Genomic DNA, 461,373 nt, shown 5'->3' with positions numbered 1-461,373 from the left:
TGACAACTTTGCTACCATCGTAGCGGCGACCAAAGAAGGTAGAGTTGTTTACACCAATATCCGCCGCTTTATCAAATACATCCTAGGTAGCAACATTGGCGAAGTTTTGACTATTGCCGCTGCACCAATCTTAGGTTTGGGAGGCGTTCCTCTAACACCATTACAAATTCTCTGGATGAACTTGGTAACAGACGGTTTACCAGCCTTGGCATTGGCAGTAGAACCACCAGAACCAGATGTGATGAAACGTCCACCCTTCAGTCCCCGCGAAAGCATTTTTGCCAGGGGGTTGGGTTCATACATGATTCGCATTGGGATTATCTTTGCGATTATTACGATTATTCTGATGGAATGGGCATACTATCATTCCCAAACTGTAACAGGGGACGGACTTGACCCAGAACGTTGGAAAACAATGGTATTTACCTCCTTGTGTATTGCACAGATGGGTCATGCGATCGCAATTCGCTCTAATAACCAACTCACCATTGAGATGAATCCCTTATCCAATCTTTTTGTACTGGGGGCTGTAGTTGTCACCACGATTTTGCAACTCATGCTGATCTATGTTCCACCTCTACGAGAGTTCTTTGGCACTCACTGGCTACCACCTACAGAATTAGCTATTTGTATTGGTTTTAGTGCCTTAATGTTTGTGTGGATTGAAGCAGAGAAAATTTTCTTCCGTTTAAGGGGCAAGAAAACCGTTTAAAAAGTTAAAAGGTAAAAGTAAAAAATCAAAAGAAAATTCATACAATCATTTTGCTTTTTATTCTTTTACCTTTTGCCTTTTGCCTTTTTACTTAAAATATGTATCTCAAAACTTTACACCTGAGACAATTTCGGAATTACCAAGACCAAAAGGTTGAATTTAATGCTGCCAAAACAATTTTGGTAGGAAATAATGCTCAGGGTAAGTCGAATTTGTTGGAAGCCGTAGAGTTATTGGCAACATTGCGATCGCATCGGATGGCACGCGATCGCGATTTAATTCAAGATGGAGAAGCTTTCGCTCAAATCAACGCCAGCCTGGAACGACAAACGGGTATCAGTGATTTAACTTTAACTCTCCGCCGTAATGGTCGCCGCAGTGTGGCGATTAATGGCGAGACTGTACGACGACAAATGGATTTTTTAGGTGTTCTCAACGCCGTACAGTTTTCCAGCTTGGATTTAGAACTAGTGCGCGGTAGTCCAGAAGTCCGGCGCAACTGGTTAGATACTTTGTTAATTCAACTTGAACCAGTGTACGCCCACATTTTGCACCAGTACAACCAAGTATTACGTCAGCGCAACGCCTTTCTCAAAAAAAACCAAGACTCACTACTCCCCACTCAGCACTCAGAACTTGCTCTTTGGGATGCACAGTTAGCCACTACAGGTACAAGAGTAATTAGAAGACGCGATCGTGCTATCCAAAGATTAGCTCCCATTGCAACGGCTTGGCACGCCAGTATCAGTGGTAGTACAGAAAACCTCGAAATTAAATATTCGCCGAATGTGCCTTTGGTGCAGAACCAACCAGAAGAAGTTCAGCAAGCTTTTTTAACCAAAATTCAGCAACGCGCTGTTGCCGAACTCTACCGAGGTACTACCCTTGTCGGCCCTCATCGTGACGAAGTAGAATTGACTATCAATCAAACGCCTGCTCGGCAATATGGTTCTCAAGGTCAGCAACGAACCCTAGTACTAGCCTTAAAACTCGCAGAATTACAACTGATTGAAGAAGTTGTTAAAGAGCCGCCACTGTTGTTGCTTGATGATGTCCTAGCTGAATTAGATCCATACCGTCAAAATCAATTGCTCGATGCTATTCAAGACCGTTTTCAAACCCTAATAACTACAACTCACTTGAGTTCTTTTGATTCTCAGTGGTTGAATTCTTCTCAAATTCTGTTTGTGAAAGCAGGAGAGATATCAATGAAGTAGTCAATAGTCAAGAGTCAATGATCAAAATGACAAATGACAAATGACAAATGACAAATGACATTTCAATTATGCAAAAAACTAACCACAAATTAGACCCACAAGAAATTGCCTCATTAGGAGCATCATTACGAGCAATTGAGCAAAAGCTCTTAAAACAAAGACGGAAAGAGGGTTATAAAAAAATTTGGTTTCAAGGGGAAGAACCTTATTTTGATGTTTTTTTTGAATTTGAGTATGAAAAAATAGTTTGGTTTCAGTTTACTTTGCGTGGAAAAACAGTTTCATGGGATATAAAAAGACCTGAATTACAAACAGGTAATACTAACGAGTTGTGTACTGATGATGTGAGTTTTTACGCAGCCAGTAAAACTATTGAGACTGACACAAAAACAGATTGGGAATTTATAGACTTAGTTAAATTAATTTTAGAGACTAGAGCAGAAGAGGAAATTTTTACTAAAGCATTAGCATTATTTAATAAGTAGAAATTTGGTAATAAGCAATCTCCAAAATTGGAATTTAATTATTTTCTAATCTCTTAAAAAGATTCAGTACTAAAATAGTCAATAAAGCAGCAATTAATCCTAATTGCCATAAACCACACCCAGCAGCAATTCCCAAAGCGGCTGAAACCCAAATTGCTGCTGCTGATGTAAGTCCGTGAATTTCAGGGTGCTGTAATTTTTGGGAAGATTCACGTACAATTTCTCCAGCCCCAAGAAATCCCACGCCTGCTGCAATGCCTTGAATTACACGGCTGAGAGCATCAGGACTAGGTTCTAATACAGTTGTTTGCAAAGGGATGAGAGTAAACAATGCTGAACCCAAACTGACCAGCATGTGAGTTCTTAAACCTGCTGGCTTACGCCTGATTTGACGTTCTATACCAATAACTGCGCCTAACAGCAAAGCTAGACACAGCCTAAAAACGATATTCCGCCAATCATTTGGTGCAAAGTAGAAAGTGTTGAACAATTTTGTTTTAAGATATAAAGTATTATATGCTACTGTAACTTAAAAATAGCAGCACTAAGTCTAAAATATAGAGCTTAGTAAAAGATATTTTGCTACTATTTTTATGACCAAAATTAATGCATATATTTATTTAGGAATATTGCTGATTCTAAATTTTTTGTATAGCTAAGAGCATATAGATTAGAACATTTTGAAAGTGTAAATGTCAGAAAACGTAATGCTTTTACCTTCTAACTACTAGCTTCTACGCTCAAAATATTCTTAGTTAGTTTGATCAATTTGACTGGACAGCCTGGTGTGATGGGAAATTTAAAGATATTTCAGGTCAATTATTGATTTCCAAGTCAATTATAGTAATGATGTATTGTCAACTGCATTGAGCGCGGCACTGTTTTCAGCAGATGATATAGAATTTGGATGAAAATTTATGGCAATATAAATGATCTACACTAACGGCATAGCTTTTAAGCTGATGGACTAGCTATTTGAGTGCTAAAACCGATTAATAAGTAAAATTTTAACTCAAACTGCTAAATTTAGCCATAAACTCAATGCTTGAAGGCTTGATACCTGTCTATGTTTTTATATAGGGCGATTGCACAAAAAATGTTAATTATTCAAGGGGTGAGATTACTGCAACACATTGTGTAATGAGTTATTAACTCATAACTAAGTCAAATTAATCTTAAATAATAAACTAGGAAGAACTTCTCTCGGCAGATAATTTACTAAATATCCTCTGAAGATTTACTGAGAGAAAAAGCCTGTAGTGGCAAATTGACAACAATAAAAAATAAAGTGAGTGGAAAAAGTCTACTGGCTTGACCAAATTAAACTGCAAGACCGCGCCCAAGTAGGTGACAAAGCATTTTACTTAAGCAGAATCATGCAGCGTGGCTACCCTGTGGTACCTGGTTTTGTAGTTTCAGCAGAAGTTTTGCGGCAATTTTTAGACACTATCAACAGTTCAGAATCTTTAGTTGCAGACTTACCTTATTCTTCATTACACCTTGACGTAGCTAATTGGCGACAACTTCAGCTAGTGGCTAGTCGCTTGCGTCAAGAAATTATTGCTGCAACTGTACCGCCACAGTGGGTAAGTACAATTTTTACAGCGGCTAAAGAATGGCAAAGCAAGTACTTGATTTTGCAACCAACATTGTCAGTCTCAAACACTGCTCAAGGGGTGGGAAATACATCTGGATTGCTGGAGCCAATTTTTTGTTACTGCGACGAAGATGCGATCGCTTTAGGATTAAAGCGCATTTGGAGTCAGCTATTTCGCGCTAGAAGCTTACTGTATTGGCAACGCATAGGAATTGATTTGCAAAATGTGAATTTGGCTGTGTTAGTGCAACCAATGCAAAATGCGATCGCCAGTGGCTCACTTCATGCTGATTCCTCTGGGTGGACAATTGAAGCTACTTGGGGATTAGGAGTAGCACTCACCAGAGGCGAAGTCTTACCAGATTTATACTACATCCAGCAAGAAACAGGTGTTGTCTTAGAACGACATTTGGGTAATAAGTTACTGGCTTATCGTCTTGAAGATGGGACGACTGCATTTTCTGAGCAACCGCTACTCCAACCAGTCCTCACTGATGAAAATACTGGCCTAGTTGCTTACCTACTTGCGGAAGAACCACAAAAACAATACGCTCTTCCAGAGCCAAATTTGCAACAAGTGATCGCTTTGGGGAATCAACTAGTAAGTGAACTAGGTAACAGTTTTACTGTCCAGTGGAGTATTTTAAATGTAGATTCAGTTTCTCAGATCCAAATCACAGAAGTTAACACTCCGCTATCAAAAATTCCCAATTTACAGTTAATCAAAGGATTAGGCGCAGCTACAGGACGTGTTACGGCTACGGCTTATGTGATTAATTCGCTACAAAAACCTGAGCAAATACCCCAAGGAGTTGTTCTTGTTATCCCTGCGATCGCACCTGATTGGTTGCCTTTAATGCAGCAAGTTGTGGCAATTGTCACAGTACAAGGTGGGTTGACTAGCCATGCAGCAATTTTAGCCAGAGAATTAGGTATTCCCGCTGTTGTCAGTGCCAAAGATGCTACAACCTTAATTCAAACTGGAGAAAAATTGCTCGTAGATGGCGATCGGGGAGAAATTTATCGCCTGAGAGACAGCAAAGCCGGAAGTGGAGAAAATCAAGAAAACAATTCCACAATCTCTTCGGCTTCATTACACCATCCGCTTGTTAGCCCTCATCTGCCCATGATTGCTACTCAACTACTGGTTAACCTGAGTCAGCCTAGTTTAATCGAGCGATCGCAAAACTTACCTGTCGATGGGTTAGGATTGTTACGCTCAGAATTAATGTTATTAAACATCCTGGAAGGGCAACATCCTCACAGTTGGATTCTGAGTGGTCGTCGGGTTGAACTTTTGGAGTTATGGACACAGCAAATTATCAATTTTGTGCGTGCTTTTACTCCCCGGCCAGTTTTTTATCGCTCACTCGATTGGCGATTCCACGAGTTCCCCTCACTAACTCATACTGCGCCATCTGTGCCACATTCTATCCTTGGCGATCGCGGCACATTAAGTTATGTCAGCAATCCTGCTGTGTTTGAGTTGGAAATAACAGCTTTGCTCAATGTCCAAAAAGCTGGCTACAGCAATCTTCGCCTTTTGTTACCGTTTGTGCGAAATGTGGCTGAGTTTACTTTTTGCCGACATAAAGTTGAGCAAGTCGGGTTAACTCAAGCCTCGCAGTTTCAATTGTGGATTATGGCAGAAGTACCTAGTGTTTTATTTTTACTGCCAGAGTATGTCAAAGCTGGTGTAGCTGGAATCTCGATTGGCACGAATGACCTCACACAACTGCTGCTGGGAGTAGATCGAGAACAAGGACAGCTAACAAAAACCTTTGATGAACGTCATCCAGCAGTTATGGGTGCGATCGCACAACTGATCCAGATGGCAAAAAATGCCGGAATACCCTGTTCGATTTGCGGTCAAGCGCCAGCATTGTATCCCGAAATTATTGACCATCTGGTGGAATGGGGTATTACTTCAATTTCTGTAGAACCGGAAGCAGTTGAGCGAACATATCAGGCGATCGCCCGTGCTGAACATCGTTTAATTTTGGCAGCAGCACGCCGAAAGCTTGAATAATTTGTCGTATATTAGCCATCGTCAACTACTAACACAAAGAAGCTAATCTGGTTTACCCACAGATAACCCATCATGGAAGGAATGAAAAGCACCTGGAGGTGCATCAATTTCTGTGTCTATACTTTCACCTGTCTCTGCATCAATTATTGATGTAACCGTAGCACTGTCAAACTTTCCAGCACGAGGAATCGTAAATCCTTGAGGGAATTCAAGTACAATTTTGTAGATTTGACGATTACCAGAAATTTCTGGATTTTCAGATGCTATTCCAGAAATTTTTGCCCGTTCTGCTTGATGTTGACTATACTTTATAAGCTGGATTGACTTGAGTTTTGCTTTCTTTGTTAGTCTTCCAACAATCTTTTCTTGTGGCACTAATTTATCAATAGACAAAGCACTGTTATCTTTCAGCCTGACTTCAGGCGCTTTTAAAGCTCCTGGCGAAGAAGGAGCTTTTCTAACTACTGGTATTGGTGCAGGCTGAGCTAAAAGATACTCTGGCAATAAGATAAATGAGACAGAAGCAATGGCAAGTAACTTTTTCATTTTTTAATTCCTTGAGGATTAGAGGAGCCAACTTACAAGAGTTAACCCAAATCCAGGTATTTAATATGAGTGATTTTGCTCGTTACTCAGAAATGATTGCTGTTAATCCCAATACCATTTCATCTATTCTTTGACTGCAATTTGTTATTACTTCATATATCCAGTTTCGCGGAGAAACTTACGTACATCGGCAAAATATTGATTGCGATCGCTTTTTGTATAAGCTTGTCGGACTCGTTTCCAACCATCTTCTCCCTGACCGAGTAAATACTTATCTGCTAAGTACGCAGCTAAAAATCCTCTACCATCATCACCTTGCTGGCGAATCTCAGTGTAGGTTTTCCATAAATCTGCGGCGTGGCTATAAATTAACTTGGGATAGCGGCGAGTTACATTAACCATTTTGCCTTGGCGATATTGCCAAATTTGCAGCGGATAAGCCGAAGCAGCGTAAGCTGTAAAAGCATAGGCAAAGCGATCATCTCGACTCTCAAATTCTAAGAGTCCATCTTTGTCTACATCCTTAAATCGATAACCACCATTACCCCACTCATGGCGAATTTGAGTGTACTTTTGGGATTTTTTGTCATAGCGATAAATCAAAGAATAAGTACAGCAGTGCGCTCCCCCTGTAAAGAAATCGGCAACTACTTCTGGTTCTTTATCACCATCTAAATCTAAAACTGGTAACTTATTTTCTTGCTCGTTGAAACCTCCAACAGGTCGGTCATATTCACTTTCTTGGGGCAGTTTTTTATCTAAAACAGTTTTACCAGCTCGGCTAATTTGCAAACGTACATTCTTATATTGATATTCTTCAGGTTTGTCATAAGATATTTCTGCACGAACATTGCCTGATTGCCCAGCAATAGTTTCTGCACTACTTGGCTGGGCAAATACAGCCATCTGGCTGAAAACAGCTAAACCGATGAGAGATTGACTAAGCAAAGCACGGAGATTATTCAGCATGGGTGTTGTATGTTGTTTGTTCAACTGTATACAACACTACAAAAATCATCAATATCGGAAAATTGCTGCCACCGATGCTTGATTTGGCATTCTTTCTGGTTCCACAGCATAAACCTTGCCACCATTGAGAATAGTGTGAATCGCGGCAAAATCTAACAAATCTTCATCATCTGCTTCTGGTTCTGGGTGAATATCTACATTCATTCTTGCTGGGTCAAACTTGCCCCAAATTTGTTGACCTACAGGTACAAACAAAGTATCAACTCTTTGATAGTAAGCCGCAGAAACAACTTCCTTAAGGTCACTAGAAGCTTTACCAGTACCTTCTCCAGCCAGTTGTTGATAAAGTTCCATTGCCTGCTGTTCTGACTCGTGAAATAGAGGCTCGACAATTTGCCAAGCATCTGCGTGTAATTCATCAGCTTGGAAAAGTTCTGGTCTGCGGGTAATACCTTGTTCTAGCAAATTGGTATAACTATTTGCTTCACGGTAAATTGGATGGAGATAATCTACTCCTGCCAAAATTAGTGGTGCTGTTTCCTCACGGAGTTTTTCATGAAGTTCAGCATCGACTATGTGAAAGAATTGCAGGATTGCTTCTTGATGTTGATCTCTGTCTGGGCTTCCCTGTCCGTGAAATGCACCTGGCTGTGAGCTTGAAAAAGAAGTTGAAGTGCTGCCTTTTTTTGTGGCGATGCGAAATTGACCTTCTTTAGCAGTTTCGTCATATAAAAGCGCTTCATCAAGACTTTTAGGCAGATTTTCTAGTTCTACTTCCTTCAAACCAGAGCGAGTACCTTCAAAAAATTTCAAATTTTGTTGGCTTAAAGCCAGAACGTAGAACTTGCCATCATTATTAATTAAAGGTAATAATGGCTTGATGTGGAAGCGATCGCTCACAACTACCAGTTCTTGAAACTCCATTGGCAACTGATAATAGCGAAATACTCCTGGAGCAATAAAAATAGCGAGGCCCTGGTCTTGATTTTCCCAAAACTCAGCCTTATCAAGTTCCATCGCTGGCTGAAGAAGCTGATTTGCTTCCGGTTGGCTCATTTCTATTGCTTCTAAGCGTGCTTGAGCTTCGCGAATTAAATTTTTAAACCGAATCGGATTTTGCCGAATCTCTGGCCCTGCTTTTTGCATAGGCATATACAGAGAAACACAAAGGCTATCAGTATGTTCAGTTAAAGTTTTTAATTCATCAGTAGATAATATTGTCATATTATAAAACTCCCATCTAAATCAATACAAATTGCATCATTTAGATTTATTTCAGAGCTAAAAGCCGAAAAATTCATCTTTCTTTTGATAAAAAAAACTACCGCCTCACCATTCTTTAGATGGATATATCTAGATCCCCAATTTCTTTAAGAAGTCGGGGATCTGTTTTCTCACGTATGATATGGGACTGCTATAAATAGGTGAATAAGTACATATAAAAAAATACGCCTGTTTCGTTTTCGGCGTATTAAGTGAAATTTTTATTAGATAATATGAGCAACAATCTGAGCAAGATTTTGCATTTATCCAGCATTAGGCGTGTCAGTATTTGCTGAATTTGATTTGACTGCCATACCTCGTGACTGTGAATTGACAAAACCTAAACTTACACGTTTCATAATCCAATGCAAGCCTAGAAGAATTACAAAAGTAATTGCAATAATTACTAAAGGCTGTTTACCCAAGAGTTCTTCTACACCTTTGGTTAATAAAGCATCTGGTTGAGTAATAAAATCCCAACTGTTGAAACGTAAAAATCTTCCCCAATAAATTCCCACAGCACAGAGAGCATGAGTAATTAACTCTACTCTAAAAATCCATTGACTCTTGCCGATGCGGTGTAAATAGTAACCTAAATTGATTAAAGAAATAACATAAGCTTCAAACCCAGCAAAAATTACCAGCAAATATACAGGCATTAGCACTAAAGTAATTATCCACACTGACTGGATTGTGCGAATATCATCTATCAGGTGAATGACATCGGTTAATAGATAAGGCGCATTTGGTAAGAAAGCATAAAATACGATAAATCCCAACCACCAAACCCAAGAACGTCCCCGTCTAGTGCGGAACAACCAAACACTTAAAGCCAAAGGTATAAAAGCTAAAAACAGGTTCCACGTCATCCAATTCATGTTTATCCGCAAGACCTGTAAAACTCTGGCTATCAGTTCAATCAATTCCTCTTTCATAAATGCTCACTTGCAAAATGTGTGATTGATATAGTTTCGTTCTATAGTCTTAACTTCAGTGGTTGACTGATAAATTGGGAAAATTTAATTGTGGGAATCTTTAGTATATTCTTTGTCGGGTTTAGAAAAGTTTATAACAGGTACATAATATAACGTGAGTTCGACAGATTGAAAAAACCCCTCTCCAAACCTCTCCCCTATAAGGAGGAGCCACTGCGTTGCGCGGGTTCCCCGCGTTGTAGCAAGTGGCGTAGAGGCTTTAAAAGCTTAATTGTTCGTTGATATTTAAGCCCCTCTCCGCTTCGGAGAGGGGTTGGGGTGAGGTTCATTGAATTCACGTTAATATACTGCCCATCATAAATAGCTTTCAAGCTGATTATACAGGTTTACTCATTTCACACTTCATACTTCATATTTTTCGTACTAGTATAACCAGAAAATTCTCCAGGCTAAATTTAGTAGAAATCTGGAAGTGTGAGCGGCTAAAATGCTACCCAAACTTCCAGTATAGTTTTTGCTCTAGGAGGTCGTATTTTTTTAGTCGTGATTTAGATACAATCTCCCTTAAGACAATTCCCGAAAAATTCAAAATTTGATACTGCAACCCGATTCGATGTCTGAATCTCTCGTATAGGTAAGGAGCAAGAAGGAATAAAGATATAGGACTCATATTTGATTAGTGAAAAAAATCAGTACACATCTAACTTTCCTGTTATCTGTTCCCTGTTAAGAGTTCCCTACCTACACAAGGATTTTCAGTAATCAAATCGGATTCCTATATTACCTAGCTGCGCAAAATTGTTACAAAAATTTAACGTACTAGAATTCGACTGCGTGGGCCAATTGCTTGTTTAGCCACAGTTACTTGTGAGCGACAATTGAGAGACTCTTTGTGACAAATCTTGGCTGGAACAGCAGCAACCTCTAAACTCACTGGATTAGCTGTGAGGGAATAGCCACTACTAAACTCTATATTTGAGTCGGTTGAGGGTGAGGGGGAATTAGCTTGACCAAATATACTACCATTATTAGTCTGTGTAGGAGCAGTGGCGATCGCACCACTATCTACTGATACTGGAACTGGTGTACTAGGTACAGATGGAACAGTAGGAGGATTATTGATTGTAGGTGTAGTGGGAGTTGAGGTACTACCACCACCACCGGAATTAATTAGCGTAGCATTGGCAGGTACAGTAATGCTCAATCTCACCAAAGGAGTGTTTTTCATCTCATAAGTGGTGACGCTGGGCTTGCCGGGAATATCTGATTTATAATCAAAGACCGTAGGACTTTCGCCACCATTGCGATCGCTATATCTTGGCCCTTGTCCATTCAACTGAAAAGTTCCTTGATATTGCTTACCAGTTTTTGGGTCGGTAACAACACCAGTATAAAAAGCTTTTGCGAACCCAAACTCATCTTGAACTATTCCTTGAAATGAAATATTTGGGATTTTTCCTTGATAAGTAAAAGGTGTCAATTGTCCACCCGAAAGTGCAGGCGAAGTCAAAACTCCATTGAAAGAAATGACTGGAATGCCTTTGAAGTCAACGACATAACGCAAACTGCCATCAGCACGTGTTAGTACCTTTACATAATTAGACTGGTAAACTGGCACATAATTAGGCCTACTTGCAGTACCAATATTACGTTGATATACTCCTTGGGAATCAGTATCAATGCGAGTGACTGAGTTATTAAAATTGGGATTAAAACTCGGAAGTTCCAAGCTTCCTGATAATGTACCAGTGCTTTGAATGATTAGTTGAGCCGAAGCACTGCTCCCCCCTAAACCGATAAACACTGCTGCTAAACTGCTACTACTCAAAACTGCACAGCCTATCTTTGTGGCTGATGACTTTAATTGCATAAAAAATCTGCTCCGAATTTGCTCATCAAAAACAACACGCATCAAACTTTAATGCGTGAAAAAAAGTTAAAAATATAACTTGCACAGTCTTAAAAATTGCTGACAGTCAACAGTAGTAAGACAACACGGAGTGGGGGTTTCAACCCTTGTGATTACATTTACATGATTACGGAGTTAAAACCGGAAGGTTGCTCTCAATGCGCCGACTATCAAAGGGTCGTTAGCTGCATTGTGATCAGGATTAAAAACAACTAATAAGCCTGGTGTTAGAGACAAATGATCATTTAGCTGGGCGCGATAAAAAAGTTCTACATGCCATGATGTATCTTTACGTCCCCCAGGCGTTCCGCCATTGGAAAAGTTCGGAAAATTGAAGCCATCAGGTAAGCTACTTGAAGTAATTTTGGGGGGTTGTCCCACTAAAATACCGCCTAGATTGCCAGTCTTGCCTAAATTAGGTAACGCTGCAAATACCATCCAGTTAGTAGTTTCTACACTGCCAGAGAGATTAACTGGTTTGGATGAGGAAAAACCACCCCAACCGCCTAACTGCAAATTTTCATTCACACGCCATGCCACAGTAGCACCAACAGCGTGGGTATTCAAAGCTCTACTAGGTGCAAATGGTGAAATTAATTGCCCATCACCAATACCAGTACCGAGTAAATCATTTGAGGAGTGGGAATATATGTAATCTATGCCGATATCTATATTATTAGTAGGCGCGAGGGTGAGTTGTGCGCCTGCGGTATATCTACCACCGAATAAGCCGCCAAAATTGCTATTACCAGAAAAATTAGGAATTTCTGCGCTATAAACACCTTGCAGACTGATGCGATCGCTAATTTCCCAGTCAAAACCTATACCACCAGTACCGTTACCAATATTCAAAATTGGGTTACGCTGACCAAATTGCGAAATTGCCCCATCTCCTGAACCTTCTAATGGGTTAATCCCACGAAAGGTAGTGGCTGGATTCACACCAGATGCACCCACTACAATTCCCAAATTATCTGCAAGCAAAAATCGATATGACAAGTCATTAATTACGAGTTTATTCTCTGTATTAGATTCAAAACTCAATCGCCCCATATTGTTAGAAACTAAAGCAGCATTAGAACCTAAATTTCCTGCTGATATTCCTGTAATTAATAAATCTTTCCCGGTAAAGGAAGTGGCTAAGGTTAACTGTACGCTATCAGTAAAAGTTATATTTGTTTTACCTTGACGTTCCGGTATTCCATCTCTAGGAAACAAATCAACATTCGTCGTGTTTGTTCCTTGTAAACTAAAAATAGCTTGTCCAAATAATCTGGTTGTCGTAGAAAACTGATGAGACTTTAATTCAACATTTTTATTTTCTAAAACATCAATACGTTGGGTTATTTCCTGTAATTCTCTTTGAAATTCAGATTGTAACCTTTGTATTTGCTCTAATTCTTCATTAGTAATATTATTAGCTTGATTTTTAGTAATTAATTCCTGAATTTGATTCAGACAAATATTTAAACTCTGGGCGAATTCATAACGATTTACAGGACTGTTACCCAAGTAATTTCCATTTGTACTTCCTGCTAAACAACCGTAGCGCTCAACTAAAGACTGTAAAGCACCAAAAGCCCAGTCAGTGGGTTGCACATCATCCAGTTGCGAAACCGATGTAATTTGCGACATCTGATCCTCAGACTCAGAAAATTCTGGGGCTGCGGGAGACTCTGGCGAAATTGGTAGTTGTGCAGATGATGAGAATTCTGGCGTGGTTTCCAGTGGTTGGGAATCTTGCGTAAGAGAATTTTGCGAACTAATGTTTTTATGAACTTTATTCAGTAGATTTTGATACTGCTGATTTGCAGGTGCAGCGATAACTTGGGAAGTGCTATCAAACTGCATGAATTCAGGCGGTGTGATTTCCGCAGCTGAAGAAATTGGAGATAAATTCTCTTCTGTTGGTTGCTGCACTCCATTGTCTGACTGAACTACAGGCGGCTCTGGTAAATTATTTGGTGGAGATGTTTGCCCGACTGTCAATACGCCCAGCATCAGTAGACTTATGTCACTCATGGTATATCTCTTGACTAACACCAATATTCCTTTTGACAAAGGTTGTTGGTGTTCTTCAGGATATTTCTGTATAAAAAGTTATAAAAATTCTAAAGTATGAATTCTGAAGTATGAAATTACAGGAGAATTCAGAATCAGAATAAGCTCTATACCTAGCACCTTCAGCCTTCATACTTCATACTTCATACTTTCACTCTGGCTGGCTACAGTACTTATTGAGATCATTCATTAACGTGTCTGATTCTTTGCCAGCTGTTTTCGCAGCAGCAGTTAAGGCTGTGTCGATTTCGTTTCTGGCTTGTTTGATTTTTTCTCTACCTGTTGGCGAAGCTTCAGCTGTTTTCGCAGCAGCCAAAGCGTTAGCCGCCTTGCCAATGGCTTGACTAAGGTTATCAAATACCTTCTGGAAACTGCTTCGATATTCTTTGAGTTTGGGATCTGCCAATTTTAATTCTTCTAAAGATGTATCAATAGCTTCTAAATCTTTAGATAGTTGTAAGCTAGTGATTGCTTGCTTGCCTTTATTTTGATCAATAAGCGCATTTCCTTCATTGACAACTTGAATTAGCCGCTGACATTGTGAGGTTTTATTCTCACAACCAGTAACTAATAGAGCCAGACTCAGACTAACAGGAGCAATAAAACTATATTTACACCACACAGAGATTCATACCCTACCAGCAGTAAAATCCAAACAATCGTAACTAATAATTTCATAAATTGTGGAAATTGTTACGTGAATTTCCGGAAAAAATCAGTGGATGGCTAGAAAAGCCTTGGCCATTAGGATTCACGCGCCAGTTCGTTGTAGTGAGTCCATTGCAACAGGAAAACCTTCCTGTTGTAGCAAGTACCCCTGCGTAACCTTTACAGTTATAAGTATTTATCGGAAATTGATATTAGTCTTGGAATTCTAGAATATGTTTGGCTGTAATTTGTGGTTGCTCTAAATGTGGGATATGACCTGAATCTTGAATCCAAATCAGTTTACTATTGGGAATTGCTCGTTTAAATCGCTTGGCATCTGTAGTGCCTAAAATTCTATCTGAGTCGCCCCAAAGAATTAACGTTGGTTGTAAAATTTGTGCCAGTTGCTTAAATCTAAAAGCACTGTAACCACCACTTTTAGTAAAAGCAATTAAAGCGAGATGCCAACTGGGCATTTCTAGATGTAAACCGCCGCAACACGAGGCATCAAGGGAAATCAGACTGGGGTTTTTATAGGCAGTACGAGAAATGCGATCGCGGACTTTGGGATTCCGCAAAAATTGAGTAGCCCAATTATCTAACGGCGGAAACATGAATTTAGCCAAAGCAGAACCCGCCCTCAAACCTGCGCTATCAATTAACACCAGTTTTTTGACTACTTCTGGGTAAGTGAGGGTAAAGTCAATCGCGGCTGCACCTCCCATCGATGCACCCACCAGGATTACAGGCTGGTTAATTAAGGTTTTCCAGAAATAATATAGATGGGTTTTGATGGCAACAGGACTAAATTGTATGCCTGCGAGTCTGTCGGTAAAGCCAAAACCGAGTAAGTCCACTGCCCAAGTTTCATTATTTTCTGCCAGCCGTGGTAACAGCCGTCGGAATTCTAAGACGGAACTATCAAAGCCGTGAATTAGTAAAATAGGTATGCCACCACTGCCTTGTTTAACATAGGTTGTGGTAATTGGCTGATGAGATAAAGGAGTAGCGATCGCTTGACTTTGAATACTACGAGCTAGTGCGATCGATTCTGGCTCTGTTAATTGCTCAACTGCGGCAGGTAAAAAACTTGGAAACATAACTTATACTTTACAGCACCCAGTTACTAAATATAGTGCTGATCTGCAAGCTGATTACTCAGTGTACGGAAAAAAAGTCCTCAATGTCACAATTGGAGCAAAACCCTCGTAGAATAAAAAATACTTATTTAGTGTCTCAGGAGCTAATGCCATGCCAATGGCGGTTGGCGTAATCGAAACTCTAGGTTTTCCATCTGTGTTAGCCGCAGCAGATGCAATGGTGAAATCTGCCGCAGTCACGCTGGTTTATTATGGTCTAGCGGAAAGTGGCCGCTTTGTTGTCGCTGTCCGAGGACATGTTGCTGAAGTAAATAGAGCGGTTGAACAAGGTATTAATGCTGGGGAGCAAGTAAAGGCTGAAACAGTAATTACCCATTATATAGTTCCTAATCCCCCGGAAAATGTGGAAACTATACTACCAATCCACTTCACTAAAAAATCTGAACCGTTCCGTATCTTCTAAAAGATTTTGCCATTAAAATCTGTAACGAAGCTTTCTACAATTAACTTGTAGCGTTACCACATACGTTTATTTATATCAGGAGATTGCTAATGTCACTACAGGCAGTTGGTTCACTGGAAACTAAAGGTTTTCCTGCTGTACTAGCAGCAGCAGACGCGATGGTAAAAGCTGGACGAGTTACCCTTGTTGGTTATATCAGAGTTGGTAGCGCTCGTTTTACAGTCAATATTCGTGGAGATGTTTCGGAAGTGAAAACCGCAATGGCTGCCGGTGTGGAAGCAGCAGAAAATGTTTATGGTGGAACATTAGAATCTTGGGTAATAATTCCTCGTCCCCATGAAAACGTCGAAGCTGTTTTACCAATTGCTTATACAGATGAAGTCCAACAGTATCGAGACTCTGTAGAAAATCCCATCGTTAGGTCTTCTAACGGACGATAAAGTTAGATTCATCAGCTATTAATCAAAAAGCTAAAGTCAAGAGTCTACAGTCTCACTACTAATCAATGATTAATAATTAAGACTAGACTATTGACTTTTTGCTATATATGTTGTTGAAATTTAAGTCTATTGAATTGTCATAGATGCCAGCAACAACTATCTCCTACCCCAACTTGCAAGTTTCTTTTTGCAGAATAAATTGCCTGTAAAGAAAATTACAAAGTTTGAATGTCATTCAAAAACATTTCATTATCTATAAGCTTGACAGTTTTTAATTAAACAAAGAAGGAATAGAGCTATTTGATGGTTGATGGATGACTGTTAACCCTCAATTACCAATCCGAAGAATAAGGATGAAGTGCTTTGAATGCAAGTTCTGGCTTTCATCTGGGAAAATCATAGAAAAATTTAACCAAGCTAGTCGAGATTGATAAGAAAAATTACATATTATCTAATACCTAAAAAAGTATTGATTAAGTGAAACTTCTCTACCAAAAATCACGTCGGAACATGGGTAAATTCCACTAGTTCTTTAGCAGAAGTGTAAAGTGTCAGCTTTTATTAACTGAACCTTGATCGTGATTTTGTCCTCCTCAGTTTTGGATAAATAGCTTTTCGGGTTTATTGAGTGTAAAGTTACAAAAATTAAAATATTTCAGATCAGGAAGCAAATTTCTCAAGACTGAAATTTTTATTACTCAGAGAATAAAAGTAAAAATCACAATCTGAAAACTTCTGCATAAAGTTTGGGAATAAAAACGTAATAAGAATAGAATCGCTGAAATGTCTTCATGAAGGTGACAGATTCATGAACAACTGCCAGCCAAATGTTAAGAGTGACGAACGGGGGTTGTGATGCAAGCTGTACAGCAGGGTTTTGAGGAACGCAATCTCACTATGGCAACAGATGCAGAAAAATTGGCGCAGTATTGGCGTAAACGCCTAACTGTAGAGATCTCGGAACAAAGCGCATCTGTGAGGGAGAGTATTGTTTTGTGGCTTTTGGGAAGAGACTTAAAACGATTTGAATCATTAGACCCCAAAGAACTAGAGATTGCCAAGCAAGCAATGGAGTATCGCTGGAAAATTTTACATCAACGCTACTTGGGAATTGGTAGAGAACGTGCATATCGCAACTTAATTACGCGATTGGGAAGTTTAGTTAGCTTACGCAATAAAATTCAAACTTGGGTAGCGTTAAGCCGCGATCGCCAACGCAGCGTCATGGATGTATTACAAGAAGTTATCCAAGAATTACTACAAAGCGATTCTTATATGCAGCAGCAAATGGCTTGCATTGCAGAAATCACCACCGACAGACGACTACAAGATACACTACTGTTCGCCAGTATAGAAGAGTATGCTTTGCGACCAGTACGCAATCAACCTCTACTCGTGTATAGATTTGTTAATTATTTACGTCGGACTCAACGTGGTGGCTTAACTCAAGTGCCAGGTAGCGACATGGTGAGACTTGTTTCCGAAGAAATTCTCACCGATGACAGTGATAATCGCGTTAACTTGGTAGATACGCAAGCGATCGCCGAATATCAAGAAGCACAGCAACAAGAAGAACAACAATCACTGCGACAATCTGTAGAAACAGAATTTGCCGACTATTTACAAGAAAATCTCGGACAAGAAGCTGTAGCTTGGTTGCGATTGTATCTCCAAGGAAAATCTCAAGATGAAATTGCCAAGCAACTAAACAAACCCATTCGGGAAATTTACCGCCTGCGCGAAAAAATCAGCTATCATGCAGTTCGTGTATTTGCCCTTAAAGGTAAACCAGAACTCGTTAATAGCTGGCTATCAATTTCCTTGGAAGAACATAATTTGGGACTTACACCCAACCAATGGCAGCAACTTTATGAAAAATTAACTCCCATTGGACGACAGGTGCTAGATTTACGCAAAGCAGGTGATTCTATTGAAGCGGTAGCTCAAAAGTTAAATCTCAAGAGTCATCAAGCAATGGGGGAATGGACAAAAATTTATCTGACAGCCCAATCGTTGAGAAGCGAAGAATAAGGAGTATAACAAGCGATCGCCGCAATTAATACCCATAAACATGATTATCAAGTAAAAATCAGTTGATTGGGAATTGGCGGAACGTATTCGGAAGGGTTTCCTAACTTAGCAACCTTTCCCCCTGCTCCCTTACCCATTTAACTGAGTATCATCTGACTGAGAGTAATTAATTTAACTTTTAACAAGATAACAAAGTATCTTTATTTACTGCCAAGTAACTTAGAGCAAAATAAAATATAAGGAAAGTTTAAATAATCAAACCTATGTTGTCTTCAGAGGACAAACCCAATGATACCGAAGCAAGCAGGCAGCAGGTACTATCCAACATACCGATAAACTTAGAGCAAGAAAGCGATCGACAACAGGTATTTCAGCTAATTGATCATCTCCTGTCCTTTGAAGCGTGTCTGTACCACCAAATTCTGCCCTTTAGATTAGAAAGCAACAAATTACTTCTCGGTATGGTGCATCCACAAGATAGCGGCGCACTAGATTACGTGAATCGCATCTTGTCTTATATCAACTGCACAATGGTGACTCAAGAAATCCCCACTGATAGCCACCGCAGTATACTTTCTGCCTATCTTAACTATAAAAATACGTTTAGCTCAGATATTAAAGCAGTCAATCATCATCAAACAAACTCTGCCCCAAAACTAGAACAACTCCATCACTCTGACATCACTTCATCTCAACATCAGCCGCAACCACCAGCATCTATGGTGGCACACATAGAAACACCTCAAAATGCTCGAAAATTAGCAGATTTCCCCCCACTTCCCGAACCCAACCTTTCAGCTTTCGTGCAAAAGTTCAAAGAAGAAACTACCGAAGCATCACTCACAACAAATTTAACTATCCTGCCCGTTCCTACCCCAGAACTATCTACTCCTGTAGAAGTGTTAGCATCACTCCCACCCAAGAAACTACTAGAAGAATTACTTGGACGAGTTCTCGGTGGCGGAATTGGTCGCTTGTATTTAGAAAGACAACCTTACAAAGGTAGGATACTCTGGAGTGATAACGGTGTTTTGCAATCTGTATTAGACAATTTACCTCTGTCGGTTTTTCAAGGTGTACTTAATGAATTAAAACGATTTGCTGGGTTACCTGTAACTACAATTACAGAACCAAAACAAATAGAAAAAGAATGTGTATATCAACAAAACCGGTTGCTATTACGCCTGCGAGTGATGCCAGGAATTTACGGTGAAGAAGCTACACTACAAGTATTGCGGGGAGCAGCCTTAAAGTTTTATCAACAACAACAATTAGCCCGTCTCAGCCGTGATGTCTTGGGCATTTCTCAACAACTCAGCTATAAATTACAGGAACTACATCAACGACTACTACTCAACTCTAGCCTTACACCAGAGCAATCAGATGCTTTAGATGCATTAAACCGCATAGTAGAAAATTTAGACCAACAAGTCAAAATACTCACAGCAAATAGTGATTCAATCAGCAAATAATAAATCACAATTCTGTCAGTAAAACCGCTGATTTCGATCCCTGACATAATTGCTATGTTGTAAGGGAACATTAGACCGATAAACCATAGATTGTTAGTTTAAATTTTTACATTTTATATATGTATTAATACTATGGTAGCGGGTTTAAAACTTATAGTAGTCAAGTTAATTTTCCATTATTGAATTCATTTTTACAGATATTTCATGCAGACTGAGGTTTTTAGTGAACTTTTCCCCTTACTGAGTACAGCCAACCCACAAACTTTAGAATGGCTGCTCAACGTTGCAATTGATCACGAATATCCCATAGGACGAGCCGTGTTAATGGAAGATGCTTGGGGTAATGCAGTTTACTTCGTCGTATCTGGCTGGGTTAAAGTCCGTCGTACTTCTGGAGATGATTCTGTTGCCATAGCAATTTTGGGTCGGGGCGATTTTTTTGGAGAGATGGCGATTTTAGATGAATCTCCCCGTTCCACTGATGTAATTGCCCTTTCGCCTGTGAAGTTACTCAGCATTTCTCGAGAGCGTTTTATTCAAATCTTATTTAAAGATCCACAATTGCATCATCGGATGTTGCAACTGATGGTGCGAAGATTGCGGCAAATTAACCAGCGCTTGCAGATCCGCTCTTCACCACCGGCTGTGAAACTGGCTCACACCTTAGTCAGTTTGGGTGAAAGTTACGGACAAGAATCACAGCAAGGTAAAGAAATTTTTAATATTCCCTTTAAAGATCTGGCAGAAGTGACAGAAATCGGAGTAGAGGAAACCACCAAAATCATGGAAAAACTACATGAAAAAGGATGGATCACAATTGATAATGTTAATAACATCATTCACTTGGTTAACTTCAAGCAATTAATGAATTTGGCCGGCAAAGTCTAATTTTGGGTAGAGTGTGGGGTCACAGAAGTTTAGATGCTGCCGAAATTCTTGTGCATAAGTTCTTCAGGCAAGAGAGCGCTAACGTAAGTGCTAAAAGCTGTTGTCTGTGTTAAAAAAAACCTGACAAAATTGTGAATGGCAGAGACCGCGTATGCAACTTTTTGCGCTCCTGTTGAGCATTAAGAGTTGAGTTGCAAGTTTTGAAATCAGGTCTATTGACTATTGCAGATGCAAAACCTCTGAGCATCAAGAATGCTGGAAACACATACTTGCTAGGAAAAATTAATTAATTATGGATAAAAAGACCTGAAGCTTTGACATCAATTATAAAATATTAATTAATTGTAAATTTTTTAAAATCTTATTTTTATACTATTTTATTCTTAGTTCTTTACAAAGTCCTTCCATTGACTATTAATTATTGGCTAATAACTATAAACTCATAACTTATCACTCCTGTCTACTACTACAAATGACTGAAGCAACAGCACCTCGTCTCGAAATTGGCGTTAAGGAAACCGTGCCAACGATTCATTACCTGGTAGCAATGCCCCAACCAGAAACCCATCTGTTTGAGGTGAGCTTGCGACTTGTTAATCACTCATCCCCAACACTGGACTTGAAAATGCCGGTGTGGACACCAGGATCATATTTAGTAAGGGAATACGCCAAAAATTTACAAGATTTTACAGCCTTTGCTGGAGAGCAGCCCTTGTCTTGGCGGAAAATCAGCAAAAACCACTGGCAAGTAAACACAAACGGTATTTCTGAATTAACGGTGCATTACCGCATATTTGCCAATGAGCTATCGGTACGAACAAACCATTTAGATAGCACCCACGGTTATTTCAACGGCGCAGCCCTGTTTTTTAGATTACGTGGTTGTGAAAAGTTACCCATTCAAGTCACTATTGTGCCACCGCATCCAGAATGGCGAGTCACTACTGCCTTACCTTCAGTTGAGGGACAGTCTTCTACCTTTTATGCTGCCGATTTTGACACTCTTGTAGATAGCCCCTTTGAAATTGGTTATCACGAGTTATATCAATTTGAAGTTTTGGGAAAACCTCATGAACTGGCTATTTGGGGACAAGGAAATTACCAAGCACAACGAATAATTGCCGATATTCAAAAAATTATTCATGTAGAAGCACAGATATTTGGTGGTTTACCTTACGACAGATATGTGTTTCTGCTACATTTGTTTGCTCAAGCTTATGGTGGTTTGGAGCATAAAAACTGTTGCTCTTTAATTTATCAGCGTTTTGGTTTTAGCTCATCAGATAAATACGATCGCTTTATTCAACTGGTAGCACACGAGTTTTTTCACTTATGGAATGTTAAACGCATTCGTCCAAAAGCATTAGAAGTTTTTGACTACGATCGCGAAAATTATACATCTTCTTTGTGGTTCTGTGAAGGAACTACCAGTTACTATGATTTACTCATTCCTCTGCGGGCAGGAATTTATGATGCTAAATCATATTTTCATAACTGGAGTAAGGAAATTTCCAGGTTTCTTACCACACCAGGACGAAAAGTGCAATCACTTGCCGAATCCAGTTTTGATGCTTGGATTAAACTCTATCGCCCAGATGCTAATAGCAATAATTCCCAAATTTCCTACTATTTGAAGGGAGAAATGGTTTCTTTACTGCTAGATTTGCTGATTAGAGAGCGCTCTAAAAATCAGCGTTCTTTGGATGATGTGATGCGGCAAATGTGGCGCAAGTTTGGCAAACAAGAAATTGGTTATACTCCAGAACAATTGCAGGAAGTCATTGAATCTGTAGCAGAAATAAATTTGACTGACTTCTTTAACCGCTACATTAACGGTACTGAAGAGTTGCCTTTTAATCAGTACCTAGAACCTTTTGGCTTACAGGTGATTGCGGACAAAGAAGAAGAACCTTACTTTGGTTTGAGATTAAACACCGAGAATGGGCGAGAAATAGTTAAGTTTGTTGAATTCGGTTCACCTGCACAATTAGCAGGAATTGATGCTGGTGATGAGTTACTGGCTATTGCTGGCATACGTGTAACAGCCCATCAACTAAGCGATCGCTTAAAAGATTACCAACCAAACGACGTTATTCAGGTAACAGTTTTTCATCAAGATGAACTGCGTACCTGTTCTGTCACCTTGGCTGCACCTCGTCCTAGTAAGTATCAGGTCGTTCCAGTCAACAATCCTAATGCAACCCAAAAAGAAAACTTTGCTGGCTGGTTAGGTGTACCGCTTACTACTCTTCGGTAATACTGCTACTTTTGTATGTTTTGATTTCTGAATCATAACTAATTAGGGGCGCATATATTGCGCCCCTAAGCATATGTTCTATTAAATAGCTGCCTAGAAAAACATAGAATCTTATTTCCCTGACATAAAACTAAATTTCTCAAGCTAGAGATAGGCTTGGGTATAACTGCTTTATCTTTGAGCAAGATGAAAATAAAATATTAATGTCTGCTTACGAAAAATCTCTACAAAAAGAGAGATATGTAACCATAATTGAATCACTTGAGATAATCAGTTATTCGTTTGATGAATTTACTTGTATTTTTTATTTGAAATTTTAACAAATAGATTATGCACTTTTTTGATAAGTTGTACATAAATATTGCGCAGAACCAAAGTTTACTATTTGTAGGGCTTGATCCCAACCCAGAGATGATGCCTAGCGGCTATCAGTCTCAAGATGTAATTACGGGTTTAGGAAATTGGTTGCAATTTATTATTGAAGAAACTGCCGATTTTGTCTGTGCTTATAAGCCAACACTGGGCTTTTATGCAGCTTTAGGCATTCCTGGTTTAGAACTGCTGTACAAAACTTTAGCTGCTATCCCCAGTCATATTCCAATTATTTTAGATGCTAAACATAGTGATTTAAATACTAGTAGTATTTTTGCCCATACTATATTTACACAATGGTGTGTAGATGCAGTTACTCTCAGCCCATATCCAGGGCAAGATCATGTTGCACCATTTTTGGTTTATCCTGATAAAGCCGTATTTATTTTATGTTGTACTTCTAATCCCGGAGCAGAAACTCTACAACAATATCCGGCTAATGATTCACCTCTTTATTTACAGGTAGTCAAAGAAGCCAAAAACTGGGGAACGCCGGAAAAATTGGGTTTAGAAGTAGGAACTACAAATCCTGAAGTTTTGGGGTTAATTCGAGCAGTTGCACCTGAACGAACCATAATGGCACGTAGCATTTGGGCTGAGGGTAATAATAATCTCAAGCAAATATTAGAAGCTGGCTTGAATAGTAATGGTGATGGTTTGCTAATTCCTGTGCCTCAGGATTTATTGGCAAAACCATATTTATCACAGGAAATCCAGTCGTTACGTGCAGAAATTAATCAAATAAAAAGCCAAATTACCTCTGATGCTTCTAGCTGTTCTGTATGGTTATCTGATGTGAGTTTTGAAGAGCAGCAACCCCATAATGATTTAATTTTGCAACTTTACGATATTGGTTGCATTATGTTTGGTAACTTTGTCCAAGCATCAGGAGCGATATTTCCCTATTATATAGATTTACGCAAAATTATTTCTAATCCACAAGTTTTTAATCAAGTTCTCAGTGCCTATGAAAAAATTTTAAGAAACCTAACTTTTGATAGATTAGCAGGTATTCCTTATGGTTCTTTGCCAACTGCCACTGGTTTAGCTCTACGTTTGAATTGTCCAATGGTTTTTCCGCGTAAAGAAGTGAAAGCACACGGAACGCGCAAGGTAATTGAAGGCAACTTCTCGGCTGGTGAAATAGTAGTGGTAGTAGATGATATTTTAATCAGTGGTAAAAGTGTGATGGAAGGAGCAGAAAAGTTGAAATCTGCTGGATTAAATGTGCATGATATTGTGGTTTTAATTGACCATGAATATGGAGTACAAGCAAGACTGCAAGAAAATGGATATAGAAGTCATGCAGTTTTCACTATTTCACAAATAGTCACAACTTTGTACCAGGCAAAACGAATCAATGATGAACAACTTTTAGCTTTCAATCCAAGCTCAGAATAATTATGAATCTAACAGTTAATAGATTAATAAAATGGCTAATTTTAACGCTGTTATTTCCTCTATTGTTTCTCAATGGATGGTTATTATTACGTCTCTTTCAATATTTTCAACCTTTAGTAACCATTCTTGTCTTAGCTTCCTTATTTGCTTTCATTTTAAACTATCCTGTTTCCTTGCTGGAGCGTCAGGGAGTTAAACGCAACTATGGAGTAACATTAGTTTTTATCTTAGCTACTTTTATCCTGGTAACTTTGGGAATTACATTATTGCCCATAGTTTCTGAGCAATTTAATGAAATGGTTAAATTATTGCCTCAATGGATTGATTCTACAGAAGCAAAATTACATAGTTTAAATGAATGGGCTTTTAGCCAGAGTAGCCGTATAGATTTTAGTCGAATTTTTACTAAAATAACAGATAAAATTCCTGATGAACTAGAGTACATTTCAGATAGGCTTTTAAGCATTATTATTGACACAATTGATAGTGTTTCAGGAGCTTTAATTACAGTAGTGTTAAGTTTTTACTTATTGTTAGATGGGCCAAGACTGTGGCAGGGAATATTTAAAAAGTTACCTTGGAATTTTACCCAACAAATAAGTGAATCTATCCAGCAAAATTTTCAAAATTACTTGATTGGGCAAGGCACTTTAGCGTTACTGATGGGATTTTCCCAAACATTAATGTTTTTGTTATTTCAAGTTCAGTTTGGGTTACTGTTTGGGTTGGGAGTGGGAATTTTGAGCTTGATCCCCTTTGGAGATGTGTTTAGTTTGATTGTAATTACTTTAATTATAGCTACCCATGATTTTTGGTTAGCAGTTAAAGTGTTGGCAGTAGCTATGATTATTGATCAGTTAATTGACCAAGCGATCGCTCCCCGGTTATTAGGAAGTTTTACAGGGCTAAGACCAATCTGGGTATTGATTTCTTTATTGGTAGGCACTTATGTCGGTGGCGTTTTGGGGTTAATTATTGCTGTACCAGTAGCTGGTTTTATTAAAGATATTGCAGACGGTTTTACTCTGGCTAATAATTCTAATACTGCGGTTGCAGGTGAAGATGCAGAGATGCTACCGCAAGAATCTACATCTGCATAGGTTAAGAATTTTAAATACCCTTAAATCCCATTTCTGCTTCTACTTGTTGTACTTGGGTAGAATTTACCATTTCGGGAGCATTAGCTCGACGAGTGTAACGCATAACTCCAATTTGGCTGATGAATATTCCAACTACAATCAAACTACCACCTATATATTGAGGTGTAGTTGGGGCTTCATCTAATATAAAATAAGCGGACAAAATACCTGCAATTGGAGTAAATGAGCCAACTAAGGAAGCTACAGATACCGTAGAAGCTCTCAAACCTTTGAACCATAGTGACTGGCCTAAAACTATAATTATCACACTATAAAGCAGCATCCACCGCCACAAAAAAGGCGAAAATACTTCCACAAAATGATGTTGACCGTATAGCCATAAAGCCAGAAAGAAAAATACTATAGTCCCTAAAATAGTCCGATAGATGGTAAAAATTCCTAAGGGAATGTGTGAGACGTATTTTTTCCCAATAACTGTAGCCAAGGTTGCTGCTATTGCTCCCGCTGCGGCGAAAATCTCACCTATACCCAAATGAAAACCGGGCATACTCATCATGACTTGTCCAGGCGGTTGGAGTAAGATCGTCAGTGCAACACCAACAAAAGCTGCGATCGCTCCGATAATTTCCCAAAAATTTACCCGTTCCTTTAAAAACCAGATTGATAACGCTAAAGCCAGTGGTGGTTCTAATCTGCCAATCAAAATCACATTGTTGACATTGGTGAGTGCCAATGCTTGGAAAATTAAACCAGGAGCCAACGCTCCAGATAGAATAGATACCAGCGACAACACTAGCCAATTCTTCACAGATATTTGTTTCAATACTGTTTTTTTCCACTGTCGCCCATAGATGATCAGCAGAAGCATCAAAGCACAGATGTTACCAACGAACAAAACATTACACAGAGAAATAGGATTTCTGCCATTTATTAAGTTTTGCGCACCAATTTCTGTTAATTTGCGAGTAACTGCACTTGATGCTCCGAAAATTATGATTGCTACCCAGAGATAGGCTTGGTTGGGAATTTTGTCAATGAAACGATGCCATCTTCTCAGGCTAGTCACAACAATACCACTTGCAGTTGCAATACAAATAATGTCAACAATACTAAAAATTTTTGCTTAAGTCCAGGTGAGAAAAGTCTGAAATAGCCTTAAAAATTACCTGAGATTTCTTGACATCACAATTACCTGAGAAAATGCTGAGTTTAAACTGAATCTTCTCAAGGAATAAATTCAGACAATTTATGGCTAAGTTTCAGATCAGCTTCAGTAGCATCTGAGATGCTCTGGATGGTTGCTATAAAGCTCAAATATAAGGAATACCAACCAATGAAATTTGCCCCTTCCTTACTTACAGGTGTTGCTATAGCTGGTTTACTGACAGTTGGGGATGTTACATTACAAGGCGTACAACCTTCACAAACTCAAGCAATTGCTGCTGAAGGCAAAGATGCCCTGGGTTTAACTCCTCAGCAAGAAATTGACTTGATCACTAAAAATAAAGGTGTACCTGGTAGTGGTGATCAGCTGCGTCGTTTCTTCTTTGGCGACCTTGAACCTATCGGAATTCAACCTGGTGGTGCAGGTCAAGTTGTTAACCTTTACAACAAAGCTAACGATACTACATTTTCTTACTGTTCAACCTTTGATGTAGTTGTAGCTGTGAAAAAGGGCAAAGTTCCGAAGTTTCCTGCTAATGAAGTTAAGTAATTTTGCTTGGTAATTTAAGTAATATATATGTGTTTTAGGGTAGCAAACAGTATATCTGGCAGTTACCCTAATCTTTTTTTAGGCTAGTTGTACACTTACAGCAGAATTCAGGAGTCAGGAGTCAGAATTCAAAATAAGAATAGGCTCTATACCTAGCTTTGAGACTTAAATGGTGTCCTTTACTTACTTGAAATATCCTGTATAAGCTAATCGTCATTTAAATTGCACTATTTTCATAGTAATGAAAGCTGCAAACCCTCTCCCTTGATCCCTGCCCCCTGCCAAGAACTGCGGTCTCAATGTGCAAATTAAATGTTGAACAGCTTATAACATTTATCTCTCCCATACCAGTAGTTAATTCCAGCAGCAAGATGGCTCTGGGATTAGTCATGTTGAATCAAATTTGTAATGTTTATGTCATTAGTCATTTTATAGATAGAAATGACTAATGACAAATGACTAATTTATAAAACCCCTTTAGAACTAGGAATTGTCCCAGCACGACGAGGATCAAATTCAGTTGCCATGCGCATGGCTCTAGCAAAAGCCTTAAATGTTGCTTCAATAATGTGATGAGAATTGATGCCATCTAGTTGGCGGATGTGCAGTGTCATTTGGCTATGATTCACTAATGCCACAAAAAATTCCCGCACTAGTTGGGTGTCATAGGTTCCAACTCGTTGTGTTGGAATTTGCAAGCCGTAACTCAGTTGAGGTCGTCCAGAGAAATCTAAAGCTACCTGAATTAAAGCTTCATCTAATGGTGCTAAAAAATTACCAAAGCGGACAATACCTTTTCTGTCACCTAATGCTTGATGCAAAGCTTGGCCTAAAGTAATACCAACATCTTCGTTAGTGTGATGGTCATCAATTTCCCAGTCGCCCTTAGCTTTGACATCTAAATCAATCAAACCGTGGGAGGAAATTTGATGCAACATGTGATCTAAAAATGGAATACCAGTGGCAGCGTTGCATTTTCCCGTGCCATCCAGGTTAATAGTCACTTGCACATCAGTTTCACCAGTAACCCGGTGAACAGAGGCAATACGAGCGGTGGTAATTGCTGCAACTTGTTGTAGAACAGAGTCTTTACTAGAGGTATCGCTGATTTGCATAGCTAACTAGGGAGCATAAAGGCTGAAGTCTAAAGTATGAAGTAAGAAGTCTAAAATTTCATCCTTCATACTTCACACTTCATACTTTTGATTACATTCCCATAATTTCATATCCTGCATCCACGTACAGAACTTGCCCGGTAATACCACTGGCTAAATCACTGCACAAGAAAGCCGCCGTATTACCCACTTCTTGTTGAGTTACTGTACGTCGCAGGGGAGCTACTTGTTCAACATGATGAATCATGTCTAAAATGCCGCCAACTGCTGAAGATGCCAAAGTCCGAATTGGGCCAGCGGAAATAGCATTGACGCGAATATTTTGCGGGCCGAGTTCTGTGGCTAAATAACGCACACTCGCTTCTAAACCTGCTTTGGCAACTCCCATCACGTTGTAGTTAGGAACAGCCCGAACACCACCAAGATATGTCAGAGTAACAATGCTACCGCCTTCTGTCATTAAAGGTTTAGCCGCGCCACTTAACTGTACTAGCGAATAGGTACTAATTTCTAAAGCTGTGTTGAAACCTGAACGGGAGGTTTGGCTAAAATCTCCACTCAAATCATCTTTATTAGCAAAAGCTAGACAGTGGATGAGGATATCTAACCTGCCCCACTTTTCTCGAACTGCCTCAAAGGTAGAGTGAATCTGTTCGTCGTTCTGGACATTACAGGGAACAAATAAGCTGGGGTTGAGAGGTTCTACCAATTCCGCAACTTTTTTTTCCATCTTGCCGCGTTCATCAGGGAGGTAAGTAATACCTAAATTAGCTCCGGCGGCGTGCAATTGTTGAGCGATACCCCAAGCGATGGAGCGATTATTGGCAATACCTGTAACGAGGGCGTTTTTTCCAGTCAGATTCAGCATACAAATTATTAACAGGATCAATCATGGTAAAGATGTCTGAGCAGTATCAAATATTTTTCTTTCTCCTTTGGGCGTGGTGCGGCGTTAATAAAGCTACTATTCAAAAAACTCAAAGCTTGAAATCAAAGCCTTTTGAACACTAGTTGCTTCAACGAAAGTTCGTTGTGCAACGCACTGGCTGTTTTTGACTTCGGCGTAGCTGTACTAGCTTACCTTTTTGAGAAGGCAATTACAGCCTTGAAGTCTAAATTTTTTAGGGGAAATTAGAATACTTCAACTGCTTAGTGTATCACCTGGGACTTTTCAGACATCCTCTTAGGAGGATACTAGAAACTGAGGCCTGTTTTTCTTGGTTTGCCAGAGGATTTATAAAAATCATGTTTAACAACAAAGAATCCAGGAGTCAGGAGCCAGAATTGGTGAATTTACCTGAGTGCGACTGGTGGATGAATAAACTGTGAAACGCTACACCAAATTAGAAATTTTTTGGTGCTTCTAGATGATAAGTCTTTTTGCCTCATTAATAGCGAGGTATGAAGCCTTGGGTATAGCTTCGCTGAGAGCGAGTCTTTTTTCAATGGGAGACGCTACGCTAACGAGAGTCTTGAGTCTGAGTCCTGAATTCTAAATGCCGAATTCTTCTTTAATTCAATAGGTGTGTTTGCTGCATAAAAAATTGTCTGCTATTCCTGAAGATATTCTCAAGATATGGTGAATTTTTTTGCAAAAAACCTGATGAATACGACTTTGTAAGTACTTATAACAACTACTAGCTAAAAAGGTGAAAAATTATGTATCATTATGAACAAATAACTTGGAAGTGTAGGATTTGAGTATAGGAAAGTACAGAAAGGTTGACGGTGATTTATTCATTTTTCAGGTGTATTCTTAGGTAATCAGTTTCTTTGTTTTTCCGGCATTGGGTAGGGGAAGGGAGATGATCGTGACACAAGATAAAGCCCTAGCAAATGTTTTTCGTCAGATGGCAACTGGGGCGTTTCCGCCTGTTGTGGAAACGTTTGAACGCAACAAAACGATCTTTTTCCCGGGCGATCCTGCTGAACGAGTTTATTTTCTTCTTAAGGGTGCTGTAAAACTTTCCAGGGTATACGAAGCAGGAGAAGAAATAACAGTAGCACTATTGCGGGAAAATAGTGTTTTTGGTGTGTTGTCTTTGCTGACGGGAAATAAGTCTGATCGGTTTTACCATGCTGTTGCATTTACACCTGTAGAATTGCTGTCAGCACCAATCGAACAAGTAGAGCAAGCACTCAAGGAAAATCCAGAATTATCAATGCTAATGTTGCGAGGTCTATCTTCGCGGATTTTGCAGACAGAGATGATGATTGAAACTCTAGCTCACCGAGATATGGGTTCAAGATTGGTGAGTTTTTTATTAATTCTTTGTCGTGATTTTGGTGTTCCTTGTGCAGATGGGATCACAATTGATCTGAAGCTATCTCATCAAGCGATCGCCGAGGCAATTGGCTCTACTCGCGTTACTGTCACAAGGTTACTAGGTGATTTGCGTGAAAAGAAAATGATTTCTATTCATAAAAAGAAGATTACTGTGCATAAACCTGTTAGCTTAAGTAGGCAGTTCACTTAAAAACAATTGGAGGTAATGGAGTTGGCAAGTATTGTATTTTTGCAGATAATACCCGTAGCTGGAGGTAAATCATCAGTTGATTAATCTGAGCTATTGCCAATCTCTGATCCTCCACAGACAATGGTCGAAAGTAGTAGGCTGTATCTGGAACCATTTCGGTAGCTGAAGATGACCACCGGGTACATCCTCATCGCAGCAATTTTAATTTTGGGAGGCGTAATTGCCACTGTGGGCGATCGCATTGGCACACGGGTTGGCAAAGCCCGCCTCTCACTATTTAAGCTGCGACCAAAAAATACGGCAGTACTGATAACAATTTTTACAGGTGGGTTAATTTCAGCATCAACTCTGGGGATTTTGTTTGCGGCTGACGAAGGATTGCGTAAGGGAGTCTTTGAGTTAGAAGATATTCAAAAAGACCTCAGAAACAAACGAGAACAGCTAAAAACCGCAGAAGCACAAAAAAGCCAGGTAGAGAAAGAGTTAAGCCAAGCAAGAATTGAACAAACCAAAGCCCAGCAAGATTTGCAAGCAATTAATAAATCCTTGCAAGCAGCTAACGCTAAACAAAGAGAAACCCAAGCACAGCTTAATTTAACCATTAGCCGCCAAGCACAAACGCAAGCGCAACTGCAACGCACTCAAGGGCGTTTGAATCAAGTGGCAACGCAGTACCAACAAGCTAGATCTGAACTACAAAGCGTTTACAATCAAAGACAAGCCTTACAAGTGGCTGTAGGACAATTAAAGGCAGAACAGCAAAGACTGTACGCAGAGGCGAAAAAAGCTATTGATGAAGCGAAAGCAGCCATTACAAAACGCGATCGCGAACTTGCCAACCGCCAAGAAATTATTGAACAGCGCGATCACAAAATTGCCCAACTAGATAAACTAATTCAAAGTCGCAATCTAGAAATTACTGCACGAGAACAAGTCATTGCCACACGCGAATCTCGTCTCAAAGAATTAGAAAGACAACAGGATTTTTTAGAACAGGAAGTAGCAAGGCTAGAAAAATACTATCAGTCTTATCAAGACCTGCGCTTGGGCAAATTGGCTTTGGTTCGAGGTCAAGTTTTGGCAGGTGCTGTTATTCAAGTTCAGCAAGCTGCGTCTGCGCGTCAGGCAATTCTACAACTTTTAGGAGAAGCTAACCAAAATGCCATCTTTCAATTAACTGAACCAGGTGCAACACCAGAAAATACACAAATACTGCGTGTTACTCAAGAAAGAGTTGAGCAGTTGATCAGACAAATCAGCGATGGTAAAGAATATGTGGTGCGAATTTTCTCCGCAGGTAATTACGTTAGAGGAGAAAAACAGATAGAATTCTTTGCAGATGCTGCAAGGAATATACTAGTCTTTTCAGGAGGGGAAGTGCTGGCTAGTACTAGCGCTGATCCCAAAACCATGACATCTTATCAACTACGGCAAAGACTAGATTTGCTGATTTCTGCTTCGCAATTTCGGGCTAGGAATGCTGGCATTGTGGAAAGTGTGCAAGTAGATGGGACTTTTTTACGCTTTATCAACCAGTTAAGACAATACGATCAGCCTTTAGATATTAAAGCGATCGCCGCAGAAGATACCTATACAGCAGGGCCTCTGCGCGTGAAATTATTAGCAATCCAAAACGGCAAAGTTATTTTCAGTACATAAAATTTTCCCAAAAATCGCTAACAGGGAAGGGGAATGGGGAACAGTTTAATATGAACTTAAATCAATTCTCACCAACTCAACCAGTAATTCTCGGCTTTGATCCTGGTAAAGATAAGTGTGGTTTAGCGGTGATGGGATTAGATCGGCAACTGCATTATCATCAAGTTGTACCATCACCAGAAGCGATCGCCAATATCGAAACATTACAACAAAGATATCCTGTTTCCTTACTTGTTATGGGCAATCAAACCACAGCCAAGCAGTGGAAACAGAAATTACAACAAGAATTAGTGCAACCATTAAATATCATGTTAGTAGATGAGCGCTACTCTACCTTAGAAGCACGCGATCGCTATTGGCAAATGTATCCTCCTCAAGGATTAACAAAACTATTACCAAAAGGAATGCGCCAACCACCAAGACCAATAGATGACATTGTGGCTATCTTGTTAATTGAAAGATATTTAAATCGCCTGACAGAATCAGCAGTCAATAGTCAATAGTCAATGGTTAAACAGGCAGAATTCACAAGGTATTTCAGACTTCAGATTTCACACTTTAGACTTACTTGCCTCCTCATAACTCTGCTCGGATAGTAAAAGCATAGTCTCCTCCTGGCTCCAACTGATAATCTTGTTTTTCTAAAAAGCGACCAAGAGGTTCTTTGATTAAAGCCCGACCTTGGGAAGGCTTCACAGAAAGTTCTCCACGGCGGAAATGCCACTGGAAATGCCACTCAAAGTCTCCCGCGCTGACTTCGCCCTCAAGAAAGCCATGTTGCCAGGATTGGCGCGTAATTCTGACATGGGCAGTAGTTTCTGGCAAACGTTTTGCACTCACAATGCTTTAGGTAAAGTGTGGGATAAAAGCAAACAATGCAGTCTACTTCTTTTATTTACCAAACTTCGCCGCGATCGACAAACTGACAAAAGGTAGCTTTCACACGTTGTTGAATAGCTAAACGGCTGAAATTACAACTTATACCAATTCTCTAAAATCCGGCAATACATTCAAAAACCGAACCCCAGACCATACCTGATTTTCTTAATTACTAACTACGAATTGGTATGACAAAAAAACCCGGACAAGCCGGGTGTAAATTTGCTGAATACGCAAGCTTGATTGCTATGTTTTAATTAGCCACCTAAGCTGCGCCAATCAACCAATACATCCTGAATTGAGATTGATTTATTGTAAAGTTGCAGAATAATCAGCAAAAACACGAAAAATAGCCCCATAAACACGGCCATTACAGGGGTAGTTCCCCAGCCTGGAGCCACTTTACCATACTCAGAATTTAAAGGTCTCAGGATGTCTCCCAACCTAGTCCGTTGTGCCATAGTTCACCTAAGATTAGTTGCCAAGCTTTTTTTAATCTTCTGTAATATTCTATAAGAATAGCACTCATAATCTATCTATATCTTATGGAACCCGCAATAGTTCTTAGCATTTCTGTCTGTGCGATTCTTGTAGCCATTACAGGGTATGGAATTTATACTTCGTTCGGCCCACCAAGCAAAGAGTTGGCAGATCCTTTTGAAGACCACGAAGATTAGTTTTAGTCAATAGTCCTCAGTCAATAGTCCATAGTAAAATATGGTGACTCAGGACTAATGGCTTACACCTGTTAGGAATTAAGTGCTGGTATCACTTTGATACTGGTGATTTTCCAAGGTTGTATTGTAAGTGTTTGTTGCTTATTTAAAAATTCCGTGATATCTAGGGGACGCTCTAATAAATCTACTGTATCTCCCAGACATAGCCCGAAATCACTCTGCAAATGTAACTCGGCTGTTTCTCCCTGGGATTCGTAACAGCGCAAAATAAACTCCTGGGGATTATTTTCTGTTGGCTTCAGTGCCATTAAGATTAAGTTTTGAGAATTTAAATTTAAGAAACTGATTCTGTCGGGAGTGGGAAGTGTACTTCGACTGCGCTCAGTAACCTCGGAGTGGGGAGTGGGAAGAGGGGAGTGCTGAGTAGAAAGAACTTTTAGGGGAATGTTGAGTTCATAGCCACGTTGTACTGTTTTGGCTGATTGCCAAGTACCTGAGTGGGGATACAATGCGTAGGTAAATTCGTGGAAGCCTCGGTCGGCTTCTGGGTCTGGCCAGTTGGGACTGCGTAATAAGGATAGGCGTAGTTGATTGGGTTGAGCATCGTAACCATATTTACAATCATTGAGCAAACTGACACCGTAATTACCGAGTTCAGTTTCTTCAGTTAAATCAGCCCAATGCAAGGCGGGTACTTCCCATTTGGCTTTTTCTGCGGCGGTTTCCGGTTTCGTAGGACGAAGAATAGCACCACAGGGTATTTCATAAGTGGCAAAGTCTGCTTCGACACTTAAGGGAAAGGCCGCTTTGACAAATACTTGATTTTCTTGCCAATTAACTGTGGTACTAATTTTGAGTACGGGTGAACCTGCTTGTAAAATATAATCTTGACAAAATTCTGATTCTCCTAACTGACGCACCACACGCCAGCGATGCTGCACTGGCCCTTGTTCCAATATTTGAATAGATTTGAGGCTGGTGGCTGGTAAGGGGTGTTGTGCATAATTAGGATCAATATTCCAAGCATCCCAATATTGACCACTATCTTTAAAAGCTTGCAATTGATTTCCTGCGCCACTCAATACTTCTCGTTGATGAGTCTTATCAAAAACGCTAGATAAATCACCTGTGTCGGGGTCAATAACTACTCGTAGGAATTGATTTTCTAGAACAAAATCAGGGGTAGGGGATGATGAATTGTTGGGGAGTGGGGATGCTGGGACAAGCCAAAATAGACGATAACCTACGGGTGGAATATCATTTGCTAAGAATAACAGTGTTGCTGGTTCTGTAAATTGAGAGATCAGTTGATTTCCGGCGACATCGTAGACTTGCCATTCTGGGTTAGTAGTAGGTAAACTGACAGCAACTACCTCAGAACGCTGCCAGTTGAGCGAATTAAACACGAAAATTGGTAAACTATCTGGTTCTGGTGGCTCTGGTAGGATAAAGTGAGATGCGATCGCCTGCATCGATTCTTCTAAGATTCTTGTCCCTACTTGTTCGACTTGCTGCCACTCTGGTAAAGCATCAGTATAAACTTGAGTAATGGAAGAACCAGGCAAAATATCGTGGAATTGGTTAAATAATACCTGCTTCCAAGCTTTTTCTATCTCTGCTTTGGGATATGTTGCACCACAGATGATGGTTGCTAAAGTCGCAAACAGTTCAGCTTGATATAGTAAATTTTCACCACGTCGATTCCAACGCTTTTGATCACCGTGAGTAGTGTAACAGCCGCGGTGGAATTCTAGATAGAGTTCATCATCCCAGGTAGGAAAGTCTGCTTGGCTAATTTGTTGTAAATAGTTTTCGGCGGTTGTAAATTCTAGTTCTGGAAACAGAGGTGAATGTTGCCAGCGTTGGGCAATTTCCAACATATCACGGGTAGGGCCGCCGCCATGATCGCCAACCCCAGGAAGCCAGAGTGATTCTTGTAAATTTGTTTGGGCTTGCCATTCCAGAGTGTAGGATGCCATTTTAATTGGATCAATGCCTTCTCCTATGAGTGCAGACATCAAACTAAATACTTGACTACCGTCAGGCGATCGCCACCAAAAAGCCCCATAATCAAATTTAGTAGTATCATTCCACCGTAGTTTTTGAGTGACGAAGTATTCAACACCTGCGTTAGCAAAAAACTGCGGTAAAGTTGCACAAAAACCAAAGGTATCAGGAACCCAAACTATCGGTGAAAGCTTGCCGAATTTTTCTTGAAAATAGCGCTGACCATACAATAACTGACGGACTATCGATTCACCACTAATCAAATTTAATTCTGGTTCTACCCAGGTAGCGCCAATCATTTCCCACCTTCCAGCAGCTACGGCTTGTTGAATTGCAGCGAATAAATCTGGGCGATGTTCTTCCACCCAAGCATAAAGGGCGGGCGTGGAATGACAAAAGGTTAATTCAGGAAAGTCTTTTTGCAGTTTAAGAACTGACTCAAAAGTATTTTGGGCTGCATTCCAAGTTTCACTTACAGGCCATAGCCATGCTAAATCTAAGTGGGCATGACCAAGTAGAAAAATTTTAAATTTTAGATTTTGGATTTTATATTGAAATAACCTTTGGCGTAGAGACAACAAACATTTTTCCCATTCTTCCCTCTCATTCTCTGCGCCTCTGTGGTTCGTTATCTTTTCTATGTCCGCAGCCAAATTATCCAAGCTTTCCGGCGCAAACTTTTCTAAATAAAGCTGGGTTACTGCCAACTCATCAGCAACAAAACCAGGGTCAGGCTGATTATAATCTGTAGACTCGTAGATTAGGAGCGATCGCATCAAAGCCCCATGATCATGTCCTGGACTTACCAAGCGCAAAGCTACGATAAACTCGTCTCCACCAGACACCGCAGGCTTCAATAATACTCTTGGGGAAAAATCAAACAAATCTCCTGCTTGTACTAATTCTCCATTGACATAAATCTCAGCAGCATCTGCCCACCATACCAAAGCCAACCGCAAAGATAACCCCGCCAAAGGATAACCATGTAAATCTTGGGGAACGATTAGTTTCTGCACTAACCATAAAACTTTTTTACCTCCTGTCCAAGCAATATGTCCTTTAGAATTTAGCTCTACAGGTTGCCAATCAGACCAATTAGATGCGACAACATCAGTAATACTTCGGTCACATTCTTGGTATAGCCAAGTAGACTGAAGATTAACTTGACAATAAGAGCGCAGTTGCTCAATAGTGTCTGAGATTAAATTTGTCTGAGATTGAGATACAGGAAGGGTCATATTTTCGCTAAGATGATGGCACTTACGATGATTAACAGTTTGTCGTTATCTATTTTTTGGCGGGAGTCTCACAACTAAACAAAACTCGAACTTATAAATCACTACCATGTCATCTGGTTCTTCTGGGCGTTATCAAAGCAGACTCTTTAACTTTGTCCACCAGCAATCTCGGCGGTTGACAGAACGATGGGATCAAACCTTTCGACAAGTGCAAGTTGCTACTAAGTGGGGTGTAGAAGCATTACTTTACCCGTTGTATCTACTATTGCAGTCAGCCGAGTCAAAGGTGAAAACGCTGTATAGCAAAGAACCACAACCTAGGTTAAAGTTACAACCAAATGATAGCGATCGCTCACTCGAAACTCCCTTAACTGCTGATACGCCTATCCAGCGTGTCTTAGAAGCCGTCCAAAAGCTTCCATCTGAGGAAACATCTGTCACTTCTACAAAATCATCACCACGTTTTTACCTTTTGGGGTTTTGGTGGCAAAAATTGTTTCAACATAGTCGCACAAATAACTCGGCTCTGACTCAAACCTTAACGATTTCAGACAATTCCCCAAACCACCTCACCGCGACTCAGCGACAGGATGTTTTTCAGCTTTATTTGCCAAAGGTACAAGGAATTGCTACAACTCTTGAGAATCGTAAATTAGTACTAGTTACTGCCAATAATGAAATTCTGGATGTTTTGACACCTCAACAACAAACAAAACTCCTTGACCGAATTATTAGTGAAGTTGCTAGTTACTGGCATTATCAACAATTAGCACTAGCTGAACAGCAGCCGGAGTTATTACCAGAGATTCATCGCATATTAGCTAAGCTAACTGGTGAAAATACAAACAATATTCCAGCATTGCCCACAAAAATACCAACAGAGTTAATTAATCCTGGCAAAATCGTAGAAATTTTAGATACAGTTGTAGCTAAATTAGAAGAAAAAACTTTAGCCCCAGCGCAACAAAACAGCCAAGGAATTATCCAAGCTACTTGGACAAAATTAAATATATTTCTTTACGGTAAAGACGAGTTAGCCACTCAAAGAGATATTGCCGTTACATCTAATAGTTTAGAAACACAAACACTTAATTTTCAAGCTTTAATAGAAGCTGCAATAAATTATTTTTTTGGTGTTGGTAAAGGGAAAAAACTTCAGTCTGGTAATTCTAATAGCTACACCAAGGAGAAATTATTACGTCCTAAAAATTCTCAAGCTCGGTCTAAAAAACGTCAGTTCCAAAATCAAGATGCAGTTGCAGAGTCTTGGTTAACTTGGGATGATTTATTTGGTGATGACGAAAAAGTTAAACAAACACCAAAGATAAATCCGGCATTATCTCCTGGTTCATCAGTCAAGATATCTCCGCAAACAAAATTGACAGTACCACAAACAAAAGCTGGCTCTGGTTTAGTAAAACAAGTAAAACCGAGCCGCAACCTTACGACAAGTCAAAAAATATCTCGGAAAGTTGCAACTGTCAAATCAACTGAAACTAGTATTGCCAAAAATGAAAGTGATGCAAGAGAAATTACCCCATACCAAAACCACAATGATCAAGTTGAGATGCAGCCAGACTGGATAGAAATTAAAGCTACTTCTATGGGATATGAACAGCACTTGTTAGAGAAAATTTTAGGATGGCTTGATCGCACTATGCTGTGGTTAGAAGAAATGTTGGTAAAAGCTGTTCATTTATTGCGGAGTTTGTGGCAAGGTAAATAAAAAGTCACATGACTATTACTATTGATGGGTTCCTGCGTGAAAGTTCTTGTTTACTGTAAATACTTTAATTTCAAAAATCCACTGGATAAACCGAAGATTGAAACATTTGTGGTGAACTTGCCGCAAATACCAAAGGTAGGTGAAACAATTGTTATCGAACGAATTTCGGCTCAAAAACAGTTTGTGATTATTTTTGAGTACATTGTGACAGCCGTACAGTTAAACGCTTCCAAAGAATCTGCTGATGCAGCAGATGCTCAAGTCAACGCATCTTTAAATCACTGCTGGGAAGGAACATCAAATTTTAAAATTACTAACTTTTTAGAGAAATAATTTTTGAGTTTTGTTAACTGTTAACAGTCAACAAAAGTAGGGTGTGTTGTCGCACAGCGCAACGCACCATTTTGATATCTAGGCGGTGCGTTAGCCTATGGCATAACATACCCTACTCGATTGACTACGCCCCAAAGCCAATATCAAGGATTTAGACTGATATTAGTACCATTCGATTCAGAGGCAGTAGTTGCACCTACTGCCATTACTTGAGACCATTCACTGACACGGTTGTTATCTAAAACCGCTCGCACTCGATAACCAAGCTGAATTTTGTGCATTAATAGAATTAACTCACGGTTGAGTAATCCTTGAGATTTTTGGTTTTCATTAGATGCAGCTTGGATACGAAAACAGCGATCGCTTTGACGTTTCAATTTTGGTGATTTCCCTTCCACAAGCACCGTTTGTAATTCATATTCTTTCGCTTCGGGATATGCTTTCCAGCAAAGTTGCCAGTAAGTTGACCAGCGAATCATATCTGCTGGTAATTCCTCAACTTCATCTGACAATGTAGAAACAAGTCCGGTGACTGGCGGTTGTACAATTTGAGGCTGATTAGAGGTGATGTCAGCAGCCATAGATGAACTGCCATCAACACCTAGTATCAGTCCAAATATCAAAGTGAACAGCACAATTAATCGTAGCCATTGTAATTGCACCAGCGACAAGATTTTCCGATTCATAATGATGCAAAAGTCAGTTGCTTACACCTGGCATAGGTAGAATCATTTCAGAGGTCTAGAACTGTTTGATGGTAAGGATTTTGAATCCAAAATCCAAAATCCAAAATTTGTATTACCACTCCACAGGTGCAATCAGGTTGCCGTTGTCGGCATAAATTACCCTAGAACGGACATGGGTTCTAGGAGCTAATGTAGAATTGAAAACTGCGCTTCTTTGTCCAATTGCTGATCTGTTGCCAATACTTGCACGGAATATAACAGAGTTCGGCCCTAGCCCTACAGCATCACCTATACTAGTTTCAGGGCCATTGGCAACACCATTGACAATCTGCCTACCGCCATGAACCAAAGCGCGAGGCCCATAACCAACTCCATTACCAAGAGTCAAGCTAGTGGTTTCTAAAGCGTGAAAGACAACATCGTTTGCCATCCCAGTAATGTGTCCAACATTAAAAGGTTCACCCTCATCAGCACGTAGCGAAATTCTATTAGCTAGGTTGTGGTTGAGAGTTGCTAAAGAATCTTGAAAAGTGATGTTACCGATAATGCGGTTACGATAGTTCGGATCACGAGTTGGACTTCCACCTATCTGCGGCAGACCACCAGAGTTAAAAGAGGTGGCAGGAGCATAATTAATTCCTGTTACGTTTGTTGAGTCTGCTCTGGCTAAGTCTGTGTAACCTTTGGCAAATGCTTCATTAACTTCAATGATGCCTTCCATCAATGCAACGTCGGCTTGTGTCAAGTTTGCCACTTTCCCTAAAAGGCCGCTAGTAGCTTGTAGGTTTGTTGTAACGTTTTTACCAGGCAAAACAACTTTACCAGCAGGTAAGGTAACACCAGGGCCAACCCGTGCTAAAAAGTTGACTACTGTGTTTCTTTCTATAGTTGCACCATCTATTTCACAGTTGAAGGCAAGAAATGTCTCTGGAGTAGTGTTACTGAACAAAGTATTGGTAGCTGGGTCGGTAAAAGGCCCGGTAGAGCCTTGAGTACCGATTCTAGCTGCACCTTTGATTACAGCCATGTGTGCCATAATGACACGTTGGCCAATTTCCACTCCTGTTCCCGAAGCTAGAATTTTCACTTGGTCTTGGACATTAGAATCTGCATTGATGCTAATGGGTGCATTAGTAGCGTCTAACTCGGCAAATGGCGCAACGTAAACTTTTTCGCCCAAGGTAATATTGGTGGGATTTTTGATAATTGCAGTTGGGTCAACAAAACTAGCTGACTCTGAAGGTGCTGTACTTGGGCATATAGGTAAGTTACTTGTCGTTGGATTACACGTCCCTCCAGCGGCAAAGGCGGGTTGTATATATATCTGTGTGCTAATAGCAAACGCTAGGATAATTGCAACTAAGGCGCTAAAAATTGCGCGAGGTTTGAACATGGAAAAAACTCCTCACGGTATTTGGAATATTTGGGTATGGGATAATCTGCGTTAATGAATGAGATATTGTCAGGCGATTGCAGGCATATTAATTACCAAAAAACTACACTGCAAAAGCCCCTATTTAGACTATTTTTCTGTTGAGATATAAGGTAAAAAATTAACCGCCCCAAAAACCTGCTAAGTTGTAGACTATTTGCAAAATAGATGATAATAACAAGCCCAAAAGTGGAACTGAAATTACCGTTGTTGCCCCAGCAACCGCATCATTGTATACCGTCTCCCAAGCATCTGGCCCGCTAGTGGCACTTCCATAGACTTTTGTACTCACAGCTAAAGTTAAGCTAAGCACAGCTAAACCAGCAAGTATTGCACGACGTTTCAACATTATTCCATTAATCCTTGATACCTAATAGTTCGCCAAGTTTCTTTGATAAGGTAAACCGAAAAGTTACAGGAAAGGCTTAAACTTTTCGGTTTACCTTGTCTAAAAAGCGCCAAATTTGGGTGCATGAAGTACTAATTGCTATAAGCAGCAACTAGCATCTTATTTTAAGATTAATTGCTGTTTTATACCAGACTTTTATTATTGATAAAAATGATGTTGATCATAAAAATATTCTGAAGTTTTAGATTCCCAAATCTCTATTTAAATTTCAGCTTTGCTACTAATTTTATCTATCTTATGGGGGATGTAAGTTTAAACTTCTATCAAAAGTAATATGTATATTATAAAATAAGTTAATATATATTATTATTCTGTTTTACAATCGCGAATATTCTAAATAAGATTTATAGACCCGGTAAATCAAAGGTTATGCAATTGCACAATTGAATATATTAATCTTCAACAAAGAAGATTAAATTAAGGAATAGTCCAGAAAATTATCAATTGCTGTTACCACAAAATATGGTTGAGGAAGTAATGTAAAAGCTTCAGTCCTGTTGGTTCTTGATAGCTATTTGGTAATAGAGCTATCATGGCGTTTTGCAAAGCTTCTAAAGCAGTTTCTATTTCTTGGCGGGTGGTTTTCGTATTTGCAGAAAAATGTAACGGTTCACCAAAACGAATAGTTAACTCTTTTCTGAGATAAAGGTCATGGGTGCCAATTAACGCAACTGGTACTATTGGCACACCAGCGCGTAATGCATATATCACCGTTCCTCGCTTGAGGGGAAGATGCAGTTTACCCTCGGTAGTTCCTAGCCGTCCTTCGGGAAAGAGAATCATCCCATCTCCATGTGCCAATATACTGAGAACAATTCGGTCTATTTGTCGCAGTGTCTGTATATCTCCACCGGATGGGACATTTTGTTTAATGGCGGCGGCTAGTTCTGCTAAATCTTGTCTACCGGCTTTGGCTGCTTCCATCACAGCAACTTCTTCTTTCCACAACCGCGCTAAAGGAATAACACCGCCAGCAAAACCCAAAATGAAGCGCTTCCACAACTTGTTATAAAGGGTACGAGCATCACCCAAAATGTAATAGTAAGGTTGGCTGGGAATTTCTGCCAATAACAACAAAGGGTCGATGTGGTGGAGATGATTAGCGGCGAGAATTGCTGGTGTCTGGGGTAAGTTTTCGAGATTTTCTACCCGGACTTTGAATAGTATATGAATGAGCGATCGCAAGACAAACCGTCGTACACTACCATTAACTTGGTGTTCTATCTGTCCTTCTTTAATTGCTTCTAAACGATTTAGAGCTTGTTCAATTGTATAACGCACCGCGCGATCGCTTGCCGCTGCGACTCCTTCTTCTACTCGCTTAATACTGGCAGCATCTAAGGTTGGCAAACTCTCTGACTGATGGTTGGCGGAATTGTTAATCACACCCTCGTTGAGTTCATATACTCATCATATATAAATGTTATCTAAAATACCCGCCGTCATCATACAGGGACACGGCAATACCATGTCCCCATTTGCATATTGCTGAAGTTATTAAGCTGCGACAGAGATTCTATCTTGTTCACAAGCATCAACTACTAAAACTAAGCATAAAGCTGCGATCGCTTTTTGCCATTCTTGTCTTACTTGTTCATCTTCTACACCATCAAACAACCCTATTAAACGGGGAACGGAAGCTTCTAAAGCCGCGCGTGGTACTGGGCGGTGTAATTCAACTAAGTGAATTAAACTTTCTTGATTGTTGAGAAAACCAATTACCCATGCAGTCGTATGATCTGGACTATCGGGAACGCGTTTAACACTCAGTTCATTTTTTAGCCAGTTGTAAAACGGTGGTAATTCTTTAGCTAAAACGGCTCCGGCTGTTGGTAATGTTTCTTTAAGTAAGTTAATATCTAAACCTGCTAATTCTTGTTGCAGTTCAGGTAAAACAAGCACTTCATTAAGTGATTTTGACAAGATAGATTCTAGTTGTGTTGGGGAAAAATCTAAGTGTTGGGCAAAGGTTGCAATTAACGAGTTCATTTTTGAAATTTCCAAAAATAACGAATGAATTTTTCTTTATTTATTTTGTACCAGCAAATAAAAATATTTATCTATTTAAGAAGCGAATTTATTATAAATAATGTAGATAAATATTAAGCTTAATTTTAATCTCACAATAAATCCAGCATTGTATTTAATGCTATAAACATCTTGTATAAATTTTTGTTTATGTTGTAAATAGCCACATAATATCTATCTTGCCTCGAAATGAATTCTGAGTCGAATAGCAAAAGTCATCTCAAGAGACTCAATTAAAAATATAATTCGCTTAAGCGGAACATCTACTCAGTCTGAGATTTTCTTTTTCCACTCATGGTCAAGGATAGCGTAAAGAAAATGGTCATACCATCTATCTTTAATCAACTCTTTTTCACGCAAATGACCTCACGAGACATACCAATTTTTTCTAGAACTCTGACTGAAGCTAGATTTTCAGATACGCAGTACGCCCAGATCCGATACATATCTAGTTCTTCAAAGCCAAACTTCAAGATGGCGTGTGCGGCTTCTGTTGCATAACCATGTCCGCAATAGTTACTAGCTATTTCATAGCCAATGTTCGCTTTTCGTGATAAATAATCATTGATACGGATGCCACAATTGCCAATAAGTTGATTTCCTTGTTTAAGGATAATCGCTAACTGAAACTTTGTTCGCGGTTGCGCTGTTTGCTGAACAATAAACTGCTGAACAAACTGATCAACTTCAGCTTTTGTGCGTTTTTCCCAGTGATAATAACGCAAGTACAAAGAGTCAGATTGATAGACAAAAACTGCCTCTGAATCAGTCTCTGTAAACTCTCGCATCAACAAGCGATCTGTTTCTAATAAACATTGCACAATCAATTATCTGAATCTATGTAATGGCAGAGATTTTTTATCTGGAAAATCTTGCGGATTGTCGATTAGCGATCGCTGCCTTCTAATCTGCGTTTGTTCCTGATTAATTTTTAAGGGAACTTCTAGAGGAGAACGACTGGTTCGTAATAAAAGTCTGATTTCTTGTTCAAATTTTTCTTTTCCCTCTCTGAAAAAGTTTGGCTCTTTTGGATGCAATATACCATTAGCTACTGGCGAAGGAATTTGTTGCGCGGTAACTGGAGTGATTAATGACAATGCTTGTGTCGTCACTAATGTAGCTAAAACAAGGCTGGAGGATATGCAATATTTTATCTTTTTCATAGGATGCCAAGCAGAGCTAGACACGATAGCATATACTGAGCATCGACGTTTGAACGCCAATGACTTTTTGTTGTGCAACCAGTTGACTTTACCACCCTCACATCTGCTTGTAGCGAACTACGCGCTTACTGGCTGCCATCGCGTTTAGAACAAGTTTATCAGCGCGATCGCTACACTATTACTATGGCATTGCGCACCCTGAAACAGCGGGGTTGGCTGGAAATTTCTTGGCATCCCCAAGCTGCGCGTATTTGCATTGGTGATCCGCCACCACGAATGCCTGATACTTTTACTTTTAGCCAGCAACTAATACACCAATTGGGTGGTTTGGCTTTAATTGCAATTGAAGCGATCGCACCTTGGGAACGTGCGATTGATTTACAATTTGCTCGTCGTCCGGGAGAATCTGCCCTATATCACTTGTATGTGGAAATTATGGGCAAATACAGCAATGTCATGTTGACTGATGCCGATAATTTAATTATTACTGCGGCCCATCAAGTTAGTGAGCAACAATCCAGTGTCCGACCGATTCAAACTGGACAACCTTATGAAATTCCACCCAAACTCACAGGCCCGGTTCCCAGTTTGAGCGAATCTCAAACACGTTGGCAAGAAAGGGTGAGTTTAGTTCCTGGTGCAATTAAACGTCAGCTAATCAAAAGTTATAGCGGTTTAAGTGCAGCGCTGGTAGATTCTATGCTGTTGGCTGCTAACATTACACCAGAAACAAATACTGATCAACTTAGTTCTGAGGATTGGCAAAAACTCTTTCAACGCTGGCAAGAATGGTTGCAAACTTTAGATTCCGGTAAATTCCAACCAGCTTGGACTGCAACCGGATACACCGTTATGGGTTGGGGTGCTGTTGCACCAGTCAAAGATACCCAAATCTTGCTCAATAAGTATTACACTGACCAACTCAATCAACAGGTATTTACTCAACTGCGCCATCAACTAAGTCAGAAGTTGCAGAATATTTTGGCTAAGTTACAGACTAAAGCACAAGCTTTTAGAGAACGTTTGCAGCAATCAGATCAAGCTGATGATTATCGCCAAAAAGCAGATTTGTTGATGGCTAACTTGCAAAACTGGGAACCGGGAATGAAAGAAATCACCTTACCAGATTTTGAGACAGGTGAACCAGTGGCGATCGCTCTTCAGCCAGATAAAAATGGTGTGCAGAATGCGCAAAATTTTTACAAGCAGCACCAAAAACTCAAACGCGCTCGTTCTGCTGTTGAACCGCTACTATTAGATGTACAGTCAGAGATTGATTATTTAGAACAAGTAGAAGCTGCGATCGCTCAGATTGAAAACTACGAAACAGCAGAAGACTTGCAAGCTTTAGAAGAAATCCGCGAAGAGCTAATTGGACAAAAATATTTAGAAGATCCACAATACCGCGATCGTAATACCAACGAAACTGCTATTACCAACTTCCATCGATACCGTTCCCCCAATGGTTGGGAAATCTTAATCGGTCGGAATAATCGCCAAAATGACCAACTAACTTTTCGGGTAGCGGGAGATTATGATTTATGGTTCCACGCACAAGAAATTCCAGGAAGCCATCTGCTGATGCGTTTAGAACCCGGTACTGTCCCCGACACCATCGATTTACAATTTGCTGCTAACCTCGCCGCATACTATAGTCGCGCTCGTCAAAGTGACCAAGTACCAGTAGTCTACACTCAGCCAAAGTATGTCTACAAACCCAAAGGAGCCAAACCAGGAATTGCCATTTACAAACAAGAGCGGATTATCTGGGGGAAGCCGCAGTTAGTCAATGGTCAATAGTCAAGGGTCAATGGTCATTTGTCAAAAGGCAGGAGGCTAAAGGATGAAATTTCATACTTCATACTTCACACTTCATCCTTCATACTTTTTTTGCCCAACCCCTATATCTTCCGGCTTTTTGAAATATTCTCAAAGATAGAAGCCAATTCCAAATGGTTATATCTTTTTTTAGTAAATTTTTAAGAAAAAACTGTGTTGGCTGTTACAATATTGTTAAGAAAAGTTGCCCGTTGCATTTTTGGGAACGCGCAATCGGGTTTTAACTCTATTGAGAAGACAACGCGAAAAACATTTTATAGGCCAGCCCTGGGAAGCTGGTCTTTTTATTCAGTGAGACTTACACACAAAGATGGGCTGTTAAGATTGGATTTAAGGGTTTTGAACGCCTACACCCATCAGCATACCCATGCACCCTTAATTCAGTAATGCCGATTTAACGTGAGTTCGACGGGTATGAAACCCCTCTCCAAACCTCTCCCCCACGAGGGGAGAGGCTTTGAAACCCTTATTTTGCCATTGATAACGAAGAATATTTCTGCCCCTCTCCGCTTCGGAGAGGAGTTGGGGGAGAGGTTAAAACAGGCTTGTCGAATTCACGTCGATTTAGAAAGTGAATGTGGTTCGGATTGTCCCAATCACAATATCATCATTGTCGTTGTTATGGTCTGGAGCGGTTAACCAGATAACTCCTGGAGTAATGCTGATATTATCGCTTAGTTTGTATTGGTAGAACCCTTCAATGTGCAGTGAAGTATCAGGATCGGTGCCAATAGCCTCTCTCAGTCCACGACTAGCACCAGTAACTTTTGGTTCCATCCCCACAATGATGCCACCGACACTACCTTTTTTACCTAAATCTGGGAAGGCGAGTGTGACAGCATAGTTCCAAATGTCCAGTTCACCACGAGGTAATGTTCCGGCATCTGTTGTAACTTCCGAGAGTGTACGTGTATTGGTATAGCCAACCCAACCACCGATAGCAAACTTTGGACTAAGTTGGAAGGATGCTTGAAAACCGTAGGAATTGCTGGAAATTGGTAAATCTGCACCAGCAAATTGACCCAAAGAACCTGGTAAGGAAGGATTACTTGCCAAAGCAGTACGTAAGTTAGCACGGTTACTACCAGCTGTTAAGTCAGCATTATAAGAATTAACGTAGGTAAAACCAAGAGTCAATCCTGAAATCGGTTGGACTGTTAACTGTCCCATCGCACCGTAAGGCCCGTTAAACAAGCCACTTCCAGACGCAGGATAGTTAGGGCTGCTGGCTAGGTAAGCCAAGGTTAATTCCAGCTGATCATTGAATTGATGTCTTACCCCAAGCCCAGTACCAGCAACGGGATAATAAATCGGGTTACGTGTACCAAAGTTAGACAACGCACCGAAATCACCATCACCGTCAAAGAATGGGTTGACTGTGTTGGTAAAGTCATCAGCTGCACCCGCGTTGGCTTCTAGGATGACTGTGGTTTTTTCACCTAGAGGAAAGCTATACAACAGTGCGTCTAATGCCACTTCATTATTATTACCAGAACTGAAGGTGCCAGCAGTGAACCGTAAATCACCTTCTGGTGTGAAGGTAGAAGCCGACACAGCATCTAAGTTGGTTGCTTGCAGTCGAGTTCTTAATAAGTCTTGACCTGTAAAACTGGTGTTGAAATCAAGACGTACTCTATTGCCAAAAGCAGTTCCTCTGTCGAGTTTCTCACCATTAGCGCGATCGCCTGCAAAAAAGCTGATTGGTGCAATAACAGCAGTACCATTGAGTTTGGTTGTAGTCGAGAACTGATTAGCTTCTAATTCAGAGGTGCGGCCTTCTAGTGCATCGACACGACCTCTTAATGTGGCTAGTTCTGCGGTAAATTCTTCTTGTAGCTTTTGTAATTTGGCTAAATCTTCTTTGGTTACTAAATCAGCAGTGGCGGTAGCTAGTAGTTCGTTGACTCTATCCAAACATGCATTTAAACCCGCCGCGAACTCATAACGTGTGAGGGCGCGATTACCACGATAAGTACTATTTGGATAACCTGCAATACAACCATAACGCTCTACTAGTGATTGTAAAGCTTGGAATGCCCAGTCTGTAGGTTGCACGTCTGACAATTGTGACACAGAGGTAACTTGTGCCATTACCTTTTCTTGAGTAGTATTCTCAATTGCTAATTCTGGAGTAGCAACAACTAATTGCTCACTTTGATTTTCTGATGTGGCTGATATTTCTCCTGCTAATGTAGTATTACTGATGAAGATTACATTGCTACAAACTACTGGAATAGCAAGCAAATACTGCAATTTTTTGGGCATTTTCCCTCACACTTCTTTATTTACCGTCGGTAGCGCTTAACACTGCGCTTTTTAATTAACACTTTTAAAAAGTATTCTCAAAATATTATCAGTAGTCAGCAATTCTTTTAACAAAGAAAGTCAAGAAAAGTTTAATTATTTCAGGACTTACGCACAAAGTTTGTCGGTGGAGACTGGGGTTAGGGGTGTAAGGGCTTCGCCGTGAGTTTCTGGGGTTAATGGGTTTTGGTACATACACCCATTAACCCCTAAACCCTTGATTTTTCGTTTTTATGCGTAAGTCTTACAAAAGTAATCTTAGATTTATTGCTTGAGAATGAGAATTATTATAAAATATTTTTTTAGAATAATTCTCATTGTCTTAGTGGCAAAAATCAAATAAGTGTCCTTTCCTAGGAGAAACTCTGTGAGTAGGACTCATACAACATATATAAAAAGCAGACAAAGAGGCGGTATTTTGTCTCTAATTGCTTTGTTAACATTGTTAGTGAGTGTGGGTTGTAACCAATCAAATCCAAATCAAGAAACGAGTGTTGAGAAGTCAACACAGGTACAAGATGCTGTATCTACACCAGCAACACAATTAGTGAAAACCAAGGTTGTAACGACATTTTTACCGATTTATTTGTTGACCAAGGCGGTGGTTGGCGATACCGCAGATGTGGAAATTTTAGTACCGCCTGGTACAGAGGTACATGAATACCAAGCGACACCAGATAATGTCAAAGCGATCGCCACAGCTAATATACTAGTTAAAAACGGTTTGGGGTTAGAAGAATTTCTAGAAAATACAGTCAAAAATGCTCAAAATTCTCAATTAGTCGAAATTGATGCCAGCAAAGGTATTAAACCTTTAAACGAAATTTCGCCAGTTGAAAGCGCTGTCAAAGAAGCAAAAGACCACGACCACGACCACGCAAAAGGTAATCCTCATGTTTGGTTAGATCCGGTTTTAGCAAAACAGCAGGTAATGAATATTCGAGACGGATTAATTACTGCTGACCCTAAAAATCAAGCTACTTATACTGCTAATGCTGCGGCTTATATTCAGGAATTAGACAAGTTAAATAGTGAATTTCAGCAAGTCTTACAAAAAAATCCTAATTGTACTTTTGTGACTTTTCATGATGCTTATCCATATTTAGCAAAACGCTACAACTTACAACAAGTTGCTGTAGTCCAAATTCCCGAAGACCAATTGTCGCCGAAAGACGTACAAACAGTAGTTAATACAGTCAAAAAATATAAAGTTAAAGCTTTGTTTAGTGAACCAGGTGTAGATAATAAATTGCTCAAAAGCCTTTCTCAAGATTTGAACCTAAATTTACAAACTCTAGATTCCTTAGAAACAGGTGATACAAACCCGCAATACTATTTTCAAGCCATGAGATTAAATTTGCAAACTCTAGAAGCAGCGTGTAAGTAAGCTAAATTTTCAGTGGATTTTGTATTCAATAAATAATTAATAATTTGCATATTTTTTAACTATGACATTGCCTATTTTAAAAGTAGACGGATTAACTGTATATCAAGGGAATTATCTGGCTATTCGTGATGTGTCCTTTGAATTATTGCCAGGAACAGATACTGCTATAGTGGGGCCGAATGGTGCTGGTAAAAGTACTTTAGTAAAAGCGATTTTAGATTTAGTACCTCGTAATGCTGGCACAATAGAAATTTTTGGTTATCCAATTAAAAAGCTGGGAAATTTACGTCACTTGTTGGGCTATATGCCACAAAACTTTATTTTTGATCGCAGTTTTCCCATTTCTGTGAGTGAATTGATTGAATTAGGATGGACTAATGAAGTTAAAAAGCAAAAAACAACAAATTCTTTGTTCTCTGGACTGTGGAGACAAAATCGGGAAAAAATCACAGCAGTCACAGAAGCTTTACGAAGAACAGGAGTTTATCACCTGCGAAAGCAACCTATTGGAACTCTCAGCGGTGGACAACTGAAGCGGGTGTTACTAGCTTATTGTTTAGTAGTACCTCGAAAACTTTTGATATTAGATGAAGCCTTTGCTGGAGTTGATATGCAAGGTGCAGCCGAGTTTTATGTCTTATTGAACGAGTTGAAGCAAGAAGAGGGTTGGACAATTTTGCAGGTTTCCCATGATATTGATATGGTCAGCCGCCATTGCGATCGCGTCTTATGTCTCAATCAAACTGTGGTTTGTACTGGTCAGCCAGAATTTGCTTTATCACCTGAAAATCTATTAGCAACTTATGGCCCGGGCTTCAGTCGTTATCACCATCATCACAATTAAAATTTCTACTTTATTCAGGTTCATCTAAGTGTTCAGCTACAGCCTGATAAAGATGCAGAATATGATTATCATGGAGGCGATAAAATACATTGCGACCTTGCTTGCGGTAGCTGACTAAACGCATTACCCGCAAGTTACGCAGTTGATGAGAAACAGCAGATTCACTCATATCTAATGAAGCTGCTAAATCACTAACGCACAATTCTTTTTGAGCCAAAAAAGAGAGAATTCGTAGACGATTAGCATCTCCTAAAAAGCTAAAAAAATCTGCCATCCGCTGAGATTTTTCAATGCTGAGATATTCGTCTGCAAGTGGTAGTGAACTATCACTATTGATAGTTGCTATTGAGTTATCTTGAATCATTTTTTGCCAACCCAAAAATAACTTAAAATTTAAATATAAATAAATTTTCAAGTAAATATATTATAGTTTTTTTGGATGCAAAATTTGATATTACTAATTTTTTTTAATAGTTAGCTTTGATTAGCGATCGCCATTTTCCCAAGGATGAGTCTGATTAGTACTGTGAAAGTATAGCTAAGTAGTTGCATCAAAGATTGTGTAATTTATCCAGTAACCAAGCTACTGCACCATCAATATCTGCAACTTGTTCTCCTGGTGGTACTGCTGGACGATTGACCATGACAACTTTTACACCTAGTTCCCGTGCGGCAATAATTTTGGCGTAAGTTGCATCACCGCCACTATTTTTACTGACGATGGTATCTATATTGTGTTGAATCAGGATTTTCCGTTCGTTCTCTAAAATAAAGGGGCCGCGATCGCACAATATCATCCCTGGTGGCACTAAGGCATCTTTTCCAGGAGGGTCAATCATCCGCATCAGAAACCAAATATTTTGGAGGTGTGCAAATGCAGCAAGTTCTTGTCTCCCAACAGTTAAGAATACTCTTTGTGCTTGGTTTTCTAAGACATCTGCGGCGGTATTACTGTCTACTTCAATCCAGCGATCGCCTGTTACTTTTTCCCAAGCAGGACGAATTAACATCAATCTTGGGATCTCTACTTCCTTCGCTGCCGTCGCTGCATTGTAAGATATTTGATTGGCGAAAGGATGGGTAGCATCAATTAACACATCAATTTTCATTTGACGCAGATATTCAACCAGTCCAGCCACACCACCGAAACCACCAATCCGCACATTACCCGACGGAACAGATGGTTCACGGGTGCGACCAGCTAAAGATGCGATCGCCTCAATTCCATTGATAGTTGCAACTCTCTTACTTAGTTCCGCAGCTTCTCCGGTTCCACCCAAAATTAAAACACGCATCATAGAAAGAAATGGGGAGTTGGCAATAGCTATAAAGGTGGAATTTTTGCTAAAACGCCCTTTTTCAGTGGTTCTGGTCGTTCTGACCAAGGCAATAATCCGTCAGTTTTAGCGTAGTATTGACTCGCACATTCCAGGACAGCAGCAGCACTGTTATCAACATCTAAATCACCAAACAGATAAGTTAACTTACCTTTAGCTGCAAAAGCGACAACGCAAGAACGGTTGCAAGCACTCATACATTCAACTGCTTGGATAGGAAATTCATCTTGCAAATCCCAATCTTGTGCTAATTGCTGGATTTGGTGCAATAGTTTCTGACCGCCACTTTCACCTATACGCTTGCCATCTTGCCAAACGCTGGCGCAGGTTGTACAAACAAATAAACTATGAGTACAAGCAGTGACACTTGAAGAATTATTAGTAATAGCAGTATGGGCAGCAGTCATCCGTACCTCGCAGATGTGTGGAACTTAATAGTATACTTCGGCGGGCATCCTGACTTGGAAAGTTGATTTTCAGTCTTTTATCTTTCCTTCACAGTTGCGGGACAGCGCCGGATTTTCACCGAACTTTCCCCGTTACCTTTGGTGGCTGATCCCCACCAAAACCGAATATTCAATACATCATAACATCTGTATTTCAGTCAAATCTCAGGCATTAGAATCAGGTAATTCTAATATTTAGAGCGTTTTTACGTTCATTTTGTTGGTATTATCGTGTCTTTTCACTAAAAATTAAGTAAGCTGCACCAGCTAGTAGCATGGCGGCTAAAACGTAATTACGGGTAATAGGTACTTTAAAATAAATCACACTGAACCCTGCAAACACAAGCATTGTAATAATTTCTTGCAACACCTTTAACTGTGGCAAGCTGAAATAGTTAACACCTATGCGGTTGGCGGGAACCTGAAAACAGTATTCAAAAAAAGCGATCGCCCAACTTGCACCAATTGCAATCCACAAAGGCGCAGATTTTAAATCTTTCAAATGACCATACCAAGCGAAAGTCATGAAAATATTAGATATCAGTAAAAGAATTACAGGTCTGAACATAAATAGATAATGAAATTCCAGTTTGTGAGAGTAGCCATTTCTAATTAATTTTAAAAATAATCGCTCAGGAGGTTAAGTGAAGAGTAATAATTGAGCGATCGCATCGAACACAAGTAGCACAAATTCTCCACCGTGCTGGAGCTTCGTAAAAAGACCATATTATAAAGACGATCGCATTTAACCCTCTAAAATGCAAAAAGCGATCGTCTGTATTTTATTTGCTTATTAAAATCTTAAACCCACACCACCTTGCACAGCCAAAGCTGTACCACCGCCATCACGGTAAGCATCAAAGGCTATGATGGCGTTGCCAAAAATTACAGTATTGCTATTGGGAACAACATAATCAACTCCTGGCTGTAAAGCAAAACTAATTTTGTTACCTACAGGAGAAGCACTATCACCACCAGTTAACACCAAACCTGCACCTAAATAAGCATCTGTTTGCCAGTTGAGTGGTAAGTCGTAAGATACAGTCGGTACAACAGCAGTATTCTGACCGATTAATGCTTGGGCGCGAAAAGAAATCGGTGCTTCCAAAAGTTTGTAGCGAAAAGCTAGAACGCCTCCAACTTGGATACCATCAGTCAGTCCGACAGTCGGGCCGACACCAACATAGCTACCGTATGCAACTTGAGCTTGTGCTGGTTGATAGTCCATCATCAGACTGAAAACAGCACTAGCTATGACAACTGAACTAGGAAGATACTTCATCACCCGACTCCTCACACGATAATTTGGATGTTGTCATGTGTCATTTGTTATTTAGTGAGGAGGTAGGATTAAGTATTCTCCTGACTCCCCATCTAAATTTTACGGGCATCGGGGATGAATGCCACCTTGAGTACAAATGTAAGCTAGTTGCTTCGCATCTAAATTTTTCGCTTGGGAAAAATCAACTCCTTTGACTACAGCCGATACTGTACCAATATCTGGAGTTTGCACAAATTGATCTGCGGGATCTTGTTTGCTGGGAGCCAGAATTGTATCTTTAAAATCTGCTCCAGCGACGTTTGCGCCCCGTAAATCCACAAAACTGAGGTCAGCGTTGCGTAAGTCAGCATTTTCTAATTGGGCAGAGCGTAAAACTGCACCAGTCAAACGACTAGCGCTGAGATTAGCATTGCTGAGATTTGCCCGATCCAAATAAGCTCCTGATAAATCTGAACCTTGCCAATCAGTTTTAGTTAAGTTAGCAAATGACAATTGTGACCCGATCGCAGTCACGCGGCCTAAATGAGCAGCGTAGAGATTGGCTTCGTTTAATTTTGCATCACCTAAATCGGCTCCAGTTAAGCTGGCATTTTCTAGAACTGCACCTTGCAAATCGGCTCCCACAAGTTGAGCGCTGCTGAGGTTAGCACCAATTAAACGGGCGTTTGCTAAATTAGCACGGTTAAGAGTCGCACGACTTAAATCGCTACCAGTCAACAACACCCGACTGAGGTTAGCATCGGTGAGATTGGCCTGCTTCATTTGCACTTGAGTTAAATCAGCGATCGCATCGTCGTAAGTATCCCAACGTCCATCTTCACCCACACTGCGGAAACGGCTACCCTTGAAACTAGCTTGGTTGAGATTAGCAGCTTTCAATTTGAGTCCTGATAAATCAATGTTTTCTAAAACCAAGTTAAATGATGAACTTCCTGTTGTACTGGTTTGACTTAACGTAGTACGACTCAGATCAATACCGTTGATTTTGCCACTATAAACATTCAGAATCTTGTTGATTGTTTGCTGGTTTAGTTGTAACCGCTTTTGCCGCAATTCTCGCTCTTGAGGTGGTGCAGATTGCAGTTCATTAGCCAGAAACTGATTTTTATTTTTTAATTCTGGGATAGCTGGGATTCCCACACTTGTCAGTGCTTGTTGAATAGAATCCAACAGCGTGGGGTTAGTTTCGTTAACCAGCAAATCAGCCAAAAATTGAATAGATTGTGAATCATTGAGACCACCCATCGCCAAAATTGTACTTTGGCGCTCTTCCAAACTAGCCCCAGAGTTAGGACTTAATTGTTTGACGAGTTCCAAAAACTTTTGGCTGTTAATTTGTTTGGTTTCTCGTTGAGTTTGCTGCTTTTGGATATAGACTTGAGTCCCAATTAAAGTACCTAGCACCGCAGTCATGCTTGCTAGTGTTACCACAAATAAAGCTAAGTTGGAGTTTTGCCGCAGCCGTCGCCACAATGTAGGTAACTTGGTTTCTGTGGCGATCGCCATTGGTGCAGGGTTTGCTTCGGTTGCTGCTTGGGCTTCTGGTTCGTTGGTTTTGGCTAATGCACTCCGCCCATTTGGACGTTTAGCATCAATCACTTCAGTACCAGCTAACCAATCGTGCAAAGCGCGACGACCTTGGCGAGACGGTAATGCTATGCTTTCGCCCAGCACCATCAACACAGCCAAAAATGTAAACAAACCTAAATTAGGAAAAGCAAAACTATACCGCCAAAGTATGTAAGCAATAGAAACTGGCACAGACCATCTGCCAATAGCTTCTCGTGTGACAGATGTACCTAAACCAGGGGGCTTACCTTGCTCATTCACAACCCGCACACCAAACCAACGTTTCGGCAAGGTACTACCAGTTTTTGCCAGTAAATATAATTGCCACCACGACAAAGTTACAGGCGCGATTAAAGCTAACATCCACAAATAATTAGTCGGCCAAGCGACATTGCGGATGCCGTAACTTTCAGGTAAAGCCAAAGGTCGAGCGATCGCACTTTCTGTAACTACTAATACACGGTTCATTGGTACACGGTTGAGATCGCTTCTCGAATTGGCATAAACTCCCAGCCCGTAGGGAATTAACCCACTGGCAACCACCAACGCAATTTCAGTTGTCCAAGCCGCAAAGCGTCTGGTTACTAACGGCAGCGAATTAGCTTTTGTCGGGGCTTTTGACTTATTAGGTTGACTATCATTTCTCCTCACAATTGGGGTGGCCATGAAATAATTCCCTTTAACTTTAATAGTGTTGCCATTACTGGCGTGGTTAATATAAAGCGTTATTGCTTGTTAGAAAAGCTACCAGAGACAAAAAATTTGTATCCAAGATACACCAACCCTGCCAACACTGCCAGACTAATTGCAGAGGTAATGAGTTTTAGCACTGCTTGCAACACTGCCAAACCCAATAGCACCGTTACACCTACAACTACCAGCTTGCCCGTCCCAGATAAACTTTGAAACCAAAGTTGTGAGCGAGTGAAGTAAGGTTTAAAGTTGAGAAAATTAGATTGAGATTGTTGTCTTGCTTGTTTTGGGTTTCCTGCTTCTACACTCCCAGAATTAATTTCTGCCTCTAGCTTTTGGAGGCGTTGCTGCAAATCTTCTTCAGGTTGAGGATTCATGAATCTTGTCTACCTCTGCTAAGACACTTGTTCAACAGATAAGCAACCACATCCGAACTTTTTACGGTTGTGTTTGTGATTTTAACTAATGTTTGGTTTTTACAAGGCTTATGATGGCAGAAAAATGAAATATTTGTTGCAGATTAGTGAGCAGGCAGGGAATAAAAGTATTTATCAAGCATCATGAGAATACTAGACTATGGTTTTTTACCATTAAGACTAATTCTCTGTCTATGGAAAACTAGTGAATTCATATCTTTTTTATATTTAGCCATATAGGTTTAAAAAATTTAAAATAAAATTTTATACTACATTTTTAGGAACACGGAGGTATTGTCATCGTCTATCAACTCAGACTATTTATATCAATATCGCTCGACAAAATAGTCGGGAGCATTAATTAATATGAAAACTCTAAGGCTATTGAAAGTTGTTCCCGTTGCTGTTGTACTGAGTATGGTAATTATCCAGCCTAACTGGGCAGAAGTACCATCAATTCCCATTCCAGCCAAATTACAATCAGACCCACTAGTTTTACGTGGCAAATCTGGGGGAAGTGTCCACAGTAACTGCGGTAACATTTCTGATACACCCAATCAAATTATCCAGGTTACAGAGTCAATGCCTTATATGCGGTTAAGTGTTGACAGTCCTGGACAACCAACGTTGCTAATTGACGGGCCTGGGGGACGCTTTTGCGTTTTAGCCGATAGCTACTCAAAAAGCAAACCAGAATTATCCGGTTACTGGCAAGCTGGAAAGTATTCGCTATACATAGGTGAATTATCTCAGGGAGAGTATAACTATACCCTTTCAATCTCGCAACAAAAAAAGCCGAAATTAAAGAATTAGAGATTTAAATCCATAATCTCAAATTCCTTCAACTAGATATAGTACATCAGGTCTCTCTGCTTTTGAGTGGTTCGCCGATCGCATAAATCTTGTAGTGTGTACTTTTGTAAAACAGCATTAGCAGCTTGGCAAGCTTCTTGCCATACTTCTTGGATGACCTGAGTTTCTATATTGTTAAAATTTTGATGAGATACTGGGGCGATCGCATCTAATCCTTCAATACAAGTCAAACTATCCAGTAGAGTAATTGTGCGAGGGTCTCGTGCCAAAACGTAGCCACCTTTAGCACCACGTATACTTTTAATCAGACCCCCACGCCTTAAAGTTGCCAATAATTGTTCTAAATAACGATTTGGTATATTTTGTAGCTCTGCTATTTGTCTAATTTGCAAAGATTCACCCCTAGAGTAGCAAGATGCTAGTTCTAACAGGGCTAGAAGTGCATATTCCGATTTATTAGATATTTCCACAAGCGTAAATTTTTATACTTGTAATCATAGCTTTTGAAGTTGTTGACTTTGCTTTTCTCAGCTAATTTTGAGCAAAACTGATCATGCAACTTATATATTTAAAGTCTTAATTTTACTGTAATGACTCTTATTAATAAGAGCAATTGCTTTTATTTTTTATTTCAATAAAAAAAACTGATAAATTATCTATGATTGTCGGCAACCGTATGAAATAGCAAGATTTGCAATTATTTCGGCTTTTTACCTAATTGCAACGTGAAACAATACCAATTTGGATGAAACATTGCTATAATAATTAATCGTGGATGAATGCGGCGACATAGCCAAGTGGTAAGGCAGAGGTCTGCAAAACCTTTATCCCCCGGTTCAAATCCGGGTGTCGCCTTAAGGCTTTCAGCCTTCTAAGGATTAACTAAATAACCTAACTGGGGTAAGTTGATAGTCAAACTGATAGTCAAAGGGTCACTTTAGGGTTAAGTTGACTAAGTTATGGGGTAAGCCTTGGTTAATACCATGACTACTAAAACCCTAAAAGTTACCCTCAATGATAAACTCTATTCCCAACTACAAGACTTGGCTAACTCCCATAACATCTCTATGGCAGCCCAGATCAGAATACTTATCAGTCAGGCAGTCTCAGATAACCCTAGAGACTACCCTGAGTAACTTAAATGCAACTCTGGAAAGGATTGATAGCGCGGTTGAGAAGAATACCCAGGCGATCGCTAAGTTAACCAAGTATCTAGAGGATAAGGGATTATGAATAAAGCTAGTATTTGGAAAGCCTTAACCCCTGAGCAAAGACAAAGGTTAAAGGAAATCCTAGCCAGTAAGAAAGAAACCCAAGGTCAACCAGAATATAAACCTACCTATGGGGAACTAAGAATGGCTTGGAAGGCTAAGAACAATATCAAATAAACCCTTAAGACCCTCTGGTTAACCCTTAGAGGGTTTTAGTTTATCTAAGGCGGGTAATAAGGCTCGAATGATACTGAAATCTACTCATAATAGGTTAACCTAGTGTGCCAGTTAAGGCTAGGCACTAGTAAATCTAGGGAGTATAATGGGAGTATACTGATTAGCAAAAATAACAATAAGTAACCAAGTTTATACTAGACAAGTTTTAGGGCTAGAGGAGTATCTGATCGATTTAGATAAAGGTGAGCTAGATAACCTATCTACTATCCCAGCAATAAAGCCAGCTATCAAAGTTTTATACACTGCTCATGAGTCTAAGGTTGACTTAGGTGCGATATATATTGATAGCCTGCCTTGGGCTGAGGGTGAGGAAGTATTTCTTGAGGATGGGGAATAGAAACCATGACAGATAAAAGAACCAACAGGAAAGTTAAGTTACAAGTCTGGTTAACCCAAGAGGAACATGAGTTATTAAACCGCGCAGCTATTACCACAGGTCAAGGTATGTCTAGCTATGTCCGGTCTAATGTTCTGAAGGCTATCCGGGAAGACTTAAAGGGTATCAATGATAGAGTCTAATCTATGTTATAGGAGATAAACATAAGCAGAAAGTAAGATTCTAAAATACAGAACACATAAGTAAAACTCTATGGATTTCTTAAAGCATTAGAAGATAATCTATGCCAATAGCTGAAACCCTGATTATTTGGTAGGTAAAAGCGGGTAGCTTAGGAAATGACATTTTACTAGTAGTAAGGTCAATGAGGATTACAGGAATGACTAGAACACTAAAGGTTAACTTCCGGGCTACTGAACAGGAAATGGCAAAGATTAAGGAGCTTGCGGCGATCGCTGGTTATTCGCAGTCAGAGTATATCCGGCTGGCTGCTTTAGGGTTCCTAGTACAGCCTCAAGAAACCAAATAGGGTTAACCAGTAACCAGCTAGTTAACCCCAAGACCAATATTCAGATTAAACAACATTAGGGCAGATGCCCAAAGGAAGTATATATGTTAGATTATAACACAGATAACTATAGTCAGTCAAGCTTTACTGGTTTTGATGATGATGATAGTGATAGAGGAGTATTACTACTGTCTTGGTTGAGGTCAGTAGACTTCTTTGGTAGGGATTATGTAGCTGGGAGCGATAAGGCGCATGGAGATCATAAAGCGGGTAATGAGATTGAGAGAGCTAGAAAGGCGGCTAAGAAGTATGTAGAGGAATCTAAGGATAAAGCCTTTGCTTTCTGGCAAGTATTTGAGGCTGTCTATGCGGCTAAGTTAGAAAAAGATGCTTGGTCAGAGGCTATTCATTATGCTGGTAAAAAGACTAACCTAGCTAGATTAGTGGCAGACCTTGAAATAGTAATAGGGATGTCTAAACCGAGAGCAAGTGAAGGCTTTTATAAAGGTCAGCTAAATCGATTGGTAGATGGTAGAGCTTTCATGCCTGTTCAAAGGTATTTGGATAATGTCTATGCAAACTACTCAGAGGCTTGGGTACACCCAGGTACTAACCCTAAGACCTTAAAAGTATCCCCCGATGATATGGCTAAGGATAGAAAGGGTAATCCATTAAGAATAGACCTAACAAACCCAGATAACCTAGAGAAACTTTGCTCTAGTGGTTTCACTCTAGTTCATGACTTTAAGCCTTTCCCGCAATGGGATGAACTAGCCTCTATTTTATTTGGGACTGAGGATGAACTGTCTCAGGCTATGCTGACCTTATTTCTTATCAACTGCTGCCGGAGGGCTTTTAACCCTGGTTGTATTCAGAAGCGGGTATTGGTGCTTAAAAGTAGCCAAGATGATGGTAAGTCAGCATTCTGTTCTACTTTGGCACTAGGTTGGGGTACTGAGTTATCCCATGAGAAAAGTGAGGCTGATATTATCCGCCTAATGAGAGCTACATGGATTATGGAGTTAGCCGAGTGTGATAAGCACTTCAAGGGTAGAGAGTCTAGCACTTGGAAAAACCTGATATCTACCAGAGTAGATAAGTACATCGAGAAGTATGAAACAGAGGTCACAGAAGCCCCAAGAGTAACCTGTTTTATTGGTACAACCAACCAAGATAGATTCCTTACCGACCCTACAGGGAATAAGAGATATTGGGTAGTAGAGATCGCAGAGGGGCATAAGCTACCTATAGAATGGCTACAAAATAACATTGATCACATCTGGGCTACTGCCTACCACATATATAAACAGCAATATCCTACAGACTTAAGTGATAACCAGAAGTTAGAGTCAGAAGCCAGAAACAGAGAATACATGATTGAAGGTAGTTTTGTAGAACAGCTAGAGAGGGTTCTAGAGGGTGCTACTAAGGAGGGGGCTAAGAACATAGCCTTTAAGGTTCTAGATATCCAGTTAGCTCTAGGTACTCATAATGACAACCAAGCTAAAAACAAAGCCGCAGTCATTAACAGCCTTAAGCAGCTAGGGTATGCTGAGAAGCCATTATGGGTTAATGGGAAGACAGAGAGGTTATACAGGTTAGCAACAGAGACTAAGCCAGTTAAGGCTAAATATATTCAGGGTGAAGGTTGGGTATATTGGTCAGATAAGCTTAATGATTGGCAGATATCCCATGAGACAGCTATAGAAGACCGCAAGAAAGCTAGAGGTCAAGCCTAGATAACCTAAAGACTACCCTAGGGGAAACCTAGGGTTATCTTTTCCTCTAATCGCTTCAATGCGCTTAAACGGTAATCCTTTATATCCCCCTGGGATATCCTTACATTCCTTACATTTTGTGTAATGGCTAGAAACCTTGTTATATATAGGTTATGGTATTTCCCTTACATCTCCCTTACATTTTTATAGGAATAATGTAAGGGCTATAAACCTTATAGGGAGTAGGTTATAGCCATTCCCTTACATTCTTACATCAAAAATAGCTAATAAATAGTTACAGAATACCTATAAGAACTAACCATAAAATCTATGTAAGAATGTAAGGAAAGTCCGTAAGTCACACCAGATAAGCATTACAGCCATTTAGGGGATGTAAGGGGTAAATGTAAGGGATGTTCTAGAAGCTATTACCAGCAACACTTACAGCCATTTAAGGATTTGTAAGGTGGTAGCACCTAAAATGTAAGGAATGTAAGGGAACTCAAAAGGACTCAGAAGGTATAATCTAATCACTCAACTCTACACTTATCAGAGTCAAAGATAGTTGGCTGGGCTGACCTAGCGATCGCATCTGTACCCATTGCCACATAAGAGTAAATAAATAGCAGTCTATTTAGTTCCTGGACACTTTCAGGCGGTAAAACCTGTACCAGTTCGGCATACTCGGTATTTTGGAAATCTTGCCTAGTCTTCCACAGGTAGATATTATTACTCTCAAAGTTTCTTACTACCTCATCCCGGTCAGCAACCATTACATAAGCCAGGGTGTTATTAGTAGTCTTAAACTGGTGTACTATTGCCCCAGCTAAAATACCAACTACATAAACCTTACACTGGCTACTATCAAAGGTTCCCTCAGTATTCTCAAGTGTCACTTGTGACTGAGGCTGTGATCTAGGCTGACTAATAAAGCTGATTAATGTTAATAATGCAAATACAATAGCCGACTGTTTAGGGTACTTCCTAACAAGTTTCCTGATTAGCTCAAATAGCTTACTCATGGTTAACTAAGTTACTCTACCCGCTTAGAGTACCCAGTTAACCCATTAAATAACCCCTCCAGAAACCTAGAGGGGTAGCGATCGCCTTAGCTGTTAACCAATAACTGTTTACTATATATCCCTAATCAGTCAATAGGGTTCCTAATGGAACCCCTAAGACCTAACCTAGTAAGCTCTGGATGTACAAGGCATCATCAGAGGTTAACCCTGATAGCTCTGGTAACTCCTGAGTAGCCTTCTCAACTTCTATGATGCGCTTCAGTAATGGTAATACTCTGGTCTTTACTTCCCCAATCTGGGCATAAGCGGGAAATGCTGTAGGGTCTTCAAAATGCAGGCTAAGTAACTCATAGAACCATACATCAGTACCAAAGGGGTCATTAGCTAGTTCCCCCAGGATGGTATTAAAAACAATCTCTTGGTATAACTTCTGAGGGTCTTGGTACTGCTTACCTTTGTACAATAAACCTCCATTACCAATAAAGGCAGTCTGGCATTCAACCCCATACCAAGGATGACTGATCAGCTTGATAACTGTACTGATAAAGAAGCTTAGTTGATCATCTTGGTCTTGATAGACTTCCTTATATTTTCTGTAGACATCAAAGAAGATATCAGGGTTAAGTTTACCTAGTCTAATATAGCTATCTAGGTACTGTTCTAAGAACTTAACTAGCTTAACTTTGGAGTTCCATTCAAAAGCCTTAGCCTTAGCTTTCTCAGCTTCCTGTTTATCTTTCTCAGCCTTTAAAGCTGCTAACTGGGCTGCCTGTTCTTTAATCCTTTGTTCTAAGTTCATATTGTTTCCTTTATGAGTTTATCTAACTATATTTTGTCAACCTACTTTGGCTGACAAAATACCTAGAGAACTACTAGAGGATTATTAAGATGGCTAAGGATAACAGGGTCACTATTCGATTAACAGACAGCGATCGGGAATGGCTAGATGGTTTATCAGCTAAATCAGGGTTAACCATAACTGAAGTGATTAGGGAAGTTTTAAAGCTGGCTAGGATGTCCAACAGTCAGGCTAAGGCTTACCATGATTGCCTAGAATACCTCCAAAGGTTGGAGCCTGAGAACTTCTTAAGCGGGTTAGATGAACTGATTAACCAGCTACAGGAGGTTAAGGCTAATGGTAAGTAGGAAATGCCCAATATGTAAGTTAGACCCTGGACAGTTAACCGAGTTTAACCAAAGGGTGTCTATGGGTTTACCTGCCTCAGCCTTAGCGGATTACTTGGGAACCTTGGGTGTTTCGGCTACCCCTCAGATGGTTTATAACCACTTTAAGCACTCTAGGAAACCAGCAAAGCCAATAAGCTCAGAGGTGTTGATACCTAAGAAGATAGCAAAGCTGGTATCTGAGGATGGTTTAAGTTCTGACCAGAGACAGGAGAGGTTATTACAGATATCCTGTGATATGGCAGATAGCCTTTATGAGAAATACCAGGAAACAGGGAGCCTAAGAATCTCCAGAGAGCTTCGAGAATGGTCAGATGTCGCCAATAGGATTATTAGGGACAGACAAGAGCGCGAAGGGCTACCAGAGCCTAATATACAGGTTCAGATATCCCTTGAGAGTTTAGAGGATACCCTAGCTCTACCAGATGCGGATTATGAGGTTAGCTAACCTTTGGCTAACTATTTCGATAGCCATCGAAACCTTTAAAGAGATAGGAATGAGAATCATTATTATCGCTGAAGTAAGGAATAGGCTCGACTGAGCAAGCAGGTTAGGCAGTCGAGGCTCCTAGAATCCTTATGGGTACTAGGTTTATGGTTGGGTAGCTCTGGTCTTTCTTACTTATTTCTTACTTGACTAAATCAGGTAAGGACAGATGTACTTACTCATGTCCTAATGCAAAGCCCTTGAGTAGTTAGCAGCTACCCAAGGGACTATCAAACTTAAAAATATTCTAATGACCATTATAACACATATTGCGCTTAATGGCGCAAGTAGAGACTCCAGTTATCACAGAGACTCTTTCGGCGATCGCCTAGCCTGTGGTAACTCATGGGAATATAGCCTAGCTGAGTACCTAAAAACACAAGGGTTAGACAAGGTAATCCACTTAGACCAGTATATGACCTACCGAGCGGTCTATTTTAACTATAAGGCTGACCCGGATAACTGGAGAAACCGAGATCAGTCTAAGTTAGCCCCAAACCTCTATTCACAGTTCCAAAGGGACATCCGAGTTATCCACAATGGTAAAGGATATAACCTAGAGGTCAAAACTAAGGCTAATATATTTGGACAGCATAACATCTTGGTAGGCGGTATTGCAACCAGATGGGAGAGTTATAAGTTCCCTGTTCACTTCATAGTCGCCATCGATCGCAACACAGGGGAAGCTAGGGTCACTGAGGCGGATAAGTTAACCAGAGAGACAAGCTGGCTAAGAGTCCAGAGTCAGGAGTTATCCTATGCAGTCCCTAGGCACTTGTTTAGACCCTTAGATAGCTGGCTAGATTTTATCAAAGGTTAACTATGAAAAATCCCCAAGGGTAATACTTGGGGAACCAAACTTAACCTAAAGATACCTAGCCGACTATATATTAGGTAGCTCTAAAGGTACTGTGTTACCCGCATAATGCTTAAGGATAATCTCAGGGCTATTACCAACTAACTTAGCCACAGAGCTTACAGTTAGTCCCTTAGTTGACCCTTCAGCTAACATCAGGGTAATAAATGTATGTCTAGTGTTATAAAGGCATCTATAGCGGTCTAGCTTACCCTCATTGATTAACTCTTGAATAACCCCTCGGTAGTTCTTCTGTCCTACTTTGCCGCCTTTCCATACCTGATTAGAAAACCTAGTGTTATTAATGATGCCACCTGTAGGACTAGTAAAGACTGATTGCTCTGGATTTACCCTAGTAGGTCTAATGGATAGCAGCAGTTCTCTAAGTTGCTGGCTACAGGGAAACTTCCTAGACTTCCCGGTCTTAGTGACCTTCCTAATATCTAGCTGGCTATCATAGGACTCACTAAAGATTATCTGGGTACACTCAGGGTTTATATGTTTCCACTGGAGGGCGATCGCTTCACCAGTCCGGCAACCAGTCCAGAATAAGAACTTAACAAATGGCGCATAGTGGGGTCTAGTTTCCTCAAATGCCTTGATAATGATATTCATTTCTTCTCTACTGAAAGGATCTATAGCATCTGAATCATGCTTAGGTAACTTGATATCCTCTGACATCCCAGCAAAGGGGTTATCCTTGGTTAACCCAGAACCAACAGCCCATTTACAGCAAGCGGATATGTAGGTTAGTACCCTTTTAGCTGCATTAGGGGATAACTGGCTAAGTAAATGATCTCTGATAGCGATCGCCTGGGTTAAGTCCTGGGTGGGTAGAGACTTGATATGGTTCCTATACTTCTTTATGTAATCTTTTTGGTAAGTTGTAGCGGCTAACTGGGGTTTCATAAACTCACAATAACCATCCCAAAGTTCCATTAGATCAGCCTGGGGTGTCTTAGGCTTCACTAGGGTTAACTGCGGTTGCCTGTAAACCTCTAGTTTCTCTTTGTAGATGGTTAGGGTAGGGTCTAGCTTGCCAGTGAGTATATCCTCCTCTATCCAGTTGGCTACAGATGATACCCTTCTGCGATTAACCTCATTAGCATCCAGTCCAGTACTCAAGTAAACTTGCTTACCACCCTCAGTCACAGTTCTAGGTAATCTAAGTCTTAACTTACCTCTGTAATCTTCAATGCCTACATTACCCTTAACTTTCTTGGCTGTATTCATTTGACTATCAATAACCTTTATCTCTCGCAATGATAGTCAGGATGATAGTCAAAGTCAAGGTAGGTTAACCTTGTTTCTTACTAATAAAGCATTTTAGCGGCTACAGGATGCAAAGCATCAGGTCTGCAAAACCTTTATCCCCCGGTTCAAATCCGGGTGTCGCCTTTAAGGATAAATAAGCCAAACCCTTTACTGGGGTAAATCAGCCAATGGGGTGCGTTATGGACGTAAGTCCTAAGAGGATGTCTGAAAAGTTGAAAATTATACTAATAACCCCTCTCCAAACCTCTCCCCGAAACGGAGAGAGGCTTTGAAACCCCCATTCCCTTGTAGGGAAGGGGGGCTAGGGGGGTTAGGTTTCTAAGGCTTTGATGTTAATAAGAATACTTTTCAGACATCCTCTTAGACCTCTTGCATAAATCTTTTTTTGTCTCGCGCAAAGGCAAGGCAGCGTGTTGGGCGGGTTCCCCGACTTGAAGCGACTGCCGCGCAAAGACGCAAAGGAAAGCTCACAAATAGGTACTTTTGCAAGAAGTCTCTTGATTTCTCATTAGTCCGCGCAGGCGGACTTCGTCTGTGTAGTAGCGAATTATATTCGCCCAAAACTTTTCAAACAACCTCTGAGATTTCATCTCTTAATTCAGCAAACCCTTGAATTGATATTAGATGATGGTTGAGCCTGGAATTTCTGTGACTGGTGGTTCTCCCCAAGTTTCGATTTGGTTAAATGTATGTTTGCTTAAAGGATAAAAACGAACGCTATCTTCTGAAATATTTATTTGCTTGCGGAGTCTTTTTCGCAGTTCATTATATTTATTTTGGGTAAGAATACATTCAAATACTGAATATTGTACTCGTTTACCATAACCTTCTAGTAAATCTGATACTTTTTTGCGTCTTTTATCGCAAGGTATATCATATACTACTATATAAAATAGCATTAACTAACGAATTTGATAAGGATTATATAGTTGCCTAGGCTGATATACAAATTCTTTGAAAAATTTAATTTGCTGTGTCATTAAATCCCAGCGTGGTTGTTTCTCTAATTTGGCATTTTGCACTTCTTCTTCCAACCGCTGTAAAAAATATTTGATATATTTTGGGCGACCGTAATTATTGAGATAGCAACCGCCATTATGATATTCAAAGTCTGTTTGCACATCCATGACTTTGCTGTTAACTAGCCACAATACTAAAGAATCAATAATGGGGACACGAAATTCTTCTATTAAATCAGAAGCAAGGGCAGCGTGGCGTTCTGTGCCTTGATGCAGACAAGCATAGTAGGGGTCTAGTCCTTGAAGTTCAATTAATGTGAGTAGATGATTCCAGAGAATTTGATAGCCAAAACTTAGCATGGCGTTTACCGGATTTCCAGGAGGACGGCGACTTCTAGCTAAAAATACAAATTCAGGATGATTTAAACATTCACCAAATGCCGAAAAATATTGTGCTGCGCCAGCACCTTCTAAACCCATTAATCGTTCAATTGTTTCAGATTCACCTACTTTTTGTAGTAAGACTTCTAAACTTTTAATAGCGATATCAGCAGATGTGGAAGGGTTACGTCGCTGTTGCCGCATTAAAAATGTGCGGCTATTTTTGAGTTTAGCTTGAACAATTTTTCTTGCTACTAAAAAGCGTTCTGTAACTGTTAAGTTTTGCTGATAGCGAGATAACTGGCGATATCCTCGTTCAATTGGCATTAGCCTACCATAACAATATCCCATTCGAGATAGGTAAGCTATGGGAATATTTCGCCAAAGGCAAGTACGAATTACTTGGGTAGTAAGTTGAGATTTACCAAATATGAGTATTTGTTCTAGTAGGGGTAATTGTACTTCGCCATGAATAGTTTCACCTTGTTTAACAATCAGGGTTTCACCTTTGAGGGTAATGTAACAACCTTGCCTTGATACGTAAAGTGTACGCATAAAATGTTGAGTAAATGTTTTAAATACAGCGTATTTCAGGTAAATGAAGTACAAGCGTAAAACCCAAAACTACGTAGAGACGTTACATGTAACGTCTCTACAGTATTCCACGAATATGCAAACTGCTGTAAATCAACGGAAACATGATTAATTTTTATTTTCTTTAGTTAGTTGTGATTGTTTGGTGAGAACTTCGGTGACTAAGGTTTTGATTTGTGTTGGTTGTAAAAAAGTTACTATACTATCACCAGCGGTAGCATTAACAAAACTGGCTAATGTGACTAATAGTGTGTTGATGATTACTGCTGTGAGTCCTAAAGGTGCTATTAATAAAATAATTAGAGTGATAGCGCCGTTAACTATGGCTACTCCTAAATTACGCACTAATGCAGCGCGGGAAGAAATATACATAAGTTTTATGCTTTATAGTTGTGCAAATCTGGCTTATTTTTTAAGGTAAAGGCTGGTTTGAGTTTATGCTAGTGTTTTCATGCGAATGACGAATTTTTAGTAATTTTCTATTTTCTCGGCGACGGGGTTGCTAAAATTTGGAAATGGTAATGTTTTCGTTGATCCGGCCGATGTCTTGCTGTGTAAGGGTTTTGGGTTATTTTATGTTCGCTGTTAGTGCAAAATTTTATGTACTCATCGACCCGGCCGCAAATGACCTCTGGACATTAGGCGCAGGAAGGGTTTAAATAATGAGGTCACTTCTATTCAATGAAGTGGAATTAATGGAAACAATTAAAGGATTAAAACTATGACTCAATACGATATTGACTGGTCACTTCTATTCAATGAAGTGGAATTAATGGAAACTTGATCCAATTGTCACAAGGCTCCATTGCATAACCCCTTGGGTCACTTCTATTCAATGAAGTGGAATTAATGGAAACTTTGACAAAGCAACGCCAATCTGAGTGACCTCCAGTTCAGATAGGTGTCACTTCTATTCAATGAAGTGGAATTAATGGAAACAAAGCTTTCCAGGTTCAAAAATAATTTCATGGTTTTCGTCGTCACTTCTATTCAATGAAGTGGAATTAATGGAAACTTCAAATCAGCTACCCATAACATCCAACCGCGAGGGGGTCACTTCTATTCAATGAAGTGGAATTAATGGAAACTAAGTACCTTCACTGCGGGAACTGTGGTTTCCTTGACGTCACTTCTATTCAATGAAGTGGAATTAATGGAAACAGTCCTTATTCACGCATTGGAGAACAAGCACAAAAGTCACTTCTATTCAATGAAGTGGAATTAATGGAAACAGCAACAGCATTTGAACCGCGCATTTGATTAAGGTGTCACTTCTATTCAATGAAGTGGAATTAATGGAAACCCCAAGGTAATATTTCTCCAATAGAAGGTAGGTTAAGTCACTTCTATTCAATGAAGTGGAATTAATGGAAACCTGGACTACTATTACATCATCTTTTGCGATGTAAAGCATGTCACTTCTATTCAATGAAGTGGAATTAATGGAAACTGTCTCTAACTCGTATTGCAGACATCTTAGGTTAAATTCGTCACTTCTATTCAATGAAGTGGAATTAATGGAAACTGACCAGCAGTATTCTTACCATCTAGTAAGTTACCAGTCACTTCTATTCAATGAAATAGAATGAATTAGCATAAAAATGGCGAGGTAATTAAATCTCGCCATTCTTCAAAGCAATTTGAGTACAACTTATTAACTTTTACTGATAAACAGATAAAATATCTTTGCCCATACCCTTGACTTTTAGTATAAAATCTTCTGGTCTTACTACCTTGACGTTGCCACCAAAACCAACAACCCATCGCAAAAATTCTACATCGCCTAAATACCACTTAGGCAATATTAATTGAAAGCGATTAGGAAAGTATTTATCTGTCGTTTTCTTCAGGCAGAAAATAGATTTTGGTAGTGTTGATATAGCTCTACCTACAGGCAGAGACATTTTCATTTGCTTGCTAGGAAATCTTTTTGTACCTTCGGCAATAAACCGAAATATATCATCATTAAACCATAATTCTACTGTTGTACAAACCTGTAAGCGTTCTTGCTTATCTTGACTCAGAAATTTACTTTGGTCACTTGCACTATATCCTAAAAAAATCCCGGCACTAGCAGCTGAGAGTTTCTGCAATTTTGCTAATGAATTGTCTTGTTCTTGTGGAGAACGTACTTTTGTTTGTGGTTGTCCAATAAATAATCTATCTAAACGTTCAAATCGAAATAATCCTTGATATTTTCCACTTGCACATTCAAATCCTAAATACCAGGCTTGGTTACAAAATACGATTTGCAAAGGGTAAGCTAAAAAAAAGCCTTCTTCATCCAAAGCAAATTTACCACCGCCAGGAAAGCGATTTAATTCTAAAAGTTGTCCTTGAGCGATCGCCTGCTCTAATTGTGCTAAATTTCTACAAAGCGCATCTGATGGTAAAAATTCTGAGTCAACTATATTCCGGTTGGCGATCGCCCGCACGGGATACACTTGATTAACACTTAATTTACTTTGCTTCATTCGCGTCGCAAAGGTTTCATAAATATCCAACGCTACAGGATCATTCAAGCTTTTAGCCTGAGACTGAAGCACATCAAAGACTTTGATTAATTCTTGGGTTGATAAAATTGCTGTCCCAGCAAAGTAGCCATCTCTCAAGGGGAAGTCTGGCAATATTTTATAAGGCTTCAGCACTTTTTCGATATCTTTGCGAACAGTATCTAAATTATCACCATCTATAATGTTATGTTGCCTCAGTGCCGACACCAGAGTTGGCAAACTTCCTGTTCCTGAATCTAGCAAAAATGGATGCTGAAGTATGAAGCGAATAATTTGAATTAGCCTTTGAAAGCTGTGATAGTCAGAATAAGCATGAGTGACAAAAGTTGAGAGTCCAATGGCTTGATCAAGTGGTGGAATAGTTACAGCAGCAGAAAAGGTATGATTCCCAATCAGTGAAATTTGCTGTAACCAGTTTATATCGGATGCGATCGCTTCAGCATCAGCATAGACTTGACCACACAATTTACCTATACAAGCAGTCACTTCTTCTATAGAACTAGCAAATTCAGGGACATAACCAAAAATGCTTTCTAATAAACTGGGGTTAGCGAATTGCAAATTTCCTATTCCTGGATAGCGGATGATGAGGGAAATTAAATACATCAGGCGTTCAAAATTTAACAGCTGACTGTAAGAATGCAGAGTTACGTGACTATTACGGTTAGCGCGGTTGGTAAGTGTGCGCGGAAGTTGTTGAATTTGCGTTTGAATTTGTTGAATATGGAATTTAGGAGAAGTGACATCAATTGCTTTGACTGTGACAAATCCTTCTGCGGCGACTGGCGGAAACTCTTGCAGAGATTTCTGCATATTCTCAATGATGATATCTGGAACTTGGCGACTTCGCTTTTGATTCCATAACTTACAAGTTGCAATAGGAGTTTGCAGATACCACCCCATCCACTGCACTTCAACGTCTTTCAGCTTTTTTAGCAAATCCATTCGCCATACACGCTTGGCATTAGTAGCATCATAAATGACAGGATTACCTTGAGCGATCGCATCCACAATCTCACAGATAACTGCTTTCTCCACCTCTACCCACTCACCTTGAATATTTGCATCACCGTAAAGTGAGGCGCGAATTGCATCAGTAGAGACAATGCGATAATTCCCCAGCTTTGCTAACTCGGCTGCAAAAGTAGATTTTCCACTACCGGGGACACCCATGAGAAAGTGACAAATCATCAAAAGTTCAAGGCTAAAAGTTTTTCTACTTTAACTTTTAGCCTTTATTTGTTGATTGTCTATTGTTCTTAAGCGAATAACCAACTATTTTTTATTTAAGTATTTACAAGTATAAATTTATACATTAATATAAGAATAAGAAAGGCGATCGCCCTCCGCCAAGAGCTTGCGATCGCCTTTCACTAAACCCCCACAATGGGAGACAATTACAATCATGGCACAAGTCAAAAAATTTGCACCATATCAAAATTTCGCTCAATCAAAATTACAACAATACATAGGTGGCGAAACCTTAAATACAACCGTAAATCAACCTGCTGCAAATTCATCACCCAAAAGAGAACCGATTAAACATCTATTAATTGGTTCACCCAAAGCTGTTAGCAGTACAATTCACTATCTACAAATTATTGGCTACGCCAGCACAGGCGACTGGAGTCCACTATTACCAACCGCCAACCCAGACGAAGTAATGAGTATTTTAATTCGTCAGATTTTGATGTAAGTTTCCATTAATTCCGATTTAAAAATCAGAACCCCGACTTTTCTAAAAAGTCGGGGTTCTTTGTTTATGTTCTGATTTTAGGCGATCGATAAAGTCAACGCGCGTGTGCGTAGCGTAAATGTCGAGGACGGCAAGTTTCCATTAATTCCACTTCTAAATAATAGAAGTGACTACCCAATAGAAAAGAGGGTACAAACTGGGCGATCGCAATAGTTTCCATTAATTCCACTTCTAAATAATAGAAGTGACCTGAACTATTTAAGGCTTCTAAGTTTGCCACTTATGTTTCCATTAATTCCACTTCTAAATAATAGAAGTGACACATCCTGGCTTCTTCTCCGCGTCTGGTAGAAGTGTTTCCATTAATTCCACTTCTAAATAATAGAAGTGACTTGATTGATAAGTGCGTTGACTGCCGTTATTAAGTTTCCATTAATTCCACTTCTAAATAATAGAAGTGACTTTAATGCTCTATCAATCTTTAGCCACTTAAAGCCATTGTTTCCATTAATTCCACTTCTAAATAATAGAAGTGACTACAGTGCCATTGAACGCAACCATGAAGGGTGGTTGTTTCCATTAATTCCACTTCTAAATAATAGAAGTGACGGCTTGCCTTGATAGCTTGCGCTGCAATCGACGCGTTTCCATTAATTCCACTTCTAAATAATAGAAGTGACTTCAAGCTTATCCCAACATCTGTCAACTATTCGTCGTTTCCATTAATTCCACTTCTAAATAATAGAAGTGACTGGAAAGGAAACCTAGGTCTGAAAACAGGCATAGGTGATTTGTTTCCATTAATTCCACTTCTAAATAATAGAAGTGACCAAGCCGTTAACTTTAATCCCTGGCAGTATGTCGGTTTCCATTAATTCCACTTCTAAATAATAGAAGTGACTCTACTTACTTTGTAGACGCACTTAACGCAAGCAACTTCAGTTTCCATTAATTCCACTTCTAAATAATAGAAGTGACTTCACTGCCATCTGGAGTTGCCCAGTTGCCAAAAATACGGACGTTTCCATTAATTCCACTTCTAAATAATAGAAGTGACCTCAAGCTTTTTCCAACTTCATCCCGCCCGATTTCCGTTTCCATTAATTCCACTTCTAAATAATAGAAGTGACAAATATCCCAATCAACACAAAATTCACGTTCCATGTTTCCATTAATTCCACTTCTAAATAATAGAAGTGACCTAATGACTTCCAAGTTATCCGTGATTTAGAGTCTGTTTCCATTAATTCCACTTCTAAATAATAGAAGTGACCTACCACCGTTGCCTGATGCCGAAGTTCTTTACGTTTCCATTAATTCCACTTCTAAATAATAGAAGTGACCCATCACTCATGGCTGATTATATAGCCGAGACAGGATTTCCATTAATTCCACTTCTAAATAATAGAAGTGACTATTTAGTTGCCAAGGCATCAAAAGCCCTAGCGCCATTTCCATTAATTCCACTTCTAAATAATAGAAGTGACAGGCAAGTAATGCTGACATCTAGAACTTGGCGCAATTTCCATTAATTCCACTTCTAAATAATAGAAGTGACTGCTGCCTTCTAAAACCTTGATATTGCAAAGGTTTCAAAGCCACTTAGCGCGGATGTAGAAAGAAAGTAGCATTTCAGCCATTGCCTAGTCAAGATATTACTTTTGCAAATCGCCTCAAAAGGATAACAGACAAAGCTTTGAAGAATTGCGCGAATCTTCATTTTGGTCTCATCATACTCAAAGCTAGATGCCATAAGCTTTTGAACCACAAAAATTGCATCAAAATCTCAAACACCCACCCATCCGCGCAAGTGAAACATCTTCAAGCCGCATAGGCGGGTTGCGTATGTGTAGAGGTGGCGATCGCTGTTCCCCTGATGAACCAGTATGTTCAGTGAGCGATCGCTAAAACAAATAATAACTTTTAAATTCGTCATTCGCATGAACAGGCATTTACATTTTTGATTTTTCCAAGAAGATAGAAAAGTCACACCACCTAACCAAGCAAACACACAGATTGTTCTCCGTCGCCTACCTCGACAATCAGCAAAATTCCAATTGTTACAAAGTATAACTACTGAATAAAAAATCAAATTTAGACAGTAATTTAAAACATGACTGCAAAAGGCAATACCGTACCAGTGATAAAATATACTGCTATCACCTTTGCACCTGTACAGGGATTCATCGAAAAATCCCGTAAACTTCGAGACTTGTATGGTGCATCTCTCATTCTCTCCTATCTCAGCCAGCAACTAGTAAAAGAAGCCGAAAAAACCACAACAGTAATATCTCCAGCACTTCCCAACCTTCAAAAAGGAATGCCAAACCGCATACTTCTCAAAGGAGAATTTTCCAAGCAACAAGTTGAACAAACAATATTATCTACATGGAAAAAAATATTGCAAGAATGTCGGTGTTGGATAGAAACCAAATTACCAGACTATACCTACCACTGGGAAAGAGAATGGACAAACTGGGGAAACCACACCTGGGAAATCTTTTGGGGAGAAGACGATAGTATTCCAGCAGCAATGGAAGACTTAGAAACCCACAAACTTTCCCGTGGGTGGACAGCCTTAAATTGGATAGGAGAAAGTTCTAGTTTAACAGGTACAGATGGCATAGCCTTTCCCGGCTTAGGTGCAGAAGCAAGAAACCCTAAAAATCGCCAGTGGACTATAGAAAAAAATGATATTCAAACTTTTTATAAACGCCTCGCCTGTGTATTAGAAAATCTTCCCCAAGATGCAGAACCAGAAGGTAAATTTTTTGCCACTAACGAAAAATTAAGTATACCCGAATTAGTTAAACGTTTAGTCACCCTCCCCGAAATTGCCCACAACTTAGGGATGTCTAAACTAGAAAGTTTCACTGAAATATATCGCGGCCCCGAAGCCAAAAACGAAGAGGGAAAAGGACGCTGGACAGGTTGGTTTATGGGTGACGGCGATGAAGTTGGTAAACACCTCAAAAAACTAGCAGACTTAGACAATAGTGATGAAGAACTTAAAAAGTTTAGTCAAGCCATGCGTAACTGGGGAAAAGACTTTAACCGCGACTTTCCCCAAGAAATTGGCAGAGTAGTATATGCAGGTGGCGACGATTTTTTAGGCGTACTTTATCGAGAAAAAGACCAAGAACCAATCACAGCCAACCAAGCATATTCCTGGTTAATAACATTGCCTAAAATTTGGGAAAAGCATGATCAAAAAATCGGTTTAAGTGTCGGCTTTGTTTGGGCAGGTTCTAGCGTTCCTCAAAGAGATATTTTACAACATTGCCGAGAAGCCGAAAAACTAGCCAAATCATCAGGACGAGGGCGAGTCACCATCAGAATCGTCTTTAACAGTGGTCAATATGTGCAGTGGACTTGTCCTTGGGATTATCTAGAGATATTAACTAAATACCAAGATAGAGAAGGTCAAACAAACTGGAGTCATGTTTATCAAGATTTAGCACATTTAGAAGCTCGACGGACATTTAAGATTGAAAATAAAAACGAAGCCTATATAGTCCAAAAATCAGCTATTGAATTTTTTGAGATTTACTTTCCAGGAGAAGGCAAGAAAATACTAGATGATAAAGACAATAAATTAGTTCAGCATCTAGTAGGATTCAGCGACAGCGAGGATGAAATAGGCAGAGCAAGAAGCACAATAGATTGGATTACTGATTTAATTAAAGTAGGCTGGCATTTATGTTCAAATACCTAATTAGTATTAATCCTTTAGGATTTATGTATGGAAGTGCTGGCGCATTTCTTTCACCAGAAAATTTAGTAGGACGGTCTGGTGCTAAATTTCCGCCCGAAGCTTCTACACTATCAGGTTTAATATTTAGTATTAACAAAACAACTAAAAACTTTGCTCAAACAGAATTAAGAGACAACCTCTATGTTACAGGCCCATTCTGGGCTACATCTGATAATAAACAGAACTTTTACGTCCCCATTCCTTGGCATAAAATAATTGCCAAAAAAGGCATAGGAGAATGGAAAATAGAAAATGGGGAATGGCAGTTAGAAAAAAATATAGAACAACCAGAACCCGATTATCGCTGGCAAACTATTACATCTTGGAAAGACTCACCAAAAGCACTCAAAGCCAGTAATAAATCAATTGCTAATAATCCTTGGAAGTTTGTTTCTTTTCTGCACCCTAAAATTAAACAATCAGAACGTTGTGTAGAAACAAGCGACGGACTATTTCTAGAAAATTCTGTGCAAATTCCCGAAGATATATGTTTAGTTTATTTATCAACCTATCCCATAGAGAACGGTTGGTATCGCTTTGGTGGTGAAAATCACATTGTAGAAATATCTTGTGACAAAATTAACCAAAAAACATTAGATATTTTAAATCAAACCATTGGTCAAACTTTCGCCTTAATTACACCAGGAGTTTGGGGTTCTAATCGCATATCTCATCGCTATCCTCAACACGAAAATTTCCCCGAAACCATCCAAATTTTAACAGATAAACCAGTTCCTTATCGTTATCGTTCCCAAGGCACATTAGGGAGAGGACGTTACGCTGTTCCGGCCGGGAGTGTTTATGTTCTCAAAGAACCGATAAACAAACCTTGGTGGGAATGGGATGAAGCATGGTTTCCTAAAGAAGGTTACAGCTTGAAAAAAGTTGGTTGTGGTTTGTGTTTACCAGTAGAAATTAAAGGAGTTGCATAAAATGTATCAAAAAGCTTATGGCATTATTGAAGCTTTAGCACCACTTCATGTAGGTGCAACTGCGGGAGAAGAAAGCGGTAATTTAAACTTAATATTCCGTGACCAATTTACGCAAACAGGCATCATTCCTGGTAGTTCCATTCGTGGTCGTATGCGTGCAGAAATGCGCCTAATGGCCAATGGCGAGGAAGAAGCAAAATATTGGTATGGTAATGAAGCTAGTTCAGAACAATCAGATACAAATAACGAGTCCATTGTTAAATTTGAGTATGCTTCTATTCTTTGGATTCCTGTTTTTTGCCCTGGTCAACCAATAGTTTGGGTGAGTAGCCCTCGTTTACTGCAACGTTACAAAAGAATTGCTGGAGATGTAGTTAAAATCAAAGATAAATTCCTCAAAGATATAGATATTCCTGAACCATATACAGGTTCAACTAATGTTAGGGCAAAACAATTACCAGGTGGGACAAAAACTATATTCTTCAACTTGGGATTTTTAACTATCAAAAAAACCACAGACTTGTCTGCTTGGTTCCCATCAAAAAAAGAGCAACCAGCAGTAATAGTAGACGATAGTGATATTGGCATGATTCATGATATGGCCTTATATCGCCAAAGTCGTGTGCGTTTAAAACTAGACCAAAAAGTAGTAGATGGTGGTGGTTTCTTTAATACCGAAGCTTTACCAGAAGGAACAATATTAGTATTTCCGATTGCGATTAAAAATAATCAACCTACTAAAACATGGCAACCTTTTAAAGGCAGTCACAGTGCAGATATTTATCTTGGTGGCTTAGAATCTATCGGCTTAGGTCATTGCGAATTAACTTTAAACGGAATTTAAATATATGACTTGGAAATCTTACAACTTAGACCAAGAAGCACAAAAATTAGTTCTCAAACATCGAGATAAAAAAGGAGTCATTGGTCAATCTCACAAAATGCGAACTACTGTAGCTTATGGTTTAGAGCGATTTTGGGGAGAACAATTAAGACTATTAGGTAAAAATGATCTGAAAGAAAAAGCCAAAGGTGAATATTGGCGAGATACTTGGAAAGTTTTTATCAGAATTATGAATGATGCAGGCATTAAACTGCCTAAAGAAGATGTCAGTGGCAATAATACCCAAGAAATCCAAAATTTTGCAGCCAAATTATGGGAATTTCCAATTGACGACCAAAGAATATGTTTAGCTGTGCTGACACAATTTTGTGACAGCTTAGTTTGGTGGACTCAGCGTTATAAAAAAGCAGGAGATATTGATGACGAATAGTAATGAAGTTCCTTTAATGTTTCAAGCACCAGTAACTGGACGAGGACAAATTCAATATATCCAAGAACCAAAACAATCAGAAAGATGGGTTGATGAATGGGTAGAAGCTGCTGCAACACAATCGCCAAAATTTAATAGTCATGTCAAAACCAAAGAGTATAAAATTACTTGGCGTTTTATCACTAATAGTGGACAAGATGAAGATATAATTCGCCCAGTTATCGGTGCTAATGGGTTTCCCTATTATCCTGGTGCAAGCATGAAAGGTGCTTTTTTACGTGCTTGTACTCCCCAGCAGAGACAAAGATATTGCGGTAGTCAAATTTCTAACAATGAAACCCACGCAGGAATACTTCGTTTTCATGGTGCGTATCCTCAAGATGATAGTTGGTGTGAACAACAATTAATTGATGTAGTTCACCCTCAAGAAAATTGGCAAATAAAAAATAGTGCTTCTCATGCTGCTTTTCTGCAAATATCCCTCTATCAACCTACGTTAGTCTTTGGTATTTCTAGCATTATTGAACTAGAACCAAGCGAATGGGAAACTATCTGGAAGATTTGGGATAAAGCTATAGAAAAAGGTATCGGTTCCAGAGTTAGTGCTGGTTATGGTCAACCTATTAGTCACCCAGAAACTAAATTATTTTCTGTTAAGTTAAAAGGAAAAGGACTAGCCTCGCAATTAATTGATAAAAGTGGCGAATTTCGTCCCAATATGTTTAAAGCCGCCTTACGGGGTCATACACTGCGGCTATTTAGTGGTATTACTGATGAAAACACCGCCGAAGAATTAACCAAAGAACTTTGGGGAGGATTTGCTGGTGCTAATGGTGCAGTAGTTGGTCAATTAGGTATTGCATTTAATCCGATCGATTTAACATTAGATGAATTTCGATATAACAGAAATGTCATCATGCCTGTTTATGAGTTAGAAGCAGGCGTTTTAAATATTCTTTGTATGCAAGATTTCACAGATGAATATAAAAACGAATTGAAGAACTTAGCCAGACAAATTCTTAAGTTTGCACTACTTCTAGGTGGTTTTGGTAAATCATGGCGACGTGTTGATCATAGAATATTTTTCCCTGAATATCTAGAAAATGGCAATAAACCGATGATAGGTTGCCATTGGGAATTTCTTAAATCATCAAATAGCTATTATTTCCCAGTCAATAAAATTAACAGCGTAACTAATATCATTGATGGTGTGCAAAAAACTATCAATAATTGGCTGGTTCTCAAAGGTAAAAAACCAAGTCCTCAACCTAATTCTTGGCGGGAATCGTTTCATCCTCAAAAAGTGCAAGTTTGGGGACGCATCGCCCAAGATGAAGATGATAGTCAGGCGGTAATTTGGTTTCACGATAACTATCAAGGAAACCACTCAATTAAAGGTTCACCTCTCACCGGAAAAATGGGGAGAATTGGCAGAATTTGGCATCGGATGTACCCCCGTTATATGAAACCCAAAGACGGAGAAATACACCGTAGTAGAGATAAAGACTATATAGAACTGCTAACTATTTTTCCAGATAGAACCGATGAGCGAACACAGAATTTTTTGAATTTTTTACAAAACAGTGAATTTACCAAACTCTGGGGAAATTAAATATGAGCATTTGGATTATTACAACTGGTAATAGTGATGTTATTCTAAAGCACGATCGCACCTGGGGAAGATTGTATGATGAAGTAAGCGATCGCCTAGAATGTTCGGATTTTCGTTCTGCGTCTAGAATCAACCCTGACGATCAAGAAGCTGGATATACAGTACCTGCTAGAATTTTAGGCTTAGTTTATGAAAATCAACCAGAAGAATACTACAACAAAGATTTAAATTTTCCCCTACTTAATACATATCTTGAATACTTTACAAACGAAAATATCGATATAGAAAGAATAATTATTCTGCTGACAGACCAATCTCAGATATTTATCAATGAAGAACAAAGACTTCATCAAAACTCTCCCTATTGGAAAGATACTTGCACACTTAAACCTCTGTTTCAATGGTATTTTCAGAAGACAAAATTTACTTGTCAACCAGAATTTGAATATTTAGTTCCCCATGAGTTAGGTAAAGGAATTGATCATTGGGATGCAACTTTGTCACTTGTAGAAGATAAATTTAGTGAATTACAAATTGATTCAGATAAGAAAGTTTATGTCAGTCATCAGGCTGGAACACCAGCAACATCATCTGCTGTACAGTTTGTAACTTTAGGTAAGTTCCCAGATGTTAAGTTTTTAGTCAGTAATGAATATATTGATGAAAACTTTCAACTAACATCTAATTATGATGCGCTAGAAAGTTCTCGTTATCAGCGAAGTCTGCAAATACAAAAGGCACAACAGTTACTAAAAAAAGGCTTACCTGCGGCTGCTAAAGAAATATTAACCGACTTAGTTCCCGAACAAACAATTAAACAAATTAATCAGATAGTTGATTTGTTTAATATTAATAACTCTTTAGTAAAAGGTCAAGAGTTTGAAGTTAAATCAACTGTTGATAGAATTGTTACTGCTCTTGATTTAATAGAAATATTTTTTAAACAAGAAAACTATATTCAGGGGGTAGCTATTCTCAATGCTACGCAAGAGACTTTTTTGAAAGTTGCTATTATTTCGCAAACTAAAAAAATTAATGACTTGCTTATCCCATTATCAAGTATTGTAGCTTGGGAGAAGAATGGTTTATTTATCAAGTCTCAAAATGAAATTCAAAAGTCACTAAATCTGCAAAATCCATTAGAGCTTTTAAGTAAATTGAAATTTCCTAAACCTGAACACCGTGATTTTGATTTTTCCTACTGGAACGATTACCAAAATCAAAGAGGTAGACGTTTTAAATTAAATAATAGCAGACAATTTCAGTGGCTATGTGAACTGAGGCAAGATTTTAAAATTAAAACATGGGGACTTTTGGAATGGTCATGTGAATATGAGAGAAAACATGAAGATGACCTACGTAACCAGTTATTGCATAACTTGCTAGGCGTGGAAAAGGAAGAAGTTTATGATTATCTTTTGGGATATAATAAGGATGCTATTAAAAGGTTTTCAGCTACTATCAACCAATCAGACACGGATAATAAAACAACTAACACAGTTTACGAAGCTTATTATCAAAATGTAAAAACGCCATTTTTGAAAGCATTAAAATTTTTTGGTCTGTGGAAGGAAGTAGGAACTAACAATAAGTTAGAAAGTAAACTGAACGAAATAGCAGATTCTCTGATTTAACGTCGATAATATTTGCAGTAAATAAAAGAACCATAGCAATTGAGCAGCTTTAATCATCAAATACCTGCTACTTGAACTATGATTCAGCCTTCTGATAGCTCAGAGATAAGTTTACTGCTTTCAAACTAACATGGTTCTGCACAGTGTAAGTGTTTAGTAGCGATCGCTCACTTCCTTAGTTCACAATAACTGAGTCATCCCACATCTGAATTAACATAATTGTCTGAGTGGGATGGGTTCAACCTTTTGTGCAAAATCGTGATGTCACTCTGAGCTAAGGAGTATTTTGCAAATCAGGCGTTGGCTGAACTGTATTATCTACAGGTGGATTATTGTTATTGTCAGCAGGCGGTGTAGGTATATCCGTTAGTGTTGGTGTTGGTGTAAATGCTGGTGGAAATGTTGGTGTTGGTGTTGGTGTAAATGCTGGCGGAAATGTTGGTGTTGGTGTAAAAGTTGGTGTGGGAGTTTGTGTAGGGGAGGGTGGGAGTGGGTTTTCTAATGCCACCCTGAGATTATAATCACTTTCAGTAACTCCAGGTGCAAGTGTTAACTGAATCGTATATCTACCATTAGTGGGTAATGTTCCAGTATAAGAGCTTACTTGTTGAGCGCTACTGTCAATTATTTGGCGATTAGGATCTAAAACAGTCAGTGCAATACCGGTTTCTGGTTCTAGCAGCGTAGTAAACTTTGCTCCAGCTTGGCCAAAAAAGGTATATTCCATAATTTGACCTGCTTTGAGGGAATTTTCGACTGTAGCTGTGTTAGATGCTCCCAATCTCAGGCGCTTACTTGTGATAGTCGGTTCAGTGTTGATGGGTGTCCCAAATGTCGTACCCCCCGAAATCACTGGTGACGGGAAAGTCTGAGGCGCGGGTGGTGTTGTAGTATCGGGCTGTGTATTAGACTGACTGCGAATAGAACTCACCAACGCCCAAGAACCCACACCCGCTAAGATAACTACCGCACTACCAATTGCGCCCAGCGCCAAGGGATTATCTAGCACTGAGTTAGAACGGCTGGGGCTGGAGGGAATTACGGGTTCAGGTCGGTTAGATGGGTGTGGTGGAATTGCATCAGGGCGACGACCAACTGCAATTGTTTGAAAATTTGACACTTCTGGAGGTGTTGCTATTGCAGGTTGTTCGACAAATTGTAATGCTTGGATAACCTCAGCCGCACTTTGATAGCGATCGCTCGGTAAAGGGTGTAACATCCGATTAATTACCTGAGCAAATTGCGGACTTACCCTCACCCACCTTTGCCAATTCCAGGTAAGCTGAGTTTCATCAAACAACTCAGAGGGTTCTTTACCTGTTAGTAACACTATTGCTGTCACCGCTAGAGCATATAAATCACTGCTAGGGTAGGCTCTTCCTGTTTGCATTTGTTCGCTGGGAGAATAGCCTAATTTACCCACACTGGTAAAATTGAGATTACTATCGGTCGTTTGCAAGCGCGTTGCAAGTTCTTTTACTACGCCAAAATCAATTAATACTGGCAGGCGATCGCTATCTCGTAAAATAATATTATCTGGAGAAATATCACGGTGAATAATGCCGCGACTGTGAATGTGTTCTAATACAGGTAATAGCGATCGCAATAACTGTAATACGTCTGGTTCACTGAAAGTTTGACCTACAGATTGTTTCTCAGTCAATAAAGCTTGATAAGTCTTACCTGCAACATAATCTTCCACTAAAAATAAGCGGTGGTCTTGCTCGAATCTTTCGCGAAATTTCGGCACTTGGGGATGTTCAATTTGATATAAAATAGTAGCCTCTCGCTGAAAAAGTTCTTGTGCTTTTTCCCAAGCACCAGCCCCTGCTGTAACTGGAATTAATTCTTTAATCGCACAAAGTTCGTTAAAGCGGCGCTGATCTTCTGCTAAATAAGTTCTGCCAAATCCTCCCTGTCCAAGGATTTGAATTATCCGGTAACGGTTTTGTAAGACAGTACCAATTGTAATTGGGGGTTGCATAAATAAATTCAAATTTAATAATAACTGAAAACACAGTCCTCATAAAGCTGAGTCTTGAGGGCGAAATACAAAGAATTGACTCAACAGTACTTGTTTAAGATAAAGTGTAAGGGTTTGATGATTTGGCATCTTCCACCCCTAAATTGCTTTACCGTCATACTCATATACTTGTGAACCTATCATTCAAACCTTTGATTTTGCATTTTCATGCGTAAGTTACACGACAATTACCTGCGGCGATATTCTACCCTAATAAAAGCAATAATCGTGTTCAGATTTCAGACTGACCACCGAAACCACAGGAAAGCTTGCGTAGATAGCAAAGGAAAAATCATGAAGTCTTTTTTCTGCTCCCTCCGGCTGATTCCCCTGAACCACAATCCAGAATTTTTAGTTTCCCACCTAATTTTGCAGATTTGAAAATTTTTGTCCAATTTATAATCCAAAAATTTAGTTTGTCAGTTTATAATTTTGTAGCTGGTATCATAAAATATTCTTCTACCCCAGAAGAATTTAATTTTGGGTATTTCTACTGTCTGAGTTCCAGTTCTATTTCACTTAAGCTGAAAAGAGTTGGCTCAGTAATCAATGCAGTTGGTAGGATCATTACTCTACCAGACTAATCTAGAGGAAATTTGAGTTGTTGAGAACAACTCAACTACGGGGCTAATTTACACACTATATGTCAGCTACGAATTCGATGGTTTGTTTACCACTAAAGACTGAAAAATGGACTGATGGTAGCTCTATTGAGAAATGTTTAAAGTTTTTATGAAAGCTTAAATAAAGCTCACAGATGTTTATTTAGCCTATTCCGGTTAAATCTGGTAAATATCTAAATGATAATCTCGCCATGAATGCACTTCGAGGATCTGCTGTGCTCAGTTCTGCCGCTTTAAAGGTGCAGCCAGCTGCAACAGGACTAACAGAAAACAATCGCCTGCGGCTATTTTCTGGCTCTGCCAACATACAACTGTCTCAAGAAGTCGCTCGTTACCTGGGGATGGACTTGGGGCCAATGATTCGCAAAAGATTTGCGGATGGAGAACTTTATGTTCAAATCCAAGAATCTATTCGGGGTTGTGATGTTTATTTAATCCAACCATCTTGTCAACCAGTTAACGATCACTTGATGGAATTACTGATTATGATTGATGCCTGTCGTCGAGCTTCGGCTAGACAGGTAACAGCAGTAATTCCATATTATGGTTATGCTCGTGCCGATCGCAAAACCGCAGGACGAGAGTCAATCACAGCCAAACTGGTTGCCAATCTGATTACTCAAGCAGGCGCTGATCGCGTTCTGGCAATGGATTTGCACGCCGCTCAGATTCAAGGTTACTTCGATATACCCTTTGATCATGTTTACGGTTCGCCAGTGATACTCGATTATCTGACTAGCAAGCAACTGCATGATATTGTCGTTGTTTCTCCTGATGTCGGTGGTGTAGCACGGGCGAGAGCATTTGCCAAAAAGTTGAATGATGCTCCACTTGCCATTATTGATAAACGCCGTCAAGCTCATAATGTGGCGGAAGTCTTGAACGTCATCGGCGATGTCAAAGGCAAAACAGCCGTGTTGGTAGACGACATGATCGACACAGGCGGAACCATCGCTGAAGGTGCTAGGTTGCTGCGTGAAGAAGGAGCGCGTCAGGTATATGCCTGTGCAACTCATGCAGTCTTCTCCCCCCCAGCAATTGAGCGCTTATCAAGTGGCTTGTTTGAGGAAGTCATCGTTACAAACACGATACCTCTACCAGAAGACAAACGCTTTCCGCAATTAGTAGTGCTTTCAGTGGCGAACCTTTTAGGCGAAACCATCTGGCGGATTCACGAAGATACTTCAGTAAGTAGTATGTTCCGTTAGCCAAAAAAAGACTGTTATTCAGGTTACAGTCTGACGTAAATAAACATTAAATTTTGAAGTATGAAGTAAGGATGTTTTTCTCCTTCGTGCTTCAAATTTTATTTTTATAGCATCTTGAGAAAGAACTATAGAGGCACAGAGTTCACAGGGAAAACAAAAGTATAGACGTATTTATACAGTCTAAGGCAGCGTTGATGACTTGAAATTATAAAGCACTCAGAACTTTCTCAACCTAAAATTAAACTATCCATCCCGCTTGTTACACCATCATGAACAGCGAAAAAGCCACAGTACAGCCTTGGTATACTGTCACTGATGAAGAATTAATGCTGATGAGTTCGCAAAACCCAGAACTGCGGTTTGAACGTAATGCAGATGGAACTTTAGAAACTATGCCACCGACTGGGGGAATTTCGGGAAATAGAGAAATTAAAGCAGGTGGGTATTTGCTGGCGTGGGTAGAAACTCAGAATTTAGGCGAAGTTTTTGGGCCAAGTACAGGTTTTAAATTCGCAAATACAGCTGTGAAATCACCTGATGCTGCTTTCGTTGCAAAAGGACGCTTACCAGAAAATTGGGATCAGCAAGAGGATGCCTTTATTAACCTAGCACCAGACTTTGTCATAGAAATTCGTTCTAAAAATGACAGCTTGCCAAAACTGAAAGCCAAGATGGCAGAATATATTACCAATGGTGTGCAATTAGGATGGTTAATTGACCGCCAAAATCAGCAAGCTTTCGTTTATCGTCGAGATGGTTCCATTACCCAGTATCCAGCGACAGCAATTTTAAATGGTGAAGATGTTGTCCCTGGATTTACGTTACCTTTGGCAAAATTATTATGATTAATTATGGGCTGAAATTATTGTTGGAGTAACTACTGATGACACTATCAACTGAAGTATCTTCTAACCTTTCTTTAGAAGAGTTTCTCAATTTACCAGAAACTAAACCAGCTAGTGAATATATCGACGGACGCATCTACCAAAAACCAATGCCTCAAGGAAAACATAGTATTCTTCAAACTCGGTTATCAACTAATATTAATCAGGTTGGTGAACCTCAACAAAAAGCTTTAGCATTAACCGAGTTACGCTGCACGTTTGGTAGACGTTCCTTTGTTCCAGATATTGCTGTATTTGAATGGTCGCGTATCCCAACTGATGAAGACGGAGAAATAGCAAATAAATTTGAAAACTATCCAGACTGGACTATTGAAATTTTATCACCTGAGCAATCACCTAACCGAGTAATTAATAAAATTATTTTCTGTATTAACCAAGGAACTAAATTAGGTTGGTTTATTGACCCTAATGATAAATCAGTGATGGTATTTCAACCAAACAAGCTACCAGAAGTGAAGTATAAAGCAGATATTTTACCTGTTATCGATGTGTTAGGTGATTGGCAGATAAAAGTAGTAGATATTTTTAGTTTGTTGAAAGTGAAATAATAAAATTTAAAGCTTCACAATTAATCTACCAATGATACAAGGAATTAATAGTAAGTAAATATGTGTGATGCTGCGGAAGCGATCGCTTATTTAATAAACCATAAATAACTACTTCAGGTGCTTGTGCGTCAATGATTTGATTTTAGGCTAAGAGCCGCAACTATGCTGGCGTAAATTTAGCAAATAACCGCAAAGCTTAAATTAAAGTCCACAAGCCTCTAAACGAGTACACCACTCACGTGCATCTTGCTTAGTTGTCCGAAATCCTGATGTTAGCCAAGGTAAATGTCCTTCTGGAGCATCCAATGTGAACATTAATTCACTAGGATATTTCCAATGCCCGTTTTTCCGCCATCCAACTTGCTCACAAAAGTTCGTATATTTTTTGCTACCTTTAAATTCCTGATAAATACGCTTTTGTACACTAAAACCAAAACGACCACAACTATACTTGACCCAGAGTTGATCTAAAATAACGAGGTCTTCGCAGGGAAAATCAGATAATAAAAAGTATAAAGATTCTGCTTCTTCTCGCTCAACTATACTGAGTTGAATATTCGTAGTTTCGCAATCAGCTTCATACCACTTTTCTAGAGCTAGTAATTTCTCTAAAGTGTTGTAATTTACCAAATGTTTGTCTATCCTGCGAAAAAATCGTTTGAGCTTCACCATGCTGGAAAAACCAACAATTACAAAAGTCCTCGCAATTGTTTCAATTAAGCTAGAATTGTTAAAGGTTCTTTACAGAATTTGCAGAACATCCCCGATTCTGTTAAAAAAGCCTAGCACACTTAAATGTAAATCTACAAAACCCCTCTAGAGTTAACACTAAGCTTCTATGACGCTCCCAATTCGTAACGTCGCCATTATCGCCCACGTAGACCACGGCAAAACCACCTTGGTTGATGCACTCCTCAGACAGTCCGGCATTTTCCGAGAAGGTGAAGACGTTCCGGATTGCGTCATGGACTCCAACGACCTAGAACGGGAACGTGGAATCACAATTCTGGCGAAGAACACAGCCGTTCGCTACAAAGAAACACTCATCAATATTATTGATACTCCCGGACACGCGGACTTCGGTGGCGAAGTTGAACGCGTACTCGGCATGGTTGATGGCTGCATCCTGATTGTTGATGCCAATGAAGGCCCTATGCCTCAAACACGCTTCGTGTTGAAAAAGGCATTGGAAAAAGGACTGCGCCCAATTGTTGTTGTCAACAAAATCGATCGCCCCCAAGCAGAACCCCACGGTGCAATAGATAAAGTATTGGATCTGTTCTTAGAATTAGGCGCAGATGATGATCAGTGCGACTTCCCTTATTTGTTCGCTTCTGGTTTGTCTGGTTATGCAAAAGAATCCTTGGAAGAAGAACCCAAGGATATGCAACCTTTATTTGAAGCCATTCTGCGTCATGTTCCACCACCAGTAGGTGATGCAACTAAGCCTCTGCAATTGCAAGTTACAACCCTAGATTATTCTGAATATCTGGGACGGATTGTAATTGGCAGAATCCACAACGGTACTATCCGTAGTGGACAGCAAGCAGCCTTGGTAACAGAAACAGGCGCAATTGTGAAGGCAAAAATTAGTAAGTTGCTTGGTTTTGAAGGTTTAAAGCGGGTGGAATTAGAAGAAGCATCCGCAGGTCTGATTGTGGCAGTTGCAGGTTTCGCTGATGCAAACATCGGGGAAACAATTACTGATCCCAACGAACCGCAAGCATTACCACTCATTAAAGTGGATGAACCAACTTTGCAGATGACCTTCTGGGTGAATGATTCGCCTTTTGCTGGCCAAGAAGGTAAGCTGGTAACATCTAGACAAGTACGCGATCGCCTATTCCGCGAACTAGAAACCAACGTTGCATTGCGTGTCGAAGAAACTGACTCCCCTGATAAATTCCTAGTTTCCGGTCGTGGTGAATTGCACTTGGGTATCTTAATCGAAACCATGCGCCGTGAGGGTTATGAATTCCAAGTATCCCAGCCACAGGTAATTTACCGCGAAGTCAACGGTCAACCTTGCGAACCTTATGAACTGTTAGTGTTAGACGTTCCCTCGGATGCAGTTGGTAGCTGTATTGAACGTCTAGGACAACGTAAAGGCGAAATGCAAGATATGCAGCCTGGTGTTAGCAATCGCACCCAGCTAGAGTTTATCATTCCCGCCCGTGGTTTGATTGGTTTCCGGGGTGAATTCATGCGCATGACCCGTGGCGAAGGGATCATGAACCACAGCTTCTTAGATTACCGTCCTATCTGTGGTGAGATTGAAGCCCGGAACAAAGGTGTACTCATTGCCTTTGAAGAAGGTGTTTCCACTTTCTACGCCATGAAGAACGCTGAAGATAGAGGTGTGTTCTTTATCACTCCTGGTACTAAAGTCTACAAGGGCATGATTGTTGGTGAACACAACCGTCCCCAAGACTTAGAATTGAATGTCTGCAAAACTAAGCAGTTAACAAACCACCGCGCATCCGGCGGCGATGAACTGGTGCAGTTGCAAGCACCAGTAGAAATGAGCCTCGAACGCGCGTTGGAATACATCGGCCCCGATGAATTGGTGGAAGTTACACCCCAATCAATTCGTCTGCGGAAGATGGCGAAGAAATTGGCGAAACGGTAAACTATTGCTCAATATAATGTAGAAAGCTCGCTAATGCGGGCTTTTTATTTTTAATTTATCTTGCCTTAGAGCTGATTCGTAAAGAAAATCTGCTCTTAGATAATCAAAAATCAGTTTGGGGTTTAATTACTAACGGTAAAAGTTATCAATTTGTGTATATAGAACCAGGCAACCCACCAGTATATCAACTGCTGCCGTTGTTAAATTTTATGGAATCGATGCGGGCAATTGAATTGCTACAAGTTCTGAAAGCAATTTGTCAGTTATAAAATTAAATTTGCAAATTTTTTAATAACTCTGCTGTTTGCGATCGCTCTACTAAACTATTGGCACATAAAATACCAGAAGCGGCGACAGCTGGTACTCCAATTCCGGGCATGGTGCTGTCACCTACACGATACAAACCTGAAATTGGCGTGTGTGTACTTGGAAACATACCCTTACCCGCAGCAATGGCAGGGCCATAAGTTCCCTGATATCGTCGTAAGTAATGAGCATGAGTTAGCGGTGTACCGATAAGTTCTAACACTACACGTTCTCGAATATCGGGGATAATTTTCTCTAAGGCACGATATAAAGTTTGGGCTTTCTCTTTTTTCTGCTGTTCATAATTATCATTTCGTTCCCAGCCACCATATGGTTCTAGGGTGTAAGCATGAACCACATGATGTCCTTCTGGTGCGAGAGTTGCATCCCACACACTGGGAATGGAAATCATGCAAGTATTACCGGGTGTGGTAATATCTTGCTGAGAGTCGTGGACTACTACATGATGTCCCGTTAAGTTTTCTAAGCCTGTGGCGCGAATACCTAAGTGCAAATGAATAAAACTATCAACTGTGGGTGTATGCAACGCAGTTTGGCCGTAAGTTGCGGGTAAATCTTCAGGACGCAGCAGTTGATTGTAAGTATCCCAAATTGTGGCGTTGGAAATTACAATCGGTGCTTGCAGAATTTCCCCATTTTTTAACTTCACACCCACAGCTTTGCCAGATTCCACAAGAATTTGCTCAACGTGACAGCCTAAGCGTAACTTTCCACCCCAACGTTCTAAGCCACGCACCAAAGCGTTGACAATTGCGGCACTACCACCAACAGGATACTCAACGCCACGCCCACGTTCACCTAACATAAAAGCGACTTCTGGGGCAATTGTGCCGTGTGCCTTTAAACCAGAAAGCAGGAAACATTCTAAATCGATGAGTCGTCGTACCCAAGGATCTTTAACTGTAGCATCCATGACAGTGCCGACAGAAGACTGCACCAAAGGCAAGTAAGGTAACATTTTACCCAGCGATCGCACATAATTTATTAACACAAAAATTACCTGCCAATCAGCCCGTAAAGCTAAGGTAGGTATGTCTTTCATCGCTGTATATAAGCCTAACAAACGTGCTGCAAAATCCTGGAGTTCTGCTGCACCTTGGGGTGTAATAGTTTGTAACTCTTGAAGAAATCTTGGAAAATTGCTGTAGATTGGCAGACTAGCTTCAGGAAAATGGTAGTGTCCTAAGGGATCATAAGGTATAACTTTAAGGGATTCCCCTAGTACATCAAGAACTTGTTTTACAGGATTCAGACTATGGGTTGCTGAAAGTCCACAATAAAAAGAGGGGCCAGAATCAAATTCAAATCCTCGTCGTTTAAAGGTATGGGCTGCACCACCGGGAATTGTATGGCTTTCACACACAATTACCCGCTTGCCATAACGTGTAAGTAATCCCGCAGCACATAAACCGCCAATACCGCTACCGATAACTATGACATCATTTTTGCAGTGCTGAGTCACCGAAGTTTGCTCAACGGGGGAAACCCCTGCACGCAACTTCTCGCTGAGTGCTGAGTGCTGAGTTAAGAGTGATGAGTTCATGATTCTATTGACCATTGACCCTTGACTATTGACTATTGACTAATGACTGAACCACTAATTGAACTGAAAGGTGTTTCTAAGTCCTTTGGTAACAATAAGGTTTTAGATAATGTAGATTTGACAATTTACCGAGGAGAAGCACTGGGAATTATTGGCCCTTCCGGTACTGGGAAATCGACAATTTTAAGAGTGATAGCAGGTTTAACAAATCCTGATGAGGGAGAAATATATGTACAGGGAGTACGGCGAGAAGGGTTGATAGAAGATGGTGCTGACCCAGTTGGTATTGGCATGGTATTTCAGCAAGCGGCGTTATTTGATTCTTTGAATGTTGACGAGAACGTGGGATTTTTACTGTATCAAAACTCCAGGTTACCGCGATCGCAGATTCAAGAATTAGTCAAAGAAAAATTAGAAATGGTGGGTTTACCAGGTATTAGTCATCTCTACCCTTCGGAACTTTCTGGAGGAATGCGGAAACGGGTGAGTTTTGCCCGTGCGATTATGTCAAACCCAGAAAATCCCAAAGAAGGGCCAGAAGTTTTACTATACGATGAACCCACAGCCGGACTTGACCCCATTGCTTCGACAGTTATTGAAGACTTGATTCGTGATTTACAAAATATGCACGGAGTTTGTAGCACCTATGCTATTGTTACCCACCAAGATAGTACGATTCGCCGGACAGCTGATAGACTAGTGTTTCTCTACCAAGGTAGAGTGCAGTGGCAAGGTACAGTTAGTGAGATGGATAGCACCGACCACCCATTAATTAGACAATTTATGAGTGGTAGCGTGCAAGGGCCGATTCAGGTTGTTGGTTAGGTGGTTGGGAGAAATCAATGCGAGAATTAATCACAAATCGCTTCACATCTAGACGAACGCTCAGAGAAGGTTCAGTGGGGTTGTTACTCTTATTGGGACTGGGTGCATTTGCAGTCATAGTTCTGTGGTTGAATGGAGTTAATACTGGGCGTAAATCGTATAAATTCATTGTCGAATTTGCCAACGCTGGGGGAATGCAAAAAGGTGCATCAGTTCGTTATCGTGGCGTGAAAGTTGGCAAAATTTCGGATATACGACCAAAGTCAAATGCTATAGATGTAGAAATTGAAGTTGCCTCAACTGACCTAATAATTCCTAGCGATGTCACAATTGATGCTAACCAAAGTGGATTAATTAGTGAAAGTATTATCGACATTACTCCAAGAACATCATTAGTCGCTGAAGTGAAAGCCAAACCTTTAGAGAAAGGTTGTAATCCAAACTTGATTGTTTGTAATGGTTCTCGCTTGAAAGGTCAAATTGGTATTAGTGTTGATGACCTGATTCGTAGCACCACTGAATTAGCTACTTTGTATAACGACCCAAAATTTTATCAAAGAGTTAACAGACTTTTGGAAAGTTCCGCCGCAGCCGCTACTAGCGTTGCAGCCCTCAGTCAAGATGTCAGGGGTTTAACAAAAGGCTTTCAAGGACAGCTAAATACATTTAGTGCAACAGCCAATTCTGTACAACGCGCCACTAATGAACTAACTGCATCTACTACTAAAACAGCTAATCAATTAAGTATCACTGCTAATCAATTTGGTACAACAGCCAAAGAATTTGGCTCAACAGCTAATAAAGCAAATCGTTTGCTAACCAACTTGGATGATTTGGTCACTACTAATCGTTCGTCGTTAGTTAGCGCTTTGAATAATATTACCGAAACTAGTAATCAGTTACGCACTACAGTTACTAGCTTATCGCCTTCACTTAATCGCTTAACTCAAGGAGAAGTAATTAAGAATTTAGAAACACTTTCAGCTAATGCAGCTTTAGCTTCTGCTAATTTACGTAATGCAACACAAACTTTAAATGACCCCAAAAACGTATTACTACTACAACAAACTTTAGACTCAGCCAGAGTAACTTTTGAAAACACTCAAAAAATTACATCTGATTTAGATGAGTTGACGGGTGATCCAACTTTTAGAGACAATCTGCGGCAATTGGTTAATGGTTTGAGTGGTTTAGTTTCTTCTACACAACAAATGCAGCAGCAAGTGCAGTTTGCTACGACTTTAGATGCTATGAAATTAGCAGCTATCAAACCAAATGTTGTATTTCCCACACCAGTTGTCACCGAAAAGGTAACAGCTAACAAACCAAATGTTGTATTTCCCACACCCACTGTCACCGAACAAACTATTGCTAATCCCCCAACTACTGTTGTTAAGAGTGATAATAAAAACACTCAGCCAACTTCTTCATTGACACCTAATTTATCCCAAGAACAGTTATTGCAGCAGCTACGAGAGCATGGTAAACAAAGGGAGCAAAAGCAATAAACAAGTATCAATACCTTTGCCGAGTGTTGGCAAAGGTATTATTCATGAGTAAGTTTATAAATGAAATAAGATTACTACAACTTGAGATTAGAAGATTGATTTAAATAGTCGATTTAATTCTTTCTGTAATATATTGCCAATACTGTTACAGCACCACAAGCAATAAGACTCACTATATTACCATACAATAAAATCATATCATTCTGGTAATATCCATAAACAGCACTATTAAGCTGAATAAGATTAAATCCGATAAAAGTTATTAAAGAGATATTACTAGAATTTTTCGTTTTGATAAGTCGGATAATTTGCGGAATAAATAAACTAGCATTGAATACAAAACCTAAGCCAAAGAAGAAAGTTACAAATTCTCTCATATAATTTAGTCTTGCTAATTCTCCTCACCTTGTAGATAATTAATCAGCCGTTAATTATTAGCTGAAGAATTAGTTGATTCTGTGACATAAGTAATAATTAATGGTGTTAATATCTCTTCAAGCTGACTAATAAAAGCATGGTCAGATTCTGACCAAACTCGCGGTTTACCAAAGATACAAGGCTGTAAAATTCCCCATAATTGCTTGTCTTGACACAAGTGAGAGTGAATTAGCGCCCGATGTCCAAAACCCTCGCGCTCAAACTTTTTATTCAAAATTTCTGGGCTGGCAGTTTCTACATCTTCAACATAAATTGAAGGCGCATTCCGCAGTGCAGCAGCAAATAAAGGATCTTCTTTCGACCAGTCTGGTTCTGATTTCCACTCAGGTTCTAGCTTGTCTGGAATATCTTCATTTCGCCGCCAGCAATAAGCAACTTTCCCTATCTTAGTTTGAGGATTTCTTAAGTAGAGAAAGCAGCGATCGCACTGTAATACTTCCCCTACTAATGACAGTATTGCAGTAAAAATATCATCTGGATTGCTGTATGTTTCTAAAATATTTTGTACAGCTTCAGTCCAAACTAAATTAGTCATCGGTAGGTCAAATTGTTTCGTTTGTTATTCTCTCAATAGCTGTTAATTGAAAGCATCATCCTACCGATACAATTACGTCTTAAAGTTGGTTATAGAGATTATTCTTATTCTGAATTCTGACTCCTGCTATATTACTTAACTCACAGTAATCACTACACCCAAACTCTCATTTGCTAACCTATCAACTGCACAGACAGCATAAGTTCCCGCTTGAACGGTGGCAAAGGTTGTACCCGCAGACAAAACACGCTGAAGTGTCCAAGTATTGCCAGTTTGTCGATATAGTGTCCAAGAACGCACAGGTTGACTATCTCCTGGCTGCCAATTCAGTTTACCGTCTTTGAATTGCAAAGCTTTGGGTGGGGGTGGTGGAGTTGCATTCCGCCAAGACATGGTAGGTACTAATGCAGGTCGAGAATAAAGGGAATTTTTGAACTGGTCAGCAATACCACGCCGATTTTGAGTGATGGCGCTCATACTAAAGAAAATATTCCCTAAAGATAAGTTTCCTGCTAGGTTGCGAGAAATTTTCACTTGTTTATCAATTTCATCGTCTTTCCAAGCTTTACCATCAAGTTGCCCAAGATTATTGCCGGTGTAAATGTGTCGCTGCTTAGAATTAACGTCTGTCCACCATCTTAATAGCAAGGGATAACTTTGATTGGTTTGGTCAATGCGCCAATAAAGTTGGGGTGCTAAATAATCAATCCAGGCTTGTTCTAACCATTTTTTAGAGTCAGCATACAGTGTACTGTAGGCATCTAAACCAGTAATTCCGGCTGGTTGTCCGGGACGGTAAATCCCAAAAGGACTAATACCAAATTTGACGTGGGGCTTTGTTGTCTTGATTCCTTCAGAAAGGCGCGACACCATTTGATTAACATTTTCTCGCCGCCAATCATCTAAACTCAACAGGCCGCCAGCTGTTTTGTATGCGGCGTAGGTTTTGCTATCAGGGAAAGCTTGACCTTGGATGGGATAAGGATAGAAATAATCGTCTAAGTGAATGCCATCTATGTCATAGCGCCGCACAACATCGAGAATCACATTATATGCTCGGTCTTGGACAATTTTTGAGCCAGGATCCATCCACAGTTGATTGCCCCACTGATAAACTACTTCTGGATGGGTAACGGCTATATGGGGACGGACATTTGGGGAACCTTTGGTGCTAGTTTTGGCACGGTAAGGGTTAAACCAAGCATGAACTTCGATATTGCGTTTGTGACATTCAGCGATCGCAAACTCTAATGGATCATAAAATGGTTCTGGCGCTTTGCCTTGGGTTCCAGTAATCCAAGCACTCCAAGGTTCTAATTCTGAAGCATACAAAGCATCGCCTTCTGGACGTACCTGCAAAATCAAAGCGTTGAAATTCAATGCTTGCAATTGGTTAATAATTTCTAACAATTCTGCTCTTTGCTGTGCCGCTGGAAGTCCTGCTTTGGAAGGCCAATCACCATTCCACACAGAGGCTACCCAAGCCCCGCGAAATTCTCGTGTATGGCTGACTTTGACAGTACCAGGTACTGGAGGTGTTGGTATGGGCGTGGGTATGGGAGTTGGTATTGGTATGGGTGTAGGTGTTGGTGTGGGTGCTGTTGTTGGTGGTACAACCAGGTAAACAGAAGGAATTGTTTGGACGTTGCCTAGATAAACCAAAGCTTGGTAAACTATCACCGCGACATCTGCACGAGTAGCCGCAGTAGCGTAGTTGAGTAACTTGATGTTGGGGAAACTGGCAACAAAGCCAGCACTAGTTGCCAGCGCTATTTGATTTCTGGCGTAACCAGGAATGTTAGCTGCGTCTTGATAAATTTGTGGTAGTTGGTTTACTAAGTCTGGTTTGATTTTCGCTGCAATATCCAAACCGCTGATGAGTGAAACTAAAACATCACCCCTAGCAATGCGATTATTGGGACGGAAATATTTATCGGGGTAGCCAGTTAAAAATCCTGTTTCATAACATTTTTGAATGGCACTTGCCGCCCAGTGATTTGTCGGGACATCAACAAAAGGAGTATATTGGCGCTTTCCTGGTACAGTAAAAACTGCTGCAACTATCGCCGCAAACTCAGCACGCGTCACTGAGTTATCTGGACGAAAAGTGCCGTTGGGATAGCCATTTAAAATGCGTCGCGCTGCTAAAGCTTCAATAAACGGACGCGCCCAATGGTTTTGAATATCTGAGAAGCGTGCAGTAGTAGAGACCATTGTTGATTGCCACTAGTTTGCTTGGCTGGATTCTAACAGCGCGATCGCAATTACTACCGGACTTTTGTATAAATTTTCATATTTGGCAATCTTCTTTAGGCTCTGCAACAGTTAATTCCGTTAAAATACTCATAATTAATCAACCTGAAAGGATTTTGGCAAATCTGCAAGGTTAGTTGCTCTACCATAATATTTATAATGAGTCAGTAAAATCCGGAACTGAAAAAGCAATATCTCTTTTTACTTGCTAAACATACCAAAATAAGAAAGTAAACAGACATTTTGAGAAAGCAATATGTGTTTTTGCTTGCTAAATATACCGCAATGAGAAAGAAAAAAGGCATTTTGAGCAAGTAATATGTCTTTTCACTGAGTAAATCTACAAAAATAAGCAATTAAACAGAAATTTTTCTATTTGATTATCTATTAAAAACTCTAAGGTTGCATATACTGTTATCGCAGTATATGATGACTATAAGTACCAAATTTTTTAAATTATGACTATTTCTTTAAATGCTACTACCAGCAATCTTCCTTTATTTGTGGGTTTAGATAGAAAACTAATAAATGTAAATGATATTGATGAAGTTGATTTTAACCAAGTTAATTGTATTTTAAATGGAGAAGCTTTAGAAGTTTTGAAAAAGTTACCAGACTCAATTGTGCAAACAGTAGTTACTAGCCCTCCGTATTATGGACAACGTGATTACTGTACGGACAATCAAATTGGATCAGAGTCAACAATCGAAGAATATTTAAACCGTCTTCTTGATATTTTTGATGAAGTAAAGAGAGTTTTAAAAGAAGATGGTACACTTTGGCTGAATATAGGCGATAAATATATAGATGGAAATTTAGCAGGGCTGCCTTGGAAATTAGCACTTTCCCTGAAAGAAAGAGGGTGGATTTTACGTTCTGATATTATTTGGTATAAGCCACATGCCATGCCATCTTCTGTAAAAAATCGTCCAACTACTGATCATGAATATATATTTCTATTTGCTAAAAGTTCAAAGTACTATTACGACGCAGATGCTATACGTGAACCACATGTAACTTTTTCAGAAAAAAGTAAAATGAAAGGAGGGAGAAACCATCTTGGCAAGCCAGGAGGGACACCAGAACAGGGAAAAAATTCTGGTAATGGCAACTTACATCGTGGTCGCTGGGATCAAGCATTTCATCCCAAAGGTAGAAATAAGAGAACTGTCTGGGAAGTACCTCTGTCTAAATTTAGAGAATCGCATTTTGCGGTATTTCCAGAAAAATTAATAGAGCCTTGTATATTAGCTGGTTGTCCTGAAGGTTCAATAGTTCTTGATCCATTCTTTGGTTCTGGAACTACAGGAGTAGTATCTCTTGCCAAAGGACGCAAGTTTATCGGTATTGAGTTGAATAAAGAGTACTGTGAAATCGCTATGAAAAGGATTTTTCCAACTTAGAAGTTTTAAATGAGAGAGCGAAAAACTTCTATCAAATTTTCTAATGCTTGAATTAGTAAAGGTTCAACTTCATTGATTTGATTGGGGTTTTTATTAATATAGATAACCTCTTGACAATCTAATGTAGTTAAATCACCTGTCCAAGATTCAGCAATAATAACTGGTATACATTGATAGCCAGACTTATTTGCTACTGTTATTGCTTTATGGATATCCCTTGTGAATAAAAGAGCATGACCACCGCCCATTGTTTCACGAGTTTTCACTGGGATGAGAATATCACCTCTATGACCACTTATTTTAATGTCATAGGTTTCGCCACTAATTTTAATTTGGGTTTTTTCAATTGAGAGTTGAATGTTATTCTTCTCAAATATTTCTTTGAGATTGCGCCGAACAATTTCTTCAAATAGGTTTCCTTTGATAGAACGTCGGCTTCCTTCTAAACGGTCAATCATCACTTCAGAAATTGGTAGCCAGTCCCATCTTTCACGTTCATATAGAATTGTGGCGACATATTGTCTAACTTGATTGAGCAACTCAGCTTTACGTTCATATTGTTTACCGCTGAGATTATTTAAAAACCCTTTTAGCCTCTGTTCAGGAGCATCTCTAAAAATCCATCCTAATAAAAGCCATTTAGCTAGCTTTATCTTCAGCGTATGGACGGGCTATTCCGTCATATAGTTTTAGATTGTTAGGAATCTTACGCTCTAAATATTTCTGGATAGTATTTTTTGCCTTGGGCGTATCTTGCTCAACAATAAATTCGTAAAGTTCTGCATATCCCTCTATCTGCAAGAAGCTGATAAAATCATCAAAAAAAGGTTTATTTAAGTTAGCAACTATTACTAATTCTTTGAGCCTTACATTTTCTGGAATACTATTCATCAAAAAACTCTCTAGGTGAAATACACAAAGCATCCGCAATTTTCTTAATATTCAAAAGGCTCACATTTCTTTCTCCACGCTCGACACCTCCGATGTAGCTTCTATCTAAGTCACATAAGTGTGCCAAGTCTTCTTGGGAAAGTTTGCGAATACTTCGGAGATACCGAAGCCGTTCACCAAATTTTTTTCTAATATCTTTTTCGTTAGATGCTGTCATAGTAATAAGTAAAGATTAGGTGATGCTTTTAAGTCCACGGACTTTAAGTACCATTAGTTAGTAGTAACCGTTGCACACAAAGATGTATGCCACGCCACATTGCTCAATTTGCTAAAATATCAACAAAATAAGTAGTCTAAGTATCTAAACAGTGCGAAGATATCAAGTTTTTTACTTACTATTTTTTCTCACCTTAGGAGCTATTCTGAGTTTTGCTTTACTTCCTGACTTTTCCCCCTTAGTGAGTTGCGATAAGTTTAAATCTAAAACTACATCATTACGGCAAAAATATTACGCTAATCCTGTAGATTTGGTAGTTCAACCTTGGCGTGGTCAGCATCATGTTTATGGAACATTTGTCATTCCCAATGGTTATACTAATGATGGTTTTTTTACCCTAACATTGCCAGGAAACAAAACTTACTGTGGACAACTTAAAACTATAGCTGGCATATCTCTACCTGGGCTTTATACCCAACCAAAGAATTACATTATCAGAGGATATTTAAATACTCGCATTGCTCTTTGGTTAATTATTCAAGGGCATATAAATGATTTAAACAAACCAGAAAACTGGAAACTAGGTTATTTTGAGAAAAGAAAGAAAATAAATGCAATATTAAAATATCCATTACCGAATATAACTATCAAAACATTTAAAAAATAAGCGAGTTTTTAAATTAACAATTAGCAGTTTTTTAAACTAGAATTCCAGCAATACACGCAGTAATAAAACTTGCTAATAGTCCTGCAATCATTGTTCTCACGCCGAAGCGAGCTAAGTCATGCTGACGATTAGGAGCCATACCTGTTAGTCCGCCAATAGTAATACCAATAGAGCCAATATTGGCAAAATTACATAATGCGTAAGTTGCAATAATAACTGCTCTTTGAGAAATTTTACCGTTTTCAATTAGCTGTTTTAAATCTAAGAAAGCAATAAACTCATTTAAAATTGTCTTTGTTCCTAATAATGCTCCTACTTGTTGGCAATCATTCCAAGGTACACCCATCAACCATGCTACGGGAGCCATGATAAAAGACAATATTAATTGCAAAGATAACTGCGGCAAACTGACAAGAGAACCTAACCACCCTAATAAAGCATTCAAAGCAGCGAGTAATCCTAAAAAAGCAATAATCATTACGCCAACGTTAACTGCTAATTTTACGCCATCAATGGCTCCTGTCGTAGCCGCATCAATTACATTTACGTAATTAGTTTCTACATCTATTTTGGCTTGACCTGCTGTTAGGGAAACTTCTGTTTCTGGGTACATTAATTTTGAGACAACTAACGATGTGGGCGCAGTCATAAAAAAAGCTGCAATTAAATGTTCTGGAGGAATACCAAAGGAAAGATAAGCGCCTAATACTCCACCAGCAATTGTGGCGAAGCCACCTGTCATTACAGCATGAAGTTCGGATAAAGTCATATTTGCTACATAAGGTTTGACCATGAGTGCTGATTCTGTTGGCCCTAAAAAAATGTTGCCTGCACAAGATAATGACTCAGACCCTGATGTTTTCATTGTCTTAATCATTACCCAGGCAAGCATATTTACGACTCGCTGTAAAATTCCGTAGTAGTATAAAACACTAATAAAGGCTGAGAAAAAGATAATAGTCGGTAGGACTTGAAAGGCAAATAAATGATCTTTAAAATTTTCTCCAAAGACAAATTTCGCACCGACATCAGAAAATGCTAAAAAATTGCTGACAATATCTCCGAGAGATTTAAATACATTTAAACCCCAAGGTGTTTTCAAAATTAGCAGGGCGAAAACGAACTCTAAGCCCAAACCCCAAGCAACTGTCCGCCAACGAACTGCTTGACGTTCAACTGATAAAGCGTAAGATATCCCCATAAATACTAAGATTCCTAGGATAGAAATAGCACGTTCCATATTGACTTTCAAGAAACCACAGCTATGATATTTGGTCATCAAGTATACATAAAAAAAATGTAACTTTTTTAACTTTTTTGCAGTGAATTGCGCCACTATGAGAAGAGAGTGCGATCGCAAGTTGATATTTTCTTATAAAGATTTATCTCTAAATGTTAAAAACCATCTATAAACAAAAATTATTTTTTTAAAGTAAAAATTAACAATTATTGGTAGAAAAACTTATGTTGACCTTAACTGGTTATCGTGTAAATGAGCTAATTTATTCCGGTTCTCATACCTTAGTGCATCGTGGAATTAGAGAATGCGATCAAACACCAGTAATTATTAAACTGTTACGTCGAGACTATCCTACGTTTCAAGAACTTGTGCGCTTCCGCAATCAGTATACAATTGCCAAAAATCTTGATATTGAAGGTATTGTTAAACCTTATAGTTTAGAAACTTATCACAATAGCTATGCCCTAATCATGGAAGATGTAGGGGCTATTTCTTTGCAAGAATATATTGCTAAATATACAGTCAACTTATCAAGTTTTTTTCAAATTGCAATTCAAATCGTTGCTATACTCGACAGATTATATCGGCATCAAATTATTCATAAAGATATTAAACCAGCTAATATTTTAATTAATCCCAGCACAAAAGAAATCAAACTAATAGATTTTAGTATTGCATCTTTACTCAAGCGAGACACTCAAAGCCTGACTAGTCCACATATATTAGAAGGAACATTAGCATATTTGTCACCAGAACAAACTGGTCGCACAAATCGTGGTATTGACTACCGTAGTGATTTTTATTCTTTAGGTGTTACTTTTTTTGAAATACTTACTGGACAGTTACCTTTTTGTTGCCATGAACCAATGGAATTAGTGTACTGTCATTTGGCAAAGCTACCACCAAAAGTTGAAAGTTTAAATCCAGAAGTGCCTTCAATGGTTTCTGATATTGTAGATAAATTGATGGCAAAAAATGCCGAAGACCGCTATCAAAGTGCTTTGGGTTTGAAGTATGACTTAGAAATGTGTCAGCGTCAATGGCAAGAAACTGGCACTGTTAAAGATTTTAGACTAGGAATGCGGGATATTTGCGATCGCTTTCAAATTCCTGAAAAACTCTACGGACGACAAGCAGAAGTAAGAACTTTGCTGACAGCTTTTGACAGAGTAGCTACAGGTAAAACTGAAATAATGCTAGTCGCAGGTTTTTCGGGTATTGGTAAAACCGCTGCTGTCAAAGAAGTTCATAAACCAATTGTGCGACAACGGGGTTATTTTAGTGCTGGGAAATATGACCAATTTCAACGTAATATTCCTTTTTCAGCTTTTATGCAAGCTTTCCGTGACTTAATTGGGCAATTATTAAGTGAAAGTGACGCACAATTGCAACATTGGAAAAATCAAATACTTAAAGCATTAGGCGAAAATGCCCAAGTCATTATTGATGTTATTCCAGAATTAGAAACAATAATTGGAAAACAACCTCCTGTCCCAGAATTATCAGGAAGTGCTGCGCAAAATCGCTTTAATTTGCTATTGCATAGATTTATCACAATCTTTACTACGAAAGACCATCCCTTAGTCATTTTTCTGGATGACTTACAATGGGCAGACTCAGCATCTCTGAAATTTATTCAAGGCTTGATTAGTAACACAAATGCTGGTTATTTATTACTAATTGGGGCTTATCGAGATAATGAGGTTTCAACTACGCATCCCTTGATTTTAAAGTTAGCAGAAATCCAAAAAAGCCATATTAAAATTAATAAGATTACTTTAGATGCACTTCAGCCAACAGATTTAAATCATCTCATTGCTGATACTCTAAATTGTTCTTTAGAAATTGCTTCTCCCCTCACAAAACTCGTATACCAAAAAACTAAAGGTAACCCTTTATTTATTCATCAATTTTTAAAATTTCTCTACGATGAAAAATTAATTGTTTTTAACTTTGATGCTGGATATTGGCAATGTGACATTGCTCAAATAAAAGCTTTAGCACTAACTGATGATGTAGTAGAATTTCTCGCACTGCAACTGCAAAAGTTACCGCCAGCCACCTTAGAAGTGTTAAAATTAGCTGCCTGTATTGGCAACCAATTTGATTTAGCCAATCTAGCTATAGTCTACGAAAAATCTTTACTAGAAACTGCTGATAATTTATGGAAAGCATTGCAAAAAGAATTGATTATTCCTACTAGTGAAGTGTATAAATTCTTTCAAGACAAAAAAGAATTAGCAGATGATAAATGGGCAATTTTCCAATCGCCAACATATAAATTTCTTCACGATAGAGTACAACAAGCTGCTTATTTTTTGATTCCAGAATCACAGAAAAAAGCAACACATCTAAAAATTGGTCAAATTCTCTTTAAAAATACTCCTAACATTGAAGAAGCCGAAAATATTTTCGCTATAATTAATCAGCTAAACATAGGAGCAGAATTAATTGCTGAACAGATAGCAAAAAATCAATTAGCTCAACTTAATTTAATTGCAGGTCATAAAGCTAAGTCTGCCACAGCTTATGAGACAGCAGTAAAGTATTTAAACACTGCTTTAGAATTCCTAGAAACTGATAGTTGGCAATCTCAATATGATTTTACTTTAAGAGTCTATATAGAAACCGCAGAAGCTGAATATTTAAACATTAACTTTACTAAAGCTACAGAACTGACAGAAATTGCGCTACAAAATACTCAAAGTTTATTAGATAAAGTAAAAATATATGAATTACAAATGCAAATTTGCATTGCTCAATTACAAATGCTGCAAGCAGTAGAAATTGGACTGCAAGTTTTAGAAGAATTAGGAATAAATTTAGTAAATATAACGGGAGAGGAAAGTTTATTAATCACATTGCCAAATTTAGTTGATATAGATAACTTTTTGGTAATGACTAGCCCTGATAAACTAGCAGCAATGGGAATTTTAAAAATTCTCTGCGCTCCTATATTTATGGCTAAACCAGAAATTTTTCCTCAAGTTATTATTACAATGGTCAATCTCTGTATTGAACATGGTAATTCAAGCTTATCGGCTTTTGCTTACGGTTTTTATGGCTTATTACTTTCTGGAATTGGAAAATTAACAGAAGGCTATCATGCAGGGCAGATTGCTTTAAAATTACTAGATAAATTTGCTGCTAAGGAACTGAAAGCTAAAGTTTATAATTTATTTAATTCCAACATTAGGACTTGGAAAGAACATCCAAAAAATAGTGTGCAACCCTTACGAGAAGCTGTACAAATTGGGTTAGAAACAGGAGATATTGAATGGGGAGGATACTCTGCTGGTAATTTGTGCAGTTATCTGTTTTTCTCAGCGAATAACTTGGAGTCGGCTGTTGCAGAACAAGCAACATATATAGACATCTGCATTAAAATTAAACAAGAAATCCCGATTCACTTTTCACAAATATGGCGGCAGTTAGGTTTAAATTTACAAGGTTTATCGCCAGATAAATATTTATTAGTTGGTGAAAGCTTTAATGAATTACAAATGCTGCCGAATTTAATAGCAGCAAAAAGTGGTACAGTACTATTTATTTTTTATGTTGCTAAAACAATTCTACTGTACCAATTTAAAGATTATACTCAGGCAATAAAACAGGTCAAATTAGCCAATGAACAAGCAGGTTCAGCTTTTGGCTTCATGCAAGTTATGATTCTCAATTTTTATCATTCTTTGGCTTTGTTAGGGCATTATTTTCAAGCAGATATTCAGGAAAAACAAAAATATTTAGAGCAAGTTGAAGCTAACCAACAAAAAATGAAATTTTGGGCAGAACATGCCCCAATGAACAATCAGCATCGCTATAATTTAGTAGAAGCAGAAAGACTGCGCGTAGTTGGTCAATATTGGCAAGCTGCGGAACTTTACGATCGCGCGATCGCCCAAGCTAAAGCAAACGAATATATTCAAGAAGAAGCTCTCATTCACGAAATTGCTACTCAATTTTATTTAGAATGGGGTAGAGAGCAAATTGCCCAAATTTATCTGACAAATTCTTACTACTGTTATGCACTTTGGGGTGCAAAAGCCAAAGTCGAAGATTTAGAACAACGCTATCCGCAGTTACTTGCACCTATACTGCAATGGGAAAAAACCCAGCTTCATCCTCAAGATACTATTTCTAGTATTAGTAGAATTACTCGCTCTACTTTTAGTAGTGCGACAACTGATTCTTCTTGTAATAACAGCATTTCGGAAGCATTAGATTTAGAGACAGTCCTAAAAGCTTCCCAAGCAGTTTCTAGTGAAATTGAACAAGATAAGCTGTTAACTACTTTAATGCAAGTGTTAATGGAAAATGCTGGTGCAGAAAAAGCTGTGCTAGTTTTACTCAAAGAAAATAGTTGGGTAATTGAGGCGGTTGCTACAGTTAAGGGATTATCAAATATCCTACAATCTCTTCCCTTAGATAGTAGCCAAGATGTACCGCAAACTATAATTCATTACGTTAAAAATACTAGAACATATTTGGTAATTGATGACGCAACTAAAGAAAATAACTTTGCTGCTGATGCCTATATTATTAGTCATAAACCAAAAAGTTTATTGTGTACACCAATTTTAAATCAAGGTAAATTGATAGGAATTTTATATTTAGAAAATAATTTAATGGTACAGGCATTTACTAGCGATCGCCTGACTATTATCAAATTACTTTGTTCCCAAGCAGCAATATCTTTAGAAAATGCTCGTCTCTATCAACAATCTCAAGATTATGCCCAAAAACTATCCAAATCCTTCACGGAATTGCAGCAAATGCAACTGCAACTTATTCAAAGTGAAAAAATGTCAGCGTTGGGTAATTTAGTTGCAGGTGTAGCCCACGAAATTAATAATCCTATAGGATTTATCGCTGGAAATATTCAACCTGCTATAGAATTAGTCCAAGATTTATTTCATATCATCGATATTTATCAACAAAACTTTCCTGAACCTGGCGAAGCAATTGCTGAAGAAATTGCCGCATTTGATTTAGAATACTTACGCGAAGATTTACCAAAACTCATTTCTTCCATGAAAGTTGGGGTTGATCGCATTCGGAATATTAGTGCTGGTTTGCGAACTTTTTCTCGATTAGATAGCGAATCGAAAGTTACTTACAATATTCACGAAGGAATTGATAGTACACTGTTAATTCTTAAACACCGCTTAAAAGCCTCAGAGAATCGTCCAGAAATTAATATTGTCAAGAACTATGGTAATATTCCTCAAATAGAATGCTTTCCTGGACAACTCAATCAAGTATTTATGAATTTGCTTGCCAACGCCATTGATGCTTTAGAAGAATCGAATATCGGACGACAATTTAACGAAAATAAACCTAGTCAAATCACAATTCAGACTAGTTTAAGTAATGATAAATCTCAACTTATAATACAGATTAGCGACAATGGTGTAGGGATACCAGATAAAGTTAAAAACAAGATTTTCGACCATTTATTTACGACTAAATCTGTTGGCAAAGGTACAGGATTAGGATTAGCGATCGCGCGGCAAATTATTGTCGAAAAACACAACGGTACTTTAGAATTTAATTCTGTACAAGGTGAAGGTTCAGAATTTGTAATAAAACTTCCAGTTTAAAACTATATTAAAACTGATAACCTAAAATTTATTTCTCCAAAAACTGTCTATGAATCGAATGTTTCGCCGCTACCACCGCCAGATAGCAATTATTCTATGTTTGCCTTTGTTTTTAACTGTATTAACTGGCATGGCTTTTACCATTGCCCATGAATGGTTACATCAAGATGAGTTAGGTGAATTTCTTTTAGGACTGCATACACTAGAAATCATTCATTTAGAGAAAATTTACCCACTTTTGAATGGCTTAGGATTAGTTGGCTTGTTGATTACTGGCATAAGTATGATGGGGTTATTCCGCCAACGATCATCTTAAGAAGCAATAATAATGTTTGTGTCTAGCAAATACAGCAGATTTGAGGTTCATGAGGTACAGTAGCAGCAATTAGTAAACCAATTTTTTAGATGCTTTGGATCAACTAGTTTCAGCGCAATTTTAATTAAACCATCAACGACAGATGCACTCTTGGGAGAAAATTGTTTCAGAAAAGCTTTTAATTGTGACCACCAATGTTCAATTGGATTGAATTCAGGAGAATAAGGAGATAGATAAAGAACACTTGCTCCCACTCCTTCAATCAAAAGCTGAATCTCTTCGACTTTATGAGCAGGTAGATTATCCATTACAACGACTGCACCAACCCATAATTGCGGAAGTAAAAAATGTTCTACAAAAACTTTATATGCATCTCCATCCATTGAGCCGTTTAAAGTCATCACCGCTAAAACTTTCTTTAAGCTAATTCCTCCGATTACACTTATTTTTGCTCCCCGGTAATATGGTTTAAAATTATACGCTCTAGTGCCGCGCTCGCTTCTTTGATGAGTCCTAGTTAAGCCAAGTAAAACACCCATTTCATCTATAAATACAAGGTTTTCTGGGTCTACTTGCTTTACTTTCTCCCAATACTCTATTCTCAGTTTTTGGACTCTTTCTGTTTTTCCTTGGCTGCTACGCAAAGTCTTTTTTTTCGAGTTAATTTTTGTTTTTGTAATGCACAACACATCACACTTGCACACACCCAAACGTTGTATTTTTCTCCAAAATATTCGCAATATTCCAATAAAGTTGCATCTGGGTAAATTTGAACCATTTCGGCTAATTCGCTCGCGAAATCATCTAGCCTACCCTTCATGGCTCCACCTTGCTTTTTGGGTTCTAGATGTCCTTGCACTCTATGAAGTTGGATTAGCTTTTGCACATAGCTTTTTGCTACACCAAATTGCACAGCAACCTTTCTTATTGAAGTACCACCCTTTTCGTAAGTATTTACTATTTTTTCTCGTAAATCGATTGAGTATGCTTTCATTTTAAGTCTTGATGCACCAATACTATGTGTACCTCATTTACCTCGAAAGTGCTGTATCTACCACTCATTGATATCAACCTGTTCACACTCTTGCTCAATTGCCTCACGCATTAACTGGAGATCATTGGGTGATATTGAACCTGCAAAACGTAGTAATTGTTGACCTGGAGTGCCTTGAACTTGAGATTTTGCCAGTATTCGAGCAAATTCAAGCACCTGCCATTGCAATTCCTGTGGCATCGCTCTTAATTGTTCGATTACCTCATCGATAATAGATATATTCATATTGTTTTCCTATCTGTTGGTTTTTTTTCAGATTATGTCCGGCTTATTGTGCCAACGAGCCTAAAAAGAATAATCTCGCGCAAAGTTTTTCTTAGCGTCTTTGCGCCTTTGCGCGAGACACATTAATCTAGTAAACCCATTACAGTGCGATAATGAGCTTCAATTTCTGCTACAGTTGGCGACTTACGCTGGGTATCCCATTGACTGCGCTTGAATAATTCTTGCCGCAATTTATCGACATTAATGGTAGTAACTTTACCATCAGCTACTATTTGTTTGCCATTTACCCAGACGCTATCAACAGCATTTGTAGGTCGTCCTAAAACTAATAAGCCAATGGGATCGGTACGGGGCAGTAATGATAAACTTGTCAGATCATAAAGCACTAAGTCAGCTTGTTTCCCGACAGTAAGAGAACCAATTTTATCGGACATATTCAAGCCTTTTGCACCTCCTAAAGCTGCCATTTCTACAGCTTGTCGGGGTGTAATCCAATATTGATAATCTCGTTCTGTAGTGTTGTGCAAAATAGAACCAATTTTGATAGCTTCAAGCAAATCTTGAGAATCATTACTCGAAGCACCATCACAACCAAAAGTTACATTTACCTCAGCTTGGCGATATTTTAAAATTGGCGCAATACCACTGCCTAAACGCAAATTACTTAAAGGATTGTGAACAACTGTAGATTGAGTTTCGGCAAGAATTTCAATATCAAACTCATTTAACCAAACACAATGGGCGAGAGAAGTGCGATCGCCTAAATATCCAATACATTTAAGATGTTCGACAGCGCTACAACCGTACTTTTCTTGGGCAAGTTTTTCTTGGGCTTTGGTTTCCAGCAAATGCGAGTGACGACATAAATTATAGCGATCGCTCAACTCAATACAACCAGTAAACAAAGCATCGCTACACAACTGAATCCCTGTGGGTGCAACTAAAATACTTATCCCTTCTTCTGGGCGATGAAACTGTCTTACCGCTTCCTCAATAATTGCTAAGGTATCTGCTGTCGAACGAAAATAAGGTTCGTGGTTACGTTCTGTCTCCCCAGAAGGAATACCAGCAGTCAGCGATTCATCTTGAATTAACGGTGCAATAAAAGCCCGAATGCCTACTTCTCGATAAGCGCGAACCGCAGCAGCGATGGTTTCTAACTCTTCTGTGGGAATCAATACCAAATGATCTACCACACTCGTACCACCGGAAAGTAACGTTTCTACCGCCGTTCCCAATGCGCTGAGATAAACTTTTTCCGTGTCGAGGGGAGCAAAATCATACAAGTGTGCCAACCATAATTCTAAAGGCAAAGGTGGAATAATCCCCCGTTGCCACTTTTCAGAAGAATGGGTGTGGGCGTTGACAAAACCGGGTAGTAGCAGTTTGTGTTCACCGTTAATTGCTGTCCCCACAACATCAAGATGAGGCGCAATAGCCGAGATTTTACCTTCTACAACCTGTACATCTGTAGTGGTGTAATCCTCATCAGTGGCAATTAAGACATTTTTAATAGTGAAGTTCACGATTTAAACCTTAATTAAGTAATTGAACGCTCTACTACTTTTCAAGTTACAAAATAAAAAAAGGTGTTGGGTGTTGCAATTTATGAATCAGCCTCTTCGGACTTTGGGAGTTGCGCCAAATGCTTGGATGGTAGATCATGCGATCGCAGATATTTCTCGTCCTCCTAAAACCCCACAACCCGTTATCTTATCAACCGAAACTAAAACCCTGCGCCTAGACTTGGCAAAAACCGCCATCCTCATCATTGATATGCAAAACGACTTTTGCCATCCCGATGGCTGGTTGGCGCATATCGGTGTGGATGTCACCCCTGCACGTAAACCTATTGAACCGTTAAATAATTTACTCCCAAAACTGCGTCTTGTTAACGTTCCGGTAATTTGGATAAATTGGGGTAATCGTCCCGACTTACTCAATATCAGTGCGGCTGCGCGTCACGTCTACAACCCTACCGGTGATGGTGTCGGCTTAGGCGACTGCTTACCGAAAAACGGTGCTAGGGTATTAATGGCTGGTAGTTGGGCAGCAGCCGTAGTTGATGAACTACCACAGTTGCCCGAAGATATCCGTGTAGATAAATACCGTATGAGTGGCTTTTGGGACACGCCCTTAGATAGTATCCTGCGGAATTTAGGAATTACTACAATATTTTTTGCTGGTGTGAATGCTGATCAATGTGTGTTAACTACACTGTGTGATGCCAATTTTTTAGGATATGACTGCATTTTAGTGAAAGATTGTACCGCCACAACTTCACCCGATTATTGTTGGCTGGCAACTTTATATAACGTCAAACAGTGTTTTGGTTTTGTCACCGACTCAGAAGCAATTTTCACAGCTTTAAATCACCCTGAACTAACAGGAGGGGATTAATTAAATGCACTCTACTAGTTGCGTAATTCCTGTTATTAAATCTCCCAAAGATTATCAAGCCTATCGCATTAGTCCCCATGATACTAATCGGTTAGCAATTATTTTTGACTCGACCAATGCTAATACATCTCTGACTTGTTGTGTAGAAATCTTTGATGTAGGTGGACAAACCCCTATCAATCGCCATCAATGGGCAATTGAAATGTTTTTTGTCCTCAAAGGCGAAGGAATTGCTATTTGTGATGGGAAGAAAGTTCCTATTAAAGCCGGAGATAGTTTGTTAGTTCCACCCACAGGCACGCATTTGATTAAAAATACAGGTTCAAGTCGCTTGTATACATTGACAATTATGGTTCCCAATGAGGATTTCGCGGAATTAATTCGCAGCGGCACACCTGTAGAATTAGACGCAGAAGATATGGCGGTATTTGGCAGGTTAGATACCTTTATGCCTTATTGAATAATTCAGAAAATTGTAGTGGCGTGACACGACTAAAATAGTGCATTAAATGTAGGTTAGGTGTAACGCAGTGAAACCCAACATTTTCAGAATTTGGTTAGGTTCCGCTTCCCTTCATCCAACCTACAATTTTTTTTACTAACCAAGCACAGTTTGATGTCTTCCTAGCTCACAATAATCAGGATAAACCACAATAGATAAGCATAAAATCTCTGCAAATATTTAAAGATACATTACTATAATTATTAATCGTAGTTTTCTTGCTATGAATCACAAGCTATTCTACTATGAGTTTGAAATAAAATATTATCAATGGCGATTGAAAGAAGCACAAAAAGAATATGAAACCGATTTTGAACGTCTGTCAGGGATGAAGTCTTACTTTGCAAGAGAAATGCTAGAAGTTATATCAGGTTTTTCTCAGGAAGAACGGTCAAAAATACTGCCTATACTAATAAAAAAATCCGAATGGGAATTTCTTAATAATTTAAGTATTAAAATCACAGATGAAGAAGAAGTAATATTCAATAATTTTTATGTTGCAACAAAAAACGAAGATTTGAGAAAAATACTGAGTGAACAAAATAAGAGATTAAAAAAATATTCTAAAAGATTTCTTAGAAAAGTCATTATAAATGCTTTGTCTGAAATACTGCAACCAAAATTTTATGCTGATATTTGCTTTGATCAGCCAATATCTAAACATTGGAAAATTTCTACTTTCGTCATTATTGACAATAATTCATCCTATTATTACTCACATATAATTACAAAATTGAATGAAGACAATACAGAAACCAGAATTGGGCCATTTACAATAAATTTATCTACTTGGCTTGGTTTATATCCAAGTGGATGGGTCTTTGAAAATGAACAAGATGTTTACAAATCAGCAAATACAATAGCTCTTCTTTGTAAATATTTTATAGATTCTTTTCATGAATGGAATATTGATGAATAAGTGTTATAATTTATAACTTTATAAGGGAAATTGGTTGTCTGCTCTCTCTATTTTAGAGAATAACTCCATACGATTAGTATATTGTGGGAAAGTAATTATGCGAGCGCACATCGCCATGATTTATTCCAACTGAGTTACTCAGCCGCATTAATTGACGCAACTAAGGTAAACACAGTAATTTCCGGACGGGCAAATAACCGCAGATGTAATCCTGTCATACCTAAGCCTCGGTTGGTGTACAAAAACATATTTCCTACTTGATATTCTCCTAAATAATACTGTTTAGCAAAAGGTGGAAGAATCGGCGGTTGAATAAATGGTAAACGTACCTGTCCGCCGTGAGAATGTCCTGAGAGTTGCAAATCAAACCGCCCTGTCGCCGCACTGGTATTAGCAAAGTCTGGTTCGTGTGCTAACAATATTGCTGCACCTTCTTTCGGTAATTGCTGCATAACTAAATCTAGGCGGCTTTTACCCATTTGCACATCATCTACACCCGCAATGTGCAGCATAGCGCTACCTCGTTTGAGGGTGTAAATATCATTGCCTAGGTAAATAATCTTGCTTTGTTGTAATGCTTTAATAATTGCTTGAGTGTCGTTTTCGTGGTCGTGATTCCCTAATATTGCTATGGTTTTATCCTTGGGTGTGAAGTGATTTAAAGAAACTGTTAGCGAAGGGATGAATTGTGGTAGATTGCGTGTAACTAAATCACCAGTAATTGTGATTAAATCGGGTTTTTGTTGGTTAACAAGTCGGACTATTCGCTTTAGTCGTCGCGGACTCATCCAGCGATCGCGGTGAATATCACTGATTTGAACAATACGATAGCCGTGAAATTCTGATGCCAGATTAGGTAATGTTAATTGTAAAGAATTAATTTCAATCCAATTAGGTTCAATCAACTTGGCGTATAGTAAAATGCCAAAGCCTAGCAATATGCACCATCTTATACATCGAAAGGCTGATCTGCTGGCTTTTATCAACCACTTACGAGTTATCAAGGCACAATCTCCTTCGACGTGATTGCCAATTTTCTTGCTAAGTTGCTCTTCTAAAATCCGCTTTAAATTTTCTTTAATCAGAAAAAATTAAATAAAGACGTAAAGTCGCTAAAATAAAGAGATGTGATATACTATCTGTCTCTCTACTCCTGGTTTTATGGGACTGCCAATTGTTGCAATTATCGGCCGGCCGAATGTCGGCAAATCCACCCTGGTTAATCGTCTCGCTGGGGAACAAACGGCGATTGTCCACGATGAACCAGGTGTGACACGCGATCGCACTTATATGCCTGCTTACTGGAATGATCGCGAGTATTTAGTGGTAGATACAGGTGGTTTAGTCTTTAACGATGACACCGAATTTCTGCCGTTGATTCGTCAACAAGCACTAGCAGCCCTCAGCGAAGCAAGTGCAGCAATTTTTGTAGTGAATGGTCAAACAGGCCCCACCCCAGCTGATGAAGAAATCGCCGAGTGGTTACGTCAACAACCAGTACCAGTACTTCTGGCTGTGAACAAGTGCGAATCTCCCGAACAAGGCATCATTCAAGCAGCCGAGTTTTGGGAATTGGGGTTAGGAGAACCATACCCGATCTCTGCGATTCATGGCAACGGTACAGGAGAGTTACTCGACGAGTTAATTAAATACATTCCGCCTGTAACAGAAGTACCAGAAAGCAACGAAATTAAAGTGGCGATCGTTGGTCGCCCGAATGTGGGTAAATCAAGTTTATTGAATGCTTTCGTTGGGGAACAACGAGCCATTGTTAGCCCGATTTCTGGCACGACGCGAGATGCCATAGACACGTTTATCGAACGCGATGGGCAACAATACCGCATCATCGACACCGCCGGGATTCGCAAAAAGAAAAACGTCGAATACGGCCCAGAATTTTTTAGCATTAACCGTTCCTTTAAAGCAATTCGCCGCGCTGATGTAGTTTTATTAGTTTTAGATGCCCTTGACGGAGTTACCGAACAAGACCAAAAGTTAGCAGGGCGAATTATTGAAGATGGTCGAGCTTGCATCGTTGTGGTGAATAAATGGGATGCCATTGAAAAAGACTCCCACACTATCTACGATTACGAAAAAAGTCTGCAAGAAAGGCTACACTTTACTGACTGGGCATCGACTATCTTTGTCAGCGCCTTAACCGGACAACGGGTAGAAAAGATTTTAGAGTTAGTCAATCAAGCAGCAGCAGAACACAAACGTCGTGTGAGTACTTCGGTAATTAACGAAGTTTTAGAAGAAGCTGTTAGGTGGCACTCACCACCAACTTCACGCGGTGGTCGTCAAGGCAAAATTTATTATGGTACACAAGTAACCACACAACCACCAACAATTGCCTTGTTTGTTAACGAAGCCAAACGCTTCAACGACAACTACCGCCGCTATATCGAACGGCAATTCCGCCAACAACTAGGATTTAAGGGTACACCCATTCGTTTACTCTGGCGGAGTAAGAAAGTCCGTGATGTGGAAAGTGGTAACGTTAACCGCGCAACTCGCGTTTAAGAGTGCTGAGTGCCAAGTGCTGAGTGCTGAGGATGGAGAAGTAAACTGTATTAAGCGTTAAATGTCAGGGCAGAATAGACAAGAATTAAAAACCTTAACTTATCGTGTTTTAGAGATTCTAAAACTCAGCACTCAAGACTCAGCACTCAGCACTAAAAAATGGATTTACTGCGATCGCTACCACTAGGACTATACTTAGAACAACCGCAAACTTGGCTGCATAAACTCGATCCGCGCGTCAAGATTGCTTGGTTGATGAGTTTTTTAACAAGCTACAGCTTTGCCACTAATCAATGGCGCGTTCTGTTAGTAGTACTGTTAATTATTTTTACCTTAGTTGCCAGAATTCCTCGACGAGTCTGGCAGCAACAAATGGGTTGGCTGTTAACACTAACAGTTTTAGTATTATTTATTGCAGCTATCAGCCCGGATGGCTTAGGCGTAAATTATCAGCCGCGTCTCCCAGCCAATGAACAAGTCTTAACTCAGCCAGCAAATAGTAAAACTTCACTCAGCACTCAGCAACGCCAGTTCGCTCAAGTCGGGAAACCCGCCCACGCGACTGGCTCCTCAGCACTCAGCACTAAAAAATACTCTTACGTCTTGTTTCATCAAGGGCCAGTCAAAATAACACGTCGTTCTTTAGATTTAGCGGTGCGTCTGAGTACAATTTTATTTACTGTGATTTATAGTACTAATTTGTATCTTCTAACAACTGCACCAGAAGAAATTACTGCTGCGATTGGAAGCATCATGCAGCCCTTACGTAAACTCAAGATACCCGTAACAGAAATTACCTTAACTTTAACTTTATCCTTGCGATTTATTCCCCTCGTTTTAGAAGAAGTGCAAAATTTAATTCGTTCTGTAATGACAAGGGCAATTAATTGGAAAAAACTAGGGTTGAAAGGTACAGTCAAAGTTTGGATGATTGTCGCAGAAAGACTGTTAGAAAATTTACTGTTAAGGGCAGACCAAATGGCGAATGCCATGATGGTACGCGGTTTTACCAGTCCTAACGAACATAAAGTACAGTGGCATGAATTACGACTCAAAACATGGGATTGGTTAGCGATCGCCACTTTAACTTTATTCTGGGGAGTGCGGGTAATTTTGGGTAATCAATTTTAAGCTGTGCATTCATTATGACCAAGCCTTGGCATTGGCGATCGCTCCCTTTAGAAAATCGTACCGGCTCGGAAATTTTCGCAGCCTTATTTCTGCCTACCACACCATCAGGAATCGCTACCCTTCTCGAAAGTCCTTACCCCACACCCACTAACCAACCCCAACTCAGTCGCTATTCTATCTGTGCAGGCGCTCCCAGAATAGTCGATGGTGTACCCCAGATGTGGACACCACAACTAGGTAAAGTTTTCCCGTTTTTAGAAGAGTTACTACAAAGTAGGGGTATAGGGGAAGACACTTTTCACTTATCTTCCCCTGCCCCCTGCCTCCTACCTCCACCTCACCTCCCCTTCACTGGTGGTTGGTTAGGATGGCTTGGCTATGATGTTGCTTGGGAAATTGAACAGCTACCGTTTGCCAAATCAGATACTTTACCCTTCCCCGTAGCTTTTTGGTATGAACCAGATTCATTTGCCATTTTGGATCATGCCAAACAAATTCTTTGGTTGGCAGGTAGTGACATTGATGATGTTAATAGGTTAAAAATTCTTTTAGAAGAAAAAAATTCAGGGAATCCACTCTACCAAGTTACCTCTTCACAACATAGCCCCATTAACCTTGCCCCTGAGTTCTTCACATCGCAGTCAGATTATGAAACATTCGTCAATCGCGCCAAAAAATATATTCAGGCTGGAGACATCTTTCAGACGAATCTTTCTTTGCGATTTACAGCATCTACAATGGCTTCTGGCTGGTCAATTTACCAAGCCTTACAGAAAATCAATCCATCACCTTTTGCCAGCTACTGGCAGACTCCTTGGGGTGAAGTAGTCAGCTGTTCACCAGAACGGTTAGTGCTGTTGCAAAATGGGCAAGCGCAGACTCGACCAATTGCCGGGACGCGATCGCGTGGTGCTACCCCAGAACAAGACAATCAACTGGCACAAGAACTACTCAGCAATACCAAAGAACGTGCAGAACACATTATGCTGGTGGACTTAGAACGCAACGATTTAGGGCGAGTTTGTGAATGGGGAACCGTAAAAGTTGATGAACTGCTCACAATTGAGCGCTATAGCCACGTTATGCACCTTGTCAGCAACGTTAAAGGTACTTTAAAATCCAATCAAAGCGCCGTTGATTTGATTCGTGCCATGTTTCCTGGTGGCACAATCACAGGGTGTCCAAAAGTCCGCTGCATGGAAATCATCGAAGAACTAGAACCTGTACGACGTAGCCTATTCTACGGCTCCTGCGGCTATCTAGACTGGCGCGGTAACTTAGACTTGAATATCTTGATTCGTACCCTACTTTTGGCTCCGGCATTTAAAGCTGGGGTGCAGAGGAGCAGAGGAGCAGAGGGAAAATATTCTACTCAATCCTCAGCACTCAGCGAGAAGTTGCAAGGAGGGTCTCCCTCCGGGCAAACTTCGGTGACTCAGCACTCCCCACTAAACACCGTATGGGGACAAGTAGGAGCAGGTATTGTGGCAGACAGTGATCCTGAGAGAGAATGGTACGAATCTCTGCACAAAGCACAGGCACAACTAGCAGCCCTGAATATCCTCAATTACCAATGAACGGTGCTGAATTAAAAACTACTATGCTTCTTGGCTTCTAAACTATCAAAAGTAGCCCATTGTTAACCATTTTGTGCCATAAACTAAGAATTGTGGCAACATTGGAAGAAGCCAGCGCCAACATCGATTTGAGAGTCAGCCTTGGCTGTTGTGAACTTTAATGGGGAAATCTGGTTGCTATTGGCAAAACCAAACAAAAAAGTAGAGATTTTTTTGTATTGTCAATAGCAAATAATTACAAGTTACCCAAGTCTCATCAACTTTTGTGTGCCTTTAACTGTTGTCTCTGTTAGCTTCATCTGCCTGGAAAGGTGCTAAGTAGAAATACTTCCCTCGAACCTAAGCGCTTCTAGTCTCTGGTCTGTCGCCTCTAGCCTCTCAAGAATTTTATACTGCCGCCGTATGGCAGAAATTACTCAATTGGCGTAGTTTTAATTTAATATTCTGACGAACAGGTATGATTATCGTCTGAATGTTTGCTGAGAACTACAAATAAATATACATACTCCAACCTTGACTCTTAAATGACTTCAGAAAACTCCGAAATTTACATAAATCATCCAACTTGGGGCTTACTTTATCGGATCTGCATGGTTGACGAAAACCAGGATATGTTCACTACACTTTATGCCCAACGCTTATTTTTTCTGGTCACAAACGACGTTAAAGGTATTAAATTTCAACCCGTTGGCCGCACAGAAGCCAGGATGATGTTAGAAAATCGTTTGCGTACCTTGCGACGCAATGGTCAATCTCAGGAGTACGATCAGCTTCAGAGTGTTTTCCAACGCACATTCCAATGAATAGTTCGATTGATGAACGGATTACCAATATTCGCTCCTCGCTGCCAAATTCTGTCAAATTAATTGCTGTCAGCAAGCAAGTTCCGGCGGAAGTGATTCGTTTAGCTTATAACGCTGGAATTCGGGATTTTGGCGAAAGTCGCATCCAAGAAGCTGCCACTAAGCAAGCTCAGTTGCAAGACTTATCAGATATTACTTGGCATCTAATTGGACATTTACAAAGCAACAAAGCCAAAAAGGCACTGGAACTATTTGAATGGATTCACTCTGTAGATAATTTGAAGCTGGCACAGCGCTTAAATCAATTAGCGCAGCAGCTGGGAGTGAGTCCAAAAGTATGCCTCCAAGTAAAAATACTCCCAGATCCGCAAAAGTCAGGTTGGAGTGTTCCCGAATTACTGGCTGATTTAGAGGAACTCAACCAGTGCCAGTTTTTACAAATTCAGGGATTGATGACAATTCCGCCTCTTGGTTTGACTGAGGCGGAAATCTTGGATGTATTTAATAGTACTCGTCAGTTAGCTAAAGAAATTCAGTTACAAAACTTTCCTAATATTCACATGCAGCAACTGTCGATGGGTATGTCAGGTGACTATCAACTGGCAATCCAGGCTGGAGCGACGATGGTAAGATTGGGAACTATTTTATTTGGCGATCGCAGTTAATTTCACAGACAGCAATTCTTAACTAATAGTAGTTGAGCTTCTCAGTACTTAATACAGATAGTTTTCCCAGGTTACTGGTACAATAAGACACTAAAAAAAATATTAAAAAAAGTAACGAATAATCAAAAAACCCTGCAATTCTGCTTTATATCCCGAAATGTTTGGGATATAATCTTGACTCATTATTGTATCTAGGTTAAGGTACAGGCGTTTACAAAAGCGTCAGTTTGTTATCCATAGTTGTAATAGAAGCTACAAACAGCGATAAGATTACTAAATTGTCCGCCCTTTGTAGTGATCTGTGATGGCTACATCAAATAACAGCCAAATCGATAAAGGTAATTTGCATCAGGAGCGTACCAATGAACAATATATTTTCTAAACTTCGAGACTTCGTAGGGCTAAACGAGCAGGTAGAATACGAATATTATGAGGAGGAACCAGATACAGATAACTACCAAAATCTGTATCAAGAAGAAAATCCTCAGCCTGCACCCGCAGAAGCGACTACACAGAATCGACGTTGGCGGGAACCCATGTCTACAATGGGTAATGATGTAGCAACAGGATCAAAGTCTACGATGGGGAACGTAATTGGTATGCCAGGAGCAGTGAACGGGATTTCGGAAGTATTAGTACTTGAGCCTCGTACATTTGAAGAAATGCCCCAGGCAATTCAAGCTTTGCGTGAGCGGAAGTCAGTAGTACTCAATCTGACAATTATGGATCCAGATCAAGCACAACGCGCCGTTGATTTTGTTGCTGGTGGAACTTACGCATTAGATGGACATCAAGAGCGGATTGGAGAGAGCATCTTTTTGTTTACGCCAAGCTGCGTGCAAGTTAGCACTCAAGGTGGAGTTATTCATGAAGTACCACAGCCACCAGCACGTCCTGTACGTACCACCCCAACAGCCACGCCAAACTGGGGTAGTGAACCCAATCGCATGGCACAATAGTTTTAAATTAGTTAATAGTCCAGAGTCAAAAGTCCAGAGTCCAAAATTTTTGACTCTAGGCTATTGACTATGGACTATTGACCATGAACTAAATGACTACAAAATTCGGCTTAATTGGTGGTGGGGTAATGGGAGAAGCACTGTTATCCCGCCTCATTGCACAGGGGATCTACCAACCTTCAGAAGTAATAGTTAGCGAACCCCAATCGGCGCGTCAAGCTTTTTTACAACAGCAATATAATGTGACTGCCACTACAGATAACAGCTTGGTGTTTCGACAAGCTCAGGAAGTCATATTTTTAGCTGTAAAACCGCAAGTATTTAGCGCGATCGCTCAAGAATTAGCAGATATTGTTGTAATAGAAAACTCGCCTCTGGTGATATCGATTTTGGCAGGAGTGCCTTTACATCACCTAGAAGCTGCATTTCCAGGATTACCAGTAATTAGAGCCATGCCCAATACCCCAGCAACAGTAGGGGCAGGGATGACAGCAATCTGTTCAGGCGCATACACCAATGCCAAACACCATCAAATAGCGCAGCAAATATTTTCGGCAGTCGGAGAAGTTGTTGAAGTATCCGAAAGTTTGATGGATGCTGTCACAGGCTTGTCTGGTAGTGGCCCTGCTTACGTCGCTATCTTAGTAGAAGCCTTAGCCGATGGCGGAGTCGCCGCAGGTTTACCCAGAGGTATTGCCAATCAACTCGCCTTGCAAACCGTCTTGGGAACTGCACAATTACTGCACGACAGTAAAATGCACCCAGCAGAATTGAAAGACCGAGTTACCAGTCCTGGCGGCACAACAATTGCTGGTGTAAGCCAACTAGAAAAAGCCGGATTTCGTTCCGCTGTGATTGAAGCAGTTAAAGCTGCGGCATTGCGATCGCAAGAATTGGGTAAATAGTCCATAGTCCATAGTCAATAGTCCATAGTTGAAAACCATTGACAATTGACCATTGACCATTGACTAATAACAAATGCCGAAGTTGACAAAAGACCCGTTAATATAGTAGACAGTCTGGTTGCAAATGTGATTGAGTGAATTATCCCGCACCGTCTCCAGAAATTAATTTAGGGGCGATATTTCCCTTTGATCTGGATGAGTTTCAAAAAGATGCGATCGCGTCCCTTAATGCTGGACGCTCCGTAGTTGTATGTGCGCCCACAGGTTCGGGCAAAACATTAGTAGGAGAATACGCCATTTATCGCGCCCTAGCACGAAAAAAACGCGTATTCTACACCACACCCCTCAAAGCCCTGTCGAATCAAAAATTACGCGATTTTCGTGAGAAATTTGGTTCCGATTTGGTGGGACTGTTAACCGGTGATGCGTCCATTAACAGAGATGCGCCGATTCTGGTGATGACCACAGAAATCTTCCGCAACATGCTCTATGGCACACCCATCGGGCAAGTCGGCACTTCCTTGGTAGATGTGGAAGCAGTGGTCTTAGATGAGTGCCACTATATGAACGATCGCCAACGCGGTACAGTTTGGGAAGAATCGATTATTTACTGTCCCCGTGAAGTGCAACTAGTAGCCCTCTCCGCCACAGTTGCCAACAGCGAACAACTCACCGATTGGTTAAATCACGTCCACGGCCCCACAGACCTGATTTATTCTGATTTTCGTCCAGTACCTTTGGAATTTCACTTCTGCAATCCCAAAGGCCTGTTTCCTTTGCTGAATGACAGCAAAAATAAAATTAATCCCCGCCTAGTTAAAAAACATAGAAAGGGACAAGTTGACAAAGGCAAAAACGGCAGACCAGAAGCCCCTGGTATCATATATACCTTGAGCCAGCTACAACAGCGAGATATGCTCCCCGCTATTTACTTTATCTTCAGCCGCCGGGGATGCGATAAAGCAGTGGCAGAGGTGGGTGATTTATGGCTGGTAAATGGTCAAGAGTCACAAATATTACGGGAGCAAATTGACGATTTCTTAAATCGGAACCCCGAAGCCGGACGTTCTGGACAAATTGCCCCCCTTTATCGTGGAATTGCTGCCCACCACGCTGGGATTTTACCTGCGTGGAAAGTACTAGTCGAAGAATTATTCCAACAGGGATTGATAAAGGTAGTATTTGCTACCGAAACCTTAGCCGCAGGTATTAATATGCCTGCCCGGACAACAGTAATTTCTACCCTTTCCAAGCGTACTGATACTGGACACCGCTTGTTAAATGCCTCGGAATTTCTGCAAATGGCAGGACGGGCTGGTCGGCGCGGTATGGATAAACAAGGTCATGTGGTGACAGTCCAAACTCCTTTTGAAGGAGCAAAAGAAGCAGCTTATCTGGCAACATCAAAACCAGATCCCTTAGTCAGCCAATTTACACCTAGCTATGGTATGGTGTTGAACTTACTGCAAACTCACACCATAGAGCAAGCTAGAGAACTAGTAGAACGCAGTTTTGGTCAGTACATAGCCAACTTGCACCTCAAACCAGAATACGACGAGATTGCCGCACTGCAAGCCGAACTAGCCCAACTCCAAGAACAAATCGCTGCCGTAGATGAAAACGAAATTGCTGTTTACGAAAAATTACGGCAACGTCTGAAAGTCGAACGCCAGTTATTAAAAACTCTGCAAAAACAAGCCCAAGATGACCGCCACGAAGAATTAGTAATGATGTTGGGTTTTGCTGTTTCTGGAACCTTGTTAAGTCTCAAAGGGAAAAACATTACAGTATCTGCACCTATAACGGCAGTTTTAGTCGGTAAAAGCCCCGGTTTGGGACAAACACCATATTTTGTCTGTTTGGGGCAAGACAACCGTTGGTATGTGGCTACAACGGAAGATGTCATGGATTTGTATGCCGAACTACCGCGAATGGACGTGCCAGCAGATATGCTACCGCCTTCAGAATTAGCATTTAAGCCAGGACAATCCTATCGTGGAAATGAGCAAACAGCTGCGATCGCCGGGCGTATTCCTAACCCTGACGAATCTCTGCATTTGCCGCCAGAAGTCGCAGAACAACTCAGTCGCGTTATTGCCGTTGAAGAACAAATCGAAAATCATCCTCTGCGTCAGTCTGGTAATGCTTCCACCATTTTCAAACGCCGAGCGCGTTATGTTGAACTCGAAGCCGAACTAGAACAACTGCAAGGGCAAGTCGCGCAACAATCACAACGTCATTGGGAAGAATTTCTCAATTTAATTGAGATTTTGCAACACTTCGGCTGTTTGGATAACCTAGTGCCAACAGAACTAGGGCAAATTGCCGCCGCTATTCGTGGAGAAAACGAATTGTGGCTAGGTTTAGTATTTGCCAGTGGTGAACTCAATCAATTAGACCCCCACTACTTAGCCGCAGCAGTAGCAGCTTTAGTAACAGAAACCCCACGTCCAGATAGCAAAGTCAACTTTGACTTAAGTGAGGAAGTAGCAGAAGCTTTAGCAAAACTGCGCGGAATTCGCCGCCAAATGTTCCAACTGCAACGGCGATACAACGTAGCGTTACCCATCTGGTTGGAATTTGAGTTAATTGCCCTTGTCGAACAGTGGGGATTAGGTATGGAGTGGACAGAACTCTGCGGTCACACCAGCTTAGATGAAGGTGATGTAGTCAGAATTTTACGCCGGACTTTGGATTTATTATCTCAAATCCCCCATGTTCCTCATTTACCAGAAGTTTTACAGCGCAATGCTTACCGTGCAATGCAATTAATTGATAGATTCCCTGTGAATGAGGTAGTTGAATGAACTAGCTTGAACAAAGAAGTGGTGATATCATGTGCGGGTGATCAGTAGCTTCAGTAAAATTGTTCATACTAAGTTGCGTTCAGAAATAGTATTTCTATTCCCTACTCCCGGTTGGTGAGCCAAGCCGAACCACTACTCCCTAATCCCAGTCCCAGTTACTATCTTTGATTGTAACTTGGTATCAATTGGTAAGATTTTGAATTTTCACAGGAGGCGCTGCTGATTTTAGAGACGAAAAAACCTCTGAAAGTCTAACTTTCTGGTGTTCTCCATCTCACTTTCAGCAACGCTGGCTATTTTGTCAACAACAGACGCAAGTGATCGCGTCTCTATTGAGTCTTATACTGCTTCTGTATTCTTTTCTCCAGTCCGAATCCGCACAACTTGCTCAACAGGAGATATGAAGATTTTACCATCACCAATTTCGCCTGTGCGGGCAGCAGAGATAATTTTGTCTACCACCATATCAACTTGATTATCTTCAACAACGATTTCCACTTTCAGTTTTTGCAGAAACTCAACGGTATATTCAGAACCACGATAGCGTTCTGTTTGTCCCTTTTGCCGTCCGAAACCTCGAACTTCTGAAACTGTCATCCCAACGATACCAGCATTAACCAAAGCAATCTTCACTTCGTCAAGCTTAAATGGGCGAATAATTGCTTCTACTTTCTTCATGCATTTGACTCCTAAGTTGTAATAGGTGTGTTTATCTATCTAACCAGATCCACTGTCTGACATTCTTACCAATAACGCGATTACAAAAACATAATGTAATAATTGCAACTTTTTTTAAAGTCTATGGTGTTTGTATATGCAGTTTTAGCATCACCGATTGATGTCGCAAACAGTTGGGGGTGTAAGGAAGTGAGAATTCTTGTGGAAGGAGCTTCTCATAACTCAAAAATAGAGAAATTTTCTATCTTAGTATATTTATTAACAAATCAAAGCAGAATTAGTGGCTTTGATTTGCAAACAAAGGCCGCACAATTAAATACCCAGCACCAAAAGCCGTCAACATCACTAACAAAATAGTAATAACTAACCCCCAACCATTCATTTCCTTCTTTTTCGCTTCCATAGAAGGATAATAACTAACAGCCTGCTCTTCAATAAAAATTGTTTCTGGGATGTGAGGACTTATTTCTACTACAGGTACAGCAAAATCAGGACGGCGTTTGGCTTTGGGTGCTTCAGGTGGACGCGGACGTGATGACTGTGGACGGGGACGTGCTTCCTTTTTTGGTTGCTTGTTTATATTTTTCCCTTCACCAGCAGCGTGAGGAGGATAGTGACTATCCTTACTATCTGGATGACGGAAATCAACTAGCTTTTGCAAGTGAGAAACAGACTGCAAGACTTTGCTAATTTCTTGGCGAAGAAACTGATTTTCTTGCGCCAGTTGCTGATTTTTAGCGGTGAGAGCATCTAATTTTGCCTGGGTTGCTTCTAACTCTGCTGCCAATTCCCGATATACGTACAGTGGCACAGAGGGCGGATGATTTGGAGAAGCGGGCCGTTTTGCAGAGTGGGTATGAACAGCTGCTGTGGTTGTTCGCATCGGTAAATTGGTATAAAAAGTTAAGGTAAAGAAATTGTACAGAGATGCTATCAGAAATGGCGAGTTATGAAACTATGCCCAAGAATAATAGAAAAATACCCAGATAGCAAAGATTTTTTTCAGCCGAGTCAATACCCAAAAATCGTCATAACAAGCAAATAACAACTTACAATATTCCACAAAGTACAGGTCAATTTCGTAACAAAGGAAAAAAGTGTCCTACAGGGCCTTGACCTTCGCCAATACTGAGTGAGTAAGCCAGAGCAGTTGTAACATAATCTTTTGCCTGTTTGACAGATGTTAACAAATCCTTGCCCATTGCTAGATTAGCAGCGATCGCAGCTGACAATGTACAACCAGTACCGTGGGTATTTTGCGTATCTACCTGCTGCGTTGTCAAGAGTTCCAAACGATTACCATCAAACCAGATATCTACGCCACGCGCATTTCCCTGCATCCCACCACCTTTGACTAAAACAGTCTTTGCCTTTAAGTTGCGATAAATGGTTTGGGCAGCTGCCCTCATATCATCCAGAGAATTAATCGGGAAACCACTTAAGATTTGTGCTTCGTAGCAGTTAGGGGTAATAATAGCTGCCAAAGGAATTAACTGCTGACGCAGAGTCTTAATAGCATCATCATCAATTAATTGCGCCCCTGTGCGGGATACCATCACTGGGTCAACAACTAAGTTACTAATTTCTAAAGCTTCCACTTGTTGGGCAACCGCCGCGATAATTTCTTGATTTAGCAACATTCCCGTTTTTGCTGCTTGTACACCAATATCCTCGACTACAGCTTGAATCTGGGCGGTAACTGCCTCTGGTGGCATTGCATCAACTCGCGCCACGCCCAAGGTATTTTGCGCCGTAACGCAAGTAATAGCACTAGTACCGTGAACACAGTGAAAAGCAAAGGTGCGTAAATCAGCTTGTATTCCCGCACCACCGCCACTATCAGAACCAGCAATGGTTAATACAACAGGTATTTTGGATATTGTTTCAGTGTTCATAAGAGTAGAGAGTAGGAAAAGTCTAAAGTTTGAAGTCTGAAATTTAAGCCCGAATTAATTTCACACTTCACACTTCATACTTCATTTGACTTTTAACAAAGGATTTGGTTGAGAGTTTTGGGGTTTTGTTTGCGGCACAACAGTAAGATAAGGTTGCAGTTTTTCTGAGTCAACCCAACCAGAGTAATATTTTACGCTGGTAGATTTAGGAGAAATATCAACTAACTCTAAATCACCGCGCATCGCATTCCAATTAATCGGAATCTCTGGGTTAAGTTGTCCAGAACCAATACCTTGGGGGCCACCACCAACTAAATTCAGCGAAACTTCATCCAAGGTGCGAACAAAGCGTTGTCCATTCCAGTGCCACTCAAAACCAGGCCAAGAAACTGGTGGTTTTCCTGGTGGTAAAGAACGTGGAAACTCATAATTGCTTGCACCTTCATTTAGTTTCGTTGTAAAGCCTTGAGGATATGTCACCTCATAACGTCCTTGGTTCGTTTGGAAATTAACAGGACTCCACCACAACACTTCTACAGTATTATTACCAGACAAGGATGCAGCAGGCTTTTTATTAGTTAAGGCACTGTACAGTGGTAATGTTTCCAACAGTTTAGCCATTGCTGCAAAGCGCCAACAAGACCAACTTTCAGGGCTATCAGCAGCTTGCCATTTTACTTGGCAAACTCCGTTAGCGGTACTAACCCAAAGAATGTCATTTTCTAATCTGAGTTTGTCAGGAATTGCCCCAACTAACGGACTGTTATTTGTGGTGTAGCTGCTTAAAGAACCAGAATTAGGATTTTGGGCATCAGGACGATAAGCAACTAATCCTTTAGCAGGGATGTAGAGATTTCCTTCGCCACTCACATTAGTACCCATCCACAAAGTTGGATTATTAGCATCGCCAGTGATAGCTAAATCAGTGATTTGTGTAGACCAAAGTGCATCTGGTTGAATCAGGCTAAATTTATCAGTTTTTGGGTCATAACTAACGATGGTGGCAATACCGTTGTTACCTTCACCTTGTTCAAAAGCGATTGACCACCAAATCCTTTCTCCATAAATTACACTAGATGTCACCCTCGGAAAACCCAACTGATTTCCTTCAGCAGAAAATCCGGCTTTAACAGCTGCATTCTGCAAATCTTTGAGAGTGTACACAGTTTGTTGCTGCGGATTTTTACTATTAGGTGTAATTAATTCAAAAACAATTTTATCTTTGGTTGGGTCTAATCCTTCTTGTCTTGAAATATTACCGTTTTCGCCTACAGAATACTGCGGCTCTTTTACAACTCGATACTGATAAGTTTTACCTTGAAAATCAATATTTTTGAACTTTGGATTGACCAAATTCTGCGTAAATTCTGCATAATTTGTAGGTGGCTGTAAATCCTTGGGCAAAGTTCCTTTTTGCACCGTCCAAGTATTATTAGCCCGACAAAAAACAAAATCTTGCTTTAAAGTTTGAAACTTAATCGTGTTATCATCCGCTACGATATTGCGAATGTGCCAATCAAATCTGTCATAAAAACCTTCGTTTTTATTTTGTCCTGGCAAAGCAACAAACTCAGCTTTTGGGCAGTTTTCTGCTTTCGCCTTACTTGTGTTAGTTGCCAGAGAAGTATCATCAATGCCAGAGTTACAAGCACTAATAAGTAATAATGCACCCAAAAAAGCAATATTTTTTTGCATCACTAATCCTAAATGAAAATAGAATTTTTTTAAATCACTAAATTAACTACAGCTTATGTTTATTAAATTTCTGAAAAAAATTTGCCAAAATCCAGTTTGTTTAAAAAATAAAATTAAGAAACAACAAAACACAAAGATAAACACAAATTAAAAGTTTGTGTTTATCTCTAAAATAATCATTTCTTTTTGTCGTAAATCTAAAATCTAAAATCCAAAATTTGATGACAGATTTATGATGGATTTTGTTCCGTATGCAAATTTTGTAATGCTCCCTGTAAATACTTAGCCCATTGTGCTGCTAAAGGAATTTCGGTAAATGGTACACGTATAGATTTAGCGGGTTCAGCAATAATAAACTCTAACTCTATAGAACGACCTTTTGTTGGTGGTGTTTCTATATTTACCATTGTGCCATTTACCAAAAGGTTGATTTCTTTGACATCAAGCAAAGAAAAAGTTTCTAAATTAATTGGGCCTTTTGGTGTGGGTTTTCCCCAAGTTAGATTGTTTTCTTTTTGACCTAACACTGCATAAATATCATATTTAGCTCGTTCAAATTGTTCTGCCCAATTGCGATAAGCCTCGACTTTTTGATATTCTTTTGAACCTTGCCAAGCTAACCAAAAAAACGCTATCAACAAAGGCAACCATAAAAGACCACGTTCCATCGTTTAAACAATCCTGAGTCGTAAGTGAAAGTTTAACTAACTAAAGTGACAATTACACCAATCAGGGATGTAGATAAGTTATGTTAGTGAGCAAACTGGCAAAAGCGGTGACGAGTTAATATGAGAAGGCTAATATTATTGTGCCTGTTTATTATTGGGCTGGGCGCTGCTGTTTTTGGATTCTTAAATTTTCAGGGACTAGCAGCTAAAGGTGATTTTGAAACGATTGTGCTTGATTTCCGAGAAGATATTGCAAAAGATGAAATAGACCGAGATTTACAAGCGATCGCGCAACAATACAACGTTACACCTCAATTAGATAATAAATTCGCAGCAAAAGACAATGTGTATATTATCAGAGGCGATCGCCAACGGCTCAAACAACTGAAAAAATCTCAGTTTGCCAAAGTCACAGAATTTATCGAACCGAATTATATCTACAGAATTCCTCCAGAACCTCAAGCCACTGTTCTTGGAGAACTCACCAAACTCCAAAATGATGAAGCCAAACCTTCCTTAATTGGCCCCAACGACCAATATTACAGCAAGCAGTGGAACCTGCACAAAATCGGCATTGAAGGCGCATGGGCTGAAACAAAAGGTAGCGGCATCACAGTTGCTGTGATTGATACTGGTATTACTCAGGTACGTGACTTAAAAGAGACAAAATTTGTCAAAGGCTACGATTTTGTCAACGACAGAGAACAAGCCACAGATGACAACGGTCACGGTACACACGTTGCAGGTACAGTCGCCCAAGCCACTAACAATAATTATGGTGTAGCGGGAGTTGCTTACCAAGCTAATCTCATGCCACTGAAAGTTTTAAGTGAGTATGGTGGCGGCACAGTTGCCGATATTGCTGAAGCGATTAAATTTGCGGCTGACAAAGGCGCAGATGTAATTAATATGAGCTTGGGTGGTGGTGGTGAAAGCCAGTTAATGAAAGATGCAATTGATTACGCTTACAGAAAAGGTGTAGTCATAATAGCCGCCGCTGGCAATGAAAGTGCTAATGGCGCAAGCTATCCAGCCCGCTATCCTCATGTTATTGGCGTTTCCTCGTTTGGGCCAGATGGTGAAAAAGCTGACTATTCTAACTATGGCGCTGGTGTAGATATCTCAGCCCCTGGTGGTAGTGAAACTGGTAAGATTCTGCAAGAAACTATCAACGAAAATGGCGAAGGCGTATTTTTGGGACTCCAAGGTACAAGTATGGCTTCTCCCCACGTTGCTGGTGTAGCTGCTTTAATTAGAGCTAAAGGCGTAGAAAATCCCGATGATATATTGAAAGTCCTCAAACAGTCCGCCAGAGTCATTAAAGATGATGGTTTGAACTATTACGGTGCTGGACAACTCAATGCTGAAGCCGCAGTAAAATTAGCAGCCCAAGGACAAATCAGTTTCCCAGATTTCTTCCGGTGGTTGCGAGATAACGGTTATCTTAACCCCGGCTTTTGGATTGATGGCGGTGCAGTGGCACTGTTGCCTAAGATTTTAATGGTAGTCGGTTCTTATCTACTAGCTTGGTTTTTACGGGTTTACTTCCCCTTCACTTGGAGTTGGGCTTTATTTAGCGGCTTAACTTTTGGCAGTTCTGGGTTATTCTTCCTCAAAGGCATCTATATATTTGACTTACCCCAGTGGCCTTTCCGGCTTTTGGGCAGTTCTTTACCTGAATTGGGTAATGCGCTACAAGGTACAGATGCTTTTAATCCTTTATTTGCCAGTGTACTCATTCCTCTTGCTCTGATCGTATTACTGTTAGGGCATCCTACTTGGAAGTGGTTTGCCGTTGGTTCTACTTTAGGTGTAGCAGCTTGCTTGACAATCAGTGCAATTTACGACCCAACCGTTTGGGGCTTGGGTAGTGGTTACTTAGCAAGGACATTTCTCATTGCCAATGCCTTACTATGTTACGGACTAGCTCGTTTGGCAGTTAACAACGAAAGACAAGTGGCATAAAATATCAGGCAATAGTGAGTGGGGATTACTAAAAATTCTCTACTCACTACTCAGCACTCAGCACTCAGCACTCAGCACTCAGCACTTAGTTATGAGCATCACAGTTACAGGCACTATCGAACGTCGTGATATTGGTATGGGCGCTTGGGCTTTAGTCGCAGAGGACGGCAAAACCTACGAAATTCTCAAAGGCGCTGATAAAAGCTTACTCAAAGCCGGACAAAAAGCCAAAGTCACAGGACAGGTACGTGAAGATATTATGACAATGGCAATGATTGGCCCAGCTTTAGAAGTTAAATCTTTTGAATTAATTAATTCTAATTAGCAGTGGTATTTAAAACTGCTTGCAGACGGCTTCTAAATTCTCCTTTGGGATGTCCGCCTTTGACCTCTCCAATAATTTCAAATTCTCCCTCTGGAGAATTACAAATAATATAAGTAGGCCATCCCATGTCCGATTTATCAGGATATTGGGTGAGCAAAATTTTCCGATATTTACGATAAGTAGCTGTGTCTTGCATTTTCACATCGATAAATTGCAAACCTAGTTCTTCTGCTACTTTTTGGTCATAAAAAGACATTCTATGGCAAATACCGCACTCTTCAGAAGAGAATTTAATTACAGCTAAACTCATAAGATTATGCGCCTCCCTGGAAATAGGCAATATATATTACCATAGTTTTTAAAATTCAGCATCTCACCAAAGAATTATCAAGGTGCATAACGCATTTAATGAGAATTTAAGTAAAAAATTTATAATTTTAGGCAAAAATAATGCTTTTTAGGAAATAGTCAGAGATAGGAAATACTGTTGGCTAGGCAACGGAAATAAACTAAAACCTAAGCTAGGACTTTATTACAGATGCTGGAATGAACTCTAAAAAACTAGTTTTTAGGAATCTGTAATTTAGCTTTGACAAATCACTAGAAATCTGACTATAAACTATGATAGGATGTACGAACTTATGATTCTCATCCAGGGTAGCTTCTGCAAAGCAACTGAGCGATCGCAAAAAAATTTCCACAATCCATCTACTACTTGCTAACAGTAGAAGGCGAATAAGTGAATTGAATGTCATATACACTCAGAGTGTTTCATAAACTCTATCGGTGGCATGATAATTGCGAAAATTCAGACTTAAGATAAGTCAATAAATGCTGACACTGATAGTAAAAAAACACCATTTGCACTAGTATATTGTCTGAAACTTGCGCTAGAATATACGCCTAAGCAACTACCAACATTTCGCCAGCCAGCGAAAACAGTTTTCCTAAAAATCACTGAGTAGGTGTTAGCTAGTTAAGGGAGTTAAGTATCAGGGTGCATCTACCAATTAATTGTTCCAATATCTAGCAAAGTCTTCCGGAACAATTATCTCAAAGGTCTTTTGATGCTTCAAAATCAAAAAACAGTCGTATCTACCAAGCACGAGAGTTAGTTATCTTAGTACAACTACCAATAACCTGTTTCTAGGATTTAGAAGTATGCTCCGGATAAAAATTCCAAAAACTGATATGCTGTTAAACCAGCATAAAAAAATCTACCAGTTGAGGTCAGCACATAGGGGAGTTAGTTATTAGGGCGCGTCGATCAATCATTCATTTATTCGGGAATTTATGAAAATCTTCCGAATAAATTTTTAAAAATCATGGTTGCTATTTACCAAGCATAAAAAAATCTCCCAGTGGTGGCAGGTAACTAGGAGATTTATTTATCAGGGTGCATTTATGACCATTATTTTGTTCGAGGCTCATTTAGCATCTTCCGGATAAAATTTTGATAATCAGGATTACTGCTTTTCTGATTGTGCTATTTTTTCTGAAAAAATCCCCCAGCCAGTGTCAGCCAACTAGGGGAGTAAGTTATCAGGGTGCATCTACCAATTAATTGTTCTACAATCAAACCGCATCTCCCGGAACAATTTGCAGCAAGAAGCTTTCATCTACCAAAAAAAATCCCCCAGCCAGTGTCAGCCAACTAGGGGAGTAAGTTATCAGGGTGCATCTACCAATTAATTGTTCTACAATCAAACCGCATCTCCCGGAACAATTTGCAGCAAGAAGCTTTCATCTACTAAAAAAAAATCCCCCAGCCAGTGTCAGCCAACTAGGGGAGTAAATTATCAGGGTGCATCTACCAATTAATTGTTCTACAATCAAACCGCATCTCCCGGAACAATTTGCAGCAAGAAGCTTTCATCTACCAAAAAAAATCCCCCAGCCAGTGTCAGCCAACTAGGGGAGTAAATTATCAGGGTGCATCTACCAATTAATTGTTCTACAATCAAACCGCATCTCCCGGAACAATTTGCAGCAAGAAGCTTTCATCTACCAAAAAAAATCCCCCAGCCAGTGTCAGCCAACTAGGGGAGTAAGTTATCAGGGTGCATCTACCAATTAATTGTTCTACAATCAAACCGCATCTCCCGGAACAATTTGCAGCAAGAAGCTTTCATCTACTAAAAAAAAATCCCCCAGCCAGTGTCAGCCAGCTAGGGGAGTAAGTTATCAGGGTGCATCTACCAATTAATTGTTCTACAATCAAACCGCATCTCCCGGAACAATTTGCAGCAAGAAGCTTTCATCTACTAAAAAAAAATCCCCCAGCCAGTGTCAGCCAGCTAGGGGAGTAAGTTATCAGACACAATTATTTTTGTAGCCGTCCTCATGGTTATGTAGCCGCAGTATACGGCACAGCAAAAATTTAGGATTACCGAGTCTGTTGAGTGAAGACAACAGTCGAGAAAAACGATTAGTGATGGCGATGTCCGTCGGCTTGAGAATTAACCATTCGGCATCGCTTAAATCACTTGGGTAGGGTTTGCGGTGCGGATTCTCAATTTCGGGTAGACGGCTCATCGACAACAACATAAATACACTCGATTTAGCCTGTAACCTGAGTCCAGACAGATTCAGTTCTCTTTAGATTTTCTTTACGAATCAGCTCTTAGTCTGTCAGCAATTCTAGGAGTATCATTCAGGATTTCTTCTAATAAATCATCGGATAAGTTAGCGTAGAGTTCACTATTATTGGCATCCATACAACATTAAGTAGTTTATTAAAAATATAAGTGGCAATTTTTTGGAATACAAGGAAATTATGTTATTGTACATACACTTAAACTGATAAATTTAGAAATTTTTACATTAAAAGTATTTTTAAATACATTAATTTAGTTATTGAGCATTAGATTAATACAAAAGTGAGCATGTCTGCAAAATTAACCTATCAATCATACCAAAGCGGCGGAGAAAATTACTGCAAATATCTAGCGGTTGGAAGTAACACAAAGTTTTGAAAATATTTTTTAAACTATACTAATAACCTGAAAATGACAGCATTTGAACTTTTGGCTGCCAAGGAAGGTGTACGACCTTGCTCAAACTTGATTAAAATAAAGACGCGATCGCACTTTCTACAGGAGTATGCAGCAGTGCAGCCGGATTTACTAGGCTTAGAAATTAGCAAGGGAGAACTAAGACGCTTGACTGGGTTCGACCCAGAAGATGTTTTCCGGCCTTCGGTAATGAAAGACAGCGAGAAGCGATTTGGATTTTTGATTAATGAACTATTAGTGGCGTTAGCACTTACGCCAATTATTGTTGGTTTTATTTATGCGTTTATTATTTTGCCAATTATTGGTTCTTCGATTAAATTAGGCATCATTTTATTAATTTTAGTACCACTGGCTGTGATTGTTGGGCGATCGCTCTGGCGAAGTTTTACTTGTCCTAAAGCACTCACCATGCTTTTAGATGAAGTTGATCAATATCATGCTGTCATTAAAGCTATAGATATTCACGACCAATTAGCAACTTCAGATAACTCCCTCAATGATAGAGAACAAGTAATTTCTGCCTTACAACTAATTCGAGAAGATTTAGTCCGGGCTTTAAAAACAGAGCGAATTTTGCGGGATAATAAAAAACTGCTGGCAAATAATCAAGAATTATTTGTGAATAATTTAGCTAATCTGCAAGCATTGCAAGTCAGTACTCAAGCTGGCGAATATGCTCAACTACTCAATCAATCATTGCAGATTGCGCTTGATGTGCAAGCCGAAATCAGAAAATTACAAAAGCCTTAACTATCCCACACAACAGTTGCGCCGCTGACTCACATGAGCAATAAACCAAAAATAATTGTCTTGGATGATGACCCTACAGGTTCGCAAACAGTCCACAGTTGCTTGCTGCTAATGCGCTGGGATGTAGATACTTTACGCATCGGGTTGCGCGATGATTCACCGATTTTTTTTATACTGACTAACACCCGTGCATTACCTCCAGAGTCAGCCGCAGCTGTTACTAAAGAAGTCTGTCAAAATTTAAAACAAGCAATAGCTGCTGAAGGAATTAGCGATTTTTTGGTTGTCAGCCGTTCTGATTCTACCTTGCGTGGGCATTATCCAATTGAAACGGATGCGATCGCCACTGAACTCGGCCCCTTCGATGCTCATTTTCTCGTTCCAGCATTTTTTGAAGGCGGACGCATCACCCGTGACAGCATACATTACTTAATTATTGACGGTGTACCTACTCCAGTACATGAAACTGAGTTTGCCCGCGATTCTGTATTTGGTTATCATCACAGTTACTTACCCAAATACGTAGAAGAAAAAACTCAAGGTCGCATCAGTGCGGAGTCTGTCACCAGATTTTTACTCAGTGATATTCGCGCTGGTAGCTTAGAACGCTTACTCAAACTGACTGGTAATCAGTGTGCGGTGGTTGATGGTGAAACTCAAGCCGACCTCGACATTTTTGCTCAAGATTTATTAACAGCAGCAAGCCAAGGTAAACGCTTTTTATTTCGCAGCGCTGCCAGCATTTTAACTGCTTTAGCTGCATTACCTCCTCAACCCATTGCTGCCGAAAACATGGCAGAATATGTGCGGCAAGGCAAACCTGGCGCAATCATTGTTGGTTCCCATGTCAAAAAAACAACTCAGCAATTAGAAGTGCTGTTGCAAACAAAAGGGACAGAGGGAATTGAAGTTGAGGTACAGCGATTACTGAATCATGAGGAAAATTCATCTCATATACTGCTCACCGAAGTATTAGAAAATATCCAGACTGTACATAACGCTGGCAAAACACCAGTTATTTACACTAGTCGTCAAGAACTCACTTTTAATGATGTTAAGACGCGGCTTGATTTCGGGATTCAGGTTTCAAGTTTATTGATGGATATTGTACAAGGTTTACCTGCTGATATTGGCTTTTTAATTAGTAAAGGTGGAATTACCTCAAATGATGTCTTGAGTACAGGCTTGGCTTTAACAACAGCGCGGTTACTAGGCCAAATTCTGGCTGGTTGTTCGATGGTAATTACACCTGCTAACCATCCACAATTTCCAAACTTACCAGTAGTATTGTTTCCAGGTAATGTTGGTGATGCTAACGCCTTGGCAACAATTTACAAACGATTAACTAAAGAATTATGAAGTGTGAAGTCTGAAGTGTGAAAGCTTTTGTCATAGAGATTTCAGCCTGATAATATCATTTGTTATTGGATGTTGATAAAAAACATTGACTATTAACTAATGACAATCAGCAAAAAAAAGTGCAATATGTATGCCTAATAGCTGTCTATATCGCTAGTTAAGAATAATAAAACAGGGTTGATACAAAATGTTTGTTCTGAAATACTTCAGAAACATCAGTTCGATGAACAGCGGTTATTGGTGCATCCCACGGGAGGTAACAGCAGCATTTACAGCACTCAACACTCATAACTTTCTTGGGTGAGGATGTCGTTCCGTTGTGTAACTAATTTAAGATAAGTAATTACCCGGAGTTTCTGTCGTGTTTATGGCTGGTGCTGCATGACTTCTGATTTTGCTATCCCCAATCCAGAGTCAAATTCTGCACTTCCTGATGCAGAGTCAATCTCTCAGCTATCGGAAGTAGATGTAAATTCTATCGTTTCTCCTATTGAACCGAATTCCACCGTTTCGGAGACAGATCCCCATTCTGTCATTCCAGATACGGAACTATCATCTGTTCTCCTTTATTTAAAATCAAATTCTCCGCCTTTAGTGTTAAATCCAGAGTCTGTGCCTCAAGAATTAGATTCAACTTCTCCAGATCAAGATGTAGAGTTAAATTCTACTCCTAGAGAATTGGAGACAAGTTCGACTAAGGACATAGAAACCAATGCTGAAGTCCCAAATGAAGATTCGAGTTCTACTCTTTGGGATGTGGCTGCAACCGAAGTAGACAATCGACTTAAAAATAATATTCAAGTTCAGTTCAAAAATGAAGCTGGAAAACTGTTAGTCATTTTGCCAACAGAAGCTCAATTACCAGCCTCAGAAATAGCTTGGTCTGATATTTGGCAGCAGTTGAAGTTGCGATTAAATGCAGGCGATCGCTTAAGGATACCAAATACACCTGTACATTTGGTAGCCCATGACCGCTTGTTAGACGGCAGACAGCTGCAAGATTTAGCCGACAGCTTTAACGAAGTGCAACTCCCGCTAAAATCTGTCGCTACCAGTCGCCGACAAACTGCGATCGCCGCTGTGACATCGGGTTATTCTGTAGAACAACTACAGCCACAAACTTCCCTCAGTTCGGAAACTCAAGCAACCCCTACAACCCAAGCAGATGCTCTCTATCTCGAAATGACTGTCCGTTCAGGAGTCGAAATTCGTCATCCGGGAACAGTAATTTTGCTAGGAGATGTTAATCCAGGTGGTATCGTAGTTGCAGAAGGAGATATTTTAGTCTGGGGGCGTTTACGTGGAATTGCTCATGCTGGTGCTGGGGGAAACCGTGAGTGCCTGATTATGGCTTTGCAAATGGAACCAACTCAATTACGAATCGCCGATGCTGTAGCTAGAGCGCCAGAAAAGCTACCATCACAATTTTCTCCCGAAGTGGCACATATCACACCGCAAGGTATTCGCATCGCTAGGGCTACTGATTTTTCTAGAAATCAATTAGCTAGGATAAATCCAGTACCATAAATATTTATTATAATTCCTGAACCCTCATCGCTCGCAACTCTGAACATGACTCGCATTATTGTGATTACCTCCGGCAAAGGAGGGGTGGGTAAAACTACAGTGTCAGCAAACCTAGGTATGGCCCTTGCTAAAATGGGTCGTCAAATTGCCTTGGTTGACGCAGATTTTGGCTTAAGAAATTTGGACTTGCTGTTAGGACTAGAAAACCGTATTGTCTATACAGCCGTAGAAGTTCTCTCAAGAGAGTGTCGGTTAGAACAAGCTTTAGTCAAAGACAAACGCCAAACTAACCTTGTACTTCTACCAGCAGCCCAAAACCGTTCTAAAGATGCAGTCACCCCCGAACAAATGAAGTTATTGGTGAATGCACTGGCACAAAAATATCAGTATGTAATTATTGACAGTCCGGCGGGGATTGAAAACGGATTTAAAAATGCGATCGCCCCAGCCAAAGAAGCTCTAATTGTGACAACTCCTGAAATCTCCGCAGTTCGGGATGCTGATCGAGTAGTTGGGTTACTAGAAGCACAAGGTATTAAGCGTGTACACTTAATAATCAACCGGATTAGGCCAGCAATGGTGCAGGCAAATGACATGATGTCTGTTCAAGATGTTCAGGAATTGCTTGCAATCCCGTTGATTGGCGTGATCCCTGATGATGAGCGTGTAATTGTCTCGACCAATCGTGGCGAACCTTTGGTATTAGGGGATACTCCCTCTTTAGCTGCCATAGCTGTAGAAAATATTGCTCGGAGATTGGAAGGAGAAACCGTCGAATTCTTGGATCTCGACGCGCCCCCAGATAACATCTTCGCCCGTTTGCGTAAGTTGTTTTGGACAAAGATTGTTTAATGTTTCAGTCTCCTGATATCTATTAGCAATGATCATTGAAATTATCGAACGACTTTTTTCTCGACCTCCGGAAAACAGTCGCAATCAAGTTAAACGTCGCCTACAAGTAGTAATAGCTCACGACCGCGCTGACCTAGATGCTCAGACGTTAGAAAAAATGCGTCAAGAAATTCTAGATATCGTCTGTCGCTACGTGGAAATCGAAACTGATGGCTTGGAGTTCACTTTAGAAAGCAACCAAAGAACAACAGCTTTGATTGCTAATTTACCAATCCGACGGGTGAAAGATTCTATGTCTCTTTTGGAAAGTAGCGATAAATCACAGTAGTTGGCAAAAAAGTGCTGAGTGCTGAGTGCTGAGTATAAAAAACAAATTTCTCGCCCATAGCTTCTAACCTAAGCGCTTCTCTTTCAAACTTGGTGAAATGTTTTTATTGGAACTGCTATGTAAAAATTCTTTAGACAATACCTCTAAACCCATAATATATACAGGCTAGACTCCCAACTATATAAACAAACCAAGTAAGAAAGAAACCAATAGCTCGTCCTGGAGAAGGGCCGTAAGTTTTGATTAAACCCCATGCGTGGGCAATCCGAGCTACAGTTATGCTGCTTCCCAACAGCCATAATAACCATGTTTGTACCTGCATTAGCTCTAAGGCAAGTACAAACATTAATGCATGAGGTACATACTCAGCAAAATTTCCGTGAGCGCGAACCTTTCGTTGCAGCAACCCATCATCTTGACTTTGAGGGGTAAATAGCTTTTTCGTGCTTTTATCAACTAAAGCTGCCCAAGCACCAGGATTAATCAAGGGATCGGGTTGTTGTGCTACATCTTTCTCAGACGCACCATGCCAAACTCTGGTTTTTGTGAGTTCAAAAGCCACAATATAATATCAATTCTCTAAAATCGGGCAACACTATCTAATCCCCGAAACCTAGTCTATATTTGATTTTCTTAATTGCGAATTGGTATAAGGTAAAAATACAAGGCTGAACATCTGTCTCAAAACTCGTAGCTTTGCATTTCACATAAAAGAAAACATCTGTATTTTGGGCAAACTAAAACAGCCTAATTACTCACAGATGTAATGAAACAACTGCGATTTGCTAAAAAATTGTCTTTGAGCTTGTTGGTTTTCACTGCTTTACTCACAACTTGTAAACTAGCTCAAGCATCGGCTCCATTAACTTACGCTCCAACACCAGCAGCGAAAGAAGGTAAAATCATAGGAGGTGCAATCGATTGCGATCGCGATGGTCGAGAAAATGACTCACGCATTGATTACGATGGTGATGGAATCCCCGATGATTGCATAATTGGTAATTCTGCTTTGCCAGAACAAATTGATGAGATTGAATCAACGGAAACAGAAGAATTAAACGCTAAAACTCCAAAAGAAATTTTGAATGTACTCATGCAGTCTCTGACAAAAATGACTGAGGGTTGCGATGAAGCAACAAAAGTCAAAGCAGGTGTCAGCTATAGAATTTGTAGTATTAATAATCAACCAGTAACAGCTTCCGAAGCACTTTTAGAAGCAGGAGACGGTATAGGTTTCTGGTTTAAAAATAACAAGGTTGTGGCAATTCGCTATTTTCACTCAGGCGAAACTCTCTTCTTTGATGATGAAAAATTAATTGCTAAATTTCTTGATGATCAGGAAATACAAGTTAACTTCACTGATGAAGAACGTCAGGAGGCTGAGGTTACGGCAAAAGATGGCTACCAAACAATTTTTCAAGTTTTTGCAGTCAAAGGTCAGTGAGTTGTTAGAGGATGTCTGAAAACTTTTTGGTGTTGTATTTGAGACTGGTAGATCCCCTAGGAATTACGCAGTAAGACGAAAAATCAAGGGTTTGAGCAAGGATGAAAGGGTATAGGGGAGCCAGTGCGTTGCGGTGAATCAGTGCTGCGGGAGGGTTTCCCGACTCAGGCGACTGTGAACCCGAAGGGAGGTTCCCACGACAGTTCGCTCAAGCCGAGCCACTGCGTTGTGGAGGTATGACAGGTGTAGCAAGTGGCGTGGGAAACCACCCGCGCACGCAGCTGTCTCCCCGTTGTAGCGACTGCCATCGCGTCTCTACTGGTTTACAAAACATAACGAATTATCTGATCTGAACCATATTTCCCTATACCCCTACACCCTTGACCAAACCCTTGATTTTTCGTATCCGGAGTTAGTCCTACTCTTATTTTTTAACTCTTCTGACTCCTGAATTCTGACTTCAATTCAAAATTGGTATTACTTATTGGGCTGTTCAATTGGAATTTCAATAATAAATTCTGCTCCCTGGTTAGGAGATGAAATACACTTTAACGAACCACCGTGTCGTTCAGTAATAATTTGATAGCTAATCGATAAACCTAGCCCAGTACCTTTACCCACAGCTTTAGTAGTAAAAAAAGGATCAAATAATCTTTGCCTAACTTGTTCAGGAATACCAGGTCCATTATCAATAATACGAATAACTAATTGTTTGGCAGTTATTTGTTGAGTAAAAATCACAATTTGCGGCTTATTATTAGTAAGTTTCCCTTCTATTACTGAATCTTCCAAAGCATCGATCGCATTGGTTAAAATATTCATAAATACTTGATTTAGCTGTCCAGCATAACACTCAACTAAAGGTAAATTGCCATAATTTTTAATAACTTGAATTTGGGGATGATTAGCTCTCTTTCTCAAACGATGCTCTAAAATCATTAAAGTACTATCAATGCCTTGATGGATATCTACTGCTTTTAACTCAGCTTCATCTAGTCGTGAAAAAGTACGAAGCGAAGCCACAATTTGACTGATGCGTTCAGCACCAACTTCCATTGAAGAAAGCAGTTTTGCCAAGTCCTCAATTAAAAAATCGAGGTCAATAGCTTTAATTTTTTGTTGAATTTCCAATACAGGATTTGGGTAGTTCATCCGGTAAAGGTGCAGTAAATTGAGTAATTCTTTGGTATAGCTGTTGGCGTAAGTCAAATTCCCGTAGATAAAATTAACCGGATTATTGATTTCGTGGGCAACTCCAGCTACTAATTGACCTAGAGAGGACATTTTTTCGCTTTGAATTAGTTGGGACTGGGTATTTTGCAATTCTTTGAGAGTTTGCTCTAGTTCTATTGCTTGCTGTTGAAGTTGAGCTTCTGCTTGTTTGCGTTCGGTAATGTCTCGTGTGATGCCTTGAAAACCTACAACTTGTCCATTAGCATCAATCACAGGTGAGGTGTTGGAAGTAATCCATCTGTAAGTGCCATCCTTGTGTTTAACTCTTACCTCAAGTCCAGCTTGTTTTTTGCCTGTTTGGGTAATTTTTTGAAGGAAAGTCATACAAGCTGATACATCTTTTGGATGAATAAGCGGTACGAAAGATTGTCCTACAAATTCTGAGATGTCATATCCAAACATATCCGTAAAATTAGGAGAAAGATAACTAAATACGCCATTCAGTGTCATGGAATAAATTGCATCGTTGGCATTTTCTACCAAGCTACGGAACTTCAATTCACTAGCTGCTAAATCTAGCTGGGCTTGTTTATGCTCTGTAATATCTTCTCGAACAACCAGTAAGTATTTGGGCTGACCTTGAGAATCAAAAATAGGAGTTTTTTTAACGTGTAGAATCCGGATTTCACCGCTTTTTGTGCAAATTATCTGTTCAGGAATCTCTATAACTTTTTTGCTGGCGAGTACTTCTTTATCTCGCTGAGTAAAGAAATCTGCTTCTGCTCTGGGAAATAGGTCATAGTCGTTTTTCCCCAAAATTTCCTCTGCACTGACACCAGCTAACTCTTCAGCGGCTCGGTTACATAAAACAAATCGCAAATCAGTAGCATCTTTTACAAAGACTGCTACAGGCATTGTTTGGATCACAGAATACATAAACTTTTGAGCAGTTTGGAGTTGTTCTTCTACTTGTTGGCGATCGCACAGCGCGGCTTGCCGTTCGCTGATTTCTTGCTGCAATTTAGTAGTACATTCTAAAACTCTGTGGCGTAGTTCGGCATTCTCTAGTTCTAGTTGCTGAAGGCGTTGCCGTAAGCTGGTTAACTCTTGATTTAATTCTTCAATAGACATACGGATTTACTATTTTTTAGTTATGGATGTTGAGAAGTTATGTAAATCTCAATACAGTGAATTTATTGGTCTATTGGCAGAGTCAAGTAATTCTAAAATGCAATAACCAGGCAGAGATTTAGTTGTAGTGCTGTTGATCATATCTATTGCTTGAGAAAAAATTATCGTCAGAGAACTCAGCCAAATCTACTGTCATGGAAGTGCCTGAGATCATTTTTCCCAAATAAGCATCAAATATTAACTATTTCTTAAATTTGACTGAATGTTTGCTTTCTATAAAATTTCACGCAAGCTAAAGTAAATATTTTATTTTCATGATCAGTCTTTCACCAAACACAATATTATCGGTAGTGGTTGGTTTGTCTAACTATCTCCAAAAATTTCTGCACAGTTGAGGATGTGTCACTACTGCGCCAAATTATTGCGATTGCAACTTTTGGAATAGGTTCTTCAATTTGTTTATAAACTACTCCAGTTCGTTGTAAGTTTTGTAAGGATGCTGGCACGATCGCCACTCCCATTTCTGCTGCTACGATACTAACTATTGTTTGCATCTGAATGGCTTCTTGGACAACATTTGGGCTAAAACCTGATTGTTGGCAAAGGCTGATAATTAAATCGTAGAGTCCCGGCGCTAATTTTCTGGGAAATAAAATGAATGCTTCATTAGCAAGGGATGTCAAACTAATATGAGATTGATTCGCTAGTTGATGTGTCTCTGGTAACGCTACAATCAGCGATTCTTGAAAAATTGTCTCCCAGCTAAATTTACTGTCTTCAATAGGTGGACGGATAAAACCTACATCTAACCGTCCTTCCCGTAACCAATCTAGCTGTTGATCTGTAGTTAATTCATGTAACTCTAAACTTACTCCAGGAACAAGAATGCGGTAATTTCTGAGTATATACGGCAAAATATTATACGCTGCTGAACTGACAAAACCGACCACTAATTTTCCCGCTTCACCGCGACTGGTTTGTTGTCCTATTTGAATTGCCTGTTGTAATTGCTGGAGAATTTGCTGCACTTCTCTTAAAAATACTTGTCCTGCTTGGGTTAATTGCACATTGCGTTTTGTGCGGTGAAACAGTTCAAAGCCTAATTCTGCTTCTAATTGACGAATTTGTTGACTGAGGGGAGGTTGGGCAATATGCAATTTTTCGGCAGCTTTGCCAAAGTGCAGTTCTTCTGCCAACGTTACAAAGTAACGCAGATGGCGTAATTCCATTGTTACTAGCGACTAATATCTTTTAAATATTAATCACAATATAAAAATATATTGGACATAATTAAAAATCTTTTTTACTGTGAATATTAAGTAGTCATCAACAGAAGGTCATCGTTGAAGGCTGTTAAATCAAGACTCTAGAATTTCAATACTTATGAATAAGATTTCGATACCTAAACATAACTGGAATGCTTTCCTTTATGAAGATAAACACGCTTTTGTGTGGAAATATGGTGAAGACTTACTGCAATGGCTGAACCCCAAGCCGGGAGAGTTAATTTTAGATTTAGGTTGTGGAACTGGGCAACTCACAGCTAAAATTGCCGAGTCTGGCGCTGAGGTGATGGGAATTGATAGCGCCGCCACAATGATTGCAAAGGCAACAAAAAATTACCCGCATTTACGTTTTGAAGTTGCTGATGCCCGCAACTTGCAAATAGACAAAACATTCGATGCTGTATTTTCTAATGCTACCTTGCATTGGATAAAAGAAGCAGATGCAGCGATCGCATCCATACACCAAGCACTCAAACCAGGAGGACGTTTTGTTGCTGAGTTTGGTGGTAAAGGTAATATACAGGCGATCGTCCAAGCTTTATACTTTGCTTTCGAGAAAATAGGTATATCTAACCCCCAAACCTTGAATCCTTGGTATTTTCCCAGTATTAGTGAATACACTACCCTATTGGAAACACAAGGCTTTGAAGTTACTCATGCTATTTTGTTTGATCGTCCCACTCTTTTAACAGATGGTACAGCAGGCATAAAAAACTGGATTCAAATGTTTGGCAGCGCTTTCTTGGTACAACTATCTGCTGAAGAACAAATAAAAATTATGGATGCAGCTGAAGAGTACCTCAAGCCTACACTTTACCAAGAAGGTACTTGGATTGCAGACTATCGACGAATTCGCATCGTGGCTATCAAAGTTTAGATTGTGTGGAACTTTACTAAGTAAATGCAGACATTAAATTTAGATAAATTATGGATATACCAGATTTCATGAAGCGTGAAGTATACTACTTAGCTTTAAAAGCTAGGTAGAGAACTTATTTTTATTCTGAATTCTGCTGTATTTAGTAAAGTTCATGACTTCTAATCCATGAGCCAAATGGTATTAGCTTATGCTCAGACAAAAACTACTAGGTTGTCAAAAATCGCTGTTACTATTTTTATGCCTCAGCCTGAGTGGAATTTTTCTTTCTCCAGTCTTGCCCTCACTCGCAGAAACATCCTCAGTTCCGTTGCCATCAGATGCGCCTTTAGAACTAGATTTATTAACTAATCCCAACGGCGCTGTAATTACAGCCAGTACTATTAATCCAAAGGGATTAACTACTCCGAGTTTATGGTTAGCTCAAGCCAATTCCGAAAATAAGTTGTTGGATAATTGGATAGCTTATCCTGCGTCTGCAAAAGCACCTGGGCGAGTAGACGTGATTGTAAATCAGCAAGTTTGGAGCATATTAGACTATCTAGAACGCTACAGCTTTGTCAATCGCTTAGGTAGCGTTGCCAGAAAAGATATTTATAACTTGCGGGTTTTTAATTATCAGCAAGAACTTTTGGGAAGTTACACCTGTAACTTTCAGACAAGCCCAACATCATGCCGAATTCAGATAAATTCTCTCAATAGATTAGTATTGCAGCAATCGTCAGAGTGAAACAGGTTACAGAGTTATTAGTATTATTACTCGTTAACTTGTCTTCATTTTGGTGAACAGAGATTCATACTGTTTTGCTGTTGGTGTGGGCAATGCCAACAAAAATTCACTTTTATTGAACACTTGGCGATTTGTCTTTAATAGACTCAGGATTGGTTCTGGAATATCACCAGCTGCAATATCGGGAAAAATTGGTGAATTGCTTCGAGTCTTTAAAGTAATTTGCTTGGCTATTTCTGGTTGCCAACAAAAATCAATCCATTTAGATGAGATGTCGCTTTTACTTGCCTTTGTAGGACGTACCCACACATCTGTCCAGATAGCAGTTCCTGACTGTGGGATAACAACACTCAGTTGGGGATAACGTGCCAGCAGTGGTAAAACATCACTTGACCAACCAACTGCTAACCAAGTGTCACCAATAATTAGAGGTTCTAGGTAGGTATTAGAACTATAGAATTTTACCTGTTGATTTAAGGTTTGCAGTTCTTTTTCTAGGTTTGGTACAGTGTCGAGATTTTCGGTGTTGTATGATTTGCCGAGTTTCTTTAACACTAGACCAATCACTTCTCTGGGATTATCTAGTAAAGAAATGTGCGATCGCAACTTATCTCGCCATAAATCACTCCAATCCTGCGGTTCCCATCCCAAGTTTTGAAATTTCTCCCGATTATAAACAATCACTGTACTACCCCAACGATAAGGCGCAGCCCAGACTTTTCCTTGAGGATCTACATTGCCTTGATCATTGCGAGTTACCAGTTGTCGCCATCTTTCATCCAAACTCGACCAATATTTTAATTGTTTAATTTCTGCGTCTTCTAAAGGTTGAATTAATTTTTGTTCAATTGCGCTTTTGAGCCAGTAATCTCCTAAACTCACTAAGTCAACTACAGCAGGTGTTTGAGACTGTCCAAATGGAATCCAGCGAGTCCATGCTTGTTTCTCGGTAGTTTTTGCTTGTTCCTGCCAATTCTGCAATTGCTGATATAAATTCTGTATTTGGTCAACTGGGGCAAATTTTAACTGCGCCTTTTGCTGTAATCCTTGGCGAAATTTATCAACTACTTGGCTAGGAATAGAACCTTTCAATAACTCTATGCTGAGTTTGGGTTGGTTGTTATTACACCCAACCAGCAGTTGCGAAAGTGCCAATCCACCTGTACTTAGCAAAAAAGACCGTCGATCCATTGATTTTGGATATGTAAACCTAGATTCTAGACTACATCCTAACTACTTGTTGAGGCGGCAACAAGGAACAGTTAGGGAAAACACCGATTTCAGTCTCTTGAGAGGTTGTTTGAAAAGTAGTTGACTGTGATTTTAAGCACTTGTTATTCTTCCAACCCCCATACTGATTATTATTAAAGACTTAAATTTTAGCTATTTGACCCATTAAAAATATTCCAAAAATAGGAGCGATTGTAGCTGCAAAGCCAAGAAAAGCTGTATTTGTTGTCTGTATTTTGGATTGAGTACTAGCTGTTGATTTCAACATTGTTGTGTGCTTGATTACTCTTCAATTTGGAGAACGGTTTTTTCAGAATTACTTGCGATCGCTCTTGAGAATTTCTGCTAGGTCAATACTTAAGAAAGCCTTAAGTATTTTAATATATCTATCTCAAGTGTAAGTAAATAAACATAAGGATTTGTGAAATATGGAGATACAGGTAAATTTTCTAAGGAGGTATTACACAATGCAGGATGTGCGCCTTTACTCCACAATTTCAAAGTCATTGATGCCGGAAAAACGCCCAAAAAAGCTGGCAACTTTATTAGAATGGTGCAAAATTGTTCATGGTTGCATCGAATCTGGGCAAATAGATGATGCCAAGATTTTCTTAGAGCAAGCCATTCATGAAGCTGAAATGCCAGGTAAGGAATAAACCACTTCTGGAAATGCTAAAAATACTCAATATTCTTACGGAATACGGAAAACGAAGGAGTCAGAATATTTTTCTGACTCCTTTTAACTAGAAGAATAGATAAGAAACTATTCACTTTGACTGAGAAAATAGTTATGTGATTGCCTGTGGTATTGACACCTTTACAGCAACTTTTTTGCTAAAAGTCAATTTATCTTCAACTTTGTCAATGAGGATGGTATCGCCAGCAATGAAGGTATTTTCTAATATCTTAGTAGCGATGGGGTTTTCTACTTCTCTGCGAATAGCTCGTTTTAAGGGACGTGCGCCATACACTGGGTCATAGCCCATTTCTACTAAGTAATCACAAGCTTCAGGAGTGATTTCAAAGGAAATTTTTTGTTCTTTCAACAAGTTCTCAACACGCTTGAGTTGGATGCGGATGATGTGACGCATTTCGGAGCGGCTGAGGGTATGGAACAGAATGATATCATCTACACGGTTGAGAAATTCAGGGCGGAAGTGCGATCGCAGTGCATCTGTCACTCGATCCCGCATCATGTCATATTTAGAATCATCGCCAGATACATCTAAGATGTGTTCGCTACCAATGTTACTGGTCATGACAATGACGGTGTTGCGAAAATCTACTGTTCTGCCTTGAGAATCTGTAATTCTGCCATCATCAAGTACTTGCAACAAAATATTAAACACATCTGGATGGGCCTTTTCCACTTCATCCAGCAACACAACTGAGTAAGGATGGCGGCGAACAGCCTCGGAAAGTTGACCACCTTCTTCGTAGCCAACATACCCAGGAGGCGCACCGACTAACCGCGCAACTGAGTGTTTTTCCATATACTCAGACATATCTAGGCGTACCAAAGCATCCTCAGAATCAAAGAGAAACTGGGCTAAAGCACGGGCTAGTTCAGTTTTGCCTACGCCAGTCGGCCCCATGAACAAAAATGAACCGATGGGACGGCTGGGGTCTTTCATTCCCGCGCGGGCCAGACGAATTGCAGCTGCGACGGCTGCGACGGCTTCATGCTGTCCAACGACGCGTTCGTGTAAATGGCTTTCGAGTTGCAGTAATTTTTGCCGTTCTGATTCCAACAGACGGTTGACGGGGATACCTGTCCATTTGGCGACGATTTCAGCGATGTCGGCTTCGGTGACTTGTTCACGCAACAAAGTCGAACCTTGGCTTTGCAGTTCTAAAAGTTTGGTTTCTTTGGCTTCGCGATCGCGCTGCACACCTTCCAATTTGCCATACTTCAATTGGGCAGCTTTATTCAAATCGTAAGCCCGTTCTGCTTGATCAATTTGCAACCGTAAAGATTCTTCTTCTTTCTTTAAAGCACTGATAGCTTCTAACAGTTGCTTTTCACCTTGCCATTGTTCGTTAAATTCTTGCTGTTTTAACTTTAAGGTGTCGATTTCCTGTTCAATGCGTTGCAAACGTTCTCGCGTTTGAGTAGGAACCTTTTCTTCTCCCGCTAGTGATAGCTTTTCCATTTCTAGCTGCATCAAGCGGCGGTCGATGGTTTCTAATTCTGAAGGTTTGGAGGTAATCTCCATTTTTAACTGGGCTGCGGCTTCATCTACTAAGTCAATGGCTTTGTCGGGTAAGAAGCGGTCAGAAATGTACCGCGCTGACAAAGTAGCCGCCGCCACGAGGGCTGAGTCGGAAATTTTGACGTTGTGGTGGACTTCGTAGCGTTCTTTCAAACCCCGCAAAATCGAGATAGTATTTTCTACGCTAGGCTGGTCAACAAATACTTGTTGAAAACGGCGTTCTAAGGCTGCGTCTTTTTCAATATATTTGCGATATTCATCTAAGGTTGTTGCGCCAATACACCGCAGTTCGCCTCTAGCCAGCATGGGTTTAAGTAAATTCCCTGCATCCATTGCCCCTTGTTGGTTAGAACCAGTACCGACAACGGTGTGCAGTTCATCGATGAATAGGACAATTTGTCCATTGGACTCGATAACTTCTTTGAGGACGGCTTTGAGGCGGTCTTCAAATTCACCCCGATATTTTGCCCCAGCAATTAAACTACCAATATCTAAAGAGATTAATTGCCGATTTTTGAGAGATTCGGGGACATCACCGTTGATTATACGCTGTGCCAAAGCTTCGGCGATCGCAGTTTTCCCTACCCCTGGTTCACCAATCAAAACAGGATTATTTTTACTGCGGCGGGATAACACCTGAATCACGCGGCGAATTTCATCATCCCGGCCAATAACTGGGTCGAGTTTTCCGGCTTTGGCTTGTTCTGTTAAGTCTCTACCAAATTTTTGCAGTGCTTCGTAGCGAGACTCTGGATTTTGGTCGGTGACTTTTTGGCTACCACGCACAGCTTTAATCGCCGCCTCTAGTGCAGAACTATCGACATTAAAGCCTTTGAGAATGCGTCTACCAATACGTTCATCTTCTGCAAAGCCTAAGAGGATATGTTCGACAGAGATGTAAGTATCTTTCATTTTGACTCTGGCTTCCTCAGCGCGGTCAAGTAGTGTATCTAAACTACGGCCGAGGTAAAGCTGGTCATTATTAGCAACTTTAGGTTGACGTTGAGTATATGCTTCTAATTGCTGTTGCAAGCGAATCGGGTCAATTTCCGCCCGCGCTAAAATACGGATTGCTAAACTGGTAGGTTCTTCTAAAAGAGCAATAATTAAATGTTCAACGTCTAATTGTTGTTGTTTATAAGCACGAACTATATCCTGAGATTTGACAATTGCTTCCCAGGCTTTATCTGTAAATTTATTGGGATCTGTAGGCTGCATCTTTACGATTTTGAATTGCGGATTTTATTTAAGAAATTGGGGGTTGGGGAAAGGTGGAGGACTTAGAAGCACCAGATGCGATCGCGGCATCTCCTTTTAGTAGCGTAGGATGAAAGAGAGCTAGAGGCTAGGGGCGAGGAATAATCAATCATAAAAAATTTAGACCCTGAAAGACTTGCCGCAGACCATAAGAAATATTCACGCTTTATACTTCATACTTCACACTTCATACTTTTACAGTATTCTCTCCCCAAATAATTATCCAAGCACTATTGAGTTTATATCCGCTTGTATCTGCGGTTACAAGTTGGGCAGAATTTGTCAACTATCTAGAACTTACCTATGAAAAAGAAAAACTAAGGTTGAGGGAAGGCTGTATGGGTATGTGGATGTAAGTGTTCAAAATCCTTACACCCTATACCCAGACTCAATAAACCGCCTCAGCAAACAATGTTTGCACGTAAGTCTTGTGAGAAAAAATCCTGACACTCTGATGGTAATCAAAATTATTGCGATACAAGTTGGTCTTGTGTTGTTTGCTTCGCTGCTGATCCTTGAGTAGCCAATTGAATCAGTTCAATTTTGTATCCATCTGGATCTTCCACAAAAGCGATGACTGTAGAACCATGTTTCATTGGCCCTGGTTCCCGCACAACCTTACCACCACGATTTTTAATGGATTCACAGGTAGCGTAAATGTCATCCACTCCCAAAGCAATGTGACCGTAAGCGTTACCCAATTCGTACTTTTCCACTCCCCAGTTATAAGTTAATTCGATAACTGCATGATCACTTTCATCACCGTAGCCAACAAAAGCCAAGGTAAATTCACCACCTGGATAATCTTTTTTACGTAGCAACTTCATTCCCAGGAGATCACAGTAAAATTTCAATGATTCTTCTAGGTTCCCTACCCGCAGCATTGTATGTAGTAAGCGCATAATGACTTTTTACTTTGGTTCTGTAAGATTATGGATTTCTGCCAACATTTTACAAGGGACTGATGAAGAGAATGAGCTACCAACACAAGAGATAAATTTGCCTAAACTTGTTGTAGAGTGTTTCAAAGCTGAATTTTGCTATATCTTCGAGATGTTTTGCCCTGAAGATATTTCTTTCTAGCACTTAACGCACCACCTTTTCTGGCGGTGCGTTAGGTTCAAGCAAACAAAATAAAGAGTTCTAAGTTTTACCTAGACTCCTTGACCAGACCAAAATCAAAGTTTAAGCAGCTCTATTTTCACGGTCTATTTGTTCCCGAATGGTATCAATGGCAGCATTAATACCAGATAGCTTTGATTCTAAATCATCTCGCATCCAAGTCAGAAACTTTAGTTTACGTTCTAAGTGAGCTTTGTGCGAAATAGGTTCGCTACCATAACAGAAGTGACCCCAAAAAGGAAACATACTTTGCCTCTGTATTTAGCTAGATAAAAGTGCAAGATATTGCACTACTTACTTACATTTTGGCTAAAAACAATCAGAATGGTAGAGTAAAAACCGACCAAAATATGACGTGTTTGATAAACTATCTAATAATCTTTTTTACTTAGGGTAATTTTGTAATTTTCTGCATCTATCACTCTGGATAAATTATCAAACTAATATAATTAAGCAGAGTTTAGCGCTGATTGTGATTGCCATCGATTCTTAGGTAGGATAAACATTATAGCAGATTTAAAACCTTTAATTATGCTTTCTCCAGAGGCGAGTAATCGCTCCCAACGGTCTCTTCTAATTTGTTGATGCTGAATAGCATTACGTGCTTTGTTGACGTTACGTAAGCTTTCCATTAAGTTGATTAAAGCATCAAACATAGTTCCAACAATTGTTTTTTTACTGACTTTTGTTGGTAAAACTATATTTGGAGCGGTTTGAATTAAGTTAATTAGATGCGATCGCATTTTTCCATCTGACATGAAATCTGATGGATAATGAACAACAACAGATGAAGCTGTAGGATTAATTCGGACTTTTGCACTCTTAATTTTAGATTCTATCGCCACCTTGAGTTTATTAGCATACTCAGCATCTTTTGATAGCCGAGGAATCCGAAAACGAATTCGCCCAGAAATGGCATGGGCAACGCTATATGATATTTGTTGAGATAGCGTTTTCTGATTAGCCAAGTTTTTGCTGGTCTTTGTATTTTTACCATGCACATTGCCCAGCTTATTTTGGCGTTTGCAAAATAATTTTCGATAATTCATATCCGATGTGTAGCTTAATAAAACTTATATTTATTTATAAATTTTGCCAATGATAGCTACTATTTAAATATTTCTCTTTTGACGCTACCATTTCCAATACAGAATATAATAAGTGTTACCTTATCTCTAAAACTCTATCTACAGAGTAGTATAAGTAACTATCAAAAGTAGGAATAACTTAAATATATAGGAATCTGATTTGATTTCTGAGACTGTTTACGTAGGAAGGGAACGGGGAACAGGTAAGAAGGAATAAAAGTATACCTAGCTTCGCAGAAATCAAATATGAGTCCTATATAAAGACTTACGGCTCAGGTTACTTAACTAAACCGAAATAATTTAAGTTAAAGGTTGAAATTGATGCCAGAAACTTTTCCGTTCGCCAATTCTGCTCAAATGCATGAATGGCATCAAGGTATTGTGATGGCTAACCGCAATAACATTTTCTGTCATTGTCGTAGTTGTCAGTATGAATGGGTAGATTCTTTATATAATGCTGTGTGTGGGAAATGCGGTAGCGAGGATGTTGAATATATCTCTTGCTGGCAATTTCCAGATGACTAAAAAACTCGTAAAAAATTGTTTATTTAGTGCTGAGTTTGTTTACTTAAGAGTTAAAGTTTCATCTGAGTAAATATCTACTTTTTACAAATTCATAATTACGAAATTCCGACAACATTTATATTTCTGGGTTTGGCTCTGTTGTCGGATTTGGAAGAATAGATATAAATTATTTACATTTTCATTAGCCTAGCGAGCCAGCACAGCTATCTTTGCGTGTTTATTAACGTAGTTGACAAATAATTGCTTCAGTCTAGGACTAACACTAAAACCATTAAAGTCTTCTAAGAATCCAAAGCCTAAACTCTTGGCTTTCGCTAAGGTTTGTTCTGCGTTTAATCCTTCTTGGATAGCTATACTCAACAATGCAATTCCCGTTGAGCGCATTCCGGCTGCACAGTGTATGAGAACTGGTTTTGGTAGCTGTTCCAATGTTTTCAAGGTTTTGTTTTGGTAATCAATTCTTCATTTAGCGCTTCTAGCTTCACGGGTAGGTTGACGTAATACAACCCCAATTTTTCAGCAAGTTTTTGCTCATCCTGAAAAAATCCTAGTTCATCAGGCGAGCGCAAATTTAACACTGACTTATAACCTTCTTGGATAGCTTGCTCTAGCTGTTTGAATGAGACTTGTCCTGTTGTTGTTAAGCTTTCATTGATTAGTATGGCGTTGTTCACATGTACTCCTTCTGGCTTTCCTGGTAAATATGCTGTTAAGCAAGCTGTGAGCAGCTATTCAAAAATAAACAGCAAAATTTGACAAATATTGCCGACAATCAACTAATTATGGGTAAATTTGTCTTTTTAAATTAATTATTTTCTTGCTTTATTCATAATATACGGTTAATCGATAGATTTACCGCCTTTTAGAACAAATAATGCATATTACCGATAGGTTTAGTAGTTTTTATCTATCAAAACGAATTACTACGTTCACCACTATGGAATTCAGGCGATCGCACCTTGTTTCGGATATTTCGTTTATGAAATACAATATTGTAATATATGACTTGCCTACTTAAAACATTCACCATGAATTCCATCATCTCTGAGCAAAACAAGCCATTAGAGCCAGTGTTGCTTCCAGAAGAAGAAATTCAATCTATCAAGCAACTAGAAACTATACTTAAACTTGCAGATTCTCAACTACATTTAGTAGCTGCAAATGGTGAAACAATTTCTATCCCTGAGTCACTGGATAAATTGTTGCGTCAAGTTGTTCAGGCAATGGCATCGGGTAAATTAGTATCCGTAGTAATTCAGGATCAAGAATTCACAACACAACAAGCAGCAGACTTTCTCAACGTATCACGTCCCTATCTCATTAAATTATTAGAGCAAGGTGAAATCCCTTACATCATGGTAGGCACACATCGACGTGTCCGTTTTGAAGATTTGAAGCAGTATAAACAACAGCGAGATAGCAAGCGGAGAAAACTTTTGCAAGAGCTAATAGAGATAACTGAAGAAGCTGGTTTATACGAAGATGACGAGTAACTGCTTGGGAAAATAGCTATGCTCAAAGTTATCTTAGATGCTTGTGTTCTATTTCCAATGTACTTACGAGACACTTTGCTATCCACTGCTGAGGCTGGACTGTATGTACCTTATTGGTCGCAAAAAATCTTAGATGAAGCAATGAGCAATCTAGTTCTTCGAGGTAAAATTTCTGCTGAAGGAGCTAAAAATTTAGAGGAAGTAATCAAATCTGCTTTTCCTGAAGCAATGGTTGATGAAGTGCCTTGGGAATTACAGGAAGTGATGACCAATGATCCCAAAGACCGTCATGTGCTTGCTGCTGCGGTCATAGTTAAGGCTGACATTATTGTTACTAACAATCTGAATGATTTTAATAGCCAAGCTTTAATGCCTTGGCATATCACAGCACAGTCACCCGATAATTTTCTTAGTGACCTGTTCGACCAATACCCAGCAGAAATGATTTAAGTAATCCAGGGTCAGTCCCAAAATTATAAAAGAAGTCCTAAAACTTTTGTTCAACTACTTGAACTGCTGAGTAAACAGTTACCAAGATTCACGAGAAAAATCTTATTTTATGAATCTACGCAAAATTAGTGCAAACACAAAATCCTGAAATTTTATAGCTCAACGTTGACCGCTAATGTTACATCTAAGATCGTTGAGCGGTGAAAAAATCAACGTGAAAGCACAGGTATTTAGAGGCGTAAATCAACTATCTTACGAAGAAATTCCAGTACCAAAACTAGAAGCTGATGAAGTGCTGGTGCAGGTGCAAGTTGTAGGTTTGTGTCAGTCAGATATTAAAAAAATTCGTTATCCTCTGTATGAACCACCGCGCATATTTGGACATGAAACTGCTGGGACAATAGCCGCAGTCGGTTCTGAAGTTAGAGGTTGGCAGGTAGGACAACGGGTAGCAGTGATGCACCACATTCCGTGTATGCGTTGCGCCTACTGTTTAAATGAAAATTTCTCAATGTGCGATGTTTACAAAAATATCTCCACTACAGCCGGGTTTAATGCTAGTGGTGGGGGTTTTGCCGAGTATGTCAAAGTCCCAGGACATATTGTGCAGAATGGAGGGTTAATTCCCATACCCGACGATATTTCTTTTGAAGAAGCCAGTTTTGTTGAACCAACTAATTGCTGTCTCAAGGCAGTGAAAAAAGCTCAAATTGCCCCTGGACAGACTGTATTGATTACAGGAGCAGGGCCAATTGGGTTAATGTTTGTGATGTTGGTGAAGTATTTTGGTGCAAAAGCGATCGCCACTGATTTACTGCCCTCTAGAATAGAAAAAGCCTTGAATGTTGGTGCAGAAGCAGCTTTTGATGCTCGTGATCCCGATTTACCCACGAAAATTCAGGCACTCACAAATGGATTAGGTGTGGATGTAACATTACTGGCTGTACCCAGCGAAAAAGCGTTCTTTCAAGCACTCGATTGCACCCGCAAAGGAGGGAAAATACTGTTTTTCGCTGAGTTTCCCGATGAATTAGAAATTCCTATCAATCCGAATATTCTTTACCGCCGAGAAATTGATTTGATGGGTAGTTACAGTTCTTCTTACCGTCTTCAGGCGCTTTCGGCTGATATTGTATTCAATCGGCGTATTGATGTGTCTGCTTTAATTAGCGATCGCTACCCTCTCAAAGACTTATCAGCAGCCGTAGAACAAGCGATCGCGCCTTCTGCGGATACATACAAAATTTTAATCTATCCTTGATCCGGGCAAAGAAGCTAACACGTAGAAAATACTTATAGCTAATTTTGCCATAGACTCCCACAATGGGAGTCCAACCGAGGCGGGATATTAATTATGAAAACGCAGATTGCCTAATCCTTGTTCCTTAGTTCCTATACATCTACCCAAATCCATGCCCATAACAGTAGTTATAGTTGTCATCCTAGCTTTTTACGTTGCCTGTAATCTTGGTGCTAACGATGTTGCCAACGCAATGGGAACTTCTGTTGGTTCCAAAGCTGTGACTCTTAAACAAGCAATCATTATTGCTGGAGTTTTAGAGTTTACTGGCGCTGTCTTGTTTGGGCATGAAGTATCAGAAACTTTAGCGACGAAAGTTGCCAATCCTAGCTTGTTTGCAGCCACACCCCAATTGTTGATTACGGGAATGATTACTGTATTAATATCTTGCGGTGTATGGTTGCAAATTGCTACTGCTAAAGGTTTACCTGTATCATCTTCTCATGCCGTCGTTGGTGCGATCGCTGGATTTAGTGCCGTAGCAATGGGTATAGGTGCAATCGATTGGTCATCAATCGGTATGATTACCATTGGCTGGGTTGTGACACCCATAATTAGCGGTAGTATTGCCGCCTTGTTTTACAGTCAAATTAAGCGCTGGATTTTAGATCAATCAAATCAAATTACCCAGCTAAGAGAATGGATTCCTTGGTTGAGTGCAGTTTTATTGGGTGTGTTTGGTGTGATTGTGCTACCTTCTCTAACGCAACCTTTGACCAATTTCTTAATTCAGCAAGTTGGCATTGATATACCTGCATACGACATCCCGTTATTCACAGGTGCATTAGCAGCAGTCGGACTAACTTTATTTAGTTGGCGACAATTAGAAAAACAATCACCACTCCCTACTCCCTACTCCCCACTCCCCACTCCCACAGAAAGATTATTCGGTCGCTTCCAACTACTCAGCGCTTGCTTTGTGGCTTTTGCACATGGTTCTAATGATGTAGGAAATGCGATCGCGCCTTTAGCGGCGATTGTTTATATTAATACTACTGGTAACGTACCCATCAATGGACTGACTATCCCAGTGTGGATTTTGGTTGTGGGTGGTGCAGGTATTGTTACAGGTTTAGCTATTTGGGGTAAAAACGTCATTGCGACCATTGGCGAAAACATCATTGCTTTGCAACCTAGTAGTGGATTTTGTGCAGAACTTGCAACCGCCACTACCATTCTTCTAGCTTCTCGGTTAGGTTTACCTGTTTCTACTTCTCACGCACTTGTAGGAGGTGTAGTAGGTATTGGGATGGTGCAAAGTCTGAATTCGATTAAATTCCAAACGCTGCAAGGGATTGCTGCTGCATGGTTAATTACAGTTCCTTTGAGTGCAGTTCTCAGCGCAACTATCTTTAGTATTGCTCGGATGATTTGGCACTAGATGCAAATAGAAAGTTGGGAGTAGGGAATAGAGCTATGTTTTTGGGTTTGCTAGTGAAATTGTCTGATAACTAACTTGAAAAAGGCAGGGATCAAAAATTGCCAAATAAATATTTAAATTATCCTGACTTCCTATTGCTCACTACTTTGAAATACTGGAATTAGCTAAAATATTTTCTAGGAGCAAATAATATTGGAAAATTTCCAAGCCAACCTAATGTCCAGAAAAAATTTAAACTGTCACAAAAGTTACATTTTGGACTAATTTACATCTAACTTTTACAAACTTGCCATTCTTGGTGATCAAAAAGGATTTATTTGCAAGTATTTAAAACTTACTGTTGCTATCAAAATAACAAGTATTTATATTGAGTGACAGATTTTCATCTAAAAATCTCACTTTTAAAGGATTGAATTCTCTGGCTGATCCATGTCACAAAATATGTGAAGCTGTCAAGCAAAACACTATATACTTTGCCAAGCTGTGTTCAGCGTGACAAAATTACCTTTATACGTGCAAATCTTGTTAAATTTTTTGGTCTATCTGAAGAAAATACTGAAAATTAGTATGAGCGCCAAGCAAATTTACGGGAAGCAGCTTTATCTTCAAGGTGTTAGAGGTTAGAAGCTAATGGGGCGATTTGAAAAACGGCCAGACAACCCGCGAGTTAGAGGCGAACTATCGAGATCGGCAGAAACAGCACTCTGGGCTGTGGTGGAAGATTTAGAAAATCTCCAACAAAACGTGCTGAGATCATTGCAAGAAGAAATAAAACGGCTGCAAGCGGAAAAAGAGCGGCTGTATGACGACATTCAAAAGCTGTTAGAGGAAAAAGAACACTTACAACAAGTGCGACAAATCACCGAGCAGCAAGTGTTAATTCGGCAGTTGGCAGAAGTTTTAGCCAAACATATTTCTTCGCAACTGCAATCATCGCTCAAGAATTTAGCTACTGAACTCAAGATGAGTCAGGCTGATGAACAAGCGGTACTAAAATCAGCCGAAAGTAATGAGCAGATTAAACAAATGTTGGGGAGTTTGGATGACACTCTGACCATTACTTTTAACTCCCTGCAACAGGAACTGAAAAATTACCAAGGTAATCTTTCTGGGCAATTATCTCGGATGCAAAGCCAGCAGCAGCAAGGCGAAGCAATCGTTGAGGAATTAGTTAATCACCTGCGTGGGGAATTAACCAAAGCCATAAAAGAAACTACCCAAGTAACAAAACCATCACCGCCAACGGTTTTACAACCAGATGAGCCACAGTCTGGTAGTACTTTAAAAGTATCGCCACCAACAGTTTTACAATCAAGTGAGCGATCGCCTAGCAGTACTTTAAAAGTATCTTCACCCACGGTTTTACAACCAGATGAGCCATCATCGGCTAATTCTTCAGTTACTTATCCACTGTTGTCAGAAGTCACCAATAACTCGGATGAAAACAAGAATAAATCTTCTGCATCAGTAACATCATCAGCAGTTATTATTCCCCCGATTAAAGAAAGTCCAAACCAGCCGATTTCCATCGCTCCCAAAGACTTTCCTCCTAAAGAAAAACCTCCTGAACCAATTGTTTTACCCAACAAAGAGGTTGCAGAAAGTGAAACACCATCTTCACCTAACAATCAGGCGAGTGAACAAAAGTCTGTACTGCGCCTGGATGTGCCAGAAACTCAAATAAAATCTTCATCGCGCAAGGCTAGTGAGCCAATTTCCGTTCTCAACCCAGACTTGGTTGAAGATGAAACAATATCTCCACCACCTGCACCGGAACCTAAATCTAGAAGCTTAGGCAAATCTCAAAGTTTGTCGCCGGTTCAAATTGGGTTCTTGCTGATTGTGTTGTCTACAGTGGTTTCATCGCTGTATAACGTAGCCGTAAAAATGATGTTCCACCAAGATTCTGCGGTGGTTGGTAGTTTAGCTGTAGAGCGGTTGTTATCACCAACTTTAGGAAATATCTTCTTAATTTTGTTGCTGCGGTTGGCAGTGGTAGTCCCGCTAACGTTACTGTTAGCGCCAATGATGCATCCACAGGTTTGGCAAGATCTCAAAAACTTGATGGAATCAGTACGTGGTAAGCCCTCAGCAGTGAAAGTAAGAGCGCAGAGAGTTTTGCAACTATCAATTGCTAGTGGTTGCTTTTTGTTTTTATCTCAGGTGCTAGTCTACTTGGCTATCGGTCAAGTCACAACAGGTATGGCGATCGCACTTTTCTTTATCTATCCCAGTGTTAGCGGTTTGTTGTCTTGGTTATTATTCCGCGATAAACCTACTGGAATTCGCGCTGCTGCCATTGGTTCTATTTTCTTGGGTGAATTATTAGTTTTAGGAGGCGCTGCAACTGCGGGGATCAGCGATTTTTCTGTTGGTAGCAGTGCCGCCATTTTTGGTGGTATGGCTTTTGCCTGTTATGTAATTTTGACCCGGATTTGTGCAGCTAAACTGCATCCTGTGTCTTTTACTTTGATTAGTTTTACCACCATGTTTGTTTTGAGCTTTATTGGTTTGATGTTACCCCTTCCAAGCAATTTGAGCTTAGCAATTGATGGTTCTAAGTTACTGGAGATTATTTTAAGTGCTTTGATTTTGGGTGTGCTGACACTTTTGAGCTACGTTCTCAACAATGTTGGTATTCGCAAACTTGGAGCCTTGCGATCGGCAATTATCGGTGCAGGCGTGCCAATCTTAACTGTTGTTTTTGCAGGTTTGATGATTCAAGAAACTTTAGAAATTATTCAGATTTTAGGCGTTTTATTTGTCACTTTTGGTGCTGCTGCTTTTAGCTTTGAGAAAATGCGTCATCAGATTAAATCATCTAGTTCTGAAGCTTAAATGACAAAAAGCAGTCATGTAACAGAGAGGAAAGTTAAAAGTCGAATGCTAAATAAACGATTCATTATCTCAACTTTGATTTTTAACTTTTCAATTTTTTATTTTGTTTTAATAATCATCAACTTGCTGCAACAGACTCAGAATATTACAGCCGATTTAGCAAATAATCCAAATAAATATTCTTGAATCTGGTAATTGTATTACTACACCAGATACCTGTATATTTTATAAATAACAAAGTCGAAAATCGTTTTCACAGACTTTCTGACTGTTAAACACCCAAATATTTAGTACAAAATAAATATAAAAAACTATATTTCTGTAAGTAATCTTCAATTCAACTGTTGTGAATCTTGAGACATATTCTGTTCCCTAAATACCCTAAAAGCAAAGTTTTACGGGATCAAGTATCAGCAAATGCTCAAGGAAGTAAAAGCGGCTTTTTCATATTGCTGGAAATATCAGGAATCCTTAATAATTACTAAGATCTAAACTAGAATCTATAGACCCTTAATATAATATTAAGATTAGGTTAATTTACATAAACTTGATAAAAAATCTGAAAGAATAGAATATCATAATTGAAGGTAATAAAAGGTATTTTGGACTGAGAATTATCTGCCTAATTTTAGGAACTAGATTTATCTAAGTACTAACTACCTGAACATGCCAGAAAGTTGCCGAAAGCTGTGAGCATTATGGTAGTCTACTAGTATCTACTCAACCTGTAATTTTCTGCAAGTTTAGTAGATGATTGACTCTAAGATTACTCCTCATAAACAGGAAATCGACGGGTAACCAAAATTCTCTACAAACCCAAAGAACTTAGTAATTCTTGGGAAAGGTGCTTACCACCAAGTCCATCAACTAGTTACTGCTATTTCAGCAATAAGGTGTGTTACCACAATCAGGAAGTAGTTTTCCTGTTGTTACTAGTAAAGGATGCCAAAGTCTTGATACCGAAGACAATCTTTATAGATTAAACCGGGAAGATCGATGATTTTGTAATTGGTAGCACAAATAGAGGACATAAAAGGTTATTTCAGAGTCTGTCAGGAAAAGATAACAATAGCCAAATAAATAAGCTTCTTTTTAGTAGTAATTTGCTATATAATTCGGAGCCATTGGCAGTTTCGACTACTAGTAACCTGAGATTCACAGCATCCTAGAAAGTTTAGAGTAACAATATCGCCTAAAGTTGGGTGTATACTACTTACTTTCCTCTGACTATAAATCTGTAAACGTGCTATTAAACTGTCTGTAAATATGAGTAACGACATAGATCTGATCAAACGTCTTGGCCCTAGTGCGATGGATCAGATCATGCTTTATCTGGCTTTTAGTGCCATGCGGACTAGTGGACACAGGCATGGGGCATTCTTAGATGCAGCAGCAACGGCAGCTAAGTGTGCAATTTACATGACCTATCTTGAGCAGGGTCAAAACCTCAGAATGACCGGTCATTTACACCACCTGGAGCCAAAAAGAGTCAAGATTATTGTAGAAGAAGTCAGGCAAGCACTGACAGAAGGCAAACTGCTGAAAATGTTGGGTTCTCAAGAACCACGCTACTTAATTCAACTGCCTTACGTCTGGATGGAAAAATACCCTTGGCAACCAGGAAGATCGCGAGTACCAGGGACTAGTTTGACGAGTGAAGAGAAAAAACAAATTGAGCAAAAACTACCTGCTAACTTGCCAGACGCGCAATTAGTTAGCTCGTTTGAGTTTTTGGAACTGATTGAATTTTTGCACAAGCGATCGCAAGAAGTCCTGCCTCCAGAGCATCAAATGCCCTTGAGTGAAGCCTTAGCAGAACACATCAAGCGTCGTCTGCTTTATTCAGGTACGGTAACAAGAATTGATTCGCCTTGGGGAATGCCCTTCTATGCCCTGACTCGTCCTTTCTATGCACCAGCCGACGATCAAGAGCGTACCTACATTATGTTGGAAGATACAGCTCGGTATTTTCGGATGATGAGAAATTGGGCGGAAAAACGCCCGAACTCCATGCGTGCCTTGGAAGAACTGGATATTCCCCCAGAAAAATGGGATCAAGCAATGGAGGAACTTGACGAAGTTATCCGCGCCTGGGCAGATAAGTATCACCAAAGTGGTGGTATTCCCATGATTTTACAGATGGTTTTTGGTAGAAAAGAAGACTAACAAAGTTTCTCTGAAAACTTCCGGTTAGTAAACTAAGCATCCTCAAACTCAGCAACCGGTAAATCTCAAATCAAAATGTATAATCATCACGACGGGCAGGCTCCTGCTGCAAAATCAGAGACATAGTTAGTTTTTTGTCTTCCATAGCAGGATGCTTCCGTTGCTATCCACTTTTATCAAGTTGGATGATTAATATTTTTAGCTTTATATAAATAAACAGGGTTAGTTTTAGTCAACAGTCTGTAGTCAAAAGATAAGTCACTATAGACAATTGACTAAATAATTAGTAAATACAGCAGGGAACGGGGAACGGGGATCAGCTTTGAAAGCATCTTATTATATAGCTTTGTTCTTCAACTCTGTACCTCATTCACTGGCAATCTGCTGTAATATTAAGTTTAAGGGACTGTCGGTGAATACGTAATTCCATTAGCTGTTTCACTAGCGTCGATACAAGTATCTAACGCCTGCATTGGTGTTAAAGAAATTTCCTTACGCAAGCCAACCACACAATCACCAAAAGTGATGGGCAACAAACTGCGACCACAGTAATTTAAAACTGCGGAGTTAATTTCCTCTTTGGTGTTGAGGCTGACACCGACAACACAACTAGCTAATTCTTTGGGACGACGCGCCCTTGTACAGGAAGCAAGCGCATCTGTTGGCTCAATTTTTGTTCTCTGTTTAATAGTCGCTACACAAGCAGATAAATCTCTGGGACGTATTGCTGTGGCACAACCTTGAGCAGCAGCTTGTGGTGCTACACCTGCTTTTAAAAGTTGCGCTGCACAAACACGGTAACTATCGTGATCATCAGAAAATATTGTCAGAGCTGCGCTGGGAAGGCTAGATGTCCCCAGTCCCGCTATAGCCAAAACTGGTGTAGCCCAACGAATGGTGTGAGTGTTGAATATTCCAGAAATAGACCTGCCTTGAGATTTCCTAGCTTGACTAACCTTTTGTGTTTTTATTGCCATTTTCCAAAAACCCTCAGTTATGCTATTTCAAATGTAAAACAACTCTGATTTACATTCTGAATTCTGACACTTGGCTCTAGAATTCTGATGTTTATAAATTTTTGATGATTAAATTTCGGATTTTTGGCATTTTTGATTTACAGATATTTATAATAGTATGTCTGGGTAAAGTTTAAACAGGATTAGATTAAGGAAACTCATGTCCCGATACAGAGGGCCACGCCTCAGAATTGTACGTCGCTTAGGCGAATTACCAGGATTAACTCGTAAAAGCGCAAGACGCGCCTATCCACCGGGTCAGCATGGTCAGAACCGTAAAAAGCGCTCTGAATATGCTATCCGTCTAGAAGAAAAGCAAAAGCTCCGTTTTAACTACGGTCTCACAGAAAAGCAACTGCTACGCTACGTCCGTAAAGCCAGACGCGTGACTGGTTCTACCGGACAAGTGTTATTGCAATTGCTAGAAATGCGCTTGGATAATACCGTTTTCCGCTTGGGTATGGCTCCCACAATCCCAGCAGCGCGTCAGCTGGTGAATCACGGCCATGTCACAGTTAACGGTCGTGTAGTAAATATTGCCAGCTACCAGTGCCGTCCTGGTGAGGTAATTGCTGTTAGGGATAAAGAACAATCACGGAAGTTGGTAGAAACTAACTTGCAATATCCCGGTTTAGCTAACCTTCCCAGTCATTTGGAATTTGATAAAAACAAGCTGACTGGTAAAGTTAACGGTGTCATTGAGCGTGAGTGGGTGGCTCTACAAGTTAACGAACTGCTGGTTGTGGAATACTATTCACGACAAGCGTAGAGAAAGTATGAAGGATGAAGTCTGAAGGATGAATTGGTGTTTCATACTTCATACTTCACACTTCAGACTTTTTTATTTATCCACCGATTTGGGACATGGTGCGGCTGTATGTGCCTGTAGTACCAGAGTCACGGCCTTTAAAATTAATTTCTGGCTTAATTGCTAATAAATGTCTAACCTGTTCTCGTAACTGGTGAATGTTAACACCAGAGCGCAGAGCAGTTTTTAAGTCTAATTGACCAGTTTCATTTAATAAGCAAGGGCGTAACCAGCCATCAGCGCTTAGACGCATCCGGTTACAACGATCGCAAAAACATTCTGACATCTGGCTAATAAATCCCAATGTTCCCTTCGCTCCTGGGATTTGAAAAATATCAGCAGGGCCATTACCACGAACTTGCGATTCTGTCAAACCCCATTGTTTGCGGATGCGTTGGCGTAAATCAGCAGAAGATACCCAACCGCGATCGCCAAACAATTGCCAATTACCAATAGGCATAAATTCAATAAATCGGACGTGCCATTGTTTGTCAATAGTGAGGGTAGCTAAATCAAGAATTTCGTGGTCGTTGACTCCAGGAATCACCACTACATTCAGCTTTAGAGGGTTGAATCCCACCTTGTAGGCTGCTTGAATACCATCCCAGACTTGTTGCCAGCGAGAACGTCCATGATTGCCGATAATTTGATCAAAGATATGGGGATCAAGGGAATCTAGGCTAATATTAATTCGGCGTAAACCTGCATCGTAAAGACTTTTAGCAATGGGTGCAAGTAAAAACCCGTTAGTTGTCATCGACAAGTCTTTAGTTTCGCTAAATGATGCGATCTCCTTTACCAACTCTACTACACCAGGACGCAGTAAAGGCTCTCCTCCTGTGAAGCGGAACTGTGTAAAACCAACCGGGATAAACACTTCGTGAATCAGAGTAAGTAGTTCCGCGTCAGTAAGTAATTGTTGCTTCAGGGCATATTCTAGTTCTGCACCCTCCGGCATACAGTATTGACAGCGAAAATTACAGCGATCGATTAAACTTATGCGGAGATAGTCTACCTGGTTCATTTTAAAGTATTTATTTCTATTGTATTTTCCGCTCAAGAGTAGAGGATAAGCAAGGTTACTTATCTGACAAAATATACCAGTTCTCTATAAAATGCAGTATATGAATAAAGGCGTAAGACTTTGCGCCTTTAGTTTTTAGTATATTTGACTTATAGCAATAGCCAAGGTGGCTCAAACTTTGAGCTTGTCGGCTTATCTGAAGCATACTGTTTATAAATTCTGTGCAATTATATCTGTGAGCGATCGCAATTTTCGAGTCAGACAACTGCTCATATAAGTAGAGAGAGATGCTTGTTACCATATCCATCTACTGTATGTTTTCTGGTTGTTCAGTATTTTGGTAACTTTTAGAACGACTTTGTTCTACCTGCTTAATTTCTCGTTCTAAAAAGTAATTCAGCAGTGTTCGCAAAAGTACAATCGCTCCTAAATTGAGGATATCTTGGCGTGTAGGCGCAACAGCAGTCCGTAAAATGTCACTAGCAACGGTAAATTCTAATCCCAAGGCTAACACCCGCCCTAACTGCAAGCGGACTACTTCCGTAGAATCAATGTGTTGTTTAGAACGAGAAAAAGTTTGACGTAGATAAAGTAGTATGCCACGAATTACTGCCAGCCCAATTACCAGTGCGGCGGCGATTTCGGCTGTGGCTGCTAAATAACCAACAATTAATTTTAACCATGATTCTAACGGTGCTTGTGCTGCCTCTGTTTGGTGAGGTTGTCCGACATTGAGACTTAAAAGTAGAACCAAACCGAAAATTAATGCTAGAGGTAGCAGAATTTCAATTAATGATTCTTGTAAAGATTTTTGCTTCATAAACATTAAATCAATTCTCCCGGTTCTATTTTTGGGAAAAACAGCACCAAGCGATCGCACAATCCATATCCCTTTACAATTAAGTAAGAACACTCAAGGCTAGTAAGTGAACTTTTTTATTGGTTGTGCAGTTTGGGCATATAAAGGTTGGGTGGGTGAATTCTATCCTCCTGGGACTCGCGCTACGGAATTTTTGCGGCTTTACAGTCGTCGCTTGACTACGGTGGAAGGCAATACTACCTTTTATGCTGTGCCTAACCAAGAAACTCTTAGTCGATGGGTAGCTGAAACACCTCTAGGTTTTGAATTTTGCCTGAAATTACCGCGCGACATTACCCATAAAGGTTTACTCCAACCCAATATTCCCGCAGCTTTGAAATTTTTGCAGGGGATGCAACTGTTAGGGAAACGTTTGGGGCCGATGTTTGTCCAGTTACCACCAAGTTATCCGCCTGCATTAATTGATGATTTAACTGCTTTTCTGGAAGCTTGGCCGCGTGACACTGCACCTCTGGCTTTAGAAGTGAGACATTCTGATTGGTTCCAAGAACCTTACACTAGTGAATTAACGGCGGTGCTAAAAAACCTAGGTGTAGGAAGGGTACTGTTAGATTCGCGTCCTATCTACAATGGAGAAGATGACCCCCAGTTACAATCAGAACGACGCAAACCTAAATTACCTGTACAATTCAGCGTGACAGCTTCCTTTTCCTTGATTCGGTTTATTTCCCATCCCACGTTGTCTGAGAATCAGCAGTTTATGGCAGAATGGGTGACGCAGATTCAACAATGGTTGCAAGCGGGGACAAAAATTTACTTCTTTGTCCATTGTCCTCTAGAAGAGCGATCGCCTGACAATGCCCGTCACTTTCAAAAGCTATTAGAACAAAGTGGCGTTGAGGTTCCACCTTTACCTTGGAATAACTTAGAAAATCCCCCTAGCCAGCTAAGTTTGTGGTAAGCTTTCCCAGATAATTTATCTAATTTTTTCTTTTCATAACATATTCAAGTCATACTCACTTCAAAAAGAGTAATAATGGTTATTGCCATACATTTTTAATAAAGCTAGAGCAATTCTCTTTTTTCAAAAGGGAATTATATACCTCTTAGCAAATTTGCCAAGAGGATATTAACAATGCTTAAAAATAGCTAACAGAAATGTATTGATTTTAATGTGGATTGTGATTGGAGCGATCGTTGTGTAAGCAGTTCAATCAAAGGAGGTTCAGATGAGTCGTCTTCTTTATGAAAACTCAGTTTCATATCAAGGATATCTCATCATTCCGTTTGTTTACGGCAAAGCTGACGCTTACGAAATCTATTCCTATAAGCTGTTGTCAGAAATCGGCAATAAAAGTAGATTTCACAAAACAGAAAATCCAGCGGGCATCTACGGTAATAGCATTACTAATATTATTGATATTGCCAAAGAACATCTTGACAAAAATTTAGAATTTATCAGTCGAAAAGATTGTTTTAAGTCTCGCTATATTTTCCGTAACAATTTGATTATCATCTTTCAGGAAGATAGCAAATATTTCTACGATCATTATCCACCAGAGTTATTGAATAATATTGCCGCACCAAAATTATTCAATTCTGAATATGAATGCTTGAGTTGGATTCAAGCAGGATTGAATGGACAGCACGTCCGACAGCAAGCAAGCTAAAGCTAGGTTTTAGTTGAGGTAATCTAATGATGGCTTGGTTGGTAAGAGACTTACTTTGATCAACCAAGCCATCACATTATTTAATGCTTGTTTTGCCAAAAATTGAAGTAATGTAGTAATGTAGATTATTTTTGTAATACAAATAGGGGGAAAACTGATGTCTGAGTTGCTATCTGTCCGGTTTCTCTTCACAAACTCAACCGAACGGACACAAGGTGCAGAGATTTTCGTTTCGTCCTTTGTTGATACCAATTCGTAATTAAGAAATTTAGGTTTTATTAGGATTCCAGATTGGTATTGCAGGAATGATACAGGAATTTACTCCTCTGTGCGCCTTGTGCATAGCAAGCAGCACACATCGAGGAAACATCAATGAATTTGGATTTTTTAGACTGGAGTGAATTTTTTACTCACAGTTTTGCAGCTTATGATCAACAAAAATTTAGTGTTGGTCGGGTTGCTATTGAATATAGAAATACTTACATCGTCTATAGCGCACAAGGAGAACTGACAGCAGAAATTACAGGTAAACTGCGACATCAAGCTACTCAAGCGCAAGACTTTCCCGCAGTTGGAGATTGGGTGGTTATTCAAGTGCGAGAATCGGAAGGATGCGCTACCATTCACGGAATTTTACCCCGAAAAAGCAAGTTTTCTCGCAAAACTATTGGTAGTAAAACTGAAGAACAAATTGTTGCCGCTAATGTTGATACTGTGTTCTTGGTTTGCGGTTTGGATGGTGATTTTAACCCTAGACGAATCGAACGCTACCTAATTTTGGCTTGGGAAAGTGGCGCAAACCCCGTCATTGTCTTAAATAAAGCTGACTTGTGCAATTCTTTAGAAGAGAGTGTATCGGAAGTTGAAGCTGTTGCTATTGGTGTACCAATTTTGGTTTTAAGTGCTACCACTAATCAAGGATTGGAGGCTTTAAAAGCTTATCTTCAACCAGGAAAAACAGTTGCTTTGTTAGGTTCTTCTGGTGTGGGTAAATCGACTATTACGAATCAACTCAAGGAAGTCGCAGTGCAAGCTGTAAAACCAGTACGCAAAGGCGATGACCGAGGTAGACACACTACGACAAATCGAGAATTAATCTTACTACCAACAGGTGGCTTAATTATCGATACTCCTGGAATGCGGGAAATTCAAATTTGGGCTGGTGATGAGAGTTTGCAAGAAACTTTTGCAGATATCGAAGCTTTAGCCGCAGAATGTCGCTTTCGCAATTGTCAACACAATCATGAACCTGGTTGCGCAGTTCAACAAGCTTTACTAGATGGAGAACTAGATTATTCTCGGTTTCTCAGCTTCCAAAAATTGCAAAAAGAACTCAACTATCTTGTTCGTAAACAAGACCAAAGGGCGCAATTAGCGGAAAAAGAACGCTGGAAGAAGATACATAAAGCTTTGCGAAATCACAACAAGGGTTAGTTTTGGATAAGTAGCTGCTTTTTTGTGGTGTGAAATGCTCATATCACACCACAAAATTGATAATTGAACGTGAATTCGACAGACCTCTCCCTCCCAGCCTCCCTCTCCTAAAAGGCGAGGGAGGAGCAATGAAAAATGAGGGTTTTACTCCCCTCTCCTTGTAGGAGAGGGGCCAATACGGTTCGGATAAGCATTTTGAACTAAGAATTGGTTTGGGGAAAAGGTTAAAGGGTAAGGGTTAAAGGTTTTTCTTCCCCTTTCCCCCTTCGCCTTTCCCCTTTAACCGAACCGTATTGGGAGAGGGGCTGGGGGTGAGGTTAAAAAAGCACTTATCGAACTCACGTTAATTAAGAATTAATAAATTACCTGAATAAATAAATGCCTCCCGTCATGGAGGCACAGCGTAAAGCATCCTAATATTTCTGGTAGAAGACTAACATGTACTTATTGATATTCAATGAGGGTCATCACCCTTCACTGAAGTGGCGCACAGATGTGCGTTCCAATGTTATTTCTGTGCAAATATTCTGTCTAAAAAAGTGATGATTTCTGCCCAAGCAGAGGTAGCCGCAGCCGCATCGTAGCGATAACCATCGTCGCGCATGAAGGTATGTTCGGCTTCGTATAGAAATACTTGATGAGTTACATTGGCATCTTCAATTGCTTTAATTAATGTATGGCGATCGCTTTCGGGAATGTGAGGATCAAGAGTACCAAGTATTAGCAGCAATTCGCCTTTTATTTCATTTACTCTATGAATAGTATCGGCGATTCCTTTACCGAGTTTGCCACTGGGAATACCAGTCGGGTAGCAGCAAACAGCAGCTTTGATTTGGTTTTGGAAGGCGGCGCGAAAAGATAAATGTCCGCCAATGCAAAAGCCAAGAGTGCCGATTTTATCAGGATTAACAGTTGTTTCGGCTTTGAGAAAATCAATTACAGCCTGACAATCTGCATCATACTCTGCGATCGCAGTCCGGCGTGCATCATCATTACCCCGCATTCTACCAAGATCATCGGGTTCAATGACTGTACCAATGGTTTCAATGCGATGAAAGATTTCGGGTGCGGCGACAACATAACCAAATCCTGCTAGGTAGTTAACTAGGCGAATCATTGGACTACCTAATTGATAAATATCACTGTAAAACAAAATGCCTGGGTAGGTTCCGGCTGGTTTGGGAGAAGCGACATAAACCCGCATTAAGCTGTCATCTACTCTTAACTCGACATTGCGCTTAGTGATTTGCACTTGTTTGGCTCCCAGTCATAATTGTTTTGATTAGCTTTTACAGCATTGGGTGATGATATCGGGATGGTAGAGTAATCGCACCATTACGGAAATAAAGATACATTTAAAATTAGGTAAAAATGAAGTTCTGAGGTTGAAGGTTGAGCCTTTTTGCTCCAACGTTCAGGTTCTGAAGGTGAAAGTTGAGCCTTTTTACTCCAACGTTGAGGTTCAAAGGGTGAAGTTTCAGCCCTTTTGCTCCAACGTTGAGGTTCTGAAGGTGAAAGTTGAGCCTTTTTGCTCCAATGTTGAGGTTTTGAGGGTAAAGTTTCAGCCTTTTTACTCCAACGTTGAGGTTCAAAGGGTGAAAGGTGAGGCTTTGAGATGGAAGTTTCAAGAAATTTTCTGCGTTGGGTGTTGTGGGATATGGTTTTGTCTCACGCAGAGGCGCAAAGACGCAAAGAGGAATAGGAGTTATAAAGGGACATTCGCAAAATTAACTGTGTAAGGTTCTTCTAACGATTGCTGGGTGCTGGCTTTTACTGCTTCTAGATAGCGGCGCAAGGCTAACAATTGCTGAGGGTTGGGACGATAGCTGAGATTACCTTGCTTTTCAAATAAAGGTGCAGCTGCGATCGCCTGATAATCTAAATTCTGGTATGAATTCTGGGTTAGCCATGCTGACTCTGGTGGTGATGGTATCAAACCTGCTGGTAATTCTCCTTCTAAAAATGCCAATAACCGCTGCTGGCAAATACTTGTATTAATTCCTCGTCCCTCAAATAACTGAAGCACTTCGTTAAACGATAAACTCCGCTCTGGCAGTAGCCGCAGCAATTCTGTAAACAGAAAATAGTCTGTATATTGTTGTCTCGATTCTTCTAAAATCTGGGGATGCAAAGGTAACATGGCCAAACCTAATGCAACGCGGCTGCAATTTGGTGCGCCATTTTCCCCCAGATAAGAGTCTTGAATAATCTTGGCATTCGGGAGTTTTTGCCGTAGCCAATGATGCACGACTCCTAATGATGCTACTCCACCAGTTAAGATGGCTTGATTAACGGCTTCGGTAGGGATACCCCGCGCGACTAACAATTTATTCAATTCCCGGTTCAGTCGCCGCACAAAGGGGACAAACACCTGATTTTCTAAGTCCCGCTTTTGCAGTATCCACTGTTGGTCTGCTAAATCCAGGGTAAAATTCTCCTGGTGTTGCAAAATTAACTTCAAAGCCAAAGCAGCTTCTAGGGCAGCTTGTCCTAATACCGAACTTTCCAGCCGTTGCTGCAAACGAATTCGCACGCCAATATCTGGCTCTCCGGCTCGTGGTAAATCAAATTTATCTAACCCCAAACTTTGCCACTGCATTTTATCAACATCAGGGAAAGCTGGTTGCCAATGCAAAGTGTTACTATTTTGACTTCTAGTTTGATTATCTGTACGTGATTGCCGAAATTTAGACGGAATGAGTAACTGACAAATAATATCTTGTTCTATCCCCTTGCTGGCATAAGGAAAACTGTGGAGCATGAAATCTTGGTGCGCTAATTGCAGCAGATTTTGGGGGATATCAACCAAAGCCATTTCGGTGGCGGTTGCACCAATGTTGATTACCAAAGTATTGCCGAGTAAAGATTCTGTAGTTTCGACGGGACGTAAACCACTACGATCGCTCACTTGAATAATTTCGCCGTTACTTTTATCGAATAAACTAATTAAGCTGGCGATCGCTTCCTCTACAAAAAATACTTGTTGGGGATGTTGGACAATTTTGCTCGTTAGCAAAGCTTCTCGCAGATTAAATCTATATTGTTCTGACCAGCCAGAGGGACAAGTACAAATCACACCAGCGATTTTACTGATAATTGTGTGGAAAGTCGGCTGATTAATTCCCACAGCCATAGCAATTAAACCTTGGGTGGTACTCTGGCGATCGGATTTTAGCGTTAATAGTAACTTAGAGAGCGATCGTACCACCCAAATCAATGGCCCCGCCGAAAACTCATTAAATTGCAGCACAGGTTCCCATTTTTGCTGTTCACTTTTGTAGGGAACCGCTATCTGTAAATAAGGCTTTAACTGTGCTGAACAGTGGGTACTCTTTTTATTTTGAGTAACATCAGTTCCGCCTTTAGAAACTGAAGCATTCGGAAGATAAACTTCCGCAGGTAAGCGAAATGAATGTTGAAAAGAAGTCGCTCCTGGGATATTTTCTGCCGACCAGTAGATGGGATACACCACCGACTGAGTACGATTTAACAAAGCCGCAGAAATCCCTGTTGTTCCCAAGTCAATGCCTAAATACCACACCGAATTATGCACATCGATGGGAATTTCTATTTGATTTGGGAAATTTGAACCAGATGTGACTTCCTTTTTTTTTTCGTTGGCGGGACTGAAGTTTAAATCAACTTCGGTTTGCGGTAATGATATCGGTGCAACTGGTGGTACAGCAGGACGAGAAGAAGCTACATTTGGCGTATGGTCTACCGTTTGGGGATTTGGAAAAGTGACATTTGGCGGTGGTTGGCTATCCGCCAAGCTGTAGACATCAGGTGACTGGTAGTTGAGCAACTCATCAAAGTTAGCTAAATCTTGATTCAATTGCTGCAACTGTTCTTCATTCAAAGAAATATCCGGTAAGTTTGGTGACTGCATCACCTCTGGCGCAAGCAAATTCTCTTGAGGCGAAGCCGCAATGTATTTATCTGATAATTCCGCCTGCGCCTCAGCTTGAGCTGCAACTTCTGGAGTGGGTTCATCTAAAGTCAGTGCTACTTCTGCGGGAGATAAACCAGGCCATAAATGCTCTTCACTACTCTCATCTGCGAAAAGTTCACTCAGAGAAGTAATAGTATCATTCTGCTCTGGCTGAATTGGTACATTTTCCTGGAGCGAGGGAGAATAGCTGAGTGTCGCGCTGGAGAATTCTGGTTCTTCCTCAAAGAATAACTGTTGTTGGAAATCAGAGGATAAGTCTATAAATTGTGGCGAATGAGCTGATGTGTTTTGCGGTTGAATATTGCTTACATCTGGCTGAGGAAGTTGAATATTACTCGGTTCTGATAAACCTGCATCTGGCTGAGGAACTGGAATATTACTCGGTTCAAAAAAACCTGCATCTGGCTGAGTAAATATTGATTCTGGTAAATTTGCATTTTTATCAACTGGCGGTGCAGTTGGGGTTTCGGCAATATTAAATGTTGAAAAATCTTCTGAGAAAACTGTGGATGTTTCTGTTTCTTCTACAGCAGTGCTGGCAGGTGCAGCGTCAATGATATTTGTAGCCAAGTCCGAAGTTGGTTCTTGTGGAGTAGGATCAACACTTGGTTGAGGAACAGAACTGATATTAAATAAACTGGCGTAAAGTTGATCTACCTCATCATTCTCAGTTAATTCCAGACTTGGCGGTGACGACTCAGTGAACATCTCAAAGGTTTCTGGGGGAGCAGGGGGAGGAGTCACTGCTTCGGGAGTAGCTATCAATGCTTGTGAATTTAATGGCTGTTTAGCATCATCCAGCAAATTGTCCCAGTCCTCAAACCCCTGCAATTCCACAGGAGTAGTAGCAGCATCCGCAGTTTCAGGAACATTGCCCGTCAGTTCTAACAGCATTGCATCCAAATCATTAGCCGCCACATCAGCTGTTAATTCTACTTCTGGCTGTGGCAATTCTAATGGTGGGTTGGCAGCTTCAGTGGTTGAAGTGACTGGTTTGGCAGTTTCTACAGTAACAGTATCTTCTTTGATGGGTAATGGCGATCGCGGTGCTGTTTCCTGAACTACTCCCGCCGCCGCTGGAATATTAGTAGAATATTGTTGCAATTGCTGAGTCAAATTGTTGAGGAAGTTAACCAGCAACTGTTCGCCTTGCAAGCCTGTACTGTGCATTCTCGCCAGAGCTTGCGACAAGGATTCGTGATAAGTATTAATATTGCGTTGTAGTGCATCAAAAACAACATTTACAGTCCCATCCAAAGACAGTAAACGTTGGTCTAATTCCTTGGCAAACTGAGTTAACCGTTCTACCTGTGCTGATGATTCTAATGTAGGTAAACTCGCAGAAGGCGTTAGTTCTAAGCTGTTGTGATGAATTGTACCAGCAGCATTAAAATCATTCGCCACATTTTCTTTGATGTGTGGTGCAACAGTGGGGACAAGGCGACTCATCAGTACCTGTAAAAATTCCCCAATAATTTGCTCTTGATTTGCTAACTGTTGACTTAAAGAGTAATTTTGTAGCCGCTTCTGCTCCAAAAGCCTAATTTCCTGCATCAGGGTCGAGCGTTCTTGCAATAGCGCTGTTAATTCTGCTTGGAGTGGCTGTATTAATGTCGCCAATTCACTTTTTAGTTGACTACCCAGAACAACATTATTTTGTTCTGGTTCAGGTTGATATGGCTCTGCTGGAGAAGCAGCGTTAACTTGTTCAGCAAATTTTGCCAACAAAGGAGATTGTGGCACATGTCCAGTTGTCTGGAGAATATTGCCTGGTAAATTCTCAGTTTCTTGTAACCTAACTAGGAAGTTGCGAACTCGTTCTAAAACCTCTCTGGCTTCTGGCGCTTGACCAGACAGCAACTTCGGCAGTCGCTTACCATTAGTTAGTAAGTTATCAATATCTGCGATCAGTTTTTGAATTTCATCAGCGCGAGAAGTCACTTGGAATTACCTTAGTTAGTACTGGATTTTAAATTAGGTGAGAAATTAACACTTATCAAAGTTACGAACGGTAGCAATTGCCTTGAAATTGCTGAGTACTGAGTGCTAAGTAAAAATCTTTAGCCTAAACGCCTCTAGCCTCAGCGTCTCCGTTTCACAGTTAGTGGTGAAACGAAATATGATTACTAGGCATCATGGTAATTAGCTAAAGTGCTAATTGAAGTACAAGGATACAAAAATATTCTGTAATTGTCAGCCAAGTTGGTTGACGAGGCACTTTGCCCTTTTACCATACAGGCGATGTTACAAGCCTCTCTGACTTCACGATCAAAAACATAAAAAAATGCAACAAATCGGCGAATAATCCTAAACCGACTGGCATCTTACCACAGACACCATCTTTACAAGGCAATTTCCCTCCAATGTACGTCCACACGCGCCATTAATCTAGCCAAAGAGTCTAGGAATAGCAAGTTAGGTAGAACACAAAAACAGGACTGACGCACAAAGGTGGAGTTGTGGAAATTGGGTGTCAAGAGTACAGGTGTAGAGATATCAGAGTATAGGTAATACCCCAACAATAGCTGGCTTATTCAGACTCGATTTCCCAGGTTGATTCTTTCACTTACACCCAGCCAAGTGCCACACAACTTCATCTAGCTACAAATTTCGCGTTAGCAAAAATTAACTAGTTTGAGTATCATTAATGTGGTTTGCCCATATTTCTAAGTAAATATTTTTGCAACACAGCTAGTGTCCTCAAAATTATTCCACAGACACCCAGCCATGACTTGCATAAGTTTTACTTTATAGAAACTGTTTCAGTGAGACTGTTAATAAAAATGCTTTTATTGTTATTTTGTTTACCTAGCTAAAGTCTGTATGGAAAAAAGTCTTGCCATTGATGGCTGAGGCTGAACATAGCACTTTTGTTTGTTTTGTGTGTCACACCTTTAATGAAGATGCCGTAATGGGAGACCGATATAGCTTGCAAGAAGAACCTATTCATCCGTGGATTAAAACAACTCCCTTTTTTCAAGGGTTGCCAGAATCTGTTGTGGAACCAGCCCTTATCCATCTTGTAACTCGAACACACCCAGCCAATCAAGTGATTTTATTAGAAAATGACTGGGGTGGTTCTGTATATTTTATCTTTGAAGGTTGGGTAAAAATTCGCACTTATAATTTGGAGGGGAAAGAAGTCACCCTAAATATTCTAGGTAAAGGCGAAATATTTGGGGAAATGGCCGCTTTAGATGAAGTACCTCGTTCTACCGATGTGATTACTCTCACTGCTACGGTAATTGGTAGTATGCCATCTCAAGATTTTGTGAAGTTACTCCAAATAGAACCCTTGGCTGGAGTGAGATTATCAAAGTTGATGGCTAGACGTTTGCGGCAAGTAAATCGTCGCCTGCGATTGCGAGAATCTGATAGTCAATCACGGGTAGCAGACACTTTGTTATTCTTAGCAGAAGGACAAGGAAAGCGATCGCAAACAGGAACTGAAATTCCTAATTTACCTCACAGAGAATTAAGCAGTCTTAGTGGACTGGCGCGAGAAACAGTGACAAGAGTCTTGACTAGGCTAGAAAAGAAAGGATTAATTCAACGGGATCAAGAAACTATTTCTATTCCCGATGTGTTAGCCCTGGAAAGATTGATTGTGTAAAAAATTTTCAAAATGAGTATTGTAGATTCTCTGCCCGAAGAGCCAGAGGAAAGTTCATCTTCTGAATCTCAACCTTCTCTCAATCAACAGTGCGATACCAGTTCCAATCATTCTGGGAATCATCGCAAATTACAACCGCCCAAATTGAAAGCTGTAGCACCTTTGAGAATGGTAGAAACGGCATTTTTAGCCAGTACTGCCAGCTTAATTTGGTTTATTAATTTTTATTTTCCTTTGGGGCCAGTTCTGCGGATATTTTTTCCCGTACCAATCGCTCTAGTTTACCTGCGTTGGGGACACAGAGCAGCATGGATGGCAGCAATAACATCTGGTTTGTTGTTATCAGTACTAATGGGGCCTGTACGCAGTCTACTGTTTGTCATGCCTTTTGCGTTCATGGGCGTACTATTAGGGGCAACTTGGCATCGTCGTGTTCCCTGGATTGTGTCTATTACTTTAGCTACGTTATTAGGCACTTTGGGCTTCTTTTTTCGGATGTGGTTGCTGTCTATTTTGTCTAATGAAGACTTATGGATTTATTTAATTAACCAAGTTACAGAAATTGCCGAGTGGATATTTCTCAAACTGGGATTCTTAAACAGTCCCAGTGTATTTTTGATTCAAATTGGGGCTTTGGCCTTGGTTGTCATTAATAACTTTATTTATCTATTTGTAGTGCATCTGGCTGCATGGCTGCTTTTAGATCGTTTGGGTAATCCCATTCCGCGTCCCCCACGCTGGGTACAAGTCTTGATGGATTATGAAGGGTAGTTAAAGTGCTGAGTGCTGAGTTATTTCAATTTAATGATGATTCAGATTTATACCCAAGTAGAACAAGCTAAAGCATGGATTTCTAAGTATCGTAGTTGTTTACCTGTTTTTACCTGTGTTTTAGGTTTTACCGAAACTGCTTTGATTCCCGGAATTTCGGCAGCTGGACGCACGCCAGAAGACCGCAATTACACGGCTTGTGCGGATGCTGAGTTTTTATACTACGGTGCAGAACATCAACCGCAGTATCATTTACCACCACTAGCGGCGGGAGCCTCACCTGTATTAATTTCTCGCGCTGTGGTCGAGGCATTAAATATACCTGTTTACTTGTTTAATGCCGGATTATCCCAGCCACCTGCTGTACCAGCCATTGATTTGGGAGGTTTGCCAGCTAGGTGTTTAAGTACAGGTAAGGCAATGGATCTAGCCACAGTCAAGCACTTGCTAGAACAAGGACTGATTTGGGGCGATCGCTTGGCGGCTGAAGTTGGGCAAAGTTACTTAATTTTGAGTGAATGTGTTGTTGGCGGTACGACAACCGCTTTAGCTATTCTCACCGCTTTAGGAATAGATGCGATCGGCAAAGTCAATAGCAGTCACCCGATTTGTAACCATCAGCAAAAGTGGGAAGTAGTACAGGCAGGGTTACAAAAAATTCTCAGTTATTCAGATCCTCTAGAGTTAGTAGCGGCGGTGGGCGATCCCATGCAAGTGGTAGTAGCAGGAATGGCGATCGCCGCTAGTCGTCGTTGTGGAGTTATGCTGGCAGGTGGAACACAAATGTTGGCAGTTTACGCTTTAACTACAGCAATTTCGCAAGCTTACGATTTATTTTGGCAACCAAATGAAATCATCGTCGGAACAACTCGCTGGGTAGCAGAAGATCCCACTGGCAAAACTGTTGATTTAGCCCTCAGCTTGGATAAAAACACCAAAAATCCGGGCATCATTCCTACCTTACTATCAACACAGCTAAGTTTTGCCAATTCGCGTTATCCCCAACTCCAAGCTTACGAGCAAGGTTTTGTGAAAGAAGGTGTAGGGGCTGGTGCAGCTTGCATTACCGCCTACCTCTACCAAAATTGGCAACAATCTCAACTTTTAACAGCTATTGAAGACCAATTGAAGCGGCTGAGTCTTTCAAAATTGCATGGGTTGTAAAGTTCCTCTATTCAATAACAACTGATCAGGTGAACATAATATCAGCAATCAACATACAAATTACTTGATAAACTTCTAATTTTTAAACTAAAAAAATTGGGTTTTTCAGTTTTTTCCCACCAAATTACTAACAACCTGTTGTCCATTACTTAATTGCTCTATATTTCTGGTAATAATCCTCTCTTGCTCTTTTAACCCAGAAACAATTTCTACTTTGCTATCTTGTACTTTGCCTGTTTTCACCCAGCGCAATTGAGCAATGTTATTTGCACCAACTACATAAACTCCTTCTAACTGACCTCGTTTCAATAAAGCACTCTGAGGAATCACGATTGCTGAGTGACTTTCACCAGGTAGTTCCACCCGCCCAATCATTCTAGGCATTAAATTTGTGGCATTTTTCAAGGCTATTTTGATAGTAAAACTACGGCTGTTGGGATTTGCTGAAAGAATAATTTGATTTACCTGTCCGCGTACAGAACGGTTGAGAGCATCCAGATGCACTTCTACTTCATCTCCTTGTTTTACCAAGGACATCATTGACTTTGGTACTACAACACTAAAGCGCAGGCGATCGCTACTTTCCAATGTCACTAAAGGTTGTCCAACACCCCCTATTGCACCTACTTCTATATGTTTCTTTGTGACAACTCCAGCAAACGGGGCTTTAACAATGCTGTTGTTTAAGTTAGCGATCGTGGGCTTTACTTCTGCTCGTGCTTGCTGCACTTGGGAACGCGCTTGCTCGACTTTTGCTCGTGCTTGTTGGACTTGGAAACTTGCCTGTTTTACGGCAGCTTTGGCTTGCTCAAGTTCCTGCTTGGCTTGTTCAATCCCAGCTTTTGCCTGTTGAATGCGAGATTCAACTAATGCGACTTGTGTATTGGCTGTATCTAGTTGTAATTGGCTAACTGCACCATCTTTTTGCAGCATAGCCATACGTTGTTGATTTAACCGGGCTTCACCTAGTTGTGCTTGTGCTTCCTGTAATTTAGTTTCGACTTCCTGGTAATGAGCCTCTGCATGGTTGAGTTGTACTTGTGCTTGAGTTTTGTTTGCTAGGGCTTGAGTTTCGGTGGCAGTTGCAACTGTTACAATTGCCTGGGCTTGAGAAATCACAGCCGATACTTGATGGCGTTGTGCCTCAATATCTCTAACATCGATAATGGCAATAATTTGACCTGCTTTAACTCTGTCACCTTCTTGGACTGGCAAAGTTTTAATCTGTCCCCCCATAACGCTGCTAGTAGTAGTAACGGTTTCTACCGCTTCCACAGTACCATTCAAGGAGGTTTTACCCAGACTTAATGCTTTTTTGGTCAGTGCCGTTTCTACTTTTATAGGTTTGATAGTGCTAGTTATAGTACCAGTAGATTCCGCAGAATTAGAAAAAAAGGATAACACGATAGCTCGCAAGCCTGTAATTGCCAAAAGGGCTGCTAAAAAAAACATATCGTATTTCATTCGCTTACCTTTGCTGTGGTACTAAAACAAGACGAATTAAAACGATTATTTATTGAAGGATTTCTTTCAGAGCGCGTAGTTAGAAGAGTAAACATTGCGCTCTGTTTAGTTAAAAAATTTCTATCCCACCACGGTAGATTGTGTATTAGGGTCTTTGCGTTCTGCAAATTAGTATCAAAGACTACCTAGCTTTCTGATGTGGGAAAAATCCTGGAGTGTAGACAATTTAGTCGTCATGAATTTGAATAGTTTCACCGTTGGCACGAGTAATACTCAGAGCTTTGAATTCATTGTCGTCATAGTTGCCAACTACGGTGATTTTTTCTCCTACAGACAGGTTGATGGGTTGCCCTAACTGAGGTTCTGCTTCAACAATGATTTGTCCCTTACCATCGTTGAGAATGAACTCATCATCTAAAAGCTTAGTAACTTGCCCAGAAATAGTAGTAACACGAGCGTTAGGGAAATTCTCAATTTGGTTAGGTGTTTTCTGCGCTCCTACCTGAAACGGAATTAGCAACGCAAACAAAGCTGTTAGGACGATACTGGGTGTAGGATTGAAATTCATTAGTTAAATCCTCCAATCTGATGTGTAATTGACGCTTACTTTCAGATTGCCGGATAAAAGTAACAAGAAAGTAACAGCAAGGTTTTAATCTGGAAAATTTATTGCTCGTTATGGTGAGGATTGAGGCGTTAATGGTAACGTAATTTGAAATGTAGAGCCTTCACCCAAACGGCTGACTGCTCTGATTTCTCCCCCATGTGCCTGAACAATCTGTTGTACGATCGCTAATCCTAACCCGAAGCCACCTGTATGGCGCGATCGCACACTATCTACTCGATAAAATCGCTCAAATATATGCGGTAAATCTGCCTCTGGAATCCCAATACCACTATCCTGGACTTCAATTACCACCCAGCGAGATACAAGAACAACTCGTAAGTGAACTTTACCTCCAGACGGCGTGTATCGGCAGGCATTACTGAGAAGATTTGTAATTGCTTGCCGCATTAAATCTGGATTGATTCTCAACATAACTAATTGTTGAGGAAATTCACTGGTGAATTCTAAGTTTTTTGCTTTTGCTGAGTCAGAATATTCTTCTACTAATGCTTCGAGCCAGCTAACCAAATTGACCAGCTTAAATGCTTCTGGCTTTAATTGTCCTTCATTCCGAGCTAAAAATAATAAATCACTAATTAGCATTCCCATTGATTCAGCAATTTGATCAATATTTTCTAGGGAATCTTGTTGTTGACTAGGGTCAATTGGTTCGAGCAAACCAAACTGAGCATGATTGCGAATTGCTTGGAGGGGTGTGCGTAGCTCGTGGGAGGCATCAGATGTAAAACGTTGTAATTGCTCGTAGGATTGGCGAATTGGCTGCATGGCCATTCCACCAAGAAACCAACCCGTCAAACCAATGACGCTTAAGGCAATTGGTACACCTACTATTAAAAACAGTCTCAGCGACCATAAAGTTTCTTCAACAGGCGTTAGAGAAGCTGCTATTTCCAGATAGCCGATTAATTGTTGATCCTGAAAAACAGGAACTGTTAATTGACGCAGCAGTTTACTGTGACCAATACTGATAGAAACGCGATCATCCGCTTGCTGTGCTTTTTCTGTAGGATCATCTAACTTAATTGTTTGAAACCCTAGTTGATGATTTAACTGCTCTGACGGAATGACACCAAAAAACTCTAGTAGTTGCTTTTTAGGAGTGTACCAACGAGCATAAATAATTTTGTTGTTAAAAGGTAAAGCTTCACCGCCCAAGATAGGAACATCTTCAAGACTAATGCGTTGCTGTTCTTGGTAAAGTCCATCTTCAACGCCAGCAGCCATCAGCTGACTTGTACTGTAAAGTTCTTGGTCAAATGCCCGCAATTGGTCTTTGGCTTCTAAAAAGTAAAGTATTGCTGCAAATATCACTAAAATACTCCCCATCGAGAGCGTAAACCAACGAGCTAGATTACGCCGACTGCGACTGAACATTTTAGGAATTAGCGATCGCATGATTCAGGGGCAACTAGTCGATATCCTATCCCGTAAACAGTCTGTAGCCAATCTTCTGCTTTTACCAACTGTAAGCGTTGCCGTAGTCGATGCACTAACATCGTGATTGCTTTACTATCTGGTTGTCTATTCCACTCCCAAAGTGCTTGTTCGATTTGGTCGTGAGTTAGTACTTGCTTAGGATGTCGCAAAAAGTATTCCAGCAGTTGAAATTCTCGACCTGACAACTGGACTGTAATTTCCTGGCGTTGTAACGTGAGAGTGTTGAGATGAAGTTGTAAGTCGGCTAACTCTAGTTTGTCACCTTGCCAGAGTGGCGCTCTGCGTCCCAATGCTCTGACTCGTGCCAACAATTCCAGTAAACTAAACGGTTTAACTAAATAATCATCTGCACCAACATCTAAAGCAGATACTTTATCCAAAATTGCATCCTTAGCTGTGAGAATCAGTACTAAAGACGTTTTTCCTGCTTGACGATACTGTTGACACAGACTAACACCACTAATTTTAGGTAACATCCAGTCTAAAATTAATAAGTCGTAGTCTCTGTGTTGCATTAACCACAAAGCTGTTTCGCCGTCTTCAGCAGCATCTACAATATGCCCGACTTTCGAGAGCGCACCCTGTAGTGGTTGTAACTGAGTGATATCATCCTCTACAAGTAAGATTCTCATTCATCATGTTGCTGTACTTCCTTTTTATTTTCCTATGATGAATTCATCATCAAACTTTTCTGTATTATGGCTCGACATCGCTGGCTAAAATTACTCAATAACTTAGGCCTAGAGTTTTGGCTGCCAATACCTTTAATCGGACTGTTTTTTTGGTTGAGTACAGGTTTGCTAACGCATCAAGTATTGAGCTATACCTATGGCACAACTGCTCAAATCCACGCCGACTCAAAACATCAAATTCAGTTTTCTGTTTCCGTAGCTGTCATGTCTATTGAAGCGTTAATTCAACGTCAAGAAAAGTTGACTGAAGTCAAAGTTTACACTGCCGATTCAGTGTTAAAGCAAATGGAATTTGAGTTCCCTGTGACTGAATACGCTCAAGTTGATGCCGCGATCGCTCAAGCTTTAGAACTACCAATCACAGCAATTAAGCAATTAATACGTTATCGCATTGAAAACTAATACCAAATCATAGATGCTGCGTTGGCGATCGCAAAAATTTTAGCATTAGCAGGAATTACCCGTAAATTTGAGCAAACTTGGAAGCAAACTGCTTTCTCAATACCGTATCTTATTCTAAATTACCAGCGCTATTCTGAGTTGAAACTGCTGAGTAAAAAAACTAGTCTCTAGTACCTAGTGCCTCTTTGATGTATGACCGTGAAACTTTTTTCATTGGGACTGCTTTCTAGATACTTAATATAAACACAAAAATACCGGACTGAGAAAGCTCCGGTAAATCATTTGAATGTTGACTATTGAACCATTAATGAATTCTTTCTCGGAGTAATTGTTCTTCTAATGCCGCAATCCGATTGTAGGCTGCGGTTAATTGCGCTGTCAGTCTTTGTATCTGAATTTCTGGTGTTAAAACCTTATCCCCACCTTGACGATTCATATCTAAATAAACGCCGTCTGTTAGAACATCCTTGTGTTCCAATTCTTGATTAAAACTGATTTGTCCTTTTAACTGATAAGGAAAAGTATCACTATTTTCTTGATAGTTATCTTTTGCTTGTGTTTTCGCCAAGGAGCACTCTGAGAAAGCTTGAGCCACTTTAAAATCAAGCTGCTCAATTACCTGGTAGAGGGCATCCAGTTTATGGCTCAAAGTCAGGATCTGGTTTTGTAATGGCTCCATCTAATACCCTCGTCAGTCTATTTCCTCCATGTTATTCAATTTACTGGCAATGTTAAACATACTTATGAATTATTTAATTATTCAAATATTCTGTTGAATTGATATACCTAAGTCATCAATTATCAATCTTTCTCAAATATATATTGAGGTATATGCCATTCAATATATTAAAAAATGTAAAGATAATCTAATTTGTTTTTAGAAAAATATTTAATAGTAAAAAAACAAAATATCTGATTTTAAATGGTCAAATAAGCTGTATATAGTAAATTTTGGCGGATTTTAGCTTTTAGAAAGAATGATATTAATAGTTTTTTGATAATTGTTTTTTAATTCTTATTTTATATCAGAAAAATTTATGAATTAATCATCAGGAGTCTAGGAGGATGTTTTAAAAGTCTTCTTTTGAGTAGCAAAAAGTTTTATATTCCCCTCAATCTACCTTTCCAAGCTATCCTTACGCCCAAAGATTGTCTGTGAAAACTGGGTGTAGGAGAGCCAGTGGCGTGGGAAACCCGCCCACGCCACTTCCGTGACTGTCGGCAGAGCGCGATAGCAGAGTGGCTTGACTTGAGCAAACTGGCGTGTGAAAGGGCTTCGCCGTGAGCGTCAGCTGAAGGGTATAGGGTTAATGGGTTTTGAATAAGCTAATCACAGTCAACACGAACTCTAATGACTATTAGCTGCCAACTTTCGCTAAATTGGAAAAAGGTAGACTTAAGGAAATTTTAAATGACAGCACAATTGTTACTGGTAGATGATGAACCAGGATTGCGAGAAGCTGTAAAAGATTATTTACAAGAAAGCGGTTTTAGTGTTCAAGTTGCCAGTAACGCCCGTGAAGGCTGGGAGTTAATGGAACAGAACACACCAGACTTAGTGATTTCTGATATCATGATGCCCCAAGTAGATGGCTATCAGTTTCTGAAGCAACTACGGGAAGATCCTCGGTTTCAAGCACTACCAGTTGTCTTTTTAACTGCTAAAGGGATGACAGGCGATCGCATTCAAGGCTATCAAGCAGGTGTTGATGCTTATCTACCTAAGCCTTTCGATCCGGATGAGTTAGTAGCAATAGTAGAAAACTTACTTGCTCGCCGTCCTGCGAAGCCAGCCTTTACAGGCGAAGAAAGTGAAACCCCAGACATTGCTGAACTAGCAAACCAGATTGCTCAAATCAAAGCACTATTAACCCAAAAAAGTGCGATCGCTCAATCTCCGGCTCCTTTCAAAATTGATTTAACACCCAGAGAACAAAGTGTTTTAAACTTAGTAGCCGAAGGGTTGATGAATAAAGAAATTGCTCGCCGCCTAGAAACTAGTGTTCGTAATGTAGAAAAATATGTCAGCCGCTTGTTCAGTAAAACTGGTACAAATAGTCGCACAGAGTTAGTCCGTTTCGCATTAGAACACGGTCTTGCCAAGTAAACACTTCATAGCAATTTGAGATTTTTGATTCGACCTCAGGAATCAGTAGCTGTTTCAGCCATCTCAAGTAACACTGCTGATTCCAAATAGGATTTACGCACCAAAGTTAGTGATTGAGATTGAGGAGCCAGCGCCTGTGATGACCATGACAGCAGCGCGACTGGCTGTGTAAGAGTTTGCTGACTTACACCCCTAAACTTCAGGCACATCGAAAACCCTTGATTGTTTATCTCACAACGTAAGTCCTACCAAATTTATGTAAGAAAGCTTGTATTAGGTAACACGCAGCACACTATACTTACGCTAAAGCATGGTAAACAGTCGTGTTTCTAAAAATATTTCAATTTGTCAGGTGGTTAACAAACAAGGTTAATACCTCATGCTATTTTCTAGCAAAACGACACCCTGGTTATAAAAATCATATTGGTAGATAAATCTTCATAAACTGTGTAACCTTCCCTAAAAGCAAAGCAGCAACGCATTGGTTAGCTTCCAAGTATCTCCGTAGTGCAAAGGGTGAGAGTGACACTAGAGGCTTGATTCAGCTTTTCCAAGAGCAAGGTAAATTCAAGCTTGTAGCTTTGTAGTGAGGTTATGGAAGCCAACTCATGGAGAAGTAGCATAGCGCAGGCAAAGGAGCTATTGCAAAGTGCTGATTTAAAACCTAGAAACTTCCAGGCTTTGAGCAATTAACACTGTCCTAACCTAAGAAACTATTGAGTATTATCAACAGCATTGCGTAAGCGCATCAGTTGGCGACGCATTTGAGGAGAGGCTTTAAATTCTGATACTTCCTGAGCCTTAACAGAGGCTTGCAGTGTCTCTAAAAAGTCATCAGAACCTTCAGTCAAAGCGTCTAGTAGTACCTGCAACAGTTGCTCGCGATCGCCCAAGAGGCTCTTTTCCTCAATCAATCGAAACTTGAGATGTATTTCGCACTCATAAACACCTACTTCAATATTGTTTATCTGGCGTGGTAATGCTTTCGAGTTCATAGTTTTGTGGATTCCTTTACTTGGTGATCATCAGGGTGAGGAACTATCATCATCAGCAAATATGCTTTATATTTTTTTGAATCCATCCTGCTACAATTAAGAATTTTTTCCATTCATATCATTATGGATTTCATTTTTATCTCCTGTGCTTTTTCTAGCCAGTCATTGAATGCCTAAGTTTTGATCTTCCTCCGCCAGAAGTGGTTTAGGTAAGCCATAACTATTATTCAGTTTTTAAGATTCTATACAATAAAGTTTCTGTAAGAAGTTGTTCTAGCTTTTTAAAGGTTTTTACATCAACTTTATCTTAACGTCAACAACAGTTTGAGTTTTTACTTAGTTTTTAGTGATTATACGTAAGTAAAATTGCTGGTTTTTTTGAATTTAATTAATCATAGAGGAAGCTTCATCATAATTACGTAAAAACACTTGATGTTAGTTTTGTTCATTAACAATTTCAGGAGATTTTGATGCATAAATTTATCAAGTGTCAAATCTTGCTTGCTAGTCAAGAAGATATAGTTTAGCTGCAACAGCCAGGGACAAACAGAACTTACCCAGAAAAATGCAAAATTCACAGTTAAGGTAATGATAGATGTGCAGCTAAATAGTTTTGGTTTTGGAGTATCCGCCAAAGCGACACCCAAAAATCTCAGCCAAAGGAAAAATAGGAAAAAGCAGGATGAGAATAACAAATAACTAATGACTTATTAATGAAAGCTTATGGATAGAGCAGATTTAAGGACTGGGCAACAGTCTACAATGATTTCAGCGTAATCAACTCAAACCTGACACCATTCTATGGACAACCCAATGCTGCTCAAGTCCACAACCCGGCATATCCGCATTTTTGCGGCAGAAATTGATCGGGACGGCGAACTAGTTCCTAGTAATCAAGTTTTAACGTTGGATGTTGACCCAGACAACGAATTCAATTGGAATGAAGATGCTCTACAAAAAATTTATCGTAAGTTTGACGAATTAGTAGAATCTTCTAGTGGAGCAGACCTGACAGACTACAACTTACGCCGCATTGGTTCAGATTTGGAGCATTATCTGCGATCGCTCCTGCAAAAAGGCGAAATTAGCTACAATCTATCTGCTCGCGTCACCAACTACAGTATGGGAGTTCCCCAAGTTGCTGTAGACGATAAATAGTAGCAAACTGCACAGAACACACAAAAATCACAAATCTCAATTGCAAGAACTCTTCATAACTCAACTTTTACCTGTGCATGAGTCTTTTGATTCTAGAGTGATGTAGATTCTCACTCCTAACTAGATTAGGGGCATTATCCTGCCCCTAATCTTTTAAAGATAGTAATTCTACTACTTTTCTCAATTCCCAGATATTTTGCACCGTTTGTTGATAAAAATCTACATTACCGAGGGGAAATAAGTATTTTCCTCCAAATTTAACTATTTTGAGTCATTTTTTTAGATAAACCAGCAAAAATGAGATTTTCATTTTGTTGGTAAAATTTTACAGCAGATTGCAGGCGAATGAGGTACAAGTTTTTACCAAAAAGCTATGTAAAACAAGACTTGCAAGCCTGTTCCTTGTCCCCTGCGATGCAAGCTCGCTTGTCCTGAGCGTAGCCGTATCCCTTCGGGGAAGCAAGCTACACGCAGCGTCTGCGACAGGAGAAGGACTTGTCGATGTGTTACCTGTTCCCTGCTGTCAGTCTGCTAGTTTAACAAATAACTTTTTAATTCTTAAATAAAATTAATTTAAAGGTTGCAAATGCTCACTCAATGTAGTTCATTACAACAAATCTAATTGGTTTAAATTGGGGTTCATAACGTAACTCAATGTGGAAAGTTGATGATTTTTAACTCTAACTAAACCATATTGACCTATAAATTAAAGAAAAGACTGTATTCTGTGTTCCTTGCTAATGGTCTAATTGACTCCAAGCATCCAGTTCTAGATAAATAGAGGTTAAGCTTTGTTGACAGGGTTACAGTTAGTGGCTAAGGCAACGGAAAGTCACAGAACAATAGAAGTTATGATGAGGCTGTAGAATTGGCCAAGGAGTGTGGTATTTGCATAAATTGACTAAACCAAGTATTAGCATTGGCTGGTATTTCCCAGCTAGAATCATGATCCCCAGTTGGATGCTTCTGTTTGCAGAAACAAGAGCAGTCTAAATTCAGAGTACTGCTTACTGCCTATGCTTTTCAAGAAATTGCCAATCGCTAATCAGTGCGAACACTATGGAAAATGATGCGGCAACCTTCTACTGCCCAAATGAACTTTGTCAGGCTGCCAACCCCCTGACTCATAAGTTTTGCCAAAGATGTTCTACACCCATACCCAAACGATATCTCTGGGCTGTGGGTGATGTTCTAAATGTGGGTAGTCCAGGAGAAATACTAGCCGATCGCTATTTAGTCATCAATAAATCTGTGGTATTAGATACTAAACCCGGATTACTCCCCCAAGGGTTAGAAACAGACAATTTACCAACCATCAGAGCTTATTTGAGACTAATTCCCTATAGCTTACATATACCTCAAGTATATGGGATGCTCTCTCTGAAAGATGGCCGCTCTCGCAAAGACATTGTACTGCTGGAAAAACCGCCGTTATTCACAGAACCATCGACAGACTCCCAATTACGGTTGTGTCCCCAATTAACTAAAGCTTGGCGCACGGCTACATCTATGCGTCAATTGAATTGGCTATGGCAGTTAGCTCATCTGTGGCAACCTTTGGTAAGTGAGGGTGTTGCTTCTAGCTTGATTGACCCCCATTTATTAAGGGTGGAAGGGCCTTTAGTCCGCTTGTTAGAATTGCGGTTTGACACCTCAACAGCACCAAAGCTATCACATTTAGGAGAGTTTTGGCAGCAGTTGTTGCCAGACACCAAACCAGTGATAGCAGAATTTGTTCAGCAAGTGAGTAGTTTTCTCATTCAAGGAGAAATAAACTCACCAGAAGTATTAATTGCAGTTTTAGATCGCGGATTAGCAGAATTAGGAGAATCACAATCTCCGAAAATTAAGATTATCACTAAAACTGACACTGGGCCTAAACGGCAACGTAATGAAGATGCCTGTTACCCTCCTAGTGGCACACTGTTGAGTAAACCCCCGCAAGCAACAGCCTTGGCTATTGTTTGTGATGGCATTGGTGGACACGAAGGCGGTAATGTCGCATCTAATTTAGCCATTGAAACTATTCAACAGCAAGTACAGCAACTCACCAAAGTTCCTCACGACCATATAGAACCCTCGCTGCTGCTGGCAGATTTAGAGCAAGCTGTGGCAATTGCCAATGATAAAATCAGCCAGCGCAATGACAGCGAAAATCGTCAGGGTAGAAAACGTATGGGTACAACCTTGGTGATGGCATTGCCAGTAGCTCACGAAATGTATATTACCCACGTTGGTGATAGTCGTGCTTATTGGATTACACGGGACGGTTGCTACCAAGTTACCCTTGATGATGATGTTGCTTCTAGAGAAGTGCGTCTGGGATATGCCATTTATCGTGAAGCTGTACACCAAAGTGGTTCCGGCTCATTGGTTCAGGCGTTAGGTATGAGTCCCAGTGCAGCATTACATCCAACAGCACAGCGGTTTATTTTGGACGAAGATGCTGTGTTTCTGCTGACATCTGATGGCTTAAGTGATTTTGACCGTGTAGAAGAATATTGGGAAACAGAAATTTTACCAATTTTGACAGAAGAAACAGATTTAGTTACAGTTGCTGACAAATTGTTGGAAATTGCTAACACCAAAAATGGACATGATAATGTCACGATCGCTTTAGTCCATTATCAAGTTAAATATGTTGAGCCAGAGTTAACTCTCAAACCGGCTGTGATTGACAGTTCTAGCATCAAAACAGCCAAAATTACACCTAAGCCGCTCCAACCTACTTTACTAGAAGACATTTCTGAGCAAAAAACTTTAATTCCTGAAGATAAGCCTCGTTCCTTTCAGCAACTGCCACTACATTTAATCGTCCCAATGATTATAGCGATCGCCGCAGGTTCTTTAGGACTGTTGGTGCGAGGACTGCTTTGGCAATCACCATTAATTCCTACTGTTTCTAGCCCTAGTGTACAGCCAACTGCTACTTCCACTAATGAGCCACTGGCTAACCTTGCTCTTGGCTCAGTAATTACTAACAGCCAAGAAATTACCCTAGATAATCATAAGCTACCCCCAGGCAGTTTGTTGCAAGTGGTTGAGTCAGAACCTAGCGAGACACCAAATTCTCAGGAAGCTGTGGTAGATTTACGGGTTTGTCCCCTAGAAAACAGCCAACCTCCCCAAACTGAAAAAATCCTGCGAGTAAAATTAACACAACTCCAACGCCCAGGCATCTCCGTACTCAAATCAAACGAAGCCAACCGTTGTGAAAATTTGTCCCAGCCGCCAGATAGCTAAACTCCCGTGTTGACTGAGAGCCTAGAAGAATAATATCAGTGAAAATAAGACCAATACTCGATACACTTGTAGAAGCTTGGGATAACACATCTAATAACCAGATGACAAAATTCCAGGATCAGAGTTTTCCTCAGGAAAAATTGTTATCGCAAGTCCTTGGTTTCTACCTTTTAGTTTACAGAACCCATGCCATCCTTGAACTTAGCGATCGCCCGTCTCATCAACACAGGCACAGATAGCTTTGCCATTTGGGTGGTCAAGGCTCCCTACCCCAGTGGCTATGTTCTGCGTGACTGTGTATGGCCTTCTGAACTGAATCAAGTTTGGCAAGAGTGGCAGCAAATGTTTGCTGGACACAGCGGTTTAAATGTGACAGCCAGCACAGCGCCTCAACCAGCTAACCCTCTGTCGTTGAACTTGGGTACAACGGCTACAGGTAATATGCCTGGCTACAGCGGCCGTCTGATGCAATACTTAGGGTTGTATTTGTGGCGCTGGGTATTTGATGGGCCAATTCTCAGCAGTCTCGAACGCAGTTGTGGGATTGCGATGGGACAGCATACACGTTTGCGCTTTCAACTAGAAATTCGTGACCCTGGTTTAATTGCCTTACCTTGGGAAATTATGCAGCGCCAACCCGGCCAATCAGCAATTTCTCTCTCGCAGGATTTGCTGTTTAGCCGTACTACCAGTGAAGTTGAACCACTGCCCTTTTTACGCACAGATCAAGCAATCAATATTTTGCTGGTTTTAGGTCATGATGAAAACTTGCAACTGGAGAAAGAAGCCACTATCCTCCAACAAATCTTGGAAAATCAACAGCAAATAGGCCATCCTTTTTCAGGGTTTGCTCCTTGTATGGTCAAAACCCTGATTCAACCAACACCACAAGAGTTGATTCAAGAATTAGAAACCAAGGCTTACAATGTCTTTTTTTACGCTGGACACGGATTGCCAAACCCTGATGGCGGACTGTTATTTTTGCGTCCAAACAAAGCTCTGAATGGTATAGAATTGGCGCAAGTATTAACTCGAAGTGGACTAAAATTAGCTGTTTTCAATGCTTGTTGGGGAGCGCAACCAGCAGCTGTGAATCACCAAGCAATCCCCGCCAGTAGTTTAGCCGAAGTGTTAATTCGTCATGGCGTACCGGCAGTTTTGGGAATGCGTGATGTGATAGCTGATCATGAAAGTCACACTTTTATTAAAGCTTTTGCGGCAGCTTTGCGATCGCGCAAACCAATTGATGAAGCTGTGGCAGAAGCTCGACAAGAAATGTTAACACTATATAAATTCAACCAACCTGCTTGGACTTTACCAGTTCTGTATTTGCATCCAGATTTCAATGGCGAACTTGTGAAAAGCATTGATGAAGGAATTACAGAGTTGCCGGATATTTCAATTATCAATGTGAATCGTGCTAATTCTAGAGCTTGTTTGCGATCGCTTTCGCCAGGCGGTAAAACTTGGTTTTTACGCACAGGTGTAACTCGCATTGGTCGCACCCAAGACAACGATATCGTGATTCCTGAACCGTCGGTTTCTAAACGTCATGCCGAAATTTTATGCCGAAATACTTTCACTGGCACAACTCCAGTACAAACTTATTACTTACAAGATCTTTCAACTTACGGCACAACTTGGTGTTTAAGTTCTAATGGTTGGCAACAAATTCTGCGGGAGGAAGTACCATTACAATCCGGAGCCAAGCTAAAGTTTGGGAATTCTCGTAGTGAAACTTGGGAGTTTATTATTGAAAATTAAGGAGCCTTTAAGGATAAAAGTTAAAGTGAACTTATATACTTCACTCTTTATTCTTGCTGCTTCATATTTTCTCTTTTTAAATTACTAAATAAAATCAGTTTAGTTTTTGCGGAAATTCTAATTTGCAAGTTGTAGCAGTCAGTACTGCTAAATAATTCATCAGGAGTCAACAACAATGATTAAAAAAATGAACAATTCCCACAATCTCCCATCCTTGGCTACTCAAGTGGAATTAGAGTTCCTAGAATTACTTCTACAACCCGAAGACGCTGCTTATCCTTGGAATCCGACTGATGCTCAAGCCGAAGCATATTTTGATGAATTAGAACAGCAGTTTGTGATGCAAGATGTGCTGGACGAAGAACTACATACTAGAGCAGAATCTTTCTACGGAAAGCTAGATAATTTGTGGTCTCAGGTAGCAAATTGCGCTGATTACAAATGTACTACAGAAATCGGAATTTTAGATAGTCTTTGTGAAACTTTACATAATACCTTTGCAGTTGGAGTACCTACAAACTGGCTCAACGCGATCGCTCAGAAAGCCACAGAAGTTGTTGCTGTGCCACAATCAATCGGCGAACAACTGGTGCAGTGTGTGCAAACCGTATTACCTGCTTTAGACGTAGATGACTTAGCAGTTTTTGCCCGTCCTTATGCCTATGCTATGCGTAGCAGTGAACAGCAAAGCCTAGTATCTGTGATTAGTAAAATTGAAAATCGAGATTGGACAACTTTGTCAGAAATTGAGCAAGCTAAGGTAAGTGTGGCGATCGCCTACTATGCTCTTAGACAGCTAGAAAATTTAGACAATGAAGCTTAACGGTAGTTTGTTGTTCTGGTCTATTTCTGGGGTGAGATTAAATATCAGTGGCAACTGAATTTTCTCTAATGTAATATCTGTAGCACTTATATTTTATGGTTTAAATCATCTTTCTTTAGATATAAGCTGCCCAGAGTAGTTTTAAGTTAAGTCAATTTTTCAACTAATGCAATCTATCTTGAGATAGAAAAACCTTTGAGTTCACAAAGCCCAGTGTCAAAAAATAACAGAAGAGAGCAAGTAGGAGGCAGATAAGCTAGTTCTACCCCCTAGCTCTTATTCCTAACTTAAGATTTACTTGGGGCCGAGAAAGCGAGTAGCAAAATTTTGCGATCGCGTTGGTGACAATGCCCGTGCCTTTAAAATTGCTGCCATCAAAACAGCGTAAGATAAAATCCCCACAATAACTAATAAAAAAGCATTAATAGAACCTGTGGCGTTCCATAAAGCGTGAAGTGCAGATGCGCTTAGATAACCAATAGAGAGAATTTGCCAAGTTTTACTTGGCTTAAGCACAGCCAAACCGATAAAATATCCCAGATAGCCACTATAAGCCATGTGACCAGCTACAGAGCCTAAAACACGGGGAATCAGCAGTTGCAACCCTGCTAATTGACCAGCCGCACCAATACCGACCTGTTGGCTAACATTTTGTGTAATATCAGGGACATACTGTCCGAGAGTTTCTAACAGGGTAAATCCCAAAGCAGAAGCCGTTCCTAGGAGGATTCCATCTAGAGGTTCCCAGACTCCTATGCGTTCTCGCCAAGGAGAAGGTAATTGTTTGCCGATAAAAAACGCTCCTAGTACAGGTAAAGCCTTGAGTAATTCTTCCATCAACCCCGCACCAAAGAACATGCGTACTAGCAATTCTGTCAATGTGGTAGAGTCTTGCGGCGAAGGTAAACTACCTGGCAGAATGCCACGAAATACAAAAATAAATAATTCTAAGATAGGACTCAGCAAAATTAATGCTGTGGTTAGCGCAGTGCCAATCAATACCCACCAAGGCTTTTGCTTACCACAAAGTTGATAAACAAAGTAGTAAACAACAAAGCCGATGTAACTGGCGACAATGACTTGGTTAGCTTGGGGTCTGCCAACAGTAGCAAACATTAGCACTACAAAAACTACTGTTAATATTCCTGGTACAAGATAAGCTTTACGAGTTAAATCCTTACCAGTAGAAATAATCGGAAAAAGTTGTGTAAAGCTAACTGAATCTGGTTGCTTGATTTGAGTGTGATTTTGGAAGTTAGCGGCTGAAGGCAATGATGCGCTTTGTTTCGTCATCATTGTTGGTTGAGGTATCAAGTCATATTCAAAAATAAATTGTGGCCCATCACTACCTAAAGTAATGCGATCGCCTGACTGTAATTCTTGACACCCATAAAAACGTTTACCATTGAGATAAGTACCATTGGCACTGTTTAAATCACAAATTACCCAAGTAAATTTGTTATCTGGAGACGAAGAGAGAGGGCGAACCGCAGCATGACGACGAGATACCATTCGATACATCATGGCATCCAAGACAACCTGACAGCTGGGGTCACGTCCAATTACCATCTCTTTACTTGCATGTAGTGCGTAACGAGATTCTGAACCAAAAGCTGCTGTATTACCAGACACCAGCCGCAGAAAAGCGTTATGTCTTGCGTTTTTGCCTGTCATCGAGTTAGAGTGTCTTCCCAAACTAATTCATCAGATATTCTGGCAGGATAATTAAACCCTAGCCATACCCACAGCAGAATTGCTAAATCCACTATAGCTTTAGTCTCTGCTAACAAATTCAAAATTTTCTCACGCAAAATTTAAAATTATCTAACTCAATATTGACAAGCATTACGGCTACTTTGAGTATCTTATGAGTCTATTTGCCTGGAAATATTTCTCATAATACATACATATTATATTCCTGAAAGCCCACAGCAATAAAATATCTGGCAACCGTTAACATTTTTAGTAGTATTGGCCACATTTTAACTATTCAAAAAATATAAAATAAATTATTCAAAATAGAATAAGAAACCTTATACATGAAAAAAGTATAAGGCTTGACTAACTCTGTCTTTCATCCTTAAACTTTGGCAACCTCTAGATGCTCGACCTTAGTACCAAGTACTTTGAGAAATTCTGCCAACCAACGAGAATGAGCAGGCCAAGCTGGCGCTGTCACCAAGTTACCATCGACTATAGCCTCATCAACTGAGATTTGTACATAAATACCACCAGCTGCACGAACATCGGGACTACAAGCTGGGTAAGCAGTGCAACTCTTACCTTGTAGGACATCAGCAGCAGCTAATAACTGTAAACCATGACAAATAGCAGCAATAGGTTTATTGGCTTGAGCAAAGTGACAAGTAATTTCTAACACCTTTTGATTCAAGCGAATATATTCAGGTGCGCGTCCTCCGGGTACTACCAGTGCATCATAGGTATGAACATCTATATCGGCAAAGGTAGCATTGAGAGTGAAGTTATGACCAGGTTTTTCACTATAAGTTTGGTCTCCTTCAAAATCGTGAACTGCGGTTCGCACCTTGTCACCTGCTTTTTTGTCTGGACAAACAGCATGAACAGTATGTCCAACCATTTGCAAAGCCTGGAAGGGAACCATAACTTCGTAATCTTCGACAAAGTCGCCCACAAGCATCAAAATTTTCTTAGCAGCCATGTTTTGTTATCCTCAGTTTTTAGTTATGGGTCAATGGTCAATAGTTTATTGAACTTTGACGATGCCAATTTTAGATTTTAGATGAATCAATTTCCCAATCTAAAGTTTAAAATTCATTGACTCTTGACTAAAATTAAAGCAGATGGAATTCGGCTATGGCTCTAGGAAAATTTTTATTTTCATGGCTGGGACGACTGAGTTTAATTAAAGCAAATCGCTGTAAAGGTGTTAAAGCTGCCCACTGTTCCAAAGACAAGTTAACACCCATTTCTTGAGCTTTTTCTTGCAAGGCAACTGGTATAGTGTTAGATTCCATCCATGCAGGGTAAGGCTCCACAGGTATTTGTCCTACTGGTGTACCTGTTTTTTCTAAAATTAGCTGCTGGAGATATTCTTTGTAAGTTTCAATTTCTGTTTGTGTGCTGCAAGGCAGTTCAACTAATGCTTCACGCTCATCTTGAGTCAGCTGTAACCAATCCGATAGCTTGAGTTTAATTCCACAAGTATCTAAATTGTATCGCACTTGCATGGGTATGCAGCGCAGAGAATTGACAAAATCTGCTTCAAATTCAAAAAAAACTGCCATATTTTAACTAATAAAAAAGTTAACTGATAAAGTTAAAATAAACTTAAAGTTTTAGAAACTATTAAAATTAAAATATTTATATAAGCATAAATAATCGCTCAAAAGTTATAAATCTAATGTGAATGCTGAGAATTACTTACTAGAACGAATTATTAAATAGCTGATAGATAAAGCCAAAATTGCAATACCTAAACCAATTATCTCAATACCAGAAACCTTGCCCAAGTCAAGAATAATAATTTTACGAGCTATAGCTATTAAAGAAGTAACAATAACTAATTCTACTTGAAAAACGTGTTTTCGCAAATAAGCTGTGATATTCTCCAAAATTTCTAGGGCAATTAAAATATTCAAAAATAAGCCAAATATTTTAAATAATGTTGTGTTGAACTGTCCATAAGGTGTATCGAATAGTTCTCTAATTAAAAATACTCCTAAATCTCCGATCGCAGCTATAATTACTAGTACCATTAAAATAGATAAAATCTTAGAAACTATTACCTCAACGTTTTCGATGATATGCATAAAGCTTTCATCGCTGGTAAATCCTAAGATGTTTTTGAATAGTTTTTTCATCTGCTGCATCCTGGTTTAGTTCAACAAGAAATTGGTAATGAAGCACAGATAATAATTACTCATCAAGCCTTAAGACATAAAAAAATCATGTCTCATTTATAATCAATAGTAGATGATGAAAATTTTAAATCATCACCATTGACTATGGTCTATTGATGAATTAATAAATATCGATTCTTAATTACCAATTTCTTGTTTAAGGATATAACAAGCAGATCACCATTGCGAGGATTGGAGTTGATAATTTTTGCTTGTAACTTCTAGAGAAATTGGTGCTAGTTGCACCGCACAAGCTTTTAATTCTGGTTGCAGAGAATCTGGGCAACATTCAGGATGGGTGAGGGCGTTAGCTTCGGCATTATCTGCCCAGAGTGCGCCCCAGTGCATAGGGACAAATACAGTTCCAGGTGCGATCGCCTTGGTCACTTTTGCGGGAAAATGAGCTTGACCACGACGCGATCGCACTTCTATCACCTGATTATCAGTAATTCCTAACTTAGCCGCATCACGGGGATGAATTTCAATAAACGGTTCGGGATGCATTGAACGAATTTTTTCGATGCGACCAGTACGGGTTTGAGTGTGCCAATGTCCGTAAAGTCTTCCAGTCGTTAACACAAACGGATAATCGGGGTCTGGTAATTCTGCCAATCCTTTGGAGTAATACGCCCCGAACCGCGCCCGGCCGTCGGGGGTGTGGAAACGTAAATCGGTGTAGAGTCTTTTGGAGGGTGTAGGGTGTAGGGTGTAGGGTGTAGGGGAAGACGATATATTATCCCCACTCCCCATTCCCCATTCTCCACTCCCCGTTTCTGGATGTGGCCAATGCGTCGGCCCTTGTTTACGTAATTGTTCATGACTAAGCCCTGACATATCACAAGGACGATTTTTAGTTAGTTGAACAAACTCAGCGTAAACTTCGGCAGAATTGGCAAAGTTAAACTTATCGGCAAAACCTAACCGCCGTCCGACTTCCGCGAAAATTTCCCAGTCGGCTTTGGCTTCTCTTGGCGGTTGGCGGAATGCTGGACACAAAGTTACTCGGCGTTCAGAATTGGTCATTACGCCAGTTTTTTCACCCCACTGAGCAGCAGGTAACAGCATATGAGCGTAAGCGGCGGTTTCTGTGGGATAGTATGCGTCTTGGTAAATTGTGAAAGGCGATCGCAATAATGCTTTCTTGGTGCGTTCCAAATCTGGCATACTCACAGCTGGGTTAGTAGCTGCAATCCACAGTACACCTACATCACCAGTTTCCAAGCCTGTAATCATATCCCAAGCAGTCAAACCAGGAGTAGGGGAAATTTGTCCCCGTTTCAGTCCCCAAAAATCTTCTACTTCGGCGCGATGCTGGTCATTTTTCACCAAGCGATAACCAGGTAATAAATGCGCCAAACCTCCGGCTTCTCTACCGCCCATCGCATTTGGTTGACCTGTCAAAGAAAATGGCCCCGCCCCTGGTTTACCGATTTGTGCAGTCATCAAGTGTAGGTTAATGATAGTCCTAACCTTGGCTGTACCTTCACTTGATTGGTTGACACCCATCGACCATAAGGAAAGCACTCTTTCTGACTGACCCCAATAACGCGCGGCTGTTTCTAAATCTTCAATACTGATACCGCATTGACGCGCTGCTACTTCTGGGGGATAGTGGCGAATCACTTCTGCGTATGCCGAAAAATTGCTGGTACAGTCATCGATAAACATCGTGTCAATGTATCCCCAACGCATTAATAAGTGGGCGATACCATTTAATAAATCAATATCTGTACCAGGACGAATTGCTAAATGTAAATCTGCGGCTTCGGCGGTGGGTGTACGACGAGGATCAACCACAACCATTTTCATTTTGCGGTTTTTTCTGTGGTATTTTTCCAACCGATTAAAAATGATGGGATGGCATTCTGCTGTATTAGTGCCAATTAAAAATGCACAATCAGTTAACTCTAAATCTTCGTAACAGCAAGGCGGGCCATCAGCACCAAAACTTTGAATATATCCAGATACAGCACTGGACATACATAAGCGTGAATTTGCATCAAAATTGTTAGTTCCTAGACAACCTTTCAAAAGTTTTTGGGCAGTGTAATAGTCTTCAGTTTGAAATTGACCAGAACCATACATACATATCGCTTCTGGCCCTTGGGTGAAGCGGACAGTTTGAATTCTGTTGGTGATGATATCAAAAGCTTCATCCCAAGAAACTTGGCGGAACTCTTGATCTAAAGAGTCCCGCACCATTGGGTAATGTAATCTATTTTTGTCTAAAGATTCAGCGATCGTTGCGCCTTTAACACATACCATACCTTGGCTAGAAGGATGAGATTTATCGCCTCGCACCCGCCAAATAGGGTTTCCTTTACTATCTCGATTTGTAGGTTTATTAAGTTGTGCTGGCGGCGAAACTTCTAGACCACAGCCAACACCACAATAAGGACAAAGAGTTTTAGTAAATTCGCTCATGTAGCTACACCACTTTATTATTTTTGGAGAATAGACACAGATAATTTATCTGTGTTCATCTGTGGTTTTGATAAAAATAATTTAGGTTATTAGTAATAGAGTTTAATTATTAACCGTCGATGCACACAGAATTAAATACAAGAAGGAGGATGAAACTATTTAGCTAATTTCATCCTTGATTTTCCGGGGTTATTCTTCAGCTAAAATTGTTGATTTTTGATTTGAAGTTTCTGCTGATTCTTCAGCCGCACCTGCAAAAGAACCTTGTGGTTCTTTGAGAAAGAAAGCACACATAAAAGCACAAATCAATGCTGCTATAGCCATTGTGCTAAAGAGGGTTGGTGCATCAGTTAAGCTGAAAATTGTCAGGTAAACTACGCCGCCAAAATTACCGTAAGCTCCGACATTGCCAGCAATTTGTCCAGTGGCTTCTTTTTTGATCAAGGGAACAATACCGTAAGTCGCACCGCAGCCAGCTTGGGCAAAGTAAGCACAAATCATAGTTACAGCGATCGCCAGCCCAATTGGCCAGTTAGCATTAATAAAATGTGCCATCAAATAGCCAACACCAATACCAGCCGAAATAATGGTCATTGTCCATTTGCGGGAGCCAAATTTATCAGAAATTACGCCACCGCTAGGACGAGAAACTAAGTTTAAAAATGGATAAGTTGCCGCAATCATTGCTGCAACTACGTGTTCTAAACCAAAGGTTTTTTCAAAGAAAGCTGGCAGCATAGAAACAGCTGCTAATTCTGAACCAAAGTTAGTTACGTAAGTAAATTCGAGTATGGCAACTTGACTGAAGTTATAACGCTGGTCTGGAGCGTATGTTTTCTTGCCAATTAATAGTTCTTTGTTAACTTCGTAAGCTTTGTAAGTTTGGTAAGCAAATAATCCTAATAATGCTAACCAAACTAAATACATTTGACCCAGAGTCAAAAAGTGAATATTTCTTTGTTCTAACCGCCAAGCTAATAAACCGAGGGCGAATATCAAACCAAAATTTGAGACAATCATCGCCCAGAAACTTTTGACGCTGGTAACTTCTAAAGCCCCATTTTTCTTAGGTCGCTTGTAGACTTTGCCAGCAGGCGTATCTTGAACAGTGTTGAAGTAAATTACGCCATAGATAGCGGCAATGATACCAGTAAGAGCGATCGCCAACCGCCAGTTAGAAGCACCACCAGCCATAAAGCTAGTACCTACAGCTATCATTGGTAAGGCAAATTCTGCACCAAAAGCCCCAAAATTTCCCCAACCGCCGTAAATACCCTGTGCGCTTCCCATTTCCTTCGGTGGGAACCATTCAGCCACCATACGGATACCGACAACGAACCCGGAACCGACAATTCCCATTAACAAGCGGCTGATGACTAACTGATTAAAGTCCTGAGATAACGCTGTAGCTAAACAGGGAACAGCCGCAAACATCAACAGCATTGAATAAGTAATCCTGGGGCCGAAACGATCTAACAGCATCCCAATGATTAGACGCGCTGGAATTGTTAGGGCTAAGTTGCAGATTCCTAAAGTTTTAATTTGCTCAGGTGCAAGATGTAGCTGCTTCCCAATAGTGGTAGCAAACGGAGCAAAGTTAAACCAACAGACAAAGGTGAGAAAAAAGGCAAACCAAGTCTGATGTAAGATGCGGTAACGATCCCTGAATGAAAATAAATTTTTTAGCATTAGACTTCAAACCTTTAACGGCTGGGTTAATTTCAGACTTCAGACTTCAGACTTCAGTTATTCCTCATGAGCGAACCGGCGATAAAGGAAATCTAGAGCGTAGTTCCGCAGGTTGTAGTATTCGGGGTCTTCCATGATGCGGCGACGGTTGCGGGGACGGGAAAAGGGAATCTCTAAAACTTCACCGATTTGAGCGGCTGGGCCATTAGTCATCATCACCACTCTGTCGGCTAGGAACAACGCCTCATCAATGTCGTGAGTAATCATCAGGACGGTAACTTGATGGTCACTCCAGATTTGTAGTAATTCTTCTTGCAATTCTTCTTTGGTGATTGCGTCTAATGCACCGAAGGGTTCATCCAGAATCAAGACTTTCGGACGGATGGAAAGGGCGCGAGCGATCGCAACTCGCTGTTTCATCCCACCAGAAATTTGACTCGGTTTTTTATCAGCGGCTTCAGTGAGTCCCACCATTGCTAGATGTTCTCTGACAATGGCGCGTTTTTCGGCTTGGGGTTTTTTAGGAAATACGGAATCTACAGCTAAATAAACGTTCTCAAAAACACTTAGCCAAGGCAGTAAGCAATAGTTTTGAAATACCATCATCCGGTCTGGGCCTGGTTCGGTGATGGGTTGGTCTTGCAGCATGACAACACCATCGGTGGGTGTGTTGAACCCGGAAATCATGTTGAGGAGGGTGGATTTACCGCAGCCAGAGTGACCAATTAAGCAGACAAATTCGCCTTCACGAACTTTGAGGTCAATACCATCGAGGACGGTGTAGGGGCCTTCGGGGGTGGGGTAAATTTTGCTTACGCCTTCGATTACGAGGAAGTTATCTGCTTTGGTTTGTGGTTGTTGGAGAGTTTTATTTACTAATTGCATGATATGTTTCCGAATTTATTATTTACTCACGCAGAGGCGCAAAGGCGCGGAGAGTTTGAGGGAGATAGGAGAGTTACAAAGGACAAATGACAAATGACCAATGACTATTGACCATTGACTAAATAAAGACTTCTTCTATACGGATGTCTCGCTTGATTTCTAAGCTTTTGAGGTATTCTAGGGGTTCTGAGGGGTTAAAAACTTTACCATCGAATAGGTGAATTGGGTCGTCGTAGCCGGTATCGAGTAAGCCGAGGTCACGGGCGGCTGAACCAAATATGTCTGCACGACATACTCTTTCGATAACTTCTACCCAGTTTTTCGGGAAGGGGGTTAAACCCCAGCGTGATAGTTGAGTTACCATCCATAAGATTTCGGTGCGGTTAGGATAGTTGGTTTTGTTGAGGTAAAACTGGTTGTAGGCTGTGAGTGATTGGGGTTCTGTACCATCGCCGCGATCGTAGGGATCGGTGAAGCCTGGGCGGATGTAGGCGGGATTGAGGTTGAGGTACTCAGGACGGCAGAGGAAGTCGAGAATTTCTTCGCGGTTGCGGAGGTCATCACAGTATTTGCAAGCTTCTAGGAGAGATTTTACGAGGGCTAGATAAGTTTCTGGGTACTGTTGCGCCCAATCTTCCCGCACTCCTAAGACTTCTCTGGGCTGTCCTGACCATGTTTCTAGGGCGGTGGCGGCGATGAATCCTACATCATCATGAACGGCCATGTGGCTCCAAGGTTCACCTGCACAGTAACCGTCAATGGTTCCGGCTTTGAGTTGAGCGACCATTTCCATTGGTGCGATCGCAGTTAAACTCACATCTCTATCGGGGTCGATACCGCCAGCCGCTAACCAATAACGCAGAATTAAGTTCTGCATAGATGTGGGATGAACGACTCCCAATGTCAAAATCTGGTCGGGGGTAGCGTTAATCGAGGCTTTCAGGTCGCTTAGATTTTTGACACCTTCGCCATACAGTCTTTTGCTTAAAGTAATAGCACTGGCATTGCGGGAAAGATTCAGCGCGTTGACAACTGGAATTGGTGTTTTACCAGCTGCGCCTAAAGTGAGTGCTAAGGGCATTCCTGCCAGCATTTGGGCTGCATCTAATTTACCTGTAGCTACGCCTTTGGCGATTTCATTCCAATTGCTGGCACGGCTAAGGGTGATTTCTAAACCATATTGAGCAAAGAAACCTTTTTCTTGAGCCACGATTAAAGGTGCAGCATCAGTTAAAGGTAGAAAGCCAATTTCTAAGTTGACTTTTTCTAGACCCCTAGAAGATACCGCTACTGGTGCAACTGTTTGTTGCGCTTTGCGTTTTTTGGCTTGCTTTTGTTGGTTGAGGAAGTAAATCATCTCATTCCGCAGATTGTAGTAACTGGGATGATTAACGACTTCCAAACGTTGACGAGGACGAGGGATGGGTACTTCCAGGATTTGACCAATGTGTGCTTCTGGGCCATTGGTGAGCATGACAATGCGATCGCTCAACAATAATGCTTCATCCACATCATGAGTTACCATCACACAGGTAACATTATGCTCATTGCAGATTTTCATTAATTGCTCTTGCAAACTTCCCCTTGTGAGCGCATCTAACGCTCCAAAAGGTTCATCTAACAATAACAACTTCGGACGGATAGCCAAAGCACGAGCGATCGCAACCCGTTGTTTCATCCCCCCAGATAACTCACTGGGACGCTTCTTCGCTGCTAGATGCAAGCCCACCATATCGATATGCTCTTCGATGATGGACAGGCGATCGCTTTTCGACTTATTTTGATAAACCTCATCCACAGCCAAAGCGATATTTTCTCGCACAGTTAACCAGGGAAGCAACGAGTAATTTTGAAACACCACCATCCGGTCGGGACTAGGTTCTCTAATCTCCTTACCTTCCAAAGTCACACCACCAATACTGGCTCTATCTAAACCCGCAATGATGTTAAGTAAAGTAGATTTACCACAACCAGAATGTCCAATTAAAGAAACAAACTCACCTTGGCGGATTTTTAACTCAATATTCTTTAGCGCAATATATTTACCACCATTTGGTAAATCAAAAATTCTATCAACGTGGTCAACTTCAACAAAAGTAGTAGTCATTTGTCATTAGTCCTTAGTCAATGGTCAAAGATTTCTGATATCTTTTCTCTATAAACTTGCACTCACATCTTCTCTTTCTTCGCGCTCTTCGCGCCCTTTGCCGTTCGTTTAATAGAGAATATTAACTCTTGACTACTTCTGTTCTGCGACAACTTTGCTCGCTATAAAACCAACCAATCTATCCAACAGTAATCCAACCAGACCCACATAAATAAGTGCCAAAATAATCTCACTCAAATTAGTTTCAGTAGTTGTGTTGTAAGCATCCCAAATAAACGAACCAATACCCACACCACCAACTAACATTTCCGCCGCAACAATTGCTAACCAAGATAAACCAATTCCGATACGTAATCCTGTAAAAATATAAGGCACAGTCGCCGGAAACACAATCTTAAAGAAATACTTTGCACCTCTTAATTTTAAAACTCTTGCCACATTTACATAATCTTGTGGAATTTGCTGCACACCCACGGTTGTATTAATAATAATCGGCCAAATCGATGTGATAAAAATCACGAAAATCGCTGATGGATTAGCTTGTTGAAATGCTGCCAAAGAAATTGGTAGCCATGCCAGCGGCGGTACAGTTCGCAATACTTGAAATATAGGGTCTACAGCATTGTATACCAATTGATTAGCACCAATTAAAATTCCTAATGTAATGCCGACAATTGCTGCTAATGAAAAACCTAAACCAACCCTGCCTAAACTACTGAGTATCTGCCAGCCCAAACCCTTATCACTTTCACCATTATCAAAAAACGGGTGAATAATAAAAGGGTCAAAAGTTTCAGAAAAAGTTTCTATTGGCCCAGGTAATTTGAAACCAGGATTTAAACAAAGTAATTGCCAAATAACTAGAAAAATAGCTAGTGCTACCAAAGGCGGTATAACTTTCTTAAAAATAAATTTGTTAATAGCCTTTTGTGGCTTTTTCCTAAATGTGCGATTTCCAAGAACATCTGCCATTATCTTATAATTCCGTGGTAATACAGTGGTAGTAAATTTTGTTGTGATAGTTGGGATAAGTATCAGAAATTAGACTTTCTTAATTTTCAAAGCTTGTAAATATTCTTCTGGTTTTTCTGGGTCGAATTTGACACCATCAAAGAAAGTTTCTACGCCACGAGAACTGCTGGTAGGAATTTGGGAATCAGGAACACCAATAGCTTTTGCTGCTTTCTTCCACAGGTCTTCTTTATTCACTTGGTCAACTATCTCTTTAACTTTGGTATCCTTTGGCAGATAACCCCAGCGAATATCTTCAGTTAAAAACCAAATATCGTGGCTCTTGTAGGGATAGGAAGCATTATCAGCCCAGAATTTCATGCGATAGGGGTATTCTTTTTCTGTACGCCCATCACCATAGTCAATATTACCTTTTGACCTTTCGACAATATCTGCGGCAGCAACGTTAAAGTATTTACGGTCAGCACAGATTTTGCACATTTCCTCTTTGTTTTCTAGCTTGTCGCACCATTGTTGCGCTTCTAGAACTGCCATCAACAATGCCTGTGCAGCGTTGGGATTTTTATCAACCCAATCTTGTCGCATCGCAAAGGCTTTTTCTGGATGGTCTTTCCACAACTCACCTGTAACTAAGGCTGTATAACCTATTTTTTGGCTGACCAACTGAGCGTTCCAAGGTTCACCTACACAGAAAGTATCAACAGTATTGACTTTCATATTTGCCACCATTTGTGGTGGTGGTACAGGTTCCAAAACCATATCTTGATCTGGATTAATACCGCCAGCAGCTAACCAATAGCGCATCCATAAATCGTGAGTACCGCCAGGAAAGGTAATTCCAGCTTTTAAAGCTTTTTTATCAGCTTTGGCTTTACTAGCGGCTTCTTTGAGTGCTTTGCTTTCGAGATTGACTTTGAGTTCCTTGAATTTATTTGCAACAGAGATAGCCTGACCGTTTGTATTCAACCGCGCCAAGATATACATTGGCACTTTATCTTTGATGGTCATCAGGTAAGGCATGGGGCTGAGGATATGTGCGCCATCAATACCACCACCAGCAGAACCGATTTTTAGATTGTCGCGGGTGACAGGCCAAGATTTTTGCTTGATAACTTCGACATCGGTCATGCCGTATTTAGCAAAAAAACCTTTTTCTTTAGCAATAATTAGGGGCGCAGAATCGGTCAGAGCAATAAATCCTAGCTTGGCTTTGGTTGTCTCTACTTTAGGAGCATTAGCAACTGATACGTTGGCGGCTGGAGCCGCAGAAGGTGCATTACTGCCGTTGGAGGCTGTATTACTAGAGGAACAACCATGAGCAATGATAGAAGCCGCTGCTGCTGCACCAGTGGTGAAAATAAATTTTCTGCGGGAAAGATTGGTCATTTGTAATTTTTCCTTTGTCATTTGTGAGTTGTTATGCACTAGGAAAGGCAGGGGGCAAGGGTGCAGGGGGCAGGGGGAAAAATATTAGACTTTAGACTTCAGGCTTCACACTTCAACCAACGCTTCTTGTTTCAGCTTTGCGCCGAAGTGCTTGATGAGTAGGTCTTGTAAGACTGGCTGCAAGTCTTCGCAGGGTATGCCTTTAATTGCACAGGTTCCTAAATGAGCGTCTTTGCCGACTTTGCCGCCCATATAGATGTCTACGCCTTCTACGGCTTTTCCATCTTTACGAGCTTTAGTCCCCATTAAGCCGATGTCTGCAACTTGTGGCTGTCCGCAGGAGTTTGGGCAACCAGTCCAATGAATGCGAACTGGTTGGGTGAAGGTTAAGTCTTCTTCTAAAGATTGAATGGTTGCTAGGGCGCGGTTTTTAGTTTCGATGAGGGCAAAGTTGCAAAATTGTGCGCCTGTGCAGGAAACTAGCGATCGCTCCAACACTCCCGGATTGATGGAAAATCTTTGTAGTAAGGGTTCTGCCAAAAATGTTTCTAGGCAAGCATCAGAAATATTGGGAATGATGATGTTTTGTTCAACTGTCAGTCGGATTTCACCACTGCCATAAACTTCTGCTAGGCGGGCAATTTCAAACATATCTTCGGCATACAACCGCCCAACCGGGATGTGAAAGCCTACATAGTTCATTCCTGGCTGTTTTTGCTTATATACGCCGATATGGTCGCGTTTTTCCCAATCAATTTCGTCTTTGGCTGCGGCAGGTAAAAATGATTTACCCAAACGCTGTTCGACTTCTGCACGCAACTTATCTATACCCCATTCATCAATCAGCCACATCAAACGAGATTTCAGACGATTGGCGCGTGAGCCATTGTCACGAAACACTTCTAAGACGGCTCTACATACAGCCACTACATCTTCTGGTGCTACCCAAGCATTGAGAGGAATTGCCGCATCACAACGTTTAGCAGAGAAGAAGCCGCCAACCAAGATGTTAAATCCGAATTTCAGTTCTGAGTACTGAGTGCTGAGTGCTGAGTGGGAAGAAGACTCAGCACTATTCTTAAATGCTGGTACAAATGCTAAGTCGTTGATTTCGGCGTGAACTGAATTGTCCCGTCCACCTGTGATCGCAATATTAAACTTGCGAGGTAGGTTGGTAAACTCTGGGTTTCCTTCGCCTTTGTTGGTGAGCATATCTTGAATTTGCTGCACCAAATCTCGTGTGTCGAACAATTCGTCTGCATCCAGTCCAGCCACGGGATCGCCTGTGATGTTGCGGACGTTATCCATCCCGGACTGAACGCTGGTTAAACCAACTTTCTGAAATTTATTGAAGATATCTGGTAAATCTTCAATTCTGATCCCCCGCAATTGAATATTCTGTCTGGTGGTAATGTCAGCACTACCATCATCGCCATAACGCTGCAAGACTTCTGCCAAAACACGCATCTGGTCGCTGTTGAGAATACCGTTGGGCATCCGCAACCGCATCATGAACTTGCCAGGGGTAACTGGGCGGAAAAATACTCCCACCCACTTGAGTCGATGATCTCGGTCGGTTTCGTCCATTGCTTCCCAACCTAAAGCAGCAAATTTCTCGATTTCCGCTTTAACGGCGAGTCCGTCTTTTTCAGCTTTGAATTTTTCAAACTTATTGAGATTGGCTTTGGTAGTGGTTCCTGTATCTGTCATGAGCTAACTCTCATTATTGTTAATCCAGTGAGAACTTCAGGCGGTAGTTACCCAATATCAATCAACCCGTAGTCTGGATTTTTGTTCTACGAGTTTTGGTGAATTTAAATTGAATATTTATCTATGGCTGATTTCTAATTTTCAAGCGCGTTCTTAGGCAATTTATCTGCGGGTTAATTGACAAACAAGAGTCTGTCTTTAACTGAACGCGACTTCGTAAAGTCTGGGAGCAAATTTGTAATCTTTTACATTGGGGAAATTCACCAAGTAAACAGGGCAATTGTTTATGTAACAATTTCGATACTTTTAAGGTTAAAGTCAGATTTCTGCTAAAATCGTATAAATAGCTACAAAATACTAGTAATATTGCTAATTAAGAATAGGATCAATGCGTTTTCTGCATCACACGGAGCAAATGAGTGATGCAAAAGCATCGATTCATTGGATCAGCATGGACAAAAAATTGTAGATTTTATGCTGAGAGTGAAGCTTAAGCAATCAGCTAACCGTATGACAAGCGATCGCTGTTAATCTAGTACAAATATTTTCCACAACCATGAAACGTCGTGATTTCATCAATTGGGTTGGTTTAGGTTGGATAGCTAGTAGCTTACCAGTTGCTATTGCTGCTTGTTCTTCCCAGCCAAGTACACCAACATCTTCAACATCTGGAGATTGGCAAAGAATAGGTACAACAAAAGAATTAGATCAGACAGGTCAACTTTTGGTCAAAAACTCCCCTGTCGGAACTGTTTTAGTAGTTGGTACATCTCAAAACGCAAATCTAATGGCTGTTGATCCTACCTGTACTCATAAAGGTTGCACGGTAGATTGGAAAGCAGATACAAAAAAATTTGCCTGTCCATGTCACCGTGCAGAATATGGTGTTGATGGACAGGTACAAAAAGGCCCAACAACAAAACCACTAAAAACTTACACCGTTAAAATTGATGGCGATTCAGTTGTAGTTAAAAGTTAACTCAAGTATGAAGTGTGAAGTATGAAATTAACCCACCCATAAAGCGAAAAGCGGACTGCCATTAACTGCCGTGCAGAACTTAAATTTTGACTTTATCCTTTATCTTTATTATTGTTTGAAAAATTCTGATCACAAGTCAACAGGCAAGAGGCAGAACACAGCAGAATAAAATTTCAGACTTTATACTTCATACTTCAGACTTTTTTCAGACTTCATACTTCACACTTTATACTTTTTATGCAAGGCAATATCAACCAGGTTTTGGTGCAGGCACAGACAGCGTATGATGCAGCTGACTGGTCATCGCTGATTCAATATCTGCAACAGTTGATTTTGGTAGAGAATGAACAAAATTCAGAACATTTGCTGGAATTAGCACTACCTATTTTAGAAATGGGGGATTTCCAGCAACGCTGGGAAATTAGCAAAGTATTAATTCGCTTGGGAAATATTGCCATTTCGCCATTGATTGACATCTTAGAAGACGAAGATGCAGAGGAAGAACTGCGGTGGTATGCGGCGCGGACTTTAGGCGAGTTTCAGCATCCAGATGCGATCGCACCTTTGGTAGAACTGCTCAAAAAGAGCGAAGATGAAGAATTAAAAGCGATCGCCGCTACAGCCTTGGGACAAATGGGTAATTTGGCAATTACTGAACTCTCGAAACTTTTAAAACAAGAAGATACAAAGCTTTTGGCTGTGCGATCGCTTGCTTATATTCGCAGTCCAGAAACTATTACACCCCTGTTAAGTGTGGTACACGATGCCGAACCCGCAGTCCGCGCCACCGCACTAGAAGCCCTCAGCAGTTTTCACGATCCACGTGTACCACCTGTGCTTTTACACGCTTTAGATGATGTGGTGGCAACAGTTAGGCGTATTGCCGTACTGGGTTTAGGGTTCCGCCCTGAATTAAAATCCCAACTAGATTTGGAGGCGCGACTACAAACCAAGCTTTACGACTTCAACATAGAAGTTTGTTGTGCTGCTGCTACTGCCCTTTCGCGCATAGGAGGTGATGCTGCTACCCATCATTTATTTACAGTATTGATGTCACCGCACACACCCACAACCCTAAAACTAGAAATTATTCGCGCTTTAGTTTGGCTAGGAACCCTATCTGGTTTGGAATATTTGCAGCAGGCATTAAACCAAACTAAATCAGAAATATTGTGTCAAGAAATTGTCACAGTTTTGGGGCGAGTAGAAAAACCGCAGTTAATTACAAAAGCTACAGAAATTTTGTTGGAATTGCTGCAATCGCAACATCCAGCCACAGAACTTCCTAATATTAAAAGTGCGATCGCTTTATCTTTAGGACAACTAGGTAGCCAACAAGCCGTTCCATCATTAACTACTCTAGTGGCTGATTCAAATGAACAGGTAAAATTACATGCGATCGCCGCACTTAAAAAGTTAGTACCAGAATTTGTGCCAACACAGTTTTGAATACCATTTTGCTAATCGTCTTCTTTGCGCCTTTGCGTGAGATATACCTAATCAAATTAAACTTTGCATCGCCTGTTGTAAATCATTTGTGAACTCAGCAACAGCTTGCTTTGCACCTGCACGACTTTCTTTATATGCCGAATAACGTTCAGATATAGATAGCGGCTGACCGATAGTAATCTTAACTTTTTGCTTACCTAATTGTGGACGCTGAAAAGATTTATCACCTTTAATTTTGGCAATCATTTGCCATAAAATTAAAGTTGTTTCAGCAAATCTTTCGACTGTTGGTTTCTCTTTTATATAATTGCCAGAAACTGCTACGAAACTTTCTACTAATCTCATGTGCCACATTCTGGCATTGGCTTCTTCGGCAACGCGATCGCCTAAAGCCCTCTCCACAGAAGATAATGTTTTGATATCCTTAAAATCTTCCCTAAATATATAATTCCAGCCAGCTTGTTCTACGCGCCGACAACGATCAGTTAAAGTTCCTTTTGGTTGCAAGTTAAAATACTGTTCAGATATTTGTAATGCGGCATTTAATAAAGCTTGTAATCTTAACGCTAAGGCTTCATTCCTATCTTTAATTTCACTTACAGTTTGAGTATCCGCCAGCTTTTGATGATAAAACCGCGTGTAAAATTGCTCCATTAAAGATAATAAATGTTCTGCTAAAGCCAACAAGCGCGGATAAAGTAATTCCATTGAAGCAATATTATCGGTTCTTCCCGCATTTACAGGCAAACCACTAGCGGCTTCTAAATCACTTAGTAATTGAGCGATCGCACTCCAAGGCGCAGCAGTATAACTATATTTAATCCCAACTGGTACAATTAAAACCTGTTCCGAGCGTCCGGCTTTTTGTAAGTCTTCCGCGCACCAAAAGCCTAACTGGGCAATACCGGGTTCTAATGGACTAATAATTTCTGATAGTCCATTTGTTGCACCTTCTGGCGCAGCAGCCATCGGGAATTTACCATTGGCGAACAAATCACGCGCTGAACGTAACCCAGTCCAGTCAGCCTTACCGCGTTGAATAGGAGTTCCACCCAACCGTGAAGCCACCCAACCTGCATACTCACCCGCCCAGAGAGGAATGCCGCGATCGTAGATAAAATGAGCATGAATGGTCGATTGTAATGCTATACCCTGTTCTCGTGCTACCTTCGGCACAAGTTGAGACAGCAAGTAGCCCAAACAAAAAGGATCATCTGTTTTAGGATGACGAAACGCCAATAAAAAGCGCACCTTACCTTCTTGAAACTGACGATAAAGATCCGCCAAAATCTCAACATTGTCTGCTTCTATCTGGGAAATAGCAGTTTGCCATTGTATCCAACTAGGTAGAAACGTGTGAACAACTCGCAAAAACAAGGGATTAAACGCTGGCGGAATAAATTCCAGGGGTGGCTGTGCTTGATAAATTACGTCTGACAAGGTAAGTTTCTCCTGAAGTAGTAGAGAGTGCTGAGTGCTGAGTGCTGAGTATTTTAAAAAGGTTTGGGATGCAAGGTGGAAATAACAAATGACAAATGACTATTAACCAAGCACTTTATACTTCATACTTCATACTTCATACTTTATTTGACACAGAGATTAACGATTCTAAGAAGGGATTAAACGATGCGACTGTCACAAATGTTATTCGTTACACTCAGGGATGATCCTGCTGATGCGGAAATTCCCAGCCATAAGTTATTACTCCGTGCAGGGTATATTCGTCGCATCGGTAGCGGTATTTATGCTTATCTCCCATTTATGTGGCGGGTGTTGCAAAAAGTTTCTCAAATTGTGCGGGAAGAAATGAACGCCACAGGCGCACAAGAATGTTTGTTACCCCAACTACAGCCTTCTGATTTGTGGAAAGAATCAGGACGTTGGGATACTTATACTAAAGCTGAGGGAATTATGTTTTCCCTAATCGATCGCCGTGAACAACAATTAGGATTAGGGCCGACTCATGAAGAAGTGATCACAGCGATCGCTCGTGATATGATTCGCTCTTATCGTCAGTTACCGCTACATCTCTACCAACTGCAAACCAAGTTCCGTGATGAAATTCGCCCCCGCTTTGGTTTGATGCGCGGACGAGAATTCATCATGAAAGACGGTTACTCCTTCCACGTCGATGAAGAAAGCCTAAAAAAAACCTACCAAGATATGTATCAAGCCTACAGCAATATGCTGCGGCGGGCTGGGTTAGCTTTTCGTCCAGTAGAAGCTGACTCTGGTGCAATTGGTGGTTCCGGTTCTACCGAATTCATGGTGTTGGCGGAAGCTGGCGAAGATGAAGTTCTCTACACCGAAGATGGTAAATACGCCGCTAACGTAGAAAAAGCCGTATCTTTACCAGCCGATGCAGAAACTTCACCGTTTACTAGTTATGAAAAACGGGAAACACCAGGAACAGAGACGATTGAAAAACTCTGTAAATTCTTCAAGTGTTCTCCGACTCAAGTTGTGAAAAACGTTTTGTATCAAACAGTCTACGATAATGGCGTGACTGTGTTGGTATTGGTAAGTATTCGTGGGGATCAGGAAGTTAACGAAGTCAAATTACAGAATGAATTGACGCGGTTAGCTGCGAACTACAACGCGAAAGCAGTCATCGCCTTAAATGTACCCAGTGCGGAAACACAACAAACATGGGCTGCGAAATCGCTACCTTTAGGTTACATAGCACCAGATATTAGCGATGAATATATTGCAGCTAACAAACAAGTCCACGCCAAATTTGTGCGGTTAGTCGATAAAACAGCCGTTGATTTAAAAAATTTCGTGACTGGTGCGAATGAAACTGGTTATCACGTCGTTGGGGCAAATTGGAATGAGCAATTTAAGCTACCAGAAAGTATAGTAGATTTACGTAAAGCTAGACCAGGTGATCGCGCCCTGTACAACCCCGAACAAACTCTCTCTAGTGCAAGAGGAATTGAAGTTGGACATATCTTTCAACTAGGCACAAAATATTCTGTGGCGATGGGTGCAACTTATACCAACGAACAAGGAGAAGAAAAACCTTTGGTTATGGGTTGCTATGGTGTGGGTGTTTCCCGACTGGCTCAGGCAGCAGTTGAACAATCTTACGATAAAGATGGGATTATTTGGCCTGTAGCGATCGCACCTTATCACGCGATTGTGACAATTCCTAACATTAATGATGCCCAACAAGTCCAAATTGCCGAAAAACTTTACACCGAACTCAATCAAGCCGGAATTGAAACATTATTAGATGACCGTGATGAACGTGCCGGAGTCAAATTTAAAGACGCTGATTTAATCGGTATACCTTATAGAATTGTTACCGGACGTGCAATTGCTAACGGCAAAGTTGAAGTAGTAGAAAGAGCAACTCGTCAATCTCAAGAAATTGTGATTGAGGAAGTTGTAAATACACTGAAACAATGGATTACCGCCGCAATAGAAGTTAAAAATTAACCGCCCAAATGCTCAACAGAAGAAGATTGAGAGTGTTTTGCATCTGAACACAATGTAACTTTTAAAGTTAGAGAAATAGGTACAGGTAATAGATTAAAACTCTGTTCCCTGTTTCCTGTTCCCTATTCCCTAATTCTTAATAATTTCCTAAATTTCACGGAACAATAAGATTTATAGAATTTGGCAGATGACGGATTTAAAGTACAAATTCTAAAATTAGAGAAGGACTATTTTTGATTTAGCGATCGCATTATTTAGGCATATAGAGCCAGTCATGAAATCTCTGGAAACTCTCAACTTATAAGTATCGTCCTTAACCAGGCTGCTCTTCACATAAACATTATTTCAGCCCTCAGTTAGTCAGGAAGGTTTTTAATATGAATGATCAACAAGGATCTAATCGCGTATCTTCGGGTGTAATTGCAGCCGTCTCAGCAGCGGTTATCGCAGCGAGTGGCGGTGTAGCTTGGTTGGCTACCCAGTCAAACAAAACCCCTGTCACAACCAACCCCGCCAACCCTAATCAAACCATTCAACAGCCACAAGAGCAGCCAAAAACTACTCAACCAAATGAAAAAACTGCTCAAGTTTACTGGCTAAAACCTAAAGAAAGAAATGTTGCTTTAGTTCCCCAACCAGTTCAAGTAGCAGCTAACCAACCCAACCAAGCCTTAGAAAGAGCTTTCCAAGCTTTGCTAGAAGGGCCAAGCAATAGTGCAGATTCTACTACCATTCCCAAAGGCACTAAACTACTGGGTTTAAAAGTAGAAGGTGATGAAGTCCACGTCAATTTATCAGATAGCTTTACCAGTGGTGGCGGTAGTACTTCAATGGTGGGGCGTGTAGGACAAGTTGTTTACACAGCCTCCAGCTTGAACCCTAAAGCCAAGGTTTACATTGACGTGAATGGTAAACGTTTAGATGTGTTGGGTGGTGAAGGCGTAGAGTTGGAACAACCCCTGACGCGTGAAAGCTTTGATAAAAATTATCCGCTTTAGTCAAAAGTCAAGAGTCAAGAGTCAAAAGTCAAAAGTCAAAATTACCATTGACTATTGACAAATGACCATTGACACCTGATCTAAAGTTTTGTGTTTAAAACGCGAAAGTTACGAGCTTGCTGTTCTAACCTTGTAGCGATGCGATCGCATACCTGATTACACAATTCAAAAATCATTTCGTCTTCCACCCGATAGTAAGCGCAAGTTCCTTCACTGCGACGGCTGAGGATTCCGGCTTGCCACATTACCTTCAGGTGTTTGGAGACATTCGCCTGCGAAGTTTGTGTTGCCTCTACCAACTCTTGTACACATTTTTCTTCATCCCGTAGTAAGTGCAACAGCCGCAGACGCATCGGCTCACTTAACAGGCTGAAATATTCGGCTACTTGTTGCACCACTTCCGGTGGTACAGGCAACGCTTGTTTCATCAGGAATGATCCGTAAAAACAGACAAGGTTAACAATCACTCATTTCATATATAGATTAATACTTAATCAGGGTTAATTCGCATCAAAGGTTGGCCATATTCTACAGGTTCCCCATTTTGAACAAGAATTTCCATAACTTGTCCTGATATTTCGGCTTCGATTTCGTTCATTAGCTTCATTGCTTCAATGATACACACCGTTTGCCCCTGACGCACGCGATCGCCAACTTCTACAAATGGTGCTTCGCCAGGTGCTGGTGCGCGATAAAAAGTCCCTACCATTGGCGAAGAAACTTCGACCAATCTTTGGTCAATACTGGAAGGCGCATTTACTGACATTTGCACACCAGCGCCTGCCACAGCAGTATCTAAAATCCGCTCCGTAGAGAGCGTTGGTGCGCCTCCTGCTGTAACTGTCGTTACTGCTGCCACACCACCAATAGCAGCTTGCGGTACAGCATGATTGCTAATGCTCACAGCTTTACGTACCGTTAGTTCAAAATCATCACTTTTAAGAGTTACTTCTGCAATATCTGTTTGTGCAATAGTTACTAACAATTGGCGGATTTCATTAAAGTCCAATGCCACAGCTTTTATTACCTCGACCTGTCCGTAAATTAAGTAATTTTAGTGAGGGCAGGGATTTAAACCCTATATAGGGATTTAAATCGCAATTAACTCTAAAATTTAAGAGAAAATTTATTCCCTGCCTAAATATTTATCTTCACGAGTATCAATCCGAATCCGTTCTCCTTGAGAAATAAACAAGGGAACCATAACGATCGCACCAGTTTCCACTGTGGCTGGTTTAGTACCGCCTGTAGCAGTATCACCCTTAACGCCAGGGTCAGTCTGAGTAACTTCTAACACTACAGAATTCGGTAATTCTACTTCTAAAACTTGGTCATCCCAACGAACCACGTTAACTTCCATACCTTCTTTGAGGTATTTGACGCGATCGCCAATTTGCGCTGCGCTGAGTCGTCCTTCTTCGTAGGTTTCCATATCCATAAAGACAAACTCATCGCCTTCTTTATAGGTATGCTGCATTGTGCTTTTTTCGAGAGTCGCTTGTGGCACAGTTTCCCCAGCCCGGAAAGTCCTTTCAAGAACCTTGCCGCTTTGAACGTTTTTCAGAGTTGTGCGGACAAACGCCGAACCTTTACCGGGTTTAACGTGGAGAAAATCTACCACCCGCCATACAGACCCGTCTAATACAATTGATACACCGGGTCGAAAGTCGTTACTAGAAATCATGAAGCTTTCAAATTTTGGAAGACAATCGGCATTTATTGTACCCTTCAAGCGGAGTAATTGGTTAAGTAGTCAACTGAAGTCTGAAGTTTGAAGTCTGAAGTCTGAAATATTAAAAACGCTATATAAGTCAGAACGCAAAGCTTTTAGCAACTTTTTTAGCCAAATTTTGATTTTCAAGTCAAAAAGACGAAATTTCATACTTCACACTTCACACTTCACACTTTCTCAGCACTCCTACTGTGGGAAGATTATTGATGGGTTACGCCCAGTCAACAATATTCATGCTGCATTTGAGCCATACTCATGTTTAAGTTAATAAAATCCTGGCTAAAGTCCAGCCTAGTAACAATACTGTTGGTAACTATATTTTTAGGCATCAATACAGCTGGCTGGACTCCCTCCAGTAATGCCGCCTTGCCCGCTGGCAATGCAATTACCGACGGCAAAGCTTTGTTGCGCTATGCACTCCCAATAAAAAATGAACCTGTACGGCAACTGCAAGCCAGTCTAGAAGACATATCAACCCAGTTGCGGGCTAATCGACGCTGGGGTGCTATCTCCAAAGACCTCAGTAAAGCATCTCGCGTTCTCGATAAGCCTTCACAAATCTTAGCAAGCGTCCCCGAAGAACGCCAACCCCAAGCCCAAGCATGGGTTGATGAGTTAAAATCTGGTGTGGCGAAATTGCAAGAATTGACACAAGCCAAAGATAAAGAACAAATTCTACAAGAAAGAAACAAACTGCTGAGTTTAGTTTCTTTACTAGAAGAGTCAATGGTGAAGGAATTTCCCTTTGAAGTACCAGAGGAGTACAGTAATTTACCCCAACTTAAAGGCCGTGCCACCATTGAAATTAAAACTAACAAAGGCGACTTAACCGTTGTTGTCGATGGTTACAGCGCACCTGTGACAGCTGGTAACTTTGTAGATTTAGTACAAAGGGGTTTTTATAACGGGTTAGAATTTACTCGTTCTGAAGAATCCTATGTATTACAAACTGGCGATCCCCCAGGCAAAGAACAAGGTTTTATTGACCCCAAAACAGGCAAATATCGGGCAATTCCTTTAGAGATTCTAGTAGAAGGGGATAAAGCCCCAACCTACGGCATTACCTTAGAGGAAGCTGGTCGTTATCTAGATATGCCAGTTTTACCTTTCTCGTCCTTTGGCGCATTGGCAATGGCGCGTCCTGAAACCCAAGTTAATGGTGGTTCTTCCCAAGTGTTCTTCTTCCTATTTGAACCAGAACTTACCCCTGCTGGACGTAACTTGCTGGATGGCCGCTACTCTGTGTTTGGTTATCTAACAGAAGGCAAAGATGTCTTAGATAAACTCAAAGCTGGTGACAAAATCGAATCAGCTACCGTAACTCAAGGCATAGAAAACTTAGTACAACCCCAAGCAGCTTAAATTAAGCATGAAGTATGAATTTAACATTTCATACTTCATACTTCATAAATTTCCGGCGGCAAATATTTGATGAGGAGCGATCGCTAACTCTGGAAACGTCTGCGATACAATTTTCTGATCAGCAGTAAAAACAGTTTCTTCGTAAAATCCTTCTTCCAGCAATAAAACAGTAATTTTGAACTCTAATGGGTCTACAACCCAATATTCTGGTACTTCAAACGCTGCGTATTCAGACCGCTTGTAACGGTAGTCCCGCTTAATTGAATCTGGGCTAACTACTTCTACAATCAATAATGGGGGAGTCTCAAATACAGCTGAAGCTTTCAGCAATTCTCTTGCTTGTTCCTGCGTTACGACACACAAGTCAGTCAATCTAGATTTATTTCTCCCCGTCCTCACACCCGTTTCCCGAAACGTCAACCAAGGTAAACTCAAGCGCGTGATTTCTGCTTTAAAGACGGTAGCTAAAAATTCGACAATTAAGAAATGTTCAATCGTTGGGGGATTCATTAATTCCAACCTGCCATCCACCAGTTCATATTGAAAACCACTGCCATCATCATATTTTAAATACTCTTCAAATGTAAGATTTTTTACTGGTGTAATGACCATACCCACAGTCCCCTAGACGATAGCTTTATCGTAACTTGTCATAAGTGCTGAGGGTGAAGGGGAAAAAGTATGAAGTATGAAGTGTGAAATTTGCTCCTTCGGGTTGAACTCCTGCCTTTTAATCATTGACAAATGACCAATGACAAAAGTTAAAGATATTGGCGAACAAGGCCTATTAGCAAAACTACAAAGCTTTTGTCCCGCAGAAATTATTGGAGATGATGCAGCAATACTAGTAACAGCGCCAGGGCAATCTTTAGTAGTTACTACCGATGTCTTAGTTGATGGCGTACACTTCAGTAATGCGACCACTTCCCCAGAGGATGCAGGTTGGCGAGCCGCAGCCGCTAATTTATCAGATTTAGCTGCAATGGGGGCTTCGCCTTTAGGAATTACCGTTGGTTTAGGGCTTCCTGGCGATTTAAACGTCAGTTGGGTTGAGCGACTTTACCAAGGCATGACAGAATGCCTGCAAAAATACAATACTCCAATTGTCGGCGGTGATGTAGTGCGATCGCCTGTCACCACTCTTTCAATTACTGCCTTTGGCCAAGTTGATTCCCAAAAAATTATCCGTCGTTCTGCTGCCAAAGTGGGGGATGCGATCGTTGTCACAGGTGTTCATGGTGCTTCCCATGCTGGCTTACAATTGCTCTTGCACCCTCAATTAGGGCAAAACCTCTCTCCAGATGAAAAGGCTGCTCTCATCAAAGCCCACCAACGCCCGCAACCAAGACTAGATATCCTACCTATCCTGTGGGAAATATTAAAGACTTTACTCCCCACTCCCCACTCCCCACTCCCCCTTTCAGGTATGGACAGTAGCGATGGTTTAGCAGATGCTGTTTTACAAATTTGCCGTGCTAGTAGCGTAGGTGCAGTTATAGAACACCATCAAATTCCCCTACCTGCATGTTTTGAGCATTGGCTAAAACCAGAGCAAGCAATAGAATATGCCCTCTATGGTGGTGAAGATTTTGAATTAGTGCTGTGTTTACCACAGAAACAAGCAAAGACTCTAGTAAAACAACTGAGTCAAGGCGCAGCAATTATCGGAACCATTACATCTGGTTCACAAGTACTATTACATGATGAACATGGAAAAATCCCTGACCAAGTTCTCAGCCTTAGCCAGGGATTTCAACACTTTAGTTAATAGTCCAATGTCAATAGTCAATACTGTTGACTATTGACCATTGACAAGTAACAAATTATTGCCACTTCTCGGCTACCAATTCTGCCAAATCGAGAACTCGTTGGCTGTAGCCCCACTCATTGTCATACCATGCCATAACTTTTACCAAGTCACTGCCCATGACCAAAGTCAAGCTGGCATCAACAATGGAAGAAGCATCAGTACCTTGGTAATCAGAAGATACTAATTGCAGTTCACTGTAGTCTAGGATACCCTTGAGTGAACCTTCTGAGGCATCTTTAAGGGCTTGGTTAACTTCTTCCGTAATAGTACGCTTCTCAACCTGAACAACGAAATCTACCATTGAGACGTTCGGGGTTGGTACACGCAAAGCAACGCCATTAAGCTTACCTTTGAGTTCTGGAATTACAAGCGCCACTGCTTTTGCTGCACCTGTAGAGGTGGGGACAATGTTGATGGCTGCTGCTCTTGCCCGACGCACATCGCGGTGAGAAGCGTCTAACAAACGCTGGTCTCCGGTGTAGCTGTGGGTTGTAGTCATTGTGCCTTTGATGATACCGAATTTGTCATTCAGCACCTTGGCAATGGGAGCCAAACAGTTGGTTGTACAGCTGGCATTACTAATAATGTGATGTGTATTGTGATCGTACTCGTGATGATTCACGCCGATTACGAAAGTACCATCTTCATTTTTACCAGGAGCAGTAATTAGAACCTTTTTGGCTCCAGCATTTACGTGCTTTAACGCTCCCTCTTTGCTAGTAAATACCCCAGTTGCTTCGATAATCAGGTCAATTTCCCATTCTCTCCAGGGCAAGTTTTCTGGATTGCGATCAGATACGCATTTAATGGTTTTACCGTTGACGATGATAGAGTTATCATCGGCGGAAATGTCAACATCCTTTAACTTCCCAAGCATTGAGTCATACTTCAGGAGGTGAGCATTTGTTCTAGGATCTGATGTGTCGTTGATAGCTACGAGGTCGATATTGCTATTTTGCCGACCCAGCCAACAACGTGCGAAGTTACGTCCGATGCGCCCGAAACCGTTGATTGCGACTCTAATCACAGTGTCTTGCCCTCTGTATTTATGCCTATAAGTTGATATCTTTGACCCCAATCATATCGCAAAGGAGGGGAGTATTAATAACTATAAAGTGTTAGATCCAAAAAAAATATATATATTTTATTCAGATTTTTCTGAATAGAGGTTGTGAGTCGTGATGTAAAATCTAACCGGCTCTGGGACTAAATACTTAATTGGTTTGCTTTCGCAACAAAGTTTGCGAATAAGACTTGACGAAACTCCTACTAAGGGTATATTCAAGAATTGCCAGTGAATAGTAAGTGACTGCTGTCTCAGTTGTTGCTCCACTTGTTGGCAGATGATATCGCTTTGATCCATATCACCATCTAATTGTCGGGGCGCAATCAACCAATCACACATTTGTGCTAGTTCGTGTCTGCGGTACCAACGGGGTAAGGTTTGGAAAGTATCTAAACCCACAATCCAGTACAAGCGAGCATTTGAATAAACAGCAGATAAGTCAATCAAAGTGTTGATGGCATAAGAAGTTCCAGAGCGACTGGCTTCTATTAAGGAGACAGTAAATGCTGGATTTTCGCTTGTTGCTAGTTGGAGCATCTTTACCCGATGCTCAAATGGTGTTGCTTGTTTATGGGGAGGATTGAGTGACGGTACCCAAATTATTCGATCTAGGGATAGTTGATGCAAAGCCATTTCGGCTATGAGTATGTGTCCCCAATGAATTGGATCAAATGTGCCTCCAAAAATTGCTAGTTGCTGCATCCGTTTATGCCTAAGCTCTATGCAGTTGAAACACAATTTCACTACCAATGTATTATTGTACTCAATTCATGCCTTAGCTTGATGCAATTTAACAGCGATTTGGTTACGAATGTATTATCGTAGCCCTTACCAGTCAGGAATCTAAAAACATGTATTTGTCATTACAAGAATTTCTTTCCCGATGCAGTGTAAATTTTCAGAATAATCTTAAAAATAGTTCAGAAATAGCAAAAACCTCCTACAAAGGTAAAATCATTCTCAATCCGCATAACGAGAGTAGAAAAGCTCTCAGACAGCAAGCCTAAAAAAGGTGTAGAAAAATTTACGGTAAAAAACAAATTCCTGTTATGATACGCGTGTCATTTGTGAATATGGTGTGGTGTAAGAGGAGTAATCAATGAGTAATGCTGTGGATTTTGGCGGTAGACCATTTCATTTCATTGGAATTGGTGGTATAGGTATGTCTGCTCTGGCATACGTTTTGGCAAAGCGTAAATTGCCAGTGTCAGGTTCCGATGTTCGTCCAAATCATATTACGCGCAAGTTGGAATCTATCGGTACACATATTTTTGGTAAGCAAGAAGCAAGTAATCTTGAATTCTTTCGCCCTAAGGTAATGACGAATGAAGCCGCATTAAGTTCGCAAGAATTATTAAATGCTAATCAGTCCTCACTACCTCAAGTAATTTGTTCAACTGCAATTAACACTAACAATTTAGAATATAAAGCTGCTTTAGAATTAGGTTGTCCGATATTGCATCGCTCAGATGTACTAGCTGCTTTGATTGCTGATTATAAAAGCATCGCTGTAGCAGGTACTCATGGCAAAACTACGACCAGTAGCATGATTGGTTATATGCTACTACAAGCTGGTTTAGACCCCACAATTTTAGTAGGTGGAGAAGTCAATGCTTGGGAAGGCAATGCTCGTTTAGGAGAAAGCCAATATCTTGTAGCCGAAGCTGATGAATCTGATGGTTCCCTAGTAAAACATGCGCCTGAGATTGGCATCATCACTAATATTGAACTTGATCACCCTGATCATTACGAAACATTAGAGGAAGTAGTTGATACTTTCCAAACATTTGCGCGGGGTTGTAAGACTTTAATAGGCTGTATTGATTGTGAAACGGTACGCGATCGCCTGCAACCTACAATCAGCTACAGTCTTCATCAAGATACTAATGCTGACTATAGCGTTACTAATATTGACTATCGTCCCGATGGCACTACAGCACTAGTTTGGGAACGTGGCAAAGCTTTAGGTGTGTTAAAGTTGCGCTTACTAGGCCGTCATAACCTCAGCAATGCTTTAGCCGCAGTTGCTGTAGGTAGATTATTAAATTTAGAATTTGGTGAAATTGCCAAAGCTATTGCCACTTTTGAAGGTGCAAGACGACGCTTTGAGTTTCGCGGCGAAGTTGATGGCATTACATTTATTGATGACTATGCCCATCATCCCAGTGAGTTGCGTGCTACTCTAGCTGCTGCACGTCTTCAGGCTAGACCAGGGCAAAGAGTAGTGGCTATCTTCCAACCCCACCGTTATAGTCGTACACTGACCTTTTTAGAAGAATTTTCTGAGTCTTTTGCTCATGCTGATTTGGTTGTACTGACTGATATTTACAGTGCAGGCGAACCCAATTTAGGTCAAATCAACGGTGAACAGTTAGCAGCAGAAGTGGGTAAGTTTCACTCACAAGTGGTGTATCAACCAACTTTGACCCAAGTGCGCGATTTCTTGCTGAAAACGCTACGCCCCGGCGACTTAGCACTATTTCTTGGCGCAGGAAATCTCAATCAAGTAATTCCAGAATTAATTACTACACTTTGCGAGGCTGCTACAGCCACATCCTAAGACCGTTGTAACGGTTATATTGAATCATCCTATTGCTGTATCTTTGCGGCAGAAAAATGTAAAAATTTCACAAATTGATGTCAAAATGAAAACTTCCCAGGCAGCTGGAAACATCTGCACAGTTTCTGCTACACCTACACAGAAACACGAAACAGATAAATCATCAGATAGCAAAATAATTTACTTACCAGGTACAGATTGTATTATCAAGCCCCAGGCTTCTTTATCAGCATTTACTTCTTATAGAGTGGGGGGAGCAGCAGAATGGTATGTTGCACCCCGAAACTTAGAAGCACTGCAAGCAAGCTTGAATTACGCAAAAGAACATAATTTAACAGTAACAACTTTAGGTGCAGGTTCTAACCTGTTAGTAAGCGATCGCGGTTTACCTGGTTTAGTCATTGCCACACGCCATCTTCGCCATAGTCACTTTGATCCAGAGACAGGTTTATTGACAGTGGCTGCTGGAGAATCAATTCCCAGCTTAGCATGGGAAGCCGCGCAACTGGGCTGGCAAGGTTTAGAGTGGGCTGTTGGGATTCCAGGAACTGTGGGTGGTGCTGTAGTTATGAATGCTGGCGCACATAATAGCTGTATCGCAGATATCTTAGTTAGTGCCGAAGTCCTTTCAGCAGATGGTAAGCTAGAAACTCTCAGCCCTGCCCAATTAGGTTACAGCTATCGAACTTCATTACTTCAAGGTAGCGATCGTATTGTCACCCAAGCTACTTTCCAACTGCAACCTGGTGCTGATCCAGCCCAAGTTTTGGCATTAACCAAACAACACAAACAGCATCGACTCTCTACCCAACCCTACAACTTCCCTAGTTGTGGTAGCGTGTTCCGCAATCCCAAACCTTATGCTGCTGGCTGGTTAATTGAACAATCAGGTCTGAAAGGCTATCAAATTGGCGGCGCACAAGTAGCTCAACTCCATGCCAATTTTATTGTGAATCGCGGTGGAGCCAAAGCTAGTGATATTTTCTGCTTGATTCGCCACATCCAACAAGAAGTACAAGAACGCTGGTCAATTTTATTAGAGCCAGAAGTCAAAATGATCGGTGAGTTTCAAGCGGCTTGTGGATAGCACGCAAAAGTATGAAGTCTGAAGGATGAAGTATGAAATTTTATCCTTGAGCCTTCGTACTTTATCCTGAAGTAGTCCCAAGGCCTATTAATTATTAGTAACAAAAGTGGCAAATTACCGCCCGCATCTATAATTGAATTTGATTTGTTATTCAAAGCACACGCGGACAATCAATTATGACAGGTAAAGGACAAGGATTTGGCTTTGGCTTAGGAAAAATGAAAGAACTAGCCGAAGCCTTTAAAAAAGCGCAGCAAGTTCAAGAAGGCGCAAAGCGACTCCAAGAAGAATTGGAGCAAATGGAAATTCAAGGAGAAGCTGGCGGTGGACTGGTCAAGGTGATTGTCAGCGGTAACCAAGAACCAAAGCGAGTAGAAATTGCTCCTGATGCCTTAGGACAAGGAGCAGAACTACTTTCAGATCTCATAACAGTAGCAATGAAAGACGCTTACAACAAGTCCACAGCCACAATGCGGGAACGTATGGAAGAGTTGACAAGTGGACTCGAATTGCCTGGATTTTAGTCATTGGTCAATAGTCAATAGTCAATAGTCAAAAATTTTGAGACTATGGACTGTGGACTATGGACTTTTGACATTTATTCAGCAAAATATCTATGCCTTACAAGCTGTTGTTTGTTTGCCTGGGGAACATCTGTCGTTCGCCATCGGCAGAAAACATCATGAATCACCTTATTGATCAGGCTGGCTTGAGTAACAGCATTGTCTGTGATTCGGCTGGTACATCTAGCTATCACATTGGTAGCCTACCTGACCGACGTATGAGTGCGGCAGCGGTTACCAAATTAGGAATTCAACTTCGTGGTCGAGCCAGACAGTTTGACAAGTCAGATTTTCAAGACTTTGACATGATTTTGGCAATGGATCGAGACAATTATGACGATATTCTTGCCCTTGATCCAACTGGCAAATATCATGGCAAAGTGCGTTTAATGTGTGAATTTTGTACTCGACATACGCTCAAAGAAGTTCCAGATCCCTACTACGGCGGTGTAGAAGGGTTTAATCAAGTAATTGACTTACTGGTTGATGCTTGTGAAGGTCTACTTCACAAGATTACCAATCAGCAGTTACAAGCTTGATTGAATTAGCACCAGCAGCTACTCTACTAAACCATGTTTAATCGCAAACCGTACCAGTTCAGCTCGGTTATTGGTAGCGGTTTTTCTTAATAAACTGCTAACGTACTTTTCTACTGTTCTTGGACTCAAATGTAACTGCTGCCCCATTTCGACATTTGACATCCCATGAGTCAGCAGTTCCAGCACTTCTTGTTCTCTGGAAGTTAAGGATGCGAAAAACTCTGGTTTTTCTAGCTGGGTAAATACAGAGTTATGGGCTTCTACTGCCGTTACTGGCGTGGAAGTGCTGACATTTTCCTTATGCGAAACGCGGTACTCAGATTGAATTATTTGCGATCGCTCCAATAAATTGCGAATAGCCGCTGCTAATTCCTCCAACTCAAACGGCTTTGGTAAATATAAATCACACCCAGACTGATAACCCAGAATTCTCTCTTGGGTTTTGGTACGTGCTGTTAATAAAATTACAGGTAATAAACGGAATCCTGGTTGCTGGCGCACTCTGCGTACCAATTCATAGCCATTCATTCGTGGCATCACAATATCGGTGACAATTAAATCAGGCTGGTATTCTTCAACCATTGCCAAAGCCTCCTGACCGTCATTAGCCGTGATCACCGAATAGCCAGACAGTTCAAGATAATCGCTAATAGACAGACGAGTGCCCAGGTCGTCATCCACCACAAGGATCGTCAAGGGCATGGACAATACACCCCTAGCATTTTTGTTACTTAGAAATTTGCTTCCATGAGCTTGTTCAGTGAACACAGGCAATAATAGTGTTCTTATGTTTCATACTATGACAGGATTACCAGCTAATGACTGCTCGATAGTTAATTTATAAAGAAAATCTTAAATCATTAGAGTGGCTCAAGAAGTTTAACTTAGGTTTGATAGCTAATGCTTGTAAAGCATAGAGACTTTTGTAATTCTTAACAACACACCATGTTTGTATAGTAATCACTCACTACAATGTAAATAGTATTAACTTTATTAATGATAATGCAGCAGCTTGTGCGCCAGGAAACATTTTAATTGATGCCTGTAAAAAGCTAGACTAATAAGATAACACTGATATTCAGCTAATAATTAATTTATACTAGTTTAATATGCCTCTATAAATTCATAAGCCAGTCTAAACGATTTTTGCAACAAATTTAAAGTTATAAAAATATCAATGAGTGACAAAAGCGAAAGTTACAAAGTTATTAGCGACAACCGTCAAGCCCGTTATTTGTATGAAATCTTAGAAACATATGAAGCTGGCGTTCAGTTAACTGGAACAGAAGTGAAGTCAATTCGTGCCGGCAAAGTGAATCTCCAAGATGGTTATGCTTTGATTCGTGATGGTGAAGCATGGCTAATTAACGTGCATATCTCTCCATACACTGCTAGTGGACAATATTTCAACCATGAACCGCGCCGGACTCGGAAACTGCTGCTCCATCGTCAAGAAATCCGTAAGTTAATTGGCAAAGTAGAACAACAGGGTTTGACACTTGTACCTTTAAAAATGTATCTCAAGCGAGGTTGGGTAAAAGTAAGTATTGCCCTTGGTAAAGGTAAAAAACTCCATGACAAGCGAGAAGATCTCAAACGCCGTCAAGATCAACGAGATATTCAAAGAGCAATGAAAAATTATTGATGTGTCAATAGATTAGAAGAGAGACTAGAAGCTAGTATTTTTACTCAGCACTTTTAATTAAGCGGGTAGAAGGAGAAAATTTTAGACTTTAGACTTTACACTTCATACTTTTTCCTTGCCCAACTTGCTAGGCTATATACCTTGAGCGTGAGTTGAGAAATAGCCTAGTTTATAGCTACAGATTGATTCTGGTCACGTTAGGACTCGATACAGTGGTGAGTAACTTTGGAACCAACAAGGAACTCTCACCATGAAAGGCCACTTTACGAAAGCTGTTAGCGCTGGAGTCCTAACATTAGGTATGGCAATTATGCCTTTAACCTTGCCTGTACAAGCTCAGGACAGTACTACTACAACAGGTGATGCACCACGGACAACCACTTACGATCGCACAGCTGGTCGCAATGATTTTGATTGGGGTTGGCTAGGATTACTTGGTCTAATTGGTTTAGCTGGGTTGGCTGGTAGAAAGCATAGCGATGAACCTACCCGTTATCGTGACCCCAGTGCGCCTGGTGCTACTAGCTACAGGGACTAGTGCAAAAACGCAAAATTCAGAAAATTCCACCATAAACTTTATGCAATAGACTTCTTGCAGAAGTCGGGAACAGGGAACAGGGAACGGGGAATAGCCTTAATACCGTTTCACTTTAAGTTTGATACAAATAGACCGCAGGGGGAAAGAGTAAACAACCAATGAATTTGTATTAGGATTTTCGTGGAATGGTATAAGTTTTCTTGTTCTCTGTTGCAAGAGGTCTAATCTTGATTTTTTGGAAAACTAGAATGGGCAAGTTGAAGTAGATACTTGCCCATTTATTTAGTCCTAAATAGCAGACTCTTGGTTAGATGAATTTATGGGTTGGTTGTTGTCTTGTTTTGAAGGAACCCAGTAGCTGGCAATTAAAGCAACCATTAGCCACCAAAGAGTATTTACTTCGGGACGGAACCAGATTGTATCAACTGTACCGTGAGCTAACATCCCCAGCAAAGTAGCACAAGCCCCAATTAACCAAAATCCTTGAATATTTCTAGAGTCTCGTAATCTCCGCAGTTGTAGAAATGCTGTATTAAAAGTGACTACTATCAGCCAAAGGAAACAAGCTAAACCAACAAAGCCGGTTTCAACGGCTACCTCCAACAGAATTGAGTAAGCACTCAAAGCACTATATCGAGGATGTTGATACAGTGGGTAAACTTTATTAAAAGCGTTATGTCCAGGGCCAATGCCAATGATAGGGCGATCGCGGATCATTTCAAAGACAGCATCCCAAACATTGCGGCGATAATTGTTACTGCTATCTTGGCGATCAGCAAAAATACTAAACACCCGTAGACGCACTGGCTCCACAAATATTACTGCTAATATCAATAGTCCCAGTAAACTTCCTAAAATTATCGGCAGTGACCAAGTGCGCCAAAAAGAAGGCAGTTGTAGACTCCACCAATAAACTAATAATGCGATCGCAGTTAAAATTGCAACTACTAGCCCTATCCATCCACCACGGCTAAAAGTCAAAATTAAGCAGGCACTGTTTACAATTACCATCGTCAATGCTAAAGATTTTTTGACCCAACTTTGCCAGGCGAAAATTGCAACTAAACTTAAAACGACAGCTGGCATTAAATATCCAGCTAACAAGTTAGGATTACCCAAATAACTATAAACCCTGGTTGTCTTAGATAAAGGCGATTCTGGATCGACCCACGTAGCTAACTGGGCAGCACCAAAAAACCATTGCCGTAATCCATATATACTAACAATTAGCGCTATATGTAGATAAAGGGTAATTATCCAAGACCGGAGGCGTGGTGACCTGAGTACCCTAGCACAAAGGGCAAATAACAACAAATAAAGTGTTAAAGTAACCAAGTCGTTCAAGGCTGCCTTTTTCACTGGTGATAATGCTGTAGCGACTACAGCAATTCCCCAATAAAGCAATACTAACAAGTGAATAGGAGTGACTAATGTAGCATTGGCTGATACTGGTTCATCAGATAAAGTCAACAATAGCCAAAATCCCACACATGCTATTAGCAGCATCCCAATCAATGTACTCGATACGAAAGGCGCTAGAACATAAATTAAGCTGATTAAAGCAGCTGCAATTATGTCTCCCCACTGTAGCAGAATGCTACTTTGCCGCCACGAGTTCAGCAAACCAACCGAAAAACGGCGTAGGTAGCTAGTTGCCAGATATTCTTTGAGTGGTAAATCAGATAAAGTAAATCGTTGCCAGACTACATTCATAAAACACGCTGCATTCAATGAGCAGATCTGCACAGGCAGAACTTGCTCTTAATCATAATGCGGGTGATTATAAACAGCTAACAACGGAGATTGCAAATCAGTCATGATGCGATCGCGCAAAGTCACCAGTGCATCTCGGCGGAAATAGTAATATCAAATCTAAAAAATTGGCAAAAAATCGAAATTTAAGGTCTTTTATTTTTTTACTTATGCCTCTTCATACTAGACATGATTTATCAGATGATGCTGATTGAAGGGAACAAAAAAGTAGTTGGGTTGGCTCAAAACAAGCAGCTTGTGATTAAATCTCGTGAGATGCTTCAGTATTAGTAGCAGTTTGTATTGGCAAAGAAAGCACATAACGGTGTCCAGATTCTGCTGAACCTTGGATCGAAATTTGCCCACCATGCAATTCTGCCAACTGACAACTCAGCAACAAACCTAAGCTTTCACGGGACAAACTACCATTACTTTTAACTAACTCCATATTAGGATTCACAGTTAATAAATCTGAGTAAGAATCACTTAAATTTGGTGATTGTTCTAGCGCTATTGATAAGCCCCCCACATCTTCCTGATTTTCTAAATAAGGATTGTACAATACTGCTTCATTGGCCAGTTCCAGCAGCGATAGGGGATGAAGGCGAAAGTAGGGGTCAACCTCAGTAATACCATCTCCCAACCAAGGATGTGAAACCCAAACAGTAATATTGAGTGTATTTTCCTTATAAGAGACATGAATCCGCACAATACTACCTGTAGCAGATAATTGAATAACACTAAAAACCATGTGGTAAAGTATTTGCCGCACCTTATCTTTATCTAAAGGCCAAATGCGACCACGCCCAGGTTCTATTGACAAGCGAATATCTTGTTCTCGACGGTTAGCTGGCTCTTCTAAACTATTGATAGCTTGTTGACATAACATCTCAATGTCTACCGGAGCTAAGTTTAATACATGAGAGTTTTCATCTACCGTTCCTAATTCGGTAATCTCGTTCACTAAAGAAAGTAAGTAGCGACCGCTGTGCTGAATAATTTCCAGATATTCTCGTTGCTTAGTTGTCAAAGGCCCATAAATCTCTCTACCCAAAACACTAGCCATACCTAATACAGATGTTAAAGGAGTACGCAACTCTTGAGTGAGTTGCCCCAACAGTTCTAGTTTTAACTGTCTAGTAGAAGGTGATTCTTTTTCTAAGTTCTCTGGCGTTAGTTTGAGGTCAGTTGTGGGTTCATCATTGATGAATAAAGTAGACGTGCTTTTATGATTGCTTTTTTCCGGTCTACTTTGTAGAAGTCGGTTACGCTCAAATTCACTCATGCTCCAACGAGCTATGATTTGTAAAAATTCAATATCTCGATTTTTAAATTCGCGCGGTACCAAGTCCATCACCGCTAAGGCACCCAAGCAATGCCCAGAAGAATCAATTAATGGTACTCCTAAGTAAGCGCGAATGCCATATTCCTGTACTAACTTACTAGTTATGATAGTATTATTACTATATTTTTGAGTATCATTTATAACTAATTCTCGACAAGTTTCTACTACTTGTGTGCAGAAAGATTCTCGGCGCAACAACTGACGGCTTTGCGCTAAATGATTCATCAATCCTAGTCTGGATAAGCCTACTGCTGACTTGAACCAGTGACGTTCCTGATCTACAAATCCCAAAATGGAAATTGGTGCTTCCAAAAAATGGGCAGCTGTTTGAGTAGCTTCTTCAAAAACTGGTATTGTTTCGGGTTGCCTTAAACCTAGTTCTGACAGCACTGTAAGGCGCTGCTGTTCTCTTGTTTCCTGAGAAGCCCAACCATCCTTAAGAGCAAATAATTTATTTTCAGGCTCTACCATTGCCACCGCTACCTTGATAATTCGTCGATACTGTAATATGTATAACCACTGTTTACGGGTTATGGTTTGCTATTTTTAAGCATTCCCCAATTTTGCCCTCGACAAACAATAATTGCATAGAAATTTTATACAACTGTGGTAAATACGGTGATCTAGTAGGATGTCTAGATTACTTAAATTTTTAAGGTCAGATCACGTTAGTTTCAAATTCTCCCTGGGTAATATAATGCTAGGGTTGGTATAAAAGTATTTTCTTGATGTTAATTCCATACATAGAGCATCAATACGAATTTTTAGTTTAACTAAGTGATCACTGTTAAATTAAAATTTTTATTTTACGTACAAACACTGCTACTAATTTAATCTAGTATCTAGCTTGCTTTGACTTTTATGAGAACCAAAGATAAATTTATTTAAGATTCATCACTCATAAAAATGCATTTTTAGAGCATTTTTATAAAAGTACAAATTCGATTTAATTAAAAAACAGCATAAACCATTTCATATATATGAATTTCGGTTTTTCAAGATGTATGATCTTTACTTTAAAAAAGTTCAATTCAAAAAAAGAATTTTATCAAATATTTACTGAGGTTTTACAAAAATAGCTGATTTAAAGTTTACGGTTGAATAACTGGTTTAGTGAATTTACAACAAGTTTAATAACTGAAATTTGAGGCAGAATATTCAATGAATAAAATGGCTGTTAGAGTTCCTTTTGTAGACCTTAATTTACAACACCAACCAATTCAAAATCAATTAGAACAAGCAATTAATGGTGTATTAAATCAGGGAGATTTTATTTTAGGGAAAGCAGTTGCAGATTTTGAGGCAGCATTTGCCGCCGTATCTGGTGCAGAATATGGTGTAGGTGTAGCCTCAGGAACCGATGCGATCGCTCTCGGTTTACAAGCTTGTAATATTGGCGTTGGTGATGAAGTAATTCTGCCAGCTAATACCTTTGTCGCCACACTCATTGGCGTATTACGTGTTGGCGCTAAACCAATTCTGGTTGATTGTGATCCTGATACAGCATTAATTGATTTAGAAGCAGCAGCTAAGGTAGTTACCTCCCAGACTAAAGCGATTATTCCTGTGCATCTTTATGGGCAGATGGTATCACCAAAACAGTTGTTAGATTTTGCTGCTACCCACAAACTATTGATTTTTGAAGACGCAGCCCAGGCGCATCTAGCTGAACGAGAAGGTTATCGGGCTGGTTCTGTGGGTATTGCTGCTGCTTTTAGCTTCTATCCCAGCAAGAATTTAGGCGCATTTGGCGATGGGGGAATGCTGGTGACAAAAGATCCGGATATTGCCCAAAAAATGGTACGTTTACGCAACTACGGTGCAGCCCAAAAATATGTGCATGTAGAACCAGGGACAAATAGCCGCTTAGATACCTTGCAAGCAGCAGTGTTATTAGCAAAATTGCCTTATCTATCACAATGGAATGGCGATCGCAATTTCATTGCCCAGCAGTACGATACTGAATTAGCCCCCTTAGCATCTGCTGGTATTATTCCCATACAAAATCAAAGCAGTGCAGGACACGTTTATCATCTTTACGTCATTAAAATTGATGATGCTTGTTCTCTTGAACGCCAGCAAATTCAAGACAAACTCACAGTAGCCGGAATTCAAAGTGGGATTCACTATCCTATTCCTTGCCATTTGCAACCAGCATTTACCTACTTAGGCTATCAAAAGGGCGATTTTTCCCAGGCAGAAAAACTCGCCCAGCAAATATTATCTTTACCTATGTATCCTGGTTTAACTAGTAGTCAAATTAAAGAAGTCGTGGCAGAGATTACATCAATAATAAGTAGCGAGCAACAAAAGTTGCTATACATTTAATCTAGACGACATTATTGTATTGATGACCAGTGGTTAGTAGCAGAAAACTAATCACTGTTTTATCTTTTTAATACTTTAAAATCATGGCACTTCCACAAAAAATTCAGATTAGAAGCACGCAACAATTACTGAGCATAGCAATTTTAGGCATTTTGGGATTGCTGTATGCGCCTCTATTGCTACACTGGCTCGATGGTTGGCTACACAAAACTATTAGTATCGAACACGAATATTTTAGCCACGGGATTATTGGTTTACCGTTTGCTGCTTACCTGAGTTGGTTGAACCGCAAACAATGGCAACGTTTACCAGATAGCACTCATCCTGTGGGTGCTTTTTTACTGTTAATTGGTGGAGTATGTTATCTGAGTGGGATCGCCGATTGGGTTAACCTTTCATTACCAATTATTCTGACAGGATTGTGCTTGTGGTTTAAAGGTGTAGCTGGCTTGCGATTACAAGGCTTTCCGCTGTTACTGGTATTTTTGGCAACACCCACTTTTGTACCCTATCTATTAGTTCCTTACACCTTACCCTTGCAAAGCTTTATCGCAGGTACAGCAGGATTCATTCTGAATCAGATGGGAATGCAAGTCACCGTTGATGAAATCAATATTTATGTCAGCGGACGCATTGTAGAAGTAGCTCCTTATTGTGCAGGGCTAAAAATGTTGTTTACTACTCTTTATGTCAGCTTAATGTTGCTGTATTGGACTGGTGGTTTGGCTTCACGCCGCATTAGTGCTTGGTTTATATGTATTGCTGTTGTCATTAGCGTTACCGCCAATATCATCCGCAACACTTTTCTGAGTTACTTCCACGGTACAGGCAATGAAGCCGCCTTTAAATGGTTACACGATAGTTGGGGCGGTGATCTTTACTCTGCTTGTATGCTTTTATTATTAGTACCATTACTGAACTGGATGAACAGCAATTTTTCAGATGATCCAGAAATTGCAGAACAAATAGACGAGCAAAACTAACGAAAAATCTATGTTATGTAAAAATCAACCTTAACAACTCAGGGATGTTATAAAATCCTGATTTTATTGTTTAAAAGCAGGAATATTTCTGCTTATCTCCGTTTTGGAGGTTGTTTAGATGATATTACATTGCTTTATATAGCTTTACAAGCAATTTCTGCCTAGCCTTCTACAATGCCGCACGATTAGAGACTGCTACTTTTACTGAACTCAGAGTGCCATTTTTTCAGTAAAATCTTGCGTAAATATTGCAAATTGTACTGATGATTTCCTTTTCTAAGGTTCTCAAAGAAAAACAGCTGACTTATATAGTAGCGCTGGTATTATTACTACTCCTGTTGACAATGGGCGGGATTCCCGGCTACTTCACAGGACGCTGGGAATGGAAGCAGCCACCACCTGTTACCACCCTCAAGGAATTAAGAAAAATACGTAAAACTGGATTAACTATTCCTGGCTGGCAAACAATTCAACAAACTGAACAGCAAGTTGGCGAACATAAATGGTCGTTGCAAATTCTCAAACAAGCAAGTTCAGAAACTCAGGCAATTCTGTTATTACTGCCACAAAACGGGCCGAAGGATCAACCTGAAGTGGAATGGACGGAGATTAATGGCTGGGGTAGGTTGCGCTGGGGAAAATGGGATATAGCGCAAGAGCGTTCTCTGGAATTTCAGGTAAAACAGCCGCAAAATTCTCCAGTGAAAGCGAGATTTTTTCGTGTTTCTACACAACAAGATACCTTTGCTATGTTGCAATGGTATGCTTTCCGCAATGGTGGAGATCCATCACCTTTACGCTGGTTTGTGACAGATCAACTGGCACAGTGGCAAAAACGTCGTATTCCTTGGGTAGCTGTTAGTATCCTGATACCAATGGAACCTTTAGGCGATGTGGAAACTACTAGGTCTTTAGCTCAGTCTTTAGGCGAAGCGGTGCAAACTACATTGATGGCAAATGCTTTATAGCAAGTTTAAAACTTACTTTAAGAGTAAAATAACGACTCGGCAGAACCAATTATAAATACCGTTTTACTGCACCGATGTTTATAGCTTCCCATCCTTATGTACGTGCATTCAGCACTTTATGTTTTGTGAGTTTTCAGGCTGGTGTTTTCTTAACAAACTCTGTCCAACCTGTTGTAGCTCAACCTTTACCATCTTCAGAAACTTCGCCAGGGCAATTGCCGGTGCTACCGCCTGCAAATCCATCGGGAGAACAATCACCTCTACAACCTCCCTCTCCACCGCCAAATGCTGATATTGTACCTACAAGTGAAAGCGGCGAAGCTTCTTTTCAACTCAATCGTTATCTTTTAGGGCCAGGAGACGTAATTAGTGTAACTTTTCAGCGTCCTCCAGGTGCTTATCGTTTAGGGCCAGGAGATTCGATTAGTGTTGTAGTTCAACGTTTCCCAGATTTAAGTTTCCAAGCTTCAATTAATCCAGAAGGTAATATTGCAGTACCACTATTAGGCACAGTTTCATTACAAAGTTTAACTTTGCAAGAAGCCCAAGAAAAAATTCGTTTGTTATTTAATCGTTATGTGGTTAATCCTATCGTTGTGTTGTCATTGACTGGTCTGCGTCAAGATTTGAGTTTTCAAGCCCAAATTAGTCCTGAAGGAAATATTGTTGTGCCACAGGTGGGAATATTATCTATACAGGGCTTGAGTTTGGCAGAAGCTCAAGAGAAAATTCGCTTAAGTTTAAGTCGCGTGATGGTTGAGCCGGCGATCGCAGTCTCTCTATTCTCAACACGACCTGTACAAATTACAATTAGCGGGGAGGTTTTTCGCCCAGGAATTTACCCTGTCGCTTCCTCAACACCCAGAGTTGCTGATGCTTTACTGATAGCTGGCGGTTCTACGATGAACGCTGACCTTCGCCAAGTGCAAGTGCGCCGGAAATTAATGGATGGTTCTGTAATTTCTCAAAATATTGACTTATATGCGGCATTGCAAAATGGTGGTGCAGTACCGAATTTGCGTTTACAAGATGGTGATGCAGTAATTGTACCACGTCGGGAAGTGGGTAACGATGATGGTTATGACCGTAATTTGGTTGCTCGTTCATCTTTGGCTGTACCGCAAATTCGAGTCCGGTTGTTAAACTATGCCGCTGGCGGACTGGTAACGCAAACTCTGCCTAATGGCAGTACTTTTGTGGATGCTTTGGGAGGAATTAATTTAGATACAGCAAACCTACGAGATATTGCTTTAATTCGATTCGACCCAGAACGAGGTCGAGCAGTTACACAAAAACTTGATGCTAAAAAAGCACTTTCTGGTGATATCTCTCAGAATGTACCCTTACAAGATAACGATGTGATTGTTGTTGGTCGCAACCTGATTACCAGAATTACTAATATCTTTAGTACAATTACTCGACCGTTCTTTGATGTTCAAAGTTTTATTCGCTTCTTTCAATTTTTTGGTGGTGGTTCAAATTAGTGTATGTCTTGTGTTGCACTTGATGACACACAAATGACACATTAATACCATTGACGATTAATTATTGACCATTGACCATTAACTATTAACCAGCATTCTCTCGCTTATTTCTATATGCCTCTGCTATGACCCCACCAATTGTTAAACGCTATCTAATTGCATTCGAGAAGTACAAGTGGATTGGACTAGCTAGTTTTGGGCTAGTTGTTGTCGGGTCAACGGTGGTGGCTGTACAACCAGATCCACCAACTAACTATATAGCAGATGCGGCACTGACTTATAATCGTCCACCAGTTTCATTTTCACTAACAGGAAATGAAATTCAGCAGCAAGGGCAAGATTTAAGCGAGGCTGCTTTGCTTTCAGATCAAATTATTGAGACTGTAGCAACAAAAGTTGGTCTGAAGCCCAAAACCATCGGGACAAATATTGCCTTAAAACTGCCAGAAAAAGCCAAGGCTGGAGAAGTCTCATCCACAGTTATTGATCTGAAATATAAAGATACTGATGCTAAGCGTGCGCAAGAAGTGCTTCAGGAATTGATGCAAGCAATGATCAAGCTGAGTGGTGAAATTAATACGGGAAGATTAAAATCAATTATTCAAAAAATTGAAGAACGTTTGCCGCAGGCTAGGTTAGAATTGCAAACTGCCGAAAAGCGGCTAGAACAGTACGATCGCCGCGAACGTCCTGCGATATTATCAGCAGAAAATGGTAGTTTATTAGCCGCAATTACTACTAGCCAAAATCAACAACGGCAAATTCAATTAAATATTGCCGGGATTGATGCTCAAATTCGGAGTTTGCGTGCCAAGTTAGGTTTAGATGTCAATCAAGCTTATGTTTCTTCAGCCTTAAGCGCTGACCCAATTTTAGGTAATTTGCGAACACAGCTATATCAAACAGAATCGCAAATTGCTTTGCTGCGTAAAGATTTGCGACCTGAACATCCAACGATGATTCAGTTACAGCGCCAAAAAGAAGCAACTGAGCAATTAATCCAACAACGTGCTAACGAAGTTATCGGTGGCGGTGGTACAGCAGCACCTTTTGCTGGAGATATTTCTGGTATTCGCGCTCAGAGTAACTTAGATCCTGCACGACAAGGGTTGGCGAATCAGATGGTCACTTTGCAAACCCAACGCGATACACTGCAACAACAATTAGCGCAACAAGTCCGAGAAGAAGTACGCTTGCGGCAGGAGTATTCTTTAATACCTAACAAGCAATTAGAGCGATCGCGTTTAGAACAGGAAGTCGCCCTGAAAAAAGCAGTTTACGACCAAATGCAAGCTAAACTTACAGATTCTAAAACCGCAGAGGCAGAAACTGTTAGTAGCTTGACTGTTGCCCGTGTGCCGACTATCATTCCTGAACCCAAAAAAGCGAAGAGTGTGCCAGCAACCCTAGGAATTGGTGGTTTCTTAGGCTTTTTAGTTGGTGGTGGTGTGATATTTTTGCTGGGTTCTCTAGAAGGTACGTTCAAAACCAAAGAAGATATCCGCGACAGCCTCAAACAACGGGAAGTTGTATTATTGGGCGAAATACCTTTAATGCCAGTAGATGATTTAGATCCTGAAGCTGTACCAGTGGTATTTTCCGTTGATTCGCCTTATTTAGAGTTTTATGAAAAGTTCCGCAGTAATTTACGTCGTCTTGGCGGTAAAGACTTAAAAATACTGCTAATTGCTAGTACTGGCGCTCAAGAAGGAAAAACAGTCAGTGCGTATAACTTGGGTGTAGCTTGCGCTCGTGCGGGCAAACGTACCTTAATTATTGAAACTGATTTGCGATCGCCTTCAAAGGCTGCATCTCTTAAAGTTTCTCTTGACCCTGAAGCCACTATCGAACCCCTGCGTTATTATGGCAGCTTGAGTGAATGTATCCGCTTAGTTCCTGATGTTGAAAATTTATACATCATTCCTAGTCCTGGGCCTGTGCGCCAATCGCCTGCTATTATCGAATCTAGCGAAATGCGGCGGCTGATGGAAGATGCCCGTGAGCGTTATGATTTGGTTATTTTAGATACTAGCCCTTTAAGTTACTCTAATGATCCTTTATTGATTCAGCCATACAGCGATGGCATAGTTCTGGTAGCTCGACCAAACTATACACAAGAGAATATGTTAGGTGAAGCGATCGACCAATTACAAGAAGCTGAACTAGGGCTGTTGGGTGTGATTATCAATGGTGCTGATATTGAAGTCGCTTTACCACAACCTAAAGAACCATCACCAACATCTTCATCAGAGCCAGAATCGGAAATTATTGAAGAAACTGACCAAGTTTCAGCAGGTGTGAATACCAATTACAACTAATCAGGAGACAATACCTTTCGGTTAAGATATCTCTTCCGTTTAAGCAGCAGGGGGGCGCAGGAGCTTCAGGGGCAGGGGAGAGGTTACTGTCAATTCTCCCTTGCACCCCTGCACCCCTGCTCCCTTGCTTACCTTCTCCTAAAGGAGACGCTACGCGAACACGAGTGAATTCCTTATCCGAAAAGTATTGAATCAGGAGAGCGATATGAGGGTGTAAGAAACAAAAACCCTCATATCGCTCCCCTGAAACTCAGCACTCAGCACTTTATTCATAGTCGCGCTTAAATAACCCAAACAACGGCGCAAGCATAACTCCGAAAACAAAGCCCCCGATATGCGCCCAGTAAGCAACTCCCCCTGTTTGGACACTCATGTTAGCAGCTGCTTGGAGGCTGGCTAGACCAGATACCACATTCTGCACAAAGAAAAGACCAATTACTACCAGTGCAGGAACGCTGATTGTGGTTACAAAAAAACCTAAGAATACTAAGGTTGTAATTCTGGCATGAGGGAAACGGATGAGATATGCACCCAAAACTCCAGAAATTGCTCCACTAGCGCCCAAGGAAGGAATCGGAGAATTGATTCCAATTGCCCACTGGCACAAAGCTGCTAAAGCACCACACGTCAAATAAAAAATTAAATATTTGAAATGACCCAAACGGTCTTCGATATTGTTGCCAAAGACCCAAAGAAATACCATATTCGATATCAAGTGCCACCAACCGCCGTGCAGAAACTGCGATGTAATTAAAGTTATCCACTCACTAGCAAAGTTGTAAGTTAATTCTTGGGGTACTACAGCATACTCTCTGAAAAATAGATTCAGTTGGGCATTAGACAAACTCACTTCATGAAGAAAAACTAAAACGTTCATGCCAATCAAACCGTACGTGAAATACGGTGTGATTCGCGTCGGATTTTCGTCATAGAGTGGAAACACAGGTGTTTTTCCTAATTATCAATTAACTGCAATATAGCTTGTGTGGCTGGCAGTTGAAAAATTTAGGTAATTACACCTGTGAAATCAATCATGTTTGATAGCACTTAGCTGTACCATGATTCTTCGAGAGATTTGTCGCTAAACAAACCTAACAGTGGGCCGAGAATGGCTCCAAAGATGAAACCGCCTGCGTGCGCCCAGTAAGCGATACCGCCGCTTTCCATGCCAATATTAGTAGGTGTTTCTAAACTGGCAAGTCCATAAAAAGATTGTTGTAAAAACCAAAATCCTAAAAAGAAATAGGCGGGAACGCGGAAAGTTGGGAAGAAAATTCCTAAAGGTACAACACCAAGAATTTCGGCTTTGGGGAAGCGGAGAATATATGCACCCATAACTCCAGCGATCGCACCACTAGCCCCCAAAGACGGAATGTTAGAATTTTGGGAGAAATACCACTGGGTTAAAGACGCTAAAACACCGCAAGCTAAATAAAACAGCAAATATTTGGCATGACCTAACTTATCTTCAACGTTGTTACCAAATATCCACAGAAACAGCATATTGCCAGCTAAATGCAATAAGCCACCATGCAAAAATTGTGATGTAATTAAAGTTGCCCACTCTGGTACAGGTTGATGCACAGAAACACCAGCAAAGCTTAAGGTTAATTCGCGTGGAACTACGGCCGCAAGGTGTAAAAAGCCATCTAATGCTTGCGGTGGCAGACTACTTTCGTATATAAATGCCAAAACATTAACGGCTATTAAACCGTAAGTTACATAAGGTGTAATTTGTGTAGGATTATTATCTCTAAGGGGAACCACGAGCGTTTTTCCTGATTTTTAAAACACTAGCATCAAATTACTGAATATTGCCTGTAATTTCTTCTACCTCTTGGCAGGATATTAGTCTCTGTCTTTGAAACCAAAGTTATGTAATAAATGTACATTTGGAGTACACTGCTGCTTGACCACAATATTGATGTTGCTCATCTAGAAGATTCCAAAGAATACCGTCTTGAATTTGAAAACGTTTACCTGTGTTGGTAATTCGCACACCTGAAAAATAGCAAAAGCCTTTAGTTGCTGCTTCAGACAATAAACGCTCGCGTTCTGCTTGTGCTACTTCTTCAGCAGTTTTTCGAGAAGGTGTTTGGGTAAATTCTTCCCAAGTCAACTCCCATTGTGCTAAAGCTTGACGATTAGCATAGTTAAATATCGGATCTGCTTCTATGCCGTGAGAAACTAAAACAAAAGGTGCTTCAAATAGCGTCTGTGCAATTTCTTTTGGGGAACCACTCACATCCAGCAAAGAACGTCCTGTCCAATGCTGAAAACTCTTGAGTATGTGTTGGCTGTGGTGAATGATAACTTCTTGTTGCCAAGGAAATGCGTTCGCCTTTGGCGTTGGCGAAGCCATCGCACTGCTCATAAAAAAGCGAAAATAAAATATTTAGAGTTTAGTATATCAAAGTTTGAGACTTTCTTACTCACCTTCAAAAGCAAAAAGGATTGACGATCACTCACTGAGGCTGAAATGATGCAAATTAATGCAAATTAGTTGAGCCAATTCATGTTTTTTACCAATTCCTTAGAAAATCAGCTGCAACAGTGGGACGATGTAATTCACAATCAACCAAATAATGCTAAGGCGTATGTTCGGCGAGGTATGGTTAAATTTCAGTTAGCCAAAATTGATGAATCTATTCAAGATTTTGATACAGCAGAAAAACTAGACGTTAGGATTAAACCATACCTTTGGCAACGAGGCTTATCTTATTATTATGCTGAAAGATTTGCGGAAGGCGCTCAACAGTTTGAAATTGATTTAACGGTGAATGCTAATGACGTAGAAGAAACTGTGTGGCGTTATCTTTGTATAGCTCGTTTGCAAGGTGTAGAAGTAGCACGTAATTCTCTATTAACAGTCAAGAATGACCCTAGACGTGTACTGCGATTTATATATGATTTATTTGCTGGAAATTGTACACATGATGAAGTTTTAAATGTTGGGCAATCAGAAGGACTTCGGGGTAAGTTTTATAGTCATCTTTATCTAGGATTGTATTATGAATCTGAAAGCAATCTTCAACTAGCTCAAAATTACATAGTTAAGGCTGCTGATAAATATCAGATTGATGATTATATGTGGTTCTTGGCGCAGGTACATAAAAAATTGCGCAATTGGCTGTAGTTTAGTGAATTTACAGATATTTTACTGGCGATCGCTTCCCCATTCATAACAAACTTTGTAAGGTTAGTCACAAACGCCTTAAGGTTCTCTATGAATGAGGTGTCGTTCATAACAAACTTCGTAAGGTTTATGACGAACGTCTTCATGTTCTTTATGAATGAGATATCCTTGGTGATGAAGGCGATCGCTTAACTAACTTATGCAGTACTTGAGCTATTAAAATCGAGTTTCATACTCAAATAAAAGTAGATTTTCACTACCTAAATCAGTTGCACCACGCACCAGAATTTCATCATTGAGCCGATAGAGGACGTTGTAACGGAAAGATGCATCGCTGCTAAATAAAGGCCGTGATAAAGAAACAGAAAAATCTCGATTAACGTTGAATACGCCCTCTGCTGACAAATCAAGAACTGATGAGCGTCTTGCTGTTTGATCAGTAATCGGAGTGGGAAAGATGCGAAATTCACTAAAACCGACAGCTTGTCCGATCGCAGTAATAGTTCCTTGCAAACTACCTAAAATAGTAGTGCCAGCTAAATTAGTTAATCCCTGTGTGACATCGCCTGTTTGAGCAAAGTTATTGAGAATTGAACCACCTAGCAATGCGACAATTTCTCCGCGACTGCGGCGAGGTTGACTTGTCAGTTCTAAATTCTCGTTCAATTCACTTGCTTTTCCTGTGGCCCTTGCTTGCACGCGAACGGTACGTAATCTGCCAAAATTGTTCACAGAAACGTCGCTGATTTCAGCAGACGAAGGTGATTCTAAAATGCGATTACTTGTTGCCGATGTCTCAGGTACGATCGCCAACAGTCGAACATCTAAGGTAGGATCAAGTCCTTGGCTGGGGGTAAACGTTGCTGTTTGTTCGTAGCCACGTTCTAAGGTGAACTCGGTGGAAAATAAACTGACTCGTCCTCCGGTTAAACGAATCACCCCTTCCGGTAAAGGCTTAGCTAAAGTCCCATTAATTGTTAAGTCACCTTTGGCGTTAAAGCTGAGTATCGGTTGACTAAACCCTCCTACGCCCGGTACAAAGCTCAGTAAAGGCTGACTTGTCACTTTCACATCATCACCCAAAGTCAAGCGTAAATCAGCAAACTCTACAGGTAAATTGGGTCTAGTTGTGGCATTTGCAGCGTTAGTGTGAGTAGGCTCTATTGTAGTTGTAGTGTTATTTACAGTATTAATGTTAGCTGGCTCTGTTGTAGCGTTGGGGTTGGCTGCTGGTGTAGTTACAGCACTAATATTAATGTTATTACTTTCTGTCGTTGCTGGTTGTGAGTTAGCAGTTTTGGTGTTTCCAATAGTGACTTGTCCATCACTCAGTGCAATTTCACCACCAATTCGAGGTTTGAGTGCTGTTCCTCGAATCACAGCATTACCGCTAACACCACCTTCATATAATCCTGGAACTTGAAAATCTAATTGTTTTTCTATTGATACTGTCAAAGGATTGCTGTTACCGGACTGAGGTGTAAAAATTGGCAGAATTCCTGATGCAGTTACTAAACCTTGATTGTAATTGCCTTGGATACCTGCCACATTTACTGCATTACCATTAAATTGTGCTGTCCCTGTCACATTAGTTAAAGGTTCTGATAAAGCTTGAGCGCCGATAGTAGCATTGTTAAATGTGGCAGTTCCATTGATAATTGGCTGGTTTAATGTACCGCCAATGTTGACAGCCACTTGTCCTTGTCCGTCTACCCACGAAACTTGATTGTTAGTCAGCAGATTTAACAATGTCAAACCTTCGTTACTCACATTAGCGTTGACGCTGATTTGATTATTATCTGGTTTGACTGCGACAAAAGGTAAGGGTGCAGGTATGCTACCTGTAACAGCGATGGGTTGTGTTCCTGTCAACAGTAATGAACTATCAAAATTCACGCGAGCATTATCGTAGGCAAATTTCACCTGTCCCCTTTGCACAGGTTGGTTGTTGAGAGTTGCATTCGCCAGTGATACTTCGCCATTAACTCTGGGGTCTTGTAAACTGCCTTGCAAATTGGCGACAGCATTAACTTGACCTGTGACATCTATAGGATATTTCTCTATAAAGGGCTGAAACAATGATAAAGGTAGACTGGCTACATTCAACTGTCCAGAAAGTTGTTCGGTTCCTAACTGTCCTGAAAAAGCTACCCGTCCTTGATTGATTTCCGCACTCAAGGGTGACAGAGTGACGACACCATCAGCAAAATTACCTTGAGCAATAACCTGATTTATAGAGTATTCACCCCATTGCCAATTATCACCTTGAAAATTAAAGCCGACATTCAACCCAGACCTTAAAGAGCCACTGGCTGTAAGTCCACCATTCAAAGCACCTGTTAATTCTGCAAGACTAGGCAAAGGTGGTGCTTGTTTTTTCTCTTCCTGCTGTTGTTGTTCTACTGCTGTGGCAATTTTGGAGAAATATTCTAGCTGTGTTTGCAAGTCTGCATTGGGCAACCTCACAGCTGTAGTGTTGAGTGCTTCTGCGCCTGCTGTTGTTGGCGATTCTATTCCTGTGGTTAAATCTTGAAAGTCGGAGATATTAAAGGCTTGTAAAAGTTCTTCAATTCTCGTTTGCACTAAATTAGCTTGGAGTTGAAATTTAGGGTCATTTCTGGTTTGCACACTGCCACTGAGGGCTATGCTGCCATCTCCGATTTGCAATAAACCGTTATTTAAGTTTGCAGTTCCATCGGCATAACTAAAATTACCGCGAAATTCGTCGGCTGAAACTCTAGCAACACGTGGTTGAGCGATCGCCACATCTCCAGTTAAGGCATAATTATTAAGATTAACGACTAAATTTCCCGATAGTTGCCCACCCAAAGGTTTCAAGTTATTGTTAGGTAAAAAGCCACCAACCAAAGCGATCGGAAACTGTTGAGCATTGATGATTAAGTTATCTCCCTCAGTTCTCCCTGTAGTGACAGCCTGATCACGTTTAACTAAAAATGAAGTTGGACGATAATTTGCATTCAGGTTAAGCGCTATCCTATCTTGTGTACCTGCAAGTCGCAGACTTCCCCCTTGTCCACCTTGAAAATTCACATTACCAGTTAACAATGGGTCAAATGCCAAATTACTCACATTGAAATTCCGTAGCCGAACATTACCTGTAGCTTGCGGAACCTCTGGAGTACCTGAAACTTGCCCATTAAAATCAAGAAAGCCTGATAGGGCGATGTCTCCCGGAACTTGCACACCAGTATTATTAAGGTTGAAATTCTGAGCGAGGACATTGAAATTAAAGCCAGCAATTTTTGGTGTGCCTGTTTCTGGTAATTGTACAGCGATCGCACCACTAGCAGTAATGCCTGGAGTGGTCGCACGTGGTACGATAATTTGCTGTCCATTCCACCGAAACTGGGCTGTAAGCGGTTGTGCTAACTGCGCTATGCCTTGATTAGCACGAATTTGTCCCGCAGCACGAATATCTGCAAGCGCAAAAGATGCGGTAGTACCTGCCACCTGTACGTTACCATTAAGCCGTCCTCGCAGTTGTGGTGAAAAACGGCTAAGTTGAACTTGCGATGCATTAGCAACTGCTTGCCAGCGACCAGCATTCAAGTTAGCATTCCTGATGTTAACGCTACCTCCTGCGACACTCAAATTTGCCTGTCCTGTCGCTTGAATAGTTTCAGGTTGAAAAGAAGTCGTGCTTCCCGACAAATTCACCGACGCACTATTGACAATTCCCTGGAATTGCGGTGGAATCTGTGGTGAAAGACGGCTCAGTTGCACTTGTGAAGCGTTAGCAACTGCTCGCCAGCGACCATTATTCAAGCTAATATCTTTAACATTCACCCTACCTCCTGCCACACTCAAGTTTGCCTGCCCTGTCGCTTGAATAGTTACAAGTTGAAAAGAATTAGTGCTTCCTGACAAATTTACCGACGCACTATTTAATACTCCCTGGAATTGAGGCGGGATTTGTTTAAAACGGCTTAACTGAACTTGTTCAGTGTTTACAAAAGCTTGCCAACGATTTTGGGCAACCTGACCCTTAGCGGTGATTGTATTACCAGCTACATTAAAAACAGCCGTAGGTAAGACAATATTCTGTCCTTGTTGCTCAATTACCGCTGCGCCTATAGTTGGATAGGTAGCATTAGGCGCTTGCACTTGCGCGACTGTCCGTAGATTACCAACAGAGCCTGAAACCCTAGCATTTGCAGATACATTTCCAACTTTGATACTAGATGAATTGTTGGTTTTGGCTATAACATCCCCTGGTAAATTTTGGGCGACAACATTCAAAAATACCCTACCTTGGGGAGCCAGTTGAACTTGACCACTCCCGACAATTCGCCCCCCGCCTGGTGGTTGCACTTGAATGCTGGCAATGTTGAGTGTTAAAGGCTGTTTGCCAAGCAAGCCAGTAATTTGAGTATTGGCTGAAACATTGCCAACATTAATCGGTGGTGTCAAGCCGTAACTCCGCGCCAGTATATCTCCTGATACACCCTGGGCTTGTACGTTAAATTTTACCTGACCACCTAGTATTGCTTGACCACCGCCTGTAATTACACCACCTGCTGAGGGGACTAGTTTGAGATTAGAGACAGCAACTTGAGTTGCTTTTTTAGCTACACTCAAGCGAAAGTCAGTGTTAACAGCTTTGAATTGAAGACGGTCAACTAGAATAAGTTTTGTGTTGCTGACTGTACCACTGAGAACAGGCTGCTGAAGTGATCCTTGTATTTTGATGTTGGCTTGAATTTCTCCTGCGGCGACGACTGGCGATTTGACTTTGAATGTATCTAATAAGTTTTTCGCACTGACTGGTTTTACCTGAGCTAAGAGGTTAAAACCTGTTTTAGTATTAACTGTGCCATTTGCAACGATGGGAACTTTGCCCAAGTTTGTGGTTAGATTATCTAAAGCGATCGCCTGACCTTGAAATACTAATCTACCGTTAGAATTAACAAAGCGTTGCGGAATATTTTGAATTTGTGCTGTTACCTGATTCGGAATAGCTGTCCCCGTAATTGCTATATCTGACGCATTTGCGGGAATCTGCACACCTAAATCAGCATTTATGCGTCCTGCTTGCAAAACAATCGGTAACTGAATTAAGCGACTAACATCAGATACTTGTAAATTTTGTGCTACAACCTGAAGATTAGTTTGTTGTGCTTTTGGTTGTGTTTCACCAGTAATTTTAACCGCACCGCCCCTGGTCATCTGTCCATTTATTTCATATCCAATTCTTTGGTTATCTGGTGAAAATCGCGCCACACCAGCGAAGTTATCTATTACTACAGAACCTTTTGGTTTAGTTGGTGCGGAAGCTGGTAATAATTCTACATTTCCATCAACAATCTGAAGTGTTTGTAACTGGGTTTGAATCGCTCCTTTACCTTCTCCACTCTTAACTTCAGCCGTTACCCAACGACCATCCTGATCCTGTTGGATAAAAACATGAGGCTGAATTAATGTGACATTTAAAGGCAGTGTCCGAGTCAGAATAACTTGTAAAGGTGAAAACTGGACATCAACAGCTTTTGCTGTCAGTTGGTCGGAATCAATAGGAGTTGCTGGTATCGATAGAGAGCTAAATCTCAAACTAGAAAGTGAAAAAGCTTCAACCTTGCCTATTTTTATCGGTCGCCCCAGTAATTGTTCAAGATTTGTTTCTACTAAAGGTGCTAAATCGTTATATACATAATTTCTAGCCCACCAAATTCCCGATGCAATTCCAGCGAGCAAAAAAATTCCAATAACTAGACTAGTACGACTGAAAAGGAGGAGATATAAACGACGATTAGTTGGCTCCTGATCATTTCCTGAATTTGGAGAGCGCGTCATTTTCGTTACCAATACTGCTATTGAGTAACAAATAATTTATTACCCGAAAACAACATAGTTGTTTTCACTAACTGCAAAAAACTCTATCTAGATAGATTAATAATTCATTCTAATGAAGGATGACCGTTGATACTCATTCGTACTTCATAATTAAAAAATTTATTTTCTCATAATAGTGTGTCCCATTATTTCTGAGTGACTGCTGGTGGTTAGCTCCGGATCTAACCACCAAAATTAACGGGAAAGACGACTACTAGCTAATTCATAGGAGAACTTGAGTAGAAATGTGAGTCGAAATTTCATACTTCACACTTCATCCTTGAGTTACCGATATCCCTGCCAAGGAGTTACTTCCAGTTTGCCACTAGGATTGAACACTACTTGGAAATGAGCCAAAGGTTCCTGATTATTTGGCGCTGCGCCATTGGAACCATAAATGGCTTGAAACATATTTGGTAGTGGTGTTTCACGAAAATAATCAAAGGCAGCTTGGTTTAGTGGTTCATAATCAGCAATAACACCTTCTTTATTCACAGCGACTCGATAAGGCAAATTCTTGGTGTAGGTAGGAGTACCTTTCCAATTTTGGCGAATAGTGTTGTATAGCTTTTGATTTAAATCTTTGACTATATTAGAGTCTGTAATTTTACGACCAACTACCTGGGGTGTACTAGCATATCCACGCCAAGGACTTACTTCTAAAACGCCCTTGTTAGTAAAGACCACTTTAAATTGGGCAATGGGTTCATTAGTAATAGCAGAACGTTTAGCAGGATTGTAAAGCAGTTTTGGCAGTGGGGTTAAATCTATCCCTTCATTTGATCCTTGATTGACGGCTTTATAACCAACGATCGCACCATCACCAGCCACACCTACACGATAAACTAAATCTTGTTTCACTGTTGAGCGTTCATTCCAAGCAGGATCAATTTGATTCCAAACTTGACGATTTAATGCCCGTAGTTGGGATGGGTCAGTAATTTCCGAAGTTGTATTTAAAAGTGCTTCTAAATCTTTTGTTGGGGGTGTTGCGGCTACTGTGGGACTTGGGTTAGAAGCCGTAACAGCTATGGGCGATGCACTGGCTACAGGAGATGTCTGTGTTGTAGGAGTTGTAGTCGGTGTTACCGTAGCAACATTACTGGGTGTGGGTGTAGCGTTACTCTGGGTTTCTGGCTGTGGTTCTGGTGGACGAACTTGAGGGGGTGGAATCAAACTAAAAGCAACAGCTGCAACTGCTACACTCGCAACTCCAATACTGGCTGGGACTGCTTGCTTAAGTAGAGTTTCACTTGCACCACCGTAGCGTCTAGCCACTGGTTGTAACTCTAGTGATAATTCTGGCAAAGTTTGGGTATCAGCAAAAAACTGATCCACCGCTTCTACCAAATCAAATAACTGCACCGTATTCATATCAATTTGAATCGGTGATTTAGGTTGGTTAGAATTTGGCTCAAACCCTTCGCTACTGCTTTCCGAATGAACAATTAGTCTATGACGATTCTGGTCAATTTTTTGTAGTTCTACTAATTCTGAATCTTGGTTATGAGCTTGCGGGTTTGGCACATTGCTTAAAAATTCTTGCCCATAAGCACTAACAGCCCGCACCAAACTTTCAAAAAATTCTCGACCTCCAACCAGAGGCTGCTTATAACCAGATATATAGCATTCTACATTTACCAATATTGATAATTCTGGGCGGAGTTCTTGCAAATGTGCCGCCCTGGAAGCATCACTTAAACCCTCTAAAAGCAACGTACAGTTAGGCAAACTGTACTTCCGTTGAATGTTCATTCCACTTCCCCGTCAAAAAGGCTAATCCAAAACCGCTGCATTCCGGCTGTACCAGTACAAAATAGTAATTTTTCTAACAAATTAATTGCTAACTCATCTAATTTTTCATCAGAAGTTAATGCTAGTACACCAGAACGTCGGGCATTCATTCTACTTTTAAAATGCGCTCGAAAACGTTCTAGATAATTAGATAAACGCAAATTTTGTTCTAGAGGTATCTGTTTGTCATTCATTTGCTGGTATATCATTAGCATCTGGCGGATGACAACGGTTAACCGCCGCGCAATGTAGCAAGCAATGACTACTAACGCCTTGGCCTCTATGATGGTTAAGGGTCGGCGGATATTAGCTCGGCGCATGGGGTTGGAGCTACGCATCCGCCATAAATTGACCCGATTTTTAATAATTTCTTTTAAATCTAACTCTTCAGCAAAACTCAAAATTGCTTCGGAACCACCAAGTTCTAAAGCTTCAATTGCCAGTAAGATGAGGTCGATTTGTAGCCGAGTTCTGGGTGGACATCCTTGTCCTGCGATCGCCGGATCTGGTAACGTATCCAGAATCATTGGCGTTGACGCAGGCGCGGGACTGTTGAACGGCGTTAAGCTCGCGGAGACATTCATTCTATAAATTACCTTGTGCGCTTCCAACAGACTAGATACAACTAGTACAACTAAATTTAAGATAAGTAGCCAAAAAATAACATTAAACTTGTGGCAGTAGCCATAATACTTGACGTATACATGACTTAACTTGTTCTACTACAAAGTTTGCGTATACTTAAATTTCAGTTTTTTAAGCAGCAATTCACCTTCCTTTAGTATGAGTACCAGTTCATATTTAAGCTTGGTGTAGATTCTCACTATCGTCAATGGATGATGATACTAGAGCCTCAAATCCAGCGTATGACATTATAGTGTACGATTTTTCAAGTCTGAAGTATGAAGTATAAAGTCTGAAGTGGGAATTACTACATTTTCTCCTTGAGTCTCTCACCCTTAGTATATTTGTGCTGAAATCAAGCACCCATTCACAAGGAACGCGGCACAGGAAAAATTAAACCCTTCATTTCACACTTCATACTTCACACTTCATACTTTACCTATTCCCTAACTGTTTATGGATTTAAAATCTCTAGTTCGTGACATCCCAGATTTTCCTAAGCCTGGCATTTTATTTCGAGATATTACTACTCTACTGCGCGATCCAGACGGATTACGCTACACTATTGACTTTTTTACAGAAAGATGCAAAGAGGCTGGATTTCAAGCAGATTATGTTATCGGTATGGAGTCGCGGGGATTTATTATTGGGTCTCCTCTAGCTTATAAGTTAGGGGCTGGGTTTATTCCTGTGCGGAAAAAAGGTAAATTACCCGCCGCTGTTCACTCAATTGAATATCAACTAGAGTATGGCACTGACTGCTTGGAAATGCATCAAGACGCTTTGCACCCAGGGAGTCGAGTTTTGATTGTGGACGATTTGATTGCTACAGGTGGTACAGCTAGTGCGACAGCAAAGTTAGTACAACAGATTGGCTGCGAACTAGTAGGTTTTGGATTTATTATCGAGCTACGGGATTTACAAGGGCGCAAACATCTGCCAGATGTGCCGATTATCTCGTTAATTGAATATTAGTCAATGGTCAAAAGTCCAGAGTCCAAAGACATTGACCATTGACTATTGACTGTTGACGTTGACTGTTGACCATTGACTATTGACTAAATACTATGACCGCTACAAAAATTTCCTTGGAGACAAGTCGAGATTGGCTAATTAGGCTAATCACGAGTGAAACTTTTATTTACGTGGTGAAACGGATATTGCAAGCGTTGCTGACCTTATTGTTGGCATCAGCGCTGTCATTTTTCATCATCAAATTGTCTCCTGGGGATTATGTAGATACCCTACGGCAAAATCCGAAAATTTCGCCGGAAAGAATTGAGGAAATTAGAAGACAGTTCGGCTTAGATAAGTCTTGGCCTGAGCAATATTTCTTTTGGTTGTGGCGAATATTTACCAAAGGAGATTTTGGTACAAGTTTTGTTTATCAGCGTTCTGTAGCTTCGCTGTTGTGGGAGCGAATACCTGCAACTTTATTATTAGCGATCGCTTCTTTAATTGTGACATGGGCGATCGCTATTCCTTTGGGCATTATCGCTGCTGTTAAGCAAAATCGCGCCACAGACCGCATCTTACAGGTATTGAGCTACACCGGACAAGGATTTCCCAGTTTTATCACAGTTCTAGTTTTATTAATCTTTGCCCAATTTACATCACCTCTATTCCCAGTTGGTGGGATGACCAGCATCGACCATGCTGATTTATCTTGGTTTGGTAAAATTATTGATGTCGGCTGGCACATGATTTTACCCACGATAGCGTTGAGTGTCACTAGTTTTGCTGGTTTGCAACGCATCACCCGTGGCGAACTGTTGGATGTTCTACGTCAAGATTATATCCAAACAGCCCGTGCCAAAGGATTACCAGAAAATCGAGTAATTTACGTTCACGCTCTCCGCAATGCTATCAACCCCCTAATAACTTTGCTGGGTTTTGAGTTAGCAAGTTTGTTAGGTGGTGCATTCATTGCCGAACAGTTCTTTAACTGGCCTGGTTTAGGTAGATTAACCTTACAGGCTGTTATCGCTAAAGACCAGTATTTAGTTATGGCGAGTCTGGTGATGAGTGCGGTGCTGTTGAACGTGGGTAACTTACTCGCAGATTTAATGTTGAAGGCTGCCGATCCTCGAATTCGTTTGGACTCTTAATTATTAGTTATGAGTCAATAGTCCATAGCCAATACAGGTTGTGAGATCCCCAACTTCTTGAATAAGTCAGGGATCTGACCACCCCACCTACTCTATTTCACACTTCATACTTCATACTTTATACTTCAGTATGTTTTCCGAAGTTTATTACCTAGTGCGTACCAAAGCTGATGGTCGTTATTTGACAGCTCGTCCCAACTCTGAAGAATCAGGTTACATATTGCTATTCCGCGAAAACTTTGATGCTTTAAGCTATCTCAATACTCATGCAGCAGATGTGGCAAATCGCTTTGCTGTCGAGTCTCTTCCAGGAAGCCAACTAACTAGCTTGCTCAAACGCTGGGGTTTCATTGGGGTAGCTATTGTGACTGACCCTTTGTTGCCTAAAGTAGAGTTTTTACAGCATGGTTGAGTAGAGTCAATAGTCAATACTTGCAACCTACTTCACCTTCTGCGGTTAGTAGTGGGTGTTTTTTGGAATGAAGCTATGAGCAAACACACAATACCAATACTGATAAATGAATCTGCAATATTAAATACAGCAAAATTAATCAAGCGAAAATCAAGAAAATCTACCACATAGCCTAAGACAAAGCGATCGATACCGTTGCCCATTGCTCCACCCAAAATTAAACCATAACCCAACTGATCCCAACGGTTTAAAACCGAGCTAAACAAACCCACAGCTATCAACACTAAACTTACTCCTAAAGATAACCAGCGCAACCACTCCACTTTTCCACTTAGCAAACTAAAAGCCGCACCAGTGTTAGTTACATAAGTAAAGTGAAAGACCCCAGGTATCAGTGGTAATGTTTCTCCTAATTTAAAGGTTTGTACTACCCAGTATTTGGTTAGTTGATCTAAGAAAAAAGCGGTAAAGGCCGCAATCCAAAACAGGCGATTTTTTAAAATCATGGTGTGTTAGTCAATGGTCAAGAGTCAAGAGTTAAGAGTCAATAGATGACTATGGACTATTGACTAATAAAACATTAAATGACGTAATATATATGCTATCGAGGTAACGGCACAGACTACAGCTAATTGTCCTGGTACTGCAAACCAAGAGTATCTGAGGATTGCTTGGATTAAAGACAAGTTTTCTGAGCCTTGCCACTGCAAAAAGTAACTAATAGTCAAATAAGTAATACCGCAGAAGTGAACGGTTAACAAGCCACAAATACAACTAAATGCTAAAGTTTCTAGTTTTGGTCTCGCCTGAAAAGCTAAAAATCCGCAAATCCATGCTCCAGGAATAAAACCTAATAGATAGCCAAACTGAGACAATTTAACATAACCAAGACCGCCACCTTCCGAGAATACAGGCAATAAAGTTAAACCCATCACCAAGTACGCAATTTGCGAGAGCGCACCAGCATTTTGCCCTCCCAAACAACCTACAAGTAGCACTGCACCAATTTGAAAGGTAACACCTAAAGAAAAAGTTTGAATTCCATACTGACTCCAACTCCAAGGCCAGGTGATACTATATGCTTCCAGAAATGTGCCACCCATTGTTAGGAGTAAGCCAATCATAGACCATAATAATTGAACAGTTCCCACAATATCTGTATTTTTAGCGATTAATCACTTTCAAATGCTCAATATATGCTCAAAGACGTATTTTTCAAGGTTGAAGATAGCAATTAAGAATATTTTTATACCAACTAATTGTTTAATTATTTGAATGTTCAAGCTTGTCTAGTTTAACTTGAATTTACTGCCTAGGTTTTTAGGATAATTTTTTACTGTTTTTATTTTGGCTACTATTAACTGAGAAAGGCGGAGAATTAATGGTGCTAGTAATAGCTTAGATAAATAATTGGGGATTGGGTACTGAAAAATTTTCCCCATACTCCCCTGCTTGTTAAAAGCTCTTATAGCAGTTTCTAATTACATGAGGTACATCCTAGCTTTTAGCATCGGAATTTAGTGATATGTACCTCACTAAAATAAGAAACTCTATATTACTTCAAAGCAACTTTGATGCTGGCTACAGAAACTTCTTGAGTTGCTGGCTCAATGTTAACTTGATTATGTGCAGCTGATGCTTTCCACCACAAGGTAATAGCAGGAGTAACACCTAAAACCAAACCAAGCAATACAGGAATGGAAAATCCAGCAGCTAGGCTCATAACTGTAGCAAAGCCAAAGTTACTTAAATAGACCACTAAAGGTAAGTTGAGTTGCGATCGCTCAAATTTAATTGGCTTGTTTTTCCACAATAAAGCTGCCACTGTCATAAACACTGCGCCAGTACCTAACCAGCCTGCAAAGTTTTGATAAGGCATCCCAAAGAACGCACCTGGTTGTTGCCAATACCAAAAGGGTAATGAAGTTTGACTCATCGCTGGGTCAAGCACAAAATCCCAAGATGTCAGCAGCAAAGAACCTAAGCCAACCGCACCAATATGTCTCCACAAGCTCGGTTTTGTATCCACTTCTAAACCTGCACGGGCTAACAAGTAAGACACACAACCCAAATAAAACCAAGATAAGGGAATTGTAAACGGAACTAGCCCGGCAATTTTATAACCCAAGCCACTTAAATAGTGGTAGTGACCAAAAGGAAAGCCTGTGCTTGTTCCTAACAGTTCACTTGTTAAAGAAATCAATACAGCAGGCAGCAGAAACGCCACAGCACGACCCACACCCAATGTCCGCGAGGCATACAATAATACGGCTGCTGCACCCAAAATCATATAAACTACACCGCCACCTGCCATACTCCACTGCATGGCAGTCTGTCCTACTTCAGACAAGTGCAAAATGACTTCGGCATTGGGTACAACCAGTAATATTCCTACTAGCCCAAATACCATTGACACAATATGACCGATGAGGCTTACGCGCTCAGCGACAATAAGTTGTTTCATGAGAATTCCTTAATCCAGATGTGATACTTTGCTACTCTGCTGCTAACAGTTTACAAATGTTTACGAAAATATTTAACTAGTTTGTACCGTAATTGTTTGTAAATTTATAGAATTCGCTGAACAGCCTATTGATTACGTCTTGCAAAAATAGGATGATAAACATATAGTCTAAGTCATTCTCGTCAAAATATACTCAACTGAAGTTAGCTTTCTTGTAGCTGGCGATCGCCGTTACTCCCACCAGCATAAAGGCTCCTACAAGTAAGATATATTCTTTGCTACATTCAAAATTTATTGAAAACATCACTTTTTTACTTAATTCATGGCAAAACAGACCCATGTCAATTCTTACAAAACTTCCTTGGGCCTCTTTATTACTAGTACTCATTAGTTATAGTACCTTAGGCTGGGTGTTATCAGAAACACGTATGCCTTGGCCTTTCTGGATAGTATCCGTAGTTGGTGTTTTGATTTTGCTGGCAAGTTTAGCTGTTCCCTTTTTAGCAATGGCTAAATATTCTAGTGTATTTTTCGAGTCAAGTACCAGAACTTTTTTAATTGCAATTTTTGGGGCATTTTTGTTTTTCCTAATGGTTGCTTGGTTTCGCCTCTTTTTAGATACTTTATTAATTATTGCTGCGGCAATATTAGCAAAAATTGATTTTCATACAGCCGGATTTAAGGCAGGGCCAGCCTTTTTGATTACATCTTTGTTTTCATTGGCAGGCATAGCTTGTGGTGCTGTACTTTACACAGAATTAGCAGAGCATACTACTATGTGGTAGATATTTTTAGTAAATTACAGCAGATTTTCAAGTTATTAAATTACAGTATTGAGGTCTCACAGCTAGGTAGAAAGCCTATTCTTATTCTGAATTCTGCTGTATATGTTGTAATTCTTAAAAGAATTAGTGTTGAAAATCATACTAAAAATGAGGGTGGAATTTCCCAACCCTCATGTTTTTATATCTAATTCTGGGTCATGAATCCAATGCCCAGTATTTTAGCCAACTGCTGCTTCAGTTGAGGCAGCAACTGGATAAATGCTGACTTTTTTGCGAGATTTACCCTTTCTTTCAAAGGTAACAATACCGTCAACTAAGGCAAACAAAGTGTCATCGCTGCCGATGCCAACATTGTTACCAGGGTGGAATTTAGTTCCGCGCTGACGTACAAGAATATTTCCAGCACGGACAACTTGACCACCAAAACGCTTCACACCCAGACGCTGGGCATTAGAGTCACGACCGTTGCGTGTACTACCTGTTCCTTTCTTATGAGCCATAATTTCCTCTTATGTTTGTTTTACTATTCAGCAGTGGTTTCCGCAGGGGAATTATCAGCTACAGTAGCTTCAGCAGTTGCCGCTTCTGAGGCTGCAAATACCTGTCCATTAAGAGTGATGGAATTAATTAACAGTCTGGTAATTTCTTGACGATGCCCACGTTTTTTGCGGGTTTTCTTCTTCGGCTTCATTTTGTATACCAGGACTTTGCGACCTCTCAAATGCCGCAATACAGTCCCTTCTACAGTTGCCCCTGCTACTAGAGGCTGCCCAATGCTGACTCCACCATCATGCTGTACCAGTAGTACTGAATTTATTGTAACTTTTTCGTCTGGTTGAGCTGTCAGCAGTTCAATGTCGTAAAAGCGACCAGGCTCAACTCTTAATTGTTTACCACCAGTTTCAATAATTGCGTAGGTCATGAAATTGTCCTTAGAGTTGCCGTACAGGTAGCTAACTGTGATTTTTTGTACAGAAGCGATATACCTGAGCTTGATTAATCGCTGTTGTTAGCTTTTGTGATGTGTCTACCTGATCCGAGCAGGAATAAGACAGACAATCTAAAATCATATTTCATTAATGCTGCTAAAGTCAATATTTATTTAAAAGTAAAAATATAAATAGTCAATTGAGTAAATTTACAGTTTATTTTTCAGAAATTTGCGTAAAGTTGGCAAATACGGCTGAGATTAATAATGACACAGAACAGCACCAAAAAATCTGAGCAGGAGATGTCACTGCTCAGATTTTTCCCTTGATTATGTCTATTTTTAGCTTCATTGGAAGATTAAATCTAAACGCTGCTGACTAGCTTGCAGTGCATCTTTTGGTGAAAGTTTACCCAACAATACAGCTTCCACAGCCCGCCCTATACTATCTGAAATGCGATTGTAGCCAGGAAAAATCGGACGGCTGCGCCCATACTGGGCTTGTTCTAAAAATACTTTCACTTGTGGTGTTTTCTCGACAAATTCCTGATACTTGGCGCTTTGGCGAGATTTTAAATTAATCGGTAAATAGCCAGTTCCGAGGGCTAATTCTGTTTGAAAATCAGCACTCATGGCATATTCAGCAAACTTAAATGTAGCTTTTTGACGTTCTGGTGTGGTTTTAAATAAAAAGAGATTTTCGCCGCCAATATTAGTAGCAGGTTTTTGGTTAACAGGTAGGGGAAAAACACCAAAATCAATCTTAGTATCTTGAAATTGTCCTAAATTCCAAGGGCCATTAATTTGCATTGCTACTTTCCCAGATAGTAAGGGGTCTGTCTCATAACCTCGTTCTGGGCCAGATAACATTGTAGAACCGTCAGTAATTAAATTACGCCAAAATTGTAAAGCTGCGATCGCCCCTTGATTTTCTGTTAATCTCACACCTGCGGGATTTTGGGCATCACCACTCACCAGTTCACTGCCACTACTCCACATAAATGGTAACCAAGTGAAAACAGTAAATTCTCCTTTCCCCAAGGGCAGAAACATTCCATACTGATCTATGCGTCCGTCGCCATCAGTATCACGGGTTAATTGTTTGGCAACTTGGCGAAACTCTTGCCAATTACGCGGAATTTCCTGAATCCCCGCCGCCTTAAACAAACTCGGACGGTAAAAAATCCCTAAGTTATTTGTTGCAAAGGGAACTGACCAAAGTTTTCCTTGATATTCCATCGAAGCATACAAAGTCGGGTCAATTTCGTTTTTTACTGGTGAGTTTGCCAACATTTCATCTACTGGAATTAGCGCCCCCAGTTCTACTAGTTGTCCAGCAATCGTCGGATTGTACCATAGTAAATCTGGTGGTGCATTGCCTACGACAGCTGCCAATATTTTCGGTGTTTGCTGATCCTGTTGCCCAATGTATAAAGACTCTACCTGAATATCTGCGTGGGTTTGGTTAAATTTATCCACCAGCTTTTGCAATACATCCCGATTAGGCGGTGGATTTACACCATGCCATAAAGTGATATGAGTTACCTTATTTGCATCAACTCTAGAACGCAAAATTTGACATCCGCTTAAAGCAACTATGCCTACCAAAAATAACACCAACAATTGGCTGAAGTAGTGTTGCACTTTCTTTTTTCTGACTCTTAATTTATGACTGGCAAGAAGAAAGCGTGCAGAAAGTTGGTTTAGAAGATTAATCACTGGTCTAATAGGGAATGACGACTCATCAAGAATGAAGGTTATAATTTTTTACTTCATTCTTGCCTTTGCATCTTGGCAAAGGCTATGTATATCCTAATCTTGGAATAGAGCATAAATAGTTTCAAATTATGGCAGGTCATAGTAAATGGGCTAATATTAAGCGCCAAAAGGCGGTAGTGGATGCAAAAAGAGGAAAAACATTCACTCAGTTATCGCGGGCAATTATTGTGGCGGCGAGAAACGGTGTACCAGACCCAGCCGGTAATTTTCAACTACGTACAGCTATTGAAAAGGCGAAGGCAGCGGGTATCCCAAATGACAATATTGAACGAGCGATCGCTAAAGGTGCAGGTACATTTAGTGGCGATAATAGTAGTCTAGAAGAAATTCGCTATGAAGGTTACGGCCCTGGCGGTGTAGCAATTTTAGTTGAAGCCCTCACCGATAACCGCAATCGCACTGCGGCTGATTTACGAGTAGCTTTTAGTAAAAATGGTGGCAATCTGGGTGAAACTGGTTGCGTTAGCTGGATGTTCAACCAAAAGGGTGTGTGTATTGTTCAAGGTGTGGTTGATGAAGACCAACTTTTAGAAGCATCCTTAGAAGGCGGCGCTGAGTCTTATGAAATGACAGAAGATGAAACGGCGGAAGTCTTGACTGAGGTTGCTAATTTAGAAATTCTCAACCAAACACTTAAAGACAAAGGTTTTAAGGTAACTGATGCCGAATTACGCTGGATTCCTAGCAATAATGTAGAGGTGACAGACTCAGATCAAGCGCGATCGCTTCTGAAGCTAGTAGATACTCTAGAAAGCTTAGATGATGTCCAAAATGTTACGTCTAATTTTGATATGTCAGAACAGTTATTAGCTGTAAGTTTTGTTTAACGATATACATAGCAACTAGCAAGGCATTAAGATTTAATCTCTTTCCCTTTACAGGGAAAGAAATCTACTAAACTAGCTGATTGCGTAACTCAAGCGCAGCATCAAGATTACTCTCATTCAGGGCAAGTTGAACATGAGACATCACATTTCTCCTGATTATCTAAATTATTGATTCACAGACTCAATTAGTTGAGTCACCCGTTCTTTGATTTCATCGCGCACTCTAGGAAAAATTTCTGGTTTTTCGGCTGGGTCGTCTAACTGCCAGTCTTCAAAGATTTCTCGCACTACCCACTCTGGAGGCAAATTCACGCCACAACCACACAGAGAAATTACTACATCAAAGTCTTCGGCTTGAAAGTCGCTCAGTGGTTTGGAATATTGATCAGTAATGTCGATGCCAATTTCTTTCATAACTGCGATCGCTTCTGGCCTAACAACACTTGCCTCTAACCCAGAACTTGTCGCTACAATTTTTCCCTTACCCAGGGTTTTAGCAAAGCCTTCCGCCATTTGAGAACGGGCAGAATTTTTTTTGCAAACAAACATTACACGTTTCATTGACCTCTCCACTACTATTTCTCATTTCAAGAAAACTTGATGCATTAGTCCGCTGTCAACTAGAGAATACAAAAATTTATCAAAAAAACTTGATGGGTACGATAACGATAAATTCAAGTCTGCAATCTCTTGGTTGTGAAATTCAGGTAAGCTGAGGTTAAAAATAGTTCTGAGTGTCAAGGAATCACCGGGACTCTTCAGCGCTAAGTTCACCTGTGTGAAATATGAAAAAACAACACAGCAAAGCAATTTTATGGAATTTCCCAAATTTGGTTATGCAGCACTACTCAAGACTGACTCAGATAATTTTTACTTTCTGTCTGTTTGTGTTGATATCGTGGATTGTAAGCCCCACTGCTGAAGCCTTAACACAGATTAGACTATTTGACATTTCCTATAAAGATTGTCCCCCAGAACTAGCTCAGGGGGCCGTGACGAGTGGAGGTAGTGCTGCTGCGGCTAATTGCTTTATTGTCACAGGCAAAGCAGAAAATGGCACTTACAAAACTGTCTATGATGCAGATATCTATGGTCGGATCTATGATGCTAACAACGACCCAGTATTACAAAATCGTACTCGCCTTGGTTCGATTGCCGAAGTTCCACCAGGGACGAGTGATTTTGAACTCAGAATTTCTGTACCCGCAAATCAGCCATTACCTTTGCAGCTAAAGCAATTTAAAGCATCGGGATTTAGTAGCCAAGTCCGGCGTTAATCAATTTACATGAGCAAGTCTGGGTTAACCAACCCAGACCTCAAACTAATGACTGTAAGCTGATAGTTATGCAAAGCCTTGCAGACCGCCTACCAGACCACCTATTACTTGGCCTACTACTTGCAGCAGCAAAATTGCCAACATAGGAGAAATATCAATGCCGCCTAAGGGGGGTATGAAGGAACGGAAGACATTGAGATATGGGTCAGTAATTTGGCTTAAAGCAGAAAATGGCTGATTGTACCAGTTAATAGTTGGGAACCAAGTCAACAGAACTCTAATAAATAATAGAGCAGTATATAACTGTATGAAGGTATTCAGAGTGCTAATGAGTAAAAACATGGATTTTTTGTTTTCCTGCGAAGTTTTACAAGCGGCCTTATAGTTGATTTTAGTTTAGTCGTTGTCATGCTGTCTGGGAATCAGTGTCTATTTTGACCACGACTAGCAGTTACCAAAGTCTCCGATCAGCCTGAAAGTAAAAACTAAGTTGAGGAAAGCTGCTTCTATATTATTACTCTGGAATTGAGGAGCGATCGCTCACACTCTGACTAGCACTACCGTTAACATTGCCCAATTGTTTTCTGACTTCATCAATTGTGGCATTTAACTGAGCAATTTTATCTTCTAGCGATCGCCTAGCTGTTTCCATTTCCAAATCGCCAGTTTCAGAGGCTCTCATCCGCCGTTTTGCTGAGGTTTTTTTCGACTCTACCGCACCATTGCTCAGTTCGGATTCTTCTGTTGATTCTGTATCCAGCCGAGAAGTAATTATAGCTCCCAAAACGCCGCCAACTACGCCGCCAAAAAGCGCCCCTGCTATAAAACCACTAGCAAAACCATCACGCTGACTCATAACTTTACCGCCTTAAAGCAACCTTACAATCTTTTATTGTGTTTAGCGATTTTCCTTGCCTAGCTGCATAGTAGCTTAAGTACCAAAAATGCGATCGCCTGCATCTCCTAATCCCGGTACAATAAAACCGCGATCGTTGACTATTTCATCAATAGTTGCAGTGTAAATAATCAAACTTGGATAAGCCGTACTCAGTTTCTGTAACGCTGGCGGAGCCGCAACTACACTCACAATTCGCGTCAAAGCCGGATCAACCCCTCGTTGTGTTAACTCAGCCATTGCCTTCATAATCGATCCGCCTGTCGCCAACATCGGATCTGTGATTAACACTCTTGTTTGCGGGTCAAATTTTTCCGGTAATTTGTTGAGATAACACCGAGCTTCTAGCGTCTCTTCATCGCGCACTAAGCCCAAATGATAAATCGAAGCCAAGGGTAGCAAAGTTTGTGCACCCTCTAACAACCCCAATCCCGCCCGCAAAATTGGCACCACTGCCACAGGCACTTCCGGATTAATAAAAGTTGCTGGACAAGAGTCTAAAGGACTTTGCACCGTTGTTTCTATCGTTGGTAACCACTCTCGCACCGCTTCGTAAGTTAGCCATCTGCCTAACTCAGTTATGGCACTCCGAAATAATACTGAAGGCGTAGCAGCATCACGGGCAACTGCCAACCAGTGCTTGATTAAGGGATGGGGTGGAACGTAAACACGCAGCTGTACCGTCATAGCTGGAAATTAGCACTTTTGATTTTATAAGAACTGAAACCTCATCATACTCTTTCCTGCGTATGGCTGACAGCCAAAATCAACACTCCCAAAATTATTGAAAATATTTTTCATTAACAGTTGACAGATATTCTCAATCGAAGTTATATTATTAATCAGTGTTCTCCTCTCTTTAAGGATCGGCAGACGGGATTAGCCAGCAGTAGCAGGCTTGTCCCTCTTTTTTGTGTATTTGTAATTGGTCATTTGTCATTTCTTATTTGTAGGGTTATGGGTGTGTTAACACAGTCTAGTAATATATTTTAAGTAGGTCGGCGTAAATATTTATGTCAGTAGTCAGAAAGGAAGAAAGTTCTGCCCGACCTTTACATATTTAAGTACAAAGGCTAGTAAAAGCCGTTGATTTTTTGTAATTAGTAATACTAATAACCAATGACAAATTACAAAGGACAAATGACAAATGACAATTATTTATTTGATACCATTATCATTGGTTCTGGAATTGGTGGCTTAGTCACAGCAACCCAACTATCAGCCAAAGGTGCAAAAGTTTTGGTACTAGAACGCTACCTTATTCCTGGTGGTAGTGCTGGCTATTTTGAACGCCAAGGATATCGCTTTGATGTTGGAGCATCAATGATTTTTGGGCTAGGACAAAAGGGTACAACTAACTTACTTACTCGCGCCCTTGATGCTGTAAATATTCATTTAGAAACAATAGCAGATCCAGTACAGATTCATTATCATTTGCCCGATAATTTAGACATTAAAGTTGACCGGGTTTATGACAAATTTTTGCAAAATCTTAATGCTTGCTTTCCTCAAGAAGCAAGAGGTATTCGTCGCTTTTATAACGAATGTTGGCAAGTTTTTCATTGCCTTAACAGTATGGATTTATTGTCACTAGAAGAACCTCGGTATCTAATGCGGTCGTTTTTCCAGCATCCTTTAGCGTGTTTTGGGTTACTTAAGTATCTGCCAAAAAATGTCGGAGATGTAGCGCAACGTTATATCAAAGACCCTCTATTATTAAAATTCATTGATATGGAATGTTATTGCTGGTCAGTAGTGCCAGCGAACATGACACCCATGATCAATGCAGGTATGGTCTTTTCTGATAGACATTATGGCGGTGTCAATTACCCTAAAGGGGGAGTAGGAATAATTGCTCAAAAACTAGTAGAGGGTTTAGAAAAAGCTGGGAGTCAAATTCAGTATCAAGCTAGGGTAAAAAAAATTCTGATAGAGAGGGGATGCGCTGTTGGTGTAGAACTAGCTAGTGGTCAAATTTATCGAGGTAAACGCATAGTTTCTAATGCTACACGCTGGGATACATTTGGAAAATTAATCCCTGTAGAGAAAATACCCAATAATGAGAAAGTATGGCAACAACGTTATGAAAAATCGCCCAGCTTTTTGAGTTTGCACATGGGTGTCAAAAGTTCAGTTTTACCCAATCGCACAGAATGCCATCATATTTTGTTAGAAGATTGGGCAAAAATGGCAGCGACAGAAGGCACGATTTTTGTTTCAATTCCCACATTGCTTGACCCAGGTTTAGCACCTGAGGAACATCACATCATTCATGCCTTTACCCCTCACTGGATTGATGATTGGCAAAGGCTATCTGCAAGCGAGTATGAGGCAAAAAAAGAAGCTGCTGCTTGGCGAATTATTAGCCGACTAGAAAAGATTTTTCCTGGTTTGGATGCAGGGTTAGATTATCTGGAAGTAGGAACACCACGCACCCATCGTCGCTTTTTAGGGCGAGAGGATGGGACATACGGGCCAATTCCCCGGCGTAAATTGTGGGGATTGTTAGGTATGCCATTTAATCGCACAGCTATTCAGGGACTTTATTGCGTTGGTGATAGCACTTTTCCTGGTCAAGGGTTAAATGCTGTCGCCTTTTCTGGGTTTGCCTGCGCCCACCGAATTGCTGTGGATTTGGGAATTGGTTAATAGTCAATTGTCAATGGTCATTTATCATGAGTGATAGCAGTCGAAGCATAGATTAAGACTATGTTGGTTGCTACTCAGCAACACCACTGAGGGAGTCGGGGAACTCGCCCAATGCAGTGGCTCCTCAGCACTCAACTCAGGCAACTTGAGAAATTTGTTGTTGGATGGGAATTTTTATGATGAATTCTGTCCCTTTTCCTGGGTTGGATTGACAACATATACTACCGCCATGCTTATCTACAACAATTTGATGGCTAATAGATAAGCCTAATCCAGTTCCTTTACCCGCAGGTTTAGTTGTAAAGAAAGGTTCAAACAACTTTGCTTGTATTTCTTGACAAATTCCTGGGCCGTTATCAGCAATGTGAATGGCAACCCATTCATCGCCAATCATGTTTGTGCAAATTTCAATTCGACTTGGTTGTTGTTTAATTTCCTCAAATGAACGCTTTTGATTATATTCATCCAAAGCATCAATAGCATTAGCCAGAATATTCATAAAAACTTGATTGATTTGTCCGGCATAACATTCTACTGGTGGCAATAGACTATAATTTTTGATGACTTCTATTTCTGGATGCTCTGGTTGTGGTTTGAGGCGATAATTTAAAATTGTGAGCGTGCCATCAAGACATTCATGAATATCAGTATCCGTTAAGTTAGCCTCATCTGTACGTGAGAAAACCCGCATTGATTTGACAATTTCACGAATTCGTCGTGCGCCAAAATTCATCGAGTTGAGTAACTTTAACAAATCACTTTCAAGAAATTCTAGGTCTGTTAATTCTAGTTCTGCTTGAATGCGGGGTGTAGGATTCGGATATTCTTCTTGATACAAATGCAGAAGATGTAGCACTTCTTGAGTATATTCATTGGCATGAACTAGATTGCCATAAATAAAATTTACAGGGTTATTAATTTCATGGGCAATTCCAGCTACCATCTGGCCTAAGCTGGAAAGTTTTTCACTTTGAATTAGCTGGATTTGGACTTGTTTTAGGTTATCGTAAGCTTGACTAACTTCTGCTACTTTCTGTTCTAATAAAGCATTTTTATGCTCTAGTTTTGCAGATAAATCATGCAGTTTTAAGTGCAACTTAACCCGTGATAAAACTTCTTCTTGCTGAAATGGTTTGGTGATATAGTCCACTGCACCAACTTGGAAACCTTCAACTTTGTTAGTTGTATCAGATAGGGCTGTCATAAAAATAACAGGAATATCTTTAGTTTTTAGATCTGCTTTTAATAGACGACAGGTTTCAAATCCATCTATTTCTGGCATCATGATATCTAACAAAATCAAATTTGGTAGAGCATATTTAACACGCTCTAATGCAACTTTTCCTGATTTTGCTACCCACACTTCAAGACCTGCTTGATCTAAGGCATCAGATAAGACACCTAAATTAGCAGGATTATCATCAACAATTAAAACTGTCGCAGTTTGTTCAGTTGTAAGGCTCATAACGCTTACTTATCAGATTGAATGAGTGCCAGAATTTCTTGGTCTTGAAATCCTTTTGCCAGTTGATGCAGCTGTTTGGCAAAGGGAAGATATTTTTGATCTATTTGTGATATTAATGCTGCTTGTTTTATGATTCCCTTAAAATTGCCTTTCATTACTAATTCATACAGAGTTTCTAATTCTGCCGGAGGTGGTAAGACTAGTTCAGAATTATTGAGAAGTATTTGGTTTTCAGTTGTCTGTTCTTCATATAGCCACTCTAAATTGAGATGTTGTCGCAATTTTTGAAATAGAGTGATCGCCTGTACAGGTTTCGGCAGAAAATCATTTCCGCCTGCTTCAATGCTGCGATGTTGATCGCTTTCAAATACACTGGCGGATGAAACAATGATGATGATGTGTTTAAAAGCTTCTGATTGGCGAATACGCCCAATTAATTCAAAACCATCAAGTTCTGGCATCAGCAAGTCAGTCAGCACAAGATCCGGCTGAAAATCTAAAATCTTTTGCCAACCCTCTTCACCATCATTCGCTTCAGTCACTTCAAAGCCGATGGGAGTGAGCAAGTTATTAATTACCGAGCGATTTTCCCATTTATCATCAACAACCAGAATCTTGGGCTTTTGGTCTTTAATACCAATAATTTGCCCATAGTCGTCAGCTTGAGAGGTTTTCACCCATTCTTCAGCTGCTGGTAAGTTGACATCAAACCAAAAAATACTGCCAACACCCATCTCACTTTGAACATGGATGGTGCTGTCCATCAATTCCACAATTCTTTTGCTGATAGCTAATCCTAATCCTGTGCCTTCGGTTTGTCGCCGTCTGTCGCCTGCTTGCTCAAAGGGTTGAAATATAGCTTGGAGTTTTTCTTGGGGAATGCCAATTCCACTATCTCGGACTTCAAAGCGGATTCTACCTTCTGAGGCATAGCTGATGGTAAAGGTAACTTGACCTGCATCGGTAAATTTGATGGCATTGCTGAGGAGGTTGATTAAAACTTGTCGCAACCGTTTTTCATCAGCACGGATACCAACGGGTAATTCGGAAGCTAATTGATAGCGGAATTGAATACCTTTAAGTTCGGCACGAATGCGACACATTTCGGCGACACCTTGGAGGAAGGCGGGAAAGTGGAAATCACTGGTTATCAGTTCCACTTTTTGGGCTTCGATTTTGGACAAATCGAGGATGTCGTTGATTAAGGTGAGCAAATGAGAACCGCACTGATAAATGACATCAATGCGCGATCGCTCATCTTCGTTGAGATGTTTGGAACGTTGTAAAATTTGGGCATAGCCGAGGATGCCGTTGAGTGGTGTACGTAACTCGTGGCTCATGTTAGCCAGGAATTCGCTTTTGGCATGGCTGGCGGCTTCTGCGGCTTCTTTGGCTTGAGAAAGGGCAAGTTCTGCTTGTTTGCGATCGCTAATATTGCGCGTGATTGCAATAATACCAAGGATTTTGCCATGAGCATCGCGCCAAGGAGCCTTGGACGTTAAATAAGTTCCTCGACTTTTCCCATTAGAGAGTTCTTCCTCGTAAGTTGCACCAATACCTGTTTTGATAATCTGGCGGTCTTTTGCTATGATTTCACACGCAACTTCAGGCGGAAAAACGGCCGTATCGTCTTTGCCGATAACTTCTTCAACAGTTTTACCCAGAAAACTTGCAGAACTAGAGTTGAGTGTAAAATAAATTCCCTCATAATCTTTCACCACAACAAAGTCTGGCGTACTTTCTAAAATTGAGCGTAGCAGCATATTGCTTTGGCGCAAGTCTTCTTCAGCTTTTTTGCGATCGCTAATATTGCGAGTTGTGGCGATGATGCCGAGAATATTGCCGTGAGTGTCGCGCCAAGGTGCTTTTGTTGTCAGAAATGTGCCACTGATAGTACCGTTGGAAACATCTTCTTCATAAGTCTCGGACTTACCTGTGAGCATCACTTGGCGGTCTTTGTCCATGATTGCCAAGGCAGCATCCATTGGTAGTATTTCAGTATCGTCTTTACCGATAATCTCCTCTATGGGTTTGCCCATGAAATTGGCCAAATTAGAGTTCAGGGCAACATGACGGCCTTGGCAATCTTTGACAACGATAAAGTCTGGTGTACTTTCTAAAATTGAGCGTAGTAGTGTGTTGCTTTCGCGTAAAGCAGTTTCAGTCTGTTTGCGATCATGAATATCTGTATGAGTTCCTACCCACTCACGGATGCTACCATCTGGTTTGAAAACAGGTACACCCCGTGCCAGCATATAACAATATTCACCATCATGTCGGCGTAGGCGGCACTCTACTTGATATTGACTGCCATTTTTCACTGCTGTTTCCCATGCTTGGGCAGTTAATTTGCGATCTTCTGGATGAATTGCGTCTAACCATCCCCAACCTAAAATTTCCTCTAAGGTTTGTCCAGTAAATTCCCTCCAACTGGGAATATCGCTGGTGATAACACCGTCAGATGGAAGTATCCAAACTATCTGAGAAGTGGCGGTAATAAGCGACCGATAGCGTTCTTCTTTTTGTTGAAGTGAAATTTCGGCTTGTTTTTGCCGAGTGATGTTTTGAGTAAACATCGTAATTCCGCCGATTTCACCGCTTGCTAAATGCCACGGACGGATTGACCAGCTTACCCATTCTACAGAGCCATCGGCCCGTGGATAAGGGTCTTCATTATGTTGAGCGATCGCTCCTGCTAAACACTGTTGGTGAATTTGCTTCCACTCTAGAGGAATATCAGGAAAGACTTCGTAGTGAGAGCGTCCAATAATATCTTTAGTCAGGTTATAGTCTTCCAGCCATTTGCGACTTACAGCAAGATACCGCATATCTTGATCAAATATGACTATTCCCATAGGGGCATATTCAATCGAATGATGCAGAGCTATTTCTAGTAAATTGTAATTTCTCTGGGTTTTGTTTAAATCCTGAGTGTAGCTTTGCTCTGGTATGTGACTCATGCTTTTTGATTACTTGTTCTCCTGTTAAGTTTTCTGAGGGGAATCCGCCCTTAAATTTGCAAGTTTAGATTCTGAATCTAGGCTGAGTCGTTAGCAAACCTACCTGAGATTCAGGTTTCCCTAAAAATTCTGAAAACTAACAAAAAACAAATTTAATAGCGGTTTTTTATGACAATTCAATAAAGCTACATATTTTGTTATTGATTATAACAATTATTAATAATTGAAAATTTGATATAATAAAAAGTGAGAATACCCCATTTCTGAGGTATCCTAAATTCTGCATTCTTCAAGTCAAAATTATTTGGATTTTATTAGCTGCGGTTGTAGCTTTTTCCCGTGCCTGTTGAACAGTCGCTGCTTTTGCTAAAGCTACACCCATACGGCGATAAGGGTGAGCAGATGGTTTACCAAATAATCTAATATCTACGTCTTTTTCTGCTAAAGCTTCAGTAACACCTAAAAAGGCAATGAAATCAGATTTTTCTGAGGCTAAAATTACTGCACTGGCTGATGGGCCAAACTGTTCAATATGAGGAATCGGTAAGCCTAAAACAGCCCTTAAATGTAATTCAAATTCATTCAAGTTTTGCGAAATTAATGTCACCATCCCTGTGTCATGGGGTCTGGGAGAAAGTTCCGAGAAAATGACTTCATCTTTAGTGATAAAAAATTCAACGCCAAAAATTCCGGCTCCTCCCAAAGCATCAGTAACTTTTTTCGCTATTTCTTGAGATTGTAAGATTTTATCTTCAGAAATTGCTGCTGGTTGCCAAGACTCTTGATAATCGCCTCTTTCTTGACGATGACCAATAGGAGAACAGAAAATTGTTGGGGCATTCCACTGTTTAATTGTGAGTAATGTTATCTCAATTTCAAAGTTAATAAATTCCTCAACAATAACTTTTTGACTGTCACCTCTGGAATTGGCGATCGCATAATTCCAAGCCTGTTCAACCTCAGTTTTATTTTTGACTACAGATTGACCTTTCCCTGAAGATGACATCACAGGTTTCACCACATTAGGAAAGCCAATTTCGGATGAAATTGCAATTAATTCTTCTAGAGTTACAGCATAACCATATTTTGCTGTTCTAATACCTAACTCTTTGTGTGCCAGTTCCCGAATTCTGTCGCGGTTCATTGTATAGTTAGTTGCCGCCGCAGTGGGGATAACAGTAATTCCTCGCTGTTCAAATTCCAACAGCTTTTCTGTTCTAATTGCTTCAATTTCTGGGATGATCAAATCAGGCTGATGTTTTGTCACCACTGCTTCTAAATCATCAGCACTCAGCATCGAAATTACTTCTGAACAATCAGCAACCTGCATAGCTGGCGCATTAGTATAGCGGTCAACGGCAATTACATAATTACCCAGACGTTGAGCAGCAATCACAAATTCTTTGCCGAGTTCGCCTGAACCCAAGAGCATCAGTTTTTTGGGCAATTTAATTGAATTACTCATCAATTTATCCAGAAAAATTTAATTATCATCATCTTATAATTTTTCTGATTTTAATTATCATTACTTGGATGAGTAAACTTAGCTCCTCGCATTTGTAAATCTTGATGCTGTAGCTGAGTCAACCCGATACCTGTACCAAGCTGACAACCGTCTACTAACGCATCTAGCCAAATAGTTTGATTTAGGGTTGCACCTGTTAAATCGGCATTGCGTAAATCAGCTTTAGTAAAATTAGCAAAAAGGAGGTCTGCATTAATTAAACTGCTACGTTGCAGATTTGCACCAGTTAAATTTCCTCTAATAAAATTTACTTCGTCTAAGATTAAATCAGATAAATCTGCATCAGATAAATTAGGAAATTTTAGGTGACTAGGATTTTGCAAAAACCGCATGATGCAAATGATATTAACTTCATTCAGTTTAATTTTAGTTAAAAACTCATAACGACCTATACCCAAATGCTTGAGAGTTTGTAGCCGTTGTTCAGGGTTTTGTTCTAGAAATTGAATTGCTGTGTAGCGTAAATCTTGAATTTGTAAATTTTGCATTTTTGTCTGATAAAAATAGATTTTAACACTATTTTTATATTAAATATTCTGAACAATTTTATCATTATTTTGGTATGAAAATTTATCTGTAAAATGCACCATATTAGATTAGGAAGAATAAACGATGAAAAAATTAAAAACTTACAACACATCTTTAATTTTGTAAAATAAATATTAGCATAATTACTAATTTATCTCTTTTTAATCGGCAGGTTCACATCGATTGTCGTTCCCTGGTTGATAACGGAATTACATATAATAGAACCTCCATGTTGCTCAACTATAATTTGATGACTAATAGATAAACCTAAACCAGTTCCTTGACCAATAGGCTTAGTAGTAAAAAAAGGTTGGAAAATTTGCTGGCTTATATCTTCACTCATACCACAACCATTATCAGTGATTGAGATGGTGATTTCATTATTGTCAGAATGAGATGTACGAATCCAAATAGTTGGTGTTTCATTTTGAATTTTAGCTAGATTAGCTTCTTTTTGAATCAAGGCATCAATGGCATTATTAATTAAATTTAGAAAAACTTGATTTAAAAACCGAGGATTACAATAAATATTAGGAATTTTACCGTATTCTTTAATTACTAAAATAGCTTGACGATTGTTAGCATAACATTTAAGCCGATGTTGCAAAATTACGAGTGTACTATCAATACCCTGGTGAATGTCAGCTTGTTTGCATTCAGATTCATTTAAACGTGAAAAATTTGAGAGTGATTCTACAATCTCGCTAATACGAATTGTGCCAATTTGCATTGAATTTATTAGCTTTGGCAAGTCAAGTTGGATAAAATTCAAATCGCTCTTAGCAAGAGCATTGACGATTTTGGCATCTGGATTTGGATATACAGAAGCATAAGTTGCTAGAAGATTTAGTAAGTCATTTGTATACTGATGAAGATATTCTAAATTGCCATGAATAAAACTTACGGGATTATTAATTTCATGAGCAACACCCGCTACCATTTTGCCCAATGCTAACATAGTTTCGCGTTGAATTAATTGCATTTGAGATTGCTGGGTTGCTTGTAATTTAGATAATGCTGACTCTGCTTTTTCTTTTGCTAAACGGTATTTTTCTTGTAATATTAATAGTCGTTGCAGTGTTTGGTAGTAAATAGTAACGCTAAAAAGAACAAATAATGCCCCAAAAAAGAAAACCATGCCAGTAAGCAATGGTATCCATTCAATCAACATCGAACTTGTTAAATAGATGGATAACGAATAACCACCCAGAAAAAAAATCATAAGTAAAAACATGATTCGCCAACTCAGTTGCTCTGCTTCTGTCTTAAATAATGAAAGAATTTTTTGAGTCTTAAGGATGGAAATTACCATTATCCCAGCCCCAAGCGTGATCAAGATGACAATGAGAGATAGAACAATTGGCGAATTTAACATGGTATTGAGTCTGAGCCAAAATAGATGTAAAAAATTGCTAGATAGGCTGTAAATGACCACCAAGTACACAAATAAAAAGGCAGTTGGTCATTCTGTGGCTGTATCGAAGTAGTTCAAGCAACTGGCGCACAAAAACCACTGTTTAAGCTTTACTAGCTCAAGCCTGAAATCAATTTATTTAATAAATATGGTAAGAAATCAAGAGTTTGATAAAGGATTTCTAATCTAATAATAGAAATGCCCTCACCAAAGGGCAAGGGGCTAAGCACTGAGCAAAAGATTTTGAGAGAAAATTCAACAAAGCTTCATTAATTTCAAGATTCTATTTCGGCTAATTCTAACCAGCGTTCTGTTGCTGTATCAATTGCTTGTTTGAGTGCTTCGACTTGTTCGTAGAGTTTCTGCACTTGGCTATAATTCCCTGGAGCAACTTTATTCATTGCTGTTTCGGCTTCGGCTTTTTCTGTTTCTAATTGAGCAATTTTAGCTTCTAATTGCTCAAATTCGCGCTTTTCCCAATTGGATAATCTGCGGCGTTTTTTTGTTTCGCTATCTTTAGTTTGTGTGGCTATTTGAACTTCGGAATTTTTGGGTTTTTCTTGAGCTTTAGCCGCTTCTTGCTGCGCTGCTTCTTCAGCTTTTTTATAGTCGAGATAAACAGAATAATTACCTGGATATTGACGGAGATTTCCGCCTGCTTCTAAGGCAAAGATTGTGTCTACAGTGCGGTCTAAAAAGTAGCGATCGTGAGAAACTACAATTACACAGCCGGAAAAATCTTCGAGATATTCTTCTAAGACTGCCAATGTCTGCACGTCTAAATCATTGGTAGGTTCGTCTAAGATTAAAACATTGGGCGCACTTATCAACACGCGCAGTAAAAATAAACGGCGTTTTTCCCCCCCAGAAAGCTTATGAATTGGTGCATACTGCTGGTTTCCGGGAAATAAAAACCGTTCCAACATTTGAGAAGCCGTTATTTTAGTACCATCGGCAATTTGTACAAATTCACCCTCTTCTTTGATATAGTCAATCACGCGCTGATTTTCATTCAAAGCTGTGAGTAATTCTTCTGAATGTTGATCAAAATAACCGATGTGAATTGTTGCGCCAATGTCAACACTACCTGCATCTGGTTGTACTCTTCCGGTGATGATGTTCATTAAAGTAGACTTACCTGCACCGTTACCGCCAATAATACCAATGCGGTCTTCGGGGCTGAATTCGTAAGTAAAATCTTGAATGAGAGTTCTATCGTTATAAGCTTTAGATATATTATTTAGGTCAATCACTTTTTTACCGATGCGACGGCTGACTGTAGAAATATCTACTTTGCCTAAACCTTGTTTAAACTCGGTTTCGCGCATGGCTTGGATGCGCTGAATTCTGGCTTTTTGTTTTGTACTTCTAGCTTTGGGGCCACGCTTTAACCATTCTAATTCTCGCCGCAATACTCCTTGATGTTTGCGTTGAGTACTAACGGCTGATTCTTCGGCTAGGGCTTTCTTTTCGAGGTAATATGAATAGTTACCTGTGTAAGTGTAAATGTCACCTCTATCGATTTCGATGATGCGATTGGTGACTTTATCTAAGAAGTAGCGATCGTGAGTAATTAATAAAAGTGCGCCGCGAAAGCGATTTAAATAACTTTGTAACCATTCTACAGACAGTGCATCAAGATGATTTGTTGGCTCATCCATCAGCAAAACATCTGGTTCTGATAGCAGGGCTGTGGCTAAGGCTATACGCTTACGATATCCTCCCGATAATGTGGCTATGGGTGCATCAAAATCGGCAATTCCTAATTTACTGAGGATGATTTTAGCATTGGTTTCTAATTCCCATGCGCCAGTCGCGTCCATTTTTTGCATCACCGTAGATAAGCGAGACATCAACTGACTATCTTCAGGATAATGGGCGAGTTTATCTGATAGTTCTTCGTACTGGCGTACCAGTGTCATTTGTTCGCCACTGTCAGCAAAAACTTGCTCTAACACTGTGCGATTTTCGTCTAAATCTGGTTGCTGGGGTAGGTAGATAATTTTAGAACCGGAACTTGTGATAATTTGTCCACTATCAACTGGCTCTAGTCCGGCAATCATTTTTAATAAAGTTGATTTACCAGAACCATTAGTACCAATTAAACCAACCTTATCATTGGCATCGATACTAAAGTTAGCGTCTTTTAATATTTCTTTGATACCAAAATCTTTTTTAACAGATTGGAGTGTAATAATACTCATAATATGGGAAAGTGCTGTTAGCGTTAGCGGGGCGTTTAGCCCGTGCTGATTAGAAAGTGCTGAGTATAAACTTAGCTACTTCAAAGCGTTGAGCAATTAACAATGTCATTAATATATAACTACAGCTATATATAGTTCTTGCTATTTGCGATCGCCAGTAGGTAAGGTTATTACCTTACCTACATTCTCCCAAGTTTAGGCAAATAAATCGAGGGGTAGATGTCCATACATTTCGTTGATTCCTCTTTCATCATAAGATTGGCAAGATACTAATACACCACGATGATGTCCGGCGTAGGAATCGAGATAACACAGACCGTTTTTACCGTTTAATTTGATATAAACTGGGCCTTCTGTTGTGGGTAAATCAGTCGGGACTTCATAACCTAAAGCCCGTGAGTAAGTTTTCATTGCGAGTAATGCTTCTTCGGCTGTGTCGGCACAAATTCCTAATATTTGATAATCAGAAAGTTTGGTAATTAGAATTAAAGACTCACGCACCAAAGCTTTTTCTTCAGCATCGAGAACTGGTGCAATATCTAAACAATTGAATTTGTTGAGAAATTTTCTAGCATCAGCGACGGTAAGAGGGAGTTGGTTGGAATTTGCCATAGATTTAATCATGGTTTTCGAGAATTTGCCTTTGTGCGTGAGGTGAAAAAAGTAAAATTTACTAGGTTAATTTACCGAAATTATTGTTGGTTGGGAACATTCCCAAGGTTGAAAATGAAGGGTACACTACTTTGTGATTTATCACCCATAACCAGAACTTTAGGCATTTGTGCGCCACCTGTTTTCCATGCTTCAATTGCTTCTTTTTGCAAAACTAATTGCCCACCTTGAGCTTTGAGGGTTTCAGCTAAAAGTCTTTGTGCTTCGGCTTTACCTTTAGCGCGATTAATTTCTGCCTGGGCTTCTTGTTCAGCTTCTCGTGCTATGTAAACGGCTCTCTGGGCGCGTTGCTCGGCAATTTGCTTTTCTTCGACTGCTCTGGCAAATTCCGGTGAAAAAGTTAAGTCAACTACACTAGTATCTAGCACAATAATTCCGTATTTGTCTAAGCGATCGCCTAAAGCATTATCAAAGTCTTCTTTCAATTCACTGCGTTTGGTAATTGCCTCTTCTACTGTTCTTTTGGCTGCTGCAATTTTAAATGCTTCTTGGGTTTGGGGAGCGATGATTTTTGATACTATATTTTCTAAGGTTCCTTGTTTTCTTCTTACTTCTACTACTTGTGAGGGATCAAGACGAAAGTTAATGGCAAATCTCGCAGACAAATTTTGCAGATCCTTTGTCGAACTTTCAGCGGGAACTTCAAATTTTTGGACTGTTAAATCATACACATCTATCACGGAAATAAAGGGCGGTTTCAAGTGAATCCCCTCCAATAAAGCACCATCTCTAGCTTTACCTAAAATACTAATCACCCCTGCTTGCCCTGGATTGATAATGATAAAGGAATTTAGTCCGACAATCACCAGTAGTCCTAACACAATTCCTAAAATTGTAGTTTGCCAATTTCCCAATTGCTGACTTCTCAAGGTTGTATCTCCTTTTAAATTTTCCGGCAACTCCTGTATTATGGTGACACGACAAACAACTTTAGATTTTGGATTTTAGATTTTCAATTGATACCACACTTAACTCTGAGGGTTTGTACCATCACGGGATGACTTGATTCTTTATCTGCTGAGGCTGACTAAAGCCTAAAAAAGTCAGATACTTAACTTTCCCGTGTTATTATCAAATGCACACAATTTTAAACGACTGTGGCTATAGCATTTAATTCTCATCAGATATTAAAAAAGCGTAGACATTCAGTGCATCCTCTCCACCGCCTGTTTGACTACGGACATCAGTATCGCAAACAAATCTGGTTAGCAATTGGTTGTTCTATCCTTAATAAGTTGTTTGATTTAGCACCACCGGGATTAATTGGCGTGGCGGTGGATGTAGTAGTAAAACAGCAGGATTCTATCATTGCTCAGTTGGGTGTAAAAGATGTCTTTGGACAATTTTTAATTCTTTCCCTACTCACTGTCCTCATTTGGATACTAGAGTCGGTTTTTGAGTACGCTTACGCTAAACTTTGGCGCAATCTGGCACAAAATATTCAGCATAACCTGAGACTGGATGCCTACAAACATCTGCAAGATTTGGAATTAGCTTATTTTGAAGAACGCAGCACTGGCGGTTTGATGTCCATCCTCAGTGATGATATCAACCAACTAGAGCGTTTTTTGGATGTGGGAGCCAATGACATCATTCAAGTTACCACTACGGTAATCATTATAGGTGGCGCTTTCTTTATATTGGCTCCTAGTGTAGCGTGGATGGCGATGTCGCCGATGCCCTTTATTCTCTGGGGTTCCTTTGCTTTCCAACGTCTGCTTGCACCGCGTTACGCCGATGTGCGGGAAAAGGTAGGTTATTTAAATGGGCGACTGGTAAATAATTTGAGCGGTATTACTACTATTAAAAGTTTCACGGCTGAAGATTATGAAAATTACCGTTTAGCAGCAGACAGTGAAGCTTATAAAAAAAGTAATGCTAAAGCAATTAAACTCTCGGCTGCATTCGTTCCTCTCATTCGGATGTTGATTTTAGTTGGTTTTACCGCATTACTATTATATGGCGGAATGGCTGCTGTTGCGGGAAAAATGACTGTCGGTACATACAGTGTGTTAGTGTTTTTAATTCAACGTTTGTTGTGGCCTTTAACTAGGTTAGGAGAAACTTTTGATCAATATCAAAGGGCAATGGCTTCTACTAACCGAGTAATGAATTTATTGGATACACCGATTACAATTCATCCAGGAAATGTAGAGTTACCTGTAGATAAAGTCCGCGGCGCAGTGGAATTTAAAAATGTCACTTTTGCATATAAAGATAGATTTTCTGTCATTACAAATTTATCTTTGCAAATTCCTGCTGGTAAAACGATCGCCATTGTCGGTTCTACAGGTTCCGGTAAAAGCACCCTCGTCAAGCTGTTATTAAGGTTTTATGAGGTGGAAAACGGCAGCATTACGGTAGATGGAATTAACATCCAAGACTTGAATTTGAGTGATTTACGCCGTTGTATTGGTTTAGTCAGCCAAGATGTATTTCTCTTTCACGGTACGGTAGCGGAGAATATTGCATACGGGACTTTTGATGCTACCGAGGAAGAAATTATTACGGCTGCAAAAGTGGCAGAAGCCCATGAATTTATTCAAAATCTGCCCCAAGGTTATGAGACAATTGTCGGGGAACGCGGACAAAAGCTATCTGGTGGACAACGCCAAAGAATTGCGATCGCTCGTGCTGTGTTAAAAAATCCGCCAATTTTGATTTTAGATGAAGCGACATCAGCCGTAGATAATGAAACCGAAGCTGCTATTCAGCGATCGCTAGAAAAGATTACAGTTAATAGAACCACAATTGCGATCGCTCATCGTCTTTCTACAATCCGCAATGCCGATTGTATTTATGTCATGGAATACGGACAATTAATCGAGTCGGGAACTCATGAGGAGTTGTTAGAGAAAAAGGGAGTTTACGCTAGTTTGTGGCGTGTGCAGTCGGGTTTGAGATAATTATCACGCAGAGGCGCGAAGAGCGCAGAGAGATTAGGAATTAATTATGATGTTTGGTAGTACCCAACCGGAAACAGGTGATAGTAAGTGGCGTAGTCAATTAGATAGATTTGTGAAAGCAAATCAACAAGAATTGGCCGCGTTATCTTGGGCATTATGGTTACAAAATGGTGATAGCCAGGGTACTATCGGCATTGATTTGCAGCCAACTCCGCACTTTGTTTATTGTCCACAAGCGGCGATAGAGAAATTAAATGAGAATGTTGAAAATCGCCTGCAAGAGATTTTAGGAATTATTATCCATCATCAGCCAGAAGTGGAAGTGTTGATGATTGGTATTGGGAAGGGAGAAGTGAAGTTAATTCAGTTTGCACCACAACCAGCACCGCCTGAATGTTTTGCCCAAATTGGTAAAGATGTGGATGATTTGTTGGATTTGTTGGAACAGCGAATGAGTGGGGAGATTGTTGTTTAACGCAGAGGAATGCTAAGGAAAACGCAAAGTTACGCAGAGAAAGTCTTTAATTTTCTCTGTGTGCTTTTTAATTGATTAACTGTGCCAAAGCTTGTAAAACTCTGGATAATTTAGATTCTCGGCACAGTGCCAGATAATTTTAAACACAGCCTCATAGCGATAAGAACTATTTTTGTAGAATTGTTGATTCAGATAGTCTTTCAAGGATGTAAGGACTTGTGGCAAATGTTCAAGTGGCAGGAATCTAGTCAAACTATCAGCTATATCTAACAGGCAAGATTCATAAGATATATAAGTGGTATGCAGAAGGCTGACATCATCATCTTGATTGTTACATTCTTCAAAGGTTTGAATACGTCTAAGCAAAGAACATATAAGTTCATTGAGTTTTTCTTTGACTAATTGATGGTCTAGATTGAGTAGTTCTAAATTCCAAACTACATCCATCAGAATTGATGAATCTTTAGTAGTATTGATGAGATAAATGTAGGTGTCAATTGTTAGAGGATGATTTGGATCGAGTTCTTGCAAGACAGCAGCGATCGCATCAGAAAATATCCACTTATCTGGTGATTTCACTAGCTCGCATACAGTTTGAAGTACTTTGTAGCGATACTCATCAGTTTTGAGTAATGTCTTAGCTACTCGCAAACTTGTCCATTCAGTCTGCCCACTTTTTAGTATTTGGTATAAAGTAGCGATCGCCTGTGGATTGCTTGGATCGATTTTCGCTAGACTTTCAGCTGCATCCAAACGCACAGATTCATTTTGAGTGGTTTGGATTAGCTGGGATAATGTACTAATGGCAACTGTATTACTTGGTTCAAATTTTCCTAAATAAAAAGCCGCTGTACGCAGGAGAAATTCGTTTTTAGTATTCTCTATTATTTCTAACAGAGATGCGATCGCCTTTTGGTTACCAGGAGCAATTTCTAATAAATAATCAGCGACTAAATCTATAAAATAGTCCCTAGCTGAAGTTGCGATGATATTAACTAAAGCCTTTAGTGCTGCTTGGTTTCCTGGATTGATATTCCATAAAGCACGAGCTGCATCATAGCAGATGGTATCACCCTGGGTTGTCTGCAAAAATTTACTCAAAGCTGCAATCGCATTTTGATTCCCAGAAGCAATTCTCCTCAAAGATGCGATCGCTTCTATACAGTTGCGTTTATTCTGAGTGGTTTCCATCCAGTGGATTAAAGCTGCGATCGCAGTTTCATTGCCATAAGCAATATTGCCCAAACCCGCGATTCCATGCCAACAAGAGTCTCCATCTGGGTTAGTTTGGATTTCGTGGATAAAGGTAGTAATTGCTGTTTTATCACCTACACCTATTTCACCTAAACTGTAACTTCGCTGACAAAATCCGTACATATCCTCAGCAATTGGCATTAAAGCCAAAGCTGCGATCGCACTTTTATTACCCGGATCGAGTTTTCCTAACTTCTGTGCCGCGAGTCTCATAATTATGCGGCTTTCAGTCGTATGTACCAAATGAACAAAAGCTGCGACTACTCTTTTTCTGTCGGCTAATTCTAGCGTTTTTCTCGCCCTCTGAACCAAAGGTTGGGGGAATATCTGCCAGTCTCGCTTATCCTGACGAAAATAGCCATAACTCCATTTGAGCAATTGTTCGACAATCGCATCACCCAACCTGCATTCGGGAAACTTAGCTATCGCCTCAGCCGCCAGAAAGTAGGCGCGATAGCGATAAAAGCCGCCGCAACCATCATTAAAATCTATTAAAGCCTGGATAAAATCTTCTTTTTGCTGCTTATCTACATCCTCTCGACTGAACCAGTGGAGAATCTCCGCTTTGTCTTCTGGTTCAAAGATGCGGTAAGAACCTTGATTTAGATTGCTGCGATCGCTATTAAATAAATACTGCCAATCATGCATCGCCTCCTACCCACTTCAATATGTGGGACGAAAGGTAATCAAATGATTTTTATCCTATAAGTTAGCTGGCTGTCAAGTCTGTAAAAGATACTACGCCAAATTTATCCTTGTCTTAGCATTAATGACAAGATACTATCCATCCGCATTGATTTACACCCAACCCCGCACTTTGTTTATTGTCCACAAGCGGCGATAGAGAAATTAAATGAGATGTTGAAAATTGACTGCAAGAGATTTTAGAAATTATTGCCCATCATCAGCCAGAAGTAGAAGTCTTGATGATTGGTATGCGCAAAGGCGAAGTTACGTTAATTCAGTTTGCACCAGAACCTGCACCACCTGATTGTTTCGCCCAAATTGGTAAAGATGTAGATTGGTTGTTGGATTTATTAGAACAGCAGACGAGTGAAACTTTGTGTAGTTAAGTTAAACCTATATTAGTAAAAATAGATTTAAGTAATTTTACTGCTTATTATCGAAACATCTAATATGTTAGATTATTGTGATTTAACTTGACAGTTACCTCAACAATCTAAATATTATAAGTTGTAAAAAAGTAATGTGACAAATTAATTATTGTCGTGAATATTTTTTACTTGATATTTAGATGGATTTAATTTAATACTTGTTTCATCATGTATATTGACTTTACTGTAGCCATTCCTACTTACAATGGCGAGAGCCGTTTACCCAAAGTATTAGAGCGATTACAGACTCAAATTGGTATTGAAAAAATTAATTGGGAAATTATTATTATTGATAATAATAGTACAGATGGTACAGCACAACTAGTTGATAAGTATCAACATAACTGGAATTATCCATTCACTTTAAGATATATCTTTGAAACTGAACAAGGAGCCGCGTTCGCTAGAAATAGAGCAATTCTTGAAGCAAAGAGTGAACTTGTAGGTTTTTTAGACGATGATAACTTACCAACATATAACTGGATTTTTGAAGCTTATCAATTTGCACAAACACATCAAAAAGCGGGAGCTTATGCCAGTCAAATTCATGGGCTTTTTGAAGTAACCCCACCAGAAAATATTAAACCAATCTTATTCTATTTAGCAATTACAGAAAGAGGTGAAACGCCTCATAAATATTATCCTCGTCGCCAAGGCTTTCCTCCAACAGCCGGCTTAGTAGTCAGAAGAAATGCGTGGAAGGACAATGTTCCTTATAAACTTTTTTTAGTTGGCAGAGTTGGTTCATCTATGTTAGGTAGTGAAGATGCCGAATCTTTATTTTATATCCAAAAAGCAGGTTGGGAAATTTGGTATAACCCAGCAATGGAAGTAGAACATATCATTCCTGCTTGGCGTTTAGAAAAAGTCTACCTTTTATCACTCATGCGTGGAATTGGTCTAGCTCGATATTATTTAAGAATGTTACTACTGCAAACTTGGCAAAGACCTTTTGCTTTTTTTGCATATTTGTTGAACGATACCTGTAAAGTAGTATTGTATTTCATACTTTATCGACAAGTCCTGTCTACTGATATTGTCGTAGCTTGTGAAATGGAAAGACTGATCAGTACTTTAATTAGTCCTATTTATATCTGGAAGCTCAAAATTCATAAAGCTATTGTCAGTGTTAAAAATCAGTAAATATCATCAAACTATTAGCTCATACTATGCCACTAGTCTCTGTTATAATTCCTGTTTATAATGCTGAGAAAACAATTCAAAAAACTATTGAATCTGTATTAGCACAAAGTTTGTCAGATTTTGAATTAATTATAATAAACGCTACTTCATCCGACTCAACACTAAACAAGATTTCACATATTAACGATTCTCGAATCAAATTATTTACTTATCCGAAAGCTAATGCTGCTGTTAACCGCAACCGTGGGTTGCTACACGCTATCGCTGAATTTGTCAGTTTTTTAGATGCTGATGACCTGTGGAAATCAGATAAACTTGAAGCACAATATAAAGCGCTACAAGAAAATACAGAAGCTGCGGTTGCCTATAGTTTTACTGATGCAATTGATGAAAACGATAATTTTTTACGTAAATGTAGCCATGCTACTTGGACAGGTAACGTTTACTCAAAACTATTACTAGATGACTTTATCGGTAGTGGTTCTAATGTGATGGTACGCAGACAAGCTTTTGAAGAAGTTGGTGGATTTGATGAATTCCTCACTAATGCAGAAGACACTGATATGTGGTTAAGATTAGCCGCTATTTATGATTTTATCCCTATCAAAAAAGTTCAAATTCTTTATCGAGTATCTGCTAACTCTAAATCTTCCAATATTTTAGGTTCTGAGGCATCAAATTTACGAATAATTAATAAAGTATTTAATAATGTACCTCCTACATTAAAGAATTTAAAATCATACAGAATTGCTAATGTATACAAATATCTAAGTTACAAAGCACTTACAGTAGAACCAGGACAACAAAACACCTTCCATGCTACTCGTTTTCTATGGATGGTAATTATAACTGACCTAAGTATGTTGAAAAAAATGATTATTTATAAAGCTTTTATCAAACTATTTATTATGAGCGTATTGCCAAAGCAGTCAGCCAAATTACTACTTCAAAAAAACCCAAAATTATCTGATGTCAGCACTTTTTTTGGTTATATCAAAACAGATATTATTTGAAGCATTATGTAATTTTTATATAACAAATTATGAAAATAGCTTACGCTACTGTAAACGATATTTTAAATCCAAATTCTTGGTCAAAAGATGTACAAGGAATTTGTGCAGCAGCATACTATATATCACAGCATTTAACTGATGAATTTGACTCAATCGAGTATTTAGGACCACTCAATAAGAACTTTACAGCTTTAACTAAATTAAAATGGAGCTTTTATCATCATATATGCAAAAAACACTATTATCGCTGGGCTGAACCATTAATAGTTAAAGATTATGCTCATCAACTTCAGAAAAAACTAAAAAACTTAAATTCAGATATAGTATTGTGTCCCGAAAATATAGTGCCAATTACTTATCTAGAATGTAAGCAACCAATTGTATTATGGACTGATGCAACTCTTAGTTCTTTGATAAATTTTTATCGGCATATGAATAATTTGTGCCAAGAAAATATTCACAATATATATTTAATGGAAGCCGAAGCTTTAAATCGCTGTCGGTTAATTATCTATACATCTGATTGGGCAGCTAAAACAGCCATAAATACATATAATATTGCTGCTAACAAAATTCAAGTAGTTCCTTATGGAGCAAATATCGTATGTGATAGAAACTTTGAAGATATACACAACATTCTTCAATCTAAACCTAACAGTCCATGCAAATTATTATTTATTGGTGTTGACTGGATTAGAAAAGGTGGTGACGTAGCTGTTCAAATTGCGGAACATTTAAATAATATGGGATTAAAAACTGAATTAACAATAGTTGGATGCAAACCAAATATTAATGAGCCTTTACCAGAGTTTGTAACTTTTATAGATTTTATTGATAAATCTAAAACATCTGGTTTAGAGAAAATAAATCAATTATTTACAGAATCTCATTTTTTAATTTTGCCAACCACGGCAGACTGTACTCCTCACGTTGTGGCTGAAGCTAACTCCTTTGGAGTACCTGCTATATCTACAAATGTAGGCGGACTAACTACTTTGATACATGATGATCTAAACGGAAAAGTATTTCCACTAAATGCAAGTATTTCAGCATACTGCAATTATATAATGACACTGATGTCTAATTATCATGATTATAATCAATTAGCATTTTCATCTTTTGATGAGTATCAAAAAAGATTAAATTGGAATGTTGCAGTACAAAAAACCAAGAAATTAATTACGGATTTACTTGCTTAGTCCCGTGCTTCCTAATTATCCTTTTCTAAAAAAAGTTCTTCCAATATGCCAGAATTTTTAGATAATTTTTTATTTATTTGAAAGCCCATTTTGGCTAATCTATATTTAACAAATTTAGCTTTATCCTGTCCGATCAATTGATTATTTTTCTTTAGTTTTGGCATAATCACTTAAATATAGTTTGATAATATAGGACTCATATTTGATTTATGAAAAAACTCAGTATACCTTAGAGAGCCTTCTTTCCTGTTCCCTGTTCCCTGACTACGTAGATCGTTTCAGAAATCAAACCGGATTCCTATATATTCTCAAAAATTAATCGCTCTATATTCAGTCAAAATATTGATTGTTTTTTCAACCTATTGAAGTTGTGTTTTTATATATTGAAAAGTAACAATAAAAATTTTACTTATTACAGGCTAAACTCAACATAAATATAAATATTTCTCCTAAGTAAATCAAGTCGAAATTAATTCAGTAGGGAAATCCGAACAGCTATTGGGGGAAAATAAGACTGTAAAACAGAGCAATAACATTCACTCTACCTTTAAAATCCTCATTGAGAATCTTTTATCTAACCATAAGTTATGCTAGAACAAGGTACTATCAGTATTCATACTGAGAATATTTTCCCAATTATCAAAAAATCTCTCTACTCAGATCATCAAATATTCCTGCGGGAATTAGTCTCCAATGCTGTAGACGCTATCCAAAAGCTTAAAATGGTATCCCGTGCTGGAGAATACAGCGGTGATGTCGGCGAACCAGAAATTCAAATTTCTATAGACAAAGATAAAAAGACTCTTTCCATTACCGATAATGGTATTGGGATGACCGCAGAGGAAGTCAAAAAATACATTAACCAAGTGGCTTTTTCAAGTGCGGAAGAATTTATCCACAAGTATGAAGGGAAAGCAGACCAACCAATTATCGGTCATTTTGGTTTGGGTTTCTACTCTTCATTTATGGTGGCGCAAAAGGTAGAAATCGATACACTATCTTACAAGGAAGGGTCACAAGCCGTTCACTGGACTTGTGATGGTTCGCCAGAATTTACCTTAGATGAATCTCCCCGTACCACTCGCGGTACTACCATCACCCTCACCCTCATGCCAGATGAGGAAGATTATCTAGAGTCTGCACGAATCAAAAATCTTGTCAAGACTTACTGTGACTTCATGCCAGTACCCATCAAACTGGATGGTGAAGTATTAAACAGACAAAAAGCACCTTGGCGAGAGTCTCCCAGCAGTTTAACTAAGGAAGATTATTCAGAGTTTTATCGTTATCTCTATCCTTTCCAAGAAGAACCGTTGCTCTGGGTACATTTGAATACAGATTATCCCTTTATTATCAACGGCATTCTGTATTTTCCCAAAATGCGTCCAGATGTTGATGTAACAAAGGGGCAAATCAAATTATTCTGCAATCAAGTTTTTGTTAGCGACAACTGCGACGAAATCATTCCGCAATTCCTCATGCCGATGCGGGGTGTAATAGATAGTACTGATATTCCTTTGAATGTGTCGCGCAGTGCTTTACAAGGCGATCGCACCGTCCGCAAAATCGGCGATTATATAGCTAAGAAAGTAGGCGATCGCCTCAAAGAACTTTACCGCGATGATCGTGAGCAGTACATTAATGCTTGGAAGGATCTCGGCACTTTCGTCAAATTTGGCGCTCTCAACGACGAAAAGTTCAAAAAACAAGTCGAAGACATTATCGTCTTCCGTACCACCGCGAACTTTGCCCAAAAAGCGGCTGAAACTCCCGCAGTTGAAGTACAGTCCCAAGAAGGTGATGCTTGGCAAGATATTACTCCAGCAACATCCAGCAGCCTTCCCTACACCACCATCAAAGAATACTTAGAACGCAACAAAGAACGCCACGAGAACCGTGTTTTCTACAGCACCGATGAAGCCAGCCAAGCAACTTACATAGAACTACACAAAAACCAAGGCTTGGAAGTTCTGTTTATGGAATCTTTCATTGACACCCACTTCATCAACTTCTTGGAGCGGGAATATAATGATGTCAAATTTACCCGCGTAGACTCCGACTTAGATAATACCCTGCTAGATAAAGACAAATCTGGCGAAATAGTTGACCCCAAAACCAACAAAACCAAGAGTGAAGTTATCAAAGAGCTATTTGAAAAAGCTCTCAACAAACCCAAAGTTAACATTCGCACCGAAGCCTTAAAATCTGATGATCCTCACGGCACACCTCCAGCAATGGTGTTGTTACCAGAAATTCTTCGCCGCCTGCGAGAAATGAATGCCATGATGCAGCAGCAAAGCGCAGAATTTCCTGAAGACCACATCTTGCTAGTTAATACTGCCCATCCCCTAATTCAAAATCTGGCAAATCTCAGCCAAGGTAGTATTATTCAAGATGGTGGAGAGTCACCTACAGGCCAGCTAGTCAACATGATTTGTCAACACGTTTATGACTTGGCGCTAATGTCTCAGAAAGGGTTTGACGCTGAAGGAATGAAATCTTTCGTCGAGCGCTCAAATGACGTACTTACCAAGCTGACAGAACAAGCCAGTAAGTAATAACTTTTGTAGAGACGTTGGACTGCAACGTCTCTACAGGTGACAAAACCTCAATAGCCTCAACTAAACGGTGTTGTCACATAACCTAGACGCAGATAGCAATTATTAACCCAAAATCTAAAATCCAAAATAGTACAACTCTCCCTGTTCTGTTTCCGAGGCTCTAAAATAGAAAGGTTGTATTAAAATCAAAATTAGCTATGTCTCGTCGCTGTGAACTAACAGGTAAAAAAGCAAATAACGCTTTTGCAATTTCTCACTCTCATCGCCGTACAAAGCGTTTGCAACAGGCCAACCTCCAAACTAAGCGTGTTTGGTGGCAAGGCGGAAATCGCTGGGTAAAACTTAAGCTATCTACCAAAGCCATCAAAACCTTAGAAGTCAAAGGTTTAGAAGCAATGGCTAAAGAAGCAGGTATTAACCTAAATCATTACTAAACCATCAAGCGAAGTGAATTCAACGAGTACAGTATTTATGTACGAAAGGTGAGTAAAAACCTAGTTCTGCAATTATTCGTCCTCATCTTTTAAAAAAGTCAGGATGAGGTAGTAAGATTCGTTAAACTCACCTTCAACAAAGGTATCAACCTTTCATGAATTCCAAATATTGATTATATAAGCCTCCCTATTGCAGGGAGGTTTTTAATTACTTTATATTCTTTACATTCAATTGATATGTTTTCTTTTAAAGTTGGGTAACCTAAGCTTATCTTGCCAAAGATAGCTTCATAAAGTTGCATTCAAATGCAAACTATATCTTTAAAGTTAACATGAAGCATCCGTGTTTTATCCCATATCAGCAACAAATTCATTGGATTGGAAAAATCAGTATTTTCCGAAAAATATAAAAAGTTGAGCAATGATATAACTTAAACATCATTGTCTGGTGTTTTACTGTGTTGAGATATTAGTTCAACAGGTCAAGCAACAATTAAAATCAATAAAAATATTGAACCTGGAGAATTACTCAACAGGTAAATTTCACAATTGCCAAAAAATAATTTAGCATCAAATCACTTGACAGGAAAGCAGTTATGTCTTTAAAACGCCAGCTAGTCAAGATAATCAAAATCACCTCCAAAAAACTTAAGTACTCTTTATTTGTAATTAAAAAGCAAATTAATTGGCTGTTACGAACGTTGTTTCTCAGCAGGAGAAAACGAGACTCTATAAACGCTGGTTTCGTATTGCCAACAGTAGCGATGGTAGCACTGGTAGTTGTTTTATTAACTACTGCAATTTTATTTCGTTCTTTTGAGCGCTCGAAAAATGCCAGTAACGTGCGAGTCAATGAGGCTGTTCTTAACGCTTCTATGCCAGCAGTTGACCGCGCTACATCAAAATTAGAGCAATTATTAAATGACCCTTCACTACCACGCTCTACACCCACTGATGTAGCGCTGTACGACGTTATTAAAAGTAATACTAGATATGACTTTGGTGATGAAACTCGTTTAAAGTTGGCTTACAACTTTAATGGAACGGCAGGTATTCAAACTGATCCAACACTGGAAAATAATGAAACTTTAACTACTGCTTGGAAATTTCCTGTTGATACAGACAACAACGGCAAATTTGATAGCTTTACTATTTACTCTATTTATTTTCGTAGTCCGCCGCGCAATACAAGCAATTTATTTAGTAGAGCCAGAAAACCTTTAGATGCCAGAACACCACCTATGGATAAAAGCCAGGTAGGTGGTGCCTGTGCAGAGGCTGTTGGTACAAGTGCCAGCTTAGTAGGTGACTCTAGCTGGTACAAATCTGGAGGGAATTTAGCAAAAAGCTTTTTTGTTTACACAGCTAATGTACCTATTGATAATCTGAGCGGTCTTGATTCAGCAAAATATGAAAAGGGAAATCGTGGTTTTTCTGCATTAGAGTATCAACAAGACCGAGAGCGTATTCCTGTTAATAATAAAGCGGTCTGGTTTGAAAATGATCTAGAAATTTCTCCTGGTTCTGATTTACTTTTGAACGGTTCAGTTCACACCAACAGCAATTTATTAGCTGGTGGACAATACAGTGGTGTAGATATTGTTTTCCGTCAAGTCAGTAGTAAAAACTCCTGCTATTATGAACCCGACAACGCCAAAATTACAATTGGTGGAAATTTAGGAACAGGAAACGTTTCTCAGACGGTTAATAAAGAGCCAATCAGTGTTCATTTATTTCGTGGTTATAAGGTCAACCCGTGGACTGCTGATCAGACTAGTCCAGCCGTCAAAATTAAAATTGCTGGTGGTACAGACCATAAATCGACCTCAGAAACTGGTGGTAAATGGTTAGGACATAATGATGCTGCTTATAACAAGCGCATCACTTTAATGAAAGAAACGGCTCTCGGTCTTTGTACTAATTGTGCAACACAAACTACAATTGCCAATTTAACGTCGACGGTTCAAGGTATAGCCAGATATCCTCAAGACATTAAAAGTAATTTTGTCACTAGGATCAGCCAAAGTACTGGCTTAGATGTCCCTAGTGCTTATGGCATTTTGGGTGATGAAATCGAACTTTACCTGAGAAACCGTACTCGTCGTGTTCCTTTTAAAGAAGTTAATAGTGCTATACCCACTGATACACAAGCACTTGGTACTTATACAGCCAGTAATGTTTTCCCTGGTAGTACAGAAATTGAAGTACCTGCTGCGTGGAGAGAGATCACCACTACTAATACAGGTTTGACTCTCAGCCTTGACAAACTACCAGCAACGGAACCAGAGAAACAAAAAGACGACGGTAAAGAAAACTATTCAGGCGATCGCGTCTTAATAGGTAATAACTTACCTGCATTCTGGAAGAATAGTGATAATCAATATGTTACAGGTCAAAAAGCTCGTCAACCTGTAGATGGCGGTACAACTAAGTGGAATGACCCCAACATAGAAGCACGTACTCGCGCTTCGCAAATACAACCACAGCTTAACTTGGGTGTAACAGACCGCAATGACTTCTGGGAACAAAAAGCTGTTGAAGATAACTCTGCCAATCCCTTATCGAATGTGGGTGGTTTGCGTGTAATTACAGGTGCAGGTATCTATGTGGATGATGATGGTGCTTCTGGTACTGCTTCGTTTCCCCGTAGTGCGAACTCATTTTTGTCTAATCCTGCTCTAGATACAAATTTTGTAGGTACTGGTGCAGGAAAAATGCCCACTCCCACCCAGTTTAAAGATGCAGGCACAGCACAGGCTAACATACTAGTTTGGCCTGATACCATGCCAATGACGGGAGCGCCTGGTCAAAACCCAAACGGTGATTTACTCATGAGGGCTACAGCAGTTTATCACTTCAAAGACAACGCTGGTACTGCCCAAACTCCCATAGCTTGCGTGAGTAGCTATTACGATCCAACCAATAATATTACTGCTCAAAATCTATCAACTTTAACCGCATCCTGGAAATATCCTTCACCAGCAGATCAAAGTACAACTGCGGGTAAGTCCAATAACGGTATTGTTTATGCTTTCCCTGGCAGAACCATTAGTAGTGCTAATCTTACAATCCTCAAACGTCAGGCAAGATTAGTCTTTCCCAATGGACGTATTGCCAACGAACCTTTGAGAAGGGCAATGGAAAAATACACAAGCAATAGTAATGCCTTTACTAATTTCACAATGGAAGATTATTCCGCTGTTGATACTGCTTTGTGTGCGCTTTCCATTCGCGCTGGTGCAACACCAGCTACAGGCGCTAACCTCAAAGTGCCTCATGGTGCGATTAGAGAAGCAACCTTTCTAGATGCCAGAGAAGTTAAAGCTTTGCAAAAACGCACTGACTATCAAACTGGTAGCCAAGGCGAATACAACTTGGACTTAGAACAGCGTCAGCCATTAGAGATTCGCGTTACCGAAATAGATTTAGGTCGGCTTGCAAGTACAACTATTGCTACCAGTGAGTATTTATTGCCCAAGAGTGGCATTATTTATGCTACTCGTGATGATGCTCTCCCTGATTTAAGTTACAAAACCATTGAATCTGGTGCTTCAGCGGATAAAGCACTCTTATTTAGTCAAACTGACTTTAAACTCGACCCCACCCGCCGTCCCAACGGTATTCGACTCATCAATGGCAGCAACTTGGCGCGAGGCGGAACCAATAGTGCGACTTACAATCCTTCAGAAAAGGGCTTAATTTTAGTCAGTAACGCACCAGTTTACGTTAAGGGCAATTTTAACCTGCATCAAACACCCAGTGGTACTGCGGTTGAAGAGTTTTCTGACTATAGCGAGACTAACTCCAGCCAATTCTACAACCGAGCAACATTTAATAGTAATTTCGCTTGTCGTCCAGGAAGAGGTGCATGTCCTAGTACTGATGGTGACGTATGGCGACCCTCAACTATTTTGGCTGATTCTATTACACTTTTATCTGGAGATTTCCAAGACGGTTTCCGCAATCATGGTGATTACGACCTGAGAGACAATGCCAGCAGTATCCCTGATGCACAGTTGGTTAACAATTTTGTGACCAGTGCTAACTGGGCAAGTTCTACTGGATATCCACTTAGTACTTTCAAAACTTCTTATCTCGCCAATGGTGTCACACCAATTCAGCGCCGTACTGACTTTAATGAGTATCTGATGGAGGTTTGTGTCAAAGTACCAGCGACAACCTGTGGAGATGGAGACTGGTATATTAAACCTGGTACTACTGGTGCATTAAAAGTATCAGATATTACTGCTGATGGAACTGTTGCTCTTGACATTACAAACACGCATCAAGCTGGTACAACTGCTCAACCTGCTGTTCCACAATACCAAAGCTACGCTCGTAGAGTAGCTTTCGTAAGAGATATCAACAATAAATTGCTAGATAGTAGCGGTACTGTAATTGCCGATGCCACAGCAGCTAGTACGAAGCTACCAGTACCAATAGGCATTGATAGTAGTGGAAGAGTACAAAAGTACCCCTACAGTACTTTCAACACTAGTAGACCTCGCTCTGTTACTAATAAATCAGCATTATGGTTTAAAACTACCAATAGAACTGCTAGTCCAATTGATCCTACAAGCAATGAATATTACGCAGTTGATCAACCACTTTTCTTAAAGTCCCGACCATTTGATACTCAACAACCTCAACTAGTACCTGTACTCCAAATCTACAGTCCTGAAGGAACTCCCAGTAATGCCTTTACTCCAGGAGCAAAATCACCAGGAATACAAAAAGAATGGGTGCAAAAAGTAAGCAGTGACACAATTTTCAATTCTAGTTTTGTTTCAGGTAACAGCCCTAGCCGCCCAGAAGAAGAATCAGCAGGTTTACAGAACTTTGTTCGCTTTCTAGAGTTTTGGGGTGGTGATGGTAGTACTCAGTATGCAGCCAAGATTAGGGGTAGTTTCATTCAATTCAAGCGCAGCAGCTATGCTACAGCACCTTTTGCAAGTATCACGACAGCTGATGCAACAGCAACTAGTGTAGATGCAACTAATAACCGTAGCTTCTTTGATTTCCCCTACATGACATATTGGACTAACAAAGGATCTCCTGAAGGTACAACAGCTTACTACACACCACCAAATAGAGATTGGGGTTTTGATGTAGCGTTGTTATCTCAATTACCAGACTTATTTGCTCAAAGATTTACTGTGCCACAAGCAGGGCCACCAGCAGAGTATTTCCGCGAAGTTGGTAGGGATGATGACTGGGTGAAAACTTTGTTGTGTGCGGCTCAAGGTTCAAGTTATGCAGTTCCATCTAGTTATCGTCCTTCAAATTGTCCAAGTACTCCTTATCCTTAAAAATACTGCTTGAAGGTTGGGTAATTCATCATGATTAGACATAAGCAATTCAGTCAACAAATAAAAGTGGCAAAGATAGCAATAAGAGTAAGATCTGCTGAATCTGGGGAAGGTGGTTTTACAATCATCGAGTCTTTAGTAGCGTTGCTGATCGTTGCTATTTTAATGACAGCGATCGCACCTGCACTGGTTTTATCATTTGCTACTCGTGTTCAAGCAAGACGTGTTGAATTAGGAAGCCACGCAGCTAGAGCTTACATTGATGGGGTTAAAGCTGGGTCAATTCCTGTTCCTAACCAAGTAGTTCAACTGAGTGAGGTTAATGCGACTAACAAGACTTTTAACTCACAACGGGGTACTTTCTCTGGAGTCGCAGCGCCTAGTTCAAATTTGCCTTCCCCCTGTTCTAGCGGCTACTGTCAAAATAGTCTCACTCCAACCACAAGCACAACTAGTTTGTATTGCATAGATCGGGATAACACTGGTGGTTGTACAAATAATAGTTCTCAAGACTTGGTAATTCAAGCATTTCGCAGTACTACTGCTACCACCGTTAGTCCTGCCAATGATGACTATACCAAAGGATACCTTTTAGGTGTTCGCGTTTACAGAGCAGATGCATTTAGAGGCGGCACACTCAAGAAAAGGACATCTGATACTACTGGACAACCCGATAACCCTAAAGCAAGTACTTTTGCTGCTGGCTTGGGCGATCGCTACGCACCATTAATCGAGATTGTGACGGAAGTTTCATCTAAACAAACCAAATTCCAAGATTACTGCTCTCGTTTTGGAGGTTGTCAGTAAATCGCCCATGAAAAATAGCTTAAATAATTCAGGAGAAAACTGCCAGATGAAAAATTTACTCAGATTTCTTCTCAAAATCCAGCTGCAAAAATATCAGCATTTGCAGTCACAAAAAGGTTTTACTCTAGTCGAGTTATTGGTAGCTTTGATTCTGGCATTTCTGGTCATCACACCTTTACTAGGATTCATGATTGATGTGATGAACACAGACCGCAAAGAACAGGCAAAATCCACATCAGAACAAGAAATACAGTCAGCATTAGCATATATTGCCCAAGATATGGAACAAGCAGTATATATCTATGATGCTGATGGAATATATGGAAAAACCACAACAGTAAATGGAGAAACGATAACGATCAACGGAGTTTTAAGTCAATTACCAGATGGAACAAATTCAAACCCTGATAAAGTACCTGTACTTGTTTTTTGGAAGCGCTACTTTTTAAATAAAGACCAAACTGTTCCAACTTCTGCTACTACTAGTACTACAGCAGGTTGCTTATACAACCTTCCTAGTGGTGGTGGTTGTAACGACCAAGATTATATGCTTTATTCTTTGGTAGCTTATTATTTAGTTAAAGATAATAATACTACCTGGAATTCTACTACTACACGCATTGTCAGATGGGAAATTAGAGACGGGATTCGTGATGTTACTGCTTCTCAAAGTCGTTCAGAAACTGTAAATGGTACGACAAAAACTGTGAAATATCGGGTGTTACCTAGTAAGGGCTTTATGCCTTTTAACCTCTCTTTAGAAGGAGATTTAAAGAGAAAGCTAGGTAATTGGACAAAGCATTCAGAAAGTTACGATTTAAGCACAAATCAGTTAACTACGTTAGTTGATTATATTGACCAAACATCAAGTGGAACACCAGCCTTAGCAGCTTGTAATACAGCAGCAGGTGAGCAACAAGTTCCAGACTATACCAAAACAAATGTTCCTACTACCTTTAGAACAGGAAGTTTTTATGCTTGTGTAAACGCAAGTAAATACATAGCAAGAGTTTATATCAGAGGTAATGCTCTAGCTCGAATTCAAACTGGCGCTCAATATAATTCTCAGCAATCTGCTTATTTCCCAACCGCAAATATTCAGATTAAAGGTCGTGGCTTCCTTGGTATTGAGTAAACTGGAGCATAACTATGAAAAGTTTAATAATCTGTAAATCTGGAAAACAATCTGCAAAAAAACGAGTTAATTACCTTGACAAGCAATCCTTCATAACCAAGCATTACGCGTATAAATATATTTCTCAAGCAAACGCTGGATTTTCTTTAGTAGAAATTATCGCAGTAGTTTTGATGGTTGGTATTTTAGCGGTAATTGCAATTCCATCCTGGAATGCTTTTATTAACAGACAACGGCTAAATAAAGCTAATGATGCTGTTTTAAATACATTGCAAGAAGTACAACAAGAAGCTAAAAATAAAAAGCTGAAATATAGTGTCAGTTTTAGAAATAATAATAATCTACCAGAAATAATTTTTCATGCTGATTCAGAAACTGTTAACTCTTCTTCTCCGTGGAAAACTTTAGGTGGGAATTTAGGCTTAAAAAGTGGACAAGTGTGGATCGGAACTAATCTAAATACTCCTCCCAATAATAGTAATATTTTAGTGATTCCAAATGATGGTAACACGTTTAAAAAAATTACATTTGATTACAATGGTACTATACCTATAGATACTACAGTACCAATAAAAATAGTAGTAGCTGCGCCTGTAGGTGGAAATCCCACACAGGCTAGTGGACTAAAGCGATGTGTGATTATAGAAACCCTCCTTGGAGGAATGCGAACCGCTAAAGATAATCAATGTAATTAAATAACTAATCTATAAGAAAATGTCGATTGAATTTACGGTAGCAATACCCACTTATAATGGAGCCAATCGTTTACCTGAATTGCTAGAAAAACTACGCAATCAAGTTAATATTGAAAACTTTCAATGGGAAATTATTGTTGTAGATAATAATAGCACTGACCATACAGCAAAACTGGTGCAAAACTATCAAGAAAATTGGCAAAAGCCCTACACTTTAAGATATTGTTTTGAACCACAACAGGGAGCAGCATTCGCCAGAAAACACGCTGTTAAAGCCGCAAAAGGTCAATTAATTGGTTTTTTGGATGATGATAACTATCCAGATTTAAATTGGGTAGCAACAGCTTATGCTTTTGCTAAAAAGTATCCGATGGCTGGTGCTTACGCTAGTCAAATACATCCTTTATGGGAAACGGAACCACCAGCAAATTTTCAGCGAATTGCTCCTTTTTTAGCAATCACAGAGCGAGGTAATTTACCTTTACTATATAAACCAGAAAAAAAATTACTTCCACCATCTGCGGGGCTTGTTATCCGGCGACAAGCTTGGTTAGAAAGTGTCCCAAATAATTTTATATTAACCGGTCGCACTGCTGAAAATATGGTAACAGGCGAAGACTTAGAAATGTTATCTTATATTCAAAAGTCTGGCTGGGAAATTTGGTATAATCCAGAAATGGAAATTTACCATAAAATTAGCGCTTCTCGTTTAAAAAGAGATTATTTAATTCCTTTTTTTCGAGGTATTGGTTTTAGCCGCTGTGTGACTCGCATGGTTAATGTCAAACCTTGGGTAAGACCAGTGGCATTATTAGCTTATATGTTAAATGATATCCGCAAAATATTATTACATTTAGTTAAATACCAATCAAAAATCCAAACTGATTTGGTTATAGCATGTGAAATGCAGTTATTTATTAGTAGTTTAATCAGTCCGTTTTATCTTTGGAGTAAAAGGTATTTCAATAAATAAGTTAACTGTGTAAAATTAAATTTTAAATTATCAGGACTGATTAATATTTTGGGTGCATAAAAATTTGAATAAGAATATAGTGTATTTTATATTTATATCTACTACTAAAAATTATAAATATGACTCTATTAGTGGATTTACACTACCAGAAATATTAGTAACCGTTGTCGTTATTGGTTTATTAGTTGCTTTGGCTTTACCGCAATGGTTAGCTTTTGTAGATATTCAGCGTCTTAATGCTGCACAAGATGAAGTTTATCGTGCTATGCAACAAGCTAAAAGCCAAGCTGCTAAAGATAAGGTAACTTGGCAAACTAGTTTTCGTAAACAAAATGAAATTATAAAATGGTCGGTTCATCCTTCTAACGTAAATTCATCTGATGCTAACTGGAATGCGCTAGATAAAAACGTGCAATTAGACGAAACAGAAACAACTTTGCAACAGTCCGGTGAAATACGCCAAGTTCAGTTTGACTACAGAGGTAATGTTAAAGTATTAGGACAGATAACATTTTCCAGTAAGTATGATAGAAAAACTAGGCGGTGCGTCTATGCTTCTACACTTATAGGCGCAATGCGAAAAGGGAAAGAACATTCTACCGCTAATGAAAGCGGTAAGTATTGCTACTAAAATAATTGGAGTTGATCAAAAATAAGGTTATTGCGTGCTGAAATTATTAGAAGTCCAAAAACAGCACTTAATTATTTTTACGCGCTATCCAGAACCAGGAAATACTAAAACTCGGCTGATACCAGCTTTGGGTAGTATTGGTGCTGCTAAGGTGCAACAGCAGATGACTGAATATACTATGTTGCAAGCCCAAGAACTGCGAAAAGCTATTGGTATCTCTGTAGAAGTACGGTTTGCTGGAGGGAATTTGCAATTAATGCAAGATTGGTTAGGGTTGGAACTACTTTACCAATCTCAAGGTGAAGGTGATTTGGGTTCACGGATGGCGCGATCGCTTTTTGATGCTTTCCAAAAAAGTGCCGAATATGTGATTATCATTGGCACCGATTGCCCTGAACTAACTTCCCAAATTTTGGTAACAGCTTTCCAACAATTACAAACTGTTGACTTGGTACTTGGCCCAGCTATTGATGGTGGCTACTACTTAATTGGTTTACGCCGCCTCATCCCAGAATTATTCGCTAACATCGACTGGGGAACTTCTCAGGTATTGCAACAAACAGTGGCTATTGCAGACCAACTTGGTTTATCACCTATATACTTACCTGCTTTAGCTGATGTTGACCGACCAGAGGATTTGCCAATTTGGAAGCAGGTTTTTCAGCAGAAAGTTGGGATGGGAGAGAATAACGAGGTAGAAGTTTAAAATAACAGTCACTAAAATCAGCTAATCTCGTATCTTCAAACACCTGGTATTTTCTGAAGACACTCAAGTTAACAAGTGCTACTGTGGTGTAGTTTCAAACCTACAGGTAACTACTAGTACTTCAATTGCCTTTTCTACATAAGAGATAGTTTTATTGAACAGGCAAAGTTATGGGAACAATATTCCAGTAACTTTAAATAGGACAATCAAGCTGATTCACTATAAGTTTGGAAAATATGACTAATCGTTTTACTTCCGGGAACGCAGCCCTCGCACTCAAAGTGATAGGGGTAGTTTTAATTTTGTCCTTTTTGCTGGACTTTTTAATTTTGTTGCTGCCCTTTCAACCCACTGATCGTGGATGGCAAATTAACTTAGCAACAGCCCTAGTTGACCGAGGCATTGTACCTATGGTGGGTCTGGGTTCCCTGTTGATTGGGTATTGGATTGATGGTGCTAGTGATGGTGGCTCCAGAGGCATTGACTTGCGGCTCCCAGCTTTTATACTGTCCAGTATCTTGGGGCTAATTTTCTTGTTGATTTTCCCGTTGCACCTGAATAACGTTAATCAAGCCAAAGCCCAGACAATAAATCAAATTACTCAAGAAGCAGATCAGGCAGAAAAACAACTAGACACCCAGTTAAATCAATTTCAAGCGCAACTAAATACCGATCAGGGCAAAGCACAATTAGAACAACTCCGAGCCCAAGCAAGAGCCCAGTTTTCTGATTTGCTCAAAGACGAGCAAAAGTACAAACAAGCCCTTGAAAGTCCTCAGCTGCCACAATCACAGAAAGATTTACTCAAGAAGTTTAAAGCTAATCCTCAAGAACTGGACAAATTTATTGCCCAACAAACCGATCCTCAAGGATTGGCAACTCAAAGAAAAGCTCAGATTCGCCAGCGTAAGGAAGATGCTGAAAAACAAGCTAGAGACAATGCGTGGAAGTCTGGATTACGGATTGGCATTAGCAGTCTTTTATTATCTATTGGGTACATTATTATCGGCTGGACAGGATTAAGAGGTGGCGGTGCGTTACAAACAGGTGGACGTAAAGCTGCTGCACGATAAAGAAAGAATGAAGGATGAAGGATGAAGTATGAAATTTATGACTTCAGACTTCATACTTCAAATTTCAGACTTTTTAGTAATTAACTGTTAGTAAAATCGCTATAAAATCTGCAAATGTTCTCAATTTACATACTGACATATAACGAAGAACTAGATATTACACCTTGTATTGAGTCGGCAATGCTATCGGATGACATTATAGTTGTGGACTCATGTAGTAGCGATCGCACTGTGGAAATCGCTAGTTGCTATCCCGCCCGCGTTGTCCAACACGCGTTTGAAAGCCACGGTCGTCAACGTACTTGGATGTTAGAGTCTATCCCCCCAAAATACGAGTGGGTTTATATTCTTGAAGCTGACGAACGCATGACACCAGAATTATTTACTGAATGCACACAAGCAACGCAGAATCCAAACTACATTGGTTACTACGTTGCCGAACGGGTAATGTTCATGAATCGTTGGATTCGCTACAGCACCCAATATCCGCGTTATCAGATGCGTCTTTTCCGCCACGGTAGGGTATGGTTTACAGACTATGGTCACACTGAACGGGAAGTTTGTGACGGTGCTACTAGCTTTTTGAAAGAAACTTACCCACATTACACTTGCAGCAAGGGTTTGAGCCGTTGGATTGAAAAACACAATCGTTATTCCACAGATGAAGCGAGAGAGACACTACATCAACTCGAAAATGGCAAAGTTGACTGGCGAGATTTATTTTTTGGCAAGACGGAAGTAGAAAGACGGCGTGCCTTAAAAGATTTGTCTTTGCGTTTACCTGCTAGGCCTTTGCTACGCTTTTTATATATGTATTTTCTTTTAGGTGGCTGCTTAGACGGTCGTGCTGGAATGGCTTGGTGTACATTGCAGGCTTTTTATGAATATCTGATTTTGCTGAAAGTATGGGAAATGAAGTATCTACCTATGCCTAGCTTAGAAAACACAACACATCAAAGTGAAGATAGCAAAGTTGTCGCTATACCAACTGTTGGAGAAGGATGAAGGCTGAAGTCTGAAGTGTAAAATTTGTTTTTATGCTTTAGCCTTCATCCTTGATAGTTACTAATCACCTACTTTTATTAAAATTTATAACAAAAGTTTTTCAGAAAAACTTCCTGGGCTTCCTGGCTAGTTCTGGACTAGTTAAAAGCTCTTTTTTAGTTGTAATACCTAGCTTTCGGAATTATAGGCAGATTTTGATTTAGCGCGGTAGGATCAGTAATAATTAAAATAATTGCAACAATCATTTACAAGCTGTAAAAAGAAAAGTAACATCCTCGCAGATGGAACAAATTTCTATAGTTAGCCATATCTCTCGATATCCATACCTAACTAGCAAAAAATAAGTACTTTTCTCACAGCAACAGTTTATTATCCAGGCAACAGGCTCTTGTTGACAGCTTTGTAAAAGAGTTTATTGTCAAAAATGTCATCAGTAAAGCTTTCTTAAGCTGAGCATCTGCTGATATGAATTTTTATCATCAGAGTTTCACTAGCCTAAAAAAGGAGAAACGAGGTTTGGTAATTGATCGCTTAAAGCAGGACTTAAAAAATGACCTGATAGCTGGATTGTTAGTGGTGATACCCCTAGCGACAACCATCTGGCTAACGATTACGATCGCTAATTGGGTAATCGACTTTCTTACCCAAATTCCCAAACAACTTAATCCTTTTGATGGGCTACACCCAATTCTAGTAAATATATTGAATTTAGCAGTGGGTCTAGCCGTACCACTGTTAAGTATTTTGTTAATTGGGTTAATGGCGCGGAATATTGCTGGGCGATGGTTGCTTGATTTTGGTGAGCGAGTATTGCAGGCAATTCCCTTAGCTGGACAGGTGTATAAAACCCTAAAACAGCTTTTAGAGACAATCCTCAAAGACTCTAATGGCAAATTTCGCCGTGTAGTCTTATTAGAATATCCGCGAAAAGGAATTTGGGCGATCGCTTTTGTTACAGGTGCTATAGGATCTGAAATTCAAGCCCAGATGTCTCGTCCAATGTTGAGCGTTTTCATCCCCACAACACCCAACCCAACTACAGGATGGTATGCAGTAGTACCAGAGGAAGATGTTATTAACCTTTCAATGTCGATAGAAGATGCTTTTAAGGTCATAGTCTCTGGTGGGATTGTTGCACCCAACACACCTTTACCTCCCTTAGTTTTAGGCAAAGAACAAAATTTGGCAAGTTCAAATAGAGAACCAAAGCATTCAGTAATTTCCGTCGACGAAATATAAAATTTATCCGGCAAAGGTACAAGTAAATAGATATTATGAATGTCTGGCTTTGTCGAAATCAATTAAATTTTCACCCCTAATTTAGTGCTTAGGCACTCACTTCCATGCAAGACCGCAAACCCCAACAAATCGCTCGTGAACTGGCGCTGTTAAGTCTTAGCCAGTTACCAGTCAACCCCAAAAAATTAACCGAGGAGCATCTGCCCAAATTGGTATTAGCAACTGTGCGTACCCTGAGAGCAGAAGTTCAAGATACCTTAGACAACGCTGCTGCTGAACTGCAACGCAGTAACGATCGCCTCTTAACCAGCCAAACTCGTGCTTCAGATATGAATACCGCGAGAACTATGCTGCAAGAAGCGATCGCTTATACCCAAACTGCAATTAATCAATTAGGTGCAGCAGTTGAGTTCCCAGAATTGATTCAACTAGCTAATCAAGACCGAGAAGTTGGCAGATATGCCATCCAAATTGTCAAAACAGTTAATGAACATCGCACTTTTATCGATGAACAAATAGCCGCCGCTTTGGTAGATTGGCAAGTCAACCGCCTAGCTCAAATTGACCGCGATATTCTTCGCATTGCTGTGGCAGAAATAGAATTTTTAAAACTTCCTGACAGCGTGGCCATCAACGAAGCAGTAGTGTTAGCCAAACGCTACAGTGGCGATGAAGGTCATCGGTTTATCAATGGAGTTCTGCGCCGATTCACAGAACAAAAAAAATTGCCAAGTGTTTTATCCTAACTTTGTAACCATTATGAATGCTAAGTTGTGAGTTGAAGGTGAGGAGAAGTCAGTTGCTTGTGGGGGATTAATTACCCCCTCCTAGTAACTTGGTATCGAGAGGTGAGGATATCCCGGAAGTTTTCACCATAGGGAAGAGTAACAAATTCAATTAAACTCATAACTTACGAACTCATAACTCCTAACTTAAATAACAACTAACACCGTTAGCAGCAATGGCTTTTAATTGGTTTCGTCGTCAATATAACGATTCTTCTGATACTCCCTCGGAAACCCAACAGGCTGAAACAACCCCAGCACCTGTAACCCAACCAGAGGCAACCGAAACATCAAATACTAACCCAACAACTGCACCAGACTCGGCAGCAGATTTGTTGGCGTTTGCTAAAGCTGCCTATAAAAATATTCAGCAAAAACAACAATCTGAGCTTGGCGAAACTGCCCCAACACCATCAGCAACACCAGAAACGGTAGCCACAGAGACGGAAGAAGTAGCAACGCCTAGCCAAGAACCTGCGGCAATCATCGAAACCCCCCAACCAGAAGTAGAGACAACGGTTGAGCAAGAACCTGTAACAGAAACAGAAATTACAGTCAGCGCTGAGGAACCGACATCAAAAGAAACAGAGCCAGCTGAGCCAGCTGCATTGTCTTTCTTGGAACGAGCAGCAGCAGAACGGCAAGCTAAGCAAGAACGATTAATAGCCAGTGCTATTGAAGTACCAGAACCAGAATTGGCGCAACCAGCTACTGTTAGCGAAGAAACTGCCACAGAAATATCAGATTTGGTATTTGACGAAGGATTTGTCTGGTCAGCGGAATTATTAGCGGCTCAAGGTAGACGTGCAGAAGACATTTCGATTGAAGAAATAACTTGGCTGAAAAAGTTACGGCAAGGATTAGACAAAACTCGGCGTAACATCGTCAACCAACTGAAAGCAATTGTTGGACAAGGGCCACTTAACCAAGCGGCTGTAGCAGAAATTGAATCTGTACTTTTACAAGCTGATGTAGGTGTAGAAGCTACAGATTATATTATCAGTGCCTTACAGAAAAAACTGCGAGAAGAAGTTACTCCCCCAGAAGAAGCGATCGCTTACTTAAAACAAATTCTGCGGGATATGTTGGAAGAGCCAATCCGGAAATCTGAAAAACACAGCTTTGCCCCAGAAAAAGATAACCTGAATATTTGGTTAATTACTGGTGTCAATGGTGCCGGGAAAACCACCACCATCGGGAAAATTGCGCACTTAGCCCAGAAATCTGGCTACAGATGCTTGATTGGCGCAGCAGATACTTTCCGGGCGGCGGCTGTTGAACAGGTGAAGGTTTGGGGAACCAGAAGCGGCGTAGAAGTAATTGCTAACCCTGGTAAAAATACAGACCCTGCCGCTGTGGTATTTGATGCGATCGCCGCTGCCCAAGCAAGAGAGACCGAATTATTATTAGTCGATACCGCTGGGCGTTTGCAAAATAAAAAGAACTTAATGGACGAACTCAGTAAAGTTCGTCGAATTATCGATAAAAAAGCCCCGAATGCCAAAATCGAATCTTTATTGGTTTTAGATGCTACCCTAGGTCAAAACGGCTTACGCCAAGCGGAAGTATTTTCTCAAGCCGCCCAACTTAGTGGTGTCGTATTAACCAAGTTAGATGGTACAGCCAAGGGTGGTGTGGCACTGGCTGTTGTGCAGCAGTTAGGTTTACCAATTCGCTTTATTGGCGCAGGTGAAGGCATTGAAGACTTACGTCCATTTTCTAGCTACGAGTTTGTCGAGGCTCTATTGAGTGGCTAAGATGACAACCTACACTGACGTTAGCTGATGTCAAGGTTGTGTCAGCAGCGTGCAGTGTAGGATTTTGTGCCTAGGCGGGCGATTATTCTTACATATACAACCTGAGTAGAGTGCGTTAAGCTACTTGAGGTACACTGAGGAATAACCTTGTAAACCCAATTGAGAACTGCTATAAATACTGAAAAAAACAAAAAACCTAAAGCTTATTAGTCGGTTAATAGGCAAAAACAACGCTGGCTAAAATTCAACACTGTTGTTGTAATAACCTCAAAAGGCTTATCTTATTGAGGAACATACTTGAAGTTACCTTGCTTAAGAAACCATGAATATTCTCTGGAAATAATTTAGAAGTGAGGAATTTGCTCAACCTACAGCAACAGATTAAACTTTTAACTGAAAAGTTTAAGTTATCTTTTATTTCAGTATCTTGCTAATTCTCTAAGAGAATAAAAAATCTCAAAAATTAAGAAAATTAATGAATTGATGAAGGAATTTTATGTTTCATGATGTATGATTTGCTAATTGACTTCTTTAATCCTAAAAAGCTTTTTAGGCAATAGAGGAAGTTACTGATTTATACTAATCAGCGTTTCAGTAAAACTACATGAAATTTCTGTATCTATATATAGTTAGAAATAAAATCAGCAAATGCAATACTTTTTTCTAGCTACAGCCTACGTCTTTCTACTCTTGCTAAATTGACGCATCTTGTCTCAATATAATTTAGCAATATTTTGCCAAAAAAGTTATTAAGTAATCTATAATCTAACACTCTTAACTGGATAGTATCTGTGCCTGTGTCTCAAGTGCCTTTTCAACCTACTGATGGTAATAATAGTGCCGCGACGGATGTCACACCAGTCGTGGCACTAAAAGAACTTGTCGCCAGATTGCACCGAGAACAAAACAAAATTCAAGATTTACTGAGTTCTTTAGGATTTGCCCTTAGAAGCTTTAATAATTTGAATCAGTTTTTAGAGCTGATCCCGCTAATGGCAACCAGGGTGACAGATGCCGATGGCAGTGCCTTATTTCTCTATAAACCTAATGGTCAAGTTAGATTAGAGCAACTACACTGGCAGGATAGTCGCCAAAGAAAAAATATCCGCAAAGCCTTAGAAACAGCCAGTAGTCAAATTACATTGCTGCCCAATAGTACGCCATTAACCAGTTCCACAGGAATTTTAGACGATCAGATGCATCGCTATTTGGGGCCAGATGTACAAATCTTTGGTACAGCAATTTTAGTCAAGCATACAGAACGAGGATGGCTCTACGTCTTAAGCCGTGACCCGGACTATAGCTGGACAGAAACCAGACAAAAGCTTGTGCGCTTAGTTGCAGACCAAACAGCAGTAGCAATTGAAAATGATGAACTAGCAGTAGAACTGAGGAAAAAAGAACGCTTAGACCAAGAATTAGAAATTGGTGCAGAAATTCAAAGGCGACTCCTCCCACGTCAATGTCCAAATATTCCAGGTGTGGCACTAGCCGCACGTTGTAAACCAGCTAATCGAGTCGGTGGCGACTATTACGACTTTATTCCCACCAATCATAATCAGTTGCAGTTAATTAGTAGAGTTTCTCCAGAAACTAGCCGTTGGGGTTTTGTCATTGGCGATGTCATGGGGAAAGGTGTTCCCGCTGGATTGATTATGACCATGATGCGGGGTATGTTGAGGGGTGAAGTCTTGCATGGCAATTCCCCTGCTGGGATTTTGCAAAATTTGAATCGAGTCATGTATGCGGATTTGGAAAATTCACACCGCTTTGTGACGTTATTTTATTCTGAGTACAATCCGAGAAATCGCATTTTGTCTTACAGTAATGCCGCACATAATCCTCCCTTGTGGTGGCACGCAGCAACAAAAACAGTTACCCGTTTAGATACTTTAGGAATGCTAATTGGCTTAGATGCAAATAGTCAATATGAAGATGCCCAGGCACAGTTAGAACCGGGAGATACAGTAATTTATTATACAGATGGGTTGACTGATGCTGCGGCAGCTAGTGGCGATCGCTTCGATGAAGAAAATTTCGTAGCAGCATTTAGCGCCGCTTGTCGCTATTGCAACGGGGCAGAAGAAATTGTGGATTATCTATTTGACCAAGTTCAGCAGTTCATTGGTGCTGATAGGCAAAACACAGATGATATGACGCTTGTGGTTTTACAGATTGTTTAGTGAGTAGTCATTGATCATTAAGTGACCATATCAAAATACAATCCTCTAACCTTGCTTTTCCTCAATTTCCTGTTAATAAGACAACGTATGTTGCATAGCAGGGAACAGGTGAGACAGCGCTGCGGGAGGGTTTCCCTCCGCAGGCGACTGCGAACCCGAAGGGGACAGGGAACAGGGAAAACTTCGACAAGCCCTTCTCCTGTCGGAGACGCTGCGCGTAGCTTGCTTCCTCGAAGGGGTACGACTACCCTCAGGACAAGCGAGCTTGCATCGCAGGGAACAGGCTTTAAAGTCGCTCAGTGTCCATGTTTGATCATTAGTCTTTGTCATTATCTCTGCTTCGACTGCTAATAAATCTAAGTACATTGATAGTGAGTGAGCGATCACTCAGTATTATTAGCTATTACAGTTCCCTGTATGGTAATTTTTATTTCCCAAAATTAGTTCCAGCCAATGGGGATAAGCGTAGGAATTTGCAGCTACAAGTTTTGATACTTGATAGTCATTGAATACCCAACTTGAAGTTAATTGGAGATTGTCTAGTAGATGAGTAGATTCTCCAAAAGCCTCTAATGCTAGACTCCACCAAGTTTGCTGCTGAATTACCAGTTGCGTAATTTCCACACTACAACCATTATCAACACTTCCATTATCGGAAACTGCCTGTACAGAAGAATCAGGTAAAATTTGATAGTGTTGCAAACGGCGCACTTTCTGGACATTCACCCAAACAGAGTTACCCAACACCATTGCGGGCTGAAAACTTTCTCCTGTGGAATCGTTACACATCCATTTATCCCATTTTTCTGCGTTACCTTCAACAAATTCTCCAAAACGCAGTACACCCAATTCTGCTTTGCGCCATTTGACTTCTAAGCGTTCTTGCCGCAGTTTAATCCCCAAGTAATCACATCCTGGCGCGTAAAGATACCAGTCTTCTCGTTTTTCTGGCAAATAGTTTTGCGGAAACCATTCTTCAATCTTTGTTGGGATCGTACCAGGGTAAAACCAGCGCAATTCGATAGTTGTGAGCATAGGTCATAAATCTCCCCATCTGATGCCTTATCCGCTGCGACCCAGTTGATGGGACAATGAAAACGATCAATAACTCTTAAATTGTTTTGCTGCCAGCCCTAAGGAATCTTTAACAATGTGGAAACGAATTGCAATTATTTTGTTATTAGTTTTGAGCTTCAGCTTGAGTAATCCTGGTGTAGCTGCTGCGGCTGGATTTAAAAGCTATGTAGATACTGCTGATGGATATCAGTTTTCATACCCCAATGGCTGGTTACCAGTGAAAGTTAATAATGGCCCTGATGTGGTCTTCCATGATTTGATTGAAATATCCGAAAATGTCTCTGTGGTTATTAGTCCTGTTCCTGAAGGTAACACTTTAAAAGAATTGGGCGCTCCCACAGAAGTTGGTTATAAATTGGGCAAAGCTGCTCTTGCGCCTTCAGATTCTGGTCGAACAGCCGAATTAGTTGATGCAAGAGAAAAAGAAACTGAAGGTAAAACTTACTACATATTAGAGTATTTGGTTAAACTACCGAATAATCAACAACGGCATAACATTGCTAGTGTTGCTGTTAGTCGTGGCAAGCTGTTTACCTTTAACGCCTCAATTCCCGAAAAACGTTGGGCTAAGGTTAAACGGACTATGGAAAATGTTGTAGATTCTTTCACAGTTTATTAATTAGAGGCAGGAAGCAGAAGGAAAAAGCCAGTGTGTAACAATTGACTTTTGACAATTGACTTTTGACAATTGACTATTGACAATGAACATTCCTCAATTTGTACTCGCTTCTGCTTCTCCAGCCCGTCGTCGCTTGCTACAAACTATTGGCATTGAACCGATAGTTAAACCAAGTGATTTTGATGAGTCGCAAATCCAACTGAATGATCCTGCTGAGTTAGTACAAGTTCTGGCTCAACGAAAAGCAGAAACCATAGCACCGCAGTTTGAATCAGCTTTAATTATGGGTTGCGACTCAGTTTTGGCTATTGATGGGAAGATTCATGGCAAACCAGCAGATGCAGCAGAAGCGATCGCTCGTTGGCAATTAATGCAAGGTAATATTGGCGACTTGTACACAGGTCATGTTTTGATTGATTCAACCCAAAACCTGACTTTAGTGAAGTGTCAGGTGACAAAGGTTTACTTTGCGAAAATGAGCGATCGCGCTATCCAAGCTTATGTAGCTACTGGTGAACCTCTCAAATGTGCTGGTGCTTTTGCATTAGAAGGTTTTGGTAGTTTGTTTGTCGAAAAAATTGCAGGTTGTCACAGCAATGTCATCGGACTCAGTTTACCCTTGCTAAGGCAGATGCTGGCAGAACTGGGATACGAGGTCACGGATTTTTGGCAACATAACTGATCACTATTGACCATTGACCATTGTCCATTGACTAATGTGCAATGTCACTTCCCCATGATCTGGCACCCAAGCTAACCACTCATCGGCGGAAACTTGGCATAGTAACAGTGCTTCATCATAGCTGTAGGGGCTAGGGAGTTCTAAAAGCCGCACCCATACAGAAGGTTGGCATTGCTGGACTGAATTTTTTCTATAGGCTTTGCTTAACCAATCTAGATTCTGTCTGACTGCTGGTACAGCACAATTTGGTCTTTGAGTATTAATGGTCATAGCTGTAAGCCTCCCTGATGGGTTAAAGCAAAATTAATTCTGTAACTAAGACTACAAAATAAATAATTACTTTGAAAAGTCAACGTCTTATAACTTTACGTAACTGGGCGTAACAGTTTGCTTAATGTTGCGCGGCAGAATAGAAGTGACACGGCAGGCTGTAGACTGGCCTTAGATAGGATTTCTCACGAGAATATGTCATTTACTTCTACTCCCTCACTACGTGAACAACAACATCCCCTAATTCGTCAGTTGGCTGATAGTATTGAGGCTGCTTGGCACAAGCATTTAGAACTATCGCCTTACCATTTGCCAGCAGAGTTAGGGTATGTGGAAGGTCGATTAGAGGGGGAGAAACTGACAATTGAAAACCGCTGCTATCAAACACCGCAGTTTCGGAAAATGCATCTGGAACTAGCAAAGGTGGGAAATATGCTGGACATTCTGCACTGCGTAATGTTTCCGCGTCCAGAATATGACTTACCGATGTTTGGTTGCGACTTAGTTGGCGGTAGAGGTCAAATTAGTGCGGCGATCGCAGATCTATCTCCTGTCCACTTAGACCGGACTTTACCAGCAGCTTATACAAATCAACTCTCAGAACTGAAAACCCTGAACTTTTCTCAACCTAGAGAATTACCAGAATGGGGTCATATCTTCTCTGAGTTTTGTATCTTTGTGCGTCCTAGTTCCTCAGAAGAAGAAGCGATGTTTCTTTCCCGTGTGCAAGACTTTTTAGAAGTGCATTGTACTCAAGCGATCGCAGCTAGTCCTGTTTCCCCTGAACAAACTCAGCAAATTCTCGCCGGACAACACAACTACTGCACCAAACAACAGCAAAACGACAAAACCCGCCGCGTCCTCGAAAAAGCCTTTGGCCAAGAATGGGCGGATAACTACATGACTACAGTTTTATTTGATTTGCCAAGCTAATTCATTGGTTAATAAGAGAACAGGGAACAGGGAACAGAGAATAGGGAATAGGGAATAGAAAGAAACAACCTGTTGCCTGTTAAGCTTTCCTACTGATAACATCTCAATGTTGCTAGTTGCCTCTTCCCTGTTCCCTCTCTCGAAGAGAGTTGGCTAAAGGACAAAATTTTATACTTCAAACTTCAAACTTCAAACTTCAAACTTCAGACTTTCTCCCCTTCCCCATCTGTAGGTTCTGTTACGTTTTCCCGTAACTGATAAATGTAGAATTCAGTTAACGATAGTTTGATGGAGTCTAACCATAGCCGTAGCGTCTTTGGAGCAAATATCCAAATGAGTTAGGAGTTGACAAAGCTGACTGTTGGTTGACTACAAGTTTAAGGAAACTGTAATGTTAGGGATGCTCTATTTGAGAAAATTGATTGAAAATTCGTAATTGCTAGTTCATAATTGAGTTTCTGATAAAGATTGAGTTTCCAACTGAACCGGGGTTGCTTTGAAAAGCGGTGGATTCTCACCAGTTTTTTAATTACGAATTAGTAGTTATCTTGATTCTTGCATCTATTGAATAACTAGCTACCAGTAGCGCCATGATGAAAAAGCTGTGGCGCTCAGTATTCATTGGAGCCAAATTTCCAAAGGCATTTAGTAGCGGCAATTTATCACGTCTCTACTAGGTCTAATACTTTTTTATATCCATCAGCACATTTTTAAATAAACGGGCAACAACCATGTCAAGGGTGACTGAAAAGCCAAGATCAAGGCAACAAATACTTGATCCAGAACAACCTAAGATTTGGTGGGGCATTGCTGTAGCCTTACCAATAGTAATCGCTGCGGGGTTACTAACTACAGCTAAAGTTGAGCAATTAAAAAAGCTAAGCTCATCTGTACCTGTCAACCCAGTTGCTAACAGCATTAGTGCTGTGGGGCGTTTAGAACCGCGAGGTGAAGTTATCAAACTTTCTGCGCCAGCTGCGGGATTGCAATCTGCATCACGAGTGAAGCAGCTGTTTGTCCGAGAAGGAGAACGGGTGAGAAATGGGCAAATAATTGCAATTTTAGACAACCACGACACTCAGTTAGCCAATCTAGAACAAGCAAAAGCTAAATTATTAGAAGCTCGTGCTAATTTAGCGCAGGTTCGAGCTGGTTCACCCAGAGATATTCAAGCGCAACAAGCGGTAATTGCTCGACTAGAAGCGCAGTTACGTGGTGAAAGGGATGCTCAACAAGCCACAATTACTAGAATTGCATCACAGTTGAGTGCCGAAAAACTGGCTCAACAGGCGACAGTTGATCGCTTAGAAGCTGAACTGAGAGGTCAAGGTGATAGCTTACGAGCCACCCTGACACGCATACAAGCCGAACAGCGTAATGCTCAAGTTGATGCTGGACGTTACGATTTTCTTTACCGCCAAGGTGCTATCTCTCAGCAAGAACGAGATAGACGGCGACTGAGTGCAGTCACAGCTCAACAGCAGGTAGTTGAAAGTCAAGCCACTCTCCGACAAGCGATCGCTACTTTGCGCCAACAAGTTGCAGAAGCAAGAGCCAACCAAGTCAAAACTTTAACAACGCTACAACAGCAATTAATTGAAGCCAAAGTCACCCGCGATAAAACTGTAGCCACTTTACAAAGACAACTCGACGAAGAAAGAGCCAGACTCAAGAGACTGCTAGAAGTTGATCCGACAAATGTACAAATGGCGCAAGCACAAGTTAGTAATGCGATCGCTACTGTCAAACAAGCCGATGCAGAACTAAGATTAAGCTACGTCCAAGCACCAACTTCTGGAGAAATTTTAAAAATTTACACCAAGTCAGGCGAAGCCATCAGCCCTAATGGGATTGCTGAAATTGGACAAACTGAACAAATGATGGTCATTGCTGAAGTTCCTGAAGACAGTATTAGTAAAGTGCGTATTGGTCAAAGTGTTGCTGTCAGCAGTGATAACGGTGCTTTTGAAGGCGAATTAAAAGGAACTGTAGCTGAGATTGGTAGAAAAGTCGGCAAAAAAGATGTGCTGAATAATGATCCTGCTGCTGATGTAGATGCCAGAGTTATAGAAGTTAAAATAGCCCTCTCACCAGAAGATAGCAACAAAGTTTCTGGCTTAACTAATGCCAAAGTCCTTGTCGATATTAACAACTCATCAGGTTCTAATTCAGAGAAATAATTGAGAAAATGGCTCAAAAAATCCCTCTAGCCTGGTTACAAATGACGCGAGATAAAACGCGTTTAGCCGTAGCTTTAGCTGGAATTGCCTTTGCTGATATTTTGATGTTTACCCAACTCGGATTTCGAGATGCGCTGTATTACAGTAACGTTCAGTTACATAGTAGTTTAAATGGTGACATTGTTTTAATTAACCGCCAATCGAATGCTATTTTGTCGATGAAAAGCTTTTCTCAACGGCGGTTGTATAAAGCTTTAGATTTACCAACAGTACAATCAGTACATCCTATATATTTAGATTATACAGCTTGGAAAAATCCGGTTACAGGTCGGTCTCGTACCTTACTTGTTTTTGGAATTAACCCAGAACATAATCTATTTAATTTAGCTGGAGTTCAAGAAAACCTAGATAAATTGAAGCTACCTGATGTAGTTTTATTTGACCGTTCCTCTCGACAAGAATATGGGCCAATTGCGGCTGATTTTGAAAAAGGTAAAACAGTCACAGCAGAGTTAAGAAGACGCAAAATTAAAGTGGTAGGACTGTTTACTTTAGGTACATCCTTTGGTGCAGATGGAAATTTAATTACTAGTGATGTTAACTTTTTACGAATATTTAATACCCGTCAACAAGGATTAATTGATATTGGCGTAATTAAATTAAAACCAGGAGCAAATGCTAATACAGTTGCTCAAGAGTTACGTCAATATCTACCTCAAGATGTCAATGTTTTGACTAAACAAGATTTTATAGATTTTGAACGTCATTATTGGGCAAGTAGTACAGCAATTGGTTTTATTTTTAGCTTAGGTACAATTATGGGTTTTATTGTCGGAACCGTAATTGTTTACCAAATTCTTTATACAGAAGTTTCCGACCACTTATCAGAATACGCCACTTTAAAAGCCATAGGCTATACCCAAAAATATTTATTAACAGTGATTTTACAAGAAGCATTCCTCTTAGCTTGTTTAGGGTATCTTCCTGGATGGTTTTTTACAATGTTAATGTACCAAAAAGCTAAAGAAGCTACACTTTTGCCTATATTTATGAGCTTTGACCGGGCAATTACTGTATTGATATTAACAATAATTATGTGTTTTATTTCCGGTGCGATCGCAGTCCGCAAATTACGTTCTGCTGACCCTGCTGATATCTTTTAACTAGTTCGGGTAAATTCAGTACAAATTCAGCAATTTCTATCTGATAAAGAATATATATTCAATGGTTAAACTGTCATAAAACCTGGCAAACAGGATCTAAATTACCGAGAAGAAATTACTAACTTCTAATACACGATTTATCATGAGACAAGAACCTGTAATTGCTATTAAAGAACTGAATCATTACTATGGTAAGGGTTCACTAAAAAGACAGATTTTATTTGACATTAACCTGGAAATTTATCCGGGAGAAATTGTAATTATGACAGGCCCTTCTGGGTCAGGGAAAACCACATTACTAAGCTTAATTGGTGGTTTAAGGTCTGTCCAAGAAGGCAGTTTAAAATTTTTGGGTGTAGAACTGTTCGGTTCTAGCCAAAATCAATTGGTTCAAATTCGGCGGAACATCGGCTATATTTTTCAGGCTCACAACTTGCTAGGATTCTTAACTGCCAGACAAAATGTCCAAATGGCAGTAGAGTTAAACGACAAAGTTGGTCAAAATGAAGCGATCGCCAAAGCAGAAACTATGCTAACGGCTGTTGGCTTAAAGAACCGAGTTAATTACTATCCCGATAATATGTCTGGGGGACAAAAGCAAAGAATTGCGATCGCTCGCGCCCTAGTAAATAATCCGCCACTAGTATTGGCAGACGAACCAACCGCCGCTTTGGATAAACAATCAGGACGTGATGTTGTCGAAATCATGCAGCGTCTCGCCAAAGAACAAGGAACTTCCATTTTGCTGGTGACACACGACAACCGGATTTTAGACATAGCTGACCGCATCGTCGAAATGGAAGATGGTCTTTTAGCTCGTGACTCTCAAAGCGCCGTTATCAGTTACGATTCTGGAGCGTGGAGCGAAAAACCATAAATAATATCAAAAAACTCAGCTTACCTCTGTTTTGAAAAGTTTGCTCAACGGGGGAACCCCCCTTCGGGTTCACCACTTTGCTTATGCCGGGAAACCCGTCCACTGCAAGTGGTTCACCGCACGCAACTTTTCGCTGCGTTGACCTCAACGCCACTTTGCGTTGAACAACTCTCTTTTCTCCTATCTAGATAGCTGCACCCCAAAGTTATAACTACTTGGCTTGGGGGCTGGGCGCATTTGCTTGGCGGCTAGTCCGAAAAGTCACGTTTACGCCATCATTAGATTGTTCCAATACAAGTAACGGTGTGGGCTTAGCTTTTTGATCCCAATGCATATGGGCAATTCGACCTTGAATTGTTGGTTGCCACGTATCTTCATCATCCATCGGGCTAAGATAAGTTTCAATACAGTCAATAATTTGGCTAATTGTGGCAGAAGTTGCTTGTGTAGGTAACTTCATAAGTTTAATTTGAATGCGGAACAGGACTCGTTTAGCAATGTTTGGCGGCGTACCACTCTCATACTCAACATCAAAAATTTCGTCCACTTGTCGCCCTGCACTATTAGCAATCCCTACTGTTCCTTGGTTAGCTTGGTTTGGACGCAAAGCTTGAGAAATTTTATCTTTGACTCTGATTTTAATTTGATTCAAAATTGCAAAATGAAAAACTTCTTCAGACATCCGCATCCGCAGATAATCTAGGTTAAAGTCGCGGGAGTTGACCAAATCAGGGTTAGTTTCCATTTTGCGGATAGTTTCCAACGCGAGTTTGAACTTTTTCTCTAGTTCTCTAGCGCGGAATTTTTCAAACTTGATTTTTTTCTCTAACCTATCCATCTGGATTTTGCCAAAAATAATCAAAGCAATCACGACTACAGCCAACCCTCCAGAGGTAATGAGTAAAAAGGGTGGAGTTTGCTGTGGTTCGCTGGCTGGTGGTTTTTGAGTTACTTTTTTTGGTTTTGCTGGTTGAGACTGGGCAAGAAGTATAGGATTTAGCATGGTGACGATAATTTAAATTGTCATTGTTTAGAATGCCCAAATCCTCAAGGTCATCTTGCTGTGTTATTGGTATTTTTAACAGCTTTTTATAATCTGCATATATACCGTCAGCCCAATGTATCCTTTAAATTTCACCCCACTGTCTCAAACTGCATCTACTTGCTGGAGCAATATTCGCCTTGTTGCTACTGATATGGATGGTACTCTGACCAAGGAAGGTAAATTTTCTGCTGCTTTGTTGCAAGCTTTGGAAAATTTAAGTGCCTTTGGGATAAAGGTATTGATTGTTACTGGTCGTTCTGCTGGTTGGGTCAGTGGAATTAGCAGCTTAATGCCAGTTGCAGGTGCGATCGCAGAAAATGGTGGTATATTTTATCCCAATGGCAGTGAGCAGCCCATAGCTTTAACTACTATTCCTGACTTAAAATTGCATCGTCAAGAATTAGCAGCGGTTTTTGCGCAATTAAAACTGAAATTTCCTCAAATTCAAGAATCTGCTGACAATCTTTTTCGGCTGACAGATTGGACATTTGATGTCGCTGCATTAAATTCTGATGAATTGCAAACTTTAAATGATCTCTGCCAATCAATAGGTTGGGGATTTACTTACAGTACAGTACAGTGTCATATTAAACCCCAAGGTCAAGATAAGGCTATTGGATTATTGCAAGTATTACAAGAATATTGGCCGGAATACTCACCAGCACAAATTGTGACAGTTGGTGATAGCCCGAATGATGAAAGTTTATTTAATCAGCATTACTTTCCCGTTTCTGTGGGCGTGGCTAATGCACTGAAATATCAAAACCAACTAAAACATGAACCCACTTATGTAACTAGTGCCGCTGAAGCAGCAGGATTTTGTGAGTTAGCTAGTTATATTTTACAATTAACTGTCCCTAATATCTAAGTAGTCATAAAAAGGCGTTGCATATTTGCGGGATGAATTCAGATGTTTAACAAAAATAAAATATTGATTCTTCGTGTCTTTGCGCCTACCGCAAGCGGAACGCCTAGCGGCGAATGCGCGAAACAAAAAACATCCCACTAATCAGCAACGCCAAATTCATCTCTGAAATACTTTATTTATCCAAGGTAGCTGAATGCCGACGCTTCTTTCGTTTGATGAAAGTACCCAAGCCCATAACTGCACCGATACTTGCAATAGTAGAAGGTTCTGGAACTGAGGTAACAACAAAATCCAAGCTGTAGTTCTGTATACCACCAACAGTTTCCTGAATCCAGAAAGTGTAAGTACCTGGGCCAAGATTACCTCTAGAGAAGCCGACGAAGGTATTTCCCTGAATTGGTGCGGCTACACCCAAATCATCTAAGACGTTTTCACCTACTTGTGTTCCAGGTGCTGTACCAATTAAAGCTGCACCAAGTAATGGCGGCGTGTTAGCGCTGACAGTTGTAGTTTCAATACTAGAACCTGCTTGCACAGCAAAGAATCCTTGATTGGAGCCTACGTTATCTAGCCCTACATAGTTAGCTAAGATAATTTGACTAAGTTGACCACCAACAGGAATATTAAAAGTGAAGAAGTCTCTATCAAGATTTGGATTACCAGTGGTTACACCATTAATTCGGTTAGAGTCCACTGACAGATTTAGTACTGTTGGGTTTAAGCTGTCATTAGACAAGTCACCGTTAACAGTTTCGTCATATATGAGGTTGGCTGCATACGCATTGGGAGCAAAAACTAAGATAGCTCCCAGTCCTAGCAATAAGCTCTTCATTTATCTGCCTCTGTGGTAGTAGAAGTTAGGTTATTGAGATGAAACTTTGCTGTTTTAGAGAGTGTTTTTCTTAAGCTATTACGCTTTTAAATTACACAATTAATTATGAAGTTTGTTAACATTTAACAGTGAATAGTTAGCAGTTAACAACCAACACGAAAAGATATGCAGTTTATTTGTATATCAGTTTAATAGCTTAAGCCCCAGAGTAATTTTAAAGCAAATTGGTAAAGGTAAATTTAAGGAATTCGTCAAAAATCAGACTATCAAATTTAGTTTTTTTGTATTTTAGTCAAGACTAACATCACAATATTAAAAAATAACGAAATTCCTAACTTATGTTTTAGACGTTTTTGGATTCGTTAGTCTCCTGGGTTTGGGGTTGCGCGGTGACAACGACAACTCGACCATTCTGAACCACTGTACAATTTTTACCAATACTCTTGCTGTGGTTGACAGGTTCATCCTGAGACTGCTGTTGATGAGAGATATTTTGTTCCTGTTGTTGGTTGAGAACCACGACACAACTGGTGCAGGAAACTATAGACATAAGTTTAAATTGAGTTCTATATCAATTATCGCTCCTGCAACGCATTTAGGAGCAAAATTTTACACCACATAAAGAGGGATTTCTGTCTATTGCTCTGTCAGGGCAAAAATCAAGCTACTGTTTAAAACAAGTAAAAACTTATAACCTAAGTATTATTTATTTTTAGTTTTAACTTTTGTCTTGCAAAACCTTTTATATTAACGATCGCATCCCCAGATAACTTTGATAATTCTGCATATAACAACATCTTATGAAAAAATTCCTGAAATACCTGAGTTTAGGGCTGCTATCCACAGTTTTATCAGCCTCTCCTGGCTTAGGAGCCGAGCGCATTAGCTTGTTTTATCCTCCTTTTGGAGAATTTTCTTTATCTACGGAAGCGCTAGAAACCTTTGCAAAAGAAGGAAAAATTACTGGGGAGTTAGATAGTTATGCCCAACGTGCCACACCTCAACAACTAGCACAACTAAGAGAACTACTGCAACAGCGTTTTAATGTTACACCTACTTTAGTATCTCAGTTTACTTATTCTCCCATAGGGGAACAGGTAGTCAAACGTTTAGGAGAATTATTGCTGACGGAATCTCGCCAAAATGGTTTTTATGCCTTGCGGGCTGCTTTTATTTTAGCTGCGGCGGATTCTAAAGAAGGCTTGACTGTTGTCAACATTATGCGTAAATTTCCTTCGCCGACAATTAGATTAAATTTCTCAGAAGGAGTAAGAATAGTTAATAATTTATCGGAATTATTTAAAGACAGAGATGCAGTCGTGGCATATTTGCAACAACAAGCGATCGCCGAAGTTAGCAATGCAAACATAGATTTTTCTCAAAAGCCAGATTTGCGCCAGCCAGGAAAATTTCAGTTTCAAAAACTGTACTTTGAGCTAAATGATGCTAAACGCGCTCGTCGTCTGCCTGTAGATGTTTATTTACCAGAAGCCACAGCCCAGTCTCCCTTTCCTTTAATTGTGATTTCTCATGGTTTAGCTTCAGACCGATATGCTTTAGCTTATCTGGCGCAACATTTGGTTTCCTATGGCTTTGCTGTGGCTGTATTAGAACACCCAGGTAGTAATGCCGAGCGCTTTCAGCAATACTTTGCAGGTTTGGCAGGGCCACCACAACCGAGAGAATTTATTGACCGACCTTTAGATGTCAAATTTGTACTCGATGAACTCCAACGTTTAGAAAAGTTGAATTCTACTCTCAAAGGTAAACTCAACTTTCAGCAAGTTGGAGCGATTGGACATTCTTTTGGTGGTTATACTGTTTTGACCTTAGCAGGAGCTAAACTGAACTTTGCTCAGTTGTATCGGGATTGTTATCCCAATAGATCCTTAAACTTATCTCTACTTTTGCAATGCCAAGCAGCCGAGTTATCACCAGCAGATTATGCACTACAAGATCCGCGCATTAAAGCTGTCATGGCTATTAATCCCATTAACAGTTCTGTCTTGGGTGAAAGTGGCATAAGTCAAATTAAAGTTCCTGCTATGTTAGTAACAGGTAGTCAAGATATTTTCGCTCCAGCAATACCAGAACAAATTCGTCCCTTTACTTGGCTGAATGAACCGAACAAATATTTAGTGTTAATTGAGAATGCTACCCATTTTTCTGCTTTAGAAGAATCCAATCCTGAGAATAATGTTTTACCCGTGCCTACTGGATTGCTAGGCCCCGATCCTGCTGCTGTTTATTCTTATCTGAAAGCCTTAAGCGTGGCTTTTATGGAAACCAATCTTCTGCACAACTCTGAATATAGTGTCTATTTGCAACCATCTTATGCTCAATATATTAGTCAAGAACCTTTCAAGGTTAGTTTGTTAAATTCTCTAACTACAGAGCAGTTTATGCAAGCCTTAAGAAATACCACAAACAAAAAATCAAAATAGTTTTAACAGTCGATTCTATCTATGTAGAGCATATTTAGGTTTAGCCTGTAATTCTTTAAAGGTATGTTGGCTGGCAAATTGCATTAGTCCATTCATACATTCTGTGAAGCTATCAAAAACATAGTCAACTAGCACTAATGCTTTGGCTTTTTGTTCTGCATTTAACTCAAGATTGAGCAGAAAATTTTCAGTTTCTTCGTATTCCATACCAAATTGAACGTGTCCGTTTTCCGCCTTCATGTGGTGTGGACTAAAATAAAAGTATTTTTTATTAGTTATGGCTCGTAATTCTTCACTTACCTGTGCCATTGCGCTCTGGGCAGGGCTTCCTGTTGCTTCAATTGCTTCAATAATAACTATTTTTAGTAATATGTCAGTTTCATAGCGACACATTGCTACTAAATTATTAGAAAGACGGCGGGTTTTCAGGGTTTTATCGCTCCACATAAATTTAAGAAAGTCACTGAATCGCATCACCTGATCAATTTCCAGTGATTCTAAATCTTTGAGATACCATTTCCAGTGGCTGCCATCTTCTAGTGTGTGCTGGTTAATCATTTTTTGTAGAGGATTATCACTTGTCTCGTCTTTAAGAATGTCATTATTTAAATCTTTAAAACTCATTGCAAAATGCGCTAGGCAAGGAACCCAAGTTAATCGCTGATAAGGATTTATACTGCTATCTCTTAAGAATTGAAAAAAAGGTAATTGGGAAAATTTATTTTCGTGTTGTTTAATATATTCTAAAATGTCTTTCATCTTCGTCTCCTAGTTTATGCAATGAGTAATTTCGCAATTTTTAAGACACAAAAATTTAGTTGAAACTTTAACAATTTCAACGATAGTTGCAACAGAGAAATTATCTGTATATTCACCAAATATGGCAACTGTGCAATATCTGTCGCGTTTTGATTTCAGCCTAGAATTACCTATGTAAATCCAGTTTGTTTTTGGAGAAAATTCCGTATATTTGAGCGGACTTTGAGCCTTGAAAGATGAATTTAGCTAAATTATTAAGTAATTCTTAATAACCTATAAATAATATAAGCAGTAGCTCTAATAAAATGCAACAGTACTTTAGTAAATTCACGTGTTTTTTACAAAGGCTTGAGGAATTTACTGAAGTAATTAACGCATCCTAAGTACAGCAATAACGTATTTATGTGACTCAACACTCAAATTTACCACTCCAGATTTGCATCTAAAATTCAGTGTGCTTGAGAGCTGCGATCGCTCCTACTATTGGGCAATAATCTGTAATGTTTCATCTATTGCTGAATAGGAACCAGTGTTAGTTTCAGGTTGAAAACTGGATTTAGGAGAAAAAATCTGAAAATTTTAAGAAAGTTGGGCGTTGGAAAATAAGGATTTTTGCCTCACGCAGAGGCGCGGAGGCGCAGAGAGTTAAAGAAATTAATCGGCTTCCTGTTTTCAATCAGAAGCAGCACCTTCTAACCAAACTTCGACATCATCGGATAGTAATTTTTCCGCAGCTTCTAGCATAGTTGCAGCGATATCTTTGAGGTCTTCACGATTATTTAAGTAGGTTTTCAATGCTTCCATTGGGTCAATGCTGCTACTCGCACTCAATTCTGGAACGCGGGGACGTGCTAACTGACTGAGTAATTCTGGTTGAATGGTGTAGGTGTGGGCTGATTTTAAGGCAGTATGTAAAGAAGCATTATCAATGACATCCAACTGTTCCGATCGCAGTTTGTAAATTAATCGCACTACTGCATCTTGAATATCATGTTTGGCGATCGCTTTTATTATCGCCGCTTGCGGATCTTCGGCTTTGGAGATATCAACTTCAATGGTACGGAAACTCCGAACTGGTAAGGGACAAAATTCCCAAGTTGTATTTCCCCGTTCCAGTTCAATCATCACATAGCCTTTATCTTCTTTTTCTTCGCTAAAATCTACTCGTTCAATACTTCCCGGATAAATCACTGGCGGGTTATTAGATTTATTTAAATTCTGGTGTTTGTGAACGTGTCCCAACGCTACATAATCAAAACAAGGTCGTGTCAGCAAAGACAACGGTAAAGTAAAACCCTTACCCACCGCCAGCAAGCGTTCGGCTCCCAAAGTTGCATTATCCGCCATCAAGTGCGCTAATAATACTGTAGGCACATCGGGGTCAAGGCGGCGAATTTCTCCTTCAATGACAACTTGTAACCTTTCTGTTAGCAACTGGTTGACTTCTGACAAAGACAAACCCTCAGTTTCTTGGCGCGTCATTAATGTGGAACGAGTTAACCAAGGGAGAGTAATTACTTGGACTTTACCATTACGGGTTTGGATGTGGTGAGTTTTCAACGTGTCACCAACCACAAAACCCGGTACACCTAAAGTCCGGTAAATATTTAAGCTTGCGCCTCCCAAACCTTGGGAATGTTGGTCATGATTTCCTACTAATAAAACTGTCGGGATATTAGCATCAACAAGGCGACGAAACTGGCCAGCAAAAGCTTCCTGTACATACGGCGGCGGTGTCGCGTCAGGAAAAGCATCGCCACCAAATATGACTAAATCTACAGGATCTGTGAGGGCGCGATCAATACACAGCGATAAGGTATGTACAAAATCCTCCAAACGTGTGTTTAACCCTGTCGCCGGATTAATTCTACCGTGGGAAAAACCGCTTCCCATGTGGATGTCAGAGAGGTGGAGGATTTTAATCATAAAAATCAATAGTTAATGGTCAAACAATTTTGGATTTTAGATTTTGAATTTTAGATTAAAGGTCTTTCCTAATCCACACATCCAAAATTTGAAGTCTAAAATTCTGCGGATATTTTAAGTTTCAGAAAAAATACCTGCGATCGCTGTCAACCGTAATTTTACATCTACAAAAATCATCTTTGGCAATTTTAGGTATTTTTCATCCTGATTTGTAAGCATATACAATAGCTTTTACTAAGATAATTTACATTGTTTTAAGTTTTAATTTCGTTTCATAGATATTTATACGGACATTGTTATTCTTAAACAAAGCATAATCATTTTCAGGAATTTTACAAAAATGAACACTTCCAAACCCAACCAACTAGGTTTATCTCTATTTATGGGCGCTTTGATTATGTTAACCAGCGCAAGTATTATTACGATTATGAATATGTTCTAGGTAGAATGCTGGAAATTTTAGCAAAGAAACTTTATATTTCCCTGTTCAATGCTGAGCAGGGTTTTTACATTTTGTAATCTACCAGTCTTCTCTATAGAAGAAAATCTTGATTTTTTGTTTAAACTACGTAAGAGCATAGTGTGATTTAAATGCTCAGGCTAAGTATAAACTCCTTTATAAGAAACAAAAATAGCTGCACATTTATCCGTAATCCTAGGTTTTGAGCTTGTAAAAGTTAGAAGAAGCTTGAGGATTAGTGACGGATGCTACAAAAATTCACTAGGAATAATCAATTAAGAAGTTTGCAACAATTCTTCGTTACTATTACATTGTTGACTCCACTGTTAATCACAATTCCGGTTTACGCAGAAAACCCAGAGCATAACAAACAGCTAATAGACACAAACAAATGTCCAAAATGTGATTTAAGTCGAGCAAATTTGAGTCGAAAAAATTTGATTCGTGCTGATTTATATCAGTCAAACTTGAGTAATGCAGATTTAAATGGTGCAGACTTGAGTGGTGCTGATTTGCGTAATACTGATTTGCGTAAGGCTGAGTTATTTCGAGCTAATTTATTTCGTGCTGACTTAGAAAGTGCAAACCTAAGTAATGCAGACTTAAGTGGAACAAACTTGAGTGGCGCAGATTTGCGTAATGCTAATTTAACTAGTGCTGATTTAAGTAATGTGGATTTGAGTGGTGCTAATTTGAGTGGTGCTACCCTCAGTTATGCTAACCTCCAAGGTGTGCGATTTGATAATGTCAACCTCCAAGGCGTGAATCTGAATGGTGTAGATTTAAGCAATGCAGATTTGAGAAATTTTAACTTCCGAGGAGTATCACTTAACGGTGTTAATCTTAGTCGAGTGAATTTGAATGGTTATAACTTGAGAGGTGTGGAACTCAAGAATGCCAATCTCAGTTATGCTAACTTACAAAATGCTGACCTGAGTAATGCACGACTGAACGGTACTGATTTGCAAAATGCTAACCTCTACAATGCTAATTTGCAAGGTGCAGACTTAATTGGCAGTAAATTGAATGGTGCAAACTTGCAGAATGCAGATTTAAGAGATGCTAATCTGGATGTGGACAGCTTACCTAACAATATTCGGGCTGATGCTGTTGATTACAGTCGTTGGGGAGATACTCTCAGCAGTAGAAGAAGATATCCAAGCGCGATCGCTTATTACAACAAAGCTATAGAATTAAATCCTAGAGATGCTCAGATTTATACTAGTCGCGGTTTTGCTAATAGTAGGTTGAAAAATTACCAAGCGGCGATCGCAGATTATAACAAAGCAATCGAAATTAACCCTAGTTATGCCAAAGCATACAGCAATCGCGGGCTAGTTCGCATCGAACAAAATGATTATCAAACCGCATTAACTGATTTTGACCAAGCAATTCGTCTCGACTCTAACAATGCAGAAGCTTATAATGGACGCGCTACAATTCGCCGTCTTCAAAAAGATTATGCAGCAGTAATTACTGAAGCTTCACAAGCAATTAGAATTAATTCTAAATTTGCAGATGCCTATCATAACAGAGGCTTAGCTCGCTTTGCCCTGCAAGATTATCAAGGCGCTATTCAAGATTATAATCAAGCGATTGATAATTCTAGTAGTTGGGCTTGGGCATATTTTAATCGCGGACTCGCTCGTACAGCTGTCGGTGAACATAAAGATGCGACTAAAGATTATGACCGAGCAATTGAAATTGATGATAACTATATCGAAGCTTATTATCAACGCAGTTTAGCTCGATTTAATCGTAAGCGATATGAGGATGCAATTAAAGATTGCGATCGCGTTATTCAAAGAGACCCTAATTATGCCGCAGCTTATGAAAATAAAGGTAATTCTTTACTAGCTTTGAAAAAGAAAGTAGAAGCGAAACAAGCCTTTGAACAAGCAATGAAAATTTACTCACAAAAACAAGATAATACCAACTTACAACGAGTACAGCAAATTATCGCCGGACTTTAGAGCGATCGCAACACTAATTTATACAACACCAAAAACTCTTAAACCATATCTAATCTAGGAGAGATGCCGAAATTCCTCCTAGATTAGATTCTAGAAATATAGTTACGTCTTATGACATACTTTCCTTGAGAAAATAAAATTTGCTTTACAGATAAATTGGCTGCCACAATAATGTTCTGGAAATGGTGCTTGAGACTGTTCGTAATACTCCTAGGGCTGTGGCTGTTGTTGGATGTGGTTTCCCGTCTAGGAGCAGAGATTTTTTGGTTTCAAGAAGTTGGCTATCTAGAAGTATTCTTGTTGAGGTTAGTAACTAAGTTTAGCTTAGTATTATTTGTAACAGCAACTAGTGCTATCTACCTCTGGGGAAACTTATTCTTAGCACAGCGGCTGAAGTATTCTTCATCTTTAAAAATTGCCCAAGTGAAGCGTGAAGAAGCTGGACTAAGTGCAGAGCTAAAAAACTTTCTCAGTCCTCAGTATGCAAAATACTCTGAAAGTCCAATAACTTACACAAATGTATTACCAATCAAATTGCGCTGGCTACTACCAATAGTTGTGATATTAAGCTTGTTGGTTGGGTTAATGCTGGCTCACTATGGTCAAATTGCCTTTGCTTATTGGCAATCTTCTGTAAACAAGACTAGTCTACCTGTCATTTCACTATTCCGACTAGAAACCATTTGGGCATTGGGTAGGCAAATAACTGCTCAAGTTTTGTATGTCGGCTTAGTTGCAGGAGTTGCGATCGCTATTTTAATTTATCCGCGCTGGTTATTAACGGTGATCGCTGGTGTATTTAGTGTCTTGTTTGGTTGGATACTGCACCATAACTGGACAAAAATTCTGCAATATTTTCATCCTACTGATTTTAATTATTCCGAGCCTTTATTTAATCGAGATATCAGCTTCTACGTCTTTTCCCTACCAGTTTGGGAATTGATGGAACTCTGGTTAATGGGTTTATTTTTATTTGGTTTCATCGCCGTTAGTCTCACTTATCTTCTCTCATCTGATAGTCTGAGTCAGGGAATTTTTCCAGGATTTTCATCCCCACAGCAGCGTCATTTGTACGGGATGGGTGGCTTGTTAATGCTAGTTGTCGCCCTGAGTTATTGGCTAAGTCGTTATGAACTAGTTTATTCCCGACAAGGAGTCAGTTACGGAGCCAGCTACACCAACGTTCAAGCCCAGTTACCAGCCTACACAGTATTGTGTGTTTTGGCAGTGGCGATCGCATTTTACTTATTGGGACGCACAGTTTTTTGGCGACCAAAGTCTTCATATCGCTACTGGGTAGCTTATGGGTTAAGCGTTTATTTGATAATAGCTGTCGCTGTTGGGGTGGTTTTGCCGACAGTGGTGCAATATTTAATTGTTCAGCCGAATGAATTGCAGCGAGAGGAACCCTATATTAAGCGGACTATTGCCTTAACTCGGCAAGCTTTTGATTTAGAAGCAATTGATGCTAAAACCTTCAACCCTCAAGCAACCTTAACCGAAGCAAATATCCGAGCCAATGACTTGACAATTCGTAATATTCGTCTTTGGGATCAGCGACCACTTTTAGAAACTAACCGTCAATTGCAACAAATTCGTCCTTACTATCGCTTTCCTGATGCTGATATTGATAGATATACCCTAGAAACTGAAGCAGTTTCACAGCAGCCAGCCACCTCTGAAACATCAACTGAATTAACAGAACGGCGACAAGTTCTGATTGCTGCACGGGAATTAGATTATACTGCTGTACCCCAACAGGCACAGACATGGGTAAACCGTCATTTAATTTATACACATGGATATGGATTTACCCTGAGTCCAGTGAATACAGTTGCACCTGGTGGACTACCAGAATATTTCGTCAAAGATATTGCTGGTACGGCGAATGGCGCTCTCACCACTTCTAGCCCAGCTATTCGAGATAGCGTTCCTATCGGTCTCCCGCGAATTTATTACGGTGAAATTACTAACACCTACGTAATGACTGGCACTAAAGTTAGAGAATTAGATTATCCCAGTGGTAGTGATAATGCTTACAACTCATACGATGGATTAGGTGGCGTTTCTATTGATTTTGGGTGGCGACGCTGGCTATTTGCCATGTATTTGAAAGATTGGCAAATGTTATTCACACGGGACTTTTTGCCAGAAACAAAAGTGTTATTTCGCCGGAATGTTCAGCAACGGATTCGTGCGATCGCACCTTTTCTAAAATTTGATAGTGACCCCTACTTAGTCGCCGCTGATCCTAGTATTGGTTCGGGTTTTCCTGGAAAAAATAATTACCTATTTTGGATAGTGGATGCCTATACAATTAGCGATCGCTATCCTTATTCTGACCCTAATAACGATGGCATTAACTATATTCGCAACTCTGTGAAAGTAGTTGTTGATGCTTACAATGGCACAGTTAATTTTTACATTGCTGACTCCACAGATCCCATAATTAAAACTTGGGCTGCCATCTTTCCCAAGATGTTTAAACCTCTCAGTGCCATGCCAGCTACCATCCGTAACCATATCCGCTATCCAGCAGACTTTTTTCAAATTCAAGCGGAGCGGTTGATGACCTATCACATGACAGACCCGCAAGTATTTTACAACCGCGAAGACCAGTGGCAAATTCCCAACGAAATTTATGGTGATCAAGCGCGTCCAGTAGAGGCATATTATTTAATTACTAGCTTGCCTACTGTTCCTTTTGAAGAATTTATCTTACTTTTACCTTACACTCCGAAACAGCGGACGAATTTAATTGCTTGGTTAGCGGCGCGATCGGATGGCGATAACTACGGTAAATTGCTGTTGTATATATTTCCCAAACAGCGCCTAGTCTACGGGCCAGAACAAATTGAGGCACGCATTAACCAAGATCCAGTCATTTCCCAGCAAATTTCTTTATGGAATCGCCAAGGTTCCAGAGCAATTCAGGGAAATTTGTTAGTCATTCCCATCGAACAATCATTATTGTACGTCGAGCCAATATATTTAGAAGCCACACAGAATAGTTTGCCCACATTGGTACGGGTAGTTGTAGCTTACGAAAATCGCATTGTCATGGCGCAAACCTTAGAACAAGCATTACAAGCCATCTTTCAACCAGAAGTTACTCCCGCACCTGCTATTGTCCGTCCCTTTGAAGAGGGAATTCCACCTAGTCAGTAGATGTATCTCCCTATTCCTCGACTCTAATGCTGGCCATAGCAGTGCAAAAAGTATTTAAAAAACATCAAGTCTACTCATGTTAGTGAGAACTGGACAGTTTAAATACCAAAAAATTTGGTAAATCTAGTGTAGCTGAAGTCAATCTAGTTTTCTGAGTGCCTAGGCTGGGAAGATTTCACCATGTGTAGCACGAGTAAGCTAGACGTTTGCGCATCTTTCTATGTAAAATACGGTAAACCAGTCGGCTTACAGGTATTTAATTTAGGAACAGCAAAAAAATCTGTTCTTCATCTTAAACAAAAATAATTACTTGACACCAAGAACTTTGTCTAGCACTTGGCGATAGTTTCGCTTGCTTTGCTGTGTTTTGCTGGCTAGGTTGATTGATTTGACTGTACGAGAAAACCGCATTGTTGGAAGGAGTATGGATTATTTATTACTACCAGTTTTAAGCTTTTTTGTTGGCATCATAGTTGGTTTAACAGGAATTGGTGGAGCCTCTCTCATCACCCCAATGTTGATATTTATTTTTCAGGTTCCCCCGTCAATTGCTGTAAGTTCTGATGTTGTAGCTGCCACTTTAATGAAGGTAGTTGGTAGCGTTAAGCATTGGCAACAACAAACCTTAGACACCGAAGTAGTCAAATGGCTGGCATTAGGTAGTGTTCCTGGTTCACTATTTGGTGTCGGTATTTTGCACTACATCAAGCACACTGGAGAGCATAACCTAGACAGTATTTTGCTGCGCTTACTAGGGGTAACGATTTTATTAATTACTGTACTAGCACTTGTACAACTGTTACTCTTAACCTTCTTTCCCAAGTTCAGTTTCCCCGAATTACCCAAGCTAGACTTAAATAACAATATAGGTCGCTTTTTAACCATGCTGCTGGGGGCAGTTTTAGGATGTTTAGTTGGGCTAACGAGTGTCTCTTCAGGTTCTATGTTTGCCTTGGTACTCATAGCCTTTTTTCGTCTGGATGCACGCAAGCTAGTGGGTACAGATATTACACAAGCAGCGATTTTATTGTTATTTACCTCTCTCGGACACCTCAGCTTAGGCACAGTTAATTGGAATTTAGTATTACCGATATGGTTAGGCTCAGTTCCTGGAGTATTATTAGGTGCAAAAATCTGTCAAATTGCTCCACAACGTCCACTGCGGTTTATTATCTACGCCATCTTAATGATGGTAAGTTGGAAGTTAGTTTATCAAGCTTAGTGAGAGAGGTTAGTGTTCTTTTATTGCCAGATATTTTAAGTATGTCAAATGAACTATTGACTATTTACCCCAGGTAGTAAGTTGAATGTACCTCTTTCGTACATGATGAATAAACCTAAGCCAATTAAGACAAACGGTACAATAACTCTACCGTAGCGACTTAAAATATAAGCAATAGTAGGGTGTTGACTTAACACGTAGGCAACAGCGCACCAAACACCTACCATTAAAAAGAATACACTTAAAATTACTCCCAAGCTGGCAAGATTTTGACCAGCAAATAAGGGAATATAAATACTGATATTATCTCCACCATTGGCAATTGTTATCGCTGCAACTTTATAAGTTTGGGGATGGAGAATACTCAAAATTAAAGATAAGAAAGAATTAACTGGTGAATGCTGTTTAAATTCAGTTGTTACTTCTTGAATTGCGATAGTTTCTTGTTCTCGGTTTAGCAATTGCATTAACCCGATCGCTATTGGTAATAATCCAAGTAATCCTATCCATTCTCGCTGTACAACCAAACCGCCAAAAAATCCTGGTAAGCTGGCAATGATGATAGCTACAAACCCAACATATTGACCAAGTATGATATGCCGCCGTCGAAAATTAACATCTACCTGTGAGAATAGTAGTAGCAAAATCATGATGTCATCAATATTAGTTGCGGTGAAGGCGATTATTCCTTCAATAAAAGATGTACCTAGGTTATTCATGCTGAATTTTTAGCCAAAAGTAAATGAATGAGTTAATTACTGCAATTAGTACGGGTGTGGTTGCATTTATTGCCACTAATATTGATGATATTGTGATTTTGCTAATGTTTTTTTCACAAATAAATACTAATTTTCGACCGCAACATATTTTTTTAGGGCAGTATTTAGGTTTTATTGTACTAGTAATCTTCAGCTTATCTGGTTTATTTGGCGGTTTTGTCTTAGCACCAAACTGGCTTGGATTATTAGGGTTAATTCCAATTGCTATGGGTATTAGCAGTTTGCTTAATTCAGAAGATGAACTTACAGAAGATTTTGTAGCGGAAAATCTTCCATCTTCAGAAGAATATACTGATGGTTTTTTTGTACCCCAAATTTACAGTGTAGCGGCGGTAACTATTGCTAACGGGGGCGATAATATTAGTGTTTATATACCATTATTTGCCAGTAGTAAATTAACTAGTTTTTTGATAATTATTGCAGTATTTTTTTTATTGTTGGGTGTTTTCTGCTACGTAGCATATAAATTAACTCATCAAAAGGCGATCGCAGAGATTTTAACTCGCTACATTAATCATCTTGTACCTTTCATTCTTATAGGTTTAGGTAGTTTTATTGTCTTAAAAAGTGGTGCTTTAAGTTTAATCAAACTAGCTGCAAGTTGTTGTTGTTTAGTGGTTTTGATGAAAAATAATGAAGCAAAATAATTTATATATTGCAAAAAATATTCTAACTTTATGGTAATCAATCTAAAGAACTGCGAACAAAAATTATCTTTTCTATGAGGTAATCTCTCATTTGTTGTAACTCTTTTATCTGCTCATCAATTACAAAAATCTTTTCTTTTAAAATTGTTTCTTTTTGTTCAATAGAAAGAGTGTTTGTTTCCCAATCTTGAATAAATTGTTGAATTTCTGTCAAGGTAAATCCTAAGCGTTTACCCCGCTGAATTAAGGTTATTCGCTCAACAACTTGCTCGGTATAGTCTCGATAGCCATTAGCTTGACGTTGCACATAGTTTGAGTCAATTAAACCTTTCTTTTCATAAAATCTAATGGTGTCAATCGTTAATCCTGTCTTTTGGGCTAATTCACCAATTTTCATCACACGCTTGACCCTAAAGCATAGTCCATAGTTTACCTTGAAATCATACGGTGATGAAATGGTGTAATCCAGGAGTACAAAGTGAAAGCGATTTTAGTAACTGGTGCATCTTCCGGCATTGGATACGGAATTGTCAGAGAGTTTGTCAAGCATGGTTATCATGTTTTTGGTAGCGTTCGCAAACAGGAAGATAGCGATCGCCTCAAAACAGAAATTGGTAGTAACTTTACGCCATTGTTATTTGATGTTACAGACTCAAAAGCATTACAAGATGCGGCTCACAAGTTATCTGCGCTAGTCAGCCACGAAGGATTAGTTGGACTAATTAATAATGCCGGAATTGCCACCAGTGGCCCGTTAATTCACCAATCGTTGGATGAGATTCGTTGGCAGTTTGAAGTGAATGTAATTGCACAAATCGGTGTTATTCAAGCTTTTTTGCCGTTATTGAAAGCTAGAAATTCTCTCAACTCAAATTCTGGCAGAATCATTAATATTAGCTCGGTAGCTGGAAAGATTGCTTCACCCTTCATCGGTGCTTATGCTGGTAGCAAACACGCTTTTGAGGGAATTTCTCACAGCTTACGTCGAGAATTACAGCTTTATGGCATTGATGTGATTATCATTCGTCCGGGAGCCGTGAATACGCCAATTTGGGACAAAGAATCTGCACAAGACATGAGTCGATACTCTCAAACAGAATATGCAAAATCTTTACGAGCCTTTCAAAAATATATGCTGGGGATTGGCAAACAGGGATACTCTCCTGATATTGTTGGACAATTCATCAGGAAAGTTTTTGAGACTCAAAAGCCAAAAACAGAATATGCAATTGTTCCCCAGCCTCTGAAAAATTGGATTATTCCGCGATTTTTGCCACCTCGCTGGCTGGACAAGATAATTAGCAACAGCTTTAACTTGTAAGTACATATCAATTTTTTTTGATGAATTTTTGTATTGTGTGCTTGACAATCACTTACATATCAAGTTTTTTTGAAATGAGGGAGGAATAAATTTCGCCGAACAGGCAATGGAGAGTTTGATGAAAATGACAATTAAAAAAATAGCTCTCGCATTGGGAATGCTAACTATAGCAAGCAGTTGTGCTAGTGGCTCAACTTCTACTCAAAGTCAGCAGTCTCAAAAAGCCATAGAAGTTAGTAGTACGGGAAAACCTGGAAGAACGATTAAAATCGATGGTTCAAGTACGGTATACCCAATTACGCAAGTGATCGCAAAAGCATTTCAAGCAGACTCTAATCATCAGTCCCAAGTTGAAGTGAAATTTTCTGGGACTACAGGTGGGTTTGAAAAATTTTGTACAGGACAAACAGACATTAACAATGCTTCCCGACCGATTGTAATTGCAGAAATGGAAACATGCAAAAAAAATGGGGTAGGGTACATAGAACTGCCGATCGCTTTTGATGCCTTAACGGTAGTTGTTAATCCTCAAAATACTTGGGCAAAAAACATTACAGTAGCAGAACTCAAAAAAATTTGGGAACCTGCTGCCCAAGGGAAGATTACCCGATGGAACCAAGTACGTGCAACTTGGCCAGATCGTCCTCTTACCTTATACGGTGCTGGGAAAAAGTCTGGTACTTTTGACTACTTTACAGAAGCAGTTGTAGGAAAAGTCAGAGCTTCTCGTAATGACTATACAGCCAGTGAAGATGATGAAGTATTAGTAGATGGAGTCAGCAAAGACCCTAATGCTTTAGGTTACTTTGGCTATGCTTACTACGAAAAACATCAAGGTAAGTTGAAAGCACTCTCTCTTGATAACGGACGTGGCGCAGTATCGCCATCACCCCAAGCCGTAGAGAAAGCACAATATCAACCGCTGTCTCGACCTTTGTTTATCTATGTTAATCCTCAGTCTTTACCTGATAGAGGAACACTGTACACGTTTGTAGATTTTTATCTCAAGAACGCACCAAAAACAGTTTCTACTGTCGGGTATATACCTTTACCAAATGAGGGCTATCAACTTGATTATGTTCACTTGTACAAAGGAAAAGTGGGAACAGTATTTGATGGAAAAGCGGAAATGAACTTAACCATTGGAGAACTTTTACGCAAAGAAGCAAAATTCTAGTTTTCTTGAAAGCCAATAATGCTCAAATAGTGCTGCGTTTTGTGGAATAAGTGATGACAACAAAAACCATTTCCAAACAACTTTCTTTTCTTGATCGCTACCTAACATTATGGATTTTTTTGGCAATGGGGATTGGGGTTAGCTTAGGCTACTTTATTCCCGGAGTCGAAGCTTTTATTCATCAATTTCAAGTTGGAACAACTAATATTCCCATCGCCATTGGTTTAATTCTCATGATGTACCCACCTCTAGCAAAGGTGCGGTACGAAGAGTTAGGAGATGTATTTCGTAACGGCAAAATTCTTAGTGTGTCACTAATTCAGAATTGGATTATCGGGCCAATTTTGATGTTTGCTTTAGCGATTACCTTCTTACGCGGTTATCCAGAATACATGACAGGATTGATTCTGATTGGATTAGCCCGTTGTATTGCAATGGTAGTTGTTTGGAGTGACTTGGCACGGGGTAATACAGAGTATACGGCTGGATTAGTTGCTTTTAATAGTATCTTTCAAGTAATTTTTTACAGTCCTTATGCCTGGTTTTTTCTAAGTGTGCTGCCACCACTGTTTGGCATAAAAGGGAGTGTCGTTAATGTAAGTATTGCTGAAATAGCTCAGAGTGTATTCATCTATTTGGGTATTCCTTTTCTGGCTGGATTTTTCACTCGTTACTTTTTGGTGAAAGCGAAAAGCAAACGTTGGTATCACGAGGAGTTTGTACCAAAAATTAGCCCTATTACACTGATTGCTTTATTATTTACAATCGTGGTCATGTTCAGCTTGAAAGGGAACTTAATTGTTCAGATTCCCTTGGATGTAGTCAAGATTGCCATCCCGCTAATCATCTACTTTATCTTGATGTTTTTAGTAAGTTTTTACATGGCATGGCGAATTAAAACTGACTATTCCAGAGCCGCCAGTGTCGCATTTACTGCCGCAGGAAATAATTTTGAGTTGGCGATCGCAGTAGCAATTGCTGTGTTTGGCATTAATTCTGGCGCTGCTTTTGCAGCTGTGGTTGGCCCCTTAGTTGAAGTGCCTGTACTGATTAGTCTGGTTAATGTTGCATTCTGGCTCCAAAGACGTTATTTTGCTACACCTGAATCGAGAAGTTTGTAATTTAATTGCATATTTTGAGGAGTGAATTATGAAACGTGTAATGTTTGTCTGCAAGAAGAATTCTGCCCGTTCTCAAATGGCGGAAGGTTTTGCTAAAAATCTTGGCCAGGGAAAAATTGAAGTTATTAGTTCTGGGTTAGAAGCAAGTGTTGTCAGACCAGAGGCGATCGCTACTATGAAAGAAATTGGCATTGATATTACTGATCAAACTTCCAAACCGCTTAATAATTTCCAAGCCGAAGACTTTGATGTGGTAATTTCTCTGTGTGGTTGTGGAGTGAATTTACCTCCTGAGTGGGTTGTGCGGGAAATATTTGAAGACTGGCAGTTAGATGACCCAGCTGAACAACCTGAAATTTTCCCCAGAGTGCGCGATGAGATTAAAGAACGGGTGACTATGCTCATTAAATCGCTGACGGAATAACCTACATCTGTTGGGTAATAATTGCAATCTTAAAACAAGTTTTCTGGCTGAAGGCTCAAAATTTATTACCCATTGATTTTTTCTAGCTATTCATCTGTATCCTGACATCTGTATGACAACATTTGACCATCCCCCCAGAATTTTGTTTTTGTATGGTTCGTTGCGTGAGCGTTCTTATAGCCGCCTCTTAGCAGAGGAAGCCGCACGCATCATCCAAGAATTCGGGGCAGAGGTAAAGTTTTTTGATCCACGAGAACTACCGATATATGGCAGTGTACCTGACAACCATCCAAAAGTGCAGGAACTGCGTGAATTAAGCTTATGGTCAGAAGGGCAAGTTTGGTCTAGCCCGGAACTGCACGGTCAAATTTCTGGGATTATGAAAAACCAAATTGATTGGATTCCTCTAAATATTGGAGCCGTTCGCCCGACGCAAGGAAAAACTTTGGCTGTTATGCAAGTAAGTGGTGGCTCTCAGTCTTTTAATGCAGTCAACACTTTAAGAATTCTAGGGCGCTGGATGCGGATGTTTACTATCCCTAATCAATCCTCAGTTGCTAAAGCATATCAAGAGTTTAACGAAGATGGCACAATGAAGGATTCAGCTTATCGCGATCGCGTTGTCGATGTCATGGAAGAACTTTATAAGTTCACCTTGTTGTTGAGAGACAAGGTGGACTATCTCACAGATCGCTACAGTGAGCGTAAGGAAAAAGCAGCTAAACAAGTAATTGAAATTGCAAATAAAGCCCTGGAAATGAATCAAAAACAGGGTTAAGCTTTATTCACCCATTCACTTTCATCAGGTTGTTTAAATAACGGAGTGCTGAGGTAGCGTTCACCAAAGCTAGGTTGTACCATCACAATCAAGCGACCTGCATTTTCTGCTCGTTTAGCAACTTCAATTGCAGCGTACAAAGCAGCGCCAGCAGAAATTCCTGAGAGTAATCCTTCTTCTTTGGCTAAACGGCGGCTGTAAGCCATTGCTTGTTCATCGCTGACTTGAATTACTTCATCTACAAGTTCTAGGCGGAAAATCGCTGGGATAAATCCTGGGCCAATACCTTGAATTTTGTGTGGCCCTGGTTTTCCGCCTATTAGTACCGGACTGTTGCTTGGTTCAACTGCGATCGCTTGAAATGTCGGCTTACGTTGCTTAATCACTTCTGCAACTCCAGTAATTGTACCGCCAGTACCAACTCCAGCCACTAAAATATCTACTTTTCCATCTGTATCTGCCCAAATTTCTTCGGCTGTGGTTTCGGCATGAATTTTGGGGTTAGCTGGGTTGCGGAATTGCTGCAACATATAAGCATCAGGAGTTTTGGCGACAATTTCCTCGGCAAGAGCGATCGCACCTCGCATTCCTTCCACACCGGGAGTTAATTCTAGTTGTGCGCCATAAGCTCTCAGCATTGCCCGTCGTTCTTGGCTCATCGTGTCCGGCATCGTTAGAATAAGATGGTATCCCTTAGCCGCCGCCACCATTGCCAAGGCAATTCCTGTGTTACCAGAGGTAGGCTCAACCAAAATAGTTTTGCCAGGGTGAATTAAACCTACCTCCTCCGCTGCTGTCACCATACTGATACCAATTCGGTCTTTTACAGAAGAAGCCGGATTCATACTTTCTAGCTTCACGACAATCTCTGCAACCGCGCCTGAAGCTTGGGGAATCTTATTTAATCGCACTAAAGGAGTTTGTCCAATTAACTCCGTAACATCTTTCGCTATTCGCATAAGGAAATCCTTTTGTGTTAAAAATTCAACAATCGATGACAGTGGTTACAAAACTCTTGACCTTAGACTTTTGACCATTGACTCTGGACTATATGTAATACATCGGACTCTGCTGTAAACGAGCTTCTCTTTCTTGGCACAAGTCTTGCAGCGTATAGCGGTTTAAAACCTCCATAGAGGCCACGTTGGCTTGTTCCCAGATTTCATGAACCAAACGTCTTTCTAATGTGGGAACTTCGGAGTTTTCTTTCTCTTTGCGTTCACCTTCGACTAAAGTGACAATCTCCAACACCGTAATCTGCCAAGGCTCACGCACTAAAATAAAACCACCTTTCGAGCCGCGCTGGCTTTGGACTACACCTGCACGCCGCAAATTAGTCAAGATTTGCTCTAGATAGCGCTCAGGTATAGGTTGCTTAGAGGTGATTTCGCTCATAGTCAGAGGTACTTTTTTTTCGTGGTGGCTGGCCAGTTCTAAAAGTGCTAGGAGCGCGTATTCAACTTTGGAAGACAGATCCAGGAGAGCGTAATTTTGGCTATTCAAGATTTGTACTCAATCAAAATACTACGGTTAATCGATTGTTTTTTCGCATTTTATGCGAAATTAATTTTGTCTTGGTATTGGATGTGATAGCATCCGACTATCAAAGACAAATAAACGTAAGCCTATCGTTTTACCGTAGATTATCCTATAAAATGCCCCATATGAGTTCATCTTTCACAGGAATTATTTTGGTTTTCTGATTTTGACCTCATGTACCAAAAATACGTTTAAACCTGTATAAGCAAGCTGGTTGCATTTACTCTCTCAGCACTTTCAACTCAGCACTCTTCATTCACCGAATCAGATTTATTCACCCATTCACAAAAACCTCAATAGAGTTATGCTACTAACTGATTTGCGAACAATTTATGAGCGTGATCCAGCCGCCCGCAACTGGCTGGAAATTTTGTTCTGCTATCCGGGACTGCAAGCCCTAGTGATGCATCGTTTATCACATTGGTTGTATGAAAGAGGCATTCCTTTTCTACCCAGGTTTATATCTCACATCAGTCGTTTTTTTACAGGAATTGAGATTCATCCGGGCGCAGTTATTGGTAAAGGAGTTTTTATTGACCACGGGATGGGTGTGGTAATTGGTGAGACAGCAATTGTTGGTGATTATACGCTAATTTACCAAGGTGTGACTCTTGGTGGTACTGGCAAAGAAAGCGGTAAACGCCATCCCACCTTGGGTAGTCATGTGGTTGTAGGGGCTGGTGCGAAAGTTTTAGGCAATATTAATATAGGCGATCGCGTCCGTATTGGAGCAGGTTCTGTAGTGTTACGTGATGTGCCGAGTAATAGTACTGTTGTGGGGATTCCTGGACGTGTGACTCGTCAAAATAACGTCAATGTTGATGAACTCGCTCATAACAAATTTCGAGATGTCGAAGCAGAAGTAATTCGAGCGCTATTTGAACGCGTCAAGACATTAGAAAAACAGCTAGAACAATTACAAACTCAGTCAGAATTAGTATTACCAACTGAGGTAAATAGGGAAATTGAAATCATCTACAACAGTAAGATAAATAGCGATTCTGTAATTGAAGACTTTCTCGATGGTGCAGGGATTTAACTACTAGGATGTGTCTAACGCAAGAGGCACTTAACAGAAGAACTTGAAGCTATTCCCCGTTCCCCATTCCCTGTTCCCAACTTATGCAAGAAGTCTAAGGTTTTTCGCGTTAGTTCGATTAATCTTCTTTTGGCAGAGTATCTTCAACTGAAGAATCTTGATGACTTGCAGAATTTTCTTCCGTCCAATCATCACTAGTACTAGGCGACTTACCAATAATCACCACCTCAGTTTCTTGTTTATGGTGATTTCCCCATTGATCTAACACATCTTTGACTAAGACTTCTTGCACCCAAATTTTAGCGACGACTGTTAAAGGTAGAGCTAAAAATAATCCTAAAAAGCCAAAGAAAGTCACAAAAAATAGTTGAGAAATTAATGTCACAGCTGGTAACAAAGAAACTTGTTGTGCCATGACATAAGGTGTAATGAAATTACTTTCAGCTTGTTGAATAAAAAAGTAAAGAATCAAAACAGCAATAGATTTCCAGGGAGTATCCAACAAAGCGATCGCCATAGCTGGTATTACACTCATTGTTGGGCCAAGATTGGGTATCAAGTTCAAAAATCCTGCTAAAACTCCTAAAGCTAAGGCTGCTTTTACACCCAAGAATGATAAGCCAACAACACTCATCAGCCCTACTACACACATTGCAATTACAGCACCTGTGACCCATCCTTCTAATGAGACTTCGCATTTATCTAAAATGCCATCTACCCGTCGGCGATAAAACGAGGGAAACACGCGAATAAATACTTTGCGGTAAGCTAAGGGATCAGCCAACAGCATTCCTGTCCACACCAGCACCAACAAAACTTTGAGGACAACTTCTAAAGAACCAGAGACAAATGCAAAAGAACTTCCTAAGGCACGATTTACAAAAGGCTGTGCTTGCTGAATCAGACTATTGAGATCGGGTATGTAGGGAACTAACTGGCTGGGAACTCTGGTTTTCATTTCATCCAGCCAACTATTAAAGCGCTCCAAACCTTGAGGAACACGGTAAGTTAGTTCATGAAACTGCTGGGCAAAGGGTGGCACAATCAACAAGAAAAAACCCACCACCAAAGCAAAAAAGATACCTACCGAAAGGAGTACAGCAAATCCCCGCTTTATACCTGAGCGTTGAAAACGCTTTGCTAATCGATTTAACGTGGTTGCTAACACTACTGCGGCAAACATCAGTAACAAAACTTCTTTGATTTGCCACAATATGTATAAAGAAAGAACTATGGCGATTAAGCCAATCCATTGACCAAGGTTCACAGGCTGACTCCCGGCTGTTGGTGTGATGCTGTTTTTTTGCTGATGCAGTTAGGTTAGCTGATTTTAGCGATAACGCCCAGATGATTTAAGTTAAGTTTGTTTTTGGGTTTGGAATCGCCAGAGTAATGCGATCGCCATAATCATAGTAGGCAATAACACTAAAATTAAAGCGTTGGTCGCTGTAGCGGGAACCGGCACACTAGGCAAGACATATTTAATTAATCCAGAGAGTAAAGCCGATAGTACAAGCAATTTGACAATAAAAGTTAGTTGATTTTCCATAGCAGTACGGCAATTTACCTTTTTCTGTAGGGTATACCCGAATTTAGGCTCAACGGCATAGTCTCTACAATATTCATATAAATACACATTAAGTATGAAGTGTGAAGTATGAAGTCTGAAATGAAGACAATTGTATGGTCATGAGCAGTTGTGAAATTTTTAAGTTGAAAAGTCATTAGTCAGCGGTCTTTCGTCATTTGTCAAAACAAAGAACAAATGACAAATTAAAATCGAGGATACATCAAAATGCCTGTAGAAAAAAATAACAAAACTCCCATCAAACCACCGAGAGTCCGGCAGTTTGGGGGGAGCTTACTAATTCTGTTTACTCTGTTATTACTGCTTAATTTTATTGTTCCTAGTTTTTTTGGCCCCCGATTGCCACAAGTTCCTTATAGTGACTTTATTGCTTTGGTACAACAAGGCAAAGTAGACCGTGCGGTAGTAGGTAGCGATCGCATTGAGTATACTACTAAAGTTCAAGCTCCCGATGGCAAAATTACCGAACAAGTATTTGCAACTACGCCAGTCGCCCTCGATTTAGATTTACCCAAGATTCTGCGCGAGAATAAAGTTGAGTTTGCTGCACCACTCCCAGACCAAAATGGCTGGATTTGGACGCTTTTGAGTTGGGTTGCGCCACCATTAATTTTCTTTGGGATTTGGGGCTTTTTAATTAATCGCCAAGGTGGGGGCCCGGCTGCACTGACAGTTGGTAAAAGTAAAGCCCGGATTTATTCTGAAGGCAGCACTGGGGTAAAATTCCCTGATGTGGCTGGGGTAGATGAAGCCAAAGCCGAACTCGAAGAAATTGTTGATTTCCTCCAAAATGCGACGAAATACACCAACTTAGGCGCGAAAATTCCCAAAGGTGTGTTGTTAGTAGGGCCTCCGGGTACAGGTAAAACATTACTAGCAAAAGCGATCGCTGGGGAAGCAGGTGTTCCTTTCTTCAGTATTTCTGGTTCAGAATTTATTGAGTTATTCGTCGGTGTTGGTGCGGCGCGTGTTCGTGACTTATTTGAACAAGCTAAACAACAAGCACCTTGTATTGTCTTCATTGATGAGTTAGACGCGTTGGGTAAATCTCGCGGTGGTGCTGGTGGATTTGTCGGCGGTAACGATGAACGGGAACAAACTCTCAACCAATTACTTACCGAAATGGATGGCTTTGATGCCAACACTGGAGTAATTATCATCGCTGCTACCAACCGTCCCGAAGTACTTGACCCTGCTTTGCGCCGTCCTGGTCGCTTTGACCGTCAAGTTGTAGTTGATCGCCCTGATAAAATTGGTCGAGAAGCAATTCTCAAAGTTCATGCCAGAAACGTCAAATTGGCTGATGATGTTAACCTGGCAACTATTGGCATCAGAACTCCTGGTTTTGCAGGCGCAGATTTAGCCAACCTTGTCAACGAAGCCGCATTGTTAGCTGCAAGACAAAATCGTCCAGCCGTAACAATGGCAGATTTCAACGAAGCGATTGAACGGGTAGTGGCTGGTTTAGAAAAACGCTCGCGTGTACTCAACGAAACCGAGAAGAAGACCGTAGCTTATCACGAAGTTGGTCACGCCATTATCGGTGCGTTGATGCCTGGTGCGGGTAAAGTTGAAAAAATCTCTGTTGTACCGCGCGGTGTTGGTGCATTGGGTTACACCATTCAAATGCCCGAAGAAGACCGCTTCTTGATGATTGAAGACGAAATTCGCGGTCGTATTGCTACCTTGTTGGGTGGACGTTCTGCGGAAGAAATCATCTTTGGCAAAGTCTCCACCGGCGCAAGTGACGATATCCAAAAAGCCACAGACTTAGCCGAACGTTACGTTACCTTATATGGTATGAGCGATAAACTGGGGCCAGTTGCCTTTGAGAAAATTCAACAGCAGTTTATTGAAGGTTATGGTAATCCTCGCCGTTCAATTAGTCCGCAAGTAGCGCAAGAAATTGACCACGAGGTCAAGCAAATAGTAGATAATGCTCACCATATTGCTTTGAGCATTCTGCATCAAAACCGCGACTTGTTAGAAGAAACCGCCCAAGAACTGTTGCAAAGAGAAATTCTGGAAGGTACTGATTTGCGCGATCGCCTCAAACAAGCTAAAGCACCAGAAGAACTAACAGAATGGTTACGCTCAGGTAATGTATCAGCAGATATACCCCTGATGCAATCTGTGTTGAATTAAACTTGTATGGTGTGTTGTCACAAAACACAACGCACCATATTTTTTATATAGCAGTCTAATTTGCTTTTTGAAAAAATTTCTGTAAGGGCGAACGGCCGTTCGCCCTTACATTTATGGAACTTTTAAGCCACACCGTAATCTGTATACTGCCTTTTATACGGAGGCTGCAATCCTAAAACAATGTCATCTTTGGGAACACCCATCTTAACTAACTCTTCAGCCGGATTTTGATCTGTTAAGTTCTGCTGAAGCCAGATTTTTCCGTTTTTAATGTCAAAGTGGATGATGCAGCGATAAATACGGTCAAATTGTTGCCAACCTATATTCATCCACTGATAATGATCTCGTTCTGTATCAAAAATAAGTTGAGTCTCAACCTGCTCATCGGAAATATCGTCACTTGCATAATGAGTAAGCAAGGTCTGAATGTACTCGCGGTATTTAGCTATTTTATCCATTGCACAATCACCTCATTCACTGGGTCGTAGACAACTAACAAAATTTGATATTTTCGTATTGCTGTCTATACCTAAATCTTTGATATTCTGTTAGCTTAGTCATCTTGGTATACGAAGCTAATGGCGTTACTTATGTTATGTCTGCTGTGCTAAGATACTGAGCATACTACATCAGATATGAGTTCATCGAAGAACATTCATATTTTTATTATTTGGAGAATAGACTAAGTGAGAAGAATTTATTTTTTATTTATTGGAATAAAGTGTTATATTTACTAACAATTCATTAGCATTTTTGGAAGTCATAATCTTTCTGGAATTAAGTGAAATACTTGATAAATATCTACAGTATTAAACAACTTGTTTAATATATTAATGTTTTGCCTAAATATCATTGAAATGAACAAAATTACAAAAACAAAAACCAAAAACTTAAGATTTAATGAATACTTACTAAGAACAAGATTAAAAAGAGTGTCTCAAGAAATTTTAGAGAGATTTTTAGGAGATTTCAAAGATGTAACTACTATTCCAAAGTCGAAAGAAAAATTGGCAGAAGAGATAGTAAATTATTACAAAATAATGCGAGACAATGTAGATTTTGCAGAGAAATTTGGTAATTTTGTAAGAGATTATGTTCTTAGTGCTGGTGAATCTGAATATCTTATTGATATCCTTGATAAAGAAACATTCGTTAAATGGGTAAATGGATGGCAAGATAATACATTCATTGGCAGAAGATTTAATTTTTACAAAAATATATATCTCGAACTTGGAGAAAAATTTTTAAGTCTTAATACCTCTGAAGATGGTACAGAAAATACAGAAGTAGTAAATCATGATGTTTCAAATGTACAGGCTAGTAAATTTCTATCGTTCCCTAGTGAAGCTTTTCTCCTGGTAGCCTACAGTCAGGAAAAAAAATCTATTTTTAGCAAAGATCAATTACTAGATGTTCACGAGACATTTGAGTTTGAGATTATTCTTAGAAAGAATAGTCCACTAGCAGGAGTCAGGGGAAACTACAGAGTTGTTCGGGATTTTTTTGCTTCGGCAATAGAAGATATAAATAACTCTCTATCTATGATAGAAACAGTTTTTATTGGTGACTTTGATAGTAAGAAATCTAGACCTATTGCTAAACCACGCAAAACCATCAATATTGAGGAACTAAGGAAAGCCCTCAATGGAGAATATTTAGATATGGATGCCCCAATACCCGGAGATCAAGCTACACGAATAAAGTTTTCATTTAAAGGTATGCGAGATACCAACGAGGAAACTCATCCCATATTTGGCCCTGCGGTAGTAGAAGCTTGGAAAGAACAAGAAAAAAGTCGTATTGGGTTCCGTTATAATGGAAGAATACATACGTTTTCTGTGACTAGCAATGGTGGTCTATATTTCAGGCAATTTGCCCCAGAAGAAGTTGTTACGTATGTTTTGCTGAAAATCAGCAACCTTTAGGAGTCCTATTATGGATATCCATGTTATATCCTGTATAAGAAAATACATAAGAGATAAATACATTGGTGGAGTTATTAAAGTCTCTGATGTATCTAATTATTGTAAGTATTCAGAAGGTATAGTTATAAAAGGGCTAGTAGAACTAGAAAAATTAGGGGAAGTAAGAATTGAGAAAAGATATTCTTGCCCAGACTTCCATTATATTCGAGATAGTGAATTACCCTTTTGTTCTGAGTGTAACTATCAATATCCTGAAGAGGATATAAATGTTTACTTTTATTTTAAACCTTTATTAGTAACGCAAAAGGGATGAAGACTTCTCGCAAGGCTGTTGATCCTATATACAAGCAAAAATTTCTTGAGGATTTAAACAGATTTATACAAAAAGTCAAAAATTGTGAAGGCGATTCGACAAGCTGTGAAACGATTTTTAGTAACTTAGATACTTATTCTCAGGAAAAAACATATCTTAAGGAAATTGCTTCTGAAGACTTTATCACAGCAAAAGATAGAGGTGATGCTCTAGAAAACTTAATTCGTAATATATTCAATAGAATTGATTTACTTGATGGTATTAGTATTACTCGCAAGCAAACAGCTTTAGGACAAATCGATCTACAGCTTATTACAGTTAAGGATTATATATACGATATATGGGGCATGGTTTGTGATAAACCTGATGTAGAACACATAATTGGTGAATGTAAAAATTATACAGATCCAGTAGGTAGACCAGAAATTGAACGAGCATGTTGGCGTGCAAGTAAAGGTTGTTGTTTAAGTTTTTTTATAGCAACTGAATATACTCAAGATGCAATTGATGAAATAGCTTACTTTAACAACAACAGGAAAAATATTTTGTATAAGCATAATGGAGTGTATATTGTTCCTCTGTCACTTTCAATGATTGAAGCTGTTGTAGAAAACAATATAAATTTTTGCTATTTCATAAAATGGGCAATTAAAAATTCTAAAATTATGAGTATAGCCAACTATCTAAAACTTCAATAGAGGTAAATTTTTGGCTACAAAGGTAATTTTTTACAAAAAATAATGAATTAAAAACTATAAAACCCACAACTATCCTACCCCTACACCCTTTCACCCATACACCCACTCCCCACTCCCAACTCCCCACTCCCCATGTTTCTTAATCCAACGAACTCACGTATATTTAAGGTGTAGCTGACTATCTAGAGGTTGAACGTGGATACCATTGCTATACCTGCTCTCAATCGCCCAGTGGATGCCACGGTAGAGATTCCTGGTTCTAAAAGTATTACCAATCGGGCATTACTTGTTGCAGCTTTGGCGCAAGGCGACTCAATTTTAGAAAATGCCTTGTTTAGCGAAGACAGCGAGTATTTTGCCAAATGTGTAGAGAATTTGGGCATTCCCATCACCCTGAATCCTGATTTAGCACAGATGCAGGTGTCAGGAAAAGGCGGTGAAATTCCCGCAACCCAGGCGGATTTATTTGTAGGTTTAGCAGGTACAGCCGCAAGATTTATTACAGCCTTGGTGGTACTGGGTAATGGTGAATATCGCTTAGATGGTGTACCCAGAATGCGGGAACGACCAATGAGCGATATGTTAACAGTATTCCAAGCAGGCGGAACAACCGTTAACTTTGAGGGCAACCCTGGTTATATGCCCTACACTATCTACAGTCAGCAATTTTCTGGTGGACATATTCGCATCAAAGCCAATCAAACTAGTCAGCAACTTTCAGCATTGCTAATGATTGCGCCTTACGCTCAACAAGACACAATTATTGAAGTTGAAGGTACATTAGTTTCCCAATCTTACGTAAAAATGACTTGTCGCCTCATGGCAGATTTTGGCGTAGAAGTGAATCAAATTGGCGACAATCAATTTCATATCAAAGCAGGACAACGTTATCAACCTCGACATTACACAATAGAACCGGATGCTTCCAATGCTTCTTACTTTTTCGCCGCAGCTGCTGTCACTGGTGGACGGGTGCGGGTTAAGTATTTAACTAAGCAATCTTATCAGGGCGATATTCTATGGCTGAATGTTCTAGAACAGATGGGTTGTCAAGTACGTGAGGCTGATGACTATATTGAAGTTACCGGGCCAGAACAATTACAGGGTATCGATATTGATATGAACGATATATCTGACCTTGTACAAACATTAGGAGCGATCGCACCTTTTGCCAGTTCACCTGTTACCATCCGTAATGTCGAACATATCCGCTACAAAGAAACTGAACGTATTCGCGCTGTTGTAACTGAATTGCGTCGCTTAGGAGTCAAGGTTGAAGAATTTGCAGATGGACTAAAAGTTGAACCTAGCCCTATTACACCAGCTGCGATCGAAACTTATCATGATCATCGTATGGCAATGGCATTTGCTGTTACTGGCTTGAAGGTTCCAGGAATTGTGATTAAAGACCCAGGTTGTACAGCCAAGACTTTTCCAGATTACTTCACTCGATTCTTTAAGATGATAGAACAATAACTGGCTAATACTTCGTTCCTACCTTATCTTAACGATTAAGATTCACGCTGACTTAATTCGAGGAGTTGCATCATGTCTAATATTCGTGAAGAAATGCCAGTGCTTGCACGTCATGAAGGCGATTGGGTAGGAACTTATACACTTGTAGATACAGAAGGCAAAATTTTAGATAAACATGAATCTCATTTAAGTTGTCAGTTTCCCGATAACAGTCCTTATTCTTACTACCAAATTAATCGCTATAAGTGGGCTGATGGGAAACAAGAAGAACATAAATTTCCCGGAACTTATCGTGATAAAACTCTCTGGTTTGATACAGAACGAATCGCAGGTAAAGCCTGGGAAGTAGATGATTCAACTGTAATTTTGTGGTTCTCTTATAAGACAGTCCCAGCAGCATACTTATATGAAATGATTCAAATTAGTCCGGATAATAACTATCGCGCCCGCACATGGCATTGGTTTAAAAATCATCAAATATATCAACGCACGTTAATTCAAGAACAAAGGATAAGATAATAATCTAAAAAGTCAGAAATAATTTGTAATTAAAGTGCGTTAACGTCGTGTGACGCACTATTTTATGGCATAATAGGTAGTTCATTATATATAAATTTGTATAGTTAAGTTACTCACATGGCAAAAACTGACAAAATTAACTTTTCTACTCCTAGCGGTTTTCCTGAATTTTTACCTAGCGAAAAACGCTTAGAATTATATTTACTAGATACCATCCGTAGAGTTTATGAAAGCTATGGATTTACCCCTATAGAAACTCCCGCCGTTGAAAGATTAGAAGTATTACAAGCCAAAGGCAATCAAGGCGACAATATTATCTATGGTATCGACCCAATCTTACCGCCAAATCGCCAAGCAGAAAGAGATAAAGCCGGCGAAACGGGTTCAGAAGCCAGGGCATTAAAATTTGACCAAACTGTTCCTTTAGCAGCGTATATTGCCCGTCACCTGAATGAATTAACTTTCCCTTTTGCCCGTTACCAAATGGATGTAGTATTTCGGGGGGAACGAGCTAAGGACGGGCGTTTTCGTCAGTTTCGTCAGTGTGATATCGATGTAGTTGGGCGGCGTGAACTCAGCTTATTATATGATGCACAAATGCCTGCAATTATTACAGAAATATTTGAGGCAGTTAACATCGGTGACTTTTTAATTCGCATCAATAACCGCAAAATTTTGACTGGTTTTTTTCAATCACTAGGAATTGCCGAAAATCAAATTAAGACTTGTATTAGCATTATTGATAACCTCGAAAAAATAGGTGAAGCTAAAGTAAAACAAGAACTAGAAAAAGAAGGTATTTCACCAGAAAAGACACAAAAAATTATTGATTTTATTAAAATTGATGGCAGTATAGATGAGGTATTAGATAAACTCAAACACCTTTCACAAAATCTTCCAGAAGCCGAGCAATTTAGTTTAGGTGTGACTGAATTAGAAACAGTAATTGCAGGTGTGCGTAACTTAGGAGTTCCCGATAAGCGTTTTTGTATTGATTTGGCGATCGCCCGTGGTTTAAATTACTATACAGGCACTGTGTACGAAACCACCCTCATCGGTCATGAAGCTTTAGGCAGTATTTGTTCCGGCGGCAGATACGAAGAATTAGTTGGTATGTTTATCGGTGAGAAAATGCCGGGAGTTGGCATTTCCATTGGCTTAACTCGCTTAATTAGCAGGTTACTCAAAGCAGGTATTCTTAATACTCTACCTGCAACACCAGCCCAGGTAGTAGTAGTCAATATGCAGGAAGATTTAATGCCGACTTATTTAAAAGTATCGCAACAGTTACGGCAAGCAGGCATTAATGTAATTACAAACTTTGAGAAAAAGCAATTAGGTAAACAATTCCAAGCAGCAGATAAACAAGGAATTAAATTTTGTGTAATTATTGGTGCTGACGAAGCCGCAGCACAAAAATCATCACTCAAAGATTTGCAGACAGGTGAACAAGTAGAAGTCGCATTAGCAAATTTGGCAGAGGAAGTGAAACGCCGACTTATTTAAATCATCAATTTATCAGGGTGCTATGAATAAACCAATTAAGCGAGCTTTTTTAGACACCGAGGATGGACAAATCCTTTATCGCATTGGTGGCGAAGGAAAACCTTTGCTTTTACTGCATCAACAACCCAGAAGTAGTGATGAATTTCGGGAATTAATGCCTATTTTGGCACAAAAAAGACTGGTCATTGCTATGGATTTTTTAGGATTTGGTGATTCCGACAAACCACCAAGAATGTACTCAGTTGAAGACTATGCCAAAACGGTTATTGCTCTTTTAGAAGAATTAAATATACCAACTGCCAGCATTTTAGGAAATCATACAGGTGCTTTTGTAGCAGGAGAAGTGGCGGCGGCATATCCTGAAAAAGTAGATAAATTGATATTAGCTAATGCCTTTGGTTTTGATGACACCGGAAAAGAAACTTTAAACCAAAAATTTTCTGATGGCTTCAAAATCAAATCAGATGGTTCTCATTTGATGGAAAGATGGTCAGCCCGCGCCCAGTATGTAGGCTCTCCAGAATTAAATCATCGTTGGGTTTTAGATGATTTTAAATGTTTTGGCTATCCTTTATATGCGGTTTGGGCTATAAAAAATTACTGTTTGGATGCGCCAAAAAGATTTCGTTTGATAAAATCTCCTACCTTGATTTTGTGGGGAACTGAGGATATGAAAACCTTTGATAAACTTGGTTTAGCTAAGGTAGAAAACAGATATTTTATTTCTCAAGCAATTCCTCATAGCCAGGTGATTGAAATTGACGGTGGAACAATTTGTATGATGAACCAAATGCCGGAACAAATCGCGCAAGTAGTCACAGAATTTTTAGATTTATCAGGTAATTAAAAACTTATTATAAAAGTTTGTCAAAAAACGATGGCAAGAAATCACGTTGAGTTTATTCAATCTGCCGATGTTATTCAAAAACCTTGGCTTGTAGATGGTTTGCAAGAAAATGCTTTGACACGCATTCTCAGTTTTGATACTGAAACTAATGCTTCTACCGAATTAATTGAGTGGACACAAAACTGGGAAAGTAGTTCAGGTTATTTTAACTGCGACGTGGAAATTTTTGTCCTCAGTGGAGAAATGCGAATTGGTCAACTTCGCCTGGGGCGCTACACTTATGCCTTTATTCCACAAGGTGTTTGTATGGAATCATGGAGCGTTAAGGAAAATACTACAGCTTTGTGGATGCCTGAATCCTATCCCCAATTTACAAAATCCTTAAATGATGCGCCAGGAGCAAAAAGAGAATTATATATACCTTCGTCTAGTTCAGAACTAATTCCTTGGTCTGCAACTATCACTCCTGGCTTTCCCCCAGGAGCAATGAGAAAAACTTTACGCAAGGGTCAGGAGGGAGGAAGAAGCACTTGGTTGCTAGGATGTTTACCGCAGTTTGTTGAACCTTTTGCAGAATATCATCCCATTCCTGAAGAAGAATTCGTCCTTCAAGGTAGTTTGACAACACAGGCTGGTCATATGACTCCTGGCTGTTACTTTTGGCGACCGCCATTGATTTCACACGCTCCAGCATACACAGAAACTGGATACTTTGCGCTTGTACGAGGTGGGAATCCTCATCTTTCTTACCATGCTTGGGAACCACCATTACATACATACTATCCCTGGGATTGGAATAAATAGCTAAATAAATATCTGAGTTTGACAAACTAATTAGAACTTAGAGCGTTTCAAATAACGCCCAGTGGGTGAACCCAAAACTTGCCCATTGTTATAAATCAAATTTCCCCGCAAGAACGTACTCTTCACCCTTCCTGTTAACTCCATCCCTTCAAAAGGTGTATAACCTTGCTGTGACTCGGACTCAGCTGCACGTACCACAAAGCTTTCATTCGGGTCTACCAACACCAAATCAGCATCGTAACCAATAGCAATATCTCCTTTTTCTAACAACCCAAAACGCCGCGATGGGTTCCAAGATAGCAACTTAGCCATGTGGTTGTAAGACATTCCCCGCTTGCTACCTTCACTTAATACACCGGAAAGTAAATATTCCGTACCACCAAAACCAGACTTGGCTAACCAAATATTATTCGGGTCTTTTGCACTTCTTTTTTGTTCCGCAGAACAGCAAGCATGGTCGCTCACTATCCAATCTACTTGATTATTTAGTATTGCTTGCCATAAATATTCCACATCAGCACGAGGACGGATAGGTGGGTTAACTTTTGCCCAAGTACCATTAGGAGTATCGACATCTAATAATAAATGTCCAACAGTCACTTCTCGCCGAAAATTGATATGAGGAAAAGCAGTTTGCATCGTCAAAGCTGCTTCTATTGCTTTACGAGAACTAAGATGCAATAAATTGATGTTTGCACAGTTAGTTTCATGTGCTAAATAAGAAGCAATGCAAATTGCTAACCCTTCAGAATGTGGCGGACGCGCTGCACTGTAAGCGTGCAGTCCACTCAGGGTAGAATCATGTTCTACAATTTTGGTATATGCGTTGAGAATTTCTGCAACTTCACAGTGCAAACTCAAGCTAATAGTATCTCGCGCAGCTGGATATTTTTCCATCAAACGAGTGATACCGCGCATAATAAATTCAAAATGAGCAAAGTCATAGCGTTCCTCTTTATTTATCATCAAAAACAAGTTTTGCTGGTTGGACAAACCATGCAAACCATAACCACCATAAAACATGAAGATTTTAAATGAAGTTACGCCATGTTCTTCAAATAATAGAGGTATTTCATCAATATGTTGACTAGCTATAGGTGCAACATGATAGCTGTAATCAACCAAAAAATTACCTGCGGATAACGCCAATACTTCAGGAAAAAAATCCCGGTAGGAACCGCCTTTATTTAGATAATATTGTCCTGTGCGAATGTAATTAAGACTAGTTGTGACTCCCCCCATTGCAGCGGCTTTACTTTCTGTCACCGCATCTTTATCAAGGGGTTGATAAATACCAATGTGCATGTGAGCATCCACAACCCCAGGAAAGCCTAGCAGGTTTTTGGCATCGAATACTTCTCTGGCTTTATTTGCGTCAATATGAGGAGTAATTTCAGCAAATTTACCATCCTTAATGCCTATATCAAGTAATTCGACAGCATCATGAAGAGGAAGAACAACCCGTACATTTTTGATAATTTTATCGAATAAAGGAGGTTCAGACACAGTAGACCTCACACTAAAATAAGTACAGCAGATCAAGTTCTGGTACAACTAGGAATTTCAACATCGTACCGGAACCCAAGCTAAAACCGATGATTATGTAACAGTTTTTTATTCAATCTTCTCCAGGATAAAAACAATGGCAAATTTTAATGAGTATCATCTCAACCCAGAGCAATTTCCGTTTCTCAAAACTCTGCGAGATAACTGGCAAGTAATTAGAAATGAATTTACTAGCTTTATGCAGCAGGCATCAAATGAAGAGTTAAAGTTTGCTTACGATGTTTTAGGCCCTAAAAATAAAACAATTAAAACCAAAGGCAATTCAAAATATAGTGCCTTTGGTATTTTATTTCAAGGTTTCTTTATTGAAGAATATATTCACTTGCATCAAATACAATATCCAGATTGTGGAACAGATGAGGCATCCCAAAAAGCACTTGCCTTGAGAAAAAAATATTTTCCTCATTTGGCTATTGCCATAGAAAAAGTCAACTTTAGTGAAAAGAATATCCTCAGAAACGTTTACTTTGGTACATTTCATCCGGGGTTAGATATCAAGCTCCATGTCAACTATAATCCTCACATGAATCGTGGCTATTTAGGTTTGATTGTGCCAGAGGGTGATGTTGCTATGAAAATATGCCATGAAAAACTTTATTGGCATGAAGGAAAATTTTTGATTTTAGATCACAGCTATCCACACTGTCCGCACAATTACACCAATTACGATAGAACTGTCTTGGTTGTAGACTTTTTTAAACCGGATAAACCTAGAGAGGAAGTAATTCAATTTGAGAAAGAGCAAGTTACACAGCGTATGCAAGATAATCCTTACAGTTTAGGTGTGTTTGGTAAGAGTGATAAAGCTAAAGAGGAAGATTTTATCAAGTATGGTTTAGCTCATCAATTAGAGTGGGATAAAGCTTTATAATTTTTATATCCACAGTAATAGTTAAGCTTCTAACTTAGATGTAAGCCACCATCAACAGGCAAAGCTACTCCAGTAATAAATGCAGCTTGAGGTGAGCATAAAAAAGCTACTACTCCACCTATTTCTTCGGGGGCTGACCAACGTTGCATAGGGGTATTTTCAATCATCTTTTTTACAACTTCGCTATCTATTCCTCCACGATTAGATGTGATAAAATTCCAAGCTTCAGTCTTAACAAAACCGGGAATAACTACATTTACTGTAATTCGCCGTGAAGCAAGTGTTTTGGCATAGTATCTAGCTAAAAATTCCACAACTGCTTTAGCTTGCCCCGGCATAGCATACTGCAATTTTGGTGTTTGATTACTATTACACCCAGGAGAAGATATTGCTACTATATAGCCTTTGCCATCTTCCATATAATTGATAGCTTTTTCTACGCATCTAATAAAGCATTTAGGATAAACATTTTGATAGTAATCGTACTTATCAAAAGTAGTCCATTTACCAGTTCCTAATAATAGAGTGGAATCATTAGCTGCTGAAATAGCTTGACTAGATTCATGAGATGTTGTCAGTCCCACATATAATCCAGCATTATGAATAAATGCTGTCAGTTTACCCTGAAAATTATCTTCAACACATTTAAAAATTTTCTCAATAGTTAATTCGTCTGCTACATCCCCTTTAATCAGGTAAACTTTTTTGCCATAGGTCGATTCTAAGTTAGCCTTGGCCATCAATGCTGCTTCTTCATTGGAATTAAAGCCCAATATAAGGTCATAGCCATCTTTAGCTAACTGCTGTGATATTCCCCAACCAATACCACGAGTACCACCTGTCACTATTGCTAGTTTTGATGTCATTTTCGTCTACTAAATAGTAAATTGAACGAAGTAAAAAAAATGGTCAACAAAAAAGCTAGTATTTGATTATTTTGTAATCAAATACTAGCTTTTTAAATATCAAGTCAGAGCCAGTAAGTCAATAAAAAATTAATTATTGTAATAATTGATCACCATCGTAATCCAAGTTTGTTTGACAGAAAGTAAGTTTTAAAGCTAGATAAAATATATAGTTTAAATGATTACACTTAATCTATAAGCATTTGAGCATGATGACACAAGACCCTGCAAATACTTTAAAAGTCGCTCACCAAGCATTTGAACATTTTACACATGGTCTAGCTACTGGAGAATGGCAAGCATTTCTCGATATGCTTACGGAAGATTTTACTTTCTGGTTTCCGATGGGAAAGTTTCACGGCTTGAATGAGGGGAAAGAACGCGCCCAAGAGTTTCTTCAATACGTTTCTGAATCTTTTAGTTCGGGAATTACATTAACTTCTCTTGACCGCGTTACCAGTAATGACACAACTGTTGTGTTTGAATTTCGCGATGAAGGTCTGTTATTAGGACAACCTTATAAAAATCGTGTCGCAGTTTCTTTTGATGTGTGCGGCGATAAAATTTGTAGCTATCGAGAATACTTTGGTAGCGATGGGAAATCTTATTGATTTGTCAAAAGTCAATGGTCAATTGTCAATATTTATTGAGTTAATATCAATTAAGTTCTTTTAACTCTTTGCATTTAGCTTCTGCTGCTTGATAAGCTGTTAAATATTCTTTTCCACCCAACATCACATCACCATAGTATTCATAAGGTGTTGTGCCATAAATTGGTAGGGGATCATCTTCAGGATAATCTTCTTTTGATTCTTCAATGATGGCTTTTAGTTGTTTGGTATTCAAGCTTTGCGCTGGAAAATACCAAAGTTCTTGGTTATTTTTGTGTAGGTGCGGTAAGTTGGGATCAATGATGCGTGTGAGGGACTCTTCTCCAGAAGTATCTTTTAACTCAATCCAACCATGTTCAACAGGCCGATAGGGTTTGCCAGCATAAACTAAAAACCCTTGAACATAAATTGCTCCCTCTGTCGCTAATGCTGCTTTGTAAGCATTCTCAAAAGTTTTATTTGCCTTACTTTTAATAAGTTTAGCAATCTCAAGCGAAAGGGTTTCATCCAATGCTTTATTCATTTACAGAGGAAAATTAATTGCGTACTCTTATTATTCTATCACTCACACACTCTTGATTTAACCGACTAAGAAACTAACAAATATTGCTAAATGTAAGCTACAAATGTAAAGAATTTTACATCTACAGTGGGATGTGTGGACTAAGATTCAAAGCTTAAGATATACACTTAAGTATCCTGTTGTCTAATCCACATAAACTTTGTGATTAATCAACATTCCGAAAACATTCTTAACCAACCCCAAGAAAAATCTTTAGATAAAGGTTTTAAATTTAGCTGGGTTGATTGGATTTGCCTTTGGTATCCACCAGGCTGGTTAATTTTGTTTAACCGTCACTGGCAACATTATCACAGCGACCCGGATGGTTGGAATTGGTTGGAATACATATTATTTCTCATACCTTTTGGGTTTTATTTAGCACTACTAATTCGATGGTTGCGTTTGGGTTGTCGTTCACCAAGAAAAGAAATAGGCGAATTTAATCCTAACTATCAACAAGCTTTTCGCCAAGAAATTTTAGCTTTTATTGTTAAATATTATTTTCGGGGAGAACTACAACAAATTGGTAACTTGCCGCAAACAGGCCCAATGATTGTAGCGATGAATCATGCAGGTATGTGTTTTCCTTGGGATTTTATCACTTTAGGTTATTTATTAGGTGAAACACGCGAATGGTCTGTACAACCATTAGCAAGTACATCTTTATTTGAACATCCTTGGATGATTTGGTGGCTACCATCGCAATGGTCACAGGTTTTAGGTGGAGTGCGGGCAGAAATTAAGGATTTTGAGGCAGCGATCGCACAAGGTAAAATTTTACTATATGCACCCGAAGGGATACGCGGGCCGGGTAAAGGTTGGCACAAACGCTATCAACTGCAAAAATTCGATGTCAGCTTTATTCAGTTGAGCGATCGCTATCATATTCCGATTTTGCCAGTAATTTGCATCGGCAGTGAGTTTTTACATCCTTGGACTATTAATAGTAAAAAATTACAGCGAATAATTAAATTACCGTTCTTACCTATATCTCCGTTAATGTTCATCTTGCTTTTATTTCCCTCAATGGGAGTTTGGGCAATGAGAACCCGCTTACAATACTTTATTCAACCTTTAGAAAAGCAGATGAATTTTGGTAAAGACCGTGCTGATACTTATCAACAAGCGCAAAAACTTCGGGATAAACTGCAAACTCAACTTAATCAATTTTTAGTTGATAAACGCAAAGTAACGCTGAGGTAAACGCAGAGGAAAAGAGAGAGTATTATGTAGTTTCTCAAGAAGCAGCACCAAAGCGATAGCCTTTACCGTAAACTGTGTGAATCAAAGTAGTTTCTTTACCTACCTCAATCTTCCGGCGCAATAGGCGAATTAATGCTGCTATGACATTACTACTTGGTTGTTCTTCATCCTGCCATAGATGTTCCATAATTTGGGCATGAGTTAGCAACTGTCCGGTGTGTTCCATGAAGTATTGCAGCAGTTGGCTTTCTTTTTGCGATAGTTCAATAATGCGTCCTTGACGGTATGCTACTTGGTTATCACAATCAAGTTCTAAATCAGCAACAACTAGCCTTCCGGGAGTCGTTTCATAAATTTGGGAACCACCTCGACGCAATAAAGCCCGGACTCGCGCTAACAATTCTCGTAATTCAAAGGGCTTGACTAAATAATCATCTGCACCTGCGTCTAAACCTTGCACGCGATCGTCTAAAGTATCTTTGGCTGTAAGAAACAACACAGGTGTATTTTTGCCTTGTCGTCGCACTTCTTGGCAAATCTCCAAACCGGTTTTTCCTGGTAACATCCAATCTAAAATTAGTAAGTCATAATTACTGGCTGTTGCCAGTTGACTACCATTCGTCCCGTCATAAGCTGCATCTACGGTGTAACCTTCACGAGTTAACACGCGACTTAAGGGGTCAGTTAATTCTACTTCATCGTCAACTAATAAAATTCTCATGCTGCTTATGTTAAGCAATCGAGATATTCTCAAGAATAATAATAAATGAACTACCAACACACTAAGGATATCCAGAAAAAGAATGTTGACTGTTGCACTCCCAAAAGGGGAACTACTGAAAAATAGCATCCGCCTGCTGCAATCTGTAGGATTGGATTTTAGTGCTTTTTTAGATTCTGGAAATCGCCAACTTCAGATTCTTGATGCTAGTGGACAAGCTAAAGGTTTGTTAGTACGCGCACAGGATGTACCAGTCTACGTAGAATATGGTCAAGCACAGTTGGGTATTGTCGGTTATGATGTGTTACGAGAAAAACAGCCACAAGTTGCTCATTTAGTAGATTTGCAGTTTGGCTATTGTCGCATGTCTGTGGCAGTGAAAGCATCAAGTCCTTACAAATCACCTTTAGATTTTCCTCCCCACAGTCGAGTTGCTTCTAAGTATGTAAATTGTGCGCGAGAATATTTCCAAAGTTTAGATTTACCAATAGAAATAGTGCCATTGTCTGGTTCGGTGGAACTTGGCCCGATTACCGGAATGTCAGAAGCAATTGTAGATTTGGTATCTACGGGGCGGACTTTGCGCGAAAATGGCTTAATTGAGCTTGAGACTTTATACCACAGTACCGCGCGGTTGATTGCCCATCCTTTAAGTTACCGCATCAATACAGGTAATCTGTGCGAGTTGAGTGCGAAGTTGCGAGAGGCTGCTTTGGTAGCAGTGTAATGAGGAGTAGGGAGTGGAGGGTTGTTTGCTACTCCCTAATCTATTTTATTTACACTAGAATTATGCCCAATATTAAAGTGTGCGGCGATCGCTTTCTTTGTTGCAAACTAAAAATCTAAAAAAACTCCTCTAAAAATTCAGAGTTAGCTAAATTATTAACTAAAGTAAAAAAAGATTAATTAAAAAATCACTTATTCACGACTTTTAATTAAACCTTTTGTCTGAGTTTTTCATAAAATATTGATGCACACTGAATCACATAATCACGAACAGGCGAGACTAGAAGCTCTGCGCCGATATCAAATTCTCGATACTGAACCAGAACAAGCTTACGATAATCTAGCCCGATTAGCTGCTTTTATTTGTGGCACTTCTATTGCTTTGGTCAATTTCATTGATGAAAACCGTCAGTGGTTCAAAGCTAAACTTGGTGTAGATGTGCCAGAAGTACCTCGGAATTTTGGGTTGTCTTATCTTTGCCTAGAACGCAAGGATATTGTAGTAATTAAAGATACTTTAAAACACGAACAATATGCCGCAAATCCCGCAGTCACAGGTTATCCCCATGTGCGGTTTTATGCAGGTGTACCTTTAATTTCTCCAGATGGACAAATATTAGGAACTCTCTGTGCAATTGACCCTGCACCACGAGAACTTAATCAACAACAAATAGAGGCGCTGTTGGCGCTAGGTCGTCAGGTAATTAGTCAGTTGGAACTGCGGCGGAATTTAGCGGAAAGACAGCAAACTGAGGCTTTTTTACGTGAGAGTGACCAACGACTGAAGTTAGCTTTGCAAGCTGCTAAACTGGGTTCTTGGCAACTTGACCTAAAAACATTGGAGTTGTCTACCTCTAGCCAGTGCCATATTAACTTTGGCCTGTCGCCAGAAGTTGAGTTTACCTATAGTAAGCTGTTGGAATGCATTCATCCTGGCGATCGCTCTGATGTGCAAGAGTGTATCAGACAAGCTATAGAATCTCACGGCGATTATGAAGCAGAATATCGCTGTATTTGGCCTGATAACAGTATTCATTGGATTTTAGCACGGGGTACTGTCATCTACGATGCTAATAATGCGCCAATGCGGATGACTGGTGTTACCCTTGATGTCACTGAGCGCAAGCAAGCAGAAGAAGAATTAAAACGGCAAAACTTGCGATCGCAATTATTTGCCGAAATTACTCTCAAAATCCGAGAATCCTTACAATTAGAAGACATCCTCCAAACTACAGTTAAAGAAGTTCAAAAACTTCTGCAAGCTGACAGAGTACTAATTTTTCGACTTTGTCCTGATGGTTCCGGGACAGTCGTACAAGAAGCCGTTTTACCAGGTTGGCCTGTTGTTTTAGGAAAAAATATTCTTGATCCTTGTTTTCAGGCAGACTACATAGAGAAATATCGTCAAGGACGCATCAGTGCAATTTTTGACATTGAAAAAGCCCACATCCTAGACTGTCACAGAGAATTTCTCCAGCAGTTTGGTGTTAAGGCTAACCTCGTAGTCCCAATTTTGATGCGAGAAGGAATTTGGGGCTTATTAATTGCTCATCAGTGCGCTCACCCCCGCCATTGGAGCAACTTTGAAACAGAGTTATTGCTCCAGTTAGCTAACCAAATTGGCATAGCCTTATCCCAATCACAACTTTTAGAACAAGCAACCCGTCAAGCACAAGAATTAGCACGTTCTAACTCTGAATTGGAACAGTTCGCCTATGTAGCTTCCCATGATTTGCAAGAGCCGTTGCGGATGGTGACAAGTTATTTACAACTACTAGAGCGAAAATACAGCAACCAACTAGATGCAACTGCGGATCAGTTTATTAACTACGCCGTAGATGGGGCGCGGCGAATGCAGAACTTGATTAACGACTTGTTGAATTATTCACGGGTGACTACACGCGGACAGCCTTTTGTCCAAGTTGATTGTGCAGAGATTTTACAGCAGGCGATCGCCAATCTAAAATTTGCTATAGAAGATAGTGGCGCAGAAATTACTTATGACCTTCTACCCCTAATCAAAGCCGATCCCACACAACTAACACAAGTATTTCAAAACCTCATCGGTAACGCCATCAAATTCCGAGGTGAACAACCACCACGTATTCATATTGGCGTAGTCAAAATAGATGAAGAGCAAGAAAGCAGAGGCGTAGGGGAAGAATATCTTACTAAACACTCAGCACTCAGCACTCAGCACTCAGCACTCCCCACACCCCAACAATGGTTGTTCTCTGTACGCGATAATGGAATTGGCTTAGAAGCACAGTATGCTGAACGTATTTTTGTCATCTTTCAGCGTTTGCATGGTAGAAGTAAGTATCCGGGTACTGGTATTGGTTTGGCAATTTGTAAGAAAATTATAGAACGCCACGGCGGACGTATCTGGGTTGAGTCAGAACCGGGTCAAGGCTCGATATTCTACTTCACAATTCCAGATCAAGCAGGTCAACAATCGTGAATCACACCCCAACAATTATGCCAATTGAGGTTTTGTTAGTAGAAGATAATCCCGGCGATGCTGAACTGACACGCATTGCTCTACAAGATAGCAAAATCTCAATTAACCTGAATGTTGTAGAAGATGGTGTAGAGGCAATGGCATTTTTACGCAAACAAGAAATTTATGCGAGAAAGCCTCATCCTGATATTGTATTGTTAGATTTAAACTTACCGAGAAAAGATGGACGGGAGGTACTGGCAGAAATAAAATCTGACGACAATCTCAAGCGAATTCCTGTTGTTGTCTTGACAACTTCCCAGTCAGAAGAAGATATTCTCAAAGCTTATAATTTGGCTGCCAATTGCTACATTACTAAACCCGTTGATTTTGATCAATTCGTTAAAATTGTACAATCTATAGAAAATTTCTGGTTTGCGATCGTAAAACTGCCACCGGAGTAAGGTACATGGCAGGAAAACTAATTAAAGTCTTATTAGTAGAAGATAACCCTGGCGATGTTTTTCTCTTACAGGAGTTATTAGAGGAAGTCAATACCGCAAAAGTAGAGTTGTGTCCCGTTGAGCGATTGTCGGAAGCACTCACTTTGTTAGCGCATGAAAGTTTTGACTTGATGTTGTTAGACCTTTCTCTACCTGATAGTCAAGGTATCAGCACTTTTTTAAGTGCTAACCGCCAAGCAAAAGCGACTCCGATTATTGTGCTAACAGGTTTCGATGATGAAACTCTAGCACTCCGCGCTATGCAAGAAGGGGCGCAAGATTATCTAGTCAAGGGGCAAGTAACTGGTGATTTGCTAGTGCGTTCTATGCGTTATGCTATTGAACGTCAACGCATCGAGGATGCGCTGCGCCAAAGCGAAGAAAGATTTCGGGTAGCACTGAAAAATTCGCCGATTTTTGTTTTCAATCAAGATAAAGAGTTACGTTACACCTGGATTTATAACTCAATTTCTGGGTGGACAACTGAAGAAATGCTGGGCAAACATGACTCAGAACTTATCCCAGCAGAAGATGCACAAAGTCTGACTACTATTAAAAAGAGTGTACTGACTACGGGTATAGGTACAAGAGCAGAAGTATCACTAACTACTCCCCAAGGCATTCGCTATTATGATTTGACTGTTGAACCTTTACGCAATGAATTACAAGAGATTGTGGGGATAACTTGCGCTAGTATCGACATTAGCGAACGCAAACAAGCTGAAGAAAAAATCCGCGAACAAGCAGCACTATTAGACATCACTACTGATGCTATTTGTGTGCGGGATTTAGAAAATAAAATTCTGTTTTGGAATAAAGGTGCAGAAAATCTTTACGGCTGGCAATCACAAGAAGCTTTGGGGAAAAATGTCAGCGAGTTGTTGTTTAATGAACCTTGCCCAGAATTTGAAGCAGCTTGGTTAAACGTCATCAGCAAAGGTAAGTGGCAAGGTGAGTTAACGAAGTTAACTAAAAGTGGCAAAGAAGTATTAGTTGCTAGTCGGTGGAGTTTGGTATGCGATTCTCAAGGCAGACCGCAATCAATTTTGACCGTTGATACAGATATTACTGAGAAAAAACGTTTAGAATCACAACTATTTCGCGCCCAGCGCATGGAAAGTATCGGCACTTTAGCCAGTGGTATCGCCCACGACCTCAACAATATCCTCACACCAATTTTAGCTGGAGCGCAACTATTACCGCTAAAATTTCCTGATGCGGATGAGCGAACACAGCATCTGTTAGAAATTTTAGAAATTAATGCTAAACGAGGTGCAGACTTAGTTAAACAGGTGTTATCGTTTGCACGGGGTGTTGAAGGGCAGCGAATCAATTTGCAACCCAGACACTTAATAGTAGAAGTCGCCAAAATTCTCAAAGAGACGCTACCTAAATCTATAGATGTTCGCCTTGATTTATCACCTGAATTGTGGATGGTTTCTGGAGATAGTACGCAACTCCATCAAGTCTTAATGAATCTCTGCGTTAACGCCCGTGATGCTATGCCCGATGGTGGTACTTTAACTATTACTGCTGAAAATTTATTAATTGATGAAAATTATGCTCGGATGAATTTAGATGCTAAAGTAGGCCCTTACATAGTGATGAGTGTCTGCGATACAGGCATCGGCATTCCAGAAGAAATTTTGGATAGAATTTTTGAACCATTTTTCACTACAAAAGCTGTAGGGCAAGGCACAGGGCTAGGACTTTCCACTGTTCTAGGAATTGTGAAAAGCCACGATGGCTTTGTCAATGTACAAAGCCAAGTAGGAAATGGTACTTGCTTTAAAGTTTACTTACCAGCAGTCGGGGAAACAGAAATTTTTAGCCCAGAAGAAATTACACTTCAAGCAGGTCATGGTGAATTAATTCTTATAGTGGATGATGAACCCTCAATTCAAGAAATTACGAGAACATCACTAGAAACTCATGACTACAAAACCTTAATTGCCAGTGATGGCATTGAGGCGATCGCACAATATGCCAAAAATGCTAATAAAATTAGTGTCGTCCTCATGGATATTATGTTACCTTCTTTAGATGGGGTAACGGCTATTCGTACCTTGCAAAAAATTAATCCCCAAGTTAAAGTTATTGCCACCAGCGGACTCATGCCTAAAGACAAATTGGCAGAAATTATGAAACTTGGGGTCAAGAAATTTTTATCTAAACCCTATACTGTGAATGAATTATTACTCAGTTTACAAGAGATTCTGAGTGAAGTTGGTTAATACCTAATAGTGAATGAAGAGTGCAGCATTAAAATTTATGCACTTTGCTCATTTTCTATTGGCGCAAGCTGAATCACCACTCGTTGATTTAGAGCATGGGCAATTTTTTGCAGCATTGAAAGAGAGTGTCCTTCGTAATCAGCATCTTCAAGCCGTGCAATCACGGGCTGTTTGGTACCAATAAGTTCAGCCAGTTGTTTCTGTGTTAACCCCGCTTTTGTTCTGGCTTCATAAATCAACTGAGCAACTTCTGCATTAATAGAGGCTTCCTCTACTAATGCCTCAGCTTCAGGATCACTGCTACTTATTTTGTTAATAATTTTTATTGCATCGCTAGTCTTAGCCATCTTCTTGTTCTTCTATGTATGTGTGAAGTCCTGGGTTTTCTTCAAATAAAAGCTTTCGTGAGATCGCTCGTTCAATATCAATTGGAGGTACAGCTGCTTCTTCCTTTGTGATAGCATGTGCGAGAATTGCCACATTTTGCCCATGAAAGAAGTACAAAATGCGGTACTGTACACGAATGTGTTTTGCTCTAAGCTCGTATATACCATCACGCAAATAATCAGCCGCAGGACGACGAAGTTCATATCCTGATGCAGCAAGTTGTTTGATGCGAGCAACACAGTTTGCATAACCTTTGCGATCTTCTTTCAAAAGTCTGGTCAGCCATTCCAAGACAGGAACTACCCCTTCCTCTTCTTGATAGAAAACAACACGAGTTTCAGGCACAGCTTACACTCTAACTATATCAATATTGTTATATTAAAGAAAAGGAAACGAGACACACGAACCATATAATGTTTCCCCTAAATTGAAAAATCTAAGTTTGTTACAAAATTAAGTCTTACCGCTACCAATTAAATACAACAGCGCCATCCGTACAGCTACACCGCTAGTAACTTGCGACTGAATCAAGCTAAACTCTGGGTCATCCATTAAATCAGAACTAATTTCGACTCCACGATTCACCGGGCCGGGGTGTAAAACTTTGACATTAGGCTTGCACAGTTGCAATTTTTGTCGGGTAATACCAAATAACTGATGATATTCTCGCAAACTGGGCAGTAAATGTGCTGTCATCCGTTCTTTTTGCAGGCGCAAAGTCATGACAAAATCAGCATCTTGCAAGGCTGGTTCTAATTGCCAATGTAAAAATAGTTGCCCATTTAGCGTATCTTTTCTCTCTGCATGTATATACTCAGCAAATAATTTAGGTAACAGAGTCGGTGGTGCAGCCAAATGCACTTGTGCGCCACTGGCAATTAAACTCCAAATATTTGATCGCGCTACACGAGAATGTAAAATATCCCCAACGATCGCAATTTTTTTCCCTGCCAACAATTCTATGCGCGGATGTTCAGAATCAATTAAAGTACAAATCGTAAATAAATCCAGCAGTGCTTGAGAAGGATGTTCGTGTTGACCATCACCAGCATTTAAGACGCTAACTTTTACACCCAAACGATCCATTTCTTGAGCGATCGCATTTGGTACACCTGCTTCTTTATGGCGAATTACCATAATATCAGTACCCATCGCCAAATAAGTCTTGGCTGTATCAAGAATTGTCTCGCCCTTGGTCATCGAAGAAGTCGAAGCAGCAAAATTGAGGGTATCTGCACTTAAACGTTTCGCCGCCAGTTCAAAACTGCTACGTGTGCGGGTAGAAGGTTCAAAAAATAAATTCGCCACCACCTGTCCTTGCAAAGTTGGTACTTTCTTTGTCCGCCGTGACAACACTTCTTGAAAACTTGCAGCCGTTTGCAAAACGGTATTGTATTCAGCGGTAGTAAAGTCAGCAAGGGAAATTACGTGATGACGATTCCAGGTGGTAGTAGGCATAAATAACTGTGCGTTGCGGTGTAAAGATGCGATTGCTTCTCTACCAATATTTACTTTAAGTATGCAGAGGTAATGATAGCACTGCAACCTAAACAAGAATTAGACATCTCCAAAAAAATGTAGAGACGTAGCAATGCTACGTCTCTACAAGGATTCTGGATAATACAGTATAAATACAGAAATTTTAATTTGTCAGACTATGAGACTATAAAAAAAGGGACGTTATTCAAAACGTCCCTTAAATCATCAAACACTCAATATCAGATCAAGTGGAGAGCCTTTACAACTCTCTCAAGAAAGCAATAATTGCTTGTTGATCATCGCGTGTTAGAGAACGGAAGCGAGCCATAACTTCTTTCGCTTCACTTCGATGAGTATTGGAAAGAGGACTGTTATATGGTGGGCAAATGACATCTTGAGGTCTTGCACCGTAGTCAACGACAACCTTATTGCCATTGGTATTAGTTCTGCCGTCATAGCTAATTTTATTGACGACTTTACCACCTGGAGGCACAGGGCATCCACCACCTGGCAGAGTAGAGGTCTTATTGTCATCGGGTGCAGGCAGGTCATGTATCTCAATTGCTGCCAAAAGCGCTTCGTCTACATTGCGAACAACCAAAGGTTCATTGGTTACGTCCCTATTGGTAGTTACAGTACCCCCAGGTGTAGTATCACGGTTGAAGGTACTTAAGAAAACACGAGCATCGTGCATAAATGGAGGGCCAACTCTACCAATCCCTGTTAGAGGTGGTGTACGGAACTGATCGCCCAGAGCAGAACCTTGCTGGTTGGTGAAGGAATCACTAGCAAAGTTGCGTACTATATCATAGGTCATGAATGTAGCAACGTTATTATTGCCACTTGCCCCTCGTTGAGTCACCTCGGCGCGGCTCACGAGAATTGGATCGCGTGGAACTGGCGAGAATCTTTCAGCATCAATGACTGGGCCTCTATGGATATTAATATCTGAGAATAGAGGAGCCCAACGATAGCTGAGAGCATCTACAAGTGCTTGTGCATCAGGCCCCAAGGATGGGTCGCCAGTAGCCGGAGATTGGCCTGTTCTTTGAATTGGAGTATGACAGTTAACACAACCAACCATGCGATCGCTCTGGTTAATTGCATTGCCATCTAAACCATCGCCGCCTGTAGGCATCTTACCGGCAATTGTCCGGTTAGCAAAGGCAACTAAGTCAACACCAAACAGCTGCGCTCCTCTTTGAACTCTAGCAGCTGGATTGTTGCCAGGCAGAGGTCTAGAAGGATCTTTAGCTCTGAGGACAGCCAAGAGGTTTCTACCGAATTCTGGGGGAGCAGTTGAGCGGATGAAATTGCGCTCACTAAATGGTGTGCTGACAGATAGCTCGAAATCAGCAGGTGCAGGCCCATCAGCTACTTCATTTCGGCAGTTGCGATTGTAAGGAGCAATGGCGGGGTCAGCAATCACTTGTTCAATAGGAGAGAACACGTTGGTCATGCTCAAACTGCCGAACATACCTCCGAGAATAAACTGCAACATCTCGGAACCATTGGCACGTAAGCCAAAACGCCCTACCCCTGTAGCCAAGAGTTCGTCTTGTCGTTGTTGTTGCTGCGCTGCCGGTATATTGCTAGGAATTGTATTGATCTGGCCTGTGACACAATCACCGGTACATTGAAATAAAGCAGTTTTGAGGGAGGAATTGTCACCTCTAGTATCGTTGGGGTCAGCAGCGTTGACAATATCAACGTTTGGAATTGCTTCTATCAACCCACGACCAATATATGGAGGGCCTGCGAATTCACTAATAGCACGTCTAAATCCACTTGTACTTTGTTGTGTAGCTGGATTAAAGCCAACGAGGTTTCTATCCTCCGAAACGCTGGGGATAGCATCTGGCAAGCATTCTATACCGAATACCTCCCTCAGTCGTTCAGTTGCAGGGCGTACATGCTGCAAGAAACCACTATAGTTCTGACCAAAACCTGTTACACGATTTATATTCCCATTCAACGGATCGAAAACGTTTGCCGATGCTGAATAGTCTCCAAATACCGTAAACGCTGCGGTTCGGCCTGTATTATTGATTGCATCTAACTCGCCACTGGAGGCTATACTCAGACGACCTAAGTCAACAGAAGCATCTGGCTCAACTGGATCTAAGCGTCTACCAGGCGCTCTACCACCATTTTGAGTATCACCCGATACAAAACTGAAGTTGGTGGGAGTTGTTCTTCCTGCTCTACTGACGTTAGAAGTACCTGTAAGTAGTCCTTCATTGGGAACTGCTTCAACGTTATTCAGGTGACAACCCGCACATCGAGTTTGCATGGAGGTTGACCCGAAACCATCCTCAACTCGGTTAGGGGTAGTAAAGAAGGTAGACCCTTCTACTATTCTTTCCCGGATGGAGTTTGGGATGGAAGGATAAACTAATTTATCCAACTCCTCCAAAGTATCTACAGGGTCAAGTCCTACATCGCCAAAAGTATCACGACGCACACGCTCCACTGGACGCAAAGGGCGAGTCGGAGGTTGAACCACAAAGTTTGATGCAACTTCCTGTCGTCTGCGTGCAATTAAAGTTGCATCGTCAGGTAGGGGAACCTGACCAAAAACTTTTTGTGGGTTAATGTAGCCAATGAGTACTGAAAGGCCTAACGATAAACCCACTATCAATAAGAGAAATCTTCGTTGTTTTCGCATTAACTAAGTTCCAAACTTATTTAATATTTGAGTAATACAAACTCAAGGCTACCTATTCCGTATTAGGAGTAATACAAATTCAAGGCTACCTATTCCGCTTTGGATTTATAGCTTTTTCGTAGTTGACTCCGAAGAAAACAAGCAAAGTCAAGCAAGGTATTGCTCCCAATACTTTAGAACTTAAGTTCGCCAATACCTGGGTAACTAATTACACTGTATCTTACTATAAGATATAACCAAAAGGAAGTTTTTATTAAATCTATACTGTTACATATTTCTACATAAACTATGGCCAATAAATCAAGATATTATGAAGTTAATGTCACGCTAAAGTTTAGTTTATGTAATCTTTAAATTAAAGTTATTTTGATGATGAAGTTAAAAAAATCTTTAAAGAAAGAATCATTAAGAAAAAGTCATGCTGGTATAAAGTAAATGCTTAGATGCTTGACATCTACAGCAAAATATTTAGCTATTATGCTCAAAATTAAAGATATTAGTTTGGTGTAGTTTGCGTTTACATTACTTAATTAATGCAACTATATTGCTCATCATAAAATAGCTTCATAAAATTTAAAGAAAATAAGGTTAGCGGGTGAGATCGCAGGACGGAAACGCTTTACTTCGGTCTGTTCAGAAGTTCGCTAGTCTAGCAATAGACACGCAGAGCGAGGCTTATATCCCCAGTATCAACATTTAATTATTGTTGTTTCTAATCTCATTTACGGCTAATCAGTTATTATTTGAGGCATCTATGCAGCAAGCTTAAAACTCTCTCTCTTCCACTGCTACATCCTTGCAGCCTTAATGATAATTTTTTCGCTGGAAAATATATAACTCTATCCAATGTTAATACACCTTAAACTGGCATACTTAATAGTGCATAATTAAGCTTGACTTTCAACAAATATTATGTTTAAAAACCTTGATTGATTTTCTTCATCTATAATCTGCTTTCAAAACAGCACAAGACTTTCACTCAGTAAATAGATTTAATAAATTTTTACCTGAAAATGTTAATCATTAGTTAGTGTTAGGAAAATTACCAAAAACTAGTTTTAGGATAATCTAAAGTCAATTCTAAATCTCATGAAATTACAGCTATTTTCAAACTGCTCAGAGATTTAGACTTGAATGGTGCCATTGTTACTATCACTGATGCAATAGTTTTGGGGATTTGAACATTTGCTGTTCACCCCAAAAACAGATGTATTTATCATCAAAATACTTAAGTAAACATATCCTACCAAAGATCATTAGCCATAAAATTAAATTTCACATTAAGTTAAGATACGTTTGCCCTGTCAGCCGACTTGATTACTGAGGTAAATGTAAAACCCGTAAAGACACGGAAATTAAAGTCAGAAAAGTTAAGAACCCAATTGTATCTAACATTGTTGTGACTAATGGCCCACTGACTAAAGCTGGATCAAGCTTCAGGCGCTTCAAACCCATTGGTAATAGCGTACCGAGAGTAACAGCCACTATTGTATTAGTCGCCATAACTGTGCCTGCAACTAGTCCTACCCATCGTTCTTCTGGTTTAGCCCAAATCATCGATAGTGCCATCATTGTTAAGGCTAAAACTACCGCCGTACCTAAACCAGCCAAAATTTCTTTTCGGAGAATTTTTAAAGTATCTCTGGGTGTGACTTCACCTACACCCAATCCTCTAATGGTCACAGTTAAAGCTTGAATTCCGACAGTCCCGCCTGTGTTAGAAAAAATTGGCATAATCACGGCTAAAACTGGCACAGCGGCAATTACTGATTGAAAAGGCGCGATCGCACTAGCTGCACCTATATATAATGCCATTATTGCCAACAACCAGGGTAAACGCTTCCGCATTGTGACTAAGGGAGGAGATAAAGCTTCTTCATCACCACTCACCCCTGCCAACTTTTGGATATCTTCGGTAGCTTCTTCTTCTAAAATATCGATTACATCATCAATAGTGATGATGCCGACTAATCTATCTTCCCTGTCTACCACTGGGATAGCGATTAAGTCGTAACGCTTCATAATTTGGGCTACTTCTTCTTGAGGCGTTTCTGTTTTTACCTTAATAACGCGATCGCTGGCGATATCACGAATATAGACATCTGGAAAAGTAAACAATAACTGGCGTAGAGAAACTACCCTGACAAGTTTGCGGTTATTGTCGGTGACATATGCGTAGTAAATTGTTTCTTTGTCTTCGTCTTGGCGACGAATTTTGCTTAAAGCTTCACCTACCGTCAATCCTTCTTGCAAACGCACATATTCTGTGGTCATGACTCGGCCAGCAGTACCTTCGGGATATCCGAGTATAGTCGCTGTGGCTTGTCTTTGTTCGGGACTTAGCTGTTGTAATAAGCGTTTAACTACCCCAGCAGGTAATTCATCAAATAATTCTGCCCGTTCATCGGGACTCATCGCCTCAACAATTTGCACTACTTGAACATCATGCAGAGAATTAATTAATTCTTCCTGCACATCTGTAGGTAAATACTCAAAAACGTCGATTGCTTGAGCTTTATTCAAGAGACGGAAAGCGATCGCCCGCTGTTTTTCTGGTAATTGTGTAATATATTCCCCGACATCGACGGGTTGTAACCGATTTAAATCGCATTTAAGCTGATTTAAATCACTGACATCAAACAGTGAATCACGAATGTCTTGTATGAGCATGATACCTCCTATGTGCCTCCCCCGCGCCGAGAGACACGCTCACCGGCTTAGAGGAGGTTCGTACTGCCGTCTTGTGGACTTTTGTCCATAAAATCCTAAAAACTCAATTCAATATCGATAGCCAATCAAGGCATCGCTAAGTGATCATCGTAACCCGGAATCGCACGATCTGATCAATTTTCAGTAACTCTGCACCAAATAAGTAATATTTCGTACAGGTACACTATTGATTACCCTGATTTTCCGTTAACTAGTGTCGATTTTACTATTGCTAAAATTTGTGTCAAGCAAATGTAGAGATTTGCTGGCAAACTTCACAAAGTCAAAATATTTACATACACTCATTAGTATTTGTTTGAAGACTAAGGGTAGGTTGTTAGCTTTGACTAAAATTGCCAACCCTACCACTTTCATCAAACACAAGCTCTAGAGATGATAAAACTGTCCCCAGGAAGACAAAACCAAGAGCCACAGCAGTAACTTTGAGGTAAATTCCTGATCATGTAGCGTATCAAGAATTACATATATTTGAGAGTGCTGAGTGCTGAGTAATTGTGCTTTAAAGTAGTATACTCTCCTCTGCTCCCTTGCTTTCTGCTTCATTCCTCATCTGGCATTGGCAAATCTAAGGCTATTAACAAAGCCTGAGATAAATGAGCCATCACCAATTGCGAAACTGCACCTCTTAAACGCAAAAAGCGGGTTTTAGATAACACCCGCACTTGATCTGCCATTGCGATCGAATCTCTCTTGAGTCCTCCATCAGGTGCTAAAATTAACACCTGGGTAGGATAAACTCGCTTTCCTGATTGATACGTAGTGCAGGGAACTGCTAAAACAACTGGACTCGACGAATTAATTGCATCACGACTAACAATAATTACTGGGCGAGTCCCTCCTTGCTCTGAACCTTCAGTTGATTCTAGGCGAGCATCATAGACCTCACCCCTTCTCATTACAGAGATTCCTCTAACAGAAATGCCTCCCACTGAGCAGCAGCAAATTCAGTTTCGAGCTTGAGTACCTCTGCCTGATAATCAGGGTCGCTGGCCATTTCTGTCAAAGCGGCATCTATCGTGGCTCTTTTCTGTGCTGCTAATTCTCGACGTATTGCTTGCACCATAAAATCATTACGACTTCTTGCTTTGCCTTCTAAAACTGCCTTGTCAGTTGCTTCTAAAAGTTCCCGTGGTATTGCTAGTGTAGTGCGAACGGATTCGGCTTTCATGTAGTGATGATTATTTTGATGTCTTCAGTGACGACTTCTATGATATCACTCTTAATCGTACTCCGACCCTTGGAGTTCTACCGAAGACCTTGTAGCAACTAAATTTTTTACCCAACAGTAGTACCTAATCAGTTATAGAAAAGACCTTTTGTCTCAGCAATGCTAAGTTCACATTACACATTAATTCACAAAGTTTAGCCATAGCTAAAAGTCCAGATTCCACCCTACTATTGGGAATCTGGACTAGCGAAGAACCATTCCTGTCTACTTAAGTAGAAAGAGTTACTTTTGGGGTAATAGTCAGTAATTAGGCAGAAAATGAAATTTTTTTTGTAACTTTGGTTTAACCAATCGCTCTTTTGAGTGAACCATCAGCATAAAGTTCAAGCGGAACCAATTCGATTTTGCCGTTAACTTTCACTTGGGAGTAAACCACTTTCACTAACTGAGCCTGATTTTCGTTGTAACGCAAAGACATAATAAATCCCCTTGATTACAAATTTATTGGGTTCAAACCCTTTCATACCTTTAATGTACTGAATGAGTTCTTGGTGAACTGTACATCTTTTGAAGGATTGTTGATTCTATAACTAGCAAACAAATGATAAATTCAGTATAAAATAAGCTCAGTATATATAAAGATTTCAATAAATCTCAATTTTGGGTAAGAATTCATTAACAACTTTGTAACTAAATGGCTACTAACGCGAGATAATAAGTAGTCCCTACTGCCCTTAGCTGTAAATACCATTGTCCATTACAGAATAATCATCTTCACAGTCACAGGGTGGACTTCTGCAAGTTTCCTTTAATGAGTATGAAAACAGCTACCGAATTACCAACTCGACTGGAGCATTACTACAAGCAAATCAAAACCATCATCTTAGCGCGTCAAAATCCGATTACTGGTTTGCTACCTGCGAGTACAGCCATCACTGCTCACGGTGATTATACAGATGCTTGGGTGAGAGACAATGTATACAGCATCTTGGCTGTTTGGGGTCTAGCGCTGGCGTATCGCAAAGTTGACGAGGACAAAGGACGCACTTACGAATTAGAACATAGCGTTATTAAGCTGATGCGTGGGTTGCTATTTGCGATGATGCGACAGGCGCATAAAGTAGAGAAGTTTAAACATACTCAGTCACCCTTAGATGGTTTACACGCCAAATACAACACCACTACTGGCGACATTGTAGTTGGAGATAATGAGTGGGGACATTTACAACTTGATGCCACATCTATATTTATACTGATGCTGGCACAAATGACGGCTTCCGGATTGCAGATTATTTATACGATTGATGAAGTAAACTTTGTGCAGAACTTGGTTTACTACATTGGACGCGCTTACCGGACACCAGATTATGGTATTTGGGAACGGGGTAACAAAATTAATCATGGTAATGCTGAGTTGAATGCTAGTTCTGTAGGAATGGCAAAAGCAGCACTAGAAGCTATCAATGAACTAGATTTGTTTGGGGTGCGTGGAAGTCAAGCATCAGTCATTCATGTACTACCTGATGAAATTGCCCGCGCTCGCAGTACTTTAGAATCGTTGTTACCGAGAGAATCTGCATCTAAAGAAATTGATGCGGCGCTGTTGAGTATTATTAGCTATCCTGCCTTTGCTGTCGAGGATGTACAGCTGCGCGATTCTCCCAAGGAGACGCTACGCGAACGCACTTTTAACGATATCATCAACAAACTCCAAGGCAAATACGGCTGCAAACGCTTCTTACGCGACGGACATCAAACTGTTTTAGAAGATAACCAGCGTTTGCACTACGAACCTTGGGAATTAAAACAATTTGAGCATATTGAATGTGAATGGCCATTATTTTTCACCTACTTATTGCTGGATGGCTTATTCCGTAATGACAAAAAGCAAGTTCAAAAATACCAAGAACTTCTAGATTCATTATTAGTTGAACGCGACGGCTATTATTTACTACCAGAACTATATTATGTGCCAGCAGAAAATATCGAAGCTGAAAAATTAGCTCCTCAAAGTCAACCTCGATTGCCGAATGAAAATATTCCCTTAGTTTGGGCGCAAAGTTTATATTTTCTCGGACAAATGTTAAGTGAAGGTCTACTAGCTGTTGGTGATATTGACCCATTAGGGAGATATTTGACTATTGGTAAAAGCCGCGAAGCCTTAGTACAAATTGCTTTGTTAGCTGAAGATGATGACTTACAAGCCAAACTAGAAGTTCATGGAATTGAAACTCAAACACCCAAACAAGTAGACCCAATTCAAGTTAGACAAGCTGGAGAACTATCAAATATTTACACTCAAATTGGACGTAATGATAAATTAGGTTTAACAGGGCGACCAGCGCGAAGATTGCGGAGTTTGACTACATCGCGCATCTTTAGGATTTGTGGTGAAACCGTAGTATTTTTGCCGTCTTTTCTAGATGCACAACAGTTTTATTTAACTCTTGATTACCATTTTTTAGTTGATCAAATTAGAAGTGAACTGGCTTATATTCAAAAATATTGGAGTGATTTGGGTCGTCCTATCTTAACTTTAATGTTGACTCACACCATGTTAGAAATTGGTGCTGAGGCATTATTAGAATTGATGCAAGAACTAAAAGATGGTGTTTGCAATGGTGTGCGTGTCAAACTAGGCAGACTTAATCAGTTAATGCTGACAGCTGCTATTCAAAGAATTGATTTTCTGCAAGATGCCGAATTTTATCACTCAGCAATGCAAGATGCTGCACCACATTGCTATTACTTGGCTTACCATCCAGGAAAAAGTTGGCGCTTAGGACATACCCAAGAATTCCAAATGGAGTGCCAAACTAACTTAGGATTTTTGCTGTCTGCTTTGCGGGCTTCAGAAAATCTTTATGAGCAAATCGAGTTATTGCAAACTTTAACTCGTTTGCAAGGATTAGAATTTGATACTGGGTTTGGTGGCCCTAATACTCGCGTGACAGTAGCGAATTTGTTAGATGAAGTCTATACCAAAGCTGGCGATTTAGGTATTTGGGCAGTCGTTCGCCGGGCTGCGGGGTTGTTACAGATGGTTGATATTGCTTTATCGGATGCAGTCACAAGTATTTTGATTCGTGGTAAGCAAGTAGCTGTAGGAAGAGCTTACACTGAAGCATCATTGATTACTGTACCGATGCCTCACAATGAAATTGCTGAGAAAATTAATAATTTCTGTCGTGAGGATATTCGCGATCGCGTACTGACACAAGAAATATTACTTTATCTTGGTACTCTCATCCGCTCGGAGCCGGAATTATTTCAAGGACTGTTAACTTTACGCGTTGGCTATCTCATCTTATTAATTACCAGCGAACTAGCGCGAGAATTGCGTGTCACCCAAGATGAAGCCTACGAACATTTAATGGAACTTTCACCCTTTGAAATCAAAATGCGCTTGCGTCAGGTGTTAACTGGTTACACAGGAATGAGTAACTTGTTACGCCAACAAGAATCATTACACGTCAAGCAAAAAGAAAGTGATATTGAATGGGTAGTGCAACCAACAATTACCGAAGAAATTGAAGTACCTACGGGAGGTTGGCGACGCTTCCGTCAAGCTGAAGGGGCGCTGAACCGTGTCCCGAAAAACTTTTTTCAGCAAGTTTGGTTATTAATGAAACATTGCAAAGGCTTAGTCATTGGAGACAAACTAGAACGTCGCAATCGTTTAGATAGTGAGTTGATGTTATCTGAAATGACGGCTGGCGAAAAGAATTTTGCTTTGCGGGTGGAGCATTTATTAAATAAAATCGAAGCGCCAGAATATCGCCAAGTTAATATTGAAGCACTCATGGAATTAGGCGCGATCGCCTCTAGAAACCCCAGCTTGCAAATTGAAGAATATATTGTGTTAGATGTATTAATTGGTCATGCTGTGCGCTTAGCATGGTTAGATGCACATCCAGAACGCGGCGATCGCTATGATGAAGATAAAGCAAATGCGTGGCGATCGTTTTACAATACTTCACCGCAAGATTGCGCTAGTTATATTCTCAAAGCCTTCCGCTTCTTGACAGAATTTGTGAGAGAGTATTGAACTCACTTGTGTAAGTAAAAGATTTGGGCAAGGGTGTAAAAGTGTAGGTATTCAAAACCCATACACCTCTACACCCTTACACCCACTCTCGATGCGTCAGATCTGTTATCGCAAATTAGCTGGGACTTCTTTCGGAACTACCCAATAGTAAATAGTTTTTCCATCTACTTGTAGTGTTTGTTGTGGTTTCCAATTGCCCATATCGAAAGCGTGGGAAACAATTCTGGTACCAGGTTTGAGTTTTAATAGTTCGGGGCGAAGTCTTTGGTTAACTTCGGGTAGTAGGTAAAGTGTAATGACAGTAGCTTCACTCAAATCAGTTTTGAATAAGTCTTGCTGACGAAACTCTACACGGTCTGTGACTCCGGCTTTTTGCGCATTAGCGTTAGCTTCTTGAATCCGTTCTGGATTAATATCTATACCTACGCCTCGCGTACCATACTTTTGGGCTGCTGTAATTACAATTCGCCCATCACCACTCCCAAGGTCATAAAGCACATCATTTTTATTCACTTTGGCTACTTTCAACATTGCATCAACTACAGGCTGTGGTGTCGGTACATAAGGAACATCCCCTGGACGTTCTTGGGGTTGAGTTGTAGCAGTTGGAGTTTCAGTTTGAGCAGTTAAAACAGGCGGTTGCACTTCTGCTGCTGAGTCTTGTTGGGTGGTGCATCCCACAATTCCTAAGCCTGTAACACTAACACCTGTAATGAATAAAAGCAAGATTTTTTTGAACATGAATCTACTCCTAGAACAAAAATAGGTGAATGTTGAATGAATTACGCCCTACCTTGGCGGTAACGATTCCACAGCAATAGCGGAATACCTGCGGCCACAACGACAACACCAATAACTGCGCCCACACCTGTATACACCAAGCTGGAGTACAGTAAGTAGCCGCAGACTGCACAAAACAGTAATGGTGTGAAAGGATAAAGTGGCACGCGAAATGGTCGCAGAATTTGCGGTTCTCGGTTGCGTAACACTAACAGCGATACGCCAGAAAGTAAAAAGAAAAACCAAAATATGGGAGCGGTATAGTCCACCATTGTTTCAAAACCTTTGCGGGTGAACGTACCTAACACAACCAACGCCAAAGCGATCGCTGCTTGTAAGACTAAAGCATAACTGGGGGTGCTAGGACGTTGCCGCCACTGTCCCATAAACCTGAAAATCGCGAAATCTTGACCCAGGGCGTAATTAGTCCGCGCTCCGGTGAAAATAGTGGCATTAAGTGCGCCCAAAGTCGAAACTGCAATCAACAAGCTGATAAACCAAGCTCCTGGTGCGCCCCAAAACGTCCGCATTAAATCGGCGGCTACAGCTTGGGAGTTAGCCATGTTTGCTAAACCCAGTCCCCGCAGATAAGCCAGATTAATCAGCAAGTATATGACAGTAATTGTGCCAATACTCCAAAGCAGCGATCGCACAATGTTGCGTTGACGATTTTGGATTTCTGCGGAAATATAAGCTGCTTCATTCCAACCGCCATAAGACAGCAGGACAAACACCATTGCTAGTCCCCAAGTACCTGATGAGGTAGATTCCACAGGAACGGGAGCATTAGCGCTTGCTGTTAATCCAATTAACACCACTAACAACAAGCCGAGGACTTTCGCCGCCGTAAGTAAGTTTTGTGTCCACTTACCTTGTTGCAAGCCGATGATATTTAAAGCAGTTAAGAAAGCGATCGCAACTGCGGCATAAATCGAAGGTGAGAAATTTCCTAGCTGCCAAATTTGGGAAGCGTAGTCACCAAAAACAAAAGCCAACAAAGCAATAGAGCCAGTTTGAATGACTGTCATTCGCGCCCAAGCAAATAAAAAGGCAACTTCCCTCCCAAAGGCACGTTTGAGATAATAGTAAACTCCACCAACATCGGGATACGTCGTGGCTAACTCTGCATAGCACAATGCGCCAACCAAAGAAACCACACCACCGATGAACCAAAACAGCAGTACAGCCTGACTGCTACCTGCTTGGATTGCTACTAAGGCAGGAGTTTCAAAAATTCCTGCGCCAATTACAATACCGACAATCAATGCGACAGCATCTGATAGTGTCAGTGATGCCTTAGGTGCAGCTGCTTCCGTAGTTGCTAAACCTTCAAGTAATCTGTACTTTTCATGTCTACTCACATCGACTCCTGCTCGGTATTGAGTGTAATGAGCAATGTTGTGCCAAAAAATATTAATTACTTTTTTATAATTCAGGATAAATGTGACAGGAAAGTGACAAACACAGCAATCATAAATCTTTGGGAAAAGTCAAGATCCCCGACTTCTTTAAGAAGTCGGGGATCTGAATCTCTCGTTTTCTGTTTTTATTAGAGAGGCAATTTAATTTGAAATATAGAACCTTTACCTAGTTGACTTTTGACGCTGAGATGTCCACTGTGTGCTTCAATAATTTGTTGAGCGATCGCTAATCCTAAACCAAAGCTATTGGCAGAATTTTTTTGATGTTTCTCTACTCGATAAAATTGCTCAAAGATATGCGGTAAATCTGCTGCCGCAATCCCAATACCATTATCCTCTACTTCAATTATTGCCTGATTGTATTTAGTAAATAGGCGCAACTCTACTATCCCACCAGCGGGAGTATATTTACAAGCGTTACTCAGAAGATTGATCACAGCTAGACAGATTAATTCGGCATCTACACGCACCATAATTGGGGATTTGGGTAAATCACTCTGAAGATTTAAATGTTCGGCATTAGTCTTCACTGACTGAGATTGTAATAATTCTGCCAAGAAGTTACTCAAATCAACATCTTTTAATGATTCTGGAGTTAATTTACCTGTACGACGCGCTAGAAATAGCAGATTTCCAATCAATGTATTCATCGATTTAGCTACTTCTGCAACTTTTTCTAAACGCAGATGCTTACTAGTACTGTCTTCCATTGGAGCGAGTAAACCAACTTGAGCATTACTGAGAATCGCTGCTAAAGGAGTACGTAATTCATGGGAAGCATGGGCGGTAAACCGTTCGAGTTGTTTGTAACTTTGATGGATAGGTTGCATTGCTATACCGCTGAGAAACCATCCTGTTAAACTTGTTATTCCTAAAGCAATGAATACCGTTGATATTAACAAGAGTAAAAATTTATCGAGTAATTCTTGGACACGTGTCATTGGCATTGCCATTTGTAGATAGCCAATTAACTCACCATTGTGCTTCACTGGTAAGGTAATTTCCCGTAACCAAGTAACTTCTGATGCCACACTTGAATTATTGGGAATTTTTAATGTTTGATAGGTAAATGTTGGGTTGAATTTATTTTGTGGCAACTCACCAAAGTAACGTTTCAATTTGCCTTTAGGGTCGTACCAGCGGGCATATATAATTTCACTATCTACTGGTGGTGGGTTATTTCCTAAAACTGGTAAATGTTTGAGAAATACTCGTTTTTCTCCTTGGTAAATTTTGTACTGCACACCTGCGGTAATTACTCTAGCTTTTTTATATAAAAATAAGTCTATAACTTCTAGCTGCTGGACTGATTCTTGGTAATAAAGAATCCCAGCAAAAATTAAGAGAATACTGCCCATTGAGAGAGTAAACCAACTAGCCAAGTTACGACGGCTACGGTTGAACATGACTCACAAAAGTTAAAAGTTAAACAATACAAAGGCAAAAGTTATTTTTGCGGATGAGGATTAAGACGATAGCCCATACCATAAATAGTTTCTAGCCAGTCTGCTGCATCTAGCAATTGTAAACGCTGACGCAGACGACGTACTAAGCTTGTTGTCGCATTGCTTTCTGGTTCGCTACCCCATTCCCATAAAGCTTGTTCAATTTGATTCCGGCTTAAAATTTGCTGTGGATGACGCATTAAGTATTCTAGTAACTGAAATTCTCGCGTAGATAACTCTACCATTGCTTGACCCCGTTCTACCGTCAGGGTTGAAAGATGCAATTGCAGATCTGCTAGTTGAAGTTTTTCTCCTTGCCAAACAGGCGATCGCCTACCTAATGCGCGGACTCGTGCTAATAATTCAAACAAATCTGTAGGTTTAACTAAATAGTCATCAGCACCAGCATCCAAGCCAGTGACTTTTTCGCTAGTGGTATCTTTGGCTGTCAACATCAATACAGGTGCGGTTTTCCCTGCTTTGCGATACTGCCGACATAGCTCTAATCCGCTCATTTCTGGTAGCATCCAGTCTAAGATCAATAAGTCATAGTCTCGCTGGGAAATTGCCCATTGTGCGATCGCACCGTTTTCTACGCCATCTACAATATGCCCAGCTTGAGACAATGCTGTTTGTAAGGGTTCTAATTGGGCTGTGTCATCTTCTACCAGAAGTATTCGCATTGTTCACTAGTTTACAGTTTTTCAATGGTTGATTGTAGAAAATCTCACTCAGTAAATCTTCTGCCATCAGTGAGATTTTGCGCAACTTAGAGAATAAGCCAGTGGTATTAGGTGAGTTTGCTTTTTTGAGGTTTGTTGACTACTGACTGTTGATTTTCAAATGAAAATCAACACCTGATTAAACATAGTGCAAAAAATATCCCCTGTTTGGAAAACCAAACAAGGGAGTAATTTATTTTATAGCAGTTGATTTTATTTCAGCACTCAACACTTTGCTATTTTTGAAAAACTACTTAACCGACACAGCATCAACATCAACGGTTTGTGGACTGGAAGTGGAAGTAGCATCCTCTGAAGTATTTGTAGGGGTTTCCACACCTTTACGTGCTTTCCAACTATCAAGCACTAAACCAGACACCTCAGTAACTAACAGTGTCATCAGTAAAACATCATCAATTTCACCCACTATGGGAAAAATATCAGGAACAATATCAATGGGGCTGAGAAAATAAACTATTGTTCCTAAAATTACCCACCAGCGATACTTTGGGTTCCGAATCAAATTGCGATACCAATTGTATACAGAATCGATGGAAAATTTCATTTTTTAGCCCTCAAATTACCTTTCATTTTGACAAATTCTGTAGATAACTTCCGGTGGGAATAACCGCCCCAATATAGTCTGGAAGTTGCTACACGATAAGTTGATAATTTACAAAAATTAATTTTTTATGAATGTGGATTGAGCTTTGTATCTGGGAATACTAGGTTCGCAAGTATGAAATTTTATCTATACAGGCTTGGAAAATAAGATTTAATGCGTAGAACTAACTCTCAAAAAATTAAAGCTTTTCCATTACAGTTGGTTCTGATTATTCCCTTTGCCTTGCAAATCTTTGGCGCAGTGGGTTTGGTTGGCTATTTGTCATTTAAAAATGGGCGGGAAGTAGTAAATGACTTAGCAGATCAATTAATGAATCGCACCAATAGTATAGTGCAGCAGCATCTGGATGCTTATTTATCTATTCCCCTCAAGGTCAACCAGATGAATGCTGATGCTATTAGTATGGGGTTATTGAATGTACGCGATCGCAAAACTTTAGGCAAGTATTTCTGGAAACAAATGCAAGCCTACGACTTAACCTACATCGGTATGGGACTAACTACAGGTGAGGGTACCGGAGCGGCACGTTATGATGGGAAAACTGTCACAATTGATGATTGGATTACTAAATTACCAAATAATGGGCGAAACTACGCCACCGATAAAAACGGTGATCGCATCCGTATCAATAACTCTTTTGAATACAACAACTTCAAAGAAAATTGGTATACAGAACCAATAAAAGCTGGTAAACCAATCTGGTCACGCATTTATACTTGGAATTCTCCTGATGGTGCTTATATCACTGCTGCTACAGGTCGTCCAATATATGATGCAAATCAGCAGTTACTAGGAATGGTTGGTGCAGACATTCATTTGCTGAAATTGAGTGAATTTTTGCAGCGTTCTGATGTCAGTCATTTCGGACAGGTATTTATTCTGGAACGGAATGGAATGTTAATTGCCAACTCTAGCAAGCAAAAACCTTTTGCAATAGTTAAGGGTGAGATTCAGCGGATAAAAGCTACAGAAAGTCCAGACCCAACAGTTCAAAATATTGCCAAACAAATTGAACAAAATTTTAACGGGTTTCGGTCAATTACCGAACCAAAAAAACTGCAATTGAAGTTGGATAATGATACGAATTTTGTTTATGTCACTCCTTGGCATGATCAATATGGACTTGATTGGTTACTAGTAGTGAGTGTGCCAGAAAAAGCTTTTATTGCACAAATTAACACCAACACTCAAATTACGATTTTGCTTTGTATAGGAGCATTAGCATTAGCAATTATTGTCGGTTATTTAACTTCTCGCTGGATAATACAGCCAATTTTACGGATAAACCGTGCTAGTCAAGCAATGGCATCTGGTGATTTAGAACAAACCGTCAATATTAGCCAAATTGCAGAACTTAATGCACTAACTCAATCATTTAATTACATGGCAGAGCAATTGCGTCAATCTTTTACTGCTTTAGAAGCTAGTAAAGCAGAATTAGAAGACCGAGTAGAAGAACGTACAGATGAACTCAAAACGGCATTAAGTGAATTGCAACGCACTCAATCACAAGTTATTCAAAATGAAAAAATGTCCAGCCTCGGTCAACTAGTAGCAGGAGTTGCCCATGAAATCAACAATCCAGTGAATTTTATTCACGGTAATATTGCTCACCTCAGTGACTACACGCAAGATTTGGTTAAGATGCTGCTTCTTTACCAACAACGCCATCCCAGCGAAGACCCAGAAATACAAGCACTAGCTGAAGAAATTGATTTAGAGTTCCTGATGGAAGATTTACAGAAGATTCTGCCTTCGATGAAAATGGGAACTGAGCGAATTCGCAATATTGTATTATCGCTGCGAAATTTTTCGCGTATGGATGAAGCGGATTTTAAAGCAGTTGATATTCATGAAGGTATTGAAAGCACACTATTAATTTTGCAATACCGTCTTAAAGACAAGCCAGAATTGCCTGGGATTGAGGTTATTCGGGATTATGGCAATTTACCTCAAGTGGAATGTTACCCTGGACAACTTAATCAAGTGTTGATGAATATTCTGGTAAATGCTATTGATGCATTGGAAGAGTCAACAGTTCATAACATTGCACCATTAACTAAACCTCAAATTACTATCCGTACTTCAGTTAATGATCCTCAATGGGTAGAAATTGCGATCGCAGATAATGGCCCAGGAATGCCAGAACAAGTAAAAAACCGCATCTTTGACCCTTTCTTTACCACTAAACCTGTAGGTAAAGGTACAGGTATGGGCATGGCAATTAGTTATCAAATCATTACCGAAAAGCATAACGGCAAGTTAGATTGTTTCTCTACTCCAGGTCAAGGAACTGAGTTTAGAATTCAAATCCCAGTAAAACAGTAGCACTACCAATTTTGGATTTTAGATTTTGGAGCCACTGCGTTGCGGTGAATCAGCGCTGCGGGAGGGTTTCCCTCCGCAGGCGACTGTGAACCCGAAGGGAGGTTCCCTCCGTTGTAGCAAGTGGCGTGATTTTAGATTGAAAGCCTTGATTCATAAACTATTGCAGAAGTTTGAAACAAGACTACTTATGCCAATTTGGTATCAATAGTCAATTTCTTCCCACCGCACCCTTACTTAAATCCTGTCTCTCCATGAAATTTGAGTTATCAGAGTTTCTAACTGCACATTAATCTTTAGAATTAAAATGCTTTGGGATAATTGCTGTAGGAACGGAGGGAGGAAACTTAGACAGTGGATATTTTAGATCTGTTTCAAAAGGGTGGGCCAGCAATGTGGCCTTTGGCAGTTTTGTCAATACTGGCTTTAAGTGTAATTTTAGAGCGTCTGTGGTTCTGGTTGCGGATTCTCAATCAAGAAAGGGAAATAGTTAACCGTGTACTCGATGCTGCCCAAGAAAATTGGGATGTAGCTGCGGATATTGCTAGACAAGCCACAGATCAGCCAATTGGGCGTTTTCTCTACGCGCCTTTGCGCTTGTTAAAAGTTGATTTAGAAACCTTTCGTTTAGCCCTGGAAGCAACAGCAGAAGACGAATTAGCTGGGATGCGTCGCGGTGAAAAACTTTTAGAAGCTGTGATTGCACTGTCTCCACTGTTGGGATTGTTGGGTACAGTGTTAGGTTTGATTCATTCTTTGCGTTCAATTCGGATTGGCGATTTAGGAACGGCATCAACAGCTGGGGTAACGACTGGGATTGGTGAATCTTTGATTAGTACTGCCGCAGGGTTAATAGTTGCCATTGTTAGTTTGGTATTTTATCGCCTATTTCAAGGTTTTTTGGTTAACCAAGTCAAAATTTTTCGTAAGGCTGGCAATGAGTTGGAATTACTCTATCGTCAATCTCCACCAGAGTTTAGCAAGAGTACATCAACTGTGCCTGAAGCTTCGCGCGAAAGCTTTACTCCACCCCGCAAACAAGCCAAAAATCCTTTTCCTAAACCTCCAGAACCACCGAATGTAACTGATTCATTAGATCCTGAGTAATATAGCCGTAGTTAGATATGTTAGGACAGTGTTGACTGCTCAAAGTTATCAAGCAACCGAGGTTATACTTAGCATTCAACACTCTGCACTTTGCTATAACAAAAATTTCCAAGACAATGAAAGTTAATCTGCATACTCCAGTTGAAGAAGTACAAATTCAAATCATTCCTTTAATTGATGTTGTTTTTTGTATCCTGACGTTTTTTTTGTTAGCAGCATTGCAATTTACTCGCCAACAAGCTATTAATGTTGATTTACCTAAAGCTGCTACAGGTACAGCTGCTGGTGTAACGGGGCAAAGTGCCAGTCGAATTGTGACTATTGATGCTGTTGGCAATACTTACATAGAAAAACAACCAGTAAAGCGAGAAGAGTTGGCAGAACAGTTAAAGCAATATCTGCAACAAAATCCTAACGGTATTTTGGTGTTAAATGCTTCACGAACAGCAACTTACAATGATGTTGTTGAGACGCTAGATTTATTGCGACAAGTAGGAGGCGATCGCGTTTCTTTGGGAATTATACCAGGGCCTTCCCAACCTTCAGTTTCTCAACCTAATCTGCCGACAGAACCCTATTTTCCCAATAATCCTGGAGTGCCTCCCGCACCTGTTCCAGACGTTAACCCACAGGGCAATTTTAATCCCAACATCCCTTTAAACCCCAACCAAATACCTACAAATCCTATTCAATCCCCAACTGGCGAAGGTGTGATTCCTGCTGTGCCTAACGCACCAGCAACCCAAGTCCCGATAGCACCAGGAAACACTAATTCTGTTCCTAAAAGATAAATTTGAACAGAATTTTCAAAGTCAGGATGCAATAATGGGAGATTAGGCAGTCAATACTTCCTTATCTTCCCTGCGTCTAATTATTAGCTAAACCTAAAGATATTAAAAATAAATTCTGGTTAGAGCAAATTTATCTGGTAATTTACAAGTAATTGGCAAAGCTTCAAAGATTATGAAATCGGTTGCTTAAATAAGCGATCGCCAATCGCCATTCGCGTTTCAAGGGTTTTGGCAATGAATGCAATTGTGACGCTTTTAATTGTTTGGGTAGTAACATCTATCAGTTTGTTGATTATTAGTAAACTCCCCTTAGGAGTTGAAGTTGACTCACCCAAAAAAGCCTTTATTTCAGCAGCAGTTCTCGGTATTGTTACGGCGATCATCAGACCGATTTTACGCCTCATATTTGCAGTACCGAATTTTTTGACTTTTGATTTATTATCCGGCATTTTCACCTTCATGATTGCCGTTGTTTGTTTTAGTATCGCTGCTTGGTTAGTCGAAGGCTTTCGTTTACGTTTCGGGATTTGGAGTGCTGTGTTAGGTGCGCTGGCTCTCACTTTCATCAACAGCTTAATCTACAAGTTACTAGGTGTCTGATCAACTTTCAACACCTAATTAGTATATTCAGACAGCAGGGGAGCAGGGAAAGAATCTTATTCACAACTCAGCACTCTCTAGTCAGGTATTCATGAGTAAATCTCATAGCCAAACATGAAAAAGTTGTTCCCCTACACCTTTACACCCCTCTTCCCTACTCCCTACTTCCTATTTTCCAGACATAGGCAAGAATAACTAATGACTAATTCTCAGTGGCTAAACCATGTTAAGATACATCTCAATTATGAAAGCTGTGTTGGATAGAGTGGATAAAAACAAACATGGAAGCAGCACTGTTATTAGCTAAATTGCCTGAAGCTTACCAAATTTTCGATCCTTTGGTAGACGTTCTCCCAGTCATTCCTGTTTTCTTCTTGTTACTTGCTTTCGTTTGGCAAGCAGCTGTCGGATTTAGGTAAGTTAAGTAAATTTTCAATTGCTAGGACAGGTACAATGCCTGTCCTATTTTTTTTGACAATATATTCTTGTTAAAAATTGATATTTCTTAATTATTTGTAATCTTTAGTCAGATGTTAAGTAAGATAGTTTATACAGCCTAATTAAACTTAGCCTTTCTAGCCAAATGTACAGTCAACGGGGAATTAATTAGCTATGGGTAATATCAAATTTGTCAAAGAGAACAAAGAAGTCATAGCAGCAAATGGTGCTAACTTGCGCCTCAAAGCTGTGGAAAATGGCATTGATTTGTACACACTATTTGGCAAAATGACCAATTGCGGCGGTTATGGTCAGTGTGGCACATGTGTTGTGGAGATAGTTGAAGGGTTAGAAAATCTTTCCCCGCGCACAGAGGTTGAAAACCGTAAATTCAAGAAAAAACCAGACAATTACCGCCTAGCCTGTCAAACTTTAGTACATGGCCCTGTTAGCGTGGTGACAAAACCTTAACCTTTAAGACTTACCCTCCAGCAGCATTGATGACATAAGAAGTAAAAAAAAATAAGGCTAACACGGGCATCGATGATGCTATTCTAAAGTTGTTGACTGGAAATTATAGAGAGGCTTCTTTGCCATGCAAGTTAATGACTTAGGGTTCGTAGCGAGCATTCTGTTCGTATTAGTTCCCTCTGTGTTTTTAATAATTCTGTACATCCAAACAGCAAGCCGCGAAGGTAAAAAAGATAGTTAATAGTTTGTGCTTAATATAAAAAACCCCTACGCCATTGGTGCAGGGGTTTTTGTTTATCAACCGCCAAATTTGAGTAGAAAGTGTTGAGTGCTGAGTTAAAAATAGTTATTCCTCATCTCTAGCCCCTAGAACACCAATTCAGTAATGCTGGAAGAACCTCTCCCCCTACCCCTCTCCTACGAGGAGAGGGGAGTTTGGCTCCCCCTTCCCTAGTAGGGAAGGGGGCTGGGGGGTTAGGTTTTTGATTACTGAATCGATGCTCTAGCCTCTAGTCCCTAGTCCCCTTAGCCGTTAACCAACTGTCCGCGCTAACAATACTGGACAAGTAGCATTGACGCGAACATAATCAGACAAAGAAGCACCTATGAGTCGGTCTATATCTACAAAACTCTTAGCTACCGATGGACGACGATCTGGAGAACCAAGTAGTAGTAAGTCTACATTCAATTCTTCTGCTAAGCGACAAATTTCTTCGCCTGGTTTACCACTACTGGTGTAGCAACGAGCTTGTACTCCGTATTTTTGTGCTTCAGCGTATGCTGCTGCAAAAATGGGATCTTTGTCGGGAACAACTTCACTGACTTCTGATGTTTTGCCGCGCAAATCAGTATTAACATGAGTCAAAATTAACTGGCTACCTGAAATATCCCGCAGCAAAAATAAAGCTAAATTTAAACAATGTTTTGCCGCATCAGAGTTGTCCAACGCCACCATTACGCGCTTAATTCTTTTGACATAAATATCATCTTTAACCAGCAACATTGGGCGAGAAGACAATTGAAAAACATACTGACTTACGGAGTTCGCCAAAATTGACTGCAAACGCTTGAGTCCGCGTGAACCCATGATGATTAAGTCAGCATCAATTTCATCAGCTACTTGACAAACTACATCTTTGGGATCGCCTTGCCGTAATATTGAAGAGACTTGGCTGGGATCTAAATTCAAAGACTGAATAGCACTGGCAAGAATTTTTCCTCCTTCTTCCCATTTATCTGTCATTGCAGATGCAGTGCTTTGGGGAGTCACAACATGCAGAACTGTGACTTTAGCACGTTGAATTGATGGTATTTCTTTCAAGGTTTTGAGCATTTCTTCTGCATGACCTAAGCCCGAAACCGCTAACAAAATTTTTTCTATCATTGTTAGTTCTTAGTTGTAAATGTTGCTTTAGTGTTTGCTCTTAGTAATTGGCTCAGTTGATTTATCAACATTTTGCTCAATAACCTAGCGTCGTTACGCAGAAGTCTAAATCAAAAAACTTGTCGATTTTTTGTCAGACTGTTAATCATTTCTGCCTAACTGAACTAGCTAAAGAAATCGGTACAAATCAACTTTCACTCACTAGTATTTATGACTTAAATATATGAGATAAACTAGTGTAATTTAGCTTAACTTGTACCTATCGCTAGACTTTAAACTAGGCTTCAATAATTAAGCTTACTTTCAATTTAACTTAGCTAACTTTATAAAATATGATGTTATTTATTATTTTTAATCTATATTAACTTTTATTCATTAGAAGCAAGTTAAGTATTGCAAAGAAGTCTAAGAAAATTAGGGTAATTATACCATTGTTTTTTGGCGCGATCGCCTGCTTTAAAAAAATTAGCTTTATCAAATATTAAGCTTTTAATTATAACTTTAGTTATGTTTATGGGAACAATAAAATATAACTATTTAACTGAATAAAAACCTGTGCTTATGCAAGTTCCTGGAATTACTGCAACTATCCTAGTGGCTATAGCTTCTCCCACTTTGGGATTGTATTATTCACAACCAAGCATTGCCCAAGCCCCAACACCCACACCCGAAGAACGCATCACCGAAGCCATCAGCTTAAATAGTCAAGGAGAAGGACTAGTTTATAAGGATATAGTTGGTTTAGAGGACTTGCAAGCTGGTTTAGAACTCTTTCAACAGTCCTTAGCAATATTTAAACAATATGGTGCAAAAGCAGGAGAAGCCAACAGCTTAGTCAATATTGGTTACGTTAATCTCCGGAAAGGAGAGTATGCTAAAGCACTAGATTTTTTTCAGTCAGGCTTAGATATTCGCCGCAAACTCCGCGACCAAGAAAACGAATGGATACCTTTATCTTATATCGGAGAAGTATATCTGAATCTTGGAGAATATCAAAAAGCACTCGATTTTTATCAACCAGCTTTGAAAGTTATTCAAGAATTAAAAGCTGCTAACCCTCAAGGTTATAATTACGCAACTAGCGAAGCAAATATATTAAGTGATATTGGCGCAGTTTACTTTCGTACAGGTAAATATTCTCAAGCTTTAGAGCTTTATCAACAAAGTTTGACAGTTCAAAAAGCTAAGGGAGATAAAAGTGGAACTGCTCAAACTTTAAATAATCTTGGTGTTGTTTATCTTAACTTGGGTAACTATGCTCAAGCACTTGATAATTATCAGCAAGCATTAAAAGATTTACAAGAGTGCTGTTCTACATTTTATGGGACGCAAGCAGCAATTTTCAATAATATTTCCGGTGCATACTTTAACTTAGGGCAATATCAAAAATCTCTAGAATTTGCCGAAAAATCTACAAATATTTATAAAAAACTTGGCACTGGAGAGTACAAAAGTACAGATGAACAGGCAATAAAATTACTATATAATGCTCTTGGTCAAAATGCTCAAGCTTTGCAACAAGTTACCAGCCGCGCTAATGTTGGCGATGCTTTTGGTAAAGACTCGTTTCAATTTCAAGGTGCAGCATTAAATCTTAATAATATTGGGCAAATTTATTTTAGCTTGGGTAAATATGACGAAGCAATCAAGTTATATCAGCAAGCTTTAGATATATACAAGCAAAATAACTATAAATTAGGCATTGCAGTTGCGTTCAATAATATTGGACGTGTTTACCAAAATTTGGGTAACTATAACCAAGCGATAGAATTTAATCAGCAAGCTTTAGCTAATTATCGGGAAGTTGGCGATCGCACGGGCGAAGGCGTAACAATTAGTAACTTAGGGCAAGTTTATCAAAAACAAAATCAATACGATAAAGCGTTGGGATTATTTCAGCAAGCTGTTGCTATTCATCGAGAAGTTGAAGATAAAATTAGTGAAGCTGCAACGCTGAAATTTTTAGGTGATGTACTAGCTGCACAGAATCAACCACCACTGGCGATCGCATTTTACAAACAATCAGTCAATTTAACAGAAACGATTCGTCAAAGTTTGCGAGTTGTGCCGACTGATATCCAAAAATCTTACACTGAAACTGTCTCGGAAAGATATCGCCGCCTCGCTGACTTATTATTGCAACAAAATCGTCCGGCGGAAGCCCAACAAGTTTTAGATTTGTTGAAAATTCAGGAAGTTAGTAACTATATTGGCAACAGTGGTACTAGTAAACCAAAAGTCACAAATAGAAATAATCAACGAGGAAGTTCTGCAACAGTAGCAGTCAAACCAGAAAAAGCAGAACCAGAAAAATTACCGTTAAAACCACAGGAAGAAGAAATATCTCAAAAGTATAGCGCCATTCAAGATAAAGCGATCGCCCTTGGTAAAGAACTCACCACCCTGCGAAAAATTCCTCCCCAAACACGCACTGCAACTCAAGAAAAACGCATCGCTGAATTGGTGAAACTGGAACAAAGTACTAACGCCGAGTTTAACAAGTTTATTAAAAGTCCTTCTGTTGTATCGTTAGTGCAACAATTATCTGCCACATCAGGGCAGGAAAATTTAAACTTACGCCAACTCAATTCTTTAAGAGACAACTTACGCCAGTTAAATCAAAAAGCTATTTTACTGTATCCTTTGGTTTTAGATGACAGGCTAGAATTAGTTATCGTCTCCGCTGATGCGCCGCCAATTCATCGCACTGTAGCAGTCAAAGCCGCAGAATTAAATCAGACAATTAATGAATTCCGAGAAGCAGTACTCGTACCTTACAAAAATAGTAAAACACCAGCCAACAAATTATATAACTGGCTGATTAAACCTATAGAAAATGACTTAAAGCAAGCAGAAGCCAAAACTATAATTTATGCACCTGATGGTAAATTGAGATATGTGCCGTTAGCTGCATTATATGATGGGCAGAATTGGTTAGTACAACGCTTTATAGTTAATAATATTACTGCTGCAAGTTTAACAAAATTAGTTAATCAGCCTCAAACATCTGTCAATGCTTTAGCTGCTGCTTTTACTAAAGGTGAATATACGGTCAAATTTGGTCAGCGACAAGAGATGTTTAGTGGTTTAGAATTTGCCAAAGTAGAAGTAGAAAATGTAGCAAAAATTCTTCCTGGTAGCAAAGTTATATTAGACAAAGATTTCAATCCTAATGCAACAATTCCGCAAATGAATGATTACAAAATTGTGCATTTGGCAACGCATGGTAAGCTTGTGAGTGATTCTCCAGAAGATTCGTTTATTGTATTTGGTGATGGCGAACACGCAACTTTGCGAGACATCGAAAATTGGTCTTTATCGAATGTAGATTTAGTAGTGCTGAGTGCTTGTCAAACTGGTTTAGGAGAAAAATCAGCTAATGGGCAAGAAATTTTAGGTTTAGGATATCAGATGCAATTAGCAGGAGCTAAAGCCACGATGGCTTCGTTATGGTCTGTATCTGATGGTGGTACACAAGCTTTAATGAATGAGTTTTATGCAGCGTTGAAATCTGGGAAAATTACCAAGGCTGAAGCTTTGCAAAAAGCGCAAATTGCTTTATTGACGGGTAAAAATAGTGAGTTTAATCATCCTTATTATTGGTCAGCTTTTATTTTGATTGGTAATGGGTTGTAGATGATGAATATTGAAAAACAAGCATTTTATGTTTCGCGTAGAGGCGCGGAGAGTTACCGTGTACACACAAGTATTAAACCGTATCCCGCCTAGAACTAAAGTTACAGGTTCATAGCTAAAGTCTACTCAAGTGGACTGAGTTTTTTATTCAGTCCTCTTTAGAGGACTTGCGCTATGAGACTCGGAATAAATTCCGAGGCGGGACAGATGCACTTATGGCAGAATACATCAGAAAATATTTGATTTAGTGAAATTTAGCATGAATTTAGCTCTAGCTTTAAGTCTTCTAGATAAGAATTAGAAAACTTGAATAAAAATATGGATTTTATGTCTAAAAAAATTACATATTCTTACTTTCGTAAAAAAGACATTGCATATAATGAATAGAGAATCCAATAAATTTAAATTGGATTGTATTTACTTATAATAAATCAAAGCAATGGCAAAAATAGTAATTTATAGCTTGATTTTACTAGAAATCAAGACATATTTACACAATGTAAAAACAGAGCAATTAGAAGCTATCCTAGGAAGTGGCTATCCTTATAATTTTCATATACTTAATGTTACTGACAGCGTCACACTAAATCCTAAAGGAGGAGATAATACATACGAAGCTGTTAACCATTCTGTCAGCTACCATGATAATAAAATTCATACTGTAGACTATTCAAGGTCTATTTACAATAATTTTTTTCGTTAGTTATTGGTAGATATTTAATCACAATCAAAGATTGATTATTTAATCAATGAGCCTTACTAAACAGGATAATTTTCTGTAAATCTTCGCTTCTAAGTAGAAGGACTAAATTAAACCTAACTTGAGATTACCGGGTTTCGACTACGCTCAACCCTCTTCTAGTCAATATATGAGACAAAAAATATTGCCGCGAAAAATCTCTAAATCATTTGTAAAGAACAAGATCCCCGACTTTTTTGAAAAGTCGGGGATTTGAACTAAAACCTTATTTACAAGTACTCTTAAGCTGCTGTGTTTAACAAGCCATTATGCCGCAGCAAAGCTTCTGTGCTGGGTTCCCGTCCCCGGAAGGCTTTGAATATTTCCATTGGGTGCTTGCTACCACCAAGCGCCAACACAGTATCCCGATATAGTTTACCTGTGGCTTGGATAGCTTCTTCATTTTCTAAACCAGCTTCTTCAAAGGCGGCGAAAGCATCAGCACTCAGTACTTCAGCCCACTTGTAGCTGTAGTAACCTGCGGCGTAACCACCGCCAAAGATATGCCCGAAAGCACACAAGAATGAATCTTCGCTTAGGGGTGGTAAAACAGTTGTTGTCTTGGCGATACGATGGCGTACTTGTGCAGGAGTTTCATTACCACCAGGACGATAGCGATCGTGCAATTCTAAATCTACACTGCTAAAGTGAATTTGCCGCAATGTAGCACTACCACTCATGTAATTGCGTGCAGCTAAAAGTTTTTGGTAATAATGTTCTGGTAATGGTTCACCAGTTTTGTAATGCTTTGCCATACCAAACAAAGTTGGGCGTTCATAGCACCAATTTTCCATGAATTGGCTCGGCAGTTCCACAGCATCCCACTCGACATTGTTGATACCTGCGGCGCTGGTGTAATCGACTTTGGTTAGCATGTGATGTAAACCATGCCCAAATTCGTGGAATAATGTCTCCACTTCATCGAAAGTCATTAAACTAGGCTTACCATCGACTGGCGGAGTTTGATTACACACCAAATACGCTACAGGCAACCGGACAGATGCTGCGCCATTATCATCAATTTTGCTGCGGTTAATGCAGACATCCATCCAAGCACCACCCCGCTTCTCAGCGGGACGGCTGTAAGGATCAAGGTAAAAGTAGGCTATGGGTTTACCTGTTTCATCAGCAATTTGAAAATAGCGGACATCTTCATGCCAGACTGGGGCTTGCCCATCGGCAGGGGTGACGGTGACACCAAATAGCCGTTTGACTAGTCCAAATAAGCCATCTAAAACTTGTGGCAATGGAAAATAGGGACGTAATTCTTCAGTTGTAAAGGCGAATTTTTCTTCTCTTTGGCGTTCCGCCCAAAAGCCAATATCCCAGTGTTGTAAATCTTCGGCTTCTGGTGCGCCTTTGGCAGCAGCAAAAGCTTTGAGTTCGGCTAATTCTTTAACAGCAGCCTCATAACTTGCACTCCGCAATTCTTCTAAGAGTGCTTCTACGGCTTGGACATTGGGAGCCATTTTACTAGCAAGGCTTAGCTCAGCAAAATTTTTGTAGCCTAACAAATTTGCTAGTTCTTGCCGTAATTCCAAAATCCGCTCAATTAAGGGATTATTATCTAACTCTCCAGAAGAAGCACGGGTAACATAAGCTTTGTACAACTTTTCGCGCAAATCTCGGCGGGTGCTGTGCTGCATGAACGGGCCATAGCTGGGAAAATCTAAAGTGATGCGCCAAGGGCCATTTTCTGGGGTGGCGTTTTCTTCACCAGCAGCACGGGCAGTTTGGGCGGCTAGGCTAAGTAAACTTTGGGGTAAGCCAGCAACTTCTTCTTTTGTTGTCAGGGTTAAGCTAAAAGCTTTAGTAGCATCTAATACATGATTAGAGAACTTTGTAGATAGTTCTGCTAACTCCATTTGAATGGCATTAAAGCGATCGCGTGCTTCTCCTGATAATCCTACACCCGACAGTTCGGCATCCCGGATGGCAGCTTCGACAATGCGCTGTTGGGCTGGTTCTAAGGTTGACCAGGTATCACTAGCACGGAGTTCTTTAAAAGCATTGTATATAAATTGACTTTGACCCAGTTTGTTGCTGAACTGTACTACTCCGGATTGGACAGTTTCAAAAGCTTCGCGCAGCTGGGGGCTATTCTTCACTCCCATTAAATGGCTGACTATGCCCCAACTCCAGTTCAGCCTTTCTGTTAGTTTTTCTAGAGGTTCAACTAAACCGCTCCAAGTCGGCTGGACATTCGCCTCTAAGGTGGTAAGCTGCTCATCCAGTTCTTTTAATAACTGATCAAAAGCTGGAATTACTTGTTCTGGTTGAATCTCGGTGAAGGGCGGTAAGCCAGTACCTTTCAGCAAGGGATTTTGAGGAATAGTGACTGCACTCATGGTGTTATGTAGCTTGCGGGCTAAATATTTCTATATATCTTCTAATGTAGCGATCGCTCTTGCTTTTAGCTTTGCCAAAATGCCGAAATAACCGAATGTATATAGCAGGGAACAGGGAGCAGGGAACCTGACTTTTCACGGGATCTGGAAAACCCCTCTCCAAACCTCTCCCCTACAAGGAGAGAGGCTTTAATTGCTCCCCCTTCCCTTGAAGGGAAGGGGGCTGGGGGGTTAGGTCTGGCGTTAACTTTTCCACATGACGTGAAAAGTCAGGTAGGGAACAGGGAACAGGTTTGTTTTCCTGGGTCTATCGTTTTTGTCTTTTTTCCAGGGATAATCATTCCAGATTACTATTTATACTGGACATCCTCAGATGAAACTACTGCTTTGCGCTTTGATTACACCTGTAGCTGTGTTATTGACTGCTACACAAACATTGGCAGCAATTAAAACACAGAATGTTGAGTATAAACAAGGAAATACAGTTTTACAAGGCTATCTAGCTTACGATGATGCTATTAAAGGTAAACGTCCTGGGGTTTTGGTAGTACATGAATGGAATGGCTTGCAATCTTACGCCAAAAAGCGTACAGAACAATTAGCCAAAATGGGCTATGTTGCCTTTGCTGCTGATATTTATGGCAAAGGTATTAGACCGAAAAATACCGAAGAGTCAGGGAAACAAGCTACTATTTATCGGCAAAACCGTCAATTGTTGCGCGATCGCGCTAACGCTGGGTTAAAAGTATTACAATCTAATCCGCTAACTGATGTCAAACGCATTGCGGCGATCGGTTACTGCTTTGGTGGTGGTACAGTATTAGAACTCGCCCGTAGTGGTGCAAATATTGCAGGTGTAGTCAGTTTTCACGGTAACCTCGATACACCAAACCCTAACGATGCCAAAAATATCAAAGCCAAAGTATTAGTATTACATGGTGCTGATGATCCATTTGTACCAGAAGAACAAGTCAAAGCTTTTGAAAACGAAATGCGTCAAGCTAATGTAGACTGGCAACTAATTTCTTATGGTGGTGCAGTACATGGCTTTACTAACCCAGACAATAAAGGTGAGCTAAAAGGAGCATTATATAATCCCATTGCAGATCAACGTTCTTGGCAAGATATGCGGCAATTTTTTGCCGAAATATTTCGCAAATAAAAATTCAGGAGTGGGAATTTCATAGTCCAGAGATAGAAGAAAAATTTTTATCCTGAGCTATATAGTGAGTACTCATCCCTACTCACTACTCCCCACTCCCATCGTTATGCGTGCAATGCTTTTAGATGCACCAAATCAACCTCTGCATTTAGCTGAGTTACCCATACCTCAACCCAATTCCGAACAAGTTCTGATTCGAGTTCATGCTTGTGCGGTTTGCCGCACAGATTTACATATTGTTGATGGAGAATTAACTCATCCCAAATTGCCTTTAATACTAGGGCATCAAATCGTCGGTACTATCGAGGCATTGGGGGCAAATGTTGATAAATTTCATGTCGGTCAACGAGTGGGAGTTCCTTGGTTAGGGCATACTTGCGATCGCTGTCATTATTGTCGCTCCGGTCGAGAAAATCTCTGTGATTTTGCTGAATTTACTGGCTATAACCTCGATGGTGGCTATGCAGAATATACCGTAGCCGATTACCGTTTTTGCTTTCCCCTCGACCCTAGCTTTCCTGACTTACAAGCTGCACCTTTATTATGTGGTGGCTTAATTGGTTATCGCGCTTACAGTATGACAGGCGATGCCGAAAAAATTGGTTTTTATGGGTTTGGTTCCGCTGCCCATATTTTAATTCAACTAGCACGCTATCAAGGTCGTCAAGTTTTTGCTTTTACCCGTTCTGGAGATATTGCCGGACAAGAATTCGCCCGTCAACTAGGTGCAACTTGGGCTGGTGACTCAGAAATATTACCACCAGAACCTTTAGATGCAGCAATAATTTTTGCCCCTGTAGGTAAGTTAGTGCCAGCTGCTTTACGTGCAGTAGCCAAAGGTGGAGTCGTGGTTTGTGCCGGCATTCACATGAGTGATATTCCTGCATTTCCTTATGAAATTCTTTGGGAAGAAAGAATGTTGCGGTCTGTGGCTAATTTAACTCGCAAAGATGGTGAAGAATTTCTCGCCTTAGCACCTAAAGTTCCTATTCAAACTGAGGTGAATGCTTTTCCTCTTACACAAGCAAATGAAGCTTTGAATGCTCTGCGTAGTGGTCAAATTGAGGGTTCGGCTGTTTTAGTCATTGATTAAAAATCAGGAAATTGTCTCTATTTCTGCCTAATAAAAAGGCTTAAGCTTTTGGCTCAAGCCTTTTACTCACTCATACCTAAATCTGCCATGATCTACCAACTATCTGCTGTACCTTTTTTATAAGGTTCACCTGTAAAAGGTTGCACCCCAATATTAGGATATTGATCATCAGTAGGGCCAAAAATTCGCATTGCGGCTTCAGAGATATACTCGGTTATCCTAGCAATGATATTGGAAATAGCCATACTCTAAGACTCCTTATTTTTGAGTCAGTTTTATAGTTATTTTTCTACTTTAATTCCATATTCTCGTATCGCTCAGACTCTCAATATATTGAGAATTTATGCAATACTTTTTCAGATTGCTTTGCAATACTTTAGGTTGTCCAAAAAGTTTAAAGTTTCTCTTCAATTTCAATTATAACAAAACTCTTCATTCAACCTGTTTATTTCACAGACATTGGTGTTTTTAGTATTTGGTTATTAATAAATAAAACTATTAAAAAAGATTAAATATTTGCATAAACAATAATTAAAGTAATGGATTTATGTTGTTTTAGTGAAGTAGACACCTGAAATTTGTTGAGTGGTTGACATTATTTATGGTAAAAACTACCATAATAAAAAGCAGCATTCTTGTAAGGACGCTCTTACATGACAACTATCCCAGACTTGGACAGTTACCAGTGCCAAGACCTGACACTCTCTGCGGCTGATTACAGCTTGCTTACTGACCTTTATCAGCTGACAATGGCAGCTTGTTATATAGGTGAAGGATTAGAAGAAAAACGGGCTAGTTTTGAGTTATTTGTGAGGCGATCGCCAGAAAATTTTGGCTATTTAATTGCAATGGGTTTAGAGCAAGCTCTGGCATATTTAGAAAAGTTAAGTTTTAATCATTCTCAGATTGCCGCTTTACAGGCGACAGGAATTTTTGCTCATGCAAGCGATCGCTTTTGGTCATTGCTTGCTGAGGGTAAGTTTACTGGTGATGTCTGGGCAGTACCCGAAGGCACAGCGGTATTTGCTAATGAGCCATTGTTGCGCATTGAAGCACCTTTATGGCAAGCCCAACTAGTAGAAACTTACCTCTTAAATACACTCAATTATCAAACTTTAATTGCCACCAGAGCCGCGCGTCTGCGTGATGTTGCTGGGGAAGAAGCAAAACTTCTAGAGTTTGGTGCGCGGCGGGCATTCAGTCCCCAAGGTGCTTTGTGGGCAGCACGGGCAGCTTTGGCAGGCGGATTAGATGCTACCTCCAATGTGTTAGCAGCACTACAACTAGGTCAAAAACCAAGTGGTACGATGGCTCACGCATTAGTCATGGCGTTGTCTGCGATGGAAGGCAGTGAAGCCGAAGCTTTTACGGCTTTTCATCGCTATTTTCCCGGTGCGTCATTATTAATTGACACTTACGATACCATCGCGGCAGCCGAACATTTAGCGGCAAAAGTCAATGCAGGAGAAATGGAATTATCGGGAGTTAGGCTGGACTCAGGGGATTTGGTGAGTTTGTCCAAACAAGTGCGATCGCTTTTACCAAATGTGCCAATTGTAGCCAGTGGCGACTTGGATGAGTGGGAAATTGCCAGACTTAAAGCGGCTGGTGCAGTAATTGATACCTATGGGGTGGGAACACGACTCGTGACAGGTACACCTGTCAACGGAGTTTATAAACTCGTGGAAATCGATGGCATCCCAGTGATGAAACAGTCTAGCGGTAAGGTGACTTATCCAGGACGTAAGCAGATTTTTCGGTCGTTTGCAGAAGGCAAGGCAAAAGCTGATAGGTTGGGGTTAATTACAGAAACGCCGCTATCAGAAACTCCTTTACTGCAATTGGTAGTGAAGGAAGGCAAACGAATGCAATTGCCAGAAACCTTGGCAACAATTCGCCAACAAACTGCGGCAACAGTAGCAAGCTTACCAGAGGAGACACGACGGTTGACAAATCCTGTTGCTTTACAGGTGGAGATTTCTGCTGGCTTGCAGGAGTTGACTGAGGAGACTAGAAAGCAAATCGCAAAAAACGCAAAATAATTATGATGAGAATTGCTTTATTTGGTACAAGTGCTGATCCACCAACTGCTGGGCATCAAGAGATTTTAAGATGGTTGTCTGAACATTATGATTGGGTGGCTGTTTGGGCGGCGGATAATCCGTTTAAGTCTCATCAAACGCCACTAGAACACCGGGCGGCGATGTTGCGACTGTTGATTGCGGATATGGATACACCAGGACATAACGTTGCAGTTTCGCAGGATTTGAGTAGCTGGCGGACGCTGGAAACAGTGGAAAAAGCAAAACAGCATTGGGGCGAAAATGCAGAATACACTTTAGTAATTGGTTCAGATTTGATCAATCAACTACCACGCTGGTATAAAATTGAAGATTTATTACAACAAGTGCAACTCTTGATTGTGCCAAGACCAGGATATGCCATAGAAGAGTCTAGCTTAGAAACTATCGAACAACTAGGAGGAAAAATTGCGATCGCTACCCTCACAGGTTTAGATGTATCCTCAACAGCTTATCGTGAACATGGAGATACTGAAGCCCTCATAGCTCCGATTGTTGCCTATATTCATCAACAGCATTTGTACAAATGCCAGGACGCAACCACAAAAAGATTCCAACTCCGCTAAATCAACAACCTTTGGCTGATTTTAAAGTAGGTGTTGATAATGTAATTTTTTCTGTAGATACTGCCCAAAATCGACTGTTGGTTCTCTTAGTCATGCGACAGCAAGAACCATTTCTCAATTATTGGAGTCTTCCTGGTACATTAGTGCGTCAAGGCGAATCTCTAGAAGATGCAGCCTATCGCATTATGGCTGAGAAAATCAGAGTCAACAATCTTTATTTAGAACAGTTGTATACCTTTGGCGGGCCAAATCGCGATCCAAGAGAAGAAACTAGCAGTTATGGCGTGCGTTATTTATCGGTTAGTTATTTTGCCCTCGTCAGATTTGAAGAAGCAGAATTAATTGCTGATAAAGTATCTGGAATTGCTTGGTATCCCGTAAAGCAAGTGCCACAATTAGCCTTCGACCATAATGAAGTTTTGGCTTATGGTCACAGACGACTGCGAAACAAATTAGAGTACAGCCCAGTTGCGTTTGAAGTTTTACCAGAAATGTTTACTTTAAACGATTTGTATCAGTTATACACAACAGTTTTGGGGGAAAACTTTTCCGATTATTCTAATTTTCGGGCGCGTCTACTCAAATTAGGTTTTTTGTGCGATACCGGAATAAAGGTATCACGCGGTGCTGGCCGTCCAGCTAGTTTATATAAATTCAACGCTGAGGCGTTTGCACCATTTAAAGATAAACCTTTGGTGTTTATATAAAGTGTGAAGTCTGAAGTCTGAAAAAAGTTTGTAGGATGAAAGTCCAAAAGCTGAATATGAAAAACTAAAGCATAAAATTTACACTTCATACTTCATACTTCATACTTTACACTTCACACTTCACATTTCATACTTCATACTTCATATGAAAATAGCGATCGCTCAACTTAATCCTACAATTGGTGACATCCCAGGAAATGCCCAAAACATTCTCCTAGCAGCACAACAGGCAGTAAAAGCAGGCGCACGTTTATTATTAACCCCAGAACTTTCTTTGTGTGGTTATCCGCCAAGGGATTTATTACTAAATCCCAGTTTTGTCTCTGCTATGGGCATAACATTACAACAATTAGCCCAAGATTTACCTCCTAAATTGGCTGTGTTAGTAGGAACGGTTGAACCAAATACTAAATCTCATCTCACTGGCGGTAAAAGTTTATTTAATAGTATTGCTTTATTGGAAGAAGGCAAAGTCAAGCAAATTTTTTACAAGCGGCTTTTGCCAACGTATGATGTATTTGACGAAGATCGTTATTTTGAACCAGGTTTGCAAGCTAATTATTTCAGCTTAGATAATATCGATATTGGTGTAACTATTTGCGAAGATTTATGGAACGACGAAGAATTTTGGGGCAAACGTAGTTATGCCGTCAATCCGATTGCAGACTTAGCAATTTTAGGCGTAGATTTAATTGTTAATTTATCGGCTTCACCCTACAGCGTCGGCAAACCACAGTTTCGAGAATCTATGCTTAAGCATAGTGCCGTGCGTTTTCAACAACCAATGATTTATGTCAACCAAGTAGGCGGTAATGATGATTTGATATTCGATGGCTATAGTTTTGCCTTGAATGGTCAAGGCGAAATTATGTGCCGCGCCCGTGGTTTTGCTACTGACTTGGTAAATGTCGAATTTAACGAAAAAGAACGAGATTTGCAGTTAAGTTCTTTAATGCCTGCTTGTGAATCAGAAGAAGAGGAAATTTGGCAAGCTTTAGTCTTGGGTGTGAAAGATTATGCACTTAAATGCCGTTTTTCTAAAGTAGTATTAGGTTTAAGCGGTGGTATAGATTCGGCATTAGTAGCAGCGATTGCTACAGCTGCCCTTGGTAAAGAAAATGTCCTCGGTGTCCTCATGCCTTCCCCTTACAGTTCCGAACATTCTGTCAGTGATGCTTTAGCATTAGGCAAAAACTTAGGGATTGAAACCACTATCTTACCGATAGGCGAACTCATGCAAGGCTTTGATCACAGTCTAGCTAATTTGTTTGCTGGCACAGAATTTGGCATCGCCGAAGAGAATATTCAATCGCGGATTCGCGGTAACTTATTAATGGCGATCGCTAACAAATTTGGTTATCTATTATTATCCACTGGCAACAAGTCAGAAATGGCTGTTGGTTACTGTACCCTCTACGGCGACATGAACGGCGGGTTAGCAGTCATAGCCGATGTTCCCAAAACCCGCGTTTATAAAATTTGCCACTGGTTAAACTCTTATCCCTCAGCACTCACAAGTGAAGTAATTCCCCAAAATATACTAACCAAAGCACCCAGTGCCGAACTCAAACCCGGCCAAGTTGACCAAGATTCTCTCCCACCCTACGAAGTTTTAGACGACATCTTGCAACGCTTCATTCATGACCATGAATCAGCAGCACAGATAGTTGCAGCAGGTCACGACCCGATGATTGTAGACAGAGTAATTCAAATGGTTGCCCGTGCTGAATTTAAACGGCGGCAAGCACCCCCCGGATTGAAAATTACTGACCGCGCCTTTGGTACCGGGTGGCGAATGCCAATTGCTAGTAGCTGGGTAGCAATCAAAAACGCTTATCAAGCAAGATCCATCCCTACCCCTACCTAAAGTAGTGAATCTAGTTAAGGTAGGCTTTGCTATAGTTTTTACAATTTATCCTCAGATATTACGGAAGCAATACCTAGTTAAAGAACTGCTGAATTCTGTATTTTTCATAAAATACAGAATCATTTTTGCGTAAACTACAGAAGTCGCCTTGAATCGTAAAGTAATACTAAAAATCGCGGTCGAAATTTTTAGCCGCGAGTATAGTTTCAAACATCATTCACCATTATGGAAATGATGTTTATACCTAGTTCTAACTAAGCGAAGATAGGTGCATATGAAATTACAAGATTTCTTAGGTAAAGAAGAAAAGTGGGGATTTGAGGCGATCGCAAAAGATGAAGAATTGACTCGCCAAATTCAGATATTATTAATTGGCTTAGGTTTATTAGAACCACCAGCTGATGCTAAATTTGGCCCTGTTACTGCTGGTGCGCTCAAAAAATTTCAAGAATTACAGAAAATTGATGAGCCAGATTATGTAGGTGCAGTTACAGCCAAAGAATTAATTGAAACTAAACCAGATGAACTACCTAAACCACCATTAAAATTAGGTAATGACATTGCCAGCAGAATTTTTAAATATATGCTGGCACAAAATTATCAGGTGTTTACTGGCCCTAAAGAATACAACATTGTTTATGTTGAAGGTATAGATGGTGACTGGAATCTGAATAGTGATGCACCCAATCAGTTTAATGATCGCCGCATTGTGATTGAAGTAGTAGATGGTATTCCTAAAATTGTCGATCATTGGCAAGCTACCACCGAACCAGGCAGATATTACACACTAAATCCGTTAAATCCCGGAGGTGCTGCCAGAATTAAGTTTGGACAATACAAAGCCTGGGCTGTTGGTATGCACGGCAATGCAGAACGTCACGAAGCATTAGTACAAGTTGCACCAATTACTGTTTGTCGTGATTTTAATAAAGATTTTCAACGCACTGGCGATAAACTAGATACTGGTCTGTTCGCCGTGAATCAACACTGGGGTTATGATGCACCCAGTAATGATATTAAAAATGCTAGTGCTGGTTGTCTTGTAGGCCGGATGCGCCAAGGACACCGTGAATTTATGTCAATTATTAAACAAGACCGTCGCTATGTAGCCAACAATGACTATGTATTCTATACAACAGTGATTCCTGGCGATGATTTATTGAAGAAGTTTCCAGGATAAACTCTTAGCTCTGAATATCTCCTTCAATATACGTGTGCCTTGTGCAATCTTGGCACACTCATTGTATTTGTTATAGCGGTACAGATGTTCCAACCTCCTGCGGAGGGCAATTCTTCCCCAGCTCTCCTTTCTGGTGAATGCTCGAACAAAAAAATAGATGAGATCAGGAAAATATCCAGTCTGCAAGCACGCGATCGCTATTCACAACACTTCATTTGACTGTTTACATCTTGGAAAGTTCAAATATAACAACTAAAGCTATTGAGGAGGACATCATCACTGAAAAAAGTGTCGTTTCTTCTGTAGTTATACCAAATTTTCAAGTAAATAATTGGTTTTAGTTTATACGTTATTCACAGTAACTTGCTTTAAATCACCTGAATTTCATAATTTAAAAGTTACTTAAACACTTCACCACGCTTTTAAAAATTATAGGATTTTCTTTATAGCTTCTTGAATGTAATCTCCTGATTCCTATCATTGTAATAATAAGCTAACTGATTGATAGTAGAAAAGTAGTTTAAAGCATAGACTTTTTTAATCATGAATAAAAAATGGGCTGTTAAAAGATTAACAATTAACCTCACATCCGGTGAAGCAGAAAGGTTAGAAAAATACTGTTCAACAACAGGAAGACCAGCAACTGATGTAATTCGAGAGTTAATTCGCTCCTTAAATATAGAAGAAGCATCAAATGCAAATTGAAGGGCATAGCTAGATGCTTACGGCTATAAGCTGGCTCATATAATGGTGATTGCTGTTTTCATGAAAAACTAACTTAAATAGCTAAGAAAACAGCTAAACTAACTTCATAGTTCAGTGTTCGCACTACCACAGGCTAAAGCTATAAATTCCTAGCTATCTGCTGAAACATTTCTCTGGCAATTCATCATTAATGTTGATGTGGTTCTTAAGTTTGCAGCGAGAAGCGGGATTAAATACTAAATCGTAAAAGCAACAATTGACCAAAACATGGATTTCATCAACCAAGTACGAAAGTTGGCAGATACAGCCAGAGGTAAAGTTCAAGAAGCGGCAACTAATACAGCCAATGGGATAGAAGAGGTAGTTGATGGAATTAAAAGTAATACTGTAGAGATTACTACCGCAAGTATTCATGCAATTACTAATTTACCTGCAACAGCACAGCAAGGATTTCAAACTGTAAAAAATTTCAGTCAAGCATTTGAAGAGACTGCTATTAGGGATATGAGGAAGTTTAGGAGTATGCTCAACGAATGATACTCTATGTGATAAACCGATATAAGTAAATTATCCATGACTGCTGCTGTTCTGTTAGAAAATGTATTCAAGTTTTACAACAACGTTCCTGTAGTTAACGATTTATCATTTGCGATCGCACCTGGAGAAATCTTTGCTCTACTTGGCCCTAATGGTGCTGGCAAATCAACCACAATCCGGATGTTAACTACACTAACAAAGCCATCTCAAGGACACATACAAGTGGCTGGCTATGATGTTGTCAGACAACCAATACAAGCAAAACAGAATATTGGTGTTGTATTACAGCAAACTAGTATAGATGGCGATTTAAGCGTCTGGGAAAATATGGAACTGCATGGGCGGCTACATCATATAGCCAACCCACAACGACAACGACTGATTAATCAGTGGCTAGAGTATGTGGAACTAGCAGACAGAAAAGATGATTTGGTAAAAACTCTGTCTGGAGGAATGAAACGACGGTTACAAATAGCTAGGGCTTTGCTACACCGACCACAAATTTTATTTTTGGATGAACCAACTGTGGGATTAGACCCCCAAACTCGCAGGCGATTGTGGGAGATTATTCGGGATCTGAACAAGCAAGGGATGACAATGTTACTGACAACTCATTATATGGATGAAGTCGAGTATTTATGTGGAGCTTTTGAAACTGCTCAGCCAGGACGCATCGGTATTATGGATAGTGGCAAACTTATATCTTTAGGAACGCTTCAACAGTTGCGTTCTGCTCACGGTGAAGGTTTGGTAATGAAACAACTAGGTATCACCGCAGCGGGGAATGACAGCGCCCGACGCTGGGAATATTTATTTTTCCCTTCTTTAGAAGAAGCAAACAATTATCTCAATCAACAGCCTGATAAAACCGGAATGATGGTGCGTCCCTCTAATTTGGAAGATATTTTTGTGGAACTAACTGGACGACAGTTAGATTGATTTCAACCTCCTAACTCCCGCAGCATTGCTTCTACTCTGTCAACTCCATCGGCGTTATTTTGCCGTTGGTATAAACTACGAGCTTTTTGCAGTAAGCTATTTGCTTGCTTTGTCTGGCGACGTTGTTTAAACATTGCAGCCATAAACTCATATATCTGCGGATTGTTCCGATCTAGATTAATAGCTTGCTCGTATGCCCAATTAGCTGCTTCATAATCTCCCAAACGAGCTTGGGTGACTCCTAATCCCAGATAGGCATTTATGTTACTACGGTTCAATTGAATGGCACGACGGTAAGCATCTCTAGATCCTTTAGTGTCACCTAGATTACCTTTGATGTAACCTACAGCATAAAAGAAATCACTATTGTCAGGGTCGAGACCCAAAGCCCGACGATAAGCCACTAGTGCAGCTTGGAAATTTCCTTGTTGGGCGTACAAGTAACCCATCCCAGAATAGACTTTGGCATTCTTCGGATCAAGGGTAGCGGCTCTTTGATATGTAGCGATCGCTCCAGCATAATCACCAGCATCAACTTGTCTGCGACCTTCTTCAAACAGTTCCTTTAACTCTGGATTTTTCGCTTGTGCTACTACTACCTGAGCCTGAACTGTCGAAGGAATAGCAGCAGCACTACATCCTAATAACAAAACACTAACTATAACTGATATGCGCTTGTACACAGTAAATTTCCTGAACTTCTAGCGAACTTTTTTCTTGTACATTAAAACAAAAATATGGATTTTTGAAAACTGTATTTATCCTGTTTTACAAAATATTAATAATTGGTAAACCCAAAAGCTGTAGATTCCCCGAAATAGCTAGAGTTTTTACTGAAACATAGCTCTGCAAGTATTAAATATTCAGTATACTCCACATCTCAACGTCAATACTGTTCATAGCATACTTAAGTCTTTTTTTGTTAACGACTATCATTGCGGCTGATCAATCTTGTCTTGTTCTCCTAATGTTAACAATATTAAGTTTTGGTATAAATTTTTATATTTGTTTTAAGGACAATTTTGGTTTTGAGTAGACAGTTACCTCAATAATCACAATCTCAGGCTTACAATATTTTGTGACCTGCTTACCTGTGAGATTAGTCTATGATTTTAACTACAACCGATGTAATTCAAGGTGCAGTTATTGATTCATATTTAGGTATTGTAACTGCGGAAGTTGTTTATGGTAGCAATTTCTTACGAGATTTTTTCGCCAGCATTCGAGATGTTATTGGTGGACGGACTGGTAGCTACGAACGTTTATTTGAAGAAGGACAAAGAAAAGCATTAGCAGAATTAGAGCAACGCGCACAGCGTTTAGGAGCCAACGCCGTCATTGGTATTGAAATTGATACGGGTACAATCAATGTTGACCAGTCTGGAGTTCTCATGCTGATTACTGCTACAGGTACAGCAGTAAGAATGCGTTAGTTTGTTCATCTTACACTGAGAAACTCTTTAATAATATCTTGAAAATTACTAATAGGTAATGATAATTGTCAAATTACCTATTAGCGTTATTAAAAAAAATGAGTAACTTTGATAATTAGGTCTAATTATTTTTATTATTTTTTTATTAAAAATTAAAGATATTTATACTTAGATTTGACATTTGCTAAATAATAGAAATTTATTCTTACTCTAGATAGATAAAGCAAGTCTTTCTATTGATAGATATTAAAAAGTGAAAATAGCAATTTAATTTTAAGCATAAACATGAATATAGGCAAAAAACTTTACTAAAAAAATAGTCAAGGAGAAAATAAAGTATGTCATACGTAAATCGCGCAGGTGACGAGATTACTACTGATCCTGCATTGGTAAGTAGAGCCGCTGATTATCATGACCGTGTTCGCTGGGGCCCTATAATATCTGGGGTATTAATTGCTTTAGCTTCTCAGTTAATCTTAAGCGCATTTTTTGCGGCGATCGGCGCAGGTACAGTAGCCAATTCAGGTGCGCCCAGGACAATAGCGCCTGATGTGGCTGGTAATGTAGGAATTTGGTCAACCGTTGCTTTATTACTTTCATTGTTCATAGGTGGATGGGTAACCAGTCGTGCATGTGGCCCTATGAACCGCAATACAGCTTTGTTAAATGGTGCAATTCTTTGGGCTACTACTTTGGCGCTAAGTTCTTGGCTATTGGCTAGTGGCGTATCTGGTGCTTTTGGAATTGCTGCTTCTAATGCAGGAGAAGTTATCAACCAAGCACAGCAGCCTGGTGGTTTGGCAGTACCGCAAAATGTACCTAATATAACTGCTCAACAAACTCGTGAAGCTGCTACTGCAACCTCAAGAGCTTTATGGTGGTTTGTCCTTGGTTCTTTATTAAGTTTAGCCGCCTCATTAATAGGAGCTGTTGCCGGAGTTCGCAGCCCTCGGACTAACACCTATCGTTCTTAAAAGACATTTTAAAAGTATTAGGTCACAGGTAAGGTAGAGAAAAAATAATTAACCAAAATAAACCTTGTAGGAGCGCAGATTTGTGCGCTCCTATCTTTGTAAGTCTTTCAAATAAGAATTAATATACCTTTAGAGCAAAAGCTGAACGGATATTAGTTGAGCAACAACAGGATAGAAGGGCTTGTTATTAGACATCACACTTCACAGCTACGCTAAACTGATAACAATGAGATAGTTGCAGTCATGTCTGTTGCCCAAGATTTAGAAACTCCAGAAGATGTTATATTTCCCCCAGGTGATTTATGTAGCGACGAACCGCCTTTGGAAAGTGACTTACATCGGCTACAAATGACGCTGTTGATTCAGTGTCTGGAGTTGTGGTGGAGCAGCCGCAATGATTTTTATGTATCTGGTAATATTACAATTTACTACAGCCCTCGTCAGCGCAAGTCAGAATATTTTCGTGGGCCTGATTTTTTTGTAGTGTTGGGAACAGAACGCCAACCTCGTAAAAGCTGGGTGGTTTGGCAAGAAGATGGTAAATATCCCAACGTGATTATCGAACTACTATCAGATTCTACAGCCGCAACAGACAGAGGCTTAAAAAAAGAAATTTATCAGAACACCTTTCGCACTCCTGAATACTTTTGGTTTGACCCCAGTAGTTTAGAATTTGTTGGGTTTATCTTGGTAGGTGGTAAGTATGAACCATTGGAACCCAATGCTCAAGGTTGGTTATGGAGTCAGCAGCTAGAGTTGTATTTAGGAATTGATCAAGCTAAATTACGCTTTTTTACGCCTGAAGGTGAATTAGTTCCTACACCAGAAGAAGTTGCATATCAACAGACACAACGCGCCGAACAGGAAAAACAACGCGGCGATCGCTTGGCAGCAAAACTGCAAGAATTAGGTATTGACCCCGATTCTATTTAGTGGATTTACTTCTGGCTAAATTTCACCAATCCTATATCTACGTAGTTTTTTATCTAAGTTTAAATATTTTCCACCCACAAAAGATGATTAACGTAAACAGTGTTTTGCAGCGCATTGTAAAATTTCTCATCTGCCGTCACCATCTCGCATTTTTGCGAAATTGCCAGGGATAGATATAAACTATCATATACTGCGCGATCGCTTTGCAGGGCAATATCTAAAGCAAGTGGCATCAATGGCTGAGATAAGTAAATTTCTACAGGAACTGCACTTAAATCTGCCAAAGTTTGCCTTGCATTTTCAGCAGTATCTTCACCGCGACGTACCCGTTTCCACAAGACATTTGCTACTTCTGCGAAGAAAAAATCTGGAACTAAAAAAGTATGATTACTTGCTAGTAAACGTCTAGCGACATCAGAGTAAATTTCCGGCACGAACCATTTTATAGCAATGCTGGCATCTAAAACATATCGACTCACCGTTCTCTATCCTCACGGATAAGTTCAGCACTGTCACTGAAAAATTTTTCTGCATATCTTACCTGAGCGCGTGCTACTGCATCTCTAGCTTGTTGCATGTCGCCGCCAGTGTGGTAATTCGTTACTGTTTCTGCGGCTTGTTGGAGGATATGTTTTAATTCTTCTTGTAAAGACCTACCATGCTGTTTGGCAAGATTTTCTAGTTTTTCTAGAATTACAGGATCTAAATTTTCAACTAAGATTTGAGCCATACTGACCCTTCGGGTGATTCAAAAGTTAAAAGTCGAAAATAAGTCGTGGACAAGGAGACTTTTGCTAGAGTTTACAAATTTCTGACTTCTTTATATGTTACATATTACAGATATTGATGAGAAATAAAAAACTCCAACACTGTAGTCCAATCTGTCGAAAACTCAGTACTATCACTAATTGTAGGCAAGTGTCCCTTTGGAGCATCAATACTATACTTAACGTCGGAGTATTCCATCCATCTAAAATCTGTTGGGTTTATTGCCGGTGCATTCCTTTTCCACTCAACGCTATTACAAAAACGCTCATAAGCTTTGTAAGCTTTGCTTATTTCATCGTTTTTATCTCTCACTCTACCTCCAAAATGAGCATATACCCATTGAAGTGGGGAAAGAATCTTTTTATAGGACGAACTTGTTTGACTGCCTTCCAAGATTCCACCAACACCAAGATAAATTTCTTTCTGAACACTAAACCCAAAGTGTCCATTGCTGTAATTTACCCACAGTTGATCAATAATTCTCAAGTCTTCACAGGGAAAATTCCTAATGTCTTCTAGTTCTAAATACCCTTGCTTTTCCTGTCCTGCTACTTTCAGCATCACCTTAAATGTTTCCTCATCAGCTTCTTTCCAGATACCTGCTGCTAAGTAGTAGGCGAGTTGATGATACTTTTCTGGTATGCGAAACCTAACTAGGCGGAATGTATCTGTTGAGGTTTCCCGTTGATAACAGATTCCTGCTTCAGCAAATCGTTCTCTAGTTTTTTCACTCAACCAAGCACAAAATGCATTACTTTTTACAAAGTCTAACTGACTTGGGTAGATTTTCAGAGTTAAGTCTGGGTCACTGTTGTTTTGTTCTAATAAAAACAACCGATATTCTACTTCAGTGAGATCAGTATCATCGAGCTTTTGTATTGTCCAGATTTTTTTACCTGCTTCTGTTATGGTAACTCCAGGCTGGTCTTCGGTTTCTGAACTACCTAAAAAACAATCTTCGTTGAGATAATTTAGCCGTTTTTCTAATTGAACTGATGCAGCTAACTTAAAAACTTCTACTTCATTTGACTGTAATCCCTGTTCTACTTTTTCGAGTAATTCCTGCTCTTTTTCTCGACTGACTCTGAGCTTATTTTGCAAACACTCGTAAGCAAGGGTGAGATTTTCTACAGTTGGCTTGTTTAATGCCGCATCAATTAGTTTATCTATTCTGACCTGACCTGCATAGAATAATATAGTTTGTCTCCACCAGTCCAAGTACTTTTTATCTTCCGCAAAAACTTCTAATACATCAGGTTCATGTTCGGCTTTTGTGAGTTCAACCGCTGTTAAATACTCTTGAAAGGTGCGATGGGTAAATTCATAGAGTTTTTCTTGTTTGCGATCGCTCAACAATTCTCGCACACCAAGGTCATCTTTTTCAATAAAAGCTTCTGGTGTAAACTCTTTTTCCGCTTCAACCATCTGAGCTAATTCTTGTTGTAGAAAATTTTTGGCAAGAAAAATATTACTGTCTTGATTTTTTTCATCTAGGGTAAACTGAAGTACTTGACGTTTGGTCATTTCCAGTGCGAGAGCTTGCAAAGCTTCTTGCTTCTGTTCTGGCTTGAGTGGATATCGCGTAGTTCCAGAAATAGATTGTCTTCCTTGCAGAAGCACATCACAAACTTGTTTATAAAGTCCGATTCTGGTGGGAGAAAGACTTGTTTTCTCCTTATATGTATTAATAATTAATGCCAGTAACAACGGATTTGTTGCCATTAAGCGCAGAGAAGGAACTGCGTTAATTTGGCGCACTAACTCATCTTTTTTAGATTCAGCATTTCTTCGCAGTTGTTTTTCTGATACTTTCCCAGAGTTACGCCGCTTCTCTAGATTAAAATACCACTTGTAAACAAATTCATTGCGCTGTTCAGTTGTAAATGACCTAACAAAATAAGCCGGGGTATTTGGCAGAGGTGCTTGATTGTAAGCTTGTGGCCGCGACGTGAGAATGAAAGGTAATTTATGGTTATAACTTTGGAGTTGCTGAGAAACCCAATTGCTTACCTGTTTTCGATGGTCATCGTCGGCAATTTCATCAAGTCCGTCTAACATTACCAAACATTTGCCATCTTTTAGTTGTTTGTTAAACCAATCTTGAGTTTTTGATGATTCATCTTTCTTCGCCTTAGCAATTACTTGCGCCAGAGAAGAATTAGTATCTGCCACAATAATAGGAGCCACATCTCTCAACCGCAACAAAACAGGAATAAGTTGAGGCAAACCCCGATACAATTGTGATTGTTTTCGCAGTGCCAATAAAAGGGTGATGTGTCTTAAAAGTGTGGTTTTTCCTGAACCCGGTGCGCCTAAAATTACCAGTTTTCGCCACGCCGATTTTTTGTTTGTAATTCCTCTCAATAAACTGCCAATTTCAGCTTCTTGCTGAGTTGCAATACTTCGAGAAATTTCTGTTTGTTCAAAATCCGAATCTTGCTCTTCACCAACCGTCAAATCTTGAGGGTTAAATTTAGGCTGTTCACCATTAAAGCCTAAAGGAACAAATACATTCTCCAAATCTAACCCTTCACCACTAAAGCCGCGTCCCTGATATTCTTGGCATTCTGCTGTGATTGTAGCGAGATACTCTGCCCCAAATTTATCTGTAATTGCTGTCCACCATTGGGGAATTTGCGTAGCCAGTAACCAGTCTAGAAATTTATCAAAATAGGGAAGTAACTTACTCCCAATTCTAATAATCAGCGCAACAACAAAAGAGATTCCTAGAAAAATAACAAACTCTCGCCATCGAGCATTTTTGGCATGATCAGCAGCAATAGCAACAAAAATACCTGGTATACCCCATCCAACCAATTTGTTGTCTAAAATCTTTTGTACTGATTCCCACCAAGCTGGTTGATTATCTGGGCTTTGAGTCATAGTGTAGGTTTAAAACTATGGATAGCTGGTGAAATAAAACCTGCTGATAGCAGTATAAGCGATCACTACCTACGAAAAATTACTTAATGAATAATTTTAGAAAGTCTTTATGAGATACTCAGCTTCTAGCTGAACACTGAGCGATCGCACTCTCCAGTAAAGTAAGAAATGCGATCGCTTAACTTGATTTACTTCGCTACAACCAAATCAACAGGCTGCACTCCCGCCAAATCCAAAATTTGCGGAATCAAATCTTCCCGCTTGACGGCCATCATGTGGACACCATCACACAATTGCCGTGCTATTTGTACTTGTTCAGCAGCAATTTTTACACCTTCTTCTAGTGGGTCTTTGGCTTTGGCTAATCTATCAATAATGTATTCAGGGATATTTACACCCGGAACGCACCTATTAATAAATTGAGCATTTTTTGCGGATTTCAACAGAAAAATTCCTGCCAAAATTGGTTTTTTATGCACAGAAGCTATCTTATCCATGAACTTTTCTAGCCTTTCAAAATCAGTGATTAATTGACTTTGAAAAAATTGCGCTCCAGCTTCAATTTTGCGTTCAAATCGATTTTGTAACCCTGACCAACTGCCACATTGTGGGTCTACAGCTGCACCGACAAATAAATCTGTTGCACCATCAATCAAAGGTTTTTCATTACAATCAAAACCTTGATTCATTTTCTGAATTAGTTGCAACAGTCGCACAGCTTCTAAATCAAATACGCCTTTAGCATCCGGGTGATCGCCTGCTTTTACTGGGTCGCCAGTCAACGCTAAAATATTCCGAATACCCAAGGCATGAGCGCCCATCAGGTCTGCTTGTAAAGCAATTCGGTTACGATCGCGGCAAGCAATCTGACAAATCGGCTCAATCCCTTTTTGTAATAAAATCGCTGAGGCTACCAGCGACGACATCCGCATGACAGCGCGGCTACCATCAGTAATGTTGACAGCATGAACTCTCCCCTTAAGAGTCGCCGCCATTTCAATCATGTGGGTGGGATTTCCCCCTTTCGGGGGGGCTACCTCGGCAGTAACTAAAAATTCGCCTGCTTGGGCAGCTTTCTGAAATAAACTCAAAGCAGTAGGGCTATGGGTGTGATGCATACAATTAATAGTCTGGTTTCTTACAGAGTATTATGAATCACACCTCAAAGCGAAAGCACTATAAAGGCATGGAGTAGCCTAAAGCGGATTTTACATCTGTTAGGGTTTGATTAGCGATCGCTTGCGCTTTTTCCCGCCCATCACGCAACACAGACTCCAGATAACCTTTATCATCCATGATTGCCTGATATTTTTCTTGGATTGGCTTCAAAGCATTAATTGTTGTTTCTGTCAATAATGGCTTAAATTGTCCCCAACCCATATCTTGGCATTCTGCTGCTACTGCTTCTTTAGTCTTACCAGATAGCAGCATATACAACGTTAATAAGTTATTACACTCTGGCCTTTCTGGGTCGTCAAAGGTTAAACCCCTGATGGGATCAGTTTTGCACCGCTTAATTTTATTGACAATTTGATCTGGTGAATCTAGAATATTAATCCGGCTTAACTCTGACGGGTCAGACTTTGACATTTTGCGTGTCCCATCTGTCAAACTCATCACCCTTGCGCCTTCCTTGCGAATTAACGGTTCTGGCAATTTCAGCACGGGCTGATCTTTGGCAAATTGGTGATTAAATCGGTTGACAATATCTCGTGTCAGTTCAATGTGTTGCTTTTGGTCTTCACCTACGGGTACTTTATCGGCTTGATAAAGTAAAATATCCGCCGCCATCAGCACAGGGTAAATCAACAAACCTGTACTGACGTTTTCTCCTTGTTTAACTGCCTTTTCCTTAAACTGAATCATGTCTTGCAGCCAGTTCAGGGGTGTGATGCAGTTCAGCAGCCAAGCAAGTTCACTGTGTGCGGAAACGTGGGATTGGACAAAAATACTAGAGTAGTTTAAATCAATGCCACAAGCTAAATAAAGTGCTGCGATCGTATAAGTATCTGCCGCCAAAGACGCTGGATTATGCGGTACAGTAATCGCGTGTAAATCTACTACACAAAAGAAATTATCATACTGGTCTTGAGTTTCTACCCAGTTGCGAATTGCGCCTAGATAGTTACCCAAATGCAAATTACCAGTTGGTTGAACTCCTGAAAGAACACGCTGCTTACCCATAAATTTCAAGTTAACTTATCTCACATCCGCGCCGTGTGAAAGTGGCGGTTAAAAAACTCATTCAATTTTAACGGGGATTGGGTACTGGGGAGATGAAGAAGAAGAGCGCAAGGGGGCAGGGTGCAGGGGAGAAAAACTAATAACAAATAGCTGTTAACAAAACTTAATATCTTGCTAAAAAACTTTGATTAACGTGGAAAGAAATGTATTGTTCCATTCCGGGGTGTGCGCTGATGAAAGCCTTACTACTCTGGCCAATCATGCCTAATTCCTTCTGGTCTTACCAAGAAACCCTTGATTTGGCAGGTTTACGCGCGACAAATCCGCCGTTGGGTTTAATTACAGTTGCAGCTATGTTACCTAGTGATTGGGAACTGAGACTAGTAGACCGCAATGTGCGTCTGGAGACTGATGCAGATTGGGATTGGTGTGATTTAGTCATCATCTCTGCAATGATTATCCAGAAAAAAGATTTGTGGGAATTGATTCAAAAAGGAGTAGCTTTAGGTAAAAAAGTCGCAGTGGGAGGCCCTTTTGCCACATCAGTTCCAGAATTTGCTTTAGAAGCTGGCGCACATTATTTAATTTTGGATGAGGGAGAATGCACTATTCCCTTGTTTTTGGAAGCTTTAGCACAAGGCGAAGAACAAGGAATTTTTCGCGCTACAGAAAAACCAGATGTCACTGAAACACCTATTCCGCGTTTCGACTTGCTAGATTTAGATGCTTACCTTGCAGTAACGTTGCAATTTTCGCGCGGTTGTCCCTTTCAATGTGAATTTTGTGACATTATCAATTTATTTGGTCGCAAGCCACGTACAAAAACTCCAGAACAAATGCTGGCAGAAATGGAAGTTTTGTATCATAAAGGCTGGCGACGATTAATATTTATTGTAGACGACAACTTTATTGGCAATAAACGCAATGCCAAGGTATTTTTAAAAGCGCTAATTCCTTGGATGCAAGAACGGAAATATCCGTTTATGTTACTCACAGAAGCATCTTTGAATTTGGCAGAAGATGACGAATTGATTGATTTGATGGTGCAAGCTGGATTCAGAATGCTGTTTATGGGAATTGAAACACCAGATGTAGAAAGTTTAGCTGTAGCTAATAAAGAACAAAATACTCGTCAGTCCTTAGTAGAATCTTGTATTAAAATTACCCGTGCTGGCTTACAAATCATGTCTGGGTTTATTATCGGTTTTGATGGTGAGAAAAAAGGCGCAGGACAACGCATTCAAGAATTTGTAGAAGAGACGGGTATTCCGCAAGCGCATTTAGGTTTGCTGCAAGCATTGCACAATACAGCTATGTGGACTCGTCTGAAACAAGAAGGAAGATTGAATGAAGGCTTAATGGATTTTATGGGTTCTCAAAAAGCCTTGATGAATTTTGTCCCGACTCGTCCCTTGGAAGAAATTATCCAGGAGTATATCGATACTTTTTGGAATTTATATGAGCCAATACCATATTTGCAACGCACTTTTCGGCATTTTAAAATGATGTCAGGCAAAATTCCTCAAGGTAAACGTCCTTTAACTTGGCATGAATTACGTTTGTTTCCTGTAATTATTTGGCGACAGGGGATTGTACGTTCGACGCGCTGGGTTTTTTGGTGGCAATTGTTAGCGATCGCCATCCAAAAACCTCATTTATTATATGACTATTTTGTAGCGTTGAGTTTAGGTGAACACTTTTTTACTTTCCGCCATGAAGTGAAGGCGCAATTAGATGCACAATTGCAGGAATTAAAGCAAGAAAAGGAAGTTAAACAACAAGAACAAGCAAGTTATAAGTTAGAACCTGTTTAGGTTTTTTTCCTGACTAGCAAGATTATTTAGCTGATTTAGTCAGCAGCTTTTACACCTATTCTAAAACTGACGTGTGTCTCCAGCGGAGGCGCACGTTAATTAAGTTGCTTATGCAAAAATCAATGAATATTTATCAATTCAACAAATATGAGTTAACCAATTTTTATCCAATGTCTAAAGATAGAATTCTAGTTTATTTTTTTATGTCCAAAGAATAATTTATTGAGTAAGAAATCAGTTTATAACAGAAATATAGGTGATTAACACCTATAAAACGTAAGTGAGGTAAAGAATTATGTTGCTTCAAACAATTTCTTCTGATTTATTGATGGATTTAGCTCCAGAGAAACAGCAGCTTTTATCTGGTGGATGTAAACCCAAGTATGGTGGTGAAGAACCAACTCGTGAAGAACCAGTTCAAGAAACATCGCCAATCGCATCCCAACCCTCAGCACGTCTGATTGTAGGGAACATAATAACCGTAACACCGTTTGCTAAGTGTTTAACTGGACAGAGTTGTTTTGGCGGAGAAGGTTCTCAAAGCCAGTACTAATGAGTTTTAATAACTTGCTCTTAGCAATTAAATTTTGAGCTAGTTTGAAAAATCTCTCCTCTTAAGCTATTAAGTTAATGAAGCAGAGAAATAAATATTTATTTCTCTGCTTCTCTTAAATTTAGGAATTTTTTAAATAATTACTCCTCGTGTTTTTAAGTAAAAACTCAAAATAGTAGCTATTATTTAATAATATGTATAATTGTATTTTAATATTGTAAGTAATTATATGTTTATTATAACCAATACATTAAAATCTAAAAATATAATTAGTAAGGGAGTACATCTGCTTTCTTACGAAGAAAATATCTGTATCAAAGTTTTAGTGTAATAGTATTAAAATTAAGGGTGTATTTTAATTCGCAGTAATTACTTATATCTAAATGAAATTTATTGGCATTGATTTAGGCTGGAAATCACAACCAAGTGGCTTATGCTGTTTACAATTAATAGATGGTAAATTGCAATTAATAGATTTAGACCGTCAAGATGCGATCGCAGACATTTTAAATTGGATAGATACCTGGGTAAAACCAGAAGAACCAGCCATCATTGCAGTGGATGCGCCTACTCTCATTCCTAACGCTACAGGTAGCCGCCTACCAGATAAACTCAGCCATAAATACTTTGGTAAATATCATGCAGGCTGTTATCCCGCAAATCAGAATTTGCCTTTTGCAGAGCGCACTATTAACTTTGGCTTAGAATTAGAATCGCGTGGTTATGCCCATGCACCAAGTATCGAACCTAAAAAACTCGGCAGGTATCAAATAGAAGTTTTTCCTCACCCTGCCATAGTGCATTTATTTGGTTTAGAACGCATTCTGAAATATAAAAAAGGACGCATCAATGAGCGTCGCCTCGAATTAATTAAACTTTATCAATATATTCTCGAAATTTTACCAACTCTCGAACCTACCCTGAAAGTGCCACAATCCCATCTTTTTCCTTTTGACTTTTTCCTTTTACCTTCCACAGGTGCAGCACTCAAAGCAATTGAAGACAAACTAGATAGTTTAATCTGCGCTTATGTTGCTGCACACTGGTGGTATTGGGGCGAACAACGCAACTTAGTATTAGGCGATCGCACGACAGGTTACATTGTCATCCCTCAAAGAATTTTAGATTTTAGATTTTAGATTTTGGATTAGTAATCGAAAATCCAAAATCCAAAATCTAAAATTGACTTATTCTGCCCAAGCAATCAATCTTGGTTCATAAGCGCTAGACAAATGTGGGTGCTTGGGTAACACGCGCAAGGACAAGCCTTGAAAACCAGAGGTAGTGTAGATGATATCTGCTGTGTAGACACTCAAGCCTTGGGGATCTTGCCCTTGGTAATCCATCACTACGGGAATCGCATTGACGATTTCACCATTGGCATCGATCGCACCTTGATATAACTCCACTTGGATATCATCATTACTCAAAGTTGCTAAATCAACTTTGGCTTTAACAGCAACGCTTTGGTTAACCTTAATATCTGAACCCACTGAGACATCAATATCTTTGATTCTGATGTTAAACCAGTGGTCGCTGAGTTTAGCTTTCCAAGCTGCTAATTCTTTAGCTGGGGCATAATTATCAGCAACTAAAGTATGACAGCGATCGCTGGCTGGGAAATAAGCTTGCTGGGCATAATCCCGTACCATCCGCGCTGTATTGAAAAATGGACAGTTCAAGCGAATTGCATCTTTCATTTTGGCAACCCAATGCCGAGGTAAACCATCTTCGTCGCGGTGGTCATAAAATAAAGGCACAACTTCCTTCTCTAACAAATCGTAGAGGGCGTTAGCTTCCACCTCATCCTGATAGTTGGGATCGTCGTAATTTTCGCCGTGTCCAATTGCCCAACCTGTGCGGACATAATCAGCTTCATCCCACCAACCATCAAGAACACTTAAATTTGGTAAGCCATTCATCGCAGCTTTCATACCGCTAGTACCCGAAGCTTCCCGTGGACGACGGGGTGTATTCAACCACACATCGCAACCAGCCACCATTAACCGAGATATGTGAATATCGTAGTTAGGAACGAAAACTACTTGTTTTTCTAAATGATGTTCGCGGATAAAATGATTGATTTCACGAATCAGTTCTTTGCCGGGGATATCTTTGGGGTGGGCTTTACCAGCTATGACAAATTGGACTTTACGGCTTTTATCACCAAGTAAAATACGTTGAATGCGCTCTAAATCACGCATCCATAGCGTAGCGCGTTTATAGGTAGCAAAACGACGGGCAAAACCAATTGTTAAAACATAGGGATCTAATACTTCTTGGGCTTGGGCAATTTCCGAAGGTGAAGCACCGCGATCGCGCAAATGCTTAACGAGATGATCCCGCACGTAAAGTACCATATCCAAACGGCAGCGTTCGTGATTGCGCCACAACTCCTCATCGGGAATTGCTTCCATCCGCTCCCACAATTGGTTTTCTGGTGGTACTGATGACCAATTTGGCCCTAAGTAGCGATCGTACAACTCTTGCGTTGATTTAGCCACACAACTGCGAGCGTGAACACCGTTGGTAATAGCGGTGATTGGTACTTCCTCGACAGGGACTTTCTTCCACAAACCTTGGAACATCTGCCGCGATACCACACCATGCAGCTGCGCCACTCCGTTAGAAAACGTTGCCATTTTCAACGCCAGCACTGCCATACTGAACGGTGCGGATAAATCGCCAGTATTTTCTCGTCCCAATCCTAAAAACTGCTCTTTAGGCAAGCCAAAGATATCTGCGTAGTATCCCAGATAATACATAATCTTGTCAGGAGGGAACAAGTCAATCCCCGCAGGTACAGGTGTGTGTGTCGTAAAGATGTTGCTAGACATCACTACCTGTTTGGCTTGGGCATAGCTCAAACCTTCTTCTTGAATCAAGATGCGGATGCGCTCTAAAGCTGAGAATGCAGCATGGCCTTCATTCATGTGATAGGCCGTGACATCATAACCCAGAGCTTTCAGCATTTGCACGCCACCGATGCCCAACATGATTTCTTGGTGGATACGCATATCGATATCGCCACCATACAACTGATCTGTGATGTCATGATCATATTGGTTATTGGGTTCGATATTGGTGTCTAACATGTACAAAGGCACCATTCCCACCTGGACGCGCCACACTCTGGCATACACCTTGCGCCCCGGATAATCAACCGCAATCTGTAATTCTGAACCGTCGGGATTGCGTTCTAAATGCAAGGGCATATTATAAAAATCGTTGATGGGGTAACGTTCTTGTTGCCAGCCATCAGCATTGAGATATTGAGCAAAATACCCTTGTTGATACAGTAAACCTACACCAACTAGCGGTAGTCCTAAGTCACTGGCAGATTTTAAGTGATCACCAGCTAGAACGCCTAAACCACCAGAATAAATAGGTAAACAATCAACTAAGCCAAACTCTGCCGAAAAATAGGCATAACATTCTTTTGGCTTTTGAGCGCGTTGTTTCTGATACCAAGTTCCTTCTTTGAGATAATCTTCTAATTGGCGGGCGGCGCGATCCATTTGCGCTAAAAAGCCATCATCTTCAACTACCTCCAAAAGCCGTGCTTGGGAGATAGTACCCAGCATTAATACTGGGTTATGACGGCTAGATTCCCATAAATCTGCATCTAAACGGCGAAATAAATCTTTGGTGTCAACATTCCAATCCCAGTGCAAGTTATATGCCAGCCGTCGCAGTGGTTCCAGGCGCGGTGGTAGTGATGGGGAAACATTGAATGTGCGAATTGGCTGCATAGGGTAGCAATTCTCCAAGTTCAGCTATGGTTATTGTTTACTGTCTTTATGCAATGATGCCAATTCTTTATACTGTGTTTGTAAAGTACTTGTGACTTTGTTAAGTATTAAAAACTTTAGAGTAAAGTTATCGCTAAACCTTGCGCCAAGCAAATTTTTGCTTTTTTTGTGTTCTCCTTTAGTGTCAGCTTGGTGAGCAAAATTTAATAATTAGCTAATGATTGAATTTGTCAAAGGAATGGCATAAAAACTCTCTATCGCAGCCAGAACAGAGAGGATAATGTCTAATTAGCAATGTTTAACCTCCCAAAGAAGGCTGATCTTGGGTATTTTTTGGCATTGTGAGAGTCTGAGCTGCTGCATAAGCAAGCTCTGCTGCTATTTTGTAAGCAAGCTTTATATTAGATGTAGATGCTCTATCCCTATCCTTGTTGGGAGATGGAGAATTGGCTTGTCGATGTTTTGACTCTCGTTGAACTTCACCAGAGGCGATCGCACGTTGCAAAATAATAAAAGCATCCAAGTCTTCTGAGTCATAATCTCGCCGCAGTAACACTTGTATCTGGTTTTGCTCGGCGATACTTAAATAACCAGTTCTAAAAGCTTGCTGGACGATTTGTTTAATTTCAACCATAATTTCAACCAAGTGCGGCAGTAAATGAGAGGAGCTTAGTCTGTAAATGTGATTTTCTTGTGAGGATTCCTGCTAAAAACGTGTATTTTCTCTAGAATTCAAAATTTATAATAGGGAAGAATCTAGACACATCGTCCATTTGGCTCACCTGATCGGGTGATTTACAAATTTTGAAATTATGGTTATGGCTGCTAAAAATGTTTTCATCGTTGCACTCTGAGTAATATAACTTGCAAACAGTAGGGCAGATATCATTTGCGGCTTTCTCTACAGCCTGTGTTGTTTGAATCAAAACAATTTTATAAATAAATTTAAAGTTTTCTAATTAAAGGAAACAAGTTTCTGTCAACTGACAATAGGAGAAAAATTTTATATTTTCTCAATGTTCTTTTAATGATGAGTATAAAATTTTTAATTTTGGTAATTACTGGTAAATGAATGTTGTCTTAGTTACTAATTTTATTCTATCAATCATATTGTTATAAACTTACTACTTGCGAGTGAGTCATTACAAAAAAAATGTGTTATTCTGGGAAGCAACTATTATGAAAAGCCAACCATCTCAATGAAATCGTGACTTGGTTAAGTTGTAAATCATCCGTGTGCAACATGAGCGTAGCGGCATACTCTAAAAATTTATTGCAAGAAAGTCGCCATTACAATCGGGGAAGCGCTTATTTGTTTGCACCGATGGTCAATTTTAATGTGATGGCTGAAGTTGGTGATACTCCACCTTAGTGGAATTGTAATTGAATATCAGAATAACAAGACAATTTCAACCAATACTATATTTTGATTGATAAGAATTTCGCAGCAATTTTGAGCTTATCAGTTCAATATATATTGCTGTTGTTGAAGCTTGAGCAAAATTAAATAATGGCAGATATCAAGCTACTCAAACTATTTAATAGTCTGAATGTGAAACTGCAATCTGTATAGTAGCAAGAAAATAATCGTAGCAGACATTAGTATCTTGCTTCCCGAAGCATCGTTACTATGCACCGAGTTAGAGTTGGCAATAGTAATTGATGTCGAGATAAATTATCTGTGGCGATCGCCCTAATTAGATAAGATTGCAGTTTTCATCAACAATAGTTTTTAGCCTGCTAGTTTTTCCAAAAACTATGAAAAAGTATTGAAAGTTTGTGGCTTAATGTTTAACCGATTTAAAACTTGAGCAATTCCAGATAAGCGGCACTACCAAAAAATCAGCATCTTCAATGCAGCCAACACAAATTTACCCAAAAAATATCAAGTCATGAATAACCAAATATTTCCTGCAAAATTCCAACGCTTCAAAGAATTATTACTCACGACTTTATTAGCAGACATTCCTACAATTGCTTTTGGAACAAAACTCCGTAATTTGTTATATCGCTCTATTTTTTCTCGGTTAGATAGTCCAGTTTATATTCAAAATGGCGTGGAATTTTTAGGCACTGATCGGATTGAAATAAACAAAGGAGTGTATATCTTTAAAGGTGTGCGTATAGATGCTCAAGGACACTCAAACAATAAAATTTATTTAAGTAATGGCGTAGCTATTGAACGTAACGTTGATATCGGGCGTTTAGAAAATACATGTATCTATATCAATGAAGAAACCTTTATTGGCCCTAATGTATCTATCGCCGGGCCAGGAGATATTACAATTGGCAAGCGCTGTATGATTGCATCTCACTCAGGTATATTTGCCAATAATCACAATTTTACCAATCCGCTAGAGCCAATTAAATACCAAGGCATTACTCGCAAAGGAATAGTAATTGAAGATGATTGTTGGTTAGGGCATGGAGTAACAGTGTTAGATGGTGTAACTATTGGACAAGGTAGTGTAATTGGTGCAGGCGCAGTCGTCACCAAAGATATTCCGCCATTCTCAGTTGCTATAGGTATACCTGCACGAGTCATCAAAAATCGCATGAGTCAGCAATTATCAGAGAGAGGAGTAGAAATTTCTCGGACATAATTACCCCCGCATCTAAAGAAAAGTGTGTCTTTTTTTTCCTTCAATTTAATCAAGCCGTAGAATAGCGATGACTTAAGTTATACCGACCCTGTTAACGACAGCATTAGTCAGAAACAGGGTATTCGCATTGGCTTTACCGATGGTTCTCTCATTGTGGTGCAACTTTCCGGTACAGGTACTCAAGGTGCAATCCTAAAAGTTTATAGCAGTTATTGGTTGAGTTCAGTACATTTTTGACCTCTCTCCAAACCTCTCTCCTACAAGGAGGAGCCACTGTGTTGCGGAGGTTCCCTCCGTTGTAGCAAGTGGCGTAGAGGCTTTGAGTCTTAATCCCCTTCCCTTGTAGGGAAGGGGTTGGGGGTTAGGTTTGTATTAAACTCAACTGCAAACGGCTATATTGAGCAACCTACGAAACATATACCGCCGAATATAACCTTGATTCCTTATAAGTACTTGCTTGTTTCATTACTCGTGCTGAAGAAATAGTTCAGAACTGAGAACTAACGGGACGGAACCAACTGTGATGACTTAGGGCTGAGTGCTAAGTCAGGAATTAGGATTTCTGATTTCTCTCTTGCTTACTCTCTGTTCTCAATAGGAAAGAATTATGACGACATTTGAGCAAGCTCCAATATTGTTATGTGAATTTGAAGACGATCGCACAGGGTTAAGTAAAGAAACCATCAAACGCGCCCTGGCTGATAATCTTTTTTACATTCAAGGTAAAGTTCCGGCTACAGCCACGCCCAATGATTATTACATGGCTTTGGCTTATACAGTGCGCGATCGCATGTTGCAACGCTGGTTCAAAACCACTGAAACTTATACAAAAAAAGGTGTCAAAGTTGTCAGTTATCTATCGGCAGAATTTCTCTTAGGGCCGCACTTAAGTAATAATTTAATCAATCTAGGAATTTACGATATAGTCCGCCAAGCTGTTGCAGAATCTGGGCTAGATTATGTGCAATTGCGCGAAATTGAAGAAGAGCCAGGACTGGGAAATGGCGGGTTAGGTCGTCTGGCCGCCTGTTACATGGACTCCCTTTCCACCTTAGAAATTCCCGCCATTGGCTATGGAATTCGCTACGAATTTGGCATCTTTGACCAAGAAATTCGCGATGGTTGGCAAGTTGAAATTACAGATAAATGGCTGCACTTAGGTAATCCTTGGGAAATTGCTCGTCCAGAAGAAAGCATAGAAGTCAAATTCGGTGGTCGTGTCGAAGCTTATTATGATGAAAAATGCCGCTATCGGGTACGTTGGATTCCCGATAAAGTGGTCAAAGGTGTTCCCTACGATACACCCATCACAGGTTATCGCGTCAATACTGCCAATACCTTACGTTTGTGGAAAGCAGAAGCACCTGAGTCTTTTGAATTCCGAGCATTTAACGACGGCGACTACTACGGTGCAGTCAACAAAAAAGTAGTTTCCGAAAACATTACCAAAGTTCTCTATCCCAATGATGATTTGGTTAAAGGTAAAGAACTGCGCCTAGAACAACAATATTTCTTTGTTTCTTGTTCCTTGCAAGACATGATCCGTCTGCACTTGCAAAAAGGAGAAACCTTAGAGACTTTCCACCAATCATTTGCGGTGCAACTTAATGACACCCACCCATCCATCGGTGTGGCGGAATTGATGCGGCTATTGGTAGATGAGCATCAATTAGAGTGGGATCAAGCTTGGCAAATCACCCAAAATACCTTTGGCTACACGAACCATACCTTGTTACCAGAAGCTCTAGAAAAGTGGCCTTTAAGACTATTCAGTAACTTACTACCCAGACATCTGCAAATTATTTATGAAATTAACCAGCGTTTCTTAGGTCAAGTTCGTGCTAAATATCCTGATGATAGCGATCGCCTAGCACGGTTATCTTTAATTGATGAAAGTGGTGAAAAGTATGTCCGTATGGCACACCTAGCCAGTGTTGGTTCTCATGCAATCAATGGTGTCGCCGCCTTACATACAGAGTTACTCAAGCGTGATGTTCTCCGGGATTTTTACGAATTTTGGCCGGAGAAGTTCAGCAACAAAACTAATGGTGTTACACCACGCCGTTGGATAGTAGCAAGTAATCCCCAACTAGCTAACTTGCTCACACGCAAAATTGGTGTCAATTGGATTGATCATCTAGAGGATCTCAAGCAACTTGAAGCTTTTGTGGAAGATGCTGAGTTTCGTCGAGAATGGCGAGAAACCAAGCAGGAAATTAAAGACAATTTGGCAGCTTATATTAAGGAAAATCACGGGATTGAAGTCAATCCAGAATCGCTATTTGATGTTCAGGTGAAGCGATTGCATGAGTACAAGCGACAACACCTGAATGTGCTGCACATCATTACCCTCTACAAACGCATCAAAGACAATCCCAGCCTAGAAATCACACCCCGCACCTTTATTTTTGGTGGTAAAGCCGCTCCTGGCTATTTCATAGCGAAATTGATTATTAAACTGATCAATTCCGTAGGTGATGTAATTAACAATGATCCTGATGTGCGCGATCGCTTAAAAGTAGTATTCTTACCTGATTACAACGTCAGGTTTGGTCAACGGGTTTACCCAGCCGCCGACCTGTCAGAACAAATCTCCACTGCGGGTAAAGAAGCTTCCGGTACTGGCAATATGAAATTTGCCATGAATGGTGCGCTTACTATTGGCACACTTGATGGCGCTAATATCGAAATCCGTGAAGAAGTGGGAGCGGAAAACTTCTTCTTGTTTGGATTGACAACAGAACAAGTTTACGATTTGAAAGCCAAAGGTTATAACCCTTGGGACTATTACCACAACAATTCTCAACTGAAAGAAGTGATTGACTTGATCAGTTCGGGATTTTTCTCTCATGGCGATACTAATTTGTTCCGTCCACTAGTAGACTCGCTGTTGTATCACGATCCTTATATGCTGTTTGCCGATTACCAGTCTTACATCGACTGCCAAGATCAGGTAAATCAAGCTTACCGTGACCAAGAACACTGGACAAAGATGTCAATTCTCAATACAGCACGCATGGGTAAGTTTTCTTCTGATCGAGCCATCAAAGAATATTGTCAAGAAATCTGGAATACTGTACCAGTGAAAATCGAATTAGAAGAATATATTCAAGCTAAAGCTGGTTTGAAACTGTAACTGCTTCTGTTTGTAGTTGAGGCTGGGTGTAAGGGTGTAAGGGGGTGGGGTGTAAGTAAGGGTTTTGAACACCTACACTCCTACACCCTAAATCAATGTTTTTGAGGCAAAACATAAAAACCTACACCCTTACACCCTATACCCCCACACCCTAAAACTTCAGGAAACCTCTGGCATTAATCAGCGTCACAAGATTAGCCAGTCAACAACACATCTCACAGGCATCTGCTAATAAAACCAAACCACAGCATGAGATAATAACCAAACTTGTGCCATACTCTATGGGGTGGTCATAACATAGCCCTCCACTCTCAACAGAGTCCGCTCAAAACGAGACAAGATTTGGGTAAGATAAAGGAGCTATCTTTTCTGCATGGCAGATACCGAGAGAAGCTTTTTTCTGAACCCCTTTGGAGATATTTCTATGCTGACTTTAAAAATCGCTGTTTATATTGTTGTTGCCTTCTTTTTGACTATTTTTGTCTTCGGATTTTTGTCAAACGATCCTGCTCGTAACCCCGGTCGTCGGGATTTAGAGTAAGAACAAGACAAATTATCCGCGACTGCCAGAAGGTGGAAAACACCCAAAGTCACGGACAATTGCTTGCTATCCTACGGGAAGGCTTTACGCCTACAACTAAATGACAGTTGCTACAATAGGGAAAATCCGCAGCCAGTGGCTAAAACGGAGTTTCCCTTCGCAGTAACTGGGTTTCTTTCCACAGGACTAGTGGTGAAACATACTGCCTCTAAAACTCCAACAGACAGTGGGCTTTTGATGAGTTTAGCTGATGGCAAAGTTGCTACCTAGTAGGAAGCCGCCCTCTGCCAAAAACAAAAGCAATTTAGGCAAAGCAGTGTCCTAGACAATGCAATTTCCTCTTTTTAGCGGCTTGCTGCACGTAGGCAGAAAGCAAAAGTCGGAAGACAAAAAGTTAGTTCATCTTTCCGGCTATCAGTTGGCTATTTGTTAGGTTAATTTTGCCCAGATATGCTTCATCCAGTTCTGCCGCCAGCACCGCCTCCTGTTGTTGAACCTATAAAATCTACAAGTTCTCTGTCATCGGTTAGCAATACCCAAACTTATTCGTTTGTAGATACAGTTAGTAATCCCGAAAATATTGCAGAAAAGCCACAAAGCATCCATGTTGCGGATAGTAAAAATGCGTCCCCTCAGCTAGTGCCGATCGCAACGGCTCCAGATAATATAGTCACTACAAAAACTCTACCTACTCCCAATAGCCCAGAAACTTTACCATCAGCACTGTCTCCTTTCTCCACATCCAAAAATGCGGCAAGTTTAGGGCAACCTTTAGGTATTAGTTATGGCATTCAGCCAGTGAATGTCAGCGGTCAAAATGCAATGCAGGCTGGCTCGACTGTTCAGCAATTCCCATCCCCAGAACAAATTGTCGCTGAAAAAGTAATCGAGCCAAAAGCCCAAAATACAACTACTGCGCCAGCACAGCAACCAGAAACTATCAATCTTTCTGGTACATTTACTGATCATGTACCGAGTGATCAGCCAGTCCAAAATATTATCGAGTTTAAGTCTCGCAACCTCACCAGCGAATCGAATCCGCCAACAAATATAGAATTCAAATCTCCTAGCCCACCAACTCAACTAACACCTACTTCCCCGACTCCCCAACAGCCATCTCCTACTACAAAACCAGTAGTTAGGGAGAGAATTGTTGAAGTCATTTCCGATAGGCAGGAGTATGATGAGCAAAGGCGAATTGTCACGGCTGAAGGTAATGTGGTAGTGCGATTTGATGGGGCTGTAGTGAATGCCGATCGCCTACAAGTCAATTTAGCCAATTTAATTGCTGTGGGTGAAGGCAATGTTGCTCTCACTAGGGGCGATCAATTATTGCGGGGTCAACGTTTTACTTATAATTTCCTGCAAGACAGTGGGGAATTAGAAAATGGTAGTGGTGAAATTTATATTCCTTCAGCTTCAACCGATTTAGGCTTTTTACCCACTGATATCACGGCGGGTGGTGTGCCACAAATAACACCAAGCGATCGCGCTCGTGCCAATCAGCCACTAACTGGTGTCAGAAGTCCGGGAGGAATTAATGTTGTTGTAGGTGGTCGAGGTGCAAGCAATCTGCCAAACCCAAAACAAGGTGGAGAAGTCAAGCGATTGCGGTTTGAAGCCAAACACATCGATTTTTATCCGCGAGGTTGGCAAGCTAGGGATGTAAGAATTACCAATGACCCATTTTCGCCTCCCGAATTAGAGTTACGTGCCAGTAAAGTCACTTTGACACGCCAAGCCCCCTTAATCGACCGCATTAAAACCGAACGTCAGCGTTTAGTCTTTGATCAAGGTGTCAGCTTACCCATACCAGTAGATAGCCAGACCATTGACCGTCGGGAACAAGAAGTAACTCCAGCAATTGTTTCTCCTGGTTATGATGGTGATGACCGGGGTGGTTTATACGTGGAGCGGAGTTTTACACCCATCAATACAGAACAAGCACGTTGGACAATCACGCCACAGTTGTTTGTGCAGAAAGCTGCCCAAGGAGGTTTTAGCAATCCAGCGTCTTTGTTTGGTGTGAGAAGTAAACTGAATGCCGTTTTAGGCCCAAAAACAACCCTGCGAGGTTCTGGAGAATTAACGAGTTTTGACTTGACCGATGTAGACGAAAATCTGCGAGCGAGTTTGCGACTGCAACAGCAATTGGGCGATGTCAATCCCCATATTTTGAACTTGGAATATAGTTACCGCGATCGCTTATATAACGGTTCTCTCGGCTTTCAAACTGTTCAAAGTAGTTTGGGTGCTATTGTCACCTCTCCGATAATTCCTTTAGGAAAAAGTGGCATTAACCTTAGTTATCAAGCAGGCGCACAATACATCAATGCTAATAGCGATCGTCAAGACTTGTTTGAATCTAACTCCAACCAAAGCATTGAGCGTATTTCTTTGGGTCGTTTGCAAGCCAGCGTCGCTCTCAGTACTGGTGTGTCCCTATGGCGAGGAAAACCATTACCAGCTACCGCGACCCAAGGCTTACGCTACACAGCCAATCCTGTAGTTCCTTATTTAAGTGCGATCGCTGGTGTCACAGGTACGACTAGCTATTACACCAGTGGTGATGACCAAAGCACTCTAATTGGTACAGTTGGCTTAGTTGGACAGATTGGACATTTTTCTCGTCCTTTTTTAGATTACACAGCTTTTAATATCAGTTACTCTCAAGGTTTAAATAGCGGATTATCACCTTTTTTGTTTGACAGATCCGTTGATACTCAAACCCTGAGTGCGGGAATTGTGCAACAAATTTATGGGCCATTCCGGATCGGTTTTCAAACATCAATTAACTTGGATACAGGCAGAGAAACCAGTACAGATTATATTTTGGAATACAGTCGCCGCACCTATGGCATTACGCTACGCTACAATCCTGTCTTAGAATTAGGCGGTTTCAGCATTCGCATTAGTGACTTTAATTGGACTGGTGGTACAGATCCATTTTCTACTAACCAAGTCAAACCAGTAGTTGGCGGTGTACGCCAGGAATAATTCCGAGAGGAAAAGGTTGAGATTTCTGCATCGATGTCTTTTTTTGAGTCTCATTAGACACAAGCTTTATGTATGTTATTATCAGGTTTTAGCTTTCGGGATTAAGTTAAGTAGCCATCATAAACCAAGAAAAAGCGCTGGTAAAGTAGAGGCGAGAAACTATTATTTATGACTCAGCATTCAGCACTTTTTATACAAAGGCTAATAGGCTAGAGCGCTGCTATGACAAAAGTAAAATCAAAATTTCAGAAATCAAAAAACTCAAAAAAGCAGCCTGCAAAGGAAGCACCTACTCTTAGTCTTCAAGAAAGGTTAGCCCAAAAGCGAAAAGCAACCAAAGACCGCAAAGAATTCATGGATTTGCTGACTAAATCCCTTTCTGGCGGTTTATTTTTAGGCTTTTTGTTGTTTTTAGCCGCTGGAATTAAGGCAGCATTACCTGCTGTCTTGGGTGTGATTGTGATGTCTTTTTCATACAAATACCCCCGCCAGGCTTTAATTGGCTTTTTGATTTATGTCCCTTTTGGAGGAACAATTACTTATTACATTGGCAACAGTCCGGTTCTGCAATTAGCTAAAGATTCATTTTACGTTCCAGCGGCGATCGCGCTTTGGCAGATTTGCCGCAAACAGAAACTACCATTCGTTATCCCTAAAGAAATTCAAATTCCTTTGTATTTTGTCTTAGCTTCCAGTTTATTAACTCTAGTATTTATCAATGGCGGACAGCAACTTAACCCCCCACCTGCTGGTCTATTCAAAACACCAGTTAAGGAAATACCCATAGGCTTAGGAATTTTAGGTTTAAAAGTATTTTTAGGTTATGTGCCTTTAATTACTTGTGCTTATTATCTCATTCGTGATAAAAAAGATTTTCTCAGAATAACGCGTTTACAAATTGTTCTCATTCTAATTTGCTGTGGACTAGGACTGCTTCAATACATACTATTAGTAGTTGGGATTTGTGAAGGTACAAGAAATTTAGAAGGTGCAGCTTTATTTAAAGCCACACTTGATGCGCGATGTTATTTTGGTGGATCTTTAGTCTATAGTCCCAGTCAAGGAATTATTCGTCTACCAGGAACATTTGTTGCTCCTTGGCAATGGGCATGGTTTTTAATTTCTAGCACCTTTTTTGCTTTCGCTACAGGCTTTTCTGATCCCTCAGTTTTTTGGCGGCTAACAAGTTTAGGTTCTTTAGCTTTAATCTTTGTTAATGCTGTAGTTTCGGGACAAAGAATTGCCCTAGCATTAGTACCTACTTGCTTTGTATTGTTACTATTGTTGACTGGTCAAATTGCTAACCTAAAACGGTTTCTCCCTATAGGAGTAGGATTAGTGCTAATTCTGGGCATTGCAATGGTGAATAACCCAGAGGTTGTCCAAGAAAGAACTGACAGTTTTATTAATCGTTGGAATGCTTCACCACCGCAAGATTTTATCATTCAGCAATTTGAGGAAAACTGGAAAAACGTAGACACTCCTATCGGAAGTGGCTTAGGTCGGGCGACTAACTCGGCGCGTGCATTGGGTGAGACTAAGTTAGTAGAAACTTACTATCCAAAAGTTTTATATGAGGTAGGGATTTTTGGTGTGTTGGGTTTTTTCGCTTTAGTCAATGTCCTGACATTTACAGGGTTCAAGACTTATCGCTCAATAAAAAACCGTAATTTCCGCAGTTACGGAGCATCTATGTGGGTGTTTATATTGTTTATTAGTTACAACACCTACTACTATCCTTTAGATGTTGATCCGGTGGCTGTATACTACTGGTTTTTTGCAGGAATACTATTCAAATTGCCAGCATTGGATAAACAAGAAAAGGAAGATGCCGATCCTGAACAAGTCAACAAGAAAAAGCGTCTACAAATCAAGTTTTAATTGAGTATATTTCTATTAAAGAAATAGATATCATAACAGGTAATTCTACTATCTAAAAAACAATTTATTTGAGAATAAAAGCACATGAATAATTTGCCTTTGATTTCCGTAATTATTCCAACCTACGGACGAGAGGAAGCACTACGAGATAGCATTGTGGATGTTCTCAATCAAGACTATCCCAATTTTGAAGTTTTAGTAGTAGATCAATCTCCAAAACACCAACCAGAAATTCAAGCTTATTTAGAAGAAGTCTCTGCACAGGGTAAAATTCAATGGTTTCGTCTAGATTGGGCTAGTTTACCAGGAGCGCGGAATTATGGTGTGCGTCGCTCATCTGGAGAAATAATTTTATTTATTGATGATGATGTGAAGTTAACGCCTGGGTTTTTAATGGCTCATGCAAAAAATTATTTCCAAAATCCAGAAATTGGGGCTGTTGCTGGACGAGTATTTGACAGAATGAAATTGGGTGAATCAGGTGGAAAATTACAGATTGAATACCTACCTCCCCAAGCGATGGATCCAGGTATTGCTTGGTATTATATTGATTTAGTACACACAATAAAACCCCAACAAGTGCTAACAGCGAGGGGATGTAATATGTCATTTCGCCGTGAAATTTTTAGTAAGTTTGGTTTAAGATTTGATGAGAGATTTCGCGGTAGTGCTGTACGGGAAGAATCGGATTTTTGTTTGAGAATAAGACAGACAGGATATAAAATTTGGTACGACCCAGAAGCACATTTAATACATTTAGGTGAAGAAACGGGTGGTTGTCATGATATTAGTACGCGATCGCTCAAATATCAACTCACTTTCTATCACAACCATTTCTTAATGAGTTTGAAAAATCTGACACTGAACGAAGCTTTACGCCTATACGCTCGTTTATTTGATTGTCAGGTTTTTGGACATCCACCTTGTAACAAAAGTGGTTCTTTTGTTGCGGTTTTATCTCGTGCTATGTTTTACGGTTTAGGCTTTATCAAAGCTTTGGGAACTCATATCCAATCAATCTGGAATGATGGTCAAGTCTACAGTAAATTGGATCAACAATCAGAAATGTTAGTTGCTAGTAGATATCCTTCTATGTCTGCTAATTGAAAAGTGCGATCGCACTCTTAATATCCCCGACTTCTTTAAGAAGTCGGTAATCTGATGCAATAGGATTAAGATAAAAACACAAAAATATCCAGTTTAAATGCGAATACTGCAAATCGTTCCGTCTATTTCTTTGATTTATGGTGGCCCTAGTCAAATGGTATTAGGACTAGCACCCGCTTTGGCTAAAGAAGGTGTAGAAGTTACTATTCTCACAACTGATAGTAATGGTGATACTGGTCAAAAACCTTTGGATGTACCTTTAAATCGTCCAATTAAACAAGATGGTTATGAGATAATTTACTTTCGCTGTGCGCCATTTCGTCGCTATAAATTTTCGCTGGATTTACTAAAATGGCTGAAAAATTATGCTGGCGAATTTGATTTAGCACATATTCATGCTTTATTTTCTCCTATTAGTAGTGCAGCAGCAATGGTCTGTCGTCAGCAAAAATTACCTTATATTTTGCGTCCTTTAGGCACTCTCGACCCGGCTGATTTGCAGAAGAAAAAACAATTGAAAAAGCTGTATGTAGAACTTATTGAACGTCGCAATTTAGCAGATGCAGCGGCGATTCATTTTACTAGCGACCAAGAAGCCAAAATATCAGAAAGATTTGGGGCAAATACACGAGATTTGGTGATACCTTTGGGGGTGAAACCTACTCAAAAAAATTATCAAAGTGTCATCCGCAGTCAGCTAGGAATACCGGAAGATGTGCCTTTGGTACTATTTATGTCGCGGATTGATCCAAAAAAAGGGTTAAATTTATTGATTCCAGCTTTAGAGAAACTGTTGGATAGTGGGTACAAATTTCATTTTGTGTTAGCTGGGACAAACCCTCAAGACCCAGATTATGAACAGAAAATTCAAACTCAAATTGAGAATTCATCGTTGCGATCGCATACTACCATTACAGGCTTTGTTAGTGGTGAGTTAAAAGCTGGTTTATTGCAAGCTGCTGATTTATTTGTTTTGCCTTCTTACTACGAAAACTTTGGTATTGCAGTGGCTGAGGCAATGGTAGCAGGAATACCTGTAGTTATCTCTGACCAAGTGCATATTTGGCAGCAAGTCAGTGATAGTGAGTCGGGATGGGTAGGGACAACAGATGTTTCAGCGTTATTTGAGTTATTACAACAAGCTTTGCAAAATCCTCAAGAATGCCAACGCCGGGGACAAAATGCTCAAAAATACGCCTTAGAACATTTTAGTTGGGATGCGATCGCTCGCCAAATGATTCAAGCTTATCAGCAAATTCTTCACAACTGATTTTTACGAACCTTTTCTTTTTCCTTTATTTCATACTTCAGACTTTTTGTACTAATTCGCTCGTTCCCACTGGCGTTGAATTTCTGTAATTGCTTTAATATCAGGTGGTGGAAGGATTTTTACACTCGGCTTAACTTCCGCACCAGGAATATTTTGGCTCCACGGACTATTTGGTACAGTTTTTAAATCAACATTATTATTCACCGAACGAAAACCGTATTGGACAAATACTGCTTGTTGTTCTGGTTGGGTAAGAAAATCTAAAAACTGCTTTGCGGCTTTGGCTGTACCTGCATCTACGTCGCGCCGGACAATTGCGGCTGTGGCTGTAGTTTCAATTGAGGGGTCTAAATAATAAATTTGGTAAGGTTTGCCTTTACTGGCGGCTGATTGTTGCCAACGATACAAAGCTATACTTTCATACACAGTCGCAACATCAGCATCGTTGGGGCCTCTCACAATAAATTCTTGCAAGAGAGTATCTGTAGAACGAGGGGGTTGATAAACGGATTTTTTGATTAAACTAAACAGTGTTTGCACCGATGAATTATTAAAAGTATCGGCGTTGATATTTCCACCTAATTTTGATTGTGTCCACAAGTTCAAAGTTAACTGACCACTATTCGACCGAGTGGGGTCTGTGGTGACAAAATCAAAGCTACCCCAATTACTCGAACCACCAACTTTTCCCCAGTTACCTGCTTGCATTGCTTGTTCAAGTCTTAACCATTGAAAGCGTCCATTGGGAAACAAAACTTTACCGCGTTCTGGCCAAGCGATACCTACTAAGAGAGTTTTGGCTAATGGTCGGGGAGACTCGTAAAAAGGTTCGGTTTGATTGGTGGCGCGGAGGCGATCGCTTAATTCTGTTAAAATTTCTCCATTAGCCGGAATTAATATGGTCGGTTTAAAATCATTTTTCTGGTCAAGATAGTTGTTAACTATTTCTTGAGAACCTTGAAATTTTAACTCTAATTTAATATTAGTATTTGCTTGCTCAAATTTTGCTTCTAATTGTTGCAGAGGTTCTTGTAGTTCTGTACCACTCACAATAATTACAGTTCGCTGTGAAGCAGGAATTGGAATGTAAGTCAAACCTAATGCTGCAATAATAATAGTAACTGAAGCAAAAATTTTTGACGATTTCGACTGTACCTTTGGTTGAGAAGCTGGCATAATTTTGATTATTTGCGTACTAATAAATCGATATTTTCTAATAAGCTAGTCAGTTCATTACCGAGTAATTGCATTTCATGAATTTGTTGAGATTCACTTAAGTCAGAGGTACGCAATTTAGTTTGTAATTGTTGTAATACTCCAGTGCAATCTTGAATTAAAGTCGAAATATTAATCATTCTGGCTAAACGTGTATCTTCGCCATCTTGGGCTAACTTGAGATTGCGTTTGAGACTTTCTGCTAATTGGGTTAGATGTTCTTTTGCTATACCAGAACTGGAATGCAGTTTTTGTTGTACTTCAACTAGTTGCTGCTGTAAAGAACTAACTGAAAGGATAGAAGTATTACCATATAAATTCCAAATTAGATTATCAATTTTATTTGGTAAAGTAGTAATGCGATCGCCATTGATTTCCAATGCTGTTAAAAGTTCTATGTGAAAGGAATCAGTTAGCAACTTTTTGGCTTCTAAACGCAAATTTTTTGATTGATTCACCAATCCTAAAGCAGCAAGCTTGACTGAATTAATTTCTCGTTCTAATTCGGGGTTTGCTAATTCAAAAGATTGTGGCTCACGAGATTTGATTAAACTCGCACTTATGAAAGTGATCCCCGAAGCAACTGGTAAAATAATGAGACTAGGAAATTGCAGTAACCGCACGCCTAAAAATAGAGAAATTCCTCCAGCTAATACTGCTAATGGATAATAAAAAGGATTAACAATTTTCATAAACAAGTTTAAAATTCTACCTGTAAATTTGACATTAACTGTAAAATTGTCTCAGGATTGCCTTGTGAATAATATCCTCCATTCAACTCAGCAATTTCTTTCAAAACATCAGGTTTAAATTCACCTTCTTTACCATAACCAATAGTAAAAAATGCTATTCTTTGATCAGTCGAAAACCCGCTGTTTTTCAACTCTTGTTCTAGCTCATTCAATTTAATTTTTGAACCTGCATCCTCACCATCTGTTAATATCAACACAGCGTTAATTGCATCTTTACGCAGATTTTTTTGTAGCCAATTTCTTGCTTCTAAGGCAGCATCGTATAATTTTGTGCCACCATCAGCTTGGAGTCCATTGATAAATTGCCAACCGCGATCGCGTCCTTGAGGTGTTCCATCTACTATTACAGGTGAACGAATTTCTGAATCAAAATCAATCAAAGCAATTTGTTCTTTTGGCCCCAAGTTCTTAATGTAATTTTGTAAAGTATTTTGTACAGCAGGTAATTTATCACCTGACATTGACCCAGAAGAATCAACAACAACCACCACCAACGACGGTTTTTTCGCAGATTCCTGCCAAGATTTCAGCATTGCATCTACAACTTCCGGCTTTGGTGGACGCAACGAATCATACTTAGCTTGGGCATCAACCCCAAATTCTGGAGTAAATTTAGCACCCAAGGCTACCCCTGGCGTTCCTGGACGTAAACCCAAATCAGTTGCAATTTTTTGGACATCAGGCGACTTCCAATAAGCAATAAATTTTTCCGCCGCAGCCTTTTCTTCTGCACTTACCCAAGGTGCATTCGGTACAATTGCCCGCATATTGGACGTAAATGTAGCTTTGGGATAAACTGCCTGATAACGCTGCTGTCCTTGTGGTAGCCCTGAATTGGCAACAATTACACTCGATTCATACACTGAACCGACTGAAGCCCAAAAGGGGCCGTTCTTCACCATTGTTTGGGCGAGAGAATTGGTAGAAACGCCATAACGAGTAATTTTGCTTTGAATTTGCTGAATTTGGGGTTGAAACTTCTGCACATCTGCCACAGTTATTTCTTCAGGACGTTTACCCGATACACTGGCATATTGTGCTACTAGCGTTTGCAACCCAGAATTAGAACGAGTTGGGGCAGAATGTACATAATGGACTGTTAAAGGTGGTGACGCTGGATCGATATCGCGGTGAGTTTTAGCTGTGACTAAAGCTTTGTAAGGATCTGCCACCTTCCGCAAGCCAGCAGCTATATCTGCTTGTGCCATAAACACCATTGGGGTGTTAGCAATCAGTTGGGATTCTGTAATTTCTGGAATGTAATTTTTTCCCGGCAAAAGTTGATTCATCCGATAAATTAACTGACTGTGATATATATCTCCATCCAGAGAAATAATCGTCGGAAAATCTGGTGCATCAGCTTGTACTGTACCCTTCTGCAATTGATCTGCTAAAGCAACTACCTCAGTGACGACATCGCCACTACCCAATGCCTCGCATCTCACTTGAAAAGCTGTACCATTATCTAGCTTTGGTTGTGTAGCATTAAAGTTTTTTGCTGCTTGGTTACAGAAGTCTCCCAAGGCGCTACCTACCAAAAGTTTGACTTTTAACCCGGTAAAATTATCTTCGGAATTTGAGTTAGTGTTACACCCTGTCATTAACAATAAAGCAGAGATTACTAGAAGTTGGGTGACGAACCGAGACCTTTGACAAATCATGTGTTTCTCCCAGGATGATTAGTAATCTAGCAATCTCTGCAATAAATTGGTGGAATCCCGATTCTATTGTGTGATAAAAAAGTTAATTTCTAGTTAATTGACTGAGTGTAAAAGACAAACATTATATCTGTATAATAATCAAGCCTCATCTAGTTACACTGCTTCTATCCCTGTCGCTTTGCTAAGAACTTAAAATTTTGTAACAAATAGCTAAAAATCGATAGGGAAACCGATGTTTTATGGGATGATGGCAAAGTAGACTACATCTGCCTTTTTATCTACAGGGAATCTCTCATGACTCTCCATCTTGGTGATACAGTACCCAACTTTAAACAAGCCTCCACACACGGCGAAATAGATTTTTACGAATGGGCAGGTGACAGCTGGGTGGTGCTGTTTTCTCACCCTGCTGACTTTACACCTGTTTGTACTACTGAACTAGGCACAGTTGCGAAACTAAAACCCGAATTTGACAAGCGCAACGTTAAAGCGATCGCACTCAGCGTTGATGATGTAGAATCTCACAACGGTTGGGTAGGCGACATCGAAGAAACACAAAATACCTCACTTAACTACCCAATTTTGGCAGATCCGGATCGTAAAGTTTCTGAACTTTATGATATGATCCACCCCAACGCCAACGCTGCGGTAACAGTACGTTCTGTATTCATCATTGACCCCAACAAAAAACTGCGTCTTTCCTTCACATACCCCCCCAGCACCGGACGCAACTTTGACGAAATTTTGCGCGTAATTGATTCACTGCAACTTACCGATAACTACAGTGTAGCTACCCCAGCTGACTGGAAAGATGGTGATGATTGCGTTATCGTTCCCTCCCTGAAAGATCCAGAAGTTCTCAAAGAAAAATTCCCCAAAGGCTATCAAGAAGTTAAACCCTATCTGCGGTTAACTCCTCAGCCTAACAAGTAATGAGTGCTGAGTTAAAGCATTCAGCAATCAGTACCGGGTATACAAAAGTCTCGTTAGAATTTCGTATAAAGGCGCAAAGTCGCAGAGTTCTATCCTTGGCGACTTTGCGCCTTTGCGTGAGAATAAAAATAAAGCTAGTTGCCGAAGCATTATGCTTTCATCTCCCCTACTAATACAAATGCCACCTTCAATGCAAATGACAGAAGAACAATTCTTTGAGTTCTGTCAGATAAATCGTGATTTACGCATTGAATGCAATCAATTTGGAGAAATTTCAATTATGCCCCCCACGGGTTCAGAAACAGGCAATCGAGAAGGTAACATATTTGGGCAATTATGGGTGTGGACAGAACAAGATGGTACAGGAATAGCGTTTAGTTCCAGTACAGGATTTACGCTGTCAACTGGTGCAAAACGCTCTCCTGATGCTTCCTGGATGAAATTAGAACGCTGGAATAATTTATCATCGGAACAACAACAAAGATTTGCCCCTATTTGTCCTGATTTTGTGGTGGAATTGCGATCGCCTAGTGATAATCTCCAACTCCTGAAAGATAAAATGACAGAATATATGCAAGAACCAGGGGTACAGCTAGGTTGGTTAATTGACCGCAAACATCGCCTAGTTTATATTTATCGTCCCGATCAAACAGAAGAATGTTTAGAGAATCCTGACAAAGTGAGTGCAGATCCATTTTTACCAGGATTTGTCTTGAATATGTCTAAAATTTGGTAGCCATATCGTTATCCTAAGCGTTTAATAATAGTTGTAATATTGCAAGCAATGTAACCAGTTGCTAAGGGAGATTTATCCTTCAAAAGTAACAAAATATCCTCAAGAGTTTGCACAAGATTTGCACCATAAATTCGCCACAGTTGTTCTTGAAGTTGATGCAAAATGCGATCGCCTACAATATCATCGCTACCTGGTCGTAATAACCAATGGGTTCGCAGGATTTTAAAATTATAAATATCATGACTCTGCACAACCTGAATTATCTCTTGAGCAGCACGTTCCACTAATTCATCGGTGACAATTTTCATCACCAGTGGTTGTAAAGTAAAAGCAGGTTCACCGCTACAGATCCATTTTTCCAAAAGCGATCGCCTTTCCAAACTGACAATTGCTGCTAAAACTGTAGCTGGATCAAGAGAAATGAGTAAATGAGTTTGTAATCGACAGAAAGATACTGGTTGTTGCCAAATTACTAACCAATAAAGAATATCTTGTTCTAAATCGGCAAGTTGCTCGAACTGTTGTTTGAGGATAGCACGCAAGCGATCGCCAATTACTATCGTATTTTGACTGAGAAATGCGGCGATATTCCCACCAAACACCGACTGAATCAATGGCGTAACAAGTTTCAATCCTAAAGGATTGCTGCGATAAAGTTGAATCAGAGGTGAGAGTCCGATTTCTTTACCTGTGAATCCTCTGCCTTGCAATAATTCTACAGCTGCAACTTTTGCTAATCCTTTTAAAGGGAGACTACGAACCGTTTTTGTATTAGATTCAATGATATTTGGTTGCTCACGACTGGTAAGGAGAATGCAACTTTGATGATGAGCGCGGCTTAGTTGCTGAATAAATTGATGATAGTGGCTGAGGTTTTCTGACTCATCCAAACTATCCAGAATCAACAAACACCGACGCTTTTGCAGTTGATGGATAAGTTTTGCTGTGTCTTGTGGAGTATCACGAACAGCAGTTTGATCAAAGGTGTTGAGAAGTGCATCTAGCAGGGAAACTAGAGATGGTGCAGAATGAAGCGATCGCCAAATTAAGCCTTCAAATTGTAACTGAATGCGGTCAGCTAAAGCTAGTGCCAGAGCCGTTTTACCAATGCCAGCAATGCCTGTAATAGTAATTAATTTACAGCGATCGCCTAAAATCCATTGTTCTAATTGAGTTAATTCTTGGTTGCGTCCATAAAAATTTTCGATATCAGGTGCTTCATCCCAGTCAAGGTATTGTGTAGAGAGTTCCTCGAAGTCTGCATTAGAGGTTTCTGCAATACTTTCCCACTTGTTAATGCCAACAGCTTGACAGATAGCGATGAAAATTTCTTGTTGAATGCGATCGCCTTGCCAAAATCGCCGTAAAGTTGCTCTAGAAGTGTGAGCATCTTGCCACCACCGCGCCGTGCTGGTTTTAGTCCAGCCAAGACGTTTTCGCGCCTTGTCTACAATTGCCAGTCCAGCCGTTGATGCTTTGAGCGAGTTTGACATATATCTGTTAACTGAGCAGATTGCCTCTATTTTGGCTTAACAGACGGCTGGCTAGGGATTTTAGGGGTAGCGATGCCTGTGATCGCTAAAATGCAGTTTATATTCTGGTATTAACCTGACTCACCATAAAAATCAGTCAGAATATCTCGAATTTCATTAGCGCTAATATCTTCTCGGTCAGATTTAGAATAAATTGTTAGCAACAAAATACTTGTTGGTGATTCAACTTGATAAATCAGTCGGTATCCAGCACTTTTACCTTTCTGGATATTACTGTTGCGAACTCTGACCTTGTAAACAAAGTATTCTTCTCCAAATCCGCCAATTCTATCGCCTACAAAGTTACCCTGTTGTAACTGCTCGATAATCAGCTGAACATCAGAGCGAATGTTGCGAAATCTTTTGGCAAGATCACGCAAATTTTGTTTACATTCAGGAGTTAAATCTATGAACACCGAGGGCTGTTCATTCGGCATCGATACCCTCCCACATTTGGGATAAAGGTATGCGTTGTCCTGCTTTTGCTTGTTGTAAGGCTCTCCTCAAGCTGGCTTTAATCTCCTCAACAGGTGTATCATCTGGGTCAAACTCTTCTGTTTCTACCTGTTCTGGAATTAACACAATTACTCGTACTTGATGAGGGTAATTTGTTCCTTGAATCGGCTCATCTAAAATTAAATTTCCTTGAGCATCAATTTTGCCAGTTACTTCGATCGCTTTCATCTTTGCTCTAACAGATTTTGTAGGATATACTAACACACCCAAATGCTTTTATTACTTAATTTTTATATCCTGTATTACAGTATGGATGTGTTAGCTGTCCATTATCTATAGTTGCCAAGCCACCATCTTCTTTACGTTGTATATGATCAATTGAAATTGAGTTCCTATGGATAAGACCTCGACAAATCTGACATCTAGGTGCGCTAGGTAATGTACTTCTTATATAAATTTCACTTTTTTTATTGCTATCAAAGTCTTTTTCTGATGAATTAATTTGTTGATTTACCTGACGAAGATTTAAATAGTTAAAATCACTTTTAGACGTGATATTCTGTATCGTATCATCTATTGTTTGTCCTAGTTTTAAATGATTTACTATCTCTTGAAAGAAGACAGATAGATATTTATAACTCTTTTGTACAGACCTATATTTGACATATATCTGCTGAATCAAATAATCGTTATCAATGAGAAATTCTTCAAATTTTTCCCTAACTTCAATGAAGTCATTGATTTTTTTGCGTTTATCCAGTTCCATAACAAAATCAACAATAGCGAGTAAAGATACGGTTCTATGCCTTCCTTCTTTTGAATAAAAATATACAATAGGGTGCAATCCTAAAGATGAAGGATGATTACCATTGAGTCTATATGAAATTTTTCTGACATTCTTCAGAATTTGTATTGTTGTTTCACCTGCTGTGTCATCATTAACTCCTTTATTATTAAAGTCTATATTATTAACAATATTCACAAAATCTAAAATTAGCGGTAGTGTTTGAGAAGAATATAGTTTTCCTCCCATTGGTATATCCAAAGTTTTTATAGTATTATGCAATTTGGGTTCAAACAGTATCTCATTAATCTCTTTAGCTATTCCTTGTATTTGGTTTTGGATTTCATCTGGAAAAGATGACCAATACTTATGACCTCTGCCACTTCTAATTATTGCCCGTGCTGCAATGCTATTAGGTTTTCTTCTAGATTCTAGAAGTTTTAGTTCAGTTTTATCAATTGGTGCAGCTTGCTGATTAATTTTAAAAAATGAGCTTTCTGCTTTACTTGCATCACCTTCAACCCATTGAAGCTGTATTGCTAATGCTCCTAGATTTTTTGTATATTTGACAACTTCCGGTTTAACTTTATCAGGTCGTGTAAGAGCTAATCTAAAATCTTCGTAGGAGCCGACTGTTTTGTTAACTAATTTTCGTGTTTCGTCAGCGACCTTGATTTGTTCATCAGGAATGACTCCATCATAAAAGAGCTTTGATATCTTACCATCACCATAATCATCATTTACCCAAGCAGACAAAGCACTCAATCTATGGCTACCGTCAATTACAAATAAATAGCCACCTTTACTTCGCCACAAAATAATAGCTGGTATTAAATCACCCTCAATAAAACTTTTAATAAATTCACAGACTTTGAGTTTATCCCATTCGTTTGTTTCTCTTTGGAAATCTGGTTTGCGGATGTTTGTAAAGAAAAATGAATCTGCTTTGATATCATCAATATCAATTCTGTCTTTTTTTGTACCAGAATTGATATTTTCTTCTACTTCAAAATCTTCCCGTGGAATCAAAGCATCTAAATTAACTTTAGCCATGAAGTTTTTCTATTAGTATTAATAGTGTATAATATTTAACCAAAAATTATAAGTCAAGCTAATCTATGATAATTAACATTCTACTAATCAGCGATATTTCGCAGTGAACCAACCACTGAGCATCAACTGAACACAAAACAGAGCATATCTGGCAAATAAACACGCCTACGCTAGAGACATAACATAAAAGCGTGAAGTAAAAGATATGACTCAAACTCTAGAACGCCAAGCTGGAGCTGGTGGCTTATATGTTCAAACACCTGAACAACAGCAAATAGCTTTCCCCCTTAAACATACTGAAGTGCAAGCCAAAATTGCTGGGAATATCTCGCGGGTGGAAGTTACTCAAAGTTTTGAAAATCCCTTTATAACTACACTTGAAGCTGTCTATATTTTTCCGCTACCTGATGAGGCAGCTGTTGATGATATGCTAATTCGGATTGGCGACAAGACTATCAAAGGTAGTATTAAAAAACGCCAAGAAGCACAGCAAATCTACGAAGAAGCAAAAGAACAAGGACGCACCGCCGGATTGTTAGAACAAGAACGCGACAATATTTTCACCCAATCCCTCGCCAACATTCAACCTGGTGAGCAAATTGATGTAATTATTCGTTACTCTGAAAGCTTGAAATTTACGGCTGGTAATTACGAGTTTGTCTTCCCGATGGTGGTAGGGCCACGTTACATTCCAGGGATACCGATTGAGGAAAACGCAGGCGGTGTTGGTTCGGCGGCTGCACCCATGATTCAAAATCAAGATACGGATATAGTTCCCGATGCTTCACGGTTGAATGCACCTATCCTCCCATCGGGTACTCGCTCCCCTCATGATATTAATGTGGCGATCGCAATTGATGCGGGAGTTGAGATTCAGGATGTGCAGTCTCCTTCTCATCAACTCCAGATAGCTTATGAAGGGAAGCGGGTGTTGGTGAAATTAGCAGGTGGAGACACAATTCCTAACAAAGACTTGATTTTACGCTATCAAGTAGCAGGCGACTCTACCCAAGCCACCGTACTCACCCAAGCAGATGAACGGGGTGGACATTTTGCACTATATCTAATTCCTGCGCTTCAATACCGTCAGGATCAGCTTGTTCCCAAAGATATAGTATTTCTCATCGATACTTCTGGTTCCCAGATGGGTGCGCCACTGATGCAATGTCAAGAATTGATGCGCCGCTTTATCAATGGACTCAACCCTGATGACACCTTCAGTATTATTGATTTCTCAGATACTACTCGGCAACTGTCGCCTGTTCCTCTCGCCAATAATTCCCAAAATCGCACACGAGCCATCAATTATATTCATCAATTGAGTGCTAATGGTGGTACGGAGATGTTACGCGGGATTCGTGCTGTCTTGAATTTCCCCGTCACAGATCCCGGACGTTTGCGGAGTATTGTACTGTTAACTGATGGTTATATCGGCAACGAAAACCAAATTCTTTCCGAAGTGCAACAACATCTCCAACCAGGAAACCGTCTCTACAGCTTTGGTGCAGGTAGTTCGGTGAATCGGTTTTTACTCAACCGCATCGCAGAATTAGGAAGGGGTATATCTCACATCATTCGCCATGACGAACCAACTGATGAGGTAGTCGAAAAATTCTACCGTCAAATCAATAATCCTGTTCTCGCTAACATTAATTTGCAATGGGAAGGTGATGGCGAGTCCTCAATTATCTATCCTTCCAACCCACCAGATTTATTTGCTGAACAGCCGTTAGTGTTATTTGGTAAGAAGCCAGATGCGCTTGCGGGAAAACTGCACATTACGGGAATTACTGCGGGTGGTAAACGTTATCAGGATACCTTTAACCTGAACTTTGAGGAAACTGGGAATCCCGCTATTGCTCAACTTTGGGGACGTTCCCGCATCAAGGAATTGATGAATCAAATAGTACATGGTGAAACTAAGTTAGGCGTGCAAGCCGTGACGGATACAGCTTTGACTTATCAACTGTTATCGCAATATACAGCTTTTGTGGCTGTAAGTGATGATGTACGAGTTAAACCGAATGAAGATACGATTTCGATCCAGGTACCCGTAGAAATGCCTGAAGGTATCAACTATCAAGGTATTTTCGGGAGTGCTGTTAGTGCTGCTCCCAAAAAGGTAAAGGCGACATCAGATGTACCTGAGTTTTTGACACGCAGAAGATTTCTACCCTCTGCACCATCACCCCAAGCGGCGATGTCTCCTCCCGCACCACCACCTGGAATGTCACCTGTTGAAGAACAGAAAATTGTCTTCCCATACCGTGCTTTTGATGAAAGTCTTGAGGATGTAGACTTAACAGATGCAGACAACTTTGTATCGAGAATTGCTCCTGTCCAGAATTTACAAGTTGTGAGTGTAACAGGATTGAATAAGCAGATGGTTGCACTTCTGACTCAGTATTTAGAATCTATCCCATTACATACAGATTGCAGTGGCGATTTAGTATTTGAGTTGCAGATAAATCAGGGACGAGTGAGACAGGTAGTGCTGGATGAACAGGCTTCTTCTTTTCAGGAACAAGCGGTAATTGATATTATCAGGCGATCGCTTGTCTCTTGGCGACTCCTTCAAATGCTCACAACCACAGTTTCGTTAACAGTTCGCGTGTAATCATAATATAAATTTATACCGGGTTTATCCCGGTTTTTTGTGGTCGGTGATTTCTTCCCCACACCCCACTCAAGTAAAAAGTAAAAATGGTAAATGAGTAGTTTCTTGTTACTTTTGCCTTTTTACTTTTACCTTTTATATATTCCTAATTTTTATTAGATAAAACAGTATAAGCTTCATTAAACAAACGCATTTTTTCTTGCGCTTGTTTTTGCATTTGAGGTTGGTTAACAAATAAATCAGGGTGCCATTTTTTGACTAAAGTTTTATAAGCCTGTTTAATATCAGCAAAAGCCGCATTTTGTGGTACTCCTAAAATTTTATAAGCATGAGAAATTTTATCTTTTTCAGTTTGGCTTTGGGGTGGTTTTGATGCTTGTGTATTTTGATGAGTCTGCTGCTTACCATTTTGATAACCAGGAGAACGCATTTGTGCTTTCATTTGCGCGATTTCTTCATCTAATTCCCAAGCACGAAATTTAGTTTCTAACTCTTCGGGTTTAGGAGAAGGTGGTGCAGCTTTTGGTGGTGGCGGCGGTGAATAAACTTGTTGGCGGGGCGGTTCTACTTTTGTTTGAGTTTTGGTAGTAGTATTTTCTGGCTGAGTTTTAGGCGTGTAACGATAAACTCTCTGTTTTTGAGAAGTTTGTGTAGATGGTACTTTCGCCTTGGCTATATCTTGATAAGGTTGATAGCTTGAAGGGATATTAGCTTGTTCTAACTCTCGCAGTAATTGATGAAAAGCAGTTTGTAAGACTTGAAATTCTTCGCGTTTCTGCAATATTTCTGGTGTTTCTGGAGTTATTTCTAAGCGAATTACTCTTTGAGATTTTTTATCATATTCTTCTAATATAGCTAAACCTTGGTGACTAAGCTGAGAGAAATAATTTTCTGTTGCATCGATGCAAAGTTTAGCAACTTGCTGATGATAAGATTCGTTTGTTGATTTTTCTTCTTGCTTTTGGATATTTTTATTTAATAAATAAGAAATACTCCCAGCCACAGCCGCACCCACAGGGCCGCCTAAAACCCAACCAATACCGCTTCCAATCGCGATGGAACCTGTTTCGCTCAAGTTACCAGTATTATCTGGCTTGGGAGGTAACTTGATTTGTGGTTCGCTAGGAAATGGAATGAATAAATCTTCTGGTCGTTCTGCTTGAAAAAATTCGTAAGCTTGATATAGCCATTTAACTACAGCTAGTTGCAAATCAGTTAAGTCTTTTTTTAAAGTATTTGTCTGCCAAGTTTTAAAATTGTTTTCTGCTAAAGCAACTGCGGCATCAGCTTGATATTTTGCTAAAAGTTTGGGTAAACTCAACCAATCACCTAACTCAGAAATACTTTTATCAAAACCTGTTTGGATTAAATTAATAGCTTTTTGTTTAATTTCAATTTTAGCGTTTTGCTTGTCAGTATATGTTTGAATTTCAGTATAAATCGGGTCAATTTTAGATTTTAATGCTTGTTGGAGTTGAGATGCGATCACCTGCACTCTCGGTAACTTCACACCCCCACGATTTTGCTGTAAAATCCCAACAATATTTTGCAAAGCAGTTTCAAACGCCACTAAGCCACTACTATTTGCAGCCGCAACATCACCCTTTAGTCTAGCTCTTAAAGCTGGTAAAGCATCAACCCGATATAAATTGCTAAAACCCGCAGGTAATTCGGCGCGAAAACTTTCTGCTACAAATAACAAACGGTTTTGAACTTGTTTTTGCTCTTCTGGTTCCAGTAAGTTTAAAAAATTAGCAACAAAAATAACAGTTTTAATTCCTCTATCTAATAACCAATCTCGCAAGTTTTCTCTTTCACCCAATGTCATCAATTTGCGTGCATCTAGTAATTGCACAACTAAATCTGCACCAAGTAATTGTTCTCTAACTAAATTATCTTGTGCATCTCTGTCATTTGTTCCTGGTAAATCAAGAAACTCTACACCAGTTTCTAAAAAAGTATGGGGACAAAATACTTCAACAGACACCACATCTTTTCGCATCTGTCTGTTGCCATCAAGAATAGCAAATTGCTGTAAAATTTCTGTCCCATTACGATAAACTTCTGTACCATCAGCCAACATAATGCGGGTACGCACATTACTACCATACTTAACAGTAATTGCTGCGCCTGTTGTCGGAATTAAATCAATTGGTAAAGTGCGTGTTCCCAAGATGGCATTGAGTAAGGTAGACTTGCCATGATTAAAAGGGCCAAATACTGCAATTCTAAAATTAGGGTTAGTTAGATAATTACAGATAAAATTTATATCTTGATACAGTTGTGATGTGCGTTCTAAATTTAGTAATTCAGATGCATATTTGAGAGAGGTAGCTAGTTTTTGGCAATTTTCATCCTGCTTTGACATATTTTCCTGATGATTATCTGCATCTAAATTTAGAGTAGCTTTGTTGTAACGCAAAGTTACGCGGAGTTTTTTTTAATTTAAGAGTATTTGAAAACCACAGATACATAAAGATGAATTATCTTTGTATATCTGTGGTTCATTTATCTAATTCAACTATAGTAAGCGAGTAGATTACTATAGGAAGCTTCAATTTTTTGCAATTGAGCTATTACATCTTCTTGCAAAGTTTTTAACCGCTTCAACTCACTCTCACGATTAATTTCGCGTGTTTCTTTTTGCTTAACTAAATTATCTAACTCAGATTTGCGAGAAGTAATATCATCGTTAATTCTTTGACTCACTTCTTTTTCGTAAGAGTCGAAACACTCTTTAACTGCATTATATACAGTTTGTGATTGCTCGTGAGCGATATGTGGTAAGTATCTGACTAACTCTTTTTTGGCAGTTTTAACTAACTCTTTACGCGCTTGATCTGCTTGTAAAAAGCCTACTCCTAAGCCGAGTAATGCAAAACCAATTGGCCCAAGCATAAAACCTGTGATTGCTGTAATTACGCCACCTATACCAATGACAGTAAAATAATTGAGCAGAATATTTTTCCAATCAAATCCTGCACCAGCTAATGCGACTCCAGCTAAGTTTCCTTTAGTTAAAGATAACAACCCCATTGCCCATTTTGCCCAACCTGGAGAGTTATCATCTTCTGTCGTAGCGTGTGCGTTAACTTTGACTTCTTGTCCTGTAAGTTTTTTGGTGATTTCGTCTGTGATTTTATTGTAAGAAGCACCATATTGTGCAGCACTACGAGATAGGTTTTTAAATGCTGCATCAATATCTTTCTCAGCCGTTAAAGTCCAAGCAGCCGATTTATCAGTGATATATTGTTCAAAAGCTTTTTGCAATGCAGCATTAAAGGCTTCACGTTTACCACTGCTGAGGAAATCTAACAAATTTAGCTCTGGTTGATAGCGTAAGAAATCGCTTTCAAAGGTGTTACCTAAGTTTAAAACATAGCTGCGAAATGATTCTGATATTCCTCGCGCTTGGGTATCTCTGGTGTTGATAATTTCTTTTTGAAATTGGTCACGGATACCAGTGAGTTTGTTAAATTCTGGTTCTACTGACTCAATGCGTTTTTTTAGTTCTTCGACATCTTGGTCGAGTAAAGGTATGCGTCTATCTATGGCTTCGCGGGTATGGTTACAAGCTTGTCTGGCTAAAGTTCTAACTTGACGGAGTTCTGCGATCGCCCGTTCTCTGGTAAGAAAAGTATTAATAGCACCCATAAACTCAGGAAAGCCAGTTCCACTCAAATCAGCTTGGGGATTTTTCAACCGCCGTCTGAGTGCTTGTATTGACGAAATCTCAAACACCCGCTCATCATAAATATCTTGACCGTCTACATAACAATAATCAGCCAAATTAGCCTTAAATACTTGTCTGAGTCTATCTTCTGCTGCTTTCAACTCTTCAGTATCATCAGGGTCAATCAATGATTCTTTTACCTGATCCCACGCGTTAATTAAGAAGAAAACAGACAACCCCCGACCTTTAATGTAATTTTCTAAATAGCGTCGCTCTCCTAAAGTACAGGGTTGTGAAGCTCTCATCACAAATAAAATTGCATGACAGTTATTCACATAACCCAAAGATAATTCATTTCGTGCTTCTGTATCATTCAATCCAGGACTATCAACAATTTCAATTCCCTTTTCCAGTAATGCTAAAGGATACTCAATAACTGCATAATCAACATCAGGAAATGCTTGCTTTTTCTCCTGTTCTAATTTTTTCGCTTCTGCTGGGTCAATAGTATATTTATACTTAAAACTTTGAAAATCTAGCTGCTGTGGACTTTTACCATCATTAAAATGAATGGTAACTTTCTTTTCTGGGCCATAGCGTAAAATTGTTAAGACAGCAGTACAAGGATTAACATCACTCGGTAAAAGATTTTCCCCAATTAAAGCATTCAAAAATGTACTTTTACCCCGCTTCATATCGCCTAATACCAAAAGGCGAAATACACCTTGACGGAGATTTTTACTAGCTAATGTAATATCTTCAATATTGCGTTCTAAGCTTAGTTTTCCTGATGAAGAGTCTCCAGCTAACTCTGCTTTGGTGATTGTTTCAGCTAGATTATTCAAATATATAGAAATATCTGAACGTACTTGAGCTACGCGCTCTAAATCTTTCAGAAATTGGTCAGTTAATACTTGATTACTCATGAAAATAATACCCTAATTAAGGATTCTTTCTCGGTGATTCAAAAAATAATTTGTAAGACATCCATACCAGTGCTGCCAAAATAATTACACCAGCAACCGCTGAGGCTATTTTTGCAGCAACCAGCGCCGCCACACCCAAAGCAAATAACTTTCCGGCGAAGATAGCTTTTTTTACCCAAGGTTTTTGAGAATCTTCTGGCCGATGCTTCACCGTTTGATAAAAAGGTGCTTGAGAATTATGAATGTTAGCTTCCATTTCTCGAAGTCGTAATTCAACTTCTCTTTCGCGCAGTATGCGTTCTCGTTGTTCTAGTTCTTGACGGTGATCTTCTTCAGATTTCATTAGTGTTTACTCCGTTGAGAACAAAGAAATGATATCGGCACTCAAAAGCCAATCACTGTGTATATTAACCTACAAAAAAGCTTACAAACTCCAGTGATATTACGGTTTTGGGTATTTTCGCTTGTGAAACTTAAGTTAGAAATTAGATCCCATAAAATCCGTTAGCATTCCAGAAATGATTGGTAAAAACAATAATGCAACTATTATTCTTGAGTTTTATTAAGTAGTATTTTTTTAGTTAAATGATTAGCAATGAAGAACATAAGAGGCTGATAAATGTTCCTCCTGATAACGATGGTTTGCGTAAAAATAAAAAATAAAGTTGAGCGCTGAGGCTGCAACTTAGGAGAAAATTACTATGCTTTCATCGCCTTTAGTAGTGAGAATTCCGCCATCAATGCAAATGACTGACGAACAGTTTTTTGAATTCTGTCAGATTAATCGTGACTTACGTATTGAGCGCAATCAATTTGGAGAGATATCAATTATGCCACCCACTGGTTCGGAGACGGGTAATCGTAACTTCAATGTAGCTGTACAACTAGGAGTTTGGTCAGAACAAGATGGTACAGGTATTTGTTTTGACTCTAGCACGGGGTTTAAGCTGTCAACTGGTGCAGAACGCTCTCCTGATGCTTCTTGGATAAAACTAGAACGCTGGGATAGTTTGACTCCAGAACAAAAACAAAAATTTGCACCTATCTGCCCAAATTTTATTATTGAACTCAGGTCTCCTTCTGACAACCTCAAGCCCTTGCAAGAAAAAATGGCAGAATACATGAAGGAGCCAGGAGTGCAACTAGGCTGGCTAATTGACCGCAAGCATCGCCGAGTCTATATTTATCGTCCTGGTGTACCTGTAGAAACTTTAGAAAATCCTGAAACTGTAAGCGGTGAGCCTGTATTACCTGGGTTTGTTTTAAATTTAAGTAAGATTTGGTAGTGTTAACTGATTTAGCAGAAAATCTATATACAAACCGTAAATCCTACAACCGCCATAAGCCAAAATTTTTATAGGCAAGAATTAGAGCAGATTGAAAATGGACATCAAAAACGGTTTCATTGGCGCAGTAGGTAATACACCCCTGATTCGCTTAAACAGTTTTAGTGAAGAAACAGGATGCGAAATCCTGGCTAAAGCGGAGTATCTCAACCCTGGTGGTTCTGTCAAAGACCGAGCCGCACTGTATATTATCCAAGATGCGGAAGAAAAAGGGTTACTCAAACCTGGTGGTACTGTGGTGGAAGGAACCGCAGGTAACACTGGTATTGGACTGGCACATATTTGCAACGCTAAAGGCTACAAATGCCTCATCATCATTCCTAATACCCAGTCCCAAGAAAAAATCGATGCACTGACAGCACTAGGGGCCGAAGTCCGTCCTGTCCCTGCTGTTCCTTATAAAGATCCAAATAACTACGTCAAGTTATCTGGTAGAGTCGCTGCTGAGTTAGAAAATGCCATTTGGGCAAATCAGTTTGATAATTTAGCTAATCGCCGCGCTCACTACGAAACTACAGGCCCAGAAATTTGGACACAAACAGATGGTAAGATAGACGGATGGGTAGCGGCAACTGGTACAGGTGGAACCTTTGCTGGTGTGGCGTTGTACCTAAAAGAAAAAAATCCGGCGATTAAATGTGTTGTTGCCGATCCTCTAGGTAGTGGACTTTATAGCTATATCAAAACTGGTGAAATTCATCTAGAAGGTAATTCTATTACTGAAGGCATTGGTAACAGTCGAATCACAGCAAATATGGAAGGCGTACCTGCTGATGATGCCATCCAGATAGATGACACAGAAGCTTTGCGCGTCGTTTACCAATTGCTACGGAAAGATGGTCTATTTATGGGTGGCTCGACAGGTATTAATGTGGCGGCGGCTGTTGCTTTGGCAAAGCAATTAGGCCCAGGACATACGATTGTCACTATCCTTTGTGATAGTGGTTCTCGCTATCAATCACGAATATTTAACCGTGATTGGCTTGCTTCTAAAGGGTTATCAGTAAATTAGTTAATGGTCAATAGTCAATAGTTAATTGACCATTGACTATTGACTATTGACTAAGGACAAATGACAAACACAACTCAACCATCAAACTCAGCAACCAGTGACCAAGTATCTACCCAGAGGTGTGTGCGAGTGTGCCAAAATCGTGCTTGTAAGAAGCAAGGTACAGCTAAGGTTTTAGAGGCTTTGGCAAATTTGCCGGTTCCCGATGTGACTGTAACAGCCAGTGGTTGTTTGGGACAATGTGGTAATGGGCCGATGGTGCTTGTTCTGCCTGAGATGGTTTGGTATAGCGGTGTTCAGCCGAATGAAATACCTCTATTGGTAGAACAGCATTTATTATGTGGTGAAAGAGTCAAGCAAATGCTTTATTATCGGTTTCATCCCCAGGGATAAATTCAGAATAAATAAGTCAGAATTCAGAATTACTCCTCAGATAAATGATGGAGTGTATTAAAAGCACAAAACTTTTGTTTTGACTTCGCCTTGAAATAGCGATACACATTTCATAAATCCAGATTAAACAAGCATAATCATGATTCTGAATTCTGGCTTCTGAGTTCTTCTGATTCAAAACAACCAGGTCTGCACTATTGTTGACTCAAGTGAGGCATCCGATGAATATTCAGCAGCTACGTCAATCATTGAAAATGAAGTGGCTGAGTTACTATAAACAAAATCGTCACTGGCTAGTGAAAATGCGAGTTTGGGGAAATTATAATGGCCTGCGACGACCATCATCTGGCTTTATTTTGGCGACTTTATCTGTTCTAGAACCAGAGTTCGAGCAGATGCTGGCTTTTATGATGGATCTGAATAATAATCCTGATGCCATAGTTACAGCTTTAGGGCTGAACTTCAACCCCGATGAAGAGTTACGGTTGACAAATTCAGATGATACTTCGGCTGTAAACCAGTCTCAGCATAAGTTTGCCCAGCAAAAATCTCTTGAGGAAAAACCTGTGCGATCGCTCGTCACTGCCAACTATATTATTCCTCAGTCTCCAGCTACAACAAAATATACTAAAAAAATCGCCTCGGCTTTACCACAGGCACACAAACCTTTACCAGCCTTTACAGTTACTACCAATGGCAAAATACCAACCTTTGGTACATTACGCCAAAACAAACCCACATCATCTTTAGCCCTGACTGCGACAGTTCCCAGCAACGGCAAAACTATCGCATTAGCGTTGGAAGTTCCCAGCCATAACAAATTAATGCCCAGAACCGTTGTAGCTTCTCGCCAAACAGCAGTAGCAACTCAAGCGAAAACTTTACCATCAGTAACCGTCACTCCAGAAATTTTTCTTAATGGCAAATCATCAGAAAAGTTACAACCACAACAACCACCCAAGAAAATTCAATTATTTCCTAGCACCAATGCCCGTAGTTTAGCTTCTTGGGTAGATGAATTTTGTCAAGGTAGGGCTTGGGAATTAGGGAGTAGAGAGTAGGGAATAAAGATGATTTTTTAATTCACACTTTTTCAAATTGGACATCTATTACTCAAAAACGACGGTGCGATTACCATAAACTAACACGCGGTTTTGTAAGTGTAACCGTACCGCCCTTGCTAATACTATTCGCTCCAAATCTTTACCTTTTCTCACTAAATCTTCGACTTCATCGCGGTGGCTGACTCTTACTACATCTTGTTCAATAATTGGCCCTGCATCTAAATCTGTAGTGACATAATGAGAAGTTGCACCAATAATTTTTACGCCTCTTTCAAAAGCTCTGTGATATGGATTTGCGCCGACAAATGCTGGTAAAAATGAGTGATGAATATTAATAATTTGCGGAAATTGATTAATAAAATCAGCACTGAGAATTTGCATATATTTGGCTAACACAACCAAATCAATATTATATTGACGTAATAATTCTATTTGTTTAGCTTCTTGTTCTGATTTATTTTCTTTAGTAATTGGGATGTGATGAAAATCAATTCCAAATTGGTCTGCTACTGCTTTTAGATGAGGATGGTTGCTAATAATTAAAGGAATTTCTGCGGCAAATTCTTTAGCACGGTGTCGCCAAATTAAATCGTAGAGACAGTGGTCTTGGCGGCTGACCCAAATTGCTATGCGTGGTACAGTGTCAGAAAAATGTAGTTCCCATTTAGCACCTAAAGGTTGAGCGATCGCATTAAATGCCGGAGCAATCAAATCTTTAGGTAAATTAAATCCATCTAACTGCCATTCTATGCGGGTAAGAAATAATCCAGCCGAAAAATCCGTGTGCTGATCTGCATGAATAATATTGCCACCATTGGCATAAATAAAGTTAGCAATTTTTGCAACTAGTCCTCGTTGATCAGGGCAAGAAATGAGCAAGGTTGCAGTTAGATTGGGCATAGGATAGGATAATTCGTAATTAAATAAATTTTATTTTCAGCTATTCACACTTTAAAATTTACACTTCACGCTTCATACTTATTCTATGGAGTTGGTAGAGGAAGATTACTTGGTAAAGGTGTTGATTTACTGTTATCAAGAGGTTGTTTCCATTCTGATATCTCACGATTGACAGCATTGGCAAAATCGGTAGATACCAATAATACATTGATATTGCCGTTTGGTTGTATAGCTGAGTCAGTTTGAGCATACACAAAACGATTATTAAAATCAGATTTGCCTAAAATTAACTGATGGGTTTTCTGATTTTTCAGTTTAATATCAATTGTGGCATTTGGTTGAGCTAAACCAAATTCTGTGAGTTGGTTAGCAGGAATTGATAAAGTGCGATCGCTCTTACCCTTAACCAACAAATCCATTAGATAAGAAACAATAGCATCATTTGCTGGCTCTGAGGTTGGAGATTTTAGCAACCACTTGGGATTGCTACCTTGAGGGTTGCGTTCCAACATCAAAGTGTAAGTTTTTGTTTTCACTGTCAAAGACTGCACATCATCTTCTGCAAAAGCAAATACTTGCTGCTGTTTCGCCTTGACTTCTTCTTGCTGAGTTTTACCTCTAATTTCATGAAAATACACGAAACCACCCAAACCCAGCGCCAACAATACCAAAATTAAAGTTGTTTTTGGAATAGTCATTAGTCAATAGTCAAAAGGTTGAAATTTCACACTTCACACTTCACACTTCACACTTCACACTTCACACTTCACACTTCATACTTCATACTTCATACTTCATACTTCATACTTCTTCTTACCGTCTTCGCCACCAGATGAAAGCTGCTGTTAAGAAGCCAAACAGAGGCAAAAACAACAGAGATGATAATGTTAAAACGTTAGCTTGTGATGTGGATAAATTAATCCGACGGTTTTTCGGTTCTTTCGGACGAATGGAAAGAGGTTGCTGATCTTGTTGACTCAGCCAAGTTACAGAGTTGAGAAATACATCACCATTGAGTTGCTGTTGAAACAGTCCATCGGTAGCAAAATCTGAATTTCCGAAGACTACTAAACGTGATTCTTTAGGAGTCTGTTCAGATTTCTCTTGGGTTGCAGGAATGGGAGTTGCTTGGCCTTGGGTTGTTGGGGAAGGTAACGGTGAGGGAGTTGTTGCAGCTGTCGGGGTAGGAGTTGCTTGACCTTGGGTTGTTGGGGAAGGTAACGGTGAGGGAGTTGTTGTAACTGTCGGAGTAGGAGTTGCTTGACCTTGGGTTGTTGGGGAAGGTAATGGTGAGGGAGTTGTTGCAACTGTCGGAGTGGGAACAGGGTTAGATGTAGTTGGCAGTTTTCTTGTTAACGCCACACCTAAAGTTAGTGGCCCTTTGAAGTCTTTGTCAGGATTGAATTCTAATTTTTCGCTTTGCAGGTCACTTTCAGCCCAGCTATTGGGATAGGGTTTGGTTCTTAGTAGGGGAGTGGACTGGACACCAGCAACGGAGGTAGTTTCTATCGGTCTAGCCAAGCGATAAAAAGAAATACCATTACGAAAATCTTGGGTAATTGGGTGTTGTCCGTAGTCTGTGACTATAGGTGCGGCGGGGCCAAGTCCTACACCTGCGCCGGAGACATCAACTGCTAAACGATTATCGAGACGAACACCCCACTCTTGTAATAAGCTGCCGAGTTTGGGGTCAGTATCAGGATCAATCATGAGTAGCAAGTTACCGCCACCATTGAGATAACTTTGTAAAGCTTTCACCTCAGCATCAAACAAACCGCGTTTAGCACCTGCTACCACTACAACCGCAGCATCTTCAGGAACTTGAGGTTTGTCAGTTAAATTTAGCGGTTCAACTGTGTAACCTTTGTCGGTTAGTCCTTGTACAGCTTGGGAAATACCACCTTCGCCACCTGTAAGAGGATGTTCGCCGTGGCCTTGAAGGAAATAGGCTTTGACAGATGTGGAACCAACCAGTTGTTGCAGTCGGCTAGTTAATCTAATTTCTGATAAACGTTCATTAACGTTTAAAGATTGCACTAATTGGCGTTTATTTCCAGATTCTAAATAAACTTCTCCATATTCTTTCACCCCAAACTTCTCTGCTATTCCTGGCCTAGTTTGGGGGTCAACATACTCAAATTGAAACTTAGAACTTTGCCGTTGATAATTTTCTAGTAATTGTCGGTCTTGGGGATTTTGCGTAACATCAAATATCCAAATTTTGACTGGTTGTGGCAGACGGCGGACTAATTCTTGAGATTGGGGTGCAAGGGTAAATAATTGAGTTTCGGTAAAATCTTGGCGTAGTTGATAGCGAACACTCAAAAAGTTAATTAACCCTAGAATTACCAAAACAGCCAAAGTGGCAATGAAAGCATTCGTCCCAGCTTGTGTAGAACGTCTATTCCACCAACGGCTTTGCTGGCTTTGCCAAATTATCCAATATACAATAATGGCTATTCCTGGAATCATAAATGCTAGGGGTAAGAGTCCCCAGCTACCAGACACTAACCCAGCTGTGAAGCCGACCATGAATAGAAACGGCCCCAGCCAAAACAAATATTTCCAAGGTTGCTTTTTTGTGATTTTTTTCATATTTTGTCAATGGTCAATGGTCAATGGTCGATAGTCAATGGTCGATGGTCAATGCTTCTTTGCTCTTGACTTTGGACTCTTGACTAACAAACTATTGCCGCTGAAAACGTAAGGCATCAATTGATTGTGCTGTGAGAAAGATACCTAAAAAAATGTAACTAGCAAATAAAATTAAGGCGCTGGTGTCGAAAATTCCTTGAATGAAGGTGTTGTAATGTTTGAGTAAAGATAAATGTCCTACAGCTTCGCCGATAGGGCCACCAATACTTTTGGCAAGTAAATCAACAAATAACAGCAACAAAACCAACGCAAAGGTAAGAACTGCGGAGAGAATAGTGCTGTCTGTTAAAGAGGAAACAAACATTCCCAAAGATAAAATTGCGGCTGCCAGCAAGATTAAGCCAAAATGACCAAGTAGAGGAATTGCTGGTGACATGGGAGGGTTGGAAGCACCAATGGCGATCGCTTCAAATATCAACATGGGTGCGACCATTGTAATAAAGAATGTCACTACACCTAATAATTTCCCGACGGCTACTGCCCAGTTAGTTAAAGGTGAGGTCGCTAACAACTCTAATGTGCCGCGCTTGCGTTCTTCGGCGTAAAGTCCCATTGACAGAATTGGCAAAATAAATAGCAATAGCCAACCCATCCGGTCTAAATATGCGCGGATAAATTCGTAAGGAACATCAATTAAGGGTACTGGTACACCTAGTTGTTGACCTTGTAAGTCTATGGCTGCAACGGCTGGCAAAATTCCATCGGGGCCAAACAAAATTGACACGAAAAATAATCCGGCGATGAACCAAAACACACCTGCGATCGCATAAGCTAATGGCGAGACAAAATAACTCTGTAACTCTCGGCGATAAATGGCAATAATATTCGCCAGTACTATACCCATTTATGCTGCTTCTCCTTCGTTGGCTGCTTCAGGTTCAAAATGCTTTTCTTCTGTGGTCAGTTGCAAAAACACATCTTCTAAGGTAGCGCTGACACGGCGCATTTCTTGTAACCCAAATCCAGCCCGGATTAAGGTGGCGGCGATTTCTTTTCCTAGTTCTTTTCCCGGTTGAGAAATCACTCGCAAATAAGCGCGTCCGTCTATTGCATGGGTAAGATGATGACCAGGAATTGATTCTACCAGACTCACACCCGCCACATTTTGCAATACCTGTTTTGCTAGGTTAGCTTCGCCCTCAATTTCTACTTCATATCCTGAACCGCCAGTCAACTGTGTCATCAAGTTTTCGGGAGTATTAGTAGCTACAACTTTGCCGCGATTAATGATGGCGACGCGAGTACAAGTCATGCTCACTTCTGGCAAAATGTGCGTAGACAAAATGATCGTGTGCGTCCCCGCTAGACTTTTGATCAGATTCCGCACTTCGATGATTTGTCGGGGGTCAAGTCCGACGGTTGGTTCATCGAGGATGATGGCTGGTGGGTCGTGAACGATCGCCTGAGCAATACCCACCCGTTGGCGATATCCTTTAGAAAGTTTGCGAATAATTACCCGTTGCTTATCTTGTAAGTTACAACGTGCGATCGCAGCTTGGACTTTCGCAACGCGATCTCCGGCTGGGACTCCTTTAATTCTGGCGACAAAATGCAAAAATCCTTCTACCGTCATCTCTGGATATAACGGTGGTGTTTCTGGTAAATAACCAATGCGTTGACGTACAGCCAAAGAATTTTCATGGACATCAAACCCAGAGATTTTAGCAGTACCGCTAGTTGCTGGCAAATAACCTGCTAAAATTCTCATGGTTGTGGTTTTACCAGCACCATTAGGCCCTAAGAACCCTAAAATTTCCCCTGGTTCAACCCGAAAAGTCACATCTGTAATCGCTGGGGTAGAACCGTAAGTTTTACTAAGATGTTCAACTTCAATCATCGGTAAGGGTGGCGATCGTAAATTAGAGAATACCCAACAATCTTAGATCATGATGGAATTGCTAGTAATTTTGTGCCAATAAAATGCTGAAAAATTTTAGTAAATTTTATTACTTCAACTTATTTAGGTAATTTGCATTCAAAAGACCTGAATTTTTAGCAGAAATTTATCAGATGTTTTGCCTAATGAGACTTATAAAGCAATTTAAACTATCAATTTTGTATGGAATATTTTGGCATTTTGGCAGTTAATTAAAAAATGATTGTGCTAAATTGATTTTCATTACAAGAATGACTATGCTTAAAACACTAACTAGGAGATGAATTACTGTAGCTGTGCTTAAATCATTGGTCTTCTTGACAATCTATTAAGTTTAATTTGTATTATTTTTCTAGAATCCAAGGTGTATCGCCACTTTCAAGCTATTTCGACGGGTGAAAACCCGTCTTTTATTTTGCTGATATTTGTCAATCAAGCCATTAATGCCATCTACAGATGTCAAGAATCTGCGAATTATATCAGCAGTTTTGAATTTTAAAATAATTTATGCAAATGATTTTATATTGAGGTAATTAATAATACCTTGTTGAAGTAATATCAGTTTTTATAAGTTTTGGATACATCCTATAGGAAGATGCTTGGAAACAAAATTCATGAGTAAATAAATGCGGGATGTTGTTATGCACTGGATTTATAGTCAGGTTTGGTGGTGAGCCAAACCTTTTTTCTTTTTGTGGATATTAAAATAATTGGACACCAATTCATCAGACAAAAATATTGATTTAAATAAGTTTAATTATGTTTGAAAACTTTAAATTATATAGACAATACTTTATATTGCTGACGCTCTTTTAGTCTGGCTTCATCTCAAAAATTTGGCTGATCAGACTGGTCAATCAGTTTATCAAATTAAATACGGTTTACTGTTCAATTCCCATTATCTGACTCAACAACTTAGACCTATTCTCTAAAATCCTGTAATACAGCCATCCTAAATGAGATGCAAACAAATCTGTTTCCTGTTCCCTGTCTCCACGAGTAGTTTGTCAATCAAATGGGATTGCCATACCATTTCACTTTAGGATGTGACAAATACAGAGGTAACGGCAAACGGACGTACCTTGCAAAAACTCTCGTTGCGGATTTTTGTATGTTAGTAACACTGAAGATGCAACTTTAGCTAAAACAGAAACGTACTGCGAATAACTCCAATAGTAATCGAGTCACTGTCTGGTGTATGCCCAGGTTCCAAAATATGAATTATCCCTGGCGTAATGCTGATGTTATCTGTCACCCTGAAACGATAAAAAGCTTCGATTTGGGTGGTTGTTCCTGGCTGTCCGCCCGCACGTCCTAAGCCTGTATTGATAAAATCAGGGACATTATTACCTACAGGTAAAGTACTACTAGTAATTTTTGGTGGTTGTCCAACGTAAATACCACCTAAGTTCCCTTCAGCAAATAAATCGGGGAAATTTAAAAATACCATGTAATTTGTCGTTTCAACATTACCCGATCGCCCAGGAATAAACGATTTAGTATAACCACCCCATGCACCTAAAGTGACGCGGGGCGAAATTTGCCAGCTGACAGTACCACCATAAGCATTAGTTTGTAAGGGTGCTGACTTACTGTTATTGGTCGCAGTTAAACATTCATCGCCAACAAAGGTTAGCAAACAACCATCTGAAGCATAATTATTGACGTAGTACAAACTCAAGTCAACAGCATCAGTCGGTGTTAATAGCAATTGCACAGCTGTAGTCGTAGTCCCATCAAACAAACCATTGCGTTGACTAGGATTCCCTGGAGTGTAACTAGTATACAAAGCTTGGACACTGGCGCGTTTAGCAAATTGCCAATCTACGGCAATTCCACCGTGACCAAAACCGATATCTAAAATCGGGTTTCTTTGGGCTAACCAAGATAAAGGGCCTGTCGCTGCACTTTCGACTCGAACGGGGCCGCGGAAAGCGTTGGTCATATTTACGCCTTCTGTTCCTACCATAACCGCTAATTTGTCAGTGACTAACCAGCGATAATTCAAGTCCGTGATAATTAATTTTTTATCTGTGGGATATTCGTAACTCAGACCAAACTCATTGCTAAGTCTAGGCTTTGTGCTACCATCAGCAGCTACAAACCCTGTAAATAAATAACTACGGGGCGTTAACTGACTAGTTAAACTTAGGTAAGAAAAGG

404 protein-coding genes, 2 tRNA genes, 4 pseudogenes, 2 CRISPR repeat arrays and 1 riboswitch (2 of these 413 cut by a window edge) are annotated in these 461,373 nt (G+C 40.0%); of the genes and pseudogenes, 218 read left to right on the top strand and 192 right to left on the bottom strand.

Going from position 1 to position 461,373, the window contains the following annotated elements:
- The 3 genes from ACMX3D_RS24140 to ACMX3D_RS24130 form a co-directional block, all read left to right on the top strand.
- A protein-coding gene (locus tag ACMX3D_RS24140) for a cation-translocating P-type ATPase (RefSeq protein ID WP_482748335.1) crosses the window boundary here: on the top strand, positions 1-712 show its final stretch. The gene continues 2,150 nt to the left of window position 1, outside the view; 712 of the gene's 2,862 nt are visible here — the last part of the coding sequence; its start codon lies beyond the left edge, outside the window; the stop codon is at positions 710-712.
- Positions 713-810: 98 nt separating this feature from the next.
- The gene (recF, locus tag ACMX3D_RS24135; protein ID WP_482748334.1) at positions 811-1,929 is read left to right on the top strand and encodes a DNA replication/repair protein RecF; all 1,119 of its coding nucleotides are present in this window, start codon (positions 811-813) and stop codon (positions 1,927-1,929) included.
- A 68-nt stretch (positions 1,930-1,997) separates the two neighbouring features.
- Positions 1,998-2,414, top strand: a complete 417-nt coding sequence (locus ACMX3D_RS24130; protein WP_482752417.1) for a hypothetical protein — start codon at positions 1,998-2,000, stop codon at positions 2,412-2,414.
- 34 nt (positions 2,415-2,448) lie between these two features.
- Here the strand turns inward: ACMX3D_RS24130 and ACMX3D_RS24125 are convergent, their stop codons facing one another.
- Complete coding sequence (locus tag ACMX3D_RS24125) at positions 2,449-2,904, bottom strand: MgtC/SapB family protein (protein ID WP_482748333.1); 456 nt, start codon at positions 2,902-2,904, stop codon at positions 2,449-2,451.
- An 802-nt stretch (positions 2,905-3,706) separates the two neighbouring features.
- On the opposite strand from ACMX3D_RS24125, the gene ACMX3D_RS24120 reads away from it, so the two are divergent.
- Positions 3,707-6,040: a putative PEP-binding protein gene (locus ACMX3D_RS24120; protein ID WP_482748332.1), complete on the top strand. Its 2,334-nt coding sequence runs from the start codon at positions 3,707-3,709 to the stop codon at positions 6,038-6,040.
- A 42-nt stretch (positions 6,041-6,082) separates the two neighbouring features.
- Here the strand turns inward: ACMX3D_RS24120 and ACMX3D_RS24115 are convergent, their stop codons facing one another.
- The 8 genes from ACMX3D_RS24115 to ACMX3D_RS24080 form a co-directional block, all read right to left on the bottom strand.
- On the bottom strand, positions 6,083-6,586 hold the full coding sequence (locus tag ACMX3D_RS24115) for a hypothetical protein (protein WP_482748331.1): 504 nt from the start codon (positions 6,584-6,586) through the stop codon (positions 6,083-6,085).
- A 147-nt stretch (positions 6,587-6,733) separates the two neighbouring features.
- Positions 6,734-7,555 (bottom strand): hypothetical protein, encoded by an 822-nt coding sequence (locus ACMX3D_RS24110; RefSeq protein ID WP_482748330.1) that lies wholly within the window; start codon positions 7,553-7,555, stop codon positions 6,734-6,736.
- A 48-nt stretch (positions 7,556-7,603) separates the two neighbouring features.
- Positions 7,604-8,779, bottom strand: a complete 1,176-nt coding sequence (locus tag ACMX3D_RS24105) for a baeRF7 domain-containing protein (RefSeq protein WP_482748329.1) — start codon at positions 8,777-8,779, stop codon at positions 7,604-7,606.
- A gap of 302 nt (positions 8,780-9,081) precedes the next feature.
- Positions 9,082-9,753 carry a DUF1361 domain-containing protein gene (locus ACMX3D_RS24100; RefSeq protein WP_482748328.1) on the bottom strand — a complete coding sequence of 224 codons (672 nt, stop codon included), beginning with the start codon at positions 9,751-9,753 and terminating at the stop codon, positions 9,082-9,084.
- Between the two features lie 811 nt (positions 9,754-10,564).
- Complete coding sequence (locus ACMX3D_RS24095; protein WP_482748327.1) at positions 10,565-11,623, bottom strand: hypothetical protein; 1,059 nt, start codon at positions 11,621-11,623, stop codon at positions 10,565-10,567.
- Between the two features lie 174 nt (positions 11,624-11,797).
- A complete protein-coding gene (locus tag ACMX3D_RS24090; protein WP_482748326.1) occupies positions 11,798-13,684 on the bottom strand; it encodes an iron uptake porin in 1,887 nt (628 codons plus the stop codon).
- A 190-nt stretch (positions 13,685-13,874) separates the two neighbouring features.
- A complete protein-coding gene (locus tag ACMX3D_RS24085; protein ID WP_482752416.1) occupies positions 13,875-14,351 on the bottom strand; it encodes a hypothetical protein in 477 nt (158 codons plus the stop codon).
- A 232-nt stretch (positions 14,352-14,583) separates the two neighbouring features.
- A complete protein-coding gene (locus ACMX3D_RS24080) occupies positions 14,584-15,471 on the bottom strand; it encodes an alpha/beta fold hydrolase (RefSeq protein ID WP_482748325.1) in 888 nt (295 codons plus the stop codon).
- A 151-nt stretch (positions 15,472-15,622) separates the two neighbouring features.
- Here ACMX3D_RS24080 and ACMX3D_RS24075 point away from each other — a divergent pair, with 151 nt between their 5' ends.
- From ACMX3D_RS24075 to ACMX3D_RS24040, 8 genes are all read left to right on the top strand, one after another.
- Positions 15,623-15,934, top strand: a complete 312-nt coding sequence (locus ACMX3D_RS24075; protein WP_482748324.1) for a carbon dioxide-concentrating mechanism protein CcmK — start codon at positions 15,623-15,625, stop codon at positions 15,932-15,934.
- An 89-nt stretch (positions 15,935-16,023) separates the two neighbouring features.
- Positions 16,024-16,374 (top strand): carbon dioxide-concentrating mechanism protein CcmK, encoded by a 351-nt coding sequence (locus ACMX3D_RS24070; protein ID WP_482748323.1) that lies wholly within the window; start codon positions 16,024-16,026, stop codon positions 16,372-16,374.
- 855 nt (positions 16,375-17,229) lie between these two features.
- Positions 17,230-18,405, top strand: coding sequence for a HetZ-related protein 2 (locus ACMX3D_RS24065; protein WP_482748322.1), 1,176 nt, complete (start codon positions 17,230-17,232; stop codon positions 18,403-18,405).
- 263 nt (positions 18,406-18,668) lie between these two features.
- Positions 18,669-19,877 (top strand): GspE/PulE/PilB domain-containing protein, encoded by a 1,209-nt coding sequence (locus ACMX3D_RS24060; protein WP_482748321.1) that lies wholly within the window; start codon positions 18,669-18,671, stop codon positions 19,875-19,877.
- Between the two features lie 204 nt (positions 19,878-20,081).
- The gene (locus ACMX3D_RS24055) at positions 20,082-20,765 is read left to right on the top strand and encodes a Crp/Fnr family transcriptional regulator (protein WP_482748320.1); all 684 of its coding nucleotides are present in this window, start codon (positions 20,082-20,084) and stop codon (positions 20,763-20,765) included.
- A 472-nt stretch (positions 20,766-21,237) separates the two neighbouring features.
- A complete protein-coding gene (locus ACMX3D_RS24050) occupies positions 21,238-23,022 on the top strand; it encodes a M61 family metallopeptidase (protein ID WP_482748319.1) in 1,785 nt (594 codons plus the stop codon).
- A gap of 330 nt (positions 23,023-23,352) precedes the next feature.
- On the top strand, positions 23,353-24,795 hold the full coding sequence (locus ACMX3D_RS24045; protein ID WP_482748318.1) for a bifunctional orotidine-5'-phosphate decarboxylase/orotate phosphoribosyltransferase: 1,443 nt from the start codon (positions 23,353-23,355) through the stop codon (positions 24,793-24,795).
- Positions 24,796-24,797: 2 nt separating this feature from the next.
- On the top strand, positions 24,798-25,895 hold the full coding sequence (locus ACMX3D_RS24040; protein ID WP_482748317.1) for an AI-2E family transporter: 1,098 nt from the start codon (positions 24,798-24,800) through the stop codon (positions 25,893-25,895).
- Between the two features lie 10 nt (positions 25,896-25,905).
- On the opposite strand, the gene ACMX3D_RS24035 is transcribed toward ACMX3D_RS24040, so the two are convergent.
- Entirely contained in the window at positions 25,906-26,961 is a 1,056-nt protein-coding gene (locus ACMX3D_RS24035; RefSeq protein ID WP_482748316.1) for a DMT family transporter, read from the bottom strand.
- 267 nt (positions 26,962-27,228) lie between these two features.
- Here ACMX3D_RS24035 and ACMX3D_RS24030 point away from each other — a divergent pair, with 267 nt between their 5' ends.
- Positions 27,229-27,609 (top strand): hypothetical protein, encoded by a 381-nt coding sequence (locus ACMX3D_RS24030; RefSeq protein ID WP_482748315.1) that lies wholly within the window; start codon positions 27,229-27,231, stop codon positions 27,607-27,609.
- A 464-nt stretch (positions 27,610-28,073) separates the two neighbouring features.
- On the opposite strand, the gene hisB is transcribed toward ACMX3D_RS24030, so the two are convergent.
- Together hisB and fabI are read right to left on the bottom strand one after the other, a co-directional pair.
- Entirely contained in the window at positions 28,074-28,724 is a 651-nt protein-coding gene (hisB, locus tag ACMX3D_RS24025) for an imidazoleglycerol-phosphate dehydratase HisB (RefSeq protein WP_482748314.1), read from the bottom strand.
- Between the two features lie 91 nt (positions 28,725-28,815).
- Positions 28,816-29,592 (bottom strand): enoyl-ACP reductase FabI, encoded by a 777-nt coding sequence (fabI, locus tag ACMX3D_RS24020; protein ID WP_482748313.1) that lies wholly within the window; start codon positions 29,590-29,592, stop codon positions 28,816-28,818.
- Between the two features lie 937 nt (positions 29,593-30,529).
- On the opposite strand from fabI, the gene ntcA reads away from it, so the two are divergent.
- From ntcA to ACMX3D_RS24005, 3 genes are all read left to right on the top strand, one after another.
- The gene (gene ntcA / locus ACMX3D_RS24015) at positions 30,530-31,201 is read left to right on the top strand and encodes a global nitrogen regulator NtcA (RefSeq protein ID WP_015113299.1); all 672 of its coding nucleotides are present in this window, start codon (positions 30,530-30,532) and stop codon (positions 31,199-31,201) included.
- A 168-nt stretch (positions 31,202-31,369) separates the two neighbouring features.
- Entirely contained in the window at positions 31,370-32,860 is a 1,491-nt protein-coding gene (locus ACMX3D_RS24010; RefSeq protein WP_482748312.1) for a DUF3084 domain-containing protein, read from the top strand.
- Between the two features lie 50 nt (positions 32,861-32,910).
- On the top strand, positions 32,911-33,363 hold the full coding sequence (locus ACMX3D_RS24005; RefSeq protein WP_482748311.1) for a pre-16S rRNA-processing nuclease YqgF: 453 nt from the start codon (positions 32,911-32,913) through the stop codon (positions 33,361-33,363).
- Between the two features lie 73 nt (positions 33,364-33,436).
- On the opposite strand, the gene ACMX3D_RS24000 is transcribed toward ACMX3D_RS24005, so the two are convergent.
- Both ACMX3D_RS24000 and psbH read right to left on the bottom strand, forming a co-directional pair.
- A complete protein-coding gene (locus ACMX3D_RS24000; RefSeq protein WP_062287265.1) occupies positions 33,437-33,700 on the bottom strand; it encodes a DUF3146 family protein in 264 nt (87 codons plus the stop codon).
- A gap of 296 nt (positions 33,701-33,996) precedes the next feature.
- A complete protein-coding gene (gene psbH / locus ACMX3D_RS23995; RefSeq protein ID WP_482748310.1) occupies positions 33,997-34,200 on the bottom strand; it encodes a photosystem II reaction center phosphoprotein PsbH in 204 nt (67 codons plus the stop codon).
- An 84-nt stretch (positions 34,201-34,284) separates the two neighbouring features.
- On the opposite strand from psbH, the gene psbN reads away from it, so the two are divergent.
- Complete coding sequence (gene psbN / locus ACMX3D_RS23990; RefSeq protein ID WP_482748309.1) at positions 34,285-34,416, top strand: photosystem II reaction center protein PsbN; 132 nt, start codon at positions 34,285-34,287, stop codon at positions 34,414-34,416.
- A 71-nt stretch (positions 34,417-34,487) separates the two neighbouring features.
- Here psbN and ACMX3D_RS23985 read toward each other — a convergent pair whose 3' ends face one another.
- Entirely contained in the window at positions 34,488-37,661 is a 3,174-nt protein-coding gene (locus ACMX3D_RS23985) for an alpha-mannosidase (protein WP_482748308.1), read from the bottom strand.
- A gap of 106 nt (positions 37,662-37,767) precedes the next feature.
- Here ACMX3D_RS23985 and ACMX3D_RS23980 point away from each other — a divergent pair, with 106 nt between their 5' ends.
- A complete protein-coding gene (locus ACMX3D_RS23980; protein WP_482748307.1) occupies positions 37,768-39,387 on the top strand; it encodes a hypothetical protein in 1,620 nt (539 codons plus the stop codon).
- A 36-nt stretch (positions 39,388-39,423) separates the two neighbouring features.
- Entirely contained in the window at positions 39,424-39,720 is a 297-nt protein-coding gene (locus ACMX3D_RS23975) for a hypothetical protein (protein WP_482748306.1), read from the top strand.
- Positions 39,721-39,863: 143 nt separating this feature from the next.
- On the opposite strand, the gene ACMX3D_RS23970 is transcribed toward ACMX3D_RS23975, so the two are convergent.
- The 7 genes from ACMX3D_RS23970 to ACMX3D_RS23940 form a co-directional block, all read right to left on the bottom strand.
- On the bottom strand, positions 39,864-40,406 hold the full coding sequence (locus tag ACMX3D_RS23970; RefSeq protein ID WP_482748305.1) for a hypothetical protein: 543 nt from the start codon (positions 40,404-40,406) through the stop codon (positions 39,864-39,866).
- Positions 40,407-40,518: 112 nt separating this feature from the next.
- On the bottom strand, positions 40,519-41,799 hold the full coding sequence (locus ACMX3D_RS23965; RefSeq protein WP_482748304.1) for an acetyltransferase: 1,281 nt from the start codon (positions 41,797-41,799) through the stop codon (positions 40,519-40,521).
- Between the two features lie 160 nt (positions 41,800-41,959).
- Complete coding sequence (locus ACMX3D_RS23960) at positions 41,960-42,187, bottom strand: hypothetical protein (RefSeq protein ID WP_482748303.1); 228 nt, start codon at positions 42,185-42,187, stop codon at positions 41,960-41,962.
- Positions 42,188-42,697: 510 nt separating this feature from the next.
- Positions 42,698-43,633 (bottom strand): lysophospholipid acyltransferase family protein, encoded by a 936-nt coding sequence (locus ACMX3D_RS23955; protein WP_482748302.1) that lies wholly within the window; start codon positions 43,631-43,633, stop codon positions 42,698-42,700.
- A 111-nt stretch (positions 43,634-43,744) separates the two neighbouring features.
- Positions 43,745-44,236, bottom strand: coding sequence for a hypothetical protein (locus ACMX3D_RS23950; RefSeq protein ID WP_482748301.1), 492 nt, complete (start codon positions 44,234-44,236; stop codon positions 43,745-43,747).
- Between the two features lie 380 nt (positions 44,237-44,616).
- Positions 44,617-45,096 carry a GNAT family N-acetyltransferase gene (locus tag ACMX3D_RS23945; RefSeq protein ID WP_482748300.1) on the bottom strand — a complete coding sequence of 160 codons (480 nt, stop codon included), beginning with the start codon at positions 45,094-45,096 and terminating at the stop codon, positions 44,617-44,619.
- Between the two features lie 6 nt (positions 45,097-45,102).
- Positions 45,103-45,462 (bottom strand): hypothetical protein, encoded by a 360-nt coding sequence (locus ACMX3D_RS23940; RefSeq protein ID WP_482748299.1) that lies wholly within the window; start codon positions 45,460-45,462, stop codon positions 45,103-45,105.
- A gap of 48 nt (positions 45,463-45,510) precedes the next feature.
- Here ACMX3D_RS23940 and ACMX3D_RS23935 point away from each other — a divergent pair, with 48 nt between their 5' ends.
- Positions 45,511-47,238 (top strand): Rqc2 family fibronectin-binding protein, encoded by a 1,728-nt coding sequence (locus tag ACMX3D_RS23935; protein ID WP_482748298.1) that lies wholly within the window; start codon positions 45,511-45,513, stop codon positions 47,236-47,238.
- A gap of 603 nt (positions 47,239-47,841) precedes the next feature.
- Here the strand turns inward: ACMX3D_RS23935 and ACMX3D_RS23930 are convergent.
- Positions 47,842-49,542 (bottom strand): iron uptake porin, encoded by a 1,701-nt coding sequence (locus tag ACMX3D_RS23930; protein ID WP_482748297.1) that lies wholly within the window; start codon positions 49,540-49,542, stop codon positions 47,842-47,844.
- 406 nt (positions 49,543-49,948) lie between these two features.
- Here ACMX3D_RS23930 and ACMX3D_RS23925 point away from each other — a divergent pair, with 406 nt between their 5' ends.
- Together ACMX3D_RS23925 and ACMX3D_RS23920 are read left to right on the top strand one after the other, a co-directional pair.
- Positions 49,949-50,968, top strand: a complete 1,020-nt coding sequence (locus ACMX3D_RS23925; protein WP_482748296.1) for a metal ABC transporter solute-binding protein, Zn/Mn family — start codon at positions 49,949-49,951, stop codon at positions 50,966-50,968.
- A gap of 61 nt (positions 50,969-51,029) precedes the next feature.
- A complete protein-coding gene (locus ACMX3D_RS23920; RefSeq protein ID WP_482748295.1) occupies positions 51,030-51,812 on the top strand; it encodes a metal ABC transporter ATP-binding protein in 783 nt (260 codons plus the stop codon).
- Positions 51,813-51,822: 10 nt separating this feature from the next.
- On the opposite strand, the gene ACMX3D_RS23915 is transcribed toward ACMX3D_RS23920, so the two are convergent.
- From ACMX3D_RS23915 to ACMX3D_RS23885, 7 genes are all read right to left on the bottom strand, one after another.
- Complete coding sequence (locus ACMX3D_RS23915; protein WP_482752415.1) at positions 51,823-52,086, bottom strand: ArsR/SmtB family transcription factor; 264 nt, start codon at positions 52,084-52,086, stop codon at positions 51,823-51,825.
- A 277-nt stretch (positions 52,087-52,363) separates the two neighbouring features.
- Complete coding sequence (locus ACMX3D_RS23910) at positions 52,364-53,107, bottom strand: cobalt-precorrin-6A reductase (protein ID WP_482752414.1); 744 nt, start codon at positions 53,105-53,107, stop codon at positions 52,364-52,366.
- A 29-nt stretch (positions 53,108-53,136) separates the two neighbouring features.
- Positions 53,137-53,556: a DUF1636 domain-containing protein gene (locus tag ACMX3D_RS23905; protein WP_482748294.1), complete on the bottom strand. Its 420-nt coding sequence runs from the start codon at positions 53,554-53,556 to the stop codon at positions 53,137-53,139.
- 22 nt (positions 53,557-53,578) lie between these two features.
- Positions 53,579-53,737, bottom strand: a riboswitch (cobalamin riboswitch).
- Positions 53,738-53,821: 84 nt separating this feature from the next.
- Positions 53,822-54,163, bottom strand: a complete 342-nt coding sequence (locus ACMX3D_RS23900; protein WP_482748293.1) for a DMT family protein — start codon at positions 54,161-54,163, stop codon at positions 53,822-53,824.
- A 225-nt stretch (positions 54,164-54,388) separates the two neighbouring features.
- Positions 54,389-54,877 (bottom strand): hypothetical protein, encoded by a 489-nt coding sequence (locus ACMX3D_RS23895; RefSeq protein WP_482748292.1) that lies wholly within the window; start codon positions 54,875-54,877, stop codon positions 54,389-54,391.
- A 99-nt stretch (positions 54,878-54,976) separates the two neighbouring features.
- Positions 54,977-57,112: a pentapeptide repeat-containing protein gene (locus ACMX3D_RS23890; protein ID WP_482748291.1), complete on the bottom strand. Its 2,136-nt coding sequence runs from the start codon at positions 57,110-57,112 to the stop codon at positions 54,977-54,979.
- 59 nt (positions 57,113-57,171) lie between these two features.
- Positions 57,172-57,516 (bottom strand): hypothetical protein, encoded by a 345-nt coding sequence (locus tag ACMX3D_RS23885; protein ID WP_482748290.1) that lies wholly within the window; start codon positions 57,514-57,516, stop codon positions 57,172-57,174.
- A gap of 405 nt (positions 57,517-57,921) precedes the next feature.
- Between ACMX3D_RS23885 and ACMX3D_RS23880 the strand changes: the two genes are divergently transcribed.
- Positions 57,922-58,368, top strand: a complete 447-nt coding sequence (locus tag ACMX3D_RS23880; RefSeq protein WP_482748289.1) for a hypothetical protein — start codon at positions 57,922-57,924, stop codon at positions 58,366-58,368.
- A gap of 32 nt (positions 58,369-58,400) precedes the next feature.
- On the opposite strand, the gene ACMX3D_RS23875 is transcribed toward ACMX3D_RS23880, so the two are convergent.
- Positions 58,401-58,838: an Rrf2 family transcriptional regulator gene (locus tag ACMX3D_RS23875; protein WP_482748288.1), complete on the bottom strand. Its 438-nt coding sequence runs from the start codon at positions 58,836-58,838 to the stop codon at positions 58,401-58,403.
- Between the two features lie 313 nt (positions 58,839-59,151).
- On the opposite strand from ACMX3D_RS23875, the gene ACMX3D_RS23870 reads away from it, so the two are divergent.
- From ACMX3D_RS23870 to ACMX3D_RS23845, 6 genes are all read left to right on the top strand, one after another.
- A tRNA-Cys gene (locus tag ACMX3D_RS23870) sits at positions 59,152-59,223 on the top strand.
- 128 nt (positions 59,224-59,351) lie between these two features.
- Positions 59,352-59,504: a hypothetical protein gene (locus ACMX3D_RS23865; protein WP_482748287.1), complete on the top strand. Its 153-nt coding sequence runs from the start codon at positions 59,352-59,354 to the stop codon at positions 59,502-59,504.
- A gap of 93 nt (positions 59,505-59,597) precedes the next feature.
- A complete protein-coding gene (locus ACMX3D_RS23860) occupies positions 59,598-59,756 on the top strand; it encodes a hypothetical protein (protein ID WP_482748286.1) in 159 nt (52 codons plus the stop codon).
- 402 nt (positions 59,757-60,158) lie between these two features.
- Positions 60,159-60,335, top strand: coding sequence for a type II toxin -antitoxin system TacA 1-like antitoxin (locus tag ACMX3D_RS23855; RefSeq protein WP_482748285.1), 177 nt, complete (start codon positions 60,159-60,161; stop codon positions 60,333-60,335).
- Positions 60,336-60,532: 197 nt separating this feature from the next.
- Entirely contained in the window at positions 60,533-60,682 is a 150-nt protein-coding gene (locus tag ACMX3D_RS23850; protein ID WP_482748284.1) for a plasmid mobilization protein, read from the top strand.
- Positions 60,683-60,765: 83 nt separating this feature from the next.
- Entirely contained in the window at positions 60,766-62,400 is a 1,635-nt protein-coding gene (locus tag ACMX3D_RS23845) for a VapE domain-containing protein (protein ID WP_482748283.1), read from the top strand.
- Positions 62,401-62,909: 509 nt separating this feature from the next.
- Here the strand turns inward: ACMX3D_RS23845 and ACMX3D_RS23840 are convergent.
- Both ACMX3D_RS23840 and ACMX3D_RS23835 read right to left on the bottom strand, forming a co-directional pair.
- On the bottom strand, positions 62,910-63,275 hold the full coding sequence (locus ACMX3D_RS23840; protein ID WP_482748282.1) for a hypothetical protein: 366 nt from the start codon (positions 63,273-63,275) through the stop codon (positions 62,910-62,912).
- 286 nt (positions 63,276-63,561) lie between these two features.
- Complete coding sequence (locus ACMX3D_RS23835; RefSeq protein WP_482748281.1) at positions 63,562-64,200, bottom strand: hypothetical protein; 639 nt, start codon at positions 64,198-64,200, stop codon at positions 63,562-63,564.
- Positions 64,201-64,289: 89 nt separating this feature from the next.
- On the opposite strand from ACMX3D_RS23835, the gene ACMX3D_RS23830 reads away from it, so the two are divergent.
- The 3 genes from ACMX3D_RS23830 (at position 64,290) to ACMX3D_RS23820 (ending at position 65,893) form a co-directional block, all read left to right on the top strand.
- Positions 64,290-64,547 carry a ribbon-helix-helix domain-containing protein gene (locus tag ACMX3D_RS23830; protein ID WP_482748280.1) on the top strand — a complete coding sequence of 86 codons (258 nt, stop codon included), beginning with the start codon at positions 64,290-64,292 and terminating at the stop codon, positions 64,545-64,547.
- The gene (locus tag ACMX3D_RS23825; RefSeq protein ID WP_482748279.1) at positions 64,537-65,034 is read left to right on the top strand and encodes a hypothetical protein; all 498 of its coding nucleotides are present in this window, start codon (positions 64,537-64,539) and stop codon (positions 65,032-65,034) included. The genes ACMX3D_RS23830 and ACMX3D_RS23825 overlap by 11 nt, the downstream gene beginning before the upstream one ends.
- A gap of 289 nt (positions 65,035-65,323) precedes the next feature.
- Positions 65,324-65,893, top strand: a complete 570-nt coding sequence (locus ACMX3D_RS23820; protein ID WP_482748278.1) for a hypothetical protein — start codon at positions 65,324-65,326, stop codon at positions 65,891-65,893.
- A gap of 63 nt (positions 65,894-65,956) precedes the next feature.
- Here the strand turns inward: ACMX3D_RS23820 and ACMX3D_RS23815 are convergent, their stop codons facing one another.
- Positions 65,957-67,162: a tyrosine-type recombinase/integrase gene (locus ACMX3D_RS23815; protein WP_482748277.1), complete on the bottom strand. Its 1,206-nt coding sequence runs from the start codon at positions 67,160-67,162 to the stop codon at positions 65,957-65,959.
- A 98-nt stretch (positions 67,163-67,260) separates the two neighbouring features.
- Between ACMX3D_RS23815 and ACMX3D_RS23810 the strand changes: the two genes are divergently transcribed.
- Positions 67,261-67,327, top strand: a tRNA-Cys gene (locus ACMX3D_RS23810).
- A 497-nt stretch (positions 67,328-67,824) separates the two neighbouring features.
- Here ACMX3D_RS23810 and cas2 read toward each other — a convergent pair.
- The 4 genes from cas2 to ACMX3D_RS23790 form a co-directional block, all read right to left on the bottom strand.
- A complete protein-coding gene (gene cas2, locus ACMX3D_RS23805) occupies positions 67,825-68,103 on the bottom strand; it encodes a CRISPR-associated endonuclease Cas2 (protein ID WP_482748276.1) in 279 nt (92 codons plus the stop codon).
- Positions 68,104-68,106: 3 nt separating this feature from the next.
- Positions 68,107-69,099 carry a CRISPR-associated endonuclease Cas1 gene (gene cas1 / locus ACMX3D_RS23800; protein ID WP_482748275.1) on the bottom strand — a complete coding sequence of 331 codons (993 nt, stop codon included), beginning with the start codon at positions 69,097-69,099 and terminating at the stop codon, positions 68,107-68,109.
- Between the two features lie 147 nt (positions 69,100-69,246).
- Positions 69,247-69,510 (bottom strand): CRISPR-associated protein Csx18, encoded by a 264-nt coding sequence (csx18, locus tag ACMX3D_RS23795; protein WP_482748274.1) that lies wholly within the window; start codon positions 69,508-69,510, stop codon positions 69,247-69,249.
- Between the two features lie 295 nt (positions 69,511-69,805).
- A CRISPR array of direct repeats spans positions 69,806-70,663; the repeat unit is 36 nt; unit sequence GTCACTTCTATTCAATGAAGTGGAATTAATGGAAAC.
- A gap of 136 nt (positions 70,664-70,799) precedes the next feature.
- Positions 70,800-72,842, bottom strand: coding sequence for an AAA family ATPase (locus ACMX3D_RS23790; protein WP_482748273.1), 2,043 nt, complete (start codon positions 72,840-72,842; stop codon positions 70,800-70,802).
- A gap of 211 nt (positions 72,843-73,053) precedes the next feature.
- Between ACMX3D_RS23790 and ACMX3D_RS23785 the strand changes: the two genes are divergently transcribed.
- The 8 genes from ACMX3D_RS23785 to ACMX3D_RS23750 all read left to right on the top strand — a co-directional run bounded on the left by ACMX3D_RS23785 (position 73,054) and on the right by ACMX3D_RS23750 (position 82,553).
- A complete protein-coding gene (locus tag ACMX3D_RS23785) occupies positions 73,054-73,347 on the top strand; it encodes a hypothetical protein (protein WP_482752413.1) in 294 nt (97 codons plus the stop codon).
- 134 nt (positions 73,348-73,481) lie between these two features.
- A CRISPR array of direct repeats spans positions 73,482-74,905; the repeat unit is 37 nt; unit sequence GTTTCCATTAATTCCACTTCTAAATAATAGAAGTGAC.
- A 215-nt stretch (positions 74,906-75,120) separates the two neighbouring features.
- A complete protein-coding gene (locus tag ACMX3D_RS23780; RefSeq protein WP_482748272.1) occupies positions 75,121-75,255 on the top strand; it encodes a hypothetical protein in 135 nt (44 codons plus the stop codon).
- 205 nt (positions 75,256-75,460) lie between these two features.
- Entirely contained in the window at positions 75,461-77,062 is a 1,602-nt protein-coding gene (locus ACMX3D_RS23775; RefSeq protein ID WP_482748271.1) for a Cas10/Cmr2 second palm domain-containing protein, read from the top strand.
- On the top strand, positions 77,047-78,033 hold the full coding sequence (locus ACMX3D_RS23770; protein ID WP_482748270.1) for a CRISPR-associated protein: 987 nt from the start codon (positions 77,047-77,049) through the stop codon (positions 78,031-78,033). Before ACMX3D_RS23775 ends, ACMX3D_RS23770 begins: the two co-directional genes overlap by 16 nt.
- 1 nt (position 78,034) lies before the next feature.
- Entirely contained in the window at positions 78,035-78,877 is an 843-nt protein-coding gene (locus ACMX3D_RS23765) for an RAMP superfamily CRISPR-associated protein (protein WP_482748269.1), read from the top strand.
- A 4-nt stretch (positions 78,878-78,881) separates the two neighbouring features.
- A complete protein-coding gene (locus ACMX3D_RS23760; protein WP_482748268.1) occupies positions 78,882-79,307 on the top strand; it encodes a hypothetical protein in 426 nt (141 codons plus the stop codon).
- A complete protein-coding gene (locus ACMX3D_RS23755; protein ID WP_482748267.1) occupies positions 79,297-80,919 on the top strand; it encodes a hypothetical protein in 1,623 nt (540 codons plus the stop codon). The genes ACMX3D_RS23760 and ACMX3D_RS23755 overlap by 11 nt, the downstream gene beginning before the upstream one ends.
- A 2-nt stretch (positions 80,920-80,921) precedes the next feature.
- Positions 80,922-82,553 (top strand): hypothetical protein, encoded by a 1,632-nt coding sequence (locus tag ACMX3D_RS23750; RefSeq protein ID WP_482748266.1) that lies wholly within the window; start codon positions 80,922-80,924, stop codon positions 82,551-82,553.
- A gap of 274 nt (positions 82,554-82,827) precedes the next feature.
- On the opposite strand, the gene ACMX3D_RS23745 is transcribed toward ACMX3D_RS23750, so the two are convergent.
- Positions 82,828-84,537, bottom strand: coding sequence for a protein kinase domain-containing protein (locus ACMX3D_RS23745; protein WP_482748265.1), 1,710 nt, complete (start codon positions 84,535-84,537; stop codon positions 82,828-82,830).
- Between the two features lie 853 nt (positions 84,538-85,390).
- Here ACMX3D_RS23745 and ACMX3D_RS23740 point away from each other — a divergent pair.
- From ACMX3D_RS23740 to ACMX3D_RS23730, 3 genes are all read left to right on the top strand, one after another.
- Positions 85,391-86,407 carry a ribose-phosphate pyrophosphokinase gene (locus ACMX3D_RS23740; RefSeq protein ID WP_482748264.1) on the top strand — a complete coding sequence of 339 codons (1,017 nt, stop codon included), beginning with the start codon at positions 85,391-85,393 and terminating at the stop codon, positions 86,405-86,407.
- Positions 86,408-86,676: 269 nt separating this feature from the next.
- Positions 86,677-87,252 (top strand): Uma2 family endonuclease, encoded by a 576-nt coding sequence (locus ACMX3D_RS23735; protein WP_482748263.1) that lies wholly within the window; start codon positions 86,677-86,679, stop codon positions 87,250-87,252.
- Positions 87,253-87,290: 38 nt separating this feature from the next.
- Positions 87,291-87,860, top strand: coding sequence for a Uma2 family endonuclease (locus tag ACMX3D_RS23730; protein WP_482748262.1), 570 nt, complete (start codon positions 87,291-87,293; stop codon positions 87,858-87,860).
- 201 nt (positions 87,861-88,061) lie between these two features.
- Here ACMX3D_RS23730 and ACMX3D_RS23725 read toward each other — a convergent pair whose 3' ends face one another.
- On the bottom strand, positions 88,062-88,532 hold the full coding sequence (locus tag ACMX3D_RS23725) for a GUN4 domain-containing protein (protein WP_482748261.1): 471 nt from the start codon (positions 88,530-88,532) through the stop codon (positions 88,062-88,064).
- A 166-nt stretch (positions 88,533-88,698) separates the two neighbouring features.
- On the opposite strand from ACMX3D_RS23725, the gene typA reads away from it, so the two are divergent.
- On the top strand, positions 88,699-90,489 hold the full coding sequence (gene typA, locus ACMX3D_RS23720; protein ID WP_482748260.1) for a translational GTPase TypA: 1,791 nt from the start codon (positions 88,699-88,701) through the stop codon (positions 90,487-90,489).
- A gap of 95 nt (positions 90,490-90,584) precedes the next feature.
- A pseudogene (locus tag ACMX3D_RS23715) lies at positions 90,585-90,758 on the top strand (restriction endonuclease subunit R); the annotation flags it as partial.
- A 2-nt stretch (positions 90,759-90,760) separates the two neighbouring features.
- Here the strand turns inward: ACMX3D_RS23715 and ACMX3D_RS23710 are convergent.
- Positions 90,761-92,359, bottom strand: a complete 1,599-nt coding sequence (locus tag ACMX3D_RS23710; RefSeq protein WP_482748259.1) for a phytoene desaturase family protein — start codon at positions 92,357-92,359, stop codon at positions 90,761-90,763.
- A gap of 42 nt (positions 92,360-92,401) precedes the next feature.
- Between ACMX3D_RS23710 and ACMX3D_RS23705 the strand changes: the two genes are divergently transcribed.
- Complete coding sequence (locus ACMX3D_RS23705; RefSeq protein WP_482748258.1) at positions 92,402-93,184, top strand: ABC transporter ATP-binding protein; 783 nt, start codon at positions 92,402-92,404, stop codon at positions 93,182-93,184.
- Positions 93,185-93,201: 17 nt separating this feature from the next.
- Entirely contained in the window at positions 93,202-94,692 is a 1,491-nt protein-coding gene (locus ACMX3D_RS23700; protein ID WP_482748257.1) for an MlaD family protein, read from the top strand.
- A gap of 113 nt (positions 94,693-94,805) precedes the next feature.
- On the opposite strand, the gene ACMX3D_RS23695 is transcribed toward ACMX3D_RS23700, so the two are convergent.
- From ACMX3D_RS23695 to ACMX3D_RS23685, 3 genes are all read right to left on the bottom strand, one after another.
- Complete coding sequence (locus ACMX3D_RS23695; RefSeq protein ID WP_482748256.1) at positions 94,806-95,069, bottom strand: SemiSWEET family sugar transporter; 264 nt, start codon at positions 95,067-95,069, stop codon at positions 94,806-94,808.
- 50 nt (positions 95,070-95,119) lie between these two features.
- Positions 95,120-95,665 carry a GAF domain-containing protein gene (locus tag ACMX3D_RS23690; protein ID WP_482748255.1) on the bottom strand — a complete coding sequence of 182 codons (546 nt, stop codon included), beginning with the start codon at positions 95,663-95,665 and terminating at the stop codon, positions 95,120-95,122.
- A 135-nt stretch (positions 95,666-95,800) separates the two neighbouring features.
- Entirely contained in the window at positions 95,801-97,879 is a 2,079-nt protein-coding gene (locus ACMX3D_RS23685) for a glycoside hydrolase family 10-like protein (protein WP_482748254.1), read from the bottom strand.
- A 497-nt stretch (positions 97,880-98,376) separates the two neighbouring features.
- On the opposite strand from ACMX3D_RS23685, the gene ACMX3D_RS23680 reads away from it, so the two are divergent.
- Positions 98,377-99,321, top strand: a complete 945-nt coding sequence (locus ACMX3D_RS23680) for a DNA-methyltransferase (protein WP_482748253.1) — start codon at positions 98,377-98,379, stop codon at positions 99,319-99,321.
- A gap of 5 nt (positions 99,322-99,326) precedes the next feature.
- On the opposite strand, the gene ACMX3D_RS23675 is transcribed toward ACMX3D_RS23680, so the two are convergent.
- The 3 genes from ACMX3D_RS23675 to ACMX3D_RS23665 form a co-directional block, all read right to left on the bottom strand.
- Positions 99,327-99,860, bottom strand: coding sequence for a hypothetical protein (locus tag ACMX3D_RS23675; RefSeq protein ID WP_482748252.1), 534 nt, complete (start codon positions 99,858-99,860; stop codon positions 99,327-99,329).
- A gap of 100 nt (positions 99,861-99,960) precedes the next feature.
- Positions 99,961-100,212, bottom strand: coding sequence for a hypothetical protein (locus tag ACMX3D_RS23670; protein ID WP_482748251.1), 252 nt, complete (start codon positions 100,210-100,212; stop codon positions 99,961-99,963).
- A complete protein-coding gene (locus ACMX3D_RS23665; protein WP_482748250.1) occupies positions 100,205-100,429 on the bottom strand; it encodes a helix-turn-helix domain-containing protein in 225 nt (74 codons plus the stop codon). Before ACMX3D_RS23665 ends, ACMX3D_RS23670 begins: the two co-directional genes overlap by 8 nt.
- 151 nt (positions 100,430-100,580) lie before the next feature.
- Between ACMX3D_RS23665 and ACMX3D_RS23660 the strand changes: the two genes are divergently transcribed.
- Positions 100,581-101,096 carry a hypothetical protein gene (locus ACMX3D_RS23660; RefSeq protein ID WP_482748249.1) on the top strand — a complete coding sequence of 172 codons (516 nt, stop codon included), beginning with the start codon at positions 100,581-100,583 and terminating at the stop codon, positions 101,094-101,096.
- A gap of 31 nt (positions 101,097-101,127) precedes the next feature.
- On the opposite strand, the gene ACMX3D_RS23655 is transcribed toward ACMX3D_RS23660, so the two are convergent.
- Entirely contained in the window at positions 101,128-102,336 is a 1,209-nt protein-coding gene (locus tag ACMX3D_RS23655) for a NupC/NupG family nucleoside CNT transporter (RefSeq protein ID WP_482748248.1), read from the bottom strand.
- A 224-nt stretch (positions 102,337-102,560) separates the two neighbouring features.
- Between ACMX3D_RS23655 and ACMX3D_RS23650 the strand changes: the two genes are divergently transcribed.
- A complete protein-coding gene (locus ACMX3D_RS23650; protein ID WP_482748247.1) occupies positions 102,561-107,936 on the top strand; it encodes a trifunctional serine/threonine-protein kinase/ATP-binding protein/sensor histidine kinase in 5,376 nt (1,791 codons plus the stop codon).
- A gap of 49 nt (positions 107,937-107,985) precedes the next feature.
- Positions 107,986-108,252 carry a peptidase gene (locus tag ACMX3D_RS23645; protein WP_482748246.1) on the top strand — a complete coding sequence of 89 codons (267 nt, stop codon included), beginning with the start codon at positions 107,986-107,988 and terminating at the stop codon, positions 108,250-108,252.
- Positions 108,253-108,299: 47 nt separating this feature from the next.
- Here the strand turns inward: ACMX3D_RS23645 and ACMX3D_RS23640 are convergent, their stop codons facing one another.
- The 4 genes from ACMX3D_RS23640 to ACMX3D_RS23625 all read right to left on the bottom strand — a co-directional run bounded on the left by ACMX3D_RS23640 (position 108,300) and on the right by ACMX3D_RS23625 (position 111,057).
- The gene (locus ACMX3D_RS23640) at positions 108,300-108,896 is read right to left on the bottom strand and encodes a transposase (protein WP_482747408.1); all 597 of its coding nucleotides are present in this window, start codon (positions 108,894-108,896) and stop codon (positions 108,300-108,302) included.
- Positions 108,854-109,246, bottom strand: a complete 393-nt coding sequence (locus ACMX3D_RS23635) for a helix-turn-helix domain-containing protein (protein WP_482747409.1) — start codon at positions 109,244-109,246, stop codon at positions 108,854-108,856. Before ACMX3D_RS23635 ends, ACMX3D_RS23640 begins: the two co-directional genes overlap by 43 nt.
- 57 nt (positions 109,247-109,303) lie before the next feature.
- Complete coding sequence (locus ACMX3D_RS23630) at positions 109,304-109,531, bottom strand: hypothetical protein (RefSeq protein ID WP_482748245.1); 228 nt, start codon at positions 109,529-109,531, stop codon at positions 109,304-109,306.
- Between the two features lie 122 nt (positions 109,532-109,653).
- Complete coding sequence (locus ACMX3D_RS23625) at positions 109,654-111,057, bottom strand: amidohydrolase (RefSeq protein WP_482748244.1); 1,404 nt, start codon at positions 111,055-111,057, stop codon at positions 109,654-109,656.
- Positions 111,058-111,139: 82 nt separating this feature from the next.
- On the opposite strand from ACMX3D_RS23625, the gene ACMX3D_RS23620 reads away from it, so the two are divergent.
- The 3 genes from ACMX3D_RS23620 (at position 111,140) to ACMX3D_RS23610 (ending at position 113,352) form a co-directional block, all read left to right on the top strand.
- Entirely contained in the window at positions 111,140-111,931 is a 792-nt protein-coding gene (locus tag ACMX3D_RS23620; RefSeq protein WP_482748243.1) for a cysteine hydrolase family protein, read from the top strand.
- A gap of 4 nt (positions 111,932-111,935) precedes the next feature.
- Positions 111,936-112,391 carry a cupin domain-containing protein gene (locus ACMX3D_RS23615; RefSeq protein WP_482748242.1) on the top strand — a complete coding sequence of 152 codons (456 nt, stop codon included), beginning with the start codon at positions 111,936-111,938 and terminating at the stop codon, positions 112,389-112,391.
- A 265-nt stretch (positions 112,392-112,656) separates the two neighbouring features.
- Positions 112,657-113,352 carry a hypothetical protein gene (locus ACMX3D_RS23610; RefSeq protein ID WP_482748241.1) on the top strand — a complete coding sequence of 232 codons (696 nt, stop codon included), beginning with the start codon at positions 112,657-112,659 and terminating at the stop codon, positions 113,350-113,352.
- Between the two features lie 134 nt (positions 113,353-113,486).
- On the opposite strand, the gene ACMX3D_RS23605 is transcribed toward ACMX3D_RS23610, so the two are convergent.
- Positions 113,487-114,257 carry a metallophosphoesterase gene (locus ACMX3D_RS23605; protein WP_482748240.1) on the bottom strand — a complete coding sequence of 257 codons (771 nt, stop codon included), beginning with the start codon at positions 114,255-114,257 and terminating at the stop codon, positions 113,487-113,489.
- A 256-nt stretch (positions 114,258-114,513) separates the two neighbouring features.
- Between ACMX3D_RS23605 and der the strand changes: the two genes are divergently transcribed.
- The 9 genes from der (at position 114,514) to ACMX3D_RS23560 (ending at position 124,722) form a co-directional block, all read left to right on the top strand.
- On the top strand, positions 114,514-115,875 hold the full coding sequence (der, locus tag ACMX3D_RS23600) for a ribosome biogenesis GTPase Der (RefSeq protein WP_482748239.1): 1,362 nt from the start codon (positions 114,514-114,516) through the stop codon (positions 115,873-115,875).
- Between the two features lie 61 nt (positions 115,876-115,936).
- Positions 115,937-116,062: a hypothetical protein gene (locus ACMX3D_RS23595; protein WP_482748238.1), complete on the top strand. Its 126-nt coding sequence runs from the start codon at positions 115,937-115,939 to the stop codon at positions 116,060-116,062.
- Positions 116,035-117,006 (top strand): energy-coupling factor transporter transmembrane component T family protein, encoded by a 972-nt coding sequence (locus tag ACMX3D_RS23590; RefSeq protein WP_482748237.1) that lies wholly within the window; start codon positions 116,035-116,037, stop codon positions 117,004-117,006. Before ACMX3D_RS23595 ends, ACMX3D_RS23590 begins: the two co-directional genes overlap by 28 nt.
- A 14-nt stretch (positions 117,007-117,020) precedes the next feature.
- Positions 117,021-118,583 carry an anthranilate synthase component I gene (locus ACMX3D_RS23585; RefSeq protein ID WP_482748236.1) on the top strand — a complete coding sequence of 521 codons (1,563 nt, stop codon included), beginning with the start codon at positions 117,021-117,023 and terminating at the stop codon, positions 118,581-118,583.
- 524 nt (positions 118,584-119,107) lie between these two features.
- The gene (gene pipX / locus ACMX3D_RS23580; protein WP_482748235.1) at positions 119,108-119,386 is read left to right on the top strand and encodes a transcriptional coactivator PipX; all 279 of its coding nucleotides are present in this window, start codon (positions 119,108-119,110) and stop codon (positions 119,384-119,386) included.
- Positions 119,383-120,051 (top strand): YggS family pyridoxal phosphate-dependent enzyme, encoded by a 669-nt coding sequence (locus ACMX3D_RS23575; protein WP_482748234.1) that lies wholly within the window; start codon positions 119,383-119,385, stop codon positions 120,049-120,051. The genes pipX and ACMX3D_RS23575 overlap by 4 nt, the downstream gene beginning before the upstream one ends.
- Positions 120,052-120,413: 362 nt before the next feature.
- Positions 120,414-121,010: a cell division protein SepF gene (locus tag ACMX3D_RS23570; protein ID WP_482748233.1), complete on the top strand. Its 597-nt coding sequence runs from the start codon at positions 120,414-120,416 to the stop codon at positions 121,008-121,010.
- 92 nt (positions 121,011-121,102) lie between these two features.
- Positions 121,103-121,915: a pyrroline-5-carboxylate reductase gene (gene proC / locus ACMX3D_RS23565; RefSeq protein WP_482748232.1), complete on the top strand. Its 813-nt coding sequence runs from the start codon at positions 121,103-121,105 to the stop codon at positions 121,913-121,915.
- A gap of 134 nt (positions 121,916-122,049) precedes the next feature.
- Complete coding sequence (locus ACMX3D_RS23560; RefSeq protein WP_482748231.1) at positions 122,050-124,722, top strand: DEAD/DEAH box helicase; 2,673 nt, start codon at positions 122,050-122,052, stop codon at positions 124,720-124,722.
- Positions 124,723-125,061: 339 nt separating this feature from the next.
- Here the strand turns inward: ACMX3D_RS23560 and ACMX3D_RS23555 are convergent, their stop codons facing one another.
- The 5 genes from ACMX3D_RS23555 to ACMX3D_RS23535 form a co-directional block, all read right to left on the bottom strand.
- Complete coding sequence (locus ACMX3D_RS23555) at positions 125,062-125,400, bottom strand: P-II family nitrogen regulator (protein ID WP_015111218.1); 339 nt, start codon at positions 125,398-125,400, stop codon at positions 125,062-125,064.
- 277 nt (positions 125,401-125,677) lie between these two features.
- Complete coding sequence (locus tag ACMX3D_RS23550; RefSeq protein ID WP_482748230.1) at positions 125,678-126,283, bottom strand: cell division protein ZapB; 606 nt, start codon at positions 126,281-126,283, stop codon at positions 125,678-125,680.
- Positions 126,284-126,473: 190 nt separating this feature from the next.
- Positions 126,474-127,295 (bottom strand): bifunctional hydroxymethylpyrimidine kinase/phosphomethylpyrimidine kinase, encoded by an 822-nt coding sequence (thiD, locus tag ACMX3D_RS23545; RefSeq protein WP_482748229.1) that lies wholly within the window; start codon positions 127,293-127,295, stop codon positions 126,474-126,476.
- An 81-nt stretch (positions 127,296-127,376) separates the two neighbouring features.
- Entirely contained in the window at positions 127,377-128,990 is a 1,614-nt protein-coding gene (locus ACMX3D_RS23540; protein ID WP_482748228.1) for a hypothetical protein, read from the bottom strand.
- Positions 128,991-129,220: 230 nt separating this feature from the next.
- Complete coding sequence (locus ACMX3D_RS23535) at positions 129,221-129,658, bottom strand: hypothetical protein (protein WP_482748227.1); 438 nt, start codon at positions 129,656-129,658, stop codon at positions 129,221-129,223.
- Between the two features lie 120 nt (positions 129,659-129,778).
- On the opposite strand from ACMX3D_RS23535, the gene ACMX3D_RS23530 reads away from it, so the two are divergent.
- On the top strand, positions 129,779-131,623 hold the full coding sequence (locus tag ACMX3D_RS23530) for a S8 family peptidase (protein ID WP_482748226.1): 1,845 nt from the start codon (positions 129,779-129,781) through the stop codon (positions 131,621-131,623).
- A 91-nt stretch (positions 131,624-131,714) separates the two neighbouring features.
- The gene (locus tag ACMX3D_RS23525) at positions 131,715-131,948 is read left to right on the top strand and encodes a hypothetical protein (RefSeq protein ID WP_482748225.1); all 234 of its coding nucleotides are present in this window, start codon (positions 131,715-131,717) and stop codon (positions 131,946-131,948) included.
- Here the strand turns inward: ACMX3D_RS23525 and ACMX3D_RS23520 are convergent.
- The 5 genes and pseudogenes from ACMX3D_RS23520 to ACMX3D_RS23500 form a co-directional block, all read right to left on the bottom strand.
- Complete coding sequence (locus ACMX3D_RS23520) at positions 131,941-132,258, bottom strand: thioredoxin domain-containing protein (RefSeq protein WP_482748224.1); 318 nt, start codon at positions 132,256-132,258, stop codon at positions 131,941-131,943. The two genes, ACMX3D_RS23525 and ACMX3D_RS23520, sit on opposite strands and share 8 nt — an antisense overlap.
- Before the next feature lie 1,265 nt (positions 132,259-133,523).
- Positions 133,524-133,655: a hypothetical protein gene (locus tag ACMX3D_RS23515; protein ID WP_482748222.1), complete on the bottom strand. Its 132-nt coding sequence runs from the start codon at positions 133,653-133,655 to the stop codon at positions 133,524-133,526.
- A gap of 125 nt (positions 133,656-133,780) precedes the next feature.
- A complete protein-coding gene (locus ACMX3D_RS23510) occupies positions 133,781-133,912 on the bottom strand; it encodes a hypothetical protein (protein ID WP_482748223.1) in 132 nt (43 codons plus the stop codon).
- Positions 133,909-134,040, bottom strand: coding sequence for a hypothetical protein (locus ACMX3D_RS23505; protein WP_482748222.1), 132 nt, complete (start codon positions 134,038-134,040; stop codon positions 133,909-133,911). Before ACMX3D_RS23505 ends, ACMX3D_RS23510 begins: the two co-directional genes overlap by 4 nt.
- Before the next feature lie 356 nt (positions 134,041-134,396).
- Positions 134,397-134,483, bottom strand: a pseudogene (locus ACMX3D_RS23500) (IS5/IS1182 family transposase); the annotation flags it as partial.
- 575 nt (positions 134,484-135,058) lie between these two features.
- On the opposite strand from ACMX3D_RS23500, the gene ACMX3D_RS23495 reads away from it, so the two are divergent.
- From ACMX3D_RS23495 to minE, 5 genes are all read left to right on the top strand, one after another.
- On the top strand, positions 135,059-135,712 hold the full coding sequence (locus tag ACMX3D_RS23495) for a hypothetical protein (RefSeq protein ID WP_482752412.1): 654 nt from the start codon (positions 135,059-135,061) through the stop codon (positions 135,710-135,712).
- A gap of 33 nt (positions 135,713-135,745) precedes the next feature.
- On the top strand, positions 135,746-137,071 hold the full coding sequence (locus tag ACMX3D_RS23490) for a four-carbon acid sugar kinase family protein (protein ID WP_482748221.1): 1,326 nt from the start codon (positions 135,746-135,748) through the stop codon (positions 137,069-137,071).
- 381 nt (positions 137,072-137,452) lie between these two features.
- Positions 137,453-138,598 carry a septum site-determining protein MinC gene (minC, locus tag ACMX3D_RS23485; RefSeq protein ID WP_482748220.1) on the top strand — a complete coding sequence of 382 codons (1,146 nt, stop codon included), beginning with the start codon at positions 137,453-137,455 and terminating at the stop codon, positions 138,596-138,598.
- Positions 138,599-138,643: 45 nt separating this feature from the next.
- Positions 138,644-139,450, top strand: coding sequence for a septum site-determining protein MinD (gene minD, locus ACMX3D_RS23480; protein ID WP_482748219.1), 807 nt, complete (start codon positions 138,644-138,646; stop codon positions 139,448-139,450).
- 28 nt (positions 139,451-139,478) lie between these two features.
- Positions 139,479-139,778: a cell division topological specificity factor MinE gene (gene minE / locus ACMX3D_RS23475; RefSeq protein ID WP_482748218.1), complete on the top strand. Its 300-nt coding sequence runs from the start codon at positions 139,479-139,481 to the stop codon at positions 139,776-139,778.
- A gap of 130 nt (positions 139,779-139,908) precedes the next feature.
- Here minE and ACMX3D_RS23470 read toward each other — a convergent pair whose 3' ends face one another.
- Positions 139,909-140,340 carry an MAPEG family protein gene (locus tag ACMX3D_RS23470; protein WP_482748217.1) on the bottom strand — a complete coding sequence of 144 codons (432 nt, stop codon included), beginning with the start codon at positions 140,338-140,340 and terminating at the stop codon, positions 139,909-139,911.
- Between the two features lie 204 nt (positions 140,341-140,544).
- Here ACMX3D_RS23470 and ACMX3D_RS23465 point away from each other — a divergent pair, with 204 nt between their 5' ends.
- Positions 140,545-141,222, top strand: a complete 678-nt coding sequence (locus tag ACMX3D_RS23465; RefSeq protein ID WP_482748216.1) for a hypothetical protein — start codon at positions 140,545-140,547, stop codon at positions 141,220-141,222.
- Positions 141,223-141,430: 208 nt separating this feature from the next.
- Here the strand turns inward: ACMX3D_RS23465 and ACMX3D_RS23460 are convergent, their stop codons facing one another.
- The 3 genes from ACMX3D_RS23460 to ACMX3D_RS23450 all read right to left on the bottom strand — a co-directional run bounded on the left by ACMX3D_RS23460 (position 141,431) and on the right by ACMX3D_RS23450 (position 144,755).
- A complete protein-coding gene (locus tag ACMX3D_RS23460) occupies positions 141,431-141,556 on the bottom strand; it encodes a hypothetical protein (RefSeq protein ID WP_482748215.1) in 126 nt (41 codons plus the stop codon).
- A gap of 143 nt (positions 141,557-141,699) precedes the next feature.
- Positions 141,700-143,526 carry a PAS domain S-box protein gene (locus ACMX3D_RS23455; protein WP_482748214.1) on the bottom strand — a complete coding sequence of 609 codons (1,827 nt, stop codon included), beginning with the start codon at positions 143,524-143,526 and terminating at the stop codon, positions 141,700-141,702.
- A 341-nt stretch (positions 143,527-143,867) separates the two neighbouring features.
- Positions 143,868-144,755, bottom strand: coding sequence for a LysR family transcriptional regulator (locus ACMX3D_RS23450; protein ID WP_482748213.1), 888 nt, complete (start codon positions 144,753-144,755; stop codon positions 143,868-143,870).
- Between the two features lie 154 nt (positions 144,756-144,909).
- On the opposite strand from ACMX3D_RS23450, the gene ACMX3D_RS23445 reads away from it, so the two are divergent.
- Positions 144,910-145,689 (top strand): class I SAM-dependent methyltransferase, encoded by a 780-nt coding sequence (locus tag ACMX3D_RS23445; RefSeq protein ID WP_482748212.1) that lies wholly within the window; start codon positions 144,910-144,912, stop codon positions 145,687-145,689.
- 190 nt (positions 145,690-145,879) lie between these two features.
- Entirely contained in the window at positions 145,880-146,419 is a 540-nt protein-coding gene (locus ACMX3D_RS23440; protein ID WP_482748211.1) for a hypothetical protein, read from the top strand.
- A gap of 33 nt (positions 146,420-146,452) precedes the next feature.
- Here the strand turns inward: ACMX3D_RS23440 and ACMX3D_RS23435 are convergent, their stop codons facing one another.
- Complete coding sequence (locus ACMX3D_RS23435; RefSeq protein WP_482748210.1) at positions 146,453-147,610, bottom strand: extracellular solute-binding protein; 1,158 nt, start codon at positions 147,608-147,610, stop codon at positions 146,453-146,455.
- A gap of 548 nt (positions 147,611-148,158) precedes the next feature.
- On the opposite strand from ACMX3D_RS23435, the gene ACMX3D_RS23430 reads away from it, so the two are divergent.
- Positions 148,159-148,305: a hypothetical protein gene (locus tag ACMX3D_RS23430; RefSeq protein ID WP_482748209.1), complete on the top strand. Its 147-nt coding sequence runs from the start codon at positions 148,159-148,161 to the stop codon at positions 148,303-148,305.
- A gap of 132 nt (positions 148,306-148,437) precedes the next feature.
- Here ACMX3D_RS23430 and clpB read toward each other — a convergent pair whose 3' ends face one another.
- The 4 genes from clpB to ACMX3D_RS23410 all read right to left on the bottom strand — a co-directional run bounded on the left by clpB (position 148,438) and on the right by ACMX3D_RS23410 (position 153,290).
- Complete coding sequence (clpB, locus tag ACMX3D_RS23425) at positions 148,438-151,080, bottom strand: ATP-dependent chaperone ClpB (RefSeq protein WP_482748208.1); 2,643 nt, start codon at positions 151,078-151,080, stop codon at positions 148,438-148,440.
- 506 nt (positions 151,081-151,586) lie between these two features.
- Positions 151,587-152,021: a lactoylglutathione lyase gene (gloA, locus tag ACMX3D_RS23420; protein WP_482748207.1), complete on the bottom strand. Its 435-nt coding sequence runs from the start codon at positions 152,019-152,021 to the stop codon at positions 151,587-151,589.
- Between the two features lie 283 nt (positions 152,022-152,304).
- The gene (locus tag ACMX3D_RS23415) at positions 152,305-152,487 is read right to left on the bottom strand and encodes a hypothetical protein (RefSeq protein WP_482748206.1); all 183 of its coding nucleotides are present in this window, start codon (positions 152,485-152,487) and stop codon (positions 152,305-152,307) included.
- 203 nt (positions 152,488-152,690) lie between these two features.
- A complete protein-coding gene (locus tag ACMX3D_RS23410; protein ID WP_482748205.1) occupies positions 152,691-153,290 on the bottom strand; it encodes an HMA2 domain-containing protein in 600 nt (199 codons plus the stop codon).
- Positions 153,291-153,650: 360 nt separating this feature from the next.
- Here ACMX3D_RS23410 and ACMX3D_RS23405 point away from each other — a divergent pair, with 360 nt between their 5' ends.
- A complete protein-coding gene (locus ACMX3D_RS23405) occupies positions 153,651-153,854 on the top strand; it encodes a hypothetical protein (RefSeq protein WP_482748204.1) in 204 nt (67 codons plus the stop codon).
- A 186-nt stretch (positions 153,855-154,040) separates the two neighbouring features.
- Here ACMX3D_RS23405 and ACMX3D_RS23400 read toward each other — a convergent pair whose 3' ends face one another.
- Positions 154,041-154,292 carry a hypothetical protein gene (locus ACMX3D_RS23400; protein WP_482748203.1) on the bottom strand — a complete coding sequence of 84 codons (252 nt, stop codon included), beginning with the start codon at positions 154,290-154,292 and terminating at the stop codon, positions 154,041-154,043.
- The gene (locus tag ACMX3D_RS23395) at positions 154,289-154,528 is read right to left on the bottom strand and encodes a hypothetical protein (RefSeq protein ID WP_482748202.1); all 240 of its coding nucleotides are present in this window, start codon (positions 154,526-154,528) and stop codon (positions 154,289-154,291) included. The genes ACMX3D_RS23400 and ACMX3D_RS23395 overlap by 4 nt, the downstream gene beginning before the upstream one ends.
- Positions 154,529-154,882: 354 nt before the next feature.
- Here ACMX3D_RS23395 and ACMX3D_RS23390 point away from each other — a divergent pair, with 354 nt between their 5' ends.
- The 6 genes from ACMX3D_RS23390 to hetR all read left to right on the top strand — a co-directional run bounded on the left by ACMX3D_RS23390 (position 154,883) and on the right by hetR (position 163,482).
- On the top strand, positions 154,883-155,347 hold the full coding sequence (locus tag ACMX3D_RS23390; protein WP_482748201.1) for a helix-turn-helix domain-containing protein: 465 nt from the start codon (positions 154,883-154,885) through the stop codon (positions 155,345-155,347).
- 18 nt (positions 155,348-155,365) lie between these two features.
- On the top strand, positions 155,366-155,797 hold the full coding sequence (locus ACMX3D_RS23385) for a PIN domain-containing protein (RefSeq protein ID WP_482748200.1): 432 nt from the start codon (positions 155,366-155,368) through the stop codon (positions 155,795-155,797).
- Positions 155,798-156,011: 214 nt separating this feature from the next.
- The gene (locus ACMX3D_RS23380) at positions 156,012-157,058 is read left to right on the top strand and encodes a zinc-dependent dehydrogenase (protein ID WP_482752411.1); all 1,047 of its coding nucleotides are present in this window, start codon (positions 156,012-156,014) and stop codon (positions 157,056-157,058) included.
- Positions 157,059-157,209: 151 nt separating this feature from the next.
- The gene (locus ACMX3D_RS23375) at positions 157,210-158,478 is read left to right on the top strand and encodes an inorganic phosphate transporter (RefSeq protein ID WP_482748199.1); all 1,269 of its coding nucleotides are present in this window, start codon (positions 157,210-157,212) and stop codon (positions 158,476-158,478) included.
- 630 nt (positions 158,479-159,108) lie between these two features.
- Positions 159,109-161,316: an EamA family transporter gene (locus ACMX3D_RS23370; RefSeq protein ID WP_482748198.1), complete on the top strand. Its 2,208-nt coding sequence runs from the start codon at positions 159,109-159,111 to the stop codon at positions 161,314-161,316.
- A gap of 1,266 nt (positions 161,317-162,582) precedes the next feature.
- Positions 162,583-163,482, top strand: coding sequence for a heterocyst differentiation master regulator HetR (gene hetR / locus ACMX3D_RS23365; protein ID WP_482748197.1), 900 nt, complete (start codon positions 162,583-162,585; stop codon positions 163,480-163,482).
- A 398-nt stretch (positions 163,483-163,880) separates the two neighbouring features.
- Here the strand turns inward: hetR and ACMX3D_RS23360 are convergent, their stop codons facing one another.
- A complete protein-coding gene (locus ACMX3D_RS23360; protein ID WP_482748196.1) occupies positions 163,881-164,459 on the bottom strand; it encodes a hypothetical protein in 579 nt (192 codons plus the stop codon).
- 199 nt (positions 164,460-164,658) lie between these two features.
- Between ACMX3D_RS23360 and rpsD the strand changes: the two genes are divergently transcribed.
- Positions 164,659-165,267 carry a 30S ribosomal protein S4 gene (rpsD, locus tag ACMX3D_RS23355; protein WP_482748195.1) on the top strand — a complete coding sequence of 203 codons (609 nt, stop codon included), beginning with the start codon at positions 164,659-164,661 and terminating at the stop codon, positions 165,265-165,267.
- 76 nt (positions 165,268-165,343) lie between these two features.
- Here rpsD and moaA read toward each other — a convergent pair whose 3' ends face one another.
- Positions 165,344-166,330: a GTP 3',8-cyclase MoaA gene (gene moaA, locus ACMX3D_RS23350; RefSeq protein ID WP_482748194.1), complete on the bottom strand. Its 987-nt coding sequence runs from the start codon at positions 166,328-166,330 to the stop codon at positions 165,344-165,346.
- A gap of 307 nt (positions 166,331-166,637) precedes the next feature.
- Complete coding sequence (locus tag ACMX3D_RS23345; RefSeq protein WP_482748193.1) at positions 166,638-167,243, bottom strand: DUF1622 domain-containing protein; 606 nt, start codon at positions 167,241-167,243, stop codon at positions 166,638-166,640.
- A gap of 13 nt (positions 167,244-167,256) precedes the next feature.
- Here ACMX3D_RS23345 and ACMX3D_RS23340 point away from each other — a divergent pair, with 13 nt between their 5' ends.
- From ACMX3D_RS23340 to rsgA, 3 genes are all read left to right on the top strand, one after another.
- Complete coding sequence (locus ACMX3D_RS23340; protein ID WP_482748192.1) at positions 167,257-168,111, top strand: DUF72 domain-containing protein; 855 nt, start codon at positions 167,257-167,259, stop codon at positions 168,109-168,111.
- A 268-nt stretch (positions 168,112-168,379) separates the two neighbouring features.
- Positions 168,380-168,820 carry a hypothetical protein gene (locus ACMX3D_RS23335; protein ID WP_482748191.1) on the top strand — a complete coding sequence of 147 codons (441 nt, stop codon included), beginning with the start codon at positions 168,380-168,382 and terminating at the stop codon, positions 168,818-168,820.
- A 372-nt stretch (positions 168,821-169,192) separates the two neighbouring features.
- Positions 169,193-170,254, top strand: coding sequence for a ribosome small subunit-dependent GTPase A (gene rsgA / locus ACMX3D_RS23330; RefSeq protein ID WP_482748190.1), 1,062 nt, complete (start codon positions 169,193-169,195; stop codon positions 170,252-170,254).
- A 508-nt stretch (positions 170,255-170,762) separates the two neighbouring features.
- Here the strand turns inward: rsgA and ACMX3D_RS23325 are convergent.
- Positions 170,763-171,506 carry a dienelactone hydrolase family protein gene (locus ACMX3D_RS23325; protein WP_482748189.1) on the bottom strand — a complete coding sequence of 248 codons (744 nt, stop codon included), beginning with the start codon at positions 171,504-171,506 and terminating at the stop codon, positions 170,763-170,765.
- A 453-nt stretch (positions 171,507-171,959) separates the two neighbouring features.
- Positions 171,960-176,147, bottom strand: a complete 4,188-nt coding sequence (locus tag ACMX3D_RS23320) for a hypothetical protein (RefSeq protein ID WP_482748188.1) — start codon at positions 176,145-176,147, stop codon at positions 171,960-171,962.
- Positions 176,148-177,117: 970 nt separating this feature from the next.
- On the opposite strand from ACMX3D_RS23320, the gene ACMX3D_RS23315 reads away from it, so the two are divergent.
- The 3 genes from ACMX3D_RS23315 to cobT are packed head-to-tail and all read left to right on the top strand — an operon-like array spanning position 177,118 to position 179,754.
- Positions 177,118-177,819 (top strand): Crp/Fnr family transcriptional regulator, encoded by a 702-nt coding sequence (locus ACMX3D_RS23315; protein WP_482752410.1) that lies wholly within the window; start codon positions 177,118-177,120, stop codon positions 177,817-177,819.
- 12 nt (positions 177,820-177,831) lie between these two features.
- Positions 177,832-178,590 (top strand): DUF2232 domain-containing protein, encoded by a 759-nt coding sequence (locus ACMX3D_RS23310; RefSeq protein WP_482748187.1) that lies wholly within the window; start codon positions 177,832-177,834, stop codon positions 178,588-178,590.
- A gap of 36 nt (positions 178,591-178,626) precedes the next feature.
- Positions 178,627-179,754: a nicotinate mononucleotide-dependent phosphoribosyltransferase CobT gene (gene cobT, locus ACMX3D_RS23305; protein ID WP_482752409.1), complete on the top strand. Its 1,128-nt coding sequence runs from the start codon at positions 178,627-178,629 to the stop codon at positions 179,752-179,754.
- Between the two features lie 105 nt (positions 179,755-179,859).
- Here cobT and ACMX3D_RS23300 read toward each other — a convergent pair whose 3' ends face one another.
- The 4 genes from ACMX3D_RS23300 to ACMX3D_RS23285 all read right to left on the bottom strand — a co-directional run bounded on the left by ACMX3D_RS23300 (position 179,860) and on the right by ACMX3D_RS23285 (position 183,915).
- A complete protein-coding gene (locus ACMX3D_RS23300) occupies positions 179,860-181,218 on the bottom strand; it encodes an efflux RND transporter periplasmic adaptor subunit (protein WP_482748186.1) in 1,359 nt (452 codons plus the stop codon).
- Between the two features lie 226 nt (positions 181,219-181,444).
- Entirely contained in the window at positions 181,445-181,786 is a 342-nt protein-coding gene (locus ACMX3D_RS23295) for a hypothetical protein (protein ID WP_482748185.1), read from the bottom strand.
- A 108-nt stretch (positions 181,787-181,894) separates the two neighbouring features.
- Complete coding sequence (locus tag ACMX3D_RS23290) at positions 181,895-183,241, bottom strand: sensor histidine kinase (RefSeq protein WP_482748184.1); 1,347 nt, start codon at positions 183,239-183,241, stop codon at positions 181,895-181,897.
- Positions 183,229-183,915 (bottom strand): response regulator transcription factor, encoded by a 687-nt coding sequence (locus ACMX3D_RS23285; protein ID WP_482748183.1) that lies wholly within the window; start codon positions 183,913-183,915, stop codon positions 183,229-183,231. The genes ACMX3D_RS23290 and ACMX3D_RS23285 overlap by 13 nt, the downstream gene beginning before the upstream one ends.
- 66 nt (positions 183,916-183,981) lie before the next feature.
- On the opposite strand from ACMX3D_RS23285, the gene ACMX3D_RS23280 reads away from it, so the two are divergent.
- The gene (locus ACMX3D_RS23280) at positions 183,982-184,377 is read left to right on the top strand and encodes a hypothetical protein (RefSeq protein WP_482748182.1); all 396 of its coding nucleotides are present in this window, start codon (positions 183,982-183,984) and stop codon (positions 184,375-184,377) included.
- Positions 184,378-184,681: 304 nt separating this feature from the next.
- Here ACMX3D_RS23280 and ACMX3D_RS23275 read toward each other — a convergent pair whose 3' ends face one another.
- Positions 184,682-185,056 carry a hypothetical protein gene (locus ACMX3D_RS23275; RefSeq protein ID WP_482748181.1) on the bottom strand — a complete coding sequence of 125 codons (375 nt, stop codon included), beginning with the start codon at positions 185,054-185,056 and terminating at the stop codon, positions 184,682-184,684.
- A gap of 732 nt (positions 185,057-185,788) precedes the next feature.
- Here ACMX3D_RS23275 and ACMX3D_RS23270 point away from each other — a divergent pair.
- A complete protein-coding gene (locus ACMX3D_RS23270) occupies positions 185,789-186,484 on the top strand; it encodes a response regulator transcription factor (protein WP_482748180.1) in 696 nt (231 codons plus the stop codon).
- Between the two features lie 35 nt (positions 186,485-186,519).
- Here ACMX3D_RS23270 and ACMX3D_RS23265 read toward each other — a convergent pair whose 3' ends face one another.
- Both ACMX3D_RS23265 and ACMX3D_RS23260 read right to left on the bottom strand, forming a co-directional pair.
- Positions 186,520-186,693 (bottom strand): hypothetical protein, encoded by a 174-nt coding sequence (locus ACMX3D_RS23265; protein ID WP_482748179.1) that lies wholly within the window; start codon positions 186,691-186,693, stop codon positions 186,520-186,522.
- A 504-nt stretch (positions 186,694-187,197) separates the two neighbouring features.
- Positions 187,198-187,479: an Npun_R1517 family heterocyst differentiation transcriptional regulator gene (locus tag ACMX3D_RS23260; protein ID WP_015113073.1), complete on the bottom strand. Its 282-nt coding sequence runs from the start codon at positions 187,477-187,479 to the stop codon at positions 187,198-187,200.
- Positions 187,480-188,280: 801 nt separating this feature from the next.
- Here ACMX3D_RS23260 and ndhM point away from each other — a divergent pair.
- The 4 genes from ndhM to ACMX3D_RS23240 all read left to right on the top strand — a co-directional run bounded on the left by ndhM (position 188,281) and on the right by ACMX3D_RS23240 (position 194,467).
- Positions 188,281-188,637: an NAD(P)H-quinone oxidoreductase subunit M gene (ndhM, locus tag ACMX3D_RS23255; RefSeq protein WP_062289938.1), complete on the top strand. Its 357-nt coding sequence runs from the start codon at positions 188,281-188,283 to the stop codon at positions 188,635-188,637.
- A 1,059-nt stretch (positions 188,638-189,696) separates the two neighbouring features.
- On the top strand, positions 189,697-191,880 hold the full coding sequence (locus ACMX3D_RS23250) for a PP2C family protein-serine/threonine phosphatase (protein WP_482748178.1): 2,184 nt from the start codon (positions 189,697-189,699) through the stop codon (positions 191,878-191,880).
- A 186-nt stretch (positions 191,881-192,066) separates the two neighbouring features.
- On the top strand, positions 192,067-193,644 hold the full coding sequence (locus tag ACMX3D_RS23245; RefSeq protein ID WP_482748177.1) for a CHAT domain-containing protein: 1,578 nt from the start codon (positions 192,067-192,069) through the stop codon (positions 193,642-193,644).
- Between the two features lie 175 nt (positions 193,645-193,819).
- Positions 193,820-194,467: a hypothetical protein gene (locus tag ACMX3D_RS23240; RefSeq protein WP_482748176.1), complete on the top strand. Its 648-nt coding sequence runs from the start codon at positions 193,820-193,822 to the stop codon at positions 194,465-194,467.
- A 294-nt stretch (positions 194,468-194,761) separates the two neighbouring features.
- On the opposite strand, the gene ACMX3D_RS23235 is transcribed toward ACMX3D_RS23240, so the two are convergent.
- From ACMX3D_RS23235 to ACMX3D_RS23180, 12 genes are all read right to left on the bottom strand, one after another.
- Entirely contained in the window at positions 194,762-196,141 is a 1,380-nt protein-coding gene (locus tag ACMX3D_RS23235) for a PrsW family glutamic-type intramembrane protease (protein WP_482748175.1), read from the bottom strand.
- On the bottom strand, positions 196,138-196,278 hold the full coding sequence (locus tag ACMX3D_RS23230; protein ID WP_482748174.1) for a hypothetical protein: 141 nt from the start codon (positions 196,276-196,278) through the stop codon (positions 196,138-196,140). The genes ACMX3D_RS23235 and ACMX3D_RS23230 overlap by 4 nt, the downstream gene beginning before the upstream one ends.
- Positions 196,279-196,547: 269 nt before the next feature.
- The gene (locus ACMX3D_RS23225) at positions 196,548-197,147 is read right to left on the bottom strand and encodes a DJ-1/PfpI family protein (protein WP_482748173.1); all 600 of its coding nucleotides are present in this window, start codon (positions 197,145-197,147) and stop codon (positions 196,548-196,550) included.
- Positions 197,148-197,280: 133 nt separating this feature from the next.
- The gene (locus ACMX3D_RS23220) at positions 197,281-197,733 is read right to left on the bottom strand and encodes a nitrate reductase associated protein (RefSeq protein WP_482748172.1); all 453 of its coding nucleotides are present in this window, start codon (positions 197,731-197,733) and stop codon (positions 197,281-197,283) included.
- 132 nt (positions 197,734-197,865) lie between these two features.
- Positions 197,866-198,309 (bottom strand): phosphate-starvation-inducible PsiE family protein, encoded by a 444-nt coding sequence (locus tag ACMX3D_RS23215; RefSeq protein ID WP_482748171.1) that lies wholly within the window; start codon positions 198,307-198,309, stop codon positions 197,866-197,868.
- Between the two features lie 216 nt (positions 198,310-198,525).
- Positions 198,526-200,772 carry a molybdopterin oxidoreductase family protein gene (locus tag ACMX3D_RS23210; RefSeq protein WP_482748170.1) on the bottom strand — a complete coding sequence of 749 codons (2,247 nt, stop codon included), beginning with the start codon at positions 200,770-200,772 and terminating at the stop codon, positions 198,526-198,528.
- A gap of 189 nt (positions 200,773-200,961) precedes the next feature.
- A complete protein-coding gene (locus tag ACMX3D_RS23205) occupies positions 200,962-202,461 on the bottom strand; it encodes a NarK family nitrate/nitrite MFS transporter (protein ID WP_482748169.1) in 1,500 nt (499 codons plus the stop codon).
- Between the two features lie 57 nt (positions 202,462-202,518).
- A complete protein-coding gene (locus tag ACMX3D_RS23200) occupies positions 202,519-203,346 on the bottom strand; it encodes a nitrate ABC transporter ATP-binding protein (RefSeq protein ID WP_482748168.1) in 828 nt (275 codons plus the stop codon).
- A gap of 118 nt (positions 203,347-203,464) precedes the next feature.
- Positions 203,465-205,453: an ABC transporter ATP-binding/substrate-binding protein gene (locus ACMX3D_RS23195; RefSeq protein ID WP_482748167.1), complete on the bottom strand. Its 1,989-nt coding sequence runs from the start codon at positions 205,451-205,453 to the stop codon at positions 203,465-203,467.
- Positions 205,454-205,585: 132 nt separating this feature from the next.
- The gene (gene ntrB, locus ACMX3D_RS23190; RefSeq protein WP_482748166.1) at positions 205,586-206,425 is read right to left on the bottom strand and encodes a nitrate ABC transporter permease; all 840 of its coding nucleotides are present in this window, start codon (positions 206,423-206,425) and stop codon (positions 205,586-205,588) included.
- Between the two features lie 69 nt (positions 206,426-206,494).
- Positions 206,495-207,811 carry a CmpA/NrtA family ABC transporter substrate-binding protein gene (locus ACMX3D_RS23185; protein ID WP_482748165.1) on the bottom strand — a complete coding sequence of 439 codons (1,317 nt, stop codon included), beginning with the start codon at positions 207,809-207,811 and terminating at the stop codon, positions 206,495-206,497.
- Positions 207,812-207,916: 105 nt separating this feature from the next.
- On the bottom strand, positions 207,917-209,521 hold the full coding sequence (locus ACMX3D_RS23180; RefSeq protein ID WP_482748164.1) for a ferredoxin--nitrite reductase: 1,605 nt from the start codon (positions 209,519-209,521) through the stop codon (positions 207,917-207,919).
- A gap of 556 nt (positions 209,522-210,077) precedes the next feature.
- Between ACMX3D_RS23180 and ACMX3D_RS23175 the strand changes: the two genes are divergently transcribed.
- Entirely contained in the window at positions 210,078-210,500 is a 423-nt protein-coding gene (locus ACMX3D_RS23175) for a QcrA and Rieske domain-containing protein (protein ID WP_482748163.1), read from the top strand.
- A gap of 237 nt (positions 210,501-210,737) precedes the next feature.
- A complete protein-coding gene (locus tag ACMX3D_RS23170) occupies positions 210,738-211,949 on the top strand; it encodes a HEAT repeat domain-containing protein (protein WP_482748162.1) in 1,212 nt (403 codons plus the stop codon).
- Between the two features lie 51 nt (positions 211,950-212,000).
- On the opposite strand, the gene ACMX3D_RS23165 is transcribed toward ACMX3D_RS23170, so the two are convergent.
- The gene (locus ACMX3D_RS23165) at positions 212,001-213,389 is read right to left on the bottom strand and encodes a 1-acyl-sn-glycerol-3-phosphate acyltransferase (RefSeq protein WP_482748161.1); all 1,389 of its coding nucleotides are present in this window, start codon (positions 213,387-213,389) and stop codon (positions 212,001-212,003) included.
- Positions 213,390-213,575: 186 nt separating this feature from the next.
- Between ACMX3D_RS23165 and ACMX3D_RS23160 the strand changes: the two genes are divergently transcribed.
- Together ACMX3D_RS23160 and ACMX3D_RS23155 are read left to right on the top strand one after the other, a co-directional pair.
- Positions 213,576-215,390: a proline--tRNA ligase gene (locus ACMX3D_RS23160; protein WP_482748160.1), complete on the top strand. Its 1,815-nt coding sequence runs from the start codon at positions 213,576-213,578 to the stop codon at positions 215,388-215,390.
- A gap of 377 nt (positions 215,391-215,767) precedes the next feature.
- Complete coding sequence (locus tag ACMX3D_RS23155; protein WP_482748159.1) at positions 215,768-216,388, top strand: GerMN domain-containing protein; 621 nt, start codon at positions 215,768-215,770, stop codon at positions 216,386-216,388.
- A gap of 80 nt (positions 216,389-216,468) precedes the next feature.
- Here the strand turns inward: ACMX3D_RS23155 and ACMX3D_RS23150 are convergent, their stop codons facing one another.
- The 3 genes from ACMX3D_RS23150 to efp form a co-directional block, all read right to left on the bottom strand.
- The gene (locus ACMX3D_RS23150) at positions 216,469-216,816 is read right to left on the bottom strand and encodes an ArsR/SmtB family transcription factor (RefSeq protein WP_062289993.1); all 348 of its coding nucleotides are present in this window, start codon (positions 216,814-216,816) and stop codon (positions 216,469-216,471) included.
- A 62-nt stretch (positions 216,817-216,878) separates the two neighbouring features.
- Positions 216,879-217,403 carry an acetyl-CoA carboxylase biotin carboxyl carrier protein gene (gene accB, locus ACMX3D_RS23145; protein WP_482748158.1) on the bottom strand — a complete coding sequence of 175 codons (525 nt, stop codon included), beginning with the start codon at positions 217,401-217,403 and terminating at the stop codon, positions 216,879-216,881.
- Between the two features lie 111 nt (positions 217,404-217,514).
- Positions 217,515-218,072 carry an elongation factor P gene (gene efp, locus ACMX3D_RS23140; protein ID WP_482748157.1) on the bottom strand — a complete coding sequence of 186 codons (558 nt, stop codon included), beginning with the start codon at positions 218,070-218,072 and terminating at the stop codon, positions 217,515-217,517.
- A gap of 303 nt (positions 218,073-218,375) precedes the next feature.
- On the opposite strand from efp, the gene ACMX3D_RS23135 reads away from it, so the two are divergent.
- Positions 218,376-219,482, top strand: a complete 1,107-nt coding sequence (locus ACMX3D_RS23135) for a peptidylprolyl isomerase (protein WP_482748156.1) — start codon at positions 218,376-218,378, stop codon at positions 219,480-219,482.
- 42 nt (positions 219,483-219,524) lie between these two features.
- On the opposite strand, the gene ACMX3D_RS23130 is transcribed toward ACMX3D_RS23135, so the two are convergent.
- Positions 219,525-220,094 carry a Uma2 family endonuclease gene (locus ACMX3D_RS23130; protein WP_482748155.1) on the bottom strand — a complete coding sequence of 190 codons (570 nt, stop codon included), beginning with the start codon at positions 220,092-220,094 and terminating at the stop codon, positions 219,525-219,527.
- A 139-nt stretch (positions 220,095-220,233) separates the two neighbouring features.
- Between ACMX3D_RS23130 and thiL the strand changes: the two genes are divergently transcribed.
- Positions 220,234-221,250, top strand: coding sequence for a thiamine-phosphate kinase (gene thiL, locus ACMX3D_RS23125; RefSeq protein ID WP_482748154.1), 1,017 nt, complete (start codon positions 220,234-220,236; stop codon positions 221,248-221,250).
- Positions 221,251-221,305: 55 nt separating this feature from the next.
- Here thiL and ACMX3D_RS23120 read toward each other — a convergent pair whose 3' ends face one another.
- Both ACMX3D_RS23120 and nadD read right to left on the bottom strand, forming a co-directional pair.
- Positions 221,306-222,319, bottom strand: coding sequence for a type I glyceraldehyde-3-phosphate dehydrogenase (locus tag ACMX3D_RS23120; RefSeq protein WP_482748153.1), 1,014 nt, complete (start codon positions 222,317-222,319; stop codon positions 221,306-221,308).
- A 117-nt stretch (positions 222,320-222,436) separates the two neighbouring features.
- Complete coding sequence (gene nadD, locus ACMX3D_RS23115) at positions 222,437-223,060, bottom strand: nicotinate (nicotinamide) nucleotide adenylyltransferase (protein ID WP_482748152.1); 624 nt, start codon at positions 223,058-223,060, stop codon at positions 222,437-222,439.
- A gap of 397 nt (positions 223,061-223,457) precedes the next feature.
- Between nadD and murC the strand changes: the two genes are divergently transcribed.
- From murC to ACMX3D_RS23095, 4 genes are all read left to right on the top strand, one after another.
- A complete protein-coding gene (murC, locus tag ACMX3D_RS23110) occupies positions 223,458-224,918 on the top strand; it encodes a UDP-N-acetylmuramate--L-alanine ligase (RefSeq protein WP_482748151.1) in 1,461 nt (486 codons plus the stop codon).
- 85 nt (positions 224,919-225,003) lie between these two features.
- On the top strand, positions 225,004-226,005 hold the full coding sequence (murB, locus tag ACMX3D_RS23105) for a UDP-N-acetylmuramate dehydrogenase (RefSeq protein ID WP_482748150.1): 1,002 nt from the start codon (positions 225,004-225,006) through the stop codon (positions 226,003-226,005).
- A gap of 176 nt (positions 226,006-226,181) precedes the next feature.
- Entirely contained in the window at positions 226,182-226,529 is a 348-nt protein-coding gene (locus ACMX3D_RS23100; protein ID WP_482748149.1) for a YbaB/EbfC family nucleoid-associated protein, read from the top strand.
- A 158-nt stretch (positions 226,530-226,687) separates the two neighbouring features.
- Positions 226,688-227,107 carry a low molecular weight protein-tyrosine-phosphatase gene (locus ACMX3D_RS23095; protein ID WP_482748148.1) on the top strand — a complete coding sequence of 140 codons (420 nt, stop codon included), beginning with the start codon at positions 226,688-226,690 and terminating at the stop codon, positions 227,105-227,107.
- 18 nt (positions 227,108-227,125) lie between these two features.
- On the opposite strand, the gene ACMX3D_RS23090 is transcribed toward ACMX3D_RS23095, so the two are convergent.
- The gene (locus tag ACMX3D_RS23090) at positions 227,126-227,809 is read right to left on the bottom strand and encodes a response regulator transcription factor (protein ID WP_482748147.1); all 684 of its coding nucleotides are present in this window, start codon (positions 227,807-227,809) and stop codon (positions 227,126-227,128) included.
- 475 nt (positions 227,810-228,284) lie between these two features.
- Here ACMX3D_RS23090 and smpB point away from each other — a divergent pair, with 475 nt between their 5' ends.
- Positions 228,285-228,752: an SsrA-binding protein SmpB gene (gene smpB, locus ACMX3D_RS23085; RefSeq protein WP_482748146.1), complete on the top strand. Its 468-nt coding sequence runs from the start codon at positions 228,285-228,287 to the stop codon at positions 228,750-228,752.
- A 250-nt stretch (positions 228,753-229,002) separates the two neighbouring features.
- A complete protein-coding gene (locus tag ACMX3D_RS23080) occupies positions 229,003-229,290 on the top strand; it encodes a WGxxGxxG family protein (protein WP_482748145.1) in 288 nt (95 codons plus the stop codon).
- Positions 229,291-229,578: 288 nt separating this feature from the next.
- On the opposite strand, the gene ACMX3D_RS23075 is transcribed toward ACMX3D_RS23080, so the two are convergent.
- Positions 229,579-231,003, bottom strand: a complete 1,425-nt coding sequence (locus ACMX3D_RS23075; RefSeq protein WP_482748144.1) for an IctB family putative bicarbonate transporter — start codon at positions 231,001-231,003, stop codon at positions 229,579-229,581.
- A gap of 301 nt (positions 231,004-231,304) precedes the next feature.
- Positions 231,305-232,858: a GAF domain-containing sensor histidine kinase gene (locus tag ACMX3D_RS23070; protein WP_482748143.1), complete on the bottom strand. Its 1,554-nt coding sequence runs from the start codon at positions 232,856-232,858 to the stop codon at positions 231,305-231,307.
- A 690-nt stretch (positions 232,859-233,548) separates the two neighbouring features.
- Between ACMX3D_RS23070 and ACMX3D_RS23065 the strand changes: the two genes are divergently transcribed.
- From ACMX3D_RS23065 to ACMX3D_RS23045, 5 genes are all read left to right on the top strand, one after another.
- Complete coding sequence (locus ACMX3D_RS23065) at positions 233,549-234,715, top strand: DegT/DnrJ/EryC1/StrS family aminotransferase (protein ID WP_482748142.1); 1,167 nt, start codon at positions 233,549-233,551, stop codon at positions 234,713-234,715.
- An 83-nt stretch (positions 234,716-234,798) separates the two neighbouring features.
- Positions 234,799-235,698 carry a cyanoexosortase B gene (crtB, locus tag ACMX3D_RS23060; protein ID WP_482748141.1) on the top strand — a complete coding sequence of 300 codons (900 nt, stop codon included), beginning with the start codon at positions 234,799-234,801 and terminating at the stop codon, positions 235,696-235,698.
- A gap of 263 nt (positions 235,699-235,961) precedes the next feature.
- Positions 235,962-236,666, top strand: coding sequence for a cyanoexosortase B system-associated protein (locus ACMX3D_RS23055; protein WP_482748140.1), 705 nt, complete (start codon positions 235,962-235,964; stop codon positions 236,664-236,666).
- A gap of 74 nt (positions 236,667-236,740) precedes the next feature.
- Positions 236,741-238,150 (top strand): polysaccharide biosynthesis/export family protein, encoded by a 1,410-nt coding sequence (locus ACMX3D_RS23050; protein ID WP_482748139.1) that lies wholly within the window; start codon positions 236,741-236,743, stop codon positions 238,148-238,150.
- Positions 238,151-238,275: 125 nt separating this feature from the next.
- Complete coding sequence (locus ACMX3D_RS23045) at positions 238,276-240,468, top strand: GumC family protein (protein WP_482748138.1); 2,193 nt, start codon at positions 238,276-238,278, stop codon at positions 240,466-240,468.
- Between the two features lie 265 nt (positions 240,469-240,733).
- Here the strand turns inward: ACMX3D_RS23045 and ACMX3D_RS23040 are convergent, their stop codons facing one another.
- The 3 genes from ACMX3D_RS23040 to ACMX3D_RS23030 form a co-directional block, all read right to left on the bottom strand.
- Complete coding sequence (locus ACMX3D_RS23040) at positions 240,734-241,411, bottom strand: rhomboid family intramembrane serine protease (RefSeq protein WP_482748137.1); 678 nt, start codon at positions 241,409-241,411, stop codon at positions 240,734-240,736.
- A 104-nt stretch (positions 241,412-241,515) separates the two neighbouring features.
- Complete coding sequence (locus tag ACMX3D_RS23035; RefSeq protein WP_482748136.1) at positions 241,516-242,235, bottom strand: rhomboid family intramembrane serine protease; 720 nt, start codon at positions 242,233-242,235, stop codon at positions 241,516-241,518.
- 106 nt (positions 242,236-242,341) lie between these two features.
- On the bottom strand, positions 242,342-242,830 hold the full coding sequence (locus ACMX3D_RS23030; RefSeq protein ID WP_482748135.1) for an MEKHLA domain-containing protein: 489 nt from the start codon (positions 242,828-242,830) through the stop codon (positions 242,342-242,344).
- A 153-nt stretch (positions 242,831-242,983) separates the two neighbouring features.
- Between ACMX3D_RS23030 and ACMX3D_RS23025 the strand changes: the two genes are divergently transcribed.
- Complete coding sequence (locus tag ACMX3D_RS23025) at positions 242,984-243,604, top strand: tetratricopeptide repeat protein (protein ID WP_482748134.1); 621 nt, start codon at positions 242,984-242,986, stop codon at positions 243,602-243,604.
- Between the two features lie 216 nt (positions 243,605-243,820).
- On the opposite strand, the gene ACMX3D_RS23020 is transcribed toward ACMX3D_RS23025, so the two are convergent.
- From ACMX3D_RS23020 to ACMX3D_RS23010, 3 genes are all read right to left on the bottom strand, one after another.
- Positions 243,821-249,415, bottom strand: coding sequence for a translocation/assembly module TamB domain-containing protein (locus ACMX3D_RS23020; RefSeq protein WP_482748133.1), 5,595 nt, complete (start codon positions 249,413-249,415; stop codon positions 243,821-243,823).
- A gap of 324 nt (positions 249,416-249,739) precedes the next feature.
- A complete protein-coding gene (locus ACMX3D_RS23015; RefSeq protein ID WP_482748132.1) occupies positions 249,740-251,209 on the bottom strand; it encodes a DUF4335 domain-containing protein in 1,470 nt (489 codons plus the stop codon).
- Positions 251,206-251,832 (bottom strand): DUF3038 domain-containing protein, encoded by a 627-nt coding sequence (locus ACMX3D_RS23010; RefSeq protein ID WP_482748131.1) that lies wholly within the window; start codon positions 251,830-251,832, stop codon positions 251,206-251,208. Before ACMX3D_RS23010 ends, ACMX3D_RS23015 begins: the two co-directional genes overlap by 4 nt.
- A gap of 496 nt (positions 251,833-252,328) precedes the next feature.
- Between ACMX3D_RS23010 and ACMX3D_RS23005 the strand changes: the two genes are divergently transcribed.
- From ACMX3D_RS23005 to ACMX3D_RS22995, 3 genes are all read left to right on the top strand, one after another.
- A complete protein-coding gene (locus tag ACMX3D_RS23005) occupies positions 252,329-252,847 on the top strand; it encodes an adenine phosphoribosyltransferase (RefSeq protein ID WP_482748130.1) in 519 nt (172 codons plus the stop codon).
- Positions 252,848-252,939: 92 nt separating this feature from the next.
- Positions 252,940-253,980 carry an ABC transporter permease gene (locus ACMX3D_RS23000; RefSeq protein ID WP_482748129.1) on the top strand — a complete coding sequence of 347 codons (1,041 nt, stop codon included), beginning with the start codon at positions 252,940-252,942 and terminating at the stop codon, positions 253,978-253,980.
- 130 nt (positions 253,981-254,110) lie between these two features.
- The gene (locus tag ACMX3D_RS22995; protein ID WP_482748128.1) at positions 254,111-254,392 is read left to right on the top strand and encodes a hypothetical protein; all 282 of its coding nucleotides are present in this window, start codon (positions 254,111-254,113) and stop codon (positions 254,390-254,392) included.
- A 32-nt stretch (positions 254,393-254,424) separates the two neighbouring features.
- On the opposite strand, the gene lspA is transcribed toward ACMX3D_RS22995, so the two are convergent.
- The 3 genes from lspA to cruF all read right to left on the bottom strand — a co-directional run bounded on the left by lspA (position 254,425) and on the right by cruF (position 256,856).
- Positions 254,425-254,898 (bottom strand): signal peptidase II, encoded by a 474-nt coding sequence (lspA, locus tag ACMX3D_RS22990; RefSeq protein ID WP_482748127.1) that lies wholly within the window; start codon positions 254,896-254,898, stop codon positions 254,425-254,427.
- 63 nt (positions 254,899-254,961) lie between these two features.
- On the bottom strand, positions 254,962-255,516 hold the full coding sequence (locus tag ACMX3D_RS22985) for a biotin transporter BioY (RefSeq protein WP_482748126.1): 555 nt from the start codon (positions 255,514-255,516) through the stop codon (positions 254,962-254,964).
- Between the two features lie 431 nt (positions 255,517-255,947).
- Positions 255,948-256,856: a gamma-carotene 1'-hydroxylase CruF gene (gene cruF / locus ACMX3D_RS22980; RefSeq protein ID WP_482748125.1), complete on the bottom strand. Its 909-nt coding sequence runs from the start codon at positions 256,854-256,856 to the stop codon at positions 255,948-255,950.
- 338 nt (positions 256,857-257,194) lie between these two features.
- Here cruF and ACMX3D_RS22975 point away from each other — a divergent pair, with 338 nt between their 5' ends.
- A complete protein-coding gene (locus ACMX3D_RS22975) occupies positions 257,195-257,641 on the top strand; it encodes a hypothetical protein (protein ID WP_482748124.1) in 447 nt (148 codons plus the stop codon).
- Between the two features lie 218 nt (positions 257,642-257,859).
- Here the strand turns inward: ACMX3D_RS22975 and rpmA are convergent, their stop codons facing one another.
- From rpmA to ACMX3D_RS22960, 3 genes are all read right to left on the bottom strand, one after another.
- Entirely contained in the window at positions 257,860-258,141 is a 282-nt protein-coding gene (gene rpmA / locus ACMX3D_RS22970; RefSeq protein WP_482748123.1) for a 50S ribosomal protein L27, read from the bottom strand.
- Positions 258,142-258,164: 23 nt separating this feature from the next.
- On the bottom strand, positions 258,165-258,563 hold the full coding sequence (rplU, locus tag ACMX3D_RS22965) for a 50S ribosomal protein L21 (RefSeq protein WP_482748122.1): 399 nt from the start codon (positions 258,561-258,563) through the stop codon (positions 258,165-258,167).
- A 354-nt stretch (positions 258,564-258,917) separates the two neighbouring features.
- Positions 258,918-260,213 carry an ABC transporter substrate-binding protein gene (locus ACMX3D_RS22960; RefSeq protein ID WP_482752408.1) on the bottom strand — a complete coding sequence of 432 codons (1,296 nt, stop codon included), beginning with the start codon at positions 260,211-260,213 and terminating at the stop codon, positions 258,918-258,920.
- Positions 260,214-260,416: 203 nt separating this feature from the next.
- Here ACMX3D_RS22960 and ACMX3D_RS22955 point away from each other — a divergent pair, with 203 nt between their 5' ends.
- Positions 260,417-261,175: a YebC/PmpR family DNA-binding transcriptional regulator gene (locus tag ACMX3D_RS22955; RefSeq protein ID WP_482748121.1), complete on the top strand. Its 759-nt coding sequence runs from the start codon at positions 260,417-260,419 to the stop codon at positions 261,173-261,175.
- Positions 261,176-261,340: 165 nt separating this feature from the next.
- Here the strand turns inward: ACMX3D_RS22955 and arsC (ACMX3D_RS22950) are convergent, their stop codons facing one another.
- A complete protein-coding gene (arsC, locus tag ACMX3D_RS22950) occupies positions 261,341-261,736 on the bottom strand; it encodes an arsenate reductase, glutathione/glutaredoxin type (RefSeq protein WP_482748120.1) in 396 nt (131 codons plus the stop codon).
- Between the two features lie 275 nt (positions 261,737-262,011).
- On the opposite strand from arsC (ACMX3D_RS22950), the gene ACMX3D_RS22945 reads away from it, so the two are divergent.
- Positions 262,012-262,452 carry a biotin carboxylase gene (locus ACMX3D_RS22945; protein WP_482752407.1) on the top strand — a complete coding sequence of 147 codons (441 nt, stop codon included), beginning with the start codon at positions 262,012-262,014 and terminating at the stop codon, positions 262,450-262,452.
- Between the two features lie 66 nt (positions 262,453-262,518).
- Here ACMX3D_RS22945 and ACMX3D_RS22940 read toward each other — a convergent pair whose 3' ends face one another.
- The 3 genes from ACMX3D_RS22940 to upp form a co-directional block, all read right to left on the bottom strand.
- Positions 262,519-262,794 (bottom strand): YggT family protein, encoded by a 276-nt coding sequence (locus tag ACMX3D_RS22940; RefSeq protein WP_482748119.1) that lies wholly within the window; start codon positions 262,792-262,794, stop codon positions 262,519-262,521.
- Between the two features lie 172 nt (positions 262,795-262,966).
- Entirely contained in the window at positions 262,967-263,308 is a 342-nt protein-coding gene (locus tag ACMX3D_RS22935) for a ssl2009 family thylakoid membrane protein (RefSeq protein ID WP_482748118.1), read from the bottom strand.
- A gap of 75 nt (positions 263,309-263,383) precedes the next feature.
- On the bottom strand, positions 263,384-264,034 hold the full coding sequence (gene upp, locus ACMX3D_RS22930; protein ID WP_482748117.1) for a uracil phosphoribosyltransferase: 651 nt from the start codon (positions 264,032-264,034) through the stop codon (positions 263,384-263,386).
- A gap of 432 nt (positions 264,035-264,466) precedes the next feature.
- Between upp and crtH the strand changes: the two genes are divergently transcribed.
- Positions 264,467-265,996: a carotenoid isomerase gene (gene crtH, locus ACMX3D_RS22925; RefSeq protein WP_482748116.1), complete on the top strand. Its 1,530-nt coding sequence runs from the start codon at positions 264,467-264,469 to the stop codon at positions 265,994-265,996.
- Positions 265,997-266,132: 136 nt separating this feature from the next.
- On the opposite strand, the gene ACMX3D_RS22920 is transcribed toward crtH, so the two are convergent.
- The 8 genes from ACMX3D_RS22920 to ACMX3D_RS22885 form a co-directional block, all read right to left on the bottom strand.
- On the bottom strand, positions 266,133-267,461 hold the full coding sequence (locus ACMX3D_RS22920) for a sensor histidine kinase (RefSeq protein ID WP_482748115.1): 1,329 nt from the start codon (positions 267,459-267,461) through the stop codon (positions 266,133-266,135).
- A 5-nt stretch (positions 267,462-267,466) separates the two neighbouring features.
- On the bottom strand, positions 267,467-270,421 hold the full coding sequence (locus tag ACMX3D_RS22915; protein ID WP_482748114.1) for a PAS domain S-box protein: 2,955 nt from the start codon (positions 270,419-270,421) through the stop codon (positions 267,467-267,469).
- 289 nt (positions 270,422-270,710) lie between these two features.
- Positions 270,711-271,886, bottom strand: coding sequence for a formate-dependent phosphoribosylglycinamide formyltransferase (gene purT / locus ACMX3D_RS22910; RefSeq protein WP_482748113.1), 1,176 nt, complete (start codon positions 271,884-271,886; stop codon positions 270,711-270,713).
- Between the two features lie 50 nt (positions 271,887-271,936).
- Positions 271,937-272,434, bottom strand: coding sequence for a pentapeptide repeat-containing protein (locus tag ACMX3D_RS22905; protein WP_482748112.1), 498 nt, complete (start codon positions 272,432-272,434; stop codon positions 271,937-271,939).
- A 191-nt stretch (positions 272,435-272,625) separates the two neighbouring features.
- Entirely contained in the window at positions 272,626-273,849 is a 1,224-nt protein-coding gene (locus ACMX3D_RS22900; RefSeq protein WP_482748111.1) for a sensor histidine kinase, read from the bottom strand.
- A gap of 314 nt (positions 273,850-274,163) precedes the next feature.
- The gene (locus ACMX3D_RS22895) at positions 274,164-276,092 is read right to left on the bottom strand and encodes an ABC-F family ATP-binding cassette domain-containing protein (RefSeq protein ID WP_482748110.1); all 1,929 of its coding nucleotides are present in this window, start codon (positions 276,090-276,092) and stop codon (positions 274,164-274,166) included.
- A 195-nt stretch (positions 276,093-276,287) separates the two neighbouring features.
- Complete coding sequence (locus ACMX3D_RS22890) at positions 276,288-276,704, bottom strand: DUF1824 family protein (RefSeq protein WP_482748109.1); 417 nt, start codon at positions 276,702-276,704, stop codon at positions 276,288-276,290.
- Positions 276,705-276,784: 80 nt separating this feature from the next.
- A complete protein-coding gene (locus ACMX3D_RS22885; RefSeq protein ID WP_482748108.1) occupies positions 276,785-277,633 on the bottom strand; it encodes a prohibitin family protein in 849 nt (282 codons plus the stop codon).
- Positions 277,634-277,861: 228 nt separating this feature from the next.
- On the opposite strand from ACMX3D_RS22885, the gene ACMX3D_RS22880 reads away from it, so the two are divergent.
- Positions 277,862-279,670 (top strand): ABC transporter ATP-binding protein, encoded by a 1,809-nt coding sequence (locus ACMX3D_RS22880; protein WP_482748107.1) that lies wholly within the window; start codon positions 277,862-277,864, stop codon positions 279,668-279,670.
- A 46-nt stretch (positions 279,671-279,716) separates the two neighbouring features.
- Complete coding sequence (ccmS, locus tag ACMX3D_RS22875; protein ID WP_482748106.1) at positions 279,717-280,145, top strand: beta-carboxysome assembly chaperone CcmS; 429 nt, start codon at positions 279,717-279,719, stop codon at positions 280,143-280,145.
- A 75-nt stretch (positions 280,146-280,220) separates the two neighbouring features.
- On the opposite strand, the gene ACMX3D_RS22870 is transcribed toward ccmS, so the two are convergent.
- Positions 280,221-282,047, bottom strand: coding sequence for a HEAT repeat domain-containing protein (locus ACMX3D_RS22870; protein ID WP_482748105.1), 1,827 nt, complete (start codon positions 282,045-282,047; stop codon positions 280,221-280,223).
- A gap of 135 nt (positions 282,048-282,182) precedes the next feature.
- Between ACMX3D_RS22870 and ACMX3D_RS22865 the strand changes: the two are divergent.
- The 4 genes and pseudogenes from ACMX3D_RS22865 to ACMX3D_RS22850 all read left to right on the top strand — a co-directional run.
- Positions 282,183-282,472: pseudogene (locus ACMX3D_RS22865) on the top strand (beta-carboxysome assembly chaperone CcmS); the annotation flags it as partial.
- Positions 282,473-282,682: 210 nt separating this feature from the next.
- Positions 282,683-283,657 (top strand): hormogonium polysaccharide biosynthesis glycosyltransferase HpsE, encoded by a 975-nt coding sequence (gene hpsE / locus ACMX3D_RS22860; protein WP_482748104.1) that lies wholly within the window; start codon positions 282,683-282,685, stop codon positions 283,655-283,657.
- Positions 283,658-283,683: 26 nt separating this feature from the next.
- Positions 283,684-284,670 (top strand): glycosyltransferase, encoded by a 987-nt coding sequence (locus tag ACMX3D_RS22855; RefSeq protein WP_482748103.1) that lies wholly within the window; start codon positions 283,684-283,686, stop codon positions 284,668-284,670.
- Between the two features lie 29 nt (positions 284,671-284,699).
- On the top strand, positions 284,700-285,869 hold the full coding sequence (locus ACMX3D_RS22850) for a glycosyltransferase family 4 protein (RefSeq protein WP_482748102.1): 1,170 nt from the start codon (positions 284,700-284,702) through the stop codon (positions 285,867-285,869).
- 11 nt (positions 285,870-285,880) lie between these two features.
- Here ACMX3D_RS22850 and ACMX3D_RS22845 read toward each other — a convergent pair whose 3' ends face one another.
- The gene (locus ACMX3D_RS22845; RefSeq protein ID WP_482748101.1) at positions 285,881-286,033 is read right to left on the bottom strand and encodes a hypothetical protein; all 153 of its coding nucleotides are present in this window, start codon (positions 286,031-286,033) and stop codon (positions 285,881-285,883) included.
- A 423-nt stretch (positions 286,034-286,456) separates the two neighbouring features.
- Between ACMX3D_RS22845 and htpG the strand changes: the two genes are divergently transcribed.
- The 15 genes from htpG to ACMX3D_RS22770 all read left to right on the top strand — a co-directional run bounded on the left by htpG (position 286,457) and on the right by ACMX3D_RS22770 (position 307,162).
- Positions 286,457-288,427, top strand: a complete 1,971-nt coding sequence (gene htpG, locus ACMX3D_RS22840; RefSeq protein WP_482748100.1) for a molecular chaperone HtpG — start codon at positions 286,457-286,459, stop codon at positions 288,425-288,427.
- Positions 288,428-288,627: 200 nt separating this feature from the next.
- The gene (gene rpmB / locus ACMX3D_RS22835) at positions 288,628-288,864 is read left to right on the top strand and encodes a 50S ribosomal protein L28 (RefSeq protein ID WP_229537886.1); all 237 of its coding nucleotides are present in this window, start codon (positions 288,628-288,630) and stop codon (positions 288,862-288,864) included.
- A gap of 596 nt (positions 288,865-289,460) precedes the next feature.
- Entirely contained in the window at positions 289,461-294,173 is a 4,713-nt protein-coding gene (hpsA, locus tag ACMX3D_RS22830) for a hormogonium polysaccharide biosynthesis protein HpsA (protein WP_482748099.1), read from the top strand.
- Positions 294,174-294,203: 30 nt separating this feature from the next.
- Positions 294,204-294,980, top strand: coding sequence for a hormogonium polysaccharide secretion pseudopilin HpsB (gene hpsB, locus ACMX3D_RS22825; RefSeq protein WP_482748098.1), 777 nt, complete (start codon positions 294,204-294,206; stop codon positions 294,978-294,980).
- Positions 294,981-295,026: 46 nt separating this feature from the next.
- On the top strand, positions 295,027-296,115 hold the full coding sequence (hpsC, locus tag ACMX3D_RS22820) for a hormogonium polysaccharide secretion pseudopilin HpsC (RefSeq protein WP_482748097.1): 1,089 nt from the start codon (positions 295,027-295,029) through the stop codon (positions 296,113-296,115).
- A 14-nt stretch (positions 296,116-296,129) separates the two neighbouring features.
- Positions 296,130-296,810 carry a pilus assembly FimT family protein gene (locus ACMX3D_RS22815; protein ID WP_482748096.1) on the top strand — a complete coding sequence of 227 codons (681 nt, stop codon included), beginning with the start codon at positions 296,130-296,132 and terminating at the stop codon, positions 296,808-296,810.
- Positions 296,811-296,829: 19 nt separating this feature from the next.
- On the top strand, positions 296,830-297,783 hold the full coding sequence (hpsE, locus tag ACMX3D_RS22810) for a hormogonium polysaccharide biosynthesis glycosyltransferase HpsE (protein ID WP_482748095.1): 954 nt from the start codon (positions 296,830-296,832) through the stop codon (positions 297,781-297,783).
- 79 nt (positions 297,784-297,862) lie between these two features.
- On the top strand, positions 297,863-298,414 hold the full coding sequence (locus tag ACMX3D_RS22805; RefSeq protein ID WP_482748094.1) for a GspH/FimT family pseudopilin: 552 nt from the start codon (positions 297,863-297,865) through the stop codon (positions 298,412-298,414).
- Between the two features lie 34 nt (positions 298,415-298,448).
- Positions 298,449-299,120, top strand: a complete 672-nt coding sequence (locus ACMX3D_RS22800) for a TIGR04282 family arsenosugar biosynthesis glycosyltransferase (protein ID WP_482748093.1) — start codon at positions 298,449-298,451, stop codon at positions 299,118-299,120.
- A gap of 236 nt (positions 299,121-299,356) precedes the next feature.
- Positions 299,357-300,193, top strand: coding sequence for a hormogonium polysaccharide biosynthesis protein HpsJ (hpsJ-B, locus tag ACMX3D_RS22795; protein ID WP_482748092.1), 837 nt, complete (start codon positions 299,357-299,359; stop codon positions 300,191-300,193).
- A gap of 114 nt (positions 300,194-300,307) precedes the next feature.
- On the top strand, positions 300,308-301,198 hold the full coding sequence (locus ACMX3D_RS22790) for a glycosyltransferase family 2 protein (protein ID WP_482748091.1): 891 nt from the start codon (positions 300,308-300,310) through the stop codon (positions 301,196-301,198).
- A 465-nt stretch (positions 301,199-301,663) separates the two neighbouring features.
- Positions 301,664-302,437, top strand: coding sequence for a DUF502 domain-containing protein (locus ACMX3D_RS22785; RefSeq protein WP_482748090.1), 774 nt, complete (start codon positions 301,664-301,666; stop codon positions 302,435-302,437).
- A gap of 104 nt (positions 302,438-302,541) precedes the next feature.
- Positions 302,542-303,183 carry a transcription antitermination factor NusB gene (gene nusB / locus ACMX3D_RS22780; RefSeq protein WP_482748089.1) on the top strand — a complete coding sequence of 214 codons (642 nt, stop codon included), beginning with the start codon at positions 302,542-302,544 and terminating at the stop codon, positions 303,181-303,183.
- A 215-nt stretch (positions 303,184-303,398) separates the two neighbouring features.
- A complete protein-coding gene (ftsY, locus tag ACMX3D_RS22775; RefSeq protein ID WP_482748088.1) occupies positions 303,399-304,979 on the top strand; it encodes a signal recognition particle-docking protein FtsY in 1,581 nt (526 codons plus the stop codon).
- A 791-nt stretch (positions 304,980-305,770) separates the two neighbouring features.
- Positions 305,771-307,162: a PP2C family protein-serine/threonine phosphatase gene (locus ACMX3D_RS22770; protein WP_482748087.1), complete on the top strand. Its 1,392-nt coding sequence runs from the start codon at positions 305,771-305,773 to the stop codon at positions 307,160-307,162.
- Between the two features lie 396 nt (positions 307,163-307,558).
- Here the strand turns inward: ACMX3D_RS22770 and ACMX3D_RS22765 are convergent, their stop codons facing one another.
- Positions 307,559-308,197 (bottom strand): hypothetical protein, encoded by a 639-nt coding sequence (locus ACMX3D_RS22765; protein ID WP_482748086.1) that lies wholly within the window; start codon positions 308,195-308,197, stop codon positions 307,559-307,561.
- A gap of 115 nt (positions 308,198-308,312) precedes the next feature.
- Between ACMX3D_RS22765 and psbP the strand changes: the two genes are divergently transcribed.
- A complete protein-coding gene (gene psbP, locus ACMX3D_RS22760) occupies positions 308,313-308,858 on the top strand; it encodes a photosystem II reaction center PsbP (protein ID WP_482748085.1) in 546 nt (181 codons plus the stop codon).
- 82 nt (positions 308,859-308,940) lie between these two features.
- A complete protein-coding gene (locus ACMX3D_RS22755; RefSeq protein ID WP_482748084.1) occupies positions 308,941-309,540 on the top strand; it encodes a Maf family protein in 600 nt (199 codons plus the stop codon).
- Between the two features lie 3 nt (positions 309,541-309,543).
- Here the strand turns inward: ACMX3D_RS22755 and ACMX3D_RS22750 are convergent, their stop codons facing one another.
- The gene (locus ACMX3D_RS22750; RefSeq protein ID WP_482748083.1) at positions 309,544-309,810 is read right to left on the bottom strand and encodes a hypothetical protein; all 267 of its coding nucleotides are present in this window, start codon (positions 309,808-309,810) and stop codon (positions 309,544-309,546) included.
- A gap of 195 nt (positions 309,811-310,005) precedes the next feature.
- Between ACMX3D_RS22750 and ACMX3D_RS22745 the strand changes: the two genes are divergently transcribed.
- From ACMX3D_RS22745 to ACMX3D_RS22730, 4 genes are all read left to right on the top strand, one after another.
- Complete coding sequence (locus ACMX3D_RS22745; RefSeq protein ID WP_482748082.1) at positions 310,006-310,743, top strand: phycocyanobilin:ferredoxin oxidoreductase; 738 nt, start codon at positions 310,006-310,008, stop codon at positions 310,741-310,743.
- A 731-nt stretch (positions 310,744-311,474) separates the two neighbouring features.
- Positions 311,475-312,923, top strand: coding sequence for an HlyD family secretion protein (locus ACMX3D_RS22740; RefSeq protein ID WP_482748081.1), 1,449 nt, complete (start codon positions 311,475-311,477; stop codon positions 312,921-312,923).
- Positions 312,924-312,931: 8 nt separating this feature from the next.
- Positions 312,932-314,086 (top strand): ABC transporter permease DevC, encoded by a 1,155-nt coding sequence (devC, locus tag ACMX3D_RS22735; RefSeq protein ID WP_482748080.1) that lies wholly within the window; start codon positions 312,932-312,934, stop codon positions 314,084-314,086.
- Between the two features lie 142 nt (positions 314,087-314,228).
- A complete protein-coding gene (locus ACMX3D_RS22730) occupies positions 314,229-314,963 on the top strand; it encodes a DevA family ABC transporter ATP-binding protein (protein ID WP_482748079.1) in 735 nt (244 codons plus the stop codon).
- Positions 314,964-315,174: 211 nt separating this feature from the next.
- Here the strand turns inward: ACMX3D_RS22730 and ACMX3D_RS22725 are convergent, their stop codons facing one another.
- Positions 315,175-315,966: a hypothetical protein gene (locus ACMX3D_RS22725; protein WP_482748078.1), complete on the bottom strand. Its 792-nt coding sequence runs from the start codon at positions 315,964-315,966 to the stop codon at positions 315,175-315,177.
- Positions 315,967-316,081: 115 nt separating this feature from the next.
- On the opposite strand from ACMX3D_RS22725, the gene ACMX3D_RS22720 reads away from it, so the two are divergent.
- Positions 316,082-316,876 (top strand): HAD family hydrolase, encoded by a 795-nt coding sequence (locus ACMX3D_RS22720; protein ID WP_482748077.1) that lies wholly within the window; start codon positions 316,082-316,084, stop codon positions 316,874-316,876.
- 172 nt (positions 316,877-317,048) lie between these two features.
- On the opposite strand, the gene ACMX3D_RS22715 is transcribed toward ACMX3D_RS22720, so the two are convergent.
- The gene (locus tag ACMX3D_RS22715; RefSeq protein ID WP_482748076.1) at positions 317,049-317,708 is read right to left on the bottom strand and encodes a PEP-CTERM sorting domain-containing protein; all 660 of its coding nucleotides are present in this window, start codon (positions 317,706-317,708) and stop codon (positions 317,049-317,051) included.
- Positions 317,709-318,051: 343 nt separating this feature from the next.
- The gene (locus ACMX3D_RS22710; RefSeq protein WP_482748075.1) at positions 318,052-318,258 is read right to left on the bottom strand and encodes a hypothetical protein; all 207 of its coding nucleotides are present in this window, start codon (positions 318,256-318,258) and stop codon (positions 318,052-318,054) included.
- Between the two features lie 250 nt (positions 318,259-318,508).
- Here ACMX3D_RS22710 and ACMX3D_RS22705 point away from each other — a divergent pair, with 250 nt between their 5' ends.
- A complete protein-coding gene (locus ACMX3D_RS22705; RefSeq protein ID WP_482748074.1) occupies positions 318,509-320,152 on the top strand; it encodes an alpha/beta hydrolase in 1,644 nt (547 codons plus the stop codon).
- 15 nt (positions 320,153-320,167) lie between these two features.
- Here the strand turns inward: ACMX3D_RS22705 and ACMX3D_RS22700 are convergent, their stop codons facing one another.
- Positions 320,168-320,911, bottom strand: coding sequence for a hypothetical protein (locus ACMX3D_RS22700; protein ID WP_482748073.1), 744 nt, complete (start codon positions 320,909-320,911; stop codon positions 320,168-320,170).
- A 672-nt stretch (positions 320,912-321,583) separates the two neighbouring features.
- Positions 321,584-322,837 (bottom strand): exonuclease subunit SbcD, encoded by a 1,254-nt coding sequence (sbcD, locus tag ACMX3D_RS22695; protein ID WP_482748072.1) that lies wholly within the window; start codon positions 322,835-322,837, stop codon positions 321,584-321,586.
- A 705-nt stretch (positions 322,838-323,542) separates the two neighbouring features.
- Here sbcD and ACMX3D_RS22690 point away from each other — a divergent pair.
- The 3 genes from ACMX3D_RS22690 (at position 323,543) to ACMX3D_RS22680 (ending at position 329,660) form a co-directional block, all read left to right on the top strand.
- Complete coding sequence (locus ACMX3D_RS22690; RefSeq protein ID WP_482748071.1) at positions 323,543-325,270, top strand: pentapeptide repeat-containing protein; 1,728 nt, start codon at positions 323,543-323,545, stop codon at positions 325,268-325,270.
- Positions 325,271-325,441: 171 nt separating this feature from the next.
- On the top strand, positions 325,442-328,438 hold the full coding sequence (locus ACMX3D_RS22685) for a UPF0182 family protein (RefSeq protein ID WP_482748070.1): 2,997 nt from the start codon (positions 325,442-325,444) through the stop codon (positions 328,436-328,438).
- A 424-nt stretch (positions 328,439-328,862) separates the two neighbouring features.
- On the top strand, positions 328,863-329,660 hold the full coding sequence (locus ACMX3D_RS22680; protein ID WP_482748069.1) for a sulfite exporter TauE/SafE family protein: 798 nt from the start codon (positions 328,863-328,865) through the stop codon (positions 329,658-329,660).
- 53 nt (positions 329,661-329,713) lie between these two features.
- Here the strand turns inward: ACMX3D_RS22680 and ACMX3D_RS22675 are convergent, their stop codons facing one another.
- Positions 329,714-330,379 carry a cadmium resistance transporter gene (locus tag ACMX3D_RS22675; RefSeq protein ID WP_482748068.1) on the bottom strand — a complete coding sequence of 222 codons (666 nt, stop codon included), beginning with the start codon at positions 330,377-330,379 and terminating at the stop codon, positions 329,714-329,716.
- Between the two features lie 23 nt (positions 330,380-330,402).
- Between ACMX3D_RS22675 and ACMX3D_RS22670 the strand changes: the two genes are divergently transcribed.
- Complete coding sequence (locus ACMX3D_RS22670) at positions 330,403-331,086, top strand: cadmium resistance transporter (RefSeq protein ID WP_482748067.1); 684 nt, start codon at positions 330,403-330,405, stop codon at positions 331,084-331,086.
- Positions 331,087-331,123: 37 nt separating this feature from the next.
- On the opposite strand, the gene ACMX3D_RS22665 is transcribed toward ACMX3D_RS22670, so the two are convergent.
- Entirely contained in the window at positions 331,124-331,483 is a 360-nt protein-coding gene (locus ACMX3D_RS22665; RefSeq protein WP_482748066.1) for a MerR family transcriptional regulator, read from the bottom strand.
- Between the two features lie 81 nt (positions 331,484-331,564).
- Between ACMX3D_RS22665 and ACMX3D_RS22660 the strand changes: the two genes are divergently transcribed.
- From ACMX3D_RS22660 to arsH, 5 genes are all read left to right on the top strand, one after another.
- Entirely contained in the window at positions 331,565-332,407 is an 843-nt protein-coding gene (locus tag ACMX3D_RS22660) for an SDR family oxidoreductase (RefSeq protein ID WP_482748065.1), read from the top strand.
- A 118-nt stretch (positions 332,408-332,525) separates the two neighbouring features.
- Positions 332,526-333,584: a PstS family phosphate ABC transporter substrate-binding protein gene (locus ACMX3D_RS22655; RefSeq protein WP_482748064.1), complete on the top strand. Its 1,059-nt coding sequence runs from the start codon at positions 332,526-332,528 to the stop codon at positions 333,582-333,584.
- Positions 333,585-333,637: 53 nt separating this feature from the next.
- Positions 333,638-334,705 carry an ACR3 family arsenite efflux transporter gene (gene arsB, locus ACMX3D_RS22650; RefSeq protein WP_482748063.1) on the top strand — a complete coding sequence of 356 codons (1,068 nt, stop codon included), beginning with the start codon at positions 333,638-333,640 and terminating at the stop codon, positions 334,703-334,705.
- 28 nt (positions 334,706-334,733) lie between these two features.
- On the top strand, positions 334,734-335,129 hold the full coding sequence (gene arsC, locus ACMX3D_RS22645; protein ID WP_482748062.1) for an arsenate reductase, glutathione/glutaredoxin type: 396 nt from the start codon (positions 334,734-334,736) through the stop codon (positions 335,127-335,129).
- A gap of 112 nt (positions 335,130-335,241) precedes the next feature.
- Positions 335,242-335,907 (top strand): arsenical resistance protein ArsH, encoded by a 666-nt coding sequence (gene arsH / locus ACMX3D_RS22640; RefSeq protein WP_482748061.1) that lies wholly within the window; start codon positions 335,242-335,244, stop codon positions 335,905-335,907.
- Here the strand turns inward: arsH and cysK are convergent.
- Both cysK and ACMX3D_RS22630 read right to left on the bottom strand, forming a co-directional pair.
- Positions 335,904-336,866, bottom strand: a complete 963-nt coding sequence (gene cysK / locus ACMX3D_RS22635) for a cysteine synthase A (protein ID WP_482748060.1) — start codon at positions 336,864-336,866, stop codon at positions 335,904-335,906. The two genes, arsH and cysK, sit on opposite strands and share 4 nt — an antisense overlap.
- 88 nt (positions 336,867-336,954) lie before the next feature.
- Positions 336,955-337,410: an RrF2 family transcriptional regulator gene (locus tag ACMX3D_RS22630; RefSeq protein ID WP_482748059.1), complete on the bottom strand. Its 456-nt coding sequence runs from the start codon at positions 337,408-337,410 to the stop codon at positions 336,955-336,957.
- 340 nt (positions 337,411-337,750) lie between these two features.
- Between ACMX3D_RS22630 and cysE the strand changes: the two genes are divergently transcribed.
- Positions 337,751-338,485 carry a serine O-acetyltransferase gene (cysE, locus tag ACMX3D_RS22625; protein ID WP_482748058.1) on the top strand — a complete coding sequence of 245 codons (735 nt, stop codon included), beginning with the start codon at positions 337,751-337,753 and terminating at the stop codon, positions 338,483-338,485.
- A 118-nt stretch (positions 338,486-338,603) separates the two neighbouring features.
- Here the strand turns inward: cysE and ACMX3D_RS22620 are convergent, their stop codons facing one another.
- Both ACMX3D_RS22620 and ACMX3D_RS22615 read right to left on the bottom strand, forming a co-directional pair.
- On the bottom strand, positions 338,604-339,752 hold the full coding sequence (locus ACMX3D_RS22620; RefSeq protein WP_482748057.1) for an AI-2E family transporter: 1,149 nt from the start codon (positions 339,750-339,752) through the stop codon (positions 338,604-338,606).
- Between the two features lie 90 nt (positions 339,753-339,842).
- The gene (locus ACMX3D_RS22615; RefSeq protein ID WP_482748056.1) at positions 339,843-340,034 is read right to left on the bottom strand and encodes a hypothetical protein; all 192 of its coding nucleotides are present in this window, start codon (positions 340,032-340,034) and stop codon (positions 339,843-339,845) included.
- 246 nt (positions 340,035-340,280) lie between these two features.
- Between ACMX3D_RS22615 and ftsH the strand changes: the two genes are divergently transcribed.
- A complete protein-coding gene (ftsH, locus tag ACMX3D_RS22610; protein WP_482748055.1) occupies positions 340,281-342,218 on the top strand; it encodes an ATP-dependent zinc metalloprotease FtsH in 1,938 nt (645 codons plus the stop codon).
- Positions 342,219-342,340: 122 nt separating this feature from the next.
- On the opposite strand, the gene ACMX3D_RS22605 is transcribed toward ftsH, so the two are convergent.
- Positions 342,341-342,676, bottom strand: a complete 336-nt coding sequence (locus ACMX3D_RS22605; protein ID WP_482748054.1) for a XisI protein — start codon at positions 342,674-342,676, stop codon at positions 342,341-342,343.
- Between the two features lie 399 nt (positions 342,677-343,075).
- Between ACMX3D_RS22605 and ACMX3D_RS22600 the strand changes: the two genes are divergently transcribed.
- From ACMX3D_RS22600 to ACMX3D_RS22565, 8 genes are all read left to right on the top strand, one after another.
- Positions 343,076-344,143, top strand: coding sequence for a hypothetical protein (locus tag ACMX3D_RS22600; RefSeq protein WP_482748053.1), 1,068 nt, complete (start codon positions 343,076-343,078; stop codon positions 344,141-344,143).
- A 10-nt stretch (positions 344,144-344,153) separates the two neighbouring features.
- Positions 344,154-344,456 carry a hypothetical protein gene (locus ACMX3D_RS22595; protein WP_482748052.1) on the top strand — a complete coding sequence of 101 codons (303 nt, stop codon included), beginning with the start codon at positions 344,154-344,156 and terminating at the stop codon, positions 344,454-344,456.
- On the top strand, positions 344,453-345,154 hold the full coding sequence (locus ACMX3D_RS22590; RefSeq protein WP_482748051.1) for a hypothetical protein: 702 nt from the start codon (positions 344,453-344,455) through the stop codon (positions 345,152-345,154). The genes ACMX3D_RS22595 and ACMX3D_RS22590 overlap by 4 nt, the downstream gene beginning before the upstream one ends.
- 195 nt (positions 345,155-345,349) lie before the next feature.
- Entirely contained in the window at positions 345,350-346,630 is a 1,281-nt protein-coding gene (aroA, locus tag ACMX3D_RS22585; RefSeq protein ID WP_482748050.1) for a 3-phosphoshikimate 1-carboxyvinyltransferase, read from the top strand.
- Between the two features lie 72 nt (positions 346,631-346,702).
- Positions 346,703-347,149 (top strand): DUF3598 family protein, encoded by a 447-nt coding sequence (locus ACMX3D_RS22580; RefSeq protein ID WP_482748049.1) that lies wholly within the window; start codon positions 346,703-346,705, stop codon positions 347,147-347,149.
- Positions 347,150-347,266: 117 nt separating this feature from the next.
- Entirely contained in the window at positions 347,267-348,655 is a 1,389-nt protein-coding gene (gene hisS / locus ACMX3D_RS22575; protein WP_482748048.1) for a histidine--tRNA ligase, read from the top strand.
- 22 nt (positions 348,656-348,677) lie between these two features.
- Positions 348,678-349,502 carry an alpha/beta fold hydrolase gene (locus tag ACMX3D_RS22570; RefSeq protein WP_482748047.1) on the top strand — a complete coding sequence of 275 codons (825 nt, stop codon included), beginning with the start codon at positions 348,678-348,680 and terminating at the stop codon, positions 349,500-349,502.
- A 30-nt stretch (positions 349,503-349,532) separates the two neighbouring features.
- Complete coding sequence (locus tag ACMX3D_RS22565) at positions 349,533-350,306, top strand: DUF4437 domain-containing protein (RefSeq protein WP_482748046.1); 774 nt, start codon at positions 349,533-349,535, stop codon at positions 350,304-350,306.
- A 30-nt stretch (positions 350,307-350,336) separates the two neighbouring features.
- Here ACMX3D_RS22565 and ACMX3D_RS22560 read toward each other — a convergent pair whose 3' ends face one another.
- Entirely contained in the window at positions 350,337-351,812 is a 1,476-nt protein-coding gene (locus ACMX3D_RS22560; RefSeq protein WP_482748045.1) for an amidohydrolase family protein, read from the bottom strand.
- A 136-nt stretch (positions 351,813-351,948) separates the two neighbouring features.
- On the opposite strand from ACMX3D_RS22560, the gene ACMX3D_RS22555 reads away from it, so the two are divergent.
- The gene (locus ACMX3D_RS22555) at positions 351,949-352,743 is read left to right on the top strand and encodes an aspartyl/asparaginyl beta-hydroxylase domain-containing protein (protein ID WP_482748044.1); all 795 of its coding nucleotides are present in this window, start codon (positions 351,949-351,951) and stop codon (positions 352,741-352,743) included.
- 29 nt (positions 352,744-352,772) lie between these two features.
- Here the strand turns inward: ACMX3D_RS22555 and ACMX3D_RS22550 are convergent, their stop codons facing one another.
- Positions 352,773-353,609, bottom strand: a complete 837-nt coding sequence (locus ACMX3D_RS22550; protein ID WP_482748043.1) for an SDR family NAD(P)-dependent oxidoreductase — start codon at positions 353,607-353,609, stop codon at positions 352,773-352,775.
- A gap of 251 nt (positions 353,610-353,860) precedes the next feature.
- On the opposite strand from ACMX3D_RS22550, the gene ACMX3D_RS22545 reads away from it, so the two are divergent.
- On the top strand, positions 353,861-354,259 hold the full coding sequence (locus ACMX3D_RS22545) for a nuclear transport factor 2 family protein (protein ID WP_482752406.1): 399 nt from the start codon (positions 353,861-353,863) through the stop codon (positions 354,257-354,259).
- A gap of 46 nt (positions 354,260-354,305) precedes the next feature.
- Here the strand turns inward: ACMX3D_RS22545 and ACMX3D_RS22540 are convergent, their stop codons facing one another.
- Positions 354,306-354,782 carry a hypothetical protein gene (locus ACMX3D_RS22540; RefSeq protein WP_482748042.1) on the bottom strand — a complete coding sequence of 159 codons (477 nt, stop codon included), beginning with the start codon at positions 354,780-354,782 and terminating at the stop codon, positions 354,306-354,308.
- 201 nt (positions 354,783-354,983) lie between these two features.
- On the opposite strand from ACMX3D_RS22540, the gene ACMX3D_RS22535 reads away from it, so the two are divergent.
- Entirely contained in the window at positions 354,984-356,024 is a 1,041-nt protein-coding gene (locus ACMX3D_RS22535) for a 1-acyl-sn-glycerol-3-phosphate acyltransferase (protein ID WP_482748041.1), read from the top strand.
- Between the two features lie 34 nt (positions 356,025-356,058).
- Here ACMX3D_RS22535 and rppA (ACMX3D_RS22530) read toward each other — a convergent pair whose 3' ends face one another.
- Positions 356,059-356,745, bottom strand: coding sequence for a two-component system response regulator RppA (gene rppA, locus ACMX3D_RS22530; RefSeq protein WP_482748040.1), 687 nt, complete (start codon positions 356,743-356,745; stop codon positions 356,059-356,061).
- An 82-nt stretch (positions 356,746-356,827) separates the two neighbouring features.
- Here rppA (ACMX3D_RS22530) and hisG point away from each other — a divergent pair, with 82 nt between their 5' ends.
- The 4 genes from hisG (at position 356,828) to ACMX3D_RS22510 (ending at position 362,648) form a co-directional block, all read left to right on the top strand.
- Positions 356,828-357,472, top strand: a complete 645-nt coding sequence (gene hisG, locus ACMX3D_RS22525) for an ATP phosphoribosyltransferase (protein WP_482748039.1) — start codon at positions 356,828-356,830, stop codon at positions 357,470-357,472.
- Between the two features lie 243 nt (positions 357,473-357,715).
- Positions 357,716-359,932: a GAF domain-containing protein gene (locus ACMX3D_RS22520; RefSeq protein ID WP_482748038.1), complete on the top strand. Its 2,217-nt coding sequence runs from the start codon at positions 357,716-357,718 to the stop codon at positions 359,930-359,932.
- Positions 359,933-359,949: 17 nt separating this feature from the next.
- A complete protein-coding gene (locus tag ACMX3D_RS22515) occupies positions 359,950-360,375 on the top strand; it encodes a response regulator (protein ID WP_482752405.1) in 426 nt (141 codons plus the stop codon).
- A 5-nt stretch (positions 360,376-360,380) separates the two neighbouring features.
- The gene (locus tag ACMX3D_RS22510; protein WP_482748037.1) at positions 360,381-362,648 is read left to right on the top strand and encodes a PAS domain-containing hybrid sensor histidine kinase/response regulator; all 2,268 of its coding nucleotides are present in this window, start codon (positions 360,381-360,383) and stop codon (positions 362,646-362,648) included.
- 35 nt (positions 362,649-362,683) lie between these two features.
- Here ACMX3D_RS22510 and ACMX3D_RS22505 read toward each other — a convergent pair whose 3' ends face one another.
- The 8 genes from ACMX3D_RS22505 to ACMX3D_RS22470 form a co-directional block, all read right to left on the bottom strand.
- Positions 362,684-362,995 (bottom strand): helix-turn-helix domain-containing protein, encoded by a 312-nt coding sequence (locus ACMX3D_RS22505; protein ID WP_482748036.1) that lies wholly within the window; start codon positions 362,993-362,995, stop codon positions 362,684-362,686.
- On the bottom strand, positions 362,988-363,380 hold the full coding sequence (locus ACMX3D_RS22500) for a type II toxin-antitoxin system RelE/ParE family toxin (RefSeq protein ID WP_482748035.1): 393 nt from the start codon (positions 363,378-363,380) through the stop codon (positions 362,988-362,990). Before ACMX3D_RS22500 ends, ACMX3D_RS22505 begins: the two co-directional genes overlap by 8 nt.
- A 108-nt stretch (positions 363,381-363,488) precedes the next feature.
- A complete protein-coding gene (locus ACMX3D_RS22495) occupies positions 363,489-364,493 on the bottom strand; it encodes an aspartate carbamoyltransferase catalytic subunit (RefSeq protein ID WP_482748034.1) in 1,005 nt (334 codons plus the stop codon).
- Positions 364,494-364,773: 280 nt separating this feature from the next.
- Positions 364,774-367,182, bottom strand: coding sequence for a hypothetical protein (locus ACMX3D_RS22490; RefSeq protein WP_482748033.1), 2,409 nt, complete (start codon positions 367,180-367,182; stop codon positions 364,774-364,776).
- Between the two features lie 1,317 nt (positions 367,183-368,499).
- Positions 368,500-369,852 carry a magnesium transporter gene (gene mgtE / locus ACMX3D_RS22485; RefSeq protein WP_482748032.1) on the bottom strand — a complete coding sequence of 451 codons (1,353 nt, stop codon included), beginning with the start codon at positions 369,850-369,852 and terminating at the stop codon, positions 368,500-368,502.
- Between the two features lie 599 nt (positions 369,853-370,451).
- Positions 370,452-370,808 carry a type II toxin-antitoxin system PemK/MazF family toxin gene (locus tag ACMX3D_RS22480; RefSeq protein WP_482748031.1) on the bottom strand — a complete coding sequence of 119 codons (357 nt, stop codon included), beginning with the start codon at positions 370,806-370,808 and terminating at the stop codon, positions 370,452-370,454.
- A complete protein-coding gene (locus ACMX3D_RS22475) occupies positions 370,808-371,080 on the bottom strand; it encodes a ribbon-helix-helix domain-containing protein (RefSeq protein ID WP_482748030.1) in 273 nt (90 codons plus the stop codon). Before ACMX3D_RS22475 ends, ACMX3D_RS22480 begins: the two co-directional genes overlap by 1 nt.
- Before the next feature lie 343 nt (positions 371,081-371,423).
- Positions 371,424-371,558 (bottom strand): hypothetical protein, encoded by a 135-nt coding sequence (locus ACMX3D_RS22470; RefSeq protein WP_482748029.1) that lies wholly within the window; start codon positions 371,556-371,558, stop codon positions 371,424-371,426.
- A gap of 339 nt (positions 371,559-371,897) precedes the next feature.
- Between ACMX3D_RS22470 and ACMX3D_RS22465 the strand changes: the two genes are divergently transcribed.
- Positions 371,898-375,128, top strand: a complete 3,231-nt coding sequence (locus ACMX3D_RS22465; protein ID WP_482748028.1) for a phosphorylase b kinase regulatory subunit alpha/beta — start codon at positions 371,898-371,900, stop codon at positions 375,126-375,128.
- Between the two features lie 105 nt (positions 375,129-375,233).
- Here the strand turns inward: ACMX3D_RS22465 and ACMX3D_RS22460 are convergent, their stop codons facing one another.
- From ACMX3D_RS22460 to ACMX3D_RS22440, 5 genes are all read right to left on the bottom strand, one after another.
- Positions 375,234-375,869, bottom strand: a complete 636-nt coding sequence (locus ACMX3D_RS22460; RefSeq protein ID WP_482748027.1) for an SAM-dependent methyltransferase — start codon at positions 375,867-375,869, stop codon at positions 375,234-375,236.
- A 41-nt stretch (positions 375,870-375,910) separates the two neighbouring features.
- On the bottom strand, positions 375,911-377,269 hold the full coding sequence (locus ACMX3D_RS22455; protein ID WP_482748026.1) for an APC family permease: 1,359 nt from the start codon (positions 377,267-377,269) through the stop codon (positions 375,911-375,913).
- A gap of 188 nt (positions 377,270-377,457) precedes the next feature.
- Positions 377,458-378,735 carry a sensor histidine kinase gene (locus tag ACMX3D_RS22450; RefSeq protein ID WP_482748025.1) on the bottom strand — a complete coding sequence of 426 codons (1,278 nt, stop codon included), beginning with the start codon at positions 378,733-378,735 and terminating at the stop codon, positions 377,458-377,460.
- Positions 378,736-378,776: 41 nt separating this feature from the next.
- Positions 378,777-379,457 (bottom strand): two-component system response regulator RppA, encoded by a 681-nt coding sequence (gene rppA / locus ACMX3D_RS22445; protein ID WP_482748024.1) that lies wholly within the window; start codon positions 379,455-379,457, stop codon positions 378,777-378,779.
- A gap of 289 nt (positions 379,458-379,746) precedes the next feature.
- Entirely contained in the window at positions 379,747-380,061 is a 315-nt protein-coding gene (locus tag ACMX3D_RS22440) for a YkvA family protein (protein WP_482748023.1), read from the bottom strand.
- Positions 380,062-380,274: 213 nt separating this feature from the next.
- On the opposite strand from ACMX3D_RS22440, the gene ACMX3D_RS22435 reads away from it, so the two are divergent.
- From ACMX3D_RS22435 to psbM, 7 genes are all read left to right on the top strand, one after another.
- Positions 380,275-382,449 (top strand): ATP-binding protein, encoded by a 2,175-nt coding sequence (locus ACMX3D_RS22435; RefSeq protein ID WP_482748022.1) that lies wholly within the window; start codon positions 380,275-380,277, stop codon positions 382,447-382,449.
- A 351-nt stretch (positions 382,450-382,800) separates the two neighbouring features.
- A complete protein-coding gene (locus ACMX3D_RS22430; RefSeq protein ID WP_482748021.1) occupies positions 382,801-383,553 on the top strand; it encodes a MotA/TolQ/ExbB proton channel family protein in 753 nt (250 codons plus the stop codon).
- A gap of 116 nt (positions 383,554-383,669) precedes the next feature.
- Positions 383,670-384,344: an ExbD/TolR family protein gene (locus ACMX3D_RS22425; RefSeq protein ID WP_482748020.1), complete on the top strand. Its 675-nt coding sequence runs from the start codon at positions 383,670-383,672 to the stop codon at positions 384,342-384,344.
- A 234-nt stretch (positions 384,345-384,578) separates the two neighbouring features.
- Positions 384,579-384,944, top strand: coding sequence for a phage holin family protein (locus tag ACMX3D_RS22420; protein ID WP_482748019.1), 366 nt, complete (start codon positions 384,579-384,581; stop codon positions 384,942-384,944).
- Between the two features lie 281 nt (positions 384,945-385,225).
- Positions 385,226-385,363 carry a photosystem II reaction center protein K gene (locus tag ACMX3D_RS22415; protein WP_006195022.1) on the top strand — a complete coding sequence of 46 codons (138 nt, stop codon included), beginning with the start codon at positions 385,226-385,228 and terminating at the stop codon, positions 385,361-385,363.
- A 193-nt stretch (positions 385,364-385,556) separates the two neighbouring features.
- Positions 385,557-385,853 (top strand): 2Fe-2S iron-sulfur cluster-binding protein, encoded by a 297-nt coding sequence (locus ACMX3D_RS22410; protein WP_482748018.1) that lies wholly within the window; start codon positions 385,557-385,559, stop codon positions 385,851-385,853.
- A gap of 124 nt (positions 385,854-385,977) precedes the next feature.
- Positions 385,978-386,094: a photosystem II reaction center protein PsbM gene (psbM, locus tag ACMX3D_RS22405; RefSeq protein WP_010995057.1), complete on the top strand. Its 117-nt coding sequence runs from the start codon at positions 385,978-385,980 to the stop codon at positions 386,092-386,094.
- Between the two features lie 291 nt (positions 386,095-386,385).
- On the opposite strand, the gene ACMX3D_RS22400 is transcribed toward psbM, so the two are convergent.
- Positions 386,386-387,237 carry a universal stress protein gene (locus ACMX3D_RS22400; RefSeq protein ID WP_482748017.1) on the bottom strand — a complete coding sequence of 284 codons (852 nt, stop codon included), beginning with the start codon at positions 387,235-387,237 and terminating at the stop codon, positions 386,386-386,388.
- Positions 387,238-387,798: 561 nt separating this feature from the next.
- On the opposite strand from ACMX3D_RS22400, the gene ACMX3D_RS22395 reads away from it, so the two are divergent.
- Together ACMX3D_RS22395 and ACMX3D_RS22390 are read left to right on the top strand one after the other, a co-directional pair.
- The gene (locus ACMX3D_RS22395) at positions 387,799-390,873 is read left to right on the top strand and encodes a CHAT domain-containing protein (protein WP_482752404.1); all 3,075 of its coding nucleotides are present in this window, start codon (positions 387,799-387,801) and stop codon (positions 390,871-390,873) included.
- Between the two features lie 439 nt (positions 390,874-391,312).
- Positions 391,313-391,576, top strand: coding sequence for a hypothetical protein (locus ACMX3D_RS22390; RefSeq protein ID WP_482748016.1), 264 nt, complete (start codon positions 391,313-391,315; stop codon positions 391,574-391,576).
- 278 nt (positions 391,577-391,854) lie between these two features.
- Here the strand turns inward: ACMX3D_RS22390 and ACMX3D_RS22385 are convergent, their stop codons facing one another.
- The gene (locus tag ACMX3D_RS22385) at positions 391,855-393,960 is read right to left on the bottom strand and encodes a M3 family metallopeptidase (RefSeq protein WP_482748015.1); all 2,106 of its coding nucleotides are present in this window, start codon (positions 393,958-393,960) and stop codon (positions 391,855-391,857) included.
- A gap of 373 nt (positions 393,961-394,333) precedes the next feature.
- On the opposite strand from ACMX3D_RS22385, the gene ACMX3D_RS22380 reads away from it, so the two are divergent.
- Positions 394,334-395,122 carry a dienelactone hydrolase family protein gene (locus tag ACMX3D_RS22380; protein ID WP_482748014.1) on the top strand — a complete coding sequence of 263 codons (789 nt, stop codon included), beginning with the start codon at positions 394,334-394,336 and terminating at the stop codon, positions 395,120-395,122.
- A gap of 106 nt (positions 395,123-395,228) precedes the next feature.
- Positions 395,229-396,215, top strand: coding sequence for a zinc-dependent alcohol dehydrogenase family protein (locus tag ACMX3D_RS22375; RefSeq protein WP_482752403.1), 987 nt, complete (start codon positions 395,229-395,231; stop codon positions 396,213-396,215).
- 92 nt (positions 396,216-396,307) lie between these two features.
- Here ACMX3D_RS22375 and ACMX3D_RS22370 read toward each other — a convergent pair whose 3' ends face one another.
- Entirely contained in the window at positions 396,308-396,460 is a 153-nt protein-coding gene (locus tag ACMX3D_RS22370) for a hypothetical protein (RefSeq protein ID WP_229544268.1), read from the bottom strand.
- 408 nt (positions 396,461-396,868) lie between these two features.
- On the opposite strand from ACMX3D_RS22370, the gene ACMX3D_RS22365 reads away from it, so the two are divergent.
- From ACMX3D_RS22365 to ACMX3D_RS22330, 8 genes are all read left to right on the top strand, one after another.
- Positions 396,869-398,257 (top strand): nicotinate phosphoribosyltransferase, encoded by a 1,389-nt coding sequence (locus ACMX3D_RS22365; RefSeq protein WP_482748013.1) that lies wholly within the window; start codon positions 396,869-396,871, stop codon positions 398,255-398,257.
- Positions 398,258-398,262: 5 nt separating this feature from the next.
- The gene (locus ACMX3D_RS22360; protein WP_482752402.1) at positions 398,263-398,862 is read left to right on the top strand and encodes a nicotinate-nucleotide adenylyltransferase; all 600 of its coding nucleotides are present in this window, start codon (positions 398,263-398,265) and stop codon (positions 398,860-398,862) included.
- Positions 398,823-399,569, top strand: a complete 747-nt coding sequence (locus ACMX3D_RS22355; protein ID WP_482748012.1) for an NUDIX hydrolase — start codon at positions 398,823-398,825, stop codon at positions 399,567-399,569. The genes ACMX3D_RS22360 and ACMX3D_RS22355 overlap by 40 nt, the downstream gene beginning before the upstream one ends.
- Positions 399,570-399,714: 145 nt before the next feature.
- The gene (locus ACMX3D_RS22350) at positions 399,715-401,436 is read left to right on the top strand and encodes an NAD+ synthase (protein ID WP_482748011.1); all 1,722 of its coding nucleotides are present in this window, start codon (positions 399,715-399,717) and stop codon (positions 401,434-401,436) included.
- 274 nt (positions 401,437-401,710) lie between these two features.
- Positions 401,711-402,616 (top strand): peptidoglycan-binding protein, encoded by a 906-nt coding sequence (locus tag ACMX3D_RS22345; protein ID WP_482748010.1) that lies wholly within the window; start codon positions 401,711-401,713, stop codon positions 402,614-402,616.
- A gap of 543 nt (positions 402,617-403,159) precedes the next feature.
- A complete protein-coding gene (locus ACMX3D_RS22340) occupies positions 403,160-403,321 on the top strand; it encodes a CopG family transcriptional regulator (RefSeq protein ID WP_482748009.1) in 162 nt (53 codons plus the stop codon).
- A 267-nt stretch (positions 403,322-403,588) separates the two neighbouring features.
- Complete coding sequence (locus ACMX3D_RS22335; RefSeq protein ID WP_482748008.1) at positions 403,589-403,858, top strand: hypothetical protein; 270 nt, start codon at positions 403,589-403,591, stop codon at positions 403,856-403,858.
- A gap of 36 nt (positions 403,859-403,894) precedes the next feature.
- Entirely contained in the window at positions 403,895-404,797 is a 903-nt protein-coding gene (locus ACMX3D_RS22330) for an ABC transporter ATP-binding protein (RefSeq protein WP_482748007.1), read from the top strand.
- Positions 404,798-404,799: 2 nt separating this feature from the next.
- On the opposite strand, the gene ACMX3D_RS22325 is transcribed toward ACMX3D_RS22330, so the two are convergent.
- A complete protein-coding gene (locus ACMX3D_RS22325; protein WP_482748006.1) occupies positions 404,800-405,480 on the bottom strand; it encodes a tetratricopeptide repeat protein in 681 nt (226 codons plus the stop codon).
- A 423-nt stretch (positions 405,481-405,903) separates the two neighbouring features.
- Between ACMX3D_RS22325 and ACMX3D_RS22320 the strand changes: the two genes are divergently transcribed.
- The 3 genes from ACMX3D_RS22320 (at position 405,904) to ACMX3D_RS22310 (ending at position 408,137) form a co-directional block, all read left to right on the top strand.
- Entirely contained in the window at positions 405,904-406,230 is a 327-nt protein-coding gene (locus ACMX3D_RS22320; protein WP_190710576.1) for a YbjQ family protein, read from the top strand.
- A 338-nt stretch (positions 406,231-406,568) separates the two neighbouring features.
- Positions 406,569-407,204: a hypothetical protein gene (locus ACMX3D_RS22315; RefSeq protein ID WP_482748005.1), complete on the top strand. Its 636-nt coding sequence runs from the start codon at positions 406,569-406,571 to the stop codon at positions 407,202-407,204.
- A 243-nt stretch (positions 407,205-407,447) separates the two neighbouring features.
- A complete protein-coding gene (locus ACMX3D_RS22310) occupies positions 407,448-408,137 on the top strand; it encodes a Uma2 family endonuclease (RefSeq protein WP_482748004.1) in 690 nt (229 codons plus the stop codon).
- A gap of 59 nt (positions 408,138-408,196) precedes the next feature.
- Here the strand turns inward: ACMX3D_RS22310 and ACMX3D_RS22305 are convergent, their stop codons facing one another.
- The 5 genes from ACMX3D_RS22305 to trpS all read right to left on the bottom strand — a co-directional run bounded on the left by ACMX3D_RS22305 (position 408,197) and on the right by trpS (position 413,972).
- Positions 408,197-408,616 (bottom strand): type II toxin-antitoxin system VapC family toxin, encoded by a 420-nt coding sequence (locus tag ACMX3D_RS22305; RefSeq protein WP_482748003.1) that lies wholly within the window; start codon positions 408,614-408,616, stop codon positions 408,197-408,199.
- The gene (locus ACMX3D_RS22300; RefSeq protein ID WP_482748002.1) at positions 408,613-408,867 is read right to left on the bottom strand and encodes a FitA-like ribbon-helix-helix domain-containing protein; all 255 of its coding nucleotides are present in this window, start codon (positions 408,865-408,867) and stop codon (positions 408,613-408,615) included. Before ACMX3D_RS22300 ends, ACMX3D_RS22305 begins: the two co-directional genes overlap by 4 nt.
- A gap of 104 nt (positions 408,868-408,971) precedes the next feature.
- The gene (locus ACMX3D_RS22295; protein WP_482748001.1) at positions 408,972-411,788 is read right to left on the bottom strand and encodes a GUN4 domain-containing protein; all 2,817 of its coding nucleotides are present in this window, start codon (positions 411,786-411,788) and stop codon (positions 408,972-408,974) included.
- A gap of 188 nt (positions 411,789-411,976) precedes the next feature.
- The gene (locus ACMX3D_RS22290) at positions 411,977-412,906 is read right to left on the bottom strand and encodes a methylenetetrahydrofolate reductase (protein WP_482748000.1); all 930 of its coding nucleotides are present in this window, start codon (positions 412,904-412,906) and stop codon (positions 411,977-411,979) included.
- A 58-nt stretch (positions 412,907-412,964) separates the two neighbouring features.
- Positions 412,965-413,972, bottom strand: coding sequence for a tryptophan--tRNA ligase (gene trpS / locus ACMX3D_RS22285; RefSeq protein WP_482747999.1), 1,008 nt, complete (start codon positions 413,970-413,972; stop codon positions 412,965-412,967).
- Positions 413,973-414,205: 233 nt separating this feature from the next.
- Between trpS and ACMX3D_RS22280 the strand changes: the two genes are divergently transcribed.
- The 3 genes from ACMX3D_RS22280 to ACMX3D_RS22270 all read left to right on the top strand — a co-directional run bounded on the left by ACMX3D_RS22280 (position 414,206) and on the right by ACMX3D_RS22270 (position 417,478).
- Positions 414,206-415,786, top strand: coding sequence for a B12-binding domain-containing radical SAM protein (locus ACMX3D_RS22280; RefSeq protein ID WP_482747998.1), 1,581 nt, complete (start codon positions 414,206-414,208; stop codon positions 415,784-415,786).
- 295 nt (positions 415,787-416,081) lie between these two features.
- A complete protein-coding gene (locus ACMX3D_RS22275) occupies positions 416,082-416,339 on the top strand; it encodes a hypothetical protein (RefSeq protein ID WP_482747997.1) in 258 nt (85 codons plus the stop codon).
- 383 nt (positions 416,340-416,722) lie between these two features.
- Positions 416,723-417,478: a DUF429 domain-containing protein gene (locus ACMX3D_RS22270; protein ID WP_482747996.1), complete on the top strand. Its 756-nt coding sequence runs from the start codon at positions 416,723-416,725 to the stop codon at positions 417,476-417,478.
- Positions 417,479-417,526: 48 nt separating this feature from the next.
- Here ACMX3D_RS22270 and glgP read toward each other — a convergent pair whose 3' ends face one another.
- Together glgP and ACMX3D_RS22260 are read right to left on the bottom strand one after the other, a co-directional pair.
- Complete coding sequence (gene glgP / locus ACMX3D_RS22265; protein WP_482747995.1) at positions 417,527-420,091, bottom strand: alpha-glucan family phosphorylase; 2,565 nt, start codon at positions 420,089-420,091, stop codon at positions 417,527-417,529.
- A gap of 298 nt (positions 420,092-420,389) precedes the next feature.
- Positions 420,390-420,725, bottom strand: a complete 336-nt coding sequence (locus ACMX3D_RS22260) for a hypothetical protein (RefSeq protein WP_482747994.1) — start codon at positions 420,723-420,725, stop codon at positions 420,390-420,392.
- Positions 420,726-421,334: 609 nt separating this feature from the next.
- Here ACMX3D_RS22260 and ACMX3D_RS22255 point away from each other — a divergent pair.
- The 10 genes and pseudogenes from ACMX3D_RS22255 (at position 421,335) to hpsP (ending at position 433,626) form a co-directional block, all read left to right on the top strand.
- Positions 421,335-421,463, top strand: coding sequence for a hypothetical protein (locus tag ACMX3D_RS22255; protein WP_482747993.1), 129 nt, complete (start codon positions 421,335-421,337; stop codon positions 421,461-421,463).
- Positions 421,464-421,983: 520 nt separating this feature from the next.
- The gene (locus ACMX3D_RS22250; protein WP_482747992.1) at positions 421,984-422,694 is read left to right on the top strand and encodes an acyltransferase; all 711 of its coding nucleotides are present in this window, start codon (positions 421,984-421,986) and stop codon (positions 422,692-422,694) included.
- A gap of 63 nt (positions 422,695-422,757) precedes the next feature.
- Positions 422,758-422,898 (top strand): annotated as a pseudogene (locus ACMX3D_RS22245) (hypothetical protein); the annotation flags it as partial.
- 403 nt (positions 422,899-423,301) lie between these two features.
- Positions 423,302-425,830 (top strand): glycogen/starch/alpha-glucan phosphorylase, encoded by a 2,529-nt coding sequence (locus ACMX3D_RS22240; RefSeq protein ID WP_482747991.1) that lies wholly within the window; start codon positions 423,302-423,304, stop codon positions 425,828-425,830.
- A gap of 424 nt (positions 425,831-426,254) precedes the next feature.
- The gene (locus tag ACMX3D_RS22235; protein WP_482752401.1) at positions 426,255-426,371 is read left to right on the top strand and encodes a photosystem II reaction center protein I; all 117 of its coding nucleotides are present in this window, start codon (positions 426,255-426,257) and stop codon (positions 426,369-426,371) included.
- 135 nt (positions 426,372-426,506) lie between these two features.
- On the top strand, positions 426,507-426,641 hold the full coding sequence (locus tag ACMX3D_RS22230) for a hypothetical protein (RefSeq protein WP_482747990.1): 135 nt from the start codon (positions 426,507-426,509) through the stop codon (positions 426,639-426,641).
- 180 nt (positions 426,642-426,821) lie between these two features.
- Positions 426,822-429,368, top strand: a complete 2,547-nt coding sequence (locus ACMX3D_RS22225; RefSeq protein ID WP_482747989.1) for a DUF3769 domain-containing protein — start codon at positions 426,822-426,824, stop codon at positions 429,366-429,368.
- A 222-nt stretch (positions 429,369-429,590) separates the two neighbouring features.
- Positions 429,591-431,249 (top strand): hormogonium polysaccharide biosynthesis protein HpsL, encoded by a 1,659-nt coding sequence (gene hpsL / locus ACMX3D_RS22220; protein WP_482747988.1) that lies wholly within the window; start codon positions 429,591-429,593, stop codon positions 431,247-431,249.
- A gap of 84 nt (positions 431,250-431,333) precedes the next feature.
- A complete protein-coding gene (gene hpsN / locus ACMX3D_RS22215) occupies positions 431,334-432,356 on the top strand; it encodes a hormogonium polysaccharide biosynthesis glycosyltransferase HpsN (protein WP_482747987.1) in 1,023 nt (340 codons plus the stop codon).
- Positions 432,357-432,453: 97 nt separating this feature from the next.
- Positions 432,454-433,626 (top strand): hormogonium polysaccharide biosynthesis glycosyltransferase HpsP, encoded by a 1,173-nt coding sequence (gene hpsP, locus ACMX3D_RS22210; RefSeq protein ID WP_482747986.1) that lies wholly within the window; start codon positions 432,454-432,456, stop codon positions 433,624-433,626.
- 51 nt (positions 433,627-433,677) lie between these two features.
- On the opposite strand, the gene ACMX3D_RS22205 is transcribed toward hpsP, so the two are convergent.
- The 3 genes from ACMX3D_RS22205 to ACMX3D_RS22195 are packed head-to-tail and all read right to left on the bottom strand — an operon-like array spanning position 433,678 to position 437,254.
- A complete protein-coding gene (locus ACMX3D_RS22205) occupies positions 433,678-434,802 on the bottom strand; it encodes a substrate-binding domain-containing protein (RefSeq protein ID WP_482747985.1) in 1,125 nt (374 codons plus the stop codon).
- An 8-nt stretch (positions 434,803-434,810) separates the two neighbouring features.
- Positions 434,811-435,533, bottom strand: coding sequence for a hypothetical protein (locus tag ACMX3D_RS22200; RefSeq protein ID WP_482747984.1), 723 nt, complete (start codon positions 435,531-435,533; stop codon positions 434,811-434,813).
- Positions 435,534-435,541: 8 nt separating this feature from the next.
- The gene (locus ACMX3D_RS22195) at positions 435,542-437,254 is read right to left on the bottom strand and encodes an extracellular solute-binding protein (protein ID WP_482747983.1); all 1,713 of its coding nucleotides are present in this window, start codon (positions 437,252-437,254) and stop codon (positions 435,542-435,544) included.
- Between the two features lie 294 nt (positions 437,255-437,548).
- On the opposite strand from ACMX3D_RS22195, the gene ACMX3D_RS22190 reads away from it, so the two are divergent.
- Positions 437,549-438,187 carry a peroxiredoxin gene (locus tag ACMX3D_RS22190; RefSeq protein WP_482747982.1) on the top strand — a complete coding sequence of 213 codons (639 nt, stop codon included), beginning with the start codon at positions 437,549-437,551 and terminating at the stop codon, positions 438,185-438,187.
- Positions 438,188-438,338: 151 nt separating this feature from the next.
- Complete coding sequence (locus ACMX3D_RS22185; RefSeq protein WP_482747981.1) at positions 438,339-438,923, top strand: Uma2 family endonuclease; 585 nt, start codon at positions 438,339-438,341, stop codon at positions 438,921-438,923.
- Between the two features lie 8 nt (positions 438,924-438,931).
- Here the strand turns inward: ACMX3D_RS22185 and ACMX3D_RS22180 are convergent, their stop codons facing one another.
- From ACMX3D_RS22180 to ACMX3D_RS22165, 4 genes are all read right to left on the bottom strand, one after another.
- On the bottom strand, positions 438,932-440,416 hold the full coding sequence (locus ACMX3D_RS22180) for an NB-ARC domain-containing protein (RefSeq protein WP_482747980.1): 1,485 nt from the start codon (positions 440,414-440,416) through the stop codon (positions 438,932-438,934).
- Between the two features lie 110 nt (positions 440,417-440,526).
- Positions 440,527-440,892, bottom strand: a complete 366-nt coding sequence (locus ACMX3D_RS22175) for a type II toxin-antitoxin system RelE/ParE family toxin (RefSeq protein ID WP_482747979.1) — start codon at positions 440,890-440,892, stop codon at positions 440,527-440,529.
- On the bottom strand, positions 440,882-441,139 hold the full coding sequence (locus tag ACMX3D_RS22170) for a type II toxin-antitoxin system RelN family antitoxin (RefSeq protein WP_482747978.1): 258 nt from the start codon (positions 441,137-441,139) through the stop codon (positions 440,882-440,884). The genes ACMX3D_RS22175 and ACMX3D_RS22170 overlap by 11 nt, the downstream gene beginning before the upstream one ends.
- Before the next feature lie 55 nt (positions 441,140-441,194).
- Positions 441,195-442,748, bottom strand: coding sequence for an HNH endonuclease (locus ACMX3D_RS22165; protein WP_482747977.1), 1,554 nt, complete (start codon positions 442,746-442,748; stop codon positions 441,195-441,197).
- Between the two features lie 205 nt (positions 442,749-442,953).
- Here ACMX3D_RS22165 and ACMX3D_RS22160 point away from each other — a divergent pair, with 205 nt between their 5' ends.
- On the top strand, positions 442,954-445,365 hold the full coding sequence (locus ACMX3D_RS22160; RefSeq protein WP_482747976.1) for a VIT domain-containing protein: 2,412 nt from the start codon (positions 442,954-442,956) through the stop codon (positions 445,363-445,365).
- Between the two features lie 145 nt (positions 445,366-445,510).
- Here the strand turns inward: ACMX3D_RS22160 and ACMX3D_RS22155 are convergent, their stop codons facing one another.
- The 3 genes from ACMX3D_RS22155 to ACMX3D_RS22145 all read right to left on the bottom strand — a co-directional run bounded on the left by ACMX3D_RS22155 (position 445,511) and on the right by ACMX3D_RS22145 (position 450,307).
- Positions 445,511-447,733, bottom strand: coding sequence for a dynamin family protein (locus ACMX3D_RS22155; protein ID WP_482747975.1), 2,223 nt, complete (start codon positions 447,731-447,733; stop codon positions 445,511-445,513).
- Positions 447,734-447,882: 149 nt separating this feature from the next.
- Positions 447,883-449,964: a dynamin family protein gene (locus ACMX3D_RS22150; RefSeq protein WP_482747974.1), complete on the bottom strand. Its 2,082-nt coding sequence runs from the start codon at positions 449,962-449,964 to the stop codon at positions 447,883-447,885.
- Between the two features lie 16 nt (positions 449,965-449,980).
- Positions 449,981-450,307 (bottom strand): DUF3040 domain-containing protein, encoded by a 327-nt coding sequence (locus ACMX3D_RS22145; protein WP_482747973.1) that lies wholly within the window; start codon positions 450,305-450,307, stop codon positions 449,981-449,983.
- A gap of 358 nt (positions 450,308-450,665) precedes the next feature.
- Here ACMX3D_RS22145 and ACMX3D_RS22140 point away from each other — a divergent pair, with 358 nt between their 5' ends.
- The 4 genes from ACMX3D_RS22140 (at position 450,666) to ACMX3D_RS22125 (ending at position 453,776) form a co-directional block, all read left to right on the top strand.
- Positions 450,666-451,250, top strand: coding sequence for a Uma2 family endonuclease (locus ACMX3D_RS22140; protein WP_482747972.1), 585 nt, complete (start codon positions 450,666-450,668; stop codon positions 451,248-451,250).
- Between the two features lie 97 nt (positions 451,251-451,347).
- Positions 451,348-452,322: a cysteine synthase A gene (locus tag ACMX3D_RS22135; RefSeq protein WP_482747971.1), complete on the top strand. Its 975-nt coding sequence runs from the start codon at positions 451,348-451,350 to the stop codon at positions 452,320-452,322.
- Positions 452,323-452,382: 60 nt separating this feature from the next.
- Positions 452,383-452,715 (top strand): (2Fe-2S) ferredoxin domain-containing protein, encoded by a 333-nt coding sequence (locus ACMX3D_RS22130; RefSeq protein ID WP_482747970.1) that lies wholly within the window; start codon positions 452,383-452,385, stop codon positions 452,713-452,715.
- Between the two features lie 221 nt (positions 452,716-452,936).
- Positions 452,937-453,776, top strand: coding sequence for a DUF5331 domain-containing protein (locus tag ACMX3D_RS22125; protein ID WP_482747969.1), 840 nt, complete (start codon positions 452,937-452,939; stop codon positions 453,774-453,776).
- A 48-nt stretch (positions 453,777-453,824) separates the two neighbouring features.
- Here the strand turns inward: ACMX3D_RS22125 and purU are convergent, their stop codons facing one another.
- From purU to ACMX3D_RS22095, 6 genes are all read right to left on the bottom strand, one after another.
- Positions 453,825-454,679 carry a formyltetrahydrofolate deformylase gene (gene purU, locus ACMX3D_RS22120; protein WP_482747968.1) on the bottom strand — a complete coding sequence of 285 codons (855 nt, stop codon included), beginning with the start codon at positions 454,677-454,679 and terminating at the stop codon, positions 453,825-453,827.
- 83 nt (positions 454,680-454,762) lie between these two features.
- Complete coding sequence (locus ACMX3D_RS22115; RefSeq protein WP_482747967.1) at positions 454,763-455,377, bottom strand: DUF4340 domain-containing protein; 615 nt, start codon at positions 455,375-455,377, stop codon at positions 454,763-454,765.
- A 115-nt stretch (positions 455,378-455,492) separates the two neighbouring features.
- A complete protein-coding gene (locus ACMX3D_RS22110; RefSeq protein WP_482747966.1) occupies positions 455,493-457,274 on the bottom strand; it encodes a GldG family protein in 1,782 nt (593 codons plus the stop codon).
- A 91-nt stretch (positions 457,275-457,365) separates the two neighbouring features.
- Entirely contained in the window at positions 457,366-458,178 is an 813-nt protein-coding gene (locus ACMX3D_RS22105) for an ABC transporter permease (protein WP_482747965.1), read from the bottom strand.
- Positions 458,179-459,171, bottom strand: a complete 993-nt coding sequence (locus ACMX3D_RS22100) for an ABC transporter ATP-binding protein (protein WP_482747964.1) — start codon at positions 459,169-459,171, stop codon at positions 458,179-458,181.
- A 1,180-nt stretch (positions 459,172-460,351) separates the two neighbouring features.
- On the bottom strand, positions 460,352-461,373 hold the 3' portion of the coding sequence (locus ACMX3D_RS22095) for an iron uptake porin (protein ID WP_482752400.1). It continues 637 nt past the right edge of the window; the window shows 1,022 of its 1,659 coding nt (coding positions 638-1,659); its start codon lies beyond the right edge, outside the window — the gene reads right to left on this strand; it ends in the stop codon at positions 460,352-460,354.

The sequence above is a fragment of the Anabaena sp. TISTR 8404 genome (assembly GCF_056847745.1).
This window is presented reverse-complemented; position numbering and strand designations above follow the sequence as displayed.

Coding starts and splice junctions, on each gene's coding strand:
- ACMX3D_RS23705 (WP_482748258.1), top strand. CDS start 92,402: ATGACTGAACCACTAATTGAACTGAAAGGTGTTTCTAAGTCCTTTGGT.
- ACMX3D_RS23740 (WP_482748264.1), top strand. CDS start 85,391: ATGAATGCACTTCGAGGATCTGCTGTGCTCAGTTCTGCCGCTTTAAAG.
- ACMX3D_RS22465 (WP_482748028.1), top strand. CDS start 371,898: ATGAAAACAGCTACCGAATTACCAACTCGACTGGAGCATTACTACAAG.
- ACMX3D_RS23850 (WP_482748284.1), top strand. CDS start 60,533: ATGACTAGAACACTAAAGGTTAACTTCCGGGCTACTGAACAGGAAATG.
- ACMX3D_RS24105 (WP_482748329.1), bottom strand. CDS start 8,779: ATGACAATATTATCTACTGATGAATTAAAAACTTTAACTGAACATACT.
- ACMX3D_RS22755 (WP_482748084.1), top strand. CDS start 308,941: ATGAACATTCCTCAATTTGTACTCGCTTCTGCTTCTCCAGCCCGTCGT.
- purT (WP_482748113.1), bottom strand. CDS start 271,886: ATGAGTAATTCAATTAAATTGCCCAAAAAACTGATGCTCTTGGGTTCA.
- ACMX3D_RS24030 (WP_482748315.1), top strand. CDS start 27,229: ATGAAATTTGCCCCTTCCTTACTTACAGGTGTTGCTATAGCTGGTTTA.
- ACMX3D_RS23010 (WP_482748131.1), bottom strand. CDS start 251,832: ATGAATGTCTCCGCGAGCTTAACGCCGTTCAACAGTCCCGCGCCTGCG.
- ACMX3D_RS24010 (WP_482748312.1), top strand. CDS start 31,370: ATGACCACCGGGTACATCCTCATCGCAGCAATTTTAATTTTGGGAGGC.
- ACMX3D_RS23890 (WP_482748291.1), bottom strand. CDS start 57,112: ATGGCCACCCCAATTGTGAGGAGAAATGATAGTCAACCTAATAAGTCA.
- ACMX3D_RS23655 (WP_482748248.1), bottom strand. CDS start 102,336: ATGGAACGTGCTATTTCTATCCTAGGAATCTTAGTATTTATGGGGATA.
- ACMX3D_RS22290 (WP_482748000.1), bottom strand. CDS start 412,906: ATGCATCACACCCATAGCCCTACTGCTTTGAGTTTATTTCAGAAAGCT.
- fabI (WP_482748313.1), bottom strand. CDS start 29,592: ATGCTGAATCTGACTGGAAAAAACGCCCTCGTTACAGGTATTGCCAAT.
- der (WP_482748239.1), top strand. CDS start 114,514: ATGGGACTGCCAATTGTTGCAATTATCGGCCGGCCGAATGTCGGCAAA.
- ACMX3D_RS22985 (WP_482748126.1), bottom strand. CDS start 255,516: ATGATTGGCTTACTCCTAACAATGGGTGGCACATTTCTGGAAGCATAT.
- ACMX3D_RS22145 (WP_482747973.1), bottom strand. CDS start 450,307: ATGAAATCTGAAGAAGATCACCGTCAAGAACTAGAACAACGAGAACGC.
- ACMX3D_RS23160 (WP_482748160.1), top strand. CDS start 213,576: ATGCGACTGTCACAAATGTTATTCGTTACACTCAGGGATGATCCTGCT.
- ACMX3D_RS22515 (WP_482752405.1), top strand. CDS start 359,950: ATGCCAATTGAGGTTTTGTTAGTAGAAGATAATCCCGGCGATGCTGAA.
- ACMX3D_RS22750 (WP_482748083.1), bottom strand. CDS start 309,810: ATGACCATTAATACTCAAAGACCAAATTGTGCTGTACCAGCAGTCAGA.
- psbM (WP_010995057.1), top strand. CDS start 385,978: ATGCAAGTTAATGACTTAGGGTTCGTAGCGAGCATTCTGTTCGTATTA.
- ACMX3D_RS23280 (WP_482748182.1), top strand. CDS start 183,982: ATGGCTCGACATCGCTGGCTAAAATTACTCAATAACTTAGGCCTAGAG.
- ACMX3D_RS22565 (WP_482748046.1), top strand. CDS start 349,533: ATGGCAAGAAATCACGTTGAGTTTATTCAATCTGCCGATGTTATTCAA.
- hpsB (WP_482748098.1), top strand. CDS start 294,204: ATGATTAGACATAAGCAATTCAGTCAACAAATAAAAGTGGCAAAGATA.
- ACMX3D_RS24115 (WP_482748331.1), bottom strand. CDS start 6,586: ATGAAAAAGTTACTTGCCATTGCTTCTGTCTCATTTATCTTATTGCCA.
- ACMX3D_RS22240 (WP_482747991.1), top strand. CDS start 423,302: ATGACGACATTTGAGCAAGCTCCAATATTGTTATGTGAATTTGAAGAC.
- ACMX3D_RS23450 (WP_482748213.1), bottom strand. CDS start 144,755: ATGGAATTACGCCATCTGCGTTACTTTGTAACGTTGGCAGAAGAACTG.
- hpsA (WP_482748099.1), top strand. CDS start 289,461: ATGTCTTTAAAACGCCAGCTAGTCAAGATAATCAAAATCACCTCCAAA.
- ACMX3D_RS22475 (WP_482748030.1), bottom strand. CDS start 371,080: ATGAAAGCCGAATCCGTTCGCACTACACTAGCAATACCACGGGAACTT.
- ACMX3D_RS23880 (WP_482748289.1), top strand. CDS start 57,922: ATGAAAACTCTAAGGCTATTGAAAGTTGTTCCCGTTGCTGTTGTACTG.
- ACMX3D_RS23615 (WP_482748242.1), top strand. CDS start 111,936: ATGCACTCTACTAGTTGCGTAATTCCTGTTATTAAATCTCCCAAAGAT.
- ACMX3D_RS22670 (WP_482748067.1), top strand. CDS start 330,403: ATGAATGAGTTAATTACTGCAATTAGTACGGGTGTGGTTGCATTTATT.
- proC (WP_482748232.1), top strand. CDS start 121,103: ATGACTACAAAATTCGGCTTAATTGGTGGTGGGGTAATGGGAGAAGCA.
- ACMX3D_RS22705 (WP_482748074.1), top strand. CDS start 318,509: ATGAAAAAATTCCTGAAATACCTGAGTTTAGGGCTGCTATCCACAGTT.
- ACMX3D_RS24040 (WP_482748317.1), top strand. CDS start 24,798: ATGAATCTAACAGTTAATAGATTAATAAAATGGCTAATTTTAACGCTG.
- ACMX3D_RS22340 (WP_482748009.1), top strand. CDS start 403,160: ATGAATAAAAAATGGGCTGTTAAAAGATTAACAATTAACCTCACATCC.
- ACMX3D_RS23980 (WP_482748307.1), top strand. CDS start 37,768: ATGTCATCTGGTTCTTCTGGGCGTTATCAAAGCAGACTCTTTAACTTT.
- ACMX3D_RS22385 (WP_482748015.1), bottom strand. CDS start 393,960: ATGAGTGCAGTCACTATTCCTCAAAATCCCTTGCTGAAAGGTACTGGC.
- ACMX3D_RS23710 (WP_482748259.1), bottom strand. CDS start 92,359: ATGAACTCATCACTCTTAACTCAGCACTCAGCACTCAGCGAGAAGTTG.
- ACMX3D_RS23260 (WP_015113073.1), bottom strand. CDS start 187,479: ATGAACTCGAAAGCATTACCACGCCAGATAAACAATATTGAAGTAGGT.
- ACMX3D_RS22460 (WP_482748027.1), bottom strand. CDS start 375,869: ATGTTCAAAAAAATCTTGCTTTTATTCATTACAGGTGTTAGTGTTACA.
- ACMX3D_RS23290 (WP_482748184.1), bottom strand. CDS start 183,241: ATGCGATCGCTAATTCCTAAAATGTTCAGTCGCAGTCGGCGTAATCTA.
- rsgA (WP_482748190.1), top strand. CDS start 169,193: ATGAATTTGGATTTTTTAGACTGGAGTGAATTTTTTACTCACAGTTTT.
- ACMX3D_RS22365 (WP_482748013.1), top strand. CDS start 396,869: ATGACAACTATCCCAGACTTGGACAGTTACCAGTGCCAAGACCTGACA.
- nusB (WP_482748089.1), top strand. CDS start 302,542: ATGCAAGACCGCAAACCCCAACAAATCGCTCGTGAACTGGCGCTGTTA.
- ACMX3D_RS23575 (WP_482748234.1), top strand. CDS start 119,383: ATGAATAGTTCGATTGATGAACGGATTACCAATATTCGCTCCTCGCTG.
- ACMX3D_RS23865 (WP_482748287.1), top strand. CDS start 59,352: ATGACTACTAAAACCCTAAAAGTTACCCTCAATGATAAACTCTATTCC.
- ACMX3D_RS24045 (WP_482748318.1), top strand. CDS start 23,353: ATGCACTTTTTTGATAAGTTGTACATAAATATTGCGCAGAACCAAAGT.
- ACMX3D_RS22550 (WP_482748043.1), bottom strand. CDS start 353,609: ATGACATCAAAACTAGCAATAGTGACAGGTGGTACTCGTGGTATTGGT.
- ACMX3D_RS23285 (WP_482748183.1), bottom strand. CDS start 183,915: ATGAGAATCTTACTTGTAGAGGATGATATCACTCAGTTACAACCACTA.
- ACMX3D_RS23755 (WP_482748267.1), top strand. CDS start 79,297: ATGACGAATAGTAATGAAGTTCCTTTAATGTTTCAAGCACCAGTAACT.
- rpmA (WP_482748123.1), bottom strand. CDS start 258,141: ATGGCTCATAAGAAAGGAACAGGTAGTACACGCAACGGTCGTGACTCT.
- ACMX3D_RS23075 (WP_482748144.1), bottom strand. CDS start 231,003: ATGAATGTAGTCTGGCAACGATTTACTTTATCTGATTTACCACTCAAA.
- ACMX3D_RS23185 (WP_482748165.1), bottom strand. CDS start 207,811: ATGACCAATCTTTCCCGCAGAAAATTTATTTTCACCACTGGTGCAGCA.
- rpsD (WP_482748195.1), top strand. CDS start 164,659: ATGTCCCGATACAGAGGGCCACGCCTCAGAATTGTACGTCGCTTAGGC.
- ACMX3D_RS22595 (WP_482748052.1), top strand. CDS start 344,154: ATGGATATCCATGTTATATCCTGTATAAGAAAATACATAAGAGATAAA.
- ACMX3D_RS23175 (WP_482748163.1), top strand. CDS start 210,078: ATGAAACGTCGTGATTTCATCAATTGGGTTGGTTTAGGTTGGATAGCT.
- ACMX3D_RS24060 (WP_482748321.1), top strand. CDS start 18,669: ATGTTGTCTTCAGAGGACAAACCCAATGATACCGAAGCAAGCAGGCAG.
- ACMX3D_RS23770 (WP_482748270.1), top strand. CDS start 77,047: ATGTTCAAATACCTAATTAGTATTAATCCTTTAGGATTTATGTATGGA.
- ACMX3D_RS22320 (WP_190710576.1), top strand. CDS start 405,904: ATGATTTTAACTACAACCGATGTAATTCAAGGTGCAGTTATTGATTCA.
- ACMX3D_RS22130 (WP_482747970.1), top strand. CDS start 452,383: ATGACAAACACAACTCAACCATCAAACTCAGCAACCAGTGACCAAGTA.
- hpsE (WP_482748104.1), top strand. CDS start 282,683: ATGTATATTGACTTTACTGTAGCCATTCCTACTTACAATGGCGAGAGC.
- ACMX3D_RS24080 (WP_482748325.1), bottom strand. CDS start 15,471: ATGTTTCCAAGTTTTTTACCTGCCGCAGTTGAGCAATTAACAGAGCCA.
- ACMX3D_RS22700 (WP_482748073.1), bottom strand. CDS start 320,911: ATGAAAGACATTTTAGAATATATTAAACAACACGAAAATAAATTTTCC.
- ACMX3D_RS22150 (WP_482747974.1), bottom strand. CDS start 449,964: ATGAGTAATCAAGTATTAACTGACCAATTTCTGAAAGATTTAGAGCGC.
- ACMX3D_RS23265 (WP_482748179.1), bottom strand. CDS start 186,693: ATGTGCCTGAAGTTTAGGGGTGTAAGTCAGCAAACTCTTACACAGCCA.
- ACMX3D_RS22520 (WP_482748038.1), top strand. CDS start 357,716: ATGCACACTGAATCACATAATCACGAACAGGCGAGACTAGAAGCTCTG.
- ACMX3D_RS23665 (WP_482748250.1), bottom strand. CDS start 100,429: ATGACAGCATCTAACGAAAAAGATATTAGAAAAAAATTTGGTGAACGG.
- ACMX3D_RS22175 (WP_482747979.1), bottom strand. CDS start 440,892: ATGCCGAATGAACAGCCCTCGGTGTTCATAGATTTAACTCCTGAATGT.
- ACMX3D_RS22510 (WP_482748037.1), top strand. CDS start 360,381: ATGGCAGGAAAACTAATTAAAGTCTTATTAGTAGAAGATAACCCTGGC.
- ACMX3D_RS23135 (WP_482748156.1), top strand. CDS start 218,376: ATGTTTAAGTTAATAAAATCCTGGCTAAAGTCCAGCCTAGTAACAATA.
- ACMX3D_RS23435 (WP_482748210.1), bottom strand. CDS start 147,610: ATGGATCGACGGTCTTTTTTGCTAAGTACAGGTGGATTGGCACTTTCG.
- ACMX3D_RS22895 (WP_482748110.1), bottom strand. CDS start 276,092: ATGAGTATTATTACACTCCAATCTGTTAAAAAAGATTTTGGTATCAAA.
- ACMX3D_RS23065 (WP_482748142.1), top strand. CDS start 233,549: ATGAATAAAATGGCTGTTAGAGTTCCTTTTGTAGACCTTAATTTACAA.
- ACMX3D_RS22725 (WP_482748078.1), bottom strand. CDS start 315,966: ATGCTAAATCCTATACTTCTTGCCCAGTCTCAACCAGCAAAACCAAAA.
- ACMX3D_RS23645 (WP_482748246.1), top strand. CDS start 107,986: ATGAATCGAATGTTTCGCCGCTACCACCGCCAGATAGCAATTATTCTA.
- ACMX3D_RS22940 (WP_482748119.1), bottom strand. CDS start 262,794: ATGTTTTTACTCATTAGCACTCTGAATACCTTCATACAGTTATATACT.
- ACMX3D_RS22765 (WP_482748086.1), bottom strand. CDS start 308,197: ATGCTCACAACTATCGAATTGCGCTGGTTTTACCCTGGTACGATCCCA.
- arsC (WP_482748120.1), bottom strand. CDS start 261,736: ATGAAACGTGTAATGTTTGTTTGCAAAAAAAATTCTGCCCGTTCTCAA.
- ACMX3D_RS23895 (WP_482748292.1), bottom strand. CDS start 54,877: ATGAAGTATCTTCCTAGTTCAGTTGTCATAGCTAGTGCTGTTTTCAGT.
- ACMX3D_RS22270 (WP_482747996.1), top strand. CDS start 416,723: ATGAAATTTATTGGCATTGATTTAGGCTGGAAATCACAACCAAGTGGC.
- ACMX3D_RS23550 (WP_482748230.1), bottom strand. CDS start 126,283: ATGCGAACAACCACAGCAGCTGTTCATACCCACTCTGCAAAACGGCCC.
- minD (WP_482748219.1), top strand. CDS start 138,644: ATGACTCGCATTATTGTGATTACCTCCGGCAAAGGAGGGGTGGGTAAA.
- cruF (WP_482748125.1), bottom strand. CDS start 256,856: ATGAAACAACTTATTGTCGCTGAGCGCGTAAGCCTCATCGGTCATATT.
- ACMX3D_RS23430 (WP_482748209.1), top strand. CDS start 148,159: ATGCCGGAAAAACGCCCAAAAAAGCTGGCAACTTTATTAGAATGGTGC.
- ACMX3D_RS23155 (WP_482748159.1), top strand. CDS start 215,768: ATGAATGATCAACAAGGATCTAATCGCGTATCTTCGGGTGTAATTGCA.
- thiL (WP_482748154.1), top strand. CDS start 220,234: ATGACAAAAGTTAAAGATATTGGCGAACAAGGCCTATTAGCAAAACTA.
- ACMX3D_RS22195 (WP_482747983.1), bottom strand. CDS start 437,254: ATGATTTGTCAAAGGTCTCGGTTCGTCACCCAACTTCTAGTAATCTCT.
- ACMX3D_RS23210 (WP_482748170.1), bottom strand. CDS start 200,772: ATGAGCGAATTTACTAAAACTCTTTGTCCTTATTGTGGTGTTGGCTGT.
- ACMX3D_RS22100 (WP_482747964.1), bottom strand. CDS start 459,171: ATGATTGAAGTTGAACATCTTAGTAAAACTTACGGTTCTACCCCAGCG.
- clpB (WP_482748208.1), bottom strand. CDS start 151,080: ATGCAGCCTACAGATCCCAATAAATTTACAGATAAAGCCTGGGAAGCA.
- ACMX3D_RS22435 (WP_482748022.1), top strand. CDS start 380,275: ATGCGTAGAACTAACTCTCAAAAAATTAAAGCTTTTCCATTACAGTTG.
- ACMX3D_RS22360 (WP_482752402.1), top strand. CDS start 398,263: ATGAGAATTGCTTTATTTGGTACAAGTGCTGATCCACCAACTGCTGGG.
- ACMX3D_RS23225 (WP_482748173.1), bottom strand. CDS start 197,147: ATGGCTGCTAAGAAAATTTTGATGCTTGTGGGCGACTTTGTCGAAGAT.
- ACMX3D_RS23670 (WP_482748251.1), bottom strand. CDS start 100,212: ATGAATAGTATTCCAGAAAATGTAAGGCTCAAAGAATTAGTAATAGTT.
- ACMX3D_RS22570 (WP_482748047.1), top strand. CDS start 348,678: ATGAATAAACCAATTAAGCGAGCTTTTTTAGACACCGAGGATGGACAA.
- ACMX3D_RS23905 (WP_482748294.1), bottom strand. CDS start 53,556: ATGACTGCTGCCCATACTGCTATTACTAATAATTCTTCAAGTGTCACT.
- ACMX3D_RS23215 (WP_482748171.1), bottom strand. CDS start 198,309: ATGAAAAAACTATTCAAAAACATCTTAGGATTTACCAGCGATGAAAGC.
- ACMX3D_RS23910 (WP_482752414.1), bottom strand. CDS start 53,107: ATGCGTGTTTTAATTTTGGGTGGAACCGGAGAAGCTGCGGAACTAAGT.
- ACMX3D_RS23360 (WP_482748196.1), bottom strand. CDS start 164,459: ATGGCAATAAAAACACAAAAGGTTAGTCAAGCTAGGAAATCTCAAGGC.
- ACMX3D_RS22170 (WP_482747978.1), bottom strand. CDS start 441,139: ATGAAAGCGATCGAAGTAACTGGCAAAATTGATGCTCAAGGAAATTTA.
- ACMX3D_RS24095 (WP_482748327.1), bottom strand. CDS start 11,623: ATGCAATTAAAGTCATCAGCCACAAAGATAGGCTGTGCAGTTTTGAGT.
- hpsN (WP_482747987.1), top strand. CDS start 431,334: ATGAATAATTTGCCTTTGATTTCCGTAATTATTCCAACCTACGGACGA.
- ACMX3D_RS22540 (WP_482748042.1), bottom strand. CDS start 354,782: ATGAATAAAGCATTGGATGAAACCCTTTCGCTTGAGATTGCTAAACTT.
- ACMX3D_RS22740 (WP_482748081.1), top strand. CDS start 311,475: ATGTCAAGGGTGACTGAAAAGCCAAGATCAAGGCAACAAATACTTGAT.
- ACMX3D_RS23310 (WP_482748187.1), top strand. CDS start 177,832: ATGAGTATTGTAGATTCTCTGCCCGAAGAGCCAGAGGAAAGTTCATCT.
- htpG (WP_482748100.1), top strand. CDS start 286,457: ATGCTAGAACAAGGTACTATCAGTATTCATACTGAGAATATTTTCCCA.
- ACMX3D_RS23765 (WP_482748269.1), top strand. CDS start 78,035: ATGTATCAAAAAGCTTATGGCATTATTGAAGCTTTAGCACCACTTCAT.
- ACMX3D_RS23820 (WP_482748278.1), top strand. CDS start 65,324: ATGACCATTATAACACATATTGCGCTTAATGGCGCAAGTAGAGACTCC.
- ACMX3D_RS22545 (WP_482752406.1), top strand. CDS start 353,861: ATGACACAAGACCCTGCAAATACTTTAAAAGTCGCTCACCAAGCATTT.
- ACMX3D_RS22745 (WP_482748082.1), top strand. CDS start 310,006: ATGTCATTTACTTCTACTCCCTCACTACGTGAACAACAACATCCCCTA.
- ACMX3D_RS23965 (WP_482748304.1), bottom strand. CDS start 41,799: ATGTTCAAACCTCGCGCAATTTTTAGCGCCTTAGTTGCAATTATCCTA.
- ACMX3D_RS23695 (WP_482748256.1), bottom strand. CDS start 95,069: ATGAGAGAATTTGTAACTTTCTTCTTTGGCTTAGGTTTTGTATTCAAT.
- ACMX3D_RS22200 (WP_482747984.1), bottom strand. CDS start 435,533: ATGAAAATTGTTAATCCTTTTTATTATCCATTAGCAGTATTAGCTGGA.
- ACMX3D_RS23570 (WP_482748233.1), top strand. CDS start 120,414: ATGAACAATATATTTTCTAAACTTCGAGACTTCGTAGGGCTAAACGAG.
- ACMX3D_RS24090 (WP_482748326.1), bottom strand. CDS start 13,684: ATGAGTGACATAAGTCTACTGATGCTGGGCGTATTGACAGTCGGGCAA.
- ACMX3D_RS23025 (WP_482748134.1), top strand. CDS start 242,984: ATGTTTTTTACCAATTCCTTAGAAAATCAGCTGCAACAGTGGGACGAT.
- murB (WP_482748150.1), top strand. CDS start 225,004: ATGAAAACTTCCCAGGCAGCTGGAAACATCTGCACAGTTTCTGCTACA.
- ACMX3D_RS23745 (WP_482748265.1), bottom strand. CDS start 84,537: ATGCAACCCCCAATTACAATTGGTACTGTCTTACAAAACCGTTACCGG.
- ACMX3D_RS22715 (WP_482748076.1), bottom strand. CDS start 317,708: ATGAAGAGCTTATTGCTAGGACTGGGAGCTATCTTAGTTTTTGCTCCC.
- ACMX3D_RS22665 (WP_482748066.1), bottom strand. CDS start 331,483: ATGAAAATTGGTGAATTAGCCCAAAAGACAGGATTAACGATTGACACC.
- ACMX3D_RS23730 (WP_482748262.1), top strand. CDS start 87,291: ATGACACTATCAACTGAAGTATCTTCTAACCTTTCTTTAGAAGAGTTT.
- ACMX3D_RS23930 (WP_482748297.1), bottom strand. CDS start 49,542: ATGCCCAAAAAATTGCAGTATTTGCTTGCTATTCCAGTAGTTTGTAGC.
- ACMX3D_RS22440 (WP_482748023.1), bottom strand. CDS start 380,061: ATGAAATTTTCCATCGATTCTGTATACAATTGGTATCGCAATTTGATT.
- ACMX3D_RS22730 (WP_482748079.1), top strand. CDS start 314,229: ATGAGACAAGAACCTGTAATTGCTATTAAAGAACTGAATCATTACTAT.
- ACMX3D_RS24050 (WP_482748319.1), top strand. CDS start 21,238: ATGACTGAAGCAACAGCACCTCGTCTCGAAATTGGCGTTAAGGAAACC.
- ACMX3D_RS23970 (WP_482748305.1), bottom strand. CDS start 40,406: ATGAATCGGAAAATCTTGTCGCTGGTGCAATTACAATGGCTACGATTA.
- ACMX3D_RS24100 (WP_482748328.1), bottom strand. CDS start 9,753: ATGAAAGAGGAATTGATTGAACTGATAGCCAGAGTTTTACAGGTCTTG.
- ACMX3D_RS23630 (WP_482748245.1), bottom strand. CDS start 109,531: ATGAATATATCTATTATCGATGAGGTAATCGAACAATTAAGAGCGATG.
- ACMX3D_RS24130 (WP_482752417.1), top strand. CDS start 1,998: ATGCAAAAAACTAACCACAAATTAGACCCACAAGAAATTGCCTCATTA.
- ACMX3D_RS23985 (WP_482748308.1), bottom strand. CDS start 37,661: ATGACCCTTCCTGTATCTCAATCTCAGACAAATTTAATCTCAGACACT.
- ACMX3D_RS23900 (WP_482748293.1), bottom strand. CDS start 54,163: ATGTTCAGACCTGTAATTCTTTTACTGATATCTAATATTTTCATGACT.
- ACMX3D_RS23950 (WP_482748301.1), bottom strand. CDS start 44,236: ATGAACTCGTTAATTGCAACCTTTGCCCAACACTTAGATTTTTCCCCA.
- ACMX3D_RS22555 (WP_482748044.1), top strand. CDS start 351,949: ATGGCAAATTTTAATGAGTATCATCTCAACCCAGAGCAATTTCCGTTT.
- hisS (WP_482748048.1), top strand. CDS start 347,267: ATGGCAAAAACTGACAAAATTAACTTTTCTACTCCTAGCGGTTTTCCT.
- ACMX3D_RS22345 (WP_482748010.1), top strand. CDS start 401,711: ATGAAATTACAAGATTTCTTAGGTAAAGAAGAAAAGTGGGGATTTGAG.
- murC (WP_482748151.1), top strand. CDS start 223,458: ATGAGTAATGCTGTGGATTTTGGCGGTAGACCATTTCATTTCATTGGA.
- ACMX3D_RS22105 (WP_482747965.1), bottom strand. CDS start 458,178: ATGGGTATAGTACTGGCGAATATTATTGCCATTTATCGCCGAGAGTTA.
- ACMX3D_RS22785 (WP_482748090.1), top strand. CDS start 301,664: ATGAATTTTTATCATCAGAGTTTCACTAGCCTAAAAAAGGAGAAACGA.
- trpS (WP_482747999.1), bottom strand. CDS start 413,972: ATGGGTAAGCAGCGTGTTCTTTCAGGAGTTCAACCAACTGGTAATTTG.
- ACMX3D_RS22180 (WP_482747980.1), bottom strand. CDS start 440,416: ATGTCAAACTCGCTCAAAGCATCAACGGCTGGACTGGCAATTGTAGAC.
- devC (WP_482748080.1), top strand. CDS start 312,932: ATGGCTCAAAAAATCCCTCTAGCCTGGTTACAAATGACGCGAGATAAA.
- hpsP (WP_482747986.1), top strand. CDS start 432,454: ATGCGAATACTGCAAATCGTTCCGTCTATTTCTTTGATTTATGGTGGC.
- ACMX3D_RS23680 (WP_482748253.1), top strand. CDS start 98,377: ATGACTATTTCTTTAAATGCTACTACCAGCAATCTTCCTTTATTTGTG.
- crtH (WP_482748116.1), top strand. CDS start 264,467: ATGACAAATTACAAAGGACAAATGACAAATGACAATTATTTATTTGAT.
- smpB (WP_482748146.1), top strand. CDS start 228,285: ATGAGTGACAAAAGCGAAAGTTACAAAGTTATTAGCGACAACCGTCAA.
- ACMX3D_RS23005 (WP_482748130.1), top strand. CDS start 252,329: ATGGATTTAAAATCTCTAGTTCGTGACATCCCAGATTTTCCTAAGCCT.
- ACMX3D_RS23315 (WP_482752410.1), top strand. CDS start 177,118: ATGGGAGACCGATATAGCTTGCAAGAAGAACCTATTCATCCGTGGATT.
- ACMX3D_RS22125 (WP_482747969.1), top strand. CDS start 452,937: ATGAATATTCAGCAGCTACGTCAATCATTGAAAATGAAGTGGCTGAGT.
- ACMX3D_RS23300 (WP_482748186.1), bottom strand. CDS start 181,218: ATGAAATACGATATGTTTTTTTTAGCAGCCCTTTTGGCAATTACAGGC.
- ACMX3D_RS23760 (WP_482748268.1), top strand. CDS start 78,882: ATGACTTGGAAATCTTACAACTTAGACCAAGAAGCACAAAAATTAGTT.
- ACMX3D_RS23275 (WP_482748181.1), bottom strand. CDS start 185,056: ATGGAGCCATTACAAAACCAGATCCTGACTTTGAGCCATAAACTGGAT.
- ACMX3D_RS23815 (WP_482748277.1), bottom strand. CDS start 67,162: ATGAATACAGCCAAGAAAGTTAAGGGTAATGTAGGCATTGAAGATTAC.
- ntcA (WP_015113299.1), top strand. CDS start 30,530: ATGATCGTGACACAAGATAAAGCCCTAGCAAATGTTTTTCGTCAGATG.
- psbP (WP_482748085.1), top strand. CDS start 308,313: ATGTGGAAACGAATTGCAATTATTTTGTTATTAGTTTTGAGCTTCAGC.
- hpsC (WP_482748097.1), top strand. CDS start 295,027: ATGAAAAATTTACTCAGATTTCTTCTCAAAATCCAGCTGCAAAAATAT.
- rpmB (WP_229537886.1), top strand. CDS start 288,628: ATGTCTCGTCGCTGTGAACTAACAGGTAAAAAAGCAAATAACGCTTTT.
- ACMX3D_RS22155 (WP_482747975.1), bottom strand. CDS start 447,733: ATGTCAAAGCAGGATGAAAATTGCCAAAAACTAGCTACCTCTCTCAAA.
- cobT (WP_482752409.1), top strand. CDS start 178,627: ATGATTCAGATTTATACCCAAGTAGAACAAGCTAAAGCATGGATTTCT.
- lspA (WP_482748127.1), bottom strand. CDS start 254,898: ATGATTTTAAAAAATCGCCTGTTTTGGATTGCGGCCTTTACCGCTTTT.
- ACMX3D_RS22945 (WP_482752407.1), top strand. CDS start 262,012: ATGCAGCACTACTCAAGACTGACTCAGATAATTTTTACTTTCTGTCTG.
- ACMX3D_RS22185 (WP_482747981.1), top strand. CDS start 438,339: ATGCTTTCATCTCCCCTACTAATACAAATGCCACCTTCAATGCAAATG.
- ACMX3D_RS23920 (WP_482748295.1), top strand. CDS start 51,030: ATGACATTGCCTATTTTAAAAGTAGACGGATTAACTGTATATCAAGGG.
- ACMX3D_RS23440 (WP_482748211.1), top strand. CDS start 145,880: ATGCTCAGACAAAAACTACTAGGTTGTCAAAAATCGCTGTTACTATTT.
- hisG (WP_482748039.1), top strand. CDS start 356,828: ATGTTGACTGTTGCACTCCCAAAAGGGGAACTACTGAAAAATAGCATC.
- ACMX3D_RS23555 (WP_015111218.1), bottom strand. CDS start 125,400: ATGAAGAAAGTAGAAGCAATTATTCGCCCATTTAAGCTTGACGAAGTG.
- ACMX3D_RS23830 (WP_482748280.1), top strand. CDS start 64,290: ATGGCTAAGGATAACAGGGTCACTATTCGATTAACAGACAGCGATCGG.
- ACMX3D_RS23445 (WP_482748212.1), top strand. CDS start 144,910: ATGAATAAGATTTCGATACCTAAACATAACTGGAATGCTTTCCTTTAT.
- ACMX3D_RS22685 (WP_482748070.1), top strand. CDS start 325,442: ATGTTCTGGAAATGGTGCTTGAGACTGTTCGTAATACTCCTAGGGCTG.
- ACMX3D_RS22370 (WP_229544268.1), bottom strand. CDS start 396,460: ATGGCTATTTCCAATATCATTGCTAGGATAACCGAGTATATCTCTGAA.
- ACMX3D_RS23685 (WP_482748254.1), bottom strand. CDS start 97,879: ATGGTCTCTACTACTGCACGCTTCTCAGATATTCAAAACCATTGGGCG.
- ACMX3D_RS23050 (WP_482748139.1), top strand. CDS start 236,741: ATGTTTATAGCTTCCCATCCTTATGTACGTGCATTCAGCACTTTATGT.
- ACMX3D_RS23095 (WP_482748148.1), top strand. CDS start 226,688: ATGAATCACCTTATTGATCAGGCTGGCTTGAGTAACAGCATTGTCTGT.
- ACMX3D_RS23735 (WP_482748263.1), top strand. CDS start 86,677: ATGAACAGCGAAAAAGCCACAGTACAGCCTTGGTATACTGTCACTGAT.
- ACMX3D_RS22140 (WP_482747972.1), top strand. CDS start 450,666: ATGCTTTCATCGCCTTTAGTAGTGAGAATTCCGCCATCAATGCAAATG.
- arsC (WP_482748062.1), top strand. CDS start 334,734: ATGAAACGTGTAATGTTTGTCTGCAAGAAGAATTCTGCCCGTTCTCAA.
- ACMX3D_RS23525 (WP_482748225.1), top strand. CDS start 131,715: ATGAGCATCACAGTTACAGGCACTATCGAACGTCGTGATATTGGTATG.
- ACMX3D_RS23465 (WP_482748216.1), top strand. CDS start 140,545: ATGAAACAACTGCGATTTGCTAAAAAATTGTCTTTGAGCTTGTTGGTT.
- ACMX3D_RS23750 (WP_482748266.1), top strand. CDS start 80,922: ATGAGCATTTGGATTATTACAACTGGTAATAGTGATGTTATTCTAAAG.
- ACMX3D_RS22380 (WP_482748014.1), top strand. CDS start 394,334: ATGAAACTACTGCTTTGCGCTTTGATTACACCTGTAGCTGTGTTATTG.
- ACMX3D_RS22580 (WP_482748049.1), top strand. CDS start 346,703: ATGTCTAATATTCGTGAAGAAATGCCAGTGCTTGCACGTCATGAAGGC.
- ACMX3D_RS24055 (WP_482748320.1), top strand. CDS start 20,082: ATGCAGACTGAGGTTTTTAGTGAACTTTTCCCCTTACTGAGTACAGCC.
- ACMX3D_RS23180 (WP_482748164.1), bottom strand. CDS start 209,521: ATGACAGATACAGGAACCACTACCAAAGCCAATCTCAATAAGTTTGAA.
- ftsH (WP_482748055.1), top strand. CDS start 340,281: ATGCCTGTAGAAAAAAATAACAAAACTCCCATCAAACCACCGAGAGTC.
- ACMX3D_RS23595 (WP_482748238.1), top strand. CDS start 115,937: ATGTCAGGGCAGAATAGACAAGAATTAAAAACCTTAACTTATCGTGTT.
- ACMX3D_RS22850 (WP_482748102.1), top strand. CDS start 284,700: ATGAAAATAGCTTACGCTACTGTAAACGATATTTTAAATCCAAATTCT.
- csx18 (WP_482748274.1), bottom strand. CDS start 69,510: ATGTATATTTCTTCCCGCGCTGCATTAGTGCGTAATTTAGGAGTAGCC.
- ACMX3D_RS22255 (WP_482747993.1), top strand. CDS start 421,335: ATGAGCGTAGCGGCATACTCTAAAAATTTATTGCAAGAAAGTCGCCAT.
- nadD (WP_482748152.1), bottom strand. CDS start 223,060: ATGCAGCAACTAGCAATTTTTGGAGGCACATTTGATCCAATTCATTGG.
- minC (WP_482748220.1), top strand. CDS start 137,453: ATGACTTCTGATTTTGCTATCCCCAATCCAGAGTCAAATTCTGCACTT.
- ACMX3D_RS22955 (WP_482748121.1), top strand. CDS start 260,417: ATGGCAGGTCATAGTAAATGGGCTAATATTAAGCGCCAAAAGGCGGTA.
- ACMX3D_RS22590 (WP_482748051.1), top strand. CDS start 344,453: ATGAAGACTTCTCGCAAGGCTGTTGATCCTATATACAAGCAAAAATTT.
- efp (WP_482748157.1), bottom strand. CDS start 218,072: ATGATTTCTAGTAACGACTTTCGACCCGGTGTATCAATTGTATTAGAC.
- ACMX3D_RS22250 (WP_482747992.1), top strand. CDS start 421,984: ATGAATAACCAAATATTTCCTGCAAAATTCCAACGCTTCAAAGAATTA.
- ACMX3D_RS23335 (WP_482748191.1), top strand. CDS start 168,380: ATGAGTCGTCTTCTTTATGAAAACTCAGTTTCATATCAAGGATATCTC.
- ACMX3D_RS22495 (WP_482748034.1), bottom strand. CDS start 364,493: ATGCCTACTACCACCTGGAATCGTCATCACGTAATTTCCCTTGCTGAC.
- ACMX3D_RS23205 (WP_482748169.1), bottom strand. CDS start 202,461: ATGCTAAAAAATTTATTTTCATTCAGGGATCGTTACCGCATCTTACAT.
- ACMX3D_RS23015 (WP_482748132.1), bottom strand. CDS start 251,209: ATGAACATTCAACGGAAGTACAGTTTGCCTAACTGTACGTTGCTTTTA.
- ACMX3D_RS22655 (WP_482748064.1), top strand. CDS start 332,526: ATGAAAATGACAATTAAAAAAATAGCTCTCGCATTGGGAATGCTAACT.
- minE (WP_482748218.1), top strand. CDS start 139,479: ATGATCATTGAAATTATCGAACGACTTTTTTCTCGACCTCCGGAAAAC.
- ACMX3D_RS23370 (WP_482748198.1), top strand. CDS start 159,109: ATGGGGCGATTTGAAAAACGGCCAGACAACCCGCGAGTTAGAGGCGAA.
- recF (WP_482748334.1), top strand. CDS start 811: ATGTATCTCAAAACTTTACACCTGAGACAATTTCGGAATTACCAAGAC.
- ACMX3D_RS23490 (WP_482748221.1), top strand. CDS start 135,746: ATGAGCAATAAACCAAAAATAATTGTCTTGGATGATGACCCTACAGGT.
- ACMX3D_RS22295 (WP_482748001.1), bottom strand. CDS start 411,788: ATGACTCAAAGCCCAGATAATCAACCAGCTTGGTGGGAATCAGTACAA.
- ACMX3D_RS22920 (WP_482748115.1), bottom strand. CDS start 267,461: ATGAGCCTTACAACTGAACAAACTGCGACAGTTTTAATTGTTGATGAT.
- ACMX3D_RS23835 (WP_482748281.1), bottom strand. CDS start 64,200: ATGAACTTAGAACAAAGGATTAAAGAACAGGCAGCCCAGTTAGCAGCT.
- ACMX3D_RS22415 (WP_006195022.1), top strand. CDS start 385,226: ATGGAAGCAGCACTGTTATTAGCTAAATTGCCTGAAGCTTACCAAATT.
- rppA (WP_482748040.1), bottom strand. CDS start 356,745: ATGAGAATTTTATTAGTTGACGATGAAGTAGAATTAACTGACCCCTTA.
- ACMX3D_RS22260 (WP_482747994.1), bottom strand. CDS start 420,725: ATGGTTGAAATTAAACAAATCGTCCAGCAAGCTTTTAGAACTGGTTAT.
- ACMX3D_RS23590 (WP_482748237.1), top strand. CDS start 116,035: ATGGATTTACTGCGATCGCTACCACTAGGACTATACTTAGAACAACCG.
- sbcD (WP_482748072.1), bottom strand. CDS start 322,837: ATGATTAAAATCCTCCACCTCTCTGACATCCACATGGGAAGCGGTTTT.
- arsH (WP_482748061.1), top strand. CDS start 335,242: ATGACAACATTTGACCATCCCCCCAGAATTTTGTTTTTGTATGGTTCG.
- ACMX3D_RS23725 (WP_482748261.1), bottom strand. CDS start 88,532: ATGGTGAAGCTCAAACGATTTTTTCGCAGGATAGACAAACATTTGGTA.
- ACMX3D_RS23530 (WP_482748226.1), top strand. CDS start 129,779: ATGAGAAGGCTAATATTATTGTGCCTGTTTATTATTGGGCTGGGCGCT.
- mgtE (WP_482748032.1), bottom strand. CDS start 369,852: ATGCTCATACAAGACATTCGTGATTCACTGTTTGATGTCAGTGATTTA.
- ACMX3D_RS24110 (WP_482748330.1), bottom strand. CDS start 7,555: ATGCTGAATAATCTCCGTGCTTTGCTTAGTCAATCTCTCATCGGTTTA.
- upp (WP_482748117.1), bottom strand. CDS start 264,034: ATGACGGTACAGCTGCGTGTTTACGTTCCACCCCATCCCTTAATCAAG.
- ACMX3D_RS22790 (WP_482748091.1), top strand. CDS start 300,308: ATGTTCTCAATTTACATACTGACATATAACGAAGAACTAGATATTACA.
- ACMX3D_RS23885 (WP_482748290.1), bottom strand. CDS start 57,516: ATGAATCCTCAACCTGAAGAAGATTTGCAGCAACGCCTCCAAAAGCTA.
- gloA (WP_482748207.1), bottom strand. CDS start 152,021: ATGCGCTTACTACATACAATGCTGCGGGTAGGGAACCTAGAAGAATCA.
- ACMX3D_RS22915 (WP_482748114.1), bottom strand. CDS start 270,421: ATGAGTCACATACCAGAGCAAAGCTACACTCAGGATTTAAACAAAACC.
- rppA (WP_482748024.1), bottom strand. CDS start 379,457: ATGCGAATACTTCTGGTAGAAGATGACACAGCCCAATTAGAACCCTTA.
- ACMX3D_RS23220 (WP_482748172.1), bottom strand. CDS start 197,733: ATGGCAGTTTTTTTTGAATTTGAAGCAGATTTTGTCAATTCTCTGCGC.
- ACMX3D_RS22110 (WP_482747966.1), bottom strand. CDS start 457,274: ATGAAAAAAATCACAAAAAAGCAACCTTGGAAATATTTGTTTTGGCTG.
- ACMX3D_RS23150 (WP_062289993.1), bottom strand. CDS start 216,816: ATGAAACAAGCGTTGCCTGTACCACCGGAAGTGGTGCAACAAGTAGCC.
- ACMX3D_RS23250 (WP_482748178.1), top strand. CDS start 189,697: ATGGAAAATGATGCGGCAACCTTCTACTGCCCAAATGAACTTTGTCAG.
- cas1 (WP_482748275.1), bottom strand. CDS start 69,099: ATGCGTACACTTTACGTATCAAGGCAAGGTTGTTACATTACCCTCAAA.
- ACMX3D_RS23130 (WP_482748155.1), bottom strand. CDS start 220,094: ATGGTCATTACACCAGTAAAAAATCTTACATTTGAAGAGTATTTAAAA.
- ACMX3D_RS23020 (WP_482748133.1), bottom strand. CDS start 249,415: ATGACGCGCTCTCCAAATTCAGGAAATGATCAGGAGCCAACTAATCGT.
- ACMX3D_RS23415 (WP_482748206.1), bottom strand. CDS start 152,487: ATGTTTCCTTTTTGGGGTCACTTCTGTTATGGTAGCGAACCTATTTCG.
- purU (WP_482747968.1), bottom strand. CDS start 454,679: ATGCCCAATCTAACTGCAACCTTGCTCATTTCTTGCCCTGATCAACGA.
- ACMX3D_RS22400 (WP_482748017.1), bottom strand. CDS start 387,237: ATGATAGAAAAAATTTTGTTAGCGGTTTCGGGCTTAGGTCATGCAGAA.
- ACMX3D_RS22720 (WP_482748077.1), top strand. CDS start 316,082: ATGTATCCTTTAAATTTCACCCCACTGTCTCAAACTGCATCTACTTGC.
- arsB (WP_482748063.1), top strand. CDS start 333,638: ATGACAACAAAAACCATTTCCAAACAACTTTCTTTTCTTGATCGCTAC.
- ACMX3D_RS22355 (WP_482748012.1), top strand. CDS start 398,823: ATGCCAGGACGCAACCACAAAAAGATTCCAACTCCGCTAAATCAACAA.
- ACMX3D_RS23520 (WP_482748224.1), bottom strand. CDS start 132,258: ATGAGTTTAGCTGTAATTAAATTCTCTTCTGAAGAGTGCGGTATTTGC.
- ACMX3D_RS23775 (WP_482748271.1), top strand. CDS start 75,461: ATGACTGCAAAAGGCAATACCGTACCAGTGATAAAATATACTGCTATC.
- ACMX3D_RS23100 (WP_482748149.1), top strand. CDS start 226,182: ATGACAGGTAAAGGACAAGGATTTGGCTTTGGCTTAGGAAAAATGAAA.
- ACMX3D_RS23080 (WP_482748145.1), top strand. CDS start 229,003: ATGAAAGGCCACTTTACGAAAGCTGTTAGCGCTGGAGTCCTAACATTA.
- ACMX3D_RS22815 (WP_482748096.1), top strand. CDS start 296,130: ATGAAAAGTTTAATAATCTGTAAATCTGGAAAACAATCTGCAAAAAAA.
- ACMX3D_RS23235 (WP_482748175.1), bottom strand. CDS start 196,141: ATGACAGGCAAAAACGCAAGACATAACGCTTTTCTGCGGCTGGTGTCT.
- rplU (WP_482748122.1), bottom strand. CDS start 258,563: ATGACCTACGCAATTATTGAAACTGGTGGTAAACAATTAAGAGTTGAG.
- ndhM (WP_062289938.1), top strand. CDS start 188,281: ATGGACAACCCAATGCTGCTCAAGTCCACAACCCGGCATATCCGCATT.
- ACMX3D_RS23455 (WP_482748214.1), bottom strand. CDS start 143,526: ATGTCTATTGAAGAATTAAATCAAGAGTTAACCAGCTTACGGCAACGC.
- ACMX3D_RS23845 (WP_482748283.1), top strand. CDS start 60,766: ATGTTAGATTATAACACAGATAACTATAGTCAGTCAAGCTTTACTGGT.
- typA (WP_482748260.1), top strand. CDS start 88,699: ATGACGCTCCCAATTCGTAACGTCGCCATTATCGCCCACGTAGACCAC.
- ACMX3D_RS22900 (WP_482748111.1), bottom strand. CDS start 273,849: ATGTTAAATTCGCCAATTGTTCTATCTCTCATTGTCATCTTGATCACG.
- moaA (WP_482748194.1), bottom strand. CDS start 166,330: ATGAACCAGGTAGACTATCTCCGCATAAGTTTAATCGATCGCTGTAAT.
- ACMX3D_RS22710 (WP_482748075.1), bottom strand. CDS start 318,258: ATGTCTATAGTTTCCTGCACCAGTTGTGTCGTGGTTCTCAACCAACAA.
- ACMX3D_RS22165 (WP_482747977.1), bottom strand. CDS start 442,748: ATGGCTAAAGTTAATTTAGATGCTTTGATTCCACGGGAAGATTTTGAA.
- psbH (WP_482748310.1), bottom strand. CDS start 34,200: ATGGCACAACGGACTAGGTTGGGAGACATCCTGAGACCTTTAAATTCT.
- ACMX3D_RS23200 (WP_482748168.1), bottom strand. CDS start 203,346: ATGCAATTAGTAAATAAAACTCTCCAACAACCACAAACCAAAGCAGAT.
- ACMX3D_RS23410 (WP_482748205.1), bottom strand. CDS start 153,290: ATGAATTATCGAAAATTATTTTGCAAACGCCAAAATAAGCTGGGCAAT.
- ACMX3D_RS23270 (WP_482748180.1), top strand. CDS start 185,789: ATGACAGCACAATTGTTACTGGTAGATGATGAACCAGGATTGCGAGAA.
- ACMX3D_RS22470 (WP_482748029.1), bottom strand. CDS start 371,558: ATGTCTTTGCGTTACAACGAAAATCAGGCTCAGTTAGTGAAAGTGGTT.
- ACMX3D_RS23170 (WP_482748162.1), top strand. CDS start 210,738: ATGCAAGGCAATATCAACCAGGTTTTGGTGCAGGCACAGACAGCGTAT.
- hisB (WP_482748314.1), bottom strand. CDS start 28,724: ATGCAAATCAGCGATACCTCTAGTAAAGACTCTGTTCTACAACAAGTT.
- ACMX3D_RS23650 (WP_482748247.1), top strand. CDS start 102,561: ATGTTGACCTTAACTGGTTATCGTGTAAATGAGCTAATTTATTCCGGT.
- thiD (WP_482748229.1), bottom strand. CDS start 127,295: ATGAACACTGAAACAATATCCAAAATACCTGTTGTATTAACCATTGCT.
- ACMX3D_RS23690 (WP_482748255.1), bottom strand. CDS start 95,665: ATGACTAATTTAGTTTGGACTGAAGCTGTACAAAATATTTTAGAAACA.
- ACMX3D_RS22310 (WP_482748004.1), top strand. CDS start 407,448: ATGTCTGTTGCCCAAGATTTAGAAACTCCAGAAGATGTTATATTTCCC.
- ACMX3D_RS22135 (WP_482747971.1), top strand. CDS start 451,348: ATGGACATCAAAAACGGTTTCATTGGCGCAGTAGGTAATACACCCCTG.
- ACMX3D_RS23390 (WP_482748201.1), top strand. CDS start 154,883: ATGAATTCCATCATCTCTGAGCAAAACAAGCCATTAGAGCCAGTGTTG.
- hpsE (WP_482748095.1), top strand. CDS start 296,830: ATGTCGATTGAATTTACGGTAGCAATACCCACTTATAATGGAGCCAAT.
- ACMX3D_RS22605 (WP_482748054.1), bottom strand. CDS start 342,676: ATGGATAAAATAGCTAAATACCGCGAGTACATTCAGACCTTGCTTACT.
- pipX (WP_482748235.1), top strand. CDS start 119,108: ATGACTTCAGAAAACTCCGAAATTTACATAAATCATCCAACTTGGGGC.
- ACMX3D_RS22275 (WP_482747997.1), top strand. CDS start 416,082: ATGTTGCTTCAAACAATTTCTTCTGATTTATTGATGGATTTAGCTCCA.
- ACMX3D_RS22350 (WP_482748011.1), top strand. CDS start 399,715: ATGAAAATAGCGATCGCTCAACTTAATCCTACAATTGGTGACATCCCA.
- psbN (WP_482748309.1), top strand. CDS start 34,285: ATGGAACCCGCAATAGTTCTTAGCATTTCTGTCTGTGCGATTCTTGTA.
- ACMX3D_RS23385 (WP_482748200.1), top strand. CDS start 155,366: ATGCTCAAAGTTATCTTAGATGCTTGTGTTCTATTTCCAATGTACTTA.
- ACMX3D_RS23540 (WP_482748228.1), bottom strand. CDS start 128,990: ATGCAAAAAAATATTGCTTTTTTGGGTGCATTATTACTTATTAGTGCT.
- ACMX3D_RS24005 (WP_482748311.1), top strand. CDS start 32,911: ATGAACTTAAATCAATTCTCACCAACTCAACCAGTAATTCTCGGCTTT.
- ACMX3D_RS23860 (WP_482748286.1), top strand. CDS start 59,598: ATGAATAAAGCTAGTATTTGGAAAGCCTTAACCCCTGAGCAAAGACAA.
- ACMX3D_RS22690 (WP_482748071.1), top strand. CDS start 323,543: ATGCTACAAAAATTCACTAGGAATAATCAATTAAGAAGTTTGCAACAA.
- crtB (WP_482748141.1), top strand. CDS start 234,799: ATGGCACTTCCACAAAAAATTCAGATTAGAAGCACGCAACAATTACTG.
- ACMX3D_RS23535 (WP_482748227.1), bottom strand. CDS start 129,658: ATGGAACGTGGTCTTTTATGGTTGCCTTTGTTGATAGCGTTTTTTTGG.
- hpsJ-B (WP_482748092.1), top strand. CDS start 299,357: ATGACTAATCGTTTTACTTCCGGGAACGCAGCCCTCGCACTCAAAGTG.
- ACMX3D_RS22600 (WP_482748053.1), top strand. CDS start 343,076: ATGAACAAAATTACAAAAACAAAAACCAAAAACTTAAGATTTAATGAA.
- ACMX3D_RS22315 (WP_482748005.1), top strand. CDS start 406,569: ATGTCATACGTAAATCGCGCAGGTGACGAGATTACTACTGATCCTGCA.
- ACMX3D_RS22335 (WP_482748008.1), top strand. CDS start 403,589: ATGGATTTCATCAACCAAGTACGAAAGTTGGCAGATACAGCCAGAGGT.
- ACMX3D_RS22480 (WP_482748031.1), bottom strand. CDS start 370,808: ATGAGAAGGGGTGAGGTCTATGATGCTCGCCTAGAATCAACTGAAGGT.
- ACMX3D_RS23245 (WP_482748177.1), top strand. CDS start 192,067: ATGCCATCCTTGAACTTAGCGATCGCCCGTCTCATCAACACAGGCACA.
- ACMX3D_RS22300 (WP_482748002.1), bottom strand. CDS start 408,867: ATGGCTCAAATCTTAGTTGAAAATTTAGATCCTGTAATTCTAGAAAAA.
- ACMX3D_RS22375 (WP_482752403.1), top strand. CDS start 395,229: ATGCGTGCAATGCTTTTAGATGCACCAAATCAACCTCTGCATTTAGCT.
- ACMX3D_RS22205 (WP_482747985.1), bottom strand. CDS start 434,802: ATGCCAGCTTCTCAACCAAAGGTACAGTCGAAATCGTCAAAAATTTTT.
- ACMX3D_RS22190 (WP_482747982.1), top strand. CDS start 437,549: ATGACTCTCCATCTTGGTGATACAGTACCCAACTTTAAACAAGCCTCC.
- ACMX3D_RS22890 (WP_482748109.1), bottom strand. CDS start 276,704: ATGGCAAATTCCAACCAACTCCCTCTTACCGTCGCTGATGCTAGAAAA.
- ACMX3D_RS23585 (WP_482748236.1), top strand. CDS start 117,021: ATGACCAAGCCTTGGCATTGGCGATCGCTCCCTTTAGAAAATCGTACC.
- ACMX3D_RS22505 (WP_482748036.1), bottom strand. CDS start 362,995: ATGGCTAAGACTAGCGATGCAATAAAAATTATTAACAAAATAAGTAGC.
- ACMX3D_RS23620 (WP_482748243.1), top strand. CDS start 111,140: ATGAATCAGCCTCTTCGGACTTTGGGAGTTGCGCCAAATGCTTGGATG.
- cas2 (WP_482748276.1), bottom strand. CDS start 68,103: ATGCTATTTTATATAGTAGTATATGATATACCTTGCGATAAAAGACGC.
- ACMX3D_RS23405 (WP_482748204.1), top strand. CDS start 153,651: ATGCCAGAAACTTTTCCGTTCGCCAATTCTGCTCAAATGCATGAATGG.
- ACMX3D_RS22450 (WP_482748025.1), bottom strand. CDS start 378,735: ATGTTCAACCGTAGCCGTCGTAACTTGGCTAGTTGGTTTACTCTCTCA.
- ACMX3D_RS23055 (WP_482748140.1), top strand. CDS start 235,962: ATGATTTCCTTTTCTAAGGTTCTCAAAGAAAAACAGCTGACTTATATA.
- ACMX3D_RS22905 (WP_482748112.1), bottom strand. CDS start 272,434: ATGCAAAATTTACAAATTCAAGATTTACGCTACACAGCAATTCAATTT.
- ACMX3D_RS24070 (WP_482748323.1), top strand. CDS start 16,024: ATGTCACTACAGGCAGTTGGTTCACTGGAAACTAAAGGTTTTCCTGCT.
- ACMX3D_RS22975 (WP_482748124.1), top strand. CDS start 257,195: ATGTCAATTCTTACAAAACTTCCTTGGGCCTCTTTATTACTAGTACTC.
- cysE (WP_482748058.1), top strand. CDS start 337,751: ATGCTACTAACTGATTTGCGAACAATTTATGAGCGTGATCCAGCCGCC.
- ntrB (WP_482748166.1), bottom strand. CDS start 206,425: ATGGCAGATGTTCTTGGAAATCGCACATTTAGGAAAAAGCCACAAAAG.
- ACMX3D_RS22995 (WP_482748128.1), top strand. CDS start 254,111: ATGTTTTCCGAAGTTTATTACCTAGTGCGTACCAAAGCTGATGGTCGT.
- ACMX3D_RS22425 (WP_482748020.1), top strand. CDS start 383,670: ATGAAAGTTAATCTGCATACTCCAGTTGAAGAAGTACAAATTCAAATC.
- ACMX3D_RS22410 (WP_482748018.1), top strand. CDS start 385,557: ATGGGTAATATCAAATTTGTCAAAGAGAACAAAGAAGTCATAGCAGCA.
- ACMX3D_RS23460 (WP_482748215.1), bottom strand. CDS start 141,556: ATGTTTTGTAAACCAGTAGAGACGCGATGGCAGTCGCTACAACGGGGA.
- ftsY (WP_482748088.1), top strand. CDS start 303,399: ATGGCTTTTAATTGGTTTCGTCGTCAATATAACGATTCTTCTGATACT.
- ACMX3D_RS22615 (WP_482748056.1), bottom strand. CDS start 340,034: ATGGAAAATCAACTAACTTTTATTGTCAAATTGCTTGTACTATCGGCT.
- ACMX3D_RS22855 (WP_482748103.1), top strand. CDS start 283,684: ATGCCACTAGTCTCTGTTATAATTCCTGTTTATAATGCTGAGAAAACA.
- ACMX3D_RS23030 (WP_482748135.1), bottom strand. CDS start 242,830: ATGGCTTCGCCAACGCCAAAGGCGAACGCATTTCCTTGGCAACAAGAA.
- ACMX3D_RS23090 (WP_482748147.1), bottom strand. CDS start 227,809: ATGCCCTTGACGATCCTTGTGGTGGATGACGACCTGGGCACTCGTCTG.
- ACMX3D_RS22870 (WP_482748105.1), bottom strand. CDS start 282,047: ATGCATGATTGGCAGTATTTATTTAATAGCGATCGCAGCAATCTAAAT.
- ACMX3D_RS23825 (WP_482748279.1), top strand. CDS start 64,537: ATGGTAAGTAGGAAATGCCCAATATGTAAGTTAGACCCTGGACAGTTA.
- ACMX3D_RS23295 (WP_482748185.1), bottom strand. CDS start 181,786: ATGAATTTCAATCCTACACCCAGTATCGTCCTAACAGCTTTGTTTGCG.
- ACMX3D_RS22235 (WP_482752401.1), top strand. CDS start 426,255: ATGCTGACTTTAAAAATCGCTGTTTATATTGTTGTTGCCTTCTTTTTG.
- hpsL (WP_482747988.1), top strand. CDS start 429,591: ATGACAAAAGTAAAATCAAAATTTCAGAAATCAAAAAACTCAAAAAAG.
- ACMX3D_RS22680 (WP_482748069.1), top strand. CDS start 328,863: ATGGATTATTTATTACTACCAGTTTTAAGCTTTTTTGTTGGCATCATA.
- ACMX3D_RS23375 (WP_482748199.1), top strand. CDS start 157,210: ATGCCCATAACAGTAGTTATAGTTGTCATCCTAGCTTTTTACGTTGCC.
- ACMX3D_RS23195 (WP_482748167.1), bottom strand. CDS start 205,453: ATGACTACTACTTTTGTTGAAGTTGACCACGTTGATAGAATTTTTGAT.
- ACMX3D_RS23045 (WP_482748138.1), top strand. CDS start 238,276: ATGACCCCACCAATTGTTAAACGCTATCTAATTGCATTCGAGAAGTAC.
- ACMX3D_RS23610 (WP_482748241.1), top strand. CDS start 112,657: ATGAATCACAAGCTATTCTACTATGAGTTTGAAATAAAATATTATCAA.
- ACMX3D_RS24065 (WP_482748322.1), top strand. CDS start 17,230: ATGCAAGCTGTACAGCAGGGTTTTGAGGAACGCAATCTCACTATGGCA.
- ACMX3D_RS23960 (WP_482748303.1), bottom strand. CDS start 42,187: ATGTTGAAACGTCGTGCAATACTTGCTGGTTTAGCTGTGCTTAGCTTA.
- ACMX3D_RS23855 (WP_482748285.1), top strand. CDS start 60,159: ATGACAGATAAAAGAACCAACAGGAAAGTTAAGTTACAAGTCTGGTTA.
- hetR (WP_482748197.1), top strand. CDS start 162,583: ATGAGTAACGACATAGATCTGATCAAACGTCTTGGCCCTAGTGCGATG.
- ACMX3D_RS23790 (WP_482748273.1), bottom strand. CDS start 72,842: ATGATTTGTCACTTTCTCATGGGTGTCCCCGGTAGTGGAAAATCTACT.
- ACMX3D_RS22420 (WP_482748019.1), top strand. CDS start 384,579: ATGAATGCAATTGTGACGCTTTTAATTGTTTGGGTAGTAACATCTATC.
- ACMX3D_RS23000 (WP_482748129.1), top strand. CDS start 252,940: ATGACCGCTACAAAAATTTCCTTGGAGACAAGTCGAGATTGGCTAATT.
- ACMX3D_RS22675 (WP_482748068.1), bottom strand. CDS start 330,379: ATGAATAACCTAGGTACATCTTTTATTGAAGGAATAATCGCCTTCACC.
- glgP (WP_482747995.1), bottom strand. CDS start 420,091: ATGCAGCCAATTCGCACATTCAATGTTTCCCCATCACTACCACCGCGC.
- ACMX3D_RS22845 (WP_482748101.1), bottom strand. CDS start 286,033: ATGCCAAAACTAAAGAAAAATAATCAATTGATCGGACAGGATAAAGCT.
- ACMX3D_RS23915 (WP_482752415.1), bottom strand. CDS start 52,086: ATGGCAGATTTTTTTAGCTTTTTAGGAGATGCTAATCGTCTACGAATT.
- ACMX3D_RS22225 (WP_482747989.1), top strand. CDS start 426,822: ATGCTTCATCCAGTTCTGCCGCCAGCACCGCCTCCTGTTGTTGAACCT.
- cysK (WP_482748060.1), bottom strand. CDS start 336,866: ATGCGAATAGCGAAAGATGTTACGGAGTTAATTGGACAAACTCCTTTA.
- ACMX3D_RS23070 (WP_482748143.1), bottom strand. CDS start 232,858: ATGGTAGAGCCTGAAAATAAATTATTTGCTCTTAAGGATGGTTGGGCT.
- ccmS (WP_482748106.1), top strand. CDS start 279,717: ATGATGTTTGGTAGTACCCAACCGGAAACAGGTGATAGTAAGTGGCGT.
- ACMX3D_RS24075 (WP_482748324.1), top strand. CDS start 15,623: ATGCCAATGGCGGTTGGCGTAATCGAAACTCTAGGTTTTCCATCTGTG.
- ACMX3D_RS22330 (WP_482748007.1), top strand. CDS start 403,895: ATGACTGCTGCTGTTCTGTTAGAAAATGTATTCAAGTTTTACAACAAC.
- ACMX3D_RS22935 (WP_482748118.1), bottom strand. CDS start 263,308: ATGAGTCAGCGTGATGGTTTTGCTAGTGGTTTTATAGCAGGGGCGCTT.
- ACMX3D_RS23635 (WP_482747409.1), bottom strand. CDS start 109,246: ATGAAAGCATACTCAATCGATTTACGAGAAAAAATAGTAAATACTTAC.
- ACMX3D_RS23240 (WP_482748176.1), top strand. CDS start 193,820: ATGATTAAAAAAATGAACAATTCCCACAATCTCCCATCCTTGGCTACT.
- ACMX3D_RS22390 (WP_482748016.1), top strand. CDS start 391,313: ATGGCAAAAATAGTAATTTATAGCTTGATTTTACTAGAAATCAAGACA.
- ACMX3D_RS22395 (WP_482752404.1), top strand. CDS start 387,799: ATGCAAGTTCCTGGAATTACTGCAACTATCCTAGTGGCTATAGCTTCT.
- ACMX3D_RS22115 (WP_482747967.1), bottom strand. CDS start 455,377: ATGACTATTCCAAAAACAACTTTAATTTTGGTATTGTTGGCGCTGGGT.
- ACMX3D_RS22160 (WP_482747976.1), top strand. CDS start 442,954: ATGACTCAAACTCTAGAACGCCAAGCTGGAGCTGGTGGCTTATATGTT.
- ACMX3D_RS23700 (WP_482748257.1), top strand. CDS start 93,202: ATGCGAGAATTAATCACAAATCGCTTCACATCTAGACGAACGCTCAGA.
- ACMX3D_RS22490 (WP_482748033.1), bottom strand. CDS start 367,182: ATGCGAAAACAACGAAGATTTCTCTTATTGATAGTGGGTTTATCGTTA.
- ACMX3D_RS22280 (WP_482747998.1), top strand. CDS start 414,206: ATGAAAGCCTTACTACTCTGGCCAATCATGCCTAATTCCTTCTGGTCT.